At 25.7% G+C, this 461373-nt stretch carries 319 protein-coding genes, 6 tRNA genes, 2 rRNA genes, 2 other RNA genes, 5 pseudogenes and 1 riboswitch (1 of these 335 running past the window's edge); of the genes and pseudogenes, 186 read left to right on the forward strand and 148 right to left on the reverse strand.

Annotation, left to right across the window (positions count from 1 at the left end; genetic code table 4):
- From EXC48_RS01720 to EXC48_RS04655, 24 genes are all read left to right on the forward strand, one after another.
- Window positions 1–2466, forward strand: the 3' portion of a protein-coding gene (locus EXC48_RS01720) for an ABC transporter substrate-binding protein (protein ID WP_129720531.1). The gene continues 567 nt to the left of window position 1, outside the view; the window shows 2466 of its 3033 coding nt (coding positions 568–3033); the start codon falls outside the window, past its left edge; the stop codon is at window positions 2464–2466.
- A 2-nt stretch (window positions 2467–2468) separates the two neighbouring features.
- Complete coding sequence (locus tag EXC48_RS01725) at window positions 2469–3500, forward strand: ABC transporter permease (protein WP_129720532.1); 1032 nt, start codon at window positions 2469–2471, stop codon at window positions 3498–3500.
- Window positions 3500–4531: an ABC transporter permease gene (locus EXC48_RS01730; protein WP_015287152.1), complete on the forward strand. Its 1032-nt coding sequence runs from the start codon at window positions 3500–3502 to the stop codon at window positions 4529–4531. The genes EXC48_RS01725 and EXC48_RS01730 overlap by 1 nt, the downstream gene beginning before the upstream one ends.
- A gap of 485 nt (window positions 4532–5016) precedes the next feature.
- Window positions 5017–6177, forward strand: a complete 1161-nt coding sequence (locus EXC48_RS01735; RefSeq protein ID WP_223216332.1) for an ABC transporter ATP-binding protein — start codon at window positions 5017–5019, stop codon at window positions 6175–6177.
- Window positions 6152–7495, forward strand: coding sequence for an ABC transporter ATP-binding protein (locus EXC48_RS01740; protein ID WP_318026623.1), 1344 nt, complete (start codon window positions 6152–6154; stop codon window positions 7493–7495). Before EXC48_RS01735 ends, EXC48_RS01740 begins: the two co-directional genes overlap by 26 nt.
- A gap of 27 nt (window positions 7496–7522) precedes the next feature.
- Window positions 7523–9271 carry a hypothetical protein gene (locus EXC48_RS01745; RefSeq protein WP_129720535.1) on the forward strand — a complete coding sequence of 583 codons (1749 nt, stop codon included), beginning with the start codon at window positions 7523–7525 and terminating at the stop codon, window positions 9269–9271.
- Between the two features lie 88 nt (window positions 9272–9359).
- Window positions 9360–10376 (forward strand): heat-inducible transcriptional repressor HrcA, encoded by a 1017-nt coding sequence (locus EXC48_RS01750; protein ID WP_041593757.1) that lies wholly within the window; start codon window positions 9360–9362, stop codon window positions 10374–10376.
- Entirely contained in the window at window positions 10377–11198 is an 822-nt protein-coding gene (gene grpE, locus EXC48_RS01755; RefSeq protein WP_015287159.1) for a nucleotide exchange factor GrpE, read from the forward strand.
- Window positions 11199–11294: 96 nt separating this feature from the next.
- On the forward strand, window positions 11295–13103 hold the full coding sequence (gene dnaK / locus EXC48_RS01760) for a molecular chaperone DnaK (RefSeq protein WP_129720536.1): 1809 nt from the start codon (window positions 11295–11297) through the stop codon (window positions 13101–13103).
- 66 nt (window positions 13104–13169) lie between these two features.
- On the forward strand, window positions 13170–13670 hold the full coding sequence (locus tag EXC48_RS01765; RefSeq protein WP_015287161.1) for a dUTP diphosphatase: 501 nt from the start codon (window positions 13170–13172) through the stop codon (window positions 13668–13670).
- A gap of 14 nt (window positions 13671–13684) precedes the next feature.
- Window positions 13685–13768: transfer RNA gene (locus EXC48_RS01770), tRNA-Leu, on the forward strand.
- Window positions 13769–13838: 70 nt separating this feature from the next.
- The gene (locus EXC48_RS01775; RefSeq protein WP_129720537.1) at window positions 13839–14930 is read left to right on the forward strand and encodes a zinc-binding metallopeptidase family protein; all 1092 of its coding nucleotides are present in this window, start codon (window positions 13839–13841) and stop codon (window positions 14928–14930) included.
- Between the two features lie 180 nt (window positions 14931–15110).
- Entirely contained in the window at window positions 15111–18818 is a 3708-nt protein-coding gene (locus EXC48_RS01780; RefSeq protein WP_129720538.1) for a hypothetical protein, read from the forward strand.
- Between the two features lie 795 nt (window positions 18819–19613).
- Window positions 19614–20528 carry a DnaB-like helicase C-terminal domain-containing protein gene (locus tag EXC48_RS01785; RefSeq protein ID WP_165035627.1) on the forward strand — a complete coding sequence of 305 codons (915 nt, stop codon included), beginning with the start codon at window positions 19614–19616 and terminating at the stop codon, window positions 20526–20528.
- Entirely contained in the window at window positions 20521–21288 is a 768-nt protein-coding gene (locus tag EXC48_RS01790) for a single-stranded DNA-binding protein (protein WP_129720540.1), read from the forward strand. The genes EXC48_RS01785 and EXC48_RS01790 overlap by 8 nt, the downstream gene beginning before the upstream one ends.
- 3 nt (window positions 21289–21291) lie before the next feature.
- Window positions 21292–22944, forward strand: a complete 1653-nt coding sequence (locus EXC48_RS01795; protein WP_129720541.1) for a hypothetical protein — start codon at window positions 21292–21294, stop codon at window positions 22942–22944.
- Window positions 22945–24156 (forward strand): hypothetical protein, encoded by a 1212-nt coding sequence (locus tag EXC48_RS01800; protein WP_129720542.1) that lies wholly within the window; start codon window positions 22945–22947, stop codon window positions 24154–24156.
- Window positions 24137–26116, forward strand: coding sequence for a hypothetical protein (locus EXC48_RS01805; protein ID WP_129720543.1), 1980 nt, complete (start codon window positions 24137–24139; stop codon window positions 26114–26116). The genes EXC48_RS01800 and EXC48_RS01805 overlap by 20 nt, the downstream gene beginning before the upstream one ends.
- 42 nt (window positions 26117–26158) lie before the next feature.
- Window positions 26159–26659 carry a hypothetical protein gene (locus tag EXC48_RS01810; RefSeq protein ID WP_129720544.1) on the forward strand — a complete coding sequence of 167 codons (501 nt, stop codon included), beginning with the start codon at window positions 26159–26161 and terminating at the stop codon, window positions 26657–26659.
- 16 nt (window positions 26660–26675) lie between these two features.
- A complete protein-coding gene (locus tag EXC48_RS01815; RefSeq protein ID WP_129720545.1) occupies window positions 26676–27653 on the forward strand; it encodes a hypothetical protein in 978 nt (325 codons plus the stop codon).
- Window position 27654: 1 nt separating this feature from the next.
- A complete protein-coding gene (locus tag EXC48_RS01820; RefSeq protein WP_129720546.1) occupies window positions 27655–28968 on the forward strand; it encodes a hypothetical protein in 1314 nt (437 codons plus the stop codon).
- 2 nt (window positions 28969–28970) lie between these two features.
- On the forward strand, window positions 28971–31355 hold the full coding sequence (locus tag EXC48_RS01825) for a hypothetical protein (RefSeq protein ID WP_129720547.1): 2385 nt from the start codon (window positions 28971–28973) through the stop codon (window positions 31353–31355).
- Entirely contained in the window at window positions 31348–31719 is a 372-nt protein-coding gene (locus EXC48_RS01830) for a hypothetical protein (protein ID WP_129720412.1), read from the forward strand. The genes EXC48_RS01825 and EXC48_RS01830 overlap by 8 nt, the downstream gene beginning before the upstream one ends.
- Window positions 31700–31864: a hypothetical protein gene (locus tag EXC48_RS04655; protein WP_165035611.1), complete on the forward strand. Its 165-nt coding sequence runs from the start codon at window positions 31700–31702 to the stop codon at window positions 31862–31864. The genes EXC48_RS01830 and EXC48_RS04655 overlap by 20 nt, the downstream gene beginning before the upstream one ends.
- Before the next feature lie 54 nt (window positions 31865–31918).
- Here EXC48_RS04655 and EXC48_RS01835 read toward each other — a convergent pair whose 3' ends face one another.
- The 7 genes from EXC48_RS01835 to EXC48_RS01865 are packed head-to-tail and all read right to left on the reverse strand — an operon-like array spanning window position 31919 to window position 35412.
- Complete coding sequence (locus EXC48_RS01835; RefSeq protein WP_129720548.1) at window positions 31919–32311, reverse strand: hypothetical protein; 393 nt, start codon at window positions 32309–32311, stop codon at window positions 31919–31921.
- The gene (locus EXC48_RS01840; protein ID WP_129720549.1) at window positions 32296–32805 is read right to left on the reverse strand and encodes a hypothetical protein; all 510 of its coding nucleotides are present in this window, start codon (window positions 32803–32805) and stop codon (window positions 32296–32298) included. Before EXC48_RS01840 ends, EXC48_RS01835 begins: the two co-directional genes overlap by 16 nt.
- The gene (locus EXC48_RS01845; protein ID WP_129720550.1) at window positions 32793–33257 is read right to left on the reverse strand and encodes a hypothetical protein; all 465 of its coding nucleotides are present in this window, start codon (window positions 33255–33257) and stop codon (window positions 32793–32795) included. Before EXC48_RS01845 ends, EXC48_RS01840 begins: the two co-directional genes overlap by 13 nt.
- A complete protein-coding gene (locus tag EXC48_RS01850; RefSeq protein ID WP_129720551.1) occupies window positions 33241–33435 on the reverse strand; it encodes a hypothetical protein in 195 nt (64 codons plus the stop codon). Before EXC48_RS01850 ends, EXC48_RS01845 begins: the two co-directional genes overlap by 17 nt.
- Window positions 33417–34157: a hypothetical protein gene (locus EXC48_RS01855; protein ID WP_129720552.1), complete on the reverse strand. Its 741-nt coding sequence runs from the start codon at window positions 34155–34157 to the stop codon at window positions 33417–33419. Before EXC48_RS01855 ends, EXC48_RS01850 begins: the two co-directional genes overlap by 19 nt.
- Entirely contained in the window at window positions 34150–34431 is a 282-nt protein-coding gene (locus EXC48_RS01860; RefSeq protein ID WP_129720418.1) for a hypothetical protein, read from the reverse strand. The genes EXC48_RS01855 and EXC48_RS01860 overlap by 8 nt, the downstream gene beginning before the upstream one ends.
- A 12-nt stretch (window positions 34432–34443) precedes the next feature.
- On the reverse strand, window positions 34444–35412 hold the full coding sequence (locus EXC48_RS01865) for a tyrosine-type recombinase/integrase (RefSeq protein WP_129720553.1): 969 nt from the start codon (window positions 35410–35412) through the stop codon (window positions 34444–34446).
- 1052 nt (window positions 35413–36464) lie between these two features.
- On the opposite strand from EXC48_RS01865, the gene dcm reads away from it, so the two are divergent.
- From dcm to EXC48_RS01985, 23 genes are all read left to right on the forward strand, one after another.
- On the forward strand, window positions 36465–37694 hold the full coding sequence (gene dcm, locus EXC48_RS01870; RefSeq protein WP_129720554.1) for a DNA (cytosine-5-)-methyltransferase: 1230 nt from the start codon (window positions 36465–36467) through the stop codon (window positions 37692–37694).
- Entirely contained in the window at window positions 37687–40596 is a 2910-nt protein-coding gene (locus EXC48_RS01875; RefSeq protein ID WP_223216303.1) for a DUF262 domain-containing protein, read from the forward strand. Before dcm ends, EXC48_RS01875 begins: the two co-directional genes overlap by 8 nt.
- 175 nt (window positions 40597–40771) lie before the next feature.
- Window positions 40772–41110 carry a 30S ribosome-binding factor RbfA gene (gene rbfA, locus EXC48_RS01880; RefSeq protein ID WP_041593858.1) on the forward strand — a complete coding sequence of 113 codons (339 nt, stop codon included), beginning with the start codon at window positions 40772–40774 and terminating at the stop codon, window positions 41108–41110.
- 897 nt (window positions 41111–42007) lie between these two features.
- Window positions 42008–42787, forward strand: coding sequence for a F0F1 ATP synthase subunit A (locus EXC48_RS01890; protein WP_015287170.1), 780 nt, complete (start codon window positions 42008–42010; stop codon window positions 42785–42787).
- 9 nt (window positions 42788–42796) lie between these two features.
- Window positions 42797–43096 (forward strand): ATP synthase F0 subunit C, encoded by a 300-nt coding sequence (atpE, locus tag EXC48_RS01895; RefSeq protein ID WP_015287171.1) that lies wholly within the window; start codon window positions 42797–42799, stop codon window positions 43094–43096.
- Between the two features lie 15 nt (window positions 43097–43111).
- The gene (atpF, locus tag EXC48_RS01900) at window positions 43112–43687 is read left to right on the forward strand and encodes a F0F1 ATP synthase subunit B (protein WP_015287172.1); all 576 of its coding nucleotides are present in this window, start codon (window positions 43112–43114) and stop codon (window positions 43685–43687) included.
- Window positions 43687–44241, forward strand: a complete 555-nt coding sequence (gene atpH / locus EXC48_RS01905; RefSeq protein ID WP_015287173.1) for an ATP synthase F1 subunit delta — start codon at window positions 43687–43689, stop codon at window positions 44239–44241. Before atpF ends, atpH begins: the two co-directional genes overlap by 1 nt.
- Entirely contained in the window at window positions 44241–45824 is a 1584-nt protein-coding gene (gene atpA / locus EXC48_RS01910) for a F0F1 ATP synthase subunit alpha (protein WP_129720556.1), read from the forward strand. Before atpH ends, atpA begins: the two co-directional genes overlap by 1 nt.
- Window positions 45817–46671 carry an ATP synthase F1 subunit gamma gene (gene atpG / locus EXC48_RS01915; RefSeq protein ID WP_129720557.1) on the forward strand — a complete coding sequence of 285 codons (855 nt, stop codon included), beginning with the start codon at window positions 45817–45819 and terminating at the stop codon, window positions 46669–46671. Before atpA ends, atpG begins: the two co-directional genes overlap by 8 nt.
- A gap of 11 nt (window positions 46672–46682) precedes the next feature.
- Window positions 46683–48095 carry a F0F1 ATP synthase subunit beta gene (gene atpD / locus EXC48_RS01920; protein WP_129720558.1) on the forward strand — a complete coding sequence of 471 codons (1413 nt, stop codon included), beginning with the start codon at window positions 46683–46685 and terminating at the stop codon, window positions 48093–48095.
- Between the two features lie 5 nt (window positions 48096–48100).
- Complete coding sequence (gene atpC, locus EXC48_RS01925) at window positions 48101–48520, forward strand: ATP synthase F1 subunit epsilon (RefSeq protein WP_129720559.1); 420 nt, start codon at window positions 48101–48103, stop codon at window positions 48518–48520.
- Between the two features lie 56 nt (window positions 48521–48576).
- Window positions 48577–49230, forward strand: coding sequence for a LemA family protein (locus EXC48_RS01930; RefSeq protein ID WP_129720560.1), 654 nt, complete (start codon window positions 48577–48579; stop codon window positions 49228–49230).
- A gap of 95 nt (window positions 49231–49325) precedes the next feature.
- Window positions 49326–51389 carry an Mbov_0121 family peptidase domain-containing ABC transporter gene (locus tag EXC48_RS01935; protein ID WP_129720561.1) on the forward strand — a complete coding sequence of 688 codons (2064 nt, stop codon included), beginning with the start codon at window positions 49326–49328 and terminating at the stop codon, window positions 51387–51389.
- The gene (locus EXC48_RS01940) at window positions 51382–51783 is read left to right on the forward strand and encodes an MAG1140 family protein (RefSeq protein ID WP_129720562.1); all 402 of its coding nucleotides are present in this window, start codon (window positions 51382–51384) and stop codon (window positions 51781–51783) included. Before EXC48_RS01935 ends, EXC48_RS01940 begins: the two co-directional genes overlap by 8 nt.
- Before the next feature lie 57 nt (window positions 51784–51840).
- A complete protein-coding gene (locus EXC48_RS01945; protein ID WP_129720563.1) occupies window positions 51841–52695 on the forward strand; it encodes an RluA family pseudouridine synthase in 855 nt (284 codons plus the stop codon).
- An 8-nt stretch (window positions 52696–52703) separates the two neighbouring features.
- Window positions 52704–53006, forward strand: coding sequence for an Asp-tRNA(Asn)/Glu-tRNA(Gln) amidotransferase subunit GatC (locus tag EXC48_RS01950; protein ID WP_041593761.1), 303 nt, complete (start codon window positions 52704–52706; stop codon window positions 53004–53006).
- A 1-nt stretch (window position 53007) separates the two neighbouring features.
- Window positions 53008–54330 (forward strand): amidase family protein, encoded by a 1323-nt coding sequence (locus tag EXC48_RS01955; RefSeq protein WP_129720564.1) that lies wholly within the window; start codon window positions 53008–53010, stop codon window positions 54328–54330.
- The gene (gene gatB / locus EXC48_RS01960) at window positions 54323–55744 is read left to right on the forward strand and encodes an Asp-tRNA(Asn)/Glu-tRNA(Gln) amidotransferase subunit GatB (RefSeq protein ID WP_015287185.1); all 1422 of its coding nucleotides are present in this window, start codon (window positions 54323–54325) and stop codon (window positions 55742–55744) included. Before EXC48_RS01955 ends, gatB begins: the two co-directional genes overlap by 8 nt.
- Window positions 55728–56849, forward strand: a complete 1122-nt coding sequence (locus tag EXC48_RS01965) for a YhjD/YihY/BrkB family envelope integrity protein (protein WP_015287186.1) — start codon at window positions 55728–55730, stop codon at window positions 56847–56849. Before gatB ends, EXC48_RS01965 begins: the two co-directional genes overlap by 17 nt.
- A gap of 63 nt (window positions 56850–56912) precedes the next feature.
- Window positions 56913–57413: an MAG0490 family ComEA-like DNA-binding protein gene (locus EXC48_RS01970; protein WP_015287187.1), complete on the forward strand. Its 501-nt coding sequence runs from the start codon at window positions 56913–56915 to the stop codon at window positions 57411–57413.
- Between the two features lie 233 nt (window positions 57414–57646).
- On the forward strand, window positions 57647–58606 hold the full coding sequence (locus EXC48_RS01975) for a ComEC/Rec2 family competence protein (protein ID WP_165035629.1): 960 nt from the start codon (window positions 57647–57649) through the stop codon (window positions 58604–58606).
- A 14-nt stretch (window positions 58607–58620) separates the two neighbouring features.
- Window positions 58621–59553 (forward strand): DNA polymerase III subunit delta, encoded by a 933-nt coding sequence (gene holA, locus EXC48_RS01980; protein WP_129720567.1) that lies wholly within the window; start codon window positions 58621–58623, stop codon window positions 59551–59553.
- Window positions 59516–60748, forward strand: a complete 1233-nt coding sequence (locus EXC48_RS01985) for a hypothetical protein (RefSeq protein WP_129720568.1) — start codon at window positions 59516–59518, stop codon at window positions 60746–60748. Before holA ends, EXC48_RS01985 begins: the two co-directional genes overlap by 38 nt.
- A gap of 15 nt (window positions 60749–60763) precedes the next feature.
- On the opposite strand, the gene EXC48_RS01990 is transcribed toward EXC48_RS01985, so the two are convergent.
- Window positions 60764–61690 (reverse strand): nucleotidyltransferase, encoded by a 927-nt coding sequence (locus tag EXC48_RS01990; protein ID WP_129720569.1) that lies wholly within the window; start codon window positions 61688–61690, stop codon window positions 60764–60766.
- Window positions 61691–61858: 168 nt separating this feature from the next.
- Here EXC48_RS01990 and EXC48_RS01995 point away from each other — a divergent pair, with 168 nt between their 5' ends.
- The 6 genes from EXC48_RS01995 to secDF all read left to right on the forward strand — a co-directional run bounded on the left by EXC48_RS01995 (window position 61859) and on the right by secDF (window position 71836).
- Window positions 61859–64438: a hypothetical protein gene (locus EXC48_RS01995; RefSeq protein ID WP_129720570.1), complete on the forward strand. Its 2580-nt coding sequence runs from the start codon at window positions 61859–61861 to the stop codon at window positions 64436–64438.
- A gap of 379 nt (window positions 64439–64817) precedes the next feature.
- On the forward strand, window positions 64818–67118 hold the full coding sequence (locus tag EXC48_RS02000; protein WP_129720571.1) for a hypothetical protein: 2301 nt from the start codon (window positions 64818–64820) through the stop codon (window positions 67116–67118).
- A gap of 285 nt (window positions 67119–67403) precedes the next feature.
- Window positions 67404–67610 carry a 50S ribosomal protein L32 gene (gene rpmF, locus EXC48_RS02005; protein ID WP_015287195.1) on the forward strand — a complete coding sequence of 69 codons (207 nt, stop codon included), beginning with the start codon at window positions 67404–67406 and terminating at the stop codon, window positions 67608–67610.
- Between the two features lie 93 nt (window positions 67611–67703).
- Entirely contained in the window at window positions 67704–68297 is a 594-nt protein-coding gene (gene ruvA, locus EXC48_RS02010; RefSeq protein WP_041593762.1) for a Holliday junction branch migration protein RuvA, read from the forward strand.
- On the forward strand, window positions 68278–69237 hold the full coding sequence (gene ruvB / locus EXC48_RS02015) for a Holliday junction branch migration DNA helicase RuvB (protein WP_015287197.1): 960 nt from the start codon (window positions 68278–68280) through the stop codon (window positions 69235–69237). The genes ruvA and ruvB overlap by 20 nt, the downstream gene beginning before the upstream one ends.
- Window positions 69238–69283: 46 nt before the next feature.
- Window positions 69284–71836, forward strand: coding sequence for a protein translocase subunit SecDF (gene secDF, locus EXC48_RS02020; RefSeq protein WP_223216304.1), 2553 nt, complete (start codon window positions 69284–69286; stop codon window positions 71834–71836).
- A 135-nt stretch (window positions 71837–71971) separates the two neighbouring features.
- Here the strand turns inward: secDF and EXC48_RS05160 are convergent.
- From EXC48_RS05160 to mutM, 4 genes and pseudogenes are all read right to left on the reverse strand, one after another.
- Window positions 71972–73060 (reverse strand): annotated as a pseudogene (locus EXC48_RS05160) (IS30 family transposase).
- A 201-nt stretch (window positions 73061–73261) separates the two neighbouring features.
- Window positions 73262–73630, reverse strand: coding sequence for a Smr/MutS family protein (locus tag EXC48_RS02030; RefSeq protein ID WP_129720573.1), 369 nt, complete (start codon window positions 73628–73630; stop codon window positions 73262–73264).
- Entirely contained in the window at window positions 73621–74166 is a 546-nt protein-coding gene (locus EXC48_RS02035) for a cysteine hydrolase family protein (RefSeq protein ID WP_015287202.1), read from the reverse strand. Before EXC48_RS02035 ends, EXC48_RS02030 begins: the two co-directional genes overlap by 10 nt.
- Window positions 74167–74169: 3 nt before the next feature.
- Window positions 74170–75015 carry a DNA-formamidopyrimidine glycosylase gene (gene mutM / locus EXC48_RS02040; protein WP_129720574.1) on the reverse strand — a complete coding sequence of 282 codons (846 nt, stop codon included), beginning with the start codon at window positions 75013–75015 and terminating at the stop codon, window positions 74170–74172.
- Window positions 75016–75176: 161 nt separating this feature from the next.
- Between mutM and deoD the strand changes: the two genes are divergently transcribed.
- The 4 genes from deoD (at window position 75177) to EXC48_RS02060 (ending at window position 80764) form a co-directional block, all read left to right on the forward strand.
- Entirely contained in the window at window positions 75177–75881 is a 705-nt protein-coding gene (deoD, locus tag EXC48_RS02045; RefSeq protein ID WP_129720575.1) for a purine-nucleoside phosphorylase, read from the forward strand.
- Window position 75882: 1 nt separating this feature from the next.
- On the forward strand, window positions 75883–77178 hold the full coding sequence (locus EXC48_RS02050) for a thymidine phosphorylase (RefSeq protein ID WP_129720576.1): 1296 nt from the start codon (window positions 75883–75885) through the stop codon (window positions 77176–77178).
- Between the two features lie 11 nt (window positions 77179–77189).
- Window positions 77190–77852, forward strand: coding sequence for a deoxyribose-phosphate aldolase (gene deoC / locus EXC48_RS02055; RefSeq protein ID WP_129720577.1), 663 nt, complete (start codon window positions 77190–77192; stop codon window positions 77850–77852).
- A 185-nt stretch (window positions 77853–78037) separates the two neighbouring features.
- Window positions 78038–80764, forward strand: coding sequence for a cation-translocating P-type ATPase (locus tag EXC48_RS02060; protein ID WP_129720578.1), 2727 nt, complete (start codon window positions 78038–78040; stop codon window positions 80762–80764).
- A 49-nt stretch (window positions 80765–80813) separates the two neighbouring features.
- Here EXC48_RS02060 and EXC48_RS02065 read toward each other — a convergent pair whose 3' ends face one another.
- Entirely contained in the window at window positions 80814–82454 is a 1641-nt protein-coding gene (locus tag EXC48_RS02065; protein ID WP_129720579.1) for a hypothetical protein, read from the reverse strand.
- 86 nt (window positions 82455–82540) lie between these two features.
- Here EXC48_RS02065 and secG point away from each other — a divergent pair, with 86 nt between their 5' ends.
- From secG to EXC48_RS02090, 5 genes are read left to right on the forward strand one after another with little or no spacing between them, the layout of a single operon-like run.
- The gene (gene secG / locus EXC48_RS02070; RefSeq protein ID WP_041593764.1) at window positions 82541–82774 is read left to right on the forward strand and encodes a preprotein translocase subunit SecG; all 234 of its coding nucleotides are present in this window, start codon (window positions 82541–82543) and stop codon (window positions 82772–82774) included.
- Window positions 82775–82776: 2 nt separating this feature from the next.
- Window positions 82777–84993, forward strand: a complete 2217-nt coding sequence (gene rnr, locus EXC48_RS02075) for a ribonuclease R (RefSeq protein ID WP_129720580.1) — start codon at window positions 82777–82779, stop codon at window positions 84991–84993.
- 1 nt (window position 84994) lies between these two features.
- Entirely contained in the window at window positions 84995–85780 is a 786-nt protein-coding gene (locus tag EXC48_RS02080) for a tRNA1(Val) (adenine(37)-N6)-methyltransferase (RefSeq protein WP_129720581.1), read from the forward strand.
- Window positions 85781–85789: 9 nt separating this feature from the next.
- Window positions 85790–87346, forward strand: a complete 1557-nt coding sequence (metG, locus tag EXC48_RS02085; RefSeq protein WP_129720582.1) for a methionine--tRNA ligase — start codon at window positions 85790–85792, stop codon at window positions 87344–87346.
- Between the two features lie 10 nt (window positions 87347–87356).
- Window positions 87357–87641, forward strand: coding sequence for an antibiotic biosynthesis monooxygenase family protein (locus EXC48_RS02090; protein WP_015287213.1), 285 nt, complete (start codon window positions 87357–87359; stop codon window positions 87639–87641).
- A gap of 62 nt (window positions 87642–87703) precedes the next feature.
- Here EXC48_RS02090 and EXC48_RS02095 read toward each other — a convergent pair whose 3' ends face one another.
- Window positions 87704–89158 (reverse strand): S16 family serine protease, encoded by a 1455-nt coding sequence (locus EXC48_RS02095; RefSeq protein ID WP_129720583.1) that lies wholly within the window; start codon window positions 89156–89158, stop codon window positions 87704–87706.
- Window positions 89148–92045, reverse strand: a complete 2898-nt coding sequence (locus EXC48_RS02100) for an AAA family ATPase (protein ID WP_129720584.1) — start codon at window positions 92043–92045, stop codon at window positions 89148–89150. The genes EXC48_RS02095 and EXC48_RS02100 overlap by 11 nt, the downstream gene beginning before the upstream one ends.
- A 266-nt stretch (window positions 92046–92311) precedes the next feature.
- On the opposite strand from EXC48_RS02100, the gene EXC48_RS02105 reads away from it, so the two are divergent.
- From EXC48_RS02105 to EXC48_RS02175, 15 genes are all read left to right on the forward strand, one after another.
- Window positions 92312–94720: a hypothetical protein gene (locus EXC48_RS02105; RefSeq protein ID WP_129720585.1), complete on the forward strand. Its 2409-nt coding sequence runs from the start codon at window positions 92312–92314 to the stop codon at window positions 94718–94720.
- A 337-nt stretch (window positions 94721–95057) separates the two neighbouring features.
- Entirely contained in the window at window positions 95058–97634 is a 2577-nt protein-coding gene (locus tag EXC48_RS02110; protein ID WP_129720586.1) for a P68 family surface lipoprotein, read from the forward strand.
- Between the two features lie 78 nt (window positions 97635–97712).
- Window positions 97713–99149: a thermonuclease family protein gene (locus tag EXC48_RS02115; RefSeq protein ID WP_129720587.1), complete on the forward strand. Its 1437-nt coding sequence runs from the start codon at window positions 97713–97715 to the stop codon at window positions 99147–99149.
- Window positions 99150–99161: 12 nt separating this feature from the next.
- Window positions 99162–101252 (forward strand): ATP-binding cassette domain-containing protein, encoded by a 2091-nt coding sequence (locus EXC48_RS02120; protein WP_129720588.1) that lies wholly within the window; start codon window positions 99162–99164, stop codon window positions 101250–101252.
- A complete protein-coding gene (locus EXC48_RS02125; RefSeq protein ID WP_129720589.1) occupies window positions 101233–102279 on the forward strand; it encodes a carbohydrate ABC transporter permease in 1047 nt (348 codons plus the stop codon). Before EXC48_RS02120 ends, EXC48_RS02125 begins: the two co-directional genes overlap by 20 nt.
- The gene (locus tag EXC48_RS02130; RefSeq protein WP_015287221.1) at window positions 102227–103267 is read left to right on the forward strand and encodes a carbohydrate ABC transporter permease; all 1041 of its coding nucleotides are present in this window, start codon (window positions 102227–102229) and stop codon (window positions 103265–103267) included. The genes EXC48_RS02125 and EXC48_RS02130 overlap by 53 nt, the downstream gene beginning before the upstream one ends.
- A gap of 3 nt (window positions 103268–103270) precedes the next feature.
- Window positions 103271–103546: a hypothetical protein gene (locus EXC48_RS02135; RefSeq protein WP_129720590.1), complete on the forward strand. Its 276-nt coding sequence runs from the start codon at window positions 103271–103273 to the stop codon at window positions 103544–103546.
- A gap of 1 nt (window position 103547) precedes the next feature.
- Window positions 103548–105446: a hypothetical protein gene (locus EXC48_RS02140; protein ID WP_129720591.1), complete on the forward strand. Its 1899-nt coding sequence runs from the start codon at window positions 103548–103550 to the stop codon at window positions 105444–105446.
- A 73-nt stretch (window positions 105447–105519) separates the two neighbouring features.
- Window positions 105520–106719 carry a hypothetical protein gene (locus EXC48_RS02145; protein WP_129720592.1) on the forward strand — a complete coding sequence of 400 codons (1200 nt, stop codon included), beginning with the start codon at window positions 105520–105522 and terminating at the stop codon, window positions 106717–106719.
- A 7-nt stretch (window positions 106720–106726) separates the two neighbouring features.
- Entirely contained in the window at window positions 106727–107704 is a 978-nt protein-coding gene (locus EXC48_RS02150; protein WP_129721060.1) for a bifunctional oligoribonuclease/PAP phosphatase NrnA, read from the forward strand.
- Window positions 107705–108670 carry a bifunctional oligoribonuclease/PAP phosphatase NrnA gene (locus EXC48_RS02155; RefSeq protein WP_015287227.1) on the forward strand — a complete coding sequence of 322 codons (966 nt, stop codon included), beginning with the start codon at window positions 107705–107707 and terminating at the stop codon, window positions 108668–108670. It begins immediately after the preceding gene.
- Window position 108671: 1 nt separating this feature from the next.
- On the forward strand, window positions 108672–109649 hold the full coding sequence (locus tag EXC48_RS02160) for a bifunctional oligoribonuclease/PAP phosphatase NrnA (RefSeq protein ID WP_129720593.1): 978 nt from the start codon (window positions 108672–108674) through the stop codon (window positions 109647–109649).
- A gap of 242 nt (window positions 109650–109891) precedes the next feature.
- Window positions 109892–111400: ribosomal RNA gene (locus tag EXC48_RS02165) — 16S ribosomal RNA — on the forward strand.
- A 269-nt stretch (window positions 111401–111669) separates the two neighbouring features.
- Window positions 111670–114556 (forward strand): 23S ribosomal RNA (locus EXC48_RS02170).
- The 16S and 23S rRNA genes sit together here, the layout of an rRNA operon.
- Before the next feature lie 656 nt (window positions 114557–115212).
- Complete coding sequence (locus EXC48_RS02175) at window positions 115213–115851, forward strand: hypothetical protein (protein ID WP_129720594.1); 639 nt, start codon at window positions 115213–115215, stop codon at window positions 115849–115851.
- Between the two features lie 684 nt (window positions 115852–116535).
- Here the strand turns inward: EXC48_RS02175 and EXC48_RS02180 are convergent.
- Together EXC48_RS02180 and leuS are read right to left on the reverse strand one after the other, a co-directional pair.
- Window positions 116536–116886: a hypothetical protein gene (locus EXC48_RS02180; RefSeq protein WP_129720595.1), complete on the reverse strand. Its 351-nt coding sequence runs from the start codon at window positions 116884–116886 to the stop codon at window positions 116536–116538.
- Window positions 116887–117211: 325 nt separating this feature from the next.
- Complete coding sequence (leuS, locus tag EXC48_RS02185; protein WP_129720596.1) at window positions 117212–119605, reverse strand: leucine--tRNA ligase; 2394 nt, start codon at window positions 119603–119605, stop codon at window positions 117212–117214.
- 234 nt (window positions 119606–119839) lie between these two features.
- Between leuS and obgE the strand changes: the two genes are divergently transcribed.
- Window positions 119840–121105, forward strand: coding sequence for a GTPase ObgE (obgE, locus tag EXC48_RS02190; RefSeq protein ID WP_129720597.1), 1266 nt, complete (start codon window positions 119840–119842; stop codon window positions 121103–121105).
- A 52-nt stretch (window positions 121106–121157) separates the two neighbouring features.
- On the opposite strand, the gene EXC48_RS02195 is transcribed toward obgE, so the two are convergent.
- Entirely contained in the window at window positions 121158–124232 is a 3075-nt protein-coding gene (locus EXC48_RS02195) for an MAG2960 family serine endopeptidase lipoprotein (RefSeq protein ID WP_129720598.1), read from the reverse strand.
- Between the two features lie 225 nt (window positions 124233–124457).
- Between EXC48_RS02195 and EXC48_RS02200 the strand changes: the two genes are divergently transcribed.
- The 9 genes from EXC48_RS02200 (at window position 124458) to EXC48_RS02240 (ending at window position 137062) form a co-directional block, all read left to right on the forward strand.
- Window positions 124458–126368, forward strand: a complete 1911-nt coding sequence (locus tag EXC48_RS02200; RefSeq protein ID WP_223216306.1) for an ABC transporter permease — start codon at window positions 124458–124460, stop codon at window positions 126366–126368.
- A complete protein-coding gene (locus EXC48_RS02205; protein ID WP_129720599.1) occupies window positions 126368–127087 on the forward strand; it encodes an ABC transporter ATP-binding protein in 720 nt (239 codons plus the stop codon). Before EXC48_RS02200 ends, EXC48_RS02205 begins: the two co-directional genes overlap by 1 nt.
- The gene (locus EXC48_RS02210) at window positions 127053–128294 is read left to right on the forward strand and encodes a hypothetical protein (RefSeq protein ID WP_129720600.1); all 1242 of its coding nucleotides are present in this window, start codon (window positions 127053–127055) and stop codon (window positions 128292–128294) included. Before EXC48_RS02205 ends, EXC48_RS02210 begins: the two co-directional genes overlap by 35 nt.
- Complete coding sequence (locus EXC48_RS02215) at window positions 128278–129132, forward strand: aromatic motif membrane protein (RefSeq protein ID WP_129720601.1); 855 nt, start codon at window positions 128278–128280, stop codon at window positions 129130–129132. The genes EXC48_RS02210 and EXC48_RS02215 overlap by 17 nt, the downstream gene beginning before the upstream one ends.
- 2 nt (window positions 129133–129134) lie before the next feature.
- Window positions 129135–130097, forward strand: a complete 963-nt coding sequence (locus tag EXC48_RS02220; protein WP_129720602.1) for an aromatic motif membrane protein — start codon at window positions 129135–129137, stop codon at window positions 130095–130097.
- Window position 130098: 1 nt separating this feature from the next.
- Window positions 130099–130887: a hypothetical protein gene (locus EXC48_RS02225; protein WP_129720603.1), complete on the forward strand. Its 789-nt coding sequence runs from the start codon at window positions 130099–130101 to the stop codon at window positions 130885–130887.
- Window positions 130888–131136: 249 nt separating this feature from the next.
- Complete coding sequence (locus EXC48_RS02230) at window positions 131137–133956, forward strand: exo-alpha-sialidase (RefSeq protein ID WP_129720604.1); 2820 nt, start codon at window positions 131137–131139, stop codon at window positions 133954–133956.
- 401 nt (window positions 133957–134357) lie between these two features.
- Complete coding sequence (locus tag EXC48_RS02235; protein WP_129720605.1) at window positions 134358–134732, forward strand: hypothetical protein; 375 nt, start codon at window positions 134358–134360, stop codon at window positions 134730–134732.
- Between the two features lie 284 nt (window positions 134733–135016).
- On the forward strand, window positions 135017–137062 hold the full coding sequence (locus EXC48_RS02240; RefSeq protein WP_129720606.1) for an exo-alpha-sialidase: 2046 nt from the start codon (window positions 135017–135019) through the stop codon (window positions 137060–137062).
- Between the two features lie 21 nt (window positions 137063–137083).
- Here EXC48_RS02240 and EXC48_RS02245 read toward each other — a convergent pair whose 3' ends face one another.
- The 4 genes from EXC48_RS02245 to EXC48_RS02260 form a co-directional block, all read right to left on the reverse strand.
- Window positions 137084–143452, reverse strand: a complete 6369-nt coding sequence (locus tag EXC48_RS02245) for an SGNH/GDSL hydrolase family protein (RefSeq protein WP_129720607.1) — start codon at window positions 143450–143452, stop codon at window positions 137084–137086.
- A 411-nt stretch (window positions 143453–143863) separates the two neighbouring features.
- Window positions 143864–145084 carry an MAG3720 family protein gene (locus tag EXC48_RS02250; RefSeq protein WP_041593773.1) on the reverse strand — a complete coding sequence of 407 codons (1221 nt, stop codon included), beginning with the start codon at window positions 145082–145084 and terminating at the stop codon, window positions 143864–143866.
- A 10-nt stretch (window positions 145085–145094) separates the two neighbouring features.
- A complete protein-coding gene (rsmH, locus tag EXC48_RS02255) occupies window positions 145095–145997 on the reverse strand; it encodes a 16S rRNA (cytosine(1402)-N(4))-methyltransferase RsmH (protein WP_129720608.1) in 903 nt (300 codons plus the stop codon).
- Window positions 145997–146434 carry a division/cell wall cluster transcriptional repressor MraZ gene (locus tag EXC48_RS02260; RefSeq protein WP_015287249.1) on the reverse strand — a complete coding sequence of 146 codons (438 nt, stop codon included), beginning with the start codon at window positions 146432–146434 and terminating at the stop codon, window positions 145997–145999. The genes rsmH and EXC48_RS02260 overlap by 1 nt, the downstream gene beginning before the upstream one ends.
- A gap of 330 nt (window positions 146435–146764) precedes the next feature.
- Between EXC48_RS02260 and EXC48_RS02265 the strand changes: the two genes are divergently transcribed.
- From EXC48_RS02265 to EXC48_RS02285, 5 genes are all read left to right on the forward strand, one after another.
- The gene (locus tag EXC48_RS02265; protein WP_129720609.1) at window positions 146765–147103 is read left to right on the forward strand and encodes a 4'-phosphopantetheinyl transferase superfamily protein; all 339 of its coding nucleotides are present in this window, start codon (window positions 146765–146767) and stop codon (window positions 147101–147103) included.
- Window positions 147091–147864: a lysophospholipid acyltransferase family protein gene (locus tag EXC48_RS02270; protein ID WP_129720610.1), complete on the forward strand. Its 774-nt coding sequence runs from the start codon at window positions 147091–147093 to the stop codon at window positions 147862–147864. The genes EXC48_RS02265 and EXC48_RS02270 overlap by 13 nt, the downstream gene beginning before the upstream one ends.
- Window positions 147865–147869: 5 nt before the next feature.
- Window positions 147870–148634, forward strand: a complete 765-nt coding sequence (locus EXC48_RS02275) for a segregation/condensation protein A (RefSeq protein WP_083867814.1) — start codon at window positions 147870–147872, stop codon at window positions 148632–148634.
- Window positions 148624–149199 carry an SMC-Scp complex subunit ScpB gene (gene scpB / locus EXC48_RS02280; protein WP_041593775.1) on the forward strand — a complete coding sequence of 192 codons (576 nt, stop codon included), beginning with the start codon at window positions 148624–148626 and terminating at the stop codon, window positions 149197–149199. Before EXC48_RS02275 ends, scpB begins: the two co-directional genes overlap by 11 nt.
- Before the next feature lie 74 nt (window positions 149200–149273).
- Window positions 149274–150011 carry a DNA-processing protein DprA gene (locus EXC48_RS02285; RefSeq protein ID WP_041593776.1) on the forward strand — a complete coding sequence of 246 codons (738 nt, stop codon included), beginning with the start codon at window positions 149274–149276 and terminating at the stop codon, window positions 150009–150011.
- 36 nt (window positions 150012–150047) lie between these two features.
- Here the strand turns inward: EXC48_RS02285 and rpmA are convergent, their stop codons facing one another.
- Window positions 150048–150308, reverse strand: coding sequence for a 50S ribosomal protein L27 (gene rpmA, locus EXC48_RS02290; RefSeq protein ID WP_015287257.1), 261 nt, complete (start codon window positions 150306–150308; stop codon window positions 150048–150050).
- A 7-nt stretch (window positions 150309–150315) separates the two neighbouring features.
- Window positions 150316–150627 (reverse strand): 50S ribosomal protein L21, encoded by a 312-nt coding sequence (rplU, locus tag EXC48_RS02295; protein ID WP_015287258.1) that lies wholly within the window; start codon window positions 150625–150627, stop codon window positions 150316–150318.
- A gap of 443 nt (window positions 150628–151070) precedes the next feature.
- Between rplU and rsmG the strand changes: the two genes are divergently transcribed.
- The 3 genes from rsmG (at window position 151071) to EXC48_RS02310 (ending at window position 153033) form a co-directional block, all read left to right on the forward strand.
- Window positions 151071–151790 carry a 16S rRNA (guanine(527)-N(7))-methyltransferase RsmG gene (gene rsmG, locus EXC48_RS02300; protein WP_129720611.1) on the forward strand — a complete coding sequence of 240 codons (720 nt, stop codon included), beginning with the start codon at window positions 151071–151073 and terminating at the stop codon, window positions 151788–151790.
- Entirely contained in the window at window positions 151777–152607 is an 831-nt protein-coding gene (locus tag EXC48_RS02305) for a GNAT family N-acetyltransferase (protein ID WP_129720612.1), read from the forward strand. The genes rsmG and EXC48_RS02305 overlap by 14 nt, the downstream gene beginning before the upstream one ends.
- Before the next feature lie 135 nt (window positions 152608–152742).
- On the forward strand, window positions 152743–153033 hold the full coding sequence (locus EXC48_RS02310) for an HU family DNA-binding protein (RefSeq protein WP_129720613.1): 291 nt from the start codon (window positions 152743–152745) through the stop codon (window positions 153031–153033).
- A 1-nt stretch (window position 153034) separates the two neighbouring features.
- Here EXC48_RS02310 and recU read toward each other — a convergent pair whose 3' ends face one another.
- Window positions 153035–153517 (reverse strand): Holliday junction resolvase RecU, encoded by a 483-nt coding sequence (gene recU, locus EXC48_RS02315; protein WP_129720614.1) that lies wholly within the window; start codon window positions 153515–153517, stop codon window positions 153035–153037.
- Between the two features lie 76 nt (window positions 153518–153593).
- Here recU and tpiA point away from each other — a divergent pair, with 76 nt between their 5' ends.
- From tpiA to EXC48_RS02340, 5 genes are all read left to right on the forward strand, one after another.
- Window positions 153594–154328: a triose-phosphate isomerase gene (gene tpiA / locus EXC48_RS02320; protein ID WP_015287265.1), complete on the forward strand. Its 735-nt coding sequence runs from the start codon at window positions 153594–153596 to the stop codon at window positions 154326–154328.
- Window positions 154329–154496: 168 nt separating this feature from the next.
- Window positions 154497–154709 (forward strand): hypothetical protein, encoded by a 213-nt coding sequence (locus EXC48_RS02325; RefSeq protein WP_129720615.1) that lies wholly within the window; start codon window positions 154497–154499, stop codon window positions 154707–154709.
- An 89-nt stretch (window positions 154710–154798) separates the two neighbouring features.
- Entirely contained in the window at window positions 154799–155785 is a 987-nt protein-coding gene (locus EXC48_RS02330; RefSeq protein ID WP_129720616.1) for a lipoate--protein ligase, read from the forward strand.
- Entirely contained in the window at window positions 155785–156615 is an 831-nt protein-coding gene (locus tag EXC48_RS02335) for an alpha/beta fold hydrolase (RefSeq protein WP_015287269.1), read from the forward strand. The genes EXC48_RS02330 and EXC48_RS02335 overlap by 1 nt, the downstream gene beginning before the upstream one ends.
- A gap of 42 nt (window positions 156616–156657) precedes the next feature.
- Complete coding sequence (locus EXC48_RS02340) at window positions 156658–157392, forward strand: type III pantothenate kinase (protein ID WP_129720617.1); 735 nt, start codon at window positions 156658–156660, stop codon at window positions 157390–157392.
- A 255-nt stretch (window positions 157393–157647) separates the two neighbouring features.
- Here the strand turns inward: EXC48_RS02340 and EXC48_RS02345 are convergent, their stop codons facing one another.
- Together EXC48_RS02345 and pnuC are read right to left on the reverse strand one after the other, a co-directional pair.
- Complete coding sequence (locus tag EXC48_RS02345; protein ID WP_129720618.1) at window positions 157648–162333, reverse strand: DUF4011 domain-containing protein; 4686 nt, start codon at window positions 162331–162333, stop codon at window positions 157648–157650.
- A gap of 127 nt (window positions 162334–162460) precedes the next feature.
- Entirely contained in the window at window positions 162461–163765 is a 1305-nt protein-coding gene (gene pnuC, locus EXC48_RS02350; protein WP_129720619.1) for a nicotinamide riboside transporter PnuC, read from the reverse strand.
- Window positions 163766–163822: 57 nt separating this feature from the next.
- On the opposite strand from pnuC, the gene rnpB reads away from it, so the two are divergent.
- From rnpB to EXC48_RS02365, 3 genes are all read left to right on the forward strand, one after another.
- An RNA gene (gene rnpB, locus EXC48_RS02355) (RNase P RNA component class B) lies at window positions 163823–164094 on the forward strand.
- Window positions 164095–164197: 103 nt separating this feature from the next.
- Entirely contained in the window at window positions 164198–166021 is a 1824-nt protein-coding gene (locus EXC48_RS02360; protein WP_129720620.1) for a type 2 periplasmic-binding domain-containing protein, read from the forward strand.
- Window positions 166022–166151: 130 nt separating this feature from the next.
- Complete coding sequence (locus EXC48_RS02365; protein WP_129720621.1) at window positions 166152–168470, forward strand: putative immunoglobulin-blocking virulence protein; 2319 nt, start codon at window positions 166152–166154, stop codon at window positions 168468–168470.
- A 44-nt stretch (window positions 168471–168514) separates the two neighbouring features.
- Here the strand turns inward: EXC48_RS02365 and EXC48_RS02370 are convergent, their stop codons facing one another.
- Both EXC48_RS02370 and EXC48_RS02375 read right to left on the reverse strand, forming a co-directional pair.
- Entirely contained in the window at window positions 168515–169189 is a 675-nt protein-coding gene (locus EXC48_RS02370) for a deoxynucleoside kinase (RefSeq protein WP_129720622.1), read from the reverse strand.
- Window positions 169189–169854 carry a deoxynucleoside kinase gene (locus tag EXC48_RS02375; protein WP_129720623.1) on the reverse strand — a complete coding sequence of 222 codons (666 nt, stop codon included), beginning with the start codon at window positions 169852–169854 and terminating at the stop codon, window positions 169189–169191. Before EXC48_RS02375 ends, EXC48_RS02370 begins: the two co-directional genes overlap by 1 nt.
- A gap of 166 nt (window positions 169855–170020) precedes the next feature.
- On the opposite strand from EXC48_RS02375, the gene EXC48_RS02380 reads away from it, so the two are divergent.
- From EXC48_RS02380 to EXC48_RS02400, 5 genes are all read left to right on the forward strand, one after another.
- Window positions 170021–170596, forward strand: a complete 576-nt coding sequence (locus EXC48_RS02380) for a thymidine kinase (RefSeq protein WP_129720624.1) — start codon at window positions 170021–170023, stop codon at window positions 170594–170596.
- Between the two features lie 161 nt (window positions 170597–170757).
- Window positions 170758–172056 carry a glucose-6-phosphate isomerase gene (locus tag EXC48_RS02385; protein ID WP_129720625.1) on the forward strand — a complete coding sequence of 433 codons (1299 nt, stop codon included), beginning with the start codon at window positions 170758–170760 and terminating at the stop codon, window positions 172054–172056.
- A gap of 213 nt (window positions 172057–172269) precedes the next feature.
- Window positions 172270–173622 carry a nicotinamide mononucleotide transporter gene (locus EXC48_RS02390; protein WP_129720626.1) on the forward strand — a complete coding sequence of 451 codons (1353 nt, stop codon included), beginning with the start codon at window positions 172270–172272 and terminating at the stop codon, window positions 173620–173622.
- Entirely contained in the window at window positions 173612–173926 is a 315-nt protein-coding gene (locus EXC48_RS02395) for an HNH endonuclease (RefSeq protein ID WP_129720627.1), read from the forward strand. Before EXC48_RS02390 ends, EXC48_RS02395 begins: the two co-directional genes overlap by 11 nt.
- A gap of 172 nt (window positions 173927–174098) precedes the next feature.
- A complete protein-coding gene (locus tag EXC48_RS02400) occupies window positions 174099–174305 on the forward strand; it encodes a hypothetical protein (RefSeq protein ID WP_129720628.1) in 207 nt (68 codons plus the stop codon).
- 92 nt (window positions 174306–174397) lie between these two features.
- On the opposite strand, the gene EXC48_RS02405 is transcribed toward EXC48_RS02400, so the two are convergent.
- From EXC48_RS02405 to EXC48_RS02445, 9 genes and pseudogenes are all read right to left on the reverse strand, one after another.
- Complete coding sequence (locus tag EXC48_RS02405) at window positions 174398–177025, reverse strand: hypothetical protein (RefSeq protein ID WP_129720629.1); 2628 nt, start codon at window positions 177023–177025, stop codon at window positions 174398–174400.
- A 509-nt stretch (window positions 177026–177534) separates the two neighbouring features.
- A complete protein-coding gene (locus EXC48_RS02410; RefSeq protein WP_223216307.1) occupies window positions 177535–178662 on the reverse strand; it encodes a hypothetical protein in 1128 nt (375 codons plus the stop codon).
- Window positions 178663–178827: 165 nt separating this feature from the next.
- Window positions 178828–183705, reverse strand: a pseudogene (locus EXC48_RS02415) (MGA_1079 family surface serine endopeptidase).
- 699 nt (window positions 183706–184404) lie between these two features.
- A complete protein-coding gene (locus EXC48_RS02420; protein WP_129720631.1) occupies window positions 184405–187068 on the reverse strand; it encodes a DNA topoisomerase 2-like domain-containing protein in 2664 nt (887 codons plus the stop codon).
- 170 nt (window positions 187069–187238) lie between these two features.
- Entirely contained in the window at window positions 187239–189101 is a 1863-nt protein-coding gene (locus EXC48_RS02425; RefSeq protein WP_197725028.1) for an ABC transporter ATP-binding protein, read from the reverse strand.
- A gap of 2 nt (window positions 189102–189103) precedes the next feature.
- A complete protein-coding gene (locus EXC48_RS02430; protein ID WP_129720633.1) occupies window positions 189104–190870 on the reverse strand; it encodes an ABC transporter ATP-binding protein in 1767 nt (588 codons plus the stop codon).
- A gap of 5 nt (window positions 190871–190875) precedes the next feature.
- On the reverse strand, window positions 190876–191238 hold the full coding sequence (locus EXC48_RS02435) for a helix-turn-helix transcriptional regulator (RefSeq protein ID WP_129720634.1): 363 nt from the start codon (window positions 191236–191238) through the stop codon (window positions 190876–190878).
- A complete protein-coding gene (locus tag EXC48_RS02440; protein WP_129720635.1) occupies window positions 191228–195616 on the reverse strand; it encodes a DEAD/DEAH box helicase in 4389 nt (1462 codons plus the stop codon). Before EXC48_RS02440 ends, EXC48_RS02435 begins: the two co-directional genes overlap by 11 nt.
- A 1-nt stretch (window position 195617) precedes the next feature.
- The gene (locus EXC48_RS02445; RefSeq protein ID WP_041593873.1) at window positions 195618–195974 is read right to left on the reverse strand and encodes a PTS sugar transporter subunit IIB; all 357 of its coding nucleotides are present in this window, start codon (window positions 195972–195974) and stop codon (window positions 195618–195620) included.
- A gap of 829 nt (window positions 195975–196803) precedes the next feature.
- Here EXC48_RS02445 and EXC48_RS02450 point away from each other — a divergent pair.
- The gene (locus EXC48_RS02450; protein WP_041593874.1) at window positions 196804–197682 is read left to right on the forward strand and encodes a DegV family protein; all 879 of its coding nucleotides are present in this window, start codon (window positions 196804–196806) and stop codon (window positions 197680–197682) included.
- Entirely contained in the window at window positions 197669–197893 is a 225-nt protein-coding gene (locus EXC48_RS02455; protein ID WP_129720636.1) for a hypothetical protein, read from the forward strand. Before EXC48_RS02450 ends, EXC48_RS02455 begins: the two co-directional genes overlap by 14 nt.
- 19 nt (window positions 197894–197912) lie before the next feature.
- On the opposite strand, the gene prmC is transcribed toward EXC48_RS02455, so the two are convergent.
- Window positions 197913–198635 carry a peptide chain release factor N(5)-glutamine methyltransferase gene (prmC, locus tag EXC48_RS02460; RefSeq protein ID WP_129720637.1) on the reverse strand — a complete coding sequence of 241 codons (723 nt, stop codon included), beginning with the start codon at window positions 198633–198635 and terminating at the stop codon, window positions 197913–197915.
- Window positions 198635–199714: a peptide chain release factor 1 gene (prfA, locus tag EXC48_RS02465; RefSeq protein ID WP_129720638.1), complete on the reverse strand. Its 1080-nt coding sequence runs from the start codon at window positions 199712–199714 to the stop codon at window positions 198635–198637. The genes prmC and prfA overlap by 1 nt, the downstream gene beginning before the upstream one ends.
- 170 nt (window positions 199715–199884) lie before the next feature.
- Between prfA and asnS the strand changes: the two genes are divergently transcribed.
- On the forward strand, window positions 199885–201243 hold the full coding sequence (asnS, locus tag EXC48_RS02470; RefSeq protein WP_129720639.1) for an asparagine--tRNA ligase: 1359 nt from the start codon (window positions 199885–199887) through the stop codon (window positions 201241–201243).
- A 127-nt stretch (window positions 201244–201370) separates the two neighbouring features.
- Here the strand turns inward: asnS and EXC48_RS02475 are convergent, their stop codons facing one another.
- Both EXC48_RS02475 and EXC48_RS02480 read right to left on the reverse strand, forming a co-directional pair.
- On the reverse strand, window positions 201371–202969 hold the full coding sequence (locus tag EXC48_RS02475; RefSeq protein ID WP_129720640.1) for an APC family permease: 1599 nt from the start codon (window positions 202967–202969) through the stop codon (window positions 201371–201373).
- Between the two features lie 25 nt (window positions 202970–202994).
- The gene (locus EXC48_RS02480; RefSeq protein WP_129720641.1) at window positions 202995–203729 is read right to left on the reverse strand and encodes an endonuclease; all 735 of its coding nucleotides are present in this window, start codon (window positions 203727–203729) and stop codon (window positions 202995–202997) included.
- A gap of 446 nt (window positions 203730–204175) precedes the next feature.
- On the opposite strand from EXC48_RS02480, the gene EXC48_RS02485 reads away from it, so the two are divergent.
- The 11 genes from EXC48_RS02485 to tsf all read left to right on the forward strand — a co-directional run bounded on the left by EXC48_RS02485 (window position 204176) and on the right by tsf (window position 212680).
- Complete coding sequence (locus EXC48_RS02485) at window positions 204176–206068, forward strand: ribonuclease J (RefSeq protein WP_015287310.1); 1893 nt, start codon at window positions 204176–204178, stop codon at window positions 206066–206068.
- A gap of 9 nt (window positions 206069–206077) precedes the next feature.
- Complete coding sequence (locus tag EXC48_RS02490; protein WP_129720642.1) at window positions 206078–206308, forward strand: hypothetical protein; 231 nt, start codon at window positions 206078–206080, stop codon at window positions 206306–206308.
- Between the two features lie 8 nt (window positions 206309–206316).
- Complete coding sequence (locus EXC48_RS02495) at window positions 206317–206895, forward strand: diadenylate cyclase (RefSeq protein ID WP_015287312.1); 579 nt, start codon at window positions 206317–206319, stop codon at window positions 206893–206895.
- 2 nt (window positions 206896–206897) lie between these two features.
- Entirely contained in the window at window positions 206898–208505 is a 1608-nt protein-coding gene (gene mgtE, locus EXC48_RS02500; RefSeq protein WP_129720643.1) for a magnesium transporter, read from the forward strand.
- A gap of 12 nt (window positions 208506–208517) precedes the next feature.
- Window positions 208518–208871, forward strand: a complete 354-nt coding sequence (locus EXC48_RS02505) for a hypothetical protein (RefSeq protein ID WP_129720644.1) — start codon at window positions 208518–208520, stop codon at window positions 208869–208871.
- Between the two features lie 2 nt (window positions 208872–208873).
- Window positions 208874–208993: a dihydrofolate reductase gene (locus tag EXC48_RS04660; RefSeq protein ID WP_141507189.1), complete on the forward strand. Its 120-nt coding sequence runs from the start codon at window positions 208874–208876 to the stop codon at window positions 208991–208993.
- A 212-nt stretch (window positions 208994–209205) separates the two neighbouring features.
- On the forward strand, window positions 209206–209406 hold the full coding sequence (locus EXC48_RS02510; protein ID WP_015287316.1) for a hypothetical protein: 201 nt from the start codon (window positions 209206–209208) through the stop codon (window positions 209404–209406).
- Window positions 209393–210034, forward strand: coding sequence for an MHJ_0274 family protein (locus tag EXC48_RS02515; RefSeq protein WP_165035632.1), 642 nt, complete (start codon window positions 209393–209395; stop codon window positions 210032–210034). Before EXC48_RS02510 ends, EXC48_RS02515 begins: the two co-directional genes overlap by 14 nt.
- Window positions 210018–210629 carry a CDP-diacylglycerol--glycerol-3-phosphate 3-phosphatidyltransferase gene (pgsA, locus tag EXC48_RS02520; protein ID WP_223216310.1) on the forward strand — a complete coding sequence of 204 codons (612 nt, stop codon included), beginning with the start codon at window positions 210018–210020 and terminating at the stop codon, window positions 210627–210629. Before EXC48_RS02515 ends, pgsA begins: the two co-directional genes overlap by 17 nt.
- Window positions 210630–210887: 258 nt before the next feature.
- Window positions 210888–211790: a 30S ribosomal protein S2 gene (rpsB, locus tag EXC48_RS02525; protein ID WP_129720646.1), complete on the forward strand. Its 903-nt coding sequence runs from the start codon at window positions 210888–210890 to the stop codon at window positions 211788–211790.
- Window positions 211791–211798: 8 nt separating this feature from the next.
- Window positions 211799–212680: a translation elongation factor Ts gene (tsf, locus tag EXC48_RS02530; RefSeq protein ID WP_015287321.1), complete on the forward strand. Its 882-nt coding sequence runs from the start codon at window positions 211799–211801 to the stop codon at window positions 212678–212680.
- 110 nt (window positions 212681–212790) lie between these two features.
- On the opposite strand, the gene glyA is transcribed toward tsf, so the two are convergent.
- The 5 genes from glyA to EXC48_RS02555 are packed head-to-tail and all read right to left on the reverse strand — an operon-like array spanning window position 212791 to window position 219072.
- A complete protein-coding gene (glyA, locus tag EXC48_RS02535) occupies window positions 212791–214059 on the reverse strand; it encodes a serine hydroxymethyltransferase (RefSeq protein WP_015287324.1) in 1269 nt (422 codons plus the stop codon).
- 9 nt (window positions 214060–214068) lie between these two features.
- Window positions 214069–216231 carry a phenylalanine--tRNA ligase subunit beta gene (locus EXC48_RS02540; RefSeq protein ID WP_129720647.1) on the reverse strand — a complete coding sequence of 721 codons (2163 nt, stop codon included), beginning with the start codon at window positions 216229–216231 and terminating at the stop codon, window positions 214069–214071.
- A gap of 9 nt (window positions 216232–216240) precedes the next feature.
- Entirely contained in the window at window positions 216241–216909 is a 669-nt protein-coding gene (locus EXC48_RS02545) for a uracil-DNA glycosylase (RefSeq protein WP_015287326.1), read from the reverse strand.
- Window positions 216899–217849, reverse strand: a complete 951-nt coding sequence (gene pheS, locus EXC48_RS02550; RefSeq protein WP_015287327.1) for a phenylalanine--tRNA ligase subunit alpha — start codon at window positions 217847–217849, stop codon at window positions 216899–216901. The genes EXC48_RS02545 and pheS overlap by 11 nt, the downstream gene beginning before the upstream one ends.
- Before the next feature lie 2 nt (window positions 217850–217851).
- Complete coding sequence (locus EXC48_RS02555) at window positions 217852–219072, reverse strand: replication-associated recombination protein A (RefSeq protein WP_129720648.1); 1221 nt, start codon at window positions 219070–219072, stop codon at window positions 217852–217854.
- Window positions 219073–219194: 122 nt separating this feature from the next.
- Between EXC48_RS02555 and EXC48_RS02560 the strand changes: the two genes are divergently transcribed.
- A complete protein-coding gene (locus tag EXC48_RS02560) occupies window positions 219195–220910 on the forward strand; it encodes a GIY-YIG nuclease family protein (protein ID WP_129720649.1) in 1716 nt (571 codons plus the stop codon).
- Between the two features lie 56 nt (window positions 220911–220966).
- Here EXC48_RS02560 and rlmD read toward each other — a convergent pair whose 3' ends face one another.
- From rlmD to ychF, 21 genes are all read right to left on the reverse strand, one after another.
- On the reverse strand, window positions 220967–222289 hold the full coding sequence (gene rlmD, locus EXC48_RS02565) for a 23S rRNA (uracil(1939)-C(5))-methyltransferase RlmD (protein WP_129720650.1): 1323 nt from the start codon (window positions 222287–222289) through the stop codon (window positions 220967–220969).
- Window positions 222282–222827 carry a 16S rRNA (guanine(966)-N(2))-methyltransferase RsmD gene (gene rsmD, locus EXC48_RS02570; protein ID WP_129720651.1) on the reverse strand — a complete coding sequence of 182 codons (546 nt, stop codon included), beginning with the start codon at window positions 222825–222827 and terminating at the stop codon, window positions 222282–222284. The genes rlmD and rsmD overlap by 8 nt, the downstream gene beginning before the upstream one ends.
- Before the next feature lie 55 nt (window positions 222828–222882).
- A complete protein-coding gene (gene nusG, locus EXC48_RS02575; protein ID WP_015287332.1) occupies window positions 222883–223479 on the reverse strand; it encodes a transcription termination/antitermination protein NusG in 597 nt (198 codons plus the stop codon).
- Window positions 223480–223494: 15 nt separating this feature from the next.
- On the reverse strand, window positions 223495–223731 hold the full coding sequence (secE, locus tag EXC48_RS02580) for a preprotein translocase subunit SecE (protein WP_015287333.1): 237 nt from the start codon (window positions 223729–223731) through the stop codon (window positions 223495–223497).
- The gene (gene rpmG, locus EXC48_RS02585; protein ID WP_015287334.1) at window positions 223732–223884 is read right to left on the reverse strand and encodes a 50S ribosomal protein L33; all 153 of its coding nucleotides are present in this window, start codon (window positions 223882–223884) and stop codon (window positions 223732–223734) included. It lies immediately after the preceding gene.
- A gap of 49 nt (window positions 223885–223933) precedes the next feature.
- Window positions 223934–224542, reverse strand: a complete 609-nt coding sequence (locus tag EXC48_RS02590; protein ID WP_223216311.1) for an FMN-dependent NADH-azoreductase — start codon at window positions 224540–224542, stop codon at window positions 223934–223936.
- A 99-nt stretch (window positions 224543–224641) separates the two neighbouring features.
- Window positions 224642–227134, reverse strand: a complete 2493-nt coding sequence (mip, locus tag EXC48_RS02595; protein ID WP_129720652.1) for an Ig-specific serine endopeptidase MIP — start codon at window positions 227132–227134, stop codon at window positions 224642–224644.
- 273 nt (window positions 227135–227407) lie between these two features.
- On the reverse strand, window positions 227408–229924 hold the full coding sequence (gene mip / locus EXC48_RS02600; protein ID WP_416373325.1) for an Ig-specific serine endopeptidase MIP: 2517 nt from the start codon (window positions 229922–229924) through the stop codon (window positions 227408–227410).
- Between the two features lie 193 nt (window positions 229925–230117).
- Window positions 230118–231119 carry a type I glyceraldehyde-3-phosphate dehydrogenase gene (gap, locus tag EXC48_RS02605; protein ID WP_129720654.1) on the reverse strand — a complete coding sequence of 334 codons (1002 nt, stop codon included), beginning with the start codon at window positions 231117–231119 and terminating at the stop codon, window positions 230118–230120.
- A gap of 189 nt (window positions 231120–231308) precedes the next feature.
- Window positions 231309–232163 (reverse strand): methionyl-tRNA formyltransferase, encoded by an 855-nt coding sequence (gene fmt / locus EXC48_RS02610; RefSeq protein WP_129721066.1) that lies wholly within the window; start codon window positions 232161–232163, stop codon window positions 231309–231311.
- Window positions 232150–233073 (reverse strand): hypothetical protein, encoded by a 924-nt coding sequence (locus EXC48_RS02615; protein ID WP_129720655.1) that lies wholly within the window; start codon window positions 233071–233073, stop codon window positions 232150–232152. The genes fmt and EXC48_RS02615 overlap by 14 nt, the downstream gene beginning before the upstream one ends.
- Window positions 233066–234052 (reverse strand): DnaD domain protein, encoded by a 987-nt coding sequence (locus EXC48_RS02620; protein ID WP_129720656.1) that lies wholly within the window; start codon window positions 234050–234052, stop codon window positions 233066–233068. The genes EXC48_RS02615 and EXC48_RS02620 overlap by 8 nt, the downstream gene beginning before the upstream one ends.
- 29 nt (window positions 234053–234081) lie before the next feature.
- A complete protein-coding gene (locus tag EXC48_RS02625; protein ID WP_015287342.1) occupies window positions 234082–234654 on the reverse strand; it encodes a dephospho-CoA kinase in 573 nt (190 codons plus the stop codon).
- Complete coding sequence (locus EXC48_RS02630; protein ID WP_129720657.1) at window positions 234635–235540, reverse strand: 5'-3' exonuclease; 906 nt, start codon at window positions 235538–235540, stop codon at window positions 234635–234637. Before EXC48_RS02630 ends, EXC48_RS02625 begins: the two co-directional genes overlap by 20 nt.
- On the reverse strand, window positions 235533–238472 hold the full coding sequence (gene dnaE / locus EXC48_RS02635; protein ID WP_129720658.1) for a DNA polymerase III subunit alpha: 2940 nt from the start codon (window positions 238470–238472) through the stop codon (window positions 235533–235535). The genes EXC48_RS02630 and dnaE overlap by 8 nt, the downstream gene beginning before the upstream one ends.
- Before the next feature lie 102 nt (window positions 238473–238574).
- Window positions 238575–240218 carry an MHO_4530 family protein gene (locus EXC48_RS02640; protein WP_129720659.1) on the reverse strand — a complete coding sequence of 548 codons (1644 nt, stop codon included), beginning with the start codon at window positions 240216–240218 and terminating at the stop codon, window positions 238575–238577.
- Window position 240219: 1 nt separating this feature from the next.
- Window positions 240220–242424, reverse strand: coding sequence for an ATP-dependent helicase (locus EXC48_RS02645; RefSeq protein WP_129720660.1), 2205 nt, complete (start codon window positions 242422–242424; stop codon window positions 240220–240222).
- Between the two features lie 12 nt (window positions 242425–242436).
- Window positions 242437–243087: an RDD family protein gene (locus EXC48_RS02650; protein ID WP_015287347.1), complete on the reverse strand. Its 651-nt coding sequence runs from the start codon at window positions 243085–243087 to the stop codon at window positions 242437–242439.
- Window positions 243087–244109: a glycosyltransferase gene (locus EXC48_RS02655; protein WP_129720661.1), complete on the reverse strand. Its 1023-nt coding sequence runs from the start codon at window positions 244107–244109 to the stop codon at window positions 243087–243089. The genes EXC48_RS02650 and EXC48_RS02655 overlap by 1 nt, the downstream gene beginning before the upstream one ends.
- Window positions 244110–244247: 138 nt before the next feature.
- Window positions 244248–245594 (reverse strand): hypothetical protein, encoded by a 1347-nt coding sequence (locus tag EXC48_RS02660; protein WP_129720662.1) that lies wholly within the window; start codon window positions 245592–245594, stop codon window positions 244248–244250.
- 70 nt (window positions 245595–245664) lie between these two features.
- Window positions 245665–246765 carry a redox-regulated ATPase YchF gene (ychF, locus tag EXC48_RS02665; RefSeq protein ID WP_129720663.1) on the reverse strand — a complete coding sequence of 367 codons (1101 nt, stop codon included), beginning with the start codon at window positions 246763–246765 and terminating at the stop codon, window positions 245665–245667.
- 77 nt (window positions 246766–246842) lie between these two features.
- Between ychF and EXC48_RS02670 the strand changes: the two genes are divergently transcribed.
- From EXC48_RS02670 to EXC48_RS04665, 17 genes are all read left to right on the forward strand, one after another.
- The gene (locus EXC48_RS02670) at window positions 246843–248468 is read left to right on the forward strand and encodes an MAG5620 family putative phospho-sugar mutase (RefSeq protein ID WP_129720664.1); all 1626 of its coding nucleotides are present in this window, start codon (window positions 246843–246845) and stop codon (window positions 248466–248468) included.
- 2 nt (window positions 248469–248470) lie between these two features.
- Window positions 248471–248941 carry a hypothetical protein gene (locus tag EXC48_RS02675; RefSeq protein WP_015287353.1) on the forward strand — a complete coding sequence of 157 codons (471 nt, stop codon included), beginning with the start codon at window positions 248471–248473 and terminating at the stop codon, window positions 248939–248941.
- Window positions 248942–249144: 203 nt separating this feature from the next.
- On the forward strand, window positions 249145–250485 hold the full coding sequence (locus EXC48_RS02680; RefSeq protein ID WP_129721068.1) for a glycine--tRNA ligase: 1341 nt from the start codon (window positions 249145–249147) through the stop codon (window positions 250483–250485).
- Between the two features lie 2 nt (window positions 250486–250487).
- The gene (dnaG, locus tag EXC48_RS02685) at window positions 250488–252353 is read left to right on the forward strand and encodes a DNA primase (protein ID WP_129720665.1); all 1866 of its coding nucleotides are present in this window, start codon (window positions 250488–250490) and stop codon (window positions 252351–252353) included.
- Between the two features lie 9 nt (window positions 252354–252362).
- Window positions 252363–253856, forward strand: a complete 1494-nt coding sequence (locus EXC48_RS02690; protein WP_129720666.1) for an RNA polymerase sigma factor — start codon at window positions 252363–252365, stop codon at window positions 253854–253856.
- A 2-nt stretch (window positions 253857–253858) separates the two neighbouring features.
- The gene (locus tag EXC48_RS02695) at window positions 253859–254644 is read left to right on the forward strand and encodes a Nif3-like dinuclear metal center hexameric protein (protein ID WP_129720667.1); all 786 of its coding nucleotides are present in this window, start codon (window positions 253859–253861) and stop codon (window positions 254642–254644) included.
- Between the two features lie 9 nt (window positions 254645–254653).
- The gene (locus EXC48_RS02700; protein WP_129720668.1) at window positions 254654–256165 is read left to right on the forward strand and encodes a phospholipase D-like domain-containing protein; all 1512 of its coding nucleotides are present in this window, start codon (window positions 254654–254656) and stop codon (window positions 256163–256165) included.
- A 61-nt stretch (window positions 256166–256226) separates the two neighbouring features.
- Window positions 256227–256490, forward strand: a complete 264-nt coding sequence (locus EXC48_RS02705) for an HPr family phosphocarrier protein (RefSeq protein ID WP_015287360.1) — start codon at window positions 256227–256229, stop codon at window positions 256488–256490.
- A 643-nt stretch (window positions 256491–257133) separates the two neighbouring features.
- Window positions 257134–258444, forward strand: coding sequence for a hypothetical protein (locus EXC48_RS02710; protein WP_129720669.1), 1311 nt, complete (start codon window positions 257134–257136; stop codon window positions 258442–258444).
- 363 nt (window positions 258445–258807) lie between these two features.
- Window positions 258808–259998, forward strand: coding sequence for a hypothetical protein (locus tag EXC48_RS02715; RefSeq protein WP_129720670.1), 1191 nt, complete (start codon window positions 258808–258810; stop codon window positions 259996–259998).
- A gap of 571 nt (window positions 259999–260569) precedes the next feature.
- Window positions 260570–260782 (forward strand): hypothetical protein, encoded by a 213-nt coding sequence (locus EXC48_RS02720; RefSeq protein WP_129720671.1) that lies wholly within the window; start codon window positions 260570–260572, stop codon window positions 260780–260782.
- Window positions 260783–260821: 39 nt separating this feature from the next.
- Window positions 260822–261196, forward strand: coding sequence for a hypothetical protein (locus tag EXC48_RS02725; protein WP_129720672.1), 375 nt, complete (start codon window positions 260822–260824; stop codon window positions 261194–261196).
- Window positions 261197–261854: 658 nt separating this feature from the next.
- Complete coding sequence (locus tag EXC48_RS02730; RefSeq protein ID WP_129720673.1) at window positions 261855–263201, forward strand: hypothetical protein; 1347 nt, start codon at window positions 261855–261857, stop codon at window positions 263199–263201.
- 1910 nt (window positions 263202–265111) lie between these two features.
- Window positions 265112–266626 (forward strand): coiled-coil domain-containing protein, encoded by a 1515-nt coding sequence (locus EXC48_RS02740; protein ID WP_129720674.1) that lies wholly within the window; start codon window positions 265112–265114, stop codon window positions 266624–266626.
- Between the two features lie 507 nt (window positions 266627–267133).
- The gene (locus tag EXC48_RS04870) at window positions 267134–267379 is read left to right on the forward strand and encodes a hypothetical protein (RefSeq protein WP_223216313.1); all 246 of its coding nucleotides are present in this window, start codon (window positions 267134–267136) and stop codon (window positions 267377–267379) included.
- Between the two features lie 162 nt (window positions 267380–267541).
- Window positions 267542–267727, forward strand: a complete 186-nt coding sequence (locus EXC48_RS04875; RefSeq protein ID WP_223216314.1) for a hypothetical protein — start codon at window positions 267542–267544, stop codon at window positions 267725–267727.
- 779 nt (window positions 267728–268506) lie between these two features.
- Window positions 268507–270078, forward strand: a complete 1572-nt coding sequence (locus tag EXC48_RS04665; protein ID WP_165035634.1) for a hypothetical protein — start codon at window positions 268507–268509, stop codon at window positions 270076–270078.
- Between the two features lie 195 nt (window positions 270079–270273).
- Here the strand turns inward: EXC48_RS04665 and EXC48_RS02755 are convergent, their stop codons facing one another.
- The 3 genes from EXC48_RS02755 to EXC48_RS02765 form a co-directional block, all read right to left on the reverse strand.
- Entirely contained in the window at window positions 270274–271020 is a 747-nt protein-coding gene (locus EXC48_RS02755; protein ID WP_129720675.1) for a phosphotransferase, read from the reverse strand.
- A gap of 74 nt (window positions 271021–271094) precedes the next feature.
- Window positions 271095–271171 (reverse strand) — tRNA-Arg (locus EXC48_RS02760).
- A 10-nt stretch (window positions 271172–271181) separates the two neighbouring features.
- Window positions 271182–271256: transfer RNA gene (locus tag EXC48_RS02765), tRNA-Cys, on the reverse strand.
- Between the two features lie 428 nt (window positions 271257–271684).
- On the opposite strand from EXC48_RS02765, the gene EXC48_RS02770 reads away from it, so the two are divergent.
- The 4 genes from EXC48_RS02770 (at window position 271685) to EXC48_RS02785 (ending at window position 277570) form a co-directional block, all read left to right on the forward strand.
- Entirely contained in the window at window positions 271685–272854 is a 1170-nt protein-coding gene (locus EXC48_RS02770; RefSeq protein WP_129720676.1) for an ICP22 family protein, read from the forward strand.
- Window positions 272855–273182: 328 nt separating this feature from the next.
- Window positions 273183–274604, forward strand: a complete 1422-nt coding sequence (locus EXC48_RS04690) for an ICP22 family protein (protein ID WP_197725029.1) — start codon at window positions 273183–273185, stop codon at window positions 274602–274604.
- A gap of 388 nt (window positions 274605–274992) precedes the next feature.
- Window positions 274993–276132, forward strand: coding sequence for a hypothetical protein (locus EXC48_RS02780; protein WP_181441344.1), 1140 nt, complete (start codon window positions 274993–274995; stop codon window positions 276130–276132).
- 412 nt (window positions 276133–276544) lie between these two features.
- Window positions 276545–277570, forward strand: coding sequence for an ICP22 family protein (locus tag EXC48_RS02785; protein ID WP_129720677.1), 1026 nt, complete (start codon window positions 276545–276547; stop codon window positions 277568–277570).
- A 42-nt stretch (window positions 277571–277612) separates the two neighbouring features.
- On the opposite strand, the gene lpdA is transcribed toward EXC48_RS02785, so the two are convergent.
- Genes lpdA through pdhA form a run of 4 tightly spaced genes read right to left on the reverse strand, consistent with a single transcriptional unit; the run spans window position 277613 to window position 282513 of the window.
- Window positions 277613–279463, reverse strand: coding sequence for a dihydrolipoyl dehydrogenase (lpdA, locus tag EXC48_RS02790; RefSeq protein WP_129720678.1), 1851 nt, complete (start codon window positions 279461–279463; stop codon window positions 277613–277615).
- Between the two features lies 1 nt (window position 279464).
- The gene (locus EXC48_RS02795) at window positions 279465–280388 is read right to left on the reverse strand and encodes a 2-oxo acid dehydrogenase subunit E2 (RefSeq protein WP_129720679.1); all 924 of its coding nucleotides are present in this window, start codon (window positions 280386–280388) and stop codon (window positions 279465–279467) included.
- Between the two features lie 14 nt (window positions 280389–280402).
- Entirely contained in the window at window positions 280403–281404 is a 1002-nt protein-coding gene (locus EXC48_RS02800; RefSeq protein WP_129720680.1) for an alpha-ketoacid dehydrogenase subunit beta, read from the reverse strand.
- Window positions 281404–282513 carry a pyruvate dehydrogenase (acetyl-transferring) E1 component subunit alpha gene (gene pdhA, locus EXC48_RS02805; RefSeq protein ID WP_129720681.1) on the reverse strand — a complete coding sequence of 370 codons (1110 nt, stop codon included), beginning with the start codon at window positions 282511–282513 and terminating at the stop codon, window positions 281404–281406. Before pdhA ends, EXC48_RS02800 begins: the two co-directional genes overlap by 1 nt.
- 295 nt (window positions 282514–282808) lie before the next feature.
- On the opposite strand from pdhA, the gene EXC48_RS02810 reads away from it, so the two are divergent.
- On the forward strand, window positions 282809–283831 hold the full coding sequence (locus tag EXC48_RS02810; RefSeq protein ID WP_129720682.1) for a DUF3137 domain-containing protein: 1023 nt from the start codon (window positions 282809–282811) through the stop codon (window positions 283829–283831).
- Between the two features lie 122 nt (window positions 283832–283953).
- Here the strand turns inward: EXC48_RS02810 and EXC48_RS02815 are convergent, their stop codons facing one another.
- Window positions 283954–285333, reverse strand: coding sequence for an FAD-dependent oxidoreductase (locus EXC48_RS02815; RefSeq protein ID WP_129720683.1), 1380 nt, complete (start codon window positions 285331–285333; stop codon window positions 283954–283956).
- 84 nt (window positions 285334–285417) lie between these two features.
- A complete protein-coding gene (locus EXC48_RS02820; protein WP_129720684.1) occupies window positions 285418–286377 on the reverse strand; it encodes a phosphotransacetylase in 960 nt (319 codons plus the stop codon).
- A 336-nt stretch (window positions 286378–286713) separates the two neighbouring features.
- Here EXC48_RS02820 and EXC48_RS02825 point away from each other — a divergent pair.
- Window positions 286714–286798: transfer RNA gene (locus tag EXC48_RS02825), tRNA-Leu, on the forward strand.
- A gap of 72 nt (window positions 286799–286870) precedes the next feature.
- Window positions 286871–286946: transfer RNA gene (locus EXC48_RS02830), tRNA-His, on the forward strand.
- 149 nt (window positions 286947–287095) lie between these two features.
- On the opposite strand, the gene EXC48_RS02835 is transcribed toward EXC48_RS02830, so the two are convergent.
- The 13 genes from EXC48_RS02835 to EXC48_RS02890 form a co-directional block, all read right to left on the reverse strand.
- Window positions 287096–287488 (reverse strand): PTS-dependent dihydroxyacetone kinase phosphotransferase subunit DhaM, encoded by a 393-nt coding sequence (locus EXC48_RS02835; RefSeq protein ID WP_015287377.1) that lies wholly within the window; start codon window positions 287486–287488, stop codon window positions 287096–287098.
- Entirely contained in the window at window positions 287488–288099 is a 612-nt protein-coding gene (dhaL, locus tag EXC48_RS02840) for a dihydroxyacetone kinase subunit DhaL (RefSeq protein ID WP_129720685.1), read from the reverse strand. The genes EXC48_RS02835 and dhaL overlap by 1 nt, the downstream gene beginning before the upstream one ends.
- Window positions 288090–289073 carry a dihydroxyacetone kinase subunit DhaK gene (dhaK, locus tag EXC48_RS02845; RefSeq protein WP_015287379.1) on the reverse strand — a complete coding sequence of 328 codons (984 nt, stop codon included), beginning with the start codon at window positions 289071–289073 and terminating at the stop codon, window positions 288090–288092. The genes dhaL and dhaK overlap by 10 nt, the downstream gene beginning before the upstream one ends.
- A 69-nt stretch (window positions 289074–289142) precedes the next feature.
- Entirely contained in the window at window positions 289143–289889 is a 747-nt protein-coding gene (locus tag EXC48_RS02850) for an MIP/aquaporin family protein (RefSeq protein WP_223216315.1), read from the reverse strand.
- Between the two features lie 10 nt (window positions 289890–289899).
- Window positions 289900–291423: a glycerol kinase GlpK gene (gene glpK / locus EXC48_RS02855; protein WP_129720686.1), complete on the reverse strand. Its 1524-nt coding sequence runs from the start codon at window positions 291421–291423 to the stop codon at window positions 289900–289902.
- Between the two features lie 8 nt (window positions 291424–291431).
- Window positions 291432–292586 carry a type 2 glycerol-3-phosphate oxidase gene (glpO, locus tag EXC48_RS02860; protein WP_015287382.1) on the reverse strand — a complete coding sequence of 385 codons (1155 nt, stop codon included), beginning with the start codon at window positions 292584–292586 and terminating at the stop codon, window positions 291432–291434.
- Window positions 292587–292781: 195 nt separating this feature from the next.
- A complete protein-coding gene (rpmE, locus tag EXC48_RS02865) occupies window positions 292782–292991 on the reverse strand; it encodes a 50S ribosomal protein L31 (protein ID WP_015287383.1) in 210 nt (69 codons plus the stop codon).
- An 18-nt stretch (window positions 292992–293009) separates the two neighbouring features.
- Window positions 293010–293609: a 30S ribosomal protein S4 gene (gene rpsD, locus EXC48_RS02870; protein ID WP_015287384.1), complete on the reverse strand. Its 600-nt coding sequence runs from the start codon at window positions 293607–293609 to the stop codon at window positions 293010–293012.
- A gap of 187 nt (window positions 293610–293796) precedes the next feature.
- The gene (locus tag EXC48_RS02875) at window positions 293797–295587 is read right to left on the reverse strand and encodes a hypothetical protein (protein ID WP_129720687.1); all 1791 of its coding nucleotides are present in this window, start codon (window positions 295585–295587) and stop codon (window positions 293797–293799) included.
- Window positions 295588–296197: 610 nt separating this feature from the next.
- Window positions 296198–296374, reverse strand: coding sequence for a hypothetical protein (locus tag EXC48_RS04880; protein ID WP_223216316.1), 177 nt, complete (start codon window positions 296372–296374; stop codon window positions 296198–296200).
- Window positions 296375–296586: 212 nt separating this feature from the next.
- Window positions 296587–296880: a hypothetical protein gene (locus EXC48_RS04885; protein ID WP_223216317.1), complete on the reverse strand. Its 294-nt coding sequence runs from the start codon at window positions 296878–296880 to the stop codon at window positions 296587–296589.
- A 163-nt stretch (window positions 296881–297043) separates the two neighbouring features.
- A complete protein-coding gene (locus EXC48_RS02885; protein ID WP_129720688.1) occupies window positions 297044–297817 on the reverse strand; it encodes an Eco47II family restriction endonuclease in 774 nt (257 codons plus the stop codon).
- 4 nt (window positions 297818–297821) lie between these two features.
- Window positions 297822–298820 carry a DNA cytosine methyltransferase gene (locus EXC48_RS02890; RefSeq protein ID WP_129720689.1) on the reverse strand — a complete coding sequence of 333 codons (999 nt, stop codon included), beginning with the start codon at window positions 298818–298820 and terminating at the stop codon, window positions 297822–297824.
- A 502-nt stretch (window positions 298821–299322) separates the two neighbouring features.
- Between EXC48_RS02890 and EXC48_RS04670 the strand changes: the two genes are divergently transcribed.
- From EXC48_RS04670 to EXC48_RS02910, 5 genes and pseudogenes are all read left to right on the forward strand, one after another.
- Window positions 299323–299469: a hypothetical protein gene (locus EXC48_RS04670; RefSeq protein WP_165035637.1), complete on the forward strand. Its 147-nt coding sequence runs from the start codon at window positions 299323–299325 to the stop codon at window positions 299467–299469.
- A gap of 163 nt (window positions 299470–299632) precedes the next feature.
- Window positions 299633–299797 (forward strand): annotated as a pseudogene (locus tag EXC48_RS04890) (helix-turn-helix domain-containing protein); the annotation flags it as partial.
- 33 nt (window positions 299798–299830) lie between these two features.
- Window positions 299831–300664 (forward strand): DNA adenine methylase, encoded by an 834-nt coding sequence (locus EXC48_RS02900; protein WP_129721072.1) that lies wholly within the window; start codon window positions 299831–299833, stop codon window positions 300662–300664.
- A gap of 313 nt (window positions 300665–300977) precedes the next feature.
- Complete coding sequence (locus EXC48_RS02905; RefSeq protein ID WP_129720690.1) at window positions 300978–301184, forward strand: DNA methyltransferase; 207 nt, start codon at window positions 300978–300980, stop codon at window positions 301182–301184.
- Window positions 301185–301224: 40 nt separating this feature from the next.
- Window positions 301225–302148, forward strand: a complete 924-nt coding sequence (locus EXC48_RS02910; RefSeq protein ID WP_129720691.1) for a DpnII family type II restriction endonuclease — start codon at window positions 301225–301227, stop codon at window positions 302146–302148.
- Between the two features lie 455 nt (window positions 302149–302603).
- Here the strand turns inward: EXC48_RS02910 and EXC48_RS02915 are convergent, their stop codons facing one another.
- From EXC48_RS02915 to EXC48_RS02930, 5 genes are all read right to left on the reverse strand, one after another.
- Window positions 302604–303737: an Mbov_0401 family ICE element transposase-like protein gene (locus EXC48_RS02915; RefSeq protein ID WP_129720692.1), complete on the reverse strand. Its 1134-nt coding sequence runs from the start codon at window positions 303735–303737 to the stop codon at window positions 302604–302606.
- Window positions 303738–303773: 36 nt separating this feature from the next.
- Window positions 303774–304679: a hypothetical protein gene (locus EXC48_RS02920; protein WP_129720693.1), complete on the reverse strand. Its 906-nt coding sequence runs from the start codon at window positions 304677–304679 to the stop codon at window positions 303774–303776.
- Complete coding sequence (locus tag EXC48_RS02925) at window positions 304651–305052, reverse strand: Mbov_0400 family ICE element protein (RefSeq protein ID WP_129720694.1); 402 nt, start codon at window positions 305050–305052, stop codon at window positions 304651–304653. Before EXC48_RS02925 ends, EXC48_RS02920 begins: the two co-directional genes overlap by 29 nt.
- 175 nt (window positions 305053–305227) lie before the next feature.
- Window positions 305228–305371 carry a hypothetical protein gene (locus EXC48_RS04675; RefSeq protein ID WP_165035640.1) on the reverse strand — a complete coding sequence of 48 codons (144 nt, stop codon included), beginning with the start codon at window positions 305369–305371 and terminating at the stop codon, window positions 305228–305230.
- 36 nt (window positions 305372–305407) lie between these two features.
- Entirely contained in the window at window positions 305408–306082 is a 675-nt protein-coding gene (locus EXC48_RS02930; RefSeq protein ID WP_129720695.1) for an Mbov_0400 family ICE element protein, read from the reverse strand.
- A gap of 228 nt (window positions 306083–306310) precedes the next feature.
- Between EXC48_RS02930 and EXC48_RS02935 the strand changes: the two genes are divergently transcribed.
- The 5 genes from EXC48_RS02935 (at window position 306311) to EXC48_RS02955 (ending at window position 313069) form a co-directional block, all read left to right on the forward strand.
- On the forward strand, window positions 306311–307099 hold the full coding sequence (locus tag EXC48_RS02935) for a hypothetical protein (RefSeq protein WP_129720696.1): 789 nt from the start codon (window positions 306311–306313) through the stop codon (window positions 307097–307099).
- Complete coding sequence (locus EXC48_RS02940) at window positions 307089–307985, forward strand: hypothetical protein (RefSeq protein ID WP_220100388.1); 897 nt, start codon at window positions 307089–307091, stop codon at window positions 307983–307985. Before EXC48_RS02935 ends, EXC48_RS02940 begins: the two co-directional genes overlap by 11 nt.
- Window positions 307986–308577: 592 nt before the next feature.
- A complete protein-coding gene (locus EXC48_RS02945; protein ID WP_129720697.1) occupies window positions 308578–308775 on the forward strand; it encodes a helix-turn-helix domain-containing protein in 198 nt (65 codons plus the stop codon).
- 45 nt (window positions 308776–308820) lie between these two features.
- Window positions 308821–310461, forward strand: coding sequence for a DNA methyltransferase (locus EXC48_RS02950; RefSeq protein ID WP_220101834.1), 1641 nt, complete (start codon window positions 308821–308823; stop codon window positions 310459–310461).
- Window positions 310454–313069 (forward strand): DEAD/DEAH box helicase family protein, encoded by a 2616-nt coding sequence (locus EXC48_RS02955; protein ID WP_129720699.1) that lies wholly within the window; start codon window positions 310454–310456, stop codon window positions 313067–313069. Before EXC48_RS02950 ends, EXC48_RS02955 begins: the two co-directional genes overlap by 8 nt.
- Window positions 313070–313347: 278 nt before the next feature.
- On the opposite strand, the gene EXC48_RS02960 is transcribed toward EXC48_RS02955, so the two are convergent.
- Window positions 313348–314442 carry an IS30 family transposase gene (locus EXC48_RS02960; RefSeq protein WP_129720700.1) on the reverse strand — a complete coding sequence of 365 codons (1095 nt, stop codon included), beginning with the start codon at window positions 314440–314442 and terminating at the stop codon, window positions 313348–313350.
- A gap of 452 nt (window positions 314443–314894) precedes the next feature.
- Window positions 314895–316102, reverse strand: a pseudogene (locus EXC48_RS02965) (IS256 family transposase).
- 329 nt (window positions 316103–316431) lie between these two features.
- Here EXC48_RS02965 and EXC48_RS02970 point away from each other — a divergent pair.
- Window positions 316432–319569, forward strand: coding sequence for a DUF4116 domain-containing protein (locus tag EXC48_RS02970; protein WP_129720701.1), 3138 nt, complete (start codon window positions 316432–316434; stop codon window positions 319567–319569).
- Window positions 319570–320736: 1167 nt separating this feature from the next.
- Here EXC48_RS02970 and EXC48_RS02975 read toward each other — a convergent pair.
- From EXC48_RS02975 to EXC48_RS02995, 5 genes are all read right to left on the reverse strand, one after another.
- Window positions 320737–322020 carry an McrC family protein gene (locus EXC48_RS02975; protein WP_129720702.1) on the reverse strand — a complete coding sequence of 428 codons (1284 nt, stop codon included), beginning with the start codon at window positions 322018–322020 and terminating at the stop codon, window positions 320737–320739.
- Complete coding sequence (locus tag EXC48_RS02980; protein WP_223216318.1) at window positions 322010–323758, reverse strand: McrB family protein; 1749 nt, start codon at window positions 323756–323758, stop codon at window positions 322010–322012. Before EXC48_RS02980 ends, EXC48_RS02975 begins: the two co-directional genes overlap by 11 nt.
- Before the next feature lie 176 nt (window positions 323759–323934).
- The gene (locus EXC48_RS02985) at window positions 323935–324159 is read right to left on the reverse strand and encodes a hypothetical protein (RefSeq protein WP_129720703.1); all 225 of its coding nucleotides are present in this window, start codon (window positions 324157–324159) and stop codon (window positions 323935–323937) included.
- A gap of 31 nt (window positions 324160–324190) precedes the next feature.
- On the reverse strand, window positions 324191–325255 hold the full coding sequence (locus EXC48_RS02990; RefSeq protein WP_129720704.1) for a DUF4116 domain-containing protein: 1065 nt from the start codon (window positions 325253–325255) through the stop codon (window positions 324191–324193).
- 100 nt (window positions 325256–325355) lie between these two features.
- Window positions 325356–325445: riboswitch (SAM riboswitch) on the reverse strand.
- Window positions 325446–325901: 456 nt separating this feature from the next.
- Window positions 325902–327089: a phosphoglycerate kinase gene (locus tag EXC48_RS02995; protein ID WP_129720705.1), complete on the reverse strand. Its 1188-nt coding sequence runs from the start codon at window positions 327087–327089 to the stop codon at window positions 325902–325904.
- 667 nt (window positions 327090–327756) lie between these two features.
- On the opposite strand from EXC48_RS02995, the gene EXC48_RS03000 reads away from it, so the two are divergent.
- A tRNA-Ser gene (locus tag EXC48_RS03000) sits at window positions 327757–327847 on the forward strand.
- A 297-nt stretch (window positions 327848–328144) separates the two neighbouring features.
- Here the strand turns inward: EXC48_RS03000 and pfkA are convergent.
- The 5 genes from pfkA to EXC48_RS03025 all read right to left on the reverse strand — a co-directional run bounded on the left by pfkA (window position 328145) and on the right by EXC48_RS03025 (window position 345186).
- Entirely contained in the window at window positions 328145–329122 is a 978-nt protein-coding gene (gene pfkA, locus EXC48_RS03005) for a 6-phosphofructokinase (RefSeq protein ID WP_129720706.1), read from the reverse strand.
- A gap of 13 nt (window positions 329123–329135) precedes the next feature.
- Window positions 329136–329969, reverse strand: coding sequence for a bifunctional 5,10-methylenetetrahydrofolate dehydrogenase/5,10-methenyltetrahydrofolate cyclohydrolase (locus EXC48_RS03010; protein ID WP_015287407.1), 834 nt, complete (start codon window positions 329967–329969; stop codon window positions 329136–329138).
- Window positions 329957–332443, reverse strand: a complete 2487-nt coding sequence (locus EXC48_RS03015) for a valine--tRNA ligase (protein ID WP_129720707.1) — start codon at window positions 332441–332443, stop codon at window positions 329957–329959. The genes EXC48_RS03010 and EXC48_RS03015 overlap by 13 nt, the downstream gene beginning before the upstream one ends.
- Before the next feature lie 243 nt (window positions 332444–332686).
- On the reverse strand, window positions 332687–336748 hold the full coding sequence (locus EXC48_RS03020; protein ID WP_129720708.1) for a DNA topoisomerase 2-like domain-containing protein: 4062 nt from the start codon (window positions 336746–336748) through the stop codon (window positions 332687–332689).
- 335 nt (window positions 336749–337083) lie between these two features.
- Complete coding sequence (locus EXC48_RS03025; RefSeq protein ID WP_129720709.1) at window positions 337084–345186, reverse strand: coiled-coil domain-containing protein; 8103 nt, start codon at window positions 345184–345186, stop codon at window positions 337084–337086.
- Window positions 345187–345559: 373 nt separating this feature from the next.
- Between EXC48_RS03025 and EXC48_RS03030 the strand changes: the two genes are divergently transcribed.
- On the forward strand, window positions 345560–345940 hold the full coding sequence (locus EXC48_RS03030; protein WP_129720710.1) for a S1 domain-containing protein: 381 nt from the start codon (window positions 345560–345562) through the stop codon (window positions 345938–345940).
- Complete coding sequence (locus tag EXC48_RS03035; protein ID WP_015287417.1) at window positions 345927–347192, forward strand: hypothetical protein; 1266 nt, start codon at window positions 345927–345929, stop codon at window positions 347190–347192. Before EXC48_RS03030 ends, EXC48_RS03035 begins: the two co-directional genes overlap by 14 nt.
- Window positions 347193–347276: 84 nt before the next feature.
- Here EXC48_RS03035 and EXC48_RS03040 read toward each other — a convergent pair whose 3' ends face one another.
- The 10 genes from EXC48_RS03040 to rplK all read right to left on the reverse strand — a co-directional run bounded on the left by EXC48_RS03040 (window position 347277) and on the right by rplK (window position 360451).
- On the reverse strand, window positions 347277–347981 hold the full coding sequence (locus tag EXC48_RS03040) for a potassium channel family protein (RefSeq protein WP_129720711.1): 705 nt from the start codon (window positions 347979–347981) through the stop codon (window positions 347277–347279).
- 8 nt (window positions 347982–347989) lie between these two features.
- Window positions 347990–349819, reverse strand: a complete 1830-nt coding sequence (locus EXC48_RS03045; RefSeq protein ID WP_129720712.1) for a potassium transporter TrkG — start codon at window positions 349817–349819, stop codon at window positions 347990–347992.
- A gap of 49 nt (window positions 349820–349868) precedes the next feature.
- A complete protein-coding gene (locus EXC48_RS03050; protein ID WP_015287420.1) occupies window positions 349869–350111 on the reverse strand; it encodes a YneF family protein in 243 nt (80 codons plus the stop codon).
- Window positions 350112–350248: 137 nt separating this feature from the next.
- Window positions 350249–352510: an IdeS/Mac family cysteine endopeptidase gene (locus EXC48_RS03055; RefSeq protein WP_129720713.1), complete on the reverse strand. Its 2262-nt coding sequence runs from the start codon at window positions 352508–352510 to the stop codon at window positions 350249–350251.
- A 227-nt stretch (window positions 352511–352737) separates the two neighbouring features.
- Window positions 352738–354213: a hypothetical protein gene (locus tag EXC48_RS03060; RefSeq protein ID WP_129720714.1), complete on the reverse strand. Its 1476-nt coding sequence runs from the start codon at window positions 354211–354213 to the stop codon at window positions 352738–352740.
- A 285-nt stretch (window positions 354214–354498) separates the two neighbouring features.
- Window positions 354499–355569: a zinc-binding metallopeptidase family protein gene (locus EXC48_RS03065; protein ID WP_129720715.1), complete on the reverse strand. Its 1071-nt coding sequence runs from the start codon at window positions 355567–355569 to the stop codon at window positions 354499–354501.
- Window positions 355570–355571: 2 nt separating this feature from the next.
- Window positions 355572–356183, reverse strand: coding sequence for a tRNA (guanosine(46)-N7)-methyltransferase TrmB (gene trmB, locus EXC48_RS03070; RefSeq protein ID WP_129720716.1), 612 nt, complete (start codon window positions 356181–356183; stop codon window positions 355572–355574).
- A 72-nt stretch (window positions 356184–356255) separates the two neighbouring features.
- Entirely contained in the window at window positions 356256–358931 is a 2676-nt protein-coding gene (gene gyrA / locus EXC48_RS03075) for a DNA gyrase subunit A (RefSeq protein ID WP_129720717.1), read from the reverse strand.
- Between the two features lie 231 nt (window positions 358932–359162).
- On the reverse strand, window positions 359163–359858 hold the full coding sequence (gene rplA / locus EXC48_RS03080) for a 50S ribosomal protein L1 (protein WP_129720718.1): 696 nt from the start codon (window positions 359856–359858) through the stop codon (window positions 359163–359165).
- Window positions 359858–360451: a 50S ribosomal protein L11 gene (gene rplK, locus EXC48_RS03085; protein WP_129720719.1), complete on the reverse strand. Its 594-nt coding sequence runs from the start codon at window positions 360449–360451 to the stop codon at window positions 359858–359860. The genes rplA and rplK overlap by 1 nt, the downstream gene beginning before the upstream one ends.
- 266 nt (window positions 360452–360717) lie before the next feature.
- Between rplK and EXC48_RS03090 the strand changes: the two genes are divergently transcribed.
- From EXC48_RS03090 to era, 4 genes are all read left to right on the forward strand, one after another.
- On the forward strand, window positions 360718–361158 hold the full coding sequence (locus tag EXC48_RS03090; protein ID WP_129720720.1) for a hypothetical protein: 441 nt from the start codon (window positions 360718–360720) through the stop codon (window positions 361156–361158).
- A 107-nt stretch (window positions 361159–361265) separates the two neighbouring features.
- Window positions 361266–361739 carry an rRNA maturation RNase YbeY gene (gene ybeY / locus EXC48_RS03095; RefSeq protein WP_410174238.1) on the forward strand — a complete coding sequence of 158 codons (474 nt, stop codon included), beginning with the start codon at window positions 361266–361268 and terminating at the stop codon, window positions 361737–361739.
- Between the two features lies 1 nt (window position 361740).
- Window positions 361741–362133, forward strand: a complete 393-nt coding sequence (gene cdd / locus EXC48_RS03100) for a cytidine deaminase (protein WP_129720722.1) — start codon at window positions 361741–361743, stop codon at window positions 362131–362133.
- Window positions 362133–363011, forward strand: a complete 879-nt coding sequence (gene era / locus EXC48_RS03105; protein WP_129720723.1) for a GTPase Era — start codon at window positions 362133–362135, stop codon at window positions 363009–363011. Before cdd ends, era begins: the two co-directional genes overlap by 1 nt.
- A gap of 114 nt (window positions 363012–363125) precedes the next feature.
- On the opposite strand, the gene EXC48_RS03110 is transcribed toward era, so the two are convergent.
- Window positions 363126–364883, reverse strand: coding sequence for an MIP family Ig-specific serine endopeptidase (locus EXC48_RS03110; RefSeq protein ID WP_129720724.1), 1758 nt, complete (start codon window positions 364881–364883; stop codon window positions 363126–363128).
- Between the two features lie 476 nt (window positions 364884–365359).
- On the opposite strand from EXC48_RS03110, the gene EXC48_RS04895 reads away from it, so the two are divergent.
- The 7 genes from EXC48_RS04895 (at window position 365360) to EXC48_RS03185 (ending at window position 378008) form a co-directional block, all read left to right on the forward strand.
- Window positions 365360–368674: a DUF4116 domain-containing protein gene (locus EXC48_RS04895; protein WP_223216319.1), complete on the forward strand. Its 3315-nt coding sequence runs from the start codon at window positions 365360–365362 to the stop codon at window positions 368672–368674.
- Between the two features lie 218 nt (window positions 368675–368892).
- Complete coding sequence (locus EXC48_RS04740; protein WP_220100389.1) at window positions 368893–371088, forward strand: DUF4116 domain-containing protein; 2196 nt, start codon at window positions 368893–368895, stop codon at window positions 371086–371088.
- Between the two features lie 217 nt (window positions 371089–371305).
- Window positions 371306–373990, forward strand: a complete 2685-nt coding sequence (locus tag EXC48_RS03165) for a DUF4116 domain-containing protein (RefSeq protein ID WP_129720725.1) — start codon at window positions 371306–371308, stop codon at window positions 373988–373990.
- A 219-nt stretch (window positions 373991–374209) separates the two neighbouring features.
- Complete coding sequence (locus tag EXC48_RS03170; RefSeq protein ID WP_129720726.1) at window positions 374210–376528, forward strand: DUF4116 domain-containing protein; 2319 nt, start codon at window positions 374210–374212, stop codon at window positions 376526–376528.
- A 31-nt stretch (window positions 376529–376559) separates the two neighbouring features.
- Window positions 376560–376754: a hypothetical protein gene (locus EXC48_RS03175; protein WP_129720727.1), complete on the forward strand. Its 195-nt coding sequence runs from the start codon at window positions 376560–376562 to the stop codon at window positions 376752–376754.
- Between the two features lie 548 nt (window positions 376755–377302).
- Window positions 377303–377545, forward strand: coding sequence for a DUF3800 domain-containing protein (locus EXC48_RS03180; protein WP_129720728.1), 243 nt, complete (start codon window positions 377303–377305; stop codon window positions 377543–377545).
- Window positions 377529–378008: a DUF3800 domain-containing protein gene (locus EXC48_RS03185; RefSeq protein ID WP_129720729.1), complete on the forward strand. Its 480-nt coding sequence runs from the start codon at window positions 377529–377531 to the stop codon at window positions 378006–378008. Before EXC48_RS03180 ends, EXC48_RS03185 begins: the two co-directional genes overlap by 17 nt.
- A gap of 426 nt (window positions 378009–378434) precedes the next feature.
- Here EXC48_RS03185 and EXC48_RS03190 read toward each other — a convergent pair whose 3' ends face one another.
- The 5 genes from EXC48_RS03190 to EXC48_RS03210 form a co-directional block, all read right to left on the reverse strand.
- A complete protein-coding gene (locus EXC48_RS03190) occupies window positions 378435–379343 on the reverse strand; it encodes a hypothetical protein (protein WP_223216320.1) in 909 nt (302 codons plus the stop codon).
- A 324-nt stretch (window positions 379344–379667) separates the two neighbouring features.
- Window positions 379668–380138, reverse strand: coding sequence for a hypothetical protein (locus EXC48_RS03195; protein WP_129720730.1), 471 nt, complete (start codon window positions 380136–380138; stop codon window positions 379668–379670).
- Window positions 380138–381883, reverse strand: a complete 1746-nt coding sequence (thrS, locus tag EXC48_RS03200) for a threonine--tRNA ligase (protein WP_129720731.1) — start codon at window positions 381881–381883, stop codon at window positions 380138–380140. The genes EXC48_RS03195 and thrS overlap by 1 nt, the downstream gene beginning before the upstream one ends.
- Window positions 381870–382883, reverse strand: a complete 1014-nt coding sequence (gene trpS / locus EXC48_RS03205; protein ID WP_129720732.1) for a tryptophan--tRNA ligase — start codon at window positions 382881–382883, stop codon at window positions 381870–381872. Before trpS ends, thrS begins: the two co-directional genes overlap by 14 nt.
- A gap of 193 nt (window positions 382884–383076) precedes the next feature.
- On the reverse strand, window positions 383077–384522 hold the full coding sequence (locus EXC48_RS03210) for a hypothetical protein (RefSeq protein WP_129720733.1): 1446 nt from the start codon (window positions 384520–384522) through the stop codon (window positions 383077–383079).
- Window positions 384523–384856: 334 nt separating this feature from the next.
- Here EXC48_RS03210 and ffs point away from each other — a divergent pair.
- Both ffs and EXC48_RS03220 read left to right on the forward strand, forming a co-directional pair.
- Window positions 384857–384941, forward strand: an RNA gene (ffs, locus tag EXC48_RS03215) — signal recognition particle sRNA small type.
- A 32-nt stretch (window positions 384942–384973) separates the two neighbouring features.
- Entirely contained in the window at window positions 384974–385465 is a 492-nt protein-coding gene (locus EXC48_RS03220; protein WP_129720734.1) for an NUDIX hydrolase, read from the forward strand.
- Between the two features lie 19 nt (window positions 385466–385484).
- Here EXC48_RS03220 and EXC48_RS03225 read toward each other — a convergent pair whose 3' ends face one another.
- Window positions 385485–389924: a DNA-directed RNA polymerase subunit beta' gene (locus EXC48_RS03225; RefSeq protein WP_129720737.1), complete on the reverse strand. Its 4440-nt coding sequence runs from the start codon at window positions 389922–389924 to the stop codon at window positions 385485–385487.
- Window positions 389917–393540 (reverse strand): DNA-directed RNA polymerase subunit beta, encoded by a 3624-nt coding sequence (rpoB, locus tag EXC48_RS03230; RefSeq protein ID WP_129720739.1) that lies wholly within the window; start codon window positions 393538–393540, stop codon window positions 389917–389919. Before rpoB ends, EXC48_RS03225 begins: the two co-directional genes overlap by 8 nt.
- A gap of 237 nt (window positions 393541–393777) precedes the next feature.
- Here rpoB and EXC48_RS03235 point away from each other — a divergent pair, with 237 nt between their 5' ends.
- The 4 genes from EXC48_RS03235 to EXC48_RS03250 all read left to right on the forward strand — a co-directional run bounded on the left by EXC48_RS03235 (window position 393778) and on the right by EXC48_RS03250 (window position 398539).
- Window positions 393778–395439 (forward strand): LppA-related lipoprotein, encoded by a 1662-nt coding sequence (locus EXC48_RS03235; RefSeq protein WP_129720741.1) that lies wholly within the window; start codon window positions 393778–393780, stop codon window positions 395437–395439.
- Window positions 395432–396172, forward strand: coding sequence for a class I SAM-dependent methyltransferase (locus EXC48_RS03240; protein ID WP_129720743.1), 741 nt, complete (start codon window positions 395432–395434; stop codon window positions 396170–396172). The genes EXC48_RS03235 and EXC48_RS03240 overlap by 8 nt, the downstream gene beginning before the upstream one ends.
- Before the next feature lie 103 nt (window positions 396173–396275).
- Complete coding sequence (gene mnmG, locus EXC48_RS03245) at window positions 396276–398114, forward strand: tRNA uridine-5-carboxymethylaminomethyl(34) synthesis enzyme MnmG (RefSeq protein ID WP_129720745.1); 1839 nt, start codon at window positions 396276–396278, stop codon at window positions 398112–398114.
- Entirely contained in the window at window positions 398105–398539 is a 435-nt protein-coding gene (locus EXC48_RS03250) for a 23S rRNA (pseudouridine(1915)-N(3))-methyltransferase RlmH (protein ID WP_129720747.1), read from the forward strand. Before mnmG ends, EXC48_RS03250 begins: the two co-directional genes overlap by 10 nt.
- A 35-nt stretch (window positions 398540–398574) precedes the next feature.
- Here the strand turns inward: EXC48_RS03250 and EXC48_RS03255 are convergent, their stop codons facing one another.
- Window positions 398575–400725: a helix-hairpin-helix domain-containing protein gene (locus tag EXC48_RS03255; RefSeq protein WP_223216321.1), complete on the reverse strand. Its 2151-nt coding sequence runs from the start codon at window positions 400723–400725 to the stop codon at window positions 398575–398577.
- An 8-nt stretch (window positions 400726–400733) separates the two neighbouring features.
- Window positions 400734–401417, reverse strand: a complete 684-nt coding sequence (locus EXC48_RS03260; RefSeq protein ID WP_015287449.1) for a nuclease-related domain-containing protein — start codon at window positions 401415–401417, stop codon at window positions 400734–400736.
- 668 nt (window positions 401418–402085) lie between these two features.
- On the opposite strand from EXC48_RS03260, the gene EXC48_RS03265 reads away from it, so the two are divergent.
- The 3 genes from EXC48_RS03265 to EXC48_RS03275 all read left to right on the forward strand — a co-directional run bounded on the left by EXC48_RS03265 (window position 402086) and on the right by EXC48_RS03275 (window position 407838).
- Entirely contained in the window at window positions 402086–404464 is a 2379-nt protein-coding gene (locus tag EXC48_RS03265; protein ID WP_129720749.1) for a S8 family serine peptidase, read from the forward strand.
- A gap of 9 nt (window positions 404465–404473) precedes the next feature.
- Window positions 404474–406042, forward strand: coding sequence for a hypothetical protein (locus tag EXC48_RS03270; protein ID WP_129720751.1), 1569 nt, complete (start codon window positions 404474–404476; stop codon window positions 406040–406042).
- 101 nt (window positions 406043–406143) lie between these two features.
- Window positions 406144–407838, forward strand: coding sequence for a hypothetical protein (locus EXC48_RS03275; RefSeq protein WP_129720753.1), 1695 nt, complete (start codon window positions 406144–406146; stop codon window positions 407836–407838).
- 49 nt (window positions 407839–407887) lie between these two features.
- On the opposite strand, the gene EXC48_RS03280 is transcribed toward EXC48_RS03275, so the two are convergent.
- The 16 genes from EXC48_RS03280 to EXC48_RS03360 all read right to left on the reverse strand — a co-directional run bounded on the left by EXC48_RS03280 (window position 407888) and on the right by EXC48_RS03360 (window position 441239).
- On the reverse strand, window positions 407888–408904 hold the full coding sequence (locus EXC48_RS03280) for an aquaporin (protein WP_223216322.1): 1017 nt from the start codon (window positions 408902–408904) through the stop codon (window positions 407888–407890).
- Complete coding sequence (locus tag EXC48_RS03285) at window positions 408897–409934, reverse strand: 2-hydroxyacid dehydrogenase (RefSeq protein ID WP_015287480.1); 1038 nt, start codon at window positions 409932–409934, stop codon at window positions 408897–408899. Before EXC48_RS03285 ends, EXC48_RS03280 begins: the two co-directional genes overlap by 8 nt.
- A gap of 287 nt (window positions 409935–410221) precedes the next feature.
- On the reverse strand, window positions 410222–412087 hold the full coding sequence (locus tag EXC48_RS03290; RefSeq protein WP_129720757.1) for a transglutaminase domain-containing protein: 1866 nt from the start codon (window positions 412085–412087) through the stop codon (window positions 410222–410224).
- Window positions 412088–412171: 84 nt separating this feature from the next.
- Window positions 412172–413572, reverse strand: coding sequence for an MSC_0618 family F1-like ATPase beta subunit (locus tag EXC48_RS03295; RefSeq protein WP_129720759.1), 1401 nt, complete (start codon window positions 413570–413572; stop codon window positions 412172–412174).
- Window positions 413572–415101 (reverse strand): MSC_0619 family F1-like ATPase alpha subunit, encoded by a 1530-nt coding sequence (locus EXC48_RS03300; protein WP_129720760.1) that lies wholly within the window; start codon window positions 415099–415101, stop codon window positions 413572–413574. Before EXC48_RS03300 ends, EXC48_RS03295 begins: the two co-directional genes overlap by 1 nt.
- Window position 415102: 1 nt before the next feature.
- Window positions 415103–417331, reverse strand: a complete 2229-nt coding sequence (locus EXC48_RS03305) for an MSC_0620 family F1-like ATPase-associated subunit (protein ID WP_129720762.1) — start codon at window positions 417329–417331, stop codon at window positions 415103–415105.
- Window positions 417324–417779, reverse strand: a complete 456-nt coding sequence (locus EXC48_RS03310) for an MSC_0621 family F1-like ATPase epsilon subunit (RefSeq protein WP_129720764.1) — start codon at window positions 417777–417779, stop codon at window positions 417324–417326. Before EXC48_RS03310 ends, EXC48_RS03305 begins: the two co-directional genes overlap by 8 nt.
- Window positions 417779–418672 (reverse strand): MSC_0622 family F1-like ATPase gamma subunit, encoded by an 894-nt coding sequence (locus tag EXC48_RS03315; RefSeq protein ID WP_129720766.1) that lies wholly within the window; start codon window positions 418670–418672, stop codon window positions 417779–417781. Before EXC48_RS03315 ends, EXC48_RS03310 begins: the two co-directional genes overlap by 1 nt.
- A complete protein-coding gene (locus tag EXC48_RS03320) occupies window positions 418672–419187 on the reverse strand; it encodes a DUF2714 domain-containing protein (RefSeq protein WP_015287487.1) in 516 nt (171 codons plus the stop codon). The genes EXC48_RS03315 and EXC48_RS03320 overlap by 1 nt, the downstream gene beginning before the upstream one ends.
- Window positions 419188–419196: 9 nt before the next feature.
- On the reverse strand, window positions 419197–420711 hold the full coding sequence (locus tag EXC48_RS03325; protein WP_129720768.1) for an MSC_0624 family F1-like ATPase-associated membrane protein: 1515 nt from the start codon (window positions 420709–420711) through the stop codon (window positions 419197–419199).
- Window positions 420711–422942 carry an Ig-specific serine endopeptidase MIP gene (gene mip, locus EXC48_RS03330; protein WP_129720770.1) on the reverse strand — a complete coding sequence of 744 codons (2232 nt, stop codon included), beginning with the start codon at window positions 422940–422942 and terminating at the stop codon, window positions 420711–420713. Before mip (EXC48_RS03330) ends, EXC48_RS03325 begins: the two co-directional genes overlap by 1 nt.
- A 17-nt stretch (window positions 422943–422959) precedes the next feature.
- Window positions 422960–425236, reverse strand: a complete 2277-nt coding sequence (locus EXC48_RS03335; protein ID WP_129720772.1) for a putative immunoglobulin-blocking virulence protein — start codon at window positions 425234–425236, stop codon at window positions 422960–422962.
- An 11-nt stretch (window positions 425237–425247) separates the two neighbouring features.
- Window positions 425248–427425 carry a putative immunoglobulin-blocking virulence protein gene (locus EXC48_RS03340; protein ID WP_220100392.1) on the reverse strand — a complete coding sequence of 726 codons (2178 nt, stop codon included), beginning with the start codon at window positions 427423–427425 and terminating at the stop codon, window positions 425248–425250.
- 522 nt (window positions 427426–427947) lie between these two features.
- Window positions 427948–430419, reverse strand: coding sequence for an Ig-specific serine endopeptidase MIP (gene mip, locus EXC48_RS03350; protein WP_129720777.1), 2472 nt, complete (start codon window positions 430417–430419; stop codon window positions 427948–427950).
- Between the two features lie 13 nt (window positions 430420–430432).
- Complete coding sequence (locus tag EXC48_RS03355; protein WP_129720779.1) at window positions 430433–432892, reverse strand: putative immunoglobulin-blocking virulence protein; 2460 nt, start codon at window positions 432890–432892, stop codon at window positions 430433–430435.
- Between the two features lie 457 nt (window positions 432893–433349).
- A complete protein-coding gene (locus EXC48_RS03360; RefSeq protein WP_129720781.1) occupies window positions 433350–441239 on the reverse strand; it encodes a glycoside hydrolase family 2 TIM barrel-domain containing protein in 7890 nt (2629 codons plus the stop codon).
- A 485-nt stretch (window positions 441240–441724) separates the two neighbouring features.
- Here EXC48_RS03360 and EXC48_RS03365 point away from each other — a divergent pair, with 485 nt between their 5' ends.
- The 4 genes from EXC48_RS03365 (at window position 441725) to EXC48_RS03380 (ending at window position 449905) form a co-directional block, all read left to right on the forward strand.
- The gene (locus EXC48_RS03365) at window positions 441725–442618 is read left to right on the forward strand and encodes a Fic family protein (protein ID WP_129720783.1); all 894 of its coding nucleotides are present in this window, start codon (window positions 441725–441727) and stop codon (window positions 442616–442618) included.
- Window positions 442619–442901: 283 nt separating this feature from the next.
- Window positions 442902–445583 carry a type I restriction-modification system subunit M gene (locus tag EXC48_RS03370; RefSeq protein ID WP_129720785.1) on the forward strand — a complete coding sequence of 894 codons (2682 nt, stop codon included), beginning with the start codon at window positions 442902–442904 and terminating at the stop codon, window positions 445581–445583.
- A complete protein-coding gene (locus EXC48_RS03375) occupies window positions 445570–446808 on the forward strand; it encodes a restriction endonuclease subunit S (protein WP_129720787.1) in 1239 nt (412 codons plus the stop codon). The genes EXC48_RS03370 and EXC48_RS03375 overlap by 14 nt, the downstream gene beginning before the upstream one ends.
- A gap of 7 nt (window positions 446809–446815) precedes the next feature.
- Entirely contained in the window at window positions 446816–449905 is a 3090-nt protein-coding gene (locus tag EXC48_RS03380) for an HsdR family type I site-specific deoxyribonuclease (protein ID WP_129720789.1), read from the forward strand.
- 48 nt (window positions 449906–449953) lie between these two features.
- Here EXC48_RS03380 and EXC48_RS03385 read toward each other — a convergent pair whose 3' ends face one another.
- The 4 genes from EXC48_RS03385 to EXC48_RS03400 form a co-directional block, all read right to left on the reverse strand.
- Window positions 449954–450877 carry a site-specific integrase gene (locus EXC48_RS03385; protein ID WP_041593811.1) on the reverse strand — a complete coding sequence of 308 codons (924 nt, stop codon included), beginning with the start codon at window positions 450875–450877 and terminating at the stop codon, window positions 449954–449956.
- Window positions 450846–452540 carry a restriction endonuclease subunit S gene (locus EXC48_RS03390; RefSeq protein ID WP_129720791.1) on the reverse strand — a complete coding sequence of 565 codons (1695 nt, stop codon included), beginning with the start codon at window positions 452538–452540 and terminating at the stop codon, window positions 450846–450848. Before EXC48_RS03390 ends, EXC48_RS03385 begins: the two co-directional genes overlap by 32 nt.
- A 71-nt stretch (window positions 452541–452611) precedes the next feature.
- Window positions 452612–453211 (reverse strand): restriction endonuclease subunit S, encoded by a 600-nt coding sequence (locus EXC48_RS03395; protein ID WP_165035642.1) that lies wholly within the window; start codon window positions 453209–453211, stop codon window positions 452612–452614.
- A 132-nt stretch (window positions 453212–453343) separates the two neighbouring features.
- Window positions 453344–457138, reverse strand: coding sequence for a hypothetical protein (locus EXC48_RS03400; protein ID WP_129720795.1), 3795 nt, complete (start codon window positions 457136–457138; stop codon window positions 453344–453346).
- Between the two features lie 519 nt (window positions 457139–457657).
- On the opposite strand from EXC48_RS03400, the pseudogene EXC48_RS05105 reads away from it, so the two are divergent.
- Window positions 457658–458860: pseudogene (locus EXC48_RS05105) on the forward strand (IS256 family transposase); the annotation flags it as partial.
- 189 nt (window positions 458861–459049) lie between these two features.
- On the opposite strand, the gene EXC48_RS03420 reads toward EXC48_RS05105, so the two are convergent.
- Window positions 459050–459907 (reverse strand): HNH endonuclease domain-containing protein, encoded by an 858-nt coding sequence (locus EXC48_RS03420; protein WP_129720803.1) that lies wholly within the window; start codon window positions 459905–459907, stop codon window positions 459050–459052.
- Window positions 459908–461373: the final 1466 nt, after the last annotated feature.

A 461373-nucleotide genomic window follows, 5' to 3' on the forward strand; every position in this document is an offset into this window, starting at 1 on the left:
ATTACTGGATTTATAAATAATAAATTAAATCGTTGAAGTAATGGTGATTATATAAGTGCACAAGACATAAGAGATTATTTAGAATATATTTTAGATATTAATACAGGGTCTCAAAAATTAGATGAAATTCTTAAATATGGTATTAGAGGCGCAGAAAAATTTATAAACACTCAAAAAGAGTATTTAGCTAAATATAATAGAAACTATATAAACCCATGAGGAAGAAGAAAATATATTTTGGATACTAATGGAAATTACATTCAAGATCCAAAACAACAAGTTTGACAACCTCAAATAAAAGATGCGAGCGGCAAGTTTATTGATACTGAAGATGTCAAGAAAATTAAAGAGGCAGCTTTATCATTTGGATTTTATACTGGTCAATTATTTTTAGATTATGAAAATGAATTTATCGAAAGTAATCTTACAAATAATCCAGAATTTAAATTAGATAAAGATATTCAAGAATTTATAATAAAAGATCAAAATGGAACTAAGAAAAAGATTAATTTAGTTAAAAATCCATATATAAACCCATATCAAGAATTTAAAGTTCAAAACAATAAAATTATTACAACTTATAATCAAATATCTAATTCAGAAAATGGATTTACAATGATTTTTGATCAAAACAAAACTCCAAATTTAGTTTTTTTGATTAGTAATATAATTACAAACTTATATCCAATAAATCGTAAATATGTAGAAACTGTAGCAGGCGGAATTGATAAATATGGTTCAGATCCAAAATTATTTTTGACAAGTGGTCCATTTACCTTAGATCCAAAGGAAATCGTTTTAGGACCGCAAGGTGAATTAGTATTGCATAAAAACAATGAATATTTTGATGCTAATAATACTGTTTCAAATAAAATAAAAATTTATTTTTCAGCTGATAGAAATATTAATACAACTTTCTTTGAAGATGGATATATTTCTCAAACATTTATTCCTGCAACTAAAATAATTAGATATTGATCGGATAAAGAATATAAGGATTATTTAAATAAAAATAGCGGATTTGGAACAATTGCATATGGATTTAATTTAGATAATGAAACAAACGGAGACAGCTATCTTCAGGATCCTGATTTAAGAAATGCAATTTATTATTCAATAAATAGGGAAACAATTATTAAATTTGTTGGATGAGATTTTTCATTCCCAGTTAATACTTTTACTTCATATGGTCAATACAAAACCCAAAATGGTAAAAATATTGAAACATTCTTTACAGATCTTAAATCTACAACAAAAAATAATAAGACATTCCCGATTCAAAATTATGACTTTGTTGTACATATTGCAAAATCATTTACTTTTGAAAAAACTAGACGTACAGATTTTGCTTATGATATCGAAACTGCTAGATTTTACTTAGATCGTTTTAAGAAAAAACATCCAAATTTAAAAAATATTTCATTAAGATTTTTAAACAATTCAACTGATGAACAAAAAAATGCAGGTTTATTTCTGAGAGAATCGTTAAAAATTGCTTTTGGTGATTATATTAATTTAGAACTAAAGAGTCTACCAGAAAACACTTTTGTCTCTTTTATTGAAGAAGGTAAATATGACATTATTTATCAAAATTATGACAAAATAGGTGGTAATGGTGCTGATGATTATGTTTCAACATTTTTTAAGGATGATGGAATTGATAGTCTTTCACAAAAAACTATTGGATTTAAAAATAATCCAGTTGGTTCATACACTTATTCAGATTACATAATTGGTTTATTATTAGAAAAGCAAAACTTATTATTTAATTTACAAAGTTTTGAAAATTTACTAAAAAATGAGATTAAAAAAATTAAAGATGTTATATTAACTTCATATAAAAATGATTTTAATGCAGCAAATACAGCATTGAAAATTAATGAATTTGTCAAAAAGCACGTGCCAGAATTAGTTAAAAAGTTTAACAATAAAATTTATAACACTCATTTTGTGAGTTTAATTATCGAATATTTATTAACTAATACTCAAAATATCAAATATTCAAGAGTTAAAGAAGCATACAAAAACTATATAAGTACAACATATACTATTGATCAAATTGCTGAAATGACAAAAGATACGAAATCAAGATTAAGAATTCAAGAATCAATCCAATCTAATGGTTCTAAATTTGATTTTTGAAAGAAATTTATTGAAATTTCATTTATCAAAAATAATGAAACCTTAACAGAATATACAGATAGATTAAGCTCTTTCTTTTCATCAAACTTTACAACCGAGGAATTGAAACAAGGTTGAAAAGAAGAATCAATTTATGTATTTATTGGGGAGCTAGAAAAAATTATTAGAGATGGTGCATTTTTGGTTCCATTAATGGAAGTTGATACTAACTGAGAAATTACAAGAGTCGGCGGTGTAGATTCATTATTTAGATTCTCATTGCAATATGCATATGATTATACTAAACCGCCTAGACCAGGATTACCTAGAGGAAAGGAAAATTAATAATGTTTCAAAAAGAAAAAGTTGACCTGAATGAAATATATTTTACAACTAAAAGAAATCAAGAATTCTCATTATTTGAAAAAATATTTTCATTTGATTCAGCGTTAGCAAAAAGTCTACTTCACTTTATTAAAATTATGATTGAATTTTTTATTATTGGTTTAATAGTTGTGACAATAACTTTCTTTTTAATCAATATTGTTCCTGGTTCTAATTCATTAATTTCAGGATTAGATGAATCTGCGCGTAAATCAATTGAAGCAAAATATGGACTTAATCTACCGATAGTGCAAAGATATTTTAATTACTTAGCTGGATTATTTAAAGGTGATTTTGGAATATCAATTTCGCTTTTTCCCGGGAGAGAAATTAGTGATTTTATTTGAGTTAGATTTTATAAGTCATTTTTAGTCGGAATTTTTTCAGTAATATTAACTGTTGTTATTGGTATTTCAGTTGGAATATGAGTTGGAAAAAATCCTGGCGGAATAGTAGATAACGTTTCGACTGTTTTAGTAAGTATCTTTTCATCAGTACCATCAATTATCTTCGCTTTAGTTTTAGTATTTTTAGGAAGATTAGTTAATTTACCATACATTTTTAACGCAAGTAATTTGACAACATATATTTTGCCTGGACTAGCACTATCATTAGGAAGTATTATTGTTTATATTAAATACATTAGAACTGAATTAAATAGAGAATTAAATTCAGTGCATGCTAAATTTGCTTACTTAAAAGGTTTATCAAAAAATAGGTTTGTTTGAAGACATGCTTTAAAACCAGCCTTATTCCCGATTGCAACATTTTTCCCAGCAGTTATATTTGGTTCATTTATTGGAAGTATTTTTATTGAACAAATATTTTTTATACCTGGTTCAGGAGCTACATTACTTCAAGCAATCCAAACAAAAGATTACAATATAATTTTGTTCTTAATTATAATGTTTGCACTATTAACAATCGTTTCATATGCTACTCGTGATATTTTATATGAAATAATCGACCCTAGAGTCAGAAGAAAGGGGGCTTAATGGCTAAATCTATTAAGGATAAATTTAATTCTTATGTTTTAAAATTAAAACAGAGACATGAGTTAGGTGATACAAATACTGCTATTTTAAATACAGCGCCCAACCCATTAATAGCACCTTTTCAATATCAGGCTTGAAAAATTATTGGAAAAACATTGGATTTTTCAACAAACTTACATATGAAATCTGAAGCGAAACCTTTTAAAGAGTTTGTTTATAGATATTCAAAAAGTTTTGCTGGTGTTTTTGGATTTGTTTTGCTGGTTTTATTAATTATTCTTGCTTTAATAATACCTTTAACTACTCAAAATCCAGAAACTACAAATGTACATAACCGTTATTTAACTTTTAATCAAACTGATACTAATAATGGTTACCACATTTTAGGAACTGATAATTTAGGTAGAGATTTATGAGCTAGACTTTGACATGGATTAAGATATTCATTATCCTTAGCAATTGTTGTTACTATTATAGAGGTTGTTATAGGTTTAACAATCGGAATTATGATGGGGCAATTTGAGCGTGTTGATAAATTCTTCACATTTTTCATAAAAGTTATTTCTGTTGTTCCTACTATATTAATATTAATTTTAATGACCATAGTAGTTAGTCCTAGTTTTTGAGTTATAACTTTTTCATTATCATTAACATCATGAACTGGAATGGCTAATCAAATGAGAGCACAAGTCAAAAGAGCTAAACATTTCGAATGAGTTTCAGCATCACGTGTTTTAGGTACTCCAACATATAAAGTTTTATTTAACTATATCCCTGTTGTTTTACCGATTTTGATTACTCAATTAGTATTCACTATTCCTGGTGTTGTTCTTTCTGAAACATCATTAGCATTTATTGGTCTAGCTATTGATGATACTTCTACATTAGGTAACTTAATTTCAGAAGGACAAAAGCAATTCCCAACATATTTAAGATATGTATTTGTTCCATCAACTATACTAATTTTAATAACCACAAGTGTTCAATTAATTGGCGCTAGTGTGCAAGACGCTTTAAGAAGGCAAAGATAAAAGGAGATAAAACAATGAAAAAAGTTTCTAATAACAATGTTTCAGTAAAACCAGATACTTTAGATTCAAAACAAGATCTTAATGATGTTTTATCTTCTAGAAAAGATCAATTAAAAATTGATCAAGAAACACTAGAAACCAAAATACCAAATGATTCAGAAATTATCAAGGTTTTTGAATTTGTACATAGTGATCAAGAAAAAATAATAGTTAGTGAATTTAACAATAAAGAATCACATTTGCAACAACATTGTATAAAAAATTCTAATGAAATAAACAATAGTTTTATAAGTGAAAAAGAATTTTATGGACCAGAAAATAGTGTCTATCATAAACCAAAAGTTGTAAAGGTTCAAGATGTTGTATTGCTTAATGATTCAGAAGCGCTTCATAAAACAAATATTTGTAAAATTGAAAAATATTTAGGAAGATTTATTGAATGTAGTTGTAATAAGCAGCATAAAAATAAAGAAACATTTTTAAAAATGTTAAAAAGACAATTTGTATCAAAAACTAAAAAGCAATTTGATTGAGATAAATTTTATGCAAATGTTAAGTATAAAGAATTTAAAGATGGTACTAAATTAAAAATAGCAGCTGAAATTAATGATATTTATTTGTCATTTTTAAATCCAGCGGTTCCCGGTGAAAAAAATAAAGTTTTAAGAGGACCGTCAATTGAAATATATGAAGGTAAAGTTCATGCTGTAATTGGTGAATCAGGTTCTGGAAAATCAGTTATTACATCATTATTATATGGATTAACTGGTGATAATGCTGTGATTGATTCAGGAGAGATTAAACTTTACAATAATAATGTAGAAAGTTTTAGTTTTAATGATTGAGAAAAATCTCGCTATAGAGGAAGAATTGTTTCAGCTATTTTCCAAAACCCAATGTCAACACTTAATCCAACAATGAAAGTTGGGACTCAAATTATGGAAGGTATGCTTTTAAACAAAGTGGTTAAAAATAAAAAAGAAGCATATCAAAGAGCTGTTGAATTTTTAAAATTAACTAAAATAAATGACCCTGAAGCTGTGATGAAACTTTATCCACATGAAATGTCTGGTGGTATGGTGCAAAGAGTTGTAATTGCTGCGATTGTTGCTTTAGAACCAAAAATTTTAGTAATGGACGAACCCACAACTGCACTTGATCCAACTGTCCAAGCATTAGTTCTGGATATTGTTAAAGAATTACAAGAAAAACTAAAATTGTCAATTGTATTTATAACACACGATTTAGGAGTCGTTGCTTCTATTGCGGATTATATATCAATTATGTATGCTGGTCAAATTATTGAAGAAGGTACTTCTGAAGAAATTTTAAGATATCCACAACACCCATATACATGAGGTTTAATATCAAGTATGCCTGATGTTAATAAAGGGAAAAGATTATCCACTATTCGCGGGAGCGTCCCATCTAATCTTAATAATATTGTGGGTGATGCTTTTGCGATTAGAAATGATTATGCTTTGGGTATAGATTTAGAAAAAGAACCAAATTTTTATTGAATATCAGAAACACATCGTGTTAAATCTGCATTATTGGATGAAAAGAGTCAAAAATACTATCCGCCAAAATTAATACAAGAATTATGAAAGGAATATTTAGATGAACATGGATCAACAAATAAATAAAGAAACTGTTACCTATGTAGAAAAGAAGTTTCCTTTCAGAAAAATTAAACATGTAAGATACCAAACAAAAGGTGTTGAACAAATGTTACAAACTCCAAAGGATAAAAATATATTAGCTTCATTAAGGAATGTTGATATTACATATGGTTCAGGTTTAAAAGCTTTTAGAGCCGTTACAGATATTAATTTAAATATCTATGAGGGAGAAGTTTTGGGACTTGTAGGTGAATCAGGTTCAGGAAAAAGTACTTTAGGAAGATCATTAGTTAGTTTAGTACCTTATAGTTTTGGTGAAATTAAACTTCTTAATAGAGTACTACCAAAAAAGCTTTTTCGAGGTTTTAAGTTTGGCAAAAGGTTAAAAGAATATAAAGAAATAGATAATTTTTTAGTGAATAAATTGCAGATGATCTTTCAAGATCCGGCTAATTCATTGAATCCACATGCTAATGTTGAAACAATTGTTTCAGAGGGATTAAAAAATACTAAAAAAGCCAAAGAAATTTGAATTTATAATAATGATCAAGCAACATTAAAAGAAGTTTATAAAAAGATTGATCCTGAAAAATATCAAAATGAATTTTACGGAACATATTTAAAAACCTTAAATAAAGAAGTTTATGAAAACGAATTTGTAGCATATGAATCTATATATGTAAAACTTATTAATAAAATAAAAGAATATAATTTAATAGAAGCACTAGAAATTTTAAATACAAAACATCTTGAACGATTAGAAATGAATAAATTAACTGAAAAAGAAGCTAGAAAATTACTTGTTAGAGATATCTTGATTTCTGTTGGATTAGATGAATCTGTACTAAGAAGATATCCATTAGAATTTTCTGGTGGTCAACAACAACGTATTGGTATATCTCGTGCTGTAGTTTTACGACCACAATTATTGATTGCTGATGAGCCAATTTCCGCATTAGATGTTTCTATTCAAGCTCAAGTTGTTAATATTTTTAATGAATTAAAAGAAAAATATAATTTAACTATTTTATTTATTGCTCATGACTTACGTATGGTTGAGTATATATCAGATCGTATAGCGGTTATGAATAAAGGTCGAATATTAGAGGTTGGTAAAACTGAAGAAATAATGAAACATTCATTACACCCATATACCAAGAGTCTTTTAGATGCTGTACCATCAATAAAGAGCAAAAAAGGTCGTTTAATTGGATATGTATATGATCCAAAAATGCATAATTATACTCATGAAAATCAACCAGAGTGAATTAAAATAAATGATGATCACTTTGTTTTAGGAACCAAACAAGAAGTTGAAAGCTGAAAGCAAGGAAAGTATTAATTCGCTCTTAGATAAAAAAGGAAAACTATGAAAAAAAGAGCAAAATTATTTCTTTTCTCTTTAACTGGTTTAGCGGCTTTATCATCTGTTATTAGCTGTAATCCAACTAAAGAAGATGATACTAATCCAATAACGAAAAGAAAAGAAAAACTAGAAAAAATTATTTCTACCTTAGATTTAGATAAAGCTAAAAAAACAATTTTATCAAATCAATTAAAACAATCAAAAACTAATCAAGAAATTGAAAAGATGCAACAGGAATTAAATTATTATGTAGAAGTAAAAAATACTAAAGAATATTTGAAAAATTCAGCAATAAACAATGCGATTATAGAAGTAATGCAAACAAAAATATCACTTGCTAAAACTGAAGAAGAATTATCAAATATAAAAAATGAAATTAAAAAAGAAGTTATTAGCGAATTGAACACTTTAAAAACTTCTGAGATGTATAATGATATTTCGGATGAAAGCAAAGTATTAATTGATAAAATGATTCAAGATGCTAATTCAGTTACTGAAAAATCTAAAATTGAGGCAAAACTTTTAGAAATGTTTAATAAAGTTGCGAAGGATAAACTCCCTACTTTAAAACAAATTATTAATGATCTTCTCAAAAAAGTGACAGATCCTACAAAGGAAAAATATTTTTCAAGCAAAAATGTTGATAATTTATCATATTTAGAATTAAAAGCTATAAAATTAGAGATTGAGGAATATTTAAATCAAAAATTTAGTGAAGAAATATATGAAACACAAAAAAATAAGTTTTCAGAAGTTTTAGTAATTAAGGCAATTGTTTCTATTTTAACTAATGAAAATGATAAAAAGGAACTACAAAAACAATTAGAAAATGCTAATACTAATGAAAAACTTGATAATTTGTTTAATAATGCTAAGTCTAAATTGAATTTGTCAACTGAACAACTTGCAAATTTAAAAAAATCCTTAATAGATGTAGTCAAAAGAACCTTTAATAAAAAAAATGCAAAAAACATTATTGATAAATTAAATACAGAAATTAAAGACTTTAATGCACTTTATGAAATTATTAAAGATGCTGCTAAATTATATGCAGATGAAGTGAAAAAATTAAAGGATTCTATTGAATTAAAAAATAGTCTTAAAACATTAGAAAAAAATGAGCCAAAACAAGGTTTGTTATATAAAGAAAAAGTTTCAAAAGCAAGCACAAAAGAAGAAATAAATAATTTTAAAAATGAAATTACTATGTTGCTTAATAAATACAGGGATCCCGAACCAACAAATATAAATTTATTTAAACCTTTTTCTCCATTAAAATCTACTGTTGTTCCTAAAGATGCTAAACTAAGAAGTTCAGAATATGTTATTAATACTATAAGAATAATAAGAGATAAGGTAACAAAAGAATCAACTTATCGCATTTATGCTAAGATTCCTGAAACATCAAAAACATTTACATTAACAAAAGATGAAGAAAAAGTTAAAGCAAAATTAATTGAGCTAAGAAACAATATAATTGCAACATTTTTTAACCTAAGTTCTATAGTTGGTTCAAATAGAAAAGATTATTATTTTAATGAAGTTACTAATTCATCTCCGACATCAACTAAATTAGAAATTTCAAAATTATTATGATCAGTTGATAAAGCTTTAATAAATGGTCTTTATTATGAATCAGTTTATAATGGTCTTTTAGGAGTTGAACAAAATAAACCAAGATTAGAGTTAGTTCATACATATTATTCATTAAAATATATTATTGAAAATAATAAAACCTCACCAACAAGCTAAAAGAAGTACCCAAATGGGTATTTTTTTATTTTTTAGCAATGTAATAATTTAATTGCTAAAAAATATTTTTTTATGTTATAATTTGAATATGGAACAAAGACTGAATAAGAAGTTAGAACCTATTTTAAAATACACAGTGATGTCTTATATTGAAGATGCTCAACCTATAAGTAGTTCGAATTTAATAACTAAGTATCAAAATTATTTACACTGTTCTAGTGCTAAAATAAGGTACATAATGAACGAACTTGAAAAACTTGGGTATTTACAAAAATCGCATAATTCTAGCGGTAGAACACCAACAGTCAAGGGATTGAATTATTATGCAAAATATCTATCACATACTTGAGAAGATAAAATGCGAAAAAAAATTGATGAAATCTTAAAACAAAAACATATTGATATTAATAATACTGTTGAAGAGGCTGCTAATGTGATTTCAGAAATAACTGGATTAACTCTTGTAACGAATGAAATTACAAAAGATGCTTTATTAAAAAGTATTGATATTGTTCCAATTCAAGTCCAGCAAGCAACTGTAGTGTTAGTTATTTCCACAGGTGAAGTATTTTCAAAAATTGTTAATTTTTCATCTGCTATTCCTGTCACCGACTTGAAAGTAGCAGTCAGAATATTTAAAGAAAGATTAATCGATTCACCTCTAAAAGAATTATCACAAAGAGTTGTATTATTAAAAGATATTTTAGCTAAATCTGTAAACAATTATCAATCAATTATTGATTCAATTGTAAATCAAGTATTTGATACTTATTTAAACCAAGAAAATGTGAATAAAAAAATTTATGGAAAAAATAATATTATATTAAGCAATCAAATTCAGCGAGAAGACCTTAATACCTTAATACAACTTGTTGAAAAACATTCTGTTTGAGAAAAAATACAAGAACAAGCAGATCAAGAAGAAAATATTAAAATTTCAGTAGACAATACAGGAACATATATGTCAAAAAGAATTGAAAGCAACTCAAAAATTACTGAAATTTCAGTTGTCGGGGCAATGAATTCGGACTTTGATAAGATGAAGACAGCTATTAATGCTCTTGATGAAATTTTAAAAGAAATTAATAATAAAAAAGGAGAATAGATGAATCAAATAAAAATTAAGAATAATGATAAGTTAAAAGCAAAATTTAAACTTTTTGTTAATGGTGTAGAGCTAGAAAACTATACAAAAGAACAAGAAGTTGTTATTGGAAAAAATCAATATCTACCTAATTTTGATGATTTTTTAATTGGAAGAAAATTAAAATCAAAATTAGAAATTAAGGTATTTTTTCCTAAAAATTATTCTATTGCAGAAATTGCAGGTAAGAAATCAATTATAGAATTAAGTGATGTTGAATTAATTTCTAATAATAATTATGAAGAGATTGAAAAATTAAAAAATCAAGTTTCATTATTAGAAACTAAATTAGCTACAAAAGAATTAGAAATTTATAATATTAATAATACATTTAAAAATAAAGCAAGTGAATTCTCTAAAAAGACCCAAGAAAAGATTGAACAAGTAACTTCTGAATATAATGAAAAGTTAATTGTTGAAAAAAACGAAATTAAAAAATATGCATTACAATCCTTTTTGGAAAGTTTCGCTATTCCCTTTAATAATTTTATAAGTGCAATTTCTGCTGGACAAAATTCACCAACCCAAGAAGTACAAAATTATTGTTTGGGTTTTAACATTGTATCAAAACAATTTGAAAATCTTCTTGAAGAAAATGGAGTTCAATTAATAAGACCTGAATTAAATACTGAATTTAATCCAGAATTCCAAGAAGCAATAGATTTCAAAGAAGATTCTGAATCACATAATAAAATCTTAAAAGTTGTTAGATTAGGATTTTCACTTAATGGACGTGTAGTTGTACCAGCAAGTGTAATCTTATCTAAAAAAATTAGCAATTAAATTATTTGACTGCTAAAAATATGTTATAATTATTATATGTTATTCAAAGTGGTAACAAGGTAATTAAGATTTAAATTAAAGTTTTAAGGAGAAAATATGGCAAAAGAAATTATTTTAGGTATTGACTTAGGTACAACAAACTCTGTTGTTTCTATAATTGAAGGAAAAAATACTATTGTATTAGAAAATCCGAATGGAAAAAGAACTACACCATCAGTTGTTGGTTTTAAAAATGGCGAAGTAATTGTTGGAGATGTTGCAAAACGTCAAATTGAAACAAATCCAAATACAGTAAGTTCAATTAAAAGATTAATGGGTACTGATAAAACAGTTCATGTTAATAATAAAGATTATAAACCAGAAGAAATTTCAGCAATGATTTTATCATATATGAAAGATTATGCTGAAACTAAGTTGGGTAAAAAAGTTACAAAAGCTGTTATTACAGTTCCTGCGTATTTCGATAATGCACAACGTGAAGCTACAAAAATTGCTGGTAAAATAGCTGGGTTAGAAGTCATGAGAATTATTAATGAGCCAACTTCTGCTGCTCTTGCTTTTGGTCTTGAAAAGACTAATAAATCAATGAAAGTTCTTGTTTATGATCTTGGTGGTGGAACATTTGACGTTTCAGTATTAGAACTAGAAGATGGTACATTCGAAGTGCTTTCAACTAGTGGTGATAATCATTTAGGTGGTGATGATTGAGATCATGAAATTGTGAAATGAATTTCTGAAAAAATTAAAAAAGAACATAAATATGATGTTTCAAGTGATAAAATGGCAAGAGCTAGATTAAAAGAAGCGGCAGAAAAAGCAAAAATTGATTTATCATCTCAATCTGTTGCTATTATTAACTTACCATTTTTAGCTGTTACAGAAAATGGTCCATTAAATGTTGAATTAGAATTAAAACGTAGTGAGTTTGAATCAATGACTTCTCATTTATTAGATAGAACACGTAAGCCAATTGAAGATGCATTAAAAGAAGCAGGCATTACTGCAAAAGACTTGCATGAAGTATTATTAGTTGGTGGATCAACAAGAATGCCAGCTGTTCAAGATATGGTAAAAAGAACTTTAGGTAAAGAACCAAACCGTTCAATTAACCCAGATGAAGTTGTATCAATTGGTGCTGCAATTCAAGGTGCTGTTTTAGCTGGTGATATCGATGATATTTTATTATTAGATGTTACTCCTTTAACACTTGGGATTGAAACAATGGGTGGTATAGCAACTCCATTAATTGCAAGAAACACAACAATTCCAGTAACAAAGAGTCAAATATTTTCAACTGCATCAGATAATCAAACTGAAGTAACTATTAGAGTTGTTCAAGGTGAAAGACAAATGGCTTCTGATAATAAATCATTAGGTCAATTTAATTTGGGGGGTATTGAACCTGCTCCAAGAGGTGTTCCACAAATTGAAGTAAGTTTTACAATAGATGTTAATGGTATTACCACTGTTACAGCAAAAGATTTAAAAACTAATAAAGATGCAACTATTACAATTTCAAATTCAACTAAATTATCAGAAGAAGAAATTCAAAAAATGATTAAAGAAGCAGAAACTAATAAAGAAGCAGACACAAAACGTAAAGAAGAAGCTGAAACATTAGTTAGAGCTGAATCATTAATTGATCAAATTAAAAAAGCAAACGCAGAACAAGGTGATAAATTAGACGCAAAAACTAAAGAAGAATCAGAAAAATTAATTAAAGAACTTCAAGAATTAATTGATAAAAAGGATTATGCAACTTTAAAAACTAAATTAGATGAAGTTGAAAATATGATGCGTAATTTTGCAAACTTTGCTGCTCAACAAAATGCAAAACAATCGTCTGATTCTAATGATTCATCAAAAAATTCCGATGAAGAAACAGCTACTGTTGTAGAAGAATAAAATTAGTGCCGAATGGCACTTTTTTATAAATAAAATTTTTAAAGAAAATTATATAATTATTTTGAAATGAATTTAACTGAATTATTTGATATGCAAAAGAAATTGGATAAAGAAATAGAAAAGAAATGCAATACTCTTAATCCAAAATTTACTAAAAAAGAAATGACATTAAATAGAACTATAGCTTTAATGGTTGAAGCTGGTGAATTTATCAACGAGGTTCAAACGTTTAAATATTGAAAACATAATAAACTAATTAATAAATCAAATATTTTAGAAGAATTTGCTGATTTACTGCATTTTTACTTGACATTAGCATATGAAAATAATGTATATCCGGAATTTAAACCATTTATAAATGAATATAATGATATTAATGTACAATTTAAAGAATTATTTATTTCAATTTCCAATTTAATGAATAATACAACAGCAGATAATATAAGAAAATCTATTGAAATTGCTCTTGGTAGTTTTGTGATGTTGGGGTATAATTATAGTGAGTTATATCAAGCATATTTTTTTAAAAATCAAAAAAATTATAAAAGATTATATTCTGATTATTAATCTTTTGTTATTTTGCCTTAGTGGTGGAATGGTAGACGCTGCGGACTCAAAATCCGTTGGAGCAATCCGTGCAGGTTCAAGTCCTGTCTAAGGCACCATAAATCAACACTTTTAAGTGTTTTTTTATACCTTTTATAAAATATATATGCAAAATGTAAAGGAAACATTATGGATCAAAAATATAAACAATTATTTCAAAGATTAGATTACTATATGAAATTACAAGCGCCATCTAGAAAAGAACAACCAGTAGCAGACGCACTTAAAGAAGGTATAAAAAAGCATATTTTTCAAATAACATATGATAAAACTGGTTCTATTATTTTTTCTAAAAAATCTAAAAAAACAAATGTTCCAAAAGTAGTTATTGCTGCCCATATGGATGAAGTTGGATATATGATAAAGAGCATTAAAGAAAACGGGAATATTTTAGTTTCATCAATTGGCGGGATATGAGCATCAAGCATTATTGGTACAAAGGCTATTGTAGAATCAAGTAAGACAAAACAAAGATTTAATGGGGTTTTTGGACATACCAGCGTTCATATTATGACAAAAGAAAAGTATAATTCAGCAATGACAAATGATGAGTTATATGTAGATTTAGGATTTAAAAGTGATAAAGAAGTTTATGAAAGTAATCTCAATATAGGTGATAGTGTTTATATAACTGGTGAAACAATTGTCTTAGAAAATAATTTAGTTGGTGGTAAAGCAATGGATAATCGCGCAGGGATCACGGCGCTTGAATTTATTGCTAATCAAATTGCAGACGTTGATTTAGGTTGTGATGTTTATTTAGTAGGAACAACACAAGAAGAAGTGGGTTCAAGAGGTGCAAAATCAATGATTAATTTAATAAAACCTGATATTGCTTTTGCTCTTGACACATGTGCTTCTCATGATACATTTATGGCTATTGAAGGAATACCAGTTCTTGGTAGAGGAGCAGCAATATTAGTAAAGGATGGTGGAATAATTCCTGATCCTAAGTTAATTAATTTTATTTCAGAAATAGCTAAGTCAAATGGAATCGACACTTATAAATATATAGCAGCAGGCGGATTCACTGATAGTTCTGAGTTGCAATTTCCAGATGGAGGATGTTCGGCATTAACTATTTCTATTCCGCAAAGATATTTACATAGTCCTATTGGTGTAGCTTCTTTATTTGATATTCAAAGTTCAATTGATTTATTAGTATTATTTTTAAAATCCCTTTCAAAAGAAGTTTATGATGAATTATTTTTATTTAAATAATCACAAAATAAGATCCACAATTAATTTTTAGTTGTGGATTTTCATTAGCTATTATATATATGATACTATTGAATTTCTATAATATTTTAGTATATAAAAAAATTAAATATCATTGTATAATAAATATTATGAATTTAAACTTATGCAATCATATATATGTCTTAAATAAAAAAATAGACTATGGCAAAAAATAAAAAGGTTTGACTAGCAGTTGGTTTATCAATATCAGCTAGTTTAGTTGTTGCAGGAGGAGGAGCGATAATATATGCTGCAACAAAAAATGATAATATAAAGGAACAACAGGACGCATTGATTGCTCAACAAGAAATTATTAAGCAAAAAGAAATAGAAATAGAAAATGCTAGAATCGAGTTATCTAATATCAAAATACAACGACAAATATTGAGTGAAAAAATTAAAGAAATTGATAAAAATATAAGGGATTCTCAAAGCAAAAATGAAAGAGTGAGGACTAATTTAGAACAATCTAAGTTAGAAATATATATTAAAGAAAAAGAATTTTCTGATATTACTAATTCATTAGAAGAAACCAAAAAAGAATTAACCAAAACCAAAAAAGAACATAATGAAATTAAAACTAAATATGATCAAGCAAAGTTGTTATTTGATGAAAAATTTGTTGAATTTAGTAAGAAAGAGAATGATTTTAATGAAGCGAGTAAATTATTAGAAGCAGCAACAAAAGCAAAGCAAGCAGCAGAAAAAGAATTGCAAGATGCTAAAAAGATGTTGCAAGAAAAAACAAATGATTTACCTATTAAAGAAAATGAAAAAGAAAAAATAACTCAAGATATAAAAGTTGCAGTTGAAAAAGAAAAAGAAGCTTCTGAAAATGCTAGAAAAGTGAATCATGATTATGATTTGAAGAAGCAAGCGTTAGAAAAAGAAACTATGGAATTAGGTTTATTAAAAGATGAAGAAAATAAGCTAAATTCTGAATATCAAAAAGCAAAGCAAAAAGTAACAGACTTAATTAAGTCTGTTAGTGATAACGAAACTAAACTAGAGAAGTTAAAATCAAATATCAAAGATTTAGAAGTACTAATTACTCAAAAACAAAAAGAAGAAAAAGAAACTAATACTGCATTAGAGTCATTAAAAAATACACACAATAGTATTACGGCTAGTTATGAAAAAATTAAAAGTGAATATGATAAAGTTTATGAAGATTTAAAACAAAAAAATGAGAAATTTAATAATGTTAATCAAGTTTTAATGCAAGCTCAAAAAGTAAAACAAGAATCTGAAACAGAAATAAATAATTTAACCCAAACTTTACAACAAAAACAAGAGCAATTAACTGAAAAAAATGTAAATAAAGCAAAAATTCAATCTGATTTAGATTCATTAAATACAAAAGTAAAAGCATTGCAAGATGAAGTTAATACGTTAATAGAACAAGAATCTGAACTGCTTATAGATTTAGAACCTAAAAGAGATGAATTAGAAAAAGCGAATACAGAATATAATAAATTATTTCAAAAATTAAACGATGAACAAAAAAAGATTGATGAACTTAATCAACAAAAATTAAATGTCCAAAAGAAACTTCAAGATGCAATAAATGCTCCACGAACAAAAACAGTTGAAATTAAAGTTTTACAAGAAAAAATAAATGAAATAAATAACTCAATAAAAGATAATGAAAATAAACAAAAAACAGCAGAAACTAAATCAAAAAAAGCAAGTGAAAAATTTCCTGAATTAGAGAGAAAATTTGAGGAAAAAAATAACGAAAAAATAAACATTGAGTTTGAAGTAGAGCAAGCAAAAGCGAAAGAAACACAAGCAAAAGGTGAATTAATTAAAGAAACTAATGAATTAACCCAAAAACAATCTTTAAAAACTGATTTAGAAAATGAAAAAAATAACCTAGAGCAAAAAATAACTTCGTTAATGAATGAAATAAAAGATCTAGAAAGTGATCTTAGTCAATTAGATCAAAAAATCGCTAACGCAAATACTGAATATCAAAAAGCAGAAGAAGAAGCAAGAAAAGCAAAAAAAGAATTAGATGAAAAAGAAGCAAAAAAGGATGAACTTTTTCAAAAAGTAATTGATTTGCAAAATAAAAATGCTCCACATAATGAATTTTCAAAGGCTGATACTGAAGCGCATAATTATCTTAAAAAAACAGTTGTTCCCGCTAGAGCTAATTCAACCCATAAAGAAAATGTTAAAAATAATAAAAAAGCAGCTAAGGATAAATTAGAACAAGAAAAATCTAAAAAACAAGAAGAAGTAAAACATAAAAACCAAGAAATTGAAACGGCAAAAACTGAAGTTACCAGAAAAGTTTCCGAATTACAAACAATTGTTGAACGAATAACAGAAGTACAAAAAATAGTAACTCAAGCAAGAAAAAAACATGAAATGTTTAATGAAGAACTTAAAGAAAAAGAGCAACAAAATACTATAATATCTAGTGAGTTTAATAACCTTGAAGAAATGCTTGAAGAAATATTAAAAACAAAAAATGATGCTGATGAAGAAAACGAACAAGCTACAAAAAACATTGAAATTAAAAAGCAGGAATTAGGTCAAACAAATATGCATCTTCAACAAGCACAAAAAGATTTTAATGAAGCTGATAAAAATAAAGCAGCAGCTGAAGAAGAATTAAAAAAAATAGAAACTCAACTTAAAGAATTAGAAGCTAAAAAAGCTGAACTTGAACCACAAGTTAAAGAAAAAGAAACATTTAAAAAAGAAAAAGAATCTATATTTAATGAAGCTGAAAAACTTCATAATCAAACAAAGAAAGATAAAGCTAAAAAAGATAAAGAATTAGAAACAATAACTAACGAAGTTTTTCAAAAAAGAAGCGAATTAAATGAACAAACTAATTTCATTACTCAATTAACAAGAGAAATTGATGAAGCGCAAACTAAAAAAACAGAAGCTATGCGAAAAATAAATACCGCAACTAAAACGATAAAAGAAAAAGAGCAAGAATTATCACAAAAGCAAGATCTAAAAACAAAGGCAGAAGCAGAACATCAAAAAATACTTCCAAAATATAATGAAGAAAAAACAAAATTTGATAATTCTAATAAATTAATTCAAGAAAAAACTGAATTACATAATCAAAAATCTAGCGAGCTTGAGTTAGCGCGAAAAGCGCTTCAAGATACAATTCAAGAAGAAAAAGAAACAGAAAAAGCATTATTAGAAGCCAAAGCTAAACAAAAAAATGAATTGGATGATGCAAAACTTCAAGAACGTCAAGCGAAAGAAAAATTAGATCAAAAAACTGAAAAAGTTAACTTAAAAACTACTATAGTAAGTAATGCTCAGTCAATTGCTTCAAAAGCATTAGAAGATAAAAAAGCAGCTGATCAAATGCATATAAAAGCAGCTAAAAATCTAGAAGATGCAAATCTGAATTTAACAAATTTAAATAAAGAGATTGAACAAATAAAAAAGATAATATCTGATTCAAACCAAACTATTAATAATGCACCAAAGAAAATTAATGATGTACAAAATAATATTGAACAACAAAAAAAGAATGTTGAATCTAAACAAATGATTTTTGATAAAGCGACTGTAGAAATAAAAAAATTTCAATTACCAAAAGAGAAGCTTGAAAAACAACTTAATGGTTCTAATCTTGTATTACAACAACAAGAAAAGCAATTACAAGATAAGTCTAAATCCTTAGAGAATTTAAAAAATGATTTAGATAATATTAATAAAAATATATCTAGATCAGAAGAAAATATTTTAAGCGCTAATAAAGAAATTGAAAAAGCATTGAAAGAAAAAGAACTATCAAATCAAAGGTTAAGTGAACTTAATAGAGAAAGTGAACAAAAAAATAACTACATTATCAACAAAACCAAAGAATTAGAAAAAGTAAAATAAGATTTAAAATAACAAATAAGCCTTATTTTTGGTAAACATTTTTATTGTTAAATAATTAAAATTAACCCTCAATTTTAGGGTTAATTTTAATTATTAATCATAAGGTTTGTAAACCCAATTAAATGATATTTATTGTATTTAGTTTTTAAGAACCTATTGTTACTAAAAATATAAAAAATATTTTCATATTCTTAAAATTGATTATGCTATAACTCTTGGATATATAAATTAAAATGAGTGCAAAATGAACTTAAATTTAACTAAATTTATTTTTATTAGAAATATTATTAAAGCTATTATAAATAGTTTATATTTCATAAATAATATCACCATCCATACCTAAAAAGTAAAAGTTTTTATATAGCATTTAATAAATAAAAAAACAATTAAAGGAAATTTTAAAAATGTTTATGGTAGAAAAAAATATAATAAACAATTTGAAATAAAAGCTAAAAAATAGTTAGTTCTCAACAATTTATGAAACTAAGTAGGAAAAAATTAGAACAAAACCTAGATATTTTTCACTTTAGATTTTATTTCTAAGAAGAAATTTAAAAATCAAGAATCTGTTAAAATAAAGTTTTATTAAGTATTGATAAGTTTTGTATAATACCGAAATATTTAAAATTAATTAATAACAGTGTATAATAATTATTATGAATTACCAAATAATAACCCCTTATATATATATATATATATAATCCCCAATTAATGGAAGTAAGTAGTAGCGTGAATAATCCCCCTAAAAAAATCAGGGGGATTTTTATTTTAATCTTTACCCCTTTTGGAGGAAAAATGAATTATTTGGATGGTTTAAAAACACCAAAAAACATTCTTACGGAATGAGAGCAAGAAGATAATAAAAAAAGCAACATTATCAAAAAAACAAAATTTAGCATTATCGATAATGAATTGTTAGGTTTAAGACCAGGACAATTCTTAATAGTAGGAGGAAGACCAGGAACAGGAAAAACAACCTTTCTTATCAATCTAATTAATAACATAGAGCAAACATTATCAGAAAACGAATATATTTTATTTATCTCATTTGAACAGTCATCAAATGAAATTGTAGAAAAGTTATTTGCGCTTAATACTTGTGAAAAATTAAAAACCTTTTATGAAATTGATAAAAAAGAAATTTTAAACAGAAACCCAGAAGCAACGCAAAAACTTAAAGAGCAAAAAATATTAATTTATGATAATGCATCTTTAATGGTAGAACAGATAACAACATTGATAAATGAAATTGAAAGTAATTTAAATATAAAAATTAAAGCATTGTTTTTAGACCATATCCAAATTACACAAACAACAATAAATGGTAATCGTTATGAAAAGACTTCAATAGTTTCACGAACTTTAAAAATAACAGCATTGCAAAATAATATACCAGTAATTGCATTATCTCAATTATCAAGAGATTATGCAAAAAAGACAGCAGCAAAACCAACAGCACCTAACATCACAGACCTTAGAGATAGTGGTAATTTAGAACAAGACGCAGATATAATAATGTTTTTATATGAGCTTGATAATGAAAATGATAATCTTTTAAAAGAGTTAGGCGTTTCGATAGTTAAAAATAGAAATGGACGTTTAACAAAAAGTAAAGTTATATTTTCACCAATATTTGCAAAAATTTGAGATTTTGAAGAAGCAGCAAAATTAGGAATAACTAATTCTTTAAAAGGAGCGCAAAATGAATAATACACAAAAATTAAAAGCATTTGGCTACAATATTGCAAAAGGTATGTGTAAGATTTTAGATGCACCAGAAAAAAGAGAAACAGTAAATGGTAAAGTTTTTGCAACAGCAAGAGCATCATTTACATCATACACTCAAAGACCAGGTGAAGCATATACAACTTACTTTTCTTTAATTGCTTTTGGTAAGAATGCAACAAGATTAATAAATAATTTTCAAGCAGGGGACTTTATTAGATTTATTGGTAAGATTTATCAAAAAAAATATTTTAATGAACAAAAAAACACAGAATCTATATCTTTAAACGTGCATATTTTAAGTATGTCGAAAGTTGATAAATTTTTAAATCAAAAACAAATGGAGGACGAATATTTTTCAATTGAAATTTTAAGTACATTAGCACAAGACCCTAGAAAAATTAATGATGATACTATACTTTTAAATGTATGTTATCCTAATAATTCGGATGATGCAGAGTTTATAACAATATTTTCAAAAGAAAAATATTTAGAACGTTTAGCACCTAATGAACAAAATTGTTTTAAAAAAGGGAAGATTATAGGAATAAAATTTTTACCTTATGGAGTTAAAAAAACTACTTCATCAGGAAAAATTTATATAGGTATTACAGGACAAGCAACGACAATTTTTTATGTTGAAGACTTAATTGATGATAATCCATTAATTGCTAAATCAACTCAAAATGTAGAATTAAGCGCACAAGAGACAAAAGAATTATATGAAAGTTTATTTTTAGATTAACAGATGATACCAGAATTTACAGAACAAAAATTAAAACAGATTTTACATTATACAGACCTTGATGCAAATCCAAGTTATGACGCATTTAAATCAAAAGAATTTTACGAAATTCAATCAGGCGCAAAAGGAGTATCAAAGTCTTTTGGTGGAGCAATAATATCAATTTATCGATTAGTAAATGAAAAAATATTTTGTAGTGTATGATGTCGTAATCAATATAACCATATCGCTAATACATTGCGGCCTATGTTTTTAAAAGTATTATCTTTTTTAAAAGATGAACATAATTTAGATTACACAGAATATATAACCGTGACAACTTCAGGTGTTTATTGAAATTTTGACGATGGCGGAAAAGGTCGTTGCATACTTTTTCAAAACTTCGAAAAGACCCAAGCGTTTCAAGGAATTACACTACCAAATAACGCATTTAAATTTGGTGAATTAGTTATTGATGAACCGATTGAAGACCCAATTGATACTAAAAAGACACCATTAGAATTACAACAGCTTTATGAAGTGCAGGAAGAAAAAATACCACTTTTAATTCAAAATACAGTTTTAAGAACACAAGCACCTGATAATTTTCAAATCAAAGTAAAGTTTTTTTACAATATTTTTACAACAGAGCATTTTTTAATACAAAAGTTTCATAATGTAGTTTTACCGATTTTAACACCAGATGGTAATCCAAATAATTTAATAATGGAAAAATTAATTAAAGAGCATTATATACAAAAAACAGATGCTAATTTTGATGATGATTTAGGCATAACTATTACAATGTTCGCAAAAACTTTTGTACCAAAAAAAGAATTAAGTGCAATACAAATGAAAAACCTAAATTCTTTAAAAAATAAGAATTTACGTTTATGGATTGTTACAGTTGCAGGATTTGTTTTTTTAGATGAAACACAAAAAACTAATTACTTTTTAAAGCCTTATATCATAAATAATTTAGGTGAGATTAGAAAAGAAATAGAATTAGTAGAAAAAGAATACTTTTATACGCTTTTAAAAAATAATGAAATTTATTCGATTTGAGATGGTTTTGATCCAGGTAAAGTTGATAATGCGTCGTGAGTGCGTGTTGCATTAACTAAAAAAGGAGAAATTTTAGTTTTAGAAGCAGTAGAAGATATTAAAGCTATTACAAAAACAGATAGTAGATTACAAAATTGTAGAGCATTATTAAAAATAATTGATGAAAGCAATAAAGATATAATGCAATATTTAAAAAATAAAAATTCTCTTGATGATGAAGAAATTTTAACAGCAGAAACATTTAACAGTGTTATCGCTTGTGATAACGATATTATTATTGAAAACTTAAATGCAATTGCATCAGAAATGCAATTAGATAACATTTATGCAGTTAAAGCAAATAGACGTGATACAAATAAACAAGCTTTCGGCATTGTGTCTCGTCAAAATTGAGAAAAATTTATTTTTGCTAATGGTCTTATTAAATTAATAAATTCACAAGGTAGTAAAAAACTTTTAGAAAACTTTACTAAACAAGTTATACCCGACCAAGAATTAAAAAGAGATGAAAGTATTTTTGCAGAAATTTACGATTTAATTAATGCTTTTGAAATGGCGTGTTCGTTTATATATAAAAATCAATATTTAATTTTTCAAAGCAAAGGAGAATAAATGTCAAAAACAAATGAAGAAATTTTTAAATCAAATTTTATATTAACTAATTCTCAAAATTTTAATTCTATTTTCGGCGAAGGAAAAGAGTTTAAAATACCAGATAGTAAAAAACAATTTGAAAATGATGGCGCAGTACAACAAATGACACAACTCGCTAACGCTTTACCAAAAATAGAATTAGAAAATCAAAAAGAATTATTAAAGTTTTTGAATAATAATTATTTTTTAGAATTAATACAAAAATTAGAGGTAATGCTTTATAAAAAAGGATTAGCCGCATTAGGTATTTTAGAAAATAAAAAAATAGTTTTAGCAGAAGTAATAGATTATGCGTTTAATTTAGATAATAAATTATCTTTTTTAAAAGTTTCATTAGGACAACAAAAAATAAAAAATGAAGTTTTTGAAGTTGTTTATGAATATGATTTAGATAGTAATTACATTAAAAAATATGGTATTAGCACTAGAACAGGCAAAACAATATCGCCAAAAGAATTATTTGGTAGCACTTATAAACAAGAATTAAATGTTAATAATTTTATACCATTTACTGTTTTCAAAAATAAAGCAAGTGAAGCACCAGATATCGAAATGGTAAATCCTGAACTTTTTGAAATCTTAAATGCTAAATATAAATCATTAATTTTAGATATGTATTTATCTTTACCAATACCCCAAGTACAATGAAATGTCGGCGGTACAAAAGCAGACCAAATTGTTAAAAATCTTTTTAGCTTAGATAATAATAGAACGGTTAAAATCGATAGCAAAGCGACAATATCTGCGTTAGGTGATAATTTTGATATTAAATATGCACCAACACAAGCACCTCAAATTATCTCAACAATTGAAAATTTAATTTATTGAATTAAAAAATCTTTATTAATTAAAAAAGATGGTGATGATGGTGGTACTCATAATAAGCACAATGCAGAAATAGCTACATTAAATTCAGCGTATGAAGATTATATTGAAATGAAAGCAAATTTAAGAGAGATATATTATCAAAACTTTTTTAAAATCATTTTAAGAATACTTAAATTAAACTATGAACAAGATATAAATGTTATTGTTGTTTCTTCAACTAAATGATTAGAAGAACAAGCAAAACAATTACAAATAACACAAAATGGTGTTATGCTAAATAATAATCAAGTAGTGCATCAATTAGACCAAGAGGAAGACCAAAATGGACGCATTAACAATTAGTGATAACATAACAACTTTATATGTTTATAAAATTAAAAATTTTATAGAAAAACAAAAACTAGAAACAAACTCTAAAAATTTTATTAGACTTGAATTTGTCGGTGAATTTGATGCAACAATTACAGCAAGAGCAAAACAAACAAATTTAAATTTAGATAATAAAATTTTAAAACTAGGTTTAAATGATAGTTTAACAGTCGCTATTGATGATAATTTTATTTTTGATGAAAATGAGTTTTATTTTATTTTAGGCTCAAAATATCAAGCGCATACAGGTTTATATGATGCTTACTATTTTGAAACAAAAATTGATGAACTAATTTTTAATGATTTAGGTGATGATAAAATCCAAGAATTTACAATAACTAAATTAAAATCTTTTAAAGAATTAAATGACATAGAATTTATTGTTGTTAATGATGAAGATGATGTTAATAATGAATTAGAAGTTGTTAATGCAGATGATAAAATCGATATTACTAGTTATCAACTAGAATTTTACTCATCAGCATTAATCAATCAAATAATGCACTTTAAAAATGATTTTTTTGAAGTCCCTAATTTTGAAATTAAAGATAATAAAAAACCTATTTTAATTTTTGCTAATCCAACCGCAGTTTATGATAATACTTATTCTTTATTTTTATGAAACATCTCAAAATTTTATGTAGATAATTGAAGTGTTATAAGTTTCTTTTTAAGACGCTTAACATTAGAATATCATAAAAATTATGAACATTATTTAAAGCAAATTGTTAATAATGGTAGTCATCGCGAAATACTAAAAGAATGTGCTTATAACACCTATGTAGAGTTTCAAGGCACAGAAACCCAACGTAAAGAATGAGCAGATAAAAACGGTAATGCAAAAAGCTCAGACATTAACGACTATTTAATCCGTAATTTTTTATCAATTAGACCAGAAGCAGAAAAGATAAAGTTTTTAAGTTTATTATTAATGTTTTCAGAGCAAATTGCTTCGTCTTATTGTTGAAAAGGTGGATTAAATGATGAACATAAAGCAGCATTACCAATGACGGCACATTTTAAAGATATTGCTAATGAATATTATGTTGATAATCCTAGAATTGTTTTAGAAAGTTTATTATATAGTACAAACGAACAAGATAATAACGATATAAAATTTGGTGTATATAATCAATTTTTAAATAAAAATATTTTCTTTTTAAATGGTAAAACAGTGCAATTCGCATTAACACCAGACCAATTCGAAGAACCAGAATTATCACAAAGACCTATTGACTTCAATAATAAAACTTTAAATCTAAATTATCCATTTTATTTATTTTTAACAGAACAAGATACAAGTAGCATTTTAGGTTTAAGTAGTACAATTCGCGGCCATTCAAAAGAAGTTATTAAAGATGATATTTTAGTATGAAGTGGTATTAAAGATGATAATAAAGCTCAGATTATTAATTGAGAGCAAGAAGTACAAAAATATCTTGCATCAGAATATCCTCATTCAGATTTTGAACTTTCAATTTTAGGAAGACAAGATATTTATACACGTTTATCAAATGTCCCTCTTGTTATTGAAAATAATTATTATTATGATGCACTTTTTCAAAAGCAAAAATTATATTTTAAAAAAGATAAATTTTATTTAAATGATAGTGATGCGTCCGAAGGATTAAATTCACCAGCAATAAGACACGAATATTTAAAAATACGTGTAGTTAAAAAAGATTATGATAACTTATTTACTTTTGAAAATCAAAATTTATTTATGATTAATAATCCAAATGACTTAAATAAAAAAATAAATAATCATATTAACAAAATTGAGTTTTTTACAAATCCAGATAAAGTAATTATTAAAGGTGCATTTTTACAAGATTATAAAATAATTTTAAAAGGTGGTGCTTTTGAAAATGGTAAAGAATTTAATATTAAATCAGACAATAAATTAACTAATAAATTAATTTTTTGAAAATAAAAACCAGGGAACCGCAGCCCAAAAAAGACGGAGGAGTTATTAATGAAACTATTCGAAAATTTATCTCAAAAACTTGGCATATCTTGTCAAGAAATGAATGAAAAATTAGGTATTAAGGAAAATGCTAGCAAGCCGGAAATACTTAATGCATTAGGTGTTTATGCTATTTTTGATGAAAAAGAAAACTTATCTAGTTATATCGCAGATAAAATAAGCAATAAGACCAAAGAATTAGAAGCTTCAAACTTAGAAAAAGAAAAAGCATTAAATGAAATTAATGAATTAAAAAATCAACTTTCTAATTTTGAAACTACTAAATCACATTTAAAAGAACTTATTAAAAATGAGTTTAATAAAATCGACTTCACAACTAAAACAGATTTTGAACAATTAGATATAAGTAAAATAGATTATTCTAATGTTAAAAAATCAATATTGCAACAAGCAAGCGAACTTAATTGAGAAGTTAAAGAACAACCCCAAACACAAGAACAACCCCAAGAAAGCAATTTTAAAGCAAAGGGAATATTAACAAGATATTAATAAAGGAGAATTTTATATGGCAAATGAATTAACATTAAAAAGTGCGTTGCAAACAGAATTTAGTTTAGTGCAACCAAAAACAACACACGGAGCAAATTTAACACTTCAAGCAGCACAAATGGAAAGAGCATTATCTAGTTTAGTAGATAAATCATTATTTTTAAATATTTGTAAAAATACTGTTATTTTAGAAAGCTCAGATTTAAACGTTAAAATACAAAAAGTAGTGGGTTCTAAATTTAGTCCTAAAACTGCGATTGGAACAGGTACAGCTAATAAATGACGTCTTGGTGGAAGTATTAACGTAAGTTGAAATGAACCAGTTACAGTTTTTGAAGCAATTACAGCATTTGAAAAAGAATTATTACCAATTGATTTAGCATCAAGTAAAGCAGCAAAAGTCGCAAATCAATGAAGTAGAATTTTTGAAAGAACAGCATTTAAAGAATTAGAAAATAAAATTATTACAGATAAAACCCAAATTCAAAAAGACTTATCAAAAATGCAAGCATTAGAAGTTTATAATGAACTTGTTAAAAAAGCAACAGAATTAACAGAAACAGTTGATACAGAGCAAGGTATTGACTTAATCGAAAGAGATAATGTTGTTATTATGGTTAAACCTGCTTTATTCGATAAGTTAGCGCAAGCTAAATTAACAGGGAATGGTGTTTTAGAAGCATTTGAATTAGGACAATATGGAATATCAAGTATCGCAGGATATAAAATCTATGCAAACCCATTTTTAAGACAATTTGACGCAATTGTTTTAGCAGACTTTATTGGTTTTGGTGCAATGTCACCAATTGCAATGTCATATGGTAAAATTGATAATCTTTCAAATGATTTAGGATTTTATTTTGAAGGTAAAGACGCATATGCATTTTTATACGATAAATTAGCATATGGTTTTGCAGCAACACAAAAAACAGCAGACGAGCAAGGAAAGAGAATAGAATTACCAAACGCAAACCAAGAATTAAAAGACAAATAATATGTTATTAATAACAACTACCCCAGAATTTAAAAAAGTAGTTATTAAAGATAATGAAAGGACTAGCAAATCACTTTTTAATTTTGGTGAGTTGCTTAGTTCTTTTTTTATTGATATTCTTGGTGATATTGTTATTGATGTTTTAACAGTTGCGTTTATACCGCTTGGAGCAGGTACATTTTTAATCAGAGCAGGCGCTAAGTTTATTAAAAATATTTTGTTAGATTTAGCGCGTACAGGAAAAGTTGATTGAGAAAATACTTTTTTAAATTTAGGTATTGACTTATTGTTTATTGGAGCATCATTTGCAACTAAAACAGCATTAAATACAACTAAAAGATTAGCAAAAACTAATAAACTAGCAAAAGCAATTTATAACACATATTCAACAGCAAAAAAAGGTTATGATTTTGTTAAAAAAGGAATTATTGAAAAGATAGCAGAAGCATCTAAAAAAACAATTCAAGCACTTCAAAAATCAGCAAAAGTTAGCCAAAGAATTAAAAACATTATTACACCTCAAAAAATTAGCTCATTAATTGAGCAAGGTAGAACAATATATCAAGCAATCAAAAATCCATTTTCTTTAATTACAAAAGGAGCTAGTAAATTAAAAGGCCTTATTAATCAAAGAGTTAAAAAAACAATTGAAAAACAAGGTCTTAAATTTTGAACTTCAATAGCTCAAAAAAGAGCACTTAATGGAAAAATAAGCAATAAATTAGCTAAAAAATATGCACAAGCGCTTAATAAATTTGAAAAAGGACAAATTTATTTTAATTCAAAATGAGTAAGTGGTGTGCGTGTTTATAATCCGAAATATTGAGAGCAAACAAGATTTATAAGTTTCTTTTTATATTTTAAAAGACAAGCGACTAAAACTAAAAATAATCCAAAAGGAAAAAGACCGCTTGAATTAGTGATGTCTATAAATAAATATTTTGAGTTTATTAATGCGTCATCAAAAGGACAATATTATTTAAACAATATTGCGTGAGGTTGAATTTTAGGAAAAGGTCGTAGGATATTAGATAATTTAACATTTAATAATTTAGATGAGTTATATGTATCAAAAGATTTTGAACGTTTTAGATTATCTTTCAATAAAGTAGAAAATCAAAAAGAAGCATTATTAAACGACGTTGAAAACCTGGAAAGAGTTAAAAAGCATAGAACAAATAAAACACAATCAATTGCATATGTTGATAAATTACAAAATGGAAAATATAAAATTAAATTTGCTAGAAATGTGAAAGATTTTAACTCTACACTATATACACGTCAAACGATATATAAAAAACAGAAAAGGAGATAAATATGAATGAAGAAAAGTGAATAAAAATTAAAAACATTTTTGAAATAAATTTAGATGCGTTAAAACAAATAGCATTTAATCAAAATATTGCAATACCTAAAAGACTTAAAAAACTTTTTGGCGAATTAAACGATGAAGCAATTATTGACAAAATGCAGTTACACGTATTTTTAGCAATAGATAATTTAGTTAATAATAAAATAACTAAATTACTTGAAGCAATTAATTACGATGAAACAAAATTTAAAGATGTTATTGGTGTTTATCGTGTGATGTCAGTGCATATTGCATTGTTACACGAAACACATTATCGTATTGTTTCAGAAACAGTACCAGAAATAGCAAATAGACAACGTTTAATATCTAATAATTTAAATACTTTTAATGAAGCACGTAATTTTTATTTAAATGAAAATTATTTAAATGAGCAAGCTTTAAGAACTATTGTTAATGCAGATTTTGAAAGTTTAGAAAATGAGCTTTTAATTTGAAAAAATAGAATTGAAAGCTCAGAAGTTTATAAAGAATTAAAAAATAAAACAAGTGATATACAAAATTTATTAGGTAAATATGAACATTTAAAATTGTTATTTAATACAGAATTAAATGATTTAGAAAATCAAAGAATTGCACCACTTGAATTAAGCGCGCAAGCGTTAAATCAATTAGTTTCAGAGCAAATAAATAAAGCTAATGAATTAAGTGATAAAGTAACTACTTTTGAAACAAAAATTGATGATATACCAGAAACAATAAATCAAAATGTCGCAAATCGTTTAGAAAGTTTTAGCCAAAAAGATAATGAATTAGAACAAAAATATATGCAAATAAATCAAAAGGTTGATAATTTTAAAAGCGAACAAGATAATACAAACTTAGCAAATAATTCTAAATTTTTACAATGCAAAGAAAAAATAACATCATTAGAAACTAAATCATCACAAAACGAACAAAATATTAGTGTAATTAGAAATAAATTACAAGAAGCAAATGAAGAACATAAAAATAATATAAAAGAATTGCAATCATCTAAAATAACAGCAGATTATGTAAATGATAAGTTATTAAATATTGAAGACCCAACACAACCAACACACGCAGCAAATAAAAAGTATATTGACGCCATTATTGAGCGTGTGCCAGAATTATCAACAAATAATACTTTTAGTGGTCGTAATACTTTTAATGATAATGTTAGTTTTGGTGGTAGTTTAGTTACTTCTAGCGCAAGCATTACACAAAACGAACAAGTGACAAATAAGCGTTATGTAGATACTAAAATATCAGAGCAGGCGCAAAGAATAACAGCAATAGAACAGTCACCAGGATTTACGCAAAATGAAAATGTTTTAACAACTCAAAATTTAAATGCAGTACCGCGTGAAATGAAAACTTTAACAATAGTACCTGCTTCAGGAAATACAGCATCAATATTTTTATCAGGTAAAAACAACACAAAATGAGAATTTTTTAGCGATGGAGGTTCTCGTAATTTTGGAGTATTTAATAAATCAGGTAATAAATATGCGTTAGAAATTAAACAAAATGGAGAAGTTAAAACTTTTGGCGTATTAAATGTAAATAATAATAAAATAACTAATTTAGCTAATCCACAAAATGAAAAAGATGCAGTAAATAAAAAATATGTAGATGATAATAAAATTGATATTTTAGCAAATACAGCTCAATTACAAGAAAATAACTATTTTAATGGTGATAATACGTTTCAAGGCAATGTTCAAATTAATAGAGCACTTTTTCTTATTGATACAGCAAATAAAGTTAAATGATATTTTGGAACAACAGCAGATGGTAATTTAACAATTAGTGAATTTGATAGTTCGGATAACATTTTTATACTTAATAAAAACGGTAACTTGGATGAAAATTGTAGTTTTTATAATTATTTAAAAAATAATTATGTAGATAAAAATTTTAAATATAGAGTTTTAACAAATAATGTTGGTACAGGACAAATTGAAATAAATAGTAAATATTTAGACGATGGAAGTAGTGTTATAATACCGTGACCTACATCACTAGAAACAAATGAAAATACATTATATCTACGTTTATCTTTAACAGTTAAAGGAAGTAAAGTAAATGATTATTTAACATCAACAACATTTAGATTTTTGTTTAGTTATAAAGGCGATAATATTCAAGGTTTTAACGATATTTTAGAAGCAGATAGTTCTTTAAATTTTTATTATCCAAATGGTACAGATGAAATATTTTTAATGCGTGTTTTTGCTAATCCAGAAACAGATGGTGTTAAAGTAAATCATCAAGTTATAAAATTGTATGATGGTACACGTGCTTATAATCAACCGTTGCAATTCGAATATGCTTGAGCAGAAACATATTTAAAAAAACAAGATGCATAATCCTGTTATTGAAGTTTTTGCAGCAGGTGGAGTAGGTGCGTGCTTATTAACAATTATTGTAATAGTCCGTTATTTTTTAAAGAAATATCAATTACCTAAACAAGAACAACAAACAAAAAATGAAAATAATATTAATATCACACCGCAAAAAGAAGAAGGTTCAAACGTGCTCAAAGAATTGATTTATGCCAACAGAGACAGCATAGAAAAAGCGAAGGAAGAATTAGATGAAATTAATTTAAAAATTGAAAGACTTAGTTTAGCAATGATTTTATATGTTAAATCAAATGGCGTAGATGAAACTATAAAAAATGAATTTGAAAATATTATTAAAGGAGTAACTAGTGAAAAAAATAATAAATAAAATAATTGAATTTTTTAAATGATTAAAAGTTAATTCAAAAAATGCAGCAATAACTTTATTAGAAAACACTAAATTAGATAAAAATGATATTAAACGTTTAAAAAAAATAGTTGATAATGATGTTTTTAGCAATAAATCGGTATAATTATTATAAAGGTATAAAGATAATAAAAATAACGCTTTAAGCGTTATTTTTATTCTATTCAGTTTCGGCTAAATAATTTTGTGCTAATTTTAATTCAGCATTATATTCATTATATTCTCTTGTGCTAAAAGCGTGAAATTCAGGGCCATTTAACATTGTTTTGTATCTTTTATTATATTCACTAAAAGTTCAAAAGCCGTAATAATGATTAGTAGTTTTTTCAATAAAGTACATTAATTGCTCAATTGACAAATCATCATTAAGTCAAACAGAATCATTTTCAACTGTTAAAAATTCTTTAAATTCAACAGAATCATCATCTAATTCATAAAAATAGCTTCATTCTTGTTCATTTGCTAGTTTATATAATTCTTTTTTTAATTCTTCTTTATCGCTTTCAGTTTTATAAAAATTGTTGTAATTTGTTAAATCTATTTTTGTTTTCATATCATCTCTCCATTTTCAAAATTTATCATTGTTCATTTATTATGCTTTTTAAATGCTAATAATGGTACTAGATTTAGTTTATTGCAAGCATTTAAAAAAGTTTTGTAATTAAAGTTATTTGTGTTCGTTTTTGATGGTTTAACTTGTATTGCATAAACAATATTATCTTTTTTTGCTAATAAATCAATTTTATAAACAGTATCAACAAATGCATTTGTTGGTTGTGCTCAATTAAAACCATTATTTAAAAGCGTTTCAGTTAATTGCTTTTCTTTTTTATAATTTATAAAAGTTCAATACAACAACACTTGCTCGTATTCTTTTTTTAAATTTAGATCAATATTATTTTTTTGCATTCATAAATCAATTTTGATATTAAAATCATTGATTATTAATGCTCTAAACTGTTTATAATTAGTGCTATTATATTTTCAACATATTTTTTTAATATTTAATCCTAATTGATTTAAAGCAGGCAATTTTAAGTGCGCCACGGTATACCTAATTTTTGTCTTGTTTCTTCTAATTTTTTTACTTCATTTTTTAAATTTGTAAAATAACTATGTAACTCTACGCTATCAAATAGTTCATTTACATATTGCTTATGCATATCATTTAAATTTGCAAATATTTTTTCAATTGCGCTTTCTTTAATTTTTGTATATTTTTCAATTAATTTATTTACTTTATCTTCTTGTAAATTATTACTTTCTTCAACAGCACCAGCTCTAAAATCTAATGTGTTTCTTAATAAAATAAGCGCATCAATTATTAAGTCTATTATTTGTTCTTTTTTAACTTCTAAGCGCTCTAAAAATCGTCCAGCACCTAAAATATTATCTAAACACTCAAAACCGCTTAATTTTAAATTTAATATATTCTTTTTTAGTTCTTTTTCAATAAAAACTAAATCAGGTTTAATTAAATCACTAATTTTTGTTATCATCTAATAAATCTCTTTCTTCAAGTTCTTCATAATATAAATTTATTATCTCATCTAAAAGGTCTTCAGTTTGTTTAGATTTGATTTTATAGTGTAGTTTTAATAATTCTTTTGCTCAGTAAATAACTTCATCTTGCAGCCATATAACTTGCTTATATTTGTTTAATTCTTTTTCTTTCATATTATCCCCTTCGATTGATAAATTAAGTCAATTATTAATTTATTTGGAATGGCAGAACGATCATTATAATTGCCTAAGTTTATCATTTTTATATTTGACTTTTCTTTTGTAGTTTTTGTATCAAAATAATAATTAGAAGCAAATGTTGTTGCTTTTTTTGGAAAATTTTTATCATAAGCAAAATAATGTAATTTATTATTTATTGTTTCAAAATTACAAAAACTATTTATATATTTAAAAATTCTGCTGCCTTGTGGATTTTCGATAAAAAATATTTTAGGTTTTAATAATTGTAATATTAATATTGTTGCTAGTGTTGTACTTTGTGCTTCTAAAATTGAACTCTGTTCTTTAAAAAAATCTCTTTTTGCATATCATTGTGCGTATTCATTATATGCTATAAAATGACTATAATTTTTAAGTTCTAAATTACCATTTTCTAAAATATTTTTAAGTGCTTTACCAGGATTAGCAGTGGTTCAAGCTCTGCAAGGCGGTGATGCAAACACTATATCAGGCGCACCTACTTTTTTAATTAATTTATTTATATCTTGTACTAATGTTTTATTATTTAATGATAAATCGATTTTGATATAGTTGTTTTCGTTTTCTTTATCATTTATACCAAAACTATAAACAACAACATCATTATCATTTTGTAACGCTTTATAAATTGACCTGTTCGCATCATCAAATAAAGCTCAGACTATTAACTTATTCATTTTCTTTATTTTTTGGTTTTTCAACAAAATAATATCACAATTGATTAGTACCTAAATCTTTATCAAAATCATCATAATTAATATGTTTAGCCATTTTATGTAATAAATAATCATATTTACCAAATATTTTTTTATATTTATTTACTTTATCTTTTTTTATGTCATATGCTTTTTTTAATAACTTGCATTCATTATGCAATTTAATAATTGTATCAATTAAATCATCTTTTAATTTTGTTTTTAATATATCTTTTAATGTTTTTGCTTTTTTCATTTTATACTCCTTTTAAACAATAAATTTTGCTAATTTACTTGCAAATTCTTTAATTGTCTTTTTATCATTATCGATTTGTAATTGTAATTTATGTATTGTTTTTTCTAATTCAATAACGTATTCTTTTGATGCTTTTTTTGCTTTATTTTCTAATGAGCTTTTTGCTAAGTACGCATTATTTTCTCTTATTTTTTCTTTCGAAGAGCGATAATATGTATTTATTAAAACTTGGTCGGATACGTGTCCTGTTTTAAGCATTATATTAAATGTGCTTTCACCATTATTTAATCATTTAGTAATTCAATAAGTTCTAAAGCTATGTGATGTTATTTTTTCATTTACACTTATATTTAAGAATTTATTTACTCTTTTTGATGCTTCATTTATTCAGTTTGAATATTTTTTATAAGTTAAGTTAAAAGTATTCTTTTTGCTTCATTGCTCGTATTCATTTTGGATATGTTTAGGTATTATAAATTGACGTTCTTTATTATTTTTTGATGCTTCTTCAAAAACTTCATAATAACCTCACAACTCATTAAATTTAAATTTATTTTCTTTTAAAATTTTTATTGCTTCATTAAATCTAGGCAAGTTTTCATACAAAAACTCAGTCATTAAATAAATCTCAAAATCATTTGATTTTTTTGCTTCTTCTCTTAGTAAAATCATTTGCTTATCAGATAACGGCTCTTTAAGTGGCGTTGTTTGACCTTTAATTTTTAGAGGTTCAATCTCATAAACATATTTATTCATTCTTTTGTTATAAGCGCTCAAAAATGATTTTATGACGCTTAAATGATTTATTTTTGTTGTTTTTTTAGTTTCAGAATTATTAATTACTTCAAATACTTCTTCACTGTTTTTAAAATTTTTTGTTATTATTTTTTTTAAAATAACAGTATGTATTGTTTTAGTTGTTTTCTTTCAAGTTTTAGATTTTTGTTCTAAATAAATATCTAAAAATTCTAATAAAGTCATAATTTATTTTTAGTAATCATTGTAAAAACTTTTTTTATTTTTTTATTGTCCTAATTAATATTTAATATAAAATATTTATTAGGTAGTAACAGGTCTCACAATGGTTACTACCTTTCTTTTATTTTTTTTAATTATGTAATTAATGAAAAAGCATATAGAAGTTTAAACTCCTATATGCAATTATTATTTTAAGAATATTATAATAACGCATTAACAAGGGTCTCACTTCTCATTAATCACGATAATATTATAACATTAAATTCAGGAAGTCAATGAAAATTTTTAAAAATAAGGAAAAATGATTTTGTTTGCATTTATCAGGTTACTTTTTGCGACATAGTAACCGATAGAATTATAAAATTTTAATTAATCTATTTTTTTAATATTTTTATAATCTTGTTTATGCATAATATAAAATATCTATAATACATATATATTATATATATATAATATATATGTAATTAATATATAATAAATAAAAATATTTGTTAAAATATATTTTTATTTATTATATTATAAGTATACTTATAATATATATTATTAATACTTATTAATAACTTATTAAATATATTACTAATACATAAATAAAATAAAAACATTAAGTCTTTTATTTTATTTATGTATATTAAGTATAATAATATTACTTATAAAGGATAAGTTATTAATGAGTATTAATTTTTACTTTTAAAATTTATTTTGAAGTTCTAAATAATGTTATAATTTATTTGTTAGATAACGGGGATTTATTTTTACTTATTAACAATAATCAATAGTAACAAATAAACATAAACAATAACCTTATTATTTTTTAGGGGACTTCGCAAGTGCTTGCGACAACTTGCTTCAGCCCCTCAGATGATAAAGGTATATTGTAGAATATGTTATTTTTTACAGTTATTGTTAATAAGTTCTCTCTTATTATTAATTGAAAATTATATATATATATATATATATATCATAAATTAAAGTTAATTAGCCTATTACCTAGTTTTGAAAAAAATAGTCAAATGAAATTCTTAAAGAAATTTAAGAATATTTTTTAATATTTTTTTATGAAAAAGACTATCAGAATTTTGGAAACATTTTCAGGTATAGGTGCTCAAAATAAAGCAATAACAAATATAAACTTAGAAAGAGGTGAAAAGGTTTTTGATATAGTAGCAACAACTGATTGAGACGCAAGAGCAAATATATCGTATGCAGCAATGCATCATGATTTAAAAATAAATTATAAGAAAATTTTAAAGCAACATAATTTAACAGATGTATATCGCATAAATAATTTTCTAAGTAATTTTAGCATTTCATTAAATTCTAAAAAAGAATCTAAAATTTTATTGAAAGATTTATTGTTTAAAGAATATTTGTCTGCTTCAATTCTTTTAAGCAATAATCAAGTAGATATTACAAAATTAGATCCAGAAATATTAAATAAAAATGATATTGATTTAGTTACTTATTCTTTTCCTTGTCAAGGGCTCTCAGTTGCTAATATGGGTAGAGCAAAAGGAATAAACAATCAAGAATCAACTTCTAATTTAGTTTGACAAATATATAGAATTTTATCTGAATCCAAAAAGAAACCTAAGTATTTAATGATGGAAAACGTACAAAATTTATTATCGAAAAAGTTTATGCCAGAATACAAAAAGTGAAAATTATCACTTAAAGAATTAGGATATAAAACATTTACAGTAGTAATTGATGGATTAGATGTAGGTTCTATTCAAAAAAGGAAACGTGTATTTGCCTTAAGTGTTTTAAAAGATGTTTATACACCTTTTAAAAATGATAAAGAGTTTAATGAGTATATTTATTTTAAAAATAAATCAAAAAAGCTAACCTTAGAACAAAGAAAAACATATTTTAAAAGGATATTTAATTTTAATACATCTTTAAAAGAAAATATTAAAGCATTAATTAATGATACGCCTTCAAGAAGAAGAATGATTAATACTCAAAAGCACATAAATAAATCAAAAGATTACATTATTAATACATTAACAACAAAACAAGATAGAATTCCATGCGTCGGTATTATTGAACATAAAAATAATATAAAAGGAAAACTAAATTATAGATTTATTACGCCAAAAGAAGCATATATGTTAATGGGATTTAGTGAAAAAGATTTTGATAAAATTAAACCTTTTTATGAAAAAAATATTTTAACAAGAGAAGCATTATACAAACAAGCTGGTAATTCAATAGTCGTACAAGCTATTACATCTATTTTTAACGTTGTAGAAGATATTGAAAATATGGAGAAAAATAATGGATAAAAGTAAATGAGAGAAATTTTTTAAAGATAATGGTTATGAAGTATGAAATATAGGCACCAATGTATCAACATATATTGATAATACGGTAATTGAGTGAATTAAATTTATTGATAAAAATAATTCAAAAATAAATGAATATAAAAATGATAGTAATGAAATTATTAATTACTATTTTAGTGAAGCGAGCGCTATTGCTTTTTATTGCAATTACAAAGAAAAAAATTCTAATTCGACTAATAAACAACTCATGAATGTTTTAACAAGCGTAAACATTATTGAAAATAAGAATAATTTTAAGCAAGTTAATCCAGAGTTGATAGATTTTTATCAAAAACAAGTGAACCAAATTCAAAAATTGTCTAATAAAGAAATAATATATAGTTTTATAAGAAGTGAATTAGCTAATTTATTAAAAGAATATATTATTAATCCTTTAAAAAATAATGAATCATATAACTTTGATGAATTTGGTTGTGTAAATAAAAATAGCCAAAAAACTAAATTTTGATTCAATGTATTATTAACTATGGATTCTAATTACTTTGAAAGTAGTTTTGCTAAAAATTGAGATATTGAATTCGATAACACATATTATAAGGAATTTGTTTCAAACTTACTGGGCAGCCATTTAGTTAGTGAGAATAGTTCATATGATCATGTTATGGGTATTTTTAGTGATATCATTTCAAAAATAGATAATATAACAAATATTAAGAATGTTTCATGAGAATTTATTGACATAAAGAATTCACTAACAAATGATATAAGTAATATGAATGATAAAGATGAAACAAAAGAAAAAAATCCTTTATTAGATAAACTTAATAATTTAACAACTAATATGGATATTATTTCAGAAGTAGTTTCATTTAAAGAATTTGTTGAATGTTGAGATCATTTAAAATATAAAATACCAATTTTTCAAAGAATTTATTCATGAGATGAGCAAATGATAAAAGGGTTATTTAATAACATCTTTGAAGGTTCTAAAAATAACAAAAATTCATTTTCATTTTTAAATAGTATTATTTTAATGAATGTTAATAATCGATACAACATAGTTGATGGACAACAAAGAATTATTTCATTACTTATTATTTATCTTGCTATTTTTAGAAAAGCAAAATATATGGGTGATGAAAAAACCTTAAATATATTAAAAAGTTTAGGTTCATTTGGAGCAGATAAACGAAATATTTTATATAATCTTAGTGATAAATTTGATGAAAACTATGATTATTATGATCAATTACGAGAGTTATATTATTTAGATGATGAAACAAAAATTGACAAGAAAATTAGAATATATAGAAATTATAATGAGATAGTTAGAGAAATTGAAGAAAAAATATCATATGATAATATAAAAGACTTTACCAAATATTTTATTAATAATGTTAAATTTAATATTAATCTTATTAAAGATGATAGTGAAAATGCTTTAAATAAAATATTTCAAAATATGAATCAATACAGTAAAAGACTCGGGGCTTTAGATTTATTAAGGAATTTAGTTTTTGAAAAAACAAATGGCAATAATAATTTTATTAAGCTATTTAATAATAGTATTAACATATTTTTTAGAAAAAACCATAAACTGGATGCTGATGAAAATATCAAAGAAATTCTAGTTTTTTTGGACTCATGATTGGCAAAATCGAATAAAATAAATAAAATAGATGATATCAATGATTGTTTTTATGATAATACAACAAGAGCATTTGAAAAATTTAAAATATTGATTGATGAATTTGAAACATCAAACAATCTTATTTTAGATATTTGAAAAGAAATCATAATATATGAATATGCCAAAACAGGTTCTTTAATAGTGATAAATAAATTAATAAGTAATAATGCAACTTTTTTTAAAAATGATGCTGTATTATTAAAAGAAAGTGTTAATGAATTTTCAAGAAAGTTAGAATATATCAAGTTTATAAATTTCCAAATTCATCATTTGACCACAGGAAACTCAAAATCAATTTATACACCCTTAATTTGAACATTAATACAAAAAATGCAAATTTTTGATAATATAACAAACAATAAAGAAAAATTATTGATTTTTAGTAAAATCTTACATAAGATTGAAAAATTTGGTGCTTTATGAGAAATTAGTTTTGAAGGTCAATCATTTAGCAAGCAAATTTTGTCAATAACAAGAGATACATTATATAAAAATGATAATATAGATGAAACAATTGCAAATGTTATTTATAATAAACTTTATGAAATTCTACCAGTATCTTTTAGAAAATTGGACAAAAATACTAAAATTAATAAGTATCTAGAAGAATTGAAAAATTTATATGACTATGAAATAACTGATAGTGATGATAAATTTAAATCACCACATAATAGAATTTATAAAATTATCATTGGTAGAGTATTTAATGGATTCAACAATAAAAAACAACCATTTTGGTATGAAGAATATAGTAGTAATGAAGAGAGAGAAAAATCTATTGATTTTATAAATTATTCATATGAACATTTTCTTCCTCAAAGACCGAATGATGATATTAAAAAGTGTTTAAATGAAAATGATATTGATATATCAACTAAATATGCATCTCTTGTTTTTAAAATAGGAAATGGTGTTCTTTTAGATAAAGAAGATAATGCTAAAATGAGTAATAAGTCAAAGAAGAATTATGTATTATATGGTATTAGAAATATAACAACCCAGAAAGCTCAAATACCCGGTTTAAAATCCTTAGATAGTGAGAATGATATTTTTATTAGTCCATTACCATTTGCTTCTGATGAAGAAAAATTAAATTTTACACTAGATAAGTTTTTAAAGATACAAGATTCTATCAATAAAAGATCAAAAGAAATTATTAATGCATATCTTTACATTTTATTTGGTGATGAAATAGATAATAAAGAGAACTAAGATTTTAAGATTTTTTAACAAAATTAGTTTTATTAATTTTTTAAAAAGTAATAGCCAAGAATCTAATTTATTATATATTAGTAAGTATTAAAATATCTATTTTTCAAAAGCAAAAAAATAAGTTATTATAAATTATAAAGTTACATATTATAAATAAAAAATGTATAATATTGTTATGAATCAAATTTCATTAAGAAAAAAAGAAAATCAAGTCCAACATTTGGTTGCTAGCATTTTAATGCATGATATCACAAATGTTAATATTCAAGAACCTGTTGTGATGGATGTAAAACTTTCATCAGATTTAAGTTATTTGAAAGTTTTTGTGACATTGAGTGGAAATGAACAGAAAGGAATTATTGCTTTGAATAATTCTGCTTTGTATGTAAGAAAGATACTTGCAAAATCACTTGATTGGAGAAAAGTTCCAGAGGTAAAATTTTATTTAGATGAAGTTACCGAAAATGGTTCTCGTATTGATCAAATTCTTAGAGAGATTCAAAATCAAAAATAATGATATTCATTTTTGTTTGATATGTTTGCTATACAAAAACAAGAAATACAATGTTTCTTGTTTTTTAATGTTTTTTATTTAATGATATTGTCCTTAAAAGTTTATTTATGATTTTTGATATTCTTCAAAAATTAAATTTATATGTATTGTAATGGTGAGCATTTGTAATTTCTTATCATTCTAAAAATTTCCAAAATGATTTTTGTATTTTTTTTTTTTTTTTTTGTTAAAAGTATAGTGATTATTAATGATAAAAATTTTGCTATAAAACATTAACTAATAGTTTAATTTTGTAAACGACTAAAATAAAAATTTTTAAAAATAATATAGATGACTAAAAAATAAAAAAACTTTTAGGCTTATTTTTTAATGCTATTTAAATTAAAAATAGCAAAAAATATATTTTAAAAAAATATCTTACACATTTAAAAAAGTATTAAAATTATATATAGCAAATTGTATGAGGAGATCTGGTTATGACTAGATGAATGAAATCATTCGAAATCAGCTTTTGGTTTTTATTTAGCATAATAGGGATAATTTTTGCTTTTTTATGTATTATAAACTCTAATCTCATTTTAGGATTTGCAATCGGCTCACTAACATCATACTTTTTATTTAAAATTACCATATTAAGTTATTTTAAATTCCTAAATCGCAAAAAACTTTTTTTGTTGCTAGTTATGTTTAAAATGCTTATTTTTTTTATTTTAATATTTTGTTTATTCTTGGTAGTGCGCCAAATAAATTTAAAGCATTTATCTAATCCAAATTATTCTTGAGTTTTTGGAAAAATAAATGTTATAGTTCTATCATTATCTTTATCATTAAGTCAGTTTGCATTGTTGATTCAGATAATGGTGGAAAAAGTTATAAATAAATATTATAGGAGGGCTTATGAAGGAAGGAACTAAATTTGATCTTTGAAATTGAAAGCAACCTCAATTAATTTCTTTAATTATAACAGTTTTAATTATTTTCATTTTTTCTATAACTATTTACTTAAAAGTTAGAAAAACCAAAGCTAATAAAGCTTCGAAAGGAATTGTTCAAATTGCTGAAGCTTATGTTGGTATGGTAGAAGCAAATTTCGAAAGTGTCGCAGGACCAACTAAAATTAAACCTGCAAAAATTTATATATTTACACTAGGGACATTTTTATTAGTGGGTAATTTAGTGGTGTTATTTGGATTTGAACCAATTGTTACTTCATACTCTGTTCCATTTACACTAGCAATTTTTACATGGTTTGGTGTTATGCTGGTTGGAACGATTTATGAAAAATTAAAATTTTATAGAAAGTTACTTATTCCAACTGAATTAATAGGTAAGCTTTCGATTATTGTTTCGCTAAGTCTTCGTATTTATGGAAATATTATTGGTGGGTCAGCCATTTTAGCATCAGTTTACTTATTTGCTGGATTTATGTGACAATTGGCATTTTCTGTACCAAGTACCCAAAGTTGATATTTCTTTGGTTTAATAATCACACCATTTTTACATTTTTATTTTGATTTATTCGGTTCTGTAATTCAAGCTCTTGTGTTTTCATTATTAACAACTGTTTATTGAGTAATGGAAGCAGAATCTACTAAGAAAAAGAAGAAAGTTAATTCAACAACTGAAAGACTTTCATTTAAAAATTGATCAAGAAAAAATAAAGAAGCTATTTATTAGGAGGAAACTATGATTTCACAATTAACAAGTTTATTACAAGAAGCAACTACAAGTGCAACACCAGTAGCAGAACAAAGCACAACATCATCTACAAAAGGATTGCTTGCAATTGGCGCTGGAATAGCAGCCATTGGTGTTATGGGTGCTGGTCTTGGGCAAGGTATTGCCGCTGCTAAGGCAGTTGAAGCTGTAGGAAGAAACCCAGAAGCAGAATCAAAAATACGTCTTATGCTTATTATTGGTGCAGGGATCGCTGAAACAACAGCTATTTATGCTTTACTTATTGCATTTTTAATCTTATTTGTTTAGAGATATTTTTAAAACATGATTAAATATTTAAATGAAGCTTCAAGTTCTTCATCAATAAGTGATCAATTCGGTCATAGATTTAATGAGTTATTTGGAGGACTATTTCCAAGTATTCCAATTGTTATTGCTACAATAATTGCGTTTTTAATAGTTTTTGGTTTATTATTTTATTTTGTTTATAAACCAGTTAAGAAATTAATGAAAGAACGTCAAGAATTTATGCAAAATAATATTGATGAAACCATAAAAAATAAAGAAGAAAGTATTTTAAGATTAAATGATGCAAATGAAGGATTGAAGAATGCGCATATTCAAGCTGATCAAATAATTTCACAAGCTAAAATTAAAGCAGAGAAAATATCAGATGTTTATATCCACAATGCTAAAATTGAATCAAAACGTATTTTAGATGAAACATCTATTGACATAAGCGCTCAACAAAGAGAATTTAACTTTAATTCTAAAAGATATGTTGTTGAAGTGGCGACAGAAATGGCTAAAAAGATTCTTAAAAGAGAAATAACAAAAGAAACTCAAGATGCAATAATAACTGAATATCTTAATTCTGATAAATCAGTAGAGGAATTATAATGTATCAAAAAAGTCATGCATCTGCTTATGCTGTTGCTATATTTGACATTGTTCAAGAAGAAAAAGAAGATAAATTTAAAAAATTACAAAATGAGTTTGAATTATTAAAAGAAATAATTGATAGTAATCCAGAATTTATTGATTATTTAAAAAATGATTCTATTTCAGAGACAACTAGATTAGAAACTATTGATTTAGCATTTAAGGATTTTGATTGAATAATTACTAATACTTTAAAAGTAGTAACAATAAGAAAGGCAATTACATATCTTAAAAAAATAATTATTGAATATTTAAAGTTATCAAATAGACATTTAAAAGTTAGATATATTCAAGTTGTTTCTGCCTTTCCATTATCAGAAAAGCAACTTGAAGATATAAAATTAAAATTACAAAAAATCACACGTAGAACTATCAAAATAACTAATAAAACAGACAAGAATTTAATAAGTGGATTCAAAATAATTTCTCATACTGAGGTTTTAGAATCAAACTATAATAAAGAGTTAGAAAAACTCAAAAATCAAATTATTTGAGAAAAAGAGGAGGTGTAATGCCTATAAAATTAGATGATATTTCTGAAATAATTAAAGAACGTATTAAAGATATGGGTTCAAAGGTTGATCGCTCTGAAATAGGACGGGTTGTATCTGTCGGAGATGGTATTGCCATTATTTCAGGTTTAGAAAAAGTTAAATATAGCGAGGTTGTAAGTTTTGGAACTGGTGTTTATGGTATTGCATTAAACCTTGAAGAAGAAACCGTTGGAGTAGCTCTATTAGGAGATGCCAACTCGATTTCTGAAGGTAATGAAGCCTTTAGAACTGGTAGAGTTATTTCTGTTCCAGTGGGTAATGCAATGCTAGGGAGAGTCGTTGACGCTCTTGGTGCGCCGATAGATGGAAAAGGTAAAATTAATACTGATAAATATTCTGAAATTTTTAAAACAGCTTCTGGTGTAATGTCAAGAAAAGAAGTTAATCAACCATTAGAAACAGGTATTTTAGCAATCGACACAATGATTCCGATCGGAAAAGGACAACGTGAATTAATTATCGGTGATCGTCAAACCGGGAAAACTGCTATTGCAATTGATACAATTATTAATCAAAAAGGTAAAAATGTAAAGTGTGTTTATGTTGCAATTGGGCAAAAAAATTCAACCGTTGCTCAAATAGTACAAAAACTTTCAGATACTCAAAGTTTAGAATATACAACTGTTGTTGTTGCTGGTGCTAGCGAATTAGCTCCACAACAATATATAGCTCCATACACAGGTGTAACAATTGCAGAAGAATGAATGAAAAACGGACAGGATGTTTTGATTGTTTATGATGATTTATCTAAACATGCAATCGCTTATAGAACACTATCATTATTATTACGTAGACCCCCAGGACGTGAGGCGTATCCAGGTGATGTCTTTTACTTACATTCACAACTTTTAGAACGTGCTGCAAGATTAAATGAGCAGTACGGGAATGGTTCGATAACAGCTTTACCTATTATCGAAACTCAACAAGGTGATATTAGTGCATATATTCCAACAAATGTTATTTCCATTACAGATGGACAAATTTTTACCAAAGAAAGTTTATTTAATGCCGGACAAAGACCTGCGATTGATATCGGTTTTTCAGTTTCTAGAGTTGGTTCAGCTGCGCAAACTAAAGCGATGAAACAAGTGGTTGGTTCATTAAAGCTTGAATTAGCTCAATTTAACGAAATGCAAGCATTTGCGCAATTTGGCTCAGACCTTGATGATTCAACTAAATCTATTTTGGATCATGGTTCAAAAGTTTATCGTTTATTAAGACAGGAACAATATTTTCCAATTTCTCAAGAAGTTCAAGCGATTATTTTAGTCGGTGTTAAAGAGAGAATTATTAACCCATTACCAATTGATAAAATTATTACATTTAGAGATAGTGTTATTGATTGAACGTCATTTGATAATGTTGGAGTTGAAATAGTGGATAGAATCAACAAAAACGGTAATATTTCAACTGATGATTATCAAATAATTGAACAAAAACTTGTTGAAGTAGTGAAATCAATTATTGCAACAATTCCAAATTATGATTCAAGATTATATAAACCATTACCTAAAAAATATTTAGGAAGTTCTGATGTCTAATTTAAATGGATTAAAAAACAGAATAAATGTTGTTTCTAATACTAAAAAAATAACAAAAGCAATGGAACTTGTTTCAACTTCAAAATTAAGAAGATTAAGAAATGAGTTTATTAATATTCAATCTTATCAAAATACATTGTCAGACATTTTTAAAGACTTGATGGAAAGAATTGAATTAAGCAGATTTTATTCTATTTTTCCAAAAAATGATAATAATTCTAAGTTATTTATTTTTATCACTAGTGACTTAGGATTATGTGGTTCATATAACCATAATGTTTATAAATTATTAGAGAATAAATTAAGTCCAAGTGACAAGATAATTGTCATTGGTGCAAAAGGCATTGGTTTATTAAAAACTATGAAATATAAAGAACAAATTCTTAAATCATTCGCAAATATTGGTGAGAAACTTTCATATGAAATAAGTTCAGCGATCATTAAGGTTGCACTTGATTTATATTTATCTAATGAAATTTCAGAAATAAATTTAATTCATACTGAATTTGTTAATAATTTAACCCAAGAAGCAATTTGCAAAAAAATATTTCCATTTGAAATAGAAAATAATAAAAAAAGTAAAAATTTAAATCAAATATTAGAATTTGATCCAGATGCAGAAACTATATTATTAAATTCAGTTCCATTATTTTTAACAAGTACATTATATAGTCTTAGTTTTAGTTCAAAGATTTCTGAAATGGCAGCCAGAAGAATGGCGATGGAAAATGCTACTAATAATGCAGAAGATCTTATGAATGAATTAAAACTTAAATTTAATAGAGAGCGTCAAGGAATCATCACCCAAGAAATTACTGAAATTGTTTCTGGTGCTGATGCTACTTAAAAGGAGTAATTATGATAAGAAATGAAGGGATAATTGTTCAAATTTTAGGTCCAGTTGTGGATGTAAGATTTCAAGAAGGAAAATTACCTAAGTTATTAAATGCTTTAAAAGTAGAAGTGAATAATAAAGTATATACATTTGAAGTAGCACAACATATTGGCGATGATACAGCTAGAACAATATCAATGGGTGATGTAAACGGATTGCAAAGAGGTTTAGTCGTTTATGATACAGGAGCCCCAATTTCTGTTCCAGTTGGCGAAGTTGTTTTAGGTAGAATGTTTGATGTTTTAGGTAATCCGATTGATGAAATGCCACTTGATAAAGATGTTATGAGAGCATCAATTCATGCACCTTCACCGTCATATGAAGAGCAAAAAACTTCATCAGAAATTCTTGAAACAGGTATTAAAGTCATTGATCTTTTGATACCTTATGCAAAAGGTGGAAAAATTGGACTTTTTGGTGGTGCAGGAGTTGGAAAAACTGTTTTAGTGCAAGAATTAATTAATAACATTGCTACTCAACATAATGGGCTCTCGGTTTTTGCTGGTGTAGGGGAAAGAACCAGAGAAGGGAATGACTTATACCATGAAATGAAATCCGCCGGTGTTCTTGACAAAACTGCCCTAGTTTTTGGTCAAATGAACGAATCGCCTGGTGCTCGTATGAGAGTTGCTTTATCCGGGCTTACAATGGCTGAATATTTTAGAGATAAGCAAAACCAAGATGTTTTATTATTTATTGATAATATTTTTAGATTTACTCAAGCTGGTTCAGAAGTTTCTGCTTTATTAGGTCGTATGCCTTCTGCTGTTGGATACCAACCAACATTAGCCACTGAAATGGGTGCTTTACAAGAAAGAATTACATCAACAAGAAGAGGATCAATTACATCAGTGCAAGCAGTTTATGTTCCTGCTGATGATTTAACTGATCCAGCACCAGCTACAACATTTACTCACCTTGATGCTAAAACTGTTCTTGATAGAGGGATTGCATCATTAGGTATTTATCCTGCTATTGATCCGTTAAACTCATCATCAAGATTACTTGATCCACTTGTTGTTGGTGCTGAACATTATGAAGTTGCTCAATCAGTAATTTCAATTTTACAAAGATTCAAAGAATTACAAGACATTATTGCTATTTTAGGAATGGGTGAATTAAGCGAAGAAGATAAAAAAGTAGTTGCGAGAGCTAGAAGAATTAGAAACTTTTTATCACAACCATTCACCGTTGCTGAAAAATTTTCTGGAATTAAGGGATCATATGTACCAGTTTCTGATACTATTAGAAGCTTTAAAAGAATTCTTTCAGGTGAATATGATGATTATCCGGAAGAAATTTTTAGATATGCAGGTAGCATAGATGATGTAATTAATAGATATCAAAAAATTAAAAATGAAGGTAATTCTAATTAAATATAATGGCAACAACACATTTAAATATTACTATACCTAGTGGAATATTTTTTGAAGGTGATGTGGAAATTGTAACATTAAGAAGTTCTACTGGTTATATTGGTCTTCAGCCTAATCGCTCTCCATTATTTTCTAGCATTGATATTGGTATTTTAACTATTGGTTGAAGTACTGATGAAAGTTCAGAAAAGTATTATATTGGTGGTGGTTTAGTTTATGCAGAAGCAAAAAAAATAAACATTATTACTGATGATATAATTAATCTTAAAGACATTGATATTAATCAAGTGATTAAAGAAAAAGAAGCTCTTGAAAAAACAATTTTGCAATCTGCAAAAGGTGATGTTGATATTGAAAAACTTGAAATTCAACTAAAGAAAACACTATTTAAAATTGATTCATATAATATTTTAAATAAAAACTAATATTTAGTATAATTATTTTAATAGTTATATATAAAATACTAAAATTAAGGAGAAAAATGGCGAATTTATTTAATAATCGCGAAAATCAAAATGTTGAAGGGTTTAATCCTTTTGTAGATAATACACCAAAAAAAGTTGTTTCATCAACTGCTGCGACTATTGTATTTTGAATATTAGGATTAATAATTTTTTCTGGTATTTATTTTCTTGTTGCAAGAAATAGATTATTAAGAAAACAAAATGAAATTAATGAATCAGCATCAGTAATAGATGTTCAGTTGGCAAAAAGAGCTGATACACTAATTAAGTTATATGATATTGTAAAATCACATAAGGATTTTGAAAAAGAAACATTTAGTCAAATTGCTAAATTAAGATCATTACAAAGCCTTGGTGCATATAGTGAAAAACAAAGATTAGAAATTGAAAACCTTAATAATTCTGTTTTAGGTCGTTTAATTGCTGTATCTGAAAATTATCCAGAACTTAAAGCGTCGCAATCATATTTAAATCTAATGGATCAAACTGTGTATTTAGAAAGAGAAATTGGAGCTGCCCGTAGGTTATATAACTCAAAAGTAACTGAATTTAATACAAATATCTTTTTATGACCAGATAGTGTTGTTTCATCTGCATTATCTTTAACTACATATCCTCTTTTTGTTGCTAGTCAGCAACAAAAATCTGATGTTTCAATGAAAGATTTATAATACTAAAAGTAAAAAAATATTTTAAAATCTAATGTTAATTCATTAGATTTTTTTCTTTTTTAGTTTATCATTGATAAATTTGTATCAATATATTGATGAATAAGAATGAATTTAAACAAATAGATCAAAAAGACTGTTCATTATATGTTTTTAAATATTTTTTACATTACAAAGAAGGTATAAACATTTCGATCGATGAACTAAAACTTCAAACTAAATATCAAGTAAATGGAATTAGTTTAGAAGATTTTAATCAAAGCATTATGAATCAAAATTGAGAAATAGCTGTTTATAATACTGATTTTGATACTTTAACAAAGATTAATGATAGTGAGTTTCCATTTGCGGCAATAGTTAATACCTTTGATGAAAATCATATGGTTTTATTAACTGAATTTAATGCAGAAAATATTGTTTATTATGATCCGAATATTGGTTCAGAAGTTTGTCTTAAATTGAATGAATTTAAAAAGATTTTTAAGGAAGTATTAATAGAATTTAAAAAAAGAAAAACAAATATTCAAAGTATTAAAAGTTCTAAAGATTCAATAAATCCTAAGTTAACTACCAACTTATCTCTTTGAGAACTTCATAAAAGCCATTTATTTTTATTTTTTATTTTATTATTAGAATTATCATTTTTGATTCTGATACCAATAATAAACAAGAGAATTATAAATGTTATTACAATTTACAAACTAGAAAATGAACTTATCTTAATCGGAATTTCAACAATTGTTGTTATTATTTTTCTATATTTATTTCAGAATATTGTCAACAGAATTACAAAAAGGATTTACTTAAAAAAATCACATCAAAACATTCATTTAATATTAACTAAATTTCAAGTACAAAACAAAAAGATTATTAATAAATTCACTAGTATTGAAATCAAAAATAGATTATCGAGTTTATATGAAATTGTACTTTTAAAAGAAACTTTTATCCCTAATTTATTGATTAATATTTTAAGTTTCGGAATATCTTTAATAATCTTAAGAAATATAAATAATATAATGTTAATTACACTTTTTGTGCTAGGTTTAGTGTTAGTAAGTGTATGTCTAATACAAAAAAGAATTTTCGAAACTCATTTTAATGCTATTTTAGGACAATCATATTTAATGGACCAAACTTTTGATAATTATATTAATTCAATTAATGAATTTATGCAAGAAAGTTTATCATCAAAAACTTTGATAAAGTGAAATGAGGAATCGAAAAAATTTCAAGAGATATCTTTTATTTATGACCAAAAATTAAACTATATCAATACTTTTAATGCTTTATTAGAAATAATTATTCCACTATTAATTGGGTTTATTGGTGTAAGTGAGATTTGAAATAATCGTTTAGAAATTTCTAACTTTATTTATTTTTTAACTTCATTAAACCTATTTCTAAAACCATTAAAGGGATTTTTTATAAATTTATCTGATTATCTAAATTTTAAAGAAAAATCAAAATTAATAAATGTGTTCAAAGAGAATGTTTATTCAAATAATTTAATTGATAAAATCCTAATCGATAAAATTATGAAAATTCAAATCTCATATGGTGAATTTACATATTTTAATACTAATAAACCTGCCATTGATATAGATCGATTAATATTTGAAGACAAATCCAAAATTCTAGGAATTAATGGTTCAGGTAAGAGCACACTATCAAAAATAATTGCAGGATTATTACCGCTTGATAAAGGTGAAATATTAATTAATGACACAAGTTGCAATGTGTTTTTAAATAAAGATATTAAGGAAAAGATTTATTACTTAAATTCAGAACAATCAATGCTTAAATTAACTATTAGTGAATTTTTGATGATTAATAATAATCAACACTTTTATAATATTTTAAATAAGCATAATTTTTTAGAACTATTTCAAATGATTAAATTAGATTACAAAATGTTAGAATGAAAAAGACTAAATGAACTTTCTAAGGGGCAAATTGCTTTTGTAAAAATACTTAAATTACTGATTTACGATTTTGATGTTGTGATATTAGATGAAGCTTTTGAAAATATTAGTATTGAAGTATTTAAAATGTTAAAACAGCGTTTGAATCAGTATTTAAAAGACAAAATTGTTATCGAAATCAGTCATAATAATAAGTATATATTTGATTCGGGTAAAGAGGTATATTTAAATGCATAAAAAATTAAATGAATCTTTTGTTATTACGTTATTATTTATATTTTTTTTAACCGCCTTAGGTACTTTTATATATATTTTATTAACTATAAGACATTATGAATATTTTAATGCAATTATAAAAAAAGAGTCTGATGAGTTATATGTTGTTAATTTGGATAGAAAAAAAGTTATCCAAAATAATTTATTAATAAATCTTAATTATAATCAAAAAATTTATAACTTTAAAATTGAGATTCTTGACGCTTATGCAGAAAGTGGTATTCAAATTAATTCACCAAGTCTTGTTGAATTTATGAATGAAAATAATATTTATTCAACTGTAATTTTCTTCTCAAAACCTGATGTAACTTATTTTAATAAAGTCATGAATGTGCTCAAAGAGTTGATAACATAATATTAAAAAATACTAAATATTGTATAATTAAATAATTAATAGAGATGAGGTTATATAATGTTTGAAATTTTAGCAACAAAAAATGATGCCGGTAGAACTTTATTTAAATTATTATCAAAATATTTGAATAATATCTCTAAATCAAAACTTGAAAAAATATTTCGTAAAAGGGATATAAAAGTAAATAATTTAAGAATATCTGATAAGTCATTGAAAATAAATCAAGGTGATAAAATTGTTGTTTATGGTGTTTATGATGCTCAAAAAGATGTTGAGATACCAAAAATAAATGTTAATTTAGATATTCTTTATGAGGATCAAAACATTTTAATTGTTGATAAGAAAAATAATATTCCTGTACATGGGGAAAATGATTCACTAGACAATGTTGTTTTAACCTATTTAAAATATACTAAAGTTGATAGTTTTAAGCCGAGCCATGTTGGCCGTTTAGATAAAGAAACTAGTGGTTTAATTGTTTATGCTAAAAATTATAAAACACTTGTGGAATTAAATGCAAATACCGCTTATTTTAAAAAGAAATATATTTTTAAAAGTGATTTGATTCTTCTGGAAAATTCAAGACTTGATATTGAAATATATTTATACAAAGATGAATTAAATAGAAAAATGAAATTTTCAAAAGAAAAAGTTCCTAATGCAAAATTAGCTAGAACTCTTTTTTATTTAGATAAAAAAGATAAAATTGCCGAATTATTAACCGGTAGAAAACATCAAATTAGAGCAACATTAAGTTATTTAAAAAAACCAATATATGGTGATAAAAAGTATGGCGGAAAAAAGGAAAAACGTTTAATGTTACATGCATTTTACATTCAATTTAATAATTTAAAAGATGAATTAAAATATCTTAATAAACAAGAATTTTGAACAAAAAAACCAAAATGATAGGACATAATATGAAAACAATTAGTAAAGAAAAGTTGGTAAATATTGTTAGTTCTTTAATGATGATTCCTACTGATAAAGTAATTGAAAATATTTTGCAAAATTGAAATACATTACAAAAAAATTTAAGATTTTTTGATGAAGTTGATTTAGATAATCTTGAGCCAATGACACATATTGATGAATCATACCAAATTGATTTTTTAAGGGATGATATTGAGGATGATTCATATAGCATTAATAAAAAAACTATATTATCAAATGCAGCGAAAAGTGATAATGATTTTGTAACCTTAAACAAGGTGGTGAAATAAGATGAGAAAATTAAAAGTTTTAGGTAATTATGCGAATGCATATAATGAATTAAAAAAAGATAACAATAATGCTGTTGCTGAACTTTTTCAATTAAATGATTTAAATAAAAATGATGGTGTATTATCTAATTCTATCATCACCATTAAAGATAATTACGCAATGTTTGAATCAAAAACTAAAGCTTCAAGTAGAATCTTAGAAGGATTTATTCCTGGGTATGATGCGACTATTATTTCAAAATTAAAAAACTCAGGAGCAAATATTATTGCAAAAATGCATCTAGATGAATTGGCGTTAGGGGGAACAGGAACATATAGTGCTTATGGGTTAATAACTAATCCAAATGATCCAAAAAGATATGTTGGGGGTTCTTCATCAGGTTCTGCAGCTACTTTTAGTGAAAATATTTCCTTTGCAATCGGTAGTGATACAGGTGATAGCGTAAGATTGCCAGCATCATTTATTGGTAAGGTAGGTTTTAAACCTTCATATGGCGCAATAAGTCGTTATGGGCTATATGCTTATGCTTCATCATTGGATACTGTTGCATATTTTACTCATAATGTTAATGATGCTATTGTTGTATCTGAAGTTTTATTTGGCAAAGATCATAATGATATGACTTCAAAGGATATCGAAATTAAAAATGTTGTTAAAACTAAACCTAATAATATTGTTGCATTAGATTTTTCTGATCAAATTGATCCAAGTGTTAATAAACAATTTCATAATGTAATTGAACATCTAAGATCAAATGGCGTCAATGTTTCAATTATAAAACCTAACCTAAAAATTTTACGTTTGATAAAACCTGTTTATCAAATAATTTCTTTTTCAGAAGCAAGTTCAAATCTTTCTAATTTAAATGGAATTGCTTTTGGCGACCGAATTGAAGCTGATTCATGAGAAGACATAATCAAAAAAACAAGATCTAAAAAATTTGGCCAAATGGTTCAAGAAAGATTATCTTTAGGTAGTTATTTTCTTTATGAAGAAAACCAAAAAGATATTTTTATTAAGGCGCAAAAAGCAAGAAGACTGATTAAGAATTATTATAATGAAATTATGGATGGTTTTGATATTATGATTTATCCTGCTAGTTATGGTATTGCTCCTTTATTTGAAGAATCAATTAATAATGGAGTAATTGATTTCATTTTAACTGGTTCAAATTTAGTCGGAAATCCCTCAATAACTATACCAATGGGTAAAAAAGATAATTTATCATTTAGTATTGCAATTGATGCAAAATTATATCAAGATCAGAAGCTTTTGGGCTTTAGTGAATATGTAGAATGTTTAATAGGAGAAATTAATGAATAATTTTGAGGTAGTAATTGGAATTGAGATTCATGTTGAATTAAAAACTAAAACTAAAATGTTTTCTGCATCCAAAATAGATTTTAATGCTGAACCAAACACTTGCGCCAATCAAATTGATTTAGCTTATCCTGGAACATTGCCATTAGTAAATAAGCAAGCTGTCAAATATGCAATCGCATTAGCGAAAGCTCTTAATATGGAAATTGATACTGAATTGCATTTTGACAGAAAAAATTACTTTTATCCTGATTTGCCTAAGGGTTATCAAATTACTCAATTTTTTAGACCAATAGGAAAAAATGGTGTAATTGATATTAAGATTCAAAATCAAATTAAACAAATCAAAATCGAAAGAATTCATCTTGAAGAAGATACAGCAAGACAATATCATGATGAAGATGGGACAAAACTTGATTATAATCGTGCAGGTATTCCATTGATTGAAATTGTTACTTTCCCTGTTTTAAGAAGCGCTAAGGAAGCATCTGCTTATGTTGATATGATTAAAAAAACTGTTTCAACATTAGAGATTTCAGAAGGAAAATTAGAGCAAGGTAGTTTAAGAGCAGATATAAATATTTCATTAAGGCCATTTGGTTCGAAAATTTTGGGAACGAAAGTTGAAATAAAAAATCTTAATTCACTATCTAATATTGAAAGAGCCATTGAATATGAAATAAAACTTCAAAAAGAAAAAATTTTAACTGGTCAAATAATTCAACAAGAAACTAAAAGATTTGATGATCAATTAAATGTAAATAAAACAATGAGAGTTAAAACAGGAACCGTTGAATATAAATATTTTCCTGAACCTAATATTCCTTTTATAAAACTTTCAAATGAATTTGTTGATTCAATTGAATTACCTGAATTACCAAATGAAAAAGAAAAAAGATATTATGAGCAGAAAATTCAGAACATTTATATACAAAGTTTAATTGATGATATAGAATTATCGAAATATTTTGATAATATTCAGTACCCAGATAAAGAAAAACTTTCTAAGATTTTCTTTGCTGAAGTTGTGTCATTAGCTAATTCAAAATCTAAAAAAGCATATGAATTAAATATTGATACTGAAAATATTTCAAAAGCCATCATTCTACTTGACCAGGGAATAATTTCTGGTAAATCTTTAAAGAAATTAATCCCTCTTTTAGTTAATTTTAACGGGGAAATAAGAGATTTATTAAAAGAATATAATCTTGAACAAATTTCAGATCCAAAACTTATTGAATCTAAATTAAATGCGATTATTTTCACAAATGAAGACATAGTTATCGAGTACCCTGATAGACCTGAAAAAGTGGTGAAATTTATATTAGGAAATTTAATGAAAGAAACAGGTGGTCAAATAAATCCGGTTCTTTCTAATGAAATATTATTAAGGATATTAGATGCTAAATTTAAATAATAAAACTAGAAGTTATAAGAAACTGCTAAGGCAAAAAAACAATTTGTCATATTTAAGAGATTTTTATTCAAATATAATTTATCCTGAACGTTTTGCATTTATAAGTAAGCTTTATGAAAAAATTTTAAAAAGTATTATTGCCATTTTTGCCTCTGTTTTGATTATTGCAAAAAACCCAAATGAAAAAATAAAGCGTACTAAACTTGTACATAAAGTATATGATAGTTACGCAACAAAGGAATTTAATTTTATTTGACTATCGACAATTTTTTATATTTTAATCTCATTTGTTCCTGTTATATATATTGTTACATTTTTGAACTATACTATTAATGATTCTATACCTAGTTTTAAAAATTTTGTCTTACCTTTAGCAAGAGAAAAAGCACCAGGAATTGAACAAAATTATTTTCAAACTTTATTTAATACAGTTATTTTTGATAAATTTATTCCAGGTGGAAATTTATATTTTTCAGTAGATATTAAAGCTAAAACAGGAACATTATATAAACTTTATGATTTACTACCAGGATCGTTTATTGCTTTACCATCATTGTATATTTCAAGTGGTGGATATGGTAAATTAATTTCAGCATATAATTATATTTTTTCACACAATAAAATTGGTTCATATTGGGGAAATAAATTAAAAGGTTTATGAATTGTTGTTATGGTGTCATTATTGCTTTGAGCATTTAGTACATTAAATATTTTTATTCAAACATCTATTTGATTAAAATTTGGAAATAATGCAAAAGGTTTAGGTGATTTTGTTTATTTATTATTTGTATTTGGTTTTATATTAAGTTTATTTTTAGTATTATTCAAAACTACTCCATCATTTAAGATGAAATTTAAAGATTCATACCGTGGAGCATTAATTTCTACCATTCCATCATTTTTATTAGTTATAGTTTATACATATATGCATAAATTAATATCATATGATAAATTTGGCTCAGCTGTGGCATTCTTTTTTGCGGTAGGTTTTTTCATAAATTGATATATATATTTTATGTTTTTGGGAATAATTTTTAATAATTCATATTACAAAAATTATGTAAGTTCTAGAACAATTCCTAAAAAGGTTTATGCATGATTTTAATGCACTAGAAATAGTGCATTTTTCATTTTTAGTTCTTTTTAATAAATAAAATATCAATTTAATGTGAAGAAAAATCTATTGAAACTATTTTTTATATTTTTATTTATGTTAGGAATGGCAGGAACTATTTTCTTAATCGATAAATATAAAACAATGAATATTAAGAAAATAAATCCAGATGAAAAAAATGATATTCACTATTATAAAATTTCTGGTGCTGCAAAACATATAGGGGTTCATAAGTCGCTTAAAAAACTTACCTATCGTGAACTTTTTTTCATTGCAAAAGTAAGTGAAAATGCTAATATAGAAATCTTTAAATTGAATAATTATGTCCCAGAAAACTCTGAAGTTGTAGTTCCTTATAAAAACTATAAATTAAAGTGGATATATTTTGAAAATATTAATCAATTAAGTAAATTAGGAATATCTAAGAAAATATTAATTTCTTTATTAAAACACCGTAGGGAGAAAATAAAGACTTCATGAGCAAATATTGAGAAAATTTCAGGCATTGGTGAAAAGACTTTAGAAAAATTAAAGAATTTTTTAGAGTTGAATTAATTTACTTTTCATATTTTTTAGTTTTTTCATTTTTAGTTATTTTTATTCTTAATTTATGATGGTTTTTTGTTGTACTTGCATTATTGATATCATTATTTATTTTGGTTTTTTATAAAGAACATCGAAAATCATTCATAATTTTTTTAATTTTGATGTTTTCAATCTATTTGATTAAGCACTACATTCAAAAATTTTTATTAAATTATTGTGCGAATACTTATTGAGTTTTTTCTATGTCTCAGTACAATCTAACATTAATAAATGTTAATAATGAAAAGTTTTATCTTAATAATAAAATGATAGCATTAAACGAAACTAATATTTTAGAAAAAATATGATTAAATGCAGAAATAAATGACAAAATAATAAATAGAGTTTATGAATATAAAATACTTAATAATTATGATTTTAGATATTTTTTATTTAATTTTTTAAGAAGTATTGATGAAATATATCAAACTAAAATAATTCCTATTTTATATGGTTTTTCATTAGATTTTAATCGGGAAATTTTTGAAAAGTCTAGTCAAATTGGAATAATTCACTTAGTGATAATAAGTGGAATGCATTTTAACTTACTTTTTTTAATTTTTACAAATATTTTTAAAAAACGTTTTAAATTTATGCCAATTATTATAATAATAGTTTATTGAGCATTATGTTTTAAAACAATTTCAGTAAATAGAGCATTTTTTGCGATTATAATTGGGCTGGTATTAAAAAAATATCAGGCAAATACTAATTATAAATTTTTATTAGTTTTTGGATCTTCTTTTTTATTTACCTCGAATATTAATATTTTAAATGCTGGTTATTGATTGAGCTTTATATTGTCATTTTTAATTAAAAAAATTTTTGATAAGTCAAAAGCACTAGATAAAATTATTTCATATTTTTATATTTGAATTCTTTCAATCTCGATCCAATTAATTTGAAAAGACAGGATTAATTTAACCTCATATGTGGCGGGAATATTATTTATGCCTTTGATTGAGATTTTATATCTTAACTTAACGATATTTATTTTGTTTCCATTAATACCAAGAGTTTTGATTAACTTTCTAGAGTTTTTATTAAATATTTTAGTTAATTATCAAATAATAATTCAGAACTCCCTAGTTATTAATACTATAATTTGGACAATATCTATTTTCATATTTTTTGGTCATTTTATAGATAAAAAGGTAAAATAAAATATAATTCAATTATGAAGTTAATATATGGATCTGAAAAGTTTTTTATTACTAAAAATTTAAATAAAGAAAAAGCAAAGTATTTAGATATTGATATTTTGGTTTTTGATAACAATATAGATCTTAGTGAACTTTTAGAAAAAATATCTAATCCACCATTATTTTCTAATAAGAAATTAATAGTTATTAATGACTTTGAACTATTAACTATTTCGAAATTTAATAAGAAACAAGATAAAATAGCCGATGAATATATTAAATTTTTAAGTTCAAATATTTTAGATGAAATTATTTTTGTATGCAACTTTAGTAAATTGATTGATAATAAATTTACAACATTTTTAAAAAAGAAAGCAGAAATAATTGAGTCTAAAAAACTTGAAAAGGACGCTTTAATTAAACAACTTAATATTTTAGCTAAAAGTCATAATATAAAAATTTCCTATATTAATATTGAAACTTTTATTGAAAAAATGCCTGATAATCTTGAAATTATAATGAATGAGTTTGAAAATTTAATCTCAAATTATAAAGAAATTTCATATGATTTAATAGAGAATGTTGTTGCCAAATATTCCAAAAATCAAGCGTTTTCTTTTCTTAATTCAATTGAAACATATGACCTAAAAAAAATATATGATAAATATCTTGAAAGAACTTCGGAAGGTGATGAAATATATTTATTGTTAAATCAAATAAATTCTATATTTAGCGATTGTTTAATTTATTACCATTTAGTAAAAATAGGTTTAAACACTAATGAAATATGCTCTAAAATGAAAGTGCCAGAATGAAAAATAAAAAAACTATCAGTAGTTTTAAAACGTTATGGAATAACTAAAATAAAGAAAATAACTTATGATTTAGCAGAAATTGATGTAAAAATAAAAAGTTATGTAGGAGATGTAAATGAAATTTTTGAAATGTTTCTTATCAAAAACTTCTAGTGATAATTTAAATGATGAAGTTTTCTTTATTATAGATGATAGAATAGTTGAAACATATGATGATAAATTATTTACAGAGTATCTCAAAAATTTATTGGAATATTGTGCATTATTAAATCAAAGAAATATTAAATTTAATATTTTATTACCTAATACTTTTTCATTCTCAATTAATGAGACAGATGAGTTTTTTAATAACATTGAAAAAAGAAGAAAAGGTTTAAAAAAATTTGCTAAGAGTATTGTTGATTTTAAATATGGTGAAATACTTCAAATTATTGATTTTAAAAATATTTCATCAATTTCATTTGATATTAATAAAAAGATTAATAAAAATAAGGAGAATAGTGAAGAAAATTTAAGCGAAACATTTAATTTAGAATTCAGTAATTTGATGTATACGAAAAATATTATTATAGATGAAAATGAAAACGAAAAGGATTCGATGTTATATAAAGACTTAATGAATTTATATTGATTCTTTTCAACAAAATATTTTGTAAGTGGTTTTGTTTTTAATAATATTGAGAATCATATAAAAACAATACCAATTAAAGAACAACCAAGTAAATTAACAGTGATTGATAATATCATTTCATTATTTAAAAAAGAAACAAAATCTAGTATTTATTCATATAACACTGATAAAGAGCTATCAATTTTTAAGCTTTTAAATTTGATAACTTCAATTGATAAAAAGATTATCAAAAAAAAGCCAAGTACAACACTTATTCAAAATATTTTAGGAACACATTTACAAGGTGATAATGTTTTTTACTATGATTTATTTGATTATTTAGTTTTTGAAAATGGCGAATACATTTTCAAAATTGAACAAATAAAGACTTTATTAAATCACATTATTTTAAATAATCATAAATTAGCATTTAATTTTGTTTTTAATAATGCATTAAAAACAAATGAAATTTTATATAACTTTGATTATATAAAATTTATTAATAATCAGATATTAACAATATTAAATCAAAAAAGAAACAAATGAAAATTTCCTTTTGCTAGAAGGGTTTATATTAGATATTCGTTTATAAAAATTTTAAAGGGATTTTTAATAAGAATCATTAAACTTGATGGTTATGAATATGTTGAATATATTAATATCACTAATAAAGTTCGTTATTTAGGTGCAAAAATGTTTTTACCATATCAAACATCGAATTTACAAGAAAATAAATAATCACTAAACATTTGTTTAGCGATTATTTTTTCTTTGTTTTAAAAAAACAGATAAATAAGCTCTCTTGATACGATTTCTTGTATATCTTTTACTAATGCAAGCCTCAATAAAATCGTGATAAGTTGGTTGGTTTATGTGTTTTTTGAAAAGATTTTCCATCCCTTCATCAATGAGTTTGTATTGAGCTATTTTGTTAGCCGGTGTTTTTGAAATAAATTTTTGAAATTTTGGATAAGTATCTTCAATTAGTTTAATTTTTTTTATTTTTAATGGTGTATATTTAGAAATATCTTGTTTTTCTTTAATCATTTGTCTAATTTTTGAGGCAGAAGCAAATTCATTTAAAGTATTTTCAGAATGAAACTCAATAGTCCTTTTTAAACAAACAGGTTGAATTTTAAAATCATTATTTATGATGCTTTTTACATATTCAATTCCTAGAATATCATTTGGCTTGTCAAAATTTTCATTAGTTAATTCAGATAGAGCAAGAGCTGATGCTTTTGGAAAACTATTTCCGCCCATTTTTAAATATTTTTTAACTAGTATGTCATATTCGGTCTTATTTTCTTTTAAAAGTTTAGCGACTTTTATAAAAACAGATATATCTTCTGTTTCTGAACCAAAAACTAAATAATCAATTTTAGCTTTGTTCAATAAAGAAACTGCCTCGTTTGCAAAAATATGAGCAGCTTGGGTTGAAATATGTTCTTTAAGTTTAATGAATTTGTTGACTCCATATTTTTTAGCTATTTGTTTTCTTTTTCATCAACTTACGCAAATGTATTCACCGCGTTGAGAATATTTATGACTCATTGCAATAATTATTTTAGAATCAGGAAACTTATTTTTAATTCATTTTAATTGATATATATGTCCATTATGAAAAGGATTATATTCAACTATAATACCAATTTTAGGCTTTTTAATTCTTTTAAACATTGAAAAATTATAAATTAAAACACTAATAAGGATGAAAAAAATTCAACTTTTTTTTTTTTTTTTTAGTAATCTTTTTTATAAAATAATATCATTGCGCAAGAAGCGACAAAAGTAAATATTATTTATAAATTATTTTAAAGTAAACTAAGGACGATATAGGGAGAAATTATGAAATTTAGGTTAAGTCTATTATTGAATGCATCGATTATTGTGTGTACGCCATTAGCGGTAAGTGTTCAAGGTAAATCCGGGACTAAAAGTTCAAAAACTATTCAAGAATTATCGACTCATAAAAGTGATGTTTATAACACAATGGTGCCACCGGTACCTACATATGATGACTATGATGATGTAGACAGCTATGAAGTTTATTGATATACTGAAGCTTTTAAAACTCATTATGATATGACATTTGCATATAGAATTCTAAAAAAATTAATTAACTTTGAAGGTCAAAAACTAGATAAATTACCTTATAAGGAAAAATTAAAAGAATTTAATGTTTTTAAAGAAACTGAGTTCGATGATCTTGGATCAACATATACGTTTTCAGTTCATAATCTTTTATATTGAACCACTTTTATTAAATTATGAGAGGATGTAAAATTTAATTATGGCGATTATTTAGTAAAACAATTTAAAAAAATGAATGTTGATAGTACTTCAAAAGTTACTGATGACCTTAGAACATTAGCAACATTTAAAGATTTCGATACAAAAAACAGCGACATTTTTGCACTTCGCACATTTGTTTCTCACTTTGAAGCAATCAAATTATTCGTTATGCATAAGGATAATACAAAAATTAAGGATTTATTAATAAAAATATTTAAGGTAGAAAGTGGAATTAATACTGGTTCAATCGAATATAACAATACATTAAAAGATACCTTACCAATATTTAGACAACTAAAAGAAGAAGCAAAAGAGAGCCTTATTGAACAATTAGAGAGAGAAGTTGAAGAAGAAAATAAATATGATAAATTAAAGTATGATGCATTATTGTCTGCACGTAGAGCGTTCGGGTCTTTAGAATTTAATAAAATTATTCGATTAGTTAAGCAAGTTATAAACTCAAGTACGCAACAGTTATTAGAAGAGTTAAAAAATACTGCTGATTCTATTTATCTTAGTGAAAAACAAAAAGTTATTGGAATCTATGAAGAGCTAAAAGATAAGGATAAATTCAAAGATAGAGTTGATAATGCGCGTAACGTTGGTATTCTAAGAGATATTTATTCAGATATAACAACTCAAAAAATTAAAGAGTTTCAAGAAAAGATGGCTTCTTTAGTTGAGAAAACAAGTGGTTCTAATGATTATAATGACTTTAAAAATAGATTTGATGCTATAAGAAACAAAAATGCTGAGAGTGAAAAGCAAAAACGAACCGATAAGGAAGTTTTTGAGAAGAAATGAAAAGATTTTGGTGCTAATCAAATTATGAATAAAGTTGATATCAAAGTTGAAAAGGAAAAACAGCGTGCAAAATTGGAAGTTCAAATCCAAGAGCAGGAAGTAATACTTGAACAACTAAAAGCCCTTAAACAAGAAGTGGAAAATGAATTTTTGGATGAAAAACAAAAGGCCCTTAATGCAATAAATAAAATTCTTGAAAAAAATTTTAAAGATGAAGAGTTAAAAAAAGTTGATAAAGCAAAAAATATTACTGAGTTAAAATCATTAGCTCAAAATGCTACAAGAATTAGAAATAACGAAGATCTTTTAAATGCAAGAGCTGATGCTAAAAAAGCTGTTGAAAGAACAAAAGGTTCTAAGAATTATAATGAATATGAGAAAAGAAGAATAACTTTCGATGGAGAAACCACTAAGCTACTAGCGCTTATAAATGATGCTAATGGTGAATATGAAGCTAAAAGCAACGAAGTGAAAGCAAACTTAGATAGTTTAGATGATAAAAAAGATTTTAAAGATAAATTTAAAAATGTTAAAAATATTGCTGATTTAGAGGAATTAAATAAGAAAATATTACCTGAAAAGAAAATCCAAGATTTAGCAAGAGCGCAAAAAAGAGCAAAAATTGCTGTTGAAAGTACAAACGGTTCAAAACAATATGAAGCATTTTTAAAGAGATTAAACAATAATAATGAAAAAACCGACGAATTAAATAAACTAGCCTCAGAAGCAGAAAATGTTTATAATGAGGAAAAGCAAAAAGTAGTAGATGTTTTTGATAAACTTTTAGATAAAAAACAATATAAAGACAAAATTGATAAAGCAATAAATATTACATCTTTAAAAGCATTATTTATTGAGATTTCAACTGAAAAAGCAAGGCAAGATACAGCGGACGCTATTAAAAAAATAGAAGGTTCTAAAAAACACCAAGAACAAATGAAAAATTTTGAAAAAAATAGGGAAAATATTGAAGAATTAAAGAAAATAACCGAAAAAGCAAAAGAAGAATTTAATAATGCACTTAAAGAAGTTCAAATAGAACTTAATAAATTAAGTGACACAAATTTTAAAAAGAACGAATTTAAAGAAAAAATCCAAAATGCTAATAGTATTGCAACTTTAAAACAAATAAAACTTCAAATTGAAGATGAGATTAGCGAACAACAAAAGAAACAATCAAAACCAAAAACCACAGATAAAAAAGAAAATGAAAATAAAACAAATGTTGCAACTATTGTAACTCCACTAGTTTTAATTCCATCTATAGCTGCTGCTGGATTTGGAATTTGATATGCTATAAAACACCGTAAGAAAAGTATCAAGAATTAATTTAGATTTATAGATGTTAAAAAATTTAACCTTATTTGTTAGGGTTAGATTTTTTAATAGATAAATAAGAACATTTGATTTTTAAAATTGAAAAATATCAATTTTATTTCAAAACTTCTAGACATTTTTTTTTTTTTTTTTGCAATCTTTTTATAAAATATTATCAATAAGTAAGAAGTGATGAAAGTAAATATTATTTATAAAAGTATATTGAAACAAAAATCTTTTTAATATATAAAATTAAATTAATTGAATTAGAATTAAGTTTTTATTTTTAACTTTAAAAAGTTATTAATAATAATTTATAACCTTTGTAGTTTAAAATGTTAAAGATAATGATTTTTAAATAAAACAAAATAAAAATTTATAAGGAGAAATTATGAAATTTAGGTTAAGTCTATTATTGAATGCATCTATTATTGCTAGTGCACCATTAGTTGTGAGTGCTCAAGGTAAAAGCGAGACCAAAAAGTCAAAAAATACTCAGGAAATATTGGCTCATGATAGTGATGTTTATAGTGCAAAACCTTTAGAACGACCTGACTATGATGATTATGATGATGTAGATAGCTATGGACTATATTGAGATGCTGAAGCTTTTAAAACTCATTATGATATGACATTTGCATATAGAATTTTGAAAAAATTAATAGGGGTCAATGATCAAAAACTTGATAAATTACCTTATAAAGAAAAATTAAAAGACTTAATTCCTTCACTTGGTCCAGAGTTTGAAAATATAGGTTCTATATATTTATTTGCAACACACAATGAACTTTGAAAGTCATTTATAAAACCATGAGAAGACGTAAAGTTTAATTATGGTTCTTATTTAAAAGAGCAATATAAAAGCAAACATAATGATTCGAATGACAAAATTACAAAAGATTTAAAAAGTAGTGAAACACACGGTATATTTTTATCAAAGGCTAATGACATTTTTCAAGTGCGAACGATGGTAGCTCATTTTGAAGCAATTAATTTATTCATTAAACATAAAGATAACACTGAAATAAAAGATTTAATATTAATGTTATTTAAAGTTGATAGAGGTGCTAATACTGCTGATCCTGCATATAAAAATACGTTAGATGATTCACTACCAATTCTTAATGAAATAAGAGAAAAAGCTGGTGAAAATTTAGTTAGCGATATAGCTAAACAGGTTGAAGAAGATAATAAGCATGATAAGATAATATATGACGCATTGCTTTCTGCTCGTAGAGCATTTGGTTCTCCTGAATATAATGAAAAAATTAAGCCATTAGTTAGACAGGTTTCTGAAACAAGCACCACAGAATTTTTAAAGAAATTAATAAGTGTTTCTGATTCAATTTATCTTAAAGAGAAACAAAAAGTTGATGCAGTTTTTGAAGAACTAAAAAGTAAAAATAAAGAAAATGAATTTAGAACTAGAATAAACAATGCTCGAAATGTTGGACTTTTAAGAGATGTATATGCTGATTTAGTGACTGAAAAAATTAAACAGGTTCAAGAAGAAGTGAAAAATTCTATTGATAAGACAAATGGTTCTGACGATTATAATGATTTTAATTCTAAATTTGCTGCAATAAAAGACAAAAACGACAACACTGTTAGTCAAAAGAAAGTGGATAAAGACGCATTCGACAAAAAATGAAGAGATTTTGGTGCTAATCAAAAGTCTGTCAAAATAGACATTAAAGAAGAAAAAGATAAGCAACGTGAAAAATTGGCTATTCAACTTAAAGAGCAAGCGGTAACGCTTGAACAACTAGAAGCACTTAAACAAGAAACTAATAATCTTTATCTTGAAGAAAGTGATAAAACAAGAACTCTTATTAATAGCATCGATTCTCATATCAACAAAAATAAAAAACTTGAGGAATTTAAAAAAGCTAGAGATATTAAAACTCTTAAAAAAATAGCAGAAGAAGCTAAACAAATTAAAGAAGCAGAGGATTTAGAAAAAGCTAAAAGCGGAGCCGCAAAAGCTGTGCAAAGCGCTTTTGGTTCAATTAAATATGATGAATATCAAAAAATGCTTATGGAAGCAAATGATGATATTGTTAAATTTAATGAATTGATCAAATTAGCAGGTGGTGAATATGAAGCTAAAAGCAACGAAGTGAAAGCAAACATAGATAGTTTAGATGATAAAAAAGATTTTAAAGATAAATTTGAAAATGTTAAAAATATTGCTGATTTAGAGGAATTAAATAAGAAAATATTACCTGAAAAGAAAATCCAGGATTTAGCAAGAGCGAAAAAAAGAGCAAAAACTGCTGTTGAAAGTACAAATGGTTCAAAACAATATGAAGCATTTTTAAAGAGATTAAACGATAATAATGAAAAAACCGACGAATTAAATAAACTAGCCTCAGAAGCAGAAAATGTTTATAATGATGAAAAGCAAAAAGTAGTAGATGTTTTTGAAAAACTTTTAGATAAAAAACAATATAGAGACAAAATTGATAAAGCAATAAATATTACATCTTTAAAAGCATTATTTACTGAAATTTCAACTGAGATTAGTAAACAACAAAAGAAACAACCAAAACCAAAAACCTTAGATAAAAAAGAAAATGAAAATAAAACAAATGTTGCAGCTATTGTAACTCCACTAGTTTTAATTCCAACTATAGCTGCAGCTGGATTTGGAATTTGATACGCTTTAAAACATCGTAAAAAGTCTGATTAATAATTTTTTGTAAAATTAACTGATAGTTTATATATTGTAAAATTAAATTTATAATTTTTGATAATTTATTTAGATTTAAATTTTTTTGATATTAGCTTTTTAACTATTTTTTAAAATATTTTACGTTTTATTATTATTTAGTGCTAAAATATAGTAATAAACAAGTTAAATTTTACTATAAGAAAAATAAAAAAATACTTATCAAAATAAACATTTGTAATATAATTGTTTATGCTCATATATCAATGATATATTTTATGAAATTAAACCACAAAGGAGGTAACCATGGCTATTGTTCCTAAACGGAAGACATCTAAACAACGTAAACACAAAAGACAAACTCATAGTGCTTTAGAAACACCTAATTTAGTTAAATGTTCAAATTGTTCTAAAATGATTGAACAACATGTTACATGTAAGTTTTGTGGTTTTTATAAAGGTGCAAAAGTTAAAAACTATGTTGCATTAAATGACCGTATTAAAAATAGTTAATACTTAATGATAGCAAAATATATAATGTTTTGCTATTTTTATTCCTTTTTTAGTTCATATTATTTTTGTATATATCATTACAATGGAGGGAAAATGATATTATACAAAATTGGCGAGATTGTTTATAAGAATAAAAACAATATTATATTCGAAAACAAAGGCGATGGATATATTGTAAATGTCGCGAATGTTGATAGATTTGAGGTTGGTGCAAAATGCAAAATATTTTTATATGAGTACAACACTGAGTTTTATAAAAATATTTATGGATTTAAAGATTTTAAGGAAAGGTTATTATTTACTGACTTAATCACTATTGATAAGATAGGTCCGAGAGTTGCGATGATAATTCTTGAAAAAGGTTGAGAATTAGTTGCAAATTATATTATTAATGATAATTGGCAGGAATTATCTAAAATTAATTTTGTTTCTGAGAAGACTGCAAAATTTATCTGTGTGGAACTGAAAAATAAGTGAACTAAATTAATTGATAATAATGCAAAAAAAGATTCAAAAGATTTAAATAATATAAGTGAATTATCATCAACATTAAGTACATTAGGTTTTAAAAAGAATCAAATAGATTTTGCAATAAAAAATGTCAAAGAGCAAAAAGACTTAGACAAAATGATTGAAGAGAGTATATCTCTAATCGCTAATAATAAAGATGCAACTTACAGAACTTAGACCAAGTAGTTTTAAAGAATTTATCGGGCAGGAAAATCTTAAAAAGACACTTAAAGCAATGATTGATAGTGCTAAACAACAAAAAAAGATTTTATCACATTTGCTTTTTTATGGTTTACCCGGAATGGGGAAAACAACATTAGTTTCATTAATCGGAAGTGAAATGAATAAGAAGATACATTTTATTCAAGGAACGAATATTGAAAGAAAGAGTGATTTAATTAATGTTTTATCTGTAATTAATGAAGGTGATATAGTATTCATTGATGAAATACATAGTATAAATAAAACAGTAGTTGAATTTTTATATAATGCTATGGAAGATTTTGTTTTTGATTTAATTATTGGTGTTGAAGGAAATTCACGTCCAATGAGAATGAAAATAAAGCCTTTTACATTAATTGGAGCTACAACTAAAATAAATGAGATTTCACAACCGTTAAAAGACCGCTTTGGATATATTGGAAGATTAATAAATTATAATGATGTAGAAATTTTTAAAATATTAAAAAATACAGCAAAAAGATTAAACATCGATATTAATGACGAATGTATTGAAAAAATAGTGAGTTATTCTCGTAAAACTCCTAGAATAGCAAATCATCTATTACAAAGAGTTAACGACTTTGCTATTAGTCTTAATGAAGGTAAAATAAATTTAAAAACCATTAAGAAAACTTTTAAATGTATGGATTTATATGAATATGGTTTATCAAAAGATCATATTGAATATTTAGAAATCTTAAAAGAAGCTTTTTTTGAAAAATACGCTTCTTTGTTTACTTTAACTGGATTAGCAAGGTTTGCAAAAGAAGACATTTTAACAGAAATAGAGCCCATTTTATTATTTTATGAACTAATTGAAAAAACATCGAGAGGAAGGAGAATATCATCAAAAGGTTTGGATTATTTAATTAGACAAAATTTATTTTCTAAATAATAAATATACCGCTTAAAAAAATGGTTTTTTGTGGTATATTTATTATATGAATTTTTTAAAAACTTTTTTAAAACTAACTACTTGAAAAAGACTTTTAATTAGTATATTTATGATTATTGCTGCAATACTTTCTATAGTATTTGGAAGTGTTTTTTATCTAAGTAATCATACCCATAAATCAATTGAATATGGTGGAGGAAATAGTGTTTTAGTACAAGTCAAAAGCGATAAAAAAATTGACTTAAATAAGACTAATGAAATTAGTAGATCAATTTCTAGTAGATTAACTGATGGTTCAGGTTATAATGGAATTGATATCAAAACTGAAGCGGAAGGAAAAATTTTAATTTCTAAAAGTGGCCATTTATCGCAAAAAGAATTGTTTCAGTTTATTAATGATATAGTTAAAAAACCAAATATTGTTGCTACAACAACAAATATTAATCCATTATTTAAAAATAAGAGATTTGAAGTGGGCGATAGTATTGATTTCCAAAATGTTAAGCAATATCAAATTCCATTTAAATTAAATGGTGCTGAATATATTGAAAGAAATGGTTTTAATACTATTAAAATTTCTTTAAATGGAATTGAGGGGCAAACAGAATATGCTAAGGCTACTGATTATTTACAAAGATCAAATAATAGGGAAATTTTATTTTGATTAAATATTGATAATTTATATAACAGAGCAATTAATGATTATTCTAAAGATTGAGAAAATTCTGGAAAAAATTTATGAAACTTCATTCATACTAACAATCAAGTTAATACTGCGGGACAAAACGGAAGACAAATAGAAAATTCTTTAAAGGATAATGAACTTAGAATTCAAAGAGATTATTTAATTTATCGTGGTTCAATAAATTTTGTTCATGATTCTAGTGATGTTTATATTAATAGTCAAAACCTCTCTAATTCACAAGCCAAGTCATTAGTAGAAAGAATTAATTTTGCTTTAAGCGATTATGATCTTGAGTTATTATCCACTAAAACATATTCAGATGTTAAAGACAACTCGTCATTTTTGTATGCGATGATTGGTTCATTAATTGCATTTTCACTTTTGGCATTTTTACAAATTTTTAATTATGGACTTTTAGGTGTTGCTACTACAATTTCTATGGCGCTTTATTCATTTTTAACATTAGTAATATTTATTGCAGTAAGAGGAGAATATTCACCTACACTTATAACAGCTTTATTATTAGGTTTATTAGTATTGTTTGATGGCACTGTTGTTTGATTTGAAAAATTTAAAGGACGGATGTCTACTGGTGATTCTATAAATAAATCATTTACTAATACATTAAAATATAACACTAGAAGAGTGGTTGATACTAATTTAATGTTATTTATTTCAATGTTAATAATGTTTTATCTAGGATTAAGAGAAATAAAAACATTTAGTTCATTTTCATTTTTTGGAATTCTAGTTTCTTTATTTGTTTCACAGATTTTCTTACGTTGAGTTACAATTTCCTTAACAAAATGAGATCTTTTAGAGAAAAAACCTTGATTATTTGGATTAACAAATTTTGATAAGAAAATTAATAATGCAATATCAAATAAAAATATTAATTTTTTAAAAAATGCAAAATATGTTGCTATAAGTTCATTAATTTTATTATTGATAACAACTATTATTATTGGGGTACTTTCAGGGATCACGAATAACTTTTGAACATCATTTAATTCATCAAAAGAATTTTTAGGTGGGTATAGTATAAATATTTATTCTTCGAATAATAACTCATTTTTTGATTCAATTCAAGCGGATAAATTGCTTCACAAAATTGCTAAAGAAAACCCAAATATCAAAAACCTAAATGACATTTCTTTAATATATTCTATTAATGGTGTAGATCAAAGCAAAGGAATTTCAATATATTTAAATGAGTATGATAAAAATATTATTGATGGTATTCAAAAATCAATAACTTCATTTAATGAAAATTTATCACTTATTCATTATAAACTTTCGAATGCTACTATTATTAATTCATTAATATGGTTAATTGTTGGAATTTTAGTTTCAGCAATAATTATAGCTGCTTATATTTTATTAAGATTTGGTTGAACTTTTTCTGTGTTATTTTTGTTTGGTTTATTTTTTGATTTAATTTTTCTAATTATCATAATAACTCTTACTAGAGTATTAATAAATAGTTATTTAATTACTATTATTGCTAGTTTATTTGTATGATCTGTAAATGAAAAACTTTCAATCATAAGTGAAATTAAAGAAAACATTAAATTTAAATATCATAAACAAATTTTAGATAAAGATGAAATCGTGAATATAGCTAATTTATCATTATCTAAAAAAATAAAAAGAAATATTGTTATTTTATTTGCTATATGCATAATTAGTATCGGAGTTATTATTGCATTACCAATTTATGAAAAATTGTTAGGGATTGTTATAATTATTTCATTAGCATTTTCAACTTTATTAACTTCTTATCTTGCGTTATGAATATGAACTAAAATTTATACAATTTCTCAAACTCATAAACAAAGAAGAATTGATTCAGGCTTTTGAAACATTAATAAGATCGAAGAACAAACATTTAATGGTATTAATGATTATTTCTAGTTTAAAAGTCGCTTATTATGGCGACCCCAAAATGCAAAGTCAAGTGCAACACTTATTTTGTATAAAAATAACAATCAAGAATTGTAAAAATGATTGTTATTTTTTTATTTAGAAAATTTAAAAAATTTATTTATTTTATTTTTTTAAAAATAAATTTCTACTTGTGTTTGAAGTTCTTTTTTTCTGATTATAAATATAAAGAGGTTCTTCCTTAGGTATTTCCTTTCAAGGTTCATCTCTATAATTTAAATTAAAAAATAATTCATCAGCAGAGAAATAATTATGAATTTTTCTTGGCATATTGTTTATGGTCTTTTGAAGGTCATAAATTTCTTTTTCCGATATTTTGTTGAAATTTGTTCCTTTAGGAAATTCTCTTCTTACCAATCCATTAAAATTTTCATTTAGTCCTCTTTGGAAGGAAGCGTAAGGATCAGCTTGATAAATTGGTATGTTTAACCTATAGCCAATATAAAATAAAGCTTTAAATTCAAATCCATTATCAGTAGTTATTGATTTAACATTTAGTTTGTAAATTTTAATATATTCCCAAAGCTATAATATTAATTTCCATGGATTCTTGTTTTCTAATTTTATTATAAGTCCTCATCTTGTTTTTCTTTCAGTAAATGTTAATAAATGGGATGATAAACTACTTCTTTTTCCGACTATTAAGTATATCTCTCAATGACCAAATTCATTCTCAAAATTTTTATTAAAACCCCTTCTCCATATAGGTTTTACTATTCTATTACCGACTAAAGTTTTGACAACATCATGCGTTTTTCTTCCCTTATTATATTTTTTTAAACGTTGTTTCGAATCCGATACTCATAGACCACTATTTATTCAATTAAATACTGTTCTTAAAGTAGGTATTTTAAATTTGAAATGATGTTGAATATAAAAATGAGTTAGATCTACTCCAAAATATTTTTTGTTAAATTTTAAAATAAATTGATTAGTAAATTCTTCATATTCATTTATATTATTAATGAGTTTAATTTGTTCTTTTCACCTTATTCTATTTAAATGTTTGTTATGTGCTTCCATACCAATATAACCATTTTCAGTTGAATTATTTTTAATTTCTCTTAGTACTGATGATTTTGTGTAACCTAAAATTTGAGAAATTTCAGAAATTGGAGTTTCAAACTTTTTAAGTAAAATTTCTAATTCAATTCTTTTTTCTAAGTTAAAATGTTTATAATTAATAATGAGCACCTCCTGAGTTTATAAATTGGTGCTTTTTCTTTTTTAAAGCGCCAATTTAATTTTATATTTTATTAAGAAAAGAATAATAAAATTCCCCCCACCCAAACACATAAAAACAATTAAGTTTTTTTTGTGTTTGGGTGGGGGGAATTTTTAATTAAGCTGTTGCACTTGACTTTGCAATTCAGCGTCGCTTATTATGGCGACTTTTTATTTTTTAAATTTCGACTTTCACTCATCAAAAATATTGTCAACATCTCTTTGAGAAATCATTTTATCATTTAAAACATCATTATCATAATAATTATTATCGTTTATCTCATTTTCAAGATCAAAATCATAATAAACTTCTAATTGATAAGAACCATTATTTACAGGTGTGCTCTTAATTTTTTGCTTTGAATGTTTATTGTGATTATTAATAAAATTTTCGAGGGTAGTTTTTAAAGCGCCTGAACCATTTCCGGTGATAAAAATAATTTTTTGATACCTATTTTCTAAAAGATCAAAAACATATTCTTGAATTTTGATTAATGCTTCTTGACTTTCTAATCCATGCAGATCAACTTCTATTCTCATGTTTTTATTTCAATTCCGGCATTTTTCATTAATTCAAGAGCATATTTATGCATCATATCGCCATTATGATTTTCATTGTGAAATGTTTCAACCGCATTATCATAAACAATAATTTTCTTATCAATATTTTCTTTATTTAATCAGACTTTTAAAGTAAGACAAAATTGTAGTATACAAATATCTGTGCAACAACCTACAATAATAAATTCATCATATTCACTGTATATTGATTTATCAATGTGAAAAAAACTATTTGTAGTATTTTTATATATTACATTAGAATTATCTTGTTTTACAAAAATATTTAACTTTTCAACTACTTTAGACTCTTCTGTATCTTTTAAGCAATGAATTGGATATTGAGTCATTTCTAAATCATTTGTCGAATGAGCATCGCAAACAAAGAAAATATTTGGATTATGATTTAAAATTTCTTTAATAATTGGGACAATTTTTTGTATTCTATGATCTGCTAAATTACCTTTTTCTAAAAAGCCTTTTAAAACATCAATAACAAACACAACGCTTTTTTTCATTTTTTACTCCTTTTGACAGTTTTCGCAAAAAGTTGTACCTCGACCGTTAGAAGTATAATCTAATTTAACTTTTTTAATTTTTCCTATTTTGCAAACTTTACATATTTGGTTTTCTCTACCATATACCATTAGGTTATTTTGAAACTTTCCAGATATTCCATTAACAGAACTATAATTTTGCACAGTACTTCCGCCTAATTTTATGCTATGATCCATTATTTTTTGAGCTTGATCGAGCAACTGTGAAAATTCTTCATAAGTTATATCTTTTGCTTTTTTCATTGGGTTGATTTTACAAGCAAACAAGGATTCATCAGCATAAATATTTCCAATACCTAAAATAAGAGATTGATCTAATAATATTTTCTTAATACTAATATTCTTTTTATGTATTCTTTGATAAAGTATTTTTTTATCAATAAATCCTGGTAATTTAGCTAAATTTTTTATTTCAAAAATAGTTCTGTTATCATTTGAGTTAATGATTTCAAATGATCCAAAAATTCTTTGATCATTATAAACTAAAACCTCTTGATTATCTAAGTAAAAATAAATATAATCATGTTTATATGCATAAAGATTCTTATCATTTATATTTCTTATAAAATATTTACCTGTCATTCTAAGATGTGATAATAATCTAGAAGAATCGGTAAAATTAAATACTAAAAATTTGCCAATATTTTCAATGTAAGAAATTTTTTTATTTATCAAAAATTTCTTAAATTCTATTTCACTAGCATTTTTTATTAATTTATCGATTTTAACTTCTACTTGTGTGATGGTTCTATTTTTAACAAATGTATTAAGTGCTTTTTGAACCACTGTAACTTCTGGATATTCAGGCATAATATTAATATTATACTTAAAAAGTATGATTATTTAGACGAAAATAGTGTACAATTTTTATAGGTTATTTTATATTTATTTTAAACAAAATAAATAACCTTAATTTTTATTTTTTAATAATTAAACTTTAAACAAACAATAATACAAAATTTGGAGGAAATATGACACCACATATAAATGCAAAAAAAGAAGACATTGCAAAAACAGTTATTATGCCTGGAGATCCATTAAGAGCTAAATATATTGCTGAAACATTCTTAGATCCTGGATTTAAGCAAGTTAATTCAGTAAGAAATATGTTTATGTTTACCGGAACATATAAAGGTAGACCAATTACAATTGCTGGAAGTGGAATGGGATGTCCTTCAATCGGAATTTACTCATATGAATTATTTAAATTTTATGATGTTGATCGCATTATCAGAATCGGTTCAGCTGGTTCATATAAAAAAGATTTAAATTTATATGAAGTTGTACTCGCTTCTGAAGCTTTTGGTGACAGTACAGCATTTAGACAATTAGTTTTAAATAAAGATGAACAAATTGCTCATCCTTCATCTAAATTAAATGAAGAAATAATTTCAATTGCTAATAAATTAGGTCATAATTTAACAATCGGAAGAGTTCATTCGTCAGATGTATTTTACTCATCAGTTCCATTAGATAAAAGAATTGCATCTACTGATTCACTATGTGTCGAAATGGAATCATATGCTTTATTTACAAATGCAGAAGTAACCGGCAAAGAAGCAGCTTGTTTATTAACAATTAGCGATAATTTAATTACTCATGAAGAAACAACTGCAGAAGAACGTCAAACAGCATTTACAAAAATGATGGAGATTGCTTTAGAATTAGCAAAATAATATGCGTATAGTTGATATTATTGAAAAAAAGAAGCAAAATAAGGAATTAACAGAAACAGAAATAAAGTTCCTAATTAATTCTTACGTTGATGGTTCAATGCCTGATTATCAAATGAGCGCTTTTTTAATGACTGTTGTCTTTAACTCAATGACTTCAAAAGAAATTGCATTATTAACTAAATATATGATGCATTCTGGTGATGTTATTGATTTATCGGAAATACCTGGAATTAAAGTAGATAAACATTCAACAGGTGGTATCGGTGATAAAACTACATTAGCTGTTGCGCCAATTGTTGCTGCATGCGGTGCTCCTGTTGCCAAAATGAGCGGAAGAGGTTTGGCACAAACTGGTGGAACAATTGACAAGTTAGAATCAATTCCTGGATTTAGTGTTGAATTAACTCAAAGACAATTTATTGACCAAGTTAGAAAACATAAAATATCTGTTATTGGTCAAAGTGGAAAATTAGTACCAGCAGATAAGAAAATTTATGCATTAAGAGATGTTACAGCCACTGTTGATTCAATTCCTTTAATCGCATCATCGATTATGTCTAAAAAATTAGCAACAGGTTCAAATGCTATTTTATTAGATGTAAAATGTGGTAATGGTGCATTTATGAAAGATGAAAAAAGTGCTGTTGAATTGGCTAAAACAATGATTAATATTGGTAAAGAATTGAATGTTGATGTTAGAGCAGAAATTACCAATATGAGTCGTCCAATTGGAAAAGAAATAGGAAATAAAAATGAAGTTTTAGAAGCAATCAAAACACTTAAGGGTCAAGGCCCAAATGATTTTAATGAATTAGTTTATTCTTCATGTGCAACAATCTTAGAACAAGCTAAAATTGCGAATAACCATGAACAAGCTTTAAAAATGGTGCAAGAAGTTATTTCAAATGGTAAAGCATTAGAAAAATTTTATGAATTTATTAGTCTACAAGGTGGTGATGTAGAAAAATTAAAAAGTGATGATTTTTGAGTTCCGAAATATCGTGTTCTAGTTGAATCGCAACAAGAAGGATACTTGGAAATTTTTGATAGTTTAACTTTTGGTCTAGTTTCGATGAAATTAGGTGCTGGAAGACAGAAAAAAGAAGATGTTCTTGATTTTGAAGCTGGTATTACATTGAATAAAAAAACTAATGATTATGTTAAAACAGGTGATATATTATTTACTCTATATTCATCAAAACCGATTGATGTTAATTTATTAACTGAATTAAAACAAGCATATAGATTTAATCAAGCGCCTGTTGAAAATAAAATTATTTTACAAAAATTACAATAAAAGGAGTTATTATGAATTACAATAAAATGATAGATCATACATATTTAAAACCTGAGGCAACAGAAAAAGAAATTAATAAATTAATTGATGAAGCGAAAAAATATGGATTTAAAACAGTCTGTGTTAATTCATCATGAGTGAAATATGTATCAGAAAAATTAAAAGGATCAGATGTACAAATTACTAGTGTAGTAGGATTTCCGCTAGGTGCAATGATTACACAGGCAAAAGCACATGAAACAAAATTAGCTATCGATCATGGTGCTGATGAAATTGATATGGTTATTAATATTGGTCGTTTTAAACAAGGTGATTATGAATATGTTTTAAATGATATTAAAAAAGTTAAAGAAGCTTGTGGATCACATATTTTAAAAGTTATTATCGAAACAGCTTTATTAACAACTGAAGAAATTAAAAAGGCAACTGAGATTGTTATGAAATCAGGTGCAGAATTTATCAAAACTTCAACAGGATTTAGCTTTAGAGGTGCTAATTTAGATGATGTTAAAACAATGAAAAGCGTTTGTGGAGATAGTTTATTAATTAAAGCTGCTGGTGGTATTAGTACTATTGATGATTTAATTGCTATGTACCAAGCAGGAGCAACAAGATTTGGTACATCACGTTCTGTAGCTATTGTTGAGGGAAAAGAATCAAAAGGTGGATATTAATTCCAAAATTACCTTCAAGAATTCAAAAACCTAATTATATCAAATTTAAATCAAATTATGCAACAATCATTTTAGCTATTGGTTGTTGTTTTTATATTCGTAAATTTATAACTTTATATTCTAAAAATTAAAAAATAAACTAAAATATAAAAGGTTTTATTATCTAGAATAATAGAAAGGAAATAATGATCAATAAATTAAATAATGAATATGTTAAAAATAGAATCGGTCTAAGTTCTGAAAAAGCAAAAGAATTTTTACTTCAATATGGACAAAATAAAATTAAAGCCGACAAGAAATTAAACGTTTTAAAGGTTTTTTTAGGACAATTTAAAGATTTTATGATTATTTTACTTTTAATTGCTGCTGCTTTTAGCATGGGCGTTGCTATCTATGAAACGTATTTTTCAGGTCATAATAATTCAACCAAAGATATTGTAATAGGATTCGTTGAACCATGTATTATTTTGTTTGTGGTATTTTTAAATTCTTGTCTAGGTACATATCAAGAAATAAAAAGTGATCAAGCTGTTAAAGCGCTTGAAAAAAATAATCAGTTAAATTCTAAAGTAATAAGAGATGGAAGAATTGTTTCTATTCCTTCATTGGAGGTTGTTCCTGGTGATTTATTAATAGTTGAAGCCGGTGATTTAGTTAGTGCCGATGGAATTTTGGTTGAATCATTTTCATTGCAAGCAATCGAATCCGCTTTGACTGGTGAATCATTAGCCGTTGATAAAAGAGTTGATTTGCATAATGACCTCAATAATAAAATATTAGGCGAACGATACAATTATCTTTTTTCTGGAACACATATTTCTAATGGTAGAGGAATGATTTATGTTGTTAATACTGGCTTAAATACTGAAATTGGGAAAATTAATAAATTGATTCAAACACAAGATGTTCAATTAACCCCATTGCAGATTAAATTAAATAAGTTAAGTAAAATATTTGGAATATCTGGTGTTATATTATTATTTATCACAAGTATTTCACAAATTATCATAACTAATACTATTTTAATTCCAAATTCATGAGATCTCCCAGATACATATTCTAATGCTTTAATTGTCGGTATTTCACTTGCTGTTGCTGCAATACCAGAAGGTTTAATAACTTTTACAACTGTTTTATTAGCAATTGGTGTTGCAAAAATGGTAAAGGAAAATGTAATTATTAAAGCCTTTCCAGCAGTTGAGACATTAGGTTCAACTAGCATTATATGTTCTGATAAAACTGGAACATTAACAGAAAATAAGATGACTGTAGTTAAATTTTGAGATGTTGAATCAAATCAAACACCGGAAAATTCAAAAGCATTATCATATTTTGTTGCTTGTTGTGATGCTTCAGTTAGTTTAAAAGAAGATGGCGAATATATAGAAGTAGGCGATCCAACTGAAACAGGAATTTTAACTTATGGATTACAAAATTATAATTCTGCAGATATTTTTTATTCTTATCATACTAAGCTTGATTCAATACCATTTGATAGTGACCGTAAAGTAATGTCTGTTTTAGTAAAAACTAATGAAAACAAAAATTTAATCATTGTTAAAGGCGCACCAGATGTTGTTTTTTCAAGATCTATTAATCAAGATAATAAATATCTTAAAGAAGTTGAAAGTTGATCCAAACAAGCATACAGAGTAATAGCAGTAGCTTATAAAGAAGTTGAATCAAGTAAAACGTCTTTAACTCTTGAAGATGAAAAAGATTTAACATTTCTAGGTATCTTAGGAATGATAGATCCAGCTAGATCAGGTGTAAAAGAAAGTATTTTTGAAGCAAAAGAGGCTGGAATTAAGTCAGTTATGATAACAGGTGATCATTTAATTACAGCTGTTGCCATTGCAAAAGAATTAGGAATTTATACAGAAGGTGATTTAGCAATTAATGGCGAACAACTTTCGAAATTATCTGATGAAGAATTATTTAATGAAGTTGAAAAAATTTCAGTTTATGCAAGGGTTAATCCAATAGATAAATTAAGAATTGTAAAAGCTTGACAAGCTCATCATCATGTAGTAGCTATGACTGGTGATGGAGTTAATGATGCTCCTGCTTTAAAAGCTTCTGATGTAGGTTTAGCAATGGGTATAACAGGAACAGATGTTTCAAAACAAGCTTCTGATGTTATTTTAACTGATGATAACTTCACAACCATTGTCAAGGGTATAAAAAGCGGCCGTGAAACATTTGACCGCATAAAAACAGTTATTCTAAATCTTTTAATTTCTTCTTTAACTGAAATTATTGTTATGTTAGTTGGTTTATTTGTTTTATCCTTTATTTTTAAAGATAATTTTAAGAATAATGAATTAGTAATCTTATCAGCTTCACAACTTTTATGAATCAATTTATTAACTCATGGCCTTCCTGCTATTGCATTAGGAATGACACCTTCTGATGTTAATGTAATGCAAAGGAAACCATTGGCTAAAAATGAAAGTATTTTTGCTAATGGAATGGGAGTGAAATTATTGATTCAAAGTAGTATTTTAAGTTTATTAGCAATTATTTCTTATCTAATTGTTGGTTTATATGCCAAAAATCAAAATATTACAGGTGATAATTTTATTAGACTTACATCAACTGCAATGTTTTTAACAATCGGAATTGGTACTAGTTTAAATTCATTAAACTTAATGTCACAAAATTCAATTTTTATATCTAGTATTAAAAAATATAAATTAGTTTATTCAGCAAGTCTCTTTTCATTAGTTTGTGTTTTATTTGCAGCATTTACACCGGGTGTAAGAGATGCGTTTAAAATGGCAGAAATAAAAGAAATTGCTAATTATAATTATGTTTATTGATTAATTCCAATTTTATTAGGTTTTGGCTTATTATTTTATTGTGAGTTTAATAAATTATTTAATAAATTAATATTTAGAACTAAAAAGTAATTTTAACAAAAGGATTTTAACCCTTTTTATATTAAAATTGAAGTTAGAATTAACTAACTTCAATTTTAATATTTGCAAAAATCTCATTCTTTTCTTTAAGATAATTTTCATGTAACTTTTGAACTCTTGCTTTTTTATCATTAGAACTTTTGTTATCAGCTTTTTCAGTTGGTTTTTGCAATCTAGCGAGTTTATTACCGATTAATTTATTGTATATTTCATCATTTAATCCTACATATATATCAAATGTGACTTCACGCAATATTTTTTGCTGATCAAATGGAGAAATAAATTGAGACTTATTAACAAATAGAATATCAAATGAGTTAAAATCAATTGTTTTATTTAAATCTTTTTGATCATAATTAATTGCTGTTGATACTTTAAGAACATCATTTTCAAACTTAACGTCTGATACAACTAAGTTATTAAATTCATATAGTCCTAAACCAATATTAGATAATGATTCAGTTTTTTTATTATTTACTAGGTTAAAACTTAGTTTATTAAAAATTGATCTATTTATTGGCAATGAAAGTTTTATTATGTGATTTAAGGAATTCGGGATAAGGGTAGAAAGGTTTATTTTATTTTTATTTTTTTCATAGTCATCAATAAATTTAAATTTATGAGTATTTGGATCCTTGTTGAAAATCGATATTAATATTTCATCTTTAAGTGTATTATTTTCAAAAAGTTTAACCTTACCAAATTCATCTACAATTAAGTCATTTTCAATATTCTGAGCTGGGTTTTTAAAATCCTTTTGAAATTTATTTAAAATATCAACGATTTTAGCATCATTAGTAACTTTTTTGAGCTCATCTAAACTAGTAAAAGCTATATTAATTGCACCACTTTGAGTTTGTTCTTTTCTATTTAAAAAATAGTTAGAAACTAATCCGAAATATTTTCTATTTGATAAATGATTTGTAAAATATTTAGTACTTAAATTATTTTTGAATTCATCTTCAATGTCAATAGCAATTTTATTTATTGCTTCCATGTTTTTAAATGATTCTTCTAAATTAGATTTAAAACTTTTGTTAGTAAAATTTTTAAAATACTTATTATATATTTCATTAAAGGATGATTGATATTTTTTAATTAAACCTAAAATTTTTGTAATGTTCTTATCATTTAAAACAGATATTTTTTGATTGATATAACTTACCAAAAAGTTATTACGGTATAAAATTGCAAAGTTGCTGATTCAATTTATTTGATTAAGTATTTCAGGATTACTTTGTTGATCTTGATTTAATATTTGATTTACTCTTGAAATAATTTCAACAATCCAGGTTCTTAAAAAAGAGTTTAAAAGAAAAATTTTATCAAATTCTTTTGCTTGGTTTTTTGAAATATTTTTTAAAAAGTCATCTAACAATGTCTTATTATTCTTTTTAAAAGTATCTATATCTTTAATTGAATTTAACAACAATAATTCTTGAGCATTTCTCTTTTTTCATTCGTTAATTCTTGCTTGATTATTTGGATTTTTTAGATACTCATCAATCTTGCGTACCAAATTTTCATGCGAAGCAATGACAAAAGTATTTAACGCATTTTTTACCAATTTATCATCAAAATTTTCCAGAACTAAATTTTGTGATTTAGTATTACATGAAATCACAAAAGGTACAGAAATTAATCCAGAAATACTTAATAATAATTTAAAAATTTTTTTCATCTTTTAATTATATTATAAATTCAAAAAAATAATTTTTATGGTATCATTAAATTAAATATATTAGTTTGTAATATAATGAGGTTTATATGGTATTTCTTACAGTTATTTTAGTTATAATTAGCTTTTTTATTATCATTGTTTCATTTTTAATGTCACCTGATTCAAATGGTTTTTCAGGTGCTTTAGTCGGTAGTGGTGATCTTGATTTATTTAAAGTTTCAAAAGAAAGAGGGATAAAGAAAATTTTAAAATATTCAATGATGATATTTGGATTTATTTTACTAATTGCATCATTATTATTAAGAGTTTTTATTAATTAATTATGAATTCAAAAGAAATAATAGATTATCTTTCTAAATACAAATCACGTTCATTTTTAGAAATAGCAAGATTCTTTAAAATATCAGCACATAATAATAAATCTTTAACATCTGTTTTATCCCAATTACAAAAAGAATATAAAATTTTTAAAAATAATAAAGATGAATATTATGCACCTATTTTATCTCAAAGCATTGTAGGAAATTTATCCGTTTCTGCCAAAGGTCCATTTGGATTTGTGGATTATGATATTAACGAAATCAATAATACAAAAAAAAGCGTTTTTATTAAATCATTTAATTTTAATGGCGCAATACATAATGATACTGTTCAAGTAAATATTTACATAAATCCTCATGACAATGAATCTAATAATTCTGAAGGTGTTATAACAAATGTAATTCAAAGGAACAATACTGAAGTTCAAGGTTTTATTAAACATAAAAATAATACAATATATTTTTCACCAGTTGATTCTAGATACCAGAATTTAACGTGAGTAATTGTTTCTAAGCAAGTTCAAACTAAACTAAATGATTTAGTTGTAGCTGAAATCCAAAAATATGACCAAAAGATTGTGTTTATTAATATAGTTAAAGTAATAACTAATGAATCTGATCCGATGGTATTTGTCAAATATTATTTAGAATCAATTAAAGTTCCGAATGATTTTCCTAGTCTTTTAGAAAGAGAAATTCATAATATTCCTTTATCAATAAAAAATGAAAATCAAAATGATCGTATCAATCTTACTTCAAAAATGATTGTTACAATTGACGGTGATGATACTAAAGATTTTGATGATGCTATTTATGTTAAAAAGCTAGCTAATGGTAATTTTATTTTAGGTGTTTATATTGCTGATGTATCTTATTATGTTAAAGAAGATACTTTAATTGATCAAGAAGCATTAAAAAGAGGAACAAGTATTTATTTAGTTGATCGAGTAATACCGATGTTGCCAATCGAGTTATCAAATGGAATTTGTTCATTAAATCCAAATGAAGAAAGATTTGTAATCGCTTGCGAAATGGAAATTGATAAAAATGGTAAAAATTTAAATGTTAATGTATTTCCAGGAATTATTGAAAGTAAATTTAGACTAACATATAAGCAAGTTGATAATTATTTTAAAACTAATGATCTAGGTTTTAATAATGAACCTAATAACTTACTAGAATTAAAATCGATGTTAAATGATGCAAGAGATTTAAGTTTAATTTTGCATAAATACAAAATTAATGAAGGATATGTTGATTTTGAAATTTCTGAACCTAAAATAAAACTAGATGAATTTGGTTCGGTGAAAGAAATTATTATTAATCAAAGAGGATTTTCAGAGGTTTTAATTGAAGATTTTATGGTACGTGCAAATGAAACTATTGCTAAATATTTAACTATGCAGAAATTACCAGTTTTATATAGAATTCATGAAACACCTGACGAATTAAAAATTAGTAACTTGAAAAATACTCTTTTTGCAATGAATATAAAAGATATAAAACTTGATTCAAAAACAATTAATCCAAAAAACTTCGCTGAGCTTGTTGGACAAATTAATAAAATAAGAAATGATGATTTTATTAAAATGATGTTTTTAAGAACTATGCAAAAGGCTGTTTATTCTGAAAATAATATAGGTCATTTCGGACTTGCTTCAAAATTTTATTGCCATTTTACTAGTCCAATAAGAAGATACCCAGATTTAGTTATTCATAGAATTATTAGAGAATTTATTTTTAATAAAAATTTAAATGAATTAGAAAGCTTTACTAATAAAATGTCGTTATATAGCGATCTTAATACGAAAGCTGAACAAAAAGCGGTACAAATTGAAAGAAATGTTAATGATTTAAAATTTGCTGAATTTCTTAAAAATAGGATTGGAAGTGTATTTAAAGCTCAAATTCTTAGTATTACTAATTTTGGTTTTTTTGTTGAATTTGATTTTAAAGCAAGTGGAATGATTCATAAATCTACTTTAGTTGATGGTATATATGAAGCTAATGAAACGCTAACAAAATTTTCTAATGGAACTAAAACCTTTATTCTTGGAGACTTTGTTAATGTAGTTGTGGTTGGTGTAGATCTTGTTGAAGGAAAAATAGATTGTGTTTTAGAGGATTTATATTTAGCATATCTTAACGCTAAAAAAGCAAGCTTTGAACATAAGAAAAAAACACCTAAACACACATTGAAGTCAAAAGGAAAAGGATAATATGCAGGATGAATTATTTAAAAATCGCAATATTGTTAAAAATTCATTAGGTTTTGATTCTGATTTATATGTTTTTCAAGATAAGAATATGTTTAATTACTCAGTTGATACTATTTTATTAGGGAACTTCATTTACTTAAATCATAAAATAAAAAATGTTCTTGAAATAGGCACAAATAATGCAGCATTAGCTATATTTGTTGCTTCTAGAAATAAAGAACTTAAAATAGATGCAGTTGAAATTCAAAAAAAAGCCGCTGATTTGGCTAAATATAATGTTAAATTTAATAATTTAGAAAGTCAAATTAATATAATTAATCAAGACTTCAATAATTTTTGAGTTAATCATACTAAAACTAATGCAAAAAAGTATCAAAGCATTTTTTGTAATCCTCCTTTTTATGAAGTTGATAAAATTATGCAAAAAACAAAAGTGAATAATGAAGTGTTAATTGCTACATTTGAAATTGCTTTAACTCTTGAAAATTTAATTTATGGTGCTTCAAAAATAATTGAACAAAAAGGTTTTTTATCATTAGTTTTGCCAGTTGAAAGATCTATTGATGCTTTTGCAATTTTGAAAAAATATAATTTTGAACCTAAAAGAATCCAATTTGTTTATCCAAGAGCGGATCAAAAACCTAAGTTTATTTTATTAGAGGCTAGATATCAAACTGGTTCAGGACCACATTTTCTTAAAAATATTTATTTACATAGTCAAGATGATAGAACAAATCATGAGTATTTACCAGAAGTGAAAGAGTTATATAAGCCTATAAAGGTATAGGAGGTGATAATGAAAAAAAGATTTTATATTACTACACCAATTTATTACGCTAGTGGAAATCTTCATATTGGACATCTTTATACAACTACCCTAGCATGAGTCATAGCAAATTTTAAAAGACTTTCGGGATATGAAGTTAAAATGCTAACAGGTAGTGATGAACATGGCTTAAAAATACAGCAAAAAGCAAAAGAAAAAAATGTATCACCACAAGAACTTGTTGATGAATTGTCTAAGAAATTCATTAAAATGTGAGAGGATTTTGATATATCTTATGACATTTTTCAAAGAACTAGTTATCTAGATCATAAGCAAAAAGTTCAAAAGATTTTTAGTTATTTTTATAAAAAAGGATTTATTTATAAAGATAAATATCAAGGTCTATATTCAGTTAGTGATGAAGAATTTTTAACAGAAACACAGGCTATAAAAAAAGATGGAAAGCTTTGTCATCCGGTGAGTTTTAAAGAATTAACAACAGTTTATGAAGAAAGTTATTTCTTTGATATGAAAGCATTTGTGCCTTGATTAGTTCAATATATTGACTATCATCCAAATTGATTAATGCCAGTTAAAACAAAAAATGAACTATTGAGCAATTTTATTAATATTGGTTTAGAAAATTTATCTGTAACTAGAATTAATATTGATTGAGGTATTAGAGTTTTAGAAGATACAAAACATACATTATATGTTTGATTAGATGCTTTATGCAATTATATTACTGCACTTGGTTATGATGTGGATGATCCAAATTCACCTGAATTCTTAAAATTTTGACAAGATGAAAATGTTGAAAAGGTTCATCTTGTTGGGAAGGAAATCACAAGATTTCATATGATTTACTGACCAATATTTTTAAAAGCATTAAATATCTCATTACCAACTAGAATTCAATCTCATGGATGGATTTTAGATCAATACGGACGCAAAATGTCTAAATCATTAAATAATGTGGTTGATCCATATGACTTATTGCAAAAATACCATCCTGAAATGATAAAGTATTACTTAGCTACTCAAATAAATTTTGGCGATGATGGGATTTTTGACGAAAATAGATTTGTCAATGTTATTAATTCAGATCTAATTAATAATTTTGGTAATTTAATTTCTCGTACATTGAAAATGAAATATCTTTCTTTTGGTTCAATGTCTTTAAAATATTATAAAACAGAATATTTAGAGGATATAGAACTCGAAAATAATATTGATAAACATTTTAAAACATATTTTAATTATTTTAATGAATACCAGGTTGATAAGGCGCTTAAAGAGATAATTTCACTTTCTGATTCATTAAATAAGTATATTGACATTGTTAAACCATGGACTTTAAAAGAAAACTTATCAAGATTGGAAGAAATTTTGATAAGATTATTAAATGGAATTTATACTATTGCTACATGTTTGCAGGTTGTTTTACCAAAGAAAATGGAAGAAGTAAAAAATGCTTTAGGTATGAATGATTTATCATTTGATTTAGTTTTAGATTTCAATAAGTTTAATGAAACAACTCAAAAAGAGCAATTTATGTTGTTTGAAAGAATTAATGTAAAAAAATAGTGAGGAAATAATGATATACTCAAGATCTTTTAAATATATAATTAACCCAGAAAAAATCAAAGGTTTTATTGATTATTTATATGTGTTTACTCAAAAAGCTAGAATGTTTGAAACTAATTTATCTTTTGAATATGGTTTAGAAGGAAAAGATAAAATTATTGTTTTACAAAGATGATCAACTAGACAAAGCTATCAAGATTTTATTAACATTCCAGAGTTTGATAAAGAAATAAAAACTCTTGAAAAAATGTCTAAGAAAATTGAAATTTTATTCGATTTAGAACTAGAAAGATAATTTTTTAGATTTTATATGCATCAAAAAAGCATTCATCATAATGAATGCTTTTTTGATCAATTTTATTTAATTAACATCTTATTTTTATTTAAGAATAAATCATTAAAAATTTCATCATAGGTATTTATTAAAATAACATTCATTTCAGGATTTAAATAACTAGATATTTTTAAATAGTCCTTCTCATTTTCTTTTGGAATGAATACTTTCTTAATACCTGAATTTGAACATTTGATTAATTTTAGGTCAATTGCACCAACGGCTTTAATACATCCTTCAAGTGAAATTGCACCAGTAAATGCTGTGTCATCAGGAATTTTAATATTTAAAATTTTTGAGATAATCGCTGTTGTTAAACTTATTCCTGCTGAATTTCCGCTTATTTGAGAGTTTATATCATTAGTAGAAATACAAAAACCCTTATTAATGTGATGTTTTATTTCGCTAGGATTGTACGCTTTTAAGTATTCATAAGCAACTTCTTTTGCTATCTTTACAGATAAATTCATATCATCATTACTTTTCATTAAGATCATATCATCATTGCTTGAAGAGAATTGAGTAATAATTTTTGAAATAAAGGCTTTATTATAAAAAGGCGATACCCCAATAATGTTAACTAGACCAGGTTTTTGAATATTACTTTCATTATTATTTTGATCTTTATAAATGTTTTCACTATCCCAATTATTAAATGCTTCTATATTTAAATTAGAAATGTTGTGTTTATTTAAATAACTGAAAAAGTCAAACAAAGCACTTTTAAGATTATCTAAGCATTGATTTTTATTTAAAGAAACAAAGTGAAGAATTTGATCATTTGTAAATTGTATGTTTGAATTAAATTTTTGATTTATTTTAGGAATTTCTCTTTTTAATAATGTTTCTATTTTTTCATTAAATTTAATTTCTTCAAACATATGAAAATTATGATTTATTAGTGCGTTATTATATTCATTGAAAATAAAGAATACTATTGATTTTTTTATATTTATATCTAAATTTAAATATTGATCTTTTATTTTTTTAGTATTAAATTGATTAAAAATGAAATTAATATGTTCGGGCGATAAAGTGCTAATATTTTTTATGAAAATAATAGGATTATTTACTTTTGATTTAATAATTTCACTAGTAAGTAAATTCACATTGTTGTTATTATTTAATGAATTTATAAATTTTGCAGCATCAATTGTTATTGTTTTTAGTTTTTTGTAATTTGAAATTGATTGAATAAATTGCTCGATATCAGAATTCTTACTACCAATGAGATTGAAATTTGTTATATCGTTTTTCAGATCATTTTTTAGATTAATAGCTGCACTTTTGAAGCCAATGATACTATTCATTAGATTTAAAATTAAATTAATTAGTTCATCTTTTACATTTTGATTTTTATTTGAAAAAGATTCAAGTATTTCAATTTTTTTTCTGTTTTCGCTAATAAAATTTGGATTATGAGTAGTGTAATTATGCATTATTAAATTTTCTATTATTTTTTCAATATTATTTTTCATTATATTCCCCCTTTGCTATAACTTTATTTTTTTCATACTTTAAAGTTATAATAATTTTTTTATTAAGATCCATTTCTAAAATAACGTTACTAATCGTAGACAAAATATTAATATCTATAAAAGATTCTATTTTCCTTACACCAAAACCAGATTCAATAATTTTTTTGACCACTCTTTTAAATGATTTATGATCAAAAATAAAATCAATCTCATTTTTATATGAAGCAGAAATTTTGCTTAGTTGATCATTTAATTTTTTACAAAAAATCTCATAAACAATGTCATTTGATATCTCGTTGAACAAGATGATATCATCAAATCTTCCTAAAATTTCTTCACGGAATTTTAGTTTTGCACTTTTTAATCATTCATTAGGTTTATTGATTAATCTTTTATATTCAAATAATGTAGAGTTTAAGTTTGTTGTGCAAATAACTATTGAGTTTTTTAAAGAGATTTCACTTCCCATATTATCTACATATGTTCCTGTTGATAATATTTGTAGAAGTATATCAATTGTTTTTTGCGATGCTTTTTCAATTTCATCAAATAAAACAATAGATTGAGGATTGTTTGATAATTGTTTACTTAATGTGCCATTTTGATCAATTAGCGATTTTATTTCATCAGCATATTCAGACATATTTAAAATCAAAAATTTATCTTTTGAAAATAACTTTTCAGCTATTAATTCTGCTGTTTTTGTTTTTCCAACTCCTGTTGGACCTGCAAAAAGATAACTTCTTCATGGTTTTTTGATTTCTTGATTCAATACATATCTATTTGGAATAGGTTTTGTTATTAAATCAATTTGTTTATTTTGTCCGATAATTTCTGACTTTAAAAATCCATTTAATGATTTTATATTTTGAATTAATGTTTGATAGTCATTGGTTTTTAGATCTTTTTCAAATGGAAATACTATGTTATTAAGTTCAGATTTTATGTATTTAATATAGTTATTTTTATCAGTTGTCAAATTTTTATTTGTTATTTCTAAATTTGTGAAAAAGCTTTTTAAAATAACATCTATAGTTACTTTTTCAATTAATGAAAAATCTAAACCGATAAATAAAAAACTTTTTAACATTGTTCTATCAGGAATTTTTATTTTATAGTAATTTTTATTTGCATTAAAGTCAGAATATAAAAAGCAATATCTTAATTCATCTAATTCTATTTTTGATATATTTTTATCATTAATTATTTCATTTTTAAGTTCATCATAGTAATTTTTATGATTTATGTCATTATTATGCAGAACATTAAATTTATTTTCTTTTAAATCAACATTATGAGAAAAGTAATTAAAAATTAGTTTCTTTCCATATTTTTTTGATAATTTAAAGATATTTTGTATATATTCAAGTAATTTTGCAAAATCACTAGTTTTTTTACATTCACAATTCTCTATAGTTCCCTCGCACAGCTCCTTCTCTATTAAACAATTTAATTTAAAAGTTGAATTCTCTTCATAATTAGGATGATATTCTCGATATGCATCTAAGACTTCTGAAATAGTTTTTGATATATCTATATATTTTGTAAACAATCCACCTTCACGTTTATTAAATTTTTTAAACTCATCAAAAAAATCACTAGATTCTTTATTTTCAAATGCTTCTTTAAATGATTTAAATCAAAGAATTTTATAAATCTCAAAATTTTTTTCAATATGATAAATTAATAAATTTAGTTGATCAATCATTTTATCAATTATTATTAAATTATCAATACCATTATTATATTGTAGTGTTTTAATATCATTATTTTTATTAGCGCTAAGTTGGCTTATAATAAATTCATATGCACTTGTGATTGGATTTTTATTATTGTTAAATAAACTATTATTTGTTAGATTTATTATATTAACTGTTTCATTATTAATTGAATAATTACTATTTACATTATGTGTATTCGATATTTGGTCATTAATTAATTTATTCATTATGTTGAGGTTATCATTATTATGCATGATACCTGTGATAAATTTTCAAGTTTTGTTATTTTTATATGATTTTGATGTTTTAAAATCTTCAATAGTTTCATCGTTTTCTAAAAGAATTATTCTAACTTTTTTGTTTACGATATTAAATTTAGATATTGAATCAAATGGACTATTAGAAAGTTTGTGAGAATCATTTCCAAAAAATTTATAATAAGATATATTCTTGATAATTGCATAGTATTTGTCTATATTTATATCTCTATATTTTCTTAGTAATCGATCAGCTGCATTTTTAACGGATTCTGTTTCTGAACCTCATAGATTTACATCTGTCAATTCTGAAATATCATCAAAAAATTCATAAGCAATTTTATTTTCAGGATTATTTTTATTATAATAATTAATATTATATTCTAATTGCATTTTTCTTCCGCTATTTACTGGGTCATAAAAAATAATATTGTTAATATATGAGTTAAATTGGTTTTGCAAGTTTTGATTGTATAAGTAATTATGATTATTTATATTATTCTCATTTCAACCTTTATTATAGTAATTTCAATTACCATTTTGGTCTGTCAATATTTCATCATCTTCTAGATTTCATATTTGATTTAACAAATGAAAAATATCATTTAACATACTATTTAATGCATCTAAATTATTATTATTATTTAGATTCTTTTTTAAATCGGTCACTTTTTGAATAAGTTCTTTTATAGATAGAATTTTCTTGTGAAAATCATTGTTTTTATTAAAAAACATTTCATTAGAAAATGTGAAAAAAAGGTCGAATATTGATTCTAAAATTTCACTTAGGTTTCTTTCGTCATAATGAGTTAGGGTTTTATTTCTTGATAATCTATTAATTTTTTCAAATAAGTATTCTAAATCTATTATTTTTTTAATTTTATTTTTCATTTCATTTTGAGTTAGCATATTTCTCCTTATTAAACTTTTATTTACTGCAAAAATTATATAAAACCAGAATATAGAAAGTTGAAATTTTGAAAAATATGTTTTATAATATTCTCTATTATATATATGATATTTTGATTAATAAATTTATCAATATATGTTATAAACATCTTTAACTTAAATAGACAATTTATAAGTTTTTAAATATATCTTAAAGTGATTTTTAAATTTTTTTGTGAAAAACAGGTTTTATGTTGAGAAGTTTAGAATAAAAAAAGGAACAGAGTATGGAAAATGTAACAAGTGTTAAGGATAAATTTAAAATTCTTTTTATCGACGGTGAATCATTATTTAATTTTATTTATACAACTTATATTCATACAAATTGAGAAAATAAAGATAATTCATTGAATCCATTATTGAATTATTTGTTTAAAATCATTTATAGAACGCCAAATTTAGATAATTACTATTATTCATATGATAATTTTTTTGAGGATTCTAGGGGCTTTGTTATTAACTATGCACTTTGAGATAAAAAAACTATTTCAAGTAAAATATTAATTGATAAACTATCTGAAAGTGAACGTATGAATGATCATTTTTTAATAAAATTATTTGAAGTTTTTAATAATTACAAAGAGAGAAATAAGGATAATATTTCAAAGGATGTTATTGATTGAGACAAGTTATTTCTTTCAATAAGTAATTATATTTTATTGTTTATGAATGATATTTTCGCAAACTACAGTAAAGTATTTATTGCTTTTAATTGAGTAAATACTCCAAAAAATAAAACAGAATTAGACTCAAATTATTTTTTTGATATAAATAAACCAACTAATGAGACTATAAGAAATTTAGTTTTAAAAACATTTTCAAAAAAATATCAATATTCATTTCAAAAACAATTTTTTGATTTTTGAAATGAAAATGATAAAGATAAACATAGTGCATTATATTGTGATTTGTTAACTTATTTAAGAATAAAAAACAACCCTGAATCAAAATATAATCAATGATATGAAATAGCAAGAAAGAAATTTATTGATATTTTAATAGAGATGAAATTCGATATTATTACAATTCCTTTTTTTGAGTCTTTTGATACAATCAATTCATTTTTGCAAATGTTAAAAACAGAAACGAACTGAGAAAGAAGATTAACTTTTTTAGATCAACCCAATTTTAACTATCAAGGTTCATATTATAAAGATAAAAATCAAAAAATACCATTGGAATATTTTATATATAGTCAAAACGATATATTTAGATCATTAATAGACAACGATGTAACTAGAATAAAAATACATAAAAAGAATAAAAAAGATGTAGAGTGGTTTGAATTTGAAACACCACAGTGATTAATTAATAATTTTGGGGTTTTGCCAAGGGATTATAATGATTTTTCACTTCTTACATTTAAACCATTTTTGAAAAATAATTTTAATAAAAAACCAATAGCTGGTTTTTCTGATAAAGAGGCAATAAAATTTTTAAAAACTTATGGTTCAATAGAGAAGTTTGAGAAATTTGCCTTTGAATTTTGAGAAAATCATGAAATATTAACAAATAATTTAAAAATAAAGCAACCATGCTATAAAAAGATATCAACTAATTTCTTTTTAAAATGTATTAATTTAGAAAACAAAAACGATATTCATAAAGAAAAATTTAATTTAACTAGATTAGAGTTGGAATATTTTATTAAAGTATATAAATTAATTTATAGTATAAAAGAAACAGATGATTTGTATTGAATTCTTTATTATAATAATTCATCGAAAACTGAAAATGTATTAGAAACTGAGTATTATAAGTATATTTATAGTAATGATATTTTTTTAAAAAATAAATTTGATTCAACTTATGATTCATTTGATTTTTTTAAGAAAGAATCGTATTTTAATTCTAATTTTAATCTTAAAGAAAATGTTTGAAGGTTATTGCCTTTTACAAGTTCATTATTTAAATACTACTATAACACTAATTTTGAAAATAAAAACCTTAATTTTAGAAAATATAATTTTAAACATACACATTTAATGACTTATGCGCCTGTTTCTAAACTTTCTAAGTTATTTTCTCCATTAAATATCAATAACATTTATTTTCAAATGTTTTTAGATGAAATTTATATTATTGATAATGAGGTATTTAAAAATATAGTAGATACATTTTCTGAATTCGCTAAAAGTAATATATATTTTAGATTATTGTTAAGAAATTTGGAATTTCGAAAAGCTGATGTTGAAAATAAAAAAAATGTTTTTAAACAAGACAAAAATGTACTTATTATTAACTATAATGATTATGATAAATTAATTTGTAATAGTAGATTATTTGAAACAAGATGATTTGAATTTTTTAATAAAAAAGATAGCAATGATAAAGAAACAAAATTTGTAAGGAATATTAAATTAAATGAAAATCTCACATCTAATCAAATATTGAAAAAACTTTTATATAATGATACAAAAATTGATTTTTATTATGAAAAATTAACAAATAATAATTGATTAACACAATATATAGTATTTGATTTCATATTAAATGAAAAGGATGTATATGATGAGATTGTTGATCAATTAAAGAAAATTGATAATTATCGCGAGGTTTTTACATATAAAACAAATACAATTAGTGAAAAAAATCTAAAAAACTATTCATTTCATTTTTTAAAAAATATTAAATAAGATTTTTATATCTTATTTTAAGATTTCTAATCAATGTTTTAAATTTAAATGAGCAAATATAACGCCTAAAATATTTAATTATACATCATAAAAATGCAAAAAAACAAAATATGGAATTGTTCCACATTTTGTCTCTTTTTTTCTCTTAAAATAAAATTTTAATATAATTTAATCGTATTTAAGCAAACATACAAAACAAAACAAAATTTATGACAATTTTATTTTGTTATTTTTTAATTTAATAAATTAATTTCGCATTCATAATTATATACATAACGAAGTTATAACATATATTAGATTAAATATTATAAAACATATTTTAAAAAGGAGAAATAATATGTCCAAAAAAATTCAAAAACGTTTATTCTTGGCATCAATGGGATTATTTTCTAGTGCTTCATTAATCGGTGTTGTTGCATGTAGCAATAAAAATGATGAAGAAACTGGTGCTGATTTAAATGCTACATTAAGCGATAGTGATAAAAGAGTTCAACAAGATAAATTATCTGCTTTCTTAGAAAAGATACCTGAAGCTAAAAGAAATGAATTAGCCAATTTAATTAAAGAAGTAAAAACACTAAATGATGTTAGAGCCATAGATAGGAAATTTGAAGAGATACTTGGTAAAGATTATTATCAACGTTTAAAAACATCCTTAGACTTTTCGCGTGGATTTACTCAAGACGAGTCTAGTGAAATTTTATTAGCTACAACATTTGGTGATTCAGGTAGACAAAAGAAAGCGATTGATAAATTAATTAGAGAATATAACTTACTTGTTGATGAGATGCTAAAAATAAAGAAAAATAATTCTTTAAGTGATGACCAAAAAGATGCGATGTACAAACAACTTGGAATTTCTTCAAAAGCTAAAAAAGTTAAAAATAAACCACTTGGTTCAGGATATCCGGTTGGTGCTGAAAAAGTTTCTCTTGGTTTGAGATCAAAAGACAAAAAATTATTCAACTTAATTATTAACTACCCAACAGTTGCTGCAAAATTAGCAGATGCAAATATGTTATTATCATTTAATTCGCTTGATGCTGAAAATGATGTAGATATTTCCTTATTTGATAATAATTTTACAAAGGTTAATGGACAAATTGAAAAATCTAAACAAATTGGGACATTTGTTTTACCAATTTTTAAAAGTACTAATGTTCTAGCGATTAACAAACCTGTTTTAGGATATATTTTACAAACATTTAAAGATAAAGGTGTTAAATTTAATACAACAGATGGATCAGATAAATTTTTTGATGATATCATTAAAGATGGTAAAACAGATAAAGCAACAGTAGCAGCTTTATGAGGAGCAACAGTTGCTAATGCTGATGAAATATTAGCTAAGTATAAAAAGAATGACTACTTATTGTCTAAAAATATATTTGATTCATATTCAGAACTATTAGAATTTTCAAATGTTGCACAAAAATTATTTGAAAATTCTAAAAAAGGTGTTGAATCTAATGTACACGTTTTTGGTATTGATGATATGGTCGGAGTTTATGAAACAGCTTTGTATGCTAGTACAAATGCTAATGACAAAACTACACTACAAACAACTAGAAAAGATAAAGGTGTTTTAAGAGTTGATTATTCAAATATTAAAAATAAAACTTCTACAACATACAGAAATTCATCTGACATATTTAATAAGTTTTCTACAAGTTTTAAAGAAGGTGCTGCATATGCATTCCCAAGTGGTCAATATTCATCTGGTGATCAAGTAAAGCATAGATTTGCATTTTCAATCGGTTCAACTGCAGGTTATTCACATAACTTTAAAGAAAAAGGTAAAACACAAACAATATTTAAAGATTCATTAACAAACTTTGAAATTGACGTAGATTCACGTGCTGGGGTTAAAGTGTTTGGAAAAAGAAGCGACAAAAAACCTGACAAGAATAAATTAAAAGAAAAATATGATGCAAAACTTGCTGAATATGAGAATACCATTATAACTTTTGGTGGTGGAAAATTCCTAAATAATGTTTATAAATCAACATTTAAAGGCGGCGGTGAATATGACTATAAGTCAAAAGATACAACAAATGATGAAATGTTCGCAAAATTAGCGAAAGACGGTAAGTTAAATTCATATTTATCAATATCATTTGAAAAATCTAGAATTACTGGAAATGTAGGAAAATATGTTGAAAAGCTTGAAGGAATTTTAAAAAATCAAGAGAAAAATTCTTCAACACAAGAATTATTTAAATACTCAATTGTTTCAGCTGTTGATGATAAAAAAGAATATGTTGTATATGTATTTAAGGGTTACCAAGATAGTAGTAAAGAAACTAATCCGACCCTTTTAGCTTCAAAACAAAATGATTTTAAAGAAAAATATTCTTTAACTCAAGAAATTTTATCTGATACAGGTTTATTAAATGAAAATGAATTATTATCATACCCTACACCAGGTAAATGAGAACCAAAAAATCAAAAAGTTGTAACTTATGTTCAAGGTCCATCATTAATAGGAGTTAAAGCTAATGAGGCAGATGATGATGCAACAAGAGCATTTGTTAAATGATTAATTAGTTCAACAAAAAAAATAAATACAGCTGATGATGGAAAATCAAAAGAAGAAAAATATACTCCATTAGAATTCCTTCAAAACACTGCAGGTTATATTACAGCGGTAAAAGAATTAGATACTAAAGATGGAAAATATCTTCAAAACATTGCTGGAAAAAATGAATATTTAAAAATAGCATTTAATCAATTTAAAGATACTGTTAAAAACAAAAATCACGTAATTTTTGAAGAGCCAGCTGGATTACAATCTGATGCGTTCAGAAAACAAATCGGAAGTGCTTGAGAAACAGTTCAAGCTAATTATTCAAATAAAGCTAAACCATCAACATTTGATGACTTTGTAGGTACATTATCAACAGGCACAAACTAAAAGAAATTTTAAAGAATAATAAATATAATTTTTACAAATTATATTTATTATTTATTCTCTATATTTAAAGGAGATAGAATGATTAACCACAAAAAAGTTTTATTATCTATAGGTACATTAGCTTCTGTTTCTTTAGCTACATCTAGTTTATTAGTTGCATGTAGTAAAAAAGAAGGTTTAGCTACTGTACCTGATGTAAAAATCAAAGACCAAACATTAGAACAATCTGGATTTTATACTTTAACATCAAATAGTAAATATTTGCAAAATGACAAACAATCAAAAGAATTTTTGTCATTTAATATTGATAATACTGAATTTATTTATGAAAATAAAAAATTTAAATTTTATAGGTTAGGATATAGATCAACAAAAAATAAAGGAGATTGAAAGAAAACTGAAGATAAAATAAAATCGTTAATAAAAAACTATTTATTAACTAAATATTATTCAAAATATATTTACCCAACAAAAAAAACTAATTCAAATAAAATTTTATTTAAGCTAGAGGACTTTCAAAATTTACCAGATGAAATAAAAATTGGTATAAATGGTAAATTAGCTACTTTGAGACTTCAAAGAACACCATTTTTTTCGAAAATAATTTTAGGTGAGTATGGTGAAAACAATTCTGAAACCTTGGAACAAAATGCAGCTAATACATTAGATAACGTTGATACTACATATAATTTTACATATGATATTTATTTAGGTAATGCAAAACTTGAAGGATTTATAGAGCCAACAGTTTCAAAAGAATATAATAGTATAAAAATTAAACCTTTATTAAAAGACACACCAATAAATACTGATGTTTCAAAATTTAAAACATTAAATTTTGATTTTGAAAATGATCCAAATCTAAGAGATTTATACTTTAAAGCAAAAGTTAAAGATGTTTCAGATGGTGATACTGTTACTGTTATTTCATTAGAAGATAAACAATTAGCTAATAATGTAAGTGTTAAAAAAAATGAAGAATATAGAGTTAGATTATCAGGCATTGACACACCAGAAAAAGCACTTGGTGGTAAAAATGGTATAAAAAAATCATCGGCTTTTGAATATGCTTTTGCTTTACATGCGACAAAATTTGCAGAGGAAATTTTAGGAAAAAAATTCGCTAATGATGTTGTAGTTGGTTTTGCTTCTGGAAAAGATACATATGAAAGAATTACAGCTGATATCTTTTTTGGTGAAAAATATAAATATTCATATAATGCAGAAATTGTGAGAGCTGGTCATACACTTCCATTTAAAAATCAAGGCTGAGAAGCTAATGTAAAAAATAAAAATATTAAATCATATGAATATAATATGTATAAAGAATTAGCAATAGCACTTTCAGATGCTATAAATAATAAAAAAGGATTATTTAATTATTTCAATAATCCTATTGAAGTTCAAAGATTTGTTTATTTAATTAAACCAAATAGTGAATGATTCCCATTTTATAAAGAAAAAATAAATACAGAAGAAAAAACTATTTATGATTATTTTAATGACATTAAATAGAAAGGATACTTAATGATATTTTTAAAAAAATTAATCAACACAATTAAAGAACAATTAATTTCTGTTGATGAAGAATCATTAAAGTTAATTGATAAGTACTATGATGAATTTAATCAAGAATCAGATGCTGATGTACCTGCCATTGAGTTAAAGAACTTAAATATTGACTTTGGTGAAACATTAGCAGTTGATAATGTAAGTTTTAAGATTCCTGAAGGAAAATTGGTAACCTTATTAGGGCCTTCTGGTTCTGGAAAAACCACTACCCTTAATGCTATTGCTGGTTTATTGACTGTAACTTCTGGAAAAATTCTTTTTAAAGGTAAAGATGTAACAGATTTTACACCTCAAAAAAGAAAAATAGGATTCGTTTTCCAAAACTACGCTTTATATCCACATTTAAGTGTTTATGCAAATATTGCATTTCCCTTAAAAAATGACTTTAATTGACAATTTAAAACTGCTGTTAAAAGACAAAAAGCTCGTTGTGAAATTAAAATCTTATATTTAAAGAAATTAGGTGCTTCTAATGCTGAAATAAATGCATTAAGAGAATCATTTAAAAAATGAGAAATTATTTCAGAGGAATTACCACATCATTTAAATAAGCGTTATGCTCATTTAGTTGAAGAATATGAAAAAGCTCATACAGAATATAAATTAGCAACTGTACATGAAACTTCACAAATTTCTTTACTAACTAAAAATGTTTTATCAACAAATGAAAAACTTAATAAAGATTCAAGAGAAAAAATTGCAAAAATTAAGGAAAAATATAATTTAGATCAACAAAATAATTTATTATCAGAAAATCTAAAGGAATCTGAAATATTAAAAAATATCGATTCTAAATATTTAAGTTATAAATCAATTCCATATGAAGAAATTTCAACTAGAACAGCAGAATTAAATAATTTTGTTGCTGAATTATTGCAAATTAACATTGAAGAACTAGTTTTAAAAGATAGAATTAAGGTTGTGAAACTTGAAGAAAAAGTTTTAAAACTATTAACTAGATATAAGTTCATTCAAAAAAGAAAAGAAATTTATGATAAATATGAAGTATTAAAGAAAGAAAAATATGAAACATATCAAAATGCTAAAAAATATTTTTCTAATGTATTAAAGACTGATGAGGCATATTTATCTCTTAAAAAAGATGCTATTAAATTACCATTAGTAGCTAAAAAACAATTTATTAATGTACTAAAAGAATTAGAAACTAAGTATGCTTTAAAAAGTAAAATTTTATTAGAACGTAAAAAAGAAATTCCTTCAATCTTAGATAAAGAGGATAAAGAAGCTTTAAAAGAATTATCTAAGGATGATATTTCATTGAAAAAAGCAATTCATAATGAAGTTATGGAAGTTGCTAATCGTGTTGAAATTGTTAAAATCTTACAAAAGAAACCAACAAGATTATCAGGGGGGCAACAACAACGTGTTTCTATCGCTAGAGCAATTGTCAAAAAACCAGAAATTCTTTTAATGGATGAACCTCTATCAAATCTTGATGCAAAACTTCGTATTTCAACTCGTCAATGAATTAGAGAAATTCAACAATCTCTCGGAATTACAACAGTATTTGTTACACATGACCAAGAAGAGGCGATGTCAATTTCTGATATTATTGTATGTATGTCAACAGCTAAGGTTCAACAACTTGGTTCGCCATTAGAACTATATAATGGTCCTAAAAATCAATTTGTAGCTCGTTTTTTAGGAATGCCTGAAATGGGAATGTTCCCTGCTGAAGTAATTGAAGAAAAAGTATTTATTGATAGTAAAGAAATTAAAGGAATTAAAGTTCCTAATAAATCATCAGGTACAATTAATGTTGGAGTTCGTTCTGAAGATTATATTATTAAAAAATCACGTGAAAAAGCTATGTTTAGTGGAACAGTTTTCTTGCAAGAAAACTTTGGTAAAGAAAGTAAATTAGTAGTTAAAATCGAAAATATTGGTCGCATTAATTTCTTATTAGATAATTCAAGCAACTATAAAGTGGGTGATGCTATTAAATTTGATTTACCATTAAATAAATTGCATATCTTTGATGCTGAAACTGAAGAGAGAATTACATATGAACAAGTTAAACAGTAAATTTCATATATTTATCTCTAGAAACATACCTTTTTTACTTAATTGGTCATTAAAAAAGCAAGCTAATAAAAAAGCTTCGTTATCACATTCTATTTTAGATAGAAGAACACCATTATGAATGCCGTTGTTATTACTTTTACCTGGTGTATTCTTAATTGGAATGTTCACAATTTGACCATTATTTCAAAATATTATTAGTTCACTTACAAATGAAGATGGAAAATTTTCGTTTGAAAATTATGCAAAAACTTTTACTGATGCAAGATTTGCAGTTGGTGTAAGAAACTCATTTATATACGGAATGGTAGTATTACCATTTGTAATGGCGATTTCATTAACCATTTCATCTGTTATTGCAAAATTACATCGTAAATGAGCAAAAGGATTTTGACAAACTGTATTCTTTTTACCATATATAACAAACGTAGTTGCTGTTTCAACAGCATTTATACAATTATTTAGTTCTAATGGACTTTTAAACCTTGTTTTAGGGACTAAAACTCCATGATTAGAAACAAGTAATGTATATACATTTAATGCTTTATTTGCAATGTTTGTTAATGGAATTTGAAGCGGTCTAGCATTTAATATTTTAATCTTTACTACAGCAATGCTTGGAGTTGATAAAAATCTTTATAAATCAGCTTCAATTGATGGATGTGGCGAGGTTAAACAATTTTTCAAAATAACTTTACCTTCAATTAAAAACACTATAAACTTCTTAATTACACTAGGAATTATAGGGGGACTAAAAGTGTTTCCACTTGCGTTATTCAATAATAAACCAGAAAATGCCTTTAACTATGGTGGTGGAACATTAATGTTATATGTATATTTAGTTACAAAAAATGGTGATTTTGCCTTAGCTGGTGCTTCTGCTATTTCATTATTTATTATTGGGGTTTGTTATTCATCAATCATAAGAGGAGGATTCTTTATGGTGCAATCAACATTAAATAATTTAGGAGAAAGAAATGTTTGAGTTAAAGTTAAAGCTACAAAAATTACTCATAGCCAAAAAGCTTAGACGCAATCAAGAAACTGTATCCTCACAAGTAACTGAAAAGAATCTCATTAATGTATTTGCAAGTGTTTTATTAAAACTTTTACTATTATCATTTTTTGGTTTAGTAATTATCTTTCCATTTATTTTTATGATCAACATTTCATTATTAACAGACGATGAAGCCGAATCATTGAAGAGAACTTTTAAGTTTGCTTCTGATTTTACAGTTGGAAAAACTTACTTTATTCAATCTGGAACTGATGCAACTGGTGGATTTAGTATTCGTCCATGAGCTGAAGTTGTGCAAAATACCTATCAAAGGGCTGCAACATCAGGTTATTGACAATCATTGATGGTTACATCATTTAATGTTTTATTATCGGTATTCTTTAAAATATTTATTACATTTTTAATGGGATATGCTTTTTCATTAAGAAATTGACGTTTTAAAGGATTTATATGATTCTTAGCACTAGCTTTATTGGTATTACCAGAGGTTGCGCTATTATCTGGACAATATTCAGTAGTTATTAAAACTAATTTACGTTCTTCATTATTTACTATTTTATTAGCAATGGTTTTACCATTTTCAGCAAGTATTTTTAATACAGTTATGTATAAAAATGCATTTGAAGCTATTCCAGGAAGAATTAAAGAAGTTTCTCTTGTTGATGGAGCTTCAGGATTAAAATATCTTTTTAAAGTAGCTTTTCCAATGGTTATTCCAACTACTTTAACTATCGTAATCTTAACTGCACTTGCTTCATGAAATGCTTATTTATGACCTTCACTTATTAATAGTGAAAATAAAAACTGACAATTGATTTCTGTTTGATTATTTAAAGCCGGAATTGATGAAAGAGATCAAAATGCTGGAGCTAATATTCAATATAATATTAGAATGGCCGCTGCTATTATCGTTATTTTACCTATGTTTGTTGTTTATTTATTATTTAGAAAAAGAATTATGGGTGCTATTAGTAGACAAGGTTCTACAATTAAAGGATAATTTATGAATAATTATAAAAGAAAAGTTATTATATGAACTATTATCACTATAATTGCTTTTGTAGCAATCATAGGATTATCAATTTTCATTTATAGACTTGGTGATGTAATTGAACTAAATGAACAAGTAACCTTAGATCAAAAAATTGTAGATACATATAATTTTGCAAAATCATATTCAATAGGAGGTTTAGCATTTTCTTGCATTATTTTCATAATGGGTTTAATTATTTCTTATGCTGGCTTTAAATCATGAAAATATGTAGAAATGTTTAGTTAATATGAAATTTAATAAAAAAATAAAATTCATCCTTATTGGTTCAATTTTAACTGCTGCTATTCCATTTACAGCTGTTTCATGTTTATATGAAAATGATAAAACAGTTTTATATGCTAAGTCATTTGTTAAAGAAAATGGTTTTTTAGTTAAGACTAAGGTTGCTGATCAAAAAAATACTGTTTTAAAAGAATTTGAAGATAAACTTTATAAATCAAATTTTTTAACATATAACTTTAGTTCATTAATTCTTTCATTTAAAGTAAATAACTTTACAATTGACAACAAACACTATGCTCAAAAATTACAAAATATAATTTCGCTTAAAGATGATAAATTATCAAAAAACCAAGAAAATTACGAGAATTTTAAAAACATCATCAAAATTACTTCTGATGGTTTTAATAATTATGTAAAAGCCAATCAAAGTGCAAATAAAAGAGCTATTGATGATATTAAAAAAATTATAAACTTCAATGAAATTGTCCTTAAAGATTTTGAGAAGAAATACCAAGAACTTGAAAACGAAATTAAGAAGTACAATGAAATAGTGGGTTCTAAAGACAAAAAGACCTTACTAGAAATTTCAAAAGCAGAATTTTCTGATACTGACACAAATTCAGCAATTGAAGTTGAAAAAGTAATTAAAAATCTTATTAATTCCTTATCAAATATAGAAATTTATAATATTAAAGTAAATGATTTTCAATATGTAATTACTTATGATAAAGTTCAAAAAGTAGTAGAAAACTTTGTTAAAAATACTCCATTTGCTATGTATTATAACTATGCTACATACATAAAAAATAATTCTAATCCAAATGCAAACTTTAATCCAGCTAATGATTTTTTAGAATATGATTCTTCGAATTTATCATATAAAGTTAATTTCTTTACTAGAATTATCAATAATGGTATCCCGACTCCAACATTCCAAGAAATAAATCAAAAAGTAGAAAATGAATTTAAAACCAAATTCGAAAAAGATGATGCAATTAAGACACTTGATGTTATTTGAAAATCATTTATTAAACTTGCTCCTGGATATTCGGTTGATAAAGACTTAATTGAAGATACTGAAAAAGGGGCGGGAAGTGGATTTGGTCCTATTTATCTTGCTTTTGGTCAAAACCCACAAGGTAAAGCGGAAGATGAATATAAGATTTTTATAAATCCTCTTGAAGGTGATGAAGTTAATGATTTTTTAGTCGATCCATCTGCTTATATTGATAAACACATTGATAAAATAATTTTAAAAAGAAGTAGTTTTGATAAGAAAAACGAAATTTTACAATTAGAAGAACAAATTGCTAATTTTAGAAAAAGAATAAGCGAATCATCAGATCCTAATGAAAAAATTAGATTAAGAGGTGAATTAAGAGTTAAATTAGCTGATATAGGTACATTAAAAGAAGAACTAAAAGAAGTAGACAAATATCGTGCAGAATTAACTAAGTGAGTTAAAAAATTAGAAAATGATCCAAATAATTCTGAAATTAAAGAAAAGATTGATAAACTAAATGAACCTTATGAAGACGATATTAAATATGTAAAAGACAAGGTTAAAGAAGAATCGCAAACTTCACAAACTTCTCATTTTGGATTGGCTGATTTATTTTCTAAATTGTTATTTTTTAATGGTGTATATAAAACTCAGGTAGTTAAAGGATATAAACTAAATAAGGATGTAACTCAAACTGATCCAAATGCAAAAGTTGCAACTTATTGAGTTGAATTCTTTGATAAAAAGACTGAAAAATGATATATGTTAGATATTTATAATTTATTAATTGATCAACAAAAGAATCTTAAAAATTCTTTAGATATTAGTAAATATTTACATACAAATTTAAACGGAATTGAAGTTGATGTAATTTATCAAAAAGCTACAAATCTAAAATAATTAGTCAAAACACAATTAGTAAAAAAATCTAATTGTGTTTTTTAATTTTCGCCAAATTTAGTAAAATTATATTATGCAAAAAAGATTTAAATTAAAATTATGATTTTCTTCTTTATGCCTTGTTTCATTGCCTTTAATTAGTATCTCATGTTCAGCTGAAACTAGAACAAGAAATTCCATTTCAGAATTAAATAATTATTTAAAATCTATTAAAAATTCCCATAAAGAAAAATATAAATATTTTATCCCAGTGCTCGAATTTTCGATTAACTCATTAAACAAGTTTGTTAATGAAACGAATGATAAAGGATATTATATTTCTGAAAATGCTTGAAATAATATAAATGCTCAAGTTAAAGCAAGATACCAATTATTTTTAAATGTTCAAAAAGAACTTGATAAACTTCAAAATGATCAAATAAATGATCCAAACAAGGGAATTAAGTCTGAAAGATTTTTAGAGCTTTATTATTTTATTCACAGTCAAAATGATCCTGAGTTTAAAATTTATAATAAAGCTATTGAAAGCTTTTCACTAACTCAATGATGGATTAATTATTCTAAAGCATTTTTGTTTAATTATATCATTAAAAAGACGCCAGGAATTTTTGATTTAAATACGTTCAAAGTTGATTTAAAACCTTTTTATGATACAACTATGAACATTTATAATGCAGCAGAACTTATTGAACCTAAAAATGAGATAACTGCTATTGATGTTTTTGTTAAAGACTATGAAACTAAACTTGACCAACTTTTTCAAACAATCAATCATACAAATCAGTCATCATATAAAAGTGTTTTTTCTGAATATACCTTTATTAAAAATGAGTATAAGGAAATTCAAAATGCAATTCAGCCTAATTTAAAATTGTATTTCGAATTAATACAAAAAATCAGACATTCATATTTTCAAACATTAGAAATTAAACCGATTTTATCTGATGATATTTTAACTTTATGAGACAAGTTCTTTACTAATTTAGCTTCTAATATAAATAAATTTATTTTTGAATATGTATTATATAAATTTAATGATGATGATAAGCATTTAAGAGAATTGCTTACTGCAATTGGTAATTTAACAAATTCAAATGATGCTTATATGAAACTAAATGAAGAAGCGAAAAATATTAATTATGATATTAGAAAAGATTCAAAATTTAATCAAAAACTTCAAAAAGTAATCGATCAATATTTTAATCAAAAAATTATGTTTGACAAAGCTGATCAACAAATATCAAAATACATTATCAATAATAAAAAAGGGTAATAAGATGATGCAAATAGGTGATTCAAAAGTAGCGATTGATGCTATTCAAAAATATCAAAACATCATAATTTTTCATCACATCCGACCAGATGGAGATTGTTTAGGGTCGCAATTTGGTTTAGCTGAATTAATAAAAACTAATTTTCCTGATAAAACTGTTTATACAGTTGGAAATAATCAAAATGTATATAACTTTATGAACTATACTTTTGATGATCCAAGCACAATTAATTATGAAAATTCATTAGGTATTGTGGTTGATGCTTCAAGTGGAGACCGAATCCAGAATAGTGAGATTTTATATAAAAATAAAACTACAGCAAAATTAAGAATTGATCATCATCCTAATCAATCTGACATTGTGTATGAGTACAATTATATTGATGAAAAATTTGTAGCAGCAGCAGAAATGGTTGCTCAAATTGCATATGATGCAAAATGAAAAATTACTCAAAAAGCTGCAGGTCATATTTATTTAGGAATCTTTACTGATTCAGGGGGATTTATGCGTCCTGATACTAGTAGAAGAACCCATATATTAGTTGCTTATCTACTAGAAAGTGGTTTTGATCCTCAAAAAATAATAAAAGAATTAAATAAACGTTCATTAAATGATATTAAAATAACCGGATATATTTTGTCAAATTTTATTAAAGAGCAAAATGTTTTATATTTTATTGCAAACAAAGAATTTATGCAAAAATTTAATTTAAATGTTTTGCAAGCTTCTGATTATGTAAATGTTTTAGCTAATATTGAAGACAATCATTGTTGAGCTTTATTTGTTGAACAAGAAGATAATACAATAAGAGCAAGAATTAGATCTAATGGTCCATCTATGATACCAGTTGCAAAATATTTTAATGGCGGTGGTCATGATGATCGTGGAGGATGTATCTTAAAATTTAAAAATGAAATTAAAGACGTTATAGAAAAATTAAATCAAGCTATTATAACTTGAAAATACGAAAAAGGAGAATTATAAATGGTTATTGGAAATACAAAAGTAGCAATTGATGCTATTCAAAAATATCAAAACATCATAATTTTTCATCACATTCGACCAGATGGAGATTGTTTAGGGTCGCAATTTGGTTTAGCTGAATTAATTAAAACTAATTTTCCTGATAAAACTGTTTATACAGTTGGGAATAATCAAGGATCATTTGAATTTATGAATTATGTTTTTGATGATCCAAACACAATTAATTATGAAAATTCATTAGGTATTGTAGTTGATGCTTCAAGTGGAGACCGAATCCAGAATAGTGAGATTTTATATCAAAATAAAACTACAGCAAAATTAAGAATTGATCATCATCCTAATGATGCTGATATTATGTATGATTATAATTATATTGATGATAAATTTGTAGCAGCAGCAGAAATGGTTGCGCAAATTGCATATGATGCAAAGTGAAAAGTTACTTTAAAAGCTTCAAGTCACATTTATTTAGGAATTAATACAGACTCAGGTAGGTTTTTATATCCTGATACTAGCAAAAGAACTTATGAATTAGTGGCATTTTTAATGGAAAATGGTTTTAATCCCCAAGATATTTTAAGAGAACTAAATAAAAGAACCTTAAAAGACATTCAAATATCAGGAAAAATACTAAGTGGATTTAAAAAAGATCAAAGAGTTTTATATTATATTATTGATCAAAAATTTTTAGATGAATTTCAAATTGATTCATTTAATGCCGCAATGTATGTAAATGAATTAGCAAATATTGATGATAATTCATGTTGAGCTTTATTCATTCAATTAGAGGATGGAAAAATTAGAGGAAGATTAAGATCTAATGGTCCATTAGTTAATCAAGTTGCTAATATGTTTAATGGTGGTGGTCATGATAATGCTGCAGGTTGTACATTAAATTCATTTGATGAAGTGCCTAATGTTTTAAAAGCATTAAATCAAGCGATAATGAAATGAGAGGAAAAATAAAATGCAAATTGGTAATTTAGAATTAGTTACAAAAGAGTTAATTAAATATGATAGTATTGTAATTTTTCATCACATTCGACCAGATGGAGATTGTTTAGGTTCACAATTTGGATTAAGAGAATTACTAAGAACCAATTTTCCTGATAAGAAAATATATGTAATTGGTGATAATAAAAATATGTTTAGTTTTTTAGATTTTAAAATGGATGATATTCCAACTGATGAAATCTTAAAAAAATCTCTTGGCGTGATTGTTGATGCTAACTTTAAAGAGAGAATTGAACATCGTTTTGTATTAGATAAAGAAATTTTTGCTAAATTAATTAGAATTGATCATCATCCTAATGATGATGATCTAGGAGATAATACCACTAGATGAGTAGATAGCTCATACTCAGCGGCTGATGAAATGATTACAGAAATAGCGGTTGTTAATAATTGAAATATTACTCCTAAAGCTGCTAATTATCTATATTTAGGGATTAATACCGATTCAGGTAGGTTTTTATTTAATAATGTTAAATCTAGAACCTTATATTTAGCTTCAAAACTTTATGATGCTGGTTTAGAAGCAGATTATATTCATACTAATTTATCTTTAAGCACTTTAGATGATTTGAAGTTTAATAGCTGGTTATTATCTACTTTAAAAACTAGAGGTGGTGTAGCATATATTCAAAACTCATTAGAAGATACAATAAAAATGAACAAAACTCCTCAATCATCAATGCGTGTTAATATTATCGCTAATATAAAAGACTTTCCATTATGAGTTCAATTTATTGAAGAAGAAGACCATAGAATTAGAGTTGAATTTCGTTCTAATGGTCCAATTGTTCGGAACGTGGCCATTAAATGGGGTGGTGGTGGCCACGAAAGAGCTTCAGGTGCAATAATTAATTCTTTTGATCAAATTGAACAAGTAATTGATGATTGTGTTAACGAAGTGAAAAGATACAATCAAAACAAAACAGAGTAATCTGTTTTGTTTTGATTTTAATATTATTTGAAAATTTACAAAAGTATTGATAAAAAAGTTTTTAGTAAAATTTAAATAACATTTTTTTACTAATAAGTTGCACATAACTTTTGGAATATATAAAATTAAAAAAAATAAAAAATATTTTTGACAAACTAAAAATATGTATTATAATTAATAAGCACACTTAAAAAATGTGAAGTTCTTTGAAAACTAGATACACACAAAACATGACAGTCAATTTTTTCGAGAGTTTGATCCTGGCTCAGGATGAACGCTGGCTGTGTGCCTAATACATGCATGTCGAGCGGAGTTCTTTTAGGACTTAGCGGCGAATGGGTGAGTAACACGTACTTAACATGCCTCTTAGATTGGGACAACGATGAGAAATTATCGCTAATACCGGATACTTATATAGTTTGCATAAACTATATATAAAAGGAGCTTTACAGCTTCACTAAGAGATTGGGGTGCGGAACATTAGCTAGTTGGTAGGGTAAAGGCCTACCAAGGCGATGATGTTTAGCGGGGTTGAGAGACTGAACCGCCACACTGGGACTGAGATACGGCCCAGACTCCTACGGGAGGCAGCAGTAGGGAATTTTCCACAATGGACGAAAGTCTGATGGAGCGACACAGCGTGCAGGATGAAGGCCTTCGGGTTGTAAACTGCTGTTATAAGGGAAGAAAAAACAATAGAGGAAATGCTATTGTCTTGACGGTACCTTGTCAGAAAGCAACGGCTAACTATGTGCCAGCAGCCGCGGTAATACATAGGTTGCAAGCGTTATCCGGAATTATTGGGCGTAAAGCGTCTGTAGGTTGTATGTTAAGTCTGGCGTGAAAACTTGGGGCTCAACCCCAAATTGCGTTGGATACTGGCATACTAGAATTGTGTAGAGGTTAGCGGAATTCCTAGTGAAGCGGTGAAATGCGTAGATATTAGGAAGAACATCAACATGGCGAAGGCAGCTAACTGGGCACATATTGACACTGAGAGACGAAAGCGTGGGGAGCAAACAGGATTAGATACCCTGGTAGTCCACGCTGTAAACGATGATGATTAGCTGATAGTAGAACTATCGGCGCAGCTAACGCATTAAATCATCCGCCTGAGTAGTATGCTCGCAAGAGTGAAACTTAAAGGAATTGACGGGGATCCGCACAAGCGGTGGAGCATGTGGTTTAATTTGAAGATACGCGTAGAACCTTACCCACTCTTGACATCTTCTGCAAAGCTATAGAGATATAGTGGAGGCTAACAGAATGACAGATGGTGCATGGTTGTCGTCAGCTCGTGTCGTGAGATGTTCGGTTAAGTCCTGCAACGAGCGCAACCCTTGTCCTTAGTTAAATTTTTAAGGAGACTGCCCGAGTAATTGGGAGGAAGGTGGGGACGACGTCAAATCATCATGCCTCTTACGAGTGGGGCAACACACGTGCTACAATGGACGGTACAAAGAGAAGCAAAATGGTGACATCAAGCAAATCTCAAAAAACCGTTCTCAGTTCGGATTGTAGTCTGCAACTCGACTACATGAAGTCGGAATCGCTAGTAATCGTAGATCAGCTACGCTACGGTGAATACGTTCTCGGGTCTTGTACACACCGCCCGTCACACCATGGGAGCTGGTAATGCCCGAAGTCGGTTTTGTTAACTACGGAGACAACTGCCTAAGGCAGGACCGGTGACTGGGGTGAAGTCGTAACAAGGTATCCCTACGAGAACGTGGGGATGGATTACCTCCTTTCTACGGAGTACAAGTTACAATTCATTTTAGTAACATAAAACTGTTTTATATTATCAATATTATAATGTTGTGTTTATGTATCTAGTTTTGAGAGAACTTTTTTTCTCTCATGTTCTTTGAAAACTGAATAGTAAAGATAAATTAATATAACAACGACATCAAAAAAATAAATTAGTCAATTTGTTTTGTGATACCGAGTTAATTATTTTGAAAAAAATAATTTATTAAAATGTCTTTGAATACATCAAAACAATAGGAAAATATTGTACTTTTAAATAAGTAAGAGTTTGTGGTGGATGCCTTGGGTCTGAAAGTCGATGAAGGACGTGATTACCTGCGATAAGCCTCGTGGAGCTGGATATAAGCTGCGATACGGGGATTTCCGAATGGGGGAACCTAGTTAGAGCATAAATCTAACTGCATTAAGATGAATAAATAGTCTTAATAGCGAGACACGTTGTGAACTGAAACATCTTAGTAGCAACAGGAAAAGAAAATAAATAATGATTCCATTAGTAGCGGCGAGCGAAATTGGAAGAGCCCAAACCAACTATATGTTGGGGTTGTAGGACTATCTACATAAAGTTACAAATTTTTGATATAGCAGAAAAAGTTGGGAAGCTTTAGCATAGAAGGTGATACTCCTGTATGCGAAATATCAAAAACTTTTGATAGTATCCTGAGTAGGGCGGGGCACGTGAAACCCTGTCTGAATCTGCCAGGACCATCTGGTAAGGCTAAATACTAATCAGACACCGATAGTGAACTAGTACCGTGAGGGAAAGGTGAAAAGAACCCCGGGAGGGGAGTGAAATAGAATCTGAAACCACTTACTTACAATTAGTCAGAGGCCGTTAATGGCTGATGGCGTACATCTTGCAGTATGGACCGGCGAGTTATGTTAACATGCGAGGTTAAGTAGAAAAAAGCGGAGCCGTAGAGAAATCGAGTCTTAATAGGGCGCTTAGTATGTTGATATATACCCGAAACCATGTGATCTATTCATGAGCAGGCTGAAGCTTGGATAACACCAAGTGGAGGGCCGAACCGTAGTACGCTGAAAAGTGCCCGGATGACTTGTGAATAGTGGAGAAATTCCAATCGAACTTGGAGATAGCTGGTTCTCCTCGAAATAGCTTTAGGGCTAGCGTGTGATGTTAAACTTTGGTGGTAGAGCACTGAATATGGAATGGCCGCGCCTAGCGGTACTGACTATAATCAAACTCCGAATACCATTGTGTATTATCATGCAGTCGGAACCGGGGTGCTAACGTCCCGGCTCGCGAGGGCAACAACCCAGATCGTCGGCTAAGGTCCCAAAATTATGTTAAGTCAGAAAGGTTGTGAGATTTCTTAAACAACTAGGAGGTTGGCTTAGAAGCAGCCACCCTTTAAAGAGTGCGTAATAGCTCACTAGTCAAGAGATCTTGCGCCAATAATGTAACGGGAGTAAAACATAATACCGAAGCCACGGGTACGCAAGTACGTTAGAGGAGCGTTCTTAATGCGGCGAAGCAAGACCGTGAGGACTTGTGGAGCGTTAAGAAGTGAGAATGCCGGTATGAGTAACGATTCGTGGTGAGAATCCACGACGCCTATTGGGAAAGGTTTCCTGGGGAAGGTTCGTCCACCCAGGGTTAGTCAGGACCTAAGGAGAGGCTGAAAAGCGTATCCGATGGATAACAGGTTAATATTCCTGTACTACCTTATTATAGTGATGGAGTGACGGAGAAGGATAACACTACCTATTAATGGATTTAGGGGTAAATAACAACTGGTGAATATAGTTAAATGCGTATTCTATAACCGGGAGTTATGATGCATAGAACTTAGGTTTGAATTGTGTGATTTCATGCTTCCAAGAAAAGCTTCTAAACGCCTAAATTTTAAGGTACCTGTACCGAGAACGGACACACGTTCCCAAGATGAGTATTCTAAGGCGAGCGAGAAAACCAATGTTAAGGAACTCTGCAAATTAACCCCGTAAGTTCGCGAAAAGGGGTGCCAACTTTATGTTGGCCACAGTAAATTGTGAGGGGCAACTGTTTATCAAAAACACAGCTCTCTGCTAAACCGCAAGGTGATGTATAGGGGGTGAAGCCTGCCCAGTGCCCGAAGGTTAAGTGGATGCGTTAGCAATAGCGAAGCGTTGAAATGAAGCCCGGGTGAACGGCGGCCGTAACTATAACGGTCCTAAGGTAGCGAAATTCCTTGTCGGCTAAATACTGACCTGCACGAAAGGCGCAATGATCTCTCAACTGTCTCAACATTGGACTCGGTGAAATTATGGTCCCAGTGAAAACGCTGGGTACCCGCATCAAGACGAAAAGACCCCATGGAGCTTTACTACAACTTCGTATTGGAACTTGGCCTAACATGTGTAGGATAGGTGGGAGACTATGATATCAAGGCGCTAGCCTTGAAGGAGTCAACCTTGAAATACCACCCTTGGTATGTTGAGTTTCTAACCTGCCGCCGTTATCCGGCGGGGAGACAGTGCGTGGTGGGTAGTTTGACTGGGGCGGTCGCCTCCTAAAAGGTAACGGAGGCGTTCAAAGGTACACTCAATACGGTCAGAAACCGTATGTAGAGCGCAAAGGTAGAAGTGTGCTTGACTGCGAGACCTACAAGTCGAGCAGGTGCGAAAGCAGGACTTAGTGATCCGGCTGTACGTCATGGAACGGCAGTCGCTCAACGGATAAAAGTTACCCTGGGGATAACAGGCTTATCTTGCCCAAGAGATCACATCGACGGCAAGGTTTGGCACCTCGATGTCGGCTCATCGCATCCTGGAGCTGGAGTCGGTTCCAAGGGTTTGGCTGTTCGCCAATTAAAGCGGTACGCGAGCTGGGTTCAGAACGTCGTGAGACAGTTCGGTCCCTATCTGATGTGGGCGTTGGAATATTGATGAGAGCTGCTCTTAGTACGAGAGGACCGGAGTGGACGTACCACTGGTGTTCCAGTTGTTCTGCCAAGAGCATAGCTGGGTAGCTAAGTACGGAAGGGATAACCGCTGAAAGCATCTAAGTGGGAAGCCTCCTTAAAGATAAGTATTCCCTTGAAATTCCTTGTAGACTACGAGGTTGATAGGATGGAAGTGTAAGTGTAGTAATACATTCAGCTGACCATTACTAATAAATTGATAGGTTTAAAAGAAATGTATTCAAGACATTTTAATAGATTATGAATTACTATTCAGTTTTCAAAGGACATACTCCCTTGCGGAGTTTTTTTTTTTTTTTTTTTTTTATTTATTTATTTAAATTGAATAATATTTTCATATATAAGTTATATCACTTTTATCAAACCAGCATCATTTTAATCCTTCCACTACCCTGTACAAAAATCTAGGTTATTTCGCATTCGCATATTTAAAATATGTTTGTGCACTATTTACATATGATATAATAATGAAAAAGGGAGAAGGAGAAATATAAAAATAATTTTAAATAATTAAGAGTTTTAAAAAACCAATAAAAATAATTATCATTACATTTTACTAGTTATTTCATCACTTAAAAATAAGATTACAAAAAAACATAAATTCATAAATATTATTTATTTTTGGTGTAAAAACTAGAATTTATATTTTATTTTCATATAAAAAAATTATTATGATTAATTATCAAAAATATTAATTATAATCAAAACAAGAATGATAAACAAAAAGAACAGAAATTAAAACAAAGGATAAAAGAAATGATAATTAATGTAAATAAATTAAGTAATAATATTATTGATCATAATGAATTTGAAATAACTAATGAAGAGGCAAATTCATTGACTGATTATATAATAGGAAATGGATATTAATGCGTGCTATTTTTCTTTATTTTGATGCGTGATTAAAAAAGAAAAAAATTTCTCTTTTTTTCAATGTATTATTAATTACTTATCTAATTCTTATAATTGTTTCATTTATTTTATATTCAAATTTAAATTTAAAAACTAATAATAAAGTAAATAAATCAATTGAAATAATTTTATACTACATACATCCAATTTTTGTAATTATTTGTACCAATTTACTTTCTATATTTCTCTTTTTCGCATATAAAAGCTATATAAATAATGCATTTAATTTATCTGACGAGGAATTTAATCAAAATTATAAAGAATCAAAATTTCCTTCATATTTTAATTTATTCTTAATAAATTACGTAAACAAAATTGATATTTCGTTAGTTAATGATGAAACTAAAAAAATCATATATATCAAATTAAAGAGAAATAATTTTATGTATTTATTTAGTTCAATGATTATTACTATTTTAGTTGATATTTTCTTTATAGTTATGATTGTTAATTGATTCACATTTTTTTCTTCAGTAAATGAATTAAATAATATATTTTCATATATGATAATTGTTATTGCGTTATTTGAAGTTATATTAATATTTATTACAAAATTTTTAATCGTAAAACAAATAAAAAAATATTTAATAAAATAAACCTTTATAAAATAAATATTGCTATTCATAAATAGATTATGTAAAATAATTAAGATTAATTTCTTTGCTTTAAATAACAAAACATTGAAACTTAATATAACAATTTGTTAAAGTGAAAAAATATCCAGACAAAATCCGAATATTCTCAAAATGCGAACACAAGTGTAATACTTGCAATTTGTTAATAAAAAATAATCATTATAAACAGATAAAAAATATTTGACTTTTTTACTCTTATTCTCTTACAATTATATCAATCTATAAATTTATAAATTATAAAAGTCATATGTAACTTTCAAAAATACATATGACTTTTTTATGTATCCTATAGTAAAATTGCGTTATCAAGAAAAGATACCTTTAAATTATAATGAAAATATTAGAAAAAAGAATATGTATTTATATGCCTAATTTAAAATGCGAAATAACCTAGATTTTTATACAGGGCGGTGGAAGGATTAAAATGATACAGGTTTGATAAAAGTTTGATAATTTTTACCTTTGCCCTTTTAAAAAGTATCAAATAATATTGTCTAAATCTTCTATATTAAAATCACTAAATTCATTATTTATTTTTACTTTTTCAACTATTTTTTTATATCATTTATGTATAAAAGATATTTTTTAATATACTCGTTTAATTCTTTAACTTCATGATTGATTTTATAGGTATTTTTATTCTTGCTAGTATTTTCGTCTATATATTTTTTGTAAAAGTAAAAAAAGATTATTAGAAACTATATTATCATATTTAGGATATTTAACTTCTCCCAAAATCCTTTTTGAAGCATATGCACAAAATTTAGAAGCAAATGATAAGTTAAATCTTCTTTTGCTATTGTTTTCGTCCATTATTGCATCAGTGATTTTAAATAATAAATGATCTTTGTTTAAATTAGTATTTTCTAATTTTTTCTTTAAATCTTCTATTGTTAGTGGAAGACTGATTATTCTTTTAAAAATTTTTAATCTAATCCCATTAATTGCTTCTAAATGAGTTGAATTACTTCTATCAATAGAAATTATAGAACTCAAAATTGCTTTTTTATATTCTTTGCTGTTTGTTGCTTCAATAGCTTTTTTAAATCAATATGATGACGAGCCTGAACGTCCTTTAAGAATATTATTTTCATTTTCTTATAAAACAGAATCTAAGGTTTTATCGAACTTTTTATCGGAAAAAAGATTTAAAGGATCTGAATTATAGTTTGAATCAACATATAAAACAGCTTTTATAAAATCTCTGTTTTTTTATTTAAAAGTGGTAATAATTTTTTGGCTTGTTCTTTATTTTTTGTTTTTCTATAATTTCATATAAAACAAAAAAATTTTCATATTTTTTATCTTTCATTATTTCACTCTACACATTAAAAATTACTATTTTATCTTTAATATATTGCTTACGTTTAATTTCATGTCCATCTATAAATTTTTGAACATTAGGTTGTGAAAGTGCCATAGTAAAAATTTCTTCCTCACTTAAATTACCTTCTTTTTCAAAAATACCACGCACTTTTCCATTTACTTGAACAACTATTTTAACTATAGAATTTTGAATTAATTTTTCATCAACATTAGGTCATTTTTGATCTTTAATTTGTTTTTGATTTAATTGTTCTAATAGTTCTTCTGAAAGGTGTGGTGCTAATGTTGAAAACATAATACAAAAATCAACTAATGGTTTAATAGAATGTAATTTTTCTACTTTATATAAACTGTTAATAAAAACCATTAATTTACTTATTGCAATATTAAATTTTAATGTATTTATTGCAATTGTAACTTCCTTTATAGTACTTTGTCATAAAGAAATAAATTTGTTATCTTTATGGTTTTCATTTATTAGAGTAGAATCATTAGAGAATTTACTAATAATGACTTCAACACGATCTAATCATTTTCTGATTCCGCGAATCGATTCAACACTTCATTCTTTAGTTTCTGCTAATGGACCCATAAACATTTCATATACTCTTAATGTATCTGCACCATATTCATCAATAATTTCATCTGGATTAATAACATTACCACGGCTTTTGGACATTTTTTGACCATCAGGCCCTAAAATCATACCTTGATTAACTACTTTTAAAAATGGTTCATCAACTGGTAAAATTTTTATATCATATAAAAATTTATGTCAGAATCTTGAATATATTAAATGACCTACCGCGTGTTCTTGACCACCAATATATAAGTCGACCGGTAATCATTTTTCAAATCTTTGATATGCTTCTTTACTATTGATGTCTAAGTATGAGCCATCAGCATTTTTCATTATATAAGCTAAGAAATATCATGAACTACCAGCTCATTGAGGCATTGTGTTAGTCTCTCTTTTATATTTTCTACCATCTTTTTCAAAATATAATCAATCTTTATTATTAGCAAGTGGTGATTCACCTGTATTTGAAGGTTTGATATTTTCCATATAAGGAAGTTCAACAATATTTTCTTCAAGATAGATATTATTATTCTCATCAAAATAAACAGGGAATGGTTCACCTCAATATCTTTGTCTTGAAAAAATTCAATCCCTAATTTTGTATGAAATTTGTTCATAAGCTTGATGTTCATTAATTAATTTTTGAGAAATTTTTTCTTTAGCAGTTCTTAGATCTAAACCTGTATATGAACCGCAATTTACTAAATATTCATGATCAACTTCACCAGTTATTATATTTTTAATGTCTAGATTAAATTTTAAAGCAAAATCTTGATCTCTTTCATCAACTCCAGGCACTCCCATAATAGCACCTGTTCCATAGTTTTTTAAAACATAATCAGATGTTCATATTGGAATTAATTCACTTGTCATTGGATTAATTGCATTAATCCCAGTATATACACCTGTTTTTTGTTTGATGTTTGAAATTCTATCGCGGTCACTTAAAGTTTTAGTATATTCTAAATATTCATTAATATTTTTATTGCTTTTTAAATTATTTAATAATTCATGTTCAGGAGCAACAACAATAAAACTAGCACCTAAAATTGTTTCGATTCTGGTAGTGAAAACATCGATTGTTTGATTAGAATTTTCGATTTTAAATTTAATAACGTGTCCTGATGATTTTCCAATTCAATTTTCTTGAAGCGATTTTAAGGATTCGGAAAATTCAAGTTTATCTAATCCATCTAATAATTTTTCTGCATATTTAGTTATTTTTAAAACTCATTGTTTCATTGGTTTTCTAATAACTGGAAAATTACCTCTTTCGCTAACTCTATTTCCCTTTTCATCAATGATAACTTCCTCATTAGCTAAAACAGTTCCTAGTTCTTGACACCAATTAACATCTATTTTCTTAATTTCAGCAAGATTGTGTTCATAAAGTTTTTTGAAAATTCATTGAGTTCATTTATAAAATTTGGGATCTGTTGTATCGATTTCCTTATCTCAATCAAATGAAAATCCAAGACTTTTTAATTGTTTTTTAAAAGTTTTAATATTTTCTTGTGTAAAAGAAGCTGGATGATGTCCAGTTTTTAAAGCGTATTGTTCAGCTGGAAGTCCAAAAGCATCTCAACCAATTGGATGCAAAACATCATAACCATTTAATCGTTTATATCTAGCAATAATATCACTAGCAGTATAGCCTTCTGGGTGTCCAACGTGTAATCCAGCTGCAGAAGGATAAGGGAACATATCTAGAACATAATATTTTTTATCATTATGTTCAGTTGTTTTGAATGCTTTAGTAGTTTCTCAAATATTTTGTCATTTTTTTTCAATTTCTTTGTGCTTATACATAGTTACATAATTATATATTAAAATTTTAATTTTCACTTTATAGTATGCAAAAATTCCTTATATTTTGTATGATTAAATATGACTTTAAAAATTTAATGAATTGAAAAACTAATAATATTTTTTAAATTAACAAATAAAAAATAATTTAAAAGTAAAACGTATTTTTCTTACTAATAAACATATTTTAAATCGTTCCAAAATGTGATAATATTATATTTATAAAAAGGAGCATAAATGGCAAGATTTATTGATGAAATAACAATTTCTGTTCAAGCTGGTAAAGGCGGAAATGGAATGATATCATTTAGACGTGAAGCGCATGTTGATAAAGGTGGCCCAGATGGCGGTGATGGTGGTCGTGGTGGTCACATTTACTTTGTTGGTGATTTAGGAAAAAATACCTTATTAAGTTTTTATAAAAATAAACATATTATTGCTGAAGATGGTGTCAATGGCGGACCTAAAAATTTATATGGAGCAAATGCGAAAAATACTTATATTAAGGTCCCGCTCGGCACAATGGTCTATAATGGTAAGAAACTTGTTGCTGATGTTGTTGAATCAAATGTTCCTTATTTAATTGCAAGTGGTGGCAAAGGTGGAAGAGGTAATAATAAGTTTAAGACTGCTAAAAATACTGCACCTAGAATTGCAGAAAATGGAATGCCTGGTGAAAAATTTGAAGCAAAAATTGTTTTAAAAATCCTTTCTGATGTTGGTGTAGTTGGTAAACCTTCTGCGGGTAAATCAACATTTTTAAATGCAATCTCTAATGCCCAGGCAAAAGTAGCGGAATATGAATTCACTACCCTAGTACCACAATTGGGAATGGTTCAGTTTCATGATCATTCATTTACTGTTGCAGATTTACCAGGTCTAATTAAAGGTGCTTCTCTTGGTAAGGGACTTGGAATTCAATTTCTAAAACACATTGAGCGTTGTAAAATAATTGCCCATATTATAGATTTTGGTTCTGAAGATAAAGACCCAATTGAGGATTTTGAAATCATTAATAATGAACTAAAAAATTATAATTTAAAGCTTGAACAAAAAACTCAATTAGTAATTGCTAATAAATCTGATATGGATGTTTTTCCTGAAAATATTAAAAAGTTTAAAGCAAAATATCCAAATGTTGAATTAATTGAAATTTCAGCAATATTTCATAAGAATCTTGATTTAGTAAAGGCAAAATTATGAAATTTAATTGAAAAAAATCAATATGAAATATTAGAAAACCAAGAAGATGAAGTAAAAACAATTGAGTTTGAACCAGATTATGTGATTGAAAGACCATACCATGGTCATTTTGTTGTTTCAGGTAAGAAAGTCGAAGAATTATATTATAAAATTCCAATAAATACTTATGATAATCTTTTACGTTTTAATAATATTTTAAAGAAAATTGGTGTTTGAGATGCTTTGATTAAATATGAAATTAAACGCGGAGATACTGTTGAAATTTATGGATTTGAATTTGAATGAGAAGATGATGAATAGATTAAATTAATTAAAAAAACGGAATTACTCCGTTTTTTTAATAATTTGTTTTTTAAGGATTTAGCTTAATGGTTTTAAGATTATCTTTATGTAGCTTATCGATAAAATCACTTTTTATATCACCAGAAAATTCATTTTTGTCATATTGGCCTTCGCCTTTAAAAAGGACTATTTGATTTCCTTTATTTTGTGGATCATCACTTTCAACTACGTGAGCAAAGTTAATTCCAACTAAGTTAAATCTAGAATCAATTACCATAGAACCACTTGAGCCACTATTTAATGATTCATTATTTTCGTTATTAAGATAAAGTGTAGATAATTGCTGAAGAATATTTTTGGCCATTCCATGTTCAGATTTTCGCTTAAATGGTTCAGTATAATCCATTCATTTATTATTTAATTTATTTCAATCTTTATTTTCTGCTTCATTATATCTCACTCAAAGACTATTGAAATTATTTTTACCATTTTTATCATTATCAATAACACGATTTGTACTTTCAATATAACCGCCTTGCGAGCGAGCACCATTTAATTTAATTAAACCATTGATGTCAGGAAAACCAAGCACAAAGTGCGTTTGAATTGGACTTTCATGAGATTTTGTTTTAGTAGTTTCATTGCCTAAACCAATGTATCAATCTTTTTCAGCTGGGGTATCTAAAACATCGTATAAGGTAGGAAAAATATCTCTAATATTTTCCTTTGTAAACCTTAATTTTAATATAGCAAAATCTGCACCGCTATTATTAATTGTTCCTAATCTATTTGTTGTATCTGTTACTTCATCAAAAAAGTTTGTTACATTTCTATTTGCTCTTAGTCCAGTTGATTTAAATCTTGGTGTATAGTAAATTCAATCAAGATATTGATCTTTTGTAGTTGTGCCAAGGTGATTATCAAGTGGTTTTTTAAGATAATTTTCATAGTTATTAATTGTTTGGTCATTTGAATTAGATTCATAATTATGTTTATTAAAATTAAAATTCTGATTTATTTCGCCTACTCAATTTTGAATATCTTTTTTACCTAGAATATCATTATAAACTAGGCTACGATCAAAAATATGATTTAATGAAGCAACATGAGCATTAGTAGCAACTAAAAATTCATATTCTTCTTTATTTGATTTATTTTTTAGTGGACTTTTAATTCTATCTATAATTCACGCAGTTCCAGAAACTTTTGTTGAACTTTGAAAAGGAGGTGCACCAAAGTCCGGTCTTATTGTTCGAATTCCGCTATGCTGTAATGAAAAACTTCGATCATAGATGTATTGAAAAAAGTCAGAATTCTTTTTTAATAATGAATTTGAAGTATTGAGATTTAAATGTTTAAAAGAGCCTGAATTTGTTTTGAATAAAATACTTAATTCTCCTTTTTGATCATCATACTTTGTTTTAATTGAATTAATATCATCATTAAAATCTATCATTTGTTTAATTGTTTTAAGATCAATATAATAAAAGAATTGACTTAAATTTGAAGGTAAATATCCAAATGGATTTTGTTTAATGATCCCTTTAATTTTATTAGCTACTTGATCATTAAGACTTATTTCAATTGAACCTGATGGAATACTTTCAAACGATTCCAAAAATAGTGCTTTCATCATAAATTCTTTTTTATAACCATTAAAAAAGTAGCGTCATTTTTGCTCATCATTATCACCATATTCACCATAAATGCCAACTTCTTTTAGGTGATTTAGAAATTGATAATCTAGGCGATTATTGGTTAAATCCACTCCTGACCCATTATTTGCGGTTTTAAGATAATTTTTAAAGTCTGATAATTGTTTTTGGTAATAAGGTGTTTTAGTCACTATATCATTAGGAGCATAATATTTTTGATTGGTTTTGTCAAAAATTAAATCAAAACCCAAACTATGTTTTGCAGATGATGTGTTTAACTGACTTGTTGTAGTATTAATATTTGTTTTAATAGCTTCAAGATTTTGATGAAGTAGAATATCGTTAGTTTTATTATTAAGTTCATTAAGCTTAATAAGAAATGATTTTAAAGCCGCATTTAATTCATCTATATTATTTCCGTAGTCTTGTTGTCTAGACTTATAAAGTAATAATTCTTTATATGCTTTTGCTAAATTGTAGCGTTCTGCAACTAATTCAGGTTTATTTTCTGATGCTATAAATGCTGTATTTATGTTCGATTCTTGTTTATTGACTTCGGCTAATAGTTCTGTAGCATCATCAATTTTTTGATATTCAGGTAAATTTTGTTTTGGTGGTAAATTTTGAAAAATAATGTTTTCATCAATCTTTTGTGATATTTTATTTAAAAGAATTTGATATTCAGTATTTTTATATAAAACTTTGTCTAATTGTTCTTTTAGCTCATTTTTAACTTTCGCATTGTTTAATAATGTTAATTTTTTATATAACTTAGCTTTTTGTTTTATAAATTCTAGTTCATCGATGTTTCGAGCATTACTTAATTGATTAATTAGTTCATTTTTATTTTGATGAGTATTATCTAATTCATTAATGATTTTATTAGTATCAGATTTAAAATTTTCAAATATTATATTAGCTTGACTTATGATATTTGAAAATTCTTCAATGCCAATATCAGATTTTTGAATTTCTTTTAGATAATGATTATATTGACTTGAACCCTTGATTTTATCAATATTTTTAATTGCATCTTTTTTAAAATTTAATAACTTTATTTTGTCATTGATTTGATTTTCGAGTTTTTTAAGATTATTTTCAGTAGCAGCTTGAATTAAAGATATTAGTTCATTTTTACTTGTATCAGGAATTTCGCTAGATTTAACTTTTGCTATTAAATATTTTTTTTCGAGTTCAAATAAATCCTGTTTGTTTTTTATGATTATTGATTGAATTTTGCTTTTAATATTTTCAATCATTTCTTTTGTATTTGCTTTATCAATTTCATCGGATAATGAATCTCTTGTATTTTGATTGGTAATTCCTTCAAGCAATGCTTTTAATGCGGTTTTTTCAGTTTTTAGATTATTAGCATTAGGTCTAATGTTAGTATCTTGAGATTGTTTAGTATTACACGCCGTACTTAAAAGGCTAATAGCTGAGACGCATAAAATTCCAAAGATTAATGCTTTTTTTCTTTTTTTAATCATATAAAACCCCCTAATTATTTGAACATTATTTTAAATATATTGTATTATACTATTTTTTTAATTTTATTAAATATGCATTTTAAATGAAAAATATTATTAATAAAAATATTTTTTACATTCAGCAATATATTTAAAGCATTAAAAAAATTTTAAAAATAATATTTAAATTCTGGAATTACTATATAATTGACTATATCACTAAACAGTAATATAGCGAAAGGAGAGATGATGAAAGTATTTTTTAGTTATGTTTCATTTATACATAAACTAATTTTAAAGAAAAAAAATACCATAATTATTCCATTATTATGGTTGACCATTTCAATAATTTTAACAATTGTTATAAATTCTATTGAATTAGATTCTAAACTTGTTCCATTAATTTATTATATTGTTGTTTTTATTGAATCATTATTAACTGTTTTATTTGCTTCTATTAAGTCGATAAATATATATAAAGATTTGGAAGAGGAAGGTATCGAATTATTGACTTTGTCAAAACCAATTTCAAGAAATAAAGTAATATGAGGGAAAACTTTTACAAATTTTTTATTAGGATTTTACTGAAGTATTATTATGTTTTTATGCAATGTGATTATTTTATCAGGAATAAGTAATTCAGATGTAGTGTTTATTAGTTTTGTTTCAATTCCTGTTTTTACAATTGTATACATATTATTCGGAAGTGTTAGCTCATTAATTGCATATAAAATGAATGCTAAACTTGCGATAACTGCTCCATTAGTAATATTTAGTCCATTAGTTATTGCTGGAACTATTATTTCATCAAAAAGTACTTCAGCAAGTAATAATATTGCATATTATTTAAATGCTAAATATAATAATCATACTTCAGGCAATGTTCCTAATTTGGAAAAGTTTTATTTAAATAATAATGTAGATAGTTTATACATTATTCCAAATGGATATAATAAAACTGGATATCGTAAAGACCAAATTGAGTATCTAAAAAAAGCTTTCGAGTATTCTAAAAATTCTGCTTATGATTGACAAATTTATTCATATTTATCATTACCTTATCAAATTGTTGATTATTTTAACGTTGAAAATAAAAATATTTCTGAAATTTTTGGGAATAATACAATTAATAATTTAAAAGATTATTTATATTACAACAATAAGGATACATTTACATACAATTATGATTTAAATAATGATGTTATTTTAAAAAAATACTCAATAACTGATATTGCTATGAAGAAAAAAGACGCAAATGGTAATGTTATTAAGGATCAAAACGGAGTTGATATTATTGATTCTAGAAGTAATAAAAAAGTATTTTTAGTACCTGGAGCTTTAAAATCATATAGTCACATTGATAATTTGGTTAATACTGATATTGTTTATGCAAGAGATAATGCTGAATCATTTAAAGTAACATTTCCAGAAGATAAATTTGTTTATTCTGCTTCAGACAATTTGGTTGGTCAATTAAAATGAGTTTATATTAAAGAATTGTTAGAAAATGAAGTTTTTAATTATTATGCTAAATTATTTGCAAATGATTTATTAAAAACATTGAACAATGAGGTTAATAAAGAAAATAAAGAAGATATATTAGATAAAATTTTACGAAATATTGAAGAATTATTGAATGACAATAATTATGAATTGTTAAAAATTAATGATATTAGTTCTATTGTACTAAATAGCAGTTCATTAAATAACAAAAAGATTAAAACCTTAACAGAGAAAAAAATATATTTAGCCACAGCTTTTATTTATTATTTATATTTCACATTTAATGATTCATATATAGTAGATGCCCTTTTATATAATTTAGCAACTGAAAATGAAGATCCACATAGTTATTCTGTTAAAATTGATGGATTTCAATATAATATCGGCGGTTATGCTTCATACACACCAAAACAAGAAATTCAAACTGTAAATGATACTAAATCAAACAATAACAAAGAACGTAGAGTTATTATTAGATATAATCTTCAACCATCAAATAATTATTTATTCCAACCACTTGAAGAAGTTTATCAAGTCTCAAGAAATAAAAATACTACTGTTAATAAGAATTATTATTTTATTATATGAATAGTGTTAGGAATAACATTTGTTTTATTAAATAATAGATTTTATATTAAAAAGGATTATAGATAATGAATGAAAATATTATAGAAATAAAAAATCTTACTAAGATTTATAAAAATAATAAAAATACAGGTATTTTTAAATTAAATTTTAATGTTCCAAGAGGTTCATTCTTTGCGTTTATTGGTGAAAATGGTGCTGGTAAAACTACAACAATTAAAACCATTACTGGCTCATATTTAAATTATGAAGGTGAAGTGTTAATTAATGGAATAAATATTAAAGACGCAAAAAGTAGACAAAAATTAGGTTATATACCTGAAAATGCAATTTTTCCAAAAGAAATAACTGTATATGAATATTTAAAGTATTTAGGTTTGTTAACAGGACAAGAAAAAAATAAAGTAATTCAAAAAATTGATGAGCTTTTAAATGAATTTGGAATTTTGGAATTAAAACATAAGAAGCCATACAACTTTTCATCAGGTCAAAAGAAAAAAATATTATTAATACAAGCATTATTGATAGATCCTGAAGTTATTATTTTAGATGAACCTGCAGCTAATTTAGATCCAACTGGAAGATATCAACTTTTTACTTTATTAAAAAAATTACATGAACAAGGAAAAACAATTTTTATTAGTTCTCATATTTTAAGTGAAATTGATAAATATGTAGATACTTTAACTTTAATTCATAAAGGAAGAATTGTTTATTCTGGTTCAAAAGTTAAAAACCTTGAAGAATTATTTTATGAAAAAGTGATTAAAGAGAACTCTATTTATTAGTTTATTTTCTAGTTGTTTCATCACTGCTGCTTGTAATAATAATTCATTAAAATCTGAAAATCCATATAAAAAATTAATAGTTAAGGATAAAGAAATAAACACCTCCTTAAAAGAATTTTCTGAAAAATACTTTTTTAAAAATGCTCCAAATGTTGCGAATGATTTTTACTTAAAGCAATTAAACCCAGATAATAAAATATATAGTGAAGTTAATATTTCATTAACATTTGCTCCATTGTATATCCCTAAGGTTGTTGATATAGCAACAGAGTTCACTCAAAGACAATCGATTAGATCTACACGTATAATACAAGAGATCTTAAATAATAACTGATTTTGATATTTAAATAATTACAAAAGTTTCACTTATATATTTAATAATTGAAGATCTGATTTTAAGGATTTTAAAGATACAAATAACAAAGATAATCTAAAAGATCAAAATACATTCAACCAATTAATTAAGGCTAAAAAACTTATTAAAAAATTCGCTAATTATAATATTGTTGATTTTAGTCAAGAATACCCAATTAGGAGAATAAAAAGCGATAAATATCAAAATTTAAGATTAGTATTTTTTAAACTTGAAAATGATGTGCACAATATCGCTTTAATTCCTGTCTTTTTATATCAGCAAAACTCTAATGATACTAAAATTTTATTAACTGGTGATATTTTTGATATTGAAAAGCCAATTGATAAGATTGAAAATATATACAAAATTCTTAGCGATGAAATATCAAATGGTAGAGAATATTTTTTAAATTTAACATTAGAATATCAAAAGAAAATACACGATCAAGAAGTCTCAGAATTAAATGAACAAATTAATAAACTTAAAGATGAACAATCAAAAAAAACTCAAGAAATGCAAAATAATTTAAATAAGCCAGATCAAAATAAAAAAGATATTAATGATTCAGATGATGAAGCTGATGATGAAAAAGAAGATGAAGAAAATACTGATGATTTTCCAGAAGTAACACTTGAAGAATTAACCGAAGAGCTTCAAGATTCTGAAAATAGATTTGAAAAAGTTAAAAGTAATTTTGAAACTCGATTTAATGATGTAGCATTATTGAATGTTTATAATGAAAATAGTTATATAAATTCATTTTATTATGCGATATCCAAAATTAATGAAAAACTAAAAGATAACAGTATTAAAAGATATACATGAGGATACATTGATGAAAAAGAAATATAGATGATTTATTGGTTTGTTTAGTTTTATTCCTGTTCTAACTTTTTCATGTGCAGATTATTCCAAACAAAATGAATTAAATCGTTTAATCTCAAAATATGATGAAGTTTCCACAGTTTTAGATACTAATAATTTAAGAAACACTAATGAAATATTAGATCGCTTATTAAATGATGCGTTTAAAAGTGATCAAACTAAAATTGTAGAATATAAAAAACAACAAATAGATAATAAGGATAAAATACTTAAAGAGTATTTTGAATTAACAAAAGATTTTTCAAAGTCATCTAGCAAAAAAGAATTTGCCTTAAAACAAAGTGAATTTTTTAGTAATAATTGATATTTTTTCTTAACTAATCTTGATAAATTTGAATTTAATTTTGTTGAATATATTTATACTGATTTATCAAAAGGGTATAAAACTTCAGATGAATATAAAAAAATAATTGATCTAAAAACTGCAAAAGGAGGTCATAAAAAGTTTAGTTTTTTTGATTCATATCTTGATGAAATTAGAGAAGGTATTGAAGCAAAAGAATTAGGTGATGCAACTGTTTATTATGTTAAAAAAGATCGTTTAGTGTTTAGGATTATAGTAGATAATTTAAGATCTGAGAACAATGAACCAAAGGTTATATTAAGGCCGATTAATTGATATTTTAATGATTCTGTTGCCATTACAATATCGCTTGGTTTAGTTTCAGAAGTTATTCATCAACTATTTATTCATGGCTATGATAATGGGAGAATTGATTTTGAAACTGAGATGGTAAAAAATCAAAAATATGGTTCACCATCATTTGTTTTTCCGACAGTTAAAGAAAAAATGATAGAAGGATAAAAATGAAAAAAATATTTCAAAAAATGTTAACTTTAGGAATTATTTCAAGTATTGTAATTGCTTCATCTTGTGCTCCGATTAAAAAGGCAAACACAAATTATGATAAAACTCAATATTTAAAAAGTATTGTTTCAAATGAAAAAATTCAAAATGATGAAAAATGAGATTTATTTTTATCTAGGCCATATATTCAAGCTATTTTAAAAGCATCTTTTGATTCAGAAGATAAAAAAAATAAATATATCCAATCACAAAAAGAAATTAGTAGTGATTATTTAAAAGAACTAAAAACATGAGTTAGATATGCAAATAATATTGATGCTACCTTTGATAAAGGCGAAGGAAAAAGAGAAAACAAAAGAACTAATATAGTTACTAGTATTGGCTCAAGATTTTTAGATGATTTATATAATAAAAATTGATTATTTTTCTTATATAACTTAGATAAATTTATTTTTATTCAATTCCCTAATGTAACAACTGATCTAAATGAAAGAAATGATTATGTTGATCAAGTTGAAGTTAATAAAAAAGTTTATAATAATTTTTATAATCCAGAAAGTAATGAGATAATTGATTATGTAATACAAAAATATGATTATAAAAAAGCTGATGATTCTGATTCAAAATATATTTATGAAAATAGAATATTTCTTTTAACAAAGGATGGCAGAATATTTCATTTTGATATAAATGGAATCGAAACAAAAAGCGACGATAAAATTATAAATAATGAATTGTCAAAAATTAACCCTCCAAGACTTCATAGTTGGGTTTATTCATATCCAAAATTAATTGCTAGCAAAGACAAATTGTCAGAGTTTGATCTAAAGAAATATGTTGAAATCATTAGCGAATGAGAAGATGAAACATATAAAAAAGCAACAGCAGGTAAAAAAGCAATTTTTAGTGATTATTATGGAAAAATTGAGTTAAGATATACACTTATAAATGTTAAGGATTAGTATGAAAAAAATATTATTATCAATGCTTATGGTTGCAAGCGCAAGCCCAATAGTTGTTTCATGTTCTACAAATACTAAAGAATTTACAGATAAGAATTTAAATAAAAATATTAATGTTACAAAAGTAATTAAGACGTTTGGTTTAAATGATGTTAATGCAACAATTAATGATCCGTCTTACACAAAAGAACAATTTATCAATGATTATAAAGCGATTAATACGCAATCTAATGATTATTATGATAAAATCTCAAAAGTTATTAATAAAAATTGAATGTTTTTAATATCTAATGTAGATTCTTTTACAATTGAACAAAATTTAAAAAATAAATGGTTTTTGTATGAAGAAACAGATAAAATTAAGTACAATCCTTTATATAAACATAGTTTAGGAATTATTACAATCAAAAATGAAAATCAAATTCCTCATGCACATATAAAGTTTCCAGATAGAGTTTTACCATTTAAAACTATTAGTGGTGTTTCAAGGGTTTTTAAATCAAGAATTACAAATCAGAAAACAATTTATATAACATATGGAAAGTTGCTTATTAAATTATCTTTAATTAATGGGAAAATAAATATTGATCCATATTTTCTATATTTTGTACCATTAGCTATTAATCCCAATAAAAAATTTCATAATACTTCAATTAAAGAAAAAGATGAATTTGATATAATTGAACGATACTTAAATAATAAGGAAATTAATGAATATATACTTTCAGAATTTACAGATAAAGGAATAAATGAAGTCGGAACCCCAGCGAATGTTTATCTTAAATTGTAATTTATTTAAAAAATATTTAGTATTAACTAAATATTTTTTTCTTTTATTTTATAAAAAATTATTATTTAAAAATCATCTAAAATTGTAAATTTAATTGTTTTTCAGATGCTAGTTTTTTGAAAAAAAAAAAAAAAAAAAGCATTGGTAAATTATTTGCGACTATATTGTAGTGCTAAAAGTTTAAAATAATAAACTATCACAGAAATCTCTTAGAGAAATATATCATAGGAAATAACATATAATTTCTGTATGAATAATATATTGAATTTTATTAAACAAGCAAGCGTAAAAATTTATATTAATATTAAAAAAGTATTTCAAAACTTGAATACAAAAATAAAAATATTATGTAGTAAGATTTCTGCAGGTTTCAAATGAACATATCAAAGTATTATTATTAATACAAAAAGCTTGCATAGTAAATTAAATAATAGTAAAACAAAGGCGCAATTTGTTATTTTAAAAGATAAAATAGTCGCTAAAACGCAAGCTAAACATACTAAAAAGATTTTGGTGACTTCATTATTATTAATTAGTGCTTCAGCGTTAGTTATTATTTCAGTTTTCACCACTCGTTCAATACTACTTCAAAATAGTAACGATATTAGTTCTAAGGAACAAAAAAGCAATATTTCAATTGAAACTCCAAAACTAATTTCGATTGAAGATGGTGCAAAATATGAATTTGTGTCTTCATATAAAAATTATGAATATGATATTAAAAATTTACCAAAAATTAAAGTTGAAATTATTGATTCAAATAATGAAGTATTTTATAGTGAAATAGGTATAATTGATCCTAAAACGAAAACAATAATATTTAAGTTAGATAATTTACCTAAGCTTAAATTAGACAAATTGTTTACAAATTCAAATTATACACTTAGGTTAATTAAAAACTTAGAAGCGCGAAAAGATATCGCTGATTCTTCATTAACTAATAATATTATTTTAGGCCCTATATTTACTCTTGATTTTTCTAAATCATTTGCAAGTCTTTATGAAAAAAATTATGTCTTAATGAATTTATCAATCGAAAATATTTTTAAAATACCAACATATGCATTATTAAAAAAGGTTATTAAAGAAAACTATTTACCTGAACAAAAAGAAAAAATTATTGAGCAATTACTAGATTTAGTAAATAAAAACTACAAAAGTGTACTTGAATCAAATGATATTAATTTAGGTGATAAAGAATTAGTTATTAAACTATCAGATAAGAAAGAACACCAAGATTTTTATGAAAGTGATATCTATTACTTTATTTTAAATAATAAAACCATTCAACAACAAAATCAAACAAATGATCCTGAAGCTATTTTATTGAGCAATAAGGATAAAAGCATTCAATTCACTATTACAAAAGATCCATTTATAAGTGCTAACAAACTAGGAAAAGCAATTCAAAATAACAAATTTGATATAAAACGTTTATCAAGTGAAACATTATTTGGACATAAAGAAGACGGAGCTAATACTTATCGTATTCCTGGAATAATTAAACTTAAAAACGGAACATTGATCGCAAATGCTGATAAAAGGTATCAGAATTTTCGTGATTATTTCAATAATATAACACAAGCTATTAAATTTTCATATGATAATGGTAGAACATGAACTAATCCAAGAGAAATATTAAAAGTACAAATTCCTAGTTTAAAAAATCAAGGTTTAACGATCGATGGAACTATGATAGAAGTAGAATATTTCGAAAATGTTTCAAATAAAAAAGGAACAAAATTATTATTTTTTGTCGATATTTTCCCTGATAAAACAGGATTACCTCACCTACATAATGGAACAATTTGAACAAAAATTAATGGAAAAAATTATCTTAGATTGTATACAAGATTAAAAAGCAATGATAAATTTGATGATGAAATTTCATTTTTAGAAAGAGTTCCAGGAACTCAAAACTGATTTAGAAGGGTAATACTTAAAGATGGAAAAGATATTAAAAATGCCACTTCATCTGATTTTACCTTGACTTCTGATTATGTTGATTTAAATTATCATACTGAAACTAGTGCAATAACAGGTATTGTTTATAAAAATATTGAATCTGAATCCGAATTAAATAATCCCGAAGTTCTTCAAAGCAAGAAAACAGAATATAGTGTTTTAGATTTTGCAAATAATAATAAATCAAAATATGTTTTATCTAGCGATGAGTATGTAAATAAAAAGGGCGAAAAACAACGAGCTTTTAATAATCATGTTGTATCTATTGAAAGCTATGACAATGGAAAAACTTGAAAAAACCTAAGATGAATTGATGAAGATGTTTATGAGTCATCTAAAAATGCTAAATTCAGTGGAACTGCAGTCGGAAACCCAATTCAATTAAAACATCAAAAAGATCCTAAATTAAATGGAAGAATCTTGCTTCCAATGTATCAAATAGGAGGCGGCGGATTACCTGCTTATTACTTATATAGTGATGATTATGGTAATTCTTGAAAAAGACAAGATGTTAGTTTCCCTAGAAATTTAACAGAATCATCTATGATTGAAGCAAAAGACGGAAGTATTTATTGACTTCTTAGAAATGATCGCGGATTTGGTGCTGCTACTGCTAAACATTGAATTACTAAAAGTGTTGATGGTGGTAAAACATGAATAAATCCAAATGGTGATACTGGTTCTAATGGTAAAGATTTAAATATTGGGAATAAAAACTTTGATGGTAATGTTTTTTCCGGTATTGGATACTTTAACTTAAAAGGAAAAGATTATTTTATATTTTCTATTGCAAAAGACAATATAAGACGAAATGGTTCATTATTTATTACTGATAGTACTTTTAATGATGCTACAGAATTATTTGATTATGACTTTATGCTGAATCAAGGCAACAAAAATGAACATTTTGTTTATAGTTATGCATTAACAATTGATGAAGAAAAAGATTATGTTGACATTTTATCAATATACGAAGCATCGGAAAAGACTAGGGTTCACGGCGATTCTCATGGTAAGGGTTTATCTGAATGAGAAAAGCATAGACCACAAGCTGATGAAATTCAAGTTGATAGATTCCGTATTTGACTTAAAGATCAAAAATAAATACTTATCTTTTGTAAAAATATCAACATTAAAAGTGTTGATATTTTTGGTGCATTTATTATAGTTTCAGGTTTATTTTAACGACAAAAGTAACTAAAATTACTATATGAAAGTGGTTTTAGTTACTTTTAGATTAATTTCAATTATATATTGGTCTTTTTATATTAGATTTATTATTTTAGAGATATTTGTTTTTAGAATTAATATCAATTTTTGTTTATTTAGTGTGAGGAAATTTAATAATAAAACTATTATTATGTTATAAAAAATGATGTTTAATTTTGAAATGTAAATTTAATTTTTATTTATAACTTTATTTTAGTATTGAAGGGTATATAAAATATTTTCTACTATAGACAATTTTTAGAGAAATATTTTAAAAAATAAAATATAATTTAATTATGAGTAATATATTAAATTTTATTAAACAAATTAGTGTAAAATTTTATATTAAAATTAAACAAATTTGTAAAGTTCTTGAGACAAAAATTAAGGTTTTGTTAAGTAAAATTTCTGTTAGCTCTAAAAAAGCTCATCAGAACATTAGTGCTAGTATAAAAAAAATACATAATAAATTTAATGATAGCAAAACTAAAGCGCAATTAGTTAATATAAGGGAAAAAATAAATACTAAACTTCAACATAAACACTCGAAGAAAATTATAGTTAGTTCACTATTATTATTTAGTGCTTCAGCACTAGTTATTATTTCAGTTTTTTCTACTCGTGCAGCTTTTATTCAAAATAATAAGGCTAATATAGTAAATATAATATAATAATCGAAACACCAAGACTAATTTCAATTGAAAACGGTAAAAAACATCAATTTGTAGCGAGCTATAAGAATTATGAATATGATCCTAAAAATTTATTAGAAGTTAGAATTGAACTTATAAATTCAAAAAATGAGATCTTTTATAGTGATCCAGGTATTTTTAATCCAAAAGATAAAACTATAGTTTTTGGTTTAGATAAGTTACCTAAGGATACGATTTATACATTTAGATCAATTAAAATATTAGAACAAAAAAAGATTAGTGATTCATCACACAAAGATATTATGTTTAACACTAAGTCATTAATTTTTAATCAATCTAAGTCTTCAGTAAAATTATATGATAACAATTATGTTTTAATGAATCTAGCAATTGAAAATAATCTTAATATTCCAACACAAAAATTATTAAACGAGGTACTTAAAGAAAATTATTTACCTGAACAAAAAGAAAAAATTATTGATTTATTATTAGATTTAGTAAATAAAAACTATAAAAGCGTACTTGAATCAAATAAAATTAATTTAGCTGACAAAGAATTAGTTATTAAATTATCAAATAGCGAAGATAAAAAATTTCTTGAAAAAGATGTATATTATTTCATCTTAAATAGCAAAACTACCCAGCAACAAAATCAAACAAATGATCCTGAAGCTATTTTATTAAGTAATAAGGATAAAAGCATTCAATTCACTATTACAAAAGATCCATTTATAAGTGCTAACAAACTAGGAAAAGCAATTCAAAATAACAAATTTGATATAAAACGTTTATCAAGTGAAACATTATTTGGACATAATGAAGACGGAGCTAATACTTATCGTATTCCTGGAATAATTAAACTTAAAAACGGAACGTTGATTGCTAATGCTGATAAACGTTATGATAACCTAAAAGATTCAGGCCAAAACATAACACAAGCTATTAAATTTTCATATGATAATGGTAGAACATGAACTAAACCAAAAGAAATATTAAAAGTACAAATACCTAGCTTAAATAATCAAGGTCTTGTAATTGACGGAGTAATGCAGGAAATTGAATATCTTGATACAAGTACTAATACCAAAAAAACAAAGTTATTATTCTTAGTAGATTTATTTCCGGCTAAATTTGGAATTAATAATCTAAAACCAGGGAATCCGTGAGTTACAATTGACAATAAAAATTATCTTAAATTGTGAACAAGAAACAATAGCAAATTGGAGGGCAATTCACTATTAGAAAGAGTTGTAGGAACTCAAAATTGATATAGACGCGTAACTCTTAAAAATGGCAAAAACTTTAATAATGTTACTTCATCTGATCTAGCTCCAACTAATGATTATGTTGATTTAAACTATCATACTGAGACTAATACAATAACCGGTATTGTTTATAATAATATTCAATCTAAATCCGAATTAATAAAACCGCAATTATTAGAGTCTAAAAAGTCTAATTATAGTGTTTTAGATAATGGCGAAAATTCAAAATATTTAATTGGAGTTAATGATTATATAGTATCTATTGAAAGTTATGATGATGGGCAAACTTGAACAGGTTTAAACTGGATTTATGATGATTCATTTTCTAAATTATATAAGGACTCGAAATTTATTGGAACAGCAGTAGGAAACCCAATTCAATTAAAACATCAAAAAGATTCTAAATTAAATGGAAGAATAATTGTTCCTGTATATGGATATTATGGTACAACATCATATTATATTTATAGCGATGATTTTGGAAGAAAATGAAATGTATGATATGATGCTCCAAAAAACCCCGGAAATCTAACAGAATCATCTATGATTGAAGCAAATGATGGGACTATTTATTGACTTAGAAGAAACACAAAAGGTGGTAATCATTTAATTTCGATAAGTACAGATGGCGGCAACACTTGAATAAACCCAGATGAAAATGATAGAGAGAAGAACCAAAAGAAGAATCAATTTGCTAAAAATAGTAATACAAAAAAGAACAATCACGGAAACGTTTTTTCTGGTATAGGATATTTTAATTTAAAAGAGAAAGACTATTTTATTTTTTCAACTCCAAAAAAACAAAGAAGAGATGGTTCATTATATATTGCTGATAAAACATTTAATGACGTTGTAGAAGTATTTGATTATGATTTTAGTAATAAAAATCAAGAAGAACATTTTGTTTATAGTTACGCATTAACAATTGGGCAAACTGATGAATATGTCGACGTTGTAGTGGTATATGAGTCATCATCAAAAACAAAAATCCCAGATAATAAGCAACCCCACGATAGTGGTAGAACTTTGGCTGAAGAAATTCAAGTTGATAGATTCCGTATTTGATTAAAAGACCAAAAATAAAAAAAGCACGTAAGTGCTTTTTTATGATTGTCTATTACCTAAATAGCCGGTATTTAAAGCGTCTAAAATTGCATCTGTCATAGATTTTCGGGTAAATTTATCATTACCACTAGTACGATAATAAATATAAGCTAATAATTGATCTTGTCAATAGTTGCTGAAAGTTGTATATGCGCTTCTATTTCCTACTATAAATTCATAATTATAGTTTCCACTAGAATCCAACGCTCCAATCGCCTTTTTATGGTCATCTGTTAATGAATTAAATTCATTTTGATATTTTTGTTTTGCACTATTAAATGCAGTTCCTAATGCGGTAACAAATGTGCTTTTAAAATCTAAACCAGAAAAGTTTCAAAATGCTCTTCCACTTAAAGCTTTATCGTGTCCGAATCATAAAACAAGTGTGGCAAGTCTGAACATTGCTTTATATTGTTTATTTTCTTTTATATTATTAAAATTATAATTATTATTTTTAGCTTGTTGAATCATATCACGGAATATTGGTTTAAATAATGTAGCCATTAATGATTGAGTTTTATCAATTACAGTAAAGATATTAGCTCCATCAAAAGCAAAACCTAATTTGTTACTTGAAGAAGCACTTTGGACATTAGGATTAATTAAAAATGAATCAATAAAGTTGTATATTCCAGTTTTTTTGGTTCTATCACTACTTTCGAACAGTCTATTAATTAAATCAACATAATCACTATCTTTAATCGAATCAACTAATGCTTCTAAAAATTCGTGTTGATTTAAAATGTTACGGAATGATATGTATTTGTTATCAGAAGTTAAAATCATATGTAGTGCACCAGTTAAGATAGCATCTTTAACTTTTGCAAGGTTTTCAAGTTTTTTACTACTTTCATTTGAAAACTGAATATTTTTAATATTTTCAAAGATTTTATTAATTATAGTAGTTAATTCATTGCGTTTAGCCAAACCACTAAAGAATGATTTAATAATATTATTGAATAATGTTTCATCACTTCCAGTTGTTTGTAAATTAAATCCTCCAGCGCATAGTTTTGAGATTAAAACTTGTGCTAGACCTTTGGTAAATTTATCTTCTGGATTAGTAAATAATGTTTTGATTCAATTAGTAAATTTATCTTTAATTGTATTAGCTTGATTACCATTAAATAATGTATTTAAAGCTTCGAATCAACTTTCATTAGTTTGATATTGATTTGCTCTATCAATAAAGTCTTTAATTGAAGTTTTTAAGATATCTCTAAGATCTTGATTTTTAGTTGCTTTGACTAAAAAATCATTTACTAATGAAATATTAGTTTCAGAACCAGAAACTAATAAACTAGCAATTCCGGTTGATTCTATTGTTTGTTTAATCTTTTCTTCATTATCTAAAAGATTACCTATTGTTGTTTCAAGTACATAAATAAAATCCTCTTTATTATTTTGCACAATTTCATCTTTAAAGAATAACTTAATGAAGTTGAATTCATTTGGTTTAACTTCACTAATTATTTCATTTACTATATTTGAACTAAATGATTTTAATGAGTCGGATTTATTAACTGTATTGAATATAGCGTTAGATATTTTTTCATAAAGGCCAACTCTATCAAGTAAATCACCCAGTCCGTTAGCTAATGCATCTGATACTTTTTGAGTATGTTCTTTTGAATCAATTTTCAAGAAATTAAATCCACTATTTATTATGTTTTTTATTCCATTTATGGTTTCCTGATTTTTGAAACCAGCTTTTATAAATGTTTTTAAATCATTTGTGAATTTAGTTTTATTGTTTTGTTCATTAAAATATGCTTTAAAGATATCTAAAATATTTTTGGCATCTTTAAATTTATCTTTATGATCAAAAATATAATCACTAATATGATGAATTAAGTCTTTTGCTTGTGAAGTTTTTATAACATTATTGATAATTTGAATGAAGTTAGCTTGTTGTATTAAATTATTATTAATAAAGTCTTTTGATTTTTGATCAATAGCATTTCATACAATATTTCCAAAATCAATTTTATCAATTGCTAGATTTGTGATGTTTTTTAGAAGTGTTTTTAGATCATTTTTATGAGTATCATAATTTTGGTTTTCTAAAATGTGTTTAATAAATTTAATGATGTTCTCTTCTAGATTATCATTTAGATACTTTTCTTTTAAAGTTTTTAATATTTGGTTTGTTAATACTGAAAAATCTAATTTAGTACCTTTATTTTTTAATGTTTCAACTAATTGAGGAATTACATTATCTAAAAGCTTTAATTCATCATTTATTTTTTTAAATAAATCCAAATTACTTTGAATTAAACCTTCTGGGTTTTTAATATCTTTTAATATATCTTTATATTCTGTATTTTTGATTTCTGATACTAATATTTTAGCTGCAAGAGCTTTGAATTTATCTTCTTCAATTATTTTAGCAATTAAAACTTTTAATATTTCAATTGAATTAGATTTAATTGCTTCAACTTGTAATAAACTCATTAACAATTCATCAAATGAATTAGATTTATTTAGTAACTCAAAATTATCAATTACGCTATCAAGTAATTTTAATAACTCAGTTTTAACTTTTTGGTCTTTTAAAGTGTTTTTAATTATTTCGCTTAGATCAGAATTTGAAATTTTTGCATCTTTTAAGAGTTTAATATTCGCAATATTTTGAGCAAGACTATTAGTTATTTCATTATTAGTAACTAATTTATCATAAATTTTATTAAGAATGTTTTTTATAGTGGTTTTATCATCTTTTAGACTTTCGAAATGTCTAAAGAATGCCTTAAAGATTGAATAATCACTTAAGTTAATTTTGCTTGATATTTCAGCTGAAACATTATTCGATAATTCATTGAAGTTATTTGATTTTTGGAAGTTATTGATTAATATTTCAAAAACACTAGGAAATAATCCGATTTCATGTAAAAATGGAATTAAGTTTTTAGAAATATTTTTTATTAGATTAGTTTTGGTTATTTCTTTTAAATCAATATCATATTTTTTAGCAAGATTATCAATTAAATTAATTATTATCTTAGCTGATTTTTCATTATTTAATAATGTAGTTGTCAATGACTCTAAATAGGTTTTTACAACAATTTTATTAGTTTCATTTTCGAATATTTTTTTAATGAATACAAATGAATTGTCAATGTGATCTATTCAACTTTGATCACTTAATAGATTAGGTAATAGGTTTGAAATTAAAGCATCTAAATTTTTATCATTTAAAATAATATCTAATAATTCTTTAAGATTCTCATCATCTATGAATTCTTTAATATTTTGATTTGAACTAAGAACTTGATAAAGAATATTTTTAATAGTTTTATTATCAATTGCTTTTTTAAGAATAACTTTAATTATTGTGCTTGCAGATTTTGCATTTTTAGTAATATATTCTCTATTAAGAAGTTTTTTAATTAACTCTTTTGGATTCTTATTAAATTTATCTTCTAGCACTTTTGAAATAGCTACTTTTAAATTATTTAATTCTTCTTTTGGATCGCTAGATGTCTTAACTTTTTTGAGGCTTTCAATAATAGCATTAATTAAAGGATCTAAAATATCTAGATCTTTAACAATGTTTTTAGCATCCGAACTAAAATCTTTAATAAATTTAGTTAAATTAGAATCGATTTTAATATCATAATTTTTTAATAAATTAGTTAATACATCGCTAATGATAAAACTTAAATCTTCTGAATTAATAATTGAATTTGTTAGGTTAAGGAAATTATTTTTTAAACTATCTAAATCTAGATGATTTAAAACATTTTTTATAATATCATTAATTGAATTTACATTTTGAAAAGATTGATAATTTGTAATGGTTGCATTTATTGCACTTGTAATAATGTTTTTAAATGAACTATTTTTGGTAATTAAATTAATTAATTTTTTTAATGCTTTATCTGAAATAAAATTATTAACTGATTGACTTGAAGTGTTTATTTCAATGTTATTAAGAGTATCAAAAATTAAATTAGAATCTAAAATATTATCAATAAGTTTTTTTAATAAATTATTATGATTTGTTATTAGTTTTGACTTTGAAACATTTTTGACCAATGAAACAATATTTTTTTCATAGTTTTTGTCATTAAATAATTCGGATAAAGTATCTGTTAAAGAAGCAGATAATACGCTAGAAGGCGACGAAATGCTTGTGGTTGATAAATTGCTTAAAAAGTTTTTTATTAATGTATCACTTAATTTAAATTCTTCATTTAAACTATTTGTTAAATCAAATAAATCAGTAATTGAATTGCTTATTTCATCTTTAGTAATATTCTTAGTTAATTTATGTTTTTGTAAAAAATCAAATAATGAATTACTTAGAAATTTTTTGATTTCTTGATTGGTTAATAAAAATTTAATATTTTCATTAATTAAACTTGCAATTTGAGTATTATTTTCAGTTTTTTTGAAAAATCCCAAAATAAATTCATTTATTGTATTGATATTTTCAAACTCATTAGTTTCGTTTACAAAGATATCGATGAATTTATCGATTAAGTTTTTTAATTCATTTGAGTTTAAATACGTACTTAGTGCTTTGCTTAATTCATTAACATCAATATTAAAACTGGTAAATTTTGATCCAAATATTTCAGTTAAATAGGTATTTAATCTAGCGCTATAAATTTTTAAGAAATTATGAACTATTTCTTTTAAAGCTGCAGTTAATTCAGTTTTTTCATTTTTTAGAAGATCGCTTTTTGCAATTACTTTAATAATAAATGAAAGATTATCAATATTTCCAAAAATATTAATAAAGATTGATTTAAGTGTTTCAAAATTTAAGTTTTTTTGCTCTGCTAAATCATTAAATTGTTTTTGAGCATTAGTGAATAAATCCTGGAATTGTTTGGAATCTAAAATGCTATGAACAATATTGCTAAAATTGTTATTTTTATTTGAGATTTTTTTCTTTAATAGGTTTCTTAATTTTCCATTAGTATCTAATTCATTATAAAATGAATTATTAGTCATAAAATCTAAAAATTCATCAATGTAATATTCAAAAATATGACTAAGTTCTGAAATTCTTTTTGAGAAGTTGCTTGGTGAACGATGTGATTTCACTTTCTTTTCTTCATTAGTTTCGAGATTAATATAATAATTTGAATTTTCACCAATATTAATTAAATCTGAATCAGGTTCAACTTCAATTTGATATTTTGCTGAAATTGCATCTTTATTAATGAATTCATTGGTAAAGTCGTAATCTTTATAGTAATTAAGATTTAAATATGGCTTAGTAATCTTGAGATAAAGATCAAGCGCCATTTTTTTATAGCCCTTTGTTCCAGGATGTATATCTAAAAAGAATGATGTTAAGTTTTTGGCGTTATTATTTCAATACTTATCATTATAAGTATTAACGAAATTAATTTTAGTGTTTGTAGCCACTTCTTGGAGATTATCATTTACAGTATCAATAAAAATATTTGAGATATTCAAATCACCAATGTCTTTGAGCAAGTCCTTTGAAACGTATTGATTTAAAACGTTAAATAAATATTGTAAAGGCATTGGGTATGAAATAAGATTTATATTTGCATTTGGAGCTAAGGTTTTTAAATTATTTATGAAAACAGTTAGTCTTTTTCTAATTTGAGGCAAACTATCTTTGAATAGGTCATTAAAGAAAATAATTGCGTCATTTAAAACAGGCTTTTTAGCTAGGAATTTTTTAACAATTTTTAAAACATCACGGTTTTTTAATGAATCAAAAACTAAATTAAAAAAGTCATTTGCTCCTAAATTAATAGTTACTAAATTAGCTTTTGCTAGATTTTGTTTTATTTCAGTTCTTAGTTGTTGAACATTTGGAAATAACTTATTAAAAGTACTTTCATCAACATTTTTTATTTCTGGATCATTAAATTCAAGTAATTTGATTCAATCAATAATTTTTGAGCCAGATACTGAATAGTTTGTGTATGACTTAACTCTATTTTTTTTATTTAATAATCTAGCTAAAAATGAAGGATATGAAACACCAGAAATTATTCCATTATTTTCAAGCTTACCTTGATAATCTTTATCTAATGAACCATCAAAACCTGCACTAATTGAATCACCTAGCGCAACATATTTAATATCTTGATTTAATGAAATAAATTTATCTGATTTATGACGATAAATATTTTTGATTTGGTTTTGCTGGACATTTGGACCTTTAAAATCATTTTCATTAAGATTTGCAGAACGAGGTGAAATAGCACCATTAGGTAATCCTGGAGTGCCTTTTGCTGAAAGTTGTTGTTTTACTTTGATGTCTTTACCGCCAGCACTAATAGGCGTATCAGAACCAGGCGCTTTACATGCTGTTAAAACACTAGCACTGATAGCGACAGCAAAGATTGATGTAAAAAACTTATGTTTTCTTCTCATAATAACCTCTTTTCGCTTAGGTTTTATATACTACGTATATAATACCACAAATTAATAATTTTTTTAGTTTAGTTTAACAATGAAAAAAACAAAAATATTAATAATTTTAAGCTTTTAAGTATTGTTTTTAAGAATTAAAAAATAATTATATCTTAATATATTAAAAAAATGAATTTAGCTTTAAATTTTTAAATGATTCAAACTTATTGAAATGCTTTAAAAATTAATTGAGCTTTTTGTTTTTTTGAATAAACATTATTAACATTATTTTATTTAATTAAATTTACTTTCAGAGCTATATTTGAGTATTAAAAGTGCCAATATAAAACTGGCACTTTTAAATTTAAAAAATTAATTTAAATAAAATATCAGTAAATGCTTAAAAAATTTTTTAAAAATTATTTAGCAATTTTAGACTTTATTAATTTTTTTAAAAAACATAAAATTAATAAATTGTGAAAATATACTATTTTTTGATCTTTTTATTGGAAGTTTATCCAATTGAATCTCAGTGGTTAAAGTTCGATTATTATAACTATGAGGTGTGATATTAGTTATCATATTAATTCAACAAAATAGTTTATAATTTAGATTTTTAGCCAAATCTAAATTAACCATATCAGATTTTTTAATGTTGATACCTATTATATCATCATTTAAACTATTCTTAAATGAATATGCAATATATTTATTAAGCTCATTATCATTAATGTTGAAATATACATTATTAAAAGTAATTTTAGTTTTGATTATGTTGATAAAGTTTTTAATATTATTTTTTAGTTTTCCAAGACACTCAAATACATAATTTAATAATTTTTGATTAATGGTATCTAATGAATCGCTACCTTCATTAAGCTCCACATAAGTTTTCAAAAGGTATTTAATACGGTATTTAACTTCTTGTTTCATAATTTGCAATTTTTTACTTAAAAATTCTAAAAATTCTTCAAAGTTAAAATTAATCTTTGTGCCATTTAGAATTGTTGAGTTTTTAATTACGTTTAATGAAAAATATTTATCATTTAAATCAATGAATAATTGAGTTTTTTCTGAATCATACTCGCTTGCTAGCAACTGTGAACTGTTAAAAAATGAAATTTTACAGTCTGTATTTTTTTTGATTTCATCGAGATCAATGACTAGTTTCAAAAGAAATTTATCTAATAATTCCTCGTTTTTGATCTGAAAACTTGAAGTATGAATTATTAGGTTTTCATATGTTTTATTTTCCGGAAAATTTTTGTATGTTTTTGAAATTCCATCATTAATTAATTCATATTTATATATGAAAGAATTAAGAATTCAATTACCTTGATTTTGATAAATTGTTTGATTGTGATGTTGTTCTAAAAATAAATCAACAGAAAGGGTTTGATGTTTTTCTAGAACATATGAGTAATTTTCAAAAAAATTATCATCAAAAACTAAATTTATGTATAAATCAGTTTTTTTATCTTTTGATATAGCATTTGAAAATTTATTAATTGTCATTAATAAATCATCATAATTTTTAAATGTTACATAAACATCTTCGTGAATTTTAGTGATATCTTTATTTTTTTGAAGCAATTGTGAGATCAAAATGTCATATTTGCTTATATTGAAATTAACAATTTTTTTATCTCACATACTTACTCCTTTATAGACATTTTTTTAAAATTCTTAACTTAGCACTTTTTGATCTTTTATTTTCATTAATTTCACAAAGTGAAGGTAATAATTGTTTAGTTTGGTACATTTTTTTCACTTGAATCGGCATTTTATCAGGGACATCATTTTTAGTTAAATTTTTAAAGAAATTTTTAACGATTCTATCCTCAATTGAATGAAAAGTTATAATGCATAATGAGCTATTTAGACTTAACATTTCAACAGCATCATTTAGCATTTTTTCTAACGAATCTAATTCATTATTTACTTCAATTCTTATGGCTTGAAACACGGGTTTTGCTAGATTTTTAACTCTTAATAAAGCTGCTGGATAGACACTTTTGATTATTTCAACTAACTCTAATGTATTTGTTATAGGTCGATTTTTAACGATAGCCTTAGCAACTTTATAATGAAGTTTTACATCAGCGTAATCTAATAAAATCTGATTAAGTTTACTTTCAGAGTAAGTGTTAATTAAATCATATGCAGAAAAATCTTGTTGTTGATCCATCCGCATATCTAATTTAGCATCTTTATTGTAACTAAAACCTCTTTCAGGGGTATCTACTTGTGGTGATGAAAAACCTAAATCGGCAATGATTCCATCCACTTTATTGACACCTTTTTTCTTTAATTCTGACTTTATGTTTTGAAAGTCACTTTTAATTAAAGTGTAGTTTTTGCTTATTTTTGATAATTTTTGATCTGCAACTTTTAATGCATAATCATCCTTATCAAAAGCAAATAAATGTCCTGTTTTAAGCTTTTCAAGTATTTTTGCTGAATGCCCACCCATACCTAATGTAAGATCAACGTAAATCCCGTTTTCTTTTATATTTAAGGCATCAATAGTTTCATTAAGTAAGACTGAATAATGAAGTTTTTCCATTATTTATTTGATATTTCTTGAGCTATAGCAGCTAAATCATCAGCGCTATATTCTTTCTCAAAATTATCGAACCTTTCTTTTGATCACATCTCAACAAGTGAACCTGCACCAACAAAAATTATTTCTTTATGGATAGCTAGTTTTTCAACAATATATTTAGGTAATGTCATTCTATTCATAGAGTCAAGTGTTATTTCAAAACTATTACCTAGAATGCTTCTTGTGATAATTCTTGCTCTCTTATCGAACAAGCTTTGATCTTCAAGCATATTTATGTATCTCATAAATTCTTCTTTAGTACGCAAATCAGCATTACCATCAAATCCAATTGATAGCATAAATTTATTTCCTAAATAATCTCTTATTGCAGCTGGCAAAATAACTCTATTTTTATCATCAGCATTTCGAGAATGTTGTCCGTAAATTATATTTACCATTTTCCCCCACTATCCTACTAAATTTTACCACTGATTATCTAGAAAAAGAAAAAAAATTATTTTTTTATGATTTATTTATTTTTTATGTGTTTAATTTGCAAAATTTTCACAATAATCAAACAATATATAATAAATTTTGACTAAGATTGTTGTATAAGTTATTTTTTATAAATTTGTCAAAATAAACAATGCTATAATTATGATGTTTAATTAAATATCACTATTTTGTAATATTTTTTGAAATTATTTTTTTAAAACTTTTGGTCAAAAAATGCAAAAAACATAGTGGTTAGTAGTGTTTTAAGAATAAATAATGATATAATTAGCATTATGTTATTAAGCGGAACAGATCTTACAACGGTATCAAGATTTAAGAATAAGTCACAAAAATTTGCAGAGAAAATATTATCTGAACAAGAATATGTTCAATTTCAAAAAATGGAAGATGAAAGACAAAAAAGCTTGTTTCTAGCTCGGGTTTGAGCTATTAAAGAATCGATTTATAAAGCCGATAATTGTTTTTATGATTTTAGAAAAATTAATCTTGTTAAAATTAATGGAAGATGAACATTTAGAGATTTTAGCATTTCGATTAGTCATGAACGTAATTTATTAATTGCATTCGTTGTAAAATATGTAGATGATAAGGAGAAGAAATGTCAAATATAATTAAACTAAAAATGGCTTTTTCTGGGCTTTTATGATTATTAAGACTTAACTCAGTTAGAAGAATGGCAAAAAAATATATTAGGACACCAGAATTAGTTCCAGATTTTGAAAGATATAGAAAAATTTTAAGGTTATCTAAAAAAGTTTTGAAACTATATAACATTGATATAACAATAAATGGAATTGATAATTTACCGAAAAATGGTTCAGTGCTTTTGACTCCTAATCATAAATCATATACTGATGTCTTAGCAATTATTGTTGCATTAGAAAAGAAAGAACATCAAGAAAACATTGAGCAAAAAATTCCGACTTTTGTGGCTAAAAAGGATCTAGAAAAAGGGTTTTTAAAAAATGCCCTAAAATTATTAGATTCGTATAGCATTGATCCTAATGATTTTAGAAATAGTTTTAAGGTTTTAAATGATTTTGCGGAATTTGTTAAGAAGAATAAAACATATGGTGTTGTATTTCCCGAGGCTCATAGAATAAAAACGAAAGAATTGGGTGAATTTACTTCAGGTGCTTTTAAAATAGCTACCCAAACATATTTGCCAATTGTGCCTGTAGCGATTCATGGATCTTTAGGTTCTTTTAAAACAAATAAAAAATCACGTAGTAAGGTTACAATTTCATTTTTACCAATGCTAAAAGCGAACGATATAATAACCCAAGAACCATCAGCTATTGCTAAAAGAGTCAAAACTCTAATCGAAAATGAATTAAGTAGATTAGATGTTGAAAATATAAATAAAGGATAAAAATGATTTCTAAAAAACAAAAAATTGATTATTCATCTGATTATGTGTTTAGATTAAATGAATTTGATGGTCCATTAGATTTATTACTTTCTTTAATTAAAGATAAAAAAATTGATATTATGGATGTCAATTTAATTGAACTCGCAAATCAATATATTGAAATAATAAATAAAATAAAAGAAAATGAAATTGATATTGCCGGAGATTATTTATTAATGGCTTCTACCTTAATTAATTTAAAAGCAAAAATGATTTTACAAGGTCCTGATGAAATTAATCCAGAAGTTGAAGAAGAAAAGAAAGTTTTCTTACAAGATCTAGTTGAATATCAACAGTTCAAAAATATTCAAGAAGCATTAAAGACATTTCAAGACAATCGAAATAATATTTATATTAAAAAACCAAGTGATATTATGGAATTTATTGAGGATAATGATAATGCGCGTTTAGATGGCCATTCAAATCCAATGACATTAATAACAACCTTAAGAAGGATGTTCGAAAGAGTTTACGCAAAAGAATTAAGAAAAACTAAGTTAGAAAAATTTAATATTTCTCCATCCGAAATGTTTCCTTTTATTAAAAATCTTTTAAAACAAAAAGAACGTGTTGAATTTGAAGAAATTTTCACTCAACCGTCAATTCAACATTTTGTAATTACTTTAATTGCCTTGCTTGATTTAGCAAGACAACAATTCTTAATCATTAACCAAAATGCTCAATTTGATACAATTTATATTACAAGAGGGGAATTTTATAATGAAAAATAAAATTTTGGAAGCTTTATTATATATTCAAGGTGATGAAGGATTGACCTTGGAACAAGTTAAGGAAGTATTTAATTTAAATAATCTTGCTGAAGCAAAAAAAGTTATGCAAGATTTTCATAAAACATTTAATGATGAAGATCGTGGTTTGAAAGTTGTTGTTTATAATGAAATTTATAAATTAGCTACTCGTGAAACTGTTAAAGAATATGTTTCAAAACTAGTGAATATTGTTAAGCCAAATAGACTTTCAAATGCAGCTATTGAAGTAGCTGGAATAATAGCATATAAACAGCCAATAACAAGGTCTCAAATTACAAAAATAAGAGGCGGTGCTCAATCAGATCAAGTAATTAATACTTTATTAGTTAAAGGAGTAATTGAAGAAGTAGGAATTTCCCCTACACCAGGACGTCCGGTTTTATATGGAGTAACAAACAAGTTTTATGACCATTTTAGAATTTCTTCTCTAAGAGATCTCCCGAAAATGGATGATTTTAATTATATTGATGGAGTTGAAAATGAGCATAATGATTTTGATTTATTTTCAAGCCAGCGTGAAGATTAGTGAGCATTTATGCTCATTTTTTTTCCTTTTTTTGTTTTTTATTTTTAAATAAATATCAATGTTATGGAGGGAAAATGAATAGAATACTCTTTTATTATTCGAATATTAATAAAGGAAACAGCAATAAAATTTTTGAGTCACTAAAAAATATTGATGTTATTAATAAAGATGAAGTAAATAATTTAATTCAAAAATACAATAAGAAAAATATTAAATATGTAACGATTTTGGATTATGAATATCCTTCTAGTTTATTATTTAGTTATAAACCACCATTTGTTTTATTTTACAAAGGTAATATAAAAATTTTAAAAGAATTATCAAAAGTTTATTTAATTAATGAAAAACATAATGATTTTATACAAAAGAATATAAACGAAAATATTCAGCAACTTTCAAAACACACTACATTGGTTACAAATGGTTATAAGTATACTGAAGCAGAATTTATTGATTTATATCGAAAATATAAAGGGAAGATTATACATATCGCAAAAGGTGGGATAGATAACTTTAATTTTGAAAATTTTGATGATGAAAATGAAATTGTTATTAGTCAATACCCAATTGAAACTCATCCAAAAAGAGATTTTTTTAAATCAGATAACTATTTAGCTTCATTAATCGCAGATAAATTAATATTTTTTTCATCAGAACAAAATTCAAAGACACATAACTTAGTGAATTATTTTCTAAATGTTGGAAAAGAAGTTGCGTGTTTTCCAGGTACAGAATTAAATGATGGCAATAATTCGTTAATTAAATCAGGCGCTAGAATGATAACGTATATTGCAGATACAATCAGAATATAAAAAACAAGCACTAATTACAAGTGTTTGTTTTTAAAATTAATTACTTCTTTCGGTATATACAGAAACATACTTTCTATTTTTTTTACTTTCGTATTTAATATATCCATCAATCAATGAATATAATGTATCATCACCACCACGTCCAACATTTTGCCCAGGGTGAATTTTTGTTCCTCTTTGACGATAAATTATTGAACCTGCTGTTGCAAATTGCCCATCACCTAATTTGGCACCTAAACGTTTTGAATGAGAATCACGACCATTTCTGGTAGAACCACCAGCTTTTGTTTTTGCCATTTTCTAGTTATCCTTTAATTGATGTAATTTTTACACGTGTATAAGGTTGACGGTGTCCTAATTTTCTTTTGTGAGTTGATTTTGCATTGTGACGATAAACGATAATTTTCTTCGCTTTACCTTGTTTTTCGATGATACCTGATACGACAGCATTTTTAACAAAAGGAGAACCAATTTTTGAACTTTTATCACTAACTACAATAAGAACATTTTCAAATTTTACTTCTGTTCCTTCTTCGCCTGCTATTTTTTCAATATAAATTGATTGCCCTTCTTTAACTAAAAGTTGTTTCCCACCTGTTTCGATTATTGCTAACATGCAATACCTCCATTAGTGGCTCGTCCGTGAGGTGAGAAAATTCTACTTAAACCTTTTTGGAACGGTTACATTTAGAGTAACTTTATTATTATACAATAAAAAGATTAGTTTCAAAATTTTGATGTTTTTCAAATATAATGATTAATTATCATCATATATAGTGTTAAAAAATATAAATTTATCTTAAAAGTTAAAAATATTTTCATTATAAAATTTTTTATTTAATATTTTCTATATTTAATAAAGAGTTTATTCACTTTTAAATATGATTAAAAATTTATTTTAATCTAAAACAATAAAAAATGCTAAATACAAAATATTGTAAAAATTTTTTAAAGAATTTTCACAAATTTAGATGAAATATGTTGATGATATTGTTTTTTAATATTAATAACATTGTATTTGAACTTCATTTTACTATGTAAAATGTTATAATTTTGTGTATGGAAAAATACTCAAAAAAGTATGAATTACAAAGATTATGTAATGAAAATAATTGGGATTTTAGTTTATTTCAAAAGTATTTTGATTTAATTGAAGAGAAAAATAAGGTAATGAATTTAACTGGTTTTTCCGGTGAAAGATTATGAGAAGAAGGTATTTTTGAATCATTAATTTTTATGCTTAAAATAACTGAAAATCAAGAGAATAAAATAATTTTAGATATCGGGGCAGGCGCAGGTTTTCCTTCAATCCCATATGCTTTGACTAGACCTAGAAATAAACTTGTTATTTATGAACCGATTCAAAAGAGAGTTAATTTTCTCAACCTTGTTGTTCATGAACTTAATTTAAACGATTATGTTGAAGTTATTCGCACAAGAGCGGAAGAAGTAAAAGAAAAAAATTTATTTGATATAGTTACAGCTAGAGCAGTCGCAAGTATTAAAGAACTTTTGATGTCTTCGTTTCATTTAGTTAAGTTAAATGGATCTATGTTATTACTTAAAAGTACTAAATTTCAAGAAGAATTAAACCAGGCAAGAGAAATTTTGAAATTATTAAAAACGAAAATTGAAATAATTGATATGCAAAATGATTTTAAACATAGAAATAATAAAATAATAAAAATTAAAAAGCTGAGATCAACACCATTACAATTTCCTTTTTCTTGAAAAGAAATAAAGTTAATAAATAGAAAGGAACAAAATGTCAAGAATTAAATTAGCAACCTTAGAACAAAAAGATGCGATTTTAAAAACTATTTATGAAGCAGATCCGATACAATATTTATTTTTCATTTCAGACATTGAGCAATTTGGTTTAAATTCAGAAGCAACTAAAACATTTGTTTATGAAACCGAAAATAGATTTGATGGAATATTAATGATTTTTTACAATAATTTATTAATTTACAAGAGAGATGATTTTATTTTCCCAGAGAATGATATCATCAACGTAATTGAAAAATATGATATCGGAAATATAATATTCTCACCTAATTTTTTAGATACATTTTTAAATATGGCAGAAAGTTATAAACTTAAATATAAGTTAAATAATGAAAAAATTCTTTCTCTAAAAAAAGATGATTTTTTAAAAGAAAATAATCTAAATAATTTAAGTTCTAAACCAATTGAAAAAAAAGATTTAGAAAAAATAGTTAATTCTAGAAGAAAAATAACTGAATTTGCTGATGTTAGCGCACAGGGTGTTCAATTAAAATATTTAAATGATTCTTTTGAAAAAGGATATTATCAAGGTTATATTTTATATGATGAAACAAATAAAATTGTCGTTTCCCACGCTGGGACAGCAGCAAAAATAAAAAATGTTGCTATGATCGGTGGTGTTTTTACATTAAACGAACATCGCGGTAAAGGTTATGCGAATGATTGTGTTTTAAGCTTATGTTTAAAATTATTAAATCAAAATATTACACCAGTTTTATTTTTCGATAATCCAATTGCAGGGAAAATGTATTATAAAATTGGTTTTAAAGATTATTCTGAACTTTTTGTAACTAAAATTATAAAATAATCAAATTTTTAATGTAAAAAAATATAAAAATATAACTAAGTTAACTTTTATCCCTATTTTATAGTGCTTTTTTATTTGACAATATGAAAAAATAAATTATAATTATCATAATAAAATAATTCATAGGAGAAAATTATGACAAAAAAAGATTTTGTAGCTCAAGTAGCTGAAATGACTGAGGATACACTTAATCTATCACCAAAACAAGTTAATGAAGTACTTGAAACAATGCTTTTTGTAGTAAAAGAACAACTTTTAATTGAGGATTCTGTTAGATTATCACACTTCGGTATTTTCTCAACTGTTGTTAAACCTCAACGTACAATTATTAATAGATTTACAAAACAAGAACAAGTAGTTCCTCAAAAACGTATTATTAAGTATAAACCTTCAAAATATTTACGTGATTTAATTAACTTTAAATAATTTATAAAATATTTAGAAAACCAGGAAACTCTAACTCTAAAACTTGTGAGTTTCTTTTTATTTCTTCAAAGTGAATTGTATTGCGCTTTTCTGAAAGTCAAATTAATATTTGTTTTATGCTAATTTTAAAAAAGACATCATAATCTGCAAAAAATAATATTATAAATGCAATAGATCCATACTTTTCCATTAACGCCAAATATTCAATTTGGTGTTTTTTGATATTCTTTAAATCAAATTTGTTTGTATTGCAACTTTTAGCTTCAAAACAAACAAATGAACCACAAAACATTCCGATATAATCAACAGTTGACTTTTTGCTTAAATATCCATTTTGAATTTCTAATTTATTATTGTTTTTACTAATTTTATTAAAGATAAATGGCAATCCCTTTTTTTCTATAAATGCATAGTTATTATTTCAGTAATTTTCTATTGTTTGGTTTAAAATTTTTTCTAGAAACATTCCGCGATTTTTATTCATATTTTTATGATAAAAAAATCATTTAATATGTAATAAAAAAGTACTTTTTTGTTAAAATTTAATAATTGGAGGTCAAATGAATAAAAAAATTATTATCGGTAACTGAAAAATGAACAAAACTTTTACCGAAACAGTAGAATTTTTAGATAAATTTAGCAAAATATACCGTGAAAAATCTGATTTAATAGCATCTAATTTAAATTTTGGTATTGCAATGCCATATACTAATTTAGCAGCATTTAAACAAAACAAAGTATCTGATTTAAAGCTTTCAGCTCAAGACGTATCAATGCATAATAAAGGAGCATATACAGGCGAAGTTTCAATTTCAATGTTAAAGGATTTAGATGTTGAATATGTTGTTCTAGGGCATTCTGAAAGAAGAACATATCATAAAGAAACTAATGAATTAGTGAATAATAAAGCAAAAATAGCATTAGAAAATGGAATTACACCAATTATATGTGTTGGCGAAACATTGCAAGAATATGAAAAAGGTTTAACAAAAGAAGTCGTTAAAGAACAAATTGAAGGTTCATTAAAAGATTTGGATCTAACAAAGATAATTTTAGCTTATGAGCCAATTTGAGCAATTGGAACAGGCAAGGTAGCTACACCTGAAATAGCTCAAGATATATGTGAATACATTCATTCGATAACTTCAGATGATTTAATAGTTCAATACGGTGGTAGTGTATCACCTAAGAATATTGCAGAGTTATATCAACAAAAAGATATTGATGGATTTTTAGTTGGTGGAGCTTCATTAGAACCAGATAGTTTTATGCAACTTTTAACACTTGGAAAGTAAGAATATTCGCACTTAGAGATGCGTTTATTAATAACTTGAATACGAATATATAAAATATATAACATTAATCAAGAATAATATTTTAAAATCCTAACTTTTAAGTTAGGTTTTTCATTTATCATTTTCCGAGTCATAAATATAAGATATTTAAAATGCTATAATATTAATATGAAAATGCAATTTCAAATGAAATTTAGCAAAGAACATAGTTTGTTATTTGACCTTGAAATTTTAGATCACCAAAATAGAACCAGCGATATTAAAGTTAATAAAATATCAAGAAAGCTTTTTGGATGATTTATGAAATATCTATTGTTTTTATTAGAAAATAATAGATATCAAAAAGGATGAGATTATGAACGAAAAATATTTATGGAATAAAAATTTAAAACTTTAAAAAGTAGAATTAGATCAATTTTTAGAAGAATTTAAAACAATTACTAGTTTTGATCTAATTAACAAGGAAAAATATGAAAATATATATATGTAAGAATCATTTTTCACCATTTTATACTTTAACACTTGAAGAAATAATGACAAAAGATGATGAAAATAAAGAGGACATAATCTATTTATATCAACATAAAAATGCTGTTATTATAGGAAGAAATCAAAATGCTTATAAAGAAGTAAGGTTTGATATTTTGGAAAAAGAGAATATTGAATTATATCGTAGATTATCAGGAGGTGGTGCAGTTTATCATGATTTAGGAAATTTTAATTTTTCATTTATAACTACTAATAAATCTCAATGAAGTTATCAAAAGTTTTTAGAACCTGTTTTGGAATTTTTAAAATTACAAGGATTAGATGCACAATTTAAAGGCAGAAATGATCTAGTAGTAAATGATTGTAAGTTTTTTGGCAATGCTCAATTTATTTATAAGGATAAAATAGTGCATCATGGAACAATTTTATATAATGCGAATTTATCAAAATTAGCAAGCGTTTTAAATCCAAGCAAAATAAAAATGGAATCAAAAGGAATTAAAAGTGCAAGACAGAGAGTGATTAATTTATCAGATGTACTTGAGCAAAAAATTCCAACTAGTGAATTTATTTGAAAATTTGCATTATTTTTAAAAGAAAAATACCATGCGGAAATTGTTGAAATCCCCGAAAAATACATAAAAAAAATTCCTGAATTTCAAAAAATAAGATCCTCAAAAGAGTGAGTGTTAGGTAAAAATCCTGAGTTTTCGTTTTTCAGTGAAAAAAAGTTGGATGGTGGAATCTTAGGAATTAATGCAAATGTAAAAGAAAATAAAATCACACAAATCAAATTTGAAGGAGATTTTTTAACACTTTTAGGTACAGAGTATATTGAAAAATTATTGATTAATCAAGATTTTGAAAAAGCAAATATTAAAAAAATTTTACTTATGGTTGAAAATTTAGAAAATTATTTTGGACAAATTAGCGTTAATGAAATTATTGATATAATGTTTGGTGAATAATGGAAAATAAGAAAATTCAGATATTTAATGAGACAATTTATTATATTGAAGAAAATAGCAATAAGCCAAAAGTTTTATTTTTACATGGTTTTAACTCATCATCAAACTTTGCTCATCAGTTATATAAACTAAAAAATAGAGATTATGATGTAGTTGCTTTTGATTTTCCAGGATGTGGATTAAGCACTTCTAACTCTGAAATAACTATTCAATATTATCAAAAAATAGCATTAGAATTTGTTAACAAAATTAATTATAAATTTGATTTAGTTGTAGCCCATTCATTAGGTGGAGCTAGCGCTTTATATCTTTTAAATAATAAAATTGTTAAAAAAGCACTTTTAGCAGCTCCGATTAACTATAATTTATTAAGTACTTTTGCAAATGAAACTATTGAACAAGGTATTAAAAGAATCGCGAGATGACTAGTACCTAAAAACTATAATGATGCCTTAGAAAGCTCTGATAATTTAATTTATGGCAATAAATTAAATTATCGTAAAAATATCACACAAAAAGCTAATGCATTTTTAAAACTTATGGAGCATAAATGAATGATTTTTGATAAATTAGTTTCAAAAGAAATACTTAATCCAAGATACCATAAAAAGATCATTAAAGACTTATATGCAGCTAATAATGATTATTCTTTTATAACAGGTACTATGGATAAATTTGTTCCGTTTTTATCAGTTGCTAAAATTGCAAATGAATATAATAAAGATCTAATTGGGATAAAAGATTGTGGTCATGCAATTTTTTTTGAAAAACCAATTGAGGTAAACGATAGAATTAATTCCTTAATTGATGATATTAAATATGGGTTATAGGGAGTAAAATTAACTATTTTATAAACAAAATAAGGATGCGAAATGATATATTTAGATTTGGGTAATACTCTTTTAAAAATAAGTTATTTTGATCATGAAAATAATTTAATTATTAAAAAAATGGTTTTATATGATTTAAATAAAGACACCTTATTAAAGTATTTACATTCTTTAATTTTAGATTGATCAAAAATTAAAGAATGTATCTTTTCATCAGTTAAACCTGAAAAGAATCAAGTCATTTATGAAGTTATGCAAGAATTGAATATCAAGTGCACCAAAATTCAAGCAAGCGATTTTAATCCTAATGATTTAAAAATTAATTCTAAAATAAATGTTAGTGAAGTCGGAACGGATATATTGTTAAATGCATACTATATTGCTAAAAAATATAATAGTGGTATTATAATATCATTTGGCACAGCAACCGTTATTATTAAAGTTTTAAATAAAGAATTATTGGGTGTTATTATTATTCCAGGTGTTGAAAAAAGTTTATTTTCTTTGTATAACAATACTTCACAAATAAATAAAATTGGTTTAAATTATAATCCAGAATGTCTACTAGGAACTAATACACTTGATGCAATTTCATTAGGGGTTATAAAAGGGACTATGCACATGATAGAAGGTTTTATAAAAGAAATAAATCAAGAGAATCTTAGTATTTTTTATACAGGTGCTAATATAAAATATTTAATAAATTTTGTCTTTGATGAAATTGTTGATGAAATGGTTACAAAGGGATTGATATTATTTGCTGAAAATAACAGTTAAGAAAATATTTTGCACTTATATAGCTATTAATCGAGCACTAAATGTACTTTTTACTTTATTTAGTTCATTAATTAAACTACTTTTTTGATAAATAAAAATATGAATTTAATAGCATCGATTAAGAATTTAGACTTAATAAAAGGTAAAAAGCAAATTCTACAAATATATAATCTTGAATTACTTGCAAATAAAATATAAAGCAAAAAAAATTCGGATTTTGTCCGAATATTTTTTTCGCTTTTATTTTTCGAAAAATTATTTTACTATTTGATATGTATTTTCGTCAACCTTAAGAATTTTGTTACTTAAAACAAGTTTATTAATAAGATCTTTAATTCTATTAGTAATTTGTGTAGTGACTCTCATTGTTTGAGTTTTAACACAGATTTCTTTAACTATTGCAGTTAAATCAGTAGGAATATCATTATAGCTTAAAATTGTAAGAATAATATCAACTAATTCTGGTTCATAAATATCTTGGATCGATCTTTTGTTATTTTGATTAGTACTAATTCTAAATTTATATTTATTGTCGTCTTTTTCATTAGATAAAATAAATTCATTGTCATCATCGAATGTTGCAATTTTATTAACAATTTTAAGCGCTTCAAGTTTAATTGCCTTATTTACACTATTCATTTCATTTAAATCTCTAATAATGCGACAAAATGCTTCAAAGGAAATAGGAGCTAAAACATCAATGATATTTTTAGCAATTTGTGCTTTTTGATTTATGAATGTTGATTGGCGATATTCAAATGAATATTTTTTAATGAGGTTTTCAACATCTGGATAAACACTAAAAATATGATCTAGTCCTTTTTTATTTTCTTTTATATAACTAATTTTTGGAATTTTTTTAGTAGTATCTTGGGTTAGATTATTAGAAGTGTTATTTTCGATTATTTCCTTTACTTTATTTAAAATTAAGTTAAGTTGTTTTTGAGGATTTTTGTATCAATCAACTGATCAAATTCTGATAAAGTTTCATCCTCTAGATTCTAATATTTGTTGCATTAAACGATCTCTATCACGATCAGTTTTAGCTAATTTATAACTATTACCATCGCAATTAATTGCTAAAAGAAAATTATCTGGGTTATTATTATCGATTATTGCTATATCAATTTTAAAACTTGATGAACCTATATTTTTTTTAAGACTAAGACCATGTTTAGAAAGTTCATTATAGACATGATCGATAAAACTAGCATTACTTTTGTTGAAATCAATAGATTTTACATCATTTTTTATTCCATATTCAGCGTTTTTAAAAAATTGTTCTAATAATTGTATTCCACGTTTATCGCTTTTATGTCAATCAACTTCGCTACTATTAAAGTTTGAGATTAAAATTAATCCTTTCTTAGCTCTAGAAATAGCAACATTGAGTCTTTTGTACCCTGAGTCCTCACGATTTATTGCACCAAAATTTACGCTAACTCTTTGATTTGCGTTTTTCTTACCTTCAATTATAAAGAAAATAAAATCTCTTTCATCACCTTGGACAGCATCAATATTTTTGATAAAAAATGGTTCTTTTTTATTTTCGTCAAAAAAGTAATTTAATTTAGGATTATTATGAATAAATTTTTCTAATTCATTTTCAACTTTGTTAACAATATCGACGTTAAAAACAACAATACCAACAGAATACTTATCTTTATATTTGCTTATCAATTCTTTTAAAATAGACATTGTTTTTTTAATGAGAGTATCCTCGGATTTCATTTCATCATATTCTACTTTAAAAAATTTAAGTCCTTCAAATTTTGATGGGTTTTTAGCGCTCGGGAAGGTTATTAAATCTTTATATATTTCGCTATTAGATGTATAAATTAATTCTTCAAATAATGAACGATAATGTCATTTTAATTTAATAGAATTCAAGGCTCCTTCAGCAAGACTTAATAGTGAGTCAAAACCACTAGAAACATCTTCATCAACATTTTTAATTTCGCTATCATTATCTTCATTCGAAACAGAGCTGAAGAAATTTGAAGGAGGCATTTGTTCTTTGTCACCGACAATAATTACTTGTTTAGCTCTGAACAATGAACTAATTGCTGCCTCAGGCTTAATTTGCGATGCTTCATCAAATATTACAGTATCAAATTTAAAATCAATATCCTTAAAAAATTGACTAACTGTTAATGGAGAAAGCATTAAGCACGGTTTTATGTTTAAAATAAAATCCAACGCTTTTTCAAAAATCTTTTTAAATGATAATCTAGAATACTTTTTAGCAGCTTCTTTTTTTATTAATGCATATTGAGTATTTGAATCGGAAAATAAAAGTGATTTTTTAATTTTTTCATCAATAGACATTGCGATACGTTCTTTTGAAAGTTGTTTAAGATCAATATCTTTATTTTTGAAAATTTCAAGATTGTTATTTAAATAAATTGCATCACTTTCGCAGAAATTAGAATCAATAGCATTTTCAATTAGTGTTTTATAAAATACTGCCAAATAAATCTCTTTTAAGTTACTAGTAATTTTGTTTTCTAACACTTTTTGGATAAAATCTTGATTATGAATTAATAATTCATTTTTATATTTATTTAACTCTAAATATTCATCAAGCTTTTCAGGTTGAGATATTAAATCGTTTAGTTTGGATCTAAAATTAACATAACTTACATTTGTAAAATCAAATTCATCTTTGTTATACAATAAAATCAAGTGTTTTAACTTATCAACATATTGTTGAAATTGATCATTTAATGATTGGAAATTTTGTAATGAGAATAAACTCATTCATAACGTATTAAATATTTGGATAATGTCATTAATTTCGAGAATATAATTAATCTCTGAAATTCAATTTTGTAGTTCTTGATATTTACTAATACTAAAATCAATTTTTAAATTGTCAAAAATATCAAGAATTTGTTGTTCAATTTCTTTGATTAAAGAAAATTTTCTTAATTCTTCTATTCAATCAATTTCTTCAAAATTTAGTTCACTTTTAAGATTGTTTTTAAATATTTTTTTGGTCTTATGAAAAAATGGACTAAGTGATTTAAAAATACTTTTAGATTTTTTGTTAATAAAGTTATATGTTTCAATAACTTGCTTAGGGTCTACAAAGTTTAAGGAGTTTCAGGTTTTTTTGAGACTTGTAATAGTTTCATCCTTTTTCATTCATAATTGTTCAATTTTATGAAGTTGTTGAAGAGTGTTTTTTAAATCCTCAAATGTAAAATCTTGTTTATTGTTCTTAAAATTTGCTTTTTGATAAAAATTTAAAACTTTATTAATATTTAAAATATTTTTAGTGAAGTTCTCATCAATTTGAGAATTATTTATAAATAAATTATTTTCTTTTACATATTTTAATATGTTCGCACTATTTCTAATTAAAAAATCGATATTTTTAAAAAGTTGATTTTTTTGTTCGAAACTAAGACCAGAAATTTTTAAACCATGTCACTTATGTGAAAAATAATTAAAATTAATATTTTTATAAGCATCTAAAAATGAATCAATATTTTTTATCGTATTATCAAAAGTTTGATAATCAATATTATTAATATCATCAATTATAAAATAAATGTTTTGATATTCTTGCAATGATAAATATTTTTCAATGCATTCATATAATGTAAGATTTTGAGGGCCGAATTTTGTTAAGAGTAATTCTCCATATTTTGATAATACAATTTTACTTTGATTATAGCTATATGTTAAATTATTAAGTTTACTTTCATCAATTTCATATAATTTAGAATTCTCTGCAGAGTTTAATAACTCGGTTAAAATTTCTTTTTTATTAACCTTTGAATCATGAATAGGAATTGCATATTTATGGAGATCAATTTTTTTAAGGTTATTATAAACAACTTGTAAAGCGGCATTTTTTTCAGCAACAAAAAGTATTTTTTTACCTCTTGAAATAAGTTCTGTAATGATGTTCGTGATTGTTTGAGATTTTCCAGTACCAGGTGGACCTTGCAAAATAAAACTTTTATTATTAATGGCATTTTGTATAGCCACTTCTTGTGATGAATCAGAATCAAGAGTTTTATATTGAGAAGCTATATCAATTTTTTCATTAATATTTTTATCATTTATTTGACTTATATCAGAATCCAAGCCCTTTGTAGGATTAACTAATTCTTCAAAAAACGCACTATTTAAAATAGTTGTGATGTTTGTTTCGATGTCTTTATATATATTTATATTACTAAAGTCATAGTTAGTGAGGAATATTTTATTATGTACTTTTCATCTTTTATCAGTTGATTTTTCTAAAATGCTGTTACAATATTGCTGGTAATTAGTAAATAAATCATCTTCGTCATTAGAATCGAATTTTACGTTAATATCGAACTCATTTGATAATTTCTTGTTCAAAGCTTGGTTTTCATCAAAAAAACTTTCTTTTTTAATCGAAATATTTCAATCGCCTGAATCAAGGCTTTTGTTAATTTCGATAGGTAAAAAAAGCAAAGGGGCAAACCTAGGAGTTTCAGAAGTTTTATCTTCATATCATTGCAATATTCCGAAAGTTAAATACATAATATCAATTGAAAATTGATCTTTAAATGCTTTTGCTGTTTTGGCAATTTTTTTAATAGTATTTACAAATATTTCACCACCAAATTCAGTATATATCTTAGTTTTTTTTAATTCGTTTTTGCTCAAAACTTCTTCAAGAGTATGAGAATAAATTACTTGTTTACCATCTGGAAGCTTTGTATAATCTTTAATGCTTTTGTATTGCTCTAATGAAAAGATTTCCCTATTTGATGAATCAATTATTTTCATAAAATCCTCTAATGAAGGATAAATAATTTGCATTTTTGAAGGAAAACTTTTCCCGAGTTTAAGGCTTAAGTTTAAGGCCTTATTTTTTAATGTTAGATCTAGTAGTTTATTTTTCCAAGCATTAATATTTTTTATTAAAATTTCCTCTTTTTTACTTTTTATATCCATTAGTTTCTCCTTATCGATACCATAACTAACATAATTTTATAACTTATTTGTTCTTATTAATTTAAAATCATCATTATTACATAAATTATTTAAAAAATAAAAAATCTAAATAGATTTTTACCTACATTTAAGCAAAAAGTCTTTTAAAGATTTTTTCAAAATTTGAAGTAGTTTTTTTATTTAATTCAACTTTAATTATGTTTTTGATTTCGTTGAGTGACTTTTCTTTATTAGTTGATAAAAATACTACTTTTTTTGTGAATTTTTTTCAATTTTTTTTATTTTTATATGCTTCAAAATTATTTGATTCTGTATAAATGAAAATGTAATTTAATTTATTTTGCAATGCAAGTGAAATTTTATATTTGAAGACTAAGTAATCACGTTTTATTTTTTTTATGAATGAGCTTAATTGATATTTTTTAAGAGCTAAAATGTGATCTAAAAGATAATTATCAAATATTACATTATCTTCAAATTGTGATTTTTTGATTTCTTTTAACAATGATTTTAATATCTTGTTTTCAGTTTTGAAATCAAAGTTATTTAAAGCGCTTTGTTGACTCAAACTAAGATAAAATTCTTTTGCTTTTAGAAATTTTAAAGTATTTTCGAAATTAATTTTATTTGAAAAAGCAATTCTTAGTTTTTGTTTATTGGTTGTAACAAGATATAAGTAAATTGAAATACACATATATGTAACATTAATTAATAATGTAGTAATGTTTAAAAATCCAATTCCGCCAAAAAATATAAATGAAAAAACATTTTTAATTATTCAAATTGTTCATGATTCTCTAAATCCTAAAACCATCATTGTTAAAGCAACTATCGATAATGCAGTAATTAAAGAATTTATAATTGATGCTATTTCAAAGTATTTAAAATTTGATCCATATTCATATACCTTATCTTTTCCGAAGATTTGAATAGCAACCTTATTTAAATTAGGATTTATATAATAAAATGCAATTGTTAAGATAAATGTTAAAAAAATAAAGAAAATTGTTGAGTATGTATTTGATCTAAATGATTCAAATTGTTTTTTGTTATTTTTGATTCTTGTTGTTTTATATCACATTAAAATCATAATTGGAATATAGATGAAAAAGTTTGTAAATCCTTCTATTGCTAAGCCGAAAGAGAAAGCAAAAAGTGAAAATAAAATTGCATTTACAATCCCGAGCACATAAGCTAAATTTTTATGAACTGCAAATAATACAACTGACAATACACCCAAAATAGCTGATAAAGAAACACATATTCCTATAGTTTTTTGCCAAGGCGATAAGTCACCATCTCATATTCATGAGCCATAATCAAAAGAGTATAAAGTATTAAAAATTAAAAATATAATCAATAATGAAAGAATGCCCACTTTTCAATCAATGATATTTAAATATCATTTTTTATTTTTAAATCTTATTTTCATTTTTTTATTATAACATCAAAAATTAAAATATCATTTATTTTTGTGGTATTATTTATATGTATCAGCTGATAGCTGCGATATATTCGTAGAGGAAAGTCCGTGCTAGCACCGACTGCGATGTTGGTAGTGTTCATGTTAAGCCTAATAAGCTTAAGCCTAGACGACTAGTGCCACAGAGACGAGAATTGTGAAACGGGTAAACTCCATGAGCTAGAAACCCAAATTTGGTAGGGGAACTTTGAATAGGAATTGAACGATTTCAAAGAATATTATTAAATATTAGATAAATTATCAGCGCATTTTTAATGTACAGAACACGGCTTATAGATACTTAGAAAATACCTTTAAGGTATTTTCTTTTTTTCTTTTATAAACTTAATAAAAGTATTAAAATTTCTTTAAAATATTAAAGATAAAATTAGAAGGAAAGTTATGGGGCATATTAAGAATTTTTTTAGTTTTAAAAATATAAAAAATATTCTTGTTTTAGGGTTGGCATTATTTATCGCAATCATTGTATTTTTATTAGTTGGCTTTAAAGTAGGAACACCTTTTAAACCAACATTTTACAACTATAAATCATATATAAGTAAAGTGAATGAAGCAAAAATTAATCAATCATTTGATTATAAAACTTTTAATGAAATTGATGAATTTACAGTTGGATTAATTAATAATAAAGCAATAGCAGGAATCGGTAGTGATTTTCAAACTATAAATTTAATTAAAAAAGGATATATTAAAAAAGTTAATTTTGAAAAATTGTTAAATAGAAAAATAAATGATTCAAACGAATTAAAACAAATTCTACAAAAAATTTATACACCAATTGTGTTTAAGCATCTAGAAAGTTATGATGAGGAACTTAAAACTGATGAATTTGGTAATTTATATAATAAACCAAAACATTTATGAGAATATTTTGTTCCTTATTTTCAACAAGATGGAGTAATTGCTTATAACTCATTAAAAGCTAGCGATAAATCAAATGAATTTATTTCAAATGAAAAAATAATTGAAAATTATAAAAAAGTAATTAATAAATCCTCAATCACTAATTTTAAAGATAATATTAAACCTTATTCATTATTCAACATACTTAATACCTTAAAAAATAATAATTACAATAACCTAGTAATTACTGATGCGGTTAGAGTTAATATGTTGTATGGATCTCCGTACAAATTTACAAATAATAAAATAGTTTCGAATTACGGTTCAATAGTTAATGAGAATAACTACAAAATATTAGTTGATAGCTTTATTGATTTAATTCAAAATTCAACAAATAAAAAAATAGATGATAAGGCAATTTCATTCAATGGTGATGGTCTAGAAATATTGCGTTCATTGATTGATCCTAGTCGCAAAGACATAACTGCTTCAATTATGTTCAATGGTGATGCATTAGACGCCTATTATTCAGAGGACAATGGATTCAATATTAAAGATAAAAATCAAGATATTATTCCGGTACCTAAAGGTACAATTAAAGTCATCAAATTTTCTGAAAATGTTTTATTAGTTGATGGCTTGGTTGTATCTAAAAATATTTCTAATGCAAACGAAGATATTTTATACCAAACACTTAGAAATAGTATTTATGCAAATATTGAAGCAGCATATACATATAATGATGAAAAAGCATTTCAAACAAAATTGTATGATGATTATTTAAACATATTATTTAGGGACAAATTTATTAAAATTTTTAATCAAAATAAATTAAATCGTGATGGTCTTGTAAAATTTGATGAATTTAAATCAAAATTAAGAAAAATTTTTGATAGTACTTTAAATGATTTAATCGATAATTCAGAACTAGAAAAGTTTAAAATCTTTGTGCAAGATTTATTTTCAACTAAAAACAATGATTCAGAAGTTTATAAGATAATTTTTAAGAAAATTTTAAATATAAATACCGATATAAGTGAGAAAAAATTAATTGATAAAACCAGTTTTGTACTATCTCACATTGATTTTAAAAACGAAAGTTGAAATGAATTTCTTATTGAAAAATATCCGAATTTAGAAAACTTTACTTTTATCAACTATACCCCAAGCAATATTGCTGAATATGATGTTATTAAAAGAAATTATTTCATTAATGAAAACAACACTTTTGATAAAACGGCAATTTCTATTTTCGAGGTAAATACTAGTGATAATAACATAAAACACCAAAGAATTCGCGGAGTTTCTGAAAAAACGCAATCTTTATTAAATACTTATTATAATTTACAGATAAAACACTAAAAGGGCTTTTTTAAGCGAAATAGTTTAAAAAATGCATTTTTATTCAAAAATCCAATAATTTACAATCTTATGATATAATTTTTAAAATAAATAAAAATAAGTAGTATTTTCTAAAATAAAGGATGTTATTATGTTGAAAAGAAGAAAAAAAGTATTTTTATTAGCTGGTATAGGTGGAATGATTGCATCAATAGCTTTAACTACAGTTTATGCACAATTATCAAAGAATATTTCTGATTTTAAATTTAATATATCTGGAACTGTAAAAACATTTATTGATAATGAAACAGCAGATCCATCTAACGCAAGAAGCGGAGCATATGATGATAATCTACCAAGACGTAAAATTAAAGAACCAATTAAAGATAAAATTCCTACACCAAATGAAACAATCGATAACACCGATAAATTAAGAAAAATAGAAAAACCAAAAGTTGAGCCAGATGTTAAACCGAACCCGCCTGAATCAACACCTGAAACTCAAAATATACCAAGAGTTGAAAAACATGTTTTAATTGAACATGGTGATATTTCATATTATGGAGACAAGGTTTATTTTAAACCAAGAGAATATTCTAAGGCTGATATAGCGAAAGGAATTGCTAATCGTATCCCTTATCGCGCCGAACTTCTTCCAGATGTAGAAAATATCACTGGAGCTTTAACAGAAAAAAACATTGAAAAAAGTGTTCAAAGAGCAATTAGACATGGAAAAGCAGGCGATTATATTTTTGGCAAAGGTTCACAATATAGAGAATTATTAGAAGATAAAAATAAATCAATTGATGAAAAAGTGGCTTATTATAATAGTGATGGAAATGCTCCTGAGCAATTGAGCACTTTATGATTTAAATATTATCGTTTATTGAAATCAAAAGAAACAATTGCGAAATATGTAGATGATATTGCTTTACAACACTTAGATGAATGATGAAACTCAAAAGAAGAGTTTTCATGATTACCACCAAGAGCATATGAAAGAAAGAAAATTCCACTTGGACATTTGCAATTATTATTGCATATTGATCATAGCAAAATTACTAATATTAGTCAATCAGTAAAAGATGAATTAGCAAAAGGTTATGTAATTCCTCAAGATAGTGGTAATGTTTGAGTTAATGACAAAGGTGAATGAGAATCAGGTAATTATGAGCCTCCTTTAAATCCAGTTGATGGTGAAATAAGACGTAACAATAGAATTAAACGTGTTTTAGGAAATAATAGCATTTGATCAAGAAACCCTGAAGATGTAGAAAGAGGTAAATACGGTAACTGAAGAGATACAGATGTTACGGAATTTTATAGACAACTTCTTAATAAGGATTCTGAGTTTAAAGATCTAATTAAATATAGAGGTATCGGCGGATTTTCTATTACTCAATATGATCGTATAGAAAAAGTTAAGGGAGCTGATAGAGAAAAAGCGGTTGTTGTAACAATCGACTTAGAATATGCTCATGCATTTGAAAAAGCAGAAAAATTAATTGAAGCATTTAAAAAGAAACAGATCGATATTACAGGTTATAGAATTAAAAACGTAGGTAAAAATAGTTCAGATCAAGATATTTCTAAGATATTAGCTGTTTTACCTCAAAAACTTCCTTTACTTGAATTATTTTTCGAATCAAAAAACACATCAGCTTTAAAATATATTAAAGATAAAGAAATTGACGAATTATCATTATTGTCGAACAATAAGGTTAACACCTTAGATGATGATTGAGCTTTAAATCCTTGAGCCTTAAATAAAGTGGCATGAGTAAATATGGCTGATTACAATGTTTCAGGTGAATACATTCAAGGATTAACTATTTATTCACGAATTACATTTGATAATTTAGCTTTTGATGATGAAGATTATCGAAATAATGATCCGACAATAATTAATAATGGTCTAAGAATGGCGTATTGAACTAGAAATAATGAAAGAATTTTCCAAGGCCCATTTGGTCCAGGTAATAAACCAGACCGTGATAGTGATGGAAACTCATATCCTATGGGAATTGATTTAAGTAGAGTTAAAAATATTAAAACTTTACGTGGCCTTATTTTCTACGATGAAGAAAGAGGAAAACAATTTGTTAGAAAATTAAACAAAATTAAACTTTATAATGATAGTGATACATGAGAAGTTCCTGTTCTTGATATGAATGAAGCTCAATTTGATGATATTTTGATAAAGCAAAAAAGAAACCCACGTTCAAAAATTATGTTTTCAAATGGTAATACAACTAAAAAAATTAAAATTACCATCGATAATTCAAATACCAACCTCAATTCTAAAGGATTGCAAAATCTTTCAACACTAATCGAATATTCTGATGGTAATTTTAATAATAATACTGAAATTATTGTTCCATCTAATGCAAGAGAATTATTAAACACTCTTAAAGGTGCTGGATATAATGCAAGAATAGAATCAGAAGATGATGGTCTTGAATTTGTATAGTATTAAAAACTAGGTTTAGCCTAGTTTTTAATTAAATTTTTGTATTAATCTTTTGTATACCGATGTGAGTTTGAAAAATCGAACTTATCAATGATTTTTTTAGATTCATATAATACTGATTGATCATTTTTAGAATTAGTGTCAATTATGTAATATGGTATTTTATAATATGTGCATAATTTGATAAATAACTCCTTATATAGCTGGTGTAGCCTTTTAAAATACGCCTCATTTTGATTAAAATTATTAATTTCAACCTCTCTCCCTCTTGAAAAAATACGTTTTCTAATTTCATCAAAATTAGCATCTAAGAATATAGCTAAATCAGGATTATCTTCAATATTAATTATATGATGGAATAACGCATCAAATGCTTTAAGATATTTTTTATGTTTTTTTTCAAGTGTTACAATTGCAAAAATATAATGTTCCACATTAAAACGATCTAAAAACATATATCCCAAATTATGTGATTTATAAATCTCTAGGAAATGCTTTTGATGTTTTTTAAATGAATCTGATAATGACTCAATGATATAAGATTGAAAAGCAATATCTATATTCGGTTCATGTTCATAAATTCATTTTAAAAATGTATTAAACACTTTATCATCATTAGCAAATTCTTCAACCATTAATGAATTTTTATATTCTTTACATAGGTTTTTTGATAAAGTGCTTTTACCTGAACCGATCATCCCGCTAATTGCAATAACCATTATTTACGATCCACCTTATTTAGATCAAAAGAATCGATTATTTCTATTGCTTTTTTAAACACTTCTTCTTCATTGAGATTATCTGTGTTTATAATAACGTAATTTAAATTATACTTTTGTGCCTGTTTTTGAAATAAATCTTTATATAGGTGATAAAGTGTTTTAAAATAATCTATATTATTTTTATAGTTTTCAATTTCCACTTTTCTGCCTCTTTCAAATAATCTTTTTTCAAATGTGGCATAACTCATATCAAGATAAATGGCTAAATCAGGAGTTTCCTCTTTTGTGATCAAATGACTAAATAATGCATCATAACCATTTAAATATGATTCGCCTTTTGGCCTTAAATTAACATTAGCAAAAATATAATGTTCAATACTAAAACGATCTAAGAAAATATGATCATTTTTAAAATTCTTACCAAGGTTTCTAAATTTTTGAATTATTTCTGATAATTTAGTTGTATGGTTTTCAACTACATATGTTTGAAAACCCATAGTTAAATTAGGTTCTTTATGATACAACCATTCTAAAAATGTGTTAAATACTACATTGTTTTCCTCGAATTCCTCCAACATTATTGATGAGGCATAGTACTGATGTAGTTTTTTAGTTAGGGTACTTTTTCCACTACTAATCATTCCGCTTATTCCAATCAACATAATTAATCTCCTTTTGTTTTTTTAATAATAAATATGTAGTATAGCAAAAAATAAATTAAGATTGCTAATTTTCATTATTTTCTTAGGTTTGCAAATTATTTTTCTAAATATTTTGTATTCTAGAAAAAATTATTAAAATATTAAATTACAAAGTAATGGAGGAAATATGACATTAAAAAAACCTGAAGGAACTTTAGAAGTAATAACTGGGCCAATGTTTTCTGGTAAAACTGAAGAGTTATTAAAAAGAATTAAAATATTTGAAATCGCAGAGATTAATACTTTAGTATTTAAGCCTGCTTTTGATACAAGATTTGATGCTAAAAAAATAGTGAGCCGCACAGGAGCGAAGACTAAAGCAATCTCAATTAATAATTCAAAAGAAATTTTAGATCATTGAACTAATAAATATCGCGCTGTTGCCATTGATGAGGTTAATTTTTTAGATAATGGTATTTTTGAAGTTATAGATAGTTTAATTGTAAACGGAGTTAGAGTGATAGTTAGTGGTTTAGATATGGACTATTTAAGAAGACCATTTGGAGTTACTCCGGGCCTTTTAGCGATTGCAGATGAAGTTAAAAAACTTAAAGCAGTTTGTTTATTATGTAAATCAGATGCCGCTTTTTCATTTAGAAAAGAAGCAAATCAACAATTAAACTATTTAGGAGATCAAGAATATGAAGCTCGTTGTCGTAAATGTCACATTTTAGGCGAGCAGAAAAAACAACACAACTCATAAGATATTAAACAAATTTCCGGTATAAAAAATTTTTAATAATTATTTAATTGTGTTTATGAAGTAAAAAGATGAAGAAACAATTCAATACTTTTTCTATGCATATATTTAGAGATTTGTAAAAAAATGTATTATAATTTTAACAATTAATAATCGGAGGAAGAATGCTTAAATATTTAAATATTGATATAAAAAATGCATTAAAAAATAATCTACATGACGTTGATTATTTACAAAAAAAAGTAACACAAATTCATAATGATGTTTTAAATAAAAATGTAGCAGAAAAAGATTGGCTAGGTTGATATGATCTTCCAAACAATTACAATAAAGAAGAATTTATTAAAATGTATAATAAAGCAAATGAATGAAAAAAACAAGGAATTGAAGTTGTTGTTGTAATTGGAATTGGTGGCTCATATTTAGGAGCTAAAGCTGGTTATGATTTTATTTATGGTCCTTATTCAACTAAAAAACCTGATATTGAATTATTATTTGCCGGAAATGATATTTCATCTGAATCTTTAGTAGCAAAATTAAAATATGTTCAAAACAAAAAGTTTGCAATTAATGTTATTTCAAAATCTGGAACTACATTAGAACCTTCAATTGCTTTTAGAGAATTTAGAAACTTATTAGAAAAAAATGAAGGTGAAAATGCAAGTTCATTAGTTGTTGCAACTACCGATAAGGCAAAAGGTGTTTTATTTAACCTAGCTGAGAAAAAAGGGTACCAAAAATTCATAATTCCTGATGATGTAGGAGGGAGATTTTCAGTTTTAACACCGGTTGGATTATTTCCTTTTATGTGTGCTGGAATTGATGCTTTAAAAGTTCTTAAAGGGGCGCAAGAAACAAACGATGAATTAAGTTCAGACAAAATAGAACAAAATCCTGCTTATTTATATGCTACAACTAGATATTATTTACATAAAGAAAAAGGATTTAATATTGAAATGATGGTTTCATATGAACCAAAATTACAATATTTTGCTGAATGATGAAAGCAATTATTTGCTGAATCAGAAGGTAAAGATGGTAAAGGAATATGACCAACAAGTTCAATTTTCTCAACTGATTTACATTCATTAGGGCAAATGATTCAAGATGGAAATAAAATTCTTTTTGAAACTGTTTTAACTTTAAAAAATCCTGAAAATGATATTCATTTTAGCGAAGATGCTATTGATTTTGATAAGCTTAATTATTTATCTGGTAACTCATTACATAATGTAAATAATGTCGCATTTAAAGCGACCACAAAGGCTCATGTTGAAGTAGGAAAAGTCCCAAATATTCATTTATTATTTGATCGTTTTAATGAAGAGACATTAGGTGCATTATTTATATTTTTTGAAAGAGCACTTACAATGAGTGCATATCTATTAGGAGTAAATCCATTTAATCAACCTGGAGTTGAAGTTTATAAGAAAAATATGTTTAACATTCTAGAAAAAAAATAAATTTAATTGAATTAAAATCATGTATGTTTTATGCATGATTTTATTTTTTAGTTCATTATATGAAATAAATTTTCATAAAATATGACTTTTTAAAATTTTGCTTCTTTTTTTTTTTTTTTTTTTTAAGATTAATATGACAAGATAAATGAAAGGAGGAAATTTATCAAAAATAAAAATAAAGCTGAAATAGTTGGTTTTGGAGTAATTGTTTTAATGTTGTTTATTTTTTCAATATACAATATTGATACAGGAACTCTATTATGAAAATCTAATATTTCGTTTTGAAGAAAATTAATAAATATTTTTGTGTCATTATCTGGTTTTCTAGGTGTGATATCAATATATTTATTTGCTAAAAAAAGTAATATAGCTTATATAGCAGCAATTTTAAATGCATTATTGTATTGCTTGTTTTCTTTTACAAATGGACTAGTAATAGATGGATTTTTACAAATAATTTATATATTTATTTTATTAATACTTTATATAAAACAATATATAAACAAAAATAAAAAGATATATTTAATAAGAAATTCTATTTATTCGTCAATTTTATTTGTTTTTTATTTTTTAGTTTTCTTTATAGCATTTTATTTTTTAAATCCCTTAACTAATAGTATTATTGGTAAAATTTTAAATATTGACTATTTAGAGTTTGGATCAAATTTCAATTACAAAATTATTTCAGCAATTTTATTAGCTATTTTCAATTCAGTATCAGTAGTTGCCTTAACTATGATGGCTGCTGGTTTCCGTGATAGTTGAATTATATGATGTATTAAAAATATTTTATGTTTTATTTTCTTTTCTGGTATAGCATTTTTAAGTTTTGTAGCTATAATAGTAAATTTTATATACTTTATAGTATCAATATATTTATATCTTGTCACATCAAAAGACAAAAGTTTTAAAATTGCATTTATTGGAATGGGAGCCAGTGGTAAATCGACCATAATAGGTAAAATAGGAAACTTTTTAAAAGAATATAATATAAAAGTAATTCACGAAAGAAACATTGATGAAAAATATGAAAACTATATGAAAGATCTAAAAAAATATGGATATAAAACCCAAAAAATATTTTTTAAAGATCGCTATAAACAAATAAAAGAAATGCAGCAATATGAACGATCGTTGATTGATCGACATATGATTGATGATTTCTTGTATCCCAAAGTTTTAATGGATATAAAATGTTTTACAAAACTACAAAGATTTAAGTGAAACTTTTATTATAAAGTTAAATATTATTTTCTTTTATCTATACAGCCAAAAGTAGATCTTACCTTTGTTATTTTAAGAAATTACAAAGAAATCAAAAAAAATAGAGAAAAAGCAAGTAAAAATAAAGAAGAAGAAAGAAGAAAATTAGAATTAAAAAATGATGAATTTTTTAAAGCTATAAATCAAGAATATTTAGATGATAATAATACACTTAATCCTTTATTTGAAAAAAAGTTAAAATATTTTTCAAAAAAATATTATGTGTTCATAAATGAAGAATGAGAAAATTCTACAAAAGAAATTAAAGAAATTATAATGGAAGGAATATCTAATGATGGATAAAAATAGAGTATGAGCATCTGTAAAAAGTAATCAAAATGGAAATAAAAAAAGGGATTTTGCTGGTAGAATAATGGATAAATCCGCATATGGTGATCCAAATAGTGAATTTTGCTGAAATATTGATCATATTTTACCAGTTTCATGTGGCGGAAAAGATGAATTAGAAAATTTTATTGCTGTGCATTGTGAAACAAATACTGAAAAAGCAAATAAATTTCCACATTTTAAAGCAAATAATAAAAGTTTTGAAATTAGACGCTCTAATAAAGGTTTTAATAAATATGAAATTGTAAGAATAAAATAATTTCATAAAAATTTGTTTTAAAACACTTGTGTTTAACTACGCAAGTGTTTTTGATCTTATTTAGACAATTTTATAAATTTAAAAGAATTAAAATGAATGACGTTCTAAAGAGTATCAATACTTTATCAATAAAACCTTTGCTGAATTTTTAGGTTTCAATCACTTTAATATAATGCAACATTTATTTTTAGTAACTCATAATTCACTAGCATTAAATCCTGCATTATTATTAAAAGAGGATAAAAAGATTCAACAATTATTAGAGTTGAAAAATAAACTTCCTAATATTAATGAATTTTCTCAAATCTTGTTTGATATAAAACTTTATGAATATTTTAATCTTAGAGAATGAGCGCTGATATATAACAATGAACAATAATAAACAATGAACGGCATTGATATATAACAACGAGCAATAAAAAAAATAAAGCACTAACTGCTTTTATTTTTTTTATCTTTTAAAATGTTTTGTTATTCTTTAGCTGCTAACTCATCTAGGATTTCATTATACTTTGATACTAATTTATTATCCAATACTACTGCTCTACCAAGAGCAATTGGTGTATTTTGAAAATCAACGAAGTTGTTTTTAATTGCTTGCTTATCATTCATATCAATGGGAGAACTAATTCCTACAATCATATATTTCATTTCATCATATGCTACTTGATCTGTTTTCTTTGATAAACTAGCAACATTATAATTATCTTTAAAAACATTAGGATCTGTATCATTAGTATTTTTATTATTAATCTCATCGAAAATTTCATATTTAGTATTCATTAATCCAGTTCCTGAAACCCCAGGATATAAATAACCTAAAAAGACTTTCGACATCACTGGGTTTTTACCTTCACTATCTTTTTGATAATTATTATCACTATGAAACACATTAGAACTTGTATAGTAATATTGATTAGAAATAAAATCATAAACATTAAATATTTCACTTTGTTTTAAATCAATTCCTAAATATTTTAAACGATACTTTTTATCATACAACTGATCTTGATAATATGGATTAGTTTTAACATAATCATCTCAACCTTTATATAGAATTCCATTATTATATAAATCGATATTTTCATTATCTTTATCTACAATGTTTTTAAAAAATGATTGCTCTTGTCAGTTATTATAAACTTGAATTAAGTTATCTTTTGAATTGTATTTTGGAAAGTCATTAATGAAGTTATTTTTATTTAATAAATAAAGATTTTGTTTATCAATTTTATTAAGTTCTTTATCATCTTTTTTATTAACTCAATTTAAATAAGTCTTTTGATAATCAACATTGTTATATTCATCAATTTCACTTTTAATGATGTCTTTAAAGTTATCTTTAATATCTTCATTGATAAAATATGTTTGAGGGTTAAAAACATAATTCCCTGTTGATAATTCTCTATCATTTAATATTAAATCCGAAGTTAATTTCATTGGGTTTAAATATGCTCGGTTTTGTTTTAATAATTCTTTGATTTCCTTAGGTTGTTTTGATAAATCTACTTTAATCAATACCTGATCGACTAATTTATCTCTATCATCTCACATTGGGTTATATAATAACTTAAATTCATTTGCTGTTAAGTTTAATTCTTTTTTAGAATAGTCATTTAATAAAAGTGTTAAAGTATAATCTCAACTTTTAGTTATCTTATTAGTTTTAGGATCTAAGATATATCCTTTTTTAGTGTTGTTTTCATTATGCTTGATATTTCTATTTCCATTAATGCTTGTTGCAAAATAATCATCGTTATCATACATTGTTTGAGCTTGAAATGCTAATTCTGTTTTATCTTTACTATTTACAACAAGGTCTTCATATTTAGTTTTAGTTTGTAATAAATCATTAAGTAAACGTGTATCCTTTTTTTCAATTTCATCAAGATGTGTTGTTTGATAATAACTAACTAATCTTTGATATAGACTATGTCTTGAAGTGATGATATATGCTTGGAAGTTTTTATCAATTAGTGCTAAATTACCTTGGGATGTTACATCTTTAAATAATTGTACGTTTCTAGTTGCTAAATTACTTTTAGCGTTTATATTTGTTGAAAACCTTAATTTAGCACCTTTATTAAATTCATTATTTGTTTGAACTATTGATTTATAATCATCTTTTGTAATAGCATCTTTTTCATTTTTAAAAGTATCAGTTTTATAATCATATACATCATCATATCCATAATTTTGTGCTAAATCTTTTTTGGATTTTTTATCAAAAATATTTACCACCTTATCAACATTTAATAATGAATATCCTTTAAATGAACTATAATTAGCATTAATACCGTTTTTGATTTTGTAATAATCATAATAAATCTTAAACCAATCTTTTATCATTTTTAAAGTGATTTGTTTATTACCTCTTTTAACTTCTGCTATATATTGTTTTTCTCATTCTGATATTAGTTGAGCGAACTTATAGGGAAGATCATTATTACTATCTTCTCCAATTTGTCTTAAACCTAATTTATAAACATCAGTGTTATAAACATTATCTAAAAAACTATTTCTTTGATTTTCAAAATCATAGGTTCTAGTATCTTGTACTTTTTCGATGTAATCCTGTGTTTTAGAATATACTCATTTATCTTTTTTCAACCTTGCTACTTTGTCTTTAAAACTATCTTTATTAGTTTCATTTAATTTAACCTTTTTTTCATCTTTTAACTTCACAAAACTTTGTAAATATTTAAATGCATCTTCAGAAAAAACATTTCTAAAATTAATCTCTGCTTCTTTATATTCTTCATCAACGATTTCAAAATGTTTTCAAAATTTAAGAATATCATATCATCTTTTACTATCTCTTTGACCGAATAATAAATCCTTAAATGCTTCATAGATAAAGTATGGTACTTCTTTGTATTTAGAAAAAGTTACATCGTCTGTATGAATCTGATTTTCTAAATTTCCAGGTTTATAGTCTTTTACAAAATCTCTTGCAGTTGAGATAATCCATTTATTTTGTAAAGACATTGTCTTAACCTTTTTTGGTTCAACCTTTTTAGCATAAATATTCTGACAAGAACTCAATATAACTGGACTAACCAATATTGGTAATAACATTAAATGTTTTCATTTTTTCATAAATTTCCTCTCTTATGAATTTATCTTATTTGTAATAAAATAATGTTTTTCACTAATATTGTTTCAAAAAAAAAAAAAAAAAGCGGCTTTTAAATTCTTGATATATCAAACTACTAAAAGTAGAAATTTTATTTATTATAGATGTTAATAATTTATTTATTTTAGAACCCACCATCTACACTGAATTTGATAATAAAAAGTTTTACTGAGATCATGATTCTGGAAGTGTTATATACCTAAATAAAAATAATATAGAAGACGAAATAATTAAAAAACTTCAAAATTACAAAATTGATATTACAAGTGAAATTGAAATGATAAAATATCTTAAAAAGTATAAAGAATTCAACCTACATTTGGATAAATAAACATTTATACATGTATAACAAAATAATTATTCAAAAAAATCATCTATAACAAAGATGATTTTTTTGAGTGCGTTTGATTTCAATGCTATATAAATTCTACACTACTTAGTTTTAAAGATTTTCTTCTTACTAATTTTCATTTTATGCCTTCTTTTTGTCGACAATTATTGTATAGACTTTATACTCACCAAGATCATTATATGAAATAACTTTATAAGTTTTTTGTTTTTGTTTCTCACTAACCACATGCTTAACTGTAGTTGTTGCATTTGTAAAAATCTTAAAGTTGTCATCGAAATCTTGTGAATTAATATTAATTATTTCTGAATTATTTTTATATTTAACTCCATTATATTCATATCCAAAAATATCATTACTTTGACTAAAATTTAATATATCTTGTTTATCAATCCCTTTAAACGCAATATTTGTTATACCTAAAATGTGATTTTTTCCTTGATTATCTTGAGCTGGTTCTCAATGAATTCTAATTCAATTTGTTTTAACGGTTTTGAAAGAAATTACTTTTGCATGAGCTGTATTTGCTAAAGATCCTGACATTCCTCTCATTGGCCCTAAATCCTCGTCTGTTATTTTATCTTGATTTTCTACATTAATTCAATTCTCACCGTCTTTTGAGTATTGAACAAAAATTCTCTTAGGTAACTTACCACTTGAGTTCCCCTGGCTAGCATAAAGTCAAAAATTTACTTCAAATCTCGAAATATTTGTTGGTTCTTCTCAATGAAAAACTAAATTTGTATCTTGTTCTTCACCAAATTTACCTCAGTTATCTCACCTAGAAGCACTAGATCTATAATTACCCGAACGATCAATAAGCTTAGGTAAATTGCTGCTATTACCGTCACGGGTACTTTTTTCCAAATCAATAGTTCAGCCTTCTTCCTTTGAAAAATAGTCGCTCTCATTTATATTTGATTTTAATTGAGTGATAACATAGGTTTTTACAGGAAAATCATGGCCTTCATAATTAACTATTCCATTAATAGTAGTATTGGAGAAAATTTGCATATCATTATCTACAGATCAAGAAACAGGGTAGAACTTAAATTGATTTTGACTATTAACAAATTTTAACTCTGAAGGTAATTTATCCTTAATTAGGATATCTCCACTAAATTGTTTTACTATAGGAAAAATAGGTATGTAGTCATTATTAGTATTTTCCACTACTTTTGATAACTGTTTTTTAGGAGTTAAGTTAGATAGTTTATTTGTAAATATAATGTTTTCATCATATTTCTCCATTGTTTTTTTATTATGGTTACTAATTTCATTGTTTGAGCAAGAAATGACAAAAAAAGAAGAAACAGGGATTAAAGATGTGAAAGATAGAATTTTAAGCATTTTTTTCATAATAAGCCTCTTAAAATTTGAATATTTATTTTAAATTTTGTTCAGATTTTTTATTTTTTATTCATTAATTTCTTTAAAGAATCATGGAAGATCATATTTCTCAGGAAATCTTAAGTTTGCTCTCATTATTTGTGAAGCAATAGAGTGGTAATTTTTGAGTTTTAAAGGATTTTCATTATCTCAATTAACTCCGAAAAAGTTAAAGTTTCTATTGTCATAAGCATAACCTTGTGAAGCCTTACGCGTATTATTACTTGCACCAGCTGTTCAAGTTGCTATGTAATTATCTCCACCAATATACATACCGCTTCCGGATGCTCCTCCACCAACAAAAATTTGTGAGTAAGGATTAAAGTATGGCACACCAACAACCACTCTAGATTGGTTTCCATCATCACCTAGGGACACTGGTCTTCTGTTAATTGAACCAGCATATAGTGTTCCTGGTCATCCTAATGCAGAAATTTCTCTAATATTAGGTACTGACATAGTTCCGCCTTTTTTATAACTTATGTCAATATTAACATTTCCTTTTTTCATTAAATGTTCGATTTTTCAAGCTATTTGCATATTACCTGCTGCTCTTGCTTCGGATAGTTTTCGATTTAAATCAACAACGAATAATGTTAAATCTTGGCCACGGTTTTTAATGCTTCCATCTTTAGAAATTTGCTCTACACCACTTCAAAGTAATTTAATAGTTAAAGCTCTCCTACCTCTTCCTAAATTTAATTCTCCACTAGTTCTAACATTATAATATCTTTCTAAAGAATTCCCTATTCTATCAGGTGCTAGTGTGAAAACTTTATTTCCTTTTTCTTGCAGAAGATTACTATCTAACATACCAGAAAACTCATTTGGACTACCTTCGACATGGCGATTGGTTAAAACGTAAAAAGTAGCATCATTTGGATCATCATTAACTTTCCCTAAAAATCCTAATGTACCAAATCAAGTATTACCATCAACTAATGCTGTCCTTGAATATGCAGAGTCTACTATATCTCAATCTCTTCAATCTCTTACTCTTAAATATTCAACGTTTAATTTATATCCATCATGTAATTTGTAATTAACATTTTGATTTGGATAGTATACTGTTTTATCTTTTTGGAATTCAACATCACTATAAAATAAGATGGGTTGATTAGAACCGTTCATTTCAATGTGTTTGTAATCGAATCTATTTTGATTTATACCAAAATTTTCTTGCTCTTCATCATTGGTATATTTTATAGTTGTTTTAACTGCGGCAGGTAAGATGATAAATGCTCTATTTTTATCAAACATAACACCATTTGAAAATTTTTGAACTTCAGGTTCATCAATTATTATTTTATTTGTATTATCTTCCATTGAAATTTTAATCTCTACACCACGAGATTTAATTCAATTTAAAATAACAAAATAATTGAAACGACCACCAGCACCATCACTTGCAGACCTTTTAATTTTAATTGTTTTTTGTTCTATTAGTTTGTCAAATGAAACCTCAATGTCGATGGCACTTTCGAAATTTCTTACTCTACTATTTTTGCTTGGTATATTTAATAATGAGTTTGCTAGAATTTCAAATTTTATAACTCTATTTCTAGAATTCTCTTTAAGTAAAGTTTTTTCTAAATATTTCTTTTCTAGTGTTCAAGAAGCAATGTTAGTTTTTTTATTTAAATTTCATAAAAGATCTTTTCAAAATGGTTCAATAATTCTTTCGCGAATAATTGAAGTTTCAGATTCTTGGATTGTTTTTAGGTTTTCGTTGGTAAAATCAAGGTTTTCATTAATTGTATTAATTTTGCTTAAAGCAAATCCCTTAATCTTGTATCAAGTATTCCCGAGTATTTTATTATTTGTTCTACCTGTAACAGCAAATCTTATATAAGCTTCATTATTTGCTATTTTTTTAATTTGGTCTACCTTAAATAAATTAGCAGGAAGACTATAATTTTGATATTCGACTTCATTGTTTTTGTTATGTTTAAGTCGGATAACTCCATTATTCAATTCTTCTAAATTATTTATTCATTCGCTGGCTGTTTTTTGAGCAAGCAATTCATAATTTATTTCTATATCACTTAATTTGATATTGTTTACCATTATTTCAGGATAAAGAGTTTGTTGATAGTCATTCACCATATTTATCAAAGTATATTCTTGATTATTTGTGTATCGAATGCTTTTATTTCTTTTATTAATTCATCCTAATTTAAATGACATACCTCTTTTACCAACTTGTTTAGCATCATAAAAGTAAACGAAAAAGTTATTTGTTAAGTTGTTCAAATTAGTAGGATTAAACTCAATATTTTTATCATATAACGAAGCTTTTAACTCAACATAAGCATTATTATCTTGGTTTTCTCCGCGTGAGTTGTTGTTGTCTGCATTTTTTATTTGTAAAACATACTCAATATCACTAAAAGCTTTTTGGTCAATTATATCTTTTACATTAACTGTTCTGAAGTTTCTTTGTCCATTTTGAGCTTCAGCATACCTGAATCCGAAATTTGATTCATTTATTGAATTAATTGCGTCAATAAATTCTTGACTAGGTTGCTTACTACTTTGAAAGTCTTCAGCAGTAAATATTTCTCCAGTAGGTTTTATATCACCTGAGCTAATTAATTTAAAGCTACGCAATCTCTTTGTTTTACTATATACTTCAGTAGGGTTCTTGATTTCAACTTCTTTACCATCTTTTTTGTATCATAAAATAATATCGACTCATCCATCATAGTCGCTGACATAATGATAATCCTTGATAAATATTTCATATCTACCATATTTTGGCATTATATATAAATCATCAAAAGCTTTTTTTACATCTGAAGCTATGTAATTCATATGAGAATGCTTTGCACCATCCTTGAATTTAACTTTAGTCATTAATGTAGAAATGTTCCCATTAATAATTTCCATTATTCTTCTTTTATCGACAATGTCACTATAACTTTCTTTTTCTTGTTCATTTTTAACGAAATTAACATTTTTTATAGTTGGTATTCTTCATTTTTTAATAACTTGTTTATTGAATAAAACAGAAAAATCAGCAAAAACTTTTTTGTTCACATATTCATAATTAGTTAATTCAAACTTAAAAAATTTACCAATTCTTGTTTTATTGGTTGTAAATCATTCTTTTTTCTGATCATTTGATAAATTCTTAAATTCTTCTAGAGAAAGTTTTTGTAAATCATCATAATTGATATTGAAAAATTGGTCTAAGTTATTAAAATTTAATGAATTAATTTGAGAAGTGACATCACCACTAAATACTTTTGAAACATCCATCAAGTAACTAATTTCACTATTTGCTTTAAGTGAAACCTTAATTGTAACAATTAAATTATTTCAGTTATTTTCATCAAGCTTTAAATCAATAATTTTGTAATCTACTTCTTCGGTATCAAAATTATCAAAAAGAATTTCTGCGCTCTTTAAGTTATAAGATGCAGAATAAGAATATTTTTCTAAATCATATAGTGCACCATTTTCTGTTGTGCTTAAACTAAACAAAGAAGCAGTTTCTTTTTTGAAAAGATTTATAATGCTCTCTTCTTGCGGTTTAATATCAAATTTTTCTTCGGTGTTTATTTTCTCAATTTCTACATAAAGATCAGAAATTAGCTTAAAATTATCTTCAGGATATAATAAATTAATTTTTTCTAACTTATTGTCATTATCAAATAACTCAACAAATTTTGTGATTTTTTTATAAAATTTAAGTGCATATGAAGACTTAAAGTTATTGTTCAAAATTTTTTCTTTTATTTCATTGACTTTATTTTGTAAACGCTCGAATCTATCCATCATCTTTTTAAAAGACGTGCTTATATTTTTGAGTTCAGTTTCTTCTTCTAGTCCTTGAATTATTTCAATAAAATATTCTTTATTTTTATCACTAAGTATTGAATCATTTATAAAATTTATAAATTCAACTTTCTTTGCTTCTATATTTGAATTTAACTTTTTAAATAAATCATTATAACTATCTATCTCTAGCAAGCTAACGATTTTTTCTGTCTTTTCTAAAAGAGACTTTTTGTTTTCTTCATCTATATTTTTGGATAATCTAATTTTTTTAGTTAATTCATTCCTCTTTTGTTTAACGTGATTAGATACTAAATCTTTTTAAATTACTTTGTTTTTTAATTTTTCTATATACTCATTTGCTTTTGAATTAAATTCAACTAATGGATTATTTGTTAATGAATTATTTAAAAATATTTCTATATCATCAATTATTACTTTTATTTCTGATTCTTCTTTAGTTTTGTATAGACTTTTTAAATTGTTTAAATTACTATAATTAATATCAATTGATTTAATTAATTCAATGATTTTGTTTTTTAGTTTTGCATCATTAAATATTTTTACAGAGTGATTTTTAAGATATTTTAAAATTAAATTATTAGAAAGAGACAGATTATTTATTTCTTTAATAAAAAGATCATATTCTGAATTTTTATTAATAACTTTTGCATTTCTTTCTAAAATCAAGTTATATATATCTTGAATTCTTTTTACTGACTCACTATTAATCTCTAAAAAACTATTTGAGTTAGTATTTACTAATTTATCAAACGCTTTTAATTCACTTGAAATAAAGTCATTATTTGAAAAATTACCTTCTAGTCCTTCATATATTTGTTCGATATTTAAATCATTTATTTTTTTATATTCATTAAAGAAGGAAATCATTGTATTTATTTGTTCTGAAGATAAAGAGATATTTTGATTATTTTTAATATTGTTTTTTATATTTTTGAAATACTTTTTATTATCATCTTTTTCAAAATATTGAAGCAATTCTTTTGTATTTTCATTATTTTGACTAACGTCCTGAGCGTTATCTACAGAACAAGATAAAGCAGTCATTGGTATAGCTGCTGTTCCACTTGTTAATATAAAAATATTTTTAATTTGTTTTTTTATCATTAAAGCCTTTCAATAAAAGATTTTTTATACTTTATATTATAAAATATTATTTTTATTTATTTATAAATAAAGTTAACTAAATTAAAGTGCGCGAAATATCCTAGATTTTTATACAGGGTAGTGAAAGAATTAAAATGATACAGGTTCGATAAAAGTGATATAACTTACATATGGAAATATTATTCAGTTTAAATAAACAATTATTAAAGATTAACAAATTTTTAAAAAAAATAGAGAGAGATCTTTTATATTGATTGCTGAAGAAATAAAATAAATTTAAGTTATGGGGATATAGCTGAAATTGATACATAAAATTTTTAATATTTTCTAAGAAATTTAAAAAATATTTTTTAAAAATACAAAGGTTTTTGCTTACTTTTTTAAAAAAGTAAGACCTCTTAATTGCGATTAAGAGCGGAGATTAAAAAAAAAAAAAAATCCATTTTTAAAAATTTATATAGAAAAATTTTAAGAAAACATTTTATGTTTTCTAACTTTTATATTATCTCTTTTAATAAAAAATATCAATTTTAAATATTTAAAATTTTCAATAAAATAGTCCTATTTTTTAGGACTAAAAACATAACAAAAACTGTCTCATACTTAATGTTATTCTACAATAACAAAATAATGATTCAAAAATCACCTATAATAAAGATGATTTTTTGAGTGTGATTGAATTAAATGCTATATAAATTAACTTAAACTAATAGTTTGCTCGTAATCCTTATTTTTAATTTTATATTTTACTATTAAAACATTATTTTTATAACTTGCGTTTAATAAAAAGGTTTTATTTTTTCCCTTTTTCTTTGATTTTTCTATTTCTAGATCATTTGGATTAATATCACTTTTCAATTTAAAAATTTGATTATTTTTCTTACTATTTTTCCCTTTTATTCCAAAGCCTTTAAATGTCGCATATCATTGAAGCTTAAGATTTTCATCATCTAATGAAACTAATTTTTTAAATTTTTCAATTGACTCTTCTTTTTTATCATCAAATCAAATAAGTATATTATTGAATTTATCTTCCATTTCTTTTGGTGTAGAAGGGACTTTTGCTGAGTCTTGAGACGGTGTTTGAGTATTAGGTTCTTTTGAAGGAGTTTGTTGAATCTGAGGGTTTTGAGTTTGCGTTCCGGAATTAGATTTAGTTGTTCCATTAATTGATGAACCTTGATTTGGCTTATTTATTTCAGGAGTTGTTGGATTAGGCTGTTGATTCGAACTAGATGAAGATGAATTATTTATATTAGTTTGATCAGATGAACTAGAACCAGGATTCATTAAGTTTTTATTAGTTTGAGTTTTAGAAGTATCTTTAATACTGTTAGAAGTTGTATCAGTCGTTGTGCTTTGATGTGTTTTTTGTGTTGAATGCGGTGTATTTAATTGTGGTTCTTGAACTTTTTCTGTATCTTGTTGTGCTGAATTTTTTGGTAATTGATATTTTAATTCAATTTTTTGTTCATATTCTTTATCATTAAATTTGTATTTAACTATCAAGACTTCATCTTTATAATTAGCTTCTAACTCAAGATTTTTAGCTTTTGATTTAGTTTTATTAAATTTTTCTAATTCTTTTGAATCAATTTCGCTTTTTAATTTAAAAATTTGATTATTAGATTCTTTCCCTTTTTTAGCTATACCAAAAAAACCATTATGTGATTTATATCATTGAAGTTTAAGACTTTCATCATTTGATGTAACTAATTTTTTAAATTTTTCAATTGACTTTTCTTTTTTATCATCAAATCAAATAAGTATATCACGATATTTACTTTCTGATTGATTTTGACTAGGGTTATTTGTTGATGAAGATGATGATGAATCAACCGAATTATCTTTTTTTACATCTTGATTTTGCATATCAGTACCTGGAGCTTGATCGACTTGTGTACTTGAGTTAGAAATGGCAGATGAACTATTTGGATTAACTTCCATTGTAGATGGTGATTCAGTTTTGCCTTTTGGTTTATTATCTATTTGATGAGAGTTTGTATTAGAATTAGAAGGTGATTTTTGTTGCGATTGATCAATACTTTGCGGATTAGTTGGTTGAGTAATTTGGGTATTCTGTTCTACTTGTTGATCTTGTTTTTTAAGTGTGCTATCATTTGGTTTAGACGGAACATTTTGCATTGAATTTTGTGTTACACCAGGCTGAAATTGTTGAATATTTTCACCAATTGCATTTGTGTTTTTTTGTTTTGTTTTTGTTCCTTGATCATTTTTTGAAGAATCTTTTTGTGAGTGATCTATTTTAGTTTTATCATTTTGGGAGTTTTTATTTGGTGATATTTGATTTTTGGATTCTTGATCATTTTGTTTCATTGAATCATCTTTTTTAATATTTGAACTTGCATCATTTTGGTTTTTTTCTGCATTAGATCCTTGAGTATTATCTTGAGATCCTTGAACTTCATTATCATTGGAAGGTTCTTGTAGTTTTGAACTAGAAGATGAATTTGAACCAACTTTATTTTCTTTTTCATTTTCTTTATTTATTTTATTTATTAATTCATTTAATGATTCAATATCATTTGCTTTATCAAGTTCAGAACGTAATTTAGATTTTTCAGGATTTTTATTATCTAATAAGCTTAACTTTTCAGAAACTTTTATATTTTCTTTATTAAATTCTTCATTAATTTTGACTTTTATGTTTTCAAAATCTTTTTCAGTAGTTTCATAACTTTTGATACTTGAAAGAATGCTTTGATATTGATCTGAACCCTTTAGCTTATCTAAAAGTTTTTCTGTTTCTTTTTGAATTACATTAAGTTTTTCTTCTGCATTGCTAGATAATTTTTTAACTTCATCAATCGAGTTAGACGATTTTACTTTATTTATTAATTGAGTCTTTTCTTGATTATAGTCTGAAAGTTTTTGAATATTTTTTAGTGCTAGTTCTTTTTCAAGGTTTAATGTTTTTTTAGAATCATTTTGGATTTTAAGACGTTCGTCTGCTGAAATCGCTCTTTTTAATTTTTCAAGCAATCTATTTTTTTCTTCACCTTGGGTATAATTTTTTATATCATTTTTAATTTTATTATCTTCCTCTTGAATTTGTTTTAAAACTTTTTGAGTTAACATTTCTAATTTAGTTAAATTTTCTGCTGAGTAAGACTTGTGTTTAATATCACTAACAAAACTCATTGCTTCATTTTTCAATATCAATTGAATAACTCTTTTAGACATTGAATCTAGATTGGTTAATTTATTATGATATAAATTAATCTTATTTTTTGTAGATTGATTTATTGAAATTCATATTAAGCTAGCACTAGAAATTGCTAAAAATGGAACTGATAACCCTAAAATTATTTTAAATTTTCTTTTTTTATGTTTTCACATCTGTTTTCCTTTATTATTATATTGTTTATATGTATATTAATATATTAATTTTATTAAAGTATAAATAAATATGATTGTGATAGATTATATCTTGTATATCAAGGGTTTAGCCAAAAATAAAATAACTTATTTTATTTTAATAAGTTATTTTATTTTTTAACAGAAATGCTTTAATCTATTTGATTTAAGTCAGAATTTTGCTTTTTTAAAATACTATAATATCTGCCTTTTGTTTTAATGAGTTGATTATGATTTCCCTGTTCTATGATTTCACCATTTTCAATAACATAAATATTGTCACATTCTTTAATGGTACTTAAACGATGCGCAATAATAATTGCTGTGGTATTCAGAGTCAATTTATTCATAGATTTTTGTATTTCTTTTTCTGTCAGAGTGTCAACGTTTGATGTAGCTTCATCCATAATAATGATTTTAGGGTTTTTGTAGTTAATTCTTGCAATTGAAAGTAATTGTTTTTGACCTTGCGATAATGAATTTCCTGCATTAGATAAAAAGGTTTCAACACCCGCAGACATCTTTTCTAAATGGCGATCAAAGTTAGCACTTTTAACAGCATTTTCAACATCACTTTCATCCACATTATGTTCAACATTAATTGAACCATAAGTAATGTTATTTTTTATAGTGTCACTAAATAATTGAGTTTCTTGAAGTACATATCCTATCACTTGTCTTAGAGATTGTTTATTTATTTGTGTTAGATTAATGCCATCTAAATAAATATTTCCTTTTTCAATTTCATAAAAACCGCCAATTAAATTAATAATAGTAGTTTTCCCAGCGCCTGTTGAACCAACTAACGCAATTTTTTGACCAGGTTTTATTTTAAAGTTAATATTTTTAAGTATATATTGGTCATCATATTTAAAATAAACATTTTCAAAAGATATTTCACCTTTTATTTGAATTTGATGCTTATAAAGGTCAGATTTTCAATATTTTATTCCTTTTGAGTCGACATATAAATAATATGAACCTTGATTTTTTTCTAAATCTTGGTCTAAAATATTAAATATTCTTTTTGTCCCAGCGATAGCTCTAAAAACATCATTTGCATTAATCATAATACTTGCAATAGGAAAAGAAAAACTTTTTGCGAACTGAGTAAATGATATTAATGTTCCTATTGTAAGACCGATCCCAGCTGAATTTCCTTTAATTATTAAAATAGCACCAAAAATGGTTACAATACCATATCCTAGTAATCCAATATTAAAAGCAAATGGATAAAAAACACCAGAAATAATATATGCTTTTTGACTTTTCTTTTGATAATCATTAGTTAATTTATTATGCAATTTAATAAGATGTGTTTTTTTGTTAAAAATGATATTTGTGTTAAATCCAGATAGATTTTCTTCTAAAAAACCGGTTCATTTAGCATTTTGATTTCTTTCTTCACTAAAAACCTTTTTTGATTTTTTTGAAATTAAAAAAGAAGTTATAAATATTAAAATGATAAATATAAGTATTATGAATGTTAAATAAACATCTAAAACAAACATAATTACAATAGAAACGCTCAAAGATAATATTGCATTAATTATGTTTGGAATTACATCTCTGAAAAAGTTCTTTAAGGTTTCGATGTCAGAGTTAAATGTTGAAATAATTGTTCCTTTTAGTTCCTTATTTAAATAGCTCATTGGTAGATTTTGAATTTTATAATAAAGTTCATCTTGAATAATTTTCATAGTTTTAAAAGTAGCTGAACTTAATAAAAAATTACCAAAAAATTTAAATAAAATGGATATTAAAAACCACAAAGCCGATAAAACGATAACTAAATAAAAATAGTTATAATCGAAATCTTTAATACTTCTACTAATTAAAAAATCTTTTAAGACATAATCGACAATAATTTTACCAATAAACACTTGGTTATATAACATTCCGCCTGAAGCAAGCAAAAATAGTAAAACTCCAAAAATAACAGTAAATTTATTATTTCTCCATAAATATGAAAATATTCTTTTAAACACTATTATTGAATTATTTTTATTTTTCATATTTATTCCTTTATGGTTTCATTTTGAGATAAATAGATTGTTTTATAGGTATCATTTTGTAAAAGTAATTGTTCATGTGTTCCAATTTGAGTTATTTTTCCTTGTTCAATAATAGCGATCACATCGCAATCTTTAATCATAGAAATTTTTTGAGAAATAATTATTTTAGTGCAGCTTTGAATATTTTTAATCGACGACTTTATTGAATTTTCAGTATCTAAATCAACTGCGCTTGTTGCGTCATCTAAAAGCAAAAGTTCAGGATTTTTAATTAGAGCTCTTGCGATTGCAATTCTTTGACGTTGACCGCCAGAAAAATTCGCTCCTTTTGGTTCAATTTTAGCATTAATATTTGATTCTAACGAAGTTACATAATCGTAAATATTGGCTTTTTTTAGAGCGTTTATAATTGCTTGATCAGAATTAGAATCATTAAATGATGTTAAATTGGTTTTGATGGTACCTTTAAATAAAATATTTTCTTGAAAAACTATTGAAATCTTATCTCTTAATTCTTCTAAATCATAGTTTTTAATGTCTATATCATTAATCAAAATTCTTCCTTCAGTTGCATCATAAAATCTTGCTAAAAGATTAATAATAGTTGATTTTCCCGAACCGGTTTGTCCTAATATACCAAATGAAGTATTTTTATCAATTGTAAAATTAAGATTTTCTAGGATGTATTTTTTAGAATTTTGATATTTAAAAAATACATTTTGAAATTCAATTTTGTTAATATTAAAATCTTTTATCGCTTTAGAAGAATTCTTAATAGCACAATCGTAATTTAAAATTTCTTTAAGACGTTTAGCGCTTGGGTATGATACAAAAAGATTGAATCCAATTCCCAGAATTCCTAAAAATGAAGTTGTGATCATTCATATATATGTTCCAAACAAAACAATTACACTAATTTCTATTTTATTTTCTAAAACTTGATTTACACCAATTGTCCCTAATAAAATAAGAGACATAAAAATAATTGTCATAAAAAATGATTCACCTAATGAGTTGGCTAAAACAATTTTTAAGTTTGATTTAGAAAGTTTTTGTGTAAAGTCTTTAATAGTTTGATATTCTTTTTCCTCAGCAGAATTTGCTTTGATTGTTTTGATAGAATTAAGATTTTCCTGAAGTTTTTGATTAAAATTATCATTTAATTTAAAAAGTTTTTGGACAATTTTACGCACAAAATAAATAACAAAAGACATCACAACTAGAATTGGAATGGAAATCAAAAATATATATGACAAAGTAGGAGAAGTTGTGATTGAGAAGAATAAAGCACTTCCAAAGGTAAAAATTGACCTAACTACTGAAACTACTATTAGAGAAAGTGTTCTTTCAAGATTTAGAACATCATTACTAATTCTATTTAAAATTGTTCCAACCCCGAAATTATTTAAATCTTGCGGCGAAAATTCTAAAATTTTAGCAAACACTTTATTCTTAATATTCATTGAAAAATTAGTAGTAATTCTTGAAATTAGAAACACTTGTATAAAAAGCGAAATACAAATAATTATCCCAACAAACAAGATCAAAAATCCGCCATATCTTAAAATCATAGTTTGTTTTTGACTGCTTGTTAAATTTTGGTATTCGTGTTTTTCATCAGCTACCAAATTTATGATACTTTGAACATATTGCGGGCTTAAAACTTCAAGTGCTATTTGGATTGCGATTAAAATAATTGCAATTAATATTAATATTCGATTTCCTTTAAGAAAACTTAAAATAGAAATATTATTAGTTGTTTTTTTCATTTATACTATATAGCTGTATGACCATCATTAACACAAATGCAATCATACATTTTTTCTTTATCAATTTCATAAATTACTTCTAAAATTTTATGGTACTTTAATCGAAATTTTTCAGTCAAATAATAATATGAATTTAATCCAACTCTTTTATCATTAATAACTTGAGCTTTTTTTAGGTCATTTAAATGTTTTGAAACATTAGATTGTTTTTCATCTAAAACATTTACTAATGTTTGTACATCACATTCAATTTCATGACAAGTAAAAAGGTGCATAATTATATTTTTCTTAACAGTTTTTGATAAAAATGATAAAGCTCCTTCAACTGAATATTCTCAATTATTTATTCCGTTGTGTTTAATGCTCATCTTCTTCCTCCTCATTATCATAATTAAATCAAGTACTTGTTAATCCAAACTTATTTTCATATGTTTTAAACATAGGAGCTTCAATTTCAGTTGTTTTAGTTTCATCCGGATCGTTATTAAATAAATTTAAAAATTTTTGATCGATATCCTCATTTAAATTCTCTTTATGTTCTTGTTGAATATCTTCATTTTCTTCATTAGCGCTTTCATTTTGATCATCTAAAGTTAAGCTATGTTCTGGAATATGTGGTTCAGTTTCTTGGTTTAATTCATCATCATTATAAACAATGTCATTATTCTCATTTAAGATTTTAGATATCTCATCATGAACCATATTTTGATCAAAAGGTTCTTGTTCATCTTCAATTGTTACTTCATCATTTTTGGCTTCGTTAATTAGAGTAACATTGTTTTGATCATCTACTTTATTTTCATTTGATAGAATATCATTTTCATAATTAAAATCAAAATATTCATATTCTTTATTGTTTTCTTGATATTGATCATATTTGTGATCAAATTCTTCTTCTTCTTCTTGTTGTTGTTCTTCGTTATCAAAAGATAAAAATACATCGAATTCTCTTGTGCTCATTTCTTTTTGTTCAAATAATAACCCTTTTGCTTCTTTAATAAATTCATCATTTGCTTGCTCAGTTTTAACTCCAATCTCATTTTGAGCAATTTGATTATCAGAGTATTCAATATTATTTTCAATTTCTAGTTGATTTAATTCACTAAATGAACTTAAATCTAATTCATCATTTAAAATTTCATCAGCAACATCATTTTCAACTTCAGCATATGTTTTATTCATCTCAGCTTCATTATCAAGGTTTTTTATAACATTGTTGCCTAAATATTCTTGTTGCATTAATATTTGTGATTGTTCATATTCTTGTTGATTATCTTCTTGTGTTTCATTTAGTGTTTCATCACTTGTGATTAGAGATTTTTTTACTGTATTTGTGTTAGAGAAACCAAAGCTAATATTATCAGTAATAATTGTTTCGTTAAAAGTGGTGGTATTGTTTTGTGTATTTGAATAATTAGTGCTTTGAGGATCTTTAAAGGTTGAAATAATATTTTTTTCTGCGTTTTCATGGATTTTATTTAATTCCGCAATGTTTTGATGTGATGTTTCTTTAAATTCATCTAAACTACTTTTATTCAAAATATATGTTGAAGTCGGGTGGTAATTTACCGCCTCATCGTTTAAATTATTTTGCTTAAATCAACCGTTTAATCTATTTTGTATTTGCATTCATGAAATAGGATTGATTATTTGAACATCATAATTTTTAGATACTAAAAATCTAAATCTATCTCTAATAAGCATATATTTTTGAGTACTATTTTCATAATTGAATGTATCGAAAATGAAGCACTTATATGGTTTTTGGTTTTTAGTTATCACTAAGTCAATTTTTATGGAACCAACATTATATTCTTCAAATAGTTCATACTCTTTTTTGTTTGATATTGATGATTTAATTGAATCTAGCACAAATTTTTTGAATCATTGTGAGTTTTCGTCAAAATCTAAGGTGCTTTGTTCATCACTTTTAACATATTTAAAAAGATTAAGATTATTATTTTGAATTTGTTTGTTAAATGAATCATAAACTTCACTTCTTTTTTGATCCGCTGGCTTTTCAAGAAATCTCAATCATTCTTTAAAAATTTTCATATCATCTGTATGATTTTCGCCTAAACTAATGTCACTTGACTTAATTGTTTTTATAACTATCATTTTTTCTTTTGCTCTAGAAATAGCAACATTTAAAGCATTTTTACCAGTAGGGCGGCAAATATATGTTGAAGATAACTTAGTGTTTTTATCATATGAAACAGTAGCAACCACAAGATCAGCTTCATCACCTTGAATATTTTCGATGTTTTTAATTAAAAGTTTTTTATCATTTATTGCTTCTTCAAGATCAGGATGATTATTTAGGATTAAATTGGTTAAATATTCACTTTGTGAAATATTAAACGCTAATAGAATAGTTTTTTTGTATTTATTGACATTTTCTTTTAAAATTTGAATTGCTTTATTTGCTTCTTCAATGTTTTTACTATCTTTTCAAATCCCATCAACTTCGTATACTTCGATAGCATCTTCGAATGAATTGATATTAGCATCAACTACATCAAGTTGTGAATTATAAAAATATTTTGATGAAAATGACATTAAAGCAGCATGTTTAGAACGATAATTTTTATCAAGTAATATTTGTGTTACATTTAACGATGATGCATAGTCTAAAAGCGAATCTACTTTACCAAAAATAGTATCATCAGTGCTTCTAGAACCAAACCAATTACTTGGGCGCATTTGCTCTGGATCACCTGCTAAAATTTTTGTCTTAGCTAAATAAAGAATTGGAAGTCCTTTTTCAATAAAGATTTGACTAGATTCATCTAAAATAGCATAATCTAACTCCTCTTTATCTCATGAAGCAAGATCAGTATCAGGAGTAGCTACAATAATTGGATAGATTATTTTGATAATTTTCGCAAATTTTTTAACAAATCTATATGGTTCTAAGTTTTGAACCCTAACATGTTGAGCGAACTCTTGGTATTCTTTAATCTCATTTTCGTTCATTTGAGTGAATTTATTATTAATTCTTTCGGCTATAATTTTATGAATAATTTTTTCATCAGAAATTTCCTGATGAAAATCGATTTCATTCGATAAATTAATAATTTTTATCAATTCACTTATTAATTTTCCATTTTCTTCAGTACCTGAAATTTGATGAAAAAATCCTACAAGATTAGAAAAGTTCCCTTCAAAAAATGGAAAATAGTTTTTTATTTCTTCAGCTATTTTTTTAACTCTATGATACTTAGAAAAGAATCACATAAATCTAAGTTTATTTTCTTTCAATAAGCTTTTAGTAATGTTTTCACTAGTTATTTTTTGTTGTGGGTACATAATATCAAATGGAAGATTAATTAAAAATTCACTATCATTAGCATAGTTTGGATTTTCTTTATATTTTGACAAGTAATAATATGCATATAAGATATTTTTGATATTCTTATGGTTTAATAATCCATCAACATTTTTAATATATTCTAATTCTTTTTGATTGATAATAGGAGTCCCATTACTAATGATTGGATTTTGAAAGTTTTCAAGTAAATCTAAATATTTTTTAATAGGTTCATAAAATAACTTTTTATTTACATTTTTAGATTTTAAAATAAATAAACAAAAATCTTGTAAGGAACCTAATCTATTTTTTATAACATTTAATGCCGCTTTTTTTTGTGATGCTACGATTGCAGTTTTATTATAAACTAAGATATTTGTTAATAAGTTAACAATGGTTTGTGACTTACCTGTACCTGGTGGACCTCATATTATAGTGTGTTGATTTAATGAAGAAATAATAGCTTTATCTTGAGAGAGATTAGAAGGAGTTATTTTGAAAATAGAAATTTCAGGATTATTTAAATATTTATTAATTCTATCCTTGTAAATATTTTTATTTATTTCGACTTTTATAATATTATCTATTTCATCTTTTTCAATGATTTCTTTCATTCTATTTCTTGAGTATCCACCAGACGGTTGGAAAATACCTAAAATAGTACCTGGATGAAATAAAATATTTTCATTATCAATCTCCGGTGAACCCTTAATTTCAAAATTTTCGAAGATTTTTTTTGGCAAACTAAAGAGATTTTCTCAATCATTTTTAAGAATATTAACTAATTCAGAAATTCTATTTTCATTTAAATTAGAGTCTACATGAAGATTTAATCCATTATTTTTTAAAAAGAACATTATCTTTTCATTAATTTTTATATCACCTTCACTAGTTAAAAAAGGTTTTCCATTTTTAAACTTAATTTCCACTTCTTTAAAGAATAAAGGAGCATAAATAACTTTTTCATCAATTCTTAAACTAATAAACATAAATCCAATATGTAGTGGTCAAATATTTGTCTCTTCAAGAATTGAGGTTGTATTTGAATTTAATAATTTTCACAATGAAACGGAATTTTGAATTTTAAGCTCTATTAGGTTTACAATATTTCTTTTTATTGTTTCTAAGTCTAATTTACTTTCAACAATACGTTTTAAATTAAGTTTTCTAACATTTTTGTTATAAACTAGATTTTTAAGTTCTTCAATTGAATTTGTTTGCTTGATTAGATTCATATATTCTAATAATGTGCCATCAAGTAATGTAATCTCAAATTTTTCTTCATTAATAATTTTTTGATATTCTTCATCAGCTAACATATTTTTGATATCAAAAAAGTTTTTATTATCAATTTTAGTGAAGATTGAAGAATCATTAGGTTGTACATCCAGTAGATTATTTAGAATTGTTGTATATTTTTCATTGATTTGAGCCATTTTATCCCCTTTTATTATTATTTAATGCTTGATATACAGAATTTGTATATACACCTAAAATGATGGAAATGGTAGAACTTTTGACAAATAATCCACTTACACCTTTTAATTTTTTTATTTTTTCTAAATCAACCTTAGCAATATCTTTGATTTCTATATTTAACCTTGAAGGCTTAGAATCAATTACACGATAATTTTCAACTCCTAAATAACTATTTAGTGTACTAATTTTAAATGGTAAATCATCGACTTGATAAATGGTATTTTTTTTATGTTCAATTTTTTTTCTTCATTTTATTCATATTAAACCAAAAGTTATAATACTTAAAAATATTACTTTAAACTTATTATTAATCATATTTAAATGATACAATAAAATACATTTTTTTAAAACTTTAAAAGACACCTTTTTATAAAATATATTTTATAAAATATGCTAAATTAGTTTATATTTTTAATGTTTTACACCGCAATAAAAAAACAAATATTTTATAAAAAAACACACCCAAATTTTAAGGTATGGTTTTAAAAATTTAACTATTCTCATTAATTTAACAAATATTAAACAAATAAAACGGTTTTATTATCTATTTAATATTTCTATGATACTTTGTTTAATAATTTGCTAAAAGTAGTAATTATAACCAAGAAATAAAATTAAACTATTATCAGTTTTGAGTTTTATTTAAGCTTTAATAGTTTATATTTATTAGATTTTTTATTTATTACTATAAAAGTATAGATTTTTATTTTTAAATTACAAGTAAATAAAATTTTTTAATATTTCAATGTTTTATAAATAAAGTCCTAAAAAACATTAAAATTTAGATAGAAAACTGTGTTTTTGTTATTTTATTTATCAATGGATTAGATTTATTTTTATTATCTTTAAAATGCAAGGAATATAAAAATTTAAAAAGTATTATTTTTGAATAAATTGTGTAATCAAAAAGCAATAAGTTATACTTTTATCATTATGTAGTAATATCATTTGTCTTAAAATTTTTATTTTATATTTTCAATTTTGTCTACTAAGTGGATATAATTAAAATTTTTATTTTACAAAATTTATATTAAAGATTAACATTCAAAATCAATAAAAAATGTTTTAAAAGAAGAAAAAATGTATAAAAAATATTTTGGATATTTTAATCATAGATGCATATGTTTTTGTTATAATAACATTTATGAGAAAGTTAGGAATAATAATAGATCCGTTTTCATGCTTAAATGAACAAAAAGCAAATGAATTGGGATATAAATTTTTACCATTACAGGTTGAAATTGATGGCAAAACATATTTAGATGGTACTGATGATAGATTAGAAATTTTAAAAATGATTGACAAATCAGAAAGGGTTTTGAGCTCATTGCCGAAGTTAGAAACAATTCAAAGAGTTGTTAATGAAGCATCAAAAGAATATTCAGATGTAATATATTTAGGTATTTCGTCAAATCTTTCGGGTACCGCAGGTGCAATTAGAACAATGGCAACTGAATTAGGGAACGTTTATATAATGGAAAATCACCTTATTGGTGATCAAATCACTAGAACCGCTGAATATTTAAAAAATCTTTATGAAAATCATAATTATACTATTGATCAGTTATATGAAGAATTAAATTGAATCAATGAATCTGTAATGAATTTAATAGTGCCTGAAAAAATCGATTATATGATAAAAGGTGGAAGGTTATCTGGTTTAAAAAAATTTGTATTAACAAAAATTTCAATGCTACCAATTTTATCTTATGAAGAAGATGGTTCTGTGAAGCCAAAACATTTAAAACGTTCAGTTTCTAAAGCAGTTTCTAAAGCAATAGAAAGCATTGTGGAATTTTGTCAATCAAAAGCTGAGCACATCGATAAAGATTCTAAACAAAAATTTGTTATAACATTTATCCATGGAATACATGAAGAAATTAATAATATGATTTACCAAAATCAATATTTCAAGCCTACTTCTGAATTTTTAACTCCTTCTGTTATTGCTGTTCATACCGGACCAGAAGCGATTGCGTTGGGCGTTATGCCTGAATTAATTATTAACAATGAAAAAAAATAATAGAAAAGAAAAAAATCCTGAACAACAATATACTAAATTAGTTAATAATATCATTTCTACTAATGAAACATCAAATGAAGAAAAAAATACATATCATAAAAATAGTCTAATTTATGTATTTGCTATAATATCAATCTTAATAATTATTGCAATAACAGTGTTTTTATTTGTTTACCTTTTCAAAGATGGTGATAGTATAATTTTAAAATAAACACTAGCGAAATTAATCGTTAGTGTTTTTTATAACTCATTTTCAAGATTCGATCTCTCTGATTAATATCTTTAAAAATTTCAATGTTATACATTGTTTTTTGTTGATTTCATCATTCTAAATGTAATGGATTAATTTCAAAATAAATGATCCCGTTTTCTTTTAAATATTCCTGGGCATCAGCTAAAATTCTTTGATAAAAATATCGTCCATTGTTTTCAGCAAATAATGCTATATAAGGTTCATAAAGTAAAACAGATTTTGCAATTGGCTCATTTTGATCTAAATAAGGAGGATTAGACACAATTAAGTCAAACTTAATATTATTTAATTCTTGAAATAAATCACTTTGAATAATTGTTACATCTAGATTATTTTTTTTAGCATTTATATTGCATTCTTCAATTGCTTCGGGAGAAATATCAACTAAAAAAACATCTCAATTTGGACGATGTTTTTTTAAAGCTAGGCCAATAAAACCTGATCCTGTGCATAAATCAAGTACTTTAAGGTTTTTACTTTTTGTATGATCGGATAAAATTTTTATAATCAATTCTTCTGTTTCATAACGAGGAATTAAAACGTTTTTTGAAACATCAATAATGACATCTTGCATTTCAATATAACCAATAATTTTTTGAACTGGAACATGATTTTTTAATAATTTAATTTCGTTTAGAGTTATAGTTTCTTTTAAACCATATCGTCTTTTTTCTAATAACAAATCTTTAATTTCGGGCATTAAATACCAGCTTCTTTAATTTTTTCATTTTGTTCTTCTGTTAATAATGCATCAATAATTGGATTTAATTTGCCTTCCATAATAGGTGATAAAGCAGTAGAAAATCCTATTCTATGATCAGTTACTCTATCTTGAGGATAATTATAGGTACGAATTTTTTCAGATCTAGCACCTGAGCCGGCTAGTTTACGATAACCTGATTCTTCTTCTAATTTTTTTTGTAATTCCAAGTCATACAATTTTGATTTTAAAATTCTAAGAGCAATTTCTTTATTTTGAATCTGACTTTTACCTTCTTGACAGCTTACTACTATGCCAGTGCTTAAATGTGTAATTCTAACAGCAGAATCAGTCGTATTTACTGATTGACCGCCATTTCCGCTTGAACGAAAAACATCAACTCTAATGTCATCTGGTTTTATTTCAATATCAATATCATCATCGATTTCAGGCATTACAGTCACAGTTGCAGTTGAGGTATGAACTCTACCTTTTGTTTCAGTAACAGGAACACGTTGTACTCTATGAACACCTGATTCAAATTTTAATTTAGAATATGGTTTTTCACCTTTAACTGAAAAAGTAACTAAAGTAAACCCGCCTGCCTCAGCAGATGAAGAATCTAATAATGTGATTTTCATATTATTTTGAGTAGCTCACTTTGAATACATACGGTAAAGATCACCTGCAAAAATATTGGCTTCATCTCCTCCGGCTGCGCCTCTTATTTCGACAATTACGTCTTTGTTATCATTTTCATCTTTTGGTAAAATTAAAATCTTAAGTTCAGAAGATAGAATATTTAATAATGATTCATTATCTTGAATTTCTTGCTTTGCTAAATCTAGCAAATCAGGATCTTTTTCAATTCCAAGGATATCTTTTGCTGATTTGAAGTTTAATTCAGCATTTAAATATTTATCAAATGTTTCAACAATATCCTTAATTGAATTTAACTCCTTATTTATTTTGGTATATTTTTTAATGTCTGATATAATCTCAGGATTTAAAAGACTTTTTTCAAGTTCATGATATTTTTCTTTTATTTGTAATAATGATTTATACATTGTATGTTCCATAGTTACTTTATTTTATCATATTTTTATATTTTCTCTTTCGCTTAGGCATTAATTTATGAACGATTTAAAAAATAAATTGTATAATACTTATAAAATTTTAAAAATCATTTATTAATGATGTATTATATATCTTAATCTTTAATTAACAATAAAAATATCAAGGAGTTAAAATGTCATCAATTAAATCAATTTTACTAAAACCAATGTTTTATGATAAGTGAACAAATGTTGAGGTTAAAGGTTGAATTTCATCAAATAGAGGAAACAACAAAATTCGTTTTATTGAACTAAATGACGGTTCAACTATTGATAACTTACAACTTGTTTTTAAAGGATCTAAGTTTAATTTTAATTTACTAGATCAATTAAAACCTGGAGCTGCTATCGTTGTTAATGGCGTTTTGAACGCTACACCAAATGCACAACAACCTATTGAAATGATTGTTGAAAATATTGTTTCACACAAAAATGTTGATGATGATTATCCTATTCAAAGTCAAGAGATGAAACTTGAAACACTTAGAGACATTCCACACTTAAGACATCGAACTAGCATATTAAAAGCAATAATGATTATTAGATCGACCTTAGCACAAGAAGTTCATAAATACTTTATTAATAAAGAATTTCATTATCTAAATAGTCCAATAATAACAAGTAATGATGGAGAGGGCGCTGGTGAGACTTTTAATGTTAGCGATAATTCATCAACTGAGCCATTTTTTGGAAGAAATAAAAAAGCAACCCTAGGTGTTACCGGTCAACTTCACGGAGAAAGTTATTCTCTTGGATTTCAAAAAATATACACTTTTGGACCTACATTTAGAGCTGAAAGATCAAATACAAAAAGACATTTAGCTGAATTTTGAATGATTGAACCAGAAGTTGCTTTTTATGATTTAAAAGATATTATTTCTCTCGCTGATGATATGTTAAAAGTAGTTATCAGAAATACAATTCATAAGCATAAAAAAGAAATTGAATTTTTAGACAAAATTACAAATAGTAATTTATTAAAAAGATTAAATCATTTTGTTGAAACTCCATTAAAAGTTGTAGATTACACTGAAGCGATTAGTGAATTAGAAAAAGTTAAAGATATTTTTGAAAATAAAGATATTAAATATGGCCTTGATTTAGCCAGCGAACATGAAAAATATCTAACAGAAAAAATATATAATGGACCAATTGCTGTCATTAATTTTCCAAAGGATTTTAAGGCATTTTATATGAAACAAAATGATGATAAAAAATCAGTCGCTGCTTTTGATCTATTAGTACCTGGTATTGGTGAATTAGTTGGTGGAAGCCAACGTGAATGCGACTATCATAAGCTTGTAACTAGAGTAAATGAATTAAACATTGATCAGAACGATTTGCAATGATACTTAGATTTAAGAAGATTTGGTCATATGATGTCTTCTGGGTTTGGTCTTGGATTTGAACGTTTAGTTATGTATGTAACTGGAACTGAGAACATTAGAGATTCAATTCCTTACCCAAGAACTACCGGAAACATTAGAATGTAATTTGTAATTTATGAATTACATTTTTTTATTTAACTATATAATAATATTTTTGTATAGTCATTAACTATAATAAATAAAATTTTTATTAAATAAAAACTAGCTAAAACTAGCTAGTTAAATAAATCAGTTATTTTATTGCAATATTTTTATAAATTTTTTTAGCATATTTTGAGTCATAATCAAATATTGTCGGAACAATCATAAAGATTAAAAATATCACAAATACTACTATAATCATAACACGGCTAACAATTATGTCATATTGTTGGTTTTCTTTTAACACTAATAAAAATAAATCTACAAATGGCGCTATGGTTTGTAAAATTAATGAAGATGAAACTAGAAAAATTGAAATAATTGCACAAGGAACAAAGTATTTAAACTTCTCACTATTATTTATATCATTTTTACGTTTAATCAATCTGCCTATTATAGCAACAATAATGTATGAAAATGCAAATATTGAAGTTCAATTGCCCATTAAATCAGCAAACCCTAACAATCTAGCCATTCCAAAATATCCTATACCATCATACAAACTCTTTCCAGATTCATCTAAATAAGAATTAGGTAAGTATGTTAAGCCACCAATTAAAGTAAATATAACACATAAGAAAATTGTAATTACGGCAGTATAAATAGTTCCGATTATTGGTTTATTTTCGTTTAACTTATAAATATATTTGTGAGCAAAAGGGAGCTCTCTATTTTGAATCAATTCTTCTGCTAATCTTGAAGATCACATTGCTAAATTATTAACAATACCGATTATTCCTATTGCGATAAATAAGTTTGTAACTCCCGCTAATCATCCTAATTTATTTTCTTGAAGAAAGGTAATAAATGCACTAAATTGTCCACTTTTCGGATATGCTACTGTCATAGAAATTGCAATAATTAAATAGATAATAGTTACAATTGAAAGCCCAAGAACAAGCACAAAAGGTGAACGTTTAGGTTGTTTCATTTCAGTTCTAATTCCTAATGAATAATAAAAACCATCAAATGAAAAGAATATAGCAGCAAATGAAATGAAAAATCCTATTCCGGGTGATAATGAAGTAAATGAAGTATATGAATATTTAGTTTGATCAGGCGAAATTAATACTTCAGGTTGTGTTACTTTAGCGACATAAAATCCTAAAATTGTAATAATTAATAATGGCAAGAACTTCACAACAGTAATAATTCAATTTTGAATATTCCCTGCTTTAACGCTTATTCCGCTTACAAATATAAATCACAACGAGATTGCTAAACCAATAATACCTCATATCAACCAATCAACAGATGTATTAAAATTATTAGCAAAACCAAATGAAGCAAGAGCATCTTGGATTGTTTGTAAAGCATATATCGGCATAAAGAAGAATGCTAAAGGAATATAAATGTAAAACATAAAGTTCTTACAAGTCTTATACATAAATCTAGATGATAAATCTTTTACTCATCCTATCATTGATAAATTACCAGTGTTTTTCTTTGCGACTTCAACTAATGATAAAGCCATACAAACCACAGCAAATGAAGATAAAATCCACGTAACGATAGCTAATGGTAGAGAATACCATGAATTACTTAAAATTGAACCAGCTTTTAAAAAGATACCACTTCCTATACATGAACCAATAACTATGAATATTGCAGATATAAATGAAATTTTTTTATTTTTAATTTCTTTTTCATTCATCATAGATGATAAAGAAATATTATCGTTATTGTCCATATGCCTCCTTTATTTTTCAATTATTTTATTCTTTTTTAATTAATGTTCCTTTGTTTTCGAAAGGTGTATTATCTATTTCTAAAATTTTATAGATTAAATCTGGATAATCTATAAATGGATTTCTTACACATTGGTATTTATAAACTTCATTATTTCTAGTTATGTCAAAACTAGAGACAGGATCATTAATGTTTCATGTTAAATAGGTATCTAAAAATTCTTTTTTAAGATATGGAAAGTCTTTCTGAAAAACACCGATTTTAAAATCAGTTAAATCTAAATAAGATATTACATAATAAAAATAAACTCTTGCTATATCACCTTTAAAGTCATCAACTGGTTCAAAAACTATATTATTAAACTTATCATAACCAAGTTTAGAATGATTTAAAGTGGTTTTTAAAACAGTTTTCACTTTTCCGTGAGGATAATTTGATCTAATATCATTTACTTTTATATCAACAGGTCAAACGATGTTTGCATCTTTAAAAACAGGCATTTTGCCGTGAAATCAATTTTGAGGAATAATGTGTTCTTTATTTAAGCCTTCGCCTTCTTTTTTAGCAAAATTTCCCTTAAAAACTTCATAATTATACGGATCTTTTCCATCAGGATTTTCAGAATACACATCTAAAATGTATCCATTTTTCTCATAATAGAAATCTTTAAAAGCTTTTGATTTATTATAAAAATCACTTAGTCTTGAATAAGCATTATGAATTAGTTTTGTTTTTTGTTTTTGAAGATCTAGTAAGGCCATCAATAAGTCATTGCCGGATTTATTATCTAAACTTTTATAGTAATCATTTTTAGAATTGTAAATAAATTTGCCACCATAAATAAGATTCTTTAGATCGCAAATGCTAAATGTTTTTTTTTAATTCACGAAGAATATCATATTTTTTTCTTGGATTTTGTAATAAGTTATATAGATAAAATAATATTTCTGTATTATTAGTTTTACAAGTATTCTTTACACTATTTTGTCGCAATAAAAATAACCATTTATAAAAAAGGTTTTTCAAATTTGTTAAAAATCTTTTTTGATTATTTTCTTTCATACATATATTTTACTATTATTATTGAATTTTATGCAATATTTTTTAAAAATTTTGGTTCATCGTGTTATAATTAGTAATATTAATATTTTAATAATTAATAGACTTATTTTTCAATTTAAATCATTAGAATAATTTAGGAGAAAACATGCAAAATATTCAAAAAATACCAACAAGAATAATTGCTCTTGGTGGTTTTGAAGAAATCGGTAAATCAACCCTTTTAATTGAACATAAAAATCACATTTTCATAATTGATTCAGGAATTAAATTTGCAGATACATTTAACACCGGAATTAAAGGAATTATCCCGAATTTTGATTATTTAAATCAAGATGAAAAAATAATTGAGGGGCTTTTTATTACGCATGGGCATGAGGATCATATTGGCGGAGTGGTTTATTTAGTTAAGAAAACTAAATTAAATAAAATTTTTGCTCCTAGAATCGCGATTCAATATTTACAATTAAAATTTGAAGAGCATAACATTAAAAGAAAAATTGAATTTATTGAAATTCAAAAAAATGATGTTTATAAATTTGAAAATAATTGTAAAGTTGATTTTTGAACAGTTCAACATTCCATTCCTGATGCATTTGGTATTAGAATAACAACACCAAACGGAAGTTTAATGTGTACAGGGGATTTTAGATTTGATTATACTCCAATTGGTAATTTTACTGACTTTGCTAGATTAGATGAAATTGGAAAACAAGGTTTAACAGCTTTATTATCTGATTCAACTAATGCAATGAGACCAGACCATTCGCCTTCTGAAAGTGATATTTTAACTGACATTGAACGACATATGCGTTCAGCTAAAAAGAAAATAATAGTTACCGCTTTTGCTTCAAACTTAACAAGAATTAAGGTTATTATTGAACTTGCTGCAAAACTAAAAAAGAAAGTAATTACTTTTGGACGTTCGATGATACAAGGTGTTAAAATTGGAAAGAAACTTGGTTATATTAATGTACCAGATAATGTCATTATTGATAAGAAAGCTGCAAAAGATATCGATGATTCAAAATTAGTTATTTTAACAACTGGTTCTCAAGGAGAACAATTAGCCGCTTTATCAAGAATGAGTTTTGGCAAGCATGCGACTATTAAAATATCTAAAGGTGATTTAATAATTTTTTCTTCTAGTCCTATTCCCGGAAATAGAATGGTTATTGAATTATTAATAAATAGACTTTATAAATTAGGTGCAATTATTAAAGAAAATGGAGTTGATGGATTTTTGCACACTTCAGGGCATGCTTACAAAAGCGAACATGATAAGATTTTTCAATTGACACGACCTAAATACTTTTTACCTTATCATGGTGAATATCGTATGTGTGTAGCTCATGGAAATACTGCAATTGAAAATGGTGTTAATCCAAAAAATATCTTAATCATAAAAAAAGGTATTGTATTCGAAATGCTTGATAATGAGATTAAAGAAACTAATGAAAAAATAGATTTTGGTCCAATTTATATTGATGGAAATTCTGTTTTACAATTTTCGCAACAAATTTTAAAAGAACGTGCCCAATTAAAGGATTCTGGTTTTGTAAGCATTGTTTTTCTTATTGATCGGCAAAATAATCAAATTATTGGTAGACCACAAATTATCACAAGGGGAAGTTTCTTTGTCAAAACATCAAAAGACCTAATTGATGAAAGTAGAAGAGTTTCGCACGGGGCTGTTTTGTATCAAATAAAAAATAATCCTGAATGAACAAAGGAAGAATTAGAAAAAATTTTAATGGATCGTTTGTCTTCATTATTTTATAAAGAAAAAAGAAGAAATCCTGTTATTGTTCCAACTATTATTTTTACTGATGAAAAACCGGACAGAGATATCGCTAAATACAAAATAAAATTTGGTCCTACAAAAACTTCAAATGAATCAGAATATCCAATTGCTAAAAATAATATCTCTGACAAATTAAGTAAATTCATTGATGAAAAAATGAGAGAAATCAATGAGCTTGCATTAGCAGGAAATATTGAAACTGAATATGATGATGTAGATGAAGAAGATGAAGTTTAGGAGGTGTTTATGAAGAAAAAAGAATTTGAAATAGACTTTGTAAAATTTAGAAAACAAGAAATAGAATATGCCATTCAAAAAGCAAAATTAGAAGAACAATTAAAAGAAAAAAGTAATAGTCAAAAAGAAATACCTTTTTATAAAAGAGAACTATTTTTTAATATAACAACATCTATTTTTGTTTTTATCATAATTATTGCATTATTAATCGGCGCTTGATTTATAGGGACAACAAGTTAGGGTAAATAATGACTATTTTAATAATTTTAGTATCTCTTTTATTCTTTATTTCTCTTGTTATTTTATTTATTTTGCTTAAACCGTTTATTTTTCTTTTTATAAGTTCTAAATTAAGACGTAGTAGTTATGATAAATTAGGCAAAAGTAGTCAAATTAGACTTATTAACCAACTTAGGGAATCAGTTGAATATTTATCTAAAAATAAAATTGGTGCCTTGATTACTATTGAAAATAATGATAACATTGATAATTTAAGAACTGACGGTGTGATTTTAGATGCTAATATTTCAAGTGGGTTATTAATTTCTATTTTCAACAAATATTCTCCATTACATGATGGAGCTGTTGTTATTAGGAATAATAAAATTTATTATGCTGCCACATTTTATAAAATAACTCGTAGATCTGCTCCTGCTTCTTATGGTTCAAGACATCGTGCTGCAATGGGAATTTCAGAACAATGCGATGCAACAACAATTGTTGTTTCTGAGGAAAACGGGGGAGTAAGAATTCTTAAAGGGAATCTTGTTCAACAAGTAAAAATTGAAGAATTCCAAGAGCAATTAATAAAATACCTTAAGGAGTAAAAATGGAACATAATGTACATGAGATTAACCACGAACTCCTTGTTGACAAAATTATTGAGTTAATTAAAAATCGCAGTGTAAAAGCATTAAGAGAACTAGAAGAAGATGTTACATATCATGATTTTGCCCAGGCATTTGAAAGTCAAAGGTTAAGCGATGAAGACCGCTTATATATTTTAAGAATTCTTCGTACTGTTGAAGCCGCTGAAGTTTTTAGTTATCTTGAAGATGATACTAAAAAAAGATTAGTTGGTCTGTTCAGTGATGAATTAGGTCAGAAAGTGCTTCAAGAATTAGAAACAGCTGAGTTAGTAGATATTCTAGAAGAACTTCCGGTTAATTTAATGAGAAAGATTTTATCTCAAACTACAAAAGAAAAACGTGAAATAATTAATCAAATTTTACACTATAATGATGATGAAGTTGGAAGCTTTATGCAAGTTGATATTTCGATTTTAAAATCAAATTGAAACACACAAAAAGCTTTATCAAAAATTAGAACAGACTATAATAATAACTTAACAATGGTTCATAATTTTTATATTGTTGATACTGAAAATAAATTAATTGGTGACGTCACATTAGAAGAACTTATTTTTAATGATGAAGTAAAAAACCTCTCAGAAATTGCGAACCCGGTTGCAACTGTTCACCCTAATGATGATAAAGAAATGGCTGCAAAAGTTTTTTCTGACAATGACCGCTCTTCACTACCGGTTGTATCATTAGACAATCGTTTAATCGGAATTATCACATCAGATGATATTATCGACATTATTCATGAAGAAGCAACTGAAGATATTTATAAAATGGCCGGGATTAGCGCCTCTGATACTGAAGAAAGTTATTTAAAAACATCGATTAAAAGCATAGTAAAATCAAGAGTTTTATGATTAATTATCTTAATGTTGTCCGCAACAATATCTCAATATATAATTCAAAAGTTCACTAATATAAGTGAAAATAGTATTGAGCAATTTGGTATCACAATTTCAACTGCAGTTATTGTTTCATTAATACCTATTATAAGCGGTTCAGCAGGTAATGCTGGTTCACAATCCACTACAACAGTGACTCGTTCTGCAGCTCTTGGTGAATTTAGCAAAAATGATTATAAAAAAGTTATCTTAAAAGAAATTTTAGTTGCTACTATAATTGGCGCAATTATGTTTATAATTAATGTAGTTAGATTGTACATTTATTATGCAATACCTGTTTTTAGTAATGACGCTTTTAAAGACCCCAATAACAAAGATTGATATTCATTATCTTTCATCATCCTAGCTAGTTCAGTTTCATTATGGTTTGTAGTAATTTTTGCAAAATTTTTGGGGACAATAATTCCATTAGTTGCAATAAAGTTTAAAAAAGATCCAGCTGTGATGTCTGCTCCTATTTTAACAACTCTAAGCGATGCATTATCAACTTTAATTTTTTTTGGACTAAACATTTTCGTTCTTTATATTGCTTGAAAATCTGGATTAATTGGGAATCATTTTATTAATAGTTTATCAAATTCTCAAGTCTCAAAATTAGAATCGATGCAAAATGTCGTGATATTAAAAAATATTGAAATATATCATCTAAATAATGTTTTAAATACTATTTAAATAGAGGAAAATATGAAAAAAGTAGCAGATGTTGAAAAATTAAAACTTTTAGCTGAAGAATACATTAGAGTATCAAAAGATCTAAAAGAATTAAAAAAAGAAATGAATAATTTAGTAGCTGATACTGATATAGAAATTAATGAACATTTATCCGAAGGCGGAATGGTTATGTATCATAAACCACCTTCAAAGAATAAAATTGATAAGTCGTTGCTAAATGAATTATTATTTAACATAATATTAAATTTTAATAAAGATCCAGAGCAAGCTAAAATTCCTTCAAACTTAGAAATTGAATCACAAATCAAAGAAAAATGTCAAGTTATTAAGGAATTTAAATGAAAATTAACAATAAAAAGTAAGTAGCTATGATTAACGCAATTTTAGCCATAACTAAAAAAAGAATCATCGGTTATAATAATAAAATTCCTTGAAATGCACCTGAATATCTAAAATTTTTTGCTAAAAAACCAAAAACTCAATCTTAATTTTTGGAACAAACACTTTCAAAATTCTTCCTTCTAAGATTTTGAACAAAAAATCAACATGATTATGTTGTTCTTTGCAATAAAGATACAAACTTAAACACTAAATTTATTGATGAGTGTTTTCATTCATTAATTGAAATAAAAAACTATCTCCAAGATTACAATGGTAAAAAAATGATTTTCATTTCTGGTCGGAAATTTATATACCAAAATTGTTGAAGTACGCAAATATCGTCTATTTAACAATTGTAAATGAAAAACAATTAATAAAAACAGATGATTTAGATGGTTATATTTATTTAAATGTTGATGAATTTTTAAATAAATATAACCATCGAGATCTTATATTTAAAAATAGAAATATTAAAATTTATAAATATTATGACAAAAGGAGTAATTATGTCGCCAAGTAATACAGCCCAACAGCCGCAAAGTTCTGCAGCATCAATTTTTGGTTCTGACTCATCAATAATTATTTGAGTTATTTTAGGTGTATTGGTAGCATTATTAGGTATTTATTTTGTTTATTCGTGAATCAAAGAAAGAATCAAAAACAAAAAAAATAAATTAGCTGCTGCTCAACTCGAAAAGAACTCTATTATATATTGATATGAACTAGCAATCAAAATTGATTATCTAATAAAACTTAATCGAGAAGAGCAAGATAAATTTATTGTAAGTATCGGAAAATTAAAAATGCGCGACCTTAATAACGCCGCAAAAGAAACAATTAATGAAATTATGTCTTCATATGAGTTTAAAAATTATATCAGCTCTAATCAAAAATATTCTGAATTTGTTAATAATTTAGTTATTCTAAAAGATTTAAACTCAAATTTATGAGATAAAAAATTATCTAATTCAGTTATTAATTTTTTTATTAATCAAATTGAACCAGCTTATTTAGAAGCTAAAAAAGCAATAACCACTGAATTAAACGATTTAAAAGAACAAAATGATTTAAAAAACGAAATACAAAAACAATATTTTGATAAATTTCCTAAAAATATAAAAGGAGATGAAAATGAAAAAAATAAATAAAAAAAATCTGCCTAACTTACTTACAATAATCCGAATTTTTATCGTTGCTCCAATATTAATAATAATGTTTTTATATTGATTATTATATAATATAGGTTTATTTAAGCCATATGGAAATATTGATATAGCTTTTATGTCTCTAATATTAGCTTTTTTTGTTTTAGCTATGATATTAGACTTATTAGATGGATTATTTGCTAGAATCTTTAAATCTATTAGTAATTTTGGAAAACTTTGAGATCCATTAGCTGATAAAATTGTTACAACATCTGTTTTAATATTTCTAGCTGCTACTAATATTGTTCCATTTTGATTAGTTGCAATTCTAGTTTTTAGAGATATAATTGTCGATGGAGTTAGAGTGGTAATGTATAAAAATAATATTTCTATTGCTGCAAATATTTTTGGAAAACTTAAAACACTTGTTCTTACTCTTGCTATAATCTTTATTTTGCTTATTTATATTTCGCTTCCTTCATATTTTGAAAAGTTCGGTTATGTTGTTATTTTTAACATTCCGATGATAGTAGCGACAATTTTAAGTATATTTTCTGGATATATATATCTTAAAAAAGCAAAGAGTGTAATATTTTAAAAATTAAAATACTTGCAAATTAATGCAAGTTTTTTAATAAAAATGTATTTAATTTTGCAAAATAAAATTATAAAAAATGTCTATAAAAAATAGTTAAAAAAATATAAATATATGATACAATAAAATATGTGTTTAAATCTCTGAAACACTATTTAAAAATATAAAAAACAACAATACGGATTCGCTTGGGTGTGCCTCAATAATATTGGTGCTAGGCGTTGGAAGTATTGTTTAGAAAAAACAAACTAAAGGAAATAAATGACAACAGAAAACAAAAAAATAGAGAAAAAAGTAGAACAAGCTGTAAAGTATGAAAAAACAGCTATTATCTCAAAAGACAAACTACTTGAATCAGGTTCATATTTTGGACACAAGTCACATGCATGAAATCCTAAAATGAAGAAATATTTAGTTCCTAATAAAAAAGTTAAAGGTGCTCACATTATTGATGTGTACAAAACTCAAAGTCATCTTGAGTATGCATATAAATTAGTAAATAACCTTGCTTCAAAAGGTACTCAATTTATATTTGTAGGAACTAAAAAACAAGCTCGTGAAGCGGTGAAAGCAGCAGCTGAAAGAACACATTCACTTTATGTAACTGAAAGATGATTAGGTGGTACATTAACTAATAATGAAACAATTATGCGTCGTGTTAGTGCGATGGAAGCTCTTGAGGCTAAGGCAGAAAATAATTTTAAAGGTTACACCAAAAAAGAATCACTAATTTTTGAAAAAGAACTTGAAAAATTGCACAAAAACTTAAACGGTATTCGTCAAATGAAACGTATTCCGCAAGTTATGATTGTAGCAGACCCTAATGAAGATGAAATTGCTGTTAAAGAAGCAAAAAGAAAAGGTCTTAAAGTTATTTCAATTTTAGATTCTAATTCTAATCCAGATGCAGTTGATTTAGGTGTTCCCGGTAATGATGATTCAGCTAAATTTATTCATGTATTTATGACAATAATTGCTGATGCAATTGTTAAAGTAAAAGGTGGAGAACAAATTTATGCATACCAAGAAGATAGCAAAATTGTTTTACCTGAGTTCTTTTCAAAATCAACAATAAATACATCTGAAAATAATGAACAAACAATTGTTAATCAAACAGAAAAATTAGTAAAAAAAGCTGAAAAACCAGTAGAAAGTAAGCAATAGGAGCCCATATGAGTGATAACAAAATGGAATTAATTAAAGAATTAAGAGCAAGAACTAACTCGTCTTTAATCGATTGTAAAAAAGCTTTAGAAGCTACTAGTTATGATGTTGAAGCTGCTATTGATTGATTAAAGAAAAACGGTATTGTTAAAGCTGCTAAAAAAGCTGGAAGAATTGCAGCTGAAGGTGCTGTTATCGCAGTTGGAAATGAAAACAGAGCAGTTATTGTAGAAATTAACTCAGAAACTGACTTTGTTGCTAAAAATGAAAAATTTGTTTCATTATTAAATGAAGTAGCAAATGAAATTTTTAAAAATAATGTAAGCACACTAGAAGAAGCATTAAAAATTAAACTAAATGATGGTTCAACTATCGAAAATGCATTATTAAATGCTACTGCTGTTATTGGAGAAAAAATTTCATTACGTAGATTTAATTTAATCAAAGCTTTAGAACAAGAAAAATTAGGTATTTATGTTCATGCTAATCAACGTGTGGCTGCAATTGTTAAAGTAAAAGGAAGTAATGTTGAAGCTGCTAAAAATGTTGCTATGCATGTTTCTGCTATGAACCCAGAATTTACACTTGTTTCAGACATTCCTGCTTCACGCATTGAATCAATTAAATCACAATTTGAAAAACCTAATGGATTCGAAAATAAGCCAGTTCAAATTCAAGAAAAAATTCAAAGCGGTTGATTTGATAAGCAATTATCAGAATTTGTTTTAGAAAAACAACCATTTGTTATGGAAGATTCACTTTCAGTACAAAAATATCTTGCTAATCACAATGATGAACTTGTTGAAGTTATAAGATATGAAGTTGGTGAAGGTATTGAAAAAGCTCAATCTGACTTTGCTGCTGAAGTTGCAAGTATGGTTGTTAAATAATCATTAATTAATATTTTAAATATACATTTATCAAAAATATCAAAAAAACAACAATCAATTATAGATTGTTGTTTTTAGTAGTTTTTAATAGCTTATTTATTTTAAAGCAATTAAATATATGTTTTTTTAATTGGAGCATTTTTAAGATATTTTAAAATCTTTTGTTTATATGAATCTAAAATTTTTAGAGTTTCTGGTGTATCATTACTCAATGAATCATAATTAGATAAAATGTCATGAATAATAATTGCTAATTCTTCCCAATTACTAAATCCTCTACTTGTCATAGCCGCAGTTCCAATTCTAATACCACTGCCTTGTCTTGGGTTTAATGTATCAAATGGAATAGTATTTTTATTTAAAGTAATATTGACTTTATGTAAAATGTCTTCTGCTTGTTTTCCGGTTATTTTATATGTATTATAAACATCAATTAAAAATAAATGATTATCGGTCCCATTACTTATAATTTTAGCTCCTAATGATTTAAACTTTTCAGACATTGTCTTTGCGTTTTTTATAATCATTTTAGCATAATCAACAAATTGTGGTTGTAAAGCCTCGTAAAATGCAACTGCCTTACCGGCTATCGCATGAAATAATGGACCGCCTTGATAACCAGGAAATACCCAACGATCGATTTTTTTAGCTAAATCAGGGTCATTTGTCATTATGATTCCGCCACGACCGCCGCGCAATGTCTTATGAGTAGTAGAAGTGATAATGTCGGCATAACCAACTGGTGAAGGATGAACTTTTGCAGCAATCAATCCAGCTATATGCGCAATATCAGCCATTAACTTTGCGCCGACTTTATCAGCTATTTGCTTAAATCTGGCAAAATCTATAGTACGTGAGTATGCTGAATAACCACAAATTATTAAATCTGGTTTTTCTTTTAATGCTAGGCTTTCAATAGCATCATAATCTAAAATACCATCATATCCTAAATCATATGAAACAGATTCATAAAAAATTCCACTAAAACTAATTTTATATCCATGAGTTAAATGACCCCCAGAACTCAATGAAAGTCCCATAATTTTTCCACCACTAGGCACCAATGATGCAATAGCTGCTGCATTTGCTGTTGATCCTGAATAAGGTTGTACATTAGCAAATTTAACACCATAAATCTCTTTTAAACGATCTATTGCAATTTGTTCTACTGCATCAACATTTTCACACCCGCCGTAATATCTAGCACCTGGGTATCCTTCGCCATATTTATTTGTTAAAATACTGCCTTGTGCTTTTAAAACATCTTCTGAGACATAATTTTCTGACGCGATTAATTCAACATGTTCTTGCTGTCTAATTAATTCATTATTAATAGCATTTTCTATTATTTTATCTTTAATACTTATTTTTGAATACATACTACCCCTTTAGTTAAAGTGTTTATTAATTTTTTCGATATTAGTTTCATAATCAGAAATTCTTAAAGTAACATTATGAGAATGCTCTTTTTGATAATCATCAACAACCTTAATTGAGAAAGGTTTATGAATTTTGTTTATATTTAAAATTATCTCGTTTATACTTCCGTTATTTGGAATTTCAAATGTTAAATCAATGTTTTTTAAAGGTTCAAAATTGACATTTTGATACTTATTTAATTTTGATTTTTGTTCAGGAATAATGAATTCAGCATAAAATGCATTTGTATCGTCATATTTAGGGTGAATTTTTCCTATTCAACCAATATATTTATTTTGATAAAAAATTCTAGCAGATACATTTGGATGAATATATTCATTATCTTCAAATTTAATAAATTCTAAATCTAGGTTTAAGAAGTTAATGATATCTTGTTGGAGTTCTTTAAATGTTTTATTTGTGCTTGCTAAACCATAAACAAAAGTTTGATTTGCAATCATTCCGTGTTCGAAAAAGCTTAACTGATCAATTTTTCTTTTTAGATTATAAGAAACTGCTTCTTGTAGTGAAATAATAATTGATTTACGTATTGATTCACGCTCTTTCGAAACATATGTCATTAGGTTGAAGCTTTCTAAAATATTTCAAGGATTAAATTTATTTTTTTCAATTGAAACTAAAGAAAATGTACGAGCTTCACTATAACCATTATGCATTCAATAATACTTATCATTATTAATATTTAAAGTCTTTAATGGTGCAATTCTAACTTCTTGTGGTTTAAAATTTTGATATGAATAAAATCTAAAAATTTCTTCAATAATATCTTCAAAACATAAAACATCATATCTATAATTAGGAACATAAACAACTGAATTGATAAATTCAAAACCTAAATTTTCTAATTGCTTAATAGCATGATCAAAAATTCTTAAATCATCAACACCCGCATATGTTCTCAATTTTTCACTATTAAAATTAATTGCTCTTTTAGCATCTAATTTGATCTCATTAATAATTTTAGAAATTTCTAGGCCTTTGCAATAAGCTTTAATATATTCCATTCCTAATCAAGCAACTTCTTGAGAAATAACTCTTGAGCCTTGTGAAGCTGAATTCGTATTGAGTTTAATTTCTTTTGCTCCATGACGAACCATCTTTGGATCAAAAACACCAATTTCAAATAAAAATCTATTAGATTCGCTTGTGGATTTAGTTGCTTCTAACCCCATAACACACGCTAGTGAAATAACTTTATAATCATCTTTAATAGCTAAAACATCATTCACTTCAACTTCTTTGGCTCCTAAAATTTCTAGTTTACCTGAATATAATGTAGTACTAATATTGGGAGAGATTTTATTTGCATCATACACATGAGCAGGGGAACCTATCTCTATTAAAGTCAAATTACTTAGATTTACAGCTCAATTAAACAATGATGATATGCCATGTTTTGCTAATAAGGTTTTTTCATAAATACTATTTTGCTTTATGTCCTTTGTCTTAACTTCTAAAAACGAAATCTCTTTAGCTAGATTTTTTTGGACTTTAAATTCTGAAATAAAATCACTTTGCTTATTAAAACTAAATAATGGTTTAAATTCAGTTTTGAAATATGCAGCTAATTCTTTTGCTAAAAAATAATATGAATTAGCATCATTGCGATTTGCAGTAGTACTTATTTCTATAATAGTATCATTAATATTTAATAATTCCATTGGGTCATCATTGATACTAGCAAAGTCATTTGGTAAAACTAATATTTGATCTTTTTCAGATAATAATGTCCAATCATAACCAATTTCAGATCAAGAAGCCATCATTCCTTGTGATGGATATCCTTTTAAAATAATTTCTTTAAATTCAACTCCATCTTTTGAAGCACCAACTGGAAAACAAATAATTAAATCACCATATTTTAAGATTCGATTAGTAGTTTGAATAGTTAATTGACCAAATTTTGTTTCTAATTTAACGACATCTAAACGATCAGAATTTGGATTCATAAAAACATCTAAAACCTTAGCAAAAATCAACCCTTTTACATTAGCAAAAGGTTTAACTCATTCTACTTCAAATCCAAGTTCATTTAATGCTACTTCTAGATTTTTTGGTTTTAGTTCTAGAGATGGTAAGTACTTATTTAAATGTTTAAGTGATAAAATCATTATTACTCCTTATAAATTTCAATCAATTTCTGGAATTTTTAATTCTGAAAGTCTATTATTAATAGTTTTAAAAATATGTGAATCTTTAAAACTATGACGATATCCTAATGGCGATGGATGAGATAATTTAAAGATGTTTTTTGGATCTAATTTTGCAACTTTTAATACCTGATTTAAAACATAATTCGCTTGATTTCCTAATGTAAGAATTAAAACATTTTCATTTGCTTTAATTATTTCAATAATTATTGATTTAACAAACTCCTCTCAACCAATTTTCCGATGAGAATTTGGTTGATTCATAACTACTGTAAAAACAGAATTTAATAACAATATTTTTTGTTTAGCTCAACCCAATAATGAATTAGTACCTATTTTAACATTTGGATAATCTTTTTTTAATTCTATAAAAATATTCTTTAAACTAGCTGGTGTTTTAATATGTCCGGTTGAAAATGCTAGGCCATCAGCAATATTAATACCAGGATAAGGATCTTGTCCTAAAATTATAAGTTTTGTTTCATAAGTTTGAAAATATTCAAATGGTTTAAATAAATTAGTTTGATGCGGAAAAATAACTTCATTATCTTCTTCTGCTTTTTTCAATACTTTAATAATATTTTCAAAATATGGCTTTGTGCCTTCTAATTGTAAGATTTTTAAAAAACTATCTTTCATTATTGAATTGCTCCATAATTCTTAAATCATTTTTATATAAATCTCTTATGTCTGAAAATCCATATTTAATCATTGTTAAACGTTCAATACCTAATCCGGCTGCAAAACCGTTCATATCATTAGTATATCCGGCTAATTCCAAAACTTTTGGATGTAGCATTCCTGCACCTAAGACCTCAATTCAACGGTTTTGATAAAAAATGTCAACCTCAACACTTGGTTCAGTAAAAGGAAAATAACTTGGTCTTAATCTCAAATTAATTTCTTCTTCTAAAACATAAGATAACATTGATTTTAATGTTCAAATTAAATTTGGAAAACTAACCTTTCCAACAGTTACAAAATCTAATTGAGTAAATTGATGTGAGTGAGTCGCATCATCTTCATCATTACGATAAACTTTTCCAACTGCGAATGTTCCTAACTCTTTGTTTTTATTTTGCTCTAATACTAAGGCACTTATTCCAGTATTGTGAGTTCTCAATAATGTAGTTGTATTTAAATATAATGAGTCGTGCATCGCTCTTGCTGGATGATCCTTTGGAATATTTAATTTTTCAAAATTATATAAATCAGAAACAATTTCACTTGCGTCTTGTTGATAATACCCATGTTGAATAAATCAATCTTTCAACCTTTGTTCTATTATACTGATTGGATTCAATGAACTGGGTTTTAAAGTAGGCAAGCTTACATCTATATATTCATTATTAACTCTATTATTTATTTGAATTTCATAAATTCTTTCTTCTGCTTTAATGAAAAAATCTTGATATTTATTTTTAAGCTCAGTAATTTTTTGACCAAGATGCTTTTTTTGCTCACTTGATGCAAGCTTTAACTCATTTTGAAGCTTTGCTATTTCTCCTTCTTTACCATATACCTTGGCTTTTGCCTTTTTTAAGTCTTCTAATGTATTTATTAACTCAAGATTTACCATTTTTACTCCTTTAAATTTTTAACTTTATTTCAATATTTTTGAGCTTCCTTTTCATACTTGTTATTTGATGGAACATAAAATATCTCATCTTTTAGTTCAATCGGAAGATAAAATTGATTAACTCAATGATTTTCATAATTATGTGGATATTTATAATCTTTACCATAACCTAATTTACTTGCGGATTTGTAATGAGCATCTTTTAAATGATTAGGTATTTTATAAATTTTACCAGCAGAAATAACTTCTTTAACTTTCTGCTTTGCTAAGTATGTTGAATTACTTTTAGGTGATAAAGCTAAATCAATAATACTTGTAGCGATAGCCAATTCACCTTCAGCAGGGCCCAAGCGTTCAAAAATATTTATTGCAGTTAAGGTTCTTTGAGAAATCTGTGGATTAGCCAAACCAATATCCTCATATGAGACCGCTAACATTCTTCGAAATAAACCATCAAAATCACCAGTATGCAAAATTAAAAATCCATAATATAAAGCAGCATTAACATCACTGCCGCGCATTGATTTATGAAATGCTGATAAATTATTATAATGTTCATTAGAATTTTGATCACTATAAAAATTAATATTTGGAATTATTGTTTTAAGATCTTTTTCTGTAACTTCATCCAAGTCATTTTTTAAAAAAGCTAACATTTGTAAATTATTAATGCTTGAGCGATAATCACCAGCAGAATAATTAGCTAGTAATTCTAATTTATGATCTGAAATTTTTAATTCTTTAAAATGATTTTGAATAATATTTCTTAATCCTTTAACAATCTCGCTTATTTCAAGTTTAAAAAATTCTAAAATTTGCATTCTACTTCTTATAGCTGGGACAACTTTAAAAAAGGGATTTTCAGTAGTTGTTGCATAAACAATTATTTTATCAAACTCTAAATAGGATAATAATATTTCTTGCTTATCTTTATTAAGTCGATGAATTTCATCAATGATTAAAATTTTATTATTTGCTAAAAGGTCAGTCAACTCAGCTTTTGTCCCAATTGAAGCATTAAAATAACCATATGATAATTGCATTTCTTTTGCTAAAGCAAGTGCGCATGAAGTTTTACCGACTCCACTTGGACCAAAAAATAAAAAACTATTATAAAGCTTCTTACTGGCCACTTTCTTTAGTAAATCCTTAATATGATTTTGACCTAATATATCATCTAAAATTTTTGGTCTTATAAAATTAGCAAGATTTTCATTTATCATTACTAAATTATATTACATGTAGTGGTTTTTAGTTAAAAATAATGATAAAAAAATAAGAAAACTTTCATTATTAATTAGAATAAATACAAAAAATTTTAATTAATTTACTATAATTTTATTATATGACAAAAAGACATTTAGAAATACTAGAATTAATCAAAAACACCAAAAATAAGCCAGGTGTATATTTATGAAAAAATAAAACTAATAAAGTAATTTATATCGGCAAAGCCAAAGACATCAAAAAACGTTTAATGCAATATTTAAATGGCTCTCTAAACTCATACAAAACACCAAAAATGTTTGAAGAAATTTATAATTTCGACCTCTATTACACGTTGAATGAAAAAGATGCATTAGTTTTAGAAGAAGAATTAATAAAAAAACACAAACCCAAATATAATATAAAACTTGTGTATAGTTCTAAAAATAAATACATTAAGATTTACATAGATAAAAAAAATTTAATAAAATTTGGGTTTGATTCTAAGATTTCTAACAAAAAAGTTCTTGAAAATCAATTTTATTTTGGTCCTTTAATTTATGATGATGAACATAGAAATTTTATCGATGTACTTAAAAGTTATTTTTTATATCAAGATGGTTTATTGATCACTAAACAAACTATCGATGAAGCAAAAAGTGTTTTAAATCAAATAATAGAAATATTTAAATTTAAAAACAATGATTTTAATGATGAGTTATTCCGGACAGAACAAAAATTTTCAAAATTATTAGACTTCGAGAATGCACATAAATATAAAAAAGCACAAAATTTCCTAAAAAAATTAAAAGAACCACAAGTTGCTGAAATTAGAAACATTCATTCAATTGACTATATAGCGTTCAAAACTTTTCAAGATTATGTTTTTATAGGTATCCGAAATTACACCTATGGGATCACCACAAGTTTTGCCTTGAAATATTATAAATTTAATGGCGTCATTACTGAATTTTTTGAGAATTTTTTAGAAGTATATTATTCACAAAAATTATTGCCTAAAAAGATTATATTTTCTAATGAAATGCATGATTTTATTAATGAAATTGAGTTTTCACATAAATCATTAATAAGCTTCGCCAAAATTGGTGTTAACAAACTTATTTTGAATAATCTAGAACATAACCTTGATGAAAAATATGAACTCATAGAAAAAAATGTTTCTATCTTTAATGAAATATCAAGGATGCTAAAAATGAATGAAATTAAAAAAATCTATATTTTTGATAATTCTTTTTGAAATGATAAAAAAGGAATCGGGACAGTTTTAGAAGTTAGTGAATCAAACATAAATAAACCTATTGTTCATAAATGAAATCTTGAAAAAGAACTATCCCATTATCAAAAGGCAAATGACTTAAAATATATGTATTTTAATGTTTTAAAATTCTTAAAATTTTTTGAAACAAAAATAAGTCCCAACGACTTATTCATTGCTGATGGTGGCTTATTGCAAATAAACGAAATAAAAGAGGCTTTAAAAAATTATGAAAAAAATAATCAAGTAATTGGATTGGTTAAAGATAAAACGCACCTTACTTCTAAAATAATTAATGATAAAAATATTGTTTTAAATTTTTCAGCAAATGTATTCAATTTTTTTAGTTTTTTGCAAAATAAAGTTGATAAAGAAGCTAAAAAATATTTATCAAAGAGAAAAGATACTAAATTTTTAAATTCACAATTACAACAAATAAAAGGCATCGGTGAAAAAACAGAAATAAAATTATTAAAACATTTTGGAACATTAGATAACATAAAATCTGCAACAGATCAAGAATTATTAAAATTCATTTCAAAAAGACAACTTAAAAATCTAAAGGAAAATCAAAAATAATTTCATTTTACTAAATAGTTTAAAATTACTTACAAAATTTTATAATAAAATTTTAATTATTTTTTTATTTTAGTTAGTAAACAAAGTGTTTCTATATGAAATGTATTGGGGAACATATCAAATCCTTGAACAAACTTAACCTGGTAATTTAAGGATTGAAAAATTTTCAAATCTCTTATTAAGCTTCTTGGATTACACGAAATGTAAATAATATTTTCAATCTTTGAATCATTTAAAAAGTTTATAAGTTTTTCGCTAAGTCCATTACGAGGTGGATCTAAAATACTTAAAACTGAATTACTTTGATATTTAGATAATATTTCATTTGATTTAAAAACATCATTAGTATAAAACTTAAAATTATTTAAATGATTATTCTTGGCATTTATTTTAGCATTTTCGATTGCATTTTTGACTATATCTATACCAATTATCATTTGATTTTTGTTTGCAATTAACGATGAAATAACACCAGTTCCGCAAAATAGGTCAAAAATAATATCATAATTATTTTTAATATTTATTTCTTTAATTTTTGCAAAAATTTTAGATGCAATATTTATATTAACTTGAAAAAATGAATCAATACTTAGTTTAAATTCTTGATTACTTATTTGCATTATAAAATCATTTTTTAATATAACTTGTTTTATTTTATTATTTTTTATAACACTTAGATCAATTAAAAAATCTAATTTTCTTAATTCATTTATTAAATTTCTAGGTAAATCAAAATCACTATGCAATTTAATCAATGCCTGCATTTTTTGTTCTTTGTTAATTCTTAATATTATTTCTTTAAAAAAATTAAGATTTTTTATCTTATCTATTGAATAAAAGTAATTATTAATTGTTGTTAAAATTTGTTCTAATCCATAATTAAGACTTTTATCATTTATTAAGTCATTCGAAACCTCTTCTGTAGTATTGGTTGAATCTTTTATAAATGAAGTCTTTATTAATCGATTATTTAACGTCTTTAAGACATATTTAGCTTTATTCCGATAATTTAAAATTAGATCACTTGGAATAATATTTCGATAAGTATATGAATTTTCAGCTAAATTTCGTTTCAGTAATTCACTAAGATATTTGTTTTTATAATATAACTGGGATTTATAATTTAGATTAATAACCGGAATTGCATCCGTATTTTTAATTAGCAAATTATTTCGTTCTTTCGAAATGTTTAAAAATTTTATAATTGTACCTAATGCATATTTTGCATAGACACTTAATATTTTTATAGTTGCGACTTCACCAGGAAAAAAGTCTTTTATCAAAATAGGATAATTATCTATTCGAAAAACACCTAAACCATCATAACTAAGTTCAATGCATCTTGCTTCAATGATAAGACCTTCATAAATTTTATTCATCTTTTATAATGTATAAAACATCAATCCTTCCATACCTTTTTGATTTATAAACTTTTAAACCACTTGGAATTACAATTTCCTTTATTGAATTTGTTTCTAAAATTATTTCTCCTTCTGAATGTAAGGTGTCATTTACATTAATTAAACTTAAACATTCATTAACTAGGCTATACTCATGATAAGGAGCATCTATAAATATAAAATCAAACACTTTTGAATTTAGTTTCAAAAAGTTTAAAGCATCAGTATTTAATGTATTAATTTCTTCAATCTTTATTGAATTAATATTATTAAACATTATTTTATATACTTCTTTATTTTTTTCAATCGCAGTCGTTGCTTTTGCCCCTCTTGAAATCGCTTCAATTGATAAAGCTCCTGAACCAGCAAATAAGTCCAAACATTTTTTGCCAATTATTTTAAATTGTAATGATGAAAAAATAGCTTCACGAACTTTATCAGTGGTTGGACGTGTAATTTTTAAATCTGGTTCTTGAATTTTGCGATTGCGATATTTTCCACTAATTATTCTTAACATAATTACCTTCTTTTTTTAAAAGCACAAATTTTTTAAAAAATTTGTGCTTTTAAAATTAATCAATTTTACGAATATTTTCCATTTCAACAATGATTTCAATTAATTTTCCATATCCCTCACTTTTTAATGTGACTGTATTTTCTTTACTATTAATTGATAATATTTCACCATCTTTACCACTATAAATTCCGTTTATGATTTCAACAACATCACCAACGCAATATCCAAAAACATTTTCACCAGCATCAAAAGCCCTTTGAAATTCTTGTTCTTGACGAAACATTTTTTTAATCTCTAAATTACTTAACGGAGTAGGTTTAGCACCTTTACCTGATGATCCAATTAATCCAGTTACATATTGGGTATTACGAATTAAAAATCAAGCTTTATCTGACATATGCATTTTAGCAAATATATAACCAGGATATAGATTAACGTATTTTACTTTATATTCTAGTCCTTCATTCTTTTTTTGGAATTCTTTTTGAGATAATGTAGGTTTTTTAAAAATTTTAAAAGCAGATCCGTTGTTGGCATCTAAATCAAAATCGGATAAAAGATTTTCTGCTTGAATCCGGTTGTTTAATGACTCTAAAACTTGGTCTTCCTTACCTCTAATTGTTGAAATCATATATCATTTAATTTGTTCCATAGTTTAACTCCAATTTTATTTTAGATCTAAAACGCCCCATAATTGTGTGAATCCATATGTAACCAATGATACAAAGGCGGTAAAAATAATTGCACAAACAATAGTTAAAAGAAAGTTATTTTTATTGGTTCGAAAATCTGGTCAACGAACCCTTTTAATTTCTTTAATAACTTTTCTAATTCAATATTTTTTAGGTTTTTTAATTTTTGAAAGACCATGAATTGAGTTATTTAATAAATTATTTTCTTGCATTTAAACCTCTTCTTTATGTGTAGTATGTTGACCGCAATGTACACAGAACTTTTTGACAATAAGTCTTTTTTCAATACCTAAACTTTTGTTTGTATAATAATTTTTTCTACGGCAATTTTCACAAGACAAAGCAACTTTATTTGTTTGTTTCATAAGTGATATTTTACCACATTTTTTGTTTTATTTAAGTGGTGTAATCGAATTATAAATCTTTTTTAATTTTACTTATTAACGAATCTATTTCTATTTTTTTACTATTTACAAATTCACTTGGACTCATTTTTGAAACTTCTGAAACTTTAGTTCCATATATATCAAAACTTTCTATTAATTTAGCACCTAAAAATCTAAATGTTTCTTTTAATCATTTGATATGATCGCCCCATGAATATTTACCAAAATCAGCACCTTGAGAACCGATTACTAAAACATTCAAATTTGTTAAATACCCAATTGCATCTTGTGTATTTGAGTACTTATATGAAAATGTTTTATTAGCAACCGCTATACCATCAATAAAGTTCTTAACAACAGAAGTTGGACCAAAATTGGTCATCGATAGCGAAATAACTAGTAGGTCAGTGCTTTTTAATTCATCAATTCACATATCACTTTCAACATCTTTTCAAAAAGTACTAAAAGTATGAGAATTTAAACTATTAGAAGCAAACTTCGAATCATTTAAATTAACTCTTTTAACTTGAAATTCTTTTGGATCAAATAGTTGACATACATAATTCATTGTTGTAGTTGAATATGATTGATCAGTGCTATTTAATGAACCATCTAAAAATAATATTTTTTTCATCATTTATTCCTTCTTTATCAATTTATATTAATAAATTATAAACTATATTTTTAATCCAAAAACACAACTATGTGTTGTGAAATTTTAAAGATATTTAATAATTTAATTTTTAAATTTATATTCTTCTGGTACATTTTCAAGTTCAAATCCGTTTTTAAATAATCAGGTTTTTTTCTTAGATTTCTTTTTCATCTCATCACGATATGAATTTTGTTGATCTTTACCGGTTCCGTAGATTACATCATATTGTGGAAGATTATATTCACCAAATAAACCATTATAATTCATGCCATTTGATCTTAGTGCAGCTGCCACACTAGCATTTATTCTAAAATTAGATGCATGAATTATACCTACAACCTTATTATCTTGGTTTCTAACTGATGATCCAGAAGCACCACCGCCTGGAGCATATTGCTTTGGAATGTATCCTAGATTCATTGAAACATATTCTTTATCATCATTTTTTGATCTATAAAAACCTTTACCAATCGCTGGAGCACTTATAAATTGATCTATTATACCAGGTTTATCTGTAAAAGTACGATATCCTAAATTATATGAAAGATAACTACCAAAATCATTTCTTTCTTTTTCTCTCTCAGTTATATTTGAAGTATTTTTTTCATAAAGTTTATATGAAGCATTTGTTCATAATGAAAATGAAGAATCAGCAGCATCTATTTGAGGTTTGTTTCTATATTTTCCATCTCCTTCATATAGGTAAAAATCAAAAAAGTCTTTTGATTTAGATTTTGGAAATCCTAAAATATATAATGAATCAAATTGTTCAAAAATTTCTTTATAACTTTTACCCAATTTTCTATCAAAAGCTAGTGGAGCATTAATTTTAGAATAATTAGTTAAATAATCAAAATTAGCAAATTTCACTTTTTTATCATCTGATAAATTAGCATAATCGTTAGTTGCTTCTTTAATTTTCTCTTCTTTTAATTCTTCACTTAAAGTGGATCCATTTTTATCTTTTAAATCGTTCCATTTTGAAAAATCTACTTCAAAAACAGCAAAATCAATAAATTCTTTTTTATCAAATTTGTCATCTTTGATAAAGTCTTTTGGATCCTTTTTTAAATAATCTCTACCATCAAAAATTCTGGTAACAGCTTCTTTATTAATTCCAAAATGTTTTATTCTTTCTTCTTGACTATTTATTTTTAATGTATTATATAGAGCTGGGCTTTTACTTGATAATGTAGATAGACCAATTGAATCGAAATAATTATTGTCTTTATCTATTTGATCTAAAACGTGCAAGTTGGTAGCAAAATAGAATTTAGTTGGATATTTCCCATTTTCAGGTAATTCATAATCAAAAATTCAAGCAGTTCCATCAGAGCTATTTTTCTGGTCAGAGAGTAATTCTAACTTGTAAAAATCAACAGCTTCATTAATATATGGATAAATTCTCTTTTTTGTTTCTGGTTTTAAATCAGAATCTTCAATTCTTTTTTTAATTTTTGCTCTTTGATTTTTCACATATATAGTAAAAACCTTAGAAGCTTCAATATCAGAACCATAATCTTCTTTTAATTGCTCATAAACACCATCTAATAATAATTTTAATGCAGGGGCATTATTTTTATTTTTAGTAAATCTATCTAAAAATTCAGTCTTTTTCTCTTGATTTTTAACATTATTAATCAATAATGATAAATCTTCATCATTTTTTAATAATTCGTGAGCTTTCTTTCTTTCACTTTCTTCATATGAAACAATTCAATTTGTAATATTAAATTGATATGTTTGCATAGCTATATTAGCATATTTTGAATTAGTAATTGTTCTAGCTAATCCAATGTTTTTGTATTGATCTTTATTAAAATTATCAATTAATGAAGATGTTTTTCCAGTTTCTTTTTCTTTTAAATCTAGACCAATTACATTCCCTTTATCATCATACTTAGGTATAGTAAACCCTAAAAGATTAGCATTATCATAAGTAGGTAAATGAAGTTCTTTTGCTTTTTTATCAAATTCTTGCTTTTGTTGTTCAGTTATTGGTGTTGATCTTAATTGTTCATTAGACTTTAATTGTGGATAATAGTTTTCAAAGTCTTTTTTATATCTACTTTCTTGATCAAGATTTAAATAGCTAGCGAATTCAGAATCACTAAGTTTTTTTGTGATATTTAAATCCTCAATTATATTACCCTTTTTAAATCCTGTGATAATATAATTTTTTTGAATACTTTCTGAAAAATTGATATAAATACTAACTGAATCTCCTGGTTCTTTTAATACATTTGTAACAAAAAATTTTAGTTTATTGTTTTTTGGTTCTAATAAAATTTCTTTTAAATTTAATTTCTCAACAAATTCATTAGCTGTATAATTCGAAAATTTCAAGGGTGTATCAGAATTAAATGTAGACTTAAATGTAAAAATATCTTGTATTGTTTTATTTTCTAAATACTTTTCAGTTTCTTCATTTTCTAAAAAATCACTTCCTAAAACATTAGAGTCATTTTTATGTTTTTCATCTTGAGTTTTATTATTACATGAAGCAATGATTAATGGTAATAGCGAAGTCACTGTTCCAATACTTATAAACAATAATAGTTTTGTTTTTTTCATTTTTACCTCTTTTTTAGTAATACCTTTATTTTAAATGTATTTAAAATTATATATTAAAATCTGCTTATTTTAATCAGAAAATTTAATGATTGCATCAGTTTAGCTTATATTCATAAAATCAAAATTTTATTGAAAATTAAAATCAAAAATATAAAAGCTTTTTAATGATAAAAAATGAATTATAGTCTCAAAACTTTTAAGCAAAACAACAACCATCGTTAAAAGTATAATGGTTGTTGTTTTATTCTGTTTATTGATAATTTAGATATGTTTTTAGTTATTTTTAGTTGCTGAATTATTAAATTGGAAGTTTGAAGGAACTTTTTCTTTATCAAAACCATTTTTAAATAAATGTGTTGGTTTTTTATTCATTCTTTTCATTTCATCACGATATGAGTTTTTTTGATCTTTACCGGTTCCGTAGATTACATCATATTGTGGAAGATTATATTCACCAAATAAACCTTGATAATTAAATCCGTTTGATCTTAATGCAGCTGCTACACTTGCTCTTGCGGTAAAGGTACCAGCATGAATTATACCAACTACTTTATTGTTTTGATTACGAACTGATGATCCAGAAGATCCTCCACCAGGTGCATATTGCTTTGGAATGTATCCTAAACTCATAGAAACATACTCTTTATCATCTTTTGAAGATCTATAAAAGTTTTTACCAATTATAGGCGTAGTCAAAAATTGATCTGAAATACCAGGTTTATCTGTAAAAGTACGATATCCTAAATTATAAGAAAGATAACTTCCGCGTTTTGCTTTTTTAAGAGTTTTTTCATCTAACTGATGAATATTCTTTTCATAAAGATTAAATGAAGCGTTAGTTCACAATGAAAAGGTATATTCGGCAGCTTTAATTTGATCTTCATTTCTGTATTGTCCATCATTTTCCAATAAAAAGAAATCGAAAAAAGAATTAGACTTAGATTTTGGATATCCTAATATATATAATGAATCAAACTTATTCAATACTTCATCAGCATTTTCGCCTGGTTTAATACTGAGAGGCACATCTATTTTTTCATAATTTGTTAAGTAATCAAAGTCAGCAAAAGAAGCTTTTTCTTCTTCTTTTCAATTAGCATAATCGTTAGTGACCAATTTAGCTTTTTCTTCTGAGTTATAGTCTTTTGATTTAGAAAAGTCTACTTCAAAAACAGCAAAATCGATAAATTCTTTTTTGTCAAATGATTTATCAACTAAAAAGTCTTTTGGATCTTTTGTTAAATAATCTCTTCCATCAAAGATTCTAGTTATTGCTTCTTTATTGAAACCAAAAGCTTTAAATCTACCTGATAATACTTCAAAACTATTAACCTTCAAAGTATTAAATAATGATTGTTTATCTTTATCTATTCTAGTCAAACCAAATGAATCAAAATATTTTTCATTTTTATCTATTTGATCTATAACGTGTAAATTGGTAGCAAAATAAAATTTAGTTGGATAGTGTCCTTTTTCAGGTTCTTCATAATCGAAAATTCAAGCAGTTCCATCACCACCAATTTTCTGATTATAAATTATTTCTAATTGATAAAAATCAAATGCTTCATCAATATATGGATAAAGTCTAGATTTAGTTTCTTCTTTTAGATCAGATTTTTTAATCTTTTCTTTTATTTCTTCAATATGTTTTTTGGTATATTCACTAACTATTTCATTAGCCTTGGTAAACCCATTTTCCTTTTCTAACTCTTCAATTATTCTTGACTTTAGTTCTTTTAAGGCATTTCTATTATTATGTTCTTTTGCAGTTAAAAATCTTTTTTGAAAATTTGCCTTCTTATCATTATCTTTTATTTTTTCAATTAATAATGAAATATTTTCATCATTTTTTAATAAATCTTTTGTTTTATTTCTCTCATTTTCATCATAAGAAACTTTTCAATTACTAATGTTAAATTGATATGTTTGAGCTGCTATATTGGCATATGTTGGGTTAGTAATCGTTCTAGCTAATCCAATATTTTTATTTGCATCATCCTTTGAAATACCAAAACTATCTGTATCAGCTGGACCTTTACCAGTCTCGCCAATAGTCTTAAGATCTAAGCCGATTACTTTATTATTTGAGTCATATTTTGGTATAGTAAATCCTAAAAGATTAGCATTATCATAAGTAGGTAAATGCAGTTCTCTTGCTTTTTTATCAAACTCTTCTTTTTGTTTTGCTGTTGTACCTAGGTCTCTAGGTTTTTCATTATTTGATAATGGACCAAGATATTTTTTAAAATCAATATTATATCTTTCATTTTGAGAAGAATTTATATATTTTGTAATTTCGGACTTACTAGGTTGCACTCTTTGATTAATTTGTTCAAATGGATTACCTTTTTTAAATCCTTTTAAAGTAAATGATTCAAGATTATTATTAAAATCTAAAAAAACATCAATGGTATCATTATCATTATTCGCTTTTAAATTTACTATTTCAACATCTATATTTTGATCTTTCAAAGTCAACGAAATTTCACCAGATTTCTTTTTATTTAAAAAATCTGTTACTGAAAAATCAGAAAGGTTAACATTATTTCTTCCGTATAAATAATTAAAATTAAACAATTCTTCCTGAGTTTTATTTTTTAAATAATTAGTAATTTCCTCTTTAGTCTTTAATATCTTTTTCCCAATACCATTAGGTTGTTGAATTGAACCATCATTATTGTTTGAATTATTAGTGTCACTGTCATTCTGAGTACATGAAGCAACAAAAATTAGTGGTAATGAAGTAATTGAAGTTACTCCACTAAATAAAATTGAGTTTAATTTTTTCATCATCACACTCCTTTTATAAAAGAATATCATACATCTTTATACTATTAATTAATTATAACCTAAAATATTAAAAAACTAATTTTTAGAACTATTCAATACCAAAATACACTTTTTTTAAAATAACATAATTATGCAATAAAAAAGCATAAAAAACAAGAGCTGTTAAACCAGCTCTTAGTAAAAACTTTTTATCTTATTTTTTTAAGTTTGCAAAATAAACTGTTGTTCTAATTAATTGTGAAACATATGACATTTCATTATCATATCATGAGAATAATTTGTATAAGTTTCCTTCTGGTGTTTGTTTAACAGTTGTTAATAATGAATCAAATAATGATCCGTATGATGAATTAATAATATCTGATGATACGATTGGATCAGTTAAATATTTAAATGATTCAGTAGCGGCTTTTTTCATTGCTGCATTAACTTCTTCAACTGTTGGTTGTTTTTCTAAAAATACTGTTAAATCTACTAATGATCCTGTGATTAATGGAACACGTACAGCAATACCATCTAATTTTCCAGATGCCTCTGGAACAACTAAACCAATAGCCTTTGCAGCTCCTGTTGATGTAGGCACCATATTTTGCGCAGCAGCACGAGCTCTACGTAAATCTCTATGTGGCGCATCTTGTAATCTTTGATCACCTGTATAAGCATGAACTGTTGTCATAAATCCTGATTTTAATCCAAAATTATCTACTAAAGCTTTAACTACTGGCGCAAGTGAGTTTGTAGTACATGAAGCACCTGAAATAACTGTGTCATCAGCTGATAAAATTTTATGATTTACATTGTAAACTATTGTTTTAACATCTTTATCAGATGGCGCTGAAATAACAACTTTTTTAGCACCTGCTTTAATATGTTTTTCAGCACCTTCACGTTTTGTGAAGAAACCTGTTGATTCAACAACGATATCAATTCCTAATTCACCTCATGGAAGGTTTTCAGGATCCTTTTCAGCGAATACTTTAATTTCTTTTCCATTAACAATAAAAGCATTATCTTTCACTTCGATTGAAGCATTTAATTCACCAAATGCTGTGTCATATTTTAATAAATGTGCTAATGTTTTAGCATCTGTTAAGTCGTTTACTGCAACAACTTCTAATTCTGTTCCTAATTCTAACATTTTACGTAAGAATAATCTACCAATTCTTCCGAATCCGTTAATTGCTACTTTTTTCATAATTTCCTTTCAAATTTAACTAAAAATGATAAGTTATATTTTGATTTTTATTTACATAATTTGTAATATCAATTTACGAATGTAATTATAATAAATTTTTTATTACACAATAAACTTAATTAAATTAAATTACAAAAAAAGTATGGAAACATTTACACATAAATTTCAACAAAAATTTTTCGCGAAATGTTATTTTTGCAATTTCACTCTCTTTTTTGATTCGAATTGATAATCAACAGCGTAAAGTTTTCCATCTGATAAATTTATTTCTGGGGCATTTTTTACAAAATCCTTGCTAGCATAATAAACTTTAAGTCTTTTGTTTTGGAAAAATAAATATGCTCCTGGATTCGAAGAAAAAGCTCTAATTTTATTAAATGCATCATTAACTGTTAAATCTTGCTCAATTAATGCACTTTGCTTTTCTAACTTTGGGGCCAAAGTTACTAAATCTTCATTTTGCTTTTTAATTTTAAAATTACCATTATAAAAATCTTCTAGCCATTTAACAATATTTTCTGCGCTTAAAGAAGATAGTTTCTTAAATAGAGTTTCAGAGGTATCTTTTAGATCAATATTAATGCTCTTTTCAAAAATAATATCACCAGCATCCATTTTATTTACCATATATATTAAGCAAATCCCAGTAACATCATCACCATTTAATAAACTATGTTGAATCGGTGCTGCTCCGCGATATTTTGGTAATAGTGAACCATGAATGTTTAAAGAACCTTTTTTAGCTAATTCTAAAACCTTTGTTGGTATAAATTGCCCAAATGCACAACTTAATAAAATATCATAATCATAAGACTTTAGTTCCTCATAAATATCTATAATTTTTTCAGGTTGATAAACCTTAATTTGATATTTTTCAGCTAATATCTTCGTTGGTGTATATTGGAGTTTGTAACCACGATTAGCAGGTTTATCAGGTTGAGAAATAATTGCTAAGACATTAAAATTTTGAATAATTTTTTCAAATGTCTCAACAGCAAATTCAGGAGTTCCGGCTAATATTATTTTTGGTTTATTTTTCATCATCATTAATTCACACCTTTTCTTTAGAAATTTTATCAATTAAATATATCATTTTCTCAGAAATTGGATATAAATAATTGGTTTTGTTTTTATCATTATAATTATTTTTAAATAGTTGTTTTTGTAAAGCATTAAAAATATAATATGATCCAAAAAATGTTTTTAATTTAACATTTTTGTAACGATTAGATAAAATCGGAACAAAAATAGATTCAATAAATCAATTTGATAAAGATTTAACCCCAATCTCATCGAAAATTAAAATATCTATGCTCGATAATTCTTCAATAAGATCATCTAAATCAATTTCTTTTTTATTAATGTTTCGATATATTTTATCTTCTAATAAATTAATGTCTAAATATGCAACTTTTTTATTTAAAATAGCATATTCATTTGCAATTATGCTTAAAATATAACTTCTTTTTGAATAAATATTTCCACTTAAAAATAATGAATTAACTTTAAAGGGATCATTTTTAAATTCATTTAAATATTCCATAATATCACTAGTTTCATTAGAGAGATTTAATTTAGAATCCCCTAATAATTCCTTATGAATTGGACTAGAAATATTCTTAAAAAGAATATTATTTTCAATTTTAAATTCATTTGTTTGATGATTATTGCGCATCTTTTTATAGAATTTTATTTTGTTTTGTTCTCTTAAAATAATTGTTTCATAAATTGCGTCAATAGCACTTCTTTGTTCTTTTTCTCAATTTAAAATTTGAGGCATATATTTTAATAATTCTGAATCTGTAATAGATAACTCTTGAATTTTTGCAAAAATTAATGTATTAGATTTTAATTTTTGCAAAATTTTTTGTTGATCAAATTTAACATTAATCACGAAATTTAGTTTAGGGTTTTTATTTAATAAATTTTCATTTAATTCATCAGATTTAATCATATTTTAATGGTGATAGAAATTGCGATTTTAAAATAGTTTTTTCATCATAAATAGGCTTAGTTTTAACATTACTTTTAAATTTTCCATCAAGATATTTTTCAACATCATCAAAATTTGTAATGTTATTTGCATTTAATTCAGAAATTAAACTATTAACATATTTATATCAACTATCTCCTCTTCTTTTTATAGCATAAAAAATAATCATATTTAAAGTTTTAGATTCAAAATTAATATCTAATCACTTTTTAAGTTGTAATAATTCTATTTCATTCTCATTACGTTGCAACATTTGTCTAATAAAAGAACTTGAATCTAAATAAATTAAAGCTTGATAATCATTTGAATATTTTATATTTCCAACTGGTAATGGAGTGTAAATATCATTCTTCTTACCAATAACTTTTAATTCAGCATCTAAAAGTTTTCTATTACCTTGTGCAATAAAAAAGCTTTTAAGAATATTACTTGAATCTTTTAGAGTTTCATCATAAATTGTAAAAAAGTCAGAAGAGACATCTTCTAGTTCTGAACCAAAAATAGGTTTAATTTCCACTTTGGTTCTACGAGTTAATTTCTCAAAATTGCCTTGACCAATATGTTTTACTAATAGCTTTGTAATAAATGGATTTTTAATTATTTCATTTGCTGTTAACGGTCTTTGTAAAACAAAAACAGTGATGGCTTTTTTATTATCTTTAAATGTATTAATTAAACCAAGAGCTTCAAGTTCTTTTCTGCTTTTATTTAAATCATCTTCATGTGAATTTAAAAATAAGTTTAAAGAAGAAAAATTAAATGGGATATTAGCAAAATCAGAATTTCTTGATAAATCCATTAGATATTCATACAATAAAACGCCAAGACCACCAATTATTGGTCCATATAATTGTCTTAAATTAATTAAGTCAGCGCTTGAAATTGTACTTGCTCTTCTAATTGCAAAATAATCAAAATCTAAGGTTAGTTTTTTAGGCATATGTCTCCTTTTTCTCTAGCATAAATATTTTATTTATTTATTTGACATTTACAATCATAAAGTAATTTTTTTTGAATTTTGACATACTTTTTCATAGAGATATTAACAAGTTTAATCCCATTAAAAAAATCACCAAATCGCTCTCAATCACAGTTGTTTTCATTCTCTAATATAGGCAAAATCACAGGATCAATTTTCTTCAATTTTAAATAATTTCTTCTAGTATTTTCGTCAATTTTCAAATATCAAATTTCGTTAAACAATTTGCCTACGCGCAAGGGCATTTTGAACAAAATCGGAATTTCAACAAAATGATAATAATGAGTCTCCAAATGATGAAAAATTACATTATGAACCAAATTTTCAAAAATTTTTCAAATTTTGCTTTGACTAGTTAGTTCAATTTTTATTCTACTTTTGTCCACTTTTTGATTAACAACTAATTTTGGATTAATCGTTTTCGAAACTAATAAGGCAAATTGCTTTGATTTATATAATTTAACAATAAACCTATCAACATCCAAAACTTTATGGCCTTTTCTTTTTAAATAATTTAATATTCTAGTTTTACCAGAAGCAATTTTACCTACTATCGCTATCATTTTTAATATATTTTAATAATTCTATCTCGAAGGTTCTGAGTTCTAGATAATGAATCATTTCCTTTGCGCTCTCATAATCTAAATTTATTTTATAAATCTTTTCATCAGTTGGTAAATTCAATACATCTAAATTGATTTTAGATAATTCATATGATAAATATCCTAAGCGTTTTCCATCTTGCAGTTTTTTAATAATTGAATTTGAAACATCTAAGGTTTGATTATCTAAATTTTGATAAATATTTTCAAAATTTAGATAATCATTTAGTAATTTTATTGCAGTTTTTTCGCCAATACCTTTTACTCCTGGTAAATTATCACTTGAATCACCTTTTAATCCTTTAAAACTAGTAATTTGGTTTGGATAAATTTGAAATATGTTATAAAAATTATCATTAGTGATTAATGAAATATCACTCGCTTTTTTGATTATGTAATTTGTATCTTTATTCACTAACTGTAATAAATCTCGATCTGAAGAGAAAATAAATTTCTTACCTGGCAGCTTATCACAATAAGTTCCAATAATATCATCAGCTTCATCGCCTTCTTGCTGAAAGATTTGAATATTTAATTTACTTAATAATTGTTTAATTAAATCCATTTGTTGAAAAACTTCTTGTGGCGCTTTAACTCTGCCTAACTTATATTCAGGAAATATTTGATGTCTTTTTGTCTTAGTTCCGAAATCGAAAGCTATTAATAAATGAGTGGGTCTAACGAATTTCAAAAGCTTAATAAGTTGAGATAAAAATACTGATATTGCATTAGTTGGAATCCCATTTGTAGTTCTTAAAATTGCATTAATATCTCCTTTATAAGTTGCATAAAATGATTGAAACAACATATAGTTCCCATCAATTACTAGTGTTTTAATTTTACTCATCTAATAACTCCTTAAAGTCTTTTACATTGTAATATTTATGATCTTTTCTCATTATATATACCATAATATCTCGTGAACTTTGATTTAATAAAAGCTTTTCAACAGAAAAACTTCAACTCGAAGCAACGACTACTTTTGAATCATCTTTAAGTTTTAAAATGGTATGATGATTAAATTTAGTGCCTTTTTTTACTTCTAAAAGACTAACTTTTAATCATTCATAATTATTTGATAAATTAGCGAGATTTAATATTGCATCATTTTGTAGCTCTAATGATTGATTAGTTCAATTTTCGTTTGTATATCTAGTACCTAAAAAATCAATTTCATATTGATCGAGCGTTGCGTTATCTTGTTCTTTAGCAATTAATTTAAGCTCATCTAAATTATTTTTAATAATAAAATCATCAAGAAGTGCAAATAAATTTTCAGTTTTTTTAGATTTTATTTTAAAAAGTTCATAATAATCTAAACATATATCAATTGAGCTTAGCAATGTTTTTTGATTAGCAAAATCACTAAATGTCCCAGCTTTAATTAATGTTTCAATAGTTGATTCACCTATTCCTGCAATTCTTAATCTTAATCATGTTGCAACAAAATTATTAAATGGTCCAGCTCGATTACGTTCATTTAATATTTTCTCAACCACAGCTTGTCCAATACCTTTAATTAAATTAAATGGTAAATAAATTTCATCAAAAAATATTTCGGCATTTTGAGATGAAATGTTAATATTCGGAATTTTAACATTAATTCCAACTAAACTAGCTTCTTCACAATATAACTTAATATTTTGTTGATCAGCTGAAGAATTTGATAATAATACCTTATAAAAATACATCGGAAATCTAGCTTTATAATATGCCAATTTATAACTAATTAATGCATAAGCAACAGCATGAGATTTATTAAAACCATATGAAGCAAATTTTTCAATGTTTGAATATATTTTTTGCAAGTCCTCAAGTATCAATCCGTTCTTAAGCCCGCCTTGAAAAAATTCAGCTTTGTACATTTGAAGCTTAGTATCATCTTTTTTAGAAATTGCTCTTCTAAATAAATCTGCCTTAGAAAACGGCATTCCAGCTACATCTTGAACAATTTGCATAATTTGTTCTTGATAAACAATAATTCCATATGTATTTTTTACAATATTATCGTATTTAGGATGAACTTTTTCAATAAATAAATCATTCTTTTTACATTTTGCATAAATTGGAATATACATACTAGGACCGGGTCTAAATAATGAAATAATAGCATAAATGTCATCGAATGAGCTAATTCCAACTTGCTTTATCGCATTTCTCATCCCAGGTGATTCGAGCTGAAAAATTCCATCAGTATATAATGAATTTAAAATATCGAATGATTTTTTATCATTAAATAATGATATAGAATCATTAACAATATTATCGAATAATTGAATGCTAGGTACTAGTTTTTCTATTTCACTTATAAAAGTTAAGTTTTTTAAAGCTAAAAAATCTATTTTAATTAAGCCATATTCTTCAAGATTATTCATAGTCATTTGCACCTGTTGAATATTAAATGAACTTTTTTGAGATGGAACTATTTCAATTAAAGGATCCTTTGCTATTACAAAACCAGCAGCATGAATTCCAATCTGTCTTGGTAAGCCTTCGATTTTTGAAGCTAATTCATGTAATTGTGGATACTTATTTGCATATAGATTATATTTTTTATTTGTTCTATAAGCCGAAATAAGATTAGCATCTTTTAATGAAATGCTACTTGAAATGTTATCGATCTCAGTTTTTGGAATATTTAAATATCTCCCTACATCTCTGATTGAATTTTTTGCTCCAAGAGTTTGGAAAGTCGAAATTAAACCAACATTCTCATATCCATATTTTTCAACTAAATATTCAAATATTTCATCACGACGGTTATCCTGAATATCGATATCAATATCAGGCAATCCATTACGATCTTCATTTAAAAATCTTTCAAATAAGAGGTCAAACTCTAATGGATTAATTGATGTAATATTTAATAAATATGAAATTAATGATCCAGCAGCAGAACCACGACCAGGTCCGATTAAAATACCTTTTTTATGAGCAAAATTAATTACATCCTGGATTATTAAAAAATAATCAACAAAATTTAATTTTGTTATAACCTTATATTCTTTTTTTATCCGCTCATTAACTAAATCCTTGTTATAATGTTTAATTAAATTTTGATATCTAGGACCAGTAATTAATTTCTGAAATGTCTCAATTGAATGTTCATTATATGCAGGAAGCTTTATATCGCTATTTGGTTTAGAAATTTGAATGTTTGAGACAATATTTAAAATGTTTTGATAAACATTTTCATCAACGTCATCAAACTCACCTTCTAAAAAATATTCAGAATAAAATGTATTTGTTTCAGAATTATTATTTGAAATACTTGCTAATAAAGGTAGTAATTCATTTTCTTCATACTCTAAAATTCGTTTAGTTGGTGCATAAACTGTTTGAATTTCCTGGGTTGTTTTTGCATTTAAATAAAAATTTTTATGATAAGTATCTAATACTACATCATTAGCTTTTGCACCTTTTTCAAAATGATCTATCACATAAATATCTTGACTGTCTAAATCATAATAAGAAATTTCTTGATTATTAGATTTAGCAAATACTAATTTTTTGATAAATAAAAAACCGATATCATTTTTAGCTAAAATAATAACATTAAAATCTTCTTTTAACTTAAATTCCACACCTAATATTAATTTAAAATCATATTCCTGTTGAAATTTTCAAAAAAATTGTAATGCATGGAAATTTTCAAAATCAGTTAATGTTAGATACTTAATATTTCTTTCTTTTACTAATTTAAACAATCTATCCAAACGTATTGTAGAATGTAAAAATGAATATTCTGTATTTGTATGCAAATAAATAATTTCTCTCATAAATTAATTTTATAATATTTAAAAATTTTGCTACTAAAATTAATTAAAAACCTAGTTAAAATATTACCTAAATAAAAAAGTTTGCATAATTTATGCAAACAATTACGGGATATTTTTTTGTTCTTTTTCCAATGAATAAAAAGCATAATTTAAATTAAGTTTTTCAACAATTAAATCATCAAGATTATTAAGCGGATTTTCAAAAACTACTCTAATTCTTTTTGATTTTAACAATTTAATAATATTGAAGCATTCATAAAAAACGGTTCAATCATTTAAACGTTGCGAAATTTTTTGCCCAATTATTAGAACTCTTAATTTATCAACTGTATTAATAATATTAATTAATGTACGGTCTATGTCTTGGATATATAAGGCTGTATAAACATTATTTTCAGAATTATGCATTATTTTTTCCCTAAGCTCTTCAGTTAAAAAAGAATTATTCTCAGCATAAACAAGACATATTGGCTTATTGGTTAAAGGGGTAAAATGTGGATCTAAAAACACTTCTTGAGAAATTTTTACCATAGAATTCAAAGAATTTTCGTGTTGAATTTCAGAAATGTAGTTATATCAAATAGTTTGATATTTGTATTCTAAATAAGGGATTTTCTTAAAAAAACTAGCTCATGAATCAGAAAGTACTCCTTTTTTCAAATCACATTCTAATAAAAATAAGTTTCCTTTTTCCTGGGTTTTATACTTAACTATCATTGACTTTTTAATATCAAATTCACCATCAGATGAATTATTAATAACATGATACTTGTTTAAATTATGATTAAATTCTAAAAAGTATTCATTTTTAAAAATTGTTTCATTTAGATTAATATATTCATCAATTTCATTTGGTTTATTATAAATATGATATAAAGAATATTTTAAAATGTTCTTGATTCTATTTAAATCATTATTAGTTTTTATTTCATAATAAGTAAAGCAGGTTGCAATGTTAAATAATTTATTTAAAAATCTATTTTTAACCACTTTCTTTACGATGGCGTTTACCTCATTTAATTTCGATTTTCAAGGATTTTTAATAATAAAATAAATCATTCCTTCATCGTTAAAATAATATGTTTTTTTATAATTTAAATTAAATAATAAGAATATTTCATATATATCTATTTCTGTTATTTCTTTAAAATAAAATTCTGGTTTTAAAAGCATTCCGATAACTAAATTATTTTGCGATTCTAGTTTAAAATTCTCCTCCCTAGCAAAGTTTATTGATTTAAAATTTTTTGGTTTTTTTGATGATTTTGCCCATTTTAATGAGCAAATGTAATCTCTTGTAGAATTTTGTGAAATTACCACTTTAAATGAGCGCATATTTGTGATTGTTTTATCAATTAATAGAATAAATTTTTCAACTAAGGTAAAATTTTTGTGATATTTTTTATTAATATTGACTTCAATGGTTTCAAAATTATTTTCAGGGATAAAAGTTTCGAAAACTCGATTAAATTTCTCAATACTCTTTTCATCAAAATATTCTAAAAAATCATTTAAACTTAAATAATTAAACTCTTTAAAATTACTTTTTTTACTATCAAATATTGTTGAAACAAAAGAATAGCTATTTGTTATTCTTAAAACTCTATTATTAATTTTATCTACTTTAAAAATTATTATTCCTGATGATGAACGATAGTAAATATATAAGATTAAAGTAATGCCTAATGCTGAACCGATAATAAAGAAAAATACTAAAATAATAATTATGATGTCAAAATAATTCATATTACCTACTAATTAACCTTATTGAATTATGCATTTTATTTAACGTTCTTTCTTTTCCATCATTATGAAATTTAACAACAATATCATTTGATGAACGCGACTCAATAACTTCGCCTTCACCAAAAATTATATGTGAAATAATATCACCAACAATAATTTTTGAGTTCTTAAAAATTGCTTCTGGATCATCATCGGTTGGTACATAATTAGATTGATCTTGTAATAAAATTTTATCACTTGTATTAATGCCCATTTCATCAAGAAATTGTGATATTTCCTTATGCATATTTGTACCAATTATTTTTCCCCTAGATGATGATAAAAATAATCTTTTCTTAGCTCTGGTCACTGCCACATAAGCTAAACGTCTTTCTTCTTCAAGTAATTCATTAGTAGTCTTATCTTTTGAATTATTTATAAAATCGCCTTCTTCAAATATTCTAAGACTTGGAAAAACTCCTTTATTAAGACCAACTAAAAATATATTGTCATATTCTAATCCTTTTGCTGAGTGAATGGTCATTAAAGTAACATAATTAGTCTCATTATGAAATTCATCAGTAACAGATAATAAATTAATCATATTTAAATAATCTTCAATTGTTTTTCCAATATTTTTCTTTTCTCAGGTTTCTATCGATTTGATTAATTCTTTAACATTTTCTTTTGCTGTTCCTCTTAAATTCTTATTATTTTCTATACTATCATAAAAACCAATTTCATTTAAAAATGAATCTAAAATTCGATTGATTCTATTTGTTTTTGATGCTAAAATTTTTTGATATTTAATTATGCAACTCATAAAAGGGTGTAATTTATTAATAATAAAATCCTTGCCTAATTCTTTTACATTAAGTTGTTTAAAATGATCTTTTAATGCAAAAAATATTGTTTTTCCTTTTTTGCGAGCAAATTCTCTAATTTTTGTTAATCTAACCTCACCAACACCACGGTTTGGAACGTTGATTATTCTTTCAAGTGAAATTTCATGTCCATCAAATAAAACTCTTAAAAATGCTAATGCATCTTTTATTTCTGCTCTTTGATAGAATTTTATACCATTAATAAATTTATGTGGAATATTTTCTTCTACCAAAGCTTGTTCAAAAACTCTTGAATAATAATTAGATCTAAATAAAATCGCAATTGCTTTTAATTGATTTTTTTGTTTTTTCAATTCATTTATTTTGTTAACAACTCATCTTGCTTCGCCTTCTTCATTAAAACTATGAAAAAACTCAGGTTCGATACCTTCTTCATTTTCAGTAATAAGATCCTTACTATATCTCATTTTATTATATTTTATTAGCTTATTAGCTGCTGCTAATATTTTTTTTGTTGAACGATAATTTAAATCAAGAATTATAGTGCGAGAATTAGAAAATTCATTATCAAAATTTAAAATTAAACTAACATCAGCACCACGTCAATTATAAATGGTTTGATCAGGATCCCCAACAATAGTTATGTGAGTTGAATCGGTATATAGCATTTTTACAATTTCATATTGTAAAACAGAAGTATCTTGAAATTCATCAATCAAAATATATTTAAATTTTTCCTGGTATTTTCTTAAAATATCAGGTCTTAATGTAAATAAACGATGAGTTTGAATAACTAAATCATCAAAATCAAGAGAGCCTTGTAAAGCGAGTTCATTAAGATATTCTAAATAAATTTTGGCAAGAATAGTTGGTCTTTTTTCACGATTAAGTACATTAGCAAATTCAGCAGGGTCTTCAGAAAAGTTTTTAGCTCATGAAATATATTGTGCTGATGTTTTATAACTTATTTCATGCGGAGTTATTTCTAATTTATTATAAATTCTTTTAAAAATTTGTTCTTTATCATTTTCATCAACAATATAAAAATCAGTATGGTATCCTAGAACACGTATTTCTTTTCTTAAAACACTAGTACAAAATGAGTGAAAAGTTAAAACGTTTAACTTTTCTTTATTTTGTTGACAATATTTTTCAATTCTACTAATCATCTCTTTTGCTGCTTTATTAGTAAAAGTAACAGCTAAAATAGCGCTAGGCGGAACATTTAAATCATTAATTAGATAAGCTACTTTACGAGTTAAAACTTTTGTTTTTCCGGTTCCTGCACCAGCCACAATTCGTAAAGGTGCTTCAAAAAATACAACAGCTTCTCTTTGCTTTTCATTTAAATCACTTAATAAGTCAATTTTTTTCAAAATCATGAGCAACCTTTCTTAATTTTTATTATTAATGTACCTAAATTTTCTTTTTTCATAATAAATTGGTGTGAATTTAACGATACTATTTTTAGTATATTTTTTATTTTCTACAATTCTGCTACTTGTCAAAAAGTCGATTATTGAAAGTCTATTTGCTTTAAAAATATTAAATAAATAGCCAAATGTGTAAATTGAAAAAATTATAGATAATAAAATAACAACTACTTGAAGCACAATTTTATGATAAATATCATCACGAATTTTTAAAAAAATATGTCCTCTTTCATTTACAACTACAAAGCTTTTTTCAGATAAAAAAATCATAATAAAAAGCATAACAAATGTTAAATAAAAAGAGACAAAGACATTTCTCAATAAAATCATTTTAATGGTAAATTTCTTAGTTCCTGAATCGATTATAATTAATTTCATAATTAATAATCCAAACGTTCTACCTTTAATAATAATTGGAATTATCAAATAAAAAACATTAATACAAATTATTATTAATACAAAACCTCCATAAAATGAAAATTTACTTATTTCTTGATTATTTTTATTAGAAAAAGAAATAAGATAAAAAAGTAAAATGATTAATAATAAAGATAATACTAAATCAATAATATTTGCTACGAATCTTTTAATAAAACTTGAGTTTTTGTACATTAGACAAGTTGTTTTAAAATTTTCTTATTTTTCATCTTACTTATCGGAAACAGCATTAATGTTACTTCTTCATTATTTCTTGAAAAATAAGGATTAGTAAGTAAATAATTTTCTGCTTTATAAAATGCCTCTAATTTTTCTAAAAGTTCTAAGTGTTTAGCTAATAATAATTTGCTTCTTTTTTCATGAATTTCTTCTTTTGTTTTATAAATATTTTTATACGTAAAACTTGTTTCTTTCAAAAAGCCTGTCATTAAGAGTTTCAAAAAATAATATTTAGCATAAGTGATTTCCTCAAATAGCTTGCGATTCATATTAAGTAAATATTTCTCAAGTTCATCAAATATATTAAGGACTCTTTTAGAATTTAATCACATATCAGCAGGAAAATATTCACGATAAATTTTAAAATCTAAATAAGTATAACTTTTTGCTTCAAACAATAAAATATAATTTAATTCAATGCACAATTTAGTATCATTAGTATTTTTTAATTTAAATTTCATTACTTTTTGAACCAATGATTTCTTAAATATTTTATTAAAAATAAATGGGAAAACATAAGCGAATGGAAGAGGATTTTTAGCTAAATCAATTCTACGATCATTTATTAATCTCGCTTTTGGTTTTCAAGATATTGAACCATTAAGTCTTGGTTTGAATTCCAAAACATCAACATTATACTTTTCAGCATTTTTAATCATATTTTCAATATAATAATACTTAATTAAAGTTATATCAGTATTAAATACTGTTATATACTCTCCCTTTGCTAATTTAAAGGCACTAAGAAGATTATATTGATAACTATTAGTCTTTGAATTATAAATAACTTGTAATCTATTTTTAAATTTTTCAAAATAATTAGTTAATAATGAAATAATCTGTTTATTTTCAGATTCTTTTCCATTTAAACATAAAATAATCTCAAAGTCATTTGAGGTTTGAGATAATAATGAATCTAAATATTTTTTTACATTTTCAACGTTTTTTGTAACTAATGACACTAAAGATAATTTCATTTGCACCCCATAATATATCTAATATTTTACCATAATATCACTCAAAATCCTTATGTTTTTTGCAAAATCATGTTTATATATCGACTTAGTACTTAAATTTTTTGCAAAAAAACTAAAAAGCTTTTTAGACAATTTAGTTTAATTATTTCTTGACATATTACTTGTGCTTTTTGAGATTTCTTTATTAAATTCTTTTTCTAATTCATCAACACTTTCTTTAAATGTTTTTGTAAATTCTTTGAGCTCATCAACTGTTTTTGTTGGATCATTGATAAAAGTTGAATACTTTGTTCCAAGATCATTGATTCTTGATTCAAACTTATCCAAAATTCCTTGCGTCATATTTGCTAATTGGATAAGTTTATTTAAAATTTGTTTTGACTTATCAATCTCTTCTTGCATTTCACTAGTACCAAGATTATTTTCGTTTAAAATATTAAAATACGTTTTTTTAAAATTTATTCAACTATCTAATAACTGTTTTCTAGCTTGTTTTGATACATTTGATGATCCTAAAAAACTATTTTTATTAGCTTTAAAATTTGAAATAAATGCAGCAACTTGAATTTTATAAATATCATCATTTTTAAGACTATTTATAAAGGCTTCATTTTCATTTATATCATTTTCAATTTCATTAAGATCAACTTCAGTTACATCATTTATTGTTTCACTTGAATACACTTGTTTTAAAACTGGTTTTTGCCCAATTGATAAAGTGAAAATTTTCTTTTCACCTTTTGCATTTTTTACAATAACATTTGCAACTAAATAAGCTTTTTCATCTCATTGAACTACTTTGGTTATTAATGCAGTATATTCTAAATATTGATTCTTTTCATTAACTTGCAATTTGCCTTTTAAATAATCATCTATTTTACCAATAAAGGGGATTTCCAATACTTCATTTTCTCTTAAAATATTTTCAGCACTTTCATTAACTTCAAATTTAATTGACTCGGGGAGCTTTTCTGATTCATGATTATTTTTATTCTCATCGTTTAAACTTCCGAAAATTGAAACTTGAACTTTTTGATTAGGATTATCCTTTACAGTACCTTCATATTGCATAATTGCATCATCAACTTTTTCAGTATTATATTTTGCATCAAACACAACTTCTTTGCCTTCTATTGGTTTAGATAAATATGTAGATACCATTTCATCTTTTTTAGCAAAATAAATCATTATAAGTGGTGGTTGGAATGTTTTGATAGTATATTTTGAAGCAACTAATTTCGAAAGCTTAGGACCAAGTATTTCTTTAATCTTTAAATTATTGTTTTCACTACTTGTATCTTGTTTTGCTTGAATATCCTTGCTTTCTTCTTGTGGAGTTTTAGAAGATTCATTATCTTCTTTTGGTGTTTTAGATCCTTTGCTTGTATCATTATTTTTAACACTAGTACATGAGGCAGAAACAATAAAGGACGCAAATGAGCTTGAACCTATTAAAATGTTTAGTATTTTCTTCACTTTTTTCATAATATTTCCTTTCAAATAAATATAACTTAATACATTAGTCCTTAATTATCTTACTATTAAGATAATTTTATTATTTTCCGAATTTGAAATGACATATGTCGCCATCCCTCATTATATATTGCTTTCCTTCTTGTCTCATTTTTCCAGCATTTTTTGCGCCTAATTCTCCATTGTATTTAATAAAGTCTTCAAAAGCAATAATTTCAGCTTTAATAAATTTCTTCTCAAAATCGGTATGAATTACACCAGCACATTTTGGAGCTGTTCAACCTTTATGATAAACTCAGGCTCTTGCTTCAATCTGCCCTGCTGTAAAATAAGTTTCTAAATTAAGCAGCTCAAAAGCTTCTTTTGTTAACAAATCAAGTCCACTTGTTTTTATCCCATATAAATCCAAAAGTTCTTTTTTTTCATTTGGATCATTGATTTGTACAAGTTCAGATTCAACTTGTACAGAAATTGGCATTAACTTTTCATTTGGTTTTAATGATTCTAATAATGATTGATATAGGGAATCATTTTTATAATTTAAATATTGTTCATTTCCCAAATTAGCAACATATATTATTGGTTTATAAGTTAATAAATGGTATCCCTTTATATATTTTGCTTCATTTTCATCGAGTACTACATCACGAGCCGGATGGTTATTTTCTAAAGCCTCTTTAATTTTTAATGCTGCGGTTTGTTCAATAATTGCATCTTTATCACCTGATTTTGCTTTTTTAGCAACTCTATTTAAAACATTTGTAATTGTTTCAAGATCTGCAAAAATTAATTCATAATTAATAACATCCTTGTCACGAACGGGGTCAACTGAGTTAGCTACGTGCATAATATTTTTATCTTCAAAGCATCTTATCACGTGAATAATTGCATCAACTTCTCTTATATTTGCTAAAAATTTATTACCTAAACCTTCGCCTTTTGAGGCTCCTTTTACTAGTCCAGCGATATCAACAAAATCAAAAGTTGCTCAAATTATTTTATCAGGTTTAACAATACTTGCAATTTGTTCTAATCTTGGATCAATTAGCGGAACAGAAGATATATTAGGCTCAATTGTAGTAAAAGCATAATTTGATGCTTCTACTTGTTTTTTTGTAATTGCACTAAATAAAGTGCTTTTACCAACGTTTGGTAATCCAACAATTCCAGCTTTTAAAGACATATTTCTCCTTTTACATATTTATAATCTATTTTACTTTAAATTTGGTAAAATTTTAAAAAATAGTTGGAAGGTAAAACATGAATATCGAAACCTTAAAATCTTGGTATAGTTTCTACACAAATGAAGGGGTCTATAACCGTTCTTTTGAGACATTTATAACTGAAATAAAAACAAATAAGTCACTATATGAAAAATTTATTAAAATGCCAAAATCAACAACATCAGGAATTAAGTTTTATGGTGATGATGATTATGGATTTAATCAGATAAACTTTTTTACCTTAATTGCTATTATTCATATTTTTAATAAAAATTATGACTTTACTAAAAATAGAAAGATTATTATCGGATTCAGTCATGACTCTCCAAAAATTCAAAAATTGAAAGATTTTTTAATTAGATTTTTAAATAGAAACAAATTTCAAGTTTTTATACATAATGCTAATTTTGTTAGTGAATTTTTAATTAATGAAACCACTAAAACCTGGGATATTAAAAATGGTATTTATCTTAATTATGATGAAAATACCAATAAATATTACTTAAAAATCTATTACAACAATCATGAAATAAGTATCGAAGAGCAAAAATCATTTATTGCTGAACTATTGCATTTTAAATCCAATATTGTTTTAGGAAAAATAAAAGAACACCAAACTTTAAATATAGATAAAATCATAAACTTCTATTCTGAAAAATTAATTAAAGATAACATAGAAAAACTCCAAAAAATTACCAAAAAACCATCATTTACTGTATATACATTAATTTCAGATGCTGAAACAAGTTATATTCTTAATAAAATACTAGTGAATGCAGGTTTTAAAGTTCATAAGTTAAGTCAAATATATAAAAATTTGCATAATTTAAATGAAGCTAATTTCAATTTCTTTAAAGCATTTAAAATTAATTCTTATAAGGCTGATATTTTTATATTTATAAATAGTTTTAATGAATTAAAAATATATGTTAAAACGAAAAATAAATATGTTTTGCTAAATGAAGAAGATCTAATTTTTCTATATATAAATAATTATTATTTAACATGAAAAAAAATAGGTATTTTAAATAAAAACAAAATTTATATTCCATTTTACGCTTCTAAAAATATCTTTAATTTGTTTTACAGATTTTCAATTCCATATGAAAAAAATGAAGATATCTCAAATAATAATGTTTTATTAAGCTACTCTGATAATAAGTTTTCAAATAATTTATATAATAATTTAGATTACAATAACATTCCGTTTATTATTAGATTTTGTTTCATTTTATATAATTACAAAATTAACAACAATCTTTTTGATTATAAATATAAAAAAATGAAAGAAACTAATAAAAATGTATTTTTACTAAACGATAACATTAAAATGGATTATAACATTAGTTTAGAAGTGGTTAACTCATACTTTGAAGGTGATAAAATTTATCACAAAAATAGTATTATAAAAATTAAAAAACTTGATCAAAAAAGTCGAAATGAACATAATTTATTAGAGGTTAAAATAGGAACAAAAAAATGAAATTTTCTTTGTTACTTATTCTTTAATTTTAAGAAAAATTCTTTAGTAACAAAAGCGGAAATCGAACTTAATAATGAGTCTTCAAAATTTAATAGAATTATTAATAAAATTAAATTTTGATGGATTTTTAAACAATTTATAAAAAACATTAAACAGTTAAAAAATCCCAAAAAAGGTTAAAAATGAAAAATGAATTCAGCAAAAGAAAAATTTTATCTATGTATTTTAGATATCAATTTAGTTCAAAAAAGTTATATATAGTTTTAAGTAGTTTTATAATAGTTTTTTGAATAATTGTTTTAATTTATCATCTAACTAATGTGAATAAATTAAATTATATTTTTTTAAATTCTATAGCGATTGCAAGTATTGTTTGTTTTGTACTTTCTTGACTTGCTTTTGGTTTAAAAATAGGTTTATTATCAAAGACCATAGATAAAATACGCAATGGGTCACCAGAATTTCAAGAAAGAAAAGAAAAAAGTATTTTGGAAAAAATGACAGAAAATGAAAAGAGAATCTATCACGAAACAAAGATCCGTGAATTTGAATATAAAAATAGCTTCGCATATAAAACATCATTTCCATATTTTTTTAATTGTTTAATCTTTACAATAATTTTTACAATAATAACTATTCTATCTTATATATAAAATTTATTACTGCAGAATAATAACAAGTGTATTCGAGTTCTTTAATTTCATATTTTTAATATATTAAATTAAAGAACTAAAAATAAATTAAAATATTCAGTTTATTTTTAATGATAAATACTAGATAAATACATTGTCTTTTATTTGTTAAATAAAAGACTATTTTTTGGTATAATATGTCCATGTTAGATATAAAGAAAAATATGGATGAAATTGTAAATCATTTAAAAAACACAGGTTTTGTTTATCAAGGTAGTGAAATATATGGTGGATTATCTAATACATGAGACTATGGACCGCTCGGTTCATTATTAAAAGATAACATCCGCGATCTTTGAAAAAAAGAATTTATTTTCAAAGAATCCAATAACTTTTTAATTGATTCTAAAATTTTAATGAACCCTCAAGTTTGAATAACTAGTGGTCATGTTTCGAATTTCTCTGATCCATTAATTGAAAATAAAGTTAATGGAAAAAGATATCGTGCTGATAAATTAATTCAAGAAATAGATCCTAACTTAATTCCTGAAAAAATGACTTTTGATGAAATGAAAGAATATTTAGAAAAACACCTTCCAAAATATGAAGGTTCAAAAACCACTTGAAGTGATATTAAACAATTTAACTTAATGTTCGAAACATTCCAAGGTATTATCGAGGGAAATAAATCAAGAATTTATTTAAGACCTGAAACAGCACAAGGAATATTTGTGAATTTTAAAAATGTGCTCAGAACAGCAAGACCAAAATTACCTTTTGGAATAGGCCAAATAGGAAAGAGTTTTCGTAATGAAGTGACCCCTGGAAATTTTATCTTTAGAACAAGAGAATTTGAACAAATGGAATTAGAATTTTTTACTAAACCAGATGAAGCAGAAAAATGATTTAATTACTACATACAAAAAGCTCATGAATTTATTTTAAAAACAGGTATTAAATCTAAAAACGTTCGTCTTAGGGCGCATGAAAAAGAGGAATTATCACATTATTCAGCAGGCACAACAGATATTGAATATAACTTCCCTTTTGGTTGAGGCGAATTATTAGGAGTCGCTAATCGTACTGACTATGATTTAAAATCTCATTCAAAAGCAACTAATGAAAACTTAGATTATTTAGACACAGAAACAAATTTAAAAATATTTCCATATGTAATAGAACCAAGCATTGGATTAGATCGTTTAATGCTTGCTGTTATTTCAGATGTATATGAAGTAGAAAATATTCAGGAAAATGACACTAGAATTGTTTTAAGATTTCCATATCAAATCGCACCATATAAAGTAGCTGTTTTACCCTTAATTAAAAAACTTTCTAATAAAGCAAAAGAAATTTTTAATAACTTACTAGATAAAGGATTATCTGTAATATATGATGAAACTGGTTCAATAGGAAAAAGATATCGCAGACAAGACGCTATTGGAACATATTGATGTTTAACAATTGATTATGAAACTTTAGATGATAATACTGTGACATTAAGAAATCGTGATACAATGCAACAAATTAGAATTAAAATAGATGAATTAAACAAATATTTATAAAAATGCCTAATTTAGATTTTAAAAAAATAAATGAAGAAATATTAAACTCCATCGACATTGTCAATCTTATTTCAAGTTATATTTCGCTAACTAAAAAAGGAAATAATTACATTGGTTTATGTCCATTTCATCAAGACACTACACCTAGTTTCACTATTTCACCAATTAAAAAAATTTACAAGTGCTTCTCATGTTCTGAAAGCGGAAATGCAATAACATTTGTTAAAAAATATTTAAATAAAAATTATTATCAAAGTCTCGAATTCTTAGCAAAAGAATTAAATTTAAATTATGACTTTAGTGCATTTTTAAACTCTCATCTTCCTCAAATGACTGATGAAGAGCTCGAAATTACAGAAGCTTTAAATGTAGTGAATGCATTTTATAAAATTCAAATTTTTAAAAATAGCAAAGCACAAGAATATTTAGCTTCACGAAATTTGCTTGATGATGAACTTAGAAAAAAATTTGACATAGGCTATGCACCTGAAAATGAGCTTATTGAATATTTTTCTCAAAATACAGAACTAGATAAAAAAATACTATTTCAAGCAGGTTTAATTAATGATAATTTTAAAGAACTTTTTAAAAATCGGATAACTTTTGGTATTAGAAACTCATATGGCAATATTGTAGGTTTTAGTGCTAGAGTTTTAAATAACCAACAAAAACCAAAGTACTTAAATTCACCTGAAACAAAACTTTTTAATAAATCACAAATTTTATACAACTTCTTCAATGCAAAAGAACACATTGAAAAAAATAAAGAAGTAATCATTGTTGAAGGATTTATGGATGTTATTGCGCTAGATAAAGTTGGAATTTATAATTCTGTTGCATTAATGGGTACTGCTCTTACACTCGAGCATCTTCAACTAATTAAAAAATATCAAATTGCACTTTTTTTAGATAATGATGAAGCCGGAATTCAAGCAACATTAAAATCAATAAAAACACTTTTAAAAAATAAAATATATGATGTTTTTGTTATAGTTAATCCTTATGATAAAGACCCTGACGAAATCCTTAATAATGAAGGAAAAGAATCTTTGTTATGAATCTTTAATCAAAAAACATCTTGTATTGACTTTTTATATCAAACATTAGTGAAATCTCATAACCTAAATAATAATTACAATTATTCAACTTTAAGTTCGTTTATAAATGAAATATTAGATTATTATATTTATTTAAACAAAGATCAAAAAAATTACATTGAAAATAAAATTAAAATTGAATTTAATTTTGATTTATCTAAAACTTATAATAAGATTGACACAAACGCAAATGCTTTTATCGAAAGTGATTTTTATGATTATTATTATAATAGTCCTCAAGAAATATACATAGATCAATCATATAATAAATTTAAAGATATCTTCGCAACGAACATAAGACTTAAATTTTTAATGTATTTTGTTTTAAAACCTAATTTAGCAAAAAAATTTTATGAATTAGATAATTCTGCGATAATTTTTAGCAAACCAGATGATTTATTTAAAGCATATGATAAAATTAAAGACTTATCATACAATTATTTTGAATTATTAAATTCCCGAGCAGAACCTACCATAGATGAAATAATAAAAAACACAAAAAACCAAATGCATACAATTATAAAATCTATCATCAAAAAAATTTCACCAGAACTAAATGATATTGAACTAAATAATTTTTATGAACAATATCTTGATGAAATTAATCAAGTAATTATTGATAATTCTGGAAAAGTTTCTTTAAGCCCGCTAATCCAAGAATTAATTGATGTTTATAAATTTGAAAATGAAGCACTAAACATAGTTCCAAGTCCAAAACAAAATTCAAATTTAATGAAAGAGCTTAAAAAATTTAAAAATACAAAAATATAAAGGAGCATAATGAAAAAAGAATTTAAACCTTTTATAACTTTTTTGAACAAAGAAAAAAAGAGACTTAAAAAAGATTTTTTAACTCAAGAAGAAGTTATGGATGCCTTATTAGCAAATTCATTAGAAGTTCAAGATGAGCAAATGGATGATTTATTAGCAGAATTAATTGCAGAAAAGATCTTAAAAAATGATAATGACTTGCACGATAATGATGACGTTAATTTCGATGATTTTCAAAATGAAATTTCACAATCAAAATTTACAAAAAATAATAAAAACTTTGATGATGATGATTTTGGAACTCTAGAAGTTAAAAGTTTTGATGAATTAGATGATAACGAATTAAATCTTGATGAAGATGATGAAGATGATGATTACATTGATGAAGATCTCGAAAATCTTGGAAATTGAGATGATGAAATATCATCAATAGATAAAATCGAACCAGAAGATAAAGCTGAAGAAGATGATGAAGAAGAATCGCGCGATGATGAAGATGAAAATATATTCGAAGAATATAATGATGACGATGATGAATTCAATATTGAAGATGATATAAACTTTAACAACCCCAATTCGTCAATGCTTCTTAATTTTGATGATAAAAAACCTGAAAACCTATCAAATAAATTAACCGAAACAAATGATATTGTTAAATGATATATGCGTTGAATCGGAAAGTATGGAAAATTGCTATCCGAAGAAGAAGAAAGAGAATTAGCAATCAAAATGATTAAAGGTGGATTTAGCGGAAAAAGAGCTAGAGATACCCTTATCAATAGAAACTTACGTCTAGTAATCAATAATGCTAAGAAATATAAAAATAGAGGTTTGTCATTCATTGATTTAATTTCAGAAGGTAATGCCGGGATTATGAAAGCAGTGCAAAAGTACGATGTATCAAAAGGATATAAATTTTCTACTTATGCTACATGATGAATAAGACAAGCAATCACTAGAGCAGTTGCTGATCAAGCTAGAACCATAAGGGTTCCAGTTCATATGGTTGAAACAATCAATAAGGTTTCAAAAGTTGAAAGAGAACTTCATCAGGAATTTGGATATGAACCTTCTGATGATGAAATTGCTAATAGAATCGGTGGCGGATTCACAGCTGAAAAAGTAAGATACATAAGAAAAATTAATACTGATCCTATTTCATTAGATAAACAAGTCGGAAAAGAAAATGATTCACAATTTAGCGATTTTGTTAAAGATGATATTATAATTAACCCTGTGGACCACTCTTCCAAAGAAGAGTTTAGTGTCATCTTACGTGAAATGATAAATTGACTTGAACCTGATGAAAAAGAATTGATTTGTAAGCGTTATGGTGTTGGTGAAGATGAAAATGGAATCCCTTATAGAGTACATAGTTTAGAAGAAATAGCAAAATCAAGAAATAATGTTTCAAAAGAAAGAATTAGACAAATCGAAAATAAAATTCTTAGAAAACTTAAAAACCACCCAAAATATGGACCGACTCTTAAAAACTTCGCTTAATTATGACTATTAAAAGTTTTATTCAAAAATTAATTAGTTTATATCCGATTAATTGTGCAGAAATTTGAGATCCAACCGGTTACTCAGTAAAATCGCAACAACACAAGAAACTTAAAGGTGTCATATTTGCTATCGATCTTACAAATGATGTATTAGAATATGCAATAAATAATGATTGTAATCTAATAGTTACCCATCATCCTTTTATATTTAATAAAACTTACGAATCGGAATTTTCAAATGCTCCATATAAAAAAGCCGTTTATCAATCTTTAAAAAAAATGCAAATCACAGCATTTTCAATTCATACCAATTATGATGCTGCAAAATATGGAACTTCATATCAAATTCTAAAATATTTAAAACTTAATAATACACTTTTTGATAAAGACTCTCCTAAACATTGTGCAATTTTCGAAAACAAAAACACTTTTATAAATTTAATTAATGCTTTTGATGAAGTTTTTAAATTCAAAAATGCTATAAGAACTAATTTCGAAGTTGATGATAAACATATTTTTCAAAAAATTGCTATACTAGCAGGTTCAGGTTCAATTGAGCAAATTAATGAACTCCACAAAACTCAAAACATTAATCTTTTTATCACAAGTGATATTAAATGAAATGAATGGCTAAATTATCAAGAATTAAATATTAAAATATTAGAAATTCCTCATTTAGTTGAACAAGTATTTTCATGAGCTATATGCGAAGAAATTAAAAAAATTTATCCAAATGAAAAACTATATATTAAAAATATAGAACTACCTTTTTCAAATCTAAAGTAGGTATTTATAATGAAAAAAGTTTTTTCAATAAAAAAAATAATCTTTTTAATAATTCAAACAATTATTGCTGGCGGTATTATCTTCGGAATTGTTTTTTCTACTTTATTTTTCAATAATTTATTTATTTGACTATTGTTAATTGGTCTATACTTATCAAATGTGATTATTATTTTAATTATATATAGTCAAAATAGAAATAATCAAGCTAAATTTAGCTGGATATATTTAATTGTCATAATCCCGGTTTTTGGTCATATTCTCTTTTTCTTATTTGGCCTAGTCGGAAAGAAAAAACTTGAAAGAAAACTAGATTTACTACCTGAATATAAAATATCGTATTATTTAGACAAAATCCCAGCAGCAAAAAATGAAGATAAATCACTTTTAATTAAAAAAGTTCAAAACGGAAAAAAAACTTTATCATATGATGCTAAAATTTCAGTAGAAAATGAAGGATATCGTTTTTATCAAAAATTAATAATTGCTTTAAAAAATGCTAAAAAAAGTATTTTTATTGTTTCGTATATCATTAAAAATAGTGAAATAGCTACTGAAATAATTAATATTCTCAAGGAAAAACAAGCGCAAGGTGTTGAAGTTAAATGATTAATAGATGATTTTGGAGCAATTGGGAAACAACGTAAATACCTTAAAAACTTAATTAAGATAACTTCAATTAAAATCAAAATGATTGGGAAAATATATTATCCATTCATTAATCACTCATCATTCAGTAGAAACCATCAAAAATTCTTCTTAATTGACTCTGAAAAAGTATTTTCTGGTGGAAATAATATCTCTGATGAATATGCATCGTTAGCTCCTAAATATGGTCATTGAATTGATTTAAACTATGAAATAGAAGGTCCATATGTAAATGAATACATTTTATTATTTATTAAGCTATGAAGATTAATTTCTAATGAAAAACTAGATATTCAAAAATACTTAAACTTCGAACAAAAAAAACTTGAGTATAATGCTAGCGGTATATTAATAGCTAATTCACCATCGTATGGTCATTCAAAAATCGAAGATTTTTTCTTATTGGCTCTATCTAATGCAAAAAAAAGCATTAAAATTGCTACACCTTATTTTGCAATAACTAATTCATTAGAAAAGCAACTAATTATTGCATTAAAAAGTGGAGTAGAAGTAACTATTTACTTTCCAGGTTTACCTGATAAAAAGTTTGTTTATAAAGTTGGTTTAAATCAATTAAATAAATTCATTCAATTTGGTTTAAAAGTCAAAATTTATGATGATCATTTTTTACACTCAAAAATGGGTGTAATTGACGATGAAATCGCATGAGTAGGTACTAATAACCTAGATCCAAGAAGTATGTTTTCGCAATATGAAACCGTTGACATTTTAGATGGTAAAATTGTGGAGAAGATAAACTCTATATTTAATGAATATAATAAACATTGTAGTAATTTTCATAAAAAAACTAATGAAGAAAGAAACTACAATAAATTTGAAAATTTTTTCTACGACTGAATAAAAACATTAATTTAATGTGTTATAATTTTTTAGTTAAATAAATATTTATTTTTATATAAAAAAGCGAAAGGTATATATGAAAGAATTTACATGTAAAATCATTGATCCAATTGGACTACACGCTCGTCCAACTTCTTTAGTTACTGCAATTGCAGCAAAATATAAATCAGATGCAAAATTATCATATAATGGACGTGAAGGTAATTTAAAATCTATTATGAATATTATGGCTCTTGGCATTAAATATGGATCAATAATTACTATCAAAACATCTGGTGAAGATGAACAAGAATCAATTGATGCAATTAAAAAAGCATTAGAAGACCATCAATTAATTTAATTCCTGCGTTTTTTAATCAAATAAATAATTGGTTATTAATAATTTAACCAATTTTTTTATGCATTTTTCGACTTGATAATATTCAAAAACATCTAAATTTAAAATATGTACAATAAAGTGTAGAAAGTTTTATACAAAATCTCTAAATAGCAAATATTTAAAATTAGAATATTTATATAAAATGAGAAAAAATATTCGGACAAAATCTAAATATTTTTTCTCTTTTTTGCTTTGCTTATAATTATTTTATTAACAGACTTCAAGCATTTTGTTTAGTTCTTCCCTTTGTAATATCCATTTTATTACAAAGATTTTTTATTTTATGCATGCGTACTTAAAAATAATATTTATTAACATTAATTTGTGAAATAAAAATAAATTTTAGATATGTTTTAGATATTTAAAAATATAAAATTTCAAAGTAATGTTAATATTTTAAGTCTTGAATATAATACTAAAACATCTAATTTACTATTTTATTACATTTTGCTAAAAAAAAAAAAAAAGGAACTTGTTCATTTTGCAAAGTAAATTGATAAGTTTTTATAATGATTGACTACTAAAATTTTCTCGTACTACATACATAACTAATTATTAAATCTATTATTAAGTATTTTTAACATTTTAAGTATTAAGGAGAATAATGAGTAAATACAAGAAAATTTTTAGTGGTCTTGGATTATTATCAATTTCAACTTTAGTTGGTGCTAGTGTGGTAGCTTGTGCTAATAAAAAACCTAAAGCAAGTGATTCTAGCGCAGAAGCAATAGATCAAAACAACAATCAAGGAAATTCAACAACACCAGAACAAGAAAAACCTGGACCAAATGATCAAGGAAATTCATCAAAACCAAAAGAAGGAGAAAATACACCTGGAAATCCAGCTCCACAAGCACCTAAAACACCAGAAAATTCTACTCCTGGAACACATAATCAAGGAAAAACAGAGAAACCAAATGATACTGGAAAATCAAAAGGGGAAGATCAAAGCAAAAAAGAAGGTCAAACAGATATGCCAAACTCAGGAATAAAAGAAAAACCTGAACAAACACCTAATTTAATAACTATCGATAAAAAAGTAGAGGCATTAAATTCATTAGTCGATAAACTTCCTTATCCAACTACCGAGGTTAAGTCAGAAGATGCAACAAGGGCATTTTTGAAAACAAAAATTGAAGCAATTAAGATTAAACAAAATGTAACAAAAGAACAAAAAATAAATGAACTAAATGAACTTGAAACTACTTTTAAAAAATATGAGAAAACAATTAATAAATATAAAGAAATTATTAACAATGATAAGTTTAAATCTAATAAATATGGGGAATCACAAATAAAAGGTTTAAATGGTCGTTTAGCTAAATTATATGGTGAAGACCAAGAAAAATTTAGCGAAGGTGAATTGATTTGAAATATTTATGAAACATTTAGAAGAATATCATTCGGTAAAGATCCTAATAAAAATACTTCTGGTTCAAAAGCATATGAATATGTCATAGTTCCTAATGATGAAAAAGATAAAAACAAAGCAATGTTTAAGATATTAGGTGAAAGTGATAATGAAAAGAAAAAACCTAATTTAACATTAGAACAATTAGAAGCAGAAGTTAATAAAATAATTGATTTTGTTATAAATATAGCCAAAAAGGCGGCTGAATTAAATATAACAAAAATTAATGAATTAATAAAAACTGAAAGTAAAAAACCAACAAAATTAATATCAAAATTAGATCAATTAGCAAAAGTAACTACTCTTGCTGCGATCGATGATGCGATTTCTGCTATGCATAAAACTTATGATGTTTTAAATACTGCAAAAAATAACAAAAAATTAGATGAATTTAGCGAAAAAATAGATAATATTCAGGCAACAGATGCAAATAGTATTAAATCTGAACTTGATAAAATAAAAATAGAAATTACATCACAAAAAAGCACCCCAAAAATGAATTAATCTAAATTTCTTTATTAGAAAAACGCCTTAATTAGGTGTTTTTTCTATCTAATGAATAAAATATAAATTTTAATTAAAACATTGAAAAACTTTTTTAATATAGCCAATTAATTCTGACTATTATGTATTAAAAAAATAAAAATAATTTTACAAATATTACTTAAATATAATGTAAAAAATTAAGTTTTACTATTTTATTACATTTTGCTAAAAAAAAAAAAAAAAAGGAACTTGTTCATTTTGCAAAGTAAATTGATAAGTTTTATAATGGATTGACCACTAAAATTTTCTCGTACTACATACAAAACTAATTATTAAATCTATTATTAAGTATTTTTAACATTTTAAGTATTAAGGAGAATAATGAGTAAATACAAGAAAATTTTTAGTGGTCTTGGATTATTATCAATTTCAACATTAGTTGGTGCTAGTGTGGTAGCTTGTGCTAATAAAAAACCTAAAGCAAGTGATTCTAGCGCAGAAGCAATAGATCAAAACAACAATCAAGGAAATTCAACAACACCAGAACAAGAAAAACCTGAACAAAATGATCAAGGAAATTCATCAAAACCAAAAGAAGGAGAAAATACACCTGGAAATCCAGCTCCAGAAGCACCTAAAACACCAGGAAAACCTGAAGATTCAGCTCCAGAAACACCAGAAAAAGCACCTGAACAGGGTGACGGTTCATCAAATGAAAACTCAGGAAATACTAATGAAACTGATAAAAAAGATAAACCTAATGAGGGTATGAATAAAAAACCAGAAAAACCTGACAAAGATCAAACTCCTCCGGTAACACTAGAACAAAAAGCAACATTACTATTAGCAGAAATTGATAAGAATCCAGGATATCCAAATCCTAAAGCGCATGCTATAATGGTATTAAAAGAAGAAATAGAAAATATTAAAAAAGAAGCTAAAAAAACTGAAGCTGAGAAATTAGCAAAACTCAATGATTTTGAAGTAAAATTAAAAAATATTAAGGATGTTCTTGCAAAAGTAATAAATGATATAGAAGCATTACCATACCCAGGAAAAGAAATTTCTTTAAGTCGAAAGGACGAAAAATCTGCTAAAGAAAAATTTAGAGAAAAGCTTAATTCTCTAACAGAAGTTAATAAAATATCTCAAGTTTTACCTAGCGATTGAAAAGAAAAAATTAAAAAATATAATGAAATCTTTAAATTGTTAAAAGGTTTTATAGATGATGCTCGTCTTAATAATTTACTTAAAAGATTTAAACAAACTGATAACTCAGAAAAAGGTGACTTTACTGAAAGTTTATTAATTTGAAATGTTTATGAAACAGTAAGACGCTTCGCTTTTGAACCCGGAATAAATAAATTAAAAAATAAACAAGTTAAAGATAAATTTAAAAAACAAGCAGAAATATTAAGTGACGGTCAAAAAACAAACCATAATAAAGATATTCATTGGTTAGAAAAAAATATTAATAAACTAAAATCTAATTTAAAAACCGCACAAGCTGAAGATAAAAAAACAGAACAAGCAGTACAATCAAATAATAATCCCACTACAAATAAATCATAATTAAAATTTAATTCAATATTAAAAATAATAGTTTCGAAATGCTCTTCTTAGAATACAAACTCAAGGTACAACATTTAAAATTTGCTAATAAAAAAATAATCATTAATAAAATAATGGTTGTTTTTTTGTAATTTTAGAAATAATTAAATTATTTTTTCATTTTTAAAGACCTATTTCTATTAAAATGAAAAAATATATTTTTGCCAATCATCTAACTAGTATAAAAATAGATTAAATAAATATAATTCATTGCATCCTTGCGCTTGTAATTAAATATATATCAATAAGTTTATATGATTATTCTATTGCTTTTTACAAAAAAAAAAAAAAAAAGGAATCTTAATAGAACGCAAAAAGTATAAAAATATTTAACGGTATTGGATTACTATTAATCACTATGCTAATAAACATTGGTGGTTCTGCTTGCGCTAGCAATAAACTAAAAGCAAATGATATTAAAAAAGATTAACAAAAACGAAGATAAAGATAAATATTCTAAAAATAAAAAACTCCTGAACCATCAAAACAATTAGAATCCTTAAACTCAGAAAAGTTTTTCCGAGAAATAGAAATGCTTGCTTTTAAGAATAAAATAAATTCCGATATCACTGAAGAAGATTTAAAAAGACAAATAAATGGTTCCGTAACAAAGAAAATAACACCCTTATTAAGCAATACATTTAAACAAACAAAAAATCACAAAAAACTAAATAACTTCAAAATTCAAAACATTGTTGAAAATATTACTACGATAATGTTTATAATGAATATGATTAATTATTAAACAAAGATGAACGAAAATTTGATTTTCCATTAAAAGCTTATGATAATTTACCTGCATTTCGTTCAACAAAGAAAAAAACAAAAAAATTGATGCCTTAACATTAAAATCATCTATCAAAAAAGAATCATCAAAGATGAAGATAAAAAGAAAATTCATTTTACTTTTTCAATTTTAGAATCAACTAACGAAGAAACAAATATTGGAATAAAAAATAATCATTCTACTCCTTTCATTAATAACAAAGATCCAGAAAATATCTTAGATTATTTTGAAACCACCTTAAAATTCAAAGAAATTGTTTCAAAAAAGAGTATTAATGATGACGATTTTAGTGGTTCTACTAAAACGCAATTAGATAATGGTGTGTTGCAAAAGAGGAATCATCAAAAGAAATCATTTATAGTAAAGAAATAAAATTAAAATGATTAAGTTGTTCCAAAAGAAAAGAAAGAATGAAAAGACTATATAGCTATTATTAAAGTACAAACACCATCGTTACAAAAAGAAAATACTAATGCATTTAAAAATATTGAAATTATTAAAACAGTCGCACCTATAAAAGATGAAGAAAGTTTTAACGTCATTGAGGGTGATGATGACAAATTATCTGATGGCTCAACTATTGATTTTTATGATAAATTAGGAATACCTCATCCTGGTGAAGAAGATTAATTAGAAAATTCAGTAGTATAAAATAAAATCTCGAAAACATCACAGAAATAGTCCTTATATACTACTATAAACTAAAAATATTAGCATCTTAATGCTAAAAAACAATACTTTATTTTGTGAAATTGAAAATACTCTTAGTTTTAAATGAGTTATATTCATTTTCTTATATAGCTTTTTTTCAAAATACTTATAAATGTAAATTATAGACCTAAAAATAATTTTTTACATTTTATTACATTTTGCTAAAAAAAAAAAAAAAAAAGGAACTTGCTCATTTTGCAAAGTAAATTGATAAGTTTTTATAATGATTGACTACTAAAATTTTCTCGTACTACATACATAACTAATTATTAAATCTATATTAAGTATTTTTAACAATTTTTAAGTATTAAGGAGAATAATGAGTAAATACAAGAAAATTTTTAGTGGGCTTGGATTATTATCAATTTCAACTTTAGTTGGTGCTAGTGTAGTAGCTTGTGCTAATAAAAAACCTAAAGCAAGTGATTCTAGCACAGAAGCAATAGAGCAAAACAACAATCAAGGAAATTCAACAACACCAGAACAAGGAAAACCTGAACAAAATGATAATACTGGTCAAGGCAATGGTTCAAACAGTAATAAACAAGAAGAAAATAAAGGTGAAGGAGGTAAGGGTGATTCAAAACAAGAAAATAAACCAACTCCTACACCGCAACCAAAACCTGAACCAAATGATCAAGGAAATTCAACAACACCAGAACAAGGAAAACCTGAACAAAATGATAATACTGGTCAAGGCAATGGTTCAAACAGTAATAAACAAGAAGAAAATAAAGGTGAAGGAGGTAAGGGTGATTCAAAACAAGAAAATAAACCAACTCCTACACCGCAACCAAAACCTGAACCAAATGATCAAGGAAATTCAACAACACCAGAACAAGGAAAACCTGAACAAAATGATAATACTGGTCAAGGCAATGGTTCAAACAGTAATAAACAAGAAGAAAATAAACCAACTCCTACACCGCAACCAAAACCTGAAGCAAAATCAATGGAATTATTAACAAAAATTAATCAATTACCGTATCCGAAACAAGATGCTAAAGCAAAAGAGTTATTAATAGAAAAAGTTAATAATATAAAAGCAAAAAAAATTTCTGATGAAAAAAAATTTCAAGAATTAGTGGCTTTAGAAACAACAATTGATAATATAAAAGTTGAACTTATAAAAGTTATTAAAGCAATAAATGATCTTCCTTATCCAAAAAAATATACAAATAACAAAGATATTAAAATAGATAATAAAAATAATAAAAATATTATTTTTAGACTAAAAGAAAAATTAAATTCATTAATAGATTTTGAAAAAATTAATAATACCTTACAAAATGAATGGAAAGAAAAGGTTGAAAAATATAATCAAGTATTTAAAAATATTGAAAAATTTATCGATAATACAAAATTAATAAATAGATTTTTAGAAACCGATCTTGAAATTGACCAAAAAACTAAAAATCTAAATGATGAAGAAACTTTATTAATTTATCATATTTATGATACTGTAACAAAAAAATACCATCAAAAAATAAATGAATTAAAACTAAAACCAGATATGAAAAAAACTTATACTGATAAATTTAAATTAATTAATCATGGTAACATTAAAGCAAGAAAACATGATGCTAGTTGATTGCTTACAGAAACAAAGAAAATTATTGATGAATTTAAAAATATAGAAACAAAATCAAAATCAATGACAGTATAAATCAAATAACTAATTAATAATAATTTAAAAAAATCTCTGTCAATATTACTAGACTGAGAAAAATCATTCGGACACTTCCGAGTGATTTTTTCACATATTTAAAAGGAGAAAATTAATGAGACATTTAAAAACAGAAGAATGAGTAAAAATCTTTAACGCATATGATGCATAAAAAAAACACACAAAATAAGTAAAAGTGAATTTGAACAAATTTCATATAAAATACGTAATAAATATTTGACTAAAATCCAATGATTAATATGTTATCAAAGAGAAGAATATATAATTTAGATATGGATATACAATCAAAAACTGGTAAATCGTCTAAAAAAGTAAAGGTTCAGGAAGAAAAAAGAAAATAAAGCCTAATTTTTCTTGAATAAAATCTCTTAATGATGATAAAAAATAATCTCTTATAAAGTATTATTACAGAATAATAAAGGAAAATGATATTAAACCTGATATTTACAATATTGAGGAAATTAAAAAATTTACTTCTGTCCAAAAAGCTAAAGTATTGGGTATTGCAAAATCAACTTTTTATGAAAAGAAAAAGAATAAATTCATTGTTAAAGAGAAAAAATAAAGTATGAAGAAATTATTATAAAAAATTTTTTCAATAATAATGAAAAGTGCAAAAGAAGATTAGCATATTATATTTTTAAAATGCATAATATAAAAATTAACCCAAGAACATTAGGAAACTATATGAAAAAACTTCATTTAGTTACTTTTGTTGGACAAAAGAAGAAGAAAAGAACACTAATGTTAAATTTGAAAATTTAATTAAAAGAGATTATATTTCCTTAAATAATGTAATATATGAAATTGATGTTGCATACATTCCAACACCAAAAAATATCAATCAAAACCACATATATTTATCGGTAATTATTGAACATAAACCAAGTTTGTTACATATGAAATATCATTAAATGATGATATTGAATTAGTATTAAATAATATTTTAAAAACTAGATTTAAAAATAATTTTATTCTACATTCTGATCGCGGTCCTACTTATTCATCTTCTAAGTATGTTGATAAAATTAAAAAAATGAAAAGAAAAATTTCAATGTCTAGAATTGGTAATAGTCTAGATAATAAAGAATTAGAATATTTTTTTCATTTCTTAAATCAGAAATGTTTCCAAATTTTTATCAAACTTGTAAAAATCTTACTTTCAAAGAACTTTCTAATAAAAAAATAAATTTATAGATTGATATAATTATGAGAGAATAAGAGTGAAAAAAGTGTATTAAAAAGGCCTCATAAAAGAGTTTTTTTGTCTATAGACAAAAAATAATTCTAGAGGGCCTAAAAAGTCCAAATATTTTTCCCTGTTTAACACATTTATTTTATTTATTAACATAATATATAAGAAAAAATTAAAAGAGTTGAAATATGCATTAAAATAGTGCAATTTCAACTTTTAGTTATTTTAAAAATGCATTAAAAATGTTTTATAAAATTAAAAAACAAATGTCTAAATTTAGAAAATATAATGGTGCAGAATATTTTATCCACACTAATTCGTAAACCAAGTAATAGAAATTTAATATAAATAAGCACAAATTTAAAAATTTAAAAAAGTATAATTTTCTAAATTTGAAAAACAATACTTTATTTTGTGAAATTAAAAATACTCTTAGTTTTAAATGAGTTATATTCATTTTCTTATATAGCTTTTTTCAAAATACTTATAAATGTAAATTATAGACCTAAAAATAATTTTTTACATTTTATTACATTTTGCTAAAAAAAAAAAAAAAAAGGAACTTGCTCATTTTGTAAAGTAAATTGATAAGTTTTTATAATGATTGATCACTAAAATTTTCTCGTACTACATACATAACTAGTTATTAAATCTATATTAAGTATTTTTAACATTTTGAGTATTAAGGAGAATAATGAATAAATACAAGAAAATTTTTAGTGGTCTTGGATTATTATCAATTTCAACTTTAGTTGGTGCTAGTGTGGTAGCTTGCGCTAATAAAAAGCCTGAAGCTAGTGGTTCTATTATAGAAAACTTAGCAACAGCTAAACAAGAAGCTTTAGCAGAAGTTGAAAAACTTCAAGGGCATGAAAAATATACTGAATTAAAAGAAAAAGTAGATAAAGATGGTGCGACTATTGATGAATTAAATTCAGCTAAAACATCTGCAATCGAGGAATTAAATAATTATAAAAACATAGTTCAAACAGCTATTGATTCAATAAAAGAAGAAACCAGAAAAACTGAACTAAAAACAAAACTAGAAGCAGCAGGTACATACAAAGAATTAAAAGCCATAAAGGATGAAATTTCAACTACACAATCTACTCCTCAACAAACACCAGGTGAAAAAGGACAAAATGGTGAAGGAATGGATACTGAGGATTTAACAGCACTCAAAAAAGAGGCAAATGATGCTGTTGAAAAAATAAAAGGTCATGAAAAATATAATGAATTAAAAGCAAAAGTTGATAAAGATGGTGCAACAAAAGAAGAATTAAATTTAGCTAAAACATCTGCAACCGAAATTTTAAACAAGTATAAGAAAGAAGTTGAAGCCAACTTTGAAGCAATTAAAGATAAAACTTCTATCGAGTCTCAAAAATCAAAATTAGAATCTATCAATAAATATCAAGAATTAAAAAATATTAATGCGGAAATTTTGCCGATAGTTAAAAAAGAATTAAATACAATTGTGAATGAATTAGAATATAAAATGTCAAAAGAATCAACAGCTACAAAAGACAAATTAAAAGAAAAAATTAACAAACTAGATTCTAATTCTAATTATGCACTTGAATATAAGAACATTATCAATTTACGTGAAGCATTAAAAATGAAAAATTCTGAAATTGATTCATTATATAATCTAAATGAATTTAACGAACGAGTAAGACCAAAAGAAAGCGATGACTCTGTAAAAAATTTCTTTAAATCAAAATTAAGCACATTAGATACCGCCGAAAAAATATCCGCATTTACAATACCAGAAGAATTTAAAACAAAATTTAATAAATATAAAGAATTAATAAATGACCCTTTTTGAGGCATTTATGATAATCAATATGGTTTAAATGGTCGTTGACTTATTTTTAAAGGCGAAAATGATGAAAACAAAGATGATGACTTTAAAGATAAATATTCAGAAGCCACATTAATTTTTCATATTTATGAAACTATAAGACAACGTGCTTACAACGCTAAAATTGATAAGCTTAACTTAACTCTTGAAAAGAAAAAAGAATATAAGGACAAAGTTGAAATATTACCAGATGGAAAAACTAATAAAAATAAAACAAAAAATGATAAAAGATATACACATGGTAAAGATATGAAATGATTAGTTGAAAAACTTGATAAATTAAAAGAAGAATATAAGAAAGCAGAGAAAGAAGCAACAAAATCACAAACTTCAGCTTCAAGATAGTTAATTAAATAAAAAACATAAAATAGGAAAAAATATTCGGACAAAATCCGAATATTTTTTCAATAAGAAATGAGAGGTGATATGAGACATATAAAAACAGAAGAGTGAATTAAAATTTTTAATGCTTATGATGCATAAAAAAACACGCGAAATAAATAAAAGTGAATTCGAACAAATTTCATATAAAATACGTAATAAATATTGGATTAAAATCCAATGATTAATATGTTATCAAAGAGAAGAATATATAATTTAGATATCGATATACAATCAAAAACTGGTAAATCGTCTAAAAAAGTAAAGGTTCAGGAAGAAAAAAGAAAATAAAGCCTAATTTTTCTTGAATAAAATCTCTTAATGATGATGAAGAATTATCTCTTATAAAGTATTATTACAGAATAATAAAGGAAAATGATATTAAACCTGATATTTACAATATTGATGAAATTAAAAAATTTACTTCTGTCCAAAAAGCTAAAGTATTAGGTATTGCAAAATCAACTTTTTATGAAAAGAAAAAGAATAAATTCATTGTTAAAGAAAAAAATAAAGTATGAAGAAATTATTATAAAAAATTTTTTCAATAATAATGAAAGGCACAAAAGAAGATTAGCATATTATATTTTTAAAATGCATAATATAAAAATTAACCCAAGAACATTAAAAAACTATATGAAAAAACTTCATTTAGTTACTTTTGTTGGACAAAAGAAGAAGAAAAAAAGAACACTAATGTTAAATTTGAAGATTTAATTAAAAGAGATTATATTTCCTTAAATAATGCAATATACGCAATTGATGTTACATACATTCCAGCACCAAAAATATCAATCAAAACCACATATATTTATCGGTAATTATTGAACATAAACCAAGTTTGTTACATATAAATTATCGCTTAATAATGACACAGAATTGGTTATAAAAAATATTTTAAAAACTAAATTTAAAAATAATTTTATTCTACATTCTGATCGTGGTCCTGCTCATTCATCATCTAAGTATGTTGATAAAATTAAAAAAATGAAAAGAAAAATTTCAATGTCTAGAATTCGCAATAGTCTTGATAATAGAGAAATAGAATTTTTCTTCAATTCTTAAATCAAAAATGCTTCCAAATTTTTATCAAACTTGTAAAAATCTTACTTTCAAAGAATCTTCTAATAAAATAAATGAATTTATAGATTGATATAATTATGAGAGAATAAGAGTAAAAAAGTGTATTAAAAAGGCCTCATAAAAGAGTTTTTTGTCTATAGACAAAAAATAATTTTAGAGGACCTAAAAAGTCCAAATATTTTTCCCTGTTTAACACATTTATTTTATTTATTATCATAATATATAATAAAAAATTAAAAGAGTTGAAATATGCATTAAAATAGTGCAATTTCAACTTTTAGTTATTTTAAAAATGCATTAAAAATGTTTTATAAAATTAAAAAACAAATGTCTAAATTTAAAAAATATAATGGTGCAGAATATTTTATCCATACTAATTCGTAAACCAAGTAATAGAAATTTAATATAAATAAGCACAAATTTAAAAATTTAAAAAAGTATATATTTTCTAAATTTGAAAAACAATACTTTATTTTATGAAATTGAAAATACTCTTAGTTTTAAATGAGTTATATTCATTTTCTTATATAGCTTTTTTTCAAAATACTTATAAATGTAAATTATAGACCTAAAAATAATTTTTTACATTTTACTACACTTTGCTAAAAAAAAAAAAAAAAAAAGGAACTTGTTCGTTTTGCGATGATAAATTGATAAGTTTTATAATGATTGACCACTAAAATTTTTTCGTACTACATAAACAACTAATTATTAAATCTATATTAAGTATTTTTAACAATTTTTAAGTATTAAGGAGAATAATGAATAAATACAAGAAAATTTTTAGTGGTCTTGGCATATTATCAATTTCAACATTAATTGGTGCTGGTGTGGTTGCTTGTGCTAAAACAAAAGTAGAAAAAGAAGAAACTCCAGCCCCAGGAACTAGTGATTCAAAAGACCTAGCAACTATTAAAAATGAAGCTTCAGTAGAAGTTGAAAAGCTTCAAGGGCACGAAAAGTATGCTGAATTAAAAGCGATTATTGATAAAGAAAATGCAACTATTGATGAATTAAATTCAGCTAAAACATCTGCAATCGAGGAATTAAATAATTATAAAAACATAGTTCAAACAGCTATTGATTCAATAAAAGAAGAAACCAAAAAAACTGAACTAAAAACAAAACTAGAAGCAGCAGGTACATATAAAGAATTAAAAGCCATAAAGGATGAAATTTCAACTACACAATCTACTCCTCAACAAACACCAGATGAAAAAGGACAAAATGGTGAAGGAATGGGTACTGAGGATTTAACAGCACTCAAAAAAGAGGCAAATGATGCTGTTGAAAAAATAAAAGGTCATTCAAAATATGATGAATTAAAAGCAAAAGTAAATAAAGATGGTGCAACAAAAGAAGAATTAAATGATGCAAAAACTACTGTAACCAATGAACTAAATAAATTTAAAGAAGAAATTAAGAAATCTATTGAAATCTTAAAAGATGATAAGAAAAATGAGTTAAAAACTGAATTAGAATCATCACAAGATTATGCATCACTAAAATTAGTTTACAACAAAATATTGCCGTTAGCTAAGGTTGAATTAGCTGCAAAAATTGATTCATTGCAATATCCTGATGCAGAACTTTCTAAGCCAACAAAAGAAAAATTAAAACAAAATATTAAAAATTTAACAGTTGAAACATATCCAACTGAAAATAAAAAAATTGATGATTTAAATGTTGCACTAAAAGAAGAAATCAAAAAAATTGATGAGTTATTTAATTTTAGTGACTTAAAAGAAAGTGCAAAACCAGAGACATTAGATCCTAAAAAAAATATTAAGCATAAAGAATCTTATGAAAAGAGAGCGCAAAATTACTTTAAAGCAAAATTAAACACATTAGAATCTGCTGAAATTGTATCAAATGTCATAACTAATGAATATAAAACAAAATTTATCAAATATAAAGAGCTTATTAACAACAATGAATTTCATGGCGGTAATTACGATGATTCAAAAAGAAAAGGTTTAAATGGTCGCTTACTTAACTTCTATGGTGAAGATGATAAAGACAAAACTGATGAATATAAAGATTCTCATTCAGAAGCAACACTAATTTTTCATATTTACGAAACTATTAGACAACATTTTTATAATGTTGAAATAAATAAAATATCAAACTTAACAAATAAAAATGATTATCTAACTAAAAAAGTTAAAATACTAGAAGATGGGAAAACTAATGCAAGCAAAAAAGTTAAAGACAAGAGATTTACACATAATAAAAATTTACAATGATTAATAGATAATCTTGCCAAATTAAAAACCGAACTTGAAAATGCAAAAAAAGAAGCATCAAAAACACAATCTTCAACATCAAGATAGTTAATCAAATATTTTGGTATAAATTATTCACTTATTATTAATATTCTAATTCATTAGAATAAAATATACTATATAAAAATTATAAAAAGTTGAAATAAGCATTCAAAATAATGCAATTTCAACTTTTTTAGTTATATTAAAATATGTTTTATAAACTTAAAAACAAATGTCTAAATTCATATAAAATGCAACAAATTATCTTCTAAATAAATTATTTTGCTTTAAATAATCATATTCTTTAATAGTCTCTTCTAACATCTTAATGCAATATTCATCGCTAAAAGGAATTGTTTCCTGTGAATGAATTCATAAAATAGTTAAATAATACACTAAAATTTTCTGCTGAATTAAATACTCATGCCAATAACTATCATACGCTTGTAAAAATATTTTTTCTTGCTCTTTCGTTAAAAATGAACCACATATAAAATAAGCTAAATCAAAATGTTTATCACCCATTGATGCATACTCTCAATCTATAAACATAATTTTATTTGTTTTTTTATTTAATAATAAATTACCCTTATATAAATCATTATGTAATGGTCTATTATTTTCACTATTAGCTAAGATAGTATTGATTCTACGATAATATTTATTAAGAACATCAATATTAACATTTTTATTCTTTAAAATTTTACGATATTCTTTCACCCTTGCGGCATGGTTTGATTTTGGAAAATTAAGTCCAGAATTATGTAAGGTCAAAAAATTATGTGCTATTTCTTTTAATTGTTCAGGCGTAAAAGTGATTTCCTTTGAATCAATCCATTCTCATTCAATATCTTTTTTAGTATTAGAAATCAATTTAGGAACAAAATCAAGATTAGCTAATATTTGATAATCTATTTTGTGGTTAAAGCCATTATATTTTTTAATTTGATAAAATGTCTGGCCAGTGAAAAAACTTTCATTTGTAAATCCAATTTTAATTTTTTCCATACCCCTCCAATTTATACTTATTATACGAAAAATTTTAAAAAATAAAAAGCTTGACATAAGTCAAGCCAATGCATTGGCGCGCCCGGCAGGAGTCGAACCCGCAACCTTTAGGGCCGTAACCTAACACTCTGTCCAATTGAGCTACGGGCGCATAAATTATTTGGAGGCACTAACGGGATTCGAACCCGCACTCAAGGTTTTGCAGACCCATGCCTTGGCCATTTGGCTATAGTGCCTATGTAAAAACGCTTTAATATTATATTAAATTTTTATTATTTAATAAATAAAAAAACAAAAATATTGTTACAAAAAATAAAACAATTTAATAATAATGATTAAAAAATAACTTAAATATTTTTTAACTATATCACTTTATTTAAAAACTGAAAAAGTAGATACTAATTAATATTAAAATAAATCAGAAAGCATATATAAGTAAAAAATATTAAATGCCTAATATTACATAAGCATAGACTCAAAAGTTAAATTCAATATTATACTACATTTTGCTAAAAAAAAAAAAAAAAAAGAACTTGTTCATTTTGCAAAGTAAATTGATAAGTTTTTATAATGATTGACCATTAAAATTTTCTCGTACTACATACACAACTAATTATTAAACCTATATTAAGTATTTTTAACATTTTAAGTATTAAGGAGAATAATGAATAAATACAAGAAAATATTTAGTGGTCTTGGATTATTATCAATTTCAACTTTAGTTGGTGCTAGTGTGGTTGCTTGTGCTAATAAAAAACCTAAAGCAAGTGATTCTAGTACAGAAGAAATAGATCAAAACAACAATCAAGGAAATTCAACTACACCAGAACAAGGAAAACCTGAGACTCCAAAAGAAGGGACTCCTGCTCCAGAAGCGCCTAAAACAAATCCTGAAACCTCTGAAGAACCAAAAACAGAAACACCCAAAAATCCAGAAATGTCTACTCCTGGAGCAGAAGGACAAGACCAAGGTAAAAATGGTAAATCTGATTCAAGCAAAAAAGATGGTCAATCAAATTCACCAGAATCAGAAATAAAAAAAGAACCAGAAAAAAGTGAAGAAAATGAAGGTAAAAACGTTTCACCTGAAACACCACAAACTCCTCCTAAAACAATGACTGTTGATGAAAAAGTAGAACTATTAAATAAATTCATTGATGATATAGAATATCCTAATAAAAATGCTCCAGCAAAGAAATTGTTAAAAGATAAAGTTACATCAATAAAAAATGAAAATAGCACAAAGAATGATGATAAACTTAAGAAATTAGACAAATTAAAAAATACTCTTGAACAAATTAAAACAAAACTCGCAAATGTTATTAAGGAAATTGATGATTTACCTTATCCAGATAAACCTTCATTAAAAAAAGGCGATGAAGTTAACGCAAAAGATAAATTCAAGGAAAAACTCAATACATTGACAACTGTTGATGAAATTTCTATGGTGGTTCCAAATGGATGAAAAGAAAAAATTCAAGAATATAATAATGTTTTTGCTGAGCTGAACGGTTTTCTTAACAATATTGATAAATTAAAAGCTAGATTTAGACAAACTGATAATGAACCAAACGGAAAATATACTGAAGCAGAATTAATTTGACAAATTTATGAAACAGTAAGACGTGGTCCTTTTGAAAAAAAGATTAATGAATTAAAAAAATTACCAATGGATAAAAAAACCCAATACAAAAATGGTGTTCAAAAATTAATGGATAATCAAAAAACAAATCACCAAAAAGATGTGAAATGATTATTAGAAAATATTAAAAAATTAAAGTTAGAAGCAAAAAAAGCACAAGATGAAGATAATAAAATAAAAATTCAAAATTAAAATAAATTAACTTTATAGGGAACGTTTAATCGTTCTCTTTTAATTATTGAAAAATCATTACTAAGAATTAAGAAATTTAAAGATGAAGAATTCATTTTTTTAAAAAATAAAACAATTCTTTTTAGCTTAAATATAGTCAAATAAGTTATATTTGACATTATATTACATTTTGCTAAAAAAAAAAAAAAAAAGGAACTTGTTCATTTTGCAAAGTAAATTGATAAGTTTTATAATGGATTGACCACTAAAATTTTCTCGTACTACATACAAAACTAATTATTAAATCTATTATTAAGTATTTTTAACATTTTAAGTATTAAGGAGAATAATGAGTAAATACAAGAAAATTTTTAGTGGTCTTGGATTATTATCAATTTCAACATTAGTTGGTGCTAGTGTGGTAGCTTGTGCTAATAAAAAACCTAAAGCAAGTGATTCTAGCGCAGAAGCAATAGATCAAAACAACAATCAAGGAAATTCAACAACACCAGAACAAGAAAAACCTGAACAAAATGATCAAGGAAATTCATCAAAACCAAAAGAAGGAGAAAATACACCTGGAAATCCAGCTCCAGAAGCACCTAAAACACCAGGAAAACCTGAAGATTCAGCTCCAGAAACACCAGAAAAAGCACCTGAACAGGGTGACGGTTCATCAAATGAAAACTCAGGAAATACTAATGAAACTGATAAAAAAGATAAACCAGGTGAAGGAATGGGTACTGAAGATTTAACAAAACTCAAAAAAGAAGCAATTGATGCTGTTGAAAAAATAAAAGGTCATTCAAAATATGATGAATTAAAAGCAAAAGTAGATAAAGATAGTGCAACAAAAGAAGAATTAAATGATGCAAAAACTACCGCAACCAATGAATTAAATAAATTTAAGAATGAAGTAAACTCTGACTTCGAAGCTATTAAAGACAAATCTAACTTAAAAACTCAAAAATCAAAATTAACAGTTGCTACTAAATATCAAGAATTAAAAGCTATTAAAAACGAAATCCTTCCAACGGTTAAAAAAGAATTAAATAATTCTATCGATATATTAGCATATCAAAAATCTGATGAATCAACTGCTACAAAAAAGAAGCTAAAAGAAAAAATAAACATGCTAAGTTCTGAATCTAATTATGCAGCAGAATATAAAAAGATTAAAGATTTAGATGAAGCATTAAAAATGAAAAATTCTGAAATTGATTCATTATATAATCTTGATAATTTTAAAATAAATGTAAGACCATCAGAAAGTAATGCCTCAGTTAAAAGTTTCTTTAGATCAAAATTAAGTGTATTAGATTCTGCTGAAAAAGTATCTAAATTCACTATTCCAACTGAGTTCAAAAATAAATTCAATGAATATAAGAAACTTATTAATGATGATTTTTGAGGTGAATTTACAAATCAATTCGGATTAAATAAGCGTTTAATTCAATTTTATAATGAAGATATTAATGGTAAAACTGATGAATATATATTAGACCATTCAGAAGCTGTTTTAATTTGAAATATATACGAAACAATTAGACAACACGCATATAAATCAAAAATATTTGCATTAAGCAAATTAACAGAGGAAAAGAAAAAAGAATATTTAAATAATAAAGTTGTTGTATTGCCGGATGGAAAAGCTTCGAATCATAATAATAACTTAAGTAACAGATTTGTCCACAATAAAGATATGAAATGATTAGTTGAAAATCTTACTAAATTAAAAACTGAATATGAGAATGCAAAGAAGGAAGTTTAAACAACACAAACATTATCAATTAACTAATTAATAATAATTTAAAATCTCTGCTTATAAATGCGGGGATTTTTCCTTTATACATATGCATTTAACATTAATATATGTAATAAAGTAAATTTTCTATATATTTTAGATATTCAAAAATACAAAAATTTAAAGTATCATTAAATATTTTAAGTCTTAAATATAGTTATAAAGAAAAAAACACATTTTATTATATTTTGCAAAAAAAAAAAAAAAAAAAGGAACTTGTTCATTTTGCAAAATAAATTGATAAATTTTTATAATGATTGACTACTAAAATTTTCTCGTACTACATACAAAATACAAAACTAATTATTAAATCTATTATTAAGTATTTTTAACATTTTAAGTATTAAGGAGAATAATGAGTAAATACAAGAAAATTTTTAGTGGTCTTGGATTATTATCAATTTCAACATTAATTGGTGCTTGTGTGGTAGCTTGTGCTAATAAAAAACCTAAAGCAAGTGATTCTAGCACAAAAGCAATAGATCAAAACAATAATCAAGGAAATTCATCAAAACCAAAAGATGGTGAAAATACACCTGGAAACCCTACTCCAGAAGCACCTAAAACAAATCCTGAAACCTCTGAAGAACCAAAAATAGAAACACCCAAAAATCCAGAAATGTCTAAAGAAAGCCCTGAACAAAATGATAATACTGGCCAAGGCAATGGTTCAAACAGTAATAAACAAGAAGAAAATAAAGGCGAAGGAGGTAAGGATGATTCAAAACAAGAAAATAAACCAAATCCGACACCGCAACCAAAACCAGAACCAAAAGTTACTGTTGAAGCAAAATCAATGGAATTATTGGAAAACATAGAAAAACTTCCTTATCCAAAACAAGATGCTAAAGCTAAGCAAACATTAAAATCAAAAGTTGATGAAATTAAAAATAAAAGTGAAAAAGAAAATAAAAAAATTGAGGAATTAGGTGACCTAAATCAAAAACTTATTCAAATTAAAGAAGCTTTACTTAAAATTTCTAAAAAAATAAAAGATCTACCATATCCAAAATCGAGAGAAACAGATCAACAACTAGCCAAGGATTATTTAGAATCAAAGTTAAATACTTTAATATCTGTTGAAGATATAAATAAAGTTGTTCCAAATGATCTAGAAAATAAGATTAAAAAATATAATCAAATTTTAATGAAGGGGTTTAGTTTAATTGAAAACTTTCCTGAAAAAAATAAAAATGGATTAAATGAACGTTTAGCAAGATTGTATGGTGATGATCACGAACCAAAACTTACAGAAGGTGAATTAATTTGACAAATATATGAAACAATTAGACAAAAAGCATATGTTATAAAAATCAAAGAAATAGTTAAAGAAGTTAAAAAACAAAAAGAATTTTTAGAAAATGAAGATGATGTTAAGGAAATCCCTGAATCAATGAAAATGAACCCAGGTATAAACATTGATCAACTAGAAAAAAGGGTAAGCAAAATGTCTGAGTTAATTGAAAAAGCAAAAAAAGCAAATTTAAATGCGTAAATTTCTCTTTCTACTTCACAATAATATTTATAAAATTACATAAACTTAAAGTGAAAAAAATATTTGGATTTTGTCCAAATATTTTTATTTTTTTAACTAGATATAACTTTTTTTATTTAAATATGTTATTTTCTTAAATCTCTAATATATCATAATAAAATAAATTAATAAAAATATAAAGTCTAATAATAACTTTTAATATTTAAATATAGTCAAATAAGTTAAATTTGATATTATATTACATTTTGCTAAAAAAAAAAAAAAAAAAGGAACTTGTTCATTTTGCAAAGTAAATTGATAAGTTTTTATAATGATTGACTACTAAAATTTTCTCGTACTACATACAAAATACAAAACTAATTATTAAATCTATTATTAAGTATTTTTAACATTTTAAGTATTAAGGAGAATAATGAGTAAATACAAGAAAATTTTTAGTGGTCTTGGATTATTATCAATTTCAACATTAATTGGTGCTAGTGTGGTAGCTTGTGCTAATAAAAAACCTAAAGCAAGTGATTCTAGCACAGAAGCAATAGATCAAAACAATAATCAAGGAAATTCATCAAAATCAAAAGATGGAGAAAATACACCTGGAAACCCTACTCCAGAAGCACCTAAAACACCAGAAAAACCTGAAGATTCTACTCCAAATAAACCAGAAAAAACACCTGAACAAGGTGACGGTTCATCAAGCGAAAACCCAGGAAAGACTAATGAAAATGATAAAAAAGATGAACCAGATGAAGGAATGAAAAAAGAACCAGAAAAACCAGGTAAAGATCAACCCCCTCTAGTAACACTTGAACAAAAATTGCAAGAAACAAATATGAAAATAGAAGTTTTAGGCTATCCGGATAAAAATGCAAAAGCAAAAGCTACTTTAAAAGCTAAAGCTTCAGGTTTTAAAACTATTGAAGATTTAAGTAATTTCGATAAAGAACTTGATGAAATCAAAACAAAGCTTGATGAAGTTAAGTCAAATATTGATAAGTTAGAGTATCCTAATGTTCAACTAAAACCTAATGCGGAAAAATCAGCTAAGGATAAATTTAAGGAAAAATTAAATGATAAAGCTGATGTAAAAAGCATTTCAGAAGTATTACCAAAAGATTGAAGTGAAAAAATCAAAAAATATAACGAAGTATTTAATAAAATTGGAAGTTTCATTGATACTAATGGATTAAAGAAAAGATTTGCTCAAACAGATAGTGCCACAACTGGTAATTTCACAGAAAGTTTATTAATTTGAAATATCTATGAAACAATAAGACCAAAATACATCAAAAAAATTAAAGATTTAAAATTAAAAGATGACTCAAAATATACTGATAAATTTAAAACAATGTTATCAAAAAATCATAAACATGATGCTAATTGATTATTAAAAGAAATTTCAGAAATGATTGATAATCACAAAAAAGCTAAAACTAATTAATTCAGAAATTAAAAATCTCTGTAGAAACAGAGATTTTTAATTTTATTTTTTAAGTTTTTGCAATTGTCGAACAGCGCTTCTAGCTGCTTCTCATAAAATTTCACTAAAAGTAGGATGAGGATGAATAGCTGCTGCTATATCATAAATAGTACTTTCTAAATCCATTGCTAAAACAACTTCTGAAATTAAATCAGTTGCGGATGGACCAATAATATGACATCCAATAATTTCGCCAAATTCCTTATCAACAACAAATTTAGCAAATCCTTTTGGCTCATGAGCTGCAAGTGATTTACCCACAAAAGTAAATTGATGTTTTGCAACAATTACATCTTTACCTTGCGCCTTAGCTTGTTCTTCTGTTAAACCAACTACAGCAATCTCAGGATGCGTATAAATACATGCTGGAACAGTTTTATTTGAATATCTAACTGGCTTGTTCAAAATATTCGAAACTGCGACACAAGCATGTCTATAAGCAACATGAGCTAACATAGCTTGACCTACGACATCACCAATTCCATAAACACCATCAATATTTGTTCTACAATGTTCATCAATAAGTAATTCATTATATTTACCTAATTTAATGCCGACTTCTTCAAGGCCTAATGACTCTGGAACTCTGCCGACCGAAACAAGTACTAACTCTGATTCTATTGATGATTCTTTTTTATTCACCTCATAAAAAATCTTGTTGTTTTCAAATTTAGTTGTAGTAGCATTAACAATAATCTTCACGCCTATTTCTTTAAGATCATTAGTAACCTGCTTAATAATATCCTTATCTAACATCGGTAAAATTTCACCAGTGTTTTGTAAAATTGTAACTTTAGTTCCTGCTGTTGCAAAAACTTGTGCAAATTCACAACCAATAACGCCACCACCGATAATCGTAATCGATTTAGGTTGCTTTTCTAAATTGATAGCGGTTTTTGAGGTAATTAATTTACCTGACTTATAACCCTCTTTAAAACCTGGAAGTGAAAGTTTTCTAGCAGTTGAACCGGTTGCGATAATGATATTTTTAGCATAGTAAACTTTTGAATCAACTTCAATTTCATGAGATCCGACAAATTTAGCTTCACCGAAAATTGTTTTCACTTTATTCATTCTCATTAAAGTTTGAATCCCACTAGTTAATTGTTTAACCACATTCCTTTTTCTTTCGTGCATTTTATCCCAATTAATTTTTACATTGAGTTTTTGATCAATTCCATATTCATTTGCACGATTAACTAAATGCAATACTTCAACTGATTTTAATAATGCTTTTGTAGGGATGCATCCAACATTTAAACAAACACCACCTCAGAATTCTCTTTCAATAATTAAAGTTTTAAGACCAGCACTACCAGCTTCTTCAGCAGCTACATATCCACCAGGTCCTGAACCGATAACAATAACATCAAATTCTTCTTCAATTTTTCCATTATAAACTTTTCCAATATCTTTTTTATGCTCAATTGATTCAATAGAATTTTGTAATACTGAGGTTTGCTCAACTATTTTTGTAGCTTTTGTCAATTCAGAAAGATCAAACAATTGATTTGAAACCTTAACTTCACCAACAACTGATGCACCACTAGCACTTTGTTCTTGTTTTGTCTTTGCAACTTTTAATGACTCTGATGTTATTGATGTAGCATTAGCTGTATCACCATCATCAATTAAGAAAATTTCTTGACCCACATGAATAGTATCACCAACGGTCATTAAAACCTTTATAACTTTTCCGCTTACTGGCGAAGAAATATCAGAAGTAACCTTATCTGTTTCCACTGAAAATAAAGAATCCCCTTCATTAACTACATCACCTTCTTTCTTATAAATTTCAACAACAACACCCTCGTGCAATCCCTCTCCGATATCTGCAAATTTAAATCTATACATATTAAAGTACTCCTAAAATCTCTGGCTTTTCTAATAATTCCTTAATTCTTAAAAGGAATCTTCCGACAGTTGCTCCATCAATTCATCTATGATCAGCAGAAACAGTGAGATTCATAACTTTTCCTGGTACTATTTGACCATTTTTAACAATTGGTTTGTCAATAATTGCTCCTACACCTGCAATTGCTAATTCTGGATAATTAATAACCGGTGTTCCAAATAATGCGCCAATTGATCCGTAATTAGTAATAGTAAAAGATCCTCCGGACATTTCATTTGATTTAATTGTTTTTTCTCTTGCAGCGAGTGCTAAACGAGAAATTTCTTTTGCTAAATCAATAATGGTAAGGTTTTGAGAATCTTTAATAACTGGAACCATTAAACCAGCAATAGTATCAGCAGCAATACCTAAATTAATTGTAGTAGGGTACACAATTTCACTTGTTAATTCATCATATTTAGCTGCTAGAATAGGAAACTCCTTTAATGCTACTATTATTGCTTTTGCAATATATGGTAAAAACGTTAGCTTTACACCAGTTGTTTTTAAAACATCTTCAACAATTGATTTCCTAAGATCTCATAAGTGTGATACATCTATTTCATTTACTAGACTAAAATAAGCAACATTATTTTTAGAATTTATCATTGCCTTTGCGATTGTTTTTCTAATAGAAGTAACTTTAACTCTTTTTCCGTCTAATACTATTGGATTTAAGGGTGTCGCATTCATAGCGGTTTGAATCCGAGGTTGTGAATTTAAATTTAAAACTTTCATAGGTTCATTAGGCTTATGTTCAGTAAAAGCTAAAATATCAGCTTTTAAGATTCTGCCTTGCGGTCCTGTACCTGTTACTTGTTCAATATTAATTCCTAACTTTGCAGCAAGTGCTCTTGCTAATGGAGTTGATAGTATTTTTTGCATATTTACCTTTCTTATTAAAATTTAAATTCCACTATTTTTTTTATTTTTGTAATAATCTTATCGCTATCAATAGCATGATATTTTTCACCTCTAGCTAATGGAACTGTAATATCATAACCAGTTAATCTTGATAAAGGTGCTTTAAGGTATTCAAAAGCTTTTTCATTTACTCGTGCAATAATTTCAGCAGAAACTGAAAATGATTTTACGGCCTCATGAACAACAAGTAATCTTCCAGTTTTCCTTACTGAATTAATAATTGTTTCAATATCCAAAGGTTTAATTGTTCTAAGATCAATTAATTCAACACTAATGTTCGAATTAGCAGCAACAAGTTTTTTCAATGCTTCAATACATTCATGAACCTGTGCACCGTAAGTAACTAGTGTTAAATCATTTCCTTCTACCAAAATATTAGCCTTACCAATTGGAACTTCATATATTTCTGCTGGAATTTGTTGTTTAAATGAACGATAAATTTTTTTAGGTTCTAAAAACACAGCTGGATCCGGATCATTTATAGCTGCAATCATTAACCCTTTTGTATCGTATGGCGTAGAAGGCATAACCACTTTAATTCCTGGTATATGGGCAAACATTGCTTCAATGGCTTCGGAATGGTGCTCAAGCGCTCTAACTCCGCCGCCCATCGGCATTCTTAGCACCATCGGAACAGTAAAACGACCTCGAGAACGATTTCTATATCTTGCAGCATGAGTCATTAATTGTTGAAATGATGGATACGAAAATCCTTGGAATTGAATTTCGACGATTGGTTTAATTCCGAAAATAGCCGCACCTACTCCAATACCACACATTGATGCTTCAGCGATTGGAGTATCTCACACTCTTTGAACACCATATTTCTTTTGTAATCCTTCTGTAGCCCTAAAAACACCACCTTCAAACCCTGCATCTTGTCCTCACAAAACTACTGTTGAATCTTTTTCCATCATTAAATCAATTGCATTTGTAACAGCACCAATATTATTTAACTCAATTACTTTTTTATCCATTATTTAGTCTCCCTTGTTGAATAATATGCAATTGCTTCTTGTTTTTGTTCTATTAATTCAGGAGTTAATGTTGCGTATGTATAATCAAAAATCTCATTAATATCTACATCTAGTTCTTTTAATGATTCTTGATAAGCTTCTTTAACTTGGGTTAAAGAGTCTTCTCAAATCTTTTCTTTTTCATCAATAGATAAGTATTTTTTATCAATTAGATATTTTTCAATACGATGCATTGGTTCTCATTTTTCCTTTTCTTTTTCTAATTCAATAGTTCTATAAACTCTTGGATTATCGCTAGTAGTATGAGGTCCTTGTCTTCATGTAATAAATTCAACAATAACTGGTCCATTACCTTCTCTTGCAAATTCCACTGCTTCTTTTACGACTGCATATGAAGCTAATAAATCATTCCCATCGACCCTAACGCCTGGAATGCCAACGGCTATTGCTTTTGCTGCAATTGTTTCTGAACCAGTTTCTAAATGTTCTGGTGTTGAAATTGATCATTGATTATTATTGACACAAAAAACTGATGGTCATTTTCAAATTGCAGAAGTATTTATCGCTTCATAAAACTCCCCTTCAGCGGTTCCGCCATTACCAATAAATGACATTGAAACAACCTTTTTTCCTAACAATTTAGCCGCATAAGCAATTCCAGCTGCATGGGAACATTGAGTTGCAATCGGGATATTAATAGGCAATAAATTAATTCCTTTTGGTGTTATATTCCCTCTTTCATTACCATTCCAATATAACATTTGATTTTTAATAGGCATCCCCATGTAAAGCATAGCAGCATTAGATCTAAATGCAGGAACAAATCAATCATCTCTTTGAAGTGCCATAGCTGAAGCTACTTGTAAAGCTTCTTCACCAAAATTAGGAGCAAATGTCAACATTCTTCCTTGACGTTGAAGTTGCATCATATATTCATCTTGTCTTCGTGAAAGAACCATAAATTTATAAGCTTTAATTAACTCATCTTTACTTAATTTTGGTTCATTTTTAATCCCTTCATTAGTTAAACTTCCATCTATGTCTAAAAATTGGATCATCTCGTCTTTTGAAAGCATAACCTTACCTGGTTTTATAAATTTAAGTACCATCTTCCCTCTCTATATATTATTTTTAAAAATAATTTTATTCATATACTATAATTATATATTTTTATTTGATTAATAGACATTTTTATCTATATATCGTATAAAAGTAAAAAACTCTAGTAGTATAAAAATAAAACCTTCTTATCCGAAATAAATATCTAAAAGTAAATCTTTATAATGTACTATTTAAAAATTTGTCCATATAAACCTTGCTTTGTAGAATAATCAAAAAAACATTTTTTTACTATTGTTTTATTCTATTTATTTTTTATAATTATTTTATTAAGAAAGAGGAAAAATGAAAGTTGTAAGTGATTATAAAAAATTCGATGCATATAAATTAGAAGTAGATGAAAAACTTGTTCCATTGTTTAAAGAAGTAATTGATGAAGCTTTTACAAAAGTTAATCAAACACTTTTAAAAAGATATCAAATTCTAATGTGATCATTTTATGGTTTTGGTGTGCTAATGTTTCTGCTAGGAATAGGATTATTTTTTAACTCATTTGATTATGGATTATTAATTATTAGTCTATTCGGAATCATTAGCGCGATAATAGGGGCTATATTTAATATAAAAATTTATAAGGTTAAAAAAAGTGTCTATAATGAAATAAATCAAAATATTAATGATAATTTATTATACAAAAAGGCTTTTGAAATGCTTGAACCAAAATTTAAATATCTTGGAAAGAGCGAGAATATTATTACTCCAAGAGAAATTAAAGTATATAGATGAGATGTTCCAGCCGGAGCTGAAATCGAAAAAGTATCACATGAAAAATCTTGAATCATTGATGGTAAATATCCTGTTGGTTTAGTAAATGTAAAATGATTCCAAATTATTGAAAGATCAAACAATAAAGAAAAAGAAATTAGATATTACTATTCGTCATTAATTAAGATAGATACTAGATTATTAAAAGAAAAAGGATTTTCATTCACTTTATTTAAATCATTTAGTTTTTGATCAAATCTTCAAAAAATAAAACTAGAAAATAGTGATTTTGTTAAAACATTCAAAGTAAGATCTGATGATGAATTAAAAATCAGACAAATGTATACACCTTTATCAATGGAATTATCTATGCAAAGATACCAAGATAATAAAAATTCAAAGGTAACTAAATTCCATATTTATTCAACTGGCGAATATATTTACTATACTTTTTCATCAGATATGGGATTTATGGAGTTAGATATTCCATTTACATTAAATAAAAACAAAGTTGTTAATAAAACATATTATGATTTTATGATAGACACATACACATTTTATTATTTACTATCAATTATTTACATTCCAAATTATTTAGATTAAATTCTTCCTGGTAATTTAATCTTTTTTTCTAAACTTATCTAACTATATTTTAGATTAGTAAGTTAAAAAATTATATAAAAAAGTTAACATATAATTGTTAACTTTTTTGTAACTATTTGTTATTATTTTTCATTATATTTAAGATTCAGGGCATTTAAAATTGTTTGGATAATAAAATTAAATGGTTTATTAAAATGAGGTAAAAAGTAATAATCCATTAAAGCAATTTGAGGTAATGTTAAACCATCTTGAATAGCTAATGATAACATATACATAACCTCAGTATGATTTGCAGTTTTTCCTTCTGAACCAATTTGAGCTCCAAGTAATTTTAAAGTTGTTTTATCATAAACAATTTTAAACCATACTTTATAATGATGTTTCATAAATTCGGGTCTATCATTATCTTCGAAATATTCAATAGCAAAATTTTCTTTGATATGATCATATTTTTTAGCCATAGTCTCAGTTAATCCAGTTGAAGCATAATTAAAGTCAAAAACACTAATCGCATTTGTTCCTGAGTATCCTGGAAACGGAATCGCTTCACTACCAGCTAAATGAAATGCAGCAACAATACCAGTTTTAACAGCATTTGTCGCTAAGGCAATATGACAATATTCTTTAGTTACATTATTTACCATTGAAGCAGCATCGCCAATTACATAAATATCTTTATCAGTTAAACTTCTTTGGAATTTGTCAACTTTAATAGCTCCATTTAAGGTTTTTTCAACATCTGGTAATAATTTAGTTTGTGGTTTGAATCCAATTGCTAAAATAACTAAATCAGCTTCATAGATACCTTTATTTGTTACAACTGATGAAACTGTTTTTTGATCTTTTGTTTCAAATTTTTGTACGATTTCCCCAAGTTGTAAGTTAATTCCTTGTTCTTTCATTTTTAATTCAATTTTATCTGTAAACTCTTTATCAAAATAATTAGGAATAATTCTCTTTTGCATATCAATTAATGTAACTTTTTTACCATATTTACTAAATGCTTCAACTAATTCAACACCAATGTATCCTGCTCCGATAATGACAACATTTTTAATTTTCGGACATAATGCCTTTTGTTTGATTTCTTTTGCATGGGCATATATTTTAGAAACTAATATATTTTCCAAATTAACATTTTCACATTTTGGCATAATTGGTCAAGTTCCGGCTGCATAAACTAATTTATCATAATGGTCAATAAATGTTTTTCCAGTAACCAAATCCTTAACAACCACATATTTTTCTGATCTATTTACTTCAATAACTTCATGAGCGATTTTAATGTTAATACCATGACTCTTTAATTCTTTTATACTTGAATAAAATAAACCATCAGGACTCTCGAATTCTCCTCCTACTCATAATGCTATACCACATCCTAAAAATGAAATATCTGTGTTTTTTTCATATGCAACTAATTCATTATTTGGTGCAATTTTTTTAATAGTTCTTAAAAAAGATGTCCCTGCGTGGTTAGCCCCAATCGATATAATCTTCATGTCTTTCTCCATATTAAATTTTAACAATCACTTTTTAATCATACTTAATTAAATATTTATATTTTAGAAATTAAAAAATAAAAACTAGCTTTTTGCCTGCAATGCTGTTATCAAAACGGTATCATATACATCATCAACAGTTGATCCCCTTGATAAATCATTAACAGGTGCAGCTACTCCCGTAACAATTGGACCAACCGCCCCAAAACCGCCTAAGCGTTGGGCTATTTTATATCCAATGTTACCAGCATCTAAATTTGGAAATATATAGATAGTTGTATTCCCAGTGTATGTTTCTTTTTTATATTTTGAAGTGCGAATTTTTTCATCAAATGCGGCATCAAATTGTATTTCACCAATTGCTTTATAAAAACATTGTTCATTAAATTTAGTCACTGCCTCTGAAACAATTTTTGATTCATAACTTACAGTAGAACCGCCTGTTGAAAATGACAAAAACGCTACTCTTGGTTCTATATTTAGGTTAATAGCGAAATCTACTGCATTTAAAGCTATTTCAACTAATTGATCAGCTGTTGGTTTTATATTTACCGAGATATCAGAAAAAATGTATTTAAAATCGTCTTTATAAACAACCATCACAGATGAAATAGTTTTAATACCTTTTCTTGGTCCGATCACTTTAAATGCAGCCCTTAAAATATCTGCTGTTGTGTAATCTAAACCGCCAACAACACCATCAACCTCATTATTTTTTAGCATCATCATTGCATAAAATGGCGCTTGATTAAGATTTTTTTTCGCTACTTCTAAGGTATCTTTACCTTTTCTTAGTTCAAAATATTGTATGGCATATGTTTCTTGTTTTTCTAATGAAATTACTTCTTGTTGAATTTCATCTGAGAGTGAATCATTCTTTTCTTTCACAAGTAAAATAACATTCACTAAACCATTTTTTACTAATAATTTAGCCGCTTCAATAGAACGCTCATCTTCTCCATCGATTAATAAAATTGTTTTTTTTGACTTACAATCTCTGTTAAGACTTTGAACTTTAGCTTCTATTTCTTTTTTAAAATTCATTAATCTCCTTTTACTTTGACCTATTAAAATTATACTAAATTCTAATTAATTTGTCTATGTTTTAGTCTTAGTTTTGTCTCTTTTATGTAAAATATGAAAATATTTACATTATTTTTAAAATAAGCTAATATGATTAAAAATTAACATAAAAAGTCATCTAAAACTTGTTGTCGTAGTCCAAATTTTAAAATGTTAAAAAAATAACTTTTCTTAACTTAACTCACAAAAAATATAAATTATTTTTTAGTTTTAAATAAAAAACTACAATATATTGCATTAAAAACCAAATAAAAATTTCTTTTCAAAATCTAATTAAGTGGTAAAATAATTAAGCAAGCCCGAGTGGTGAAATTGGCAGACACGCTAGACTAAGGATCTAGTGGAGCAATCCGTGCAGGTTCAAATCCTGTCTTGGGCACCAAAAAATAATTTCATATAAAATTTTTTATATGAAATAAATCTTATATAATATTAAAATATTATCACAAATATGGCGGTCGTGGTGAAGTGGCTAACACAGCGGGTTGTGGTCCCGTCATTCGCGGGTTCGAATCCCGTCGACCGCCCCATTTTTTTTTTTTTTTTTTTTTTTTTTTTTTTTTTTTTTTTTTCGGGCGGTAAATAACGATAAGAAATTTAAAAACTTAGTTAAAAATAGCAATCATTATTTGACTGCTATTTTTAATTATTTCAACTCTTAAATTAATATTAATTATAATTATTTAATCACTTTTTCTTCTGCTGCTTTTTTAACTTCATCAAATGAGGCGCCAACGTTAGCTAATACATAAGCTGAAAATGTATTTTCAACAAATGCTCCTTTTGCAACATAAACTAATTTATCTTCAACCATAGTCGAAATTGATTCGGCGGCTAATGTAGCTGAACCTAAATCAGAAAAGATAAAAATTTCATTTATTTCTGGATTTTCTTCAATAGCTTGAAGAATTTGCATTGGTTCAGTACCGATTTCAGTACCATTATTAATTCCACCTAATGCAACTAATTTGACATTTTCTTCATTAATAGGAAGCATCTTTGTTAAATATACTTTTGTAGTATTAGCAAGATCGTAAAAATGACTAATTAAGATAAATAACTTTTTATTCATTATAATTCCTTTAAAAAGTTTTTAAGAATAATTCCAGTTGAAAATGATCCTGGGTCAATTGTTCCAATTGATCTTTCTTTAAGATATGATGCTCTTCCTTTTGTTGCCATCATATCTTTTGTTTGAACAACTAAATATTGTAAATATTCTAATAGTTCATTTTTTGCTTCTAAATTTATCTCATTAAATTCACTCAATTTTGTACAAAATGGATTTCACACATCATACATTGTTTTTTCATTTAATTGAACCTTACCAAGAATTTGTAAGTTTTTAGCAAAGTTTGCAACAAATTCTTTAAAATTTTGAAAATCAATATATTCAGAATTTTTAAATGCTGCTGCTGCTTTCATAAAACTCATTCCATATAATGGGCCTGATGCACCACCAACCTTAGCCATTAATGTACGACCAATTTGCATAAAGTAATTATCAAGACTTAAGTTTGTTGAATCAATTTCTAATACGGCTTTAAATCCTCTAACAATATTATATCCATGATCACCATCACCGATTTTTTGATCTAAATCAGAAATGAAATCTTCATTTTTAGCTAACTCATCAGCAATAGTTTTAACAATATCATTAGCGTGTTTAAGATCTATTTTCAAGCTTTTACCTCATTTTTTTCCATTAATAATTCTTTTAATTGAGAATCTAATTTTAATAATGAAATTGATATTCCTTGCATTTCTAATGAAGTCATGAAATTACCGACATTTGATGTGTATACTTTTATTCCTTTTTCTGCTAAATAATTATGTGCATCATTTGCGACAATGAATAATTCCATTTCAGGTGTTCCACCTAATCCATTAATCATTAATGCAACTTCTGAATTAGAATAGTCATAATCTTTTAAAATTATATCAATCATTTCTTGTACAATTTCTTTTGAACTCTTAATATTTTCTCTTTTAATACCTGGTTCTCCGTGAATTCCTAAACCGAATTCAATTTCTTTTTCAGCAAGTTCAAATGATTTTTTACCTGTTGTAGGAATATAAATTGAATTAAGTGAGATACCAAAAGATCTTACATTATCAATAACTTTTTGAGCCACTGCTTTTACTTCACTTAAAGATCCACCTTTTTGGGCTAATGCACCGGCAATTTTGTGCACATAAACTGTACCAGCAATTCCTCTACGTCCAATAGTTCAAGTAGAATTTTCAACAGCAACATCGTCATTAACTAAAACTGTTTCAACTTCCTTACCTTCTGCTTGAGCTAATTGCTGAGCAATTTCAAAGTTTAATTTATCACCAGTATAATTTTTAATAATTAATAGTGTACCAGCTTTTGAATCTAAAGCATTTATGGCTGCTTCAACTTGATCTGGTGTTGGTGATGTGAATACCTCTCCAGCTACAGCACCTGAAAGCATACCATTACCAACATATCCCATATGTGCAGGTTCATGTCCAGAACCTCCACCTGAAATTAAAGCAACTTTTGATCTATCAAAATGTTTGTTAATAACTACATTATAACCTGGAACTCTTTCAACATTTGGATTAGTTTTCACTATTCCTTGAATCATTTCTTCCACGATATTTTCTGTTTTATTTAATAGCTTTTTCATAATTCCTCGATATAAAATTATTTAATATTAATAAATTTGTGCATAATGCACAAATTTATGATTTAAAATTTAAATTCAAGCAAAGAAACCGATGATTGCCCCACCAACCATTGGAGCAATAACAGGAATTCATCCATATCCAAAATTTGCTCCAATATGTTCTTTTTCTCTACTTCTTAAGAATGTTTTTTCCATAAATCAATATAACATTCTAGGACCTAAGTCACGAGCGGGGTTAATTGCATAACCAGTAGATGCACCAATTGAAAGTCCAATTGACATAACTATCATAGTTACAATAATTCCTGTAATATTTTGAAAATTTGTTTTGCCGACCGCTAAAATCACTCCAACAAGTACTAATGTTCCAACTAATTCATATGAAAAGTTAAAGATTGTACCACCTTCTTTGTTTGAAAATGCAGGTCCTGTGCAGTGTGAACCACGTACACTTGCTAAATCTGTTTCTTGAATGTGTTTTCAATTAATGAAATCTAATATTATTTGCGCTAAAATTGCACCAATGAATTGCATTACAATAAATCCTAATCACTCAGGATGAGCAAATTTATCACTTACTAATGCAAAAATTGTTACTGCTGGATTTAAATGAGCAGGGCCACCCATAGCTACACCAACAACAACTCCTGCTAAAACTGCGAATCCTCACCCTAATGCAATAACAACTCATTTCCCTGGTTGGTTCGCAAACATACGTTTATGTGAAACACTGAATACAACACCATTACCAAGTAGAACTAAGAATAATGTTCCTACTAATTCTGATGCATATACTAATCCTAATGATGCTACCATTTTATTTTTCCTATTCTATATCTTTTGTTCAATTTAAGGTTTTTCTAACCGCAAGGTCCCAACCTTTTAATAATTTGTCAATTTCAGTTTTTGATAAAAGAGGTTCAAAAACTTTTTCTGGTTTATTTAGTGTTTTTAATTCTTCTAAGTCTTTTCAATAACCAACAGCAAGTCCAGCAAGATAAGAAGCTCCTAAACCTGTTGTCTCGATCTTTGAAGGTCTTTCAACATTTAAATTAGAGATTGATGATTGAAATTGCATTAAATAATTTGATTTTGATGCACCACCATCTACCTTTAATAAGATAATTGGTTTTTCCAAATCTTTTTCCATTGCTTTAAGTAAATCATTTGATTGATAAGCAATTGAATCAAGAGTAGCTTTAACTATATGCTCTCTTTTTGTTCCTCTTTCTAGTCCGAATATGGCACCACGAGAATTTGAGTCTCAATAAGGTGCTCCTAAACCAGTAAATGACGGAACAACGTATACTCTTTGTTTTTGATCATCATCAACCAATGAAGTAAAGAAATCTGATTCAGCTGAATCATAAATAATTCTAATTGAATCTCTTAATCATTTAATAGCTGCACCAGCTATAAATACTGACCCTTCTAATGCGTAAACAGTTTTTTCTTTACCTAATTTTCAAGCAATTGTAGTAAGAAGCTTGTTTTTACTTTTTACTGGTGTTGTACCGGTATTAACCAAAGTGAAACATCCAGTTCCATAAGTATTTTTAACCATACCGACTTCAGTACACATTTGTCCAAATAAAGCTGACTGTTGGTCACCAGCTACACCAGTAATAGGCACTTCACCAACCGCTTTATTTGATCAATGTGTTGGCTTTACATAACCATAGTATTCTGAGGAAGATTTTACTTCTGGAAGAATTTCTCTTGGGATTTCCAAAAGATCCAAGATCTCTTGATCTCAATCAAGTGTATGAATGTTAAATAACATTGTTCTTGAAGCGTTCGAAACATCAGTTGCATGTACTTTTGCATCAGTTAATTTTCACATTAATCATGTATCAATTGTACCTGCCAATAACTTACCTTCTTTAAATTTCATTAGTGCTTCTGGAACATTTTTAAGGATTCAACGAATTTTTGTCCCACTAAAATATGGATTAATAATTAAACCAGTTTTTTCAGTGATCTTTTCTGTTCATCCTGCTTTTACAAGTTCATCACAATAATCTGATGTTCTACGATCTTGTCAAACAATAGCATTATATACTGGTAAACCAGTTTCCTTATCTCATAATACAATTGTTTCACGTTGATTTGTAATACCCAATGCAGCAATATCATGTGATTTAATTTTTGCTTTATGTTTTGCAGATTGCATTGTAGATAATTGAGTATTTCAAATTTCTAATGGGTCATGCTCAACTCATCCAGATCGAGGGAAATATTGGGTAAATTCTGTTTGACTACTTGCTACTATTTCACCATCATGATTAACCACAAGTGTACGACATGAAGTGGTACCTGAGTCAAGTGTGATAACAAATTTATCTTTCATTTTACTCCTTAAAATTGAACTTTAAATTTCGGATTATAGTCTGGGTTTTTTTCTAATTTAACACCCGCTGCTTCTACTAATTTAGCAATCTCTATCGCTATTGCAGGAGATGATGCTAATGCTGGCGATTGCATTCCAGCTGCATTAATAAATTTTGGATTTAATTTCGCTGGTCTAATAACAAAGTCATTAGTTTCAATATCGATAGGTCTTGAACCAGCTAATGTCATTTCGGTTCTTTCAAGTCTAATTGATGGAATAATTTCTTTTCCAATTTGTCCAATAAAATCAAATTTTTCCTTTGTTACAACTCTAGTTTGGTCCTTTGGAACTCCTTCTTCAGCAGTAGGTCCAACTAGAACACGACCATCAAGCATCGGAGCTACAATAACACCTTTACCGTGAATTGTTGGAACTTTAAAACAAATTGAATTAACAATTCCTGCCTCGGTTCTTGCTAAAATTCTATATTCACCCCTTCTTGTTGTTTGCTTAAAGTCACCATATCCGGCTTTTTCAGCTAAAACGTCTGCATAATGACCAGCAGCATTAATAACTACACTTGATGTAATTTCTTCTCCGCTTGCTAATGTTATAGTAAATTCATCATTAAGATATTTAATATCAGTAACTTCTGAATTTCTTCTTAATTCAGTACCATTTTGCTCACTAGCACCCATAAAAGCATATGTTGCTCTAACTGGGTCAATAGCTCATGAACTAGTGCATAATAATGCTCCTTGTACTTTTGGATTAACATTTGGTTCTCTTTTTAATACTTCTTCTTTAGAAATAACTTTTAAGTATTCCTTTGGAACTTTATTAATTAATCCTCTTTCATATAACATATGCACATGTTTCATTTCTTCTTCATTAAATGCTAAAATCAATGAATCAACTTGTGCTCTTGGAAATTCTAAATCCTTAAAGATTTTTTCTCTTCATAATTGATTACCAATTACGTTTAATTTAGCTTCAATTTTATGAGGATCTGGATCAAATCCGCCATGAATTGCGCCCGAATTTCCTTTTGAAGTTTCATCAGCAAAAACTGGATTTTTTTCTAATAATAAGGTTTTTAGTTTATATTGAGATAGTTCATAAGCGATTGCTCCACCTATAATACCTCCACCTATTATTACTACATCATATTTGCGTTTCATTTTTTACTCCTTATTTTATTAAGTAAGATTGTATATTGCTTACAAAATTACCTTTGAATATTATAATACTCTTTTTATGAAAACATTACCATTTTTTCATATTGTGATTAAAATGTGGAATTTTTACATTTTTTTACATAAAAATAAAAAAAGTCACAAAACGCGACCTTTTTAAATAAAATTAAGCAATAATGACTATTTAGCTTTTTTTTCTAAACGCTTATTAAATTTATCAATTCTTCCAGTTGCTTTAACTTGGGTTCTATTTCCAGTAAATACAGCGTGGCAACCAGAACAAACATCAACAGAAAAGTTCTTTCTTACAGACTTAAATTCAAATTTTGTACCACATGTTGAACAAGTAATTTTTACTTCGTGATATTCAGGATGAAGATTCTTTTTCATTTATTTTGCTCCTAGTTATTATTTTGAATAGAACTCTACGATTAAGGCATCTTTAATTTCTTGATGCACTTCGCTTCTTTCAGGTAGTCTGTCTAATTTAAAGTTAAAGTCTTTTCTTGTTAATCATGCAGCAGGTGTATTAGCTGCTAAAGCTTCAGTAATTTGTTTGTTTGTTCTTGATTTTTCTTTTAATTCAACAACATCATTTAGCGAAACAACCATAGATGGGATATTAGCTTTTTTACCATTTAATGTGAAGTGATTATGATTTACTAATTGACGAGCTTGACGTCTTGTTAAAGCGAATCCAGCACGGTATACCAAGTTATCTAAACGAACTTCTAATAATTGAATTAAATTAGTACCGGTAACGCCTTTCATTTTAACAGCCTTTTCAAATGTTTTACGTAATTGTTTTTCATTAACACCGAAAAGATGTTTTAATTTTTGTTTTTCATATAAGTGTAACCCATAATCAGAAAGTTTTACTCTTTTATTACCATGTTGTCCAGGTGCATAAGTTCTTTTTTTACCTTTTGCAAATTCTTTTCCATTTTCTAAAATAGAAAAACCTAGACGACGAGCTTTTTTAAATACTGGACCAGTATATCTTGACATGTTTTTCCTCTTTTCTGCATAATTATAAGAGGGTTTATTTCTATTTATTTAATTTATACTTAATGTTTTCGGTTTTCAGCTTTTCTACTAACAATGTTTTGCATGCATAAATTACTTTAAATATAATAAACTGCTGTTTTAATTAATGCTTATTTATTTTAACACAAAAGTTGAAATATCAAAAATATTAATATTTGTCTTTTATAGTATATTCCTTCTTATTTTGAACATTTTTAGGATTGTATTTAAAAGTAATTTCGATATCTTTTAAATCTTTATTAAACTTATTTTCTTCTACCTTAGTAATTTTTACATCTGTAAATAAAGTATTTTGTTTTAATGTGATCGCAAAATCATCTTTTGTTAATAATTTTTTTGTTTTTTTCTTGGCACTTTCTTTTAATGTTACTGAAATATATTCGAATGCAACCTTTTCAACAAAATTATTTAAATATCTATCATAATTTTTAGTTAAATCTGTATTATCTTCCATTATTAATGAACTATCATTTGATAGAACAAGACCATTTTCTATAAAACCAATTATATCTTCAAAAGAATTTTTATTATTAATGATTAATTTAGTTTCATCAAAAGATAAACTTGTTGTAAAAAACTTTTCAAATAAAACTTTATTATTCTCTACATCGTTTTTAATTAACTCTTCAATTGGAAAATATGTGCTTAAAGTGGCAAAATTTTTAATCTTAGTTACATCAAACTTCTGATTTGATTTTGAAATATAATCATAATATGAAATTTCCTTGTCTTGATTTTTAATACTATCTATAAGGATCTTTGTAACATTATCTTTAATGGATTTATAAAATACATTAAATTTATCATGATATTTCATAACCACTGTTAAAAAATAATTTAAATCATTTGCATCATCATTAGCGATAAAAAGTAGGTTTGGTTTTTTATAACTTTTGTCAATATTCTCAATAATTTTTTTAACAGTATTATATGATATTCCGGTCACTTCGAGTCAATTATTAAAAATATTCGCGTCCTTCACTTCATCCAAAAATAAAGATTTAAAATCTATAATATCTTCTGAATATGGTCTTACATTTTTAAAATTTAATAATCTATATTTTTGAGTAACCAATTTACTAAATCAATATACTTTTAAATTAGGATATTTTTGACCTAGATGAAATACTTTTTCCTTCGGTTTAAAATCTTCTATTTTTCATATTCTATTTTTATTATCGAAATTAAGATTCTTATATTCAACATTTTCATAATTATTATAATAATTTCTTAAATAGTATTCCCCTTTATCGGGTGATTCATTTAAAGCATTTATTTGAACATTAGGTAATTTAATTAATTTTTCAAATACATCTGCTCTATTAACAAGCATTTCAGAATTCATTCAAACATTAATAACCTTTTGATTATTTTCAGTAGCTATGTCATAAACCTTTTGATAAAATAATTCTTTTTTATTTTCATCGCTTGAATTTAGATCATCATTTTCAAATTTAGTAATTTTATATTTTCGAATATTATTTTTAGTATCTAAATACTTCTTAAAAGACGAAAAATTAAAATTACTGTTTGATTTAGGTTCATTATAAAAGAATTCAAAGTCTTTTTTAGTACTTAAAGCAAAAGCAACAAGTTCATAAAAAAGATTAACATTAGTTGATGAATAGTATATATTAATATCTGCAAAATTTTGTTCATCAAAAACATTTTTATATTCATGTGATGATGGAAAAAAATCTTTATAAGTTTTTTCATTTTTATTCATTTTATTTTCTTCAATTTGTTTGTCGCTACTATGCTTGAGATTATTATTATTATTATTATTATTATTATTATTATTATTATTGTTGTTGTTGTTGTTAATTTCTTTATTTGGTTTATTAGTTATGGCTAAAACTATACCAGTTGTAACACCAGCAGTAATAGCAATAGTAGAAATAAAACCTAAAATAGTTCAAAATATTTTTTTATTTTTCATATTTATCCTTACTAATTATATTATTTAGATATTTTACTATTTTTTGGTTATAAATTAAAAAGTATAAAAAATAAATAATTTGTTTTAGCAAATGTACAATTTGCATTTAATATAAATAAAAAAATCAAAATAAACAAGGGAAATTTTTTCGGACACTTTAATCTTATTCTTTTGTAATTATATCAATTTACAAACTCACTGATTTTGTATGACAATTCATCAAAATTCATTTGTCGACACTTCATGGAAAAGTCAGGAAAAATTTCGCTTTTGAGTATTGAGAAAAAATACTCAATTTCACGATTATCTAAACTATTACCAATTCTTGACATTGATATTTTTCCATTTAAAGACTTAATTTTATTAATATAATCTTTCGAAGAATATGCAAAACCATGATCTAAATGTAAAATTATTTTTAATTTCGTATTTTTAATATTATTTAAAACTAATTCAGTATCATTATTTAATGATATTTCATATGTTACAAACTTTGTTTTATGATCAATTATAGCTGATAAATAAATATGATTTTGATTAATATCTTTTGGTGCTGGTATATAAGTACATCAGCTACGTAAATTGTATTATTCTTTGAATTATAATCTCTTTAAACCAAATCCACAAACTTAACATTAGTATTTTTGTGTTCTTTTTGTCTATTTTTTCTACGTACAAAAGTGAATAAATTTAATCTTTTCATATAGTTCCCGAGGGTTCTTGGGTTCACTTTAATGTTATAAGTTAAGAATAAATATTTGGGTAATCTTCTTCTGCCATATCTCATTTTGTTATCAGTAAAACTTTGATGAATAACCTCTTCGTGTTTAATATATTTTTGCTTTTTGATTTTTTTAACTTTTAACTTTTCATAATATATTGATCTTGCTATTAATAAAATCTTTGCTTTATTGCTTGATGAAAGCTTTTCTATTTCTTTAATATTTTTAATATCAGCATCAATGTTATTTTCATTAAAAATTCTGTAATAGTATTTTATTACCGCATCTTTTTCATCATCTTTAAGGGTATCAATTCACGTATAGTCAAGAACTTTCCTTTTCTTCTACCTACACCTTCACCTTTTTTGCTTGCTTTACCAGTTTTAGATTGAGTATTCAAATTATACATTTTTCTTTTTCTCAACATTCTTTTTAATGATTCTTTATTTCAATAATTTTGTTTAATAGAAAAAGAGATTTGTTCGAATTCAAATTTGCTGATCTTGCGATTCTTGAAGTCATCATATGCGTTAAAGATTTTTACTCATTCTTCTGTTTTTAAATGTCTCATAAATATTCTCCTTTTAAATATGCGAAAAAATCACCCGGAAGTGTCCGAATGATTTTTCCCAGTCTATATTAAATATTCTTTTATAAATATTTGTTATTTGGAGATTTACACAAAATTATCTACACTATCTAAAAGGCTGAATCACAAAATTAAGTGCAACAGCTTAATTTTGTAATTCAGTAAATCCTTCATAAGTTTCAAAAGCTAATTTATACAATGCTTTCAATATGTCTTTATGAATATTTTCTAACTCTTCAAATACAGTATCTTGTTCAATTTTAAAATTTGAATCGTTATTAATTATTTTTTCTATTGTTATTGGCAATTGGATACATAAATCTCTAAATGAATTTTTGTCGCCAGTTACAATTTCATAAAATTTATCTATCGATATTCTTCTAATTCTTTTATTTGGAAGTTGTTTTGTTTTTTCTATTGATATAGCCCATTCTATATCAGATGATTTTTTAGAAATTATTTCCACTAATGCGCAAACACTTTTTTCTTTATCTTTTGAATTTAATAAATGATTTTGCATTTTTATATATGTGCTTTTGGCAGAAGAAGAATTCATTGTATTATGTTTATTTTTCATTTCAATATAATAAATTATTTTTGAATTTATATCTTCATATACGACATCTCAACCTTCTTTTGGAACTTTACAATTATTTATATATTTAAAAATATTTTGATGAAAATATCCTATTGCATTATTATTTGACTTATCCCTTTGTCTAGTTAATTCCAATTCAATAATTTCCTTATAAGTTTTATTTAAAATATTTTTGTCAAATAATAATTTAATTGGGTCAATTATATTCTTATTAAATTTTTTTAAATCTATTTTTTTTAATATTTCTCCGTACTCTTCAATCGTTTTTTTAACATGATTTTCAAAATCTTCTTGTTTTATAAATTTTAAGTTATACTGCATAAATTTATCCCTTTAAACTCTTAATTATTTCTTTACCAATCTCATAAGCTAAATTACAAGGAACTGCATTTCCTATTTGCTTATATTTATTTGCCATACTTCCAAAAAATTCTCACTCATCAGGAAAAGATTGAATTCTTGCACTTTCTCTAATGGTAAAAGGCCTATTTTCGACCGGATGACATCTATCTGTTTGCTTCATTTGTGGTGTTGTTAATATTGTTAATGATGGTTCATCCAAACTCAATTTTCTTAATATTCCAGTTTTGCCTCCAGTCATATACCAACAACTTTTCATATATTCTTTCGCATATTTCTCTGGTATATCTTTCCAATATCCACCAGGAGGAACTAATTGAAATAACTTTTCTTTGTCTTTTGAATATTTTGCTCCTTCACTTTTTGGGACATTTACTAATATATCTCTTAAATTTAATTTATATTTATGCTCCTTTGGAAACTTAAATATTATTTTATCCTTTAAATCATTTCTAATTCCAACAATTATTAACCTTTCTCTTTTTTGAGCAACTCCATAATTTGCTGCATTTAAAACTTTATATTGTGCATAATATCCTTGTTCTTTAAAGATAGTTAAAATTGTTTCAAGTGTTTTACCTTTATTGTGTGACAATAGGCCTTTTACATTTTCAAATAAAAACATTTTTGGTTGTAGCTTATTCAAAAATTTAGCATAATGATAAAACATTGTTCCTCTAACATCTTCTAATCCCATTTTTTTCCCTGCATAACTAAAACTTTGACAAGGGGGACCACCTGAAATTAAATCTAGTTCATACTTTTTTATACTAAATTCTTTTTCTAAATTTCTTTCAGCAACCTTTTCGATATCTTCTTCCAAAACATTTCATTCTTTTCTATTTATTCTAAGTGTCTTTGCTGCATATTTATCTATTTCAATTAATCCTATATGATTAAATCCTGCTTTTTCTAAACCTAAAGCCATTCCTCCTGCACCTGCAAATAATTCTATACTTTTCAAATTTTGATCTCCTTTTTTATAGATTGCTGCTATTTTTTTAAAATTTATGATATTAATTTATTTTTCATTTAGGTAATTAAATATTATTTGCATTTTTTATTAATGTAATATTAAGTTTATATAGTCCCTAACTTTGCGTGTACGGTGAAAACATAATACGTGCACACACATAATATAACATTAAAATTATAAAGTAATTGTATAAAAAGCATAATAAGTTTTTTTAACATTCTACAAAATGCGAAATAACCTAGATTTTTATATAAGGTAGTGGAAGAATTAAATTGATATAGGTTTGATAAAAGTGATATAACTTAAATATGGAAATATTGTTCAATTTAAATAAACAAAAAAATTAACAAATTTTAAAAAAATAGAGAGATCTTTTATATTAATTGCTGAAAAAATAAAATAAATTTAAGTTACGGAAAATAGTTGAAATTGATGCACAATTTGAACCTTATCTTAATGATAAAAAACCTATTTATATCACGCTATTGATGTGACTACTGGTTGTTTATTAGCGGTTTGATTCGAAGAACAAGAAACAACATTAGGTTATAAAAGATTACTAGAAATGGTTTTTAAAAAACACGGCTTTCCTAAGATGATTTTTTCAGTAAAAGAAGAACATTTTGGGGTAAGGTAATGAAAACAATCAAACAGCATTTGAAAAAATTCTAAATGAAAAAGGTATAAAAATAAAACGTTCATCTAATCCTATAAACTTTTTTAAAATAAAAACTTTAGTAAAATTTAAATAACATTTTTTTACTAATAAGTTGCATATGACTTTTGGAATATATAAATTTATGGGGCTTATTAGTTGAAAAAAAATAAATAAAGAAAATTTAAAAAGAGCAAGCAGTAAAACAAGCAATATAATCGCAAGAATTAGTAAAGGTAATTATATAAACCTTGAATCAATAGAAAAGATTTGTTTAGCTTTAGAATGTAAAGTTGAAGATTTAGCAGAAATATATACAGATATCTGAAGGAATAATAATAAAATGACTAATAGTAATTTAACACCTTTTGTAAAGTGAGCAGGAGGCAAAAAACAATTAATTAATGAAATTGAAAAACGATTACCAAAACAAATAAAAAACTATTATGAACCTTTTGTTGGTGGAGGTGCAATTCTTTTTTATCTAAAACCACAAAAAGCATATATAAATGATATTAATTCTGTATTGATAAATGCTTATAATATAATAAAAACAAATCCAAGTCAGATAATTAGTTTATTAAGTGAATTGGATAAAATCGAATGTACAAAAGAAACATACTATAATATAAGAGATAAATTTAACAATAAGATACTATCTAGAGAATATGATGTGGAAATGGCAAGTTTATTTATTTTCTTAAATAAAAGATGTTTTAATGGATTGTACAGAGTTAATTCAAAAGGATTATTTAATGTTCCTTTTAACAATAAACTTAAATGTGATTCTTACAATAAAGAAAACATACTCAATATAAGCGAGTATTTGAAAAATGTTAATATTACAAATTTAGATTTTGAAGAAAGTTTAATCAATGCTAAAAAAGGAGATTTTATTTTTTTTGATAGTCCTTATGCTCCTTTAAATCCTACATCATTTGATTCATACACTAAAGACGGTTTTGATAAAGAAAGTCATATTAGATTATCAAAAGTTTTTAAGAGATTAGATAAAAAAGGGTGCTTATTGATGCTAACAAACCATAATACTAAATTAATTAGAGATTTATATTCTGAATATAAGATAGAAGTGGTCGATGTTAAAAGAAATATAAATTCTAAAGCTAGTAATAGGACAGGTAAAGAGGTTATTATAACAAATTATGAATATTGATAAAATAAAAGTATTTAATGATGATTGTTTTAAAACTTACCAACTCTAAAAGAAGAAAGTATAGATATGATTTTTGGAGATCCACCATACTTTTTATTGAGAGGTACATATCTTCTTCTAGTGGAAAAATGTTTTGTTAGATAATAGTTTTAAAATTTTAAATCACATTACTTGGCAAAAAACAAACCCACCACCAACTTTATCTTGTAGGTACTTTATTCACTCAATAGAATATATAATATAGGCAAAAAAGAAAGAGAATTCTAAACGTATTTTTAATTATAAGTTGATGAAATAATTAAATGGCGATAAACAAATGAAGGATGTCATTACCGCTCCTTGCATTAATATAAAGGAAAAAGAATTTGAATATCGCTCATCTCAAAATATTATATATTTATTGGAAAAACTTATCCTTGCAACTAATAATGAGAATGATTTAATTATTGACTCATTTGCAGACGCAGGAACAAGCCTAGCGGTTGCTTATAAGACAAGAAGAAATGCAATAGAAATAGAATAAGAAAATATAATAAATAAAAGATTAAATAAGGAGTTTAATAATGGAAAATAATAGTGATATAGTTAAAATATTTGTTGATAGTTTATTAACTACTAACAGAGGATATAGTTTTTTTGTAAATTGGAATAATATAAAAGAAGCGACAGAAAACAGTATTGAATTGCATGCTATGGATTCTTTAATTAAATGCAATGATTTTAAAACAAAATTTTATGAATTACTTGATAAATTACCAGAGGTAATAACAACATTCCCTTTGCTATTTGCTTTAAGTAAAGCAGAAAGAGATAAGTTGAAAAGAGGGAAAATGGAATTGGAGATAGCAGACCATATAAAAGGTGTTTGTGAAAAGTTTAAATTTGATATAGAAAAGGCAAAAAAAAGATTAGATGATGACGAAAAAGAACAATACTATAATTTTTTTGTTAATATGGGTTTGAAAAATTTATTTGATAGCATTATTGAAAAAAGTGTTACAGATTATGTGATAGGAGTATTGGTTGGTTTAGATTCTAATGGTAGAAAAAATAGAAGTGGTACTGCATTTGAAGATTTATGCGAAAAGGTGATTTCACCTATTTGTAGCGAAAATGAAATTACGCTTCTTATTCAAAAACAATTTAAAGTGTTGGAAGAGTATGGAATTAAAGTGGATGAAGATATTGCTAATAGAAAAGCAGATTTTATTTTGATTAAAGATAAAGTTGTTTTAAACATTGAAGCAAACTATTATTTTGCTGCAGGGTCTAAACCAGAGGAAATAGTTGATAGTTATATTAACAGAAATAGCGACTTAAATAATAACAAAATAAATTTTGCATTAATTACTGATGGCAATTGTTGGGATAACGAAGATAAAAATCAATTAAATAAAGCATTTAGGTATATATCTTTAATGAATTATAAAATGGCTGAAAGTGGATATTTAAAATCTAGAATAAAAGAAATTTTTGATTTAAAATAAAAGTTTTATTTTAAGACGATTAGATAAAAATCGATAGTGGCATAAAAAGGGGTAGGATAATATCAACAACATATCCTTCTACAAAAATTATGACATTCTTTTTTAAATAATTATAATTTTTTACTTATTTTTTACTGTATGCACTTTTTTGTATTTTTGCATTATTAACATTAATGTTTTTAAACATTAATGTACGCGCGCGCTCACGCCCACTTTAAAGTGTTAAGAAACACCGCGTAAATTTCTAACGAAAATGCTCTATTGTTTCTTTTAATATATTACATAGTAATATATTCTTTTATATTTTGTCTATATACACTTTTCACTACACTTTAAAAATAGTGTATGGGAAAGTGTATGTAAAATGCATACAGTAAAAATCTTATATATATTATTTTAATATATATAAAAGACTAAATAAAGTGTATACAGTAAAGACGCTATTTTCAATACACTTAATAAAAATCGAAACTTATTTTTTGACTCTTTAATTGAATAAGGTTTTTGTAGTTTTTTCAATTAAACAAACTAAATCTTTTGTAAATGGGGGTTTTGATTATATGATTTATGTAAATTTCTGCTCTTCCACCATGATAATTTTCTCTCAAAAACGTATTAAAAATATACTTTTCATTCTGAATAAAAAATCTTAAAAACGACTTTATTTCTTTAAGTTTTTTTGCATAGGTTTTTGTGTTTTTTAAAAAGTTTATAATATTTTTTAATATCAATATTACTGATAAAAAATCTAACTTTTCTAAGAAATTATTTAAAATTTCATATAAATTTTCTATTCCAAAATATCTAAGAAAATTATAGTTTTGCTTATTTTTTGTTCTAGTATATCCAAAAACATTAAATAAATATTTTTTAAAATGATATAAATCATAGTATCTTTTTACACCTAAATTCTGTGAAATTGTATTAATAAATTTAGCGCCATCACCACTAATTTTTATTTTTCTTACATCAAAATTATGACCAAAAAATTCCTTTATTTTACTACAAATAAAAGTTAAATTTTTATAATTTTCTTTAAAAATTAGAGTATGAATTTGATTATTTTTATCAATTAAAAATACATTTCTAAGACATCTTTTAACTTTTTTATGACCTAAATTTTCTTTAATATATGTATCATCTATATGGATTTGTACTAAATTATTAGTATCAAAATTATTTTTACTGTTTTTAAAATCATAAGATAAATTTCCAATTTTTAAATGATAATCTAACACATATTTTGGAATTAGTTTTTGTTCATTGCATTTTCTTCTTGCTCAAATTTGCTTAGAAAATTGATTATAAATATCTTTATAATAATATTTGTTCTTACCTATTCTTTTGAGTTCATTATTATGATAATACGTAAAACTTTTCCTTGTATTTTTGTCGATATAAACACCTAATTTATATTCAAAATCATTACCATTAATTATTATTTTTCTACGTCTTATTTTTTTAACTTTTCATGTTTTAAATTTATTGTTTTCAAGTCTTATTTTTGTTCTAAAAATTTCTTCTTCGTTATTTCAATTTTGTACCATTTTGTTAATATCATCATTAACTCATTTTTTATAATTACTCATATAAAAATTGTATAAAAAATACCCTGAGGCATTAATTTATATTGTATATGCATTAGAATTTGATTGTTTATTTTCTTTTAAATAACCTTTATATCAGTTTTTAAAAATTTCTTTAAATTCTTTTATTTTATCTAAGTTTTGATGATTTCTATTCACTAATACTTCCCTGCTAAAATCTTTATACATTTGCTCATCATATCATATTTTTTCTTCAAATGCTAGTTTTAGTTTTTCCTTACTTGAATAAAGATTTTTAGCTTCTAATTCATTTTTATCTTCTGATTTAGTTACTTCTATAAAGCTAATATTTAAATTATTTTCTATATTTTCATTAACTTTATTTACTATTTTTTCAATATCTTCTTGAACAAAGATATCAGATGATAAATATATAATTTCATTTCTATTAAAAGCATTAAAATTATTTTCACTAATTTTAAAAATTGAAGAAGTATTAATAAATTTCTGTACTTTATTATTGTCTTTATTTATAGTAACTAAAATATGATTATCATTTAGTTCTCATGTTTCGCCCCAATAATCCAATTTATCACGCATTGATAAATAATATTTTTCATTATCTGAATCACACAAAATTAAAGCTTCATGTTCCGCTTTTTCTTCAAGCTCATTAAATATAATAGAATTTTCTTTCAATTCTTCCCTTAAATAATATACATAATACTTAAATTCCTCCCTTACAGCATTTTTTATATTTTGAACTTCATCTTTAAAATCTTCATCGGTATTTCTATTTTGAATAACGTCATCTATAAATTCTTTATATTTTTTGGATTCCATTGGAGATAATGTCATTTTTTGAAAATCATAATCTAAGAGTTTTTTTTCTGAATATATCATATAAGACTTAAACACTTTATCCTCATCTTCAAAAACTAAACTAACAGAAACATTAGGGGGGTTCTTGAGATAAATTTTCATATAATCCATTATAAATTTTTGTTATATCTTCGTGGTTTAGATCATCGCTATCCAAATAAATTACATCATTTTTATTAAACACTTTTTCAAAATCATCTTTACTAATTTTAAATATTTGTGTTAAATCTACGTAACTATCTTTACTTGGTAACCCTTTTTTTCGTTTTGTAATTAATATTTCATCATTAATCGGTTTTTTTAGTCTTCCCTTTTGATCATAAACACTTCTAGATTTTACATAGTATAAATTATCAAAATAATCACTAAAAACTATCACTGGATGATATTTTTTTTCTTTTTCAAACCTATCAAAAATAATCGTTTTTTCAGTTTTAATCATTTTTCTCTTTAAGTCATCTCTATTTCAAACCATATCTCTCCTTAATTATAAATATTATTATTTATAATTAAATTATAAAACTATCTCATATTTTTAATAATGTGTTTTTACTTTCTACGCGTGCGTGAGCGCGCACTCACGCATAGAAAGCATAAATTAATAAAAATGCAAGATTCATTATCTTGCTTCTACTTTTTTATTAACATATCTATAATATTTCAGCATTTTTTAATTCTTGAATGATATCAGACTCAATTTTCTTAATTTCATTATTATATTTTTTATAAATCATTCCATTTATATCAGTTGGTATTTCTATTTCATCTTTAACTCATTTTTTATAATTACTCATATAAAAATTGTATAAAAAATACCCTAAGGTACTAATTTATATTGTATATGCATTAGAATTTGATTGTTTATTTTCTTCATTTTCATAAATTATTTCATCATAATAATCTTTTAATGATAAATAAACATTTTCTATTTTGCTTAATGTTCTTTTATCTTTACTCCTTTTTTCTAATACAGCATTAATAAATGAGTCAGCATTTTGGTGATGCTTTCTTTTACCTTCATTAATTAATAAACTTTTTTCAGAATATGCTACATATGAATTTAATTTACCTTTTTCATTTTCATAAACATATGAAAAAGTAATATATGGGGGTTCTTGTTTTAGATTTCTTGCTAAATTATCATAAATTTTTTTAATATCTGTTAACTTTAAATGTTCTGTAGATAAAAATATTTTATTTCCCTTAAAATATTTATAAAAAGTTTCTTTTTCAATTTGAAAAATTTGAGTTAAATCTACGTAACTATCTTTACTTGGTAACCCTTTTTCGTATTCTTTAATAGTAATCTCGCCATCAAAAGGTTTTTTAATTTTTCCATTATCATTATATTTACTTCTAGCTTTTATGTAATAGTAATTATCTAAATAATCGGTAAAAATAATAATTGGATGAGCACTTATTTTTTGCTCAAATCTATCAAAAATGATACTTTCATATTCATCCATTATCATCTTCATTTTTAAATCATTTTTATCTGCAATCATAATATCCCCTTAATTATAAATTTATTTATAATTAAATTATAGAGTTTTTATAAAATATTAAAAGAAATTAATTGTACTTTTATACAATTGCTTTATAATTTTAACGTAAAATCTTGTGTGTGTGCGTATTATGCGTACATAAATGTGTGCTCCCGCACACGCACTCACGATCTCAGATGATTAACTCAGAAAACAAAAATGAAAAACAAATTCGAAATAGGAGAACATATGGACAAAGGATTAGGTGCATTCATTGATTTTTTAAAACAAATTACCAAATCTAATCAAAATGGTAATAAAGGGTCTGAATTTGAAAATTTTATAAGAAACATATTAGATACATGTGGTTTTAAAGAAGCAAGTTTTGATGAAAAATCTTATATGTATATAAATAAAAATATTTTTAAAATTCAAAAAGAAGAGTTTGATAATTTAAAAAGAAATTTAAAAGAGGAAGTTTTAAGTAAGAACAATATACAAGTTATTAAAAATCCCTTTAAAGATTATAAAAATAATGATATATATATATATATATATATATATCAACCATTTGGTAAACAAAATTTCCCTGATTTTTTAATCATAACTGATAATTTTATTTTCCCTTTAGAAGTTAAATTTTCTACAAAAAATAAAAATTCTAATTTACCAAAATGAAATAGCAATATGCCAAAGGCAAATTCTATTTATGTTTATGCAAATACAGAAAAGCATAGTCCAATAATATTTTTAGGAAATGATTTTGTAGGTAATGATACACGAATAATTTTAAACGATCATTTCGAACAATTTAATGAGAAGGAAAAAATTAATAACTTGCTTACAAACTTAAAGCAAAATAATAAATCATTCAATCCATTTGGCCTATATCCTAAAATTAGAACTGATTTTTTAACAAGAACTGATTTTATTTTTGGTAATGATGACAGTCTTGATATTTTTGAATTTTCTAAAAAAATGAAATGAAAAGAGCATGTATTTGAATTTTTAGAAGGATTAAAAAACTATGAAAAATAATAAATTAGACCAATTTTATACAAACCCAAAAGTCACTGATTACTTAGTAAAAAAAATTCATAGTATGTTTAATTTAGAGCAGTATAAAATATTTGAACCTGCCGCGGGAACTGGTAATTTTATTGATTCTTTGTATAAAATTGGCTTAAATATCAATGAAAAGTGTTATGCTTTTGACATAGAACCAAAAAATAATAATTTCATAAAAAAAGCAGATTTTTTAAAATTGAAAATAAATAAATATATTACAAACAAGAATAATAACTTAGTAATTACAAATCCTCCTTTTGGTAAAAGAGGTAATTTAGCGATTGAATTTATTAATAAATCTCTTGAATTTGCTGATATCGTGTGTATGATACTTCCTAATACTTTTAATAGATATTTGGTTCAAAAAAGAATTAAAGAAAGTGCAAAATTAATATATAGTGAATACTTACCTGAAAACTCATTTATTGTAAAAGATAGGGAATATTCAGTTAAATGTTCATTCCAAATTTGGACAAATAAAAACGTACAAACTTGATTGAGTGATAAGAGATTAAGAAATAATAATGTCCAAAAAATAAAAGGATTAGAACTTTTTATACACAACAATACAAAAGAAACCCTTAAATATTTTGATAAAGAATTTTATAATTGAAATTTCGCTATAGTTAGGCAGGGATACTATGACTATTCTAAAAAAATAACAAATCCTGATGAACTAAAAAGAAATAGACAATATATATTTATAAAAACTGAAAACCCTTATTTATTAAAATTAATTGAAGAAATAGATTTCGAAGCCTTAGCTAGTAAGAATACTGTTGTTAAAGGTTTTTCTAATACTGATCTAATTGGTGAAATTTATAAATTACATATAAACAAAATTTTGAAATTTTAAATTTCATTCTTTATTAATTAATGAATATTGAATAATGATACAAAATTGAAATCACGAAGAAGAAATTTTGTATCAGGTACTGTAGGATATTTTGTGTAAATTCTCTTTTGCTAACAAAGAATGTTAGAGATTTGAGAATAACAAACACAAATCTAAGTAAATTATAACAAAAACAAACATACTCTATAATTAAATACAGGGCAAACCCTGATTTATTGAGTATGTTTGTTTTTTTATTCTTCTTCAAATGCAATTTTTAACTGATTTAAAATTTGACCTCAATTTTAAATTAACAAAATCAAAGTAAAATAACACCTAGTTTGGTGTTATTTTACTTTACCCTTTGTTTATTCATAAACTTCGGTAGTTTTATACCTAGTTTTCAACCCCATTTTCTAGCAACTAGTTTTGCAACAAATACTAGTGATGTTAAAGCACCTAGTATACCTAAACCTAAAAAACTATAACCAACAATTTTCGGTTGTGGCAGCCCTTAGGAGCTGTCTTTTTTATTGTCTAACAAGAAATTTATTAGAAATTATGGTACAATAAAACAGAATAAAAACTTCATGTTTATGAATGGGGAAAATTTATGAAAGCAAACTATAACGGACTATGAAAACTTCTTATTGATAAAAATATGAAAAAAGCTGATTTGATTAGAGAAGCAAAACTTGCACCAGCTACTGTTGCGAAAATGAGCAAAGGTGAATTTGTTAGTATGGAAGTTTTATATAAAATTACAAAAGTTTTAGATACTACAATCGGAGAGATTGTCACTTTTAATTAGGGGGTAAAATAATGAAAAAAAAATATTTTAGAATTAGTAGCAGAATTGTTAAAAACAGAATCAAAATATATTTCGGAAGATGGTAATTTATTAAAAGCTACTGTTTATGCTGATGTAATGACTATGGACGAAAGATTATTGACACTTCTTTTAAGTGATGAAAATATAAAGAATATATTTTTTAAGAATGTAAATGGAACTTTGGTGTTTGATAAACAAAAATTTGCATGGTTTATTGAATCAAAAGAATTTTTACCAGATTCATATACTAGATATACAAATAAGATTGGTTTAACACATAATGGCGAATTTATTTCTAAATCTAATGATGTTGTTCTGGATTTTCCTTACAAAGACTGTGTGCTAGAAGGCGGTCAAGATAAGGATGATCAAAAAAGAAAAGAAATTTTTTACAACGAAACTATTGCTAGTGATGAAATAAATAGAATGTTAGCTCCTAAAGTATTTACAAATGCAAAAAGATATACGAAAGACAGAATAGAAGAAAATATTACCTTTAATGAAGATGATAATTTAATTATTAAAGGTAACAACTTAATAGCATTATCATCATTACTAAAAAGATATGAAGGAAAAGTAAAGTGCATATATATAGACCCGCCCTACAATACAGGAAGCGATAGTTTTGGATATAATGACTCTTTTAATCGTTCCACATGGTTAACTTTTATGAAAAATAGACTTGAATTTGCAAAAAAGTTATTATCAGAAGATGGAGCAATTTATGTGCAACTAGACTATCATCAAGTGCATTATGCGAAAATTTTAATGGACTCTATATTTGGGGAAGAGAATTTTGAAAGAGAAATAGTTTGAAGAATTGGCTGGATATCAGGTTATAAGTCGGTGGATAATAATTGGATACGAAATCATGATACTATTTTATTTTACTCAAAAAATACAAATCAACTAGATTTTATTAAGAACTATATTCCAAGCTCAGAATTTAAGAGTATAGCAATAAGTAATGCTGAACGTTATCCGATTGAGGATGTATGGAACGGCAGCGAATATGATGACTTAAATAGCATAGCTATTGTCTCGTTTTCTGGAGAAACAGTTTCAAAAATGTTAGAAAAAGATGATGAAGTTAAGGGGCAAAAATCTGAAAAATTAATAGAACGTATTTTTAAGGCTCACACTAAAAAAGGCGATTTGGTTTTAGATTTTTTCTTGGGAAGCGGAACATCGGCCGCGGTTGCTCATAAAATGGGCTTAAAATATATAGGTATAGAACAATTAAATAAACATATTGATATTTCTTTTCGTAGATTAAATAAAGTTTTACAAGGAGAGCAAAGCGGAACATCAAAAAGGAATAATTGGCAAGGTGGAGGATCCTTCGTTTATTGCGAACTTCTCGAAAATGCAAATACATTAATCACAAAAGTGCAAGAAGCAACAGAAGCAAACATTTCTCAAATAAAAGAAAGTATTTACTCTGATAATGGAATTATACCCTACATTACCAAAGATGAATTAGAATCTGTAGACGAAGAATTTGAAAAACTTTCTCTTGAAGAAAAGAAAGTTACTCTCATTAAACTTATAGATAAAAATAAGTTGTATGTAAACTTTTCAGATATGGAGGATAAAACCTTTAACGTTAGCGAAAAAGATAAAGTCTTTACAAAATCTTTCTATATGGAAGGAAAACATGAGTAGTCAATTTTTGTATGAAAAATTAGACATTTTAAAGGAAGTCGGCATCCTTACTCCACTTCCACAAATAATCGAAAAAGGGCTATCCCCTAAAATACTTTTACGCGAATATCAAATCGACGCCTTCAAAAATTTTGTTGCTTATTTTGAAAATGAAAATTTAAGAAAAAACAAGCAGATACACACCCTTTTTCACATGGCAACAGGCAGTGGTAAGACAGTTATTATGGCTGGTCTTATCCTTTACCTTTATACGAAAGGATATAGAAAATTTTTATTTTTTGTTAATCAGACGAACGTGTTAGAAAAAACTATAGACAATTTTACTAACACTCTTTCTAGTAAATACTTGTTTGATGATACAATTGAACACCTAGGCAATAAAATAAGAATTAAAAAAGTTAATAACTTTAGCGGTAACACGTTAAATGATGATATCGAAATATTGTTTACTACTACACAAAAACTTCATATGGATCTATTTGAAGCGAAAGAAAATTCACTGACCTATGATGACTTCGAAAATAATAAAGTAGTTTTTATTTCTGATGAGAGCCATCATGTCAATTCACTAACAAAAAATCCTACGAACGACGAAAAAAATGCTAAAAAGAGTTGGGAAGAATCTGTAATGAATGCATTACACTCTAATAGAGATAGCATTATGCTCGAATTTACGGCTACTTGTGATTTAAAAGATAAAAATGTTCTTAATAAATATCAAGATAAAATAGTATTTAATTATCCACTCATTTCATTTAGAGAAAGTGGATATACTAAAGATTTTCAAAACTTTGCAACTGATACCGATCTATGAACTAGAACTTTAATTGCACTAGTCATGAGTGAATATAGAAAATTCTTATTTGCAGATTTAAAATTAAATATAAAGCCTGTAATAATGCTAAAATCTCAAAAAATAGTAGAGTCGCAAAATTTTTATGAAGATTTTTTTAAAGGTGTTAAAAAATTAACTACAGATGAAATTAAAGGTTTAGAATCAATAGGCATTGATATTTTAACTGAGGCCATAAGATATTTTAAAGAAAAAGATGAAAGTTTAGAAATTTTAGAACATTCAATTAAAAATTCATTTACAGTGGACACTTCAATTATTATGAATGGTTCTTCAGATAACAATAAAGAAAATCAACTATTAGTAAACTCCCTTGAAGATGCAGAAAATCCAATTAGGGCAATATTTTCTGTTGATATGTTAAATGAAGGTTGGGATGTATTAAATTTATTTGATATTGTTCGTCTTTATGATACAAGACAAGGAAGTGGAAAAGCTGGAAAAGTCGGTTCTTATACAATAAAGGAAGCACAGTTGATAGGTAGAGGAGCTAGATATTGTCCGTTTATAGAAGAAGACGAAGATTTTAAGTTTAAACGCAAATATGATGGTGATATTGAAAATAAAAATCGTATTTTAGAAACGATGTATTTCCATAGTAAAAATGATTCAAAATATATTTCAGAATTAAAACAAGCTTTAATTGAAACAGGACTCCAATCGCCTGATCCAATTACGATTGAGTATAAATTAAAAGAAGAATTTAAAGATAGCGAATTCTATAGAAAAGGTTATGTTTTCACAAATAAAAGATTGCCCAAAGGAAGAGATACTATTTCTACAATCGAGCCTAGTACGAGAACAAAAACTTACTATTATACAGCACTTTCAAGAAGCGGAAATGTAATTAACTTATTTGGTGATGAAACGAAAAAAAATAATTTAATAGATACAAAAATTAATAATATTAAATTTAAAGAAATGGATTTGAATATTTTATTAGGAGCTAGTGAATATTTTGAAGAATTAAGATTTGATATTTTAAAACAAAAATATCCTACTTTAAATTCTAAAATTGAGTTTTTTACATCAGATAAATTTTTAGGAAATTCAAATATTGAAATAACTTATTCCACTGATGAATTAAAAGGTAGAGATATATTTTCGGCTGTAAAAAAAGCTTTAGTTTCAATATCTTCTCATGTGAGTTCTTTAAAACAAGAATTTGTTGGTTCCACAGAATTTACTCCTAAATTATTAAAAGAAGTCATAAAAAACAAGAAAATATATATGGAAAAAATCGATTCTAATGGTGGTAAAGGTGATTTGCAAAATAATTGTTTTAACGACGAATACAGACTAGATTTAAGAAATGAAAGTTGGTATGTTTTTAATGATAATTATGGTACAAGTGAAGAAAAATTGTTCATAAAATATTTTAAAACTTCCATAGAGCCTAAACTAAAAGAAAAAGATTTAGAATATTATGTAGTTCGTAATGAAAGAATACCTGAACTTGCCATCTACTCATTTGAAGCTGGAGAAAGATTAGAACCAGACTTTTTACTATTTATTAGAAAAAAACAAGTTGATGGAAATTTAACATATCAAGGGTACGTTGAACCTAAAGGAACACATTTATTAGAAAAAGATGCATGGAAAGAAAGTTTTTCTTTACAAATAGAAAATCTAGCAACTGTCAAAGGATTATTTTCTGATAATCATAAAATAATAGGACTACCGTTTTTCAACAAAGAAAATAGAATGGAAGAATTTGAAGAATCAATAGATAAATTAATTTTAAAATTAAAGTAGTTTAATAATATCTGAAATAAAATATGAAATTAAAATATCGAGTGATAAAGATTGTTTTATTCAATTAAAATGTTTGCTGAATTGCAAAGTCAAGTGCAACAATATAATTAAAAAAATCCCTCCCATTAGAACCTTAAAAACGATTAAGTTTTTGGGTTCTAATGGGAGGGATTCCCAAAATGCAAAGTCAAGTGCAACACTTATTTTGCATAAAAATAACAATCATGAATTGTAAAAATGATTGTTATTTTTTTATTTAGAAAATTTAAAAAATTTATTTATTTTATTTTTTTAAAAAATAAATTTCTACTTGTGTTTGAAGTTCTTTTTTTCTGATTATAAATATAAAGAGGTTCTTCCTTAGGTATTTCCTTTCAAGGTTCATCTCTATAATTTAAATTAAAAAATAATTCATCAGCAGAGAAATAATTATGAATTTTTCTTGGCATATTGTTTATGGTCTTTTGAAGGTCATAAATTTCTTTTTCCGATATTTTGTTGAAATTTGTTCCTTTAGGAAATTCTCTTCTTACCAATCCATTAAAATTTTCATTTAGTCCTTTTTGGAAGGAAGCGTAAGGATCAGCTTGATAAATTGGTATGTTTAACCTATAGCCAATATAAAATAAAGCTTTAAATTCAAATCCATTATCAGTAGTTATTGATTTAACATTTAGTTTGTAAATTTTAATATATTCCCAAAGCTTTAATATTAATTTCCATGGATTCTTGTTTTCTAATTTTATTATAAGTCCTCATCTTGTTTTTCTTTCAGTAAATGTTAATAAATGGGATGATAAACTACTTCTTTTTCCGACTATTAAGTCTATCTCTCAATGACCAAATTCATTCTCAAAATTTTTATTAAAACCCCTTGTCCATATAGGTTTTACTATTCTATTACCGACTAAAGTTTTGACAACATCATGTGTTTTTCTTCCTTTATTATATTTTCTTAAACGTTGTTTCGAATCCAATACTCATAGACCACTATTTATTCAATTAAATACTGTTCTTAAAGTAGGTATTTTAAATTTGAAATGATGTTGAATATAAAAATGAGTTAGATCTACTCCAAAATATTTTTTGTTAAATTTTAAAATAAATTGATTAGTAAATTCTTCATATTTATTTATATTATTAATGAGTTTAATTTGTTCTTTTCACCTTATTCTATTTAAATGTTTGTTATGTGCTTCCATACCAATATAACCATTTTCAGTTGAATTATTTTTAATTTCTCTTAGTACTGATGATTTTGTGTAACCTAAAATTTGAGAAATTTCAGAAATTGGAGTTTCAAACTTTTTAAGTAAAATTTCTAATTCAATTCTTTTTTCTAAGTTAAAATGTTTATAATTAATAATGAGCACCTCCTGAGTTTATAAATTGGTGCTTTTTCTTTTTTAAAGCACCAATTTAATTTTATATTTTATTAAGAAAAGAATAATAAAATTTCCCCCACCCAAACACATAAAAACAATTAAGTTTTTTTGTGTTTGGGTGGGGGAAATTTTTAATTAAGCTGTTGCACTTGACTTTGCAATTCAGCAATCCCTCCCATTAGAACCTTAAAAACGATTAAGTTTTTGGGTTCTAATGGGAGGGATTTTATTATTATTTTCTTAATAAAAAATAAAATTAAATTAAACAGGGAAAATTTTTTGGTACTGTAGGATATTTTGTGTAAATTCTCTTTTGCTAACAAAAAATGTTAGAGATTTGAGAATAACAAACACAAATCTAAGTAAATTATAACAAAAAACAAACATACTCTATAATTAAATACAAGGCAAGCCCTGATTTATTAAGTATGTTCGTTTTTTTATTCTTCTTCAAATGCAATTTTTAACTGATTCAAAATTTGACCTCAATTTTGAGTTATTTTATCTCACTTTTTAAGTTGATTTTGAATTGCAAAATAAACAATTTTCATAAGTGATTCTTCAGTTGGAAAAGATGTCTTATTTTTAGAAATTTTTCTAATGTTTCTATTTAAATTTTCAATAACGTTAGTTGTATAAATTAATTTTCTAATCTCTGATGGAAAATTAAAGAAAGTCACTAATTCATCAAAATTGTCTCTTCAACTTTTAATTGCATAACTATACTTTGAGTTTCATTTGTTTTCAAAAACTTCTAAAAATCTTGATGCTTCATCTATATTATTAGCTTGGTAAATATTTTTCATATCAATTGTAAATTCTTTAATGTCTTTATAATTTACGAATTTAACAGAATTCCTTATTTGGTGGACAACGCATTTTTGAATTTGTGTTTTAGGAAAAACTGCTTTTATAGCGTTTGAAATCCCGGCAAGATTATCACTTGACATTAAATATATTTCCTGAACACCTCTTAATTTTATATCATTAAACACTTGCATTCAGTACTTTGAGCTTTCTGACTCATCGATTCAAAACCCTAAAACATCTTTATAACCGTCAATTGAATAACCCATAACAATATAAACTGACTTTTCTACAAGTCTGTTTTCTTCTTTAACCTTAAATCTAATGCCATCAATAAATATCATTGCATAAGTTCTTTCTAATGGTCTATTTTGTCACTCAACTATTTGTGGCATTATTTTATCGGTAACTCTGCTGAGAAAACTTGGATCAACATCAACTCCATAAATTTCATGTAAGGTATCAGATATATCTCTTGTTGATACACCCTTTGAATATAAGTTTATAATTTGACTCTCTATTTTGGAAATATCATACTGATATTTCAGAATAATATGAGGTTCAAATTCAGAATTTCTATCTCTTGGGATTTCCAATTCAACATTCCCAAAACTATATTTAACTGTTTTTTTATACGAACCATTTCTATAATTATTCTTAATTCTATTTTTATGTTCATATCTATCATAACCTAAGTGTTTCTTCATTTCTTCTTCAAGAATCGACTGAATAAGATTCTAGTGTTATTTTTAACTATTTCATAAACTTCTTCTATCGTAGTTGGTTTAAATTTTTCATAAAGTTCTTTAGAACTCATTAAAGAATTTTCACTTTTTTTCATAAATTAAAAAATCTTCTATATTAAATATTCTATTATAAATATTTGTTATTTGGAGATTTACACAAAATTATCTACACTACTGAAGAATTATTAATAGTATCAAAAATAACTAATTATTTTTAAAACATAACACAAAACTCTGAATCTTTATAGGTTCAGAGTTTTGTGTTCATACTAAATTAAACAATAAGTAAACAAAATTTTTGCTTTTAGTAGCTTGATATATCAAGAATTTAAAAACTGCTTTTTTTTTTTTTTTTGCAAAAATATAAGTGATAAATGCATTTTATTTTATTATAAAAAAATAATATAAATTCATAAGAAAGGAAATGATGAATAAAATTAAAAAAGTTTTAGTACTTAGTTCACTAAGTGCTATATTGCCTTTTACAATTGTTTCTTGTGCAAATGAAACAAATGATGGTAATGGACGAAAAAATAATTCTGATAAAGATAAAATAAAACCAGAAAATAAAGAAATTCAAAATGCTCAAGATAAAAATGAAAACATTAATGGGCAAAAACCTAGTGATACACCAAATAACAACACAAAATTAAAAAAAGATGAAAAATTAAATGATAAAGCTAATAATATAAATAACAACAAGCAAGAAGATAATGTTGATATTATTGATTCAAAGAAATTAGATGAAAAAACAATAAAATCAATTGAAAATCAATATTTAGATCTTATAGAAAATAAAGCAATAAGTAAAAGTTTTTTTATTAATTCTTCAGTTGAAGTTATAAAAAAGTTAAATGTTAAAAATTATAAAAAATTTGTGCTTGAGGCGGTGAAGCAGGATGGTTTTGCGTTGAGGGATGCTTCAGATGAGCTGAAAAAAGAGTTTGGGAAAAATAGAGATATAATGCTTGAGGCGGTGAAACAGAATGGTTGAGCGTTGGAGTATGCTTCAGAGGAGCTTAAAAGAGATAGAGAAGTAGTACTTGAGGCGGTGAAGCGGGATGGCGGTGCGTTGCAGTTTGCTTCAGAGGAGTTGCAAAATGATAAAGATGTTGTGCTTGAAGCAGTGAAGCAAGATGGTCGTGCGTTGAAGTATGCTTCGAAAGAGTTGAAAAAGGATAAAGATGTTGTGCTTGAGGCGGTGAAGCAGAATGGTTATGTGTTGTGGGATGCTTCAGATGAGTTGTTGAAAAAAGATAAAGATGTTATGCTTGAGGTGATGAAGCGGTATGGTGATATCTTCCTAAATAATTTTAACCCATTTTTTTTCTCAGATGAGATAAAAAAAGAGTTTGGGAAAAATAGAAATATAATGCTTGAGGCGGTGAAGCGGGATGGTTATGCGTTACAGTTTGCTTCAGAGGAGTTGAAAAAGGATAGAGAAGTAGTGCTGGAGGCGATGAAGCAGGTTGGTGATATCTTCCTAAATGAGTTTACCTCAGATGAGCTGAAAAAAGAGTTTGGGAAAAATAGAGATATAATGCTTGAGGCGGTGAAGCGGAATGGTTATGCGTTACAGTATGCTTCAAAGGAATTAAAAAAGGATAAAGATGTTGTGCTTGAGGCGGTGAAGCGGAATGCCGGTGCGTTGAGTTTTGCTTCAGAAGAGTTGAAAAAAGATAAAGCATTTGTGCTTGAGGCGGTGAAACAGAATGGTTGAGCGTTGGAGTATGCTTCAGAGGAGTTGAAAAAGGATAAAGCATTTGTGCTTGAGGCGGTGAAGCAAAATGATAATATCTTTCAGCTTGCTTCAAATGGGATGAAAAAAGAGTTTGGGAAAAATAAAAATATAATGCTTGAGGCGGTGAAGCGGGATGGTTATGCGTTACAGTTTGCTTCAGAGGAGTTGAAAAAGGATAAAGCATTTGTGCTTGAGGCGGTGAAGCGGGATGGCGGTGCGTTGCAGTTTGCTTCAGAGGAGTTGCAAAATGATAAAGATGTTGTGCTTGAAGCAGTGAAGCAAGATGGTCGTGCGTTGAAGTATGCTTCGAAAGAGTTGAGAGAAGAGTTAGAAAAAAAATTATGAAAAGATAGAAAATTTGTGCTTGAGGCGGTGAAGCGGGATGGTTATGCGTTACAGTTTGCTTCAGAGGAGTTGAAAAAGGATAAAGCATTTGTGCTTGAGACGGTGAAGCGGAATGGTTGAGCGTTACAGTATGCTTCAGAGGAATTAAAAAAGGATAAAAATGTTGTGCTGGAGGCAATGAAGCAGGTTGGTGATATCCTCCTAAATGAGTTTACCTCAGATGAGATGAAAAAAGAGTTTGGGAAAAATAGAGATATTGTGCTTGAGGCAGCGAAAAGAAACAAAGGGGCGTTGAGGTTTGCTTCGAAGGAATTATGAAGTGATAGAGAATTTGTGCTTGAGGCGATGAAACAGGTTGGTGATATCTTCCTAAATAGGTTTGAACCATTTATCCCATATGAGATGAAAAAAGAGTTAGAAAAGGAAGAGTTATGAAAAGATAGAAAATTTTTGCTTGAGGTGGTGAAGTGGGATGGTTTTGCGTTGTATTATGCTTCAGAGGAGTTGAAAAAAGATAAAGCATTTATGCTTGAGGCTGTGAAGCAAAATTATGAAGCGTTGGAGTTTGCTTCAGATGAGTTGAGAGAAGAGTTTGGGAAAAATAGAGATATAATGCTTGAAGCGGTGAAGCGGAATGGTTGAGCGTTGCAGTTTACTTCAGATAAGCTGAAAAATGATAGAGCAGTAGTGCTTGAGGCGGTGAAGCAGAATGGTGGTGCGTTGAAGTATGCTTCAGAAGAGTTAAAAAGGGATAAAACAGTAGTACTTGAGGCGGTGAAGCAGAATGGTCGTGCATTGGAGTATGCTTCGAAAGAGTTGAAAAATGATAAAGATGTTGTGCTTGAAGCGGTGAAGTGGGATGGTTATACGTTACAGTATGCTTCAGATGAGTTGAAAAAGGATAAAGATGTTGTGCTTGAGGCGGTGAAGCAGAATGGTTATGTGTTGTGGGATGCTTCAGATGAGTTGAAAAAGGATAAAGAATTTATATCTGAAATTATAAAAATTAATCCATATATTATTCTTTCTTTTATTAATGATATTCATAGACCAGGAGAAATTCAATTAGATAACTCATTGCTTAATATTCTTTACTCATATAAAACCTTAAACTTTATTGACTTTAACTATACTGACTATATTCTAAGACCCAATGATTCATTCGGACATAATAAAGAAAATCAAAACAAAATAAATTTATCAAATCTGCTTGAAAAAGTAATACCACATACTCGAGATAGAACTTACAAATACAAAGACCTTAAAAACCTAATAGATAATTCTAATGAAGATAAACAAAACCTAATAAGTATTTTAGTAAAAGAACCTGATTTACTAAAATATATTCCATATCAATTTTCAAATGATAAAGAATTTATTAGTTTAATTGCTAAACAAAATAAAGATATTATAAAATTTGCTTCTAGAAGACTTCAATATGATGAAGAATTTATTAATAGTATCAAAAATAACTAATTATTTTAAAATGTAAAAAGCACAATGCTTGAAATTTGTTAATAAAACAACAATCATTAATAAAATAAAGATTGTTGTTTTTTGTAATTTTAAAAAGAATTAAATTATTTTTAATAAAAATTGTTTATTTCACAATTAGAAATCAACTTAAAAAGTGAGATAAAATAACTCAAAATTGAGGTCAAATTTTAAATCAGTTAAAAATTGTATTTGAAGAAGAATAAAAAAACGAACATACTCAATAAATCAGGGCTTGCCCTGTATTTAATTATAGAGTATGTTTGTTTTTTTTTGTTATAATCTACTTAGATTTGTGTTTGTTATTCTCAAATCTCTAACATTTTTTGTTAGCAAAAGAGAATTTACATAAAATATCCTACAGTCCCGTGACTGCAACTTTGTTTTATTTGTTCCTTTAATATTCCCAATTTAAGACAATTAAAATATTCTTTTGATGACTTATTACCAATTTTATTATTTATATCTTTTTTCTATGTAAACATAATTAGCAATCTGGTTATATAAGTTTTTTTCAATTTTATTTTTGCTCAAATAATCTTTAGGAAACAAAAGGTGAATATCACCCTTTTTGAAAATATCAACAATTTTTGTATGATTAGAAAATAATGCTATATCAATTTCCCTTATTTGAATTGCTAAATAAAGGAAAAATATTGGTGAAATCAAATTTGTAGTTTTTTATTCTTAAGGTATTTACTTACGTTAAAAATGTCTTATAATTCTGTTTCATTCGTTTCTTTAATATCTTTATCAAATTTAAATTCTATGTAGAAAAATATTTTTCTGTCATTAACATCATAACAAATCATTCTCTTACACATTTTCAAATTAGTTGCTCTTTTTTTTTTTTTTTTATCTTAATAGAAGGAAAAAAATATAAGTAAAATTTATATTATGTTTAGATTTAAAGAATTAAATTTAAGATTTATCTCAATAATCATTTATTAAAATTATCTAAACTATATTTATTATCAAAATCTTTTAAACATTCTTAAGGTGTCTAAAATGAAATTTTAGCTTTTTTATTTTCAATATTGCCTTAAGTATTTTTTTAAAATGATCCTAAACACTATGCATTAAGTATGTTAAAAACCCCAGAAGTGCTTGATGATCACCACATTTTTTAATGAGGTAATTTTAATTTTCTTACAAAAACAAATTTTCAATTTCCTTAAATGGGTCATTTGTTAAATCGAAAAAGATAATTTCTAGAACCAATTTATTATTATCGCCAGAAGAGAAAAACCTAAAACTATTAATATTTTTATATTTCGGATATATTAGATATGATTTTTCTGACTTATACTGAGCATTATATGCAAAAATTTGATAAAAATCAGATTGGGAAATATCACTTTCTTTTTCTATTGTTTTCCATTTTACGTCTATAACGTAAGTTTTTTCCGATTTATTAACAACAATATCTGGTCTTAAAGGAACTTTTTTATAAGCAAATAATCAATGTGACTTGTCTTGAAGTTTTGTTTTATAATTTTTCTTATGACCAGTTTTTTCGATAATTTTACTTATATAAGATTCAAACAAAAAATGCATATTAAATAACAAAGCTTTTACATTATGATTCCCAGAAAAATTTATAAAACTATTGTTTCTTAAAAAAATTATTGATCATTCGATTATGTCTTTGTAATAAAAATTATTTTTATTAAAAATTATTTTTCTATAATCATTTTCAAAATTTTTACTGCTTTCAACGTCTAAAAAATAACTAAGCAAATTATTTATTGTTTTTTGAATATTTATATTTTTAGTCTCTTTTTTGAGTTTTAATAAAACAGATTTAATTATTTTGTTTTCAGGTTTATTAGAATTATACGAATCATACTTAATATAAAACTTATTTTTATTAATTAAATTTTTATTAATTTGTTCTTTAATTAATAGTTTTCCCTTGATATAATTTTGATTTGACTCTACTTCATGATAAGTGTTTTTTATACCTTTTTTGATTAATTCCCTTATATTATTTAGATAGATTAATACAAAAATATCATATATATCCATTTTTGAAGAATCTTGTGATGATGTATTAAAACTCATGTGCTTAAAATTCATTAATGATTCCAACATTTTTTTAAAAACATCTTTAGCTTTAGAAATATTTAAATATTCATCTTCGTTTTTATTATAAATTTTTGGAATAATTTCAATTTGAATACCATTTTTAAACATTATGGTTCCAATGTAATTTTTAAATTTTAAATATTCAATACCGAATCTATTGTAGCCAAATTCTCAAAATAAATTTATTTTATTTTCTTTTTCATTATTTTCGGTAAAACTACCCATTTTAAATAAATTATTTTTAATTTCTTGAAAATAAAAATTGCCTTCTTCACCAAATTTACTTTCCAAAGATTTGGCACTTATTTTTTCGTACTCTATAACAGATATCAATTTATTTTTCATAAATTTTTTTGTAACTTAAAGGGTTATCAAAGGCATTTTCATTAATTTCGTAAATATTTTTGTCATCAAACTCATACTGACTATTGAATATATCTTTATCAAATTCTTTTTTTATGAAGAATTGTTGATCTTTTTGTTCTTTGAATTGATCGCCTAAAATTAATGCTATTTTTTCAAAGTCATCATAAAAATAATCTTGTAATAAAGGGATGATATTTGCTTTAAATATGTTTTTTATTTTAAAAAATTTCTCATCTTCAGAAAGATCCGTAGCATTTTTTATATCTAAAAAATATGAATGACCAATTATATGATCTTTATCATATAAAATCTCTATTCTATCATTTATTGTTCGAAGCAATTCAGAAATATTAATATCTTTTAAGTGAAAATCTTTTAACAAATCATATCTAGGCTTAAACTCTATAAAATTAAATCTTCTTCTTAAAGCAACATCTAAAGAAGTTATTGATCTATCTGATGTATTCATAGTACCTATTATATATAAGTTTTTCGGTACTGTAAAATCCTCTTTTGAATATGGTAATTTTATTTTGAACTTTTCCCGCTTTGAATCTTCTATCAATGTTATTAATTCACCGAAAATTTTAGATATATTCCCCCTGTTTATTTCATCTATTATTAAAAAATAGTCGTCATTACTTTTTTCTGCTTTTTTGCAAAAATCCTTAAAAATACCTGGCTCTACAATGTACTCAACGCTACCATTTTTTATTTTCGCCCTTAAACCTTCAATAAATTCTTCATAACTATATGATTGATGGAAAGTTATGTTAAGTACGTTGTCTTTTTTATTATTTAAGTGGTCTTTGACTAACTCTAAAGCATTAAAGGTCTTCCCTGTGCCAGGAACACCATAAAAAATAATATTTTTATTAAACTCAAAAATATTTTGTGTCTTTTTGATTTTATTTAAATCATTTTCGTTTCTTTTTCTAATATTCTCATTTTTGGTGGTGTTGTTATCATATGAAATAGAAGATAAATTTAAGAAATTTATAAATCGAGTATATTTAATAATTCTTTCTACTTTTTTATTGAATTTCAAATAACCCTCTTGTTCATTCAGGATAAGATTTATAATGTATTCTTCACTTTTATTATCAAAAATTTGATCTAAATAATCATCCTTTAATTCATCATTAAGTGCGTTGTAACCTTTTTTTAAGAATGAAATAATATTTTTTTGTAAAGGCAATAAGTTTAATGGGTTAATTCAGAATAACCCAAATGTTATGCTTTTATATGTATTTTTAATTCCTTTCGCTTTAAACAATAAATCAGAAAACATTTTTTCATATTTTTCTTTATTTTTAACTTTTTCATTATAATTTACTGTTAATTCAAATAAATTTCATAACAAATCAATATTTTCATCTTCTTCTGATTCGTACTCATTACTCAAGAATCATGCATTTTGTTTGTTTCTTATAACGACACCTTCTCAATCGGTAGGAACTTCTGATTTTATTTTAAAAATGTTTTTTACACTTTCAAAAATAATTGTTCTTTTTTTTATAGAACTATGGGAAAGCAAAATCGAAATAAATGAAAACGGTTCTATATTCTTTCAATTTTTATACTTTTCTGCATCAAATTTATCTTTAATAATTTTAACTTCCTTAAGTTTTCCTAGTAATCCACTATGATCTTTTTTAAAATTCAAAATTTGAATTGATAATTCTTTTAAAAAATTAACTCAACTGTATTTTTCCATATAATCTCCTTCTCCTTTAAGCTATTTCTTACCATTATTATATTATTTTTTAGTAAATAAATTGCTTTTTACTTCTTTAGGATATCGAAATAAACTAAATTAGTATAAATGAATTAATATTCTTTAATATGTGTTATAAATAAAATTAAAATTTACTTAAAATGTATTAAAACTATTTAATCCCTACCTATTTCGAGGTGCATATTTGCTACGACAAGTTTAAGCTTAGTTGAGCTATTTAATTTTAATAATTCACTTGCTCTGCCTTCTTCGATCGATATAATGTTGCTGTTTTGGGTTTTATAATACTGGTTTACGTTTAAAGCGCCGATAAATTCGGCTCCATATAATCTTTTTAATCCTCACATTTCATTTAAATTATCTAATCTCACTAATTTCATTTATTTTATCCTTTAATTACTCTTAATAATACTATCTTTCTTTGTAAGCATCTTCTATTCGTTTATGTTCATCTTTGTAAGCATCTGCTATTCATTTGAATACATCAGGGTCATTCTTAATTTCTTTAGACACATATTCTGAATGTTTTAAAAAATAAATATCTCGCATAGATTTTTTGACTATTTCTTTATCTGCTCTTAATCTATCTGATGAGTTCATTAATTCAGAAGGAGATAATGAAACAGCAAGTAATACAACTTCTTTATCATCTTTTAATTCATCAGACAGAAATTGTAAAGAACCAGGTCTTTTGCTGATTGCTAATAATGCTAATTCTTTATCGTTTTTCAATCTATCTGAGGCATATCTTATTGAATAAGGGTCTTTTTGTATTGCTTGTAAAACAAAATCTTTTTTATCCCTCAATTGACTTGATGTATATTTTAAATTATCACCTTTTTTCTTAATAGCTATTGATGCAAAATCTAAATCATTTTTAAGTCGATCTGAAGCATATTTAAAATTGTTTGGTAATCTTTTGACTGCTAACTCCATTACTTGAGAATCATCTTTAAATTTATCAAATATATCAACCAATATGTCCGGATTTTTTTCTATGGCATCCATTACAAATTTTTTATTATTTCTAAAATCATAGCTTAACATTTTAAATAAATAACTGTGATTTATTATTTTGTTTAAAACGATATTATAATGATCTTCGTTATTAATATCAAAATCAAATAAACTAAAAAAACTTCATAAACTTAAAACTTGCTTAATAAATTTGGTATCATTTAATATTTGCTTATCAACATGTCTTTTTAAAATAAGAGCAATAAAATCGTTTTTTGAATCGTATCATATTTTTTCCAAAAATTTAATTATAAAATCAGAACTCTTTAAATAAGTCTTTTCTAATAATTTTCATGCAGATTCAACCTTTTCATAATTCAATATAAATCTTTCTGTTGAAATTATCGAAACTATTGCATCTATTTCGTTATATTCTTTTATGAGTTCTTCAATTTTTTGTTTTTCAATTATGTTATTTTTAATACAAATACTTGCTAATTCATCAAATATTTTTATCATTTTTTCTCCTTTTTTAATAATTAACAGTAACTAAAAAAGAAAGAAAAAACTTCCTATAGTTATGATAGGAAGTGAATTATTTTTATGAAAATTAAAACCTTCACTATCATACAAGCTTTAGCACTTTGCCTTTGTTAGGTAAGCTGCTGAAGGTTCATAGAGCTTGTCTCTCCCCTTCTCTTTATAGTTACGATAGTATTATAAAAGATTTCTCATTAATCCAAATTAAAAAAATCCGTAGATTATATTTAATTTTTATATCTCGGTTTTTAAAAATTTACTTTATAATTTTTATGTATCCTTAAAATCCTTTCTTTTTATTATAATTTTAGTAAGGATACGCAAAGCTATATGTTGTTATGCTATGCATATAGCTTTTTAATTTATTCATTTTATTTATTATTATAAATATTTTTAAAAAATAATTAAAACTATAATAAATTAACAATTAAATAATTATTTATAATGATAAAGAAGAACAAAAATATTATCATGAAATGTTTAAAGACAAGAATATAAAAATTACTTAAATAAAGATATTAATGAATCTGTTTTATTTAATCTATTTTAAATACAAGGTAAATATTGATTAAAATATCCTTATAAAAAATATAAAAAACAGGCTTGATAGCCTGAATTTTGACAATTATTTTTTATCTTGAATAGCAGCAACACCAGGAAGTTCAACACCTTGAAGTAATTCCAAACTTGCGCCACCACCTGTTGAAACATGTGAGAATTTTGATTCCATTCCAAGTTTTTCAATAGCAGCAACACTATCACCACCACCAACAACAGTATAACAATCTTTTAATGAAGCTATTGCTTTACATACTGCTAAAGTACCATTTTTATAGTTTTCAAATTCAGCAACGCCCATCGGTCCATTTCAAACAACTGTTTTAGCATTTTCGAGTGCTTTTGTTACAGCAATAATTGATTTAGGTCCAAGGTCAAGTGACATATAACCATCTTTAATCATTCCTTCTTGAAATTCTGGTTTTACATCCTTAAATTCTTTTGTAACGGCGTGGTCAATAGGTAAAACAACTTTTTCCTTATATTTTGCTAAAAAATCTTTAGCAAGATTTACAAAATCATCTTCAACTAATGAATTACCGATATTAATTCCCTTAGCTTTCATAAAGGTGTAAGCCATTCCTCCACCAATAATCATTTTGTCAGCTATTTTTGCAAGATTTTCTAAAACTTGGATTTTATCTGAAACTTTTGCACCACCAATAATAGCTACATATGGATGAGCAGGATTTTTAATAGCTTTTTCTAATGAAGAAACTTCTTTTTCCATTAAATATCCAAGCGCTGATTCTTTAATATTTTTTGCTATACCAACATTAGATGCATGTGCTCTATGTGCTGTACCAAATGCATCATTAATAAATACATCTCCTAATGAAGCTCAATATTTACCTAATTCAGGATTATTTTTGCTTTCAGCTTTATTATTTAAATCTTCATAACGGGTGTTTTGTACTAACACTACATCACCAGGTTTCATTGACGCGATTGCATCTTCTAAAACTTTTCCTCTTGTTTCTTCAACGAAATATACTGGTTTACCTAATTGTCTTGCTAATTCAACAGCAACTGGTTTTAGTGAACCTTTTGCTAAATCAGCTTTTTCTTTAATTCTTCCTAAATGAGAAAATAATATAACCTTCCCATTATCCTTAATTATCTTATTAATTGTTGGTAATGCTGCGCTAATTCTTTTTGTTGATGTTATTACGCCATCTTTTATTGGCACATTAAAATCAACTCTTAATAATACTTTTTTATTAGTTAATTTAATATCATTAATTGATTTTTTCATAATTACTCCTACATATTTATTAACATTATTATAAATTATTTTTTATATTTGCACTTAAAAAAATTTTTTAATAGAAACTAGCTAAAAATATTAAAAAATAAATATTTTTAAGAAAAAAAGTAACTTTATATATCTTCATTTTATCGCAAAGGTATGTCCATTTTATTATGGTCACAAATAATTTTAAGGGTATAATGAATTAGAATATCATTTATGAATATCCTTTTGTTTTTAAAGATAATCATCAACCAAAAACCAATATTTGTGCATAGGTTTGATTATTCTCGCAAGGTTCATTAAATTTTTATGAACCAATGGTTCTTATCTAACTATTATGTATTTTATTTTCCAGGAAATAACTTATTAAAAATTAAAAATAATGATCAAATAAGTGTTGAAGATTTACAAACTTGCTGGTAAATTTTATTAAAAAATAATTTATAAGATGTTATTTTAATCAAACACCTTTGGATGACGACACCATTTCTCTTGCATTATCAAAAAAACACCTAAATTAGTAATACTGATGATTAAATGACCATTAATCAAAGAGAGCGACTATTTTAAAAAGTATTTTCAAAAGACTTTTCAAGAGCTTGAAATAATGTAGGTTTATTTTTATAGTTTATAAAAAATTTTTTTATGTTATAATAATTTAGTAATTAATGGAACAGTACTCAAGAGGCTGAAGAGGCGGTCCTGCTAAGACTGTAGGGGAGGCAACTCCCGCGGAGGTTCAAATCCTCTCTGTTCCGCCATTTTTTATATTTTATTATTTTGAAATTTTTTTATTTTCAAAATAATAAATTATTTTTGTTTTTTGTGAAGTGTAATTAATTTTAGAATTTTTGCTTCTTTATATAAATTTTCCATTGTTTAAAATAAAATTTGTATATATTTCTCTTTTTTTATTATATTTTAAAATTTATTATTTGAAGGTTAGTGAAAAACTCCTTTCTTTTTATTTTTGTGGATTTTCTTTTAACACAATCCATAATATATATGAAATATAAAAATGTTTAAAAAATGTTAAGACAAATTATCTTAACATTTTTTTATTTTATCTGATTAAGCTTATTAAACTTAATTGCTTTTTGAACAAATTTATTTTTTGATAAATTGTCCATTGATAAAGCTTCTAAAATTGGGACACCAACTATATCATTATTAATAATTCCTATTGCAAGACCTGATTTACCTTCCAAAAGATATTCGATAGCTTTTTGACCTAATAAAGAAGCTAAAATTCTTTCTTGGGCAGTTGGTTTTCCACCTCTTTGAATGTGATTTAATGGATTAACTCTAGTTGCTCAATTAGTTGCTTTTTGAACATCTTGTTCAAGTTGTTTAATATCATAACATTTTTCAGACACTACTATAACAATGCTTCTACGACCTGGTTGTTTTGTTAATTCGAGTGCTTTTGCTGCAATTTCTTCATGAGTTAATTTATATTGACTTGAAACGATTATTTCTGCTCCAGTAGCTAAACCAGAATAAAGAGCTAAATCACCACAACCATTTCCCATAACTTCAACAATCATAATTCTCTTATGACTTCTTGCAGTATCTCTTATTCTATCAATTGCATCAACAATAGTATTTAAAGCAGTATCATAGCCAATAGTATAGTCACTTGAAGCAATATCATTATCAATTGTTCCAGGAAGTCCAATTGTCTTCAAACCAGCTTCATGCAACAATTGAGCACCTTTATAACTTCCATCTCCACCGATAACTACTAAGGCATCAATATTTCTTTTCTTTAAGTTATTAAGGGCAACTTTTCGAACTTCTGGTTCTTTAAATTCTGGGAATCTAGCTGAATATATACATGTTCCACCTTGATTAAGATAAAAATCTAAATCAATACTATCAGCATTTACAATTTTATCATTATATAAGCCCTTATATCCTTCATAAACCAAATAAGCTTCTAAGTTATTTGCTTTCGCGTGCTTTGCGATTGCTCTTATTGCATTATTCATACCAGGAGCATCACCACCTGAAGTTAAAATAGCAACTTTTTTCATATGTTCTCCTAAATTATTTAATTGCATCAATTAGATTTTTTAATAAACATACCACCGTCATTGGACCTACACCACCAGGTACAGGGGTAATTGCTGAAACCTTATCTTTAACAGATTCAAAATCAACATCACCATAAAGCTCTGCACTTAAATTATCATCGAGATTTGTTCCAACATCAATGACAACAGCGCCTTCTTTAATATTTTCGGCTTTAATTAATCTTGCCACTCCGATCGCAACAATCACAACATCACCTGATTCAACACCTTTTAGTCCGGTTTTTTCATTAAATGTAGCAACATCAACACCTTCTTTTTTAATAATGTGTGCTAGTGGCTTTCCAACAACATGACTTCTCCCAACTACACAAACCTTAACATTTTTCTTATAATTAATATTATAATGATCTAATATTTCAAGTACTGCTCTAGCGGTAGCTGGAACAAAATATTTTTGGTCTAAATCATTATACAACTTAAATTCATTTCTAGTTGTTAAACCATCAAGGTCTTTTTCAAATGGAACAGCGTCCAAAATAACTTGTTTTGGTATATGTCTTGGAAGCGGTAGTTGAATAATTATACCATCAGATTCTTCATTAATATTATCTAATTGCTTTAATAATGAATTTTGAGTTATGTTTTCTTTAAATTTATATAATCTTCCTTCAATGCCGACTTCTTCGCATTTTTTTAATTTAGCCTTAATATACTTGTTTGAAGCAGGATTATCACCAACTTGAACAATTGAAAGAATTGGTTTTCTAGATAAATTTAATGATTCTAATTCTTTTTTTAATTTTAAGGTTTCGGCCTTTGCTAATTCTTTACCACTTAATATTTGCATTTTAATTCATCCTTGTACTTTTCTAAATCTTTTTTATATTTTTCTAATTTATCTTTTTCAAGTTGTACCTTTTCGATAGGAGCATTTTTAACAAACTTTTCATTAGATAAAATATTTTCTGCCCTTTTAATTTCAAATATAATTTGAGAAATCTTATTTTCTAATTCAATTTTATTTTTCGCTTTTTGTTCTTGTGTTTGTTTAATAAATAAATTGTGTTCATTTAGTGAAATCAAAAAATCTTGATTTTCAGCTAGTTCTGCATTCGCTATTTTATTGATTGTATCAATTGCAATTTTTGATAATTCATTAGTATAAAAATAGTAAATAACTTCTTTTTTTGAAATTTTTTGATCTTCACGATATTTTCTAATTTGACTAATTATTGTAATAGCTTCATCTACTTTTTCAGTATCATTATATTTATATAATTTTGGCCATTTTTGTTCTAAAATTTCATTTTGGAATAATTCAAAATATATTTTATCACTAATAAAAGGTAAAAATGGGTGTAACACAATTAATGTCTTTTTCAATACTTCTAAAGCAACTTCTTTATTTTGAGTTGTTTTTAAAAACTCAATATATCAACTACTTAAATCATTAAATAAAAACTTATATATTTCTGTTCCAACAACAGCAAACTCATACTTTTCAAGCATTTTACTAATTATAGAATTTAAGTTAGCTAATTTTGTTAATATCCATTTATCATAATCAGTTTTTAATAAAATTTTATTTTCGGGCATATCTTTGATAAATTTAGCTATATTTCATAATTTATTGTTGATTCTTCAAGCTGATTCAATTTTTTCAGTTGAAAATCTAATATCCATACCTGGTGAAGTGTTTGTTAACAAAAATCATCTTAAAGCGTCTGAACCATACTTATCAATAATATCCATAGGATCAACACCATTATTAGCTGATTTTGACATTTTTTGCCCATTTTGATCACGAATTAATCCATGAAATAATACTTTATCAAATGGAACTTTTTGCATAAATTCTAAACCAAAAAAATACATTCTAGCTACTCAAAAGAAAATAATATCATATCCAGTAACTAATAAACTAGTTGGATAATATCTTTGTAGCATTTTTGTATTTTCTGGTCATCCCATAAAAGTAAATGGAGCAATCCCTGATGAAAATCAAGTGTCTAAAACGTCTTCGTCCTGTTTTCATTCTGGGCCTGGACTTAAAATTTGAACTTTAATTTGATCATCTTTATATCAAGCCGGAATCCGATGTCCTCATCATAATTGTCTAGAAATATTTCAATCATGCACTTTTTCCATTCATTGCTTCATTGTTGTTTTTAGACGTTTAGGATAAAACGTAATACTATCTTTTGATTTAAGATTATTCAAAATTAAATCCTTAAACTTTTCCATTTTTACAAATCATTGGGGTAATACTAATATCTCAACAGGTGTTTTAGAGCGATCTGAAATAGAAACATTAGAAATAACTTCTTCTTTTTTAACTAAAAATCCATTATCTTCTAAATATTTAGCAATAACTTCTCTCGCTTTAAATCTTTCTAAACCTTTAAATCTCGAATCATCATAAGTTATATAACCTTGTTTTGAAATTGATTCAATAATCTCCATATTAAGCTTTTGAATAATTTCAATATCAGCTTCTGCATGGGCTGAAAGCTTCATTAATCCTGTTCCAAAATTTGGATCTACATATTCATCTGCAATGATTGGAATTTTTTTATTTGTTAATGGGTGAATTACATGCAAGCCTTGATATTTTTGATATTTTTTATCATTCGGATTATAAACAATAGCAACATCACTAAGTAAAGTTTCTGTTCTAACTGTTGCAATAATTAAATCATCATTAGTTTCAAAAACTTTATACTTAATATAATACATTGTTTGATTTGTAGGTACGTTATTTACTTCAATATTAGAAATAGCAGTCTGTAACTTTACATCTCAATTAACCGCTTTAATTCCTTTATAAATTAAACCTTTATTATACAAATCAATAAAAACTTTTTGAACAGCTAAATTTGATTTTTCATCAAGTGTAAAACGCTCTTTAGAATAATCTAAAGCAAGTCCTACTTTTGATCATTGCTTTCTAAATAATGCAGCGTATTCTTCTTTTCATTCTCAAGTTTTTTTCAAAAATTCATTTCTACCAAGATCATGTCTAGTTTTTCCAGTTTTTTGATAAATTACATCTTCTACTTTTGATTGTGTAGCAATACCAGCATGATCCATTCCAGGTATTCATAGAACATCAAAACCTTTTAGTTTTTTATATCTAATAATAGTATCAGGTATATAAACATCTAATGCATGCCCAAGATGCAATTTACCAGTAACATTTGGCGGGGGTAACAATATTGAAAAGGGTTTAGCTTTTTCATTATGTTTCATAAAATATTGCTTGTCTCTTCATTTTTGTTCAATACCATCTTCAACAAATAAATGATCATAATTATGCTTCATAAAAACCCTTTCTAAAAAGTTTACATATAGTATTTAAATTATATCAAAATTTACGCCATTTTTGCTAAAATATTAATTAACTAAAGTATTAAAGTGATATTTATGTTCTAAAAAAATAGATTATCCTAGTACCTTTTGCTAAATTATTTTTAAAAATGCATTTTTTTAAAAATAAAAAACTCCATTATATTGAGAATGAAATCTCAAGATTAAATGGTGTTTTTTTAATATCTTATAAATATATTATCTAAATGAAGGAGCAAATCGTTGAGGGAAACCTTGTGAATCTAATTGATGTCCACTAAGCAATGAAGGATATTGCTTTTTAAATTCTTCCCATAAAGATTTTGCAACTTCTTTTCTTTCGTCAATTGTGAGTGTTATTCTATCAATTCAAGTATATTTACTTTCCTGACTAATTATATTTTCAGGGGCATTAACTATTGTATCAACTCATCAATCAACAAATTCCTTTTGAGAACTTTTTCTTCATAAATCAATAATATCAATTCTTCCACCAACTAAGCTTCGTTCAATACTTAAAGCAACATTTTCTTTAGCCTCTATGCTTGGTGCTTGCTTAAACCTATTATATTGGGCATCTAAACGCGATAATTCATTATCATCTAAAAATGGATTTTGTTTAAGATCTTTAATGAATTGTAGATAATCATAGTCTAATTTTTTCAATCTTCTTGCATTAAAATAAATAGTTTTTAAATATCCATTTTCTGCCTCAATCGCCTTTTCTCTAGTTGTTCCTGGGTTATTAAACGTTCTCTTAATTGAATCAATTAATGAAGCTTCAACATTGACTGGGAATGGGCCAGCTTCTTGTGGTGATTGATTTGAATGTTTTTCAACTCTTTCTACAAAGAATCTTACTCAATTTCTTGTTGCGCCTGCTTCTCATTTTTTAGCAAATGCTTCAGCTTCTTGTTTTACTTTTTTATAATCTTCAACATTTTTTGTACTAAGTATTTTATTTTGAAGCTTAGTTCCTTCTTCCGTGAATTGACTTTGTGCTCGTGAATTTTCTAATCCTTTTATAGTCTTAATACCTGAAATAATACTTATTAGGAATTTTTTCATTTCACTATAGTCTTCATATCTTGACGTACCATTTTGTAAATCTATAATTGTTCCACCATTAGATTTTTCAATAGCTAGGTCATTGATTTCTGCGGTCTTTTGTTTATTAATATCATTTTCAATGTTATTTAGTTCTTGTGATGTTGTTGCTTTTGTAATTCTCATATTTAACATTGATAATTGTGAGCTACTTAGGCCATTTCTTCCCTGATGACCAGATAGATCAAATAATTCAAGATTGGAAATTTCTGTCTTTAATTTTTCTTTTTGACTAATTAAATTTATTCGTTCTTTAATCTTATCTATATCAACAGCATTATTAGCATCTTTTAATTGATTTAACAATTCTTTTTTATCTGCGGAATCTTTATGTTTCTTCAATTCTTCAAATAAAGGTGCTTTTTTCTTTTCTAATTCAGCAATAGCATTTAATTTATATAATAATTCTTTCATTTCTTTTCTAAAATTATCAATCTTCTTAATTATATTTTCGTCATATGACTTACCATTTTCAGCTGCACCTATTTTATCAAATAATGCTTTATAGTGATCTTTATACATTTTATTGTTTGCATAATTATTTAAAAAATCTAATAAATATTTAGCATCTAAATAAAATCCAGAAGTTACATCACCATTTTTTTCGATTCTCTGACCTAAATATTTAATAAAGCGATCCATGTCAGATTTTGTTGCATTTTCTGGTACATTTAAAATTAATGTTTTCAATGATTCATATACATTATTTGGAATTGAATTTTTAGCTTGATCATAAGCCTTTTTAAATTCGATTAATGCTTTATATTGATCTATTTCAACATCAACAATCTTTTTAACTTGTTCGGAATTTTGTCTAGTTCTTAACTTTTTAAGCAATAACTTATATGATAAAAATCTATATTTTTCTAAATTTGGATTTGAATCAGCTTCTGGTATAGAAGTAATTCAACTATCTTTATTATTTTTTAAAAAATCGCCTTTCTCTTGAGTTCAAAATCTGATAAGTTGATCTTTATATAATTGAATCTTATTTTTAATTTCATTAATTTGTTTAATATCAGTTTTTGATCTTGCTTCATTTAAAAAATGAACAGCAGCTAAAATATCTCCACTAAATTTTTTAGTTTCATTATATAAATCAAAATTAGCATCAATTAACTTTCTTAAAGCTTGTTGTGAATTAAATCTAGTGATCTTAGCTAATTTACTTCATAATAGTAGTTTCAATTCATTTAATGCATTATTAGCACTTATTAAGTCTTCTTGATATGTTTCTAATGAATCATACGGTGTAAATAAGTTTAATTTATTTGCAATATCGCTATAATTATCAACAAGTTTTTTAAGATCTTTTAATTTTTTTACGTTATCGGCAGTAGAGAAAATTTTATTAAATTCATTAATCGCTTTTTGATCTTCATCATTTCTTTTTGGTATGCTATCAATTGAAGATTTTACTAATTCCACATTTTTAGCAATTTGATCAAGTGTTTTACTAAAATCTGTTAGTTTTTGATCCGTTAATTTATCAATTTGTGCCTTTAAATTTTCTTTTGCCACAGCATTTTTAGGATAATGTAAGCCATCAACTTGATCTTTTAATCTTCTTGCTAAGTCTTTTTTATATTCTTCATCACTTTGAGATTTAGCTTTTTGAATGTTTTCGTTTAATTTATCAAAGTCTTCATCATCAACTGATCGACTTAGTTGATTATTTAAATCCTTACTTCTTTCGCCGTTAGTATCTTTACCAGATTGTTTCACTTCTTCAATAAGTTTTTTAGCTTCACTAATTTTTTTAGGTAATTTAGAAATTAAATCTTCAATTGATTTTAAATTATCTTTCTTAGCAGAATTAATTCGAGAATTTATTTCATAAATAGCTACTGAATCTACACCATTTGGGTATGGTAATTCACTAGCTTTCTTTTTTAATTTAGCCTTTTTAATGTAAAGTTTAGTATCTTCAATACTTTGATCATCTTTGCTTTTTGCAAGTCTTTTAGCTAATTCTTTTTTAATTTTTTCAAATTCTAATACCTCAGTATTCTTAATGTTATCTATTTCATTTTTAAGTTCTATTAATTTAATTTTCAATTTATCTAATTCATCTTTTTTATTAAAAACATCATCTTTTTTAACTCTCGCAATTGAATTTTTTAGACTTAAAATTGTTTCATCAATAATATTCTTAATATCAACATCATTAGCAAGTTTATCATCACTAGGTGTAATAATTTTTCTTATTTGATCAATCTTATTAAGTAAATCAGTTTTATCTTTTGGATCAATTTCTAGATCAGCTCTGTCTCTAAATTCATATTCATTAATTTTATTTAAAATATCATAAAAATTCCTAATTGTCTTAGCTTTATCAAATAAATCTTGTATAGATTTTTTAAAAATACTATCTTTAATATTTTGAATTCTCTCTTCAACTTGTTTTTTAAGATTTAATTTTATAATTTCATAATTAATTATAATCTCATTATCAAATAATGAAGATGTTGTTTTTGAATCCTTGATTAGTTTTGATAATTTATTTTTTTCACTAGTTTTTAACTTAGAAACTTTAATTTTAGCATCTAATGCGTATTTTTTAGCTAAAATATAATCATTAAGTCCTTGACTTAATAACTCTTTTTCAATATCAAAAATCAATAAATCAAAATCACTATTATTTTTAGCTAAGAATAATCTATTTTCAAATTCTTTCTTTTTATTAGAATTTTTAACCCTTTCAACTAGTTTCTTAGCTTCTATTTTTTCCAAATCTCTATCTTTTGCTAGTTCTATCTCAGTGAGTTTAATAGCATTTTCTTTAATTTTTCTCTTCTTATCAAGTGAATTTTGTGAACTTAATAAATCAACATTTAATTTATCTTTTTTCGATTTAGATTTAATCTCAGAAATAATAACTTTTATTTCTTTGTCAATTTGAACTTTAATCTTTTCTAAAACATTTTTAATTTCTTCAGCATTTTCTTTTGAAAACACTTTATATACAGGATTATTTAAAAAAACATCTGCTTTTTTCTTATATTGATTCAATATAACTAAATCTCTTGCTTTTTTCAGTTCTTTATATAAGTTATCATACTCTGAAAAAATCTTATTAGAACTTCAAATCGTTGAAATAGTAGCAACTCCAGAAATTAAAAAACTCAGAATAGATAATCCTAGAAATATCTTCTTTTGTTTTCTTTTATGCATAACACTCCTACATTATTTACTTTTACATTACATTTCTATTCTATAATAAATTAATTTCTTAAATAAAAAAATGTAGAAAATATATAAAGACAGAATGTTTTATTTAGAGCACTAATTTCACTAATATGTATAACTAAAAAACTTTACTTTTTTATTAAAATTCTTGTATTTTGTCGCGACAAAATATAACCTTTTTTTTTTTTTTTTTAGTAAAAAATCATTTTTGTTAAAAAAGACTTAAAAAAATATAAAAAACAAGCACATATATAAATAGAGAAAAACTCTAATTTAATTGTGTTTGTTTTTAAAAATTATAAAACTTTATTCATTTTTAATTAGTTTTCTAAAAAGAATGGTTCTTTCCCCTCAGGATATCCATCATTTGCTAATTTAACACCATTAAATATTGAAGTAGAATTATATTGTTTTTTAAATTCTTCTCATAATGCTCTTGTAGCGCTTTTTCTTTCATCAACTGTAAGTGTTACTCTATCAATTCACATATATTTATTTTCTTGACTAATTACATTTTCAGGAGCAAAAGCAATTTTAGTAACTCATCAATCAACAAATTCTTTTTGAGAACTTGATTTTCAATAATCTCTTACATTTGTTTTTCTACCAAGTAGACCTGATTCAATGCTAAGAGCTACTCTTTCTTTTTCTTCTACACTTGGAGCATCCTCAAATCTTCTACGTTGAGCATCTAAACGCGATAATTCATTATCATCTAAAAGTGGATTTTGTTTTAGCTCTTTAATGAATTGTAGATAATCATAATCCAATTTTATCAATCTTCTTGCATTGAAGTAAATAGTTTTTAAATATCTATTTTCTGCCTCAATCGCCTTTTCTCTAGTTGTTCCTGGATTATTAAACGTTCTCTTAATTCCTTCAATAAATTGAGCTGTAACATTGACAGGAAATGGTCCAGCTTCTTGCGGTGTTTGATTAGAATGTTTTTCGACTCTTTCTATAAAGAATGGCACTCAATTTTTTGTTTTGGTATCATCTTCTCATCTTTTAATAAATTCTTCTACTTCTTTTTTAATAGCCTTATATTGTTCAATAGTTTCGGTATTATTACGTATTCTATTTTGTAACTCATTCCCTTCTTTAAAGTAAAGTTCTTGTGCTGATGCATTTCCAGTACCTTTAATATTAGTTATTTTTCCAAAAAGATCAATTAAAAATTTCTTCATTGCACTATGATCTACATTTTTAAAATCAATTCCATCGCGTTCTACAGAATTTGTGTTTTTTAGTTTAAGATCTTCAAGCTCAGCATTTCTTTGCCTATTAATATCACTTTCAATATCGTTTAATTGTTGAAGAGTATTGGCACTTGTTATTCTCATATTTAGAGATGATAATTGTGCACCATTCAATCCATTCCTTCCTCTTCTATTATTTGCTCCAACATAATTTGAAAAATCAAATAATTCAAGATCTGAAACCTTAGTTTTTAATTCTTCTTTTTTACTAATTAATTTTAATTGCTCATTAATCATATTTATATGAGATTCATCATCAGCATTTTTTAATTGATTTAATATTTCTTTTTTATCTGCTGAATCCTTATGTTTATCCAATTCTTTAATTATAGGAGCTTTTTTCTTATCTAACTCGTTTTTATGTTCCGCTGCCGCTCTTGATGTTATATCCTTTATTCCATTTTTGCCATCAATGCTTATTGTGCTATTTAATTCATTTTTTAATTGTTCTTTTTTATTGTTTGAATTTGATAATTTATTAATAGCTTCAACGGCTTTTTTAACTGCTTCTTTTATTTTTTCATTATTTTCATTTAATCTAGCGATCTCATCTAGTGATTTAGCGTTATCTACTTGATGTTTTAATGTTGTAATTGCATTTGAATTTTTTCCACCTGGATATGAAATAGATTCGATATTTGATTTTTCTTTATTTTTTGCTTCACTAAGTTCTTTTTCTTTTTGCTTATTGGCATCATTTTTGATGCTTTCTAATTCTCGAATACTAATATTTTTCTTCTTTAATTTATCAAGAAGTTTTTGCTTTTCTGCTTGATCTTTAATTTGATTTATAATATCTTCTATTTTTTTCTTTGCATTTGCATCACTTAATTTAGAAATAAAATCTTTAATTTCTTTTCTAAAATTATCAATTTTTTGAGTTACATTTTCATCATATGATTGGCCGCTATTAGCTACACCAATATTGTCAAACAAAGTTTTAAAATGTTTTTTATCTGATTCGTTGTCAATAGAATTATTTAATGATTCTAATAAATGTTTTGCATCTAAATAAAATCCAGAAGTTACATTACCGTTACTTTCAGTTCTTTGACCCAAATATTTAGTAATTTCATCCATTTCTGTTATAGCAACATTAGCAGGAACATTTAAAATCTTGTTCTTTAATGAATCTTTTACATTTTGCGGAATCTGACTACTTTGTTGATTGTCATAAGCAAGTTTAAATCTATGCAACGCTTTATATTGTTCAACTTCATAATCAACAATCTTTTTAACTTCTGCTGCGGTTTTTCTAGATCTTAATTTTTTAATTAATAAATCATATGTTAAAAATTTAAATTGATCAACATTAATTGGATTAGGTGTATTTTGAGGTATTGAATTAAATCATTGATCTTTTCTGCCTCTTAAATAATCGCCTTTTTCTTTAGTTCAAAATCTATTTAATTCATCTTTATATGGTTGCATTTTATTAATAATAGTTCTAACATCAGCGACAGTTGTTTTATCTTTTTTAGTATTTAATAAATTAAGTGATTCATCTAAGAAATTAGTAGCTACTAAAATATCGCCACTAAATAATGTCTTACTCTTTTTATATAACTCAAGATTTTCATTAATAATTCCTACTAATTGATCTTGTAATGCTTTTGAACCAATCTTAGCTAATTCATCTCATAATTTTATTTTTAAAGCTTCAAGTGATTTATTAGCAGCTTTGACATCTTCAGCTGGATCCCCTGTATAAGGAATAAAATCATTAAATTTTGCAGATATGGTTTTATAGTTATCTACAAGTTTTTTAAGATTATCTAATTTTGTTCCTTGTCCAAAGCTTGCAAATTGCTTATTAAAGTTTTTAATTGCGGTTTTATTTTGATCATTAGTATTGGAAATACCAGCAATTGAACTTTGTACAGCTTTTACCTTAGTAGCAAAATCATTTAAGGTTTTTTCTAAATTTTGAATATTCGTTGATTTATTAATGTTTTTTACATGCGTATTTTTTAATGCAGTTTTAGTTCTTAAACTTGCTGCATTATTTTCATCATTAGATGGATAAGGCAATTTATCAATAAATATGTTGTAGTTTTCTTTATATCCTTCAATAACAAAGTTATCAATTACATCAATTACAGTAGTTTGATATTTATTTAAATCATTTGATGAATTTACGCTATTAACTTTTGCTTTATGAACATTTCTTTTAGCTTCATCTAAATTGCTCATATTATTAATTTTTGCAATTGCTTGTTCTTTTAGTTTTGCAAGTAAATCAGAATCTAAATTACTTAATTTATAGTCACCATCATAGTTATTTGGAACTGCCTTATTTAATTTAGTTAGTAATTCATTTTTTATATTAGCATCTTTAAATGCTTTATTAATAATATCTTTATATTTAAAAATTTTATTAGCATAATCATTTGGTAAAACATCAGTCACTTTTGAAGCATCAGTTAAACCATCAATCTTTTCCTTAATTTTATTTAATGCTTCTAATGGTTTATGAGCATCATTTTTAATATAATCAATATTATTAGCATTCTCTACTAATGTTTCAACAGAAGCTTTTAAGTCATTAATTTTCTTTTCTAACTCATTAATCTTTGTAGTATCATCAATAAGAGCATCAACTTGATCTTTTAAAGATTTAATTGATTTTTCTGCCATTGTTGAATTTTGTTTTGGATAAGGGATACTATCAATTATTTTTTTAATTGCATTTTTTCTACGGTTAAACTCACCTAGTTTTCTAGCTTTAGAAACAATATTATTTATTTGGTCATTATTTTGCGCATTAGCAACTTCTGATTTTAATGAATTTTTCTCAGTATCACTTAAATTAACGATAGTATCAATAGTATCTTTTGCCTTTGCTTTTAAAATTGCAAGCTCTATATTTGCAACTTTATTTTCATTATCAAGTCCATTAATTAATTTTTCAACTTCTATTTTTTCATTAGCATTAACTATTGATAATGCTTTATTTTTAAGTTCTTTTATTTTTGAGATTAAATTATTTAATTTTGCATATTCATCATTAGATTGAGTCTTTGTTGATAGTTTTTCAATTTCTGATTTTAAAGTATTTTTAGCTGCTTGGGCCTCGTTTGAATTTGGATTTGGATAAGGTAAGGCATCAACTTTTGCTTTTAAATCCTCTTTGTAGGCATCTATTATCTTTTTATCAACATCATTTACTTTTTTAATAAAATCATCAATTGATAAATTATTATCAACTGTAGGATTTCATGCAACAATATCATTTTTTAATTTATCTTTTTTATCTTTTTGTTTAATATTAGATAATTTGTTAATTTCTCTTAATGCAACTTGTTGTCTTTTTGTTTCATAAATTTGCTTTTTAAGATCATTTTCATTTGTATCTGGCAAGTGATCTAATCTACCATTTATAAGATTATTTTGATTTGGTTTAGGAAGTGTAAAATCACCAACTTTTTGGATCAATTCTTTATACTTTTGAATCTTTTGTTTTAATTCATCATTTGCAATTTCTTTTATTTCTGTTTCAGTGGTTGCTTCATCTAATTTATCATTTAAGAATTTTCTTCCAGGGGTATTTTGTTTTGAATAAGGCAATTGTTCGATTCTAGTCTTAGCATCTATTATTAATTTTTTAATTTGTTCAAAGCTTTTTACTTTTGCATTAAATGTACTATCATTATTAGTATTTGCATCTATTACGCTCTTTTTCAGCATACTTCTTGCTCGACCATTATTTGTTGGATAAGGTAGTTTATCAACTATCTTTTCAAGGTGTTTGTCACGAGCTTTTTTAAGTATATTTAACATATCAGAATATGAATCTGCTAGATTGACATCATTTTTATATTTTGTTTTTTCTTCTAGTGTTAGCTCATTTAATTCTTCAATCTTTTTATTTATTTCATTTCTATCTTCATTTCTTAGTTGATCAAGTTTTTGAAGTAACTTATCAAAATCACTTAATTCTGATGTTTTAGAAGTTTCTAAAATTCCTGAATCAGCTTTTGAAGGTGAAAGTTTAGAAATCTTATTTTTTGCTTCAGCAATTTTTTTACCTATTTTATCAATAGTATCATCGAATTTTTCAAGATCACTTTGTTTTAAAGTATCTATTTTATCTATCAATTTCTTCTTGGCCTCAGCTTCAGATTGTGAGCTTGGTATTGGATATTCTAATGCATTAACTTGTTGTTTTAATCTGTCTTTTAATGCATTATTATATTCTTCAGTACTTTTAGTCTTTGCGCTTTTGATATTCTTTTTGAGTTGTTCAAATTCTTCTTCTGTGACTGTTCTATTTAGCTGTTCAGTTAAATCCTGTCTTCTTCTTGCATCTTCTGCATTGTTATTATTTTTATTTACACCATTTATAAGATTTTTTGCTTCTGAAATTTTATTAGGTAAATTATTTATTAATGTTTCAATTTCATTTACATTATCTTTAGTTGCATCATTAATTCTAGTATTCAATTTATCAATTGCTAAGGCATTTTGCTTATTTGGATAATCTAACTCACTAACTTTCTTTTTCAATCTTGCTTTTTTAATGAAAAGTTTAGTATCTTCAATGCTTTCATCATTTATATCTTGTGCAAGTTGTATTGCTAGATCTTTTTTAGTCTTAGAAGCATCTAAAACATCTTTTTCTTCAAGTCCTTCAATTTCTTTTTTAAGTTCTACTAATTTAGATTTAAGACCATCTAACTCAGTTTTTTTAGTTTGAACTTGATTTTCTTCAATACCATCTATTGAAGTTTTTAATTTTGATATAGTTTCATTAATGATCTTTTTAACATAATCATCATTTGCAAGTGCATAATCATTTGGAGTAATGACTTTTTTAAGCTGTTCAATTTTCGCAAGCAATTCAGCTTTGTTTTTTATTCTAGTTATTTCTTTTGATGTTAAAGCATTATCTATTTCGCCTTTTAATCTATTTTTTAGATCTTCTGGTAAATCATCTAAAGCATCAATTGTTTTTTTGTTTTCAACTTTATTTTTGTTTTTTGCTGCTTCTATTTTTTTATCTAAATCAACAAATTCTTGATCAGTATTTGCTGAATCAAGTACTTTATTTAGTTCACTTTGTTCATTTTTTGGTAATTTATCAATTTCAAGTTTCGCTTTTATTATTTTACTTTCAATACCAGTTGTATCATTAGTTATTTTTTCTTTAATTTGGTTTAATTGATTAAGATCATTAACATTTTTATATGTTTCTTTTATTTCATTTTTAGCTGGAGCATTTGTTGAAGGGTATGATAAATTATCAACATATGAATCTAATTCATCTTTTATTGCTTTTATTTGCTCAACTTTTATAGCATCATTTATTTCTTTAATTATTGAATCTAATTTTTCAATAGTATCTGCGTCATTTAGCTTTTGATTAAGATCATTTTGTTTTGTTATATCTAAAGTATTAATTAAATCTCTAGCTTTATCAATTCTTGATTTGATAGAATCAAGTTTTTTCTTAAATTTTTCAATTTTCTCTTTGGTATCCAGTTTATCATTACCATTTGAATTAATTTGATTAATTAAACTTTGAATTGCCTTACTTTTATCCCCATCTGGATAATTTAATAACTTAGCTTGATCTTCAAGATCTTTTTTAGCAACATCGATTTCAGCTTTATTAATAATATCTGTAATTTTTGCTCAATCATTTGTATCAGTGTTATCAATAAGTTTTACTAAATCTTCTTTTTGCTTTTTAGTTAATTTTGAATCAGGAATTGAATTAATTTTTGATTTAGCTGTTTCTTTATCTTGAACTAATAAATCTTTAATTCTTTGATCTAACTCATCAAATGAATGATTAGGTAGATTAGCGTCACGAACTAATAATGATGTTTGATCTAATTGTTCATTTGCTTTTTTAGCACTTTCTGGACTTAATTTTGAAATCTTATCTTTAGCATCATTAATTTTACTTTTATAAGTATCTAAATTCTTACCAATAATTTCATTGGCCTTATTAAATTTTTCTAAATTAGATAAAGCATTATCACTTTTAATGTCATCTAATTTTTTAGTTAAATCTTTTATAGCAATTGAATCCATCCCATTTGGATATGGTAATTTTTTTACTTCATCAATAATAAAATCAATTTGTCTATGTTTTAATTTATTAATTTCGTTAATAATTCTATTTAGTTCATCATTTGCATTTGGTTTAGCAAAAGTTAAGTTATTAAGTTCTCTTATAAAATCATTCTTTTTATCTTGATCTGATAAATCATCAAGAGATTTAATAGCATCAGCTTTTTTATTATTAAATTCATGCTCATTAATTTTATTTAAAATATCATAATAGTCTTTGATGTTTTTAGCTTTATTTAATGAATTTTGAACTGATCTTTTAAAATCATTATCTTTTAACCTATCAATTTTATCTTTAATTTCTTTTTTAAGACCATCTTTTATTAATTCAATATTTGCCTTAATTTCATTATCTAATAATGATGAAAAATCACTTGAATTATTAATCAAGTTTGTTAAATTAGTTTTCTTTTTTGCTTCTAAACTTGAAGCGGCAATTTTAGTTTTTAAAGCTTCTTTTTTAGCTGAAAGATAATCATTAGAGCTTTGATTTTCTAATTCTTTTTCTACATTGTCAATTAGCAGACCAAGATCATTGAGATTTTTAATTGAAGCTAGTTTGGTTTCAAAATTTTTCTTTTTATTAGAATCTTTAATTCTCTTAATTAATTCTTTAGCTTCTATTTTTTCTAAATCTGCATTTTTAGCTAGTTCAATATCAATAAGTTTAGTAACATTATCTTTAATATTTTGTTTATCATTTGACATTTTGACATTTGATAATTTAGCATTTAATTTTTTCTTCTTAAAATCCGATTTAACCTTAGAAATAAGATCTATTATTTCTTTATTTTCTTTATTATTTTGATCTTTAATTTCTTTAATTACTTTTTTAATTTTTTCAATGTTTTCTTTTGAAGAATTTTTATATCTTGGGTTATTTAAAAAATCTTCTGCTTTTTTCTTGTGCTCAGGTGATAGAACTAAGTTCTTTTCTTTTTTTAATTCTTGAATTAATTTTTCATACTCTGAAAAATTCTTATTATCCTTGGTATTTCAAATTGTTCAAATAGCTGTTGCACTCGAAACTAAAAAAGCTAGAATGGAAAAACCTAAAAAAATTCTTTTTTGTTTTCTTTTATTCATATAATTAATACAACTCCTAATATTATTTACTCTAATATATATTTCAATAATATATTAATTTTTCCATTACAAAAACACGCACTATTTATTAAAAATAAATATTCATTTATTAAACTTATATATCTAAATGGAAGTATTAAAGGTTATGTTTTTAATACTAAATTTTTTTTATTTTGTCGCGACAAAATAAACCCTTTTTTTTTTTTTTTTTATGTAAAATGACATTTTTCATCAAAAATGGCTTAATATATAATATTGATTATTTATCAAAATTTTTACATAAAATAAATAAAAATATCAATTACAATAGATAAAATATAAGAAAGTATTTATATTTAATTTTTATTTTATAATATTGTATAATTAAATAATTATGATATATAAGCCAGGTGATGTAGTTATGGGAAAGGTGATAAAAATAGGTTCAAAATATATCACAGTCAAGACAAAAAAAGGATGTATTTTCTTTATTAACAAAAACGAAATAACTGATTTTACAAAAAAGTCAAATTATGATATTTTTAGATTAAATGAACAAATAAATTTTATTGCCTTAAAGTTTAATGCGACAAAAAGAAATGGCTTTGGTAGTTATAAAAAAAATCATCCAAATGAATTAAAAGAAAAAGGGCCTTGCAAATTAATTGAAACACCAAATGGATTTAAAAATCTTTCTGAATATTCAAAATTAATTTTTAATTCTAAAACAAATGATGAAGCAACAAAGGAAATAGACCACAATGAGCAAGGTTAATATTACTTGAAATGATGTAAATCTAGATTCTTTTTCAAATTCTAACAAAGATATTATTGAAAAAATTAGATCCTTAAACTTTATTGGTTCTGAAAATCTTCATTTTGATGATATTGCAATAAATTATTCAATTAATGGAATTAATGAAATTGTAAAGTTTTGTAATATGATTTATAAAAATGGAGTTGAACATCTCATTGTTTGAGCTTCAAGAAATACTCAAAATTTAATTCAATCTTGTTTAAATTTTGTTTTCGGACAAGATGATTTCTATGCAGACGAAAAGATAAAACTATATTTTATTGACGGAATTGATGAATTAAGAATAACAAAACGAAAATTAGATAAATACTTTAGTCTAGACCTTAATAATAAAATGGCCATTGTGTTCTTAGATGGCTTTATTGAAGCAGATGAACAAAAAATTCAACAAATAATGGATTTAACTTTATCAAAATTTAACGAGAGAACAAGTGACTTTTTAATAAAAAAGCTGAATTACTTTATCGGGAAAAGTGAATGGCTAAAATATTTTATTAAATACCAAATACCAAAAGAAAATGTTTTCATAATTTCATCTGATATTCACGAAAAGTTTTCATTTTTTTCTGAAATTTGCTTGATTATTTTAGCAACACAAGGAATTAATATTCATAAACTTGTTGATGGTTATAAAAATAATGTTCAAAATATTTTTAGTTATGATTTATATTTTAATACTGCTTTAAAGTTAGCAAGGTTTATTGATCAAACTGAGTTCAATTTTAAAACCGTTGAAAAAAATAAATTAAATCATATTAATTTATTTGTATCCTATGATCGTTTTCTTGATTCAACCGCTAATTTATTAGCTAATTTATTTAATTATTCAACTTTAAGAAAAAATGTTTTTTGTGATTTTACTTCTTTTCCTTCTGATATTTCAAAAGTAGGGCAAACGGTGCTATCTAATAAAATTAATAAATTACTTATTTACCTAAACTTTAAACAAAAACAATTTGATTTCCAAACTACATCACTTGTTAATGAAGAAGATTTAGTTTCAAAGTTTGAACATCTTTCTTTTAATGAATTAAAAAATATTAGTTATAACGTTTTTAATGATTTTTTACTTTCATTTAATAATTCTGTAGATGTTTTAAAAATTGATTTTGAAAAGAATTCAGAAGAAGTTTTTGGGGAATTAATCTCCATCTTATATTGAGCAAAAATTTTTTATTGCATTATAAATAATATCGATCCATTTAATTAAAAAAGTAGGAAAAATATTCAGACAAAATCCGAATATTTTTCTTTGTTTACAATATTTAATTTGTTATTATTTTACAAAATAATATTAAAAAATTTCTGTACTTTGGCCCTTATGGTGAAGGTCTTTATTTAATCATTCAAAAGTAGAATTAACATCAGAAATTTCACCGATAAAAGTTAAAATGTCATTATAATAAATTTTACTCATACCGGTTGGGCGGATGCTAATTCCTTTTGATTTAATTAGTACTAAAGTAACACCACGACTATTGAAATCAATATCCTTAACTAATTTATTATCAAGACTAAAATTTTTAACTATTGTAGTTCCAATGACAAAATCATCGCCTACTTCTTGAAGGTTTTCACTATATTTAACAAAACTACTATTAGCTGCAATTAAGGCAGTTCTTTTTCCTGCTTCATATTCAGGGCTAACTATAGTATCAACGCCTATTTGTCTTAGAACTCTAGCGTGTCTTAAATTTGTAGCTCTTGCAATAATATTATTAGCTTTTATCTCTAATAAAGCAGCAACAATTTCAATATTTTCTGGAGCCGCCACAACAATTGTACCAAAGCGTTCAAGTTTATTAGCTTTCAAAAGTTTAATATCAGCCGCATCGCCTACAATTAAATTTTCAATGTCGTCTTTATACGATTTAATTTTTTCTTCATCTTTATCAATAAATGTTACTGTTTTACCTAATTTTAATAATTGATCAACAACTGCTTGACCAAAACGTCCAGCTCCGATAACTGCAATATCCTCTATAAATTTTACTTTCATATTTTATCCTAACCTATAACTATGTCGGCAGTGACATATTCATAATTTCTTTTGTTTGATTTTTTGCTTCTTCATACTAATAAAGTTGAGGAAATCCCAAATTGACCTATAAACATAACAAAAATAAGTGTAATTTTTGAAACAATATTAAATTCTTTAGTTATTCCTACAGATAATCCAGTTGTACCAAAAGCGCTGGCTACCTCAAATCAAACATGTTCAGTTCCATAAATATTATAATTATCAATCGATGATACACCGTGAGTGATGATTTTGCCTGCATGTGAATCAAATGAACTAAAACAAATTAAAGTTGAAACAATCAAAATAATTAATGCAATAACAAATACTTGACCTGACATAAATACAGTTCTTGGTTCAATTGTTCTTTTAAAAATTCTGACTTTTTTAGTATTTAAAATAACAGAAAACATACTTAAAATTAAGATTGCAAAAGTCGTAGTTCTAATTCCGCCTCCAGTTGAAGCAGGTGCAGCACCAATTATCATCATTAGCGTAATTAACATTATTGAACCTCTGCTAAAATGACTTACATCAACTGTCGCAAACCCTGCGCTTCTTGATGAGAATGATGTAAATATTAATGAGAAAATTTTTTGTCATTGATTACCGTACATTGTTCCTTGCTTTAGATATTGAGCTAAATTGCCAACATTAGGAATCTCTTGATTTACAATGCTATATAATTTTTTAGCAACATTAGTAGTTAATAAATTTTGATCAATATAAGAGTTTTCTTTAATTTGCTTTGATAAATATAAAATTTGATTATATACCTCAATACTTTTATCATCGGACTTAATGCCATATTCATTAAATGTTTCAACTCATTTTGCATAGTTATGAATCAATTGATCCGGTACATAAACACGATTTCATAATGAATCCACCGATTTAGATGTAGTTTCAAAACCAATCAACACTAAAAATCCTATAAGAAAAACTAAAAAGTAAGTAATGGTAGAAACTTTAGTAAATAATGAAAAATGATATTTAGTCTTTTTTCTCTTTACTTTATGTCTAATATAACGATATATATCATATAAAGTTGGATAACCTAAACCTCCAATAATTAATAATATAATAAATCAAATTTGCAAGGTTATATTATTATAATAAGGCATTAAAGAATTTCCAGAAATGATATCAAAACCAGCATTATTAATAGCCGAAATGGTATGGAAAAAACCGAATCTAAAAGCTGCTGCTAAATCATATCTTGGATTAATAAACTCACCATTAATTAATTTATTAATTCCATAAGTCGCTGAGGGTTCAGCAAAATAAAAGTAAATAGTCATTCCAAAACCTGAAATTAATGAGGTTGTTAAAATAAATCTAACTGATGAACGAATTATGCTAGAAACTTTATTTACATCATCATGACCTCTTTCACTTTGAATCATTTTTAATGTATATAAAGTGGTAACCTGCTTTTTAAATAATATATTTATAATAAAAAATTTTAACGAAAATATTCCAATACCACCAGATAAAATTAAAATCGCAATAATTGCTTGACCTAAAACATTTCAATGCGAATAAGTATTTTTAACAACTAATCCAGTATCACTAAAAGCACTAGCGGTTGTAAATAATGCATTAACATAATTTTCGCCACTATTTCAATTTAAAGGAGGTTTTTGTTGTGTAATAGGACTTCATAATAAAAAACTTGAGAAAAGAATAATCAAAAAATATACTATTAATAAATATTTAACTCTTGAAACACTTTTAAGATATGTATATCATTTATCACTAGCTTTTGAAATTGTTTTCTTATTTAAAACCTTTTTTAAACACTCTAATAACTTCACTATAATATCCTTAAAATTAAAAAACTCATTATTTTAGCATAATGAATTATTAATTATCCTTAGCATTTTGCATTGAACGCATAATTTGTCTGATTTGTGTTTCTGATGCTTTTCTTCCCATTTGAGCAAACATCACACGAATCATTTTTTCATTAATTGGCGGATTCTCTCTTAATTGTTTTTCGAAATAACGTTTTGTGATAAAAAAGGTTGTAATACCAGCTGCAATAGCAACACCAATACATACCATAACTATTGTTAATACAAACAATCCTGTGCTTAATTCAACCATTAAATACCTCCATAATTTGTAATATTATATACTATTTTCTTTAAAATATTAAACTTGATATTTGGATTTAAATTTGATGATTTTTGATACTTAGTTATAAATAAAAACCGGATTTTTATCCGGCAATTTATTTATAACTATTGCTTATTTTTAAAATAATCTTCTCAATATTTTGTACCTAAATCAAATGTATAAATATCAAGCGCTTGAGTTTTATTATTAGTCTTAGCACCAAGGTAAACTTTACCAGTTGATTTATCAAAATCTACTTTATAACGCTTGATTGCAAGTCTTTTTTGCTCTCCATTTTTTGTAAATTTAGCAAATGGGTCATCTGAATCCGTTACATAAAGAGCCTTTACAATTCCATCTTTATCAAAATCTGCTCCTCAAACATTTATAATATGATTAACAACACTTGAACCATAAGTATGCGAAATAGCAAAAGGTTTATTTGCTAAGATTTCATTTTTTAATCTATTACTTAAATTTTTTGCATTATGTGCATTATTAAATGGTCATCTTCCTGATAAGATATTACTTTTAAAAACATCTTTAAAAAATCCTTTTCAATTTGCTTTTGGATCTCAATCGCTTGGATTATTTTGAATTTGCGACTTGTATCCAATACGAAAATATCCATAACCATTAATTAATTCATCAAATAATTTAAAAGGTGTAACAAAACCCTTCCCAGACCTTTTATCGACATCTCCACCATAATCTTTTTTAATTCATTCAAAAAGCTTACTATTTTCTTTTTTGGTTTTTATTCCTTCATTTCCGGTTTGTTCAATAAATGTATTTAAATCTCTAAAATTAATGCTTAAACTATTAGTTGAATTTTTAAATGTAATTATACCTTTCTGCGGATCACTTAAATATCTATCTAAATAATCTTTATTTTGTTGGCTTCAATAATGTAAGATATTAACAACTACAATTGCACCACACAAGAAGTTATCACCTCGACCAAATTCTTTATTAATATCAAACCATCCTTCATCACGATCATTATGCGCATATCATCAACTATCAATATTATCATTTGTATCTATATGATGCACAAATTCGCTAAAGTTTGGATTTACATCTTTTAAAAATAATGTTTGAGTTACTCCTTGATCTTTTAAATATTTTACTAATTCAGTATTTTTTAATTGATCATTTTTCAAATGCTCTATAAGCATTTTATTTAGACTATGATCAATTATTCTGTCTTCAACTATATCTTGGTTATTTTTAGATTGTAGCGATTTTAAATCTTTATCCTCGGCTTTTTTTGCTAGCTCATTCATCAAGACTACCTTATCTTTTAGCTCATCAATACTAATATTATGATTATTCTTAGTTCCATCAGACAATACAGGAATTTTACTTAAATACTCATTTCTGTCTTGCTCAGTTAAGCCGGATAATGAATTAATTTTTGGATAAAAGGCATTGTTTCTAAATGTTTCATAAATACTATATATTAAAGCTTTTTCAGAATATTCATCATTATGATTATCACTTGTAAATCTTTGTAATTTTGCATTTAATTCATTAATATTATCCTCTTTTACTATTTTTCATTCTGGAACATCAATTTCCAATAATAAAATAATATCTTTAAATTTTATAATTTTATCCTTTAAATCTTTTGGGATAATTGTCTTTATTGCATTTTGATCACTTAAACTACTTAATTTTTCTTTAAAATACTCAACTGCTAATTGCTCATCTAAGATTTGATTTGAAGTTGGATAAGGAAGAGAATTTATTTCAATTAAAACTTCATCAATTGTTTTTGATAATTGCTCGATTTCATTATATTTTTGAATAATTTGATCAAAATTTAAAATATCAACCTTGCTTTTTAAATCATTCTTTGGGTTATTTATGTTTGGATAGGCTAAATTATCAATTTTATCTTTCAAATCATCTTTCACTGCTGAAAAGACTTTTGTTTTTAAATTTGAAAAATTATCATTAGATATTTTATCTAATTCAGTTTTTAAAGGAATTTGTTTTTCTTTTGGTAGTTTTGAAATTATTATTTTATATTCTAAAACCATAGTTTTAAATACCTTAATTTTTGATTCTAAAATATTTAATTCAGTTAATTTATCAGTATCTGTTTTATTTTTTAGACTTATTATTTTTTCTAATTGATCATTTAATTCTTTTTTTGCAGATGCATTTGGTGAGGGATATTCGATACTCTTTATCAAACTTTTAATACTATTAACTTTATTTAAAAGTTGTCGACTCATTGGCGAATGTGAATTTCCTCTTTCATTAGAATTATTACCTTCTTCTGATTTTGCAGGTGCATCGCAAGCAACAACGCTAGAACCTATAAGAGTTGATATTGATAATAAAACTAGAGATTTAAAAACTTTTTTATACTTTTTCATTTCATACCCCTTTTACACTCTTAACTAATGTGATTAGTCCATTGTTAAAAAATTTTATTTTATATATAACAAAATTCCATTTTGTCTACTATTCTTTTGTATTACAAGAATGCTTTTTTTTTTTTTTTTTAGAGGGTAAATGATAAAATATTATGTTTATTACTAAATAAATAGAAATCCGCCCATCAAATGGGCGGATTATATATTTTATGAATTAAGATAAAAAACTAACTTTTCTTTAGAGAATTTTGAACTTCAGTTTTAAGGGTATCAAGTTTTGCTTTAATTTCATCAGTATTTTTTGCATCAAGATCATTAATTTTATTTTTTAATTCCATATCATCTTGTTTTAAATTAATAATTTCTTTTACCTTAGTAACAATAGTTTTTGCATCTTCATTTATTTTATCAGCTTCTACAATTGATTTTGTATTTGATATAAGACTTTTAATTTTTGTAATTAATTTATCAGGTTTTTTAGAAGCTTCACTATCCTTATAAATAATTTTATCAACATTTAATGTTGCTGCTTCTTTTGCTGCTTCAAGAACTGATTCAGCCATTTTATTTATTTCCATTTCTAATTTATTAATATCTCATCCATGATTATCTTTTTTTGCTTCTAAAGTCTCTATTTTTGATTTTATATATTTATTTTCTCTATCGGTAATAATACTATAACTTTTTATTTTATTAACAACTCTTGGTCTAATTGTTTCATAAATATTTCAAATTAAAAGACCTTCTGTAAAAGCTTTGTCATGATCATCATCGTAAAATTTAGCTAAACGACCATTTAAACCTTTTTTTCTTGCGTCATTATATTCAGTTCCATTAAATTTATCGCTATTAATAATATCTTTATACTTATTAAATTTTGCTTTATATTCATCAGTTATTACTTTTGAAACATCTGTTGCAGACTCTAATGTATTTAATTTTGCTTTAAAATAATTTTTCGCAAGACTATTGTACTCATCTTTTTTAGCTTTTTGATCTGGTTCAACTGGTCTAGCGCTTTCAGAAAGTTTACTAAAATCAAATAACTCATCAATTTCTTTAATTTCTACATTTAATGCAGCTGCTAGTTCATTTATTTTTTTAGCACCAGCCTCATATGTTTCAATAGTTAAAGCTTCAACCTCTTTTTTTAATTTTTCTATTGTTTCTTTTGAAGCTTCTTTATCAGGATATTCTAATGATTCTACTTTTTTACTTAATTCAGTTTTAGCTAATGGAAAAAATTCACCTTTAATGTTAATTAAAGTTTCATAATTTGTCGCTGATTCTATCTTCTTTATTAATTCAGCTTTTTTAGTTTCATCTGATATAACTTCGATAGATTTTTTTACTTCTGCTTTTGAATCTTGTAATAATTTGTTTGCTTCAGATTTCGCTGTGTTTAACTCTTCTTCTGTTACATCTGCTTTTTCTAATTTTGCCTTTAAATCATTATATTTTGGGTGATTTTTTAAATTTTCAACAGCTTCAGAAACTTCTTTTTTAAGCGCTGTTAAATCTTTTTTATCACCTTGTTCTGATCCACTATTTTCATTAGAACCTGGATTATTTTCACTAGCTCCGCCATTATTTTCAATTTCTTTAGTCTTTTCTGTACGTGAGCAAGCTACAACACCAGCACCAATTAGTGTTGTGATTGATAATAATCCAAGACCACTAAAAATCTTTTTATATTTTTTCATTATTCTCCTTAATACTTAAAAATTGTTAAAATACTTATTAAATAAGTCTTTTTAATTAAATTAGCTTAATTCGAATATGAAGTACAAACAAAATTTTATTGATTATCACATTTAAATTTCTTATAATTCAATGACAAAAAAGGGCAAGATCTTTTTTTTTTTTTTTTTTTAGAAAAAATATAATAAAATGCAAAATATTTTTTTACACTTATTATATAGTTAAAAAATAATTTTAAAAAAACTAACAATATAATATTTAATATCATTAGTTTTTTTAAAATTATTTTAATTATTTCATTTTCTACTATCAAAATCTTTAATGAAGCTTGTAAGTAAATCACCAGCGGCTAATAAATCACTAATAGCACATACTCCAATTGGACTATGTAAATATCTTTGCGGTAATGAAATTGTTAAAACAGATGCACCTCCATTAGGTGAAAATTGTAACTCTGCAGCATCTGTTCCACCACCAGCTGCAATAAATTTATATGCTTTAATTTTGTGATTTTTAGCTGTTTTCATCATTAAAGAAACTAACTTAGGATCCATTAAAGTACCATTGTCTTTTATTCTTATTGCTGCACCTTTGAACAATTCAGTTGTTCCAGGAATAGTTCCATATGTATCATGTGATGAGGTTGTATCCAATGCAATAGCAATATCTGGTTTGATTAATGAAACAGATGTTCTTGCTCCTCTTGTTCCAACTTCTTCTTGAACTGTTCCGACTAAATATAAATCAACATCTAAGTCAAAGTTAGCAAGATTATTAGCAATATACTCTAAAACACTAACACCTGCACGATTATCCATCGATTTACCACCAATTAGGTCTTCATTTTCAAAGAAAACTGTCTCTCCACTTATTTGAACTCTATCGCCAATTTCAACACCTTTTTGAATCGCTTCTTCTTGACTCATAAAACCAAAATCTGCATAAAGTTCATCATTAGAAATTGCTTTTGTGATTTTATCTCTTTCCATTATATGAATACTAGTATGACCAAAAACTCCTAAAAATTCCTTATTTTGTGTGGTAATTAATTTCGCTTTTGTTCCAATCACTGTTGAAGCTCATATCCCTCCAACAGGCGATAATAAAATTTGTCCTTTTTGAGTAATGTTCTTAACTAAATAACCAACTTCATCCATATGTGCTGCAATCATAATTTTTAATGCATTTTCATTTTTAGATGGTTTATGAAAAATAATTGAACCAAATTTATCATATGAAACATTATATTTTGAACTAATATTCGCTTTTAGTTCACGCGCTACTGGCTGTTCATATCTTGACATTGCTTCAATATTCATATATTTAATTAAACGTTGTTTAAATTCTAATTTTTTCATTTTTATCCTTTGTATTTTGCGATTAGAAAATTAATATTTTTACCTAATGCAGATCATTTTTTTTCGTATCCGGTTTGATAATTTAACTTATTATATTTTGAATTATGTAAATCAGTTGTTTTAAAAATAATCTCTCAGTCATTTTCAGTCAATGAATTAGTGCTATATTCAAACAATTTATCATTATCGGTTTTAAAATAAAGATTGCCATCGTTAGTTAAAAGTTTTTGGTAGATATCTAAAAAATTTTTATATGTTAGTCTTCTTTTTTCATGAGCATTTTTAGGTCATGGATCAGAAAAAGTTAATCAAATTGTGCTGGTTTTATTATTAAATATCTCATTTAAATCATTAGCATCTTTTGTAATAATGAAAAGATTTTTTAATTGTAATTCATTAATTTTATTCAAAATCTTATTAGCAACTGTTGGATACTTTTCTATTGCAAAAAAACGTCTATTTGGCTCATTTAAAGCCATTTGACTAATCATTTCTCCTTTTCCTGCACCAATTTCAATTAAATCAGTGTCTGAAAGATTAATTGGAAAATTAGTTAAATAATAAGGTGATTGTTGCAACTTATCTAATGCAGTATTATCAAATCTTAATCTCATAAATATAATTATAAATTAATGATTAAAAATTTTTAAAACCAAACTAAAAAATATTCTAGTTTGGTTTTAAAATTAATTTTCTATTATATTTGTTGACTCTTGAATTTCAGTTTTTATCACTTCTACTGCAACAATAACATCATTTTCTTTAAGGTTAATAATCTTGACACCTTTAGTATTTCTTGATGTTTCGCTTATTTGATTTATTTTTAATCTAATTGTTGTTCCGCTTGAAGTGATGATTAATAATTCATCACTTAAGTTAACAAATGAAGCAAATATTAAATTTCCAGCTTTTTCTGGATTAATTCCAGAAATCCCTTTTGCTCCACGTTTAGATAAACGATATTCTGATTCATCAGTTATCTTTCCAAATCCTTTAGTTCCTAATGATAAAACTAAATTTCCATCTTTGTTTGAAGAAGCATTAATTACATATTGATCATCAATAAGTTTTATAGCTTTAACACCCATTGCATTTCTTCCAAGCGATCTAACTGAATCAATATTAAACAATGCAATATTCTTATAATTATTAGCAACTAAAATATTATCACCATCTGCTGCAATAAACGCTCTAACAAGTTGATCATTTTCTTGGAGTTTAAAAGCCAATAAACCATTACGTCTTACATTACTGAATAATGATAAAGGAGTTTTTTTGAAAATACCTTTTTTGGTAATTGTAGCTAAATATAAATTATCCTCAAAACTACCTGCATCAATTATTGAAATAATTTTTTCGCCAGCTTCAACATTTAAAGTGTCAATAATATTAATAAATGGTACACCCTTGCTCTGTTTTGAACCTTCTGGAATTTGATATCCCCTTAATGCATAAGCTTTACCAATATTTGAGAATAAAAGTAAATCAGTATGAGTTGATGCTTTAATTATCATTGAAATATCATCATCATCATATGTTTTCATACTAATGCTTCCAACACCACCACGATTTTGCGTGTTATATTCATCTAAATTAATTCTTTTTACATATCCATTAACTGAACAAGTGATAATAATTTCGCTTTGCGGAATTAAATCTTCATCATTGATTTTTCCAATACCAAAATAATCAATTTGTGTTCTTCTTTGATCCGCATATTTTTCTTTAATTGTGGTTAATTCAGAAATTATTAATTCAATTAATTTTTCTTCAGAAGCTAAAATCTCCTTATAACCTTTAATTTCAACATATAAAGCATTAATTTCTTCGACCATCTTTTCGAAATTAAGACCAGTTAAACGACGAAGATTCATATCAAGAATTGCTTTTGTTTGTCTTTCAGTTAAATTAAATCTTTCAGCTAATCTCTCTTGGGCAATTTGATCGGTTTTAGAACTTTTAATAATCGCAACAACCTCATCAATATTTTGAACTGCAATTTTTAAACCTTCTAAAATATGAACTTTTTCTTCTGCCTTATTTAAATCATATTTAAGTCGACGAGTCACAACTTCTTTTTGATGATCTAAATAAACACTAAGACCTTGCTTTAAATTTAAAGTTTTTGGTTCTCCATTAACAAGAGCTACAATGTTTGAACTGTAAGAAACTTGTAAGTATGATTTTTGGAATAATTGGTTTAAAATAATGTGTGGATTAAAGCCTTTTTTAATAACTAAAACAATTCTAATACCATTGAGATTAGTTTCATCTCTAATATCAGAAATACCTTCAATAACCTTCTCTTTTACTAAATCTACAATTTTTTGAACAATTGTGCTTGTTTTTACTGCATAAGGTATTTCAGTAACAATGATTCTTGATTTTCCATTTGGGTTTTCAATAATTTCGGTTTTAGAACGAACTATAATGCTTCCCCGTCCTGTCTCATAAGTATCTAAAATACCTTTTGACCCGAGTATAATTCCACCAGTTGGAAAATCTGGTCCTTTAACATGCTGCATTAATTCATGAGTTGTTATATCATTATTTTTAGCCAAGGCAATTGTCGCATCTATAATTTCACCTAAATTATGTGGTGGTATTTCTGTAGCCATACCGACCGCAATACCAGAAGCTCCAGTTACAAATAAATTCGGAAATCTAGCTGGTAAAACAATTGGTTCTTTTTCAGTAGCGTCATAATTATCAACAAAATCAACAGTATCTTTTTTAATACTTTCTAATAGCTCACCAGATAATTTAGTCATTCTAGCTTCTGTATAACGCATAGCAGCAGCCTGATCCCCATCAATGGAACCAAAATTACCATGACCATCAACAAGAGGGTAACGCATAGAAAAATCTTGCGCCATACGTACCATTGCATCATAAACAGAAGTATCACCATGTGGATGATATTTACCTAATACATCCCCGACGATACGAGCTGACTTTCTGTGTTGTGAACTAGCTGTAATACCTAATTCAAACATATCATATAAAATTCTTCTATGAACAGGTTTTAAACCATCACGAGCATCTGGCAAAGCTCTTGATACAATAACACTCATCGCATATTCTAAAAATGAAGTTTTCATTTCTGTGTCTAAAACAACCGGACTCAAACCTTCGATCGGTTCATCAATTAATTGTGATTCTACTTGATATTCTTCATTATTTTGAGGAGCAATTTCTTCTTCATCATCAGTTTCTATTGCTTCAGGTCGTTTTTTGAAAATCATTCGACTTTCATCATCATAATCTATCTCGTCATCAACAATAATTTTTGGTTTATTGTTTTGGTCTTCATTTTCATTATTTTTTTTCTTTTCATCATCGAAATTAAAATTTTTAGACATATTAAACTCCATATAAATTTTCCATAATAATTATTATAATTATATCACAAAGTGATATAAACCTAAGTTATACCATAGCTCAATCGAGTTTATTTTTTTATAAGGATCATAAATTATCTAATATGTATATTTAAAAATCCACTTATTTTTAATATATAAACAATTTCATAAATAAAATATAAAAAATGACAAATTGTTCAAATACAATTCATCATTTTAATGATTTTAAAATTATTTTTCAATTTTAATTTTAACGCTTGGACCCATAGAAGCTGAAACTGTTAAATTAAGCATATACGCACCTTTTACTGCTGCTGGTTTTAATTTCTTAATTAAGTTAATAAGAACCTTAGCATTTTCCACAAGTGCTTGTGTTGTCATTGATTTTTTACCTATCAATGAATGCACGATACCTGCTTTATCTGTACGATAATTTGCTTTACCTTTTTTAAGTTCTTCAACTGCTTTTTCTGGTGTAGGAGTAACTGTACCGGTTTTAGGATTTGGCATTAAACCCTTTGGCCCAAGTTTTTTTCCATATTTACCAAGCAATGGCATCATTGTTGGATCAGCAACCATTACATCAAAATCAAATTCATCTTCTTTAATTTTTTGTTCTAGTGCAGGCCCATCAACAACAATATCAGCTCCTGCGTCTTTTGATAACTTAGCTTTTTCTACATTATTTGTAGCGACCAAAACTCTGATTGATTTACCTGTTCCATTTGGTAACAACACTGCACCACGTAATTGCTGATCAGCTTTACGAACATCAAGATTCAAGTTAAATGCTAAATCAATTGATGCATCAAATTTTGCATATGAAGTTTTTTTAGCTAATTCAATCGCTTCTTCAAGTTCATAAGCAATTGTTCTGTCGAATGATTCACGAGCATTTTTAAGGTTTTTTGATAAACGTTTCGCCATTATTCTTCTCCTTCATTAGCTTTTTTCTCATCACTATGAGTTGTTACTTCTATGCTTTGACCTTTTGTTTCAACTAAGTTAGCTGAATCAGCTTCAAGCGCAGCTGCTTTAGCACTTGCCAATGCTTCAGCTTTTGCTGCTGCTTTAGCTGCTGCTTTAGCTTTAAAAATATCATCATATCCTTCAACTAAAACACCCATTTGTTTCGCTGTTCCAGCAACAATTGCCATAGCAGCATCAACATCTTTTGTGTTTAAATCTGGTAATTTATATTCAGCAATTTCTCTTAATTGTTCTTTTGTAATTGTAGCTACAATTGTAGTTTTAGCATTTTTTGATCCAGATTGAATTTTTGCCGCTTGTTTAATTTTGTATGAAGCTGGTGAAGTAAAAAGTTTAAATTCAAAAGTTTTATCTTTATAAACTGTAATTTGTACAGGAACTGGTTCATCACCTCTATCTCTTGTTGCATCATTAAATGCCTTTGTAAATTCAGGCATATTAACACCAACACCAGCTAATGCCGGACCTGGTTTTGCTTTCCCAGCAGGGAATTGCAATTTAGCAACACGTTGTATTTCTTTTTTTGCCATTTATGTTTTATCCTTTCGATATTGTGGTCTAGCGATATAAGATATCTCCCACTAGTAGAGGCAATAATATAAATATATTGCTTTTTTATTATATTAAAAAATCATTTTTTAAAAAACAAAAACATTTTATTTTTAAACGCTGTTTTATACATTTAATTATCATTATAAACTTTTAGTTGTTTGATCAAGATTTTTAAAAAAATGCTTTTTTTTTTTTTTGTATAAATAAAAGCAAAAATTACATTAAATAAGAGTAGAAGTCTTAAATGAACAAAGACAAACAAATTAAAGATCTAAAAAATATATCAATTACTAACATAGTTTTATTATTAATAAATATTCTTTCTCTAATTATATTTTCAATTGTATTAGGTTATTATGGAGCAAAACTTATATTTGGTACTAGTAATATTGATGTATTAAATGCTATTTATAATATATCATTGGCAGAAACTATTATTTTATTTACTATTAAAGTGGCTGCATTTATATTAGCAATTATAAGTACAATAAAAGCTAGTGCAATTGCTAAAGAAAATGAAAAAATTAAGTTATTTGGTTTATGTTTATCGTTTGCAATTGTGGAGGGAATATCTCTACTATTATTTTGAATCCCGGTAGCAGGTATTTTCATCGGGGTCATTGCTCCATTTATACTAGGAATTGTAGTTTATTCAATAGCAATACATAAGACAAAAGAATATTAACAAATCTATTTTAAATACCAAAATGATATTCAGTTAAGCTGAATATTTTTAATACTTTATTATGCTTATTTAAGGTAAGTTAGTAAAAAATAATATATAATAAATGTATGAAAAAATATCTTGTAAATATTAATATCCAAAACAAAATAAAAGCTCCTGAATATTTTATTAATGAATTAAATCAAATTGTCCAAAACTTCGCAAACTATTTCGAATATGATACTAAAAAAGAAATACTTTTGGATGTATCAATCGTATCAAGAAATGAAATAAAACTTTTAAATAAACAATATCGCAACAAAGATTATATTACTGATATTCTATCATTTGATTTTGGTGATAAAGAATTGTATAATAAATTACCAATTATACATCTTGGTGAACTTATTATATGCTGAGATAGAGTTAAGCGTCAAGCAACTAAGTTTAATCATTCAATTAAAAGAGAATTTTGTTACTTATTTACACATGGTTTAATACATTTACAAGGTTATGATCATGAGATTGAAAATGAACGAATTATAATGAATAATATTGTTGATGAAATTTTTAATCCACTAGGTATTAAAAGAAAGGACTAAAATGAAATTTGAAACATTACAAGAATTATTAGAAAAGGCTTACGCACCTTATTCTAATTTTCCTGTTGCTGCAATTGCAATTGATGAAAATGGAAAAGAGTACTATGGGGTTAATGTAGAAAATGCTGCTTATCCATCTGGATTATGCGCTGAAAGAAGTGCTTTATTTGGTTCAGTTGCGTACGGCGGACCAATAGGTAAATTTAAAGAGATTCATATCATTTCTAAAAAAGATGATGAAATTAGCCCATGCGCTGGATGCAGACAAGTTATGACTGAATTTATGCCAATGGATGCATTAGTTTATCAATATTCAAATGATGGTAAAAAAGTTAGAATTAATAAATTAATTGAACTAGTTCCATATCCAATTCATATGAAAGATATTAAATAATGAAAATATGCTTTGCTAGTATTTTAGGTAGGCCAAATGTTGGAAAAAGTAGTTTAATCAATGCGATCATTGGTTATAATGTCGCCATCGTTACTGATACAGCTCAAACAACTAGAGATCAAATCACTGGAATTTATACAGAGGATGATTTTCAATTAATTTTCATAGATACTCCTGGAATTCATAAACCAGAAAATAAATTAGGAGAATCATTAAACAAATCAGCCTATGATGCAATTAAAAATGTAGATGTATTATTATTTTTAACACCAGCTGATGAAAAAATTGGGCCTGGTGATAAAATGATTTTAGAGAAAATTTCCAATCATTCACATAAAATAGCAGTTATTTCAAAAGTTTCTAAAATCAAAGGAAACCCTCAAACAATGACTCAAAAAATCCAGGAATTATCTAAATATAGTTTTGAACATATTGTTTCAACAGATGTAAATAATTTAAATTCAATTTATTCTTTAATTGATTTAATAAAAGATAATTATTCATATGAAGGTCAAGCGCAATATGATGAAGATTATGTCACAGATAAAACAATAAGATTTCTAGCAAAAGAAATAATTCGTGAATCAGCAATTAATGCCCTATATGATGAACTGCCACATTCAATAGCTGTTGAAGTTGTTGAATTTAACGAAAACGATCCAGAACACACAATAATCGATGGAATCATTTATGTTAAAAAGGACTCTCAAAAAGGAATGGTAATTGGTAAAAACGCTTCCAAGATTAAAGAGATTGGTAAAATTGCTAGAATCAAAATTATGCAACAATTACAAACAAAAGTTACTTTAACACTCAAAGTTAAAGTTGCAAAAAAGTGAAATAATGATCCTGAATCATTATCAAGATTCGGATACTAATTCTTAAAATACAAACTAAAATCTGTGTTTAACTTTTTCAACCTAGAACAAAAAAGAAGTATTTAAATAAAATCTCAATACTTCTTTTTTGTTTTTTAAGTTTTTTTTAAAATATTATATTCCTGATTCAAATAATGCAGTTTTACTAAAATCTTTAAAGAAATCGTCTTGCTGAGCTAAAACTTTAAGATTTTGTCTATAAGATTTTTCTTGATGAGGATATAAAGTTTTATCACTTGCATCAATTAAATTATGCTCTGGACCATAAAAAGGATCATTAGAATTTTGAACTAAAAAGGTAAATGCACCTCAATTTGAGGTATCTTTTATATCATTAGTTTTTGATGAAATAGAAGAATATATGCCTACAGGCATACCAAATTCATTAATTGCAAGTGATCCGCTTGCTCCATAATATAAACTACTATTTTGCACTTGTCCTTGTACTCCAATACCATATGATATGGTTTTCTCATCTAACAAGTTATTAACTTCTGCGCTATTAAGAAAACTTCTTCTTGTAAAAGCAGTGTCTTGAATCTTTGTTCCTTTAGGATAATTTTTTCAAAAATATTGATTATTTGCATTATCGTTATCTGAAGGAAAACCTGCTATATAGATTCTTTTTGCGTTAGGACTTAGGATATCCTTTTTATTGTTAAAATCTTTATATTGGTCTTTGTGACTATAAATTGAATAATAGTCATAAGAAATATAAGGTATTTTTAATTTGTCATGGTTAGGGTATTGTTTTGATGAAAATAGTGTCACATCATTTTTGATGCTATTAATTCCGTTTTTAATATGATCTAATAACTTCTTTAGGTTTTGGTCTGTTTGAGCCTGCCTTGTAAGTTCACCAAATTTAACTTTTATTGCAAAAACAGCAAAGTCTTTTCCGATCCTTTGAATTCCATCAAAATCAGGTTGGTAATTTGAATGTTTTTTTAATAGATCCTCATTTGTTTTTTTATCAAAAAAATCAGTTGCCACAAAAACTGTCTTGGGGTTAGAAAATATTTGCTCACCAACTAGTTTTATATCTTTTAATCCATCCAGATATTTTTGGTCTTTTGAATTTATAAAATAACTAACAATATTTTGATTGCCTTCATGTCTTCCTGATTCAATTTGCTCTAAATTAGGTTCTTTCAAAGGAATTCCTAAACCAAACGAAGCAACCTTAGCACCCTTTTGTTCTTTATTAGTGAAATACTCCGGAAATATATTTCTTAATTTATCATCTAATGTATTATAAGCATATTTGTAAACATGAGCGTTTGTAGCTATGTATAACATTAATTCATCAGAATTTTCAACTCCATTTTTTCAAGCATAATCCAATACTCAACCAGTACCAGTTGATAAAAAAGAAATTTCATCATTATTTCTTACACCATTTTCAATATTTTGAGTAACAACATTAAATGAAATTGCAAAAGAGCGATCAAATATTTTCTTATATGCATCGATTTGGTTTATTTCTAATTCTGGTTTACTAATTGCATGTTCAGGTTTTTGAAATCCTGGAAAAGTCGGTGGAAGTAAAGGAAAATTAGGCAAATGCTGTATAGTGTCACTATTATTTAAAGTACTTATTGGATCTTTTTGTTTTGATTGATCTTGTATAGTATTTTCTAAAACAGAAGGTGATGTAGTCTCTGTTTTTGTTTCATTAGAGCTTTCATTAGGTTCTTTATTAGGACGAAGATTTTGATTTAGGTTTTCATCTGTTTGCATAGGTTTTTTTATTTGCTCATCAATATTATTTGAATTACCTTTTTTGTTATTACCATTAGCACTATTTGAAATACATGATGTAGAAAAAGCAACTAATGTTAATGATAAACCAAGTAATAATTTCTTTTTCATATGATTCCTTATATTTTATGTTTATTTAATACCAATTTTATAGTTTTACCAATAATTTTATTACCTAAAATATTTTCATTTTATCTAGTATAACTATAACAGCATTTTTATATCATATAAAATATACCAAGATTTTTAAAAAATGTAATTTAATAGTTTCTTATTATTTTAAAGGATTTTGTAATTATAAAAACTTAAAAAATTCATCAAAATTCATAATATTTTCATATTATTCACTAGTTTAAAATAATCATTTTTATTTTCTAAAACATAACACAAAACTCTGAACCTTTATAAGTTCAGAGTTTTGTGTTCATACCAAATTAAATAATAAGTAAATAAAATTTCTACTTTTAGTAGTTTGATATATCAAGAATTTAAAAACCGCTTTTTTTTTTTTTTTTTTTGCAAAAATATAAGTGATAAATACATTTTATTTTATTATAAAAAAATAATATAAATTCATAAGAAAGGAAATGATGAATAAAATTAAAAAAGTTTTAGTACTTAGTTCACTAAGTGCTATATTGCCTTTTACAATTGTTTCTTGTACAAATGGAACAAATGATGGTAATGAACAAAAAAATAATCCTAATAAAAATAAAATAAAACCAGAAAATAAAGAAATTCAAAATGCTCAAGATAAAAATAAAAACATTAATGGGCAAAAATCTAGTGATACACCAAGTGCCGACACAAAATTAAAAAAAGATGAAAAATTAAATGATAAAACTAATAATATAAATAACAACAAACAAGAAGATGATATTGATATTATTGATTCAAAGAAATTAGATGAAAAAACAATAAAATTAATTGAAAATCAATATTTAGATCTTATTGAAAATAAAGTAATAAGTGAAAGTTTTTTTATTAATTCTTCAGTTGAAGTTATAAAAAAGTTAAATGTTAAAAATTATAAAAAATTTGTGCTTGAGGCGGTGAAGCAGGATCGTGAAGTGTTGAAGTATGCTTCAGAGGAGATGAAAAAAGAGTTCGGTAAAAATAGAGATATAATGCTTGAGGCGGTGAAACGGGATGGTAGTGCGTTGTATTATGCTTCAGAAGAGTTGAAAAAGGATAAAGAAGTAGTGCTTGAGGCGGTGAAGCAGGATTATCGTGCGTTGAGTTATGCCTCGAAAGAGTTGGAAAATGATAAAGATATTGTGCTTGAGGCGTTTAAGTGGTATGGCGGTGGGTTGCAGTTTGCTTCAGAAGAGTTGATGAAAAAAGAGTTCGGGAAAAATAAAAATATAATGCTTGAGGTAGTGAAGCGGGATGGTTGAGCGTTACAGTTTGCTTCAGATGAGCTTAAAAGAGATAGAGAAGTAGTGCTTGAGGCGGTGAAGCAGGATGGTAGTGCGTTGGAGTATGCTTCAGAGGAGATGAAAAAAGAGTTCGGTAAAAATAGAGATATAATGCTTGAGGCGGTGAAACGGGATGGTAGTGCGTTGTATTATGCTTCAGAAGAGTTGAAAAAGGATAAAGAAGTAGTGCTTGAGGCGGTGAAACGGGATTATCGTGCGTTGGAGTATGCTTCAGATGAGCTGAAAAAGGATAAAGCAGTAGGGCTTGAGGCTGTGAAGCAGAATGGTCTTGCGTTGCAGTTTGCTTCAGAGATGTTGAAAAAGGATAAAGAAATAGTGCTTGAGGCAGTAAAGCGAAATGGTTATGCGTTGGAGTATGCTTCAGATGAGCTGAAAAAGGATAAAGAAGTAGTGCTTGAGGCTGTGAAGCAGAATGGTCTTGCGTTGCAGTTTGCTTCAGATGAGCTGAAAAAGGATAAAGAAGTAGTGCTTGAGGCGGTGAAGCAGGATCGTGAAGTGTTGAAGTATGCTTCAAAAGAGTTGAGGGGTGATAGAAAATTTATGTTGGAGGCGGCGAAGCAGAATGGTTATACGTTGCTGTTTGCTTCAGAGGAATTAAAAAAGGATAAAGCGCTTGTGCTTGAGGCGGTGAAGCAGGCTGGTGGTGCGTTACAGTATGCTTCAAAAGAGTTGTGAAGTGATAAAGATGTTGTGCTTGAGACGGTGAAGCAGGATGGTTGAGCGTTGGGGTATGCTTCAGATGAGTTGAAAAAGGATAAAGCACTTGTGCTTGAGGCGGTGAAGCGGGCTGGTGGTGCGTTGCAGTCTGCTTCAGATGAGCTGAAAAAGGATAAAGAAGTAGTGCTTGAGGCGGCAAAGCGAGATGGTGATGCGTTGCTATTTGCTTCAGAGGAGTTGAAAAAGGATAAAGAAGTAGTGCTTGAGGCGGTAAAGCGAAATGGTTATGCGTTGGAGTATGCTTCAGATGAGCTGAAAAAGGATAAAGAAGTAGTGCTTGAGGCGGTGAAGGAGCGTTATAGTTCGTTGCAATTTGCTTCGCAAGAGTTGTGAAAAGATAAAGATGTTGTGCTTGAGACGGTGAAGCAGGATGGTCGTGCATTGGAGTATACTTCGAAAGAGTTGAAAAATGATAAAGATGTTGTGCTTGAGGCAGTGAAGCAGAATGGTCTTGCGTTGCAGTTTGCTTCAGAGATGTTGAAAAAGGATAAAGAAATAGTGCTTGAGGCGGTAAAGCGAAATGGTTATGCGTTGGAGTATGCTTCAGATGAGCTGAAAAAGGATAAAGAAGTAGTGCTTGAGGCGGTGAAGCGGGCTGGTGGTGCGTTGCAGTCTGCTTCAGATGAGCTGAAAAAGGATAAAGAAGTAGTGCTTGAGGCGGTGAAGCAGGATCGTGAAGTGTTGAAGTATGCTTCAAAAGAGTTGTGAAGTGATAAAGATGTTGCACTTGAGGCGGTGAAGCAGAATGGTTATGCGTTGCAGTTTGCTTCAGAGGAGTTAAAAAAAGAGTTCGGGAAAAATAAAAATATAATGCTTGAGGCAGTGAAGCGGGATGGTAGTGCGTTGGAGTATGCTTCAGATGAGCTGAAAAAGGATAAAGAAGTAGTGCTTGAGGCGGTGAAGCAGGATGGTTGAGCGTTGGGGTATGCTTCAGATGAGTTGAAAAAGGATAAAGAAGTAGTGCTTGAGGCGGTGAAGCAGGATTATCGTGCGTTGAGTTATGCCTCGAAAGAGTTGGAAAATGATAAAGATATTGTGCTTGAGGCGTTTAAGTGGTATGGCGGTGGGTTGCAGTTTGCTTCAGAAGAGTTGATGAAAAAAGAGTTCGGGAAAAATAAAAATATAATGCTTGAGGTAGTGAAGCGGGATGGTTGAGCGTTACAGTTTGCTTCAGATGAGCTTAAAAGAGATAGAGAAGTAGTGCTTGAGGCGGTGAAGCGGGATGGTAGTGCGTTGGAGTATGCTTCAGATGAGCTGAGGGGTGATAGAAAATTTATGCTAGAGGCGGCAAAGCGAGATGGTGATGCGTTGCTGTTTGCTTCAGAGGAGTTGAAAAAGGATAAAGCATTTATATCTGAAATTATAAAAATTAATCCATATATTATTCTTTACTCATATGAAGTCTTTGACTTTAGCTATATTTCGAATATAAGTGAATACAAAGAAAAAAATCAAAATACAATCAATTTATCAAATCTGCTTAAAAAAGCAGTACCACATACTCTAAGTGGAACTTACAAATACAAAGACCTTAAAAACCTAATAGATAAATCTAATGAAGATAAACAAAACCTAATAAGTATTTTAGTAAAAGAACCTGATTTACTAAAATATATTCCGTATGAATTTTCAAATGATAAAGAATTTATTAGTTTAATTGCTAAACAAAATAAAGATATTATAAAATTTACTTCTAGAAGACTTCAATATGATGAAGAATTTATTAATAGTATCAAAAATAACTAATTATTTTTAAAACATAACACAAAACTCTGAATCTTTATAGGTTCAGAGTTTTGTGTTCATACTAAATTAAATAATAAGTAAATAAAATTTCTACTTTTAGTAGTTTGATGTATCAAGAATTTAAAAACCGCTTTTTTTTTTTTTTTTTTGCAAAAATATAAGAGATAAATACATTTTATTTTATTATAAAAAAATAATATAAATTCATAAGAAAGGAAATGATGAATAAAATTAAAAAAGTTTTAGTACTTAGTTCACTAAGTGCTATATTGCCTTTTACAATTGTTTCTTGTACAAATGAAACAAATAATGGTAATGGCCGAAAACCTAGTGATACATCAAATAACAACACAAAATTAAAAAAAGATGAAAAACTAAATGATGAAGGTAAAGGTAATAATGTAAAAAACAACAAACAAGAACCAGAAAATAAAGAAATTCAAAATGCTCAAGATAAAAATAAAAACATTAATGGGCAAAAACCTAGTGATACAACAAGTGCCAACACAAAATTAAAAAAAGATGAAAAATTAAATGATAAAGCTAATAATATAAATAACAACAAACAAAAAGATAATGTTGATATTATTGATTCAACGAAATTAGATGAAAAAACAATAAAATCAATTGAAAATCAATATTTAGATCTTATTGAAAATAAAGCAATAAGTAATAAAGAATATTTTTTTATTTCTTCATCACTTAAAGTTATAAAAAAGTTAAATGTTAAAAATTATAAAAAATTTGTGCTTGAGGCGTTTAAGCAGGACGGTTATGCGTTGGAGTTTGCTTCAGAAGAGTTAAAAAAAGAGTTTGGGAAAAATAGAGATATAATGCTTGAGGCGGTGAAGCAGGATGGTAATGCATTGAGGTTTGCTTCGAAAGAGTTGCAAAATGATAGAGAAGTAGTGCTTGAGGCGGTGAAGCAGGATGGTGGTGTGTTGGTGTATGCTTCAGAAGAGTTGCGAAATGATAAAGAATTTTTGCTTGAGGCGGTGAAACAGAATGGTGATGCGTTGAGGGATGCTTCATATAACTTGAGATATGAGTTGATAGAAAAGATAGAAAAGTCAAGAAAAGAAAAAGAATTATGAAAAGATAGAAAATTTGTGCTTGAGGCAGAAAAGTGGAATGATGGTCGTGCGTTGCATTATGCTTCAGAGGAGTTGAAAAAAGATAAAGCATTTGTGCTTGAAGTGTTGAAGCGGGGTTATGATGCGTTGGAGTATGCTTCGAAAGAGTTAAGGGAAGAAAGAGCATTTGTGTTTGAGGTGGTGAAGCAGAATGGTTATGCGTTAAGATATGCTTCAGAGGAGTTAAAAAAAGATAGAGAAGTAGTGCTTGAGGCGGTAAAGCGGCATGGTGGAGCGTTGCAGTATGCTTCAGATGAGTTAAAAAAGGATAAAGCATTTGTGCTTGAGGCGGTAAAGCAGAATGGTCGTGCGTTGGAGTATGCTTCAGATGAGTTAAAAAAGGATAAAGCATTTGTGCTTGAGGCGGTGAAGCAGGATGGTGATGCGTTACAGTATGCTTCAGATGAGTTGCAAAATGATAAAGATGTTGTGCTTGAGGCGGTAAAGCAGAATGGTGGAGCGTTGCAGCATGCTTCGAAAGAGTTGAGAGAAGAGTTTGGGAAAAATAGAGATATAATGCTTGAGGCGGTGAAGCGAAATGGTTTTGCGTTGCAGTTTGCTTCAGAAGAGTTGAAAAAGGATAGAGAAGTAGTGCTTGAGGGGGTGAAGCAGGATGGTTTTGTGTTAAGATATGCTTCACAGGAGTTGAAAAAAGATAGAGAAATAGTGCTTGAGGCGGTGAAGCGGAATGGTTATGCATTGCAGTTTGCTTCAGAGGAGTTGAAAAAGGATAAAGCAGTAGGGCTTGAGACGGTGATGCAGGATTATAATGCGTTGGAGGTTGTTTCAGAGGAGTTGAAAAAGGATAGAGAATTTATATCTGAAATTATAAAAATTAATCCATATATTATTTTTTCTTTTATTGATGGACCAGGAAAAATTCAATTAGATAACTCATTACTTAATATTCTTTACTCATATGAAACCTTAAACTTTATTGACTTTAACTATATTGCAAATATAAGTAAAGATAAAAAAGAAAATCAAAACACATTCAATTTATCAAATCTTCTTAAAAAAGCAGCAGCACATACTATAGGTAGAAGAACTTACAAATACAAAGACCTTAAAAACTTAATAGATAATTCTAATGAAGATAAACAAAACCTAATAAGTATTTTAGTAAAAGAACCTGATTTACTAAAATATATTCCATATCAATTTTCAAATGATAAAGAATTTATTAGTTTAATTGCTAAACAAAATAAAGATATTATAAAATTTGCTTCTAGAATACTTCAATATGATGAAGAATTTATTAATAGTATCAAAAATAACTAATTATTTTAAAATGTAACACAAAACTCTGAATCTTATATAGGTTCAGAGTTTTGTGTTCATACTAAATTAAATAATAAGTAAATAAAATTTCTACTTTTAGTAGTTTGATGTATCAAGAATTTAAAAACCGCTTTTTTTTTTTTTTTTGCAAAAATATAAGAGATAAAATACATTTTATTTTATTATAAAAAAATAATATAAATTCATAAGAAAGGAAATGATGAATAAAATTAAAAAAGTTTTAGTACTTAGTTCACTAAGTGCTATATTGCCTTTTACAATTGTTTCTTGTACAAATGAAACAAATGATGGTAATGATCAAAAAAATAATTCTGATAAAGGTAAAATAAAACTAGAAAATAAAGAAATTGAAAATGCTCAAGATAAAAATAAAAACATTAATGATCAAAAATCTAGTAATACATCAAATGCCGACACAAAATTAAAAAAAGATGAAAAATTAAATGATAAAGCTAATAATATAAATAACAACAAACAAGAAGATAATGTTGATATTATTAATTCAAAGAAATTAGATGAAAAAACAATAAAATCAATTGAAAATCAATATTTAGATCTTATAGAAAATAAAGCAATAAGTGATACAGGGGGTTTCACTTTTTCAAGATTTAATTTTATTGAATCATCACTTGAAGTTATAAAAAAGTTAGATGTTAAAAATTATAAAAAATTTGTGCTTGAGGTGGTGAAACAGCATAAATGAGTGTTGAACCATACTTTGAATCCGAAAGAGTTGTGAAGCGATAGAAAATTTGTGCTTGAGGCGGTGAAACAGGTTGGTGGAGCGTTGGAGTATGCTTCAGAGGAGTTGAAAAAGGATAAAGATGTTGTGCTTGAGGCGGTGAAGCAGAATGGTGATGTGTTAAGATATGCTTCAGATGAACTGAAAAAGGATAAAGCGCTTGTGCTTGAGGCGGTGAAGCAGAATGGTCGTGCATTGGAGTATGCTTCGAAAGAGTTGTGAAATGATAAAGAATTTGTGTTTGAGGCGGTGAAGCGGGATAGTCGTGCGTTGGAGTATGCTTCAGATGAGTTGAGAGGTGATAGAAAATTTATGCTGGAGGTGGTGAAACAGTATGGTGGAGCGTTGGAGTTTGCTTCGAAAGAGTTAAAAAAAGATAGAAAAATTGTGCTGGAGGCGGTGAAGCGAGATGATTATGCGTTGAAGTATGCTTCAGAGGAGTTGCAAAATGATAAAGCAGTAGTGCTTGAGGCGGTGAAGCGGAATGGTATTGCATTGTGATTTGCTTCAGAGGAGTTGAAAAGGGATAAAACGGTAGCGCTTGAGGCGGTGAAGCAGAATTATCGTGCATTGGAGTATGCTCCATATGAGCTGAAAAAGGATAAAGAATTTATGCTTGAGGCGGTGAAACAGTATGGTGGAGCGTTGAGTTTTGCTTCAGAAGAGTTAAAAAAAGAGTTTGGGAAAAATAAAAATATAATGCTTGAGGCGGTGAAACAATATGGTGGAGCGTTGGAGTTTGCTTCAGAAGAGTTGAAAAAGGATAGAAAAATTGTGCTGGAGGCGGTGAAACACGGTGGTTTTGCATTGTTGGAGGGTTTTCTAAATCATGGCCTTGCGTTGGAGTTTGCTTCAGATGAGCTTAAAAGAGATAGAAAAATAGTGCTTGAGGCGGTGAAACGGTATGGTGGAGCGTTGGAGTTTGCTTCGAAAGAGTTAAAAAGGGACAAAACAGTAGTGCTTGAGGCGGTGAAGCAGGATTATCGTGCGTTGGAGTATGCTTCAGAGGAGTTGTGAAGAGATAAAGATGTTGTGCTTGAGGCGGTGAAGCGGAATGGTTTTGCGTTGAGGGATGCTTCAGATGAGATGAAAAAAGAGTTTGGGAAAAATAGAGATATAATGCTTGAGGCGGTGAAGCAGGATTATCGTGCGTTGGAGTATGCTTCAGAGGAGTTGAAAAAGGATAAAGCATTTATGCTTGATGCGGTGAAACGAAATGGTAGAACCTTACAGTTTGCTTCAGAGGAGTTGAAAAAGGATAAAACATTTGTGCTTGAGGCGGTGAAGTGGAATGGTGGAGCGTTGAGTTTTGCTTCAGAAGAGTTAAAAGAAGAGTTTGGGAAAAATAGAGATATAATACTTGAGGCGGTGAAGCAGAATGGCGATGTGTTAAGATATGCTTCAGATGAACTGAAAAAGGATAAAGATGTTGTGCTTCAGGCAGTGAAGCAGGATGGTCATGCATTGGAGTTTGCTTCAGAGGAGTTGAAAAAGGATAAAGATGTTGTGCTTGAGGCGATGAAGCGAGATAGTGATATCTTTAGGTTTGTCTCAGAAAAGTTGAGAGAAGAACTTGGGAAAAATAGAGATATAATGCTTGAGGCGGTGAAGCAGGATTATCGTGCGTTGGAGTATGCTTCAGAGGAGTTGAAAAAGGATAAAGAATTTATATCTAAAATTATAAAAATTAATCCATATATTATTCTTTCTTTTATTAATGATATTCATAGACCAGGAAAAATTCAATTAGATAGCTCATTACTTAATATTCTTTACTCATATAAAACCTTAAACTTTATTGACTTTAACTATACTGCGAATATAAGTGAATATAAAGAGAAAAATCAAAACAAAATAAATTTATCAAATCTGCTTGAAAAAGTAATACCACATACTCCGGGTGGAACTTACAAATACAAAGACCTTAAAAACCTAATAGGTAAATCTAATGAAGATAAACAAAACCTAATAAGCATTTTAGTAAAAGAACCTGATTTACTAAAATATATTCCATATCAATTTTCAAATGATAAAGAATTTATTAGTTTAATCGCTAAACAAAATAAAGATATTATAAAATTTACTTCTAGAAGACTTCAATATGATGAAGAATTTATTAATAGTATCAAAAATAACTAATTATTTTAAAATGTAACACAAAACTCTGAATCTTATATAGGTTCAGAGTTTTGTGTTCATACTAAATTAAATAATAAGTAAATAAAATTTCTACTTTTAGTAGTTTGATGTATCAAGAATTTAAAAACCGCTTTTTTTTTTTTTTTTTTGCAAAAATATAAGAGATAAAATACATTTTATTTTATTATAAAAAAATAATATAAATTCATAAGAAAGGAAATGATGAATAAAATTAAAAAAGTTTTAGTACTTAGTTCACTAAGTGCTATATTGCCTTTTACAATTGTTTCTTGTACAAATGAAACAAATAATGGTAATGGCCGAAAACCTAGTGATACATCAAATAACAACACAAAATTAAAAAAAGATGAAAAATTAAATGATAAAACTAAAAATATAAATAGCAACAAACAAGAAGATAATGTTGATATTATTAATTCAAAGAAATTAGATGAAAAAACAATAAAATCAATTGAAAATCAATATTTAGATCTTATAGAAAATAAAGCAATAAATGAAGGAAGTTTTTTTATTGAATCATCACTTAAAGTTATAAAAAAGCTAGATGTTAAAAATTATAAAAAATTTGTGCTTGAGGTTGTGAAGCAGGATTATCGTGCGTTGGAGTATGCTTCAGAGGAGTTGAAAAATGATAAAGCATTTATGCTTGAGGCAGTGAAACAGAATGGTAGTGCATTGGAGTATGCTTCAGAGGAGTTGAAAAAAGATAGAGAAGTAGTGCTTGAGGCTGTGAAGCAGAATGGTTTTGCATTGGTGCTTGCTTCAGAAGAGTTGAAAAAAGATAGAGAAGTAGTGCTTGAGGCGGTGAAGCAGGATGGTAGTATGTTGAGGTTTGCTTCAGAAGAGTTGAAAAAGGATAGAGAAGTAGTGCTTGAGGCGGTGAAGCAGGATGGTAGTATGTTGAGGTTTGCTTCAGATGAACTGAAAAAGGATAAAGATGTTGTGCTTCAGGCAGTGAAGCAGGATGGTCATGCATTGGAGTTTGCTTCAGAGGAGTTGAAAAAGGATAAAGATGTTGTGCTTGAGGCGATGAAGCGAGATAGTGATATCTTTAGGTTTGTCTCAGAAAAGTTGAGAGAAGAACTTGGGAAAAATAGAGATATAATGCTTGAGGCGGTGAAGCAGGATTATCGTGCGTTGGAGTATGCTTCAGAAGAGCTGAAAAAGGATAAAGTGCTTGTGCTTGAGGCGGCGAAACGGGATTATAGTGCGTTGGAGTTTGCTTCGAAAGAGTTGAGAGAAGAGTTTAGGAAAAATAGAAATATAATGCTTGAGGCAGTGAAACAGAATGGTAGTGCATTGGAGTATGCTTCAGAGAAGTTGAAAGGCGATAGAGAAATAGTGCTTGAGGCGGTGAAGCAGAATTATCGTGCATTGGAGTATGCTTCAGATGAGCTTAAAAGTGATAGAGAAGTGGTGCTTGAGGCGGTGAAACAGAATGGTGGAGCGTTGAGTTTTGCTTCAGAAGAGTTAAAAAAAGAGTTTGGGAAAAATAGAAAATTTGTGCTTGAGGCGATGAAGCGGAATGGTCTTGTGTTGGAGTATGCTTCAGAGGAGTTGAGAGAAGAGTTTGGGAAAAATAGAGATATAATGCTTGAGGCGGTGAAGCGAGATGGTGATGCCTTGAGGTTTGCTTCGAAAGAGTTGAAAAAAGATAAAGATGTTGTGCTTGAGGCGGTGAAGCGAGATGGTCGTGCGTTAGTGTATGCTTCAAAAGAGTTGTGAAGAGATAAAGAAATTGTGCTTGAGGCGGTGAAACGGGATTATCGTGCGTTGGAGTATGCTTTAGATGAGTTGCAAAATGATAAAGATGTTGTGCTTGAGGCGGTGAAGCGGGATGGTAGTGCATTGCAGTTTGCTTCAGATGAGTTGAAAAAGGATAAAGCATTTATGCTTGAGGCGGTGAAGCGGAATTATGGTGCGTTGTATTATGCTTCAGATGAGCTTAAAAGAGATAAAGACGTTGTGCTTGAGGCGGTGAAGCAGAGTGATTGAGCGTTGCAGTATGTTTCAGAGGAGTTGATAAAAAATAAAGAATTTATATTTAAAATTATAAAAATTAATCCATATATTATTCTTTATTTTATTAATGATATTCGTAGACCAGGAAAAATTCAATTAGATAACTCATTACTTAATATTCTTTACTCATATGAAACCTTAAACTTTATTGACTTTAACTATATTGCAAATATAAGTGAATATAAAGAAAAAAATCAAAACAAAATCAATTTATCAAATCTGCTTAAAAAAGTAGCAACAATACAACGTGGTCCAGATCGTTTATACAAATACAAAGACCTTAAAAACCTAATAGATAATTCTAATGAAGATAAACAAAACCTAATAAGTATTTTAGTAAAAGAACCTGATTTACTAAAATATATTCCATATCAATTTTCAAATGATAAAGAATTTATTAGTTTAATTGCTAAACAAAATAAAGATATTATAAAATTTGCTTCTAGAAGACTTCAATATGATGAAGAATTTATTAATAGTATCAAAAATAACTAATTATTTTAAAATGTAAACTCAAGCACAATGCTTGAAATTCGTTAATAAAACAACAATCATTAATAAAATAAAGATTGTTGTTTTTGTAATTTTAAAAAGAATTAAATTATTTTTAATAAAAATTGTTTATTTTGCAATTCAAAATCAACTTAAAAAGTGAGATAAAATAACTCAAAATTGAGGTCAAATTTTAAATCAGTTAAAAATTGCATTTGAAGAAGAATAAAAAAACGAACATACTCAATAAATCAGGGCTTGCCCTGTATTTAATTATAGAGTATGTTTGTTTTTTGTTATAATTTACTTAGATTTGTGTTTGTTATTCTCAAATCTCTAACATTTTTTGTTAGCAAAAGAGAATTTACACAAAATATCCTACAGTACCGCCGCGAGCTTATATTTTTTAATCTCCCCGCTCTTAATTGCAATTAAGAGGCCTTACTTTTTTAAAAGAGTAAGCAAAAACTTTTGCAAAAACACTTTGTGTTTTTGGTTTTCATATAATCTTTTTTAAAAATAAAAACTTTAGTAAAGTTTAAATAACATTTTTTTACTAATAAGTTGCATATGACTTTTATATGTATCCTTTAAAAAATAAATATAATTTTCTTTTTTTATAGTATAATACTTATACAGGTTTTGGTAAAACACTGTGCACTGTATTGGTAGAACATAATGTTTAAGCGCTATGTGCTAGCGCCAACAATATAGGGAGGGACTGCTGAAGGCAGTCTTTTTCTACCTTTTTATTTTTAAAAAGAAGGGATGGGGACAATGCATTTATACATATACTGCGATAAATCGGGGGTTTTTGATAAAAATCACAACAATTTTTATGTAATATCAGGTTACATATTTTTAAACCAAAGCGAAATATCAAAAGCAGTGGCAAAATATGATTCAATTGAAAAAGATATAAGAAAAATAAAGAAAATTCCTAATGAACAAGAGATAAAAGCTAGTTTCTTAAGAAGGGATTTCAAGAGTAAAAAGGCGTTTATTGAATTCTCTCAATAATTACACAAAATTTGCTATTATAATAAAACTAAAAGAAGTTATTGAAGAAATATATAATCATAAAAGAGATAAGCAAAGATTTCAAGACTATGCCTTTTCGAGAGGAATAAAAGAGGTTTTATTAAAATTAAAAAATAATAAAATCTTAAATTTAGATGAAATTGAAAACATTACAGTGAATTTTGATAATAGACCTATTGCAAGTAGTGGTAAATATGATTTAAAAACTTCTCTACTAAAAGAATTGCGCGACGGAAAGTTTAATATTAATTGAGATTGATTTATTCCTGGGATTTTAAAAAATCTTAAAAACATCAAATTAAATTATTTAAATTCTAAAAATAATTATTTAATTAGGGCTAGTGATATAGTAGCTAATTCGGTATGACACAAAGCACGATTAAAACCATCTCTTGAAGATTTGAAAGATAATGAAACACTTTATATTATTAAATTACCATAAAAACATTTGAAAGATATTTTTGCTGGATATAAAATAAAGTATGACAATAAATTTTTATAAAAAATAACAATCATAAATTTAAAAAGCGATTTTTATTTTTTACATTAAATTTTCAAATTAAAATATCCTACAGTACCAGCTGTTATTTTCAAATCTCTAACAATACACATTAGCAAGAAAGAGAATCTTACTACACAAAATTTTTTGTAGTCTTTATTCTTATTTTATTTCCCTCTCAACAACATCACCACTTTATCAACAAACTTTTCAACTTGTGGTCTTAATTTTTGAATTGTTATTTTTGCAAGAAAGCTAGGTATAAAGTCTAATTGTTGAATCACTTTTGATAATATTTCATATATAACATCTGTGATTTTTATACTTAATACACCATTTTTGTCAACTAATACTAGAAATTTAACGAATTTAAAAAAATCCTTTTAATTTTGGACCATCCAAAAATTCATTAACTTTAAGTTTTACTTTTTTAGTAATGCTATTTGATAAATTTTTATTTTTTAGTTGTTCTTCTGTTAATTCTGCATCTGGTTTTTTAAAATCAAGTTTGATTGATTTAGATTCTAAGTTTGCGCTTTTTAACTTAATATTAAGAGATCACCCTGATTTTATATTTTGATTAATTTCTGAGATTTTGATGTTATCATCTATAATGACGTTATGCTTTTTCAAAAATTCTTTTATTTCATTAACAACATCATTATATTCTTTTAATTTACCTTTTTCTTTTAACTTTTCAAGAGTTATTTTTCCATTATTGATTAGTTTTTCCTTCAATCCTGTAGGTTTAGCTTTTTCGATTTTGTCTTTTAATGTGCCTTCAAACCATGATTTATTAACGTAGTAATTATTAAAATTTTTTTGCAATAATTTCTCAGCTTCTTTTAATTCAGTTTCTGTTTTAGGATTTAAAGTAATTAAAGAACTTTCTGGTTCATCAATATTAAATTTTAAATTAACATTATTAATTTTGGTAATCACTTCTCTTTCGAAATATTCTTTTTCAAAAACTTCATTTAATTCTAATTTTGGAACACGAACATTTATTTTGTTATACTCATTAGATAATTTCGGTATTTCATTTAATCCTTCTATAAATTCATTATATTTATTGTAAGAATTTAAATCAGTTGATAATATATTATTGCTAAATTCAACATCATAAGTCTTATTCTTATTTTCTTTTTCTAAAGTTTGCTCTTTTCCTTTTTGTGTTTCATTTTCATTTTTTACTTCATTCTTAGAGCAGCTTGCTACTACTCCTAAAATAGGTACTGTTGATAAAGCTATAAATTTAGTAAATAATTTTAGTTTCATTGTGCATTTCCTTATTTTTAATGTTTTATTGTATTTTAATTCTATAAAAAAAAAAAAAAAAAAGAAGAAGTAAATAGCGAAAATATTCAGGACTTATTTCACAAATTCGCGAGTTTCATAAACATTGAAAAATTTCAAATTTGTTCTTTTGATTTTAAATGTCTCAACCATTTCTTATTAAAAAATATCCGGACAAAATCCGGATATTTGCTGAATTGCAAAGTCATATGCATTTTTAAAGCTGTATATGACTTTTATAATTTGCTAAAATTATTACTCTCACAGAATTCTGCGAGAGTAAAAAAATATAAAAAAGTACTATAATTAAGACTTTTTGAAAATAGTTTTTCTTACTTTATTAATATAATCTTCTTTAGAAAAAGTCTTAGTTAATGCATAAAAAATTAAATAAATAACAAAAACGGGGATAGTATCATATTTGTATCAAGTCCACTTTAATATTTTCTCTCCTGAGTTAGAATTTGAATCAATTGCATAAACCGGAATTCAAAATATAGTAATAACAATAGCAATTATAAATGCTACAATTTGTAAATAGATTAATCTTAAATTATTGGTTAAGACTAAAAATAAAGCTAAAAAACTAAATATAGCAGTGAATATAAAACTAGATATTATTCTTCATGTAACAGAAAGTTCTCAATTTGTATCTAAAAATAATCTTCATTGAATTACTTTATCACTTAGTAAAAACATACCCAAAGAAGATAAACCAAGTAATATAAAGAAGATTTTTTCTAATATATTCTTTTGATAAACAGGTTTATTAAACATTACTCTTTTGATGCTTTAAGTTTTGAAATGAAACAAATAAAACTTTCAATATCTAATGAAATAGTTTCTTCTTTACCATATTCACGGTATGAAACAGTTTTTGATAATCTTTCTTTTTCACCTAAGATTACTTGAATTTTAGATTTAGACATTTGCGCCTCACGAATCTTTTTACTTAATCTTTCTTGTCTTAAGTCAATTTTTGAGCGAAAACCTAAACCAAAAAGTTTTTGATTAATTTCTTTTGCATAATCGACATCTTCATCATTGTTTGTTGCTGGAATAACTGTAATTTGTTTTGGAGCTAATCAAAATGGTAAAACTCCTTTAGTTTGCTCTAATAAAATTGATACAAAACGTTCATATGTACCAACTAAACCACGATGTATCATTACTGGTATTTCTTCTTCATTATTTTTATTTATAAATGAAATATTAAAACGTTGAGGCAATAAAAAGTCCAATTGTAAGGTCGAAACTGTTATTTCATGTCCTAATGCAGTAAAGATTTGAATATCCATTTTTGGTCCATAAAATGCTGCTTCACCAATTTTTTCTTCGTATTCAACATTTAATTCATTTAGAACACTTCTTAACTCATTTTCAGCTTCATTTCACATTTGATCATCATCAAAATATTTTTCCTTATTTTCTGGATCTCTAAGAGACAATGAAACATAACTAATTTGAATTTTAAATGATTCTAGGGTTTCTTTAATTAATTGATACATTGATTTAAATTCTTGAGCAATTTGGTCTTTTCTAACAAATAAATGACCTTCGGTTAATAACATTCCACGCACTCTTTCAAGTCCAGTTAAAGCACCAGATTTTTCATAGCGATATAATTGAGATTGTTCTGAATATCTAATCGGAAGATCACGGTAAGATCTTTTTTCAGAGTTATAACATAAGATATGATGCGGACAAGTCATTGGACGAGGTATTAATCTTTCATTTTCTACTACAATCGGTCTAAACATATCATCTTTATAATGTTCTAAATGTCCAGAAATTTTATATAGTTCTTCTTCACCAAAATGTGGTGTTAAAACTTCTATAAATCCATATTTACGATCCATCTGAAGAACTAAGTTTCGTATCTCATTATGAATATACATTCCATCTTCTAATCAAAAAGGCATTCCTTGGCCACCTAATTTATTAAAAAAAAATAATTTTAATTCTTTACCAATTTTACGATGATCTCTTTCTTTTCTTTCTTTTAATATATTTAAAAACTCATCAAGTTCATTTTGTGTTTCTCAACTAGTACCATAAATTCTAGTTAACTGAATATTATCTGAATTTCCCCTTCAATATGCTCCGGCTAAGTTTAATAATTTGAAATGTTTAATTTTTTTAGTATCTTCAACATGATTGCCAGCACATAAATCAGTAAAAATCACTTCCTTACTTAATGGATCAATTAAAGCATAAAATGTGATATTTTTTCCTTGTGCTTTTAATTCATCATATAATTCTTTTTTATACGGTTTATTTTCAAATGAATAATTTTGTTCAGAAACTTGTTGCATAATCAAATTTCGTGAGGCAAGCTTTTTCATTAATTTTTCAATTTTTAATAATTCAGAATCACTAATTGGTTCTGGAAACTCAAAATCATAATAAAATCCTTCATCAGTAGCTGGACCAAAGCCGAGTTTAACGTTTGGATATAATTGCTCTACAGCTGCACCTAATAAATGAGATGTTGTATGATTAAGTAATTTATTTGCTTTCATTTTCTTTTACTCCATATAGACCTATTTTAAGTTGTAATTTATTAATTGTTTGTTCTGCAATTTTAATAGCTTTTTTTGCACCTATGTTTGAAATTTTTTCAACTATCTCAAGAGCTTTATGATATTTACTTTGAATATCAATTAATAATTTTTTCACCTCTAATGCTACTTGTTCTTTAAATTCTTTATAATCAGAATCTTTAAATTGTTCTTGTGCTTGCTCTAAACTAACATCTTTCAAAGCAGCATAAATATTTAATAAATTCAAAATTCCTGGCTTATGTTCAGATATATAAATCTTATTTTCTGAATCCGTTTTAGCTTTAAGAATTTTGTTATAAGCTTGTTGCGGATCATCAAGCAAATATATTGTTGATTTAGGACTATTTTCACTTTTAGACATTTTTGCATTCGGATCAGTTAAAGATTTAATCTTAGACCCAATTTTAGGAACTAAACCAATAGGCACTTTAAAATTAGCTTTATAGTTTTTATTAAATCTTTCAGCAATATTTCTAGCTAATTCTAAATGCTGTACTTGATCTTCACCAATCGGCACAACATCAGGATTATATAACAAGATATCTCCAGCCATTAAAGTCGGATACATCAATAAACCAGTTGGAATTTTTTCAGTTCCATTCCCTTGTTTTAATTTTAATGACTTATCTTTAAATTGCGTCATTCTTTTTAATTCACCAAGGGTTGTTTCACAACAACAAAGTCATTGCATTATCGCATGTTGATGAACTTGCGATTGATAAAAAATTGCACTTTTTTGATAATCTAATCCGCAGGCTACATATAAAGCTATTATTGATTCTCTTTGTTTTTTAAGCTCGCTTGGTTTAATTTTTTCAGTGGTTAAAGCATGTAAATCTGCAACAAAAATATATGATTCATAATCATCTTGCATCTTAATGAAGTTTCTAATTGCTCCAATATAATTTCCTAATGTTAAATTACCAGTTGGTTTAATTCCGCTTACCAAACGCTTCATAATATGCTCCTTCTATTATCAAAAAACAAATCATTTTTAAAATTTAAATATAATTAAAATTATATATCAAATTGCTCTAAATAAGAATTTTTATTACCTAAATTAAGCAAATTCATTAGAGATTTTATTTGTTTAAATGTCCATTAAAAAACAAGCAATATATAAATCTGCTTGCTTTTTAATGGATTAATTTTTATTCATCTTCATCATTAGATGAACCGCTTTGATTTGTTGAATTAGTTGAAGATTCAGAAGATGCAGAAAATGATATTTCTTGTGTAATTTCTTTTTCAATACCTTTTACTTTAAATTTAAAAGTTACTTTTTTTTTAGTTTCATCAATACTAAAATCAAAATATTCTTGAGTATATGACTTTGTCTTAAAAACATTGAATTTAATTTCATCAGAATTTAAACCATTATGAAGTTTAAATAATTTATTGTCTTGTCCATTACCACCAGATTTAATTCCAAAGAATGTATTATCATTTTTACCATATTTTTGTATGTGATTTTCGTTTTTAAATTTTTTGCTCTTTTTCTTTACGGTCTCATATTTTTTCTTAATTTTTTCAAATGTTACAGTATTATCAAACAGTTCAAAAGCATTTTTTCATTTCTCTTCTTTTAAAGCATCAGATGAACCATTTTGGTTTTCGTCTTTCTTGTCAATACTTGGTTTGTCAGTCTTACTAGTTTCTCCTTTTTCTGTTTTTTTATCATTTGTTTCAGATGTATTATCAGGTTTGTTTTGAGAATTATCGCTACCTAGTTTTTCATTTTCTTGATTTGTATTTTTTGCATCATCTTTACCATTTGGGGTTTCAGTTGCTGGGGGTGTTATATTTTCTTTTTCTTTTATTTTTCCTTTACTTTCATTAGAAGTTTCTGGTGTAGATGGTTGTTTTGCATCATTTTTTTGTTCTTCAGAACCTTGTGTTTTAGGATCAGGAATATCAAATACTTGAGAAAATACTTTTGAATTCGCACCGTCTTTAACAATATACTTAATAGTTAACTTTTTAGAACTTAAATCATATTCATAATTTAAAAATTGTTGTTCTTTTTTAAACTTTTCATTGTTAACGATAGTGAATTGAATTAATGAACCCTGAGAATCTAATGTATCTTTTAATTTAAATAAATAATATTTATTCTTTTTAGATGTATTTTTCACTCTTCCTACACCCTTAAATGAAAAATAATAATGATCTTTTGTATATCTTTGAAGTTGTTTAGATTCTTTATTTTTTTCCGTAACTTGATCTCAAATATTTTTAAAATGCTTACCATAATCATCTTCATCTACAAATTCAAATGCATTAGATCATTTTTGTTCAAATTCTGAATTTTTGGAATCATTATCGCTAGTTTGATTGGGATTTTTATTTTCATTGATTTTCGATTCGGTTTCACCTTCTTTTTTATCCTTATCTCTTTCGGTATCTTTTTTCCCTTTTTCACTTTCATTTTTTTGAGTTTCAGTATTATTAGTTGAATCTTCACCTTTTTTTAGGTTTTGCCCATTACCTTGTTTACCACTTTTATCATTTGTATCATTACATGCAATTAAACTTGGAAATAATGCAACTGATGATAATAAACCAGCACTAATAAAAATTGTTTTTCATTTTTTCATTTTTTACCTACAATGTTTGTTATTTTTTATATTTAATAAATAAAAAACATAAAGCTTTTTCTAATTTATAATTTATAAAAGATTTATGTTTTTTTATCTGCTTGCTAAACTTAAACTTAAAGCAATTTACATATATTACATATAAGAATTTATCATATTTTTTCTTGTTTAATAATTAAAATGTTTTTTTCATATTAAACAAGAAAATATTTCCCTATATTTAAAATAATGCATTTTTTGGTATAATGATTTTCTATCAAAAATATAATTTTTAACAATATTCTGTAACATCAAGTTTTTGTATTACTTTTCATAAAAAAGGTATATAATATGTTTGCCATTAGAACAATAACCTACTAACTTGGTCAGGATAGAAATATAGCAGCCATATGAAGAAGTGTTGTGTCTGGTGGTCTTTTTTATTTATAAAATTATTTTTCGGAGGGTGAATATGGATGTTTTTTTATCAAAAGAAAATTATGTGTTTAAATATCGTGTTGGAGCCATCATCAAAAATGATGATAAAGTTCTTCTTGCGTATGATGGTGAAACTAATAATTATAAATATCTTCCAGGTGGCAAGGTAGAATTTGGCGAATCAATATATCAAGCAATTGAAAGAGAAATTAATGAAGAGTTAAAAGTAAAACCTTCAAAAATAAAATTATTATTTGCTAATGAATTATTTTATTATTCTAAGATTTCTGAAAAAAATGTTCATGAGTTGTGCTTTTACTTTTTACTTGATTTAGATTTAAATTCAGAAATATTACAGAATAAGTTTTATACAATCGAAAACAATAGAAAATTATTTTTTGAATGAGTAAAAATTAATGAATTAGAGAAAATCAATTTTAAACCAGGTCAAATAATAAAACACATCATCAATCCACCTAATGAATTCAAAATATTTAATACTAATGAAAAAAACCAAGCCCACTAAATGCTTGGTTTTTTCATTTTTACATATCATCTTCAAAATCATAATAATTAGTGAATTCATCACTTTGATCGAAAATATCATTATGATATGCTTCGTCAGTTATATCATTAATTGAAAAGTTCTCATCTAAGAAATTAGTTATTGGTTCTTCTGAATTTAAATCTGGATCAAATTTATCAGGGAAATATGATTTAAAGCTTCTAATATCATATTTTCCTTTTAATTCATAATCTGAATTTGTTCCAGCAGGAATTTTTTGACCTAAAATAATATTTTCTTTTAGTCCTTCAAGATAATCAACTCTTTGAGCTACTGATGAGTTAACAAGTATTTTAGCTGTTTCTTGGAAAGAAGCGGCTGATAAGAATGAATTTGATAATAAAGGAATTTGTTTAGCTCCTGAAATTTTTACTTTTCCATAAGCAGGTTTTTTACCAGCAGCTAATAATTTTGAGTTTTCTACTTGATATACATATGTATCTACCAATGCTCCACTAAAGAATCTTGAATCACCAGGTTCAATAATTAAGATCTTTGATAACATTTGTGAAATGATAATTTCAATATATTTATCAGCAATAGTAATACCTTGTAAACGATATAATCTTTGAATCTCTTTTAATAAATAACTTTGAACTGTTCTTGCATCAGTTGCATTTAAAAGCTGATTTAAAACTATTGGTCCTTCAAAAATCTTTTGACCAGGAACAACGTGATCACCAACTTTTACCCGTAACTTTTGAGAACTTCTTCCTGAAATTGTTTCAATAATTTCGTCACCTTGTTCATTTTTTGTAGTAATTGAAACTTCTATAAAGTCAGTTACTTTTCCTGTTTCTTTATTAGTTACTTGTTCTATATTTGAAATTATTCCATATACTTTTGATATTTCTGCTGGTTTTCCTCATGGATTATCATAAGCATCGATTAATTCAATCAATCTACCAAATCCACCTGTAATATCTTCAACACCAGCGACCCCTCCGGTGTGGAATGTACGCATTGTTAACTGAGTTCCGGGTTCACCAATTGATTGAGCTGCAACAATACCAACAGCTTCACCAATATTAACCACCCGGTTAGATGCAAGATCCTTACCATAACAAATCTTACATACACCATTTTTAGTATGACAAGATAAAACAGAACGTATTTCAACTTCAGCAAGTTTTAAATCATTAACAATAATATTAGCAATTTCTGGAGTAATTAATTCATTTGCATCAATAACTAAATTACCGCTATGATCGTATATTGCTTTATTTGTGTATCTACCTTCAATTCTTTCATATAGAGTCTCAATGATTGTATCAGTTTTTGTATCTTTAATAGCTTTAACAACAAAACCAAAATCTGAGCCACAATCAGCTTCACGAACCACTATACTTTGAGCAACATCAACAAGTCTACGTGTTAAATAACCTGACTTAGCAGTGTTAAGAGCGGTATCGGTTAATCCTTTACGAGCCCCGTGAGTAGATGAATAAAACTCATATGAACTTAGACCATCTAAGAATGATGATTTAACAGGAATTTCAATAGTTGAACGAACCACACGATCATTTTCCGCATCAGCTTTTAAAACTTTTGTGTTGTTGCTCATAAGACCACGCATTCCGGCAAGCTGAGTAAAGTTTGATGCATTCCCACGAGCTCCAGAAGTCATCATCATAAACAATGGATTATCAATATCAAGCTTTGTAACTTCTTTTAGCGATTTTTCAATTTTTTCTTTAACCTTTGATCATTTTTCAATAGTTAATTTATAACGTTCATCATCTGTTAAATATCCATATTCAAAAAAGGCTTTTAATTCTTTAATGTATTCTTCACCTTCTTTAATAAAATCAGCAGTTGAATCAAGTGTTTTAACATCATTCATTGATATTGTAGTACCTGAAATAGTTGAATATTTAAATCCTAAATCTTTAATTTTATCTAGAATATATGAAACATAGTTTGAATACTTGAATCAAACATTTTCTAATCCTTTAGTATATTCATGTACATTTCAATCTGATGAATCTTTTTGAGCTTCATTAACCTTGTATGAATAACTTATTTTTTCAAATTCATCAATAATGAATTGATTGATTAATTTAGCATGTGTTGAAGGAATTTTTTCCCCTTTATAATCTACTAAATCCTCGCATGCTTCTAATTGTTCCTTAAAATTAAATTTATTAATTTTATTTAAAATACTTGCAATATCTTCAATAGTAATAACCGCTACATATTCTTCATAAATTTTTCTAATGATTCTTGCAATATCTTTTTTAGATAAAGCTAAATTTAAATCAATATTCTTAAAAGTTTCATAGAAATTAGTTCCATAATCAAAAGTATAATGATCTAAATCATTTTTTGATGTATGAATCACTTCTCTTTCCACTAGTTGCATTTCATTATTAAGTGATTTCTTGTAAGTCTTTTCAACATATTTACCAAATACAAATTCAAATTCTGTTGGAAGAACACTATTTAATAAGAATTTACCAACAGTTGAAAAAATGTATGGTTTAGTAGTTTGAAGTTGTAATTTTGGTTTATTTAATGATTTAATTGGTAAAACAACTCTACTGTGTAATGAAACATGACCACGTTCATAAGCAAGCAACATTTCGTCAATATTAGAGTAGAAATTTCCTTCTCCCTTAGCATTTTTGCCTGATTTTTCAATTGTTAAATAATATAAACCTAAAATAATATCTTGAGAAGGGTTAATAATTGGTTCACCATCTTTTGGCTCTAGAATATTCTTAGAAGCAAGCATTAATTCTTGCGCTTCACGAACAGCTTTTTCTGAAATCGGAACGTGGATTGCCATTTGGTCCCCGTCAAAGTCAGCGTTAAACGCTGTAGTTACTAGTGGGTGTAATTTAATAGCTTTAGCACGAATTAAAACGGGTTGGAAGGCTTGGATAGATAAACGGTGCAAGGTAGGTGCACGGTTTAATAATACCGGACGTCCTTGAATTGCTTTTTCAACATATGGTCAAATTCTTGGATCTAAGTTCTCGATTAATTTTTTAGCAGTTTTAATACTTGTAATACCTTCTTCATGTGCAATTAGTTCTTTAATAATTCAAGGTTCAAATAATTTTGCTGCAATATCACGAGGTACCCCAACTTCATACATTTTCAATGATGGACCACCAACAATAACGCTACGAGCTGAATAGTCCACACGTTTTCCGAGCAAGTTTTGACGGAAACGTCCTTTTTTTCCGGTAAGACCATCAGAAATAGATTTTAATGGATGATTGTCCCTTGATGATACTGGTGTTGGTTTTTTTCTAGCATTATCAATTAATGAATCAACCGCTTCTTGAATCATACGATATTCATTTTGCTTAATAAGCATAGGTGCATCAGTTTCGTTTCATTTAGCTAAACGATTATTTCTAATAATAATCCGACGATATAATTCATTAATATCGCTAGTTGAGTGTCTTCCACCATCTAACTGAACAAGCGGTCTTAAATCTGCTGGAATAACTGGCAATTCATAAATTAACATATCAGTCGGTTTTTGACCTGAGCGAATAAATGATGAAATTATTGTTAAACGTTTATATAATTTTTGTCTTGCTTGAATTTTTGAGGTTGAAACATCACGTTGTTTATTAATTTCAGCATTAATTTTGTCAATTTGCTCTTGAACTAATTTTTGTTCTTTTTCAAGATCAATATTACTTAATAAATACTCAATAGCAGCTGAACCAGTTCCGATTTTAGCATCAGAATATTCATTAATAACTTCATTATATTGATAAAAGTCAATTCCGAAATCTTTTCCATCTTGTGACTTAGCATATTCTCTTAACTCTCATAATGATTCTGAAATAATTTCATATGCTTCTTTATCATCTTTATAGATTTCCAATAATTCTTCTAAAGCTTTATCATATATATTTGCAGCCTCATTAATATCGATAATAGTATTTTTATTGAGTGATTTTAGGTTACCGCTTTCCAATACTATATGTGATTTATAATAAATTAATTTTTCTAAATCAGATTTAGTAACATTTTGCTTTTCATTTCCTCTTTCAACCCTTAATCCTAAAAGATTAGAAATAACAGAGTGATCGATTTTAAAAAATCAAAAATGAACAACAGGATTATGCAAAGTAATATGACCCATTCTACTTCTTCTTGTTATTTTCGGTAGTATCTCAGGGTTATATTTTTTACATTGAGGTAATTTACCACAAACTTCATTAACATCACTTTTTTTATACTTGGATCCACAAATCGGACATTTATAGTCAATTACTGGACCGAAGATTAATTCATCAAATAATCCATCTTTTTCAGGTTTATATGTTTTATAATTAATTGTTTCAGGTTTGGTTACTTCACCATGCGATCAATTTTTAACATCTTCTCTAGTAGCTAATGATAATGTAATTCTTTTAATTCTCTCTTTATGAGCATTTGAGTTTGAATTATTCACTTTCACCTCCTGATTCAAATTGCAATACTTGATAATCATCTTCTTCTTCATTGAAGTTTGGCTCTAATTTCATACCAAGACCTTTCAATTCATAACTTAAAACATTAAATGATTCTGGTGTTCCTGGTGTAGGAAGCTCTTTACCAGAAACTAAAGCACTATAAAGCGCATTACGTCCAATAATATCATCAGACTTATAGGTTAAAATCTCTTGTAAAACATTTGTTGCACCATAAGACTCTAAAGCTCACGTTTCCATTTCCCCAAATCTTTGACCACCATTTTGAGATTTACCTCCAAGTGGTTGTTGAGTTATTAATGAATATGGTCCAACAGAACGAGCATGCATCTTATCATCAACCATATGATTAAGTTTTAGCATATACATCACACCTACTGAAACTGGCTTATCAAATTTTCTTCCAGTAATTGGGTCAATTAAAATTTGTTTTCCAGTTTTATCAAATCCAGCTTCAATAAGAGCTTCTTCAATATCAGGCTTTTTAACTCCATCAAACGAAGGAGAAACAAATTTAACATTTAATTTTTTAGCAGCCATACCAAGGTGTAACTCTAAAATTTGTCCAATATTCATCCGAGATGGAACCCCTTGTGGATTAAGCATAATATCAAGTGGTGTTCCATCTTCAAGATATGGCATATCTTCTTCAGGAAGCACAATAGAAATAACACCTTTATTTCCATGACGTCCAGCCATTTTATCACCAACTTTAATTTTACGTTTTTGAGCAATTGAAACCTTAACAATTTTCTCAATTCCTTCTTCTAAAACGTCTCCTTTTTCTCTTGAAAGAATTTCAACGTGGGTAATTGTACCATTATGACCATTTTTAACTTTTAATGAAGTATCCTTAGTAGATGGAGAACGTTGTCCTAATACTGCATATAGTAGTTTATCTTCTTGCGAAGGATTTTCTTCACCTTTTGGAGAAACACGACCAACTAAAATATCACCAGGATATACTTCAGAACCAATTTTAACAATACCATTATCATCTAAATTTCTTAATGAATATTTTGATGCATTAGGTACATCTTTTGTTAATTCATCATCACCTGCTCTTGAACTTCTGAATTGAATTGTTTGCTCTTCTATATGAATTGAAGTATAAACATCATTTTTAACTAATCTTTCATTAATAATAACAGCATCCTCAAAGTTATAACCATTTCATGTTGTAAATCCAACTAGAACGTTTTTACCTAAGGCTAATTCCCCGTCTTTAAAGGATGAACCATCAGTTAAAATATCGCCTGCTTCAACAATATCTCCTGTTCTAACTAATGGTCTTTGCTGAATAATAGTTCCTTGATTACTTCTTTCAAAATTTCTTAAAGTATATTTATCTGTTACTGTGCTTTCTTTTCTTTGAATATGAATTCTTGAACCATCAACAAAAGTAACAGTTCCTGGGTTTTTGGCAACCAAATTATATGAAGAATATTTAGCAATATATGATTCAATACCTGTTGCGATTAATGGTGCTTCTGTTTCTAATAAAGGAACTGCTTGACGTTGCATATTCGCACCCATCAATGCACGGTTTGCATCATCATTTTCTAAGAATGGAATACCTGCAGCAGCAACAGAAACAATTTGCTTTGATGAAACTTCAATAAAGTCAACATCAGAATTTTTCCCATTTATATAAGTATAATTACGTCTAATTGTAAGATTTTCATCAGTAATTCTATTATTTTCATCAACATGCACTGATGATTGAGCAATAGAATATCCGAATTCTTCAGCAGCAGTTAAGTAACGAACATCATTGTAATCAACTACTCCATCATTAACTTTGTAATATGGTGTTTTTAAGAAACCTTTTTCATCTACTTTTGCATATGTAGCAAAGTTAAGAATCAATCCAATGTTCAATCCTTCAGGAGTTTCGATTGGACAAATTCTTCCATAGTGAGTTGAATGCACGTCGCGAACTTCGAATTGGGCAGTATCACGACTAAGACCACCAGGTCCAAGAGATGTAACACGACGTTTATTTGACACTTCAGCAAGTGGGTTAATTTGGTCCATAAATTGTGATAATTTTGAAGTATTGAAAAATGACTTGAATTGATTTGTAATTAATTTGTTATTTGTAACATTTTTAGCTGTAACTTTATCAGCTTCCTTTGCACCAATACGTTCCTTTGTGGTTTTTTCCAATTTTGTTAATGCTATTTGAAGTTGTCCTTCAATTAATTCACCAACAGAAACAATTCGCTTATTAACAAGTGAATCTGGATCATCATCTTGCCCGACCCCATCGGTTAAATTGAAATAATAACTAATAGCAGCAATAATATCAGAAAGCAATAAATGATGTTCAATTGACTTTGGATCATTTGCAATAACTACAACTGGTTCTTTATCTTTATCATTCATTCATTTTTTGTTTGGATAAATTTTAATTCTGATAATTTTAATTCTTCTTTTCAAATCAGGATTATTAAATAAATTTTGCGGATTACTTTGAGTTAATTCTGAACGATATAATTTGTAATAAACATGTTCTGGGTTAATTTCTTCAAGTTTTTCAGTAGCAACCAAACCATTATTATAACTTTCTTGAATTTTCTTAGCTAAATCATAATCAATGAAAGTTCCTTTTGTAAATAATACCTCATTTGTTTTGCTTTTAATATCTTGAGCTAAAAAGGTGTTGGTAATACGATCCACTAATGATAACTTGTTATTAAGCATATAACGACCGGTTTCAGAAAGGTTATATCTCCTTTTATCAAAAAGCATTCCAGGTAATAGTGATTTTTTAGCATCTGCTGTATCACGGTCACCTTTTCTAATTGTTCTAAAAATTTCTTCCTGAGCTGCGCTTATTGATAATCTATCTTCACTAGTTTTTTCTAAAATCTTATCTTTTTTAAGAGTTTCATCAAGTAAAGCATTATTACCAAAAAGTTTTCTTATTTGTTTTTCTTTAAATCCGAATGAAGCGAGGAATGTACCAAGTTGAATATTTTTATTTTTATCAACCTTAACTTTAACTGTGTCTAATGTATTTGTAGTAACTTTATGCGAAATTTCTAATCATGAACCAATTCTAGGCAAAATTTCTAACTTGTTAAATAAGTCATCAGATTGTTTATTACGAACTCCGACTCCAAAATATGCTCCTGGAGAACGAACAAGCTGACTCACAATAACTTTTTCACTTCCGTTTATGATAAAACTACCACCTGAAGTCATATATGGTATTTCACCTAAAAGCACTCTATCAGTTTTACGCTCTCCGGTTGTTGTATTTTCTTTTTGTAATTGAATATAAATTTTCGAGCTAAAGTTAATTCCTTTAGCTTTACACTTATTTATTTCTTCAGTTTCACTAGTGATTTTCTTAAAAGGATATTCAATATCGATAGAATTCTTAACATAATCAAGCTTAACAGTACCAGTTGTAATCGGATAAGCTTCAAGTAATACTTCTTGAATTCTTTTTTTCATAAAGTTATCGAAACTTTCCTTGCTGGTGCTTAAAATATCTGTTAATTCTAAAGTTTGTTTAGTTACAGAATAATCTCTTCTTTCTGTTTTAGGACCAAACTTACGCATGATATATCTTTTATTTTCAGCCATATTAACCCACTTTCTTTTCTTATTATCATTAAAAATTAAATAAAACCTTTATAACGATTTTTACATAATATGCAAAAAACTCATAAAAGTAATAAAATTATATAGCAAAAATATTTTTTTCAAAATAAAAATATGATATTATTAAGTAATTTTTTTTACATAAAATCCCTATTTTTAGGTACTAAAAAATTTTTTTAAATTGTGAATAGTCAAAAATATGATAAAATATATTCTATTATGAAGCAAAAAATGATTAAAGCTAGCATTTTTAGTGCATTAAATTTTTCGCCAATTGTAGCTCTTAGTTCATGCAACTATACTTCTCAAACTAAAGCTCCAGAAGATGAAATCAGAAATAGTAAAAATCCCAATACTTCAAATACTTTAAATAAAAAAGAAGATAATGAAAATCTAAATAATAATCCACCAAAAAGTGATCCAACTAATCCTGAAAGTCCAAAAACAAATTCAAAAAAAGATGATACAACAACACAAACACCTAGTCAAAATAATCACTCTAGCGATAGTTCAAAAAATCCGCAAAAAAACCAAAAAAATGAATCAATGTCTAATGATAGCTCAAATAATACAATTGATCAAACAGAAGGAATTATTCCAGAACAAGATGATATATTTGATTTTTCAGATTTAAATAATTTTAAACTTGAATATGATATTGACTCATCGTTCTATAAAGGAATTGATGCTATTTCAGCAAGAGAAAGATTAAGAACTCTAGATGAATTTAAAACATTAATAGGGTATTATAGTTCAATTTCACAAGACATTAAAAACAAATATGACATAACCATTATTGATTTAGATAAAATCCAAGAAGATAATTTAAATGGAATATTAAGTAATATAAAAATTAAATTCCAAGCAAAAAATAATACTAAACACTTTACAATAAAAACTATCATTTTAAAAGGGTTTAAAGTTAATCAAATAAATGAAAAGAACAATCCAAAAGATACATTTTTAAGCCCTAAAAGTATATCTGGTCCATTATCAAAAACATTCGCTTCATTAGTTGGAGCAATGTTGATGTATAATGCAAATATAAATGCTTTTAATCAATTACAAAATAAAGAAGATGGTGCAATAAATTACGAAACAATTGAAGATTTCCAAAAAAATTCAAATTATTTTAAAGATCAAAGCATTCGTTTAAATCAAGCGCTTAAAAATAGCTTTTTCGATACTATCAATAAAGATAATAATAATCCCGAATTTGACTACAAAATCCTTCAAGTAAAGCCGGATGATGTAAACGGGACTCTTGGTATTCAAGTTGAAATTTTTGACTTAGAAGGATCACAACATAAATCAAGCAGAATACAAAAAGAGTATACATTTAATGGTTTTAAAAAACTTACAGACCAAAAGGTTAAAGATTTTATAAATTTCACAATTACACCTGAATCTTTAAAAGATGTTGTTATCAAAAATAAATATATTCACAAAAAATTCAAAGATCTTTATAATGAAAATAAAAATAAAAAAGAAAGAGTTGAGCTTAATAATTTGTTTGATCAAAAATTATTAAATCATTTAAAGAAATCGATCTTTAAAAAAATAATGATAAGTTTTATTAATGATGATTTATACAATTTAACTGAACAAATAACTCTTGATAAAATTATCTCAACTAAAACAAAATATTCAATTTATCCATTTGTAATGAATTTTTCAAATAATATCATTAAAGATTTTAAAGTTTATTTTGATTATGATTCATCTAGAAATGAACAACTAGTTAAATTTGACTTTAAATTTGGTTTAATTCCATTTTTAACAAATTCATTTACAAATATGCAAGAATTTTATAATTCAAATAGTTCAGAAATTGAATTAAATAAAACATATTGATTTAGCGCAAGTAAATTAAATGAATAATAATGATAAAAAGGTTTTTCATAATCAAAATACATTGTTTAAATATGGAAATGCAGCATTAAACATCAAACTTTGAAATTCTGAAAAATATTTAATTACTAAATATGCCAAACTTGATGATAATATTTTAGATCTTGGAGTAGGGTCTGGAAGAACTAGTTTTGGAATGTATGAATTAGGTTATCAAAACATTAGTGCAATCGATATTTCTAGTTCAATGATTGAACAAGCAAAATGAATTAATCAAAAGTTAAACTACAAAATTTTATTTGAAATTCAAGATGCTACAAAACTTAGTTTTAATAAAAATGCTTTCGACTTTGCTTTGTTTTCTTTTAATGGTTGAGCTGGTATTCCATCAGAAAATGCAAGGATTAAAGCTTTAAAAGAAATATTTAGAACATTAAAACCTGGCGGTATTTATATTTTTAGCACTCATTTAAGAAATGATGAGCGATATCTCAAAAATTACCAAAAATATTTAGTATCATGCGATGAATTTAAATATGAAATGTATGGAGATTACATTTTCAAAAATCAAGAAGATCACTATGATTTTATGCACCTGTATTCCTTAAACGAATTATTAAATCTAATTAAAATAAATACTAAATTTCAAGTTATTAAGGTTCTTGATAGAGATCGAAATTTCATTGAATCTCAAATGGTGTTAGAATTTGCTGATAATACTACTTTTTTTGTACTTAAAAAACCTTTTAATACTGAAATATAGTTTAAAAACTATCAAAATACAGCATTTTTAATGTTGTATTTTGATTTTTCTTTATTAAGATATTAGTTAAAAAAATTGTGAAATTTGATAAAATAAAAACATTATGTTTGATAAAAATAATAATTTCGATGCAATTGTGATAGGTGGTGGGCACGCTGGTGTTGAAGCCACTTTTGCCTTAGCGAATATGAATTTAAAAGTTGCTTTAATATCATTTGATTTAAATAAATTGGCAATGATGCCATGCAATCCTTCGATTGGCGGGCCAGCAAAAGGAATCATCACACGTGAAATTGATGCATTGGGAGGAATGCAAGGATATTTTTCTGATTTGGCTATGATTCAAATAAAAATGTTAAATGAATCAAAAGGACCTGCAGTAAGGGCTTTAAGAGCACAAATCGATAAAGAAAAGTATTCAAAAATAGTTTTTCAAGCATTAAAAGATCATAAATATGTATCCTTAATTGAAGATACTGTTGAAGAAATAATCACAAACGATAATAATGAATTTTTAGGTTTAAAACTTGAGCAAAATAATGAAATTTATGCAAAAGTTGCAGTTATAACTACTGGAACATATATGAATTCAAGAATTTTACGTGGTAATGAAATCACAATTAGTGGACCAGATAATCAAAAAACAACTCCAAAATTAAGCCTTTCGCTATTAAAACATGGTTTAGAATTACAAAGATTGAAAACAGGTACTCCACCAAGGGTTTATGCAGATTCAATAGATTTTTCAAAAGTTGAAAAAGAAATTTTGGATGCTAATAATTTAAATTTTTCAACTAGATCTAATGTAAAACTTCCAGAACAAATATCTTGTTACTTAACTTATACCAATGAAAAAACACATCAAATTATTGAACAAAATATTAAAAAATCCGCAATGTACTCTGGTTTAATTGAAGGAATTGGTCCAAGATATTGTCCAAGTATTGAAGATAAGGTAATGCGTTTTAGAGATAAAAATCGTCATCAAGTATTTTTTGAACCTGAAACTGCAGATGGTGAAATAATTTATGTAAATGGAATGTCAACTTCAATGCCTGTTGAGATACAAAAATTAATGATTAAAACCATTCCGGGATTAGAAAACTGTAATGTGCAAAAATGAGGTTATGCAATTGAATATGATGCACTAAATCCATTGCAAATTTCAAGTTCATTAGAATCAAAAATCATTAAAAATCTTTTTACAGCCGGACAAATTAACGGAACAAGTGGATATGAAGAAGCAGCAGCGCAAGGATTAATCGCAGGTATTAATGCTGGATTAAAACTCAAGAATCAACCTGCATTAATTTTAAAAAGAAATGAAGCTTATATCGGCGTTTTAATTGACGATTTAGTAACAAAAGGGACCAAAGAACCATATCGTATGCTCACTTCCAGAGCTGAATATCGCTTATTATTAAGAAATGATAATCCTGATATTAGATTAACTAAGTACGGATATCAAGTAGGATTAATTTCAGAAAAAAATTATCAAAATGTTGTTACTAAATATCAAAAAATTCAAGCTAAAATTGAAGAGCTCAATTCTGAATTTGTTTCTTCAAAGAGCGACCTTGCTAAGAAATATCAAATTGAAAATGGTCTAGCTAAATCAAAAGTACTAGCCCGTCCTGAGGTTGATCCTGTTGATGTTTTAGGAGATTTTGAATACAAAAATGAATTAACCACCTTGATTAGACTCGATGGTTATATTAAAAAACAAGAAACAATGGCTCAAAAAATGATTCGTCTAGATAATCTTAAAATACCTGATGATATTGATTATGATAAAGTAGATAATTTAGCAACTGAAGCAAAACAAAAACTTCAAAAGATAAGACCAAACACAATTGGTCAAGCATCGAGAATTTCAGGCATCAATCCTTCTGATATTCAAATGTTAATGTTTCATATAGCAACTAATAAAAAATGAAATTAAATATCATAGCAGTTGGTTCATTATCAAAAGAATATCAAATAATTTTTAATGATTATTTAAAAAAAGTTAATTATTTTGCTAAGGTAAATATATTTGAAATTAAAGAACAAAAAATTGAAAACATTGAACTAAAAAAAGAAAAAGAAACTAAACTTATTCTTGAAAAAATTCCCAAAAACTCAATAGTAATTTATCTATCATTAAATGCAAAACAATTAGATTCATATGAATTTGCTGAGAAAATTGTAAATGTCGATAATATAACTTTTGTTATCGGTGGTTCTAATGGTGTTAAAGAGGAATTTTTTGAAAACAAGATTAACTTTTCAAAATTAACATTTCCACATCAATTGTTTCGAATTATGTTAATTGAACAAATTTATCGCGCCTTTACTATTAAAAATAATATTACTTATCATAAATAAAAACCTTTTAGATTAATACTCTAAAAGGTTTTTATTTATGCAATTTTTCCTGATAATCTATGTCTTTCGACATCAATTTCTGTTATTATCGCTTCAATAGTTTGGCCTGGAAAAAATTCATCAAATTGACTTTTTAACTTTAAGTCAATATTTAAATTGTTAATATGAATGAAAAGATTTTCCTTCATTCCAATATAAACAAATAAACCAAAATCAGTAATATTTTCAATAGTTCCAACAACGTTTAATCCTACCTTTAGATCATTGAAGTTGGTTACAGAACTTTTTAAAATAAATCCGCTTTTGTCTTTTTTAATTCTTTTTACTGGTTTAGAAAGTGCATTTAAGATTAAATTAATATCATAAATATTACTATTATATTTAGATACTAATTCATTAGCATCTAAAAATGATACATCAATACCTTGATCAGAAGGTTGCAATTTGTAATCATTAATTACTTTTAAAGCTAATTCATATGAATCAGGATGAATGAAAGTTTTATCTAAATACTTACTTGTATTAAAGATTCTTAAAAATCCAATGGCTTGTTCATATGTTTTAGCTCCAAGTCCTTTAACATTTTTAATATCTTTTCGATCTTTAAAATCACCGTTTTCTCTTCGATATTGCACAATTTTTTCAGCAAGTTTTTCACTTAAACCTGAAACATAAGTCAAAATTGATTTAGTTGCAGTGTTTATATCTACACCAATTTCATTAACAACTTTTTGAACTTTAAATGTAAGGTAATTTTGTAATTCTTTTTGATTTACATCATGTTGGTATTGTCCAACTCCTATTGACTTTGGATCAATTTTCACATATTCATTTAATGGATCTAAGAACTTTCTACCAATATTAATTGCGCTTTTTTCCTCAACAGAAAGATCAGGAAATTCTTCTAATGCAACTTTTGAAGCAGAATAAACACTTGCTCCTACTTCTGAAACAATAGTATATTTAACATTATTAAGGTTTTTTGATTTAATGAGATTTGAAATAAAATATTCTGTTTCTCTTGAAGCAGTACCATTACCGATTACAATAATATCAATATTGTGTTTTTTAATTAAATTTAAAGTATATTTATTTGCGTCACTTACACACAATAATGGTTCGTGGGGAAAAATTTTTCCAATTTCTAAAACATCGCCATTTTTATTTAAAACGGCTAGCTTACATCCATTTTTAAATCCTGGATCAATAGCTAAAATATTAACATTATCAATCGCGGGCGAATTAAGAAGTTTCTCAACAGAATTTGAAAAAATTTCAATGGCCGACTTTTCTGCTCTTGCAAATAAGTCATTAAATATTTCTCTTTCGACTGAAGGCAAAATCAATCTTTTTAAAGCATCAATTATTGGTGCTTTAAAATTATTTTCATTAATTTTTTTACGGTCGATTTTATATAAAATAAATGATACAAAATTTTCAAATTTATATTCAAAACCTAGTGAAACAACTTCAAGTTCAACTGCTCTATTTATAGCTAAAACATTATGATTCTTAATGTATTTAATCGGTATTTTATAATCATAATAATTTCTAAACTTTGCCTTTTCATCTTTGGCCGTTTTTTTAACTTTAGTATATATAAGACCTTGTAGCAAAATTCTTTTTTTAATTTCTTCTCTTATTTCAATGTCTTGGGAAATTCATTGAGCAATAATGTAATTAGCTTGTTGAATCGCTACTTCAATCGATGTCACTTTATCAGTTAAAAATTTTTGGGCTTCTTTATTAATGTCAAACTTTGGATTTTTGTTGTTAAAAATTAGTTTAGCCAATGGTTCTAACCCAAGTTTAATAGCTTCTGTTGCTTTAGTTATTTTGCCAACCTTAAATGGTTCATAAATTGCTTCAAGCTCACTTTTAATTTTTGTTGCATTTATTTTTTTCAATAATTCATCGGTTAATAAACCTTTTTCTTTTAAAGTTTCAATAATAACATTTTTTCTCTTTTCGAGTTCTTCATAATATTTAAAAAGTTTATCGATTTGATAAATTTGCTCTTCATTTAAACCATAAGTTTCATTTTGACGATATCTAGCAATAAAAGGTACCGTATCACCTTCATAAAGCATATTTAACACTGTCTTAACTTGTCCTACTGAAATATCTAACTCATTACTTGTTTTTTTAATCGCCTCAATATTAATATTTATTTTTTTTTCAAACATATAACTTCCTATCTTTGTTTAATTTTCTGTCTAAATCTAAATTTTTCAGCAATAGTGCTTATTTTAAATGTTTCAAATAAATTAACTACGTCTTTGACATTAACTAAATCAGGTAATTTTTTAGACATTAATGAAAGTTGACTTATTAAATTTTCAAGCTCACTAATAGTACATATATTAACATGGTGCGGAATATTACTAATTTTTATAGTAGCATCATCTGGAACAATAATTAATGATGCTAACATAATATCTTTTCTAAGACTTCTTTTAATATTTTCAATATGATATTCATTTTGAAAAATTGGATTTTTTATTTTGTACAATTTTTTAGATGTTTTATTTTGTTTACTAATATTCAATTCCTTTTGATCAGCATTTCCGGACAAAATACCATTAATAGCTTTATACTCTAAAACAACTAATAGTGATGATGAAATTAATGCCGAATCAATCTCATATTGCTTATTATTATATGAATAAACACCTCCATCAATAAATTTAAATGGTGTTCCTTTTATTAATCGCTTAAGCTTTTCATTAACAATATTTTCAAAAATGAATCCGTTTTTTTTCTGCTTATAACCATATATATAGAATCATAAAAAGTATGAAACAGTAAGCGCAATAATTAAAACTAATATTATAGATATAATCGAAATAACAGTAGCAAAAAACACTTTTTCACTCATTTTACCCCCGATACACTAATATTGTTTTATTATATATTAATAATAAGATTAATAAAAGAAATAAACAAAACTCCATTAAAATTAGATAAAAAAATTTGTAAAATTACATACTTTTACACATAAATAGCTTGATTTTTGAAAAAAATATAATTTTATCCTAAAATATTACTTGGATAAAATTAATGACATAAAAATATTTTTATAATACCTATATAATTATTACTCTTTCTGCTAAATAAACACTATAAAATAAAAATATAGTTATCTTTTAATACAATAATAAGTATTAATTAAAGAATAATTATGAAACTGCAAAAATATAATCCTCTGTCCTTATATGTTTCAAAGTTAAAAATAAAAAGTATAAAATTAAGTATTTGGATTTTGTCCGAATACTTTTTCTTACTTTAAAAGAACTGTCATTTTTATTAATATGATTTTTGGTTTCACATTTTTCCATAAGATCACATATATTTTTTACAAAAATAATTTTGCCTTTTAAAAGTACTATAATTTTAATAAAAGGAGTGTTAAACTTATAGAGTCAAAATTTATTAATGCTTTATTATAAATTCATTTCAAATAAAGCATTAATATTTATTTTACAATCATCAGCTTGCTTCAAACACAATTTATAGAGTATTCAAATTCAAAAGGAAGTAACTAAAATGAAAATAAAAAAATTGTTGTCAACATTTACAACAATGCCAATTTTATTATCAATTGCAGTAGTTTCATATAAAAGCAATGATAATAATGAAGCTAAAATTCATATTAATAAGAATTCTATAATTGAAATATCAAAAAAAGATTATAAAACTATTATGAATTTTTATAAACCATACTATGAAAGATTAGGATTAAAATATGAAATAAATAACACAAACTATGATAATAATGGTGATTATAATAACGTAGGTATTATTGAAGTTAATGGACTGAAGGATTATAACTCCTTTTTATCACAAAATGACAATTTCAAATTTAATGTACTGAATAACGATGGGGAAACAGGAAAGCATGGCTATGCTGTAACCTCAATTATTGGTACAGATACAGGAATTAATAAAAATGCTAATATTTATTACTATGTCGATAATAGAACAAGACTATTGCCTACTGTAAAAAAAATGCATGATAAGTGAAATATAAACATTTTTAACAATAGCGCTAGTTATTTTGCAAATCCATTAGATTGTTATTATTTATATCAAGAAAGAAAAGAATTTAATAATATCGCTAAAAATATTTTAAATTGTTTTGATAAAAAATTTGGTTCTAATAACGTTCAAGATGCTGAAAAGTGAAAATCTAATTTAAGTATGTTTGTATTATTTGCCAAATTATTTGTTTATTACTATCTAAATAATGATTCAATGTTTGAAAATGAAGGCAAAAAAATAGAAAAGTATATAGAAGAGCTTGACCAATATGTAGGTGAAAATGATATCAAGTTTATTGCCTCAGCAGGAAATGGTAATGAAGAAATAAATTGATACAATAGAAACTATGATAATTCAACTATTAAACAAATTCTTAAAACAACAAATAAGAATAATATAATTACAAAAATAAGTGAAATGATTGGAAACATTGATATTAATAAACCCGATGAATCTAAAGAATTATCAAATACTATATTGAAAAATAATGAATATGAAATTTTAAACAATATTAAAGGATTAGTATTTTTTAAATTCTTTCTAGAAAAAAATTGAAATTCATATAATTCTGATAAAAAAAGCGAATTTTGGGATGATGAAAAAAGATATCCAGGTGTTTTTGATGGTTACAAAAAATGAATATCACATAAAAAAGTAAAGAATATTATATATGTAGGTGCAATGAATTCAAATAATATTCCAACTAACTTCACTGCATTTAGTGATCAAACTAATGACAATCATCCATTTATATCGGCATTTGGTGAAAATAGAAGTGTTCAAAGTCAATTATACCCTCATTACAAAACACAAAAATTATTAAATGAATATAAAAATAAATTCAAAAATGAACAAAATCTTTCTAGAAAGGATTTGGAAAGTCATTATAAAGAAAAAGAAAAAGAATTTATGGGAATTGCTATTGCAGAAACAAGAGAAAGTTTATATAGAAATTTAAGCACTAACTTTTACTCAAGTAATTATTTAACATTTAAAGATTACATTGATTATTTTAATAGTTTTGCCGGAACTAGTATGTCAGCTCCAATGATTACAGGAATACTTTCTTTAATGCAAAATAAAATAAAAAGAGAATTAACATTAAATGAAGCAAAAATTTTATTAGCTAGCTCTGCTACATATTCATCAACAACAACATCAAAACACATAAATTTTAAACCTGAGTATATTATAGAAAATACTTCTGAGTTTTGGAAAAATAATAAAACAAAAAGTAAAACGGGATATGGGATTCCTAAATTCTTTGAAATGAAAAAATTTATTATGAATAAGGTTATTTCTTATTCTGATTTTAAAAATGATAATAAATCTGAAGAACTACTATCAAAATCTTATAAACACAATATTTCACATAATTTCAATAATTTAACAGGAACATTTTCATACACAATTAAAAAGACTTTTGACAGTTATTTGGATTCAATTATTCCAGGTTCCAATGATGAAAAAATAATTAAGAAATTGATAAAAGAATACAATGCAAAAAATAAAAATGATTATAATAAAAACTTTTTTGATGTTGCGTTAACTATCGAAATGAATTGCGAAAGATTCGACAAAGAAGGTGAATTAATTAAGTATAAGACAGAAAGAACAAAATTTAGTAACTCGTTTTCTTCAAATGTAGAAAGAACTCATTTCGGAAACTATACTCACTTCGTTAATGGTGAATATTATTATACAATAATATACAATGAATGTTTAAAATACTGAGATGTTCTATCGGATTATTACGATAAAAAACTAAAAAAACATAGTGAAGATTCTACTAAAAAAGAACAATTTATATCTAAATTATGACATTTGTATAATAATTATTTAAAAGAATATGTAAATTACAATGCAATAATAACTATTAATTAAGGATTCATTATGAAACTGCAAAAAAAAATATTTTTTCTTTCTTTAAATATAATACCTTGTTTTATTACATCATGTAATTATTCAAATGCTATTAGTAATAACCAAAACCATAAATATACAGATGAAGAAATAATAGCAATTAATCAAAATAAATATAATAAAAAATATAAGGAAATAAGAACAAAATTAAGAAATGAAATAAAAGATCAACTTGGAATTAATTTCAATGATTCAGTGATAACTAATGACCAGGTTGAAATGCTAAGATTAATTATTCGTAGAATCAAAGATTCTAGGCCAATTTTCTTGAAACGTATTAAGGAATTTTTATATTATGATTTTAAATCATTAATTGATATTTCAAATAAAGCAAATTGAGAAACAATTGACGATTCTGAAAAAACAGAAGCAACCCTAAATAACATTTTGAATTATTTATATTATTTTTATATTGAATTAGATGATGATAAAAGCGATATTGGTAAAAACTTAATTTCATTTAATGAAATGAAAAAAGATAATAATTTAACATTTAATAAAAACATAAATATTAATAATAAATATCAAAATCAGAAAGTAAATAAATTCATTCTAAGTAAAACATATAATAAAAATAATTTAGATAATAATGACCTTAATGATGTTTATTTAAATTGAGGTAAATATTATACTCCTAGAAATATACAATTTCTTTTAGTTGATGAATATTATTTTGATGGTTATGAGGACAAAAACTTATATGATAGAAAAAATATAAGAGGTGTTAGAGAGCGATTTTTAGATACCGAAATAGGATATAAAGTAATTCATAACTACAATTTTATAACAAAAGAATCATATGCTGATCAAGGCCCTAAGTCACAAAATACATCAAATAAATATTTTGAAAATAAAAATGAAACAATTTTAAATCCAATTCCTGAAAAAATTAAAGAAATAAAAGATAGAAATGGCTATTTTGCACCGAAAAATGTCACTTTATATAAATTAAACAATCAACAAGCAAATAATATCTTTTTCGATCATTCATCAGTAAATAATGAAAATAATTTAATTCTTGACTTTGAATTAGATTATGATGCAAATTACTTAAATCAAAATAATAAATATTTAGGTTTTAATGAAATTAAAACATCTGATAATAAAAAAGTCTTAAATTTATATATAGTTGATAAATATGAACCTGGTAGCTTAGATGATTTTATTAAAAAAAATGGTTCAATTAGATATAAACCAAATAATACAACTAAAACAAGATTAACAATAAATTTATCAAATATTTTAAAACAAAAAAATATCGATACAAAATATGACGCAATCTTATTTACTGGTCATGATTATTTTGTCAATTTCTCAGGCAGCTCTTTATTAAATACTTTAAATAATCCGCTAGAAAATACCAAAAAAACAATTTATGATTGATATTTCGAAAATTCTAAGGTAAATAAATTAACATTATTTACACCTGAAAATTTTGACTTTTATAACCTCTCACAAAATGATTTAAAAAAATTAAAACCTAATAGTTTTAAACAATATGATTATAAACCATATTATGACATATTAAAAATAAAATAATAATGAAATAAATTCATTAGTTTTAAATTTTGATACTATGATAAATTAAATTTAAGATTTTATCTTATAATATAGTAATAAATATGTTTTAAGGAATTTAAATGAAAATAAAACCAATTATATCTTTATTATCATTTGGAATGATTTTAAGTGTTATTTCATGCACTAATCCTATTGATATAAAAAATGATAAACCAAAAATACAAAAAGATATTTCTGATAGCGAATTAAATAATTTAAATAATATAACAATTTATAAAATAAATGATTTGCAAAATGATTTGCCTAAAATAATGTCAATACCTTTAAAAAAGCAAAATTTTAATTCATATCATATAATTGATTCTAATTTAGAACAAATAAATGCGATAATGGATATTATTCCTGATTTATACAGAAAGGCATTTAATATTGAAATCCCTAATTTAAACAATACTAATTATGATAAAGTTCAGTTAATTCTTGATAAAAATAGGATTAAAACTTATCTTCTAAATGCAGAACCTAATCAAATTAAAAAAATAATTAAGCGGCTTTATGAAATAGTGAATGAAAAAATTACATTAATTAAAGAATTACGTGTTAGTTTTAGTGATGAATCTCATATTAGAAATTCATTAATTTGTGATAATACAAATAAAGAAAATTGCGGCTATTATAATATATATAAAAATAAAAAATTCACACAGTTTGATATTAAAAATGAAAATAATACATTAACTAAATTTGATCAGCTTGATAAAATTCAAACCATTGAAAATTCATATTTCATGTTTTTATTTTTAACTAAAAGAAATATTTTATTAGAATTCTTAAATGAAAGATCAATTATTAAAGATGCAAATTCAATTGCAAATCTTAGTCAGAACCTAAAAGAAATTTATTCAACACTTTTTGATTTTGTTACATTAAGACCTAAAATAAAAATACCAAATGCTAAATCAAAAATTTTATCATACCAAGAATTTGCAAAACAAAATAAATCAAAATTAATCAAAATAATTAATGATACTTTTAACAAAAAAACAATAAATTTAATAAATACCAATACAAATTCACCTTTATTATGAGATATTTATAATATTAAAAACGTTTCAGATAATCATTTTTACAAAGAAAAAGCAGATAAGTTTGAACTATTGAATAATAACATTAGTCCTTTAACATTTAAATATTTATCTGAAATTAAAATTTCAGATAATAAGCTTAAGTCTCTTAAGTTAAACATTTTTGGTATACATAAATCATTTGATGAACAGAAATTTAACGAGTACAAAAGCTTATATCAAAAAAGTGAAAAATTTATAAATTTAATTGATCTCAAAAGAAGTTTGATAAAGGCAAAACAATTATTTTCAATCATACTTGAAAATAGAGAATTAGTCAAACAAATTACTAAAAATGATTTTGATTATAACAATTTTATTGATGCAATTATTAAAAAAGATACAAAAAAACAACAATTATATTTAAGTTTATTTGATTTTCGTAAGTGATTATTAGAACACCACATAAAAGCTTATGAAGATAAAAATGATAAACAACCATATAATTCTGAAAATGCTGCTAAACTATTAGAAAAATTAATTAATGAATTGATAATGAATAAAGAAATTAGTGACACTACAGTGTTTGATCCTATACTTAAAGATGAAAATCATAAAATATATGAAAATAAATTACTAGAATTTTCTAAAAATTCAGAAAATATTCATATATTAAGATTCCTCAACTCTTTTTTAGATTATATTAATAGTATTGATACTTTACTTCAATACATTCCAAAAGAAATTTAATTAACTTCATTTTTAAAAATCACATGTCTTTAACATGTGATTTTTAAAATTATTTTTTATCTTTTTTATTTGGTTTAAACATATTTTGAGCTTTATAATTTTTAAAGCTAATTACTTTTGCTACGAATGGATTAAAAACTTTTTCAGTAAATCCTTGTAAGAATAAATAAAAGAATGGGGCAAACAAAGTACCAAGCAACATTGAAACTGTTCCTGACACAACACCATTTCATACAGCATTATTATCATTAACATTTTTAGCAACCATCTTGGTATATTCTAAAAATCCAGCTGAATTATGAGAACTCTCAAAAAACAAGAGTGGTAATTGTTGAGCTAATCCACGAACTGGATTAAGTGCAGCTGTACTACTTAAAATTCCAGCTCACACAGAAAATGAAATAAGCACCATAATGAATGTATCACGATATTTACCATCAATTCTAGGAGAAAAAATAGGAACTAATAAGATTGTGGTAATTAATAATTCTGCAAAAAAGATTCAAATTGATCCAGAAATTAATTTACCTTCTAAAGTTTCAGGTTTAACTGGTCCTAATCCCTTTTCTGCTGAGCTAATTGAATTAATAGGTAAATTAGAAATAAATTTTTCTCCAACCAACGAATGTCCTACACCGTAAATAATTAGTGCAGCAAATATTCCACCAATAAATTGAGCTAATATTTTGTATGAAGCGTATCAACCATCATTAGTTCCGTTAAGATATCTTGTTAAACTAACAGCTGGATTAAGATCACAACTTCATCTTAAAAAAATAAACAATACTAAACCAACAGCAATAAATCCTGCGTATAATCCAACTAATACAGGATGAAGAAAATAATGTTCAATTATAATGGGATTATTTTGTTGATAACTAATAGTAGTACTTAAACCGGCGAAAAGAAGCGAAAGCAATATTGAACCAAATAATTCAGCAATCCCATGAACTATTCAAGTGAATAAATCCTTCGGTTTTTCAGCATTAATTCGGTTTGAAGGTTTTAAGTTAAAATAACTAAACAAAGATTTAAAGAATTCTATAGAACTTGTTTTTTTATCCATTCTTCACCATCCCATTCTCTAATTTTACTAATGCATTATCAAAATTACCACTTTCTGCTTCATCAGCATATTTTAATACTGTTTTAGCAATTTGAGTTAATGCTGTTTCAGTTAAAAAGGCTTGGTGAGGGGTAACTATTACATTTGGCATTTCTATTAACTCTTTTCATTGAGGATCCATTTTTTGAATTTCTTGCATTCTCGCAGAAACATCTTCATAGAATCTTCCTTCTTCACGTTCTAAAACATCAGTTGCAAGACCTCTAATTTTACCTGACTTAAGTCCTTCAAGTACGGCACCTAATTCAAGAATTTCACCTCTAGCTGTATTAATAATAATAACACCATCTTTCATTGCGTCAATTGCTGATTTATCGATTAAATATTTTGATCATGACAATAATGGACAGTGTAATGAAATGAAATCTGATTCATTAAATAATTGTGTTAATGAAACATATTCGAATCCTAATTGTTCTGCTAAGCTAGGAAAATGTTCTTGTGCATAAAGGTCAAATACAAGAACTTTAGCACCGGTTGCTTTTGCAATTTTAATGAATGTTTGTCCAATTTTACCAGAACCCACAACTCCAATTGTTGAATTTGCAATACATTTTCCTTCTAATCCATCAAGTGAAAAATTGTATTTTTCAACTCTTTTGTTTGCTTTTATTAAATTACGGTTTAAAGCTGATAAACCTGCAAAAGCAAACTCTCCAACACTTTCTGCTGAGTAATTAAAGACCCTAAATACTTTAATTCCTAATTTATTAGCAGCTGCTATATCAATCTTGTTATATCCCATTGATCTTTGTAATCAATATTTTACTCCAAGTTTTGCAAGAACACCTAAGATAACTTTATCACCATATGTATTAACAAATCCACAAACAGCATCAAAACCTTTTGCTAGATTAACGGTATTAAGATTTAAATTTTCCTTAAAATATGTAATTTCATGCTTGTTTTGATTATATTTATTAAAATGTTTAATATCATAATCTTTAGCATCAAAAAAAGCTATTTTCATTTTATACTCCTATTATTTAGTAAATGAACATGAATTTTAATAACTAAATACTCCTTATATTATATTAGAAAATCCTCATTTTAAAATAATTTAATTTCAAAACTTTAATCCTTAAAATAAGTACTTTAAGTAAAGTTTTTCACCAATAAAGTAATAAAAAAATGAAACTTACTTATATTATAAAGTTTCATTTTTTGTTTTTTGTAATTGTTATATAATAACTAATGAGCCGACATCGAAAAACTATGTTATTTTCATATGTCAACTACCTTCTATTTAGGAGGTTTTTATTTTTCTATATTTTTATTAACCTTTTTAATAATATCTAAAATAAACGGACTTATATTATTAGCTACTTTTATTTTTAATTTATCGTGATCGATTTTTACAAAAGCGTCACCTGAAAACGATTCAACACTAGCAGGAATTTCGATTAATTTTAGATTTTTTAAATTGTTAAATGTAAATTCAGGAATTATTTTAATACCTTCTTGCAAATGGATATTCTCAATACTATCATTAAATGAAAAATTATGCGAATCCAAAATGACATCGTTTGGAATGTAAAGTGTGGGTCCTATTTTTGATGGAATTGTAATAATTTTTCTTAACTCCTTATTTACCATTTTATCAAAATAATTACGATATAAAATTCCACCTAAACTTGAAAATCAATAATTACCAGGTTCAACTTTAATTTCCTTAAGATTTTTAATAGCTAATGAGCTTTTATTATCCGCTATTTCTTTAACTGTTTTTGGAATTGTAATAGTTGATTTTTCATATAATTCTGGTGCTAAAATAAGTTTTGTAAAGTCTTTATTGTACAAGATTCCATCTTTTGAAGCAAAATATTTATTTGATGGATCAACAATAAATTCTTTTACATTATGAGTTCCAGACTCATATTCAATTCTTTCGATGTGTTTTCCAACATAAAGAATTTCATTAGTTTTAAATGCTTCTTTAGAAATTGAAACTACATTTAAATTATTTGAAATTTGCTCTTTTATTTGTTGAATATTTTCATTATTTTTAAATAATGAAACACCTAAGTTATATTCATATGAAACATTATTTAAGTTATATTTAACATCAATAATTTGAAATGCTCTATGATCCTTTGCAAATTCTTCAATTGTCTTATTATAATAATTCGGGTTATTAGCACCTCAAGTTGGATCTGAATGGAAAAAGGTCTTTTTTTCAGAATCATAAACTAAATTTCATTGATGATCACCAAATTTAGAAAAACCAATAACAATAGTATTTTTAATACCAACTGAATCTAACATCGCTTTATATAAATTGCTATATCCACCACATACTGCTATTTTTCGTGTTAAGACATCAAATGGTTCAATTGCTGGTTGAATTCTTGTATCAAAAGCATATTTAACATTTTTAATAATTCAATCATATATTGCATAAGTTTTTTCTTGATCAGTTCGCTTTCCTTTAATAAGCTCTTTTGAAAATGTCTTTATTTGAGTTTTATTTTCAAAAGTATAGTCGCGATCTGAAAATTCATTGACACCACTAATACCAACAAGGTTCATAAATTCTAAGGTTTCTTTATTCGTTCTTAAATTATTTTCAAAACTATTAATAGTTTTTACACTAGAATTAATATCGCTATCATTATTTTTATCTTTTTTATTTTTAATACCATAATTAGAAAAAGCTTCATTATCTTTTTCTAATTGCTCATTTGTAATTGTAGTTTCAGGGGTATTTTGATATTTAGATTTAACTTCATCAAATGCTTTAGAAATGTTTTGAATGACTTCCAAATAATGCTCACTAGTGACATTTTGATTAAGTTTCTTATAGTATCAAAAATCATCAATAATATTAGTTAATTGATCTTTATAAGTTTTATATTTTAGTTGATTTAATTTATTATTAATAAAATCTTGAACAGTTGATTGTAATTCATAGTATTCATTTTTAATTTGTTCAAAAGTTTTAGGTTTTACTAGTGGTGAATGAAGTTTTTCGATATTTTTTTCATTAATTCTCTTATCGTTTTTTTCTTGATTATATAGTTCTATATTATCTTTTAGTTCTTTGCTATTCCTAGAATAATTACATGAAATAGTTGTTATTATGCTTGAGCTAAAAAGTAAAATAAATCCTAGCTTTTTTTTCATATCTCTCCTTATGAAATTTTATTGTAGCATTTAAATACTATACATAGTAAATTATAAAATGTCTTAGGACTAAAATTAATGATTTTATTCCTTTATTTTTGACATTTCTTCTAATTCTTCATCTGTTGGAATATCTAAATTCGATCCAATGTATTGGAAGATTTCTGGACTTTGTTTTAAGTACTTACCTTCAAGAATTCTAATAACACTTTCGATTGTATCTTGTAACGGTACAAATACCCCAGGAGATTTAGTAAAGTGTTCTGTCATAAAGAAATTTTGAGTAAAAAAGTTTTCAAGTTGTAAAGCTTTTTTAACTGTATTTTTACTTTCTTCATCAAGTTCATCAAAACCAAGAATTAAAATAACATCTTCAAGATCTTTATATGCTTTTAAAATTCTCTTTGTTTCGATAATTGCATCAAAATGTCTTTTTCCTAATAATTCCTCGCTTACTGAGTTTGATTGAGATTCAAGCGGATCAAAAGCAGGAAAAATGTTTTTAGCTGATTGTGCTCTTGAAAGAACCATACTTCCATCAAGATGATTAAATACAGCAACAGCGGATGGATCAGCTAAATCATCCATTGGTAAAAACATTGTTTGGAATGATGTAATTGATCCATTATCATTTTTATATAAACGATCTTCTATACTTGCAACATCACTTTCTAAAGTTGATTGATATCCACCAATTGAAGGTCTTTTTCCTAAGGTTGCACTTGTTTCATTTTCTGCCTGTAAAAAACGATAAATATTGTCAATAAATAATAAAACGTCTTGGTGTTCATTATCTCTAAGATATTCAGCTGCAGTTACACCAATAGGGACAATTGACATACGTGCACCAGGAGATTCATTCATTTTTGAAATATACATTACTGATTTATCCATCAAATTAGATGAATTTAACTCATTATATAATTCAATCGCTTCTCTTGAACGCTCACCTGAACCAATAAAAATGTTAGCAGTATTTTCACTTCTTTTATTAATATTGAAAATCATTTCTTTCATTAAAACAGTTTTTCCAACTCCAGCACCACCAAAGATACCTAATTTATATCCTTTAATAATTGGGATAAAAAAGTCAATGGCTTTAATTCCTGTTTCAATAAATTCTACATTTTTTGAAAGAAATCTTTCTGGGTTAATTGTGCTATTCATTTCAACCTTAGTAGGCTCATAATAAGCATTTTCAGGTAACAAAGCTTCACCTTTAAATGAATAGATATTATTTAATGATTCATGACCAACTGGAACCATAAAACTACGACCTAAGTTAACAACATCATCGTCAATCGCAATTTCTTGTTCATTGTAAATAATAATTGCCCTAACTGTAGTATCATTTAAAATTCTTTTAACTAAAAGATATGTTTTACCATTATGTAAAGTTAATAAATAATTAACTTTAGGAAGATTTTCTTTGGGAAATTCAATTTCTATAACATCAGATCATAAATTAATTATTTTACCGTTCATTATTTATCTCCTAACTTAGTTGCTATATCATTCATATATTCTTGATCAAGGTCTGTAAATTCATGCTCTACTTCTATTTTTCAATCTAATCCAACATAATCAGAATATTGTTTTAATGCAGAAGCGAAAAATGATTTTAATATTGCATCATCATAATTTTCTTCATCACTAGTAAGCTTTTCAAAAGCAACCTTAGCATCAGGATGAATACTAATGATTTCATCAAGAAATTGTAAAGCTTTTTCTTGATTTTTTATTCCTTTAAATAAACCTCATGAAATAAGTTTTGATGTTAATAAAACTGTTTGTTTAGAATAAATTGCAAATCCTTTTTGATTAAATAATTTTTCAATCATTTTTCCTTTATGTAATAAAGCTGTTGTTTCCTTATTAAAGTCATAATCTAAGGTAGCAAGTTTTAAATGACGTTTGTATTTTCTAAATATTTTTCCTATTTCTGCGGCTACTTTGGTTACTGATCTACTTTGAACACTTGATCCTGTACGAGAAACTGATAAGTTAATGTTAATAGCTGGTAAAATTCCGTGCGAAAATAAATCTGAACTTGTAACAATTTGTCCATCAGTAATAGAAATAATATTTGAAGCTATTAATGAAGTAATGTCACCATCAACAGTTTGTAAAATAGGAAGTGCAGTAATTGTTTTTCTATCAATAAATGAACCAGAACGTTCTAAGAGTTGTGAATGTGAGAAGAATGTATTCCCAGGCATAGCTTCTTTACCTACTGGTCTATCTGTTAAAAGCGCAATTTCACGAATAATGTTTGAATGTTTAGTTAAATCATCAAAAACAATTAACACATCATCATTATAAGAAATATTTTCAGCATGTGCCATTCCGATATATGGGGCTAAATATTGTTCAAATGCACTTGTTGATGGAGCATCAATTATAATTGTGTTTTCAATAGCATTATATTCTTTTAAAGTATTATAAATTTTTGAAATAGCTTCACGTTTTTGTCCAATTGCAACATAAATACATTTAATACCTTCTTTTGCTTGATTAATAATGGTATTTAATGCAATATGTGTTTTTCCAGTTTGACGATCACCGATAATTAATTCACGTTGTCCTTTTCCGATTGGTATCAATAAATCAACTGAAGCAATACCAGTAAATAATTGCTCATTTAAAGTTTTAACTGACATTAAATCATGCGCCAATTCAAATACTTTTCTACCAGATGCATTAAGACTTAATTGGGTTTTTTCTGGGTAAGGTAAAATAATATTACCGAAAATATCAATTACATTTCCAAATAACTCATTAGGTGTGTCTACTCTTGCATCATCATTTTCTAAAATTATTTCACTACCAATTTGTAATTGATTTTCTTTGGTGTTTGCAATTAAAAATGCTTTATCATGAGTTGCGCTAATTAGCATTAATTTAACATCTTCATTATTTTCTAAATGATAAAATTGTTTTTGTTTGTAAGGATATTCTCCTGAAACTTCAACAATATAATCAAATATTGATGTAATCTTTGGATTTTTTTTCATGTTATATTCCTTTCATTCCTAAAATTAGTAAAACTAATCCAATAATTAATAATATGTCAAAGGCAATTAATAATAATATTGAAAGTCTTTTATATTGTTTTGGTTTTCTTTGAGAAATTATTCTAACTAACGAAATTGCATTCACTATTGAACCTAAAAATCCAACAGTTGTTAGTCCTATACCAATATTTCTATTAATTAAATTATTTTGTTTTCTAGCTTCATTATTGATATTCACTAATTCTTTATATTTTGCATTTACAGTTGATGTATCTTCTGTAGTATTTTGTTGATTTTTATTTTGAGCATTTTGTTTAGGCGGTTGAACTACTGCTCTATCACCAATTACATCTTGTAACAATAATAATTCCTTAGAAACTACACTTAAATTACTAATAAAAACCTTATATCAATTTGAAACATTAAAAGTTAATAAGTCAGTTGTTTTTCTTAATTTATAAATCTTTGTTTCAAGATTTTGATAAAAAGTATTTAATTCATTTAAATCTATATTCTTAGCAATTAATTCTTTCTCATATTTTGATTCACCAGGTTTATTAGATGTTAAATTAGCATTTGGTTTAATTCTTCCTTTAATTCTTTCAGAAATTCCGAATTTTTTATTATTAAAACTCTGAACTAATGAATAATAAAATGGTAAATTATTAATTCTTGAAGTTTTTAAAGCTGTAAGAATTAATTCTCTAATATTATTTTTAAACCCGTTTATATAGTTATTACTATATGAAAAGTCTTCACTTATTTTTAAATCTGTTTTATATACTTCAATAGCCTTATTAAACTCTTGATTAATTTTTTCATTATTAATTAATTTAACCCCGCTATCAACAATGTGGAATAAAGCATTGGAAACTGCTCCGCTTAATAATTTGTCATAATCAAGTTTTTCATCAAGTCCAACAGCTTTATATAATTCATAAAAAACTTCTTGAATTGATTTAAACAATTGCTCAGTTAATAATGCAACTCTTGCATCATTACTTTTTTCAACTTTAATAAGAAACGATCTTTTAGCATTTGGATTAATTACATCTTTTAATTCAACGGTTGCTAATAAATTAGAACCTTCTTCTGTAAGTGCGATAACTGTATATGCATATCTAGTATTAATTGGATTTCTAAAAAAGAAAATCGGATCTTCTTTTCCTGCTAATATATTTGTCTTATTACTATTGTACAAATTCATTATTTCTTTGTTGTCTTTAGTAATTAAATTATATCTTACCTCAGGACTTAAAGCCGGAATCCCTTGGAATACCTCAGGATTTGCTGCTGGATCTTTTTTCTGATCTAAAAGATCTGGTGACTTATCTGATGGTGGTATTTCTGGATTTTTTTGAGGTTTTTCTTCCTTTTTATCCTCTTGAGTTAATTTAATGTTTAAATTAAGGTCAAAATCAATCACACGTGGTTTAATTTTAGCTTTAATATATTCATCTCAAGTCTTATAATTTTTTGGAGGTTTTATAGTGTATCCATTTTTTTCATTAGAAGATTCAAAATCTAAATTAAAATCTTTTTCAATTTCTAAAACATCTTTTTCATTATAAATTAAACCGTCAATTTTCTCGTTTAAGGCTTTTTGATATTGTTCTATAGCATTATCAAACCTTGCTTTATCAAAATCGTTGATTTGGTTTTCTTTAATGATTTTAAATTTTCCATCTTTCTCTAAGGCTTTTTTGTAATCAGTAGGATCTGTTAATCCTGTTCAAACACTTGTATATTTTTGATTATTATATTCAATATCTTGGATATTTATTTTTCTATTAGTTCCTATTACATATGGAAAAATTAAAGCAAAACCATTTTCATTTGGATTATTAATAATTTTTTCTTTATTATTTTTAACAAATGAAGCAAGGATTTTCAAGTATGTTGTTTTACTGAAACGTTTTTTAAAATCTTTTTCAAGTTTTTCTGTTTTAGCAATCTCTTCTTTAGCAAATGCTTCAAATCTTTCTAAAGCTTTTTTAATACCTTCTTTTGTTTTATTTGTTGCTTTATCTTTAAAAGAATCAAATTCTGGATCATTTTTCGGTTCTTTTTTTGGTTCTTCTTTTTTCTCAGCGCCTTGTTTTGGCGAATTATCTCCACCATTAGATGGTGTGCTCTTTTGATCAGTTTCGGCAGAAAGAACGGTGATAGGAAGCATTAAAGTTGAGGCAAGCGAAAGTGTCTTAAAAATCTTTTTAAACTTTTTACTCATAATTTTCAACCTCCTCAATATTTAAAAGATTTTTCATTAAACAAATAAAATATGAATTTTCTAATTCATCCATTTCTATCACTTCATCGATTATTCAACCAAAATGTTGATTAGACGAAATCTCACGCATTTTCTTTTTTAATTCAGCTAATTCACCTCTTTGATTTTTAGTTTTTTTAGCTTTTTTATAAAAATTTTGAGATGAGAATGTTTTAATATCGATATTTTCCATATCAGCAATAAAACTAACACTTTCTAAAAATGTATAAAATTCATTATTTAATTTTTTATTTCTGAATCTAAGTAATACCTTTGAATATGAACCAACTGAATTTTTATCTAATTCAACTCAATTGTCTTCATCGTTATGATTAATAAAAATTTCATAATCATTAAACTGTATATTTTTCCCATTTAAATAGGTAATGTTAATGTTTTTAAAGAGCATTAATTACCTCCTTCATCAAAAATTGTTTTCTTTTTCTGAGTAAGGAGAATAATTTCTTCGATTTGCTTTTCTTGTTTTGCTCTATTAACTCTTTTAGTAACAATTAATAACTCTTCATCAATTTGTTTAATTTTTTTATCAATTGTAACAAGATTATTTTTTGCATTGTAAAATGATGATTCAACTATTAAAGAATTAATAACATTTTCTAAATAAACAAAGATTTGTGCTTCAATAAAATTTTCGATATTTGGATATATCTTATAATCTTTTAAAGAATTATTTCATTCTGTTTTTTCTTTAAGCTGCAAAAGCTTATCAACATCAAAGTTTTCAAGCGGTAATATAGTAAATGGATCTTTGTAGTTTTTACTTGAATTAATAACAAAGTTAACTTTTGAATAGTTGTTTTCAACAAATAAAATTTTGATTGTCTTTGTTAAAATTTTAGTTAAATTCGGATATGATGAATTGTCAAAATATCTAAGTAAATTCAATTTATTTGATTCTATAAAATTCTTAGATCTCTCACCGATACTAATAAAGTCAATTGATGAATCCTTAGATCTTTTAAGAATTTCATTTTCATATCTAGAATATGAATCTGTTCCATATTTTTGTTCTTCAGTTAAATATATATAAAGTTCTCTTGGTTTTTTAATCTTATGTTTTAGTTGAGTAAATTTATTAGATTGAATAAAATTGTTTTTAATGTTATATTTCTCTTTTAATCCGTCTAGTAATTTAGAATTTAATAAAGCATTATCAACATAAAATGATAATTTTCTTGTTAGGTTTAAAATGTTAATTAACAAAATATTTTTATCATTATTAACCTTAACATGAATGTTTTCTAAATTACGCTTTTTTTGTATTAGATCTTTAATATGCATTATTGGATTTTTACACTTAGTTCTTTAGAGAAAAATAACTTTAATTCTTGGTTGTGATAAAACAAAATAGTATTTGGAATGATTTCTAAATAGTAACCTCTACCTAAGAAGTTGGTAATTTCATTATTAAAATCACGCAATATTTTATGGGTTAAATAATCATCGGAAGAAGTTAAATTAGCCGCAAAATTATCTGACATCTCACCACTATGATTAGTAACCATCGGAATCATTACTGAAGTACTATATTTAAGATTTAAATTAAATGTAATTGTGAATTCATCAAAAATCAAATCATATTTTTTATTTACAGCTTCATTTATCATATTTTTAATATTTATGTATTCATTAGAAGAAAACCCAACATTATTATGTAATAGTGGTCTACTAATTAATGTATCAAATGATAAAATATTATTTTCGTTTTTAGAACGTATCGACTCATACTTTTTATATAAATTAAAGGTCGCTTCTTGTTCTTGAATTTTTTGTTTTGAAATTCATTTTAATGGCATAATTTTCTCCTAATTAATTACTTTCTTCTTTTTAAATATTTTTACTCCTATTGCTGATTGTAAATGTATTACTAAACATACAACAAAGAATATTAAGACTGAAACATATGAAATGCTAATTATTTTAACAATTGAAATTGGAGTTGGCACTGAAACTAAAACATGATTTTCTTGAGTAAGTAAAATGTGGTTTAGTCCAAAAATCAATAATAAAGAAATTTTAACAATGAATAATACGATGATAAAAAAGGTAGTTAAATTTGAAAATGATTTATTTTTAATTAAATAATGAATAAATGTAGCAGATGATAAAGAAGTTAAAATAAATAAGTTTATTAAGTTAATATTTGAATTATCATATGTAATAACAGAATAAACCAGTGGAACTCAAATTAACAATTGAGCAATTGCAAACCTAACACTTAATGCAATTGGGTTTTTAGTATTTGTTTTGCTAATAAAGGAAAAAGCAAAATAAAGAAAAGTTGTAATAGATGCAATTATAATAACTAATCCATGAATTAAATCATATTTAGTTTCTTTACCAAAAATAGCATATTTTACTGTTTCTCCACCTAATAATGTTCCTAGCCAAATAATAGCTACTACAATAAAAATAATTCCCAAAATATATCTATCTTTTTCTTGCACTTGATAAATGTTTTTTTCTGATATTTTATGAAGTTTCATAGCATTAGATCCGATTATCATAAAAATAATAAAAGTAAATATTGAAACAATAATTAATAAATTCTTTGAATTCTTTTCATTAAAAAGACGCTCAACAAAATTTCAATATTTTTGATTTTCACCATCAAATAAAGATCCATTTTTTGAATAACTATCTCATAATAAAACATTAAATAACACAAATCCAAGCAACATTAATTGTGAAAATGTTTGAATAATAATTGGCAATAATGATTTATAAATAATAGGATCTGATTTTCTTTTTAAAATGAACTTGTAAATCTCAAATGAGATATTAACTAATGTTATAGGAATTAATAAATATACTAGATTAATATATTTATGTTGAACAAAAACCATTACAATTTTTTCAACATTTCCTTCTTTGATTTTTATAGGAATATTTTTTCCAATAAAAGCAAAGAATAAAACAAAAGCAATAATAGATAATGATAAATATAAAATATAAAATACTATATATTGTTTTATCCTTTCCTTTTGTTCATTAATATTACTAAAATTCTTGAATGTAGCAAACAAAAAAACGAAATATAAAATACTAAACCTAATTAATAAAGTAGCATTTATTTGTTGCTGATTTACGGTTACAAATGATATAAAGTTCTGAAATGGTTTTCCACCAAGGAAGACTAAAACTTTTTCTGGAAATAATGAATCACCAAGTTTAATAAATAATACTAATGAACCAATAGCAAAAAATAATATTAAAATAAGTTTATAAATAAAAATTCATTCATTACCTGATTTTGAACTTATTTGAGAACTATAATTAATGTAAATCCGTCTTCTATCAAACAAATCATTATTATTCATTATGATTTTCCTTTCTCTATTGTTTTTTCTTGTGAAGTTGATGATATTGTTGAATTAAATTTAAATTTTTCTGGAACTTTGTCATCTGCAAAACCATCAGGAAATAATTCTGTTTTAACATTTTTAGATTCATAAAGTTTTTTCATTTCCTCACGGTATGATTTAGATTGGTCTCTTCCTCCACCATAAATTAAATCATATTGAGGTAAATTATAAGATCCATATAAACCTTTATAATCATATCCTTCTGATCTAAATGCAGCGGCTAAACCAGCATTAGCACTACTATTTGCTGCATGGAAAATACCTACTAATTCATAATTTTGATTTCTAACTGATGATCCAGAAGATCCACCAGCAGGAACATAATGTCTTGGCATATATTCTAAACCAAAATTAATTAATCCATTTGGTGCTGTTTCTGATGTATGAAGATTTGGTCCAACTCTATGTGTAGCTAAAAAAGTATCAGTTACACCGGGTTTATCAATAAATGAACGATATCCAATTTCATATGATAAGAAATTCCCTCTTTTTAATTCTTTATCAGTATATTTAGATTTTCCAGTATTTTCATCACGTAAAATATCGCCATAGAATTTAGTTTCGGCATTTGTTCATAAACTATATGTGTATTTTGCAACTTTTTTTTGATCATCTTCTTCATAAGGTTTTAAAAAGTAATCACCAGCGGCTGTCGGATAACCTAAAATATATAAACTATCACCTTTATATTCATTATCAAGTTTTTTCCTTGATAAAGGGAAATCTATTTTTGAATAATCTTTTAAGTATGAATTACTAATAAATTTAACCTTCTTGCTTTGATCTAAATTAGCATAATCATTAGTAACTTCTTTAATTTCAGCCTCTGAAAGCCCTAAATCTTTAAAATCAATTTCTAAAACTGCAAAATCAATAAACTCTTCATTATCTGCATACTTTGTTTTTTGTTCATCAGCTAGAAAATCAGATGGTTTTGTTTTTAAATAATTATCACCAGTAAAAATTTTCTTTATTCCATTTTTTCCTTGAAAACCTTTATGGATATAACGATCATCAAGCTGATTAACTTTTAATTTAGTTAGTATATTAATTTTTTTAGATAGAACTTCTATACCCCAATCAGTTGTTTTGCTTGTAAGGGCATCAGCTACGTGAAGGTTTGTGCCATAATATCATTTAGTTGGATATTTTCCACTTTCTGGTTTTACATAATCCAAAATTCAAGCTGTACCTGATGTCAATCTACCTGTTGGTTTTCCCAATTCTTTAGTTTTTTCTTCATCAGGATTATTAAAGGCAATTCTTATTGTTTGTAAAGCTATATCTCTATAATGTTCATTAATTAAAACTCTTGGAATTCCTTTTGAATCATATGGATTTCTATTAACAACATCAACTCAACTTGGACCTTTACCAAGTTCAGGTGCATCATATAAATGCAAGCCCTTAACCGATCCGTTTGAATCATAAACTGGTAAAGTAAATCCTTTTAATTTTAAATTATCATATGAATCTTGATTAACACTTTTAGCTAATTCATTAAACTTATTTTTTTGTTCTTGTGTTACTGAACCTAAATCGCTTCTAAATTTAGCGTCATCTAATCCTGGTTGTCTTTTTAAAGTTTTAATATAATCTTCATTATCTTTTTCAAATCTTTTTATTTGGTTAAAATCTGTTGCATATTGAGCTGCATAAGATTTAGGCAAAACGAATTCACTTGGCGGCAAAATACCATCAGCACCAATATTTTGAGGATTATTTTTAAAACCACTAACTTCAATGGTATGAATGATTGACTTCTCAGGATTTAACTTTGATTTTATTTCAAATGAAATTTTACCCTTTCCAGTTCTATTTGAAATTATTTGGCCTTTTTCATCTTTATCTGGTGCTAAACTAAGAATTCTATATTCATATAATGAAGCTTTATCACCAGTTACATTAAATTTAATTGATTCTGCTTCTAAACTTGTAAAAAAGATATCACTTGCTTTTTTATGAAGATGATCATATTCAGTAAAATTAAATGTTAATTGTTTTGCATCATTATAAATTTGCACAATTGTAGCATCATTAGGTGTTTCACTTTGTTCAGTATCCTTCGGCGATTTTTCCTGAGGGTTTTGTTTATCATCCTTACTTGTTTCACATGATGTAACTAATAAAATAGGAAAGATAGGACTTATACCGAGTAAAATATTTTTTATCTTTTTAATTTTCATATTCACCTTTCATAATATTAACTAAAATCAAAATCTGGTTGATTTGGATCGAAATATTGAACATTTCTACCAGTACCTTTTAAAGTATTATATAAATCAGTTGCACCTTTTGGAACTTCAATAATAGTTGAATTAGAAAATGTTCCATCGCTATAATTAAGTAAAATATTTAAATTATTAAGTCCATCTGAAGTTAAAGTTGATACTTCTTTTGTTGGGGCAATACGAATTTTCTTTGTTTCTTTACCATTACTAAAAATAATTTTAGATCTAGGCATTTGTGGTTGTTGAGTCGATAAAACATCAAATTGTGCGTGGTTTAATTCATCTGTATCAACATTTCAATTTTCTGAATTATTATATAAAACAATACGCTTAAGTTTTCTTGGTGTATTTGATGGTTTATTTATATCATAAAATATCAATCCGCGTAAAGTTTTCTTTCTTGTTACTCTGCTTAAATCAAGTCCAAGTGGATAACTATTTCCACCTTCATTAGAATCAGGGTGTAAACCAGCACCAAATCCACCTTGGAAAATTGGTTCGTTATTTCTGGTTCAATATGCCATTCTTAAACCATCATTAATTCTATTATAACTAGTTCCATCATAATCAGAATCTTCAAATGATAAGCTATCAAATGTAATTCTTGTAAAGACCTTAACGCCATATCCATATTCTCTTGAGACATTATAATCAATTGTATTTACTCATGAAGTATTTCTTAAAGCAAATGGATATAATGATCAACCTTCAGCAAGCGAATTCTCAGAAGTGTATAATGAAAGTTCTTTTATTTTCTTATTTTCTAATGCAGCTAATGCACTGGTGTTTTGTGAAACAAAGAATAATTCAAGTTGTGGTAATACATCTGGTAAAGCATCAAAAATTTCACGGAATCTTTGATTTGCGTCATTCTTGCCAATATTTTTAATTCTATAACTTGTAATTTCTTTACCATCATTTTTTAATTCTTGAATTAGTTTTAAAGTTTTAGAATATCCTGAAGGATTTGCCGTATCTATTTCAACAACAATACCTTCGTTTCTTAATTTATCATCTTTTTTATCTCTTGTTAATTTAATTATTGATATTCCATCAGAATGAGATACATTATATTTTGAATATTCAGCACTACTAGTAACATCAGTTTTTGTTCATCCTGGGTATGAACCGTTAGCTACATCATCGGGATTTCTCTTAAAATATGAATCATACCCAAAAACTCTTTTAAGTTTATTATCTCTTTGTAATCTACTTGTTACTTTATTACTAATTGGCGAATATGCTCTTGAATCTATTTCACCATTAGCATTAATGTATACATTACTTTCATCTTTTGAAATTAATAAACCTTTAGAAAGATTATTTTCAGCATTATCACTTAATTTATTAAACTTAGATACATCAATATATGTTATTAATCTCAAAAATCTAACATCTTGATTTTGTATTTTTTTAATGTCTTGATATTTTGATTTACCCTGATCTGTTAAAAAATCATATACTTTATCACCATTTAATAATAAATCACGGAATTTTCAAATAATATTAATTAACGCATCACGATTAGGACCATCATTTAATAATCTTGCATAATCATCATCGGTATAATTATCTTTAAGAAATGGTATACCAATATATTTATTTAATGAACCTCTAGCATTTTTTCTAGTTGTATTTCTATGTTCTTCTGTCACTTCAACTGAATTAACATCTGGTACAATTTCTGCTTTATATCCATCGGGATTTGTTATTCCTTTTTCGATATCGTCTCTTGAATCAATTCTATCTGGGGGTATTGTTACATCAGCAGTAAATGACGAAAAGTTTTCAAAAGTAATCTTTTGTTTTGTTGATTTTGGCAATTGAGGCTTAGGAATAGGTTTTGGAGCCGGGGTTGGTGTAGGCTGTGGTGTTGGATTTGGAATTGGTGAAGTTTTCGGAGCCTCTTTCACTTCTGGAGTTGGTTCAGGTTTAGGTTTTGGTTTTAGTTCTGGTTTAATTTCTGGTACAGGAACTGGATTAGGTTTTGGTTCTGGTTTAGGAAGTGGTTTATCTATAATTATCTCTTTAATATTTACATCTGCACCACTAGGGTTTAGATCTTTTAGATTAAGGTTATTTTTAGAAATAAGTTCTTTTTTAAAATTACTTGTAATAGAAAATTTATCAGAAAAGGTGGTATTTGGTATGGAATTATAAATAATACCACTTGATAAAGCTGAACAAGCAACAGATGTACTAACCAAAATTAATGCTAATTTTGTTTTTCTATTTAACATTTTTTTCATTTTATACCTTCTTATGAGAATTCGAATTCTGCTTTTTCATTAGGATCAACTTGTATAACTTTTTTGCCTAACTTCTCTAATTGCTCAAATAATTCTTTATCAGTATTTGGAACCTTAAACTCTGTTTCAGGTCCAAAATTATCTCTTGCTAATGTGATTAATTTTTGCAAATTATCAAGTCCACTTGAATTTAATTTAGTAACACCATTTTTTGAAGTAATTTTAATTTTTCTGGTTTGATTACCATTTCTAAAACTAATTTTACTTCTTGAAAATGGACCTGTATCAATTACACCAAAATTAGCATTATTTAATTCATCAGCATCAATTTCAAAAGTTTCAGAATCGTTATATAAAACAAGTCTTACAAGTTTTCTCGGTTTATTACTTGGTTTTTCAATATCACTAAAAATAAGGTTTCTTAATGATTTTATTTTTGTAACTCTACTTAAATCAAGCCCAACTGGATAACTATTCTCTCCTTCATTTCTATCTGGTTTTAATCCAGCACCTAAACCGCCTTGAAAAACACGTTCATTATTTCTAACCCAATATACCATTCTTAGGCCATTGTTAATTCTTGAAAAATCTTTTCCATCAAAATCAGAATCTTCAAATGCAATATCATCAAATCCTAGACGAGTAGCTACTCTTAATCCAGGTTTATAATCAAAACTAACATTATAATCGATCATATTTACTCAAGCAGTTTTCTTTAATGCTCAAGGATTAATTGACCATCCACCTGCATTAGAGTTACCAGTTGTATATAAAGACAATTCATCAATTTCTTTATCTTCAAGAGCAATTAATGAAGTTGTGTTATGTGTTTCAAAAAATAGTTCTAGTTGTGGGATTTTATCAGGTAGCGCTTTAAAAATATTTATAAATGATTGATTGGCATTATTTCTTCCGATGTTAATAATACGATAACTAGTAATTTCTTTTTTATCTGCCTTTAATTGATTAATTAATTCTAACGTTTTTGCATAACCTGCTTCATTTTCAGCATCAATAGTAAGAATAATACCTTGATTTCTTTTTTTAGGATCTGGAACATCTCTTTTAATCAATTCAAATTTAATTCCATCATTATCACCAATTTTGTATTTGGCATATTCAGGATTCTTAGTTACATCTGTTTTAGTTCAACCTGGATAAGTACCTTCTTCAACACTTTTTCCAGTTCTACCATAGTACGAGTTATAATCAAAAGTTCTAAGTTCACTATTATCTTTTATTAAACGCTCAACTGAACCATTTATTAAAGGAGTTCTTGAATATGAATCTAATTTACCATCTTCTGTAATATAAATATTATCATTATCTGGTTTTATTACATACCCTTGTGATAATTCTCCTTCAAGTTTATCAGAAGTTAAAACAAATTTAGTTATATCAATATATGAAATAATTCTTAAACGTTTAATCTTTTCATTTTTGATCTTCTTTAATTCTGGATAAAGTTTTTTACCTTCATCTGTTAAAAACTCAACTACTTTATCTCCATTATCTAGTAAATTTTTAAATTTTTCTAGAATTTTATCAAAGTAATATATATTAGATGGTGAACTTTCGTAATATCTAGCAAAATTTTCTTCATTTCAGTGAATAGGAGGAGTTCTAAACGCTTCAAATGCACCATCTAAAATACTTTTTCCTAATGCTTGTTGCGCAAATTTCCGATTTTGAGCTTTTAACTCTTCAGTTACTTCAACATATTGAATATCAGGTGCCAATTCACTAATGTATGGCTTACGATTAGCAATTTGTTTTAAAATGTCATTAGGATTATCTTTTCTAGGCGGTACAGGTGTAACGTGAATTCTTACCTTAACATTTCCATAATCAACAATAGCAATAGCAGAATTATCTTTTGGCTCTTCAGCGATAGTTTCAACAGGTGGATTAACAACTGCTGGTTCCTCTTTTTTTATTTCTGGAGCTTTAGGAGCAGGTGTAGGTTCTTTTTTTATTTCTTTTTCAATTTCTTGTTTGGGTAATACAATTGGAGCTTGATTAATTTCAGGCTTTGGTTTTTCTTGTGGTTTGACTTTTTCTAATTCTTTAATATTAATATCTGTAATAGAAGGATCTAAATTAGAAAAATCAAGATTATTTTTTGAAATAAAATTAGGTTTACTTAAATTAAGAATACTAAATCTATTTGAATTGGTATTATCATTAATTTAGTGATAAACGATTGTTGATGCTAGAATGCTTGATGCACTACCAACACCAAAAATTAGTAGAAGATTACGTGCTTTTCGTTTTTTAAAAATCATTTGTCCCCCGCTAAAGTTTAATAATAAGAGAATTCTTATATACGCTTACATAATAGATATATTTTACCATTAAAATAGTTTTTTTCTACTCCAAAAATAATCAACAAACATAACGCTAAAATTATTATTTTATAGTTAAAAACACTATATTATAGCATCTTGAATTCCAGGCTAGTATAAATAAAATTCTTTTTTTTTTTTTTTTTTTGAAAGTAATTTAAGAATTTAAAGAAAAGTTCTACTTTTTAAAAATCTTTGGCTATTTGAAAAAAAAAAAAAAAAAACATAGAAATTTTCGTTCATTTAAACTAATTTTGAACTTATTTAAAAACTATAATTAATATAAATTTGCTTCTATCAAACAAATCATTATTATTTATAATATTTTTCTTTTTCTATTGTTTTTTTCTTGTAAAGTTATTTAAATTACCTACTAAATTTAAATTTTTCTGGGACTTCATCATCTGCAAAACCATTAGGGAATAAATGTGTTTTAATATTTTGAGATTCATAAAGTTTTTTCATCGCTTCACGGTATGAAGCTCCTTCTTTTTGGTCTTTACCACCACCATAAATTAAATCGTATTGAGGTAATTCATAGTTTTTAGAATCACCTTTGAATATGCCTTTGTAGTCATAACCTTGTGATCTAAATGCAACTGCAAGTCCAGCTCCTGCATTTTGGTTTGCAGAGTGAAATACTGCTACTAATTGATTATTTTGATTTCTAATACTTGTTCCGGATGAACCGCCGAATGGTGCATAGTGTTTTGGACTATAGTTTAAACCTACTGAAACTCATTGTTTTCCATCATATTCATGGAATTTAGCGCCGTTTTTAGGTGCTGAAATGAATGCATCTACAATACCAGGTTTATCATTAATTGTTCTATAACCCAAAACATATGATAATCAATTACCATCTTTGTTATTTTTAATACTTACTTGACCATCTTTATTGATTCAAAGCTCGTAGTTGAGTTTTTTGTTTTTGATTTCTTTTTCATCAGCATATTGATCTCATTTGTAGTCAAGGTCAGCACGAGGTCAACCAACTGCATATAATGAGTCGCCATCATATTTTTTCTCACTATCAAGCGGTCTATCAATTTTTTCATAATTGTGCAAGTAGTCTTGAGCAATAAATTCTACTTTGTCATGTTCGCCTTTTAAATTTGCATAATCATTTGTAATAAATTTAGCAATGTTAGATTGAGCAATTTTTAATGAAGATTCATTTCCATTTGCTTTTCTTAAATCATCTTCAATTTTTCTTAAATTAGCAGCAAATTGTTCAGGGGCACCTGGGTTGCCGTATGTACTAAAGTAGTAATTTCCAGCATCATCATTTCCAGATTTTATTTTAGAAAAGTCAATTTCTAAAATAGCAAAGTCAGCAAATTCTTGCTTGTCTTTCAAAAAATCTTGGTGTGATGCATCTAAGTAATCTTTAGGATCCTTACTTAAGTAGTCAGTTGCTGTATAAACAATTTTAATTGGTCACTCTTCTTTTTTAGTTTTACCTAATAAAAAGTTAAATTTTTCAATTCGAAAATCATAACCAGTTGAAGCTAATTGATTTGGATTTGTTATTTGTGTAGTATCTTTCTGCAACCTAGCAATTGAAAAACTATTTGTTTCATTAGTTAATGCTTGAGCAACGTGAAGATTTGTACCGACATATCATTTAGTTGGATATGTTCCTGTTGAATCTAATGCATAGTCCATAATTCAAGCAGTACCAGCTGTTGGAGTAAAAGTATTTGGAATAATTTCTCTTTTGCGAGTATTTTCATCAATATACTCATTTCTAGCAGGGTTAGCAAATTCGATGTGTCATGTTTGTAACGCTTGTCGTAAATATTGCTCATTAAGAATTGTACGTGGATAACCATTGATTTGAAATTTGTTACGTTGGGCACTGTCAATTCATGAAGGACCTATTCCAAATTGCGAACCTTCATTAATGCTAAATCCTTGAAATTTTCCATCTTTATCATATAAAGGGACTGAGAAAGTTTTTAAAAGTCAATTATCAAATGAGTCTAGATTTGCCTGTTTTTCTTTAACAAGCGAATCAAATTTATCTTTTGAATTTTTGTATTGATCATCGGTTATTTCTTTTCTAAGTTTTGAATCACCTGCTCTTTTTCTTAAAGATTCTACTGAAACATCTTCGTCCGGTTTAGTAGCTAGTTGTCTTGATAGTGCTTTAATATAATCTTCATTATCACTTGCAAATCTTTCAGCTTGTGATTTTGCTATATATGCTTTAATAACACTTGGGTTTGAAATTGACTTATTAATTCCTTGGTCAAAAATTCTTTGTGGGTCGTCACCGGTTCTAAAACCTTTAATTATATGTTTTTCTGAAATTTTAACTGTCTCATAACCTCTACGAACTACATCAAATTTAATCTCGACTTCACCTTTAGCTTTGTTTGGTTTTACTTCCTTGATAATTGTAAGATACTTATTTTCTTCATCTTTTCCTTTAACTTGAACAAAAACATCATTTGGACTGTCAATTCCATCAGCATAAATATTAGCTAAGCTACCTTCTCTAACTTCATTCCCTTTAACACTATATTGAAATTGCAAATTATTAATTTCATTATTTAAATTAAGTTGAAGATTAACATTTTCTAAAACCTTATTTAACTTAGTAATATCATCACCAGATTCAGAAAGTTGTTTTTGAATTTCTTCTTTTTGCTCCTTGTTTTTTAAACTTTCAAGCTTTTCGTTGATTAAATTCTTAGCTTCTTCAGGTGTTGAAGCTTGAGTTTTTGAACTACCTGATTGATTTTGTCCTTCTTTTTGCGGGCTGCACGCTGTCAAGCTTAAAGCGATAAGAGAACTACATCCAAATACTAAATTCAATATTTTCTTTCTCATAAATATCTCCTTATTAAATGATCTTTACATCATTTGAAGCAAGTTCAGGGATAAATCCTGATCCTTGAATATATTGTTTTGTTTCATCGCTATCTACATATACTTTGTATCCATCTTTATCTAATTGGTCAGCTCAACGGAATAATGCTTGTAAGTTAGATTTTCCTGAGGCTGTAAGTTGATGTTTATTTCTTGAAGTGATCTTAACTTTTTTAGTTGATTTATCTGAGAACCATATTTTTGTTTTAGGCATTTGTGGCATTTCACTAATCATAATTGTGTCAAATTGACCATCATTCAAGTCATCAACATCAATATTAAAGTACTCACCTTCTGAATAAAGTTTAAGTCGTTTAAGTTTTCTTGTTCCGGCGTTTTTACCTTCAATATCATTAAACTGTAATCCCTTTAACGATCTTATATGTTTTGTTCTTGATAAATCAAGTCCTAATGGTCAGCTATTTCCAGCTTCATTGTGGTCAGGTTTAAGACCTGGCCCAAAACCGCCTTGGAAAAATGGTTCGTTATTTCTTGTTCAATAAGCCAATCTTAAACCATTATTAATTCTTTCAAGACTAGTAATATTACCATTTGAATCAACTGAATAATCACCTTCATCAAAACTTAGTCCATCAAATTTGATTACTGAAGGTGGTATATAGCCTCCAATATAACCGCCTGGGGCATTAAAATCATTAGTATTTACTCATGCAACTTTTCTTAATGCAAGTGGATTTATGGTTCAAATATCGTCATAGATGTTGTTTGATGTTGTATAAAGACCCAACTCATCAATTTCTTTATTTTCAAGTTCAATAAGGTCAGATGTATCAAAACCTTCATAAAATAACTTAAGAAGTTTAATTTTGTCTGGCAAGGCTTTAAGAATTTCTTTAAAGCTTTGACGACCTAGTTTACCCATATTTACAATTTTGTAACCAGTTATATCAATATTTTGTTGTTTAACTTTTTCAATAATATCTTTTGCTTTAGCATATGCATTATTATATGAAGCATCAATTTCTAGAATAATACCTGATTTTGTACCGTCATCTTTTTTAAGTGATTTTAGTTTAACACCAGCATCCGGAAGACCTAATTTATCTTTATATTGACTTGTAACATCAGTATTAGTTCATCCTGGATATTTATCGTTTAAGATATCTGGTCCATTTAGTGGATATCATGTATTAAAATCAAATACACGTCTCTCTTTATTGTCCCGCGAAAGTCTATCGGTTACATTATTGAATCCAGGAGCAGGCGAAAATGCATATGAGTCAATTTCTCCATTTTCATTGATATATGAATTATTTGGATCTAAAGAGTAACCCTTTTCAAGATCTTGATCAACACGTGGTGCTAATTTCGCAAATTTAGATGGATCTAAATTAGAGATAAGTCAAACATTTTTACGTTCTTTATATCCCTCAAGTTCATGTTTTTTCTCTTCAAGCATTCTAAATTTTTCTTTAATTGGTTGTCAAGCTTGATCAGTTTGTTGATCTTTAGGAAGTTTATGGAATTCAGCTGCTTCTGCATATGTTTCTTTATCAAACTTATCATATTCAGCTTGAAAATTCTCAAGATCACTTTTAAATTCTGCAATTTTTTGCTCATATTGATTTTGTGCAGGCTCTTTTAAAAATTCTTTAATTTTAGGTGAATTGAGAAGTCTTAAAAATCTATGAATTAGATTTGAATAGTTATATCGATCATTTTCAGTCATAAATAAAACTTTTGTTAACTTAGCCAATCCTTCTTTTGTGTTTGGATCTAGTTCAGGTTCTTTAATTCATGAATGTAATCTAAAGTCATCAAAGAGTCCTGTTCCACTACCAATCTTTTTAACTTTATCGACTTGGGCTTTTCTTAATTTATCGGTTACTTCAACCGAGATTACTTCGCCGACCGCATTGTTTTGATAAGGTTTTCTATTTGTGATACCTTTTATAATATCGTTTGAACTATAAATTCTTTCTCGCGGCGGTTCAACTATTGCATCAACCTCAACGCCATCGATGATTAATTTTTTATGAACACGATTTAATTTTTCACGTTTTTGTGGTGGTTGTGGTTGAAAAAGGGCTTGGTTTTGCGCTTTTGTATTTTCTTCTTTCTTTTTAATTTCTTCTTTTTGCTTAGGTGGAACTTTTTGTTCTTTAGCAATATTTTCAACTAGCGGATTCACAACTATAGAATCTTGATTAGTTTCAAGCTTTGGATTTTCTTGTGGTTTGACCTTTTCTAATTCTTTAATATTAATATCCGTAATAGAAGGATCTAAATTAGATAAATCAAGATTATTTTTTGAGATAAAATTAGGTTTTCTTAAATTAAAAATACTAAACTTATTTGAATTGGTATTATCATTAATTGAGCGATAAACTATTGTTGATGCTAGAATGCTTGATGCACTACCAACACCAAAAATTAGTAGAATATTACGTGCTTTTCGTTTTTTAAAAATCATTTGTACCTCCGCTAAAGTTTGCTAAATATAAGAGATTTCTTATATTTTTACATAATAAATATATTTTATCATTAAAACGACATTTTTTTGTTTGAAAAATAGTTGATAGGCATAGCAAGAAATTTATTATTTTCCAGTAAATAGTACTAGAATAAGTCATTTTAATCACATATCTAATATAGACAAAATGTCTTTTTTTTTTTTTTTTTCAAAAGTATTTTAAGAATTTAATAAAAATTTTGACTTTTGAAAAGTTCTTGATTATTTGAAAAACATTTTTTAAGAAATATTTAATATTAAAATATCTTTTTTAAAGATAAAATGATCTATAAATTTAGATTAAATTAATATAATGATTATAAATATTAATAAAAAGAAGTGTTTTATACATTAATTTTTATAATTTATATGAATATTTAAAAATGTCTAATATCTTTTTTGATATTAGACATTAAAATTAAATAGATTTTATCTTTTGTATTAATTCATCAATTTGATTTATTGAACCTAATTCTAGCAAGTAATTTAATTGAGCAATATATGCTTTATATAATGAGTTTTTACCTAAGTTATGCTTAATTTCGGTGTTATATTTATGTTCTATTTCAGAAATTATTTTCTTTACTTCCAATGCTTTTTTATCCAAATCTATACTTTCTTGTTTTTTAAAAATATAAGTTTTTAGTTTTTTAGCATCTTCTGAAAAAACATTAACAATAAGTTTTTGATTAATTAAGGTCGATGTTATTTTTGAATTATTATTAGTAGTAAATATAAACTTAGTTAAATCTTTATTATCTGGAACAAGGTATTCAAATCTATCAGGATTAAATTCGTTATAGGCTCTATCATCATATTTAACTTCAATTAAAGGATCATTATTTTCAGCTGGGATTAATCTATCAACCTGCATTTCATAAATAATAATACCATTTTTATTAGTTGGCACATCCATTGTAATTCTAATTGCTGTCGCTTTAATTGGTCTAGTAAATTCAAATAATGTTCCATTTGTATCATTTGCTTTAATTATTGGTTTTGACTTTAATTCTATTGACTTTCATTTAGCATTATCTTTTAAATTAGATGAACTTTCATCAATATGCCCTAATTTTTCGTTTTCCGGTAAATTAGTTATTTCTTGATCAAAGTATTCAAATGAATAATTAGTTGGAACAGTAGTTCCAGAGTCCTCGCCAAATCAAATTTTTACTCTATCAAACATTTCTGGTTTAATAACTCCACCACGAGCAAAAATAATACCAACTGAATCCTTTTGTCTTTTTGAGGCATTATTTTGTCAGTTAGATCATTTATTTCGAGTTGCTGAATTTGTTTCAATAGTAGCATCATTTATTTTTGAAATTCTATCATTTGATGCCTTATCAATATCATTTGTAAAACTTGCAAAAGCAGCTGGGTAATTAAAACCAGTTACTTGTTTTGAAATATTAATTGATTTAGAAATATCTTTTGAAGCAATTCTGATATGAGCTTTTGCTTTTAGATTAATTCCTTCAATTGTTCCTTCTTTAACTATTAAACCGATCTTATCAAATTCATTTTCTTTAAATGGTTCTCATTTAACAGACTTAACATTCTTATTTCCTAATGAATCAATTACCATTACATTTTCAGGTAATCCTTGATATGGTTCAAATCCTTGAATAGTTGCAAGTGTTACATCTTCAACACCAATATATTCTAACACTTGGATACTTGAATAAACTTTTTGGCCTTCTTCTGTTTCGCCTTCATAAATAAAAAATCCTGTTTTTGTAGCTACTTGCGGTACATTTTGTCATCTTACTAATAGCTTTCTTTTGCTTAATTCATTTGGGTATTTCAAATCAATATAACCTGGAAGATTAATTTTTTCGCCCTTAAAAATAGTTAAATTATATAACGAAGCTGTTTCAATATTTTTATCTTTTGGTGGTAATTCTATAAAATTAACGGTAGTAGGTTCAGAAATATATTTTTTACCTTTATAAGTAGCTTCAACAAATACTTTTAGATCTCTAGTTGAATGTTCAGCAAAAATAATGTCTTTTTTGTAATTAAAATAAATATTTTCAGCACTTTGATCTTCAAGTTTAATTTTAAAATCATTCAAATCCATTACGGTAATTTTTTGACCATTTTCTAGTTCAATATCAAACATTAATCTTGTTGCTGAGCCAACATAAATTGGATCAATGATAACTTTAAATTTTTTAATTTTATCAGTCATCAATGTATGTTCATATTCATAAACAGTTTTTTCACCATTTTCAGATGTTAAAATTGCTTTATACACGCGATGAGATTCATCAATATCATAAATGATTGTTTGTAAGTGAGATTTGTCTCTTTGAAATTGCTTAAATTGAACAGCAGGAAAACCTTTTATAAATTCTGATGATCCAGAATACTTATATACATCAGGTTTAAATTCAGATAACTGATTAAGACCTACAGTAATTTCTGATAATTTTCTAGTTTCATCTTTTATCGGCAATAAACTTGATCCATAAACTTTTAATTCGACAAAACCAGTAACATAATATGTACTGCTTGACTTTGAGCGATTTGTAATAGTTAATTTAATATATTTAGCTTTTGGAACTTTATTGAAGCTTATTATATTTTCATATGTTTCTTCATTAGCAATAAATTTATCCTTATTTGACTGGTTTGTTACCGGAGTGAAAGTTTGATTATCTGAACTAGTTGAAATTTCAATTAAAGCTGGTCCATCTTTATGTGTGTTTCGATCACTGAAAAAATGAATTCCAATTGCTTGAACATCTTGAGGTTGATCTAAAGTAATAGTAAAATCATTCTTTTGATCATTAGCATTATTGGAGTTGCTTCAATTAGTTCATCTTTTTCCATGATCAATTTTTCCATCAATTGCATTTTGTGCAAAATCATTACCTTGTTGATATGAAGCGTTCGCGGTAGTCTTTCCGATTTGAACATATTGTTTATTAATATCATAAATTTCATATTTATGAATAATTCTTATATATGCATTAACTTCTTTTTGAGGATGGCTTGCTAAATGACCTTTTATTTTAACTTCACCGCCTTTTTTAGTGACTTTTTCAGTTGAAATCTTTGAAATATCCTCTCAAACAACATCTTCTAAAATTGAACCAAATTTTGAATATAACGTAACTTTTTGCGGAAGTTTAATAGGATCATTAACACCAATTGTATTGAATATTTCTTCAACATAATATGTTTGTTCAAAATCAATTACATGAACATTAAAAATTAATTCAACTCCATCAACTTTAACTTTAATAGGATATGTTCCAGGGGTACTTGTTTTAACATTTGCTGAATCTAAAACAACGTCCGTTTCATTGATTTTCCCATCTGAATATACAACTTTTAGTTTCTTTGGAAGTTTTAACTCATTATTTTTAAGGACTACATAATTATTATTTTCAAAACCTAATGGAATAATATTAGTATTTTCATTTTTTGAACTAATTAAATTAATAGATGTTGAACTTAAACCAGTTGAACTAGCTTCAAGTCCAATTAAACCGGCAGTTTTAGTTGACTGAATAATTACTAATGCTTTACCATTAAACAATTTTCTTTTTCATGAACCATCATTTTGTGCTTTATAGCGCTCTCTTGAAAGAGCGTCCCCATTATCGACACCAACTATTTTTCCTTGACCCTTTAAATTAAAATTAATTAAGTTATTAGCAAATGGATTTTCATTTCCATTATCATCAATTGCTAAAACATGAACATAAACCAATGAAGTTCCATCAGCCTTAACAACAGTTTTTTCTGGTATTAATTTAATTTTAGTTGGTTTGTCAGCTCTTTTGATTGTATCAACTGCGACTTTTTTATCATTTTCATCATATGCTTCAGCGACTATAGTACTATTTTTATATTTTTCATAATCTACTTCAAACTTAAGATAAAGCTCATTTGAATTTTCGCCTTCTTGATATTTAATTTTTTCACCTTTTTCATTTGTATAATTTGTTTCTTTAACATTAAATGTCTTTGATTCTAAAAGCTCACCATCAACTTTAAGAAGGACCTTTCTGGCGTTCGAATAAATTCTTAAGGTTATTTTTCCATTTTTGATAACAAAATCTCTTTTAGTTTTATCATCTCATGTTCAATGTGGAGCAATTTTAACCATCGGATGTTCTTTAACATCTAGTCATTGAGATTGATATAAATAATAATCCATTTTTGGAAATCCGGCTGTGTCAACGATACCAAAGTATGAACTTTTTGGCTCATCATTGCCTTTTTTTCCATGTCAAGGAGTTGGTTCACCAATGTAATCAAATCCAGTTCAAATGAATTGACCAGCATATCATTTATTATCACGATCAAATTTTCAAGATTCAGTTGCAGTTTTTCCTCAGCCTACTCTATTATTTCCATAATCACTTTGTTGCTTTCCATAATGCGAATTTATATTTGTGCCATTATCATATTTTTCAGGTTCATATCAAACACCTCTTGATTTAACTGCAGAAGATGTTTCTGAACCATAAATTTTTCAGTCAGGATGTATTTTATGTAATCATTCAGCATTATTTTCTGAGTAATTCATACCAACTGTATCTAGTTTTTCTGAAGCATTTGCCACATTTTGATTTTGTCCATTACCAAATCTATATTTGTCATTACCTCAAGTAACATATCTAGTGGTATCGATTTCTTTAACTCATTTAACTAAATTTTGTGTTGTTTGAGTTCCTTTAACTTCTTCAGATTCTGCTATCTCATTACCAATTGACCACATAAATATAGCAGGAGAATTAATTTTTGACCTTACCATTTGTTTAATATCAAATTCAGCTCAACTTTGGTTATTTATAGCTTTTGGATGTGTTGATTTTTGTTCAAAGAATCTATGATAATCTTGTGACTTTTTACCTTTATATCAAGTATCAAAAGCCTCATCAATTAATAATAAACCAAGTTCTTCACATATATGAACAAGTTTTTGATCAGATGGATTATGAGTTGATCTTATTGCATTAACACCCATTTCTTTTAAAATTTTCATTTGACGATAAATAGCGTCATAACTAGCAACAGCACCTAAGGCACCTTGATCATTGTGCATTGAAACACCATGCAGTTTTAATCATTTACCATTTAATGAAAATCCATCATTGCTTGTTCAATTTGTGAATCTATATCCGTATCTTTGAACATCTTTGTCAACTATCTCTTCTCTTCCGTCTACAACTTTAATAATTTCGGATGTTAAAGTGTATAAATTTGGATTTTTAATATCCCAAAGTTTAACATTATCAATTTTAAAATCAAGATTTTTTTCAATTGAAGTACCTTTTTCAAGTTCAAATGGACTAGAAGTTATTTCTTTCACAACCTTTTCATCGCTAAAAGTTTTAATAGTTTGTCTTATCTTAAGTGTTGCTTTTTGATTTGTTTCATTTACAATTTTATATTTAGCAGTAGAATCTATATTTTTAACATTATCTTTTGTTAAATTTTTATGAGTAATTACTACGCCATACTCATCAATATGCAATTTATTTTTAACTGATAAAGTTACATCACGGTAAATTCCAGAACCAGAGTATCATCTAGATGAATCTGTTAAATTTTTTGCTCTTAATGCAATTACATTATTTTTAGGATCATCAAAATTAAGAAATTTAGATAAATCATAAGTAAACTCTTGATAACCAGATGGATAATTACCTACTAATGCTCCATTAACATAAACCTCAGAATCCATATAAACGCCACCAAAGTGAATTAATACTTGTTTATCTTTTCATTCTTTTTTAACTTCAAACGTTTTTCTATATCAAGCATTTCCACCTTCTAATGCTCCTCACTCATTAGAAATATTTGGGCTAAAATCATTATAAATTGATCAGTCATATGGTAAATCAATATTTGTTAAAGTATTTTCATCAAAATTGTTGTTTTTAATTGATGTGATATTTGAGGATGTTTCTTTTGCAAATTTCCAATTTAAATTAAAGTTAATATTTCGTTCATCATTTACTTCGGTCACTGAATTTTCTTGTTCATTAATACTATCAATTCCATTACTTATGTGTCTAAAACCTGAAAATTCTTTACTAAAGATATAATCTTTATTAAATTTATTACTATGTAAAGTTATTTCGATTATAACCCTATTTTCACTATTATTAATAGTTTTAGGCTTAATATCTTTAATAATAACATCATCATCATCATTTAATGTTGTTTTAGTTTTTAAATCTTTTAAAAAATCAACTAAAAATACATTAGATAATTCTTTATAACCAAAATCTATTTTCATTTTTGACTCTTGAAAATTTTCTTTTTCTTTTAGATTTCCTTGAGCTCCATTATTTGTATCTTTTTTACCTTGATTACAAGAAATTACAATTGCAGGTATTGAAAAAATACTACTAGATAATGCTAATATAATTAATTTCTTTTTCTTAAACATAAATACCTCACAGTTTAATATTACTAGTCAATTATATAATACTGTTGCTACAAAAACACTTTTGAATAAAAAATTCAAAAATAAGCAATACAATAAGCAAAATTTTATTTTTTTAGTTATTAAACATTTCATTAACTTAATAAATAAAAATAAATAAAAAACTAAAATACATAAATGTAACTTTCCAATATTAACAATCAAAATAACTAAGCATCCTTGGTTTAAGCTTTGAGAATCTTCACGCTGATGAAGGGCGATGAGGGAGTTTAACAAACTAAATAATTTAGAAATCTTATTTTGTTCTATCAAATTTGTCGATTTTAACTGAATATTATTAAGTTCATTTAAATTAATGCTTTTACCAACTCTCAAGCCATAAGAAATTGAACTTAATTTGTCAATAAATGATTTGGATTTAAGAATAAAAGTTCAAAACTTGTCATCATTATTTTCTTTATTTATAAAATCTACAACACTATAAGCAGGAGAGGTAACTCCTAAAATTGCGGAATGTGCTAAACCAGAATCATATGATGATAAGTGTATAACAAATTGCCCAGGTTCAACAAGTTTATATTTAATAATATTATCCAAATTAAACTGAACATTAAAGTTAATATCCTGTCTTTTTTGCATTCCATTTTCTTTTGTCGCTGCAAGAATAGGTAAATTTTTGAAACCTTTTTTACACACAAAACGAAACAATAAATTAAACCTTTCCTGTTCTCAAACGTTTGTCATTTTTGTTAATGCAGCTGGTAAAATTGTCAAATTTTTGCCAACAATCATCATCTGGAAAAGTGATTTTTTGAAATTTTTGAGAATTTTTAACTCACGCTGATGAAGGGTGATGAGGGTGTTTAAATGTTTAAATATTGCTCTTATCCTTTTCATTTCATGAAAACCGCACAATATAATATTTTTATTTTGAACAAAATTAATGTAGTGTCTAGCATGTCCAAAATTTTCAAGTTTTACACTTAACATAATTAAAAATAAGGAGTAAACATCAAACATTGTATTTTTATTAATTAGTATTTTAATAGCACTTGATTTAACTAAAAAAGGAAAATTAACATATTTAAAATCTTGAGTAAAATCATCAAAAATAATACATTCCTTATCAAAAGTATTTGTTTCATTTGAATAGCCTAAAATAAATGATTTATTAGCTGTTAAAACCGGATTTTTCCCAGATTCCGGTATTTCATCATATCTTGTATAAAAATTATCAGGCCTAATATAATTCAATAAATTCCCCAACCTTTCCTGTTCTCAAACGTTTGTCATTTTTGTTAATGTAGTTGATAAAATTGTCAAATTTTTGCCAACAATCATATTCTGGAAAAGTGATTTTTTGAAGTTTTTGAGAATTTTTAACTCACGCTGATGAAGGGTGATGAGGGAGTTTATGTTGTTAAAAAGGTGACCTAATTTATCTTCTTCTTTAAAGTTAGGATGAACAATTTTTAAATCACTAAGCATATCATATACGATATATGGAATACTTCCCCTGCGAGCTTCATCATTAATTTTTTTAGGTAATAAAGTAAATAATAAATAATACAAAAATACTCTATTAATTCCTATTTTAGTTAATACATAAGTCCTTTGATATGCATTAAAAAAATTATCGGCTAAATGTAAATAACCCATAGATGCACCATTACCAGCAACTGTTATTGCGGGTCCTTTAAATGCATATGAATTTATTTTAAACTTCTCAATTCCTGAAGTATAAAAATCATATTTACCGCACTCAACCATAGCATTAGCATTTAACTTTCCTGTACTAATTTCACATAAATTCCCCAGCCTTTCCTGTTCTCAAACGTTTGTCATTTTTGTTAATGTAGTTGGTAAAATTGCCAAATTTTTACCAACAATCATCTTCTGAAAAAGTGATTTTTGAAGTTTTTGAGAAATATCTAAACTATATTGAAGAACATATTTTATGTTTCTGGTGTCGATTTAATTCATAATATATCTTATGTGTTAAATTGTGATAAAAATACATGCATCACAAAAATTGTAATTCAATTAACAATGATCAATTCTTCTTAAAAAACATATTCTAAACATTAATTAAATACTAATAAGACAATATTTAGTAATATTTGTACCTAACAAGTTATTCAATTATTAAAACAGTATAGTTCAATTACAATGTTTTTCTAATATTCATTCCACTATTACAAAATCCTACAATAGTTAGAATAACAATAAGTCATCAAGATAAAATTTAAAAAAGATGCACTATAATTAAAACTATTTGATTTAATATGTATTATTCCAATAAAACACATAATATCATTCCGATGTCATTAATATTGTTCCGATAAAATGTTATAATAAAATAATTAGGAGAGTAATTTATGTTTATAACTGCAAAACAAGCCTCAACGAAATGGAAAATTTCCGATAGAAGGGTAAGAATTTTATGTGCCGAAGGTAAAGTAACTGGAGCTTATCAAGAAGGAAGAATTTGAAAAATACCAATTAATGCCACCAAACCTAATGACGGTCGTTACAAAACAAATGAAAGCCTTTTATCGCAAATAGACCGAAAAAAAGAAGAACTCGATAGAATGAGGCCTTTCACAGAAGGGGAATTAGCAAGACTGAATGAAGAATTTACTATTGAATATACATATAATTCAAACGCTATCGAAGGGAACTCATTAACCTTAAGAGAAACTGATTTAGTATTAAAAGGTCTTACCATAAATAAAAAGCCACTAAAAGATCATATGGAGGCAATTGGACACAAGGAGGCTTTTGATTTTGTAAGTGAACTCGTAAAAAGAAAAAGTGAAATTAATGAGGGAATAATTAAACAAATCCATTATCTAGTTCTTGCTGATAAAAAAGACGATAGAGGTATTTATCGAAGAGTCCCTGTTCGTATAATGGGTGCTGCTCATGAACCAGTACAGCCTTACTTGATTGAACCTAAAATGGAAGAGCTTTTAAAGAATTATTTATCTAGTAAAGAACATATTGTTACAAAGCTAGCTAAATTTCACATTGAATTTGAAGCAATCCACCCATTTATTGATGGAAATGGAAGAACAGGAAGACTTCTTGTAAATCTTGAATTAATGAAAGCGGGATATCCACCTATTGATATAAAATTTACAGATAGAATTGCCTATTATAATGCATTTGATGAATATCATATGAAACATAGTTTAAAAGCAATGGAGGTTTTATTCGCTAAGTATATCAATGAAAAATTAGATATATATTTAAAAATGCTGCAAGATTAAAATAAATTTCACTTAAACACAATATTTTAAAAAATAAAAATTGGATAAAGTGCTTAGGCAATACCAAAATACTTTATCCAATTTTTAATTATTTTCTCTTTAGTATTTTAAATCTTTTTTTAACTTTTAACATTTTATTATGTAAAAACAAAAAAACTAAAAAAGAAAAATTTTTAAGGATAATGTTTTATTTATATTTTTTGAGTTTTTTACAGCGAAATTAATAAATAATACTATAATTAAGATATAAAAATAAAGGTAATTTAATTTAAAAGGAGTACAAATGGCGAAAAATCTTGAAAATAATCAAGACTTTATCAAAATGAGCAAGCAAAAACTTGCTAATAAAATATGATCTGCTGCTAACGAACTTAGATCACAGTTAGATGTCACAGAATATGACAAAATTATATTAGGTTTAATATTTTATAAATACTTATCATCAAAGCAAACTGAAACATTAATTGATAAAAATGGCGATTATCAACTATGTCAAAAAAATGATGAAAAATCAAATAATAATGAATGTTACTTATACATAGAAGATCTTACAAAAGGTGAAAATCCTGATCAAATTGTTGATAGCTTAAAAGAAAATTTAGGTTTTTATATACCATATGAATATTTATTTTCATCATGAAATAAAAAAGAATTTCGTAGTAAATTTGATCGAAACTATATTATCGAATCAATTAATCACTTTAATAGTGAAATAGAAAATATTAACCAACAGAATTCATTATATAAAAACATATTTGATGAATTTTATCTTTCAATTCAAAAGGTCAAAAATGAAGATAGCATCAAAAAGGTTGTTAGAATTATTGATGAAATTCCAACTAAAAAACAAGATTATGATGTATTAGGTTTTATTTATCAATATTTAATTGGTGAGTTTGCCTCAACAGCAGGTAAAAAAGCTGGGGAATTTTACACACCACTTGAAGCCGGGATTCTAATGTCTGAAATAATTTCATTCCATCTTAGTAAATTTACATATGATAAAGATGATTTAATTAGAATATATGACCCCACAGCCGGTTCTGGTTCTTTATTAATTAGAGTTGCAGAAAAATTCCAAAAACATATGAATGAATTACATCATGATATTAGAATTAAATATATTGCACAAGAAATTCTACCAACCTCATTTAAGACATTGAGTATGAACTTAATTATGCATAATATTCCACCACAATTAATAAACATTAGAGAAGCTGATACCTTAGAAGATGATTGACCAACAGAAAGTAACGGAGATAAAAAAGTTAAAGCTATTGTAGCAAATCCACCTTATTCTCATCTTTGAAAACCTGATAATAAAATAAATGATCCAAGATTCCAATCATATGGTCTTGCTCCAAAATCAAAAGCTGATTATGCCTTTTTATTACATAGTTTATACCATTTAGATAAAGATGGAATAATGGCAATAGTTTTACCTCACGGAGTTTTATTTAGAGGCGGTTCTGAATATGAAATTAGAAAATCATTAATCAAAAAACAAAAAATTGATACCATTATTGGACTTCCTAATAATATGTTTATGGGTACTGGTATTTCAACTATAATAATGATTCTTAAAGAAAACAAAACTACTGACGACATTATGTTTGTTGATGGTTCTAAACTTTTTTCAAAAGATGGAAATAAAAATAAACTTGATAGATCACATATTATCAAAATATCAGATGTTGTTAATAACAGAATTGAAAAAGATGGATTTTCAAGAATTGTTTCGCTTAAAGAAGTTGAGGAAAATGACTACAATCTAAATATTTCAAGATATATAGATAATTATGATAAAGATGAAATTCATGACTTATATTCAACAATGTATGGTGGAGTATCTGACCAAGAAATTTCGGTTTTAAATCCATTTTGAAATAAGTTTATTGGTTTAAAAGAAAAACTTATTTCAAAAAGACCTGACGGATATAATCTTTTAAATCTAAAAAATGATGATTTAGTAAATACAGTAAAAAATGATTCATATGTAAAAGAGTTTATTAAAGAAAATAAAGACATTGCAAATTTAATTATCGAGTTTATTAAGAAAAATATTCCTTCATATGAAAATATTAATGAAATTAATGTTTATAACTTTGAAAGTAATTTCGAAGAATTTATATTAAATATTAAAGATAATGCCTTTATTGAAAAATATGACATATATCAAGTAGCGATTGAAAAATTCGAGATTATTAAAGAGGATATTGAAATAATTCAAAATTATCAAAATGATAATATCTCAATTTCAGAAATTCTTATTCAAGAAAAAAATATTGAAAATAATAAAAATGGCACTCTAGTCAATTGAGATGCTCGCTTAATAGGCAAGGAATTTATTATTGAGAAATTTTTTGTTAATGAATTAAATGAAATAAAAAAATTAAAATACAATATCGATTCAATAGAAAGCGAAATTAAAGAAACATTTGAATCAATTGATGAAGAAGAAAAAGATCTACCTATATTTAAAGAAAATGGTTTTGATAATAAAGAATTATCAAAACAAGTTGCTATTTTAAAGAAGGATAAATATGCATTAGATAATCTTGAATTAGCCGACAAACTTATTCATGTTTATAATTTAAACAACGAACTTAAAAATTTAAAAGACTTACTCAAAATAAATGAGTTCGAATTATTAAACGCCTCTCTTGAAAAATACGATTCACTAGATAAAACTACATTTTATGATCTTTTATTTTACAAATGAACTAATAACATCACTGAAAAAATTATTGAACTAGTTAATAAAGTAATTGATTCATTTATAAATAAAATAGAAAAATTATTTAACAAGTACTTAAATACATTAAATGAAATAAATGAAGAAATTAGCAAAAACGAATCAGAATTGGTCAAACTTCTCGCTGATCTAAAAGCAGATGAATATGATCAAAAAGCCATTAATGAATTAATCACAATTTTAGGTGGTAATAAAAATGAGCAAAAATAATATGGTTCCATCAATCAGATTTAAGGAATTTACTAACGCTTGAGAACAGGAAAGGTTGGGGAATTTATTAATTCCAAAACGTGAAAAAAATATTAACGGATATGAATTGGAGAGCTTTTCTATTTCAAATAAGCATGGTTTTATTAGTCAAAATGAGTTTTTTAGAAATGGCGGAATAGCGATAAGTGCTGATAAAAGAAACTCAATTTTAGTTAAGAATAACTATTTTGCATATAATCCAGCTAGAATTAATATTGGTTCTATTGGATTATATAAATCTAGTAAAATAGGCCTTGTAAGTCCTTTATATGAAGTTTTTGTTTCAAACGATTTAGTCAATAATGATTGATTATTTATTTGGTTTAAATCAAAACACTTCAATAAAATTGTAGAAAGAAAGAAGGCCGGAAGTGTAAGACAAACCATCAATTTAAATGATATTAGCGATGATCAAATAATAATTCCTTCTTTTTATGAGCAATGCAACATTGCTACTACTTTTCAGTCTTTAAACTCCCTCATCACCCTTCATCAGCGTAAGTTAAATGCCTTAGAAAATCTCAAAAAAACCTTATTAGAAAAGATGTTTCCAAGCGAAAATTCTGTTTTTCCATCAATTAGATTTAAGGAATTTACTAACGCTTGAGAACAGGAAAGGCTGGGGAACGTAGGTGACTTTAAGAGTAGTTCAGTTGATAAAATTATTAGGAAAAATGATTTATCTATATTCTTGTTAAATTTTATGGATGTTTATAAAGGTGTGAAAATAACTTCAAAGAATTTAAGAATTAATACAGCAAATAAAAGCCAAATAAGTTCATTTAATATTTTAAAATCTGATGTATTTTTTACACCTTCATCTGAAACTCGGAATGATTTAGGTTTTGCAAAAACGGCATTAGAAACAATAGAACAAGGAGTTTTTTCATATCATTTAATTAGATATAGACAAAAAAATAAAACTTTTTATGAATCATTTATTGACTATATTGTAAGGACTTCTAGATATAGAATAATATTTTATAAAGAAGCTGTCGGCGCTCAAAGATATGTATTAAGTATAAAAACTTTTAATAACACAGTAATTCCAAAACCAACTATTCAAGAACAAGAAAGAATTGTATTTTTATTAAATATTATCGACTCCCTAATCACCCTTCATCAGCGTAAGTTAAATGCCTTAGAAAATCTCAAAAAAACCTTATTAGAAAAAATGTTTGTATAGGAAAAATATGTCAAAACTTAATTTTAACAATGTAAATTTTAAAAATGAAGCTGAATTCGAAGAAAGTGTTACAAAACTTTTATTAGATAATGGTTGAAAGAATCGAAGCTTTGGTGAATTAAATATTGATAATGAATTAAATAATGTTACTGAATATGATTTGAAATTAAATTGATTACGCATCTTAAATTATAATAATGTAGATAAGCTTGATGGAAAGCCAATTACCGAAAAAGAATTAGATTTATTAATAAATGAAATTGAATCTAAACAAAATGTAGCTCAAGTTAATAGCGATATCATAAAACCTAATCAAGGACTGCAATTAAAAAGAGAACAAAAAATAATTCCTTTAACATTAATTCACAAAGAACAATTAAATAATGATGGTGGTAAAAACTATTTTCAAATCGCAAGACAAGTTAGAATCAATAATAGCAATAACGTTCAAAAAAGAAGTGATATTTTTTTACTAATAAATGGGATACCGTTTATTCATATTGAATTAAAAGATGCGGATAAGAATATTGTTAATGCAAAAAATCAATTGACTAATTATAATAAAAATATTTATAATGGTATCTTTAAATTCATACATATAGTAGTTGCAATGAATCCATTAAAAATGGAATATTCACCAAGAAATAGGGAATTAAAATTTATTAATTGGTATGATGAAACTAATAAAAATGAAATTAATAATTGAGTTGATGTTGTTAAGAACTTTTTATCTATTCCAATGGCATTAGAATTAATTTGTGACTATACCATTCCTGATGGTAATGAATTAAAAATTTTAAGAAGTTATCAATACTATGCTGTTAAAAAAATACTAGATAAGATTAAAAAAACAGATCTTTTTGCAGCTGAAAATGATAAGCCTATTAAAGGAGGTTTCATTTGACATGCAACAGGTTCAGGAAAGACCTTTACTAGTTTTAAAACTAGTTCATTAATAATTGAACATAATCTTGCTGATTTAGTAATATTTGTGGCTGATAGAATTGAACTAGTGGATCAAACCTATAATGAGTTTGTAAAGCATAATAAAATGGTTACAAATGTTTCAAGTACTAAAGACTTACAAAATAAAACAAGAAAAAATGAACATCAACCAATAATAGTAACATCAATTCAGAAATTAGATCGTATCAAAGAAGAACACAAAGATATTCTTGATAAAAAAAGAATTGTTTTAATTTTTGATGAGGCTCATCGCAGTACTTTTGGACAAATGATGAGCAAAATCAAAAATACCTTTAATAAAAAAACTATAATTTTCGGTTTTACTGGGACTCCTATTTTCGATGAAACGCCTAATACATATGATATTTTTGGTGAAAAACTACATAGTTATACCTTAGGTGATGCAATAGTGCAAGAAAAAGTATTAAAATTCAGTTGTAAATATAATATTTTTGAAGATTTATATAAATGAGCATTCAATTGTAATGTTGATAATAAACAAAAAGATTGTTCTGATACATTAAATTCTCTTAATAGCACTAAGTTAAAACAAGAGTTATCAGAATTAAAGAATAATGTAAAATATGAAGCTACTAAAAAAATAGAAGAATTTAATGAAAAATCAGATAATTTGGATAAATTAATCGAATTAGAAAAAGAAATTAATTATATTTATAAAACTGATTTATACAAAAATCTTGTCGTTGAAAGCATTTTAAATGATTGATATGATTTAGAAAAATCAAAAGATTTTAAATATAAATTTTCTTCAATTTTAGCTACTTCAAGTATTGATGATGCAATAAAATACTTTCGCATATTTAATAATTACATAAATAATCTTGATATAAATGATAAAAAACGTAAATTTAAATTTACTGCCTTATTTACAAAATCATTAGATAGCGATGAATCACCACAAAAACTTGAAAAACTAGAGGAAATATTTAAAGAAATATATAAAAAATACGAACAAGATTTTGGATCTAAAATCATTAATCAAAATGAAGAACATGAATTGTTTAAAAAAGATGTTTCTCAAAGATTAAAAAGAATTAATATAGATGAAAACGATGATTCAAAAGCTTTAAATCTATTAATAGTTGTTAATCAAATGCTAACTGGTTTTGATTCAAAATATATTCAAACAGTATATTTTGATAAATTTCAAGAATCACAAAATCTAGTTCAAAGTGTTTCAAGAACTAATAGAAAATATGACATTAATAAAGAGTTTGGTAGAGCACATTTTTATAAATTGCCATACCACATGAAAAAAAATGTTGAAGAGGCTTTTAGAAAATATGCTTATGAAAATTTAACAGAAATTACCGTATCTGATATATCAGTTTTAATAAATGTAATAAAATCAAAATATAAAGAAGTCGAAAAATTATTTAAAGAATTAAATATTAGTTGATTTAAAAATATTGAATCATTTGACACCGATGATATAAATAAAACTACGGATCTTCGAAAATCATATAATCATTTATGTGAAATTAAACGTATAATGAACTCATTAAATTTATTAAGTTTCAAGTGAGAAGAAAATGGAAAATTAATGCCTTTTGATCAAGAAGTAGCTAAGAGAATTGATGTAAAAATATATGAAATTGGGTCTATTTTAGCCAATATTGATTCAACTAATTGTGGTAATCCTCTTGATGATGATCTTAAATTCTATAATGATGAAGTTTTAAGGGATATTCAGGCACGCAAAAAGCAAGAACTTTATGATAAGGATTTTTTCGCAAACCTTGAATGAGAATTAAGAACATGTGAATCAATATCTCTTGTTTTAAGTAAGTATTGCATTAAATATCATAATTGAATTAAAGAATGATATAACCTTTATCGCAATAATGATAAAATTAGTTTATATGACTTTTTAGAACTTAAAAAGCAAGAAGATAAACAAGAAATTCTTGATGAATTAGCTATTTATGGAATTGGAAAAGAAATTGTTGATGAATTTATAAATAATTACTATATAGATATTGAAGAAGATATTAATAAAAACAATAATTTTGAAGACCACATTTGATCAAAAGTTAAATCATCAAATGGTCCAAAATATAAATTAAGAAATCCAATTATTGAACTTATAAAACAATACAAAGAAAAATAATAGAACTAATTAAAGTTCTATTATTTTTATAGCGTGGGCATTTAAATTTTAATTTAAACTTGATATTGAACGCATAACTACATCAATATCTTTATTTTCTAACTCATTAATAATATGCAAGTATATTCTCTCTGTAGTATTCATACTAGAATGACCAAGTCTTTTAGCAACAGAAGCAATAGATACGCCTGCATACAATAATATTGATGCGTGCGTATGTCTCAATCCATGAATGGTTATAATAGGAATATTTGCTGATTTACATCTTCTACTAAGAGTATCATTTATAGTGGAATTATAAATTTTTTCTTTAAACAAAAATATTGGCTTATTACTTGGCAGGTCTTTAATGAGACCTGAAAATTGTGATATAGTTAATCAATCTAATGGAACCTTTCTAATTGATGACTTATTTTTAGTTGGTAAAAAACCTCCATTTTCTTTATAATTCCATGTCTTAGATATATTTAAAGTTTGTTTTGAAAAATCAAAGTCCTCAGGTGTAATTGCAATAGCTTCTGAAAAGCGCAAACCAGTTTTAGCTATTAAAAGTAATAGTCAATCAGAATTTAATTTTTCTTTTAATTTTAATGTTTTTAAAAGTAATTGTAATTCAAATTGACTTAAATATTTCTTGGCTTTTTTCTTAGGTGGTTTACCCTTTACGACAACCTTTCTTGTTGGATCATTATCTATTAAGCCCTCATCAAAGGCATCTAGTAATGAACTTTTTAAATGGTGATGAAAATCCATCGTTGTCTGTCTTTCATGAAACATGGCATAGTCATTTAGAATTTTTTGATATTCCATTCTATTGATGTCACAAAGTTTTAAATTAGGTGCTAACTTTATTATTCAATCTAGCGATAATTCATATTTTTTAAAACTAACACTTCTAATTGAACCTTTCTTATATACATAAATTCAATTTTGAAAATATTTATAAAACAAAATTTCTGATTTTTTTCTCATTTTCCCTCCGAAATTGCCCACGCTGATGAAGGGTGATGAGGGAGTAAATTTTATTGAATAGCTTATTTATTTTGTGTCTTTCAGAGAAATTTTTAGTTAACGTAATTTTATAATTTTTTATTATCTCTGATGTTAAATTTGATTGAGTACCTGATGATGAGAGACTATTTCATAATTTAAGTAATTCCATTCTTTTAAGTGCATAAAAAATAAAATCTCTTAAATTCAATTCATCACTAAAAACCATATTAAATATAGCCTGTGAGGTAGAAACGTTATTCTTTAATATTGCCACCTTCCCGATTGAAGCATACATTGCTAATGAAATAGAGTCTTTTGGAACTATTCATGCTGATGAATTTTTTAAACCTTTTAATGTTATATTTTTCTCAGTTTTATAAATATATGTGTCAGAATTAGAAATATCAGTAATTGACAAAAATGGTATATGACCATTATAAAATTCTTTATTACTCGATAATGGAGTACCGCCGGACTTTCCGAATTGATATAAATTCCCCAACCTTTCCTGTTCTCAAACGTTTGTCATTTTTGTTAATGCAACTGATAAAATTGTCAAATTTTTGCCAACAATCATCTTCACAAAAAGTGATTTTTTAAAGATTTTAAGAATTTTTAACTCACGCTGATGAAGGGCGATGAGGGAGTTTAACAAACTAAATAATTTAGAAATCTTATTTTGTTCTATCAAATTTGTCGATTTTAACTGAATATTATTAAGTTCATTTAAATTAATGCTTTTACCAACTCTCAAGCCATAAGAAATTGAACTTAATTTGTCAATAAATGATTTGGATTTAAGAATAAAAGTTCAAAACTTGTCATCATTATTTTCTTTATTTATAAAATCTACAACACTATAAGCAGGAGAGGTAACTCCTAAAATTGCGGAATGTGCTAAACCAGAATCATATGATGATAAGTGTATAACAAATTGCCCAGGTTCAACAAGTTTATATTTAATAATATTATCCAAATTAAACTGAACATTAAAGTTAATATCCTGTCTTTTTTGCATTCCATTTTCTTTTGTCGCTGCAAGAATAGGTAAATTTTTGAAACCTTTTTTACACACAAAACGAAACAATAAATTAAACCTTTCCTGTTCTCAAACGTTTGTCATTTTTGTTAATGTAGTTGATAAAATTGTCAAATTTTTGCCAACAATCATCTTCTGAAAAAGCGATTTTTTGAAGTTTTTGAGATTTTTTAACTCACGCTGATGAAGGGTGATTAGGGAGTCGATAATATTTAATAAAAATACAATTCTTTCTTGTTCTTGAATAGTTGGTTTTGGAATTACTGTGTTATTAAAAGTTTTTATACTTAATACATATCTTTGAGCGCCGACAGCTTCTTTATAAAATATTATTCTATATCTAGAAGTCCTTACAATATAGTCAATAAATGATTCATAAAAAGTTTTATTTTTTTGTCTATATCTAATTAAATGATATGAAAAAACTCCTTGTTCTATTGTTTCTAATGCCGTTTTTGCAAAACCTAAATCATTCCGAGTTTCAGATGAAGGTGTAAAAAATACATCAGATTTTAAAATATTAAATGAACTTATTTGGCTTTTATTTGCTGTATTAATTCTTAAATTCTTTGAAGTTATTTTCACACCTTTATAAACATCCATAAAATTTAACAAGAATATAGATAAATCATTTTTCCTAATAATTTTATCAACTGAACTACTCTTAAAGTCACCTACGTTCCCCAGCCTTTCCTGTTCTCAAGCGTTGTCATTTTTGTTAATGTAACTGGTAAAATTGTCAAATTTTTACCAACAATCATTTTCACAAAAAGTGATTTTTTAAAGATTTTGAGAATTTTTAACTCACGCTGATGAAGGGTGATGAGGGAGTTTATAGAAACAAATAATATAGCGATTGCTTTTTGTTCACCGTAACTTGTTCAAAAAATATCAACGGCTTTTAAAGATGTTGAGGTAATTGTTGGTATAGACGAATTTGAACCTAATTCCATAATTCTTTTTTCGTTCTTCTTCAACAAATTAAATAGAAAATAAGAGTTAATATTTTCTTTGAGATCTAATGAAAAACACTTATCATTAAGATAAAATTTTTCAGAAATGAAAGATACATATCCACATTTGCCAGCTCTTGCTATTGTAATAGTATTCTCCATTCTATTATATTTAGAATAATAACCCATAACATCGATTCCACCTGAGACAATTGGAAAACCTTTGCTTAGTGATTGAGAAATAGTAATACCTTTACCAGTTGAAAAATTAGAAATTTTCCCCAACCTTTCCTGTTCTCAAACGTAATATAAAATTAGCAAAAATAATTATTAAATAAATTAAAAATATTTTATATAAATTATTACATTAAGAGGTAATGAAATATAAAATGTTTAAATAAAAACATACATCTAGTTTTCTAAATGTATGCTTAAAATTTATGAAGTATATTATTAAGAATTTTCTTTTTGTAGATTAGAATTTCATAGTTCTGCGTCTTGAATTAGTCCTTTTGAGCCATTCCCGCTAATTATGTTTGCAAAAACATTGTCAGATTTTAATCTAAGAATTTTATCATATGTATTACCGATATTATCACTTATTGTTTTTACAAATAACATATTAATAATCTTATATGCATCACTAGCTGTATATTGACTATTTTGTATTGAATTACCTTTAATTTTTTGAAGGACTTTTGAAATTATTGATTTATCAACTTTATTACTTATTTCACTTTGTGTAGTTGTAATATTTGCATCAGGCGCTTCTACTTGTCCTGATAAACTAAATAATTTACGTATTACTGTTTTTATGTTAGTTGATAATTTATGATTAATTTCAAGATTTCTTAAATATAAATTAAATGTTCTTCAAAAATCATATATGGTAAATCCGTCAAATTTATCATCTCTTGAATCATTAGTTTGATATTCTGTAGCATATTTTTTTATTTCATTTAAAATATTACTTCTAAGCTCTTGATTTGCATTAAATTCATTACTATGTTCAATATTGTATTGAAATGATACTAAAAATGCTCTAATTCTTACTGATTCTGCATATCTTTCTGTGATAAATTTATATTCAAGTTCATTAACTTTCATTTCAGAAGGTTGCTTTTTAATTTCCTCTTTAAATCACTCATAATATGATTGTTCAGCATAGACATGCCTTTTATCATTTCTATCAATTCTGCGATATAAAGCAGTAGCATTATCAAATAATTCAGTACGAACTCTATCTGTAATATCTTTTTTGATATGTTCCAATTCAGCTTCAACTTCTTTTCTAATCTGATCAACACTATCTCTAGTTGGGGTTTGATCATTATGATTTAGTTTATTATATAAATTTAATCCTTTGTTGTTATATTTGTCTAATTTAGCGTCAATTCAATCTTGTGTTTCAAATCTATATTTTTCTAATTCAGCATCTGCAATTAATTTATTTAATACATCTAAACTTAAATTATCTTTATTCATTAATTGTTGTGTATATTCTTGTTTTAAATTCTTTGAATGTTTATGTGTATTATATTTATCAGGAATTGAATTTACGGCATTTTGCGCTCTTAATTTTGCATTATTTATTTCACTTATTTTTACATTAATATCTCTTATAACATCGTTTATTTGATCTAGTGTAGAAGCAGAAGATAAATTACCTTTTAAATTAATTTTATCAGTGTCATTTTTGATTTGTTCTAATAATGTTATAGCATGATTATATTTATCAATTTTAGCAATTAGATTATCAATATTTTGATCGTCAGTTTGAGCTAATTCATGTTCAAATTCATCCATCTTATTTGACGTTTGAACAATATTTTTAACCTTACTAATTTTTGTTTTTACCATATCGATTTTTGTTTTAAGTTCATTTAATTTTTTTTCAACATCCGCTTTTATTTTACGTGTTACACCGCTAGTTAAATGCATTTTTATACGTTTCTTAGTTTCAGAAACTAATGAACTTAAATTTGACTTACTTGGATAAGCTAAATTATTATCAATAAATAAATCATAATTTAATTTTATAGCATCGTTTGTTTGCTGTTTAATTAATATAATCGCACTCTCAATTGAATTCCATTGATAATTTTTTGAATTTATATCATTGACTCTTTTTGTTATATTATCAAATTGAGCTTTTTGACGTGTTTTTAAATTACTTAATTGATTAATAGTACTTATGGACTCTTGTTTAAACTCATGCAATATTTCATTAATGAGTTGATTTTCTTTATAATCACCAATTGGAAATGGTTTGTTATCTCTTAATGTTGAAGGGACTGTTTGATTTAATCTTGTTAGTAAGTTATTAATCGGCGCTTGATCAAGATAACTATCATTAATAATTGTTTTATATTCTGAAATTCTTTGCCCTCAATTATCCGGTAGTATATTTTCAACATCCTGAACAGTTGTAGCTTTATCTAAAACTTTTTTAATTGTTTCAATTGCTGTTTTCGGTTTATCATCATCATACGGAATTCTACTTAATAAATTTATAAATTGATTCATTTTTACATTTAATGCATTAATTTGACTATTTAAATTATCAAGTTCTTGTTTAGTTTTAGCATTATTAACTTTATTATTTAATATAGATTTACTATTTTGTGCATCTGTTGAATTAGGATTAGGATAAGGTAAGGAGATTATTAATATTTTTATCTTAGTTCTTTGAATATTTTCTTTTAATTTATCAAAGTCTTTATCATCAACTGATCTACTAAGTTGGTTATTTAAATCTTTTGTTCTTTGACCATTAATATCCTTGCCTGATTCATTTATTTGTGCTATTAATTCTTTAGCTTCATTAATTTTTTTAGGTAATTTAGAAATTAAGTCTTCAATTGATTTTAAGTTATCTTTTTTAGTAGAATCAATTCGAGAATTTATTTCATAAATAGCTACTGAATCTACACCATTTGGGTATGGCAATTCACTAGCTTTCTTTTTTAATTTAGCTTTTTTAATGTAAAGTTTAGTATCTTCAATACTTTGATCATCTTTACTCTTTGCGAGTCTTTTAGCTAATTCTTTTCTGGTTTTGCTGTATTCTAATACATCAGTATTTTTAAGATCATCAATTTCTTTTTTAAGCTCAGTCAATTTTTTTATTAATTCATTTAATTCAGATTTTTTATTTTGAACTTCATTTTTTTCAAGATAATCAAGTGAATTTTTTAAATCTAATATTGTTTCATTAATAATCATCTTAATTTCAGAATCATTTGCTAGCACATTATCACTAGGTGTAATGATTGTTTTAATTTGACCAATCTTATTAAGTAAATCAGTTTTATCTTTTGGGTCTATCTTAGTATTATTTATTCTTCCAAATTCATGTTCATTAATTCTAATTAAAATATCATAATAATCTTTGATAGTCTTTGCTTTACCAAATGAATTTTTAATAATTTTTTTAAAGTTATCGTTCTCAAGCAATTCAATCCTATTTGCAGCTTGTTTTTTAAGAGCAGCTTTTAATATTTCATAATTAATTATAATCTCATTATCAAATAATGTTGATGTTGTTTTTAAATCCTTAAATAATTCTAATAATTTTTTCTTTTCTTCTTTATTTAATGTTGAAGCATTTATCTTAGCAATTAAGGCTTTTTTCTTAGCTGAAATATAGTCATTAATGCTTTGTTTTTTAAGCTCTTTTTCTACATCTGAAATTAATAATTCAATATCATTTATGCTTTTAATAAATGGTAGTTTCTTCTCAAATTCTGATTTTTTAGTTGAATTTTTGATGTTCTCTATTAATTTTTTAGCCTCTATTTTTTCTAAATTTATATCCTTTACCAATTCAATATCTATAAGTTTTAATGCATTATCTTTAATTTTTCTCTTAGCATCAATTGAATTTTGAGAATTTAGTAAATCAGCATTTAATTTCGCTTTTTTTGAAGCCGAATTAATCTTAGAAATATAAACTTTTATTTCTTTATCAATTTGGACAATTATTTTACTTAAAGCCTCATTAATATCAGCAACATTTTCTCTTGAAAAAGTTTTATAATTAGGATTTTTTAAAATATCATCAGCACTTTTCTTATAATTAGGTGAATTAACTAAATCTCTTGCTTTTTTTAATTCTGTATATATTTTTTCATAATCTGAAAAATTTTTATTGAAACTTCAAAATATTGAAGTAGCAGTAATCCCTGAAACTAAAAAACTCAGGATAGATAAACCCAAAAATATCTTCTTACTCTTTCTTTTATTCATTAATATAACTCCTATATTATTTACTTTTTTTATATATTTATAATATCTTAATTTTTCTATCTCAAAAATAAATGCCCAAACATTGAAGATGGATTAATATTTTAAACTTATATTACTACTATATAGTTTTAAATGTTTTATTTTTATCATCTTAATTTTTTTAATTTGTCTCGGCAAAATACTGTTTTTTTTTTTTTTTTTTTTGATAAGTAGCCAAAATTCAGAAAAATAGTGCAATAATATAATATTTTTGATAAGTGTTTATTAAAACAATCATATTTTTAAAAAGTATGATTGTTAGTGTATTAAAAAGTTAAATATAAATAAAACTATGATATTAATCTTTAATTTTAGTTTTTTGTTGGATAAACTTCGAATGTAAATATGAATAATATCTAATTGATAATCCAATTAAAATAAGAACAAAATATCCAACTAGGTAGTGTAGATAATTTTGTGTAAATCTCCAAATAACAAATATTTATAATAGAATATTTAATATAGGAGATTTTTTAATTTATGAAGAAAAGCAAAAATTCTTTAATGAGTTCTAAAGAACTTTATGAAAAATTTAAACCAACTACGATAGAAGAAGTTTATGAAATAGTTAAAAATAACACTAAGAATCTTATTCAGTCAATTCCTGAAGAAGAAATGAAGAAACACCTAGGTTATGATAGATATGAACATGAAAATAGAATTAAGAATAATTATAGAAATGGTTCATATAAAAAATCAGTTAAATCTAGTTTCGGGAATGTTGAATTGGAAATCCCAAGAGATATAAATTCTGAATTTGAACCTCATATTATTCCGAAATATCAGTATGATATTTCCAAAATTGAGAGTCAAATTATAAACTTATATTCAAAGGGTGTATCAACAATAGATATATCTGATACCTTAGATGAAATTTATGGAGTTGATGTTGATCCAAGTTTTGTCAGCAGAGTTACCGATAAAATAATGCCACAAATAGTTGAGTGACAAAATAGACCATTAGAAAGAACTTATGCAATGATATTTATTGATGGCAATAGATTTAAGGTTAAAGAAGAAAACGGATTTGTAGAAAAAGTCGGTTTATATTGTTATGGGCTATTCAATTGACGGTTATAAAGATGTTTTAGGGTTTTGAATCGGTGAGTCAGAAAGCGCAAAGCACTGAATGCAAGTGTTTAATGATATAAAATTAAGAGGTGTTCAGGAAATATATTTAATGTCAAGTGATAATATTGCCGGGATTTCAAACGCTATAAAAGCAGTTTTTCCTAAAACACAAATTCAAAAATGCTTGTCCACCAAATAAGGAATTCTGTTAAATTCGTAAATTATAAAGACATTAAAGAATTTACAATTGATATGAAAAATATTTACCAAGCTAATAATATAGATGAAGCATCAAGATTTTTAGAAGTTTTTGAAAACAAATGAAACTCAAAGTATAGTTATGCAATTAAAAGTTGAAGAGACAATTTTAATGAATTAGTGACTTTCTTTAATTTTCCATCAGAGATTAGAAAATTAATTTATACAACTAACGTTATTGAAAATTTAAATAGAAACATTAGAAAAATTTCTAAAAATAAGATATCTTTTCCAACTGAAGAATCACTTATGAAAGTTGCTTATTTTGCAATTCAAAATCAATTTAAAAAGTGAGATAAAATAACTCAAAATTGAGGTCAAATTTTAAATCAGTTAAAAATTGCATTTGAAGAAGAATGAAAAACGAACATACTCAATAAATCAGGGCTTGCCCTGTATTTAATTATAGAGTATGTTTGTTTTTTGTTATAATTTACTTAGATTTGTGTTTGTTATTCTCAAATCTCTAACATTTTTTTGTTAGCAAAAGAGAATTTACACAAAATATCCTACAGTACCGCTTTTTGAATTAAATAAAAAAGTTTATTTATTGAAGTTTAATTCTGATAATTCTTCTTCTAACTTAGTGTATATATAATTATAGTTATATGTCGGTCCAAATGCATGAGTTTTCAATTCTTTCTCAGCAGAAGTATTTATTAGCACAAGATCATTTATTGTAATTGAGTCATTAAGGTACAACATGTCTTTAATGTCGTTTTCTTTGAGAGAAATTTCAAAATCAATTAAATTATTAAAGTAATATCCATAAAAATAAATACAATAACTATAAATTATATTTTTATTTCTAAAATATTTTAAATAAGTATTGACCAAAACACAATTATCTAAATATTTTTGAATATCATTTTTTGTAGGTAAATTTTCTGTTTTTATTGTTATTTCATATTCATAATAATATTTTTCTATAGTTGTTTCATTATTTTGAAATATTTTTTTTATAAAATCATAAATTGCAAATTCTTTAACATTGCGAATTCTTATCTTAATAATTCCGTAAAAATATCTTTCATTTTTTCTGCTCTCAAAAAAATTTATACCTATTTTAGGATCAAAAAAATTATCATAATCAATTTTTTCTTTTATTTCATAATGATTTTGTACTTTTATAATATTAAATACAGTTCCATTTGCATTAAATGTAGGAAATTTATTGCCTTTTTCATCATTTGTAATGATGTGAGTAATAATTAAATTATGTTCACTATCCTTGCCATTTCTAGATTTGGGCAGTATATGATCAATATTTCATCCATATTTACTGTTTCTATCATTGTATGAACCCTTTCTAATTTCTCTTCCAGCAAAATCCTGAGCAATAATTTCTTTTCCATATGTCTTTTCCCATAATGACATTGCATTTTTTTGGTTGATTTCCATTTTGATTTTCCTTTCTATTATTTTTTGTAATTCTTATAAATGCATTGATTAATTGCTAAAATTAGTACTGAAACCTCAAGGGCAATCCTCATACAGTATTTCCAGAAGATTAATTAACCGCTATGTTTTGATAGTTTTTAGATTTATTAGAACTACGTTTATAATTATATATTATTACATTACGTTTAATAATTTTGACTAATTAATAAGATTATTTCTTAATATTCTAAAAATTACTTGCAGGTATGTAATGAAAAACTGTAAAGTAATTTTATCTATTTTTAAATACGTAAAAAGATATATTTTTAATTAAAAAGTTATACTTTATTTTTTTGTATATTTAAAAAGAAACACTTATGAAATATTTAAAAACATAAGGATTAGTAAAATATTTTAATTTAGCTATGATTACATGAAAAGTAGTCAAATAATTTTGAGTCAGAATAAATTTATTTTTAGTTAGACAAAATATTGAAACAAACTTTTAATAAAGATGTGTTGGAAAAATGCATATTTTAAATACTAATATCAAATCTAAAATTTGTAAGGTAAGTAAGGAACAGTTAAAAAAATCAAAGTTTTAACAGTATATAATTAATACTATTAAAGAAAATAAAAAAGATACTATTATAAAACTCTATTGATAGAAAAATCAACATATTGTAAAAATCTAAAAGTTAAAAAATTAAAAATCAAAAAAATATCGAAAACAGAGAGGTTGTTTAGAGAGAATGATATATCAAAAAAAAGATTGGTGAAATATTTATTTTTTTCTTATAACACCAAAGCACCCCTTTTAAATACCAGAAAGATGTATAAAAAAATTTCCAATACTAGTTTTAAGTTTACAGATTTGCTTTAAAGAGATTACAATTTTAAAGAGGAATATAATTTGAGTAACTTATGTTATTTATATATCATCGCTAAAGATATTAATTAAAATCACATTAATTTCTCGGTGATAATTGTCCTGAACAAATCTTGTAAGAAATAAAATATCATTAAACAATGATGCTGAATTAGTTTGAACAGTATTTAAAATACAAAGTTTAAAATGACTTTATTTTGCACATAAATTATGTTTTTGCATATCCATACTAGAATATATTGATATGATAATATTCTTCTTAAAAAGGATATATTAATAGCATAATAATAGATTATAGTTGAATAATCGAAAATTTGCTTTTTAATAAGAATTAAAAGCTAAATATGCTTAAATTTTTATTTTTTGCAGAAAAATAAGTTGCAAAAACTATCAAAAAAACTTATTGAACTTGTAAATTGATATAATTACGAGAGAATAAAATTATAGAAAAAAGAAAACCCGGTACTGTAGGATATTTTGTGTAAATTCTCTTTTGCTAACAAAAAAATGTTAGAGATTTGAGAATAACAAACACATTCTATAATTAAATACGGGGCTAGCCCCGATTTGTGTAATAACATATATTTTGAGCCACATA

Origin of the sequence: Mycoplasmopsis cynos (assembly GCF_900660545.1) — a bacterium.
In the GTDB taxonomy this organism is placed as follows: Bacteria; Bacillota_I; Bacilli_A; order Mycoplasmatales; family Metamycoplasmataceae; genus Mycoplasmopsis; species Mycoplasmopsis cynos.